The sequence below is a fragment of the Parashewanella spongiae genome (assembly GCF_004358345.1).
In the GTDB taxonomy this organism is placed as follows: Bacteria; Pseudomonadota; Gammaproteobacteria; order Enterobacterales; family Shewanellaceae; genus Parashewanella; species Parashewanella spongiae.
Map to the genome: position 1 here is coordinate 230,686 of NZ_CP037952.1, position 461,373 is coordinate 692,058.

A 461,373-nucleotide genomic window follows, 5' to 3' on the forward strand; every position below is an offset into this window, starting at 1 on the left:
ACTTGGGACGATGTGCTTATTCAATACAAAGTATTTGATAAATTGATCGTGATACTTCCTGTGTTGGTGTTGTCAGAGTTGATGTCTTATGTACTTTCAGAATACCCTTTGTTTGCTGCTGTGGCGCAACGTGGCCTGTATCTGATCAGTGTTATCCTTATTATTCGTTCGATTTATGCGGCTATGGATGCCGGTAATGCAATTGCTGATAGCCATCATTTAACCCGTCGTTTGCCAGTTAAAAGTTTTGTACAGCTCATTAAATTGTTTTTGTTCTTTGTCGGCATGATTTTAGCTGTAGCAGTGATTACTAAAGAGTCACCATTCTTCTTTCTCAGTGGCTTAGGTGTTGCGACGGGTTTAGTGATGTTGGTGTTCAGAGACACCATTTTGGGCTTTGTTGCTGGCATCCAACTTGCCGCAAACCGAATGGTAAGCTCTGGTGATTGGATCCAAATGGATAAATACGGCGCTGACGGAGCAGTAGTCGAAGTATCACTTACAACGGTAAAAGTTCAAAACTGGGACAACACCATTACCATGATCCCTGCTTATGCCCTCGTTTCAGACGCATTTCGCAATTGGCAAGGGATGTCAGAATCTGGTGGTCGACGGATAAAACGCGCTATTAATATCGAGATCAGTAGCGTGCGCTTTTTGACAGAACAAGACAAAGCAAAATTATTGAGTGTTAATCATCTCAAACAATACTTACCTAAGATTGAAGCCGAAATTAGTGAAATCAATGCACACACTAGCGATATTGATAACTTGGTGAATGGCCGTCGACTCACCAATTTAGGTACTCTTCGCGCCTATTTACGCGAGTATTTAGCCGATCATCAAAATGTTCACAAAGGGATGACCTTATTGGTGAGGCAATTGGCTCCGACTCAGACAGGGATACCGATTGAGTTGTATATTTTTACTAACGATACCCGTTGGGCGGTTTATGAAGATATTCAAGCCGATATTTTTGATCATATTTTTGCTATTCTGCCTGAATTTGACTTAAGAGCTTACCAAGCGCCATCAGGCGCAGATGTAAGACAGGTAGGTAAAATATAATGAATAGAATAGCAATTTACCCAGGTACGTTTGATCCTATCACTAACGGACATATGGACTTAATAAAGCGTGGTGCAAGCTTGTTTGATAAAGTGATCATTGGAGTTGCTAACAGTAGTGCTAAAAATCCAATGTTTGATCTTGAAGAACGCATTTCGTTAGTAAAAGAAGCTACAAAATCATTGTCCAGTCTAGAAGTGGTTGGTTTTTCCGGTTTGTTAGTGGATTTTGCTGACGAGTATCAGGCCACAGCATTACTGCGTGGTGTGAGAACGACGACAGATTTTGAGTATGAAATGGCATTGGCTAATATGAATCGAGCTTTAAGTAAAGAGTTTGAAACCGTACTACTGATGCCTAAAGCTGAGTTTGGGCATATATCCTCAACGTTGGTGAAGGATATTGCTCGCCATGGTGGCGATATCAGTCAATTTGTTCCGAAGGAAGTGAGTAAAGCTATACAGGCGTTCAGTTAAGCGATTCACTTTGAATCGCTAAATTATTCAAAGGGGAGAGGGTTATGGTTCTTTCCAATTGTTTTGGGGTTAATTGTAAGAAAAAAGAAATTAAAATTCGATTTAAACTGTGAGTATTTTCATGCGCATAAAGGCAATCGATCTCACCATCGAGCTTATCATCATCAGGCAAGTTAGCGATTAATTCATCAATGTTTTGTATGACAGACATATCATGTACATGGTGCTCAGAGACAATATTTTCAAACATGATGCCTTCGCCTGGCAGATAGTCTAATTTGACTAAAGTTTCACTTCTGATGCTCATTGCGGTTGGTGACGGCTTTAACGCGAAAATACGGTACTCATCACAAGGTAGCCGTGTACCAAAGAATAATTGCCCACCAGTATAATTTTTATCGTAAGCAAAATCATAGTTTTCGGTTATTTCTTCAGAAAGACATTGAGTATGGGGTATTATTTCGAGCTTTGGCGGATTAAGTACACAAGTCACCGTTAGGCTGTTTGGATCTTTATGCCATGGAAACTCGCCTAATTTCCGATATGATGCTCGGTTCATGGGGTAGCGAAGTACAACGGAGTTGATGAAAACGGTTTCCCCTTCTAATCTGGCCGCTTTAGCGATAACAGGGACAGCTTCTAAAACTAAATTTTTAAGACTTTCAGGTATATTGTTTTCTTTTAGAGCTTTTTTTATCTCATCGATATTGTCAATTTGGCATTCAGAAGTAAATGTTATTTGTTCTAACTCTGTTGATGTGCAGTCATCCATTCTTATTGCGCCATGTATTCGCCCAATCAAATTAGTAAAACGTAGATGGTTACAGCGAGTGGAACCTTGCCTTAAGGTTATACTTGGTTTTTCGATTACAGTTGGATCCCGATTATGCCCACCGTGATAATAAGCAAGGGCTTGTCGAAGTGTTTCTTTACTAAAAAGCTTAGGCGTACGAGCAATAAAACTTTTATTTATGCTTCTAAAGTCAACCAAGGGGATTTCGTGATCTTGGTGTGTTTGTGTTGTCCCCTGACTCTGAAAGTATTCAGCAGATGCATGAGCAAGGTTAGACACTGATGTGATTTGAATAGTGCGGCTAACTGGTGTTGACATTTCAATGCGAGTTAATTTTTAAAAGTCAGAGCATTATAGCGATATTGTCTTAATGTAATAAATTAAACATTGTTCACTATTTGATAGGCTGGCAAATACCACAAAAAACCGTGGTGCGCTGACCGAGTTTTATCTCTGATAATAAATGACCACAGACATCACAAGTTTGGTTGCCACGGCCATATACATGGAGTTTTTGAGCAAAATAACCAGGCTTTCCTTCGGCGTTGGTAAAATCTTTGAGAGTGGTACCACCTTGGGTTATTGCCTTCGCCAAAATATCTTTTACTGCACTCACAAGTTCACCTAAGCGAGCGTGATCCACTTGCCCTGCAGCGGCGCTTGGATTTATTTTTGCCTTAAATAAGGCTTCATTGGCATAAATGTTACCGACCCCTACCACCATATGATTGTCCATTAAACACAGTTTAATGGCCTTTGTCTTGCCGATAAGTGCAGTGGAAAACTGTTCTACATTAAAACTGTCTGTTAGTGGCTCAGGGCCGAGCTTAGAGAATAATGGATGATTTTCCATTGGCAGCTCGTACCAAAGCCATGCACCAAAACGACGAGGATCGTTAAATCTCAATAGCTTTTTATTATCGAGTACCAAGTCAACATGATCATGTTTTTCAATAGGGGTATTAACAGGAAGTACGCGTAAACTACCAGACATTCCAAGGTGAATGATGGTCGTACCCGCTTGGGTTTCTACCAGCAAATATTTAGCGCGGCGATATACAGCACGAATTTTTTGTCCAATAATATTTTGAGCGACATCAGGGATCGGCCATCTCAAACTTCTGTTGCGAATAATAAGTTCAACAGGTGTTTGATTGATTAAGTGGGGCGCAATGCCCTGACGTGTCACTTCTACTTCAGGTAATTCAGGCATCGGATTCTTGATTGTTTTTGGCTTTTATCATCATAAGGTATTTGCGAGAGCATGAAAATTATCTTACGTGATTTTTTGCGATATTTTAGGATTTAAAAATTTCATGATCTGCACCATTTGTTGTTGGTTTGGGTTGGTGAAAATTCCCAGTAAGTAACGATGAATGACGAAGACATCACTCCGTCTGACTTAAAGCTTAAATGCGGCTAATAGGGGATTTAGCCAAAACGTCAGTTTCATGAAAAACCAATAAAAGTACACTTGCGCAGCACTCAAGTTATTGAACTAATTTAGGTAATAAGTGTTGACGTTGACTGGGTGGGATTAAGTACCAGTTGCCAGAAGATGTTTTTAATAAGCCTTTATCAGGAAAAAGTAACCATACTTGCTCGGCAGGAGAATCTGCAATGGTGAGTATGAGTTCAAGGGGATCTTCAGTCGGTATATCGGAAAGTGTAACGGGAGATACTTGGACATTATTCCAAGCCTGTTTCCAAGCTTGGCAATTGGATACGCGACGATCACACTGACCTTTTTTATTATTTTGGCTAAACCATACTGCATCAAGCTGTAATTGCGACAGGTGAATATTCTGATCAAAAAGAGGTTGCGCTGAGCTCGGAATATCAGTGGTTTTCTGCTGCAAAAAAGACAGTGTTGCGACCATAAAAATACAACAAAAAATAATGATATTGTTCCATTGCCTACGAGCTAATGCCATAACGTTTACTTGAATTCAGGTGATGATTTGAGTTTAACAGCTTATGAATCAATTGTTGATTCTATGGTATTAAAATTAGTGAAATAGTGACTGTTAAACATCACCTTGCAGCAATGCTCTTGTTCACACCATTTCATCACCTTTCGCTGATCAGAAGCAAGATAACTGTTTAAGCTGGTGGCTAATGTAGTTTTCACTAACATGATCACTGGGTGGGTTTTTAGCTCATCACAGGCAATGGCTAGATTAGCGTTATTATTAATCAGTTGTTGTTCAAGTTGCTGGTATAAATTGCTTGGTAATAGAGGCGTGTCACAAGGCACAATTAATAATAAGTCGGCCTGACAATGATTAAAAGCGGTTTGAATCCCAGCTAATGGCCCTAAAAAACCCCGTTGCTTGTCTTTGTATACGGGGCAGTCGAAATTTTTATAGGTATCGATATTGCGATTCGCAATGATATTGAGCTGTTGTACTTGCGGGGTGATAGCATCAATGACGTGTTTGATTAATGGTAACCCTTGGTATTCAACTAAACCTTTGTCTTGATACCCCATACGTCGGCCTTGGCCTCCTGCAAGGATAAAAGCTTCTGTCACTGATGTCATAGGAATTAAAATTAACAGGAATTTGGTGGGATTTTAGCAAAAAAATAGCCGGATGATGAGTCCGGCCACAAAGAGTGTGTGAGCAATGTTGTGCTTGCAGACTCAAATAAGAAAATTCGCAACCAACATACCGTGAATTTTCTTAAGTGAGTTTTGGAACGCAAGCTAATAGTAATCATTCTCATTATTGTTCGCAAGTGTTTTGTTCACATTTTTATCAATTAATTTAATGCCAAAACGATAAAATGCCCGCTAATCCAGCTGTGATAGTACTTTGCTGCAATTGGCGAGATTGAATATGCTCTTCTATACTCCGATTGTTTGTTGAGAAATCAACGTCAGAGACAAGGAAAGGTTATGAAGTTACGGATAAGTTATCTTGCATTGTGTATTGGAATGATAAATGGCGCAGCTTATGCTGCAGAAGGCCGCAGCTCCTATCAACATGAAGCAAAGCTTGTGTATAGCTCAAACAGCGATAACTCAGACAGTAGTTATTGGAAAGGTGCGTACCGTTATTATCTCGACAATGTTGAGAAAAGTAACCGTCCTTATAATTTAACGGGATTTTTAAGCCGGACATCAAATTTTGGTGTGAACTACATTGAAGCCGATAAAAAGAAAAATGACAATCTTGTTCTAGATGGTCAGTATTTTCTAGATTCTCAGTGGTATATTTCTGGTAGCTATGATCGTTCAGAATCGAATAAATATGATAATGAACAAGACAGTTATGGTGTTTCAGTTGGTTACTTTTTCACAGAAACGGCTGCTATTTACGTAAACTATGAACATTCGGAAGATGATTTAACCAAGAAAGATCTAACAAGCCGTAAAGTGACTGAGGGTGACACGTATGGTATTGGTGTCGAGAGCTATACGGCGTTTGAAACAACTTCAGGTTTGTATTTAAAAGCCGGCATCGGCCGCAGCTCTTGGGATACTAAGCAAACTTCTGCGACAACGCAGACGAGTTCTTCAGGTGATCTGACTTATTACTCTGCAGACGCGGATTGGTATCTTATGGATACGCTAAGTATTGGTCTGGGTTATTCTCGGCAAGACGGTGATGACAGAGACGAGGAAGCTTTCGAAGGTAATGCCAGTTATGTTTTAAAGTTGACGGACTCTATTACAGCTAAATTCAATGTAAATAAGCTGTTTAAACCAGATATTGATGGTGTCTACTACTCGGTTGGATTGAGTGGTCGTTTTTAGTTGAGGCCTGTGGAACAAAAGTAGGCCTTTGTCCTTAAACCTAAATAAATTGGTTGGGAGCGTTAATATACGCAGAAAAAATTATTGATAGCAAGGCATGAATAGCAGCTAGTAGTGGTTATCGACATACAAAACTGTCGTTACTTCGTTACTACTTGCAAAATTTATAACGCAGCTAGCGGTGATTTTGGCAAGTATATGAATGTTCAGCACTCACCTGATGGGTGAATTCGGGTTGTTTAATCTTGTATTTAACTTCAATAGATTAAAGTTAAATTGTGCGTTCAATTGATATGTTTAGGTTAAATTATGATCATAAAGCCAGTTGCTAAATTCAACTGGCTTTTTATTGTGCGACTATAATAAAGCTTGATATTTTATAATAAAGTTTGTCATTTTTTGCTTGTTTGTACCGTTTATCGTCTGGGTAAATCAACTCGCTTTTGCCCCAAAATCATTTAGAACATTAAACCTAAAAACATCAGTTGAACGCTGAGTATACGAGTAACTGTTTGAGCAATACGATGATTTTATTATCATGTTTTTCATCCAATGAGTGAAATGCTCTACGCTCACAAACTTGCTAAAATGACTGCTGTCTGCGTAACTTTTTCAGGTAGAACAACTGCTTGCTGCAAGCTACGCCTTACTATCAGCCATTTTTTCTACGCTTGAGAACGCAGTCAACTGATGTTTCTAGGGAGCGCCACGAAGCGCTTTATTCTGTTGCGGGATTTGTCTCAACGTATACGCAGCCAAGCGATTACATGGCCATAAACCAGAGACAGCAACGTTATTATTTATAATAAGTCCATCAGGTTGAAACGTACCTGACGGGATAATTACCAGTTCATCCCGAAATCTGACGGGCATGCATAATGGGTAACCGCTATGACATGAAGCCCTGTGACAAAGGCCTTGAATAAAGGTTGAGATGCAATGTAGGCCGCAGCATCAAGCGAATTCAGTTAAGCGTCGTAAATCAAAAAATGAAGATGGGGAGTCTTTCCTAGTTGACGAACCCTGACACAAACAGAGAAGCAACTGGTAAATGCATCTGTTTGATCTTCCGGCGTAATATGAAGTGGCATGTATTGAAGGAAATAAAGTGAACGTGGGAGAGCCTGAGTGTTGGAAGGTAGTGACTTCCACTATCCGAATATAAGGTAAACCGAAATTTCAGATAGGGCGCTCAGGCAGTCGGATGAGCCCATAGTACCGTTAACCGTGAAGACAACATAACTTCACATCAGGGAAGGGGCTCAGTGTTACACCCGTTTTTTAACGTAACTTTTGAGGTGAAATTGCCATATGGCTAACACTCCAGTAAATATCAGAATATTACAGCGAAAACTTTACTTACGCTCAAAGCTTAACTCGGAGCTTCGATTTTACAGCTTGTACGATAAACTCAGTCGCCTAGATATACTCGAAGAAGCCTATCGACGATGCAAAGCCAATAAAGGCGGAGCAGGAATTGATGGCATCACATTCAGTTATCTAGAGCAGCAAAAGAAAGTCGTTGCGCTGTTAAAAGAAATTCAAACTCAATTACAACAGAAAAACTATCGACCTAGCCCAGTCAAACGAGTAGAAATACTCAAAGACAACGGCAAAACGCGGAAACTTGGGATCCCGATAATCAGTGACAGAATTGTGCAAATGGCGATGACAATAGTGATGCAACCCGCCTACGAACCTCATTTACATGAACACAGTTATGGTTATCGTCCATGTCGAAGCGCCCAGCAAGCGGTAAAAGTCATTGAAATGAGCCTAAAACAAGGCTATCAGCACGTACTTGATGCTGACTTGAGCGCCTATTTCGATACCATCCCGCACGCTAAGTTGATGGCAAAAGTAGAAAGGCGAATAAGCGACAGCAGCTTTCTGAGTTTGCTGAAAAGCTTTATCAAAGCGCCCATCAGCATAGAGACGGTCAACGGGAAATGGCGAATAGAAGCAAGCCGATGTGGCACTCCGCAAGGCGGAGTTATCTCTCCACTACTGGCTAACATCTATCTCAACGATTTCTGTTTGAAAATACACGAAAAAACACCGTGTAAAATCGTTACCTATGCAGATGATTTTGTTGTACTTTATAAGCAAACCTACACACAAGAGCAACTGGACTGGATAACACAGCAATTAAGTGATGAAGGTCTGAAGCTAAATCAAAGTAAAACCCACTGTGTGGATATGGGAAAGCTGATGAATGAGTTTGATTTCCTCGGTTTTAACTTTCAACGGATCACAGGCCTCATCAAAGGCACCAGTTACATCAAGATACAGGCGTCTAAGAAGAGCCAAACAAAGCTGAAAAATAAACTCAGAGACATAGTGAAACACCGAACCTCAAATACACTTGGCGTACTGATAAATAAGGTTAATCAAGTTCTGAGGGGATGGAAACACTATTTTGGTGGGATAGGTTATCCCAGAGGTGTATTTTTCAGAATAAATGGATTTGTAGTAAACCGGTTCTATCGCTGGCATCGTCGCTTAAGTCAACGTCGAAGCAAGTATCTATCACGAGGTGCTTACGAAAAATTACGCCAAGCTGGTCTTGAGTATTTACCCACGACAAGATGATAAGCAAAGTGAAGGGGCTGAGAGAAGTGTAACAACAGAGCCGTGTGAGGGAAAACCTCATGCACGGAATCGAAGAGGGGCTGCTGGATAAGCGATAGCGAAGCCAGTAGCCTACTCTACTTAAAACAAAAATGCAATTAACATTTTAATATTGTCGTTGTTCTATGATATTCATTTTATGATGCGATCATACTAAAAAGTGTGCTCGCGAGTATCAAGTTATATGGACAGACTTGCTCAATACTATCATTCCTGAGTTGAATCTATCCTCGATAAACTCAAGTTCAAATTCATCTTTGAGAAAACTTATCATTCCACTTTTTAACGTATTATTACCATGATATCCAGTTATGATCGATGTTATGTTGTTTTCATTGTTTTTTTTGTGGTAACAAAATAATAGTTTTGCGAAAGCTAATGGAACACCTCGAATATGTGTACCATTGCCTGAATGTCCTTCGAAGATTTTATCCATATGCAAATCGATACAATGATTCATTAAGCCAACATTTTTTTTATATATTCCTTCTGTTATCCCTTTATCAATCATGCTTGCAAAATTATCTTTTTCAAGCGGCGCAAGTTGAGCATGTATTTGTGAAGGAGTACTCATGTCACATTTGTTCATTATTTTTTCTAAATACCATATTTCAGCGTCAAATTCCTTAGCCTTAATACATACTTTAATAAAGGCATTGTAAATGGCAACATCAGGCTTGATGCCCCATTGTTGCATTAAGCTGGCTGTATCATCATCGCCCAACACCAATGATTTGGCTTCTGAATAACGCCCTGTTTCAGCGCAGGCAGCCAGCAAATTCAGGCAAGCGATTGAATCAGCCTTTAGTGGTAGATGAGGTGCCATCACAGGCTTATCACCACACACCAGTTGCCAAGCACTATCAAACTGGCCCGTTTTAGCGCATACCGTGATAAAGGAACTGTAAACGGGAACATCAGGCTTGATGTTCCATTGTTGCATTAAGCTGGCTGTATCTGTATCGCCCAACACCAATGATTTAGCTTCTGCATAACGCCTCGCTTCAGCGCAGGCAGCCAGCAAATTCATGCAAGTGATTTGATTGGCCTTAAATGGCAAATGAGGTGTCATCAAGGGCTTATCACCACACACCAGTTGCCAAGCACTATCAAACTGGCCAGTTTTAGCGCATACCGTGATAAAGGCACTGTAAATGGCAACGTTAGGCTTGATGCCCCATTGCTGCATTAAGCTAGCTGTATCGCCATCGCTCAACACCAATGATTTGGCTTCTGCATAACGCCCTGTTTCAGCGCAGGCAGCCAGCAAATTCAGGCAAGTGATTGAATCAGCCTTTAGTGGTAGATGAGGTGCCATCACGGGCTTATCACCACACACCAGTTGCCAAGCACTATCAAACTGGCCCGTTTTAGCGCATACCGTGATAAAGGTGCTGTAAACGGCAACATCAGGCTTGATGCACCACTGCTGCATTAAGCTGACTGTATCGCCATCGTCATCGCCCAACACCAATGACTTGGCTTCGACATAACGTCCCGCTTCAGCGCAGGCCGTCAGCAAATTTAGGCAGGTGATTGAATCTGCCTTTAGTGGTAGATAAGGTGCCATCACAGGCTTATCACCACACACCAGTTGCCAAGCACTATCAAACTGGCCTGTTTTAGCGCATACCCTGATAAAAGCATTGTAAATGGCAACATCAGGCTTGATGAACCACTGCTGCATTAAGCTGGTTGTAGCTGTATCGCCATCGCCCAACACCAATGATTCGGCTTCTGCATAACGCCCCGTTTCAGCGCAGGCAGACAGCAAATTCATGCAGGTGATTGAATCTGACTTTAGTGGTAGATGAGGTGCCATCACAGGCTTATCACCACACACCAGTTGCCAAGCACTATCAAACTGGCCTGTTTTAGCGCATACCCTGATAAAAGCATTGTAAATGGCAACATTAGACTTAATGCCCCATTGCTGCATTAAGCTGGCTGTATCGCCATCGCCCAACACTAATAATTTGGCTTCGGCATAACGCCCCGCTTCAGCGCAGGCCGTCAGCAAATTCAGGCAGGTGATTTTATCGGCTTTTAATGGCAAATAAGGCGTCATCACAGGCTTGTCACCACACACCAGTTGCCAAGCACTATCAAACTGGCCTGTTTTAGCGCATACCCTGATAAAAGCATTGTAAATGGCAACGTTAGGCTTGATGCGCCACTGCTGCATTAAGCTGGCTGTAACTGTAGTTGTATCACCCAATACCAATGATTTGGCTTCTGCATAACGATCCATTTCAGCGCAGGCCGTCAGCAAATTCATGCAGGTGATTTGATTGGCTTTTAATGGCAAATGAGGTGCCATCACGAGTTTATCACCACACACCAGTTGCCAAGCACTATCAAACTTGCCAGTTTTAGCGCATACCGTGATGAAGGCATTGTAAATGGCATCATCAGGCTTGATGCCCCATTGTTGCATTAAGCTGGCTGTAGCTGTATCGCCCAACACCAATGATTTGGCTTCTGTAAAACGCTCCATTTCAGCGCAGGCCGTCAGCAAATTCATGCAGGTGATTTGATTAGCTTTTAATGGCAAATGAGGTGCCATCACGGGCTTATCATCACACACCAGTTGCCAAGCACTATCAAACTGGCCAGTCTTAGCGCATACCGTGATAAAGGCATTGTATATGGCAACATCAAGCTCAACGCCCCATTGTTGTATTAAGCTGGCTTCAGCTGCATTGCTTAGCACCAACCTTTTGGCATCTGAATAATTTAAATTTAACTTAATTAATTTCAATAATAGTGTGCATGTTTTCGATTCATAGAACGATTTAAATCGTGTTATGTCACTAAAAATGCCGTCAAAATTAGATGAATGGCTGTCAGAAAACTCGGCCGCTTTGTGTAACAGTTTATGGATTAACCTTATGTCCCATGATGTTTCCATGACCTGTTTGTCGCTTTTTAGGCTGTGAATGATTTCAATAAGCTGCGAAAGTTTAGTGCAACCACCAATTAATACATTTAACTCAATACCCAGTTGATTCTTGGTTTTCTGTTTAAGTTTCCAAGAGTGGATGAGCGCACTAGTCTGAGTAAAAAAGGAATTAGGTGAGGAAGGTGGTTGCTGTATTTGCTTGGTATATCGAATGCTCGATTTAGGAGTAATGGAGCGGGGCTCAGTTGCAAAACGTTGGCGAACATTACTTGGCTTCATACAATAATGAGTCTCTCGTGTGCGAGAGTTAGAGCGAGTCGACGATGACTTATTGTTGAAAAAATCATACAGCTTTTGTCTATCGGTTTTGTTTAATCTTTGATAACCCTGTTGTAAGTTTTCATCACCATCAAACCTTGAAACCTCAAAGTTAAGATAGGATAGAGCTTCGCTAGGGTATTCTTGGAGGCTTTTGAGCATGAATCTATATATTGATTGTTGCTCAGCAGGAGTGCGCACTGTCGCCATCACATTACTCAATAAGTGAGTGAATTAACAAGCTAAGAAATAACGCACTGAAATGATAAATACAAAAATATTCAGCTTTAAGGCATTCTATAAATGTATAACAGAAAATTATCCACCACACAGGGAGCCGTTTGGTAGCTCATAGCTGTATCTCAGACTCAAAAAAATAATGAAATTGTGCGTAAATTGGTTCAGTCCAAAAAATGAGTTAAGAATTATCAAACTATATTATTTTTTAAACTCATTTGTTCCAAAAAAATTATCAAACTTCACGTGAAAACCTGTCAATTTTAGGGTTGATTTAAGCCATTTTATATCAACCTTTATTATCAACAGAAATTTATGTGCTTCATTTTGTTGGCCGTGTCATCGCACTCCTTGCAGGGCACATTTGAATTCGCTCGTGAAAAAATATTAATTTCATAAAGTTGATGTTGATGCGTTATAACCTCGTTAGTGAATATGAGTGCCTAATGCAATAAACCTAAAAACATCAGTTGAACGCTGAGTATATGAGTAATACCAATTACAGTAATTAAATTCTCAGCTCAGAGCTATGTATGTGTTCAAAGTACAAGTGAAATTGATGAAGGCATAGTTATTACCGACATACAAAACTGTCGTTATTACATTGCTACGTTGAGACAATTTTGCGTAGTAATTTGAAAACATACAAGCTCCCGAAGGGCAAGACTAAAGGATTCCATTACTAGGTTACAAGTTTTTGGATTATCCCGAAAGTACTTCAAACTTGCGCCTTGTACTGAAATCCTTTAGCTCTTACTGAGTGGGAAGTTAATTATTGTAATTGGTATAACTGTTTGAGCAATACGATGATTTTATCATCATGGCTTTCACCCAATGAGTGAAGTGCTCTACGTTCAAAAGCTTGCTAAAATGACTGCTATCTGCGTTGTAACTTTTATAAGTAGAATAACTACTTGCTGCAAGCTACGCCTTACTATCAGCCATTTTTTCTACGCTTGAGAACGCAGTCAACTGATGTTTCTAGGGTAAAGCATTGCTGGTGTGATTTATGATTTGAACACGTTTTCATGGGTGAAATTATATGATTGAAGTAGCGCGGTCATTTTTTTTAGCTCCAAACATTACTGCCGAAAGTGATTATCGATCCTCTTGTAACTTGAAATTAATTGAAGACGTATCCACAGAACTTGGCTCAGAAACTGAGTCATCGCTGACTGTGCTCGCCAACAATGTCTGGAAATTAAATCGAGCGACTGAAACAGCCAATGCTGATGCATTGAGAGCATACTTTTGTAATATTCAAACCTTATTACCAACTGCTGATAAAGAACGAATTTCGTTTGCATTAGATAAATATGATTCTGAAGCGGGAGCCATGCAACGAGTGTCGCTTGGGATTGATGGGCAGGTTGTGTTCTCAAAAGAGCTACGGGAAATATCTGAATTTCATTCCGATGAAGGGTCAAGACATAGTGCAACGCGCGATGAGGCTTTGAGAATAAATGGAGAAGAGCTAAAGCAGCTTAAACGGCGTGTAACGGCGGCAAGTATTGCGCCTGAGTTGTTAGATGTAACCGAACAAGTGACTTTCACGCAACAAGAAGGCCCTGTAGAGGTTGATTTTGATTCTAAAGTGGTGACGAGAACAGAAGTTCAGCAAGGAAATGCTTATGTCTTAATAGGAGGCCCACTCAATGCAGGTCAACACAAATTAACCTTCAACGTTATCACTGACCTTGGTTCGGCAACTTGCATTGGGCTGGTTCGCTACCCTTTTATTTCTGATAAAGAGTTAATGACAAAGAAGGTAGAACGTTTTTATCATCACCGTAATACCTTCTTATACCGCAGTTATGAAGGAGGTATTTACTTGTGTGGGGATTTAAAGTTATCACTAGCCCCTCTTGAATGTAAAGACGGAAATACCGTTGAACTGGTGATGTATATTGATATGGAAAAAAGGCAGATTGCCTTTTATCGCAATGGCACGTTGATTGGTAATATGCCTCATGGGCTGAATGGCTATGTTCAGCCTGTTATTGCTTTCTATGCGGCATATGAAAAATGCATCAAACTTGTTAAATATGAAGTCAATGACCCACGGCATGTGCATTTCAAAGCATGGCCTATAACTCACAGTGTTCAACCTTTAACAGAGGAACTTGCCTCATCAAAGCGTCAGTCGAATAACCCATTTTTGTGTTTTGATAGAGACAATATTATGGGCGAGATTCATCTGAACCAAGAAGGCAATGCTGTGTTTAGAGATTCTGAACAATCGGGAAATTCTCTTTGCATGTTAAATAAATCGATCCATGAGATTGGGAAACATCAATTTAGTTTTCACATTGAAATTGATAAAGGAGCCAGTACATGCATAGGTGTTACACGTGAGAGCAGCGTAGAAGGGATTGAAAACTCAAAGCAAAAACGAATATATGAGTCTAAAAGTTTGTATGTGTATCGTTCCTATAAAGGAATGCTTTATTCTGAAGGAGAAGCGGATAATAAATCTTTCAAAGAGTTCCATCAAAGCGGCACTTTGTTAGATATGACGATTTCTTTAGAACATTCTGGAGACTCAACGGTCACCTTTTCAGTAAACAATGAGCAGGAACGCGTGGCTTTTACTGCTATAGAACCACCGATGAAACCTGTCGTCGCGTTCTATCAGAAAAAAATCAAACGGGTTGAATTGGTTAGCTATCATTATTCGCCTTATGCGATGGTACATGACGATGGATCGAATATCACCGATAACTGCTTTAGTAGAGCGAAAGAGGATAAATACCGTGCCGATTTATATAAGAAGGACGTTTGGGTGATCGCAGCAAGTTGTATGACGTGTAACGGACCTATCAATAATATTTCATTGCCATGTGGTCATGCGACCTTTTGCACTGAGCATGTACAAGTGACAGCTAAAGGTTACGCCGCTTGCCTAATATGCCAACAACCTGTTACAGGAATATGGAATGTCCTCAATTAAGTACCTGACCATAAGTTTCTTAAGATTTTCTAGTGCCCAGTTTCAGTACTCTACGGTGTTGCAACTTCGGTTACATAGCTACGGCTATGCGCCCTACATTGCGTCTTGTATAGCACTAAACCTGAACACAATAATTATTAAAGAACTTATCGACAGGTACTTAACCTGAGCAGTTCTTACGCACTTTTCAGGTTAGAGACTGTTTACTTTAGCTCATCTTGCCATTTGATTACTGCACCGCGAGTGCCGTCCACCAACTCACTGAATTGTTTTTCTAACACATGCCGCTTGATTTTCAAGGTTGGTGTTAATACATCGTTTTCAATCGTCCATGGCTCAGAGACGATAATAATCGCATCAATTGTGGCGTGTGATTCAAGCGTTGGATTGATACTGTCTATGGTAGCTTTCAATGACGCGCGCACTTCATCTCTCGGTTTAAGTGCCGCGCCTTCGGCCAATTGCACTAAGGCTATCGGATGAGGTAAACCAGAGCCAATTACACACAGCATTTCAATGTGAGTATCTTGTGCCAATTTGCGTTCAATGGGTACAGGCGCGACGTATTTGCCTTTGGCGGTTTTAAAATTGTCTTTTACGCGGCCAGTAATACTTAAATATCCTTGTGGATCGATGGCACAAATGTCCCCAGTGAGGAAAAATCCATCTTCAGTAAATGATGCTTGAGTCGTGACTTCATCTTTATAGTATGCCTTCATCAATCCTGGGCTCTTTACTAATAGTTCGCCATTGTCACCTTGGCGGACTTCACAACCGGCAACGGGCTTACCAATGGTGCCAAGTTTTTCACGATTAAATGGGTAATTGATGATTGAGTAGGCACAGTTTTCTGTCATGCCCCAAGCTTCGCAAATATTCAGTCCGATATTGGCGTACCAATTGAGGGTTGCAGGTGGAATAGGTGCCGAGCCTGAGCCGAGAAGACGACAATGCTCTAAGCCTAAACCTTGTTTGATTTTGCGTTTCACCAACCCACTGATGATCGGGAGTTTTAGTAATAAGTTAAGCTTTTTATCACTACCTATTTTATCAATAATATTCTTTTGAAAAAGACTCCAAAGCCGAGGTACGGAGAAAAATACTGTCGGCGAAGCACGTTTCACATCTTCGACAAATGAATCGAGGCTTTCCACAAAGGCCACAGGAGTGCCTGAGTAAAAAGACGAGCCTTCAATCGCGACACGTTCGGTGATGTGCGCCAAAGGAAGATACGATAACAGCCGATCTTGTTGATCAGTTTGAAGATCGGCTACAACCTTTTGGCAAGTCCAGCCATAACTGGCAAATGTCTGAATCGCGCCTTTGGGACGACCGGTTGAACCTGAGGTGTAAATCAGGGTCATAGTTTGTTCAATATCAGGATATGGCACATCAATCAAAGGTTCGCTAAGTGTGAGTAAATCATTCCAATGATACTGTGAAGGCATAGTATCGTATGGCAGTGAAAGACGAAGAACTTCACCACCAATAGCAGACTCTTGTTCCGCCCAGTAATCCAGTTTTCCCACAAATATGGCTTTTGCAGCGCTGTGCTCGAGTGCATAACTGATGGTATCGGCATTGGCTGTGGGATAAATCGGGACACTGATATAACCACCCAGCATTAATGCAAGATCAGTAATAAACCATTCAGCACAATTTTTGGATAATAAACCAATTTTATCACCCGGCTTGAGTCCTAAATGGCGCAGTGCACCCGCAAGTTGTCGCACCTGAGTTTGAACTTGTAGCCAAGTTAAATCATGAAATTGCCCGTTTATTGGCTGGCGTAGGTAAATATCATCCCCTTGCGTTTTTGCCCAATGGTCGAGCATTTCCACTGGCGTTTTTATTGTGTTCGTCATAGGGTTTCTCCCTGATATTTTAAGGGTTATTATACTTCATTAGAGTTTTGACTCATCAGTATGGCGACTTTTCACAAGTGGCGCAAATGGACTGGAACTATTACAACAAACATAGGTCAACCTAAAACTGGCGAGCACAGTATTCAGGGATGAAAAAATAGGGATTGCGTAAATGAAATTGATCAAATCATGTTTAGTTTTTAGTGTGTTACTTATATTAAGTGCTTGTCAACCTGCTGAAAATGAAGCATCGGCAACACCAAAAAGAGCTGCCATAGAACAAAAGGTGTCTGCGCACACACCACTAGTATTGCAAGATATTTCAGAGCGAGAGCAAGGCGCACAAAATGCCTTGAGTCTATTGTTCAGTATTCCGCTTAACCCTGATCAAAATTTCAGTCGTTATATTGTGATTACGCCGCAATTACCTACTCCAGTATTAAGCGAAAATGGACGTACATTAAATTATTTTGGCTTGTCACCGGACACTCAATACCAAGTGCAAGTGATGGCAGGTCTTGTTGCTGTAAATCAGCAAACTCTGCATCAAGGAAGTCATAAAAGCATTAAGAGCCGCGCGATGTCAGCTATGGTGGGCTTTGAAACTCAAGGTGCGGTTATGGTGCCGGGTAAAGCTGAATCTTTGCCGGTAATTGCCGTCAATGTGCCTGAGGCCGAGTTTAATTTATACCGGGTTAAAAACGACAGCGTTGCTAAGTTTTTCGAGTACGTGAAGTATTACAACATTGAGTCGCTACAAGAGATGCTGACTCATGTTTATACCTCCCGCATTGAAATCAATGATAAAAAAAATGTACGCAATCGGGTGCTACTAGATGTTAATCACTACAAACCGGTTAAAGAGGCTGGGATATATTTTGCGACCTTGGCACGTCCTGGACAATTCAAACCGGATGCGAAAACTTGGTTCAGTATTTCTGCGATTGGATTACAACTTCGAAAGTATCCAAGTCAAACTCGACTGATTGCCCAAGATATTAACAGTGGTGAGCTGCTGTCTGATGTTGACATTCAGATATTGAATCGAAAATCAAAGCTGTGGGGGAAAGGTAAAACGGATAAAGAGGGCGCTTTTGTTTTTTCTTCAGAACCAAGTGGATCTTACCGACAACGGCCGACATTAATTCTGGCTAAAAAAGACAACCAAACTACAGTACTAGAAGTCCAAGGTGCTGAATTCGACTTGTCAAAGTTTGATGTGTCAGGCCGTCCAACACAATCGGTTGAGTTTTTTGTTTATTCGCCGCGAAATATTTACCGCCCGGGAGAAAAGGTGAATCTCAGCGTACTGAAACGAGGAGCAGACGGCGAAAATATTGGTGGGCGCATATACATCGAGCTGCGAAAACCAGACGGGCAAGTTTTTAACCAATGGCAAGTGACCGCCACCGCAGATGGCTATTATCAACTTGATATCGCGTTGCCAAATGCGGCCCAACTTGGTCAATGGCAATTTGTGATTAAGACTTCCAAAGCGTCAGATCAAGCTGAACGTTTTAGGTTCAGTGTTGAAGAATTTTTGCCGGATAGACTGAAACTTAATATCAATCGTGACGACAAAAAGCTTCATAGTTTTGTGAAAGGCCAAACGCCTATAGTCGACGTTCAAGGCGATTATTTGTATGGCGCGCCAGCAGCCGGTAATCGATTGGATACCCAAGTGCGCTTAAGCTCATATGTTGAGCCTTTTTCTCAATGGCCGAAGTTTATGTTTGGTGATAAAGATGCGAAGGCCGATTATCCCATCGACTTACCGACAGCAAAGTTGAATGAAAGAGGGGGGCATCAAACCAAGCTCTCAACGGATATCGGCCTTAAGCAATGGCAAGTACCCACTGCAATTAATCTGAACTACAGTTTATATGAGAGTGGCGGTCGAGCAGTGAATCGTAGCACCCGTCTACTGTATTGGCCAAAAGCTCATTTCGCTGGAGTTAGGCCGTTATTTTCTGACGATCGTGCCAGTCAAAATGAACAGGCCAAATTTGAGCTCATCAATACCGATGAAAACGGCAGCTTGGTGGCTGGTAGCGGTAACATAAAATTGTATCGTGAAGAAAAGCAATATTTTTGGAGTTTTACTCAAAGCCGAGGCTGGCACTATGAAGTTAAAAAGAATGAGTATCTTGCAGCCAGTGATGATGTAAGGTTTTCAACCACATCGCCAGTGTCATTAGCCATGCCCGTCGAATGGGGACGCTATCGACTCGAAGTCACTAATGTAACCTCTCAAGCAAAAACCATTTATCGTTTTGATGCGGGTAAATCATGGTACGCTAATTGGAATAATAACGGCATTCATATTCGACCAGACAGAGTGACTTTGGCTCTGGATAAGGCTGCTTATCATGGCGGTGAAACGGCAAAGGTTCGCATTGCGGCACCGACTAATGGCAAGGCATTGTTATTACTCGAAACGGATACTGTCATCAGTAGTACAATGGTTGAGTTAGCCGATAAACAAGCTGAAGCAAGTTTTACCATCCCCGAAGGTATTGGTCGGCACGATGTGTATTTGAGTGCTTTTGTTGTCGCGCCGGGCAGTGACAGCCAGCAAGTCGCGAAACGAAGCTTTGGTGTCATTCCTGTGAAACTTGTACGCGAACAACGACAGCTTAGCGTTGATATTGATGTACCTGAATCTTGGCGTCCAAATCAAACGGTTCAGGCTGTGGTTTCTGTCGATAGCAATAACACGAAGCAACAACAGAACATCAATGGTGGTGAAATCTATGTGACCTTGTCGGCAGTTGATCAAGGCATACTCAATGTTACAGGATACCGCATTGGCAACCCGTTTGATTTCTTTTATCGCCAACATCAATACAGTGCCGTGATCAGAGATATGTTCGACCAAGTATTGAGTTATGATTGGGCGCAGCAAGCGCTTCAGCGCTGGGGCGGCGATGCTGATCTGACTCGTGGTGGGGCACAGCCTAAAAATCAAGTTCAAATGGTCAGTTTATTCAGTGGCTTGGTCAAAATAAAACAGGGTAAAGCGCAGATCCCACTGGTTTTACCTCAATTTGAAGGTCAGCTTAAGTTAACAGCAGTGGCTTTTTCTGGGGATCGTTTTGGTAAAGCCGAACAGCAAGTGAACATTGCCTCCCCCGTTGTGGCCCAGTTAGCTACACCGAAATTTTTAGCCACTAATGACAGCACGCAATTGGCACTGGATTTAGTCAATATGACGGATACAGAGCAGCAGATCGATCTAGCCATATCCACCTCTGGCGCGGTAGCGACATTAGCCGTCACAGATCCCCTTAAGTTTTCGTTAGCGCCTAACGTCAAACAAACCATCAAAATGCGAATGCTTGCAGACACTCAAGCTGGAACCGCTAACATAAACGCTGAGATTAAAATCAATCATGAGACCCTTAAGCGACATTGGAGTATTGGGGTTCGGCAGCCTCAGCCCGCTATTTACCAACAAAATATTGCTGCGATTGGTGCAGGTGGTGGTGTTGAAATCGACAGGAAAGAATTTTCCGACTTTATTCCCGAATCCGTAGAGCTGCAATTGCAAGTGGCGAGTCAACCAGAGCTAAGTACGGCTGAAAACTGGCGATACTTAAATCAATACCCTTACGCTTGTTTGGAGCAAACGGCCAGTAAAACCAACCCAATAGCTGCAGCTGCATTTGCCCATGTGGATACGAGCCGTTTTAAACAAGATGAAACAACAAGTGAAAATGCGAGTTCATCTTTGTCTTCTTCGCAAAAAGTCACTGATGGAATGAATCGTTTTGCCGAATTGCAGTTGGCGAACGGCGGTTTTGCCTTGTGGTCGGCAGATGGTGCTGAGGAGCATTGGTTAACGGCTTATGCCACAGAGACCTTAATACAATTGGCGCAGGCAGGTTATTCCGTGCCGAATAATTTGCTCAGTCGAGCTCAAAAACGCTTACAAACTTATATAAATGCTCGTTCCCCTTTGTACGTGCGTCACTGGAGCCAAGCACCTTCTCATTATCAATTGGCTTACAAAACCTATGCCGCCTACTTGTTAGCGCAAAGCGGAAAGGTCGCGTTAGGTCCTTTGCGCGATATTGCTGAACGTGAACTGAATAATGCTCAATCACCACTGCAAGGCGTACAACTTGGTTTAGCGATGATGTATTCAGGTAGTAAAGCAGAAGGTGAGAAAATTATTGCTAAAGCACTTAAAAAACATCGTCATACCAGCATATATTTAGGGGATTACGGCAGCGTTATTCGTGATGAGGCAATGCTCATCCATGCATTGATCAGCGCCGATGTCATGGTACAAAAGGCGATGGAACGTTTGCTTGATCTGCAAACCTTGCTCAATCGCGCTAGTTATTTAAGCACACAAGAGCGCAGTAGCTTATTTCGCTTATCCATGATCTTAGAGCAACAAGCTACAGCCGATGATTGGCATGGGGAGCTTCAAGTTGGGACAAATAAGCAACAAATAAAACAGGCTGGCCGCTATTTGAAAACACTGGCTGTTGAAGCTGAAAGTGAGCCGATCCGTTTTATCAATCAAACCGATAATAGTTTGTTCGCGGGCTTTATTTATAGCGGGGTACGCAAACAACCACAGTTTGAACTTAACCGCGGCATTAAAGTCCGCACTCGTCATTATTTGCTTAAATCTGGAATGGCGTCAGCCCTTGAGGATCTATCTGATCTGCATATTGGAGACTTGGTATTGACTCGGGTTAACATGCAGTCAAACGAGCGGATCTCGGATGCCCTTTTGGTCAATTTGATGCCTGCAGGGCTGGAGTTAGAGAATCAAAATCTTGAACATGCTTTAAAGCTATCCAATCTGACAATTGACGGTAAATACATTAAGAATAATGCTAATATTGAGTACCAAGCCTTCCGAGATGATCGTTATGTGGCGGCGTTGGATCTACCTAAAGGTACAGAGCAAACTCTTTATTTTATTTCGCGCGCAGTAAATCCTGGCGTATATCAAGTGCCACCGGCTCTGGTTGAGTCCATGTATCGACCACAGCTACGAGGAATTGGTAATCATTATCAAGCCTTAAAAGTTATGGAGTAAGCCAGATTTTGTTTGCGGTATTGAAGAGGGATTGGCTAAAGCGCGTTATTTTATTGATTGTCATCACTCTTGGCCTAGGCATGGGGGCATTCGTCATTGCCGACTGGTTGTGGCCGTTGCAAGGAGTGCCTGTCACGGCAAACAATGAAACTTCTACAGATGCGTCGCTGGTGGTTGGTGGAAAAGGGACACCTTTGCGGGCATTTTCTGATCCTCAGGGGATCTGGCGTTACCCCATTCGGGTTGACCAAGTATCCGATGACTATTTGCAAGCTTTATTGGGTTACGAAGATAGATTTTACTACTACCATTTTGGCATTAACCCTGCGAGTCTTTCACGTGCGGCGTGGCAATGGTTACGACACGGTAAAGTGGTGTCAGGAGGCTCTACACTGACCATGCAAGTAGCGAGAATATTCTATCCTCATGCTCGCACCATAAGCGGCAAATTGTATCAAATGTTTCGTGCTTTGCAGCTTGAGTGGCACTTTTCAAAACAACAAATTTTAACGCTTTACATTAATTATGCACCTTATGGCGGTACGATTCAGGGGGTACAAGCAGCCAGCCTGCAATATCTGCAAAAAAATGCCTCAGAGCTTCGTCCCGCCGAAGCAGCATTGTTAGCTATTCTACCTCAAGCGCCTTCTCGATTGCGGCCAGACAGACACCCAAAGCGTGCACAACAAGCCAGAGACAAGCTGCTAGATAGATTAAAAAAATTCAACCTTTGGTCTTTAAATAAAGTGAACCGAGCCAAGCAAGAGTCGGTAGCCGTTTGGCCTTTATTTCGTCCGATGCAAGCGCCTATTTTGGCGCAGCGCCTGAAACAACAATATCCACAGCGCTCCGTTATTCAAACCTATATTGATGAAAACTTACAGTACTGGTTAACTGATTATGTAAAATCGTATGCCAAGGCGCAGGGAAAAGAGATCTCAACTGCCGTCTTAGTGGTGGAAAACCAAAGTCACCGAATAAAAGCCTACCTCGGATCAGCGGATTTTTTAGATACGACCCGAGCTGGGCAGGTCGATATGATCACGGCGCTGCGATCACCGGGTTCAACCTTGAAACCTCTGTTATATGGGCTGAGTTTGGATGATAATTTGATCCACTCGCAATCATTAATGGCCGATGTTCCTCGAGTGAATAGCCAGTATAAACCGCAGAATTTTTCAAAAGGGTTCAGCGGGCCTGTTTCAATCTCAGAAGCTTTGCAACGTTCCCTTAATTTGCCATTCGTACAATTGATAGAAGCCTACGGAGAGCAAAAATTTGCCAATGAATTAGCTCATGTAGGACAAACTCTTACCCTCCCATCAGGGGTACCAAATAGCGCGATGATTTTAGGTGGCGTGGGTATTAATTTACAAAAATTAGTTAGTTTGTACTCGTCGTTAGCGAATAAAGGCAAGGTGTATCCCTTGCAATTTACTCGTAATGAAAAAAAACGTGAAGGGCGATCTTTGATGAGTGAAGCTGCGGCGTGGATCACTTACCAGACCTTATTAGGGGTTAAACCTCCGACAACACAAGTAGGGTTATCAGCAGAGTTAGCACCTAAGATTGCATGGAAGACAGGAACCTCATTCGGTAATCGTGATGTATGGGCGATTGGAGTTACGGCGAATTATACCGTCGGGGTGTGGCTTGGTCGCCCAGATGGCAAACCAATGGCAGATAAATTAGGCGCGACAACAGCTGGACCAATGCTATTTTCAGTATTTCAGCGCTTGGTTAGTAGTAATGAAAATAAGGTTAAGCATATTGAGCAGCCAGCATCAGTAATTGAAACTAGGATTTGTTGGCCCGACGGACGTGATCAAAAAATGGTGAAGCAAGGATGTGATAAACAACAGACAGCGTGGACCATAAATGGCGTCACCCCAAGAACGTTAAATGTTGATGGCAAAGATGGTTTCTTTAATCCTGAAATGCATGCCGTAATTGATGAAATTTCTGGAATGAGGCTCGACAGGTTTTGCCAGCCGCTACAAGAAAAGGGCATGCATACTCGTTTAACTGAATCAAAGTCGGTCTATCTATGGCCAGCGGCATTAGAATCATGGTTGCCTCAGTCATTGAAACAAACGAGTAAATTACCGCCTTATTCATCTAAGTGCTTAGTGCAAGCTTCAGTAGATCAGCAATTGAGAATTGTTGGTGCAGAAGACGGGCAGTGGTTTAAACTCCCTACATCTAACACAATTTCTAATTATGATATTGCGATGGATATAAGGCTCGAAGTTGAAGGCGCAACTGGCACAGTTGAATGGTATTTCAATGGTAATATCATTTATTCGAATGATACCTACACAAAGCGTGGTAATAAGCTTCAGCTCAAACAATTACACCTAGGGAAAAACCAAATTATCGCTGTGGATAAACTGGGTGCGATTGGAAAGGTAAATTTATTTAGTAAATAATTCCTCGTTATGCCTTCTTATACCAATTACAATAATTAAATGCTCAATTCAGAGCTATGTAAGTACCTGACCATAGGTTTCTTAAGATTTTCTAGTGCCCAGTTTAAGTACTCTACGGTGTTGCAACTTCGGTTACATAGCTACGGCTATGCGCCCTACATTGCGTCTTGTATAGCACTAAACCTGAGCATAGTAATTATCAAAGAACTTATCGGCAGGTACTTAATTATACCAATTACAGTAATTAAATAACCAACTCAGAGCTATGTATGTGTTCAAAGTACAAGTGAAATTGATGAAGACATAGTTATTATCGACATACAAAACTGTCGTTACTTCGTTTCCAAATAAGAAAACGATAACGCAGCAGAAATGACCAATTTACGCTGTCTTCGATGCTTTTGAGCATTCACTGTTCTGTGTTGTGACCAGCTCACTTAGATGGCTAAGCATCACTGCTCACGCCTTGAACCTAAAAACATCAGTTGAACGCTGAGTATATGAGTAACTGTTTGAGCAATATGATGATTTTATCATCATGGCTTTCACCCAATGAGTGAAGTGCTCTACGCTCACAAGCTTGCTCAAATGACTGCTATCTGCGTTGTAACTTTTGCAAGTAGAATAACTACTTGCTGCAAGCTACGCCTTACTATCAGCCATTTTTTCTACGCTTGAGAACGCAGTCAACTGATGTTTCTAGGGAGCGCCACGAAGCGCTTTATTCTGTTGCGGGATTTGTCTCAACGTATACGCAGCCAAGCGATTACATGGCCATAAACCAGAGACAGCAACGTTATTATTTATAATAAGTCCATCAGGTTGAAACGTACCTGACGGGATAATTACCAGTTCATCCCGAAATCTGACGGGCATGCATAATGGGTAACCGCTATGACATGAAGCCCTGTGACAAAGGCCCTGAATAAAGGTTGAGATGCAATGTAGGCCGCAGCATCAAGCGAATTCAGTTAAGCGTCGTAAATCAAAAAATGAAGATGGGGAGTCTTTCCTAGTTGACGAACCCTGACACAAACAGAGAAGCAACTGGTAAATGCATCTGTTTGATCTTCCGGCGTAATATGAAGTGGCATGTATTGAAGGAAATAAAGTGAACGTGGGAGAGCCTGAGTGTTGGAAGGTAGTGACTTCCACTATCCGAATATAAGGTAAACCGAAATTTCAGATAGGGCGCTCAGGCAGTCGGATGAGCCCATAGTACCGTTAACCGTGAAGACAACATAACTTTACATCAGGGAAGGGGCTCAGTGTTACACCCGTTTTTTAACGTAACTTTTGAGGTGAAATTGCCATATGGCTAACACTCCAGTAAATATCAGAATATTACAGCGAAAACTTTACTTACGCTCAAAGCTTAACTCGGAGCTACGATTTTACAGCTTGTACGATAAACTCAGTCGCCTAGATATACTCGAAGAAGCCTATCGACGATGCAAAGCCAATAAAGGCGGAGCAGGAATTGATGGCATCACATTCAGTTATCTAGAGCAGCAAAAGAAAGTCGTTGCGCTGTTAAAAGAAATTCAAACTCAATTACAACAGAAAAACTATCGACCTAGCCCAGTCAAACGAGTAGAAATACTCAAAGACAACGGCAAAACGCGGAAACTTGGGATCCCGATAATCAGTGACAGAATTGTGCAAATGGCGATGACAATAGTGATGCAACCCGTCTACGAACCTCATTTACATGAACACAGTTATGGTTATCGTCCATGTCGAAGCGCCCAGCAAGCGGTAAAAGTCATTGAAATGAGCCTAAAACAAGGCTATCAGCACGTACTTGATGCTGACTTGAGCGCCTATTTCGATACCATCCCGCACGCTAAGTTGATGGCAAAAGTAGAAAGGCGAATAAGCGACAGCAGCTTTCTGAGTTTACTGAAAAGCTTTATCAAAGCGCCCATCAGCATAGAGACGGTCAACGGGAAATGGCGAATAGAAGCAAGCCGATGTGGCACTCCGCAAGGCGGAGTTATCTCTCCACTACTGGCTAACATCTATCTCAACGATTTCTGTTTGAAAATACACGAAAAAACACCGTGTAAAATCGTTACCTATGCAGATGATTTTGTTGTACTTCATAAGCAAACCTACACACAAGAGCAACTGGACTGGATAACACAGCAATTAAGTGATGAAGGTCTGAAGCTAAATCAAAGTAAAACCCACTGTGTGGATATGGGAAAGCTGATGAATGAGTTTGATTTCCTCGGTTTTAACTTTCAACGGATCACAGGCCTCATCAAAGGCACCAGTTACATCAAGATACAGGCGTCTAAGAAGAGCCAAACAAAGCTGAAAAATAAAATCAGAGACATAGTGAAACACCGAACCTCAAATACACTTGGCGTACTGATAAATAAGGTTAATCAAGTTCTGAGGGGATGGAAACACTATTTTGGTGGGATAGGTTATCCCAGAGGTGTATTTTTCAGAATAAATGGATTTGTAGTAAACCGGTTCTATCGCTGGCATCGTCGCTTAAGTCAACGTCGAAGCAAGTATCTATCACGAGGTGCTTACGAAAAATTACGCCAAGCTGGTCTTGAGTATTTACCCACGACAAGATGATAAGCAAAGTGAAGGGGCTGAGAGAAGTGTAACAACAGACCCTAATTACTGTAATTGGTATTGTTTTCCTTTTTTTACTCAGTGAAATCTATTTGTTTTTTATCGATCAGTGATGAGAATTCACTGAGATTGTGAATACTTTTGAACTTTATCGTTAAATAACTGAGATTAAGTGCCGATATAAGGCTAGTAGTTGTATATGTTGTTTACATATTATTAATAGTGAATATTATTTGTGAGCTAAGTTTGTGTTTTTGGCAGCAAGCTTACGGAATTAATTTAGCGATAATAGTTTTAAATTTATATTCAAAGGAAGATGGTGAGATATAAAGGCTGGAAGCCCATGAAACTCTATAACAATATTTATCATAATTATATAAAACATAACAAAGTGTTATGGAGTTTCTTCACATAGCTTAATTTTCGAAAATAACAATAGCGGTGGTTTTGTGATTAAATTTTTGGGGTTTAAACGAGCGTTAATCGCTTCGATGATAGCATTAATAATGGGGTCGTTATTAATTGCCAACTGGATGTCTTATATACAAATTCGAGATGCAACTATCTCGGAAGTTAACCAAACATCACAGCGTATTTTAGATACAGAAGCAACAAAAATTGAGCGATGGTTTCAATCGAAAGCCGACGTGGTTAACGGCCTAGCTTCTGCCTACCAAAATAGCGTGTACCAAAGTGATTTTGCCTCGGTTGCAAGAACGGCTAAAGCAACCAGTAATGTCACCGACATTTTTATTGGTTTTGACGATGGAAACGCCTACTCCACAACAGTAGGTGAGGCGTGGAATGATGGTGTCGCCATTCGTGGCAAATATGAAGTTTTGCAACGGCCATGGTATCGCCAAGCAAAGTCTTCGCAAGTAACCGATATAACAGATGTTTATCCAGATGCAACTACGGGAAATGACGTCGTTTCTATCATGAAATCGATGGGCGATGGTGTCGCTCTCGTTGATATTGAATTAACTATCTTAGAGCAAACCGTAGCGAGTATTAATTATCCTGGCGCTGTAACAGTAATTACAGACGGCAGTGGTAAAGTGATGGCCTCAAACTCCCAAGTTGTCGTGAAAGGCATTCATTTTAGAGATGCAGGTATGAGGGATGTTGAGAATAAAATGCTCTCTCAACCTAAGACAATGCAAGAATACACGCTCAAAGGCATTGATAAGTTGGCGTTTACTCAGGCTATTCCGCTAGTGAACGGTAAAAAATGGCATTTGTTCATTGGAGTAAATAAGTCAGTGGCGTATGCCTCATTGGATGATGTGCTGACACAATCAGTTATTTCGTCTGTTATTATGATTATTGTCAGTATTGTACTGATGTATATGGTACTGCAAATGATCTACCGCCCAATCAATCACTTAAAAGAAATGGCGCTGGATTTATCCAAAGGCAATGGTGATTTAACCAGCCGCTTGTCAATTGATACACAAGACGACTTAGGTGAAATTGCAACAGGCATCAACCAATTTATTGGGCAACTGCAAGCACTCATGCTAGAAGTGAAAAACTCATCAGATTCAATTGATGGCAGTATCGAGCGATTAAAAGCAGAAGCGGATGCCAATAAGCAAATTCTTAATGCACACACTCAAGAAACTGAACAAATTGTTGCCGCCATTGAAGAAATGAGCGCTACTGCCAATGATGTGGCGAGAAATGGCTCGGAAACCGCGGCATTTACTCAAACAACCAATGAACAAGCATTAACGTCTAAGCAAGTGGTCGCACGGGCGACTTCAACCGTGGCGCAGTTGGTACAAGAAGTCGAAGCGACATCAGAGAATATTGCTGAAATTGACCGCGATACCATTGATATTACTAATGTGTTGAAAGTCATTGGTGAAATTGCCGAACAAACTAATTTATTGGCACTTAATGCGGCTATTGAAGCGGCACGAGCCGGAGAGCAAGGGCGAGGTTTTGCCGTCGTCGCCGATGAAGTTAGAGCGCTGGCTGCGCGTACTCAAACCAGCACTGCGGAAATCGAACAGACACTCACTAAGTTACGTAATGGCTCGACATCCGCTATTTCGGCAATGCAGGCAACGAAATCAACTTGTGAGCAGACGGCCGATGCCACAGATAATGTGGCGGAAGATTTGGACGGTATTGTAGAGTCGGTCAACCAGATTAATGATTTAAACACACAAATTGCTACTGCGGCGGAAGAGCAAAGCTCAGTGTCAGACGAAATCACTCGAAACATGGCGGCGATCAGTGAAATGGCGAATGAGCTGTCAATGAACGGTGAGTCGAGTGTTAAGCAAACTTCAAATCTTGCGAATGCCAATTGCGAGTTGAAATCTGTAGTGGGTAAATTTAAGTTGGTGTGACACAGCCGAAATTAGTATAAGCCTGAGTGGCTGGTTGCGTTCATACAGTAGGCCTATTTCTTACTGAATGTTACAACCAGCCATCCATTTACGGCATTGGGATTTAGGTTTTAATCGAGCGGCTAAATTAGGCTTATTGAGCAATAATGCCATTTGGTAAGCCGTCGTGCCCTCACGCATAACTTTTGCAGAAATTATTTTGTTAAATCTTGCTCCATTTGGTTCTGTTAACGCTAAATGGCTTTGTTGAATATGATCAGCAAACTTTGTTATGTCGGCAGCTGTATCAAACATTAGAGAGATGATTGCGGCTTGAACACCTCCTGTATTTTCATGCCAATCAAACTGTTGCAAAGTTTTTTGTAAATGCTTCCCTAATGCGGTAAATGCTCCCCTTTGGTTGGAGCTTAATGAAAGAGTAAGAACATCCTTTTGGCATTGCTTAATTTCATCTTCGAGTGACTCTTTTGAAAATACACACAGGCTAAATTCTTTCACTGTCATAAAAATTTGTTTGTATTGCTTAGAAAGCGTCACTGAAGGTGGCATTGGGCGTTGATGAACAATCGAGTTATGAGAAGCGCCTTTGTCTGCAGCTAATCGATGAACGGAGGGAGATGAGGGCTTTTTATGGAGCTTCCTCTCTATTTGACTTCGGTAGTCTGCCGCAAACTGATCTGCATTTATGGCATGCTGGACTCGTTTTGTTCGGCTTTGTTGATACTCCAATACAACAAGGGAATCTCCAAGTTTCTCTTTACCGATAATTCGTGCCATGTCAATGGCGTCAAGATCAAATAATTGGCTAAGTTTGCTAACTTTACGGTTGATTTTTTCGGCATGATTTTGTTTTATAAAATGAGAAGTTATCCACAATGATTTTTGGATTTTATCGCTTTTCAAAAGCGTATCGGGAAGCATTAAAACCAGAATAAGTCGCCACGACTCATTTGACAATTTACACTCTATCAATTGTAAGCGTTGTAAAATGTCAGCAAAAGAGGCTACGACAGCTTTATCAGCGGTTTTATTGTTAGTGTTTGATTGATTTATCGTTACTACTTTTTCTTTAAGTGTATGTAAAGGTTGTTGTAATAATGGACAAACACCGCTAGCAATAAGACTTATTTTCCCGAAAAACTCTAATTCTTCTTTTAAATCGATTGGATCGAGAGCGATAGAGTGAAGGTGCTGATGAGAGCTGGCTTGAAGTGACGCGTTTTTTGCATACAGTTCTTCAAAGTCTAACAGCTCAACGATTAGCTTGCTTTCATCATGGTGTAAATCTGGCCATTCGGTGCACATTTCAGTTGAACTGCTCACGGTTGGTGAACTCTCTGGTTGAGGAAATTCAGTGATTCTACTTGTTGGTGTGTGGTTGACTCTTGTCGGCGTTGAAGCAGCAAGATGATCAGTCTGTGGGTTCGACATCATTTTACGGTGTGAATAAGGAGATACTCTCAGACTAGGCTTAGTGGCCAGAACTTGCTTGTAGGTTGCAGGTTGTGTGTTTGTAGCCGAACAGACTGAAAAGTTAGGTAAAGATGGCGCTCTGGTTGGCAATGGTGCTTGATAGGCAGGTCTAGCTGGATTGGCCTGATGATGAAAAGGTGCAACCATTACAATCGGTTTTTTAGGTTGTGTTTTAACTGGTTTTTTATCCAAATAGTTTCTAGCATTTTTGAGCATGGTTAAGCACTGGCTGAATAATCCAACCCGAAGAAAAATATTGGATGAAGTGATGCTTGAGGTCACAGCGGCCGAAATTTGAAATAAAGCGATTAGGACTATATTTGGTCTTTTGTGCTCGAGAAATTGCAGTAACTCATTAATTTGTGGAATTAAACTCGCAAAAGGCTCATTTCTTAAAGTGATATCAGGTATCGATGGATTAGAAAGGCAGGCATAAATATAATCGATATTTACTAGCTCTGGACTACTCGGGGGCAGTTTTCGATGTGCTATTTCTTTCAATTCATGGGCATCATGGCGACATTTATTTTTAATTTGTTCATTTGCTGATGGATCCTCAGCCACAGGCATAGAGGCCGTATCAATAGAATCAGCCAAAAAGCTGTTATCAATAATGCTAATTTTTGGAAAAGATATGCTCAATTAACTACCTAATAAAAAGAAGACAGTAATAATTTTGGCATCAATATAAAAAATAGATCAACAATTACAATAGTAGTGAAACAATAATAACAAGGTGTAAATTTAATTACATTAGGAATTTACAATTAAATTCAGTTGGTTACCGTTGCTTCGTGATGCGTTAATTTTAAATTAATATGAGTTTACGAACAGTAAATATGGTGATTTTCTCATCTCAATATTTGAAAAAAGGAGGGAGTAAGAAATCAATAGAATTAAATAAAGCCTAGTGTTTTTGCTTTTTTCTATAAAAGTCACTGGATACCAGCTTTCGCTGGTATGACAAAGATTGGCACTTTCTAAATCGCTAGATCCCTAAAGCATAAAGCAAGTCAGTTTTTCAATATATCTCTGTTTATTCAGCCATTTCTTAACTGTAGCTTGATGAACTACAACATTTATTTGATGTATGGCGTGCATTACCTTTATAAAGATTTTATTCAGAACACAAGTTGGTTATTTCGGAGTTAAATCTATGGCTGGGGTCAAGATAGGTGCAAAAATACACATGATGAGGGAATACGCTCAAAGTCACCTGCCGACAAAATCAGTACAGGGGATGGACGGGAAAAAGAGTACGGAAGAGGCACATAATGTTAATTTTGTTACCGTGAAAGAAGGTAATGAAGAGTATGAAGTATTTTACCAAGAAGACAAAGATCCCATACACCTTGTCATCGAAGAAATAAGAGCTATTGTTGTTGAGCAAAAACTGTTTAGCCTCAAAAAAGAACCAACACAAGAGCAGGTTCTAAATAATTTATATGCTGTTAAAGTAAACATTTTGGGTTTTGGCATTGAACCGGATTGTGCAGTGGTAGCTCCAACTGCTGAGACATCATTAAAGTTCAAAAAAGAAGTGGTTGATCAACTTGAAGAAATTAAAAGTTTACTATCTTCTAAAGATATTAACCCGGAAATTAAAAAAGCCGCCTTAACGCAAATATTTACCGAAGTGACAAGCCAATCATTAAAACCAAGCCACCTTGCTAAAGCACTAACGAACCTTCGTTTGGCAAATACAAAATTAGGTCAAGCCGCACATGAAATCGCATATTGTCAATTAGAACATCAAGCTGATGAATTTTTGATCAGTCACCCATCGCATACAACGAATGCTAAATTTAACCGAAATTATTTGATTGATTCATGCGCTGAGAAATATGGATTTAAAATCAAATATAAACCTACTGAAAAAGCCTTAGCTTGGGCGCTTCAGTCTGAAGAGTGTCGTGCTGCGTTTGAATCACAAGTTGAGTCAGCATTAGCGCCAAGAATGCTGGTGCTAGAACTGGTGAAAATCAGTGTCGAAGAAGTAAAGTCTAAGTGTTCGATGAAAACTAAGGAAGATAAGGTTAGGTATCAGGTGGGCGCCTTCAAGTCACTGACCAAAACTGCGCTGTATACAGGGCTCAGCACTAGAGAGTTAAAAACATTGCTTGGAGGCTACTCCGAAGCTGAAATTTTCGAAAGCTTACACCATAAAATTGCCGAACACATAGCAAAAATTATCAAGCAACCTACAGAATTAGTCGATGTTGTAAAAACCGATAGTTGCACTCGCATTGTCAGTCTTTCGGACTTATTTTTTAGTCTAGAAGCCAATGACGACACTAAGCGATCTACACCAACAATTAGCTGCTTATCAAAAGTTGATTTAGCCTCGATACCAGCAAAACAAGCGATAGCCTTGATCCATCAGTTTATTAATCAAACAACTGATTTCGATGAGCTCAAGAGTTTTTGTTGCGCCTGTTTGTGGGATAAAAGTGGTAAATTTGCTGCATTTCTTGGAGCCGATCCAACCAGTGCTTCACATGAATTTTTAAAAGAAATCGTAAGACAAAGATTTAATGAAACAGTCATGCAAGCAGCAGTGATTGAATGGAGCAAACAGCAAACAGCGTTTTCTAAAGAATATGATCGAGTCTCTATTATGTGTCGGCTGCCAGAAGTTACCGCCTCTTTGTTGAAAGTCCACCCCAAATTGGGGGGGCTAGATATGAAAGATCCAAGGTTGGTCGAGCCCAGACTGCCTAAGTTCATCGAAGAGTCGTTTTTGCAAGAACATGCAACTGAGGATCTTTTGCAAACTTGGTTATATAAAGCCTATGAAAGAAATGATAGCAAGAGTATTGCTAGATTGTGCCGTTTTGGTGCTGATCCTAACCGCGCCGAGCCAGTAACAGGGACTTTTCCAATACAAGCGGTTTGTATGGGCGGTCATGTAGAGTTATTAAAAGAACTTCTGAAGATGGAAACGTGTGAGCTTGGGGTAGTGTTAGGCTCACAAGAAAATATACTACACCTAGCCTGCTACTGTGGGAATAGGGAAGTTGTGGGCATCTTGTTGAAAAATTTAGATCCAAGCATTATTAATGGGCAGGAACAGCACGGCAAGACAGCGTTGATGGTTACAGCTGAAAAAGGAGACATCGAACTTGTAAAACAATTGTTAGAATCGAAAAAGGTAGCGCAAAATGTCTATGATCGCGAGGGACGCTCGGTACAACATATCGCCTATGATAATGGGCATATCGAAATACTTAAAGCTTTGATCAAAGTATCAGATCTTGAAACGCTTGAACATTTAGATAATGTTTATAGATGGAGTATAGGCATGTATGCGATAGCTGATAGGCAATTTAACTTGTTAGGCTTAATTACTTCAAAAATACCGAAAGCAGACTGAATCAATAAGCAGATGAAAGTTGGCTCCCAGCTGCTTGTAGTTTCATGTTTAAAATTATAGCTGATCACCCATTAAGCCAGCCAAAGTTACTGTAGGTTAAATAACTCATTGAACAATATAGTAACTATATTGTCATACCAGCGTAGGCTGGTATCCAGTGGCTTTTCCAAAAAGAAAAACACTAGGGTCTGTTGATCTTTCGTGATTGTTTTGCAGCGATAAATTGGTTATTTTATGCAAGGCAGAGTTTGTGAGGTTTGGTTATTATCGACATACAAAACTGTCGTTACTTCGTTTCCAAATAAGAAAACGATAACGCAGCACCTTTTATTTAGAAAGAGCGACCAATTTACGCTCTCTCTTTTTTCGATGCTTTTGAGCATTCACTGTTCTGTGTTGTGACCAGCTCACTTAGATGGCTAAGCATCACCGCTCACGCCTTGAACAGATTAATGCTCAAATAGCACAAAATTTAATCCTGAAAGATCAACAGACCTTAGATTACCGATATACAAAATTGTCGTTACTTCGTTTCCAGCTTACCATGGAGTGACGGTAAAGTTAGAGCTTTGTTGGTACTCACGGAGTTATATGGCTTTCTGCAATTTTTCGATAATTTTATTGTCTAAAGCTAGGGCTTTGGCTACACCCAAACCATATTCTTTATCGGCTTTCATGCAGTGAAGCACATGCTTAGATTGAATCTCAATCGGTACGCCACTCATTGCACTTGCGGTATTGCTAAATAAGCGTTGCTGTTCGTCTTTTGTCATAATGCGGAATAAATTGCCCGGTTGCGTGAAGTGATCATCATCAACATGTGTCCAGTGATCAGCCGTACCAGAAAGCGCTAGAGGCGGCTCCGAAAAGTCAGGCTGTTCAGCCCATTCATTTTCATTATTAGGCTCATAACCAAGTGTGCCACCATGATTCCCATCAACACGCATTTGCCCATCCCGATGATAACTATGAACAGGACAACGAGGCGCGTTAACAGGAATAAGGTGATGATTAACCCCAAGACGGTATCGCTGGGCATCACCATAAGAAAATAACCGACCTTGCAACATTTTGTCAGGAGAAAAACTGATCCCGGGAACAATGCTGGCGGGATTAAATGCTGATTGTTCAACCTCGGCGAAGAAATTTTCAGGGTTCTTGTTGAGTTCCATTACCCCGACTTCTTGAAGAGGATAATCTTCATGAGGCCAAACTTTGGTGAGATCAAACGGATCATATTTTACTTTGTCGGCATCGGTTTCAGGCATAACTTGCACCAATAACGTCCAACGGGGAAAGTCCCCTTGTTCAATATGATCAAACAGATCTCGTTGATGGCTTTCGCGATCTTGGCCAATTAAAAGAGTGGCTTCTTCGTCGGTAAGGTTTTTGATCCCTTGCTGGCACTTAAAATGAAATTTAACCCAAAAACGATCATTTTTAGCATTGATGAGACTAAAAGTATGACTACCATAACCGTTCATATGCCGATAACTGGCAGGAATACCACGATCGCTCATGGTGATAGTGATCTGATGCAATGTTTCCGGTAATGATGTCCAAAAGTCCCAATTATTTTTAGCACTTCGAAGGTTGGTTTTTGGATCACGCTTAACAGCATGGTTGAGATCAGGAAACTTAATTGGATCCCGTAAAAAGAACACAGGCGTATTATTGCCTACCAAATCCCAATTACCTTGCTCGGTATAAAACTTTAAGGCAAATCCACGGATGTCTCGCTCGGCATCCGCGGCTCCCCGCTCACCCGCTACAGTAGTAAAACGTGCAAACATCTCGGTTTTTTTACCGACTTTGGAGAAAATCGCGGCTTTAGTGTATTGGCTAATGTCGTGGGTTACGGTGAAAGTACCATAAGCACCTGAGCCTTTAGCGTGCATTCGCCGCTCGGGGATCACCTCTCGATCAAAATGTGCCAGTTTTTCTAAAAACCATACATCTTGTAATAACTGTGGACCTTTTTGCCCTGCGGTTGCAACATGTTGATTATGAGCTACAGGGCAGCCCGAGGCTGTAGTCAGCTTTTTATCTGTCATAAGAGGATCTCCAATTAATACCTAAAGCGTGACGAGCGACGATTAAAAACGGATTGAGGGAACACGGATATAGGTAAGCAAAACTTAAAATACAAGTTAAGTATGGATGAAAAGAGTTCTAAGCCTAATATCTATTAGCAATAAACTAGATGAGTTTGATTAACTGTCCGCCGAGCGGATATAAGATTTCAATAACATAAAGAATGGAACTTAATGTTATTATCACTCTCTTATAATTAACAAAATGATAACTTAGATGAAAGGTTTTATGAAAAGGATATTCTTTGGATTTATGATGTTGGTGGTTTTTTCAGCTTCTGCAGCGTTAACTGAGCAGCAAGCTAAACAGCTGTATCAAGATAAAAACTATAATGAGTTAATTACACAAATCGACAATAATGCCAGCCAAAAAGTCGTAAAATATAAGGTGCACGCTTATGTGAAACAAAAAGAGTTTGAGCAAGCGGTCGACTTAATTGAATCACGGATTAAGGCTTTCGATGCAAACAATAAAGCTGGATTATCCAAAGAATGGTTGATGAAAGGCGATGTCCATGCGCAACAAGCGATGGACGCAAGTATTTTTACCGCATCAAGCTACGCAGAAGATTGCCTTAACGCTTATAAAACCGCACATAAATTACAACCTGATGATTTAGTTACTAATAAAAGTTTAATTGGTTTTTACATGGGCGCGCCGAGTTTTGTCGGTGGCGATACGGATAAAGCTTATGAATTAGCGCAGTTACTTGAAAAAAACTTTCCCTATGAAGGGGGCATGACCGTTTTTCATAGCCTTAAAAGCCTAGACGAGATAGAAAAAGCCGAGTCAAAGTTACAGGCATTATTGACGGACTATCCAAAAAATCATGAAATCGCACTGCAGGCCGTATACTTTTACCAGCAACAAGAATGGTTCGAAAAAAATCAGCAACTGTTGAATCAATCGATTACTTGGTTAAAACCTGAGGATGAAGAACAGCATCACGATTGGTTTCTGGTTCATTACTATCACGCTAAAAATAGTATTGAGTTAAAAACAGATCTTGATAAAGCCTTAGCCTCCATCAAAACCTTTCAACAAGGCCCTACAACACTCACTGAAGCTTTTGAACAATGGCCGGTTTTGCGGGAAGCGCAAATCTTGTTATTAATGGGTGAAAAACAGCAAGCGATTACACTCGCCAAACAAGCACGTTCAGCCAGTGAAGATAAAAAATTGCGTAAAAAGGCTAAACGGCTTATTAAAAAAGGTCGAATTTAAGCAGTGACTCATTGATCATCATAACACTGCAAGAGGGGGGGACATGAGCCTTTTGGGGTTTGTTTCCGAGCTCTAGACCACCGACATACAAAACTGTAGTTACTTCATTTCCAATCTTCTCTGGAGTAACGACAAAGTTAGCTGAGCTTTGTCGGTGATCATAAATGACTTAATCAAAATATGAGTGTCTGGGCGGTTCAAAATTCGTTTTTGATCCATCACCATGTAACACACTTATCTCTGTCGGTGCCCCTTTTTGATCAAGGCGTACAACACCGATACCGCTATTATTGACTAAGCGATCACTTCGGTGACCATCTGGCCTACGTCCTCGGATCAACATTTTTTTGCGTTTAGTGAACCAGTTTAACGGGGAGAAATAGCCAAAAAGCCAACCGTTTACTCGGTTAAAAAATGGCAATAATTTTTCAGGGAATTGGTTTTTAATGCCGCTACAACATATTTGATAAATATTAGGGCTGGAATCCCGGCCTCGTACATGAACGTCATAAGCAAACGAATAGTGTACATCCCCTGACAGAATTACAAACTCTTGCGGCGTTCGCCGATGTTGGAAAATATTGAGTAAGCCATTGGCAGAGCCCGGATGCGCCATCCAATTTTCAGCATCAACCAGCAACGAAGCACCCAATAAGGTAGCTGTACGCTGAATGGTTTCAATCAGCTTAACACCAAACATTGGAGCAGGAGAAACAATAATGACCTTAGACTGATCGATAAGCTCCGCCTGAAAGTCCATTAAGCCTTCCCAGTCTAATAAACCTGACGGTTTACCGAGGTTAGATTCACTTCGCCAACGGCGGGTACGGCTATCAATGACCACCACTTTCGGAGAGGTATTTAAACTATAGTGCCAGTCTTCGAATTTAAGCAAAGCTTGAATTAATTCATCCTGATGAGCCGAACTTTGAGTATCGAAAAACTGTTTTAACAACGGATTGATACTATGAGTAAATTTCTTTGGGGCATTACCAAGGCCTTGGAATAAGGCATAGCCAATCAAGGCGTTGCCGATAATGCGTTTGGCCATAGGATTTTCGTAAGCCGCTTGCTCCCATCTCGCGGTTAAGTTCCAATCATCTGTAACGTCGTGATCATCAAATATCATATAAGTCGGAATATGCGCCAATAAACGCCTGACTTGAGGAAGACCAGCTTTAAATTTAAGCAACTGTGTCCATTGATGCCGCCACAACTTTTGTTTAGCTGGTGGAAGATCGGGTAACTGCTTGGGAATATCAATTTGGTTCCATAACTCCGGTGACCAGTAAAGCAAATACAAGGCGATAACTTCACTGAGGCTGACTAAATGGTTTTCAGCCAGCAAAGAAGTAAAAATGGGTTTATTAGTATACCAGTGCCACAAGGCGGTTTTGGTTTTATGTTGTGTGTTGGGTAATACCTCATTAGCACGCCGATACAAACCAGTTGCCGAATAATCTAACTGGCTGCTATCAGTTATGCTTGCATTAGGCAGTGGTTCGCTGGGTAAGCCGAGGAGTTGAATGACTTGAGCAATGGCGAACAACATTGGGCCAGAGATGTCATCGACATATACCTGATCGCCACTCATCATCAATAATGCTGGTCGCTCTTGGGGGGTTAAGTGTTTGGCAAATTTCAGATCAGCGGCGACTAGCGCATCATCACTGCTATGATGGGCGTTACGACAAGAGCCATGAAGCAGATGATCCACTTCAGTTTTTACGACAAAGTTAGTGTGCTTGTTTTTTGGGTAACAAAGCCCTTGAATATCTTGAAACAGCGATTTACCTTCTTGATTGAATACTTGATACTCGATGATGCTTTCGACGTCCAACAAAGCAGGCTTGTTTAACTGAATTAAATATTGATGAGCGCGTTGACCTAAAGGAACATAGTGCAATTCACCGTCATTAAGCGCATGAGTATGACTTTGGTTATTTTGTGAAAGCGTTACAGAAAGCTCATGAATAGGAGTGCTGCTGACAAACCAGAGAGTGAAATTATCACAATCGCAATGGCGCAGAATAGGGCCGGATATGATGGAAGGTAATGTACTGGTAGCTGTTGATGTCATCGACCTGATCGCACTCATTGTTGTTAGTTCGGGGAATTTTTGTTTTCTATCATACCTGTGATGTAACTATGTGTTTTACACTTGCCAAAACCCGTTTTGAATGGAATCAAACGATACAATTGCACATTGGCTACGATGAGAGGTTTTCATGGGTGGCACTAAGACTTGGGCTCCTGAGTTTTCGGCCTCACTGACAGTGATTTTAATATCATCAACGAGATAATATGGACGTGTTGTTGGTTCTTCAGCGTCATGCATTGGCGTTCGAATGCCTAATGTGTCACCACTGTTGAGAGCGGCGGTTCGAGCTCCGCCGAGTTCAGCAATCGCTTCGCTAAATGATACCTGCAACGTTTCTGAGTAAGATGTACAAACTTGATCAACATTCGGAGTGATGATTTCTAAATAATTAACTTGAATGCTTTTTTTCATTAGATTTGCCTATAAATATAGATTTCATTTACTTGTTATACATCAAGTAACATTCATCTAACACCTAATTATCTTGGCGGTGGAGGAGAGGTGCTTCTTGTGCAGTTACAAAGCTAAGAAGTTTGGATAATTTATAGATTTTCCAATTAGCGCAAAAAAGCATATCTGATCTATCTTTTTTTGTTGTGTTATAAGATAAAATAATTTCAATGTTATCAATGTTTTTTTCTGATATGTTTATAAAAGAATAGTAATAATCACCAATGTAATTAATATCTTCTCTTACATCTAAATTAATCTCAAATTCGCCCTTTAGTCGAGCAGTAATACTGCTTAGGAATTCATCGCCTTTGTTAATTGGTGATAATATTTCAAAGGTTTTAAATTCTTGCTGTAAATTATCCTGTCCTTCGAATTCAACAGCGAAAGGTGAAAACTCTTGTGTTTCTTTATTACAAGCGAGTGTTTCTAAACTAAAACAGAGTAACAATGGTAAAAGTCTTCGCAGAATCTTCCTTGATACATAGCGCTAGCATAACAGGCTAAAAGTGATTGGATAAATTGAGGCGCGGAGTGGCTAATAGAAACCCGCTAACTACCTGATTATTATTGGTAGTTACCTTTATAACTGAACTTTATCTTTGACGACTGTGAAAACTCATTCTATAAAATCTTAAAGATATAATCGTAAGCAATAGTATGTTTTACAATGTAAAGCTTATGTTAACGTAACTTTTTGTCGCGGTGAAGCAAGTCATAAAGAGGCGTACTACATACTTTAAAGGGATATTTAGCTGAAAACCTCCTTTTAGTGTTGTTCGTTCTCCATAAAAGCAGAAGACCTTTAAACTGAGCGATGCGACATGGTGAGTTCCAAGATAGGAACTTTATAGTGAATCCTCTTTTTCTCTGGGGGAAGGAATCCAATGGGCTAATGAATCTAGAGAACTACTATCATACATTGGAACATTTCTGGGTTAACTATTTATGCAATTCGGCTCTTGATTAGAACAAGCAATTCTTGGCTTGATTTTATAGCAAGCTCAATATGTCTAGAGCTTTTAGAATGTTGAATAGCCGCAACGCTATTTTGAGTGTTTTTGTATTGACTTAAGAGGTAAGAACATGAAAAAAATATTGTTACTCCTTATTGCACTGTCTTTTTGTTCGAGTGCGGCGATGCACAAGGGCAAAGATATTGATAATCATACCTATACCTGTTCAGGGCAGGCGACAGGGATCTCAGGTCAAACCGGTGACTTAGAGGTGCTGCAAACGGTTAAAGTAGCTCAGTGTGTTTTTAAAGATAACTTGATGATCATTTCTTATCCATCTTCAGCAGGGTTCCCGACTTCTTCGACGTTAATTTCTATCAATGTAGACAATCCTATTTTTGGCGAAACGGGCACAGGGTTTGAAGAGTGGGAAGATATCGTTTGGATGATAAATGTAGACTTTGGTTCGGCTATAAACAATAACTTTAATCAATAATCGACATTCCTTAAAAGCCGAACCGTTTTTGAAATGAGTACCAGCTTAGGGTTCTAGCGATTTAAAAAGTACCAATCTTTGTCTTACCAGCGAAGGCTGGTATCCAGTGGCTTTTATAGAAAAAAGAGGACTGATCAAAACATAGGTCTTAAAGGTAACAAATCAAAGAGAGATCGCCAGCTCAACCTCAGTTGAACCGCTACCGTAAATCACACAAAGTTTGTGAGTGCTTAGTGGTGTAAATCCGAAGGTGGAAAATTCAGCATTGTTAGCCAGTCATCAACTTTTTTCCCTGTGATATTCTGATACGATGAAGTTCCTTTATGTTTCCCCCAGCGTCTTGAGCGAAGGTTGTACCAAGCTTTAAATAACTCGAGGAAACCTTGATTGACTCCTTTACGGACATAAAGGTAAGACCGTAGAGTGGCATTAAACCCTTCAATGGCACTTGATGCTCTGTGGCGAGTTTGATGCAACGCTTCCACTTGCAGCATAAGTTCGCTGGCACTCTTGCCTAAACGGAGTCGCAACCACTGATAACTGCCAACTAATTCTTTCTGATACCGCGCTATTTTCCAAGGTTTAGCTTTTCGTAATTGGCGCTTTCGTTCAGAGAAGCGACAAGCCACTTCAACGCATTCTTGAGGATAAAGTTCGCCAAGTTTCAGTAACTTTTCGTGAAGTGCTTGAGTTGCTAATGTCAGTCCTTTCAAACGATTTTTTATGTATCTAGCAGCGGTGATGCCATCTTTATGCTCAGTATTTTTTAAGCCATCAACAGCCTTCGTTAGCAAGGCTTCAGCCTGTTTTTTCGTCATGAGGCTACCCGTTTTCATGGAAATACTGGTCAAAGCTTGGTGGAGATGATTTCTGCTTTTCGTTCCACTTTCATATTGCTCAATCGCTTGCTCACATTTCGCTTGCACGCCTAATAAATCAACCATTGCCTGCTGCTTTTTCTCTGTATCGAATACATCTTTACGCAATCTTTTTTCCAAACTAGCCTCTTTATCAATGTAGTAGTACGCCCGACGTTCAACCTTTCTCAGCGCCTTACCTACGATATACAACGCATGGAAAGCATCATCACGTTGCTCTGCATGTTCAAAGCTCATGCTAACGCCTTTCGCTATTCCTTTTGCTCCATCTTTAACGACGTGCTGAGGTGATAATCCTTGTGATTTAGCTTCACCTAAAACTCGTGCCCAAGTTTCACCGTCACGCTTTTGTTCGTGAGAGAGTGAAAATAAATAACCACTTTCGAGATCTATCCCAGCAAGTACGGGGTCACCTTGGCTGAACATCTCATCGATGGCCACACTCTTTATGGCTGATAGCGACACTTTTTCGTTAAATAACTCAGCCTGCTCTTGAGCTTCAACGATAACGCCTTGAATGTAACCGTAACTGACTTTACAGCCTGGATAAATGAGTGGGATTTGTTCTTCAATTGCTCGAATAGAGTTAGGTGCTGTGATTGATAAAGCCACAATAGAACGGCGAAGATGTGGTACGTCAACATTTACAGATGTAATGACATCAGATTCGTCGTTGGTAGTAACAAGGCACTTTAGTGCCGATTGAGCCGCATATTTAGCGGAGTAAACGGCTTTACGAGAAACATTAAATTCATCAGAAAGAGAAGAAACTGCACCATGCACTTGGCAAGCGATAGTTTTTAAGAGAAGATCGAATTTGTCTGAGGAGTTAAGCGGTGTTCGGTCGAGTATCGGCATTTTATTTTGAGAATAGTTTTAGTCGGCTTATTATCTCAATAAATAACGTTTTTCTCCTCAGATTTTCTCATTTATTTGTTACCCGTATCTGATGGGTTCCGAAAAAAGCAAAGGCACTAGACTACCGACATACAAAACTGTCGTTATTTCGTTTCTTGCCTACGCTGGAGTGACGAGAACTCATCGGTATACTTTCTTTCGCCACTTTCCTTAGAGTCCTGAAAAGCTAATACTTCGCGAGAATCTTAGCCAACTCCCCATTTGATTTAAGTTGTTGAAGACCTAATTCAAATTTATGTGCCAATGTCAGCGAACGTTTTTTGTTTTTAGGTGACAAAGCAATATGTAAATCTTCACCGACGAGGCAACCGCCATTGTGAAATTTAAGTGGCACTTGATATTGATTGTAATTTTGTAACTGATGATTAAACACTCTGTTATCCGCTACAATGACATTGTTTTCGCTTGCTTGATAAAACGCAAAGCGTTGAATGGCGACATCTTTATCTTTTAGTTCAACAATTCGATTTTTATTGGTTCTACGTGTTTGAGCGATGTAATTATCTAAGATTTCACCGTAGGAAAAGCCTTCAACTGTGATCAAGTTTTTATCGTTAAGCGAAGTGGTATCTTTGTATCGCCATGACAAGGTTTGTGGTACAAAAAAACAAATGGTTGAGGTGGTGATGGCTGATTTTTGAAAAATAAAAAATGGTGCATCGCTGGTGAGAGCCGCGGCCAACCCATCGGCTTGTCCGGCTTCGACGGCATTAATGGCATCACGCCATTCCATACTTTTAAACTGGACATTGTCTTTGCCGAATACAGCATTAATGACTTCAACGGCAATGCCTGGTTTTTCTGAATGAGGCTCACAAGTGTAAGGACACCAGTCATCCACGACAAAAGTGATGGGTGATTGTGTCGCTTGCGCGTAACAACTCGAAAGAACAAGTAGTAGACCAACTATCATCTGAATTGTGGCATGCTTGGTCGTGCTAAAGCTTTTCATCATTTTTACCTATCAGAAGTGTTTCACTTACATCCAGTGTAGAACTTAACCTTAATGACTGCGATGTGTATGTAGAGTGAAATATTGAACTTTTTAGTTTTAAGTTATTCTAAAAACGAAATAAAAAATAGAAAACGGATTTTAGTTTGTATCTTAAAGGGGCTATTTATTCAGAAGATTGTGTCGTTGAGTGCACCGAAATTCACTCTAAACATCAAAGTAAAACATTTAAATATGATGGGGAACTAAAGGCGCTTAATGGGTTACGTAAATCTGATAAACTAGGATACGTTCCAGCCCAAAAGTTAATGCCAATAACATGCTTTTATCGTTGGATACTGGTGTTAGTTGTGCATCTCATTTTATTTATGCTGCTCATATTTAGTTGGAACGCATCGGATCGCGTATTTAAAATGGAAGCGATTCAAGTCATTGAACAACAGTCTCACTATCGTGCCTATGTATATCGGCGGCCTAAAATAGCGCTTGTGAAACCTATAGATACGCCTTCACAAGCGCCGTCAAAACCAGTACAAGTAAACGCTGAGGAAGTTGTAGAGCCTGTTGAGGTTACTATTGAACCAATAGAAGCACTTGCCGAAGTAGATGAAACAACACCAAAATCAATCGAAAGTCAGGAAGTAACTAAAGAGCCTACTCCTAAAGTTAAATTTGATGTGAAAAAAGCGACCGCTGCTTTTTTACAACAAAGATCGATGAGTCGACTGACAGAATTGTCAAAGCAGCAACGCCTCTCAGAGCATTACGGTTCAGCCAGTGTCATTACACCAGACATGAAACCTTTAATACTGATCAAAACTGAAACACTTGAAAAGCAATTATCCTTGGATAGTGAGTTAGATCCACAGCGTATCGAGCGTATCGGTAATACTTGTAGACGAGTGGTAAACATTGGAGATGTGATAGATCCTTATCGAACCACCATGGGACATCCAATGAAATGTGGCTATTCAGAGCAAGAGAAGGCGCTTCAGCAAGCATTATCGGAGCGGTTGAATAAATTTAAAAAATGAAGCTTAAACCTAAAAACATCAGTTGAACGCTGAGTATATGAGTAACTGTTTGAGTAAGACGATGATTTTATTATCATGTTTTTCACCCAATGAGTGAAATGCTCCACGCTCACAAGCTTGCTAAAATGGCTGCGATCTGCGTTGTAACTTTTGCAAGTAGAATAACTACTTGCTGCAAGCTACGCCTTAATATCAGCTATTTTTTCTACGCTTGAGAACGCAGTCAACTGATGGTTCTAGTTTAAAAGTTCTCGGTAGACAACTTTTTTAGCTTCATTTAATCATTTTACATTGTAGCGCTGAAAAACTTATCCACGATAGTATCGTTGAGTAACAAACGGCATTTTAGCGACTTGCATAGGCAGTCTTTTACCACGTACTTCAGCAAAAATATCAGTATCAAGTGCTGCGTAGGCTTTTTCAACATATCCCATGGCGATAGGGTGTCCAACGCTTGGCCCTGCTGTACCACTGGTTACTACACCGATTTTTTCGCCTTCAGCATTAAATAATTCAGCCCCTTCACGAACTGGCGCTTTGGCTAACCCTTTCATACCAATACGCTTACGGTTGACATCTTTGGTAACGATTTGGTTCAAAATAATATCAGCGCCCGGGAAACCGCCTTCACGTTCACCACCTAAACGGCGGTTTTTGCTGATCGCCCACAACAAGCTCGCTTCAACAGGTGTTGTGGTGGTGTCAATGTCATGACCATATAAACATAAACCTGATTCAAGACGCAAAGAATCGCGAGCGCCTAAACCAACCCATTCAACTTCTGATTCAGCCAGTAATAAACGAGTAATAGCTTCAGCTTGATCAGCAGGCATTGAGATTTCATAACCATCTTCGCCCGTATAACCAGCACGACCGATAATACAGTCTGCGCCGTTAATAGTGATGCGGCGGCTGTCCATGAACACCATGTCAGCAACTTCAGGCGCAAAACGAGCCATGACTTCAGCCGCTTTTGGGCCCTGAATGGCCAGTAGTGCACGATCCCAAACTTCAAGTTCAACACCTTCAACCAGATTTTTCTGCATGTGAGCAATGTCTTGTGCCTTACAAGCTGCATTCACGACAACAAATAAACCGTCATTAAGATTGCTGACCATTAAATCATCCATTAGGCCGCCTTGTTCATTCGTGAACAAGGCGTATTTTTGCTTACCTTCTGGTAAATCCATAATATCAACAGGTGTTAATGCTTCTAACATCTTGGCGGCATTGGCACCTTTTAAAAACACTTGTCCCATGTGGGACACGTCAAAAAGGCCTGCAGCTTCACGAGTGTGAAGGTGTTCTTTCTTCACACCTAATGGATATTGAACAGGCATATCGTAGCCTGCAAAAGGCACCATTTTAGCTTCTGCTTCAATATGAAGGCTATAAAGTGGGGTGTGCAGTAAATCGGATGACATAAGTTACTCCAAAGCCGCCCAAGGGCGGCTTTTATTAATGACAATGAACCTAAATAAATCGGTTGAACGCACAATTTAGCTTTAATCTATTGAAGTTAAATACAAAACTAAACAACCCTAGTTCACCCATCAGGTGAGTGCTGAACATTCATATACTTGCCAAAATCACCGCTAGCTGCGTTATAAATTTTGCAAGTAGAACCACTACTTGCTGCTATTCATGCCTTGCTATCAATAATTTTTTCTGCGTATATGAACGCTCCCAACCGATTTATTTAGGATGAACAATAAAAATTTAGTCGTCTACATTCACTGACTTACCAGCGAAGTAATCGCGAGTCAATTTGAAAACAACTGGGCTAAGTAGCGCAAGTGCAATTAGGTTAGGAATGGCCATCATTGCATTCATGGTATCAGCCAGTAACCAAATAAATTCAAGTGAACCTGCCGCACCAATTGGTACAACTAAAATCCACAAAATTCGGAAAGGCATAATCGCTTTTACACCGAAGAAATACTGAACGCATTTTTCACCGTAAAGGCTCCAACCTAAAATGGTTGTGAAAGCAAATACAGTAAGTGCAATAGCAACTAGATCATCACCGAAAGGAATTGCAGAACCAAAGGCTTTAGCGGTTAATGCTGCGCCAGTTTCACCAGAAGTCCATTCACCTGAAACCACAATCGCAAGGCCTGTAATAGTACAAACAATTAGAGTATCAATAAATGTACCTAGCATAGCGACTAAGCCTTGAGCTACAGGGTTGTGTGTTTGCGCTGAAGCGTGAGCAATCGGTGCACTACCAAGGCCGGCTTCGTTTGAGAAAACACCACGAGCTACACCAAAGTGGATAGCGGCCCAAACAGCTGCACCTGCGAAACCGCCTTGTGCTGCAGTACCTGTAAATGCAGAATTGAATATTAGCGATAACGCTGCAGGAATTTCAGTGATGTGGAAACCAAGTACAATGAAACCAGCCGTGATGTAAAAAATTGCCATCATAGGCACTAATTTACCAGCAACGTCAGCGATACGTTTAATTCCGCCCATTAATACCAAGCCAACAAGCACCATTAATACAAGACCAGTCACGATAGGCTCAATACCGAATGTCGACTCTAGTGCATTAGCTACCGAGTTAGCTTGTACCGTATTACCAATACCGAAACCAGCAATCGAACCAAACAGTGCGAATGCACCACCTAACCATGTCCATTTGCTGCTTAAGCCATTCTTGATGTAATACATTGGACCACCAATGTGTTCACCATTGGCATCCGTTTCACGGTATTTAATGGCGAGCACGGCTTCAGCATACTTAGTCGCCATACCGACAAGTGCTGTAAGCCACATCCAAAACAGAGCGCCAGGACCACCAAGGAAAATTGCAGTGGCGACACCAGCGATATTACCAGTACCAATTGTGGCAGAAAGGGATGTCATGAGTGCGTTAAACGGACTGATTTCCCCTTTAACGTCTTTGTCTTTATCTGGGATTCGTCCTTTCCAGAGTAATTTAAAGCCAGCTCCTAGTTTGAGAATTGGCATCAACCTCAACCCAAGCATTAGGAAAAAACCTACCCCCAAAATGAACAATAACATGGGCTTACCCCATACAATCCCGTTTATGTAGGATATAAAATTGCTTACCAGATCCATAGTAACCTCATTATCTTGTTATATTTATTGTGCAATGATACGACCGCTTATTTTTACTTTTAATTTTCCTGATAACGATTTTAAGTAGCATCTAGTGTGCATTTATACCTTTACAGCAATCATTTCAGGAGCGTAGTAAGGAAACTGCTCTCTTATTAATAGTTTCACCGATGAGGCTTAACTTATTCTTTTATCAAGGTAATGTCGAACAACAATCCCCTCTCACACGGATTAATTTATCTTTCGACGAAACGCTTGTAAAATTTTTGTAATTAATTCAAAAAAGATGAACTGTTAACAAGAGAACAGAAGTTTCCTATCGGAAACAAAGTAGAGCAAATAAATATAAATTCAACCTTTTTTTAACAATAAAAGGTAAAAAAAACAATATTGGGATGGGATATCGAAAGGTAGCAAATTGAAATGTGAGTGAATTTTAACCTGAAAATAAAACGTTAGAATTTTTTGATATTAGCATGAAGCAGTATGGTCTAATGTACCATTGGAGCAAGTTTAACCTTTGTAATTCAGTTAATTAAACTTGCTCATGTAATTGGGTTTTATTAAATGCTAAGGCTTAAGCTGTGGTTATCCATAGAATTAATGCATCTTCGTCGCTGGTCGAAATCACTAAGTGACCCATATTGGCATCATAATAGGCACTATCGCCTGTCGATAATTTTCGTGGTTTGTAAAATTCGGTTAAAAGTTGAATTTCACCTTCTAATACGATCAAAAACTCTTCACCATCATGGCGCACCCATTCACCAAAATCATCAAAAGAGCGCGCATGAACACGGCTCTTGTAGGGCATCATCTTTTTACCACTTAATTGAACAGCCAATAATTCGTGTTCGTAGGTGGTTGTTAAGTGTGATTGACCTTGATGGTTTTCTGTTATGTCTCGACGCCCTGTAGTGAGCGGTTTCTTAGGCGCGACAAATAATTGTGGGATCTCAATACCTAGACCACTTGCTAGCTTTTGCAGAATAGTAAACGTAGGAGAAATTTGCTCGTTTTCTATTTTCGAAAGAGTCGATTTGGCTACACCTGTTTTTTTGCTGGCATCCTCAAGGGTCAAATTGTGTTCGGTGCGCAGGCTTTTTAACACTCGCCCAATAGCAACAGGTGATTCGGCTGAAAGGTTTTCAGTTTGCTCAGCAACGGCCACTGACGGGTAAATATCTGTAATTCCATTATTTTTCATGTGGCAGTTACTTTATTTTTTAGTGTGTTTGCTCAATTGTTGCATATTTTAATGTGTAGCCAAACAGTTATAAAGGTGAATCAATATTTATTTTGAGCTGTTTCACAATCATTTTGGTGGAAAATGTTTCCTATTGGAAAAATTATTGTTGATTGGTTGTTTTTTACCTGATATGTTTTGCCGTTGTAAATACTAGAAATACAAAAAACAACAAATTTTAAACATTTTTGCACCCGAATTTTTCTAAGTGTCGCTCATTTTCGATGCTTAGTTTGAAGTACAAAAGCGCTTGGCCCCGATGCAATCTAGGCGCGCTACATGAAATGAGGATTTATCATGGAAAAGGTTTCAGCAGAAGATTATGGTAGCCGTGAATTGGAAAGCTTTTTCTCTGCAGATTTAGCAGCGGTTGATGGCGCCGTTCAAGAAACTATTTCGTTAGAAGCGAAACGACAAGAACAACAAATCGAGTTGATAGCTTCTGAAAACATTGTCTCTAAAGCCGTTATGCAAGCACAGGGTTCATTGTTAACCAACAAATACGCAGAAGGCTATCCAGGGCGCCGTTACTACGGTGGCTGTGAGCATGTAGATGTGGTTGAACAGTTAGCTCAAGATCGTGCAAAACAATTATTTGATGCTGAATTCGTCAATGTACAGCCGCATTCAGGTGCGCAAGCGAATGGCGCAGTAAAACTGGCATTACTGCAACCCGGTGACACCATTTTAGGGATGTCATTGGATGCAGGCGGGCACTTAACCCATGGTGCACGTCCGGCACAATCAGGCAAATGGTTTAAAGCCGTGCAGTATGGTGTAAAACAAGATGACTTAAGCATTGATTACGAGCAAGTAGAAGCCCTCGCAAAAGAGCATCAACCAAAGCTGATAATTGCAGGTGGCTCAGCCATACCAAGAACTATTGATTTTGCACGTTTTCGCGCTATTGCCGATGAAGTTGGTGCTTATCTTATGGTTGATATGGCTCACATCGCCGGTTTGATAGCTACGGGCCATCATGCAAACCCTCTACCACATGCTCATGTGGTAACAACAACGACGCATAAAACCCTTCGCGGTCCTCGTGGCGGCATGATTTTGACCAATCATGCAGACATCTCAAAGAAGATAAACTCTGCTGTTTTCCCAGGGCTTCAGGGTGGACCTTTAATGCATGTTATTGCTGCGAAAGCCGTGGCTTTTGGTGAAGCGCTTGAGCCAGGTTTTGAGGCTTACATCTCCCGAGTACTTGAAAACGCAACACTCTTAGCAAAAACCCTTCAAAAACGTGGCTGTGACATTGTTACCGATGGAACAGATACGCACTTAATGTTGGTTGACTTACGACCTAAGGGTTTGAAAGGCAACACAACAGAAGAAAGTCTAGAGCGTGCAGGCATCACTTGTAATAAGAACGGTATTCCTTTTGATAGTGAAAAGCCAATGGTGACATCAGGTATTCGTCTTGGTACGCCAGCAGGGACCACTCGTGGTTTTGGCCCAGAAGAATTTATTCAAATCGGTAATTGGATTGGTGATGTGCTCGACGGTTTGGCTGACGTTGCACAAGGCCGTACAGCAGACAATAGCGCAGTAGAGCAACGTGTGCTTGAGCAAGTACAAACGTTATGCGCCGCATTCCCTCTTTACCGTTAAACCATTTTTAGGAAGTAGATTATGAGTTCAGTAGCAGCAACATATAAATTCGCCTCAAGTCACGAGTGGGTAAAAGACAATGGCGACGGCACAGTAACATTGGGTATCTCCGATCACGCACAAAGTTTATTAGGCGACGTGGTGTTTGTTGAATTGCCTGAAGTCGGTGATGAGATCACAGCAAGCGAAGGCTATTCACTGGTTGAATCAGTAAAAGCCGCTTCAGACGTTTATGCACCAGTAACCGGTGAAGTAGTTGAAGTCAATGAAGAGCTTGAAGACAGTCCAGAATTAGTCAATGAATCTCCTTTTGAAGACGGATGGATTGCGAAAGTGAAATTAGCTGATGCAACAGAACTTACTAAGTTGATGGACGAAACCAGCTATCTAGCAAGCCTAGATAGCGAGTAGTTTGATTTAAAAATTAATAATCTCGATCGCATCAGGTGGTAAATGAAATCGAAGTTGAATTTGAAATAACCTTGGATTCGCTTCGGTCTACCTATCAGATCAAACGATTTAATTGAAAAACAATAAGACTGATAGCCCCTGAGAAGTTGTGTTACGGAGTGGTATATGAGCAGTACAGATTTACGCAAAGAATTATCGACAAGCAATGAATTTATTGCACGTCATATTGGCCCAAGTGAGCAAGGTAGGCAGCAAATGCTGAATACTTTAAAACTAAGCTCAGTTGCACAGCTGATATCCCAAACCGTCCCAGATAACATTCGCTTACCAGAGCCGATGAATTTAGCATCGCCAAAAAGTGAACAGCAAATGTTGCAAGAGCTGAAAGCCATTGCTAATAAAAACAAAGTGAATAACAGTTTTATTGGTCAAGGCTACTATGACACATTTGTGCCAAATGTTATTTTGCGTAATGTCTTAGAAAATCCTGGTTGGTATACCGCTTACACGCCTTATCAGCCTGAAATCGCTCAGGGTCGCCTCGAAGCATTATTGAATTACCAGCAAATGATCATTGATTTGACTGGTATGGAATTAGCCAACGCCTCATTGCTGGATGAAGCAACGGCGGCAGCTGAAGCCATGAGTTTTTGCCGTCGTGCAGGGCGAAGCAAATCAAACTTATTTTTTGTGGCGGACGATGTTCACCCACAAACATTAAATGTACTTCAAACTCGCGCCCATTATTTTCATTTTGAGCTCGTTGTTGCACCAGTGGCACAGCTTAATGAACACGAAGTATTTGGTGCGCTTCTGCAATACCCTGGCAGCAGCGGTAAGGTACAAGATTTATCGGAAATTATTGCTGCGGCACAGAAAACCAAAGCGGTTGTGGCTGTAGCCTCTGATTTACTTGCCTTAACGTTATTGAAGTCACCAGGAGAAATGGGCGCAGACATCGCTATCGGAAGTGCGCAACGTTTTGGTGTGCCAATGGGGTACGGTGGCCCACATGCCGCGTTCATGGCGACGAGCAATAAACAAAAGCGTAATATTCCTGGGCGAATTATTGGTGTATCAAAAGACACTCGTGATCAACCAGCACTGCGTATGGCAATGCAAACCCGTGAACAGCATATCCGCCGTGAAAAAGCCAATTCAAACATATGTACCGCTCAAGCCTTGCTTGCCAACATGGCAGCGTTTTATGCCGTATTTCACGGCCCTCAAGGGCTGAAAAAGATTGCACGCCGAGTGCATCATTTTGCCAGTGTATTTGCCGAGGGCATTAAGCAATCTGGTTTTGCACTCGCCCACGGCCAGTTTTTCGATACAGTAACAGTAGAAACTGGACGTGAAACCGGGCGAATTTATCAAGCCGCGCTTGATAAAGACATGAATCTACGATTGCACGCCAAACAATTGGGTGTGAGTTTCGACGAAACTCACACTGAAAGTGATGTTGAGCAACTTTGGCAAGCCTTTGGCGTGCAACTGAATTTTTCAGATGTTGTATTGCCACATGAATTACAAGCGATACCGGATTCATGCATCAGAACCAGTGAATATCTGACCCATCCTGTGTTCAACAGCCATCACAGTGAAACGCAAATGCTGCGTTATTTGAAAAGCTTAGAGAATAAAGACTTTTCATTAACTCACGGTATGATTCCATTAGGATCTTGTACCATGAAGCTCAATGCTACAGCGCAAATGTTGCCGGTGACTTGGCCTGAATTTGGTCAAATTCACCCATTTGCACCAGAAGATCAATGTGTTGGTTATGATGAACTGGCCGTAAGCCTAAATTCAATGCTTAAAGTCGTCACTGGTTATGATGATTTTTCATTGCAACCGAACTCAGGGGCGCAAGGTGAATATGCCGGTTTGATTGCCATTCAGCGTTATCATGAAAGTCGCGGTGAAGGGCACAGAAATATTTGCCTGATCCCGACATCCGCTCACGGTACTAATCCGGCCAGTGCCGCGATGGTATCGATGAATGTGGTACTCGTTGAATGTGATGTTGAAGGTAACGTTGATCTTGAGGATTTAGACGAGAAAGTAGCCGCACATGCCAATAACTTATCCTGCATTATGATCACTTACCCATCGACACACGGTGTGTATGAAGCTGGCATTCGTCACATTTGCGACAAAGTACACTCCGTTGGTGGTCAAGTTTATCTGGATGGCGCCAACATGAACGCTCAAGTTGGTATTACCTCTCCCGGTTTTATTGGCTCTGACGTATCACACCTTAATTTACATAAAACCTTCTGCATTCCTCATGGTGGTGGTGGTCCAGGTATGGGGCCGATTGGTGTTAAGTCTCATCTTGCACCTTTCTTACCTGGCAGCTTTGAAAGCAACACGAGGGGAGCTGTATCCGCTACCGCTATGGGGTCTGCTTCTATCTTACCGATTTCATGGGCGTACATCGCTTTGATGGGAGCAGAAGGACTGACCGAAGCGACAGAAGTCGCTATTTTGAACGCTAACTACATCATGGAACGCCTTGCTCCTCACTATCCAGTATTGTTCCGCGGGAATGAAGGTCGAGTGGCCCATGAGTGCATCATTGATTTACGACCATTAAAAGAATCGTCAGGGATCAGTGAAGAAGACGTAGCCAAGCGTTTAATGGATTACGGTTTCCACGCGCCAACCATGTCATTCCCAGTAGCGGGAACCTTGATGATTGAGCCAACGGAAAGTGAATCTAAAGAAGAGTTAGATCGTTTCATCGATGCCATGATCGCTATTCGTGGCGAGATAGCCAAAGTTGAAGCGGGCACTTGGTCACTCGAAAATAATCCGTTGGTTAACGCACCGCATACTATGGCCGATTTGAGCAGCGACGAGTGGGAAAGACCTTATACACGCCAAAGAGCGTGTTTCCCAACTGAGCATACTCGGGTCAATAAATTCTGGCCGACGACCAATCGTGTGGACAATGTATATGGCGATCGCAACTTAATTTGCTCTTGCCCAAGTATTGAAAGCTACCGTTAAAACGGTGGCTTTCTTGCGTCTTTGTTTTGCTGTCATAGGCGCTTGATTTACCGAGGAGAGGGTTCTCGGTGATTGTTGGATAACATCCACAACTTATGGACTTTCTTATGACGCTCACTGTGAAAAGTGAGCCATGAGAAATATGGCCACAAGTTAATGGATGATGATAACTATAAAAAAGGAAAATCCATGTCTTATCAAAAATTCAAGCTTGCTCTGTTACCTCTTGCTTTAACCGCGTCAATGGCTAATGCTGCCGATGTTTCTAAAGAAGAACTACAACAACAATTAAACCAAATTCAATCTCGCTTAGCTGAGTTGGAATTGGCAAAGCCTGCGACTGATTCGAAAACGGTTAAAGCCGTTCAAGAAACAAAACACAGTCTCAATTTTTACGGTACATTGCGTCCAACATTTGGTGTGACAAGCACAGATGAAGGCTCAAAAACGGATGTTGGTGATGCGCTTTCTCGCATTGGTATTGCGACGGAGCATAAACTGAAAAATGGCCTCACAGCATTTGCTAAAAGTGAGTTCAAAGTAAACATTCAAGCCAATGGTGACTTTGGTGAAGCGCGTAAAGCGTATGTCGGCGTAAAAGGAGACTTTGGTCGTTTTGCCATTGGTAAGCAAGCCTCTACTCAGTACAACATGATTGCTGATCCCGTTGATATCTTTAACCGAGCATCAACACCACTGGCTTATGACAGTGCTAGCCCGTTCCGCGTAAATAATTTAGTGACATATCGTAAACAATTTGGTGATGTTAAATTTACCGTAGATGCTCAGTTTGATGGTAGTGACGGTGATGCAGCCAGTGATTTATTTAACACGGGTGTACAGTATTCAGCCAATGGTCTTAAAGCAGCGGTGGCTTATTATACTCGTGAAAGAGGCGCCGATGACGAAAGCACAATAGGTTTCTCAGTAGCAAAAAGTTTTGGTGATTTATATCTGGCGACATCTTACCAAGATCGCACGGTTGATTTAGCGGATGAAAATGTTCGTCAAGAAGTACGAGGCGATCAGACACTAACTACCTTCGAACTTGCGGGCAGTACCATTGATGTTGTTGCAGCATATAAAATTAACGACACCTACAAAGCTAAGTTTGGTGTATCTATGTTTGAAGATGGTGATGTTAATGGTTTAAGTGGTGACTACGAAGCCTATAACGCTACACTTGAATACCATGCGAGCTCAGATTTCTATATGTTCGCTGAATATCAGCGTAACGACTTCGACAATCGTTTAGACGAAAACCAATTTAACATTGGTTTACGTTATAACTTTGATGTTGGTTTTAAGTTCTAACCTTTAGTTTCACAGTAAAACGACTTACTTGGGCTTATTGAGCAAAAGTGTGTCGCTGATTACGTGAGCCCCTCAGTTCTTCCGATGGCTGAGGGGCTTTTTTCATTAAAAATAAATAACCAAATTTTTAAGTATGTAAGACAATAATTTTAATAAGATAGTCACTCTTATTTCTTAACTCGTTAATTTATCGAATGATTAGTGCTGTTCCTATTCAAAAGCTGACTACTACTCCTAATCGAGCACAAAAAATCGCTAATGGTGTACAAGCCGTCGAACGCTTTTCTGTTTTAACAGAAGAGGATTGCTTAGCTGTTCGGATCGAAGGTTACCAAGAGTTATTCGAAAACAAAGCTTCTTTTGATGCAATGACTTATGATATGCGAGCTCATTTAGCTTGGAATTTAGCTGAAGATTACCTGTGCTTAGCTGAACAACTATTAAATGAGCCAGATCCGCAACTGAAAGATAAGGTCGAGCTGCTTACTTTGGCTTTTGCTGAAGTAGAAAAGGCACTGGCTAACTTCCTATTTGCTAAAAACAATTATCGCCACAAAGCCGATAGAGCAGCTTGTGATGCAAAAAGAGTACAAATAGAACAGAAAAAAAATAGTTTGCTATTGGAAATTGCGACGATTAAATCAAAGCAAAAACCATCGTCACCTATCCCTTGTTGTCAGCGAAAAATCGTCATACCAGCACTAATGAGCCATGCTCAGGTAAAAGAAACGATACGGCTTGAGCGATTACCTTATCAAAATAAGGCGCTAGGTGTAAGTTCAGAACTTGAATTGGAGAGCACTTTATTAGAGCCTGATTTAGAAGATATGAAAGAACGCTTATCCATGCTTCCTAAAACGAGCTTATTAGCAAAATATGGCAACGCCCATGATATTGCGACCGCTTATTGGAATGTCGGTGTGCAAATTATCGCGAGTGCTGAAAGGCGAGTAAAACAAGCAAAGGAACCATCAATCAAAAGCTTGACTCCTGAAAAGCATATAAAAAACCAATTGAGTGAATATATTGATGGTAAAGAGATGTTTGAAATTGCACTCTCATGTCTTGAAAAAGCCCGTGAAATTTATTCTGATCGTGCCACTAAAGAAAGTTGTGATGAAGAAATTTTGTCGTGCAAAAAGGAGTTAGCAATACTTATAAAGAAGATGGATAAAGTTAATAAACCACAACCAAATACGCAAAAAGATTATTGTCCTACACATGCTATCCGTCCAGAAGCCCTTCCAGTGTGCGAGCCAAGGCTTCATGATAAGGAGAAAAGAAATACAAAATCGCGAAGCTCAAAGCGCGCTGAACAATCAATATACAAAGGTACTAAAATCACGACGAGGGCATTGGATTTCGAACAACAAAAAAAGATAAGTATGACGTTTGATGAGTTTATAAATAGTAAACCGATGTCTAAATCTTCACAGTGCGGCTTACATAGGTTTAAGCCTAAATTAAGTCAACAAGCAAAACAACATTTCAAATCACTGCAGCAAAAAGCTTTTCGGCAACATTTTATGCTGAGCCGTGCCTTATCAACTGATGAAATAAGACGATTATATGTGTCAGACTAATGTTTGTGATGTGTTATGTCGATTTCTTTAGTGCAAAATAACCTCGAATCTCAACTTCTCTCATTGGTAGGAGTAGATTGCGAACTTTCCCGAGTTTCTGAGCATCAGGGCAAAAGACTTTTGCTGCTTAACACTATGACGATTTTATTATTTGATCTCGAACTTCCCTTTGAAAAAGCAGACATAACAGAAGCTCAAAGGGTCGAATTTTTTAAGCGAGTCATTTCTGAATTTGATGAGCAATGCTCTGTCGATTCAAATGAATTAACATTTATCGAACATGCAAATATTATTAGAAAAGTACCATTAAAAAAATTAAGTAATTATCGCGATTTATTATTGGAGATGCACGAATACCTCATTGAAGAGGTTGAACAAAACCACCATACTTCGCTTGCTGAATGGCAAATTTTATATACAGATTGCCAAATACGCTTGGCCGAGATAACTCAATGTCTTAGCATTGTTGAAAGGATTCATAACGATGGTTTACGGCGACTTAAAGAGCTAAGGTTGGGGGCGTTTGGCCGCTTGAGCTTTCCTTTTTGGGAAACCAGTTTGGTAACCAATTCAAGCCAGAACGCCAAGTTATTTGGCATGTTTAGAGTGACCCTAAAAGGGGAGCACATCTGCGATCCTTTAAAGGTGATTGATAAAATTAAAGCCTGTGATGAGCTAGGGGACATGAAATCAGGGCTACTGTGTTTACCTAGCTTAGCTTCGATACAAAAAATGCCTAAAAATGATGATATCCCAATGGAGTTTTGGAATTTGGGCTTCATGTTTTGTGATCATGCACTTGAGTTAATTGATCGAATTAAAGTAAAGAAAAATGCCAGTTTAACAGATTACAAACAGCCATTAGATAAAGTAATAGAGACGTTGAATTATGCAGCTGAATGTATATTGGTTGCCTCACACCTTTATTCTGGCGAAGATGAAAAGCTCACTTGTGATCGTAAGGTGTTGGGCATTTTTGAGTTACAGAATTATATAGAGTCTGCGGCGACATATGAATGCGTTGATGGCAGTACGGACTTTTTGTTTCCCACGACAGGAATGGAATTGTCTAGTGTTAAAGATTTTGAAAAGAGAGTGTTTGTCGAAAAAACAACCGTTGAAGTGGCCTCTAGTTTCATTGTTTCTTTTCCCCTTAATCGATTTCGTGAGGAAGCGATGAGAAATAGACGAGCAACTAAAGAAGTGGCGCAGTCAAAAATATCTTCCTCATACGCTGATTCTGCTATACGGATTGCGACAAATGCAGATGAGGGGAGCTCGCAAACCTTGCAAGGGGAAATGATTGGTCTATTAGATTCGATTCGCAATGAAAGAAACGAAGATACGATAAGCCATGATCTTGAAACTTTATTAGATCTGGCTCAAGTAATAGGTGCAAATGACACGATTTTTGTCATTCAACAATTTCAAGCCTTGCTCGCACTTTTTCTCAAAATTTCGATGAGAAGCCTAGATAAAAAAGATCTCAAGAAAAATAGTATTGGGCTGCCGCCAAAGATGGATAAAGAGCCATTATCAGAAATGGCGCGCTTTGATATATATGAACAAAGAAAAACTCTAACTGATAAGGCATACAATTATTTAGATTTTGCTTCAAAACTAATTAAAAAGTTGAATGAATTATATGACTGTGAAGCCGACATAGTGACAGGAATAATAAGCAGTAATGTAAAAGGGTTTAAAAGTAAATTTGATGGCTTATTGCTTAAACGAGAAACCATAAGACACAAACTTCGTCAGTGTGATCCGGATCATAATACAATTCCTGTAGCACAACTTTCCCCGTGCGTGGCTAATGAAGCGCCTGAGAAAAATTCGATTCCGGAGGAGCAATGGTCATTAAGCATGGCGAATGAAGCCCCTGAACGTTATGGGACTAGTGAATCAGAAAAATGGTTGGTAAATTATAAGCAACTCAGAATGCTCATTCAAGAGTGCTTACGTTCGTCTACTGATGAAACTCAAGCACAAGAGAAACCTCACGCTACTCTTGAAAATCCATTATTCCAAGTTCAGTTTATACGGAGCCGAGTGCAATCGCTTGTTGATACGCACCTTGGTGGAGAATCAAGGCTTGAAGAGATCCACTGGCTAAAGGCAATACTAATTGATGAGGGGTTATGGGCAAAACTATATATCAACTTAACGAATCATAAATATCAACTTAAGTGAGTCATCTAGAGGGCGTGTATGGTCTCCTTTAGATGTCATCCTAAAAACATCAACTGAACGCTGAGTATATGAGTAACTGTTTGAGCAATAAGATGACTTTATCATCAAGGCTTTCACCCAATGAGTGAAGTGCTCTACGCTCACAAGCTTGTTAAAATGACTGCTATCTGCGTTGTAACTTTTGCAAGTAGAATAAACTACTTGCTGCAAGCTACGCCTAACTATCAGCCATTTTTTCTACGCTTGAGAACGCAGTCAACTGATGTTTCCAGGATCATCAGCAGGTTTACGCATCAACGCCCACCATTCACGATTTGCCTTAATTTGCCCTAATTCATCAATTTTTGGGTAAGGTAACCCTTTTCGGCGGCACGCTTTGGCATAAATCGGATGACCTTGCTCGAACAGTAATTTTTGACAGTAGGCTTCAGGCAGTTTATTTATGCCATACATGTCAGCGAGCTGCCTTTGCCTTTGAGCTTCGTATAAGATTGCGCCAGCGGCCACAGAAACATTAAGCGATTGCACCATGCCTATCATGGGAATCGTGATTTGTTTATCGGCTAACGCTATCGCTTCAGCACTGACACCATCACGCTCACAACCTAAGAAAATTGCGCTAGGTTGGCAATAATCCACCTCTCGAAAATCGACCGCTTTATCACTAAAATTCGTCACAATAATCTGCATATTTTTCAGTTTTAAATGCTCGATAGCTTGGGTAATGTTTCGGTGCTTTACGGTTTGAACCCATTGCTGACTGCCTGATGCCGTGTTGCCCGATACCTGCATACCACGATCGGGCATAACCGCATGTATTTGATGAATACCCACAGCGTCTGCTGTACGAACAATCGCAGAGACATTATTCGATTTATGTACTTTGTCGAGACACAAGGTTAAATCAGGTTGGCGATGGTTGAGCATGTCAGTGATACGGGAAAAACGTTCAGGAGTCATAAGGGGTTAATTAATCATTAAAAAAGGGCGCCGTAGCACCCTAAGATAAAACATAGAAAAGATACTAAAGTACCATGATCCCGTCCATTTCAACCAAAGATGCTTTCGGTAATTCTTTTACGCCAATAGCCGCTCGTGCAGGGTATGGCTGTGAAAAGTAGCGACTCATGATTTCATTAACGGTAGCGAAATGAGACAGATCGGTCAGAAAGATATTTAGTTTGACGATATCTGCCAAACTGCCGCCAGAGGCTTCGCATACAGCGGTCATATTTTCAAATACTTGCACAACTTGTTCAGCGAAGTCATCGCTGATCATTTCCATAGTGCTTGGCACTAATGGTATTTGACCTGATAAATAGACGGTATTATCAACTTTAACAGCTTGTGAATAAGTGCCAATTGCTGCAGGAGCTTTATCAGTCGCGATAATTTGTTTTTCTGCCATGATGCTCTCTCTGTTTTATTTGTTGTGCTCAGTTAATGGTTTCTTGAGATACGAAGGACTTCGGACAGTACTCGAATACGTCGCATTACATTGGCGAGATGTATCCTATCGGTTACCGAAACCCTCAAATTAATCATATATACTCTGCCATCACGTTCTTCTGTACTCAAATTATGAATATTGGAGTGTTCTGTTGAGACAATAGAAGTAATTTTTGCCAATGCACCTTGATGATTGACAATCTCGATCCTTAAGTTGGCTTGGAACTCAGTGCCTTCAGCATTATCCCATTCAACAGGAATGTATTTTTCAGGCTCAGCTTGATAACCACGAATGTTGGCGCAGTTTTCCATATGAACCACTAAGCCTTTACCGGGACTGACATGGGCAATGACTGTATCACCGGGGATTGGACGACAGCAATTGGCGTAAGAAACCAACATGCCCTCAGCACCACGGATAGGCATAAGGTGTGAATCACGACTTTCATCCTGAACCATAGGTAAGTCACCGACAAGACGCTGTGCAATCACTATGCTCATGGCATTACCTAAGCCGATGTCTGTGAGCAAAGAGTCCAAAGTATCGTGCTTCGTGTCAGTGAGTACTTTTTCAATCTGAGCGGAATCGATGGTATCTAATTTGTGTTCACCAAGGGCGTGATTCAGTAGGCGTTTACCTAAAGAAATCGCATCCTTACCTTTTACATGCTTTAATACTTGGCGAATTTTGGCGCGAGCTTTACCTGTGACCACAAAGTTGAGCCACGCGGCATTCGGGCGAGCACTGCTGGCGGTAATAATTTCAACTGTTTGTCCGGTTTCTAACGGGAGACTCAGCGGGTAAGCTTGACGGTTGATTTTTGCTCCAACACAAGTATTACCCACATCGGTATGCACTTCGTAAGCGAAATCTACGGCGGTCGCGCCTGCTGGCAGTTCTAAAATACGTCCATCAGGTGTAAATACGTATATTTCGTCGGGGAAAAGCCCAGTCTTTACGTTTTCAACAAACTCAAAGGAAGTGCTGGCGCTCTGTTGTAAATCAAGCAGGCTTTGCATCCACTTTCGGGCGCGAACTTGGCTGGTTGTACCCATTGTACTCTGGTCGTCAGACTTGTAAGCCCAATGTGCTGCAACGCCTTTATCCGCCATTTGATCCATATCTTCAGTACGGATCTGAACTTCAACTGGGACACCATGAGGGCCAATTAATGAAGTATGTAAGGATTGATAACCGTTGGCTTTAGGAATGGCAATATAGTCTTTGAATCGGCCAGGTCGCGGCTTATATAAGCTGTGCATGGCACCAAGAACTCGATAACAAGTATCAATTGAATCGACTTTTACTCGAAAGGCATAAATGTCCATCACTTCTTGGAACTGAACTTCTTTATTACGCATCTTGTTGTAAATGGAATAAAGATTTTTTTCACGACCTTTAACAACACCAGTGAGATTGGCATCAGTTAATCGGGTATCAATCGCCGCTTCAATGCTTTGGATAAGCTCTTTACGATTACCACGCGCGGCTTTGACCACCATTTTAAGTACGCGATATCGCATGGGATAATAAGCTTGGAAGCCTAAATCTTCGAGTTCTGACTTAATATTGTGAATACCAAGACGGTTGGCGATGGGTGCATAAATTTCTAAGGTTTCTCGAGCGATTCGTCGCCGTTTATCCGGCCTTAATGAACCGAGCGTCCGCATATTATGGGTGCGATCAGCCAGTTTAATTAATATGACGCGAATATCTTGAGTCATGGCCAGCATCATTTTGCGGAAGTTTTCAGCTTGAGCTTCTTTCTTATCGCGAAATTTCAGCTTATCGAGTTTTGATACACCTTCAACCAATTCAGCCACATCGGCACCAAATAAGTCAGTGAGGTGTTCTTTAGTGATTTCGGTATCTTCAATGGTATCGTGAAGAATGGCAGCCATGACTGTTTCGTGATCAAGACGCATTTCAGCAAGAATGATCGCAACGGCAACAGGATGAGTGATGTAAGGTTCGCCGCTGCTGCGCATTTGCCCTTCATGGGCATCTCGAGCGACTTGATAAGCTTGCTTAAGTAGAACGACCTGCTCTGCAGTTAAGTAACTTGATGCTACTTCGTTAAGGCCTTCAAACAGATACAAGTAACGATACTCCTATAAAGCATTTCCTTACATTATAGTGTGGACACTAACCTAAGCTTTAATAAATCAAAATAGGTTAGTGCACCCTACAACATTTCATCTATCTAAAGCGATCAGAATTAAAACTGACGACCTTCAGCGATAGCGGCAACAGCAGCAATTTCAGCCGCTTCACGTTCACGAACGATTTGGCGCTCTGCAGCGTCTAGTGTGCCAGCATTGACAAGACCCAACTCAATTTCTCGCAAAGCAATCACTGTTGGCTTATCGTTTTGTGGTTCAACCATTGGATCTTTGCCTTGTACGGCAATTTGGCGAGCACGGCGTGCTGCAACTAGGATCATATCAAAACGGTTGCCGATTTGTTCAACGGCGTCTTCTACAGTTACGCGAGCCATGAGTTAGAACTCCAAATATTATCAATAAAAAATGACGCAAAATTGTACACTATTATTACGTGCATTGGCAGTTATTCTGCCAATAGATCCATAATCATACCATTGTGAGTATGACTCTGACTAGCTAAGGTTAGCCGTTGTGAGCGAATGATGGCAGTTAAATCGGCTAATGCTAAGTCAAAATCGTCATTTACGATGACGTATTCATACTCATTATAATGAGAAATCTCTGAAACAGCTTGCGCCATTCGTCCCTTGATGACATCGGTGTTGTCTTGTCCTCGGCCCGTGAGACGTCGTTCAAGTTCGTCTTTTGATGGCGGTAAAATAAATATCCCAACAGCTTTCGGCATTAACTTTTTAACTTGTTGCGCCCCTTGCCAGTCGATATCAAGAAACACATCAATACCTTGGGCTAATGTTTGTTCAATGACCACCTTTGAGGTGCCATAGAAGTTACCGAATACTTCCGCCCATTCAACAAAATTGTCTTGATCAATGAGCTGCTTAAAGGTCTCTCTATCGACAAAATGATAGTGCTGCGCATCTTTTTCTCCAACTCTAGGAGCGCGTGTCGTGTGTGAAACTGAGACCTGCATATCGGCCGGTTTATCTTTGAGCAAAGCTGATAACAGTGATGATTTTCCTGCACCACTTGGGGCTGAAATGATAAAAAGAGTGCCATGGCTGCTCATAGATGTATTTTCCATTTTTTGTACTTAACGTTTAGCTGAATGATTTTTACAGTTGGTGATCTTGAAATTAGTATAAATTTTCGTAGTCTTAAGTGGTAACTTTTAACGCTAGTTATTACAAGAACACGTCATTTGCGGGTATTATACCTGTCAAAAGCGGTTTTGAATAAGTTTCTGTTTATATTTACAGGATAAAAACAAGGGTAAGTAAGTGTTACTAAATTCTTTATTTTGCATTCATGGGCGTGACACCAGTCTACGATTTGTTGCTATTTCCGCGAGTTGTTTTTTCGTTATTTTACTTTGGATGTTAATTTTTGGTAGTAATGCCAGTGTATTTATTCCCGCGGTGACAGCTGGGATTGTGCTCTTACTCAGTGGTTATCGACGCGTGCGCGATGCTCAAAAACCTCAATGGTGGAGTGTGACTTTATTAGTGCCATGGCTCGCTTTGAGTGTGAGCATTAGTTCCGATACTTTATTCAGTATATGGCTGAGCATGTTGATATTCGGTTGTATCGCAACACTGTTACTCGCTTTCCCCAAAAGCCTCAGTGTTGGTCGTTTTTCGTCAGGCTACCAAGGGCCAGCAACCAAAATGCATGGGGCGCAATCCACAAGTACAAAAAGAGTAGAGCCAAGCCTTAATGCTCAGTTTGATTCAGGCGACTCGGAGCAAGCACCAAATTATTGGCCTAATGCTAATGAATCTACTGATGCGCTGTTGGATCGTGAGCCTATGCAACAAGACTCCATGAAATCACTGTTCAGCGATATGATTGAATCTAGCCCGATAAACCGAAAAACATTGTTATTCATTGTGATAACTTTGTTGTCACTGACGGTGTTAGGGTTGTTAGGACAAAGTATGTGGGGAGATCACGAGCTTGACACCGTATCTACCGCTGAGCAAGCAGTAATACCTACAAGTGAGCCTGAAGTAACAGTTAGTTTTTCTGATGGTTTTAGTATGGGGTTATCGGATAAAAAGTTATCAATGACTTGGTTAGGTGATGAAGGTGAAGCACAAACCTTATGGACACTAGCTGATGCCATCGGTGATTCGAACTGCCAAGTATTGCGTTTTAATAATGGCACTCAGTACCGGACAATTAAGGTCGAACGGTTAAGTGATAGCAGCACAAAAGCATGGTTTACACCATTAGATACGAAAGCGATATTAAAAGATGTAGCACGTCGAAATAAGGCTTCACTGTGTAGTTATACGTTTAGTTTAAAAGGAAGCCAAGCCGATTTATCCAAAGAGCCTCTGTTTCGTGCTTATATCGAATGACCATGACAATATCAGATGACAAGAGTATATTTTGCCTTATTTTTGACTGTGCGAATTGTTTATCTGGCTTCCTTAAGCCCTTGCCGCAGTTTGTAAGTCTTAAATATATTTCATTTGTACTCATTTAAAATGACATTTACCATTCTAAATCCCTGCAGCTAGTTGCGGCTTGAGTTCAAGCGGGAAATAAACCAATTTTCAATGAGAAAACATGAGTAAAATGAGGATGGTTAGCAAGGAAGATAATAGGTTTCATCAACCTATACCCGTATATAAACTCAAAGGCTGCTGTACTTAAAGAAGGCTGTAAACATGGCACTGAGCTACATTCCAAATACCGTTTTTGATGCCATGTATGACGCTCTCTCGCGCTCAAATAACGCTAATAATTTAAGCCGTAAGAGAGTGAGGATTAATAATGAGGGCAACCCCGATCCTAAAAGGTTGTGTACCACAACTACAACGAGTGAACGTTATTTAGTATCGCAGGATAATCAGCTACCAGAAGAACTTCAGCGAGCAATGAATAGCAAAGGCATTAAAGTTTTATCAGCATTCACAAAGTTATTATCAAAAGTCGACATTAAATCAGAAGCGCAACGAACCCAGTACAGCAATAAACTACAACTTTTTTTTATTAACATAGTCGATACAAAGGTAAAAGACACCGGCTTTTTTACTGGGATGATTCATGCTCAGAATAAGATAAAAACTTTCTTTAGCTTCAGTGATAAACACATCGTTCAGTTGGCGAAAATCAAACCGATGAAACCCCTGTCGTCGATATATCATCAACTCGGTCTGCCTAATATATCGGAGTTGGAGCGTTTTAATAATCTGCTATCACTGCCGCAGATGCAAGAGAACGGCAAATTAAGTCTACCGATACTCAGATCCCTGTCGTCGATATGTAATGGCCGCGGTCTACCTGACGAATTGGAAATGGTGCGCTTTTTTAATCTGCTAAAACAGCCGCAGATGAAAGAGGACGGAAGGCTAAGCCTGCCGCGGCTCAAATCGTTATCATCGATGTTTACTAAATGCGGCTTGCCTGACGAAGTGGATATGACATGCTTTCTTGAGCTGCTGGAATTACCGCAGATGCAGGAGTATGGCAGATTAAGTCTGCCGCGGCTTAAATCCTTGTCGTCGATATATCATGGTCGTGGTCTACCTGATGAAGCTGAGATGACAAGCTTTTTTGAGCTAATAAAACTGCTAAAGCGGAAAGAAGATGACAGATTAAGTCTGCCACAATTCAAATCTCTATCGTCAATATTTAGTGGTCATGGAATGCCTGATGACGTGGCGATAAAGCTCTTTAATAAGTTGCTAAAACTGCCGCAGCTTCAGGAGGGTGGCACATTAAATTTGCCGCTGCTTAAATCTCTGTCGTCGATATATCATAGCTGCGGTCTGCCTGACGAAACGGCAATGGTGCGCTTTATTAAGCTATTGGAATTACCGCAGTTGCAGGAGAGCGGAACATTGAGCCTGCCGCGATTCAAACCCCTGTCGTCGATGTTTAATGGCCGCGGTCTGCCTGACGAAACGGCGATGACACGCTTTAATGATCTGCTGGAACTGCCTCAGATGCAGGAAGGCGGCAAACTAAACTTGCCGCTGTTCACATCCCTATCATCGCTATTTAATGGCCGCGGGTTGCCTGACGAAGTGGAAATGGTGCGCTTTATTAAGCTGCTGGAATTACCGCAGCTGCAGGTGGGCGGAAGATTAAGTCTGCCGCTGTTCAAATCCTTGTCATCGATATTTAGTGGCCACGGCCTGCCTGACGAAGTGACGATGATGCGCTTTATTGAGTTGTTGAAATTGCCGCAGCTGCAAGAGGGCGGTAGATTAAGCCTGCCGTTACTCAAATCCCTTTCGTCGATATTTCATGGCCGCGGTCTGCCTGACGAAGCGGCGATGAGTGGCTTTATTAAGTTGCTGGAACTACCGCAGCTACAGGAAAACGGCAGACTTAGCCTGCCGTTGTTCAAATCCCTTTCGTCGATATTTCATGGCCGCGGTCTGCCTGGCGAAGCGGCGATGACGCGCTTTATTGAGTTGCTGGAACTTCCGCAGCTGCATGATGGTGGCAGATTAAACCTGCCGCGCCTTAAATCCCTGTCGTCGATACTTTGGGGCCGCGGTCTGCATGACGGAGCGGCCATGACTCGATTTATTGAGCTGCTACAAATGCCGCAGCTGCAAGAAGACGGCAGACTAAGTCTGCCGCTCCTCAAATCTCTGTCGTCGATACTTAGTCAGCGCGGGCTGCCCAACGAAGCGGAGATGAGGGGCTTTATTAAGTTGCTGGAACTACCGCAGCTGCAGGAGGGCGGCGCATTAAATTTGCCGTTGCTCAAATCTTTTTCGTCAATATTTTGTGGCCGCGGTTTGCCTGACGAAACGGCGATGAGGCGCTTTATTGAGTTGCTGGAACTTCCGCAGCTGCATGAGGACGGCAGATTGAACCTCCCACTGTTCAAATTCTTGTCGTCGATATTTCATGGCCGTGGTTTGCCTGACGAAGCGACAATGACACGCATTATTGAGTTGCTAAAACTACCGCAGCTGCAGGAGGGTGGCAGATTAAATTTGCCCTTGTATAGGTTGTTATTAGTTAAGGTGATGAGTCGACCAGATAAGGCAGATGGCTGGTTTTGCTTGCTTGAAAACCCTGAGCTGAAACAAAACGGTCGGTTCCACCTTCTCAGATTAGCTTGTGTCTTTGCGATTTTCTCGTTGCCGCCGACAGAGGATGAGGTAGCTAAGCTGCTGTCTTTATTAAGCATTGATGGTAAACCTGACGATCAACTACTGCAACTCTGCGCTCAGGAATGGAAACAATCATCCTTTTTAGCCGTAAAAGAGGCTTTTTCCTGTTCACCTGTCGCCAAATTGCTCACTCATTTTCAAGATAACGATGAATTAGCATCGCTAAAAGCACTGGCATTGGCCATTAAAGGTGAGCCTGAGATGCTGAAAAAATTGCGTAACTACTGCTCGTTGAGTTCAAAAAAAATACCAGAATTAACATTCCCATGCGCAGTAGAAAGCCATCAAGGGATATTGAGCGTGCTCGGTAAAATCAGTTTTGCCAACGGTCAGCTGGGATTAAAATTGTTCTTTGCAAATGCGCCTTGCCCAGAGGGAAGACGCCCTATGAGCGCTAAGAAAGTGAGTGAATCTTCCTATTGGGCTCGATTGCTAAGTCAGCCACTCAATAAAACCATTCTATCCAGTGCGCTTGATTTGAAAGGCCTGAGCCATAAGAGTGTAAGCCATTACTTTCACTTTTGCAGGGTAACTCGCTCACGTCCCACATTAGAACAATGGGATAAGACATTGTATCCTGTCGTTCTAAAGGGCGTTGAGGATGAAGATGTGAATCTGGTTCAGGCGTATTTAATTGCGGCCTGCCTGCTTTCATCTACACCTAAAACTGAGATATTGCTTAGCGATAGCCGCTGTTGCCGAGCGTTATGCCAAGTGTTCAGTACCGCTAATGACCTATATCAATTATCAATGTCATTATCAGCTAAGAAATTTCATACCCTTTGCCTAGCAGGGAGAGATTACGGTCAGTATCTAAATACGACCGTAAAACCCAAAGTGAAAACCATGAACACACTGAATTTGGGGCTGGTCATCAGAGGGTTAGTCTTGCCGGTCAAGCATCCTACAACATTAAATGCTGTGACGTTTAGTGTATCTTCCGACAGTATGAATACAGATAAAGGGGTCACATTATGCATTGATACACTAGCAAAAAAAACAGATTGCCCCATGGTACTTTTTTGTTATTGGTTCAGCTTATCCTTTGCCAGCGCCCCGACTCCTTACCATATTAGTCAAGATCATATGACGCTGCTCAATATTGATGAGGAAGTGATTAAGCTGCCCTTTCCTTAGTTAAGCCAAAGTCGTCCAAAAAGTATCACTATTCCTAATTGGTCTGCCGATGAGCTTTCTTTGTTTATTGATACATTAAGCAGTGACATTCCAATTGAGTTCACTGACAGCAATGAACAAAGCGTTGTCAGTACTTACGTTACACGACGAAACGAACGATTATCACAAAAGCAAGCGCCAACAGCCACAGGCAACACGGAGACATTGCAGGAAAGCTGGCTTGATTTGGGCTTCATTGAGACGTGTGTACAAAAAGGCTTGTATTTGAACAAGAAAGTCTGCCGCAGTCTCGTATATCATGCAGACTCTTTGAGCACCCCTACAGTAAAAGCGCTCGTTGAGAAATATACCCTCGCCGACATGCCTAGCGAATTAAGAGAGAGATTAAGTTCATCCGTGCAGTACCAAAACATACCGCTCGTTCCATGGCATCAGAATAGTGCAACAACGAGTGACACGGCGCAAGAGCCTGAGCCTATGGAAACGAGCGACGGCCAAGGTGATGAAAATGAGGCTATTTTGTCTTTGATGGATGACGATGCCATTTGGAGTACGGCCTCGTTAAGCAAGGATAATCCGCCTGTGCAATTAACTGAGTTTGATGAGGAATGGGCCAGCAGTTTATTTGTAGATTTACCGCCTGAAGCAAACCCTAACCCACTTTTAGACAAGCCTCAACTGGGTAAAGAAGACGTTGAGGTGCTGTTAGCTAGTATTGAAGAATTTACCCTCTCAGAATTAACAATTATGCTGAGCAGAATAAGCAGTGATGTCGATAGTAGGTTAGTCAAACAACTAGATAATGCATATGAGATTCAGCAACAAACCATTTTAATTAAAAATGCCGCGAACCATGAGGATGATTTATCCGTCATGAATTTTTTCTGATTGCACATTATCTCTATAGCATCAAGGAGAGCGTTTGTTGGTAAAATTTATTTAGGATCAAGCGCATCACAATTTTGAAAGATCTGTAAATCAGCGAAACGACTTTTCCACTGCGAGGAAAAGTCGTTTCGAAGAGATGTTTTACTGCTCAAGGACTTTGTACAACTGGCTTGCAATATAACCTTTAGTCCCATTTAATGGGCCAAGCTCTGCATCTTCAACATACTGTTGAGTGGAAATCACGTCATCTTTCAAACCAGTGATGCCAATTCTAACCCGTGATTGTATTCTCGGACCTTCATTACCGAATGTGATCTCAATTTGAGTATTAGAAAGCTGCTCCCATCTAAAGCCAATACTCACAGGTGATCCAGTCACAAAGTTAATCATGAACCCTGAATTGTCTTCGTTGAATGACAGTATTTGATCAATATTTTGATCGTCATCGAAAGCGACAAAATTATTACCTGTTGGATCGAATGCGGCTATCTCGGTACTATTAAGTTCGACACGGCAGGAATGATAGGCGTTTACATAGTCGCTAAAAGTAGTTGGGGGCGTGCTGGCTCTTCGAGCGATGCCTATCGCTGCAGATTTAATAGAGTCATCTTCAAAGACTAACCCTGCCAATACTTGCAAAGATATTTGGTCTAAATCAATACATTCAGAAAGAATTGTATCTAAAGGTGGGTTTTTAGGAGGAGTGTCAACATCAGTATTTTGTAATACATCACTTCGAGCTGGGGCATTTAACGTAAGTGCTGATGGCGTAATCGTAGATGGAAAGGAATATGTGTTAAATTCAACATTGCCCACAATACCGTTGTGCTCAGTAATGATAAATAGCTGTTGGATGTATTTTGAAGTATTAAATGAAAAGACATCGTCAGGTAAAGCAATCACATAGAGTGGTGCATGGTTGCCAATAGTGCGTGTTTGCCATTCTCCATGACTAAAAACGGTAGCTCTAAACCCAGGAACAGTGATTGGAGAACCACTGATTACGGTCTGCTTTTCAAACTCGACTTTATAGAATATAACAGAGCCAGACTCCTGATCTGTTGAGGTTCGACTTAACTCAGCGATGATGTATTGGCTTGCATTGATGGCAACAAGCGGCCCTTTCAAGGTATTAATGTTGCCTTCGGACAGGGTTGTAGAGAACATATCATCTAATCCACTATCTTCAGTTCTCAAACTTCCATCTTTTTGAAAGGGTATCGTCTCAAAACATTGTTCTCTAGGAAGAAGGTTCGGTGTTGGACAGTCAGGAAATAATGGTCGGGTATAAACCGCTGCTACATTAGTTTTAGTAATTTTAATGGCCTTTGCATTGGTAGAGTATGCATTATCGTTGGTGGCCTCTTTCCATTTTGAAGTCGGCCCGTTGCGAAGAAACGGCGTATTAATCATGATGCCATCTAAACTGTGCTGAAACGCCTTATGGATTTGTTGCAATTCAGGGTATTGGGTGTTTACCATGGTAAGGCTGTTGTCGTCATTCACAGACTGCACTTTAAACTGACTGTTGGGTTGCACCCAGCCATCTGCAGTACTGAGATATAGGTAAGGTTCTTTCTCATTTTGTGTGCTTGGTTCAAACACACCATCGTTAGTATTTAAAACGTAGTCAGATAGACTTAGTATATTTGTTTCTGGATTTATCGATTCAGAGCTGAATTTTAAAGTATGTCCAGTACCTACTTCGTGGTTACTGAAATGGTGAATGTGATTGCTTCTGTATAAGTCTATTAAATCAACGGATTCAGATCTCATTTTGTTTTGTAAGTGAGCGTATTGATTTTCTGCATTGGTAAAATCAACAAATGCGGCTTGTTTGGTTTTTCTATCGAGTTGGTTAAAGTGATTAGTGAATACGCGACCATTATGATAAAAACGGTTTGCCGCTCCTTTCAAAAGAGCAATATTTTCTTTCATTCTATCAATAACAAGCGCCATTTTTTGCTTATGTGTAAGCCGCATGGCTTCGTTGTGTGTACTCGCCCTGTCCATATTCATGGCTTGCAAAATATGCCAAATATGAGCTAAATCATGTCGTTTTAAATGACGTTTCCTTTCATCACTTGTTAGGTTTTCATCAGCTTGCTTAGCTAGGTAGTCGTCGTTTGGAGAAATATCACTACCAACCAGTCGCTTTACTTTTTGCTCTGCAGTTAATAGTTCGTCACCTTGGTCAATGTAGTGCTGGACAAGTAAAGAATACGGGCTTAAAAACTGATATCCGGCAGGTGCCATTGAGGTTATGGTGACGGTTTTTAAAGCGTGAGTATTTTGATCCAGAATATTTACTTGGATTTTTGCAACAATAGGATTGCTGTCCAAAATATCTTGAGTGATCCCAGTGAAAGTGGCATATCCATTTGTATCAAAGGCTGCACTTGGCTCATCATTGGTACATTGCTTGTCATTATTAATGTCAATACAGGCTGTTGCGTTGTCACCACTAAAACCTGCGGCTACACGTGCAGTATGACTCACAGTAGGTTGAGAAGGCTCTGTAATAGCTTGAGACGTGTTATCACTGCCACAACCGGCAAGCATAATAAAGGGAAGTAAGACCGAAGTAAGGTACCTGACTTTCATTGAGTGACTCCTTTTACTCTGAATGAATTACCACAAGGTATTTAATAAAAGTAGAAGTAGATGAGCAAAAGTGCCAGATGTGACTTTGGGATAAATACGACAGGATTCAAGAATCCTCAAATCCCATCGTATGTTATACCAATTATTGTAATTGGTATTATAGGGTTACTGAGATGTAATTACATATACTTGACTTGCAATAAGCCCTTCTTGACCGTTAAGTACTTCTGGTTCTCCCGCAGCTAACCAGCTGCTGTTTTCGAAGAAAATCTTAGTTGAAATCAAATTATCTTCTTTAGCAAAAATAGCAATATGTACTCGTTTGAGTGGTGCAGATGAGGTTGATGATGGTACATGGGCGAGAACAATACTGATGAAGTTGTCATTAACAATGGTACTCCAAGTATGTTGTTCATCATGACTAGCACCGTTTTTATTGGCGGTATAGGTCACTTCTGTCGGGCTCGTAAAAGTGTAAGTTTCGGTAACACTTCCATCAACTGAGTACCCTGTAAGAATTTTACCATTAAAGTCTATTGTTCCAGGGACGGCAGAGGGATCTGAAGCAATCACAGAGTTTGCACATAAAAAGGTGCCTAGCAGAAATGCCGTATCTGTGGAGGTGCTTTCTGGTCTTGGGATCCCAAAAGCACTGGTCAGCGTTTTTATATCATCATATGAATTACAACGTGCAAGTTTTTGGCTTGGAAATAACTTCATTTCTGCTGAGGAATCATCACTCGTATTAAGATTACTCAACATATCTTGCAATGCATCGCTATTGACCATTATTTGAGGTGAGTCAGGAAGCGTGTCATTACTGTATTCTGGAGCTATGGTTGCATCTCCATTTTGGGCCATAATATAAGTATTGTTAGCCGTAATTCCACTCAGATCAAAAGCGATTACTTGCTCAGGAACAACGAGTTTGATCATTAATTCAAAAAAGTTTGTTTCATTTGACCAAGTTGAAGAGGTTACAAAATCAGAAGATTCAACATTTTGGCCTTCGGTGTTGGTCGTAAAAGCAATTTTATAGTAGTTCACCGTACCTGAAGTATCACTCTCTTGAGGCCTGATGAGCTCAGCGACAATAAACTCACCATGGTGAGTGGCGATGACAGGGCCTTTCAAGAGGTTTAGATCTCCTCCTGATGCAACAGAAGAAAATGTCAGCTCTGGGAGATCTGTGCTCACAATATCAGAACGCCCGATTTTAATTTCTCCATCATGACGATAAGTTAAGTAATTAAAACACACTGGATTTAAAGACGGATCTAAACACTTGAGTGTAACCGTTCCATCAGCAGAACCAATTTGGCTGTCGACTGCGGTAGATAAATCAAACCCTCTGGCTGTCGGGCCAAATGTTTGATCCGGCATGAACTTACGTATGAGTTCATGGTGGGTAATTGTACCCATCGCTGGTGCATTAACAGGAACATTAGCAAGGTTATATTCATGTGCAGTTAGCGTTTTCGTGACATGTGGAGCCTCTACATTTTTGAACACTAGGCTGCCATTATCATTGACTGTTTTCAGTTTGTAATTATTATCAGGATGAATTATTTGTCCCCCTCTTACCATCATAAATGGTGCTTTAGTGGGTAAGGGTGCTTCATTAAAAGCCCCATTTTGAAGTCGGTATTTTTGCTTAGTTAACAGCTGTGATATCGTATCGAATTTATTAATTTCATAGTATATTTTCGGGACAGCATCACTAAGATCAACACCAACAGACATCAAGTTTTCATCACCCAGTTCTTCGAGAAGATCTGGTGATCGTTTGTTCTGTTTTGCTCGTATTAATTGAATTTGGGCACCTATGTTTTCAGTCGTAAGAACGGCTTGGCGCATTAAGTCGTCATCGAGCTTAAGATTCTCAGGACCAAAATCAGCGCCTTTTAATTGGTGTGCTAAACCGGCCTTTTTCAATTTACGTAGAATTGATGTGAGTTTATCTACAGAAACCAGCACCTTATCTTTGTGGCTGCTTTGAGCGTGCTTAAATTTATCTAAGTGGGCAATGTGAAGTTGAGTCCAGATAAATGCTGTGCTGTGAAGTGATTTAGCATCATCACGTACACTCGCTTCTTGGCTTTCATTGTTTTCTATGGCGATGTAATCAGTATTAGGATGGACAGCCGTAGATAATTTGTTTTGTATCGTTTGTTCCGCGGCACCTTTTTCATCACCAAGTTCAACGAGGTGATGCACCATAGTAGTGACTGGGCTTACAAACGTATAGCCAGCAGGCGCAGTATATGTGAACGAAGAAGAAAAGTTTGCCCCAGTGTCTGCATCTGTTGAAGTTGGATTAATCTCTGCCACTAATGGAAAATTATCAATGGATTTTTGGGTCAAGTTCGGGATTGAAAATGCGCCTGATGCATTGGTGAGTGCTTGTGGCTCATTGTTTTCACATACTTTGTTGGCATTTTTATCGACACATACCAATGCGTTTTCGATATAACCGTCTGCCACCTTTCCGCTCAATGTTACAGTGGGCGTTATTGGCTCTGGTGTAGTTGCTGGGTCATTATCACTACAACCAATCAGTCCAGTTAAGATTGATGTAAGAACTAGAAGGCGTTGAAACTTCATTGAGTGGCTCCTTTACTCATAACAACAGATGCTAAATGCATCTAATAAAAGTAGAAGGAGATGTGCAAATTAGCTAGATCTTGCTGTAATAGCGAGGAAAAATTAATGTTAAAAATGGCTTCTCACCTGAAATCGCCACTCGAAACCGCCAACTTTGGTGCCTTGGGTAAACGGATACGTCAAATCGATATGTGCGACGCTGCCGTAACTTGATTTGGAAGAGTAGAGCCGAGCACCAATACCGATACTTCCAGCAATATTATTTTCTTCATTCAACCTTGCTCGCCCGCCTGTTACATGCCCAATATCTGTGAATAATACCCAACCGAGATCGGCCAACTGATATAAATTGATATTGGGTATATACCTGAGCTCTGTGGTCGCTAGCCATGAAGTATCACCATGTAGGTATTGATCAGGATAGCCTCGTAAGCCATTGTCATCACCGAGCGTGTTGGATAAATCGAGTGGGAGATTGTTGGATTGAGTTAATCGAATTTTACTGTAACTGATCCATTTGGGAGTAATTTGATAATAATATTCAGCTTGGACATTCATTATATAATAATCAGGCAATCGAGTGCCTAGTGTGGCTCTTGCATTCGCATTAAAAAGCCATAAGTGGTTATTCCAACTGTAGCCTTTTGTTGTTTGCCAGCTTAAGTGGTATCCGGGTTGATTCTTTGAAGCACGATCTTCAGTTTCTACACCGAAGCGCAAAAAGTGATACCAACCTAAGTTAACGTCTTCTTTTTGATTGATTAAACGGACATTGGTGAGCACTTTAAAGTCATCTTGCAAATACTCATAACCTACCCATGGATACAGATAGTTTCGACTAGGCCGTTGAGACTGAAATTGTAACGAGTTCATTGACGACTCAAAGTCATGTTGCTCTTTGGTAATGCCTAAACTGAGTCGAGAAATTGAGCGAGATGTTTGGGTATTTAACCAGCCAAATTTAAGATTGATGAACTGGATCTCATGCTCAAATTGCTCGATGATGTTCCCGTTTTGTCTAAAATTATCGGTGCGTTGATCGGTTAAGTAGCTTGTCGAATAGGCAAAAGGGGTAGCAAGGGTATAAAAGGGTTTTTCAAACATAAATTCAAACCGCTTCCCATCGTCATTATGGTAGAAGTCAGCACTAACATTAGCGTGTTTTATTAATTGAAAAGGAGCTGATATTGCAAACAGATAACCACTTCTGTCGCGGTTTGATTGGTAGTTTATTCGTGTACTAATCCCGAGTCCGATGAAGTTGTCTTCTTTGACTCCAATTGAGTATTTTTTCTCTCCATTACTGCGACCATAGTTGATTGTCGGCAATAAAGACCAGTTATCCCATGTTTCGACAACAATGGTTTTTCCTTCACTGTGCCGATCAGACAAAGGATCGGCTTGGGCAATATAGACTTTAGCATCTCGCAGATAAGGTTGTGCCCTCAGTATGCGTTGTGCTTCATCAATGTCTTTTGGTTTGATGATGGCACCCTCGTGGAAATTAAGGTGCTCAAGAATGACGGATTTACGTGTGGTTTTATGTAATTCATTCGCCCAGCGATGAATAAATATCGTGTTTTTAGCGGATTCATCGAAGATACTGTGATTAATGACGACGATGTTATCGACGGTAAAAGTGTTGTTTAGTTTCAAGTTGGCAGAATAAGTAAAAGGACAGCAAGCAATGATAAGACAGTAAACGAATCGATAGATATGCTTGAGCATCTGCGCTCCAAAGTGTCGATTAATACCATTCAATGAATAAATAACACACAGTTACGAGCCAATAGTCAAGAATAGGCCTAGCTTAATTATAGCATCTGAAAGTACACCTTCACCCGTTAGGGCAAAGGTGTCTATGAAAAAGCTATAAAATTATAGTGTTCGAGAAGGGGAGACAACAACGTTGGCAAAAATCAATCCAGCAATTAACGACATAAAGATCAAAAAGATTTGTGAACCTATTTGAGCTTGGTTCAGCATGGTTTCTCCAGAAATCAAGGTGTTTAAGCCAATATAGGTTTTACTACCTGGTACTAAAATGACGATACCTTGTAATAAAGCGATTGAAGCAGGTGCTTTCATCCAACGAGAATAAAGATTGGAATAAACGCCAACAGCTAAAGCACCAAAGAAAATACCTATGGTGTCGCCAATATAATGCCCACCTAGTATTGCTGAAAAATAAGCCACAATTCCGGCTAACACTCCCCAAGGAGAATCTTTAATACGCGCTTTGAACATGATGGCAAGTGCAATTGAAAGTAAAGGTACAGCGGCCCATACTGCACCGTCAGGCAGCGGCAGCGAACTTGTTGATGGAACATAGCCAAATAGTGCATGGCCTATGGCTAACCCTAATACGGCGCCAAAATAGAGCTTAAAAAGTAACATCATGGCATCCATGATGCGTGCCGTTCCAGAAATTAAATCCCTAGCGGCAAGCTCTGCCAGTCCAATGGTTAATGCTAACCCTGGTACAAATACAATGATCCCAGACAAAATGACGACTGGGATATTAATGCTGGGATCGATCAGTGCGATAGCGCAGCAGGATATCGCGCAAAGCATCGCAGAAAGAGGCTCGAGCATTTCTGCCATTTTATTTGAAGATTCAGCTTTATGGACTAAACCAAAAACAAAAACACCTAGTATTGCTGACCAGAAAACATCATTCCAACTGGTGTTCATCAACATGGCAAAAGCACCAGCGGAAAGACCAAAAGCCATCATGGTTAAGGCTATTCCGTATGGATTAGGTTTTTCAGCAATATCATCAAGACGTTCCAGCGCTTCATTTAGATTACGCTGGCCAGATATTAGTTCATCCACTAATTCATCAGTTCGTGCCAAAGCACCCAAATCAAGATCGCCCGGTTTCACTCGAGCTAAGTGGTTATACTCTTGCTCTTCATCGTGATGTAAAACGAAGGTCATTGATGTAGGAGAAATAACAAAGTTGCCCTCTAATCCCAGATTACGAGAGATTTTTGTTAGATGTGCTTCAAGTCGAAACGCAGGCGTCCCAAACTTATGAAGTGCCTTGCCTAACTTGATAATAAACTTGCGCTTTATGCGGAATTCTTGGTCGTTCACTGCCAGTGTCCATAAAAATGAGTTATAACTAAGTTCAATCCTATTAAATCAAGAGATTGTCATTTCAAATTTTTGCGAATAGTAACTGATTTATGTTCAATAAAGCGACTAAAATTTACAAAAAAAGCAAACTTTATAACCATATGGTTTTAAGTCTGCATTTTTGTATGTTTTGTTATAAATGTAAAATATTACAAGTTAATGAAAAAGTTTAATTTGCGGCTTGTTTTTTTAAGCTGATTTTGAGAACAAAATATCCAAATACGCCCGCAGTGACGGAGCCAATAATAATACCTAGTCGTTCATCGAATATTTTGTTTATTCCGGTCGCCTCGAAGGCTAATGACCCCACAAATAAGCTCATGGTAAAGCCAATTCCACAAAGTACGGCTGTACCATAAAGGCTTAACCAAGAGATACTATTGGGTAATTTAGCTAGTTTTAACTTAATGAATAACCAGCAAAATCCGAATATTCCTATTTGTTTACCAAAAAATAACCCTAATGTAATGCCAACAGGGACAGGATGAAGTAATTGCTGCATATCAACACCTGAAAGGTTAACTCCCGCATTGGCAAAAGCGAACACTGGTAACACAAAAAAGGCGACCACAGAATGTAAGTCGTGTTCCAAACTTTTAAGCGGACTCTCGACGGTTGTTGCATCATTTGTTGGTTTGGCTTTCAGTGGGATAAACATGGCTAAAACCACCCCTGCCAATGTGGCATGAACACCAGATTTTAATGTGGCAATCCACATTATTACTCCGATCAGAATATATGGGCTTTTAGCAACGACACCAGAGCGATTTAACCAAGTTAATACTGGCAAGCAACAGGCAACAATAATGAGTGCTAATAATGAAATTTTTGATGTATAAAATAAGGCGATAATCACAATGGCCCCTATGTCATCAAAAATAGCTAATGATGTTAGAAAGATTTTAATAGCAATAGGTACTCTGGAACCAAGTAAAGCTAATACTCCTAAAGCAAAGGCAATGTCGGTTGCCGCAGGGATGGCCCAACCACTTTGAGCACTGGGGTCATTGTAGTTGAATATGAGATAGACAAAGGCTGGCACCACCATCCCGCCAACGGCTCCAACAGCAGGTAAAATAATGCTGTCTTTGTTTGACAACTCCCCTTCTAATAATTCTCGTTTTAATTCGAGACCAACCAGAAAAAAGAATATGGCCATCAGCCCATCATTTATCCACAACAATAAAGGCTTAGCAATTTCAAGGCTGCCAACTCGGACTTCAACAGGGGTGGATAATAGCAGCTGATAATAAGGCTCAAAGGAGGTGTTTGCTATGATGATGGCTAGCATTGCTGAAATCATCAAAATGATACCGCCAGCAGATTCGAGCTTTAAAAACGACGAAATAGACGAGTTTGGAGAATGAGCAAGCATAAGTATTTAACACACAGTAAGTTGTCGAATACTTAAGATAGCAAAAGTGGGAACAGTAAGTCTAAATGAATAGATTTATACTGCGTTTTTAGTGAATAGATTAGTGTATTACATACTGTTAGTAACAATGTTGACGTACTGTGTTAACGTTTGTTCTCCGACGGTCACTAATTCTAATATTTGAGTTATACGGGATGATTTTACTTCTTGAACACCGCCTACAAGCTCAATAAACTCTCTTGCTTGCTGCTCTGTTACTCTCTCAGTTTCAGATGAGAACTTAACGGTTAAGGCAAAAACGTGTGCAGCTGTTGTCAAAAATCGTACACGATCCAATTTATCAACTTTATCCGTCGATGCTGGATTCGGACAGGGAATTACACCTTGATTAAAGACTGATTTATTACCTAATTTAACCGTCAGTAAGTATCCATCTCTAGGATCTTCTGGTGTAATAGGAGTCAGTTTAACGGCGAATGCGTGAGGTGATTGGTCACCAAGCTTATCCTGCATGCGCCACATACGTTTCATTTGACTATCGGGAAGAAAGCCATTTGCCTGTTTTTTGGCGAGCTTAGGATTAAAATGCAACGCATCACAACAGTTTGACCTTAAATCGCCAGAGTTCATCGCGTCCCAAAGTTGTCTATGGACATTTTGTTTTGTGCCATTGCGAAGTAAACTGTCAAAAAGTTTATCCAATATACCCATAGATACCGCTTCATCTTCCGTGGTCGCGGCCATCATTTTTATCATTCGCGCTTGAGATATTTGGGATAAACTATAATCTTGAGATAATGCGGTTAGAAAAGACATAACAACCTCTCGCTACATATCAATTTGTTGGTTATTGTTTACATTGAATCAATAAACTCAATCATCATTGACTTAAATTAAGTAGTTGGTAAATGTGGGATATTGTGACGAATACAAGTAAAGTCATCACTTGTTTTTATTAATAATTAAACTTCCATGCTTATTCTTGTTTGATAACAGTTTCTCTCATACTTTTGTTGAAGTTTGCTATCTCATCATTTACTGATCTACTTCTTTCTGTACATTAATTATCGGCGCGCAATGCTGCTTTGGTCAAGTTAACTTGCTTTTATAAATAAAGTTTAATGTGCTTGCTCATTGATGAATTAAGTCCTAATTTTTTGTTGAAAAAAATCAGTATAAATGGGAGATGATTGCACAAAAAAATAATTAAAAATATTTTATTTATTGAGCCATTAACCGCCCTTCAAGATTAATTTTAAAGGGCGCTGATGAATTAAAATTTATAACTGAGCTCTACACCTAGGGCTCTTGGTTTATTAATAAATGCAAGCTGACCTTGACGACCATAATCTCGTTCGCCACGGGCGCCAACAATAGCGAATTTATTCAATAATACCAATTACAGTAATTAAGTGCTCAACTCAGAGCTAAGGAACTGTCTCAAAATAACTTACCGATTTGTTACTGCTTAAAATTGTCAATATCAAGGCACGAAGAATGAAGTTTAGTTATTCTAAATGAAAAATAAGTAACGCAGAGAGTGGCAGTTTTAAGCGTAACCCTTTGGGCTGTATTTATTTTTGGCTTCTACTGTGTTGTCGAAAGCTTATGTAGAGTAACTACACCACACTTTCTTCGCCTTGTATAAGCTCAAAAATAAACGACAGCAAAACAGGGAAGTTATTTTGGGACAGTTCCTAAGGGATGCTGCGACTTAGGTTATACCGACGTATAATCCAAACAGAGTAATTTACGGTTGCAGCCAAATGTCTACTTCAATTTACCTTTCTAGTGAGTCCAAAAGGATAATTAAACTTGCATCCAGTAAACTTCATGGGATGGAGAAAAGAGTTTTTATGGCCGAAGTATCCAAAACCTTCTGCTGTGGGAGTCCACGCTTAACTGAAACAGAATTTGGCTGGTGTCGAAAGGCTGTTGCGCTTGGGCTTCATGAACAAGAAACGGGCTTCGAGTGTTTCGGAAACTATGACGGAAAACCTCGAAGTGAAGTGAGTCAGCCTCAATTAGAAATAGATATTAGAGCGTTAGTAGATCCTGAATCGCAAGCCGACCCGAAGTTTAAAAATACGTTTGTGTATACCCGAATTACAGCGAAAGGCGTCAGAAAAAAGTTAATTGAAGAAAAAGGCTGGCTACCTGAAGAATTACCTAAAGAAAGAACCATTAACGACATATTAAATCGACTGGGATACAGACTTCGACGAGTCCAAAAAACTAAACCCCAAAAAAAATTCCTCAAACAGACGCTATCTTTGAAAACGTAAACAAAATCAATAAAGAAACAACCGGTAATAAAAAAGTCATCCGTATTAGTATCGACTGTAAAGCGACAGTTAATGTTGGTGAGTATTCCCGTTACGGTAAATCTCGTAGTGCTGATGCTGTTCAAGCGTTGGATCATGATATGGAAATAAAAAAGAAAATGATCCCGTTCGGAATTCTTAACCTCGACAATGATCAACTTCATGTTTTTTATGGCAACTCAAATAAAACAAGTGACTTCATTTGTGACGCACTTGAATGGTGGTGGGATTCAGTTAAAAGTGAAAATCTAGAAGTGGAAGAACTCATTATTTTTTCAGATAATGGTCCTGAAAATAGTGGCTGTCGTACTCAATACCTGTTTAGATTAGTAGCGTTTAGTGAACAATCGAAACTCAAGATTCGAAACGTCTACTACCCGCCATACCACAGTAAGTACAACCCGATAGAACGAGTCTGGTCATCGTTAGAGAGGCATTGGAATGGCACATTACTGAGTACAGCCAAAACGGTAATAGAATGGACAAAAACAATGACATGGAAAGCGATGAGCCCAGTAGTCAATTTAATTGATAAAATTTACTCAAAAGGAGTCAAGCTCAATAACAAAGAAAAAGAAGAGCTGGAAAGTAAAATAGTCAGAAATAGTGAATTACCAAAGTGGGATCTTACAATCACTCCAATTGCGGTAGATTTTTAAATGCTAGATCCCTAAGTACCTGACCATAAGTTTCTTAAGATTTTCTAGTGCCCAGTTTCAGCACTCTACGGTCTTGCAACTTCGGTTACATATCTACGGCTATGCGCCCTACATTTCGTCTTGTATAGCACTAAATCTGAACACAATAATTATCAAAGGACTTATCGACAGGTACTTATGTATGTGCTCAAAGTGCAATCGAAATTGATGAATGCATAGTCATGACGTTTGATACCATGAATCCGATCTACTGACTCTCCCTTAAAAGGCGTCCAAGTAACAGCTAACCGAACACTGGTTTTAAGAAGCTCAGTAAACTCATTGAGTGCAGCTGAGACTGTAATGTTGTACGTGTTTGAACACCATAATATTTGCATAAGAGTATACTTAAACAGAGTTACTACTTGTATATATAACAAATAGTGACTGACATTCTGCTGTATTAAGGCATGATATAAACGAAAACTTTTTATAGCTAAAAAGTATTTATAAATAGCTATTAATTAATCTGAGGTAAACCCCCAGCTCAGCTGGGGAGACTCGCATAGGTTCCACCTTTACGACGGTATCGCTATCTTCTTAGCTCGACCAAAAGCTAGAAGGTAGTACCTATGCGAGATTATAAGAGTTTGTCTCATACTAGATGGGATTGTAAATACCATGTCGTTTTTATTCCAAAGAGAAGACAAAAACTGATTTTTGGTGCAATCAGAAAACACTTCGGTGATGTATTTCATAACTTAGCAGCTCAAAAAGGAATTGTAATAGAAGAAGGGCACTTGATGATTGATCATGTTCATATGTGTTTAAGTATTCCGCCCAAATATTCAGTTTCAAATGTAGCAGGTTTTACAAAAGGCAAAAGCGCAATATCAATTGCCAGAAACTTCAAAGGTCGGCAACGAAATTTTGCTGGAGAGGAGTATTGGGCTCGAGGATATTTTGTTTCAACAGTCGGTTTAGATGAAACAATGGTGCGAGAATATATTCGAAATCAAGAAAAAGATGATGCTCATCGAGATCAACTAAAGTTCGGAATTTAGCGCGCCTTGGGCGCAATTTGAGCCCTTCGAGGGCGTAACATAATAAGCCTCCGGCTTAGCCGGAGGTAATTTAACTTGTTTTTTTATTGTTTAAGGGCGCGAGTATTCGAATAACAGTATTTTTGTAATTAAATTCTTGAATTTTGATTTTTTATTCATAATTTGATGGGGTGGTTGGTTGAAAGTTAAATGGTGATAATTTTGATGCTTAAACAAGGCATTTTTGGGAAGGTATGGGGTGAACAAAAAAACTATCTGTGATATTTTACAGCTGAATTATCATACTCTCTAAAAAATGTATTTATATATTATTACAACAAGGAAAATTGTAATGAAGAAAATTATAGGATTATCTGCGCTCGTCAGTATCATGTTTGTTTCTGGTTGCTCGACAACAAACTCTATTCCTTACAAAGCTTCTACAGCTAATGTTATTACGATTCAACAAGCGATTGCTGATTCGGGAGAAAAAATTACACTAGGTGATATTAAACCTGCTGCTGGTGTCGATGAAAGTCCAATGTGCAGATTGATGGGCCCCGTAAAAGTGGCTCCAGGAAAGACACTTTCTCAGTATATTAAAGATGCGTTTCAAGAAGAGTTATTCTTAGCACAAGTCTATGATGTAAATTCGAAAAATGTTATTAGTGCAGAAGTTACAGAAATTAAGTTCAGCTCTATCTCACCAGCAAGCTGGAAAATAGGAATGCGAGTTTCTTCTAACAACTCAAATTCATATGAAGTTTCTACAGATTATCGTTTTGATACGAGCTGGGATGCGTATTCCGCTTGTCAAAATGTTGCTGACGCCTTTGGCCCTGCAGTGCAAAACTTACTAAAACAAGTTGTTTCAGATCCTAAGTTCAAGACATTAACTAAGTAAGCATTTAGGTAAAAGGCTGGCTTAATTTCGAGCCAGCTTTTTTGCTTATTTTAACTGGTTAGTATTTAAAGTTCATTAATACTCTGTTTCAGTTGTATTCCCTCATCAGTTACAATCGCTTCTAAGGTTTGGATACGCTGTTTTAGTTGCGAGTGTTCTTGTTGAAGTTCAATAATTTGCTGCTTTAATGCAAGATTTGTCTTCGATTGTTTAGCAAATTGTGCTTTAGCGTTAAAGTAATGTTTTAATGCGCCAGCTGCGACACACACAAAAACAATCAGGGTAATCGCGGTATTGTCGTCCATGTTCATTTATCCTTCCTTAGTATCTCGAATTCCATATATTAACCTAAATAAATCGGTTGAACGCACAATTTAACTTTAAATTATTGAAGTTAAGTACAAAATTAAACAACTCTAATTCACCCATCAGTTGAGTGCTGAACATTCATATACTTGCCAAAATCACCGCTAGCTGAGTTATAAATTTTGCAAGTAGAAACGAAGTAACGACAGTTTTGTATGTCGGTAACCACTACTTGCTGCTATTCATGCCTTACTATCAGTAAGTTTTTCTGCGTATATTAACGCTCTCAACCGATTTATATAGGATTAATTAACCTGAACTCAGGTTAATTAGCGGTAAAGTCCTTTTAAGATAATTTTACCGCTTTCAAAAACCTACAGCCCAAAAATGATTTTTTCACTTCGAAGTGATTTTTTCATTCCCCAAATGAGCGAACCAGCAATAGCCAATGTTGCTGCGGTGGAGGCTAATAACTGAGTCATGGGTAAGCCTTTACCTTTAATGAAGCTGGCCAACGCTTGCTGCTGACCTGATACTGGCAACCATTGCATGACTTCTGGCGCAATATTATAGCTAGCTGCCATAGAAAGCATCATTGGCACTATGAGTACTAACGTAATGTAAGTTTGTGCTTCTTTGAAACTCTTTGATAAGAAAGACACAAACAATTGTATTGACGCGGCCATTATGGCTACAGGCAGAGCAACCAGTACCATTAGTAAAATAAACTCAAGGCTAATCGTAATACTAAAGCCCATTTCTTCCCATGGTATCATTGGATAAACAAACTTCGAAACGACCATATTTAACAGCAGTGCGCCCATGCCAAAAATGGATACTCCAGCGACTTTAGATAGGATGATTTGTCCAGTCGATAGCGGATGACTGAGTAGCAAGGCTAATGAATTACGCTCACGCTCCCCAGCACTGGTATCGATAGCGAGGTTCATGCCACCAATGAACACTGAATAAATCATCATCATGATCACCATTCTAAGTAAAAAGCTGCCTTTGGTGCTTGGCGTGGCTTGATCATGTTCTTGGATACTCAGGGGTTGAACAACAGCAGGATTGATGCCTCGTGCGATTAACCGTAAGCTGCCCATTTCGCTGCTGTAACGTTGTAAATGACGCTTCAGACGGCGAATTGATTGTTGCAATTTTTGCTCTGAATTATCAGCAACAACAATGACTGTTGCTGGTATGCCTTTAGCCATATTTTCTGCATAGCTCGGATCGATGATCAAAGTGATGTCTTTACGATCGTCAACGTCATCTGAGTGGCTAATATCAGCACTGTTAAGATAACGAATGAGATCTGGTGCGTTACTTGGGTTTTGGATTTCAATTTTCAAATCATCAGGGCTCGACATTTGGTTTATTAGAATCATAAATAAACCACACACCATGATGGGCGAACCTAAGGCATACCACAAACCAGCCATGACAGAACGTTTATCACGAATGGCGTCCACCAATTCTTTTTTAATTAGGGTATTTAATATGCTCATTATGCTGCGATCCCTTCGTCTGTACCGATAAGCTGTATAAATGCATCTTCAAGTGAGGTTTTTCCTGTTTGTTGGCAGAGTTCATCTGGGCTGCCAATTGCAACGACTTTTCCGTTTGCCATTACAATTACTTGATCACATAACGCGGCGACTTCTTGCATGACGTGACTGGAAAATAAAATACAGTGTCCTTGTTGCTTCAAATTCTGCAAGCAATCACGGAGTAAGCGCGTGCTCATAACATCTAAGCCACGCGTCGGCTCATCCAGAATAATGTTACTTGGCTGATGAACGATGGCTTGCGCTAAGGCGGTTTTCATTTGTTGTCCTTGTGAAAACCCCTTACAGCGACGATCGGCAATATCATCGAGCTTTAATTGTTCAATGACGTTTTGGGTTGCTGTTTTGGCTTCGACTGTGGACAAGCCACTTAATGTAGCAAAATAGCTGATGTATTCTCTAGGAGTTAAACGTTCATAAAGCCCAAATGGATCAGGAAATAACCCTAATTGTTGTTTGGCTTCAATGGGGTTGATGGCGACATCAATGCCTTCGATTTCAGCGGTGCCAGAGTCTGGCTGTAATAGGCCAAACAGAGTACGTAAACAGGTGGTTTTACCGGCACCGTTAGGACCTAATAGTCCGGTTATTTGACCGTTTTCAGCACTGAAACTCAGATCGTCTAAGGCTTGAACGTCGCCGATACGTTTTGTTAAGTTGGTTACTTTTATCATGGCTTAATCCTTGGCCTTATCTGATTCTGTAAAGGTTTGGTTTTTTGAAGGTACTGCAGATTCTGAAGGAAGAACCTCCACGCTGCTGGCATTTAAATAAAAACTTCGGCTGACGTCTTTATCGAGGCAGCTGCCATCAATATCTTTTACTGTTCCAGAAGTCACTAAGTCTGCGATGAGCTGGTTAGCACAAGATTGTGCGGCAACATTATGAGTTGCATACGGCGCGACAAGATGAAGCGAGTTGGCTAATTTAGCTGTGGCCAAATCTCCCCATGCTGGTGGTGTTGCTGGATCTAATTCACCGGACAATAATAGCGTTGGAATATCACTGCTAATCGGCTCACTAAAGCTATGCTCTACTGTTGGCATCTTCCAAATTTCACAGGTTTCTTCGATGCCCTTTAGCATGGTTTTGCCCGTATAAGTGGCTTGCATTTGAGTACGAATTTTATCTGTGATCCGAGGCAAATCTTCACCGCATACCACGGATGCATGCATACCCATGGCTAAGTCTAGGCTTCCAATTGACAGAGAATACAAACCTAACATTGCTTGCATATCACCTTGACTGGCTTGATATATAGCATGTGGTAATAGCGCACGAGTACTGGTGCTATATAAGGCTAAGCGAATGCTGGTTTGAAACTTACTTCGAGTGAACACCAGCTCAGTTTTTTCGCTGGTATAAGGATCTGACACCATTCCTTTGTACGGGGCTACGGCCAATTGAGCGTCCACATCGTTTAAGGCTTGTTGTAAATTTGGAAATTGTTCATTGCAAGTCGCACTTTGTTTGCAGTCTTTGATCATTAATTGTGTTGCCCGCTCAATGGCATTACTGATCGCAAACACGCTTTGTTGCATTGGTACTACACCATCGAGGGATACTGTGGCAATGCTTTGGGGATAATGACGCATGTATAGCTGAGCCATGCGTGTACCATAAGATACACCATAGATATGCAGTTTTTGATAACCCAAATGTTGGCGTACGGCTTCAAAGTCGGTCAATGCTATTTCACTACCGTATTGAGTGACGTCATTGTCGCTGGCTTGTAGGCATTTTTTAGTTTCAGCGGGTGTATCAAGATCATCATCGTTGTATGTAAGCGCATTTATATCACCAACTTCGCAGCTCAAAATATTAGAACGGCCAGTGCCACGTTGATCGATCAATAAAATATCACGTTGTTCTCGGACTTGACTGAGCATGCGATCAAAACCCGCCGCATTATCAAGGGCTGATTGTCCAGGGCCACCTGCAATCGCTAACATAGCTTCTTGAGGATAAGAGGGCTTAATGGCTGGGATCACCGCATAATGGATGTCAATTTGTTTGCCATCAGGTTTATTGGGGTTTTCAGCCACCTTAATACTGCCGCAGATAAGCCGATCGCTGACGCCTTTGAGGTAGCAATGCTCTATTGGTTTACTGGCTACATTCAAATCACTTACTGGCTCATCGGCAATGGCGACTACCGTAAATAAAGAAATGAAAACAGACAGTGAGGCAAGCATTACACTCATGGTAACCCCAAACTTGTTGCTATTGCTTGCCTTATTATTGCGGCTGGCAACCATTATGGTGGGGGATTGATCTGCCGATGTTGTTGAAACGGCAGAGGCTCGATGATCCATACTAAGTTCCTTTTTTGCAAAACAAATCAACTATGATACTCTTACTGTATCGGTGTATCAGTGTATTAATCAATTAATACAGTATAGGCTAATGTTAGAATTACTTAATGTCAACCCTAATAGTGGCGAACCCATCTATCGACAATTGCATGAGCAAATTGTGAGGTTAATCGTGGGCGAACAGCTACATGCGCAAGATGTACTGCCCTCTGTTCGCCAGATGGCAGAGTTTCTTGCTGTGAATCCTATGACGGTTTCACGTGCCATACAGCAACTCGTGGATCAAGGTTGGTTAGAACGACGCCGTGGGCAGGCCACTCGTGTTGCAGAAAAGCCAGCTAACCAAGCCACTTCAGGCATCAGTTTGTTAGATGATCAAATTGAAAAGTTGGTAGAGCAAGCCAAGCAATTGGGTGTAACCGATACGCAGCTTGCCGCATCCATTAAAAAATACTGGCAGACTTGAATGTATAAATAACTTGATCACATAAAAGTGTACCTGAGTATCCATAAAGCTCAGTCAAAGTTACTGCTTACTAAATAAGGTATTGAAAAGTTGAGTTATTATGTCGTCATAACAGCGTAAGCTGGTATCCAGTGTTTTTCTACAAAATGAGAATGGCACTCGACTATCGACACGCAACACTGTCGTTATTTCGTTTCCAGCCTTCGCTGGAGTAACAGCAAAGTTCGCTGAGCTTTGTAGATAATCAGGAAAGTGTAAGTAAATAAGAGAAAGGGAATAAAATGGACTGTTTGACACCTGTACTGAAATTTTCTCAAGTCAGTAAGGCATACGCCGGTGTAAAAGGAAAAGCGCCTATCATAGCTTTAGACAAACTCGAATTAACGCTTTATCCCGGCATGGTTGTGGGTTTACTTGGGCAAAATGGCGCGGGTAAATCGACTCTCATGCGTTGCGCGTTAGGGATTACGATCTTTGATGACGGTGACATTTCAATCTTAGGAGAGTCTCCGCAAACCTTGAGTGCAGCGGCAAAACAATGCATTGGTTATGTACAACAACAACCGGTTGGTTATGAAGGGTTTACGGTCGATAAGGCGTTAGACTTACATGGCAGTTTTTACACCAATTGGGATCATGATCTCCAGCAACAATGGCTGCAACGATTTGAGCTTGATGGTCGCCAAGCTGTACAAAAGTTATCAGTGGGGCAGCGACAAACATTAGCTTTGATCATGGGCATGGCTTATCGCCCTAAATTACTGATTTTAGATGAGCCTGTCTCAAGCCTTGATCCGATTGCTAGGCGCAAATTTATGGCCGATTTATTTGAATTGGCACTGGAGTCCGGCTCTGCGGTGTTGTTTTCATCTCACATCACTTCTGACATTGAACGTGTTGCGAGCCATGTCGCCTTACTTAAAAATGGTAAGTTAGTGTTATTTGAAGAAATTGATGCGCTGCGAGAGCAAGTCACTCTAGTCACATTAGCTGAGCATTCTGAATTACCTTCTTATGTGCATCGACTTGCGGGCTGTGAGCAACGCTGGCTCATCAATAATACGCAGCCACAACAGCTACTGTCTGGCATTGTCAGTGAACAAAAACTTAATTTAGAAAACTTGTTTGTGGAGTTGCACCGATAATGGCTAAGCACTCACTTACCTGCGAACCGTCAGCACAGCTTCAAGTTAGTAAATCTTGGCGAAACCCTTACCGTGGCATGATTCGGTTGTGGTGTTTTGATATTGGCAGTGCCAGTTTTTTAATTACTGCACTGCTGGCGGCTGTTTTTTCGTTCATGGCACTTGTTACTGATGTACCTAAAATTTTTTCCTTACTGTACGGCATGAGCATAATTAGTGTTTTTGCCGCTACCAGTTGGATGATTAATCGAATGCGCGGCAATGAGTCGATAAGATTAATTCCACATTTATTTTCTAATTTGTTGATCCAAGCATGCACGATATCACTGCTACAAATAGCACTTGGCACAGCAATAAGTTGGAAGTTTTTTGATATGAGCATACTTGCTCATTTATTGGTGGTAACAGCAATTGGGTTAAGTTTCGTTCGCTTGTGTTTGCTCATTCCTAAATTATTTTTTGCGGCCGGGTTTTTATTTGTTATACCTGCTTTTTTCGGCGACTCAGAAATATCTGTTTCCATTCATTGGTTAGCCTTGGGAAATTTGGTTATTTTAGCGGAGTTAGTGCGCGGCCTTATCATGGTTAAATGGTCACCAAATGCTCAAGGGATTTACACAAGCGGCGCCGAAATGGGCATGTTTTCTGTCCCTAATATTGGTGGAAAATGGCTGCAAAAAGTACATAAGTACTTACATCCTGCTGGTTTCTTCATGGGCAACGCATTATCAGTGTTACTTGTGTTGTTGATGATCGCCTTTGTGGTACTTGAAGCTGCAAACCAAATATTTCATTGGCAATTTCCGACACTCGCCTTATTGTCGCAAATGTTCATCATTACCTGTGCATTAGTACACTGGACACGAGTTCAACGGCATAAAGCGTTTGAGTTACTTTACCTGTTACCAACTCATAGTGGTTTGTCTGAATTAATCTCCCAATTCATACGTGGTCAACGACGACTGTTGCTAATTGTCACAATGTGTATTGCATTGTTTTCAAGCGTCATGAGTGTATGGATACCAGAGTTGAGTAAAATCGATATAATACATATTACTATGAGCACCTATATTGGCTCTGCATTGGTACTGGGTTTAGGTTGTATGTGTCAAAAGATATGGCAAGTCAGTTTATCCATGCTAGTAATCGTCGGGCAATCATTATGGCTATCAATGGGCGTTAAGCAGATGAGTGATGGTGGGGACGAAAGCTTTTGGTTGATTGGCAATGTGATCTTATTTGTAATAGCTGAAGTGATTTTTAGTATGGGTAAAAGGCAACTGTGGAAAACAAAGAAGTAGATTTAGAGTAAAAACTCAGTGGAGTTTCGGTACGGTTCAGGTAAAATGCGCAAAAAGCGAAACAGTTGTAAGCTAAAATTATGTCCCTTGAGCAGTACCACCTCATTTCTTTGTTGCGTAAGCAAAGCCGAACCCGACCTGACGAAATAGCCTTAGAAGGCTATGATTCAGTTGAATCATGGCAACATGTCAGCTGGAAAAAATTTGATACTATTACTAACAAGCTAGCCCAATGGTTCATTCAATCTGATATTAATATTCAGGACAAGTGTGCCATTATGGCGCAAAATGCACCGCAATGGACCTGTGCCGATGTGGGGATTCTAAAAGCTCGTGCTGTTGTGGTTCCCATTTATCCAACAAATACTCTCGAACAAGCCGAATTCATCATTAATGATGCTGAAGCGAAAATCTTATTTGTGGATAATGAAGAGGCTTATCAGCAAGCCTGTGAATTACGTAAACTGTGCCCAAGCCTGCTACGAATCGTTGTTTTTGATGCTACTACGCCTTTGGTTGATATCAAGGATGCTCATTTCGATAACATTTTAATTGAAACACAAAGCCCTGCGGTAGCTGCGGTAGATATTGAACTTAAAGTACGCTTAACTGGCAGCAATTTGGATGATTTGCTCACACTGATATACACGTCTGGCACCACAGGTGACCCCAAAGGCGTGATGCTTGATTATCGTAATATCGCATCCACGGTAAAACAACATGATACTAAGCTATCGGTTTCTGCGGGTGATGTTTCATTAGCCTTTTTACCTTTGAGCCATATTTTTGAGCGAGGATGGAGCTTTTACTGCTTGTGCCGCGGAGTTAAAAATGTGTATTTAACCGACACCAGTAAAATCAAAGAAGCAATGACAAAGGTGAAGCCGCAAACCATGTGTGCCGTCCCGCGTTTTCTTGAAAAAGTATATTGCGCCATTCAAGATAAAGTGTCTAATGCGCCCACAGCCAAACAGAAGTTATTTCATTGGGCAACGACAGTGGGAGAACGTCAATTCGAAGTAGAGCAAGGACGGCGTAAATCAACATTGATATTATCTGTCCAGTGGAAATTGGCAAGCAAGTTAGTGCTATCTCCGCTAAAAAGTCTCTTAGGTGGCAGGTTTCGGTTTATCCCTTGTGGTGGTGCGGCACTCGATGTCAACATAGAACGCTTCTTTCACGCAATTGGCATTCCAGTATTATGTGGTTACGGTATGACAGAAACCACGGCTACTGTTACCTGTAATACACCGGAGCAACGAACGCCGGGGTCAAATGGTCAAACTTTGCCTGACACTGAAATAAAAATAGGGGCAAATAATGAGATTTTAGTTCGAGGTGATGGCGTGATGCGTGGCTATTATCGACGCCCGCAAGAAACGGCAGATACCTTCGAAAATGGTTGGTTAAAAACGGGAGACGCTGGTCATATTGATGAAAAGGGTAATCTTTTTATTACCGACAGGATCAAAGAATTAATGAAAACCTCGAATGGCAAATATATTGCACCACAACGGGTTGAAGGCAAAGTCGGCTGTTGTCCTTATATCGAGCAAGTTGCCGTTATTGCAGATGCTAAAAACTATGTCACAGCCTTGATTGTGCCAGCCTATGAAACCTTAGAAGTTTGGGCTAAAGAGCAAGGATTGAAATACAGCTCGCATTTAGAACTCTTACGGCATTCAAAAGTGATTGCCCATTTTGAACAGCGGGTTAATGATATGCAGCAGGGGCTCGCAAACTTCGAAAAGGTAAAAAAATTCACTTTACTGCCGGATGCTTTTTCAATGGAAGCTGGTTTAATTACGCCTACATTAAAGCTTAAACGTAAAATGATATATCATAAATACGCGAATGAAATCAGTGCAATGTATCAACGCTAAGTATCATGTAATCGCTATTAATCTCTGAGGGTTTAATTCCCCGTCCCTTGGGACGAACTACCTTCTTTCGTGAATCTAGATTGATACCCCGCTGCTTGCGGCTGGGTTGTTCATTTACCAATTCAAGGGCTTGAGTATGCAAAGCAAAGGATTTGAGACAACATTTTCCCCCCGTTTCAGTGAAACCGATGGTATGGGGCATATTGGTAATACAGTGTTCCCCGTGTGGTTTGAAGCGGCACGTGATCCTATTTTTGAAATTTTTAACCCGTCACTTAAGCTTAAAGAGTGGAATTTGATATTGGCAGGCTTTAATGTCAGTTTCGATGCTCCAACCTATTATGGCAAGCCAGTTACTATCATAACTACGGTTTCTCGCATCGGTGGTTCCAGTTTTGATGTGCATCAGCGTTGTATTCAAGAAGGGGTACAAACCGCTACGTGTACAACGACTATGGTTTATTTTGATTATAAAACGGCTAAAAGCTTGTCTATATCAGATGAAATAAAGCATCGCATTATGGCTAGGTGTTTTGTTGAAAGGACGAACTAGCGGATTCTAAAAGATTAAAGCGGAATGGTGACCGCTTTAATCGTACAAAATTAAAAAGACAGATGTTTAAAAGAGTCTATTTTTTTGTATGTCGATTTTTCAGACGACTGTGTGCGATTAATATAAAGCACATTCATTCCAGCGTCATCAGCGGCTTTTAACTCTTCCATGCGATCAGAAACAAATAGCACCTGTTTCGCCGTAAGGCTGATGGTGTTTAAGATATTAGAATAAGCTTGTTTGTCGGTTTTGTTTCCAGTACGGGTATCGAAATGTCCGCTAAATAGTGGTGTTAAATCACCACCATCACTGTGACTAAATAATAACTTTTGTGCATCAACCGAACCTGATGAGAAACTGTAAACACGAACATTTTGTTTAACATAACGCTGAACGGCATCAATAAAGTCAGGATAAATATGACCAGTAAAAGTGTTGTCGCTGTAACCTTGCTTCCAAATAAGTCCTTGGAGTGTTTTTAATGGTGTCGCTTTACGATCTTCTTTTATCCACTGCAAAAGAATTTCGCTCACACGAGAAAGGTTTGCATCTGGCTCTAACGCAATGTCTTTGACGTCACAGATGCAGTTTTCAACCAACACATCGTCTTTGTGTTGTTCAAGAAATTGAGGTAATACCTTTGCTGAATAAGGAAAGAGTACATCTTCAATGAAAGAAAGATCCGTTGTTGTTCCTGCTGTGTCGACGATTAAGGCTCGAATACCCATAAGACGGTTTGGCTCCACAAAAAGGCTAATAATGCAACGGATGATCCTAAAGTGAATCGCGACATTTGACCAGCAAATAAGTGTGGGTAATTGAAATAATAATACCAATTACATTCTTTTGAGCCTTGTTAAAAAGACTATAACTCAAGGTGAATGAGGTTTACTCAGTTGATACAATTTGTATTTATAGCCTTGCCGCTGTTCTGGGTCATAACTCCATTCCAAAGCGTTTGTAAGTACTTTTTGAGCCGCTTTAGGACGTTGGTTGCTCAAATACACTTGATATAATCCTAAATAAGCAGGTTGTACATACGGAGCTAGCTTCAGCACTTTACGGTAATATTTAATGGCTTCAGCATCTTGTTGATTACTTTGTGCAATATAGGCTTGTTCAAGCCAATTATAAGGATTGGGGTCGTCTAATTTAGCCAATTGAGTACGTAAAGCATTTGCCTTAACCATTCTCTGCTGTCTCTCCAATAGAATGATGTAGTTTGACAGTAGCCTTATGTTGTTGCTTTCATAATGCATTCCCGCGAGATAAAGCTGCTCCGCCGTGGCAAAGTCACCACTTCGTTTGTGCAATACGGCCAATAAATTGAGTGTCTCTGGATTATGCTCATCTGCTTTATATCCAGCCATAGCATATTGGAAGGCTAATTCAATACGATCATCAATTAAGGCTTCAGCAGCTATATTGTTATAATATTTTGCAATGAATTCTGAGTGATCAATGTTTTTACCTCGGTGATCGTTCGAGTCTGGAAAATAGTCAATAACAGTATGGGGACGAACAAGGGTTATTCTGTTTGGTTTAGGAGTGTAATTAGGATCATATAATCGAGTTTGTACATGATTAGAAGACATGATCAAACTGCCCTGTTTATCAAAAATAGGGATGGTATTAACTTCGACAAAATCAAATTCTAAACCTGCAATTTTAGCGAATGCTGCGGTGAGCATCGCCAAACTCATACAATTTCCTTTATTGAGGTACATGGTTGTTTGCGCGTCGTAGGTTTCACCATAATATGTGAAATTACTCAATTTGCTTTGTAAAAAATCCGCCACTGCTTGATCTGGCCTTACGCCATTTTTTAAACGTTGCTTATGATCGGTTAAAAATATTTGCTGTTGTTTTTCCGATAATTGAAAAATGGGTTGATGAGAAAAATCTTTATTACCATACGAGGGGAAAAGTTCATAATTGATATTCACACTAGGTGGTGGAGCTTGCTGATCTTTTAAAGGCCTTGCATTGTGAGAACAAGCTTGCAGTTGCAATGAACAAATCAGAAAAAATACAGTTTTAATCAATGACTTCATCTTCTACCTCGGCATAAAACTCCATTCGCTTAACACTCTACATTAACAATTGTTTACGAATAAGCAAGTTATTAACATTTATGAATTGAATACCAGAGTAATTTTAGAGGCTTGCTATTAGAAAGACTTTTTGGTTACAAATAGTTAACTTTTAAACGGCATGTATAACAACTGATTGTTTGGCATAAACGTGACGAAATGATAATACAAAGTCATCTTTTGTTTGTCATGAGAGCAAAAAAATATGCTGACTGGAACTGCTGTTACGGGTATTGCTCCTAAGGGTGATTTTGACAAAACATTAGAAATACAACAGAACATCATTAAAGCTGTAAATGACGAAGATGATAGCGAAGTGGGAAGGATATTAGCCCTGCACTCCGAGTTTGATGTAGACATTTTCGTGGGTGATGAGCCGCTTATCATTTTAGCTGCGAAAAGCAGTAATCTTGATGTATTCATCATGCTCATACAAAAATCAAAGAAACCAGCGGCATGTGACAAGTTTGGAATGAATGTGATCCATCATTTAGTACTAAGTTCTCATAAGCATTGTTGTTATCAGTTTTCTATGGATGCAGCGCTCATTGAAGCGATAAAAAGAGATGTGCCATTCACTCAAGAAAACAATTCTGGTGATATTGCCCTAATTAAGTTATTTGAACGTGATTTCTTTAAATATTGTGAAAATAGTCGGGCGTTAGCATTGGCTAAAATATCAAAGCAAGAATTACGGGCATTAAAAGTAAATGGGATTAATTTAATTAATTATATTGATGAGCATTATTCGAGATTTAGTTTGCAAGGTTTTGAATGCTTAATAAAGGCAGGCTTTAACTTTAGCCAAAAAACGATGTTAGAGATGACGTTACAAGAAAGCTTATACGCACAACTTGGTTTGGTTCAAAACATGTCTGTTCAACAGCAACAACAGTTTTTAATGAACCTCGATGGTACTACATTTTCCCACTTCAATGACTTTAAAAGTTATATCTACGATATTACAAGATTAATCGATAAACACACATTACATCTTGATGAATATGAAGCTGTGAACGTGTTGCCTAGTTATAGCCAAGTGACCAGAGAAAAAGCTAATGATGAAACAAAGGGAGACCGTTTACTAAATAGACGTCGTTCAGTATCAATTACTGAAATGGATCAATTATCACCTACTGAATATCTCCCTCAAACAGAGTATTTACCATACAAAGATGAACCAGAACCAGAGCGTCAGCGAAAATTGGCACAAGATGCTAATCCTTTGACATGGTCGGAACAAATATTCTCACTACCGCCGCCTACTAAATCGAGATGGGTCAGTACTCCAAACTTATCGGAAAGTGGAAATGGAAGTGAAAACGCTTATGGAATGGCTACATTAAAATTGCAATCATTTAAAGGAGCAGCAACCACATTTTTAATGAAGATAAATAATAAATTACATGGTAAAGCTTCAAAGCCGAGCTTGGTATTAGTTGAAAATATGGAGATAGGAGGTATAACCATTTTTTCTGGACATGTGGGTGAGTTTCGGACGAATTACTTACCGCTGTTAGATGCACATAAAAAGGAACAACCTCACAAAAAATTACGATCTGCCAGTGTGGTAAAAAATGTACCGAGGGCACAAAGGCAATATACCCCAGTGACTAAAGCACAAGTAGAACAAAGGGAGGAATTTAAAGAACAAATTGTTCAAAAAATGAAATTGTCGGCAAAGTTCGCACACCGCCGTTCAACAGTATCACCATTAAGGCCTGCTGAAAGTGCTGCATTTCGAGTCGGTAGTTTTGACAGTGATAGTACATTTGAAAGTGTATTCCCGACAGGTAGATCCAGCATTTCATCTGAGCACTCTATAAATCTACCCATGGAAACCTGCGAATCCTCAGCTTGCTTAGCAGTAACAAACACATTTTTAAAATTGTTCGATGCGCAAAAATGTCTCCGAAGAGCCAGTGTTTTTATTCCGACAATCACCACTCCCGAGATGACTCATGAACTCAAAAAGCAACGTGAAACAGCGATTGAAAGCGCAAGAGAGTTAAAAAGTGTGACCGGAAGTTTGACAGGAGTAGGAAGACTAAAGGTCATTGCCGATGAACTTAAGGGTGTTAGAGAGCATGCAATGTCAGGTATTGCTAATGCTACTGATGATTATACCGAATGGCTTCAAAGGTTGGATGTTGAATCACATATGGATTGTGAATCCACAACTGTATTTCACGGGATAGAGCTCGCCGCAAGTGTACTCACTCAAATTGATTCAATAAGACAGTTAAAAGTAAAAAACATTAAAGACATTGTTGAACCAATTTCTGGGCTGGTATCAGGAACAATAGGTGTAGGTGCCGCCAGCACTGAAATGGTGGCGCACTTTTCTGAAGGAAGTATTTCTGAAGCTGTTGGTGATGCATCTGCAAGCTTAGAAATTATTGGAGCACTTAAAGATGGCATGATAAAAATTATCGACTTGATTAAAGCATTGTCCCATTCAGGGAGTTTGACCCAAAGTGAACATTTTGCCCCAACGGATTTTAAAAAAACTCAATACTATTTAGGAGAAGGTCTGTCGTATGCCAAAAAGTTTGCCTCAATAAGTAAAAAGTTTCTAAGTGCGGCAAAAAAAATCATTGATATTGTTGGATCTAATTCAGGCATGATAGGTGAAGCAGTACCTGGTCTAGGGCTAGTGGTTAACCTTATTCATATCGTAGAGCAAATTCAAAAGCTGACAACGAACGTCCCTTTATACATGCAGTTGTCTGAGATGAAATTGAGAGCAAAAGTGTTACTGAATGAAATGGATCAAACCACCAAAATCATTAAAGCCAATGGTAAAACCAATACAGTAGAGTTAAAAGTCTTCCTGGCACTGTCTCCAGAAATTGAAAATGAATTAAATGACGAGATAATTGATCCTGATGCGATTGACGAAGTAAGGCGTTATTCCTTTGTGAGAGAGATGAAATCTGTAAATTTAGATCGTATTAGAAACGAGTGTTTTTCTATTGGACTTCACGTTAGTAAAACATGTGCAAATATTACAGAATTGTCGGTAGTTGCTGAAGAGGTCGCTATTGCGTTAACAGTAACGAATGCTGTCATTGAAATAGGAAAAGAGGCAGTCGAAGGTGGCGTACAAAAAATAAATAATTTAGTCCAGAATGATCATTCGGCTAAACACAAACATGAAGCCTTGTGTGAACACATTGAAATATTGTTTGATCTGACGGCTACGGTATACAACAAAAATATCCACCTTGTCGACAGCGAACTTTTTTCTAGGCAATGTGCTGAAATAGATATTCTATTTAAATCAACAGGTTTGCCATTTAAACGTTTCTTAAAGTTACTTCAATCTGATGAAAGTAAAGCCATTAGGGCTTTATATAGGGCGATGAAAAACCGAAAGTGAATACAGAAGTTTCAACTCGTAATGCCCTTTGTTACAGCATTGCCCTAATCCGCCACATTTTCAGTATTGCTTAAGTAATTTCTTGTCATTCCTGCGAAGGCAGGAAACCAGTGCGTTTGAAAACTTCAAATAAATTTTGTGATGTTTATGCCTCGAAACAAGCTAATAAATTGCAATTAACTTTATAAACTCTTTAGTTTTGGAGTCTTGACTTGAAATCTTGATTGAATTTTTCCTTGGCATTACGAGCATGAAAAAGTGCTTTTTCAAGATTTCTACAAGGCTTTTGTTTACTTTTTGCTTCGGTTAATTCGTGTTGAATTTCTATAATATCTTGGATACATTGATCCTGAGTTTCTTTGTGAGCTTGATATTCATCTAAAGGCAATGTCTGAGGTTTATGCTTTGAACAAAAATGTTTAGAAAAGCAATCTGTGCAGTGTAGCGCTTCAACTCTCCGGCCAAAATTTGGTTGATCGAGCCTCATTAATAAATCGCGTTCCTGCTGTGAACATGCTGAGGCGGTTACTGCTTGAGAAAGAAAATCCAAAGTCGGTGGTACATCACTATCACTATCACTATCACTACTTACATCATAAGTTTTGTTGTAACTTAACTCCCAAGATTGGACTTTTCTAGGAGTAGGATCCTGTAGGTAAGTATCACTTTTGATTATTTTTGTTGATGAAACTGCCATAAGGTTTCTCCGAGTAAACATCGTTTACGCTATCATTAAAAATGATATCTACTCAATAATTAATTATCTTAGATATATGTAAACATTATATAAAAATGTAGTGAGTCTCTATAAGTATTTAGGAAAGTTGCGGAAGAAAGTATACTGGTGAGTTCTGGTCACTCCAGCGCAGGCTGGAAACGAAGTAACGACAGTTTTGTATGTCGGTAGTCTAGTGCCTTTGCTTTTTTCTATAAAAGTCACTGGATACCAGCCTTCGCAGGTATGACAAAGATTGGTACTTTCTAAATAGTTATACCAATTACAGTAATCTCTCACTCAGCAAGAGCTAAAGGGTTTCAGTGCAAGGCACAAGCTCGAAGTACTATATTCCCTATGGTCGTCATATAGAGCTGGCGTTAAACGCACTTCGTGCTTTTGTCGGGATAATTCAAGTGCTTGTAACGCAGTAATGGAACCCTTTAGCCTTGCCCTTCGGTAGCTTGTATGTGCTCACTTTAGTTTATAAAGAATACTTCTCAAAATTGTCTTGACGTAGCAATGTAATAACGGCAGCTATGTATGTCGGTAACAACTATGTCTTCATCAATTTCGATTGCACTTTGAGCACATACATAGCACTGAGTTGAGTATTTGATTACTGTAATTGGTATAATCAGTGTGAAAGAGACTATTTCCCCATGGCAATAATTTGGCCGCTTTTAACGACTTGTTGGCATGGATTGACGCCATAACCATAGGCTAATTCGGCGGGTGTTTTAATGCCCCATAAACAAAAATCAGCTTGCTTGCCTATTTCAATACTGCCAACACTATGCTCAATACCGAGTGCTTTTGCGGCATTAAATGTCATGCCCTTTAGTGCTTCTTCAGGCGTTAACCTAAACAAAGTACAAGCTAAGTTAAGCATTAATAAAGTAGAGCATATCGGTGATGAGCCGGGATTGAAATCACTCGCTACCACCATAGGAACATTATGCTTTCGCAGTAAATCAATCGGTGGTGTTTGAGTTTCACGTAAAAAATAAAATGCGCCGGGTAACAATACGGCGCAAGTGTCGTTTTCACTTAATGCTTTGACTCCTGCTTCATCAATGTACTCTATGTGATCGACAGATTTTGCCCCGAGTTTAGCTGCCATTTTAGAGCCGCCCAGATTGGATAGCTGCTCAGCATGAAGTTTAATGTTCAGCCCAGCTAGCTTAGCAGCAATTAATACCTGTTCGGTTTGCTTTAAATCAAATGCGATGTTTTCGCAAAATACATCAACAGCATCGGCAAGCTCAGCATCTATAATGGCTGGTAGCATGTCATTAACTACATGCTCGACATACTGATTTGCGCCATCAAGTATTGTATTAAATTCTGGTGGAATCGCATGAGCGCCTAAAAAAGTGGTCTGTACATCAATATGATGATGTTTACCAAGCTCACGCGCGACTCGCAATAGTTTGAGTTCAGTGTCTAGATTAAGTCCGTAGCCTGATTTTATTTCAACTGTGGTGACACCTTCACGTGCGAGGGCGTTTAAACGTTGCCGGCCGAGTTCAAATAACTCCGCTTCATCCGCATGACGGCAGGCCTTTACCGTCGAGATAATTCCTCCACCCTGACGTGCAATGTCTTCATAACTGGCACCGTTTAATCGTTGTTCAAATTCATTTGCTCGGTTGCCAGCAAAAACCAGATGAGTGTGCGCATCAATTAAACCGGGCGTTATCCAATGATCGTGACCTTTATATATCGGTGTTGAAAGCGCATCAAAGCAGGGTAAATTTATACGCTCACCTACCCAAGCTATTTTGCCATCCTTAACAGCAATCGCACCATTTTCAATCGCGCCGTAGGAGTTTGTACGCTGAGGATCCATAGTGGCAATGTTGACGTCTATCCAAAGTTGATCCCACTGTTGCATGATGATACTCCCAAAATGATGAAATTTTGACTTGTATTATGTTGTATATACAAGCTAATCTTTTAGCCATAACATATCATAACGGAGTTTGCGTGATCCGAGCCAAGTTTGCCACTATTAAACAACACATCATCGAGCGAATTGAATCAGGCGTCTGGGGAGAGCAAACAAAATTGCCTTCTGAGAATCAGCTCGCAGATGAATTTGGTTGCAGTCGAATGACAGCAAGGCGTGCTGTTACTGAGTTGTGTGATATAGGAGTATTAGAGCGCAGCCAAGGCATTGGTACCTTTGTTTCGGGGTTAACCGCTCAGTCATCCGTGCTGACTATCCGTAATATTTCCGATGAAATTAAATCACGTGGTCATGGCTACAGTGTGCTGCAATTAGCGTTAACGACTCAAGTAGCAGATAAAGAAATTTCAATCGCATTGGATGTTGAAGTTGGTGCAACGGTTTTTTACTCAGAACTTCTGCATTATGAACAAGACGAGCCGCTGCAGCTTGAATGTCGCTATGTGAATCCTAAATTAGTGCCGAACTACTTACAGCAAGATTTTAGTCAATGCACGCCACACGAATATTTATCCCAAGTCGCCCCCTTAACCGAAGCTCACCATAAAATTCAAGCCATGTTGCCCAGTTTGGATCAAGTACACCAGCTAGAGCTACGGACAATGGAGGCCTGTTTGTTGATCTCAAGACGAACATGGTCGAGGCAAGGTGTTGTGAGTTTCGCAAAATTGATCCACCCAGGAAGCCGCTTTCATTTAGGTGGCCATTTAACCTTTTAAATAGAACAAATAAACAATAATAACGAAAATATCGAGGATCCTATGGAAAAAAGATTTGATTCAAATCGCAAAATAATGGCACCTCACGGCAGTCAATTAAGCTGCAAAAGCTGGTTAACCGAAGCGCCAATGCGGATGTTGATGAATAATTTACATCCCGATGTGGCGGAACGACCTGAAGAGCTAGTGGTATATGGTGGCATTGGTCGTGCAGCGCGTGACTGGGAGTGTTACGACAAAATTATTGAAACTTTGCAGCGTCTTGAAGATGACGAAACCTTGTTGGTGCAGTCAGGCAAGCCTGTTGGTGTGTTCCAAACCCATGAAAATGCGCCACGGGTATTAATCGCCAACTCTAATATAGTGCCGCACTGGGCAAATTGGGAGCACTTTAATGAACTCGATAAAAAAGGTTTGGCAATGTATGGCCAAATGACAGCAGGTTCATGGATTTACATCGGTACTCAGGGCATTGTACAAGGTACTTATGAAACCTTCGTTTCCGTAGCGAAAAAGCATTTTGATGGTGAAGCGAAAAATCGTTGGATATTAACTGGCGGCTTAGGTGGTATGGGCGGCGCTCAACCTCTGGCAGGAACAATGGCAGGTTTTTCGGTATTGGCTTGTGAAGTGGATGAAACTCGAATCGATTTTCGACTTCGTACAGGATATGTCGACAAGAAAGCAACGTCACTTGATGAAGCACTTGAAATGCTTGAGCAAGCTAAGGCGGTGGGGAAAGCTGTCTCTGTCGGTTTGTTGGGTAATGCGGCTGATATTTTTGAAGCGCTGGTTGAGCGTAATATCACTCCTGATGTGGTGACGGATCAAACCTCCGCCCACGATCCGCTAAACGGCTATTTGCCACAAGGATGGAGTTTAGAGCAAGCGGCTTCGGTACGTAAGACCAATGAAGCCTTGGTGATCCAAGTTGCGAAAGAATCGATGGGCTCTCAAGTACGGGCGATGTTGAAGTTGCAAGAGCGCGGTGCGGCAACGTTAGATTATGGTAATAACATTCGACAAATGGCTTATGAAGTGGGGGTTGGGCGCGCCTTTGATTTCCCTGGATTTGTTCCCGCTTACATTCGTCCGCTGTTCTGTGAAGGCATAGGGCCATTCCGGTGGGTGGCACTTTCTGGCGATCCTGAAGACATTTATAAAACAGACGCTAAAGTCAAAGAGCTTATTCCTGATAATTCTCATTTACATAACTGGTTAGACATGGCGAGGGAGCGTATTGCCTTCCAAGGCTTGCCTGCTCGTATTTGCTGGGTGGGGTTAAAAGACAGAGCACGTCTTGCATTAGCGTTTAATGAAATGGTCAAAAATGGCGAATTGTCAGCGCCTGTCGTTATTGGCCGAGATCACTTAGATTCAGGTTCAGTGGCCAGCCCAAACCGTGAGACTGAATCAATGAAAGATGGCTCGGATGCAGTGTCTGACTGGCCGTTACTTAATGCCATGCTCAATACAGCAAGTGGTGCAACTTGGGTGTCGCTTCATCACGGTGGTGGTGTAGGCATGGGCTTTAGTCAACATTCCGGTGTCGTGATTGTGTGTGATGGCAGTGATGCCGCCGCTAAACGAGTTGGCCGAGTATTGTGGAACGATCCCGCAACAGGTGTGATGCGTCATGCTGATGCTGGTTACGACATTGCTAAAAACTGCGCTAAAGAGCAAGGCCTAGATCTGCCGATGCTTAATGAAGTAAATAAAGAAAAGGAAGCCTGATTGATGGACTCATTCGTATTACAACCAGGAAAGTTAACCTTAGCGCAGTTACGTCACGTTAGCCGTAACCCAATTAACTTGAGTTTAGATAAAGAAGCGGTTTCTGGCATTCATCGTAGTGCAGAAATGGTGCAACAAGTGCTGGATGAAGGTCGTACAGTTTACGGGATTAATACAGGTTTTGGTTTGTTGGCTAACACCAAAATTGCTGCGGAAGATCTGCAATTGCTGCAAAGATCAATCGTGTTGTCCCATGCTGCTGGTACCGGTCGGTTTATGGCTGATGATACGGTTCGTTTGATGATGATACTAAAAATAAACTCGCTCAGTCGAGGTTACTCAGGCATTCGTATGGCAGTGATCGATTTCATTATCGAGATGATTAATGCCGAGGTTTATCCATGTATACCGGAAAAAGGCTCCGTGGGCGCGTCTGGTGATTTAGCGCCACTCGCCCATATGTGTTTGCCTATTATTGGCGAAGGTGAAGTGCGTTACCAAGGTGCAGTAATGCCATCAGCTGATGCATTAAAACGAATTGGCTTAGCCCCAATAGAACTCGCCGCTAAGGAAGGGTTGGCTTTGCTTAATGGTACCCAAGCTTCAACCGCATTAGCGTTAGAGGGCTTATTTTATTCTGAAGACTTATATCATAGCGCGTCAGTCATTGGGGCGATGAGTGTCGAAGCCGCTATGGGCAGTCGCAGTCCATTTGATGCTCGAATTCATGAAGTGCGGGGTCAGAAAGGACAAATGGCATCGGCACAGTTATTTAGGAAGTTATTGGGTGAAACCTCTGAAATAAGTCAAAGCCACAAGGATTGTGATAAAGTACAAGATCCTTATTCATTGCGTTGTCAGCCACAAGTGCTTGGTGCATGTCTGACGCAAATTTCCAACGCAGCTGAAGTGTTAGAGATTGAGGCCAACGGTGTAACGGATAATCCCTTGGTGTTCCACGACAACGGTGACATTATCTCGGGTGGTAATTTCCACGCTGAGCCTGTTGCTATGGTGGCTGATAACTTAGCCATTGCTATTGCAGAAATCGGTGCATTGTCCGAACGACGCATTGCGCTGTTGATCGATTCGAGCTTGTCAAAACTGCCGCCGTTTTTAGTGGATAACGGTGGGGTCAATTCAGGCTTTATGATTGCTCAAGTCACCGCCGCCGCATTAGCATCTGAAAACAAAACGTTTGCGCATCCAGCATCGGTAGACAGTCTGCCAACCTCAGCAAACCAAGAAGATCATGTTTCTATGGCCACATTTGCTGCCAGACGTTTACGTGACATGTCTGAAAATACCCGTGGTATTTTAGCGGTGGAATGGCTAGCTGCCGCACAGGGATTAGATTTTAGATCGCCTTTACAGCCAAGCCAATCAGTGGCCGATGCAAAAGCGTTGTTAAGATCCGAAGTCCCACATTACGATAGAGATCGCTATTTCGGGCCTGACATTGAAAAAGCCACTCAGCTGCTCAATGCGGAGTGCTTTAAGGAAATTGTGGCAAGTTAACAAGTAGATGTCATTGAAAATAAAAAACCATCAAGCTTTTGCTTGATGGTTTTGTTAATCGCTTCCCTACAAGCTCAGTGAACTTTGTTTCAGGATAGACGTCGAAACAATGATTTAGAATAGGATTACAGTAATTAAACCTAGTTAAACCTAAATAAATCGGTTGGGAGCGTTCATATACGCAGAAAAAATTACTGATATTTAGGTTAAATGCTCAACTCAGAGCTATGTATGGCGGCCGTTAGGGTATATAGTACTTTGAGCTTGTGCCTTACACTGAAAGCCTTTAGCTCTTGCTGAGTGAGAGATTAATTACTGTAATTATTATAAGTTTTTCCAAGGTTTTCAATAAGGATATGATGAAAATGACAAATAAAACAATGATTGTCCTGAGTGCGTTTATTACACTGATAGCGACTTCGAATGTATCTTCTCATGCACTTGAATATCCTCATATTGAAACCGTAGGTACGAGTAGTATCGAAGTGAAGCCAGACATGGCAGAAATTTCAGTGTCGGTTAATATGACAGGTCAAACAGCGAAACAGGCAAAAGCAGATTCTGATAAAGCCGTTTCAACACTCATCAAAAAATTGATGCAGGCAAACATTGCTGAAGACGACATTGATAGTGCAAACTTGCAACTACATCCGCAATATCGTTACCAACCAGAAAAAGAACCGATATTAATGGGCTATCAGGCTAGTCGGAATGTCACTATTAAGGTAAGAAACTTAACCGAGCTCAATATTATCATTGATAAAACGGTCTCATCGGGCGTAAACCAAGTAAATCACATTAGTTTTAAAAGTAGTAGGCAAGAGCAGTTTGTTGAGCAAGCTAGACAAGCGGCCATCACCAATGCAAAAAACAAAGCTCAATCTTTAGCAAAAGGTTTCGGACAGCAAATTGATCGCGTCTGGGAAGTTAAATACTTCAATTCAAGTGCGCCTCGCCCTTTGCTTCGTAAGGCTGCGTTCATGGGAAACATCAGCGAAGCAGATAAAAGCTATCAAAATACTAAAATTACCATCCAAGATAGAGTTGAAGTGGTGTTTACCTTAAAATAGCGCGCTTTAACCTAATGCCAATTACAGTAATTAAATGCTCAACTCAGAGCTATGTATGTGCTCAAAGTGCAATCGAAATTGATGAAGGCATAGTTGTTACCGACATACAAAGCTGTCGTTATTACGTTGCTACGTCAAGACAATTTTTAGAAGTAATTTGAGCACATACAAGCTCCCGAAGGGCAAGTCTAAAGGGTTCCATTACTGCGTTCAAGAACTTGAATTATCCCGACAAAAGCACGAAGTGCGTTGAACGCCAGCTTTGTATGGCGGCCGTTAGGGTATATAGTACCTCGAGCTTGTGCCTTGTACAGAAACCCTTTAGCTCTTGCTGAGTGGGAAGTTAATTACTGTAATTGGTATTAATATCAGCCATTTTTTCTACGCTTGAGAACGCAGTCAACAGATGTTTCTAGGTTTAATCACGAATGATTCGCTGTGAAGGTAGCAATATTTTGAGCATGAAAAAATACAAATGGGTGCTGTTTGATGCCGATGATACATTATTTGATTTTGATGCATTTGCAGGGCTCACAGTGCTGTTCTCGCAATACCAATATGTATTTACCAAGCAAGACTATCAAGCCTATCAGGCACTGAACAAATCGTTATGGCTTAAATATCAAGACAATTTAATTGATGCGCAAACCCTACAAATTGAACGTTTTAAACCGTGGGAGGCTCAATTTGGTGTGAGTGCAGCTAAATTCAATGCAGGTTTTCTACTCGCTATGGCTGAAGTCTGTCGTCCACTATCAGGAGCCATTGAGCTACTTCAATATTTGAAAAATAACGGTACTAAAGTGGGTATTGTGACGAATGGCTTCACAGCTTTACAACAACTTCGGTTAGATAAAACGGGCATAAATGAATTTGTTGATCTTTTAGTTATTTCTGAACAAGTTGGTTTTGCAAAACCTGATCGCCGAGTATTTGAATATACTATAGATAAAATGGATGACGCGGCATTTACCTCGGTATTAATGGTTGGGGATAACCTTAATACCGATGTACAAGGCGGGTTTAATGCAGGTATTGATACCTGTTGGTACAACGCAAAATGTGAAACTAATACGACAAACCTCATTCCAACAATTGAGGTGAAGTCACATCAACAGTTGTTAGCGCTACTAAGTACCAGTCGATAAGTTCTTTGATAGTTATTGTGTTCAGGTTTAGTGCTATACAAGACGCAATGTAGGGCGCATAGCCGTAACTATGTAACCAAAGTTGCAACACCGTAGAGTGCTGAAACTGGGCACTAAAAAATCTGCGTTCAACCGATTTATTTAGGATTAATAATGGGTAAAAAAAACCTAACAAAAATGTTAGGTTTTTTACAGTACGCAGAAGCGTACTGAGTAGCATTGTACTATAGCAAATTATGCTTCAGCAATAACCGATACTTTTACAGTCGTTTTTACTTCAGTGTGAAGTTGAACTTCAACATCAAAGTCACCAGTGTGGCGCAATGCACCGTGTGGCATACGAACTTCTGCTTTAGCTAATTCAACACCAGCAGCGGTTACAGCGTCAGCAATATCGCGAGTACCGATAGAACCGAATAGCTTGCCTTCATCACCCGCTTTAGAAGCCAGTACAACTGATTCTAGTGCAGATAGCTTTTCAGCACGTGCAGTAGCAGCAGCCAAACCTTCAGCTAATTTAGCTTCTAGTTCTTGACGACGCTCTTGGAAGAATTTTTCGTTTTCTTCGTTAGCAACAACCGCTTTACCTTGTGGCAAAAGGAAGTTACGCGCATAGCCAGACTTTACTGAAACCTTGTCACCTAGGTTTCCTAGGTTAGCGATTTTATCAAGTAAAATAACAAACATTATCTAATCCTCTATATTCGATTGCGATTACTGATGTAAATCAGTATATGGCAGTAGAGAAAGATAACGCGCACGCTTGATAGCGCGAGCTAGTTGACGTTGATATTTAGCACTAGTACCAGTGATACGGCTAGGAACAATCTTGCCGCTTTCAGTGATGTAGTTTTTAAGTGTAAAAATATCTTTGTAATCAATTTCTGCAACACCTTCAGAGGTGAAACGGCAGAACTTACGACGGCGGAAATAACGTGCCATTTTGACAGTCTCCTAAGTTTTCAATTCGACATTGTCGGCATGAATCACAGTGCGATTGACTCCATTGCGACCAGTTTGTAACGCAATAAATCCTTCAACATGGATCTCGGTACCGACTTTTAAATTCTTCGCTATTGATGTAAATCGTTCGCCGGATAACACTACTTGTATCTGCACATATACGTTACGGAGCAAGTCGGCTTCATAGCGCTGCGATTGATGTTCCAACATGATTTTCCAATGAGGAATACCAGCAGGACTTTGCAAATTCGATACTCGTTTAATGATTCCTGATAAAGTTAGTTGATTTACATTCACAAAGAGTTTTACTCAGCTTCTGCAGCAGGCTCTGCAGCAGGCGTTTCTGCTACTGGTGCTTCAGGTGCTGGTGCTGCTGGCGCGCTTTCAGCCGCTGGCTTATCAAAAGAACGACGTGAATCACGTTCGTCTTTAGCTTTTGCCATTGGAGAAGCTTCAGTAACCGCACTCTTAGTACGCATTACCATGTTACGCAGAACAGCGTCGTTGAAACGGAAAGCTGTTTCTAATTCTTCAATTGATTCTGCTGGTGCTTCTACGTTCATAAGAACATAGTGCGCTTTATGCAGTTCAAGGATAGGGTAAGCCAATTGACGACGGCCCCAATCTTCTAGGCGGTTTACTGTACCGTTTGCATCGGTAATGATACCGGTGTAACGCTCGATCATGCCTGGGACTTGTTCACTCTGGTCAGGGTGAACCATAAATACGATTTCGTAATGACGCATTTATTGCTCCTCACGGTTAATTAGCCTCGTTTTGGGATCAGTCAAACCAAATGGAGGCAAGGAACGAATTTAGACTGAATTAGGCGCGAGATAATACAGAAAACTGACCAATAACTCAAGAAATACTCAGCAGTGTTGTTTGGCTAGTCCAATATTAAGTGATTTTAACGTATAATGGGGCTTTCGATTTATCAATTTTATGTATGATGTTATGAAATCAGCTTGTGGTTTATTTTTTTCTTTCGTGTGTTTTTCAGGCTCGACATTCGCGATTGTGCCTACGCTTTATCAAGATCCTGAACAGCATTTTACTGCTGAAATCGAAGTGGGTTTTCAACTTAATACAGGTAATAATAGTGCGACCAGTTTTAATGGCCGAACAAATTTAGTGTACGACACTAACTCCGCGAAACAAGAAGTGACAGTGAGAGGTTTTTTTGCGTCAGACAGTGAAAGGACAACATCTGAGAAGTATGAGTTGAATTTGCAATCAAACTACAAATTGTCTAGTGGCTATGTGTTTGCACAAAGTGATTACGTGAGAGATCGATACGGTAGTTACACTAAGTTGGCGACGATTTCATCCGGTTATGGTTTTGATGCTATTGATACGAAAAAAGCTAAATTGAGTCTCGAACTCAGCCCAGGTTACCGTTATAACTTGCCCATTGAAACGGACGTCGTGCCTGTGCCGCAAAGCAATACAGATACCATCTTAAGAACAGCAGCGCGATTCTCATACAAGATGCATGAGTACACGAGTTTTACTGCTGATCTGACGGCTGAAAATGGTGCAGAAAATAATACACTCACATTAGACACTAGTTATAAAAATCTCATGTTTAAGGATTGGGCATTTAAAGTGGGCATTAACATTAAGTATACTGACGTAGTGCCAGAGGGTTCAAAGCGAACTGATACTGTCACAACCTTTAATTTGCTCTATACCTTTGAGTAATACCAATTACAGTAATTAAATTCCCAGTTCAGAGCTATGCATGTGTTCAAAGTACAAGTGAAATTGATGAAGACATAGTTATTACCGACATACAAAACTGTCGTTATTACATTGCTACGTTGAGATAGTTTTGCGTAGTAATTTGGACACATACAAGCTCCCGAAGGGCAAGGCTAAAGGACTCCATTACTACGTTACAAGTTTTTGAATTATCCCGACAAAAGCACGAAGTGCGTTGAACGTCAGCTTTGTATGGCGGCCGTTAGGGTATATAGTACTTCAAACTTGCGCCTTGTACTGAAATCCTTTAGCTCTTGCTGAGTGGGAAGTTAATTACTGTAATTGGTAAAAAAATATTTAGGATCATAATTGAGTTAATTGATGCCGTTTGGGAAATGGATTTAATTGATAAGTATTCAGTCAGGGTTGTTAATCCTAAAAACATCAGTTGAACGCTGAGTATATGAGTAACTGTTTGAGTCAATAAGATGACTTTATCATCATGGCTTTCACCCAATGAGTGAAGCGCTCTACGCTCACAAGCTTGCTAAAATGACTTCTATCTGCGTTGTAACTTTTGCAAGTAGAATAACTGCTTGCTGCAAGCTACGCCTTACTATCAGCCATTTTTTCTACGCTTGAGAACGCAGTCAACTGATGTTTCTAGGGAGCGCCACGAAGCGCTTTATTCTGTTGTGGGATTTGTCTCAACGTATACGCAGCCAAGCGATTACATGGCCATAAACCAGAGACAGCAACGTTATTATTTATAATAAGTCCATCAGGTTGAAACGTACCTGACGGGATAATTACCAGTTCATCCCGAAATCTGACGGGCATGCATAATGGGTAACCGCTATGACATGAAGCCCTGTGACAAAGGCCTTGAATAAAGGTTGAGATGCAATGTAGGCCGCAGCATCAAGCGAATTCAGTTAAGCGTCGTAAATCAAAAAAATGAAGATGGGGAGTCTTTCCTAGTTGACGAACCCTGACACAAACAGAGAAGCAACTGGTAAATGCATCTGTTTGATCTTCCGGCGTAATATGAAGTGGCATGTATTGAAGGAAATAAAGTGAACGTGGGAGAGCCTGAGTGTTGGAAGGTAGTGACTTGCACTATCCGAATATAAGGTAAACCGAAATTTCAGATAGGGCGCTCAGGCAGTCGGATGAGCCCATAGTACCGTTAACCGTGAAGACAACATAACTTCACATCAGGGAAGGGGCTCAGTGTTACACCCGTTTTTAACGTAACTTTTGAGGTGAAATTGCCATATGGCTAACACTCCAGTAAATATCAGAATATTACAGCGAAAACTTTACTTACGCTCAAAGCTTAACTCGGAGCTACGATTTTACAGCTTGTACGATAAACTCAGTCGCCTAGATATACTCGAAGAAGCCTATCGACGATGCAAAGACAATAAAGGCGGAGCAGGAATTGATGGCATCACATTCAGTTATCTAGAGCAGCAAAAGAAAGTCGTTGCGCTGTTAAAAGAAATTCAAACTCAATTACAACAGAAAAACTATCGACCTAGCCCAGTCAAACGAGTAGAAATACTCAAAGACAACGGCAAAACGCGGAAACTTGGGATCCCGATAATCAGTGACAGAATTGTGCAAATGGCGATGACAATAGTGATGCAACCCGTCTACGAACCTCATTTACATGAACACAGTTATGGCTACCGTCCATGTCGAAGCGCCCAGCAAGCGGTAAAAGTCATTGAAATGAGCCTAAAACAAGGCTATCAGCACGTACTCGATGCTGACTTGAGCGCCTATTTCGATACCATCCCGCACGCTAAGTTGATGACAAAAATAGAAAGGCGAATAAGCGACAGCAGCTTTCTGAGTTTACTGAAAAGCTTTATCAAAGCGCCCATCAGCATAGAGACGGTCAACGGGAAATGGCGAATAGAAGCAAGCCGATGTGGCACTCCGCAAGGCGGAGTTATCTCTCCACTACTGGCTAACATCTATCTCAACGATTTCTGTTTGAAAATACACGAAAAAACACCGTGTAAAATCGTTACCTATGCAGATGATTTTGTTGTACTTCATAAGCAAACCTACACACAAGAGCAACTGGACTGGATAACACAGCAATTAAGTGATGAAGGTCTGAAGCTAAATCAAAGTAAAACCCACTGTGTGGATATGGGAAAGCTGATGAATGAGTTTGATTTCCTCGGTTTTAACTTTCAACGGATCACAGGCCTCATCAAAGGCACCAGTTACATCAAGATACAGGCGTCTAAGAAGAGCCAAACAAAGCTGAAAAATAAAATCAGAGACATAGTGAAACACCGAACCTCAAATACACTTGGCGTACTGATAAATAAGGTTAATCAAGTTCTGAGGGGATGGAAACACTATTTTGGTGGGATAGGTTATCCCAGAGGTGTATTTTTCAGAATAAATGGATTTGTAGTAAACCGGTTCTATCGCTGGCATCGTCGCTTAAGTCAACGTCGAAGCAAGTATCTATCACGAGGTGCTTACGAAAAATTACGCCAAGCTGGTCTTGAGTATTTACCCACGACAAGATGATAAGCAAAGTGAAGGGGCTGAGAGAAGTGTAACAACAGAGCCGTGTGAGGGAAAACCTCATGCACGGAATCGAAGAGGGGCTGCTGGATAAGCGATAGCGAAGCCAGTAGCCTACTCTACTTAATCTATAAAAGCATTTAAATTAAACATTTGAGTTGCTCAATATTAGAAATGCAAACCTGTGGTAATGGAGCACTTAAAGGTGATGTTTGAGTGTGGCCATAGCTTGGGTTTAACCAAACGGCTTGGCTGCCGAAATTTCTTGCACCTACTACATCCGCTGAAAAACTGTCTCCAACATGTAAAATATCGGCGGGTTCAACATTAAGTCGTTCACAAGCCAGTTGAAACAGGTCGGCGGCGGGCTTCATTTTTAAACCATTTCCTGCATGTAAAATAAATTCGAAATAGGGTGCTATGCCGATTCTAACAGCATCAACATTGCCATTTGAAATCCCAATAAGGGTGTACTTTTGCTTTAGATAAGTGAGTAAATTAATACTGGAATCTGGAACGGTGAAATTACTGCGATGATAAAGAAAGTGCTCGAGGCTGGATTGCGCGCCATTTTGGGCATCTTTTTGACTGAGGCCAAGTGCTAACAGCAAGTGCGTCGCTGTCGCTTCACGGATTTTCCAAGTGTCGTGGCTTAAATCCGGTTGATTATGAATGAGCATTTTTTTAGTCGCTAGCCAATGTTCGCTGTGCCATTGATGAGATGCTGGGAAGTGTTGTTGTAAAAAACGTAAAAATTCAGCTTCAGCTTTAGTGATATAGGGAAAATTATTATAAAGCGTATCATCGAGATCAAAACTGATGACTTTGAAAGGGCGTAAGCCTAAAAATACTTGTGGCGACTGGAGAAGCATTATTTTTCCTTGGTGCGTTTCGCTCTTGGGTGAGCGCCGTCATAGACTTTGGCTAAATGCTGAAAATCAAGGCTGGTATAGACTTGAGTAGTCGAAAGGTTAGCGTGTCCGAGTAATTCTTGTACGGCACGTAAATCGGCACTAGATTCTAACATATGAGTTGCAAATGAATGCCTGAGTTTGTGAGGGTGAACTTTAGCCGAGACCCCTTGTTGCTGCCCCCATTTATTGATCCTTGCCTGAATACTTCGGTGGGCAAGCCGGCGGCCTTGATGGGTCACAAACAGCGCGTTATCTTCGCAATTAATATTATTTCGTAACCTAAGCCAATGGCTAATGGCTTCTCGTGCCATTTTGCCTACGGGTACAATACGCGTTTTATTGCCTTTACCCAACACTCGCACTTGGGTTAAATCATCATCAAAACTGGATTGATCGAGGGCCGAAAGTTCAGCTAAACGTATCCCTGACGAATAGAATAGTTCCATAATGGCTTTATCACGCACGGCAATGGCTGAATCAGTATCGATTTCCATTAAATGATGGATGCTGTCGGCATCTAAATTTTTTGGTAATGGTTTGGCTTGCTTGGGAGCGGTTAATGTAACACTTGGATCATTGATGACGAGCTCTTCACGCTGAAGAAAACGATAAAATTGCTTCATCGCGGATAAAGTTAACGCTATGGAGCGGGCACTAAGTCCCTTTCGATGTAACCGTGAAAGTACCGCTTGAAGTTGCTCAGTGCTGAGTTGCTGCCAAGGTGTAGCATGCTCGAGTAAACGTTGAATGCGACTGAGCTCAAACAAATAGTTTCGGACAGTATGAGGAGAGTAGTGCCGCTCTGATTGCAAATAACGCTGAAATTGTTGGATCAAAGCGACATTCATGGTCTCGATATTACTACTGTTATTATTCATTTTTTGCGTAAAACTGGCTGAGTTTATGATTCAGCAAACCTTGTAATTGTTCTAAAAACAAATTATCCATTTCAGGATGAAAATGTGCAGGATTGTGGGTCGCCACAGCAAATATTACCTTATTGCATTTCGCTTTAGGGGTGATTTTGGTTAAGGCGACTGAACCTACTTGGCTACCAAATAGGCGTTGCGACTCATTCTCGGTCAAACGACCAAGGTAGTGACCTTGGCTCATGCGTTTATTCCACAGTGCCATCAATTCACTATCTATGTCGTGAACTGTGATAAGCCTGATGTTGGAAAAATTAAACTCACGCTTTAACTCTGACTTTAATATCGTTTTCAGGCTGCCGTGATCTTGAGTTTGCATCAATTTGGTGGTGAGTTCGTTGTTAAAACGAAAAATTCGTTCATTGTGGCTGGCGATGCTCATCAATGAGGTAATTTCTTCTTCCAGTTGGCTCACTCGCTGTCTCAGCGCGATTTGCTGCCGCTCGACAATGGAAATAGAACCTCGCTGTTGATGATCTACCCGCAAGCTTAATAGCAATTCAGGGTATTTATTAAAAAAATCTGGATTATCTGCTAAATATTCATAAATTATTTGGTCGTCAAACGCCGCTACTTTATCTGTTTCAGGTGTCACTACTGTGGTCATAATTGTATTTGTCCATCGTATACATGTTGGGCAGGCCCCGTCATCCATAAAGGCTTACTATCACCATCCCAAGCGATTTTTAAACGACCGCCGGGCAAGTCTACTCGTACCATTTTCTTCAATTTATTTTGTCGTTGTCCAACGACGACAGCTGCGCAAGCTCCGCTGCCACAAGCTAATGTTTCTTCAGCCCCGCGCTCATAAACCCTTAGTTTTATGTGCTCAGGGCTAATGATTTGCATAAAGCCGACATTCACGCCTTTAGGGAAGCGTTCATGCTTTGTTAGTATAGCTCCGATCTCTGCGACAGGAGCAGTTTCAATATCATCCACTTCAATGACGCAATGGGGGTTGCCCATTGAAACCACTCCGCAAAGAAAAGTTTGACCATTGGCTTGAAGTAAATAGGTGTTCTCGGTTTTTTTTGCCTTAAATGGAATGCGTTGGGGATCGGTTATGGGAGTCCCCATATTCACAGTGACACTACCATCACGTTCTAATCGTAAGATCATCTTGCCCGTAGAGGTACTGACCCGTATTTTATTTTTTTGCGTTAAACCATGATTGTAAACATATCGTGCAAAGCATCGAGCGCCGTTTCCACATTGCTCGACTTCACTGCCGTCTGCATTATAAATGCGATAATGGAAATCGAGATCAGGATCGTATGGGGCTTCGACGATCAATAATTGATCAAAACCAATACCAAAGTTGCGGTGAGACATACGTCTTATCTGCTCAGCAGAAAAAAATACATTCTGAGTGATGCCGTCAACGATCATAAAGTCGTTGCCAAGGCCGTGCATTTTGGTAAATTGGATCAAAGGTTTTTCCTTTCTCATTAAGCAGGTCATGCTTGCATAACGACTATTTATTCGGGCAACAAGCTTTCGCCTTGCCACAATTGCGCTTGGATTTCTCGCTGACGGATCTGATGCGTTTTATTACCATCGACGAGCACTTCAACGGCTCTTGGGCGACTGTTGTAATTGGATGACATGGTAAATCCATAAGCGCCACAAGATCTGATGGCCAGTAAATCACCCGGTTTTACACACAACTCTCGCTGTTTGGCAAAGAAATCGCCAGTTTCACAAATGGGACCAACAATGTCGTAAACTTGACTGGTGCCTGAGGTTTTCAATACAGGCACAATGTTGTGATAAGCCTGATAAAGCGAAGGGCGAAGTAAATCGTTCATCGCTCCATCGACAATAGCAAAGTGCTTATCTTGGTTGTTTTTAAGGTATAAAACTTCAGTAACAAAAATGCCAGCATTAGCGGCGATAGCACGTCCTGGTTCAAACAATAATGTCAGCGGTCTGTCACCTAGCTTATTCAATACCGCGGCCGCGTATTGCTCAGGGTGAGGTGGCTGTTCACCGTCATAAGGTACACCAAGTCCACCACCGACATCGAGATGACTGATATGAATATCGAGCGACGAAAGTTGATCGATAAGCGCTAATAATCGGTCCATGGCATCTAAAAATGGTTGTAACTCGGTGAGTTGTGAACCAATGTGACAATCAACGCCTTTGGTATTAATGTGTGATAGTGCTTTTGCCAGCTGGTAGGTGGCAACGGCATCTTCCATCGCAATACCAAACTTGTTTTCTTTAAGGCCTGTGGATATGTAAGGGTGTGTTCCCGCACTGACATCAGGATTAATACGCAACGAAACTGGGGCAATAATGTTGAGGCGCTGGGCGACCTGATTCAATTGTTCGAGTTCAGCAATCGATTCAACATTAAAGCAATAAATTCCTAGTTTTAGCGCATACTCCATTTCAGTAATGGTTTTTCCAATACCAGAAAACACCACTTTCTTGGGATCCCCCCCAGCTTCAATCACTCTTGCAAGTTCGCCACCGGACACAATATCAAATCCGCTTCCAAGTCGAGCTAGTACATTGAGAATCGCAATGTTTGAATTGGCTTTAACGGCATAACATATTAAATGCGGATGATCGGCAACGGCATCATTAAACGCATGCCAATGTCTCTCAAGTGTCGCTCTTGAATAAAGATACATTGGTGTACCGAATTGCTTTGCAACAGCGGCTACATCGCAATCTTCGGCAAAGAGTGCGTTATCCTGATAGTTAAAGTGATCCACGATTTACATATCCTTTGTGCTGAGAGTCTCTAGTTATTGTGCTTGTTCTCGGTTGTTGATTGCGTCTTGGCTTGTTTATTCTTATCTTGCTTTGGCTGTGTTGTGGTGCTTTTATTCGTTTCGGCTTCAGCCGTTTTGTATAACGGCCCTTTTTGTCCGCATGCGGTAAGCACAACACTGGCAACAATGGCAACAATGATAATTAAAAGCTGTTTCATTTCGGCATTTTCTATGATTTCCGATATATAGGACTTATAATCGCATTCAATGAGATAAAAGCAAAGGGTAGAAGTAGATGAAAATGACTGATACTGAGTTTCATCATCGAGCGGATGAAATTTTTGAGGCGCTTGAAACCGCAATTGAAGCCGCGATTGATGAACAAGAAGCGGATGTTGATATCGAACGAAGTGGCGGTGTGGTTTACCTTGAGTTTGAAAATCGCTCAAAAATCGTCATCAATACACAAGAACCACTGCATGAGATCTGGCTCGCGACATTGACGGGTGGTTATCATTTTAAATTTGATAATGGGCAGTGGTTTGATAGTAAAAACCAATGTGAATTCAAACAGTTTGTGATCGAGTCTATTGCCAAGCAAGGCGATATCACTATTACACTTTAGGGTCTGTTGATCTTTCAGGATTAAATTTTGTGCTATTTGAGCATTTATCTGTTCAAGGCGTGAGCAGTGATGCTTAGCCATCTAAGTGAGCTGGTCACAACACATAATAGTGAATGCTCAAAAGCATCGAAGACAGCGTAAATTGGTCATTTCTGCTGCGTTATCGTTTTCTTATTTGGAAACGAAGTAACGACAGTTTTGTATGTCGATAATAACCAAACCTCACAAACTCTGCCTTGCATAAAATAACCAATTTATCGCTGCAAAAACAATCACGAAAGATCAACAAACCCTAGAAATCAGTAAGTTGATCGTCGGCTGAAATACCAAACGGTAAGACTTGTAATTGCCCCTTAATGCGCTCGAGTTTAAAAAATTGTGGTAAATTAAAATGGCCTTTGTTGGACGTCAGTTCATCAAAGGCATAGTGCTGGCTGATTGTGCTGACTAGCTGATCCATATCTTGTTCATGCTGAACATAATGGCTGATCTCATTGTTATCATCCAATACAAATACTTCGACATCTTGTCTTTGTTGCCGCAAAAAATACTGAATCGATCCTTGTGTTGAGTAATTAAGTATCACTGGAGGCGCACAAGTTAAAGGATCATTGCATAGTTCTGGTCGTGGGAGCTGGGTAAGCTGATCACAACTAATACGCTGATAAAAAGATTTTGCATCATGTAAATCTTGACAGGCCAGCCCGTTATTATTGATAAATATGCCATAGCGTCTTTGAGCAATATGCACGGGTTGCAATAAGGTGCTGGACTCTTGAACTTGATGGGTCAATCTTAAAGTCTGGCGTACCAGTTTTTCAACTTGTTGCTGTAACTGATTTTGTAACCGTTGAGAACAGCTCATGACTTTAATAGACATATCGCTTGGAGCGCGCTTTAAGCCAGAAGCTATAAATGTCAGTGCATCTAATATGGCTAACTTTCCATTGAAGCTATGGCATTGCCATTCTCCCCAACTGGTGGTGGCCATAATATCAATGCTTCCTAACATATTTTGTTGACGCCGCCCCAAAGAAAAAATATTGACGTTGAGTACATCAATCATCATTTCTTGTCCCTGCCATTGGCAAGTTGGGTCGTTGGATAAGTTCACCATGATTAATAATTGTCGATAATGCCAAGGTTGGGATAAATCGTATTTAGACACTTTATTTCTACAGGGTGAGCCACTAATCGTGTTCAATAGCTGTTTACAATGTTTATCAATCTTACAGTGAGTGAGTTTTCTATCTTCAAGTTGATGCCATTTGGTTTTATTATCGACGGCACCATTGAAGCAAGCCCACATTAAGATGCCTGCTAAGGAGTGTGTTTTGTATATTGGGCTTTGCCCCAACAGGGCTTTGGGTGACAGCGCTTGGCGATACAAATAATATTGACCATCACGGTTGCTGTGAATGATGGTTAATTCTTCCTCGGCTAAATGTTCACTCCATAGTGGGTTTAATTTGCCTATCTGATGTTCATCATGGTGGAAAAAAGTATGCAATTTACGGGTTAATAAGTTTAACTCTCCCATTCGTAAACTGTCATTCAATTGCTGTTTAGAAGCAAAAGCCAATAAGGTTTGGTAACTGGACAGCATCAGTTCTTTGAGTTGATCGTTAAACCATTTAAGCTGACCGCTCCGCCATTGTTCACAATTGTCCAATGTTGAAATTAGGCTGTCTGACCAATTCCAATTACTCACCAATTGTTGCATTTTTTTAACGCGCCAATCGTTATGTTCAGGTAATTGGGTGAGTTTTACACCACATTTTAAGTAAAAACATCGTCTTAGAACCTCAAGACGCTTCGCGTCATCTTGATTAACAAGGTAATCTTCGATGTATTCATATAAGACATAATAAGGGTCATTTTCTAATGAGAAGTTACCTTCTTGTGTGCGTTGCCAAATTTTATCCGTTAACAAAATGGGATTGGGATAGTTTGCTGAATAGGCTTCGAGCAGTAGGACTTTAAGTAAGGCTTTGTGTGGTTTTTCAATACCTTTATATAGGTGCCATAGTGAGGCTCCAAAATACTCACCAGCACTCAACTCCCTCACATCGCCCAAATGAAGTAATTCAGGTAATTCTTTTAAGTGAGGCCACCACGCAATACCACGACCAGCTAAACGGATCTGTGAACGATAAAACTCTTCAAGTAGTAACCAGTGTTGCGCACTGCCACTGTGCTCTTTGCCAATACTCTGGTCTTGGGAAGCGGCAGAGTAGTTATCGTCAGAGAATTGCTGCGGGTGCACTAAATAAAAATTAACTTCGAGTTGGTAATGTTCAAACCATTTGCTTAGCTTAGACAGTTTATTTTTAAGTAAGGATAATTGTTTTGGTGTGGCGTCTGCGCGGTGGATGGCCCAAATATCAATATCGCTATAGCAACTTTGCCCAAAGCTTGCGACACTGCCCATGGCATAAATACCTTCGAAAATATATTGATCAGGAGAAGCTTCATTAGGCAGTTTGAAGTTAAAGATTTCACAGTCTTGCTTATGTTCAGTGGTAAGATTGAACCCATAAATGCCACGGGGAGTGTGCTCGTTCGTGAAGCCGGGGAGATCAATATCGTGGTATTCCAGTAATACAGGGATCAAATTAAATAAGTGTTGCTGCATGGTAGGCAACAGAGAAAGTGCGCGCGTGAGCCTAACTTTATTTAATTTTTCAGCAAAGTGTGAAAAGCGTTTTTGTTCAAGCATCGGGCTTAGTTACCACTTACCGATAGAGTGCTTCATGCTATCAGGTTTAAAAAATACAGCAAGTAAATGAGATTTATATCACGTAAAGTTATGTTTTATGCTTTGGGTCACGTTAGCGCGCTCATTTTTTGGGTAGCTAATTAAGAGTATTCAGAAGCTACCATCTTCGAGTTGTTTTTTCATTATGATGTCTAGGGTCTGTTGACCTTTCAGGATTAAATTTTGTGCTATTTGAGCATTTATCTGTTCAAGGCGTGAGCAGTGATGTTTAGCCATCTAAGTGAGCTGGTCACAACACAGAACAGTGAATGCTCAAAAGCATCGAAAAAAGAGAGAGCGTAAATTGGTCGCTCTTTCTAAATCAAAGGTGCTGCGTTATCGTTTTCTTATTTGGAAACGAAGTAACGACAGTTTTGTATGTCGATAATAACCAAACATCACAAACTCTGCCTTGCATAACATAACCAATTTATCGCTGCAAAAACAATCACGAAAGATCAACAGACCCTAAGTTAAAGGTGTTTCTGGCTATGTAATTAAACTATCAGAACGAGTCTCTCATCCATTTTGTGGACTTCCTTCAAAACGAGTTTCTCCTCCATTTTGTGAACCTCCTTCAGAACGGTTCTCTCCTCCAGCTTGTGGATCACCTTCATCAGCATTCGAAGTATTCTGTGGCGAGTCGGTAGAATCATTTTTGATGAAACTTTGCTGAGTAAGTTTTGGCTGAACAGTCCCTTGCTCTTTATGTTTTTGCATTTCACCGTAGAGCAATGGATCAGCTTGTTCCAGCTTTTTAAGATCCTCAGGCGACATCTCCATGAAACAACTCATTCTTTGTGGGTGTGCGATATCAGATTTATCGTAAGCTACTTTTTCTGTTAAAACTGGCTGAACCTGCAAGGGCGGGGTTTTAAATTTGGTGTACGCATTTTCTATGGCAGCAGTTTGTTTAGTTAGGTCACTTTTATTGATAAAGCCAACCACAGAATGATCAGTAAGAAGCCTGAGCTTGATGCGTCCATCTGTCTGTTTTTTACGGGTTGGAGTGAAACTAACTTTGTACAGATAAGAATAAGTTCCCAGAGAAATTTTCCCTTTGGTCGATTTTACCGAAATGGAAGTTTGTTTATTTGCTGATTGAGTGGTTGCTGTCAGCGTATCGAAATGACTTTGCTCAAAACTTGTTAGTGTGCGGGTCTTAGTGTCGTATGTAAGAGGAGCCGTAAGTAAAGCAGTAGGTGATGCAGTAGCCATATAAATGCCCCCGATTCATGATGCTTAACAAAATTTGCTTAAAAGCTCTGTGTCACTGTAGCAATAGCCATATCTAATACCAATTACAGCAATTAACTTCCCACTCAGCAAGAGCTAAAGGGTTTCAGTACAAGGCGCAAGTTTAAGGTACTATATACCCTAACGGCCGCCATACAAAGCTGGCGTTCAACGCACTTCGTGCTTTTGTCGGGATAATTCAAAAACTTGCAACGCAGTAATGGAATCCTTTAGGCTTGCCCTTCGGGAGCTTGTATGTGTCCAAATTACTACGCAAAATTGTCTTAACGTAGCAATGTAATAACGACAGTTTTGTATGTCGGTAATAACTATGTCTTCATCAATTTCACTTGTACTTTGAACACATACATAGCTCTGAGTTGGGAAGTTAATTACTGTAATTGGTATAAGTGTTTCTATTTCAAGGAGCATACGACCAGAATATTGAATGTGTCATCAAATTTAAGAACATTAGTTAAGATTTACTTGCTATACAACATCACCGAAAATTATAAAGATTGATACAGATCTATCCATTTTCAATATTATCACTCTAAGACTTCAACTCGTAGCAACTTAAGTGAGGCAATGATAGCATTAGGCTTTCGTTGTTTTTGCTGAGATTTAAGCATGTCACACACTCCAATTCGTATTGCTACTCGTAAAAGTCCTCTTGCTATGTGGCAAGCTGAATTTGTAAAAGCTCAATTAGAAAATATTTATCCAGGCATTACCGTCGAACTGCTCCCTATGAGCACGAAAGGGGATGTGATCCTTGATACGCCATTAGCTAAAGTCGGTGGAAAAGGGTTATTTGTAAAAGAACTCGAAGTTGCAATGCTTGAAAACCGAGCCGATATAGCTGTGCATTCGATGAAAGACGTGCCAGTTGATTTTCCTGAAGGATTAGGGCTGCACGTAATTTGTGAACGTGAAGATCCTCGTGATGCTTTTGTTTCGAATGTATACAAAACTATTGACGATTTACCACAAGGCGCGGTTGTCGGAACGTCAAGTTTGCGTAGACAGTGCCAAATCCGGGCCATGCGTCCAGACCTTGTGATTAAAGATTTGCGTGGCAATGTCGGTACGCGCCTTGCGAAATTGGATACGGGTGATTATGACGCGATTATTTTAGCCGCAGCAGGATTGTTGCGTTTAAAACTTGAACAGCGCATCGCCAGCTATATCGAACCAGAAGTGTCATTACCGGCTAATGGTCAAGGCGCAGTAGGGATTGAATGTCGCCTTGATGATGATCGAGTCAAAGCCTTGCTGGCACCGCTTGAGCATAAAGAAACTCGCTACCGAGTATTGGCCGAGCGCGCGATGAATACTCGACTGGAAGGAGGTTGCCAAGTTCCCATTGGAGCCTACGCAGAAATTAAGCAAGATACATTAACCTTACGAGGGTTAGTGGGTAATCCGGATGGCAGTGAAATTATTTCAGATACAGTATCAGGCCATAAAGAACAAGCCATTGAACTGGGTCAGCAATTAGCTGAGCTGTTATTGAAAAAAGGCGCTAAAGTAATATTAGATGTCGTTTACAATAAGGCGTAAATAAGAATGCACATACTGCTGACAAGAGCCAAGGGCAGTAATCAAGTGATGAGCGAAGTACTCACTCAACGGGGAATCGCGCACAGCGTTACTCCCTTGCTTGAAGTACAGAGTTATTGTGTCGATATCGAGCAAAAGCAAGCATTGAATGAAGCCGATATTGTTATTTTCATCAGTGTGAATGCAGTTATCTATGCCGAACATTCAGGGCTTATACCGCTGAATCAAACGGCTCAATGCTTTGCTGTTGGCAGTGCGACGCATCATGAACTCAGAAAATTGGGGATTGATCCGCAAGTGGCTGTCAGTGGCCAGCACCACAGTGAAGGCTTATTAGAGCTTGATGCTCTCAAGTTGGTAAACAATAAAAAAATAACCATAGTGCGTGGTTGTGGCGGTCGCGAATGGCTAGCTGATGTTTTACGAAATCGTGGCGCAAAGGTTGAGTATTGTGAAGTTTATCAACGAAAAATGCCGGATTATACGGGTCAGAAAATATGTCAGGTGTGGCAGGAATCAAAAGTTAGTGCAATTTTGATCACTAGTGGTGAAATATTATCAAATCTTATAAAATTAGTGCCAAAAGAGTCGGTTGCATGGCTTATGTCATGTTTTATTGTGGTGCCCAGTGAACGAGTCGCAGAGTTGGCGAAGCGAGCTGGTTTATCCAATGTCATTAATGCCGGTTCAGCGAGCAGCGAAGAAATGTTAGCTGCTGTACTCGATATTACTCATGATTAGGTAAGCTGTTCATGAGTTTCTACCAAGGATCTTTGCATGGAAAATAAGTCTCAAGAAAAAGAGCGATTGAAGCCATCGGCAGCTAAGTCTGAAACTACGGTAACTGAGCCTGCAGAAGCCAAAGAAGCCAGTAAACCGAGTGCCCAGCAAATCGTTCATGGTACTTCAGGCATGGTTAAGTTTTTTATTTTCTTATCTTTCCTTGTAAGTGGTGTGCTTATTACTGGTGGTTATTACGCTTACCTTGAATATCAAAAAAAGGGTGACAGTCTTGCGTTATTAACCCAGCAGCTTAATCAAATCCAGCAACACGTAGACTTACAAAGGACCACGACAGCTGAATTGGATAATAATGCGGAACAATTCAATAAGCAATTGAATAAACTTTCAGCTCAGCAAAAATTAATTCAAGATAGTGTTGCCAGTTTAGCTAAAAGAAACCCTAGTCATTGGATGGCGGCAGAAGCAGAATATTTGGTCGAAATGGCAGGAAGAAAACTCTGGCTAGAACGAGATCTCTCAACAAGTGTGGGATTATTAAAAGCGGCAGATGGTCAAGTAGCCGCTATGCGTGATCCATCACTGTTACCCATTCGCAAAGCATTAGCTCAAGATATTAGCCAAGTTAAATCAATTAAACGTGTCGATATATCTGGGACAGTGTTTGCAATTGATGGCCTGATCGTTCAAATAGAACATTTACCATTAAATCAAGCGAACCAAGCGTCTGAATCAGAAGATGAAATGGTAGAGCTGAGCACTTCAGTCAGTGATTGGCATAACAATCTTGATAAAACATGGCGCGCTTTGACTCAAGATTTTATTAAAATTCGTAAACGAAAAGGGGATGTTGCCCCCTTAATGTCGTTGCAACAAAGTTGGTATCTTACTCAAAATATCAAAAATAAACTTTTACAATCTCAATTAGCCTTATATCGAAACGATGAACTGAACTATCGACAGTCTATGTCGTTAGTACGCCAATGGGTGTTTGAATATTTTGATTTAGAAGCGCAAGAAACGAAGGAAATCCTTAATAGCATTGATAAGCTCCGCAAACTATCGTTACAACAAATCTCTATTAAAAAATTTGCGTCATTACCATTACTAAAGCAATTAACTACCTATGGTGAATTACAGTCAAGTACGGAGAATGATTTATGATCCGGACTTTAGTGTATGCATTAATTATTATATTGGGAGTGTGCATCAGCCCTTGGATAATTGAAAGTAAAGGCTATTTGTACATTGCGATTGGTGAATACGAATTAGAAACGAGTGTCGTGTTCGCTGTTGTTGCCATTGTTATTTTTTATAGTGCATTGCAGGCGGTTGAATGGCTCATCGTGTCTGTACTGAACCTATTTATTAAACAAAGCTGGCTGCCACAGCGCTGGCGGAAAAAGAATGCAAGAAAGCACACGCTTGCAGGGGCACTCGCATTGGCTGAAGAAGATTGGGCCGCCGCCGAGAAGTCTATGCTTCGAGGTGCTGGAAATGGCGAAATACCTACTCTAAACTGGCTTGCAGCCGCGAGGGCGGCTCAACACCAACAACGCATATCACAGCGAGATGAATATTTATCAGAAGTTGAAAAATTGGCGAATACGAAGCAAGCGTTAAGTGTCATTCGTACCCGTTATTTCATGCAACAAGGTGAACTTACTGCAGCCAGAGCGCAATTAGATAGTTTACAACCGACGAAAATAAGCAAAACTTCAGTCGTTCAATTAGCGTTAGATTTATATCGCCAACAACAAGATTGGCAAGCCATTAAGCTGATATTGCCGGCTGTACAAAAAAAGCAGCTACTGACAAATGATAAAATTGCGCAATTGACTATGGAAACAAATCAGGCCTTGCTTAAACAGGCAGCTGAAAAAGGCGCTGCTGAATTAGATAAATCATGGCATTGGCTAAGTCGAGCAGAACGTAAAGAACCACGTAATATTGCCCAATACTGTATGGGGTTGTGTCGCAACCAGAAAAAAGACACGGCATTAAAAATGATAGAAAAATCGATTAAACAAACATCATCAAATGAGTTATACGATGCATTACCGGATATGGTCAATGCCGAAGATAGCAACATCAGAAAATTGTTGAAATCAAAAGCTAAAGTTGAAGCCAGTAATGTTAGTTATCAACAGTGTGTTGCTAAGTTGCATTCTCAAAAACGAGAGCTTGACTTAGCGAAGCAACATTGGCAAACGGCAAATAGTATCAGTCCAAATGCAGAGTCTTGGGTTGCACTGGCGAAGATCCATGAGCAACTGGGAGAGCAAAGTGACACTTTAGCTTGCTATCGGAAAGCAGTTCAATGATATTTCTATAAGTCGTTCTTACGTAGTAAGTTAAAAGTATTATTATAGATTTTGAATCTTTCATTAAATATTTTACTACACAGTACACGTTATTTTTCCTCCAGTGATGGAGCCATTAACCATTGTTGATGGCTTTTATTCCAACTCTTAAATCACAACTTCTCGTAATTCAAAGTGAGCTTTTTCATTATCTTGACAATGATAATCCAATTTTTTGCAATAAAAATAATGAAGTAGTGGTCATTAATAAAAGTGTCAAAAGTTTGACCTAAATTTTGGACATGGTTAGAATAAGCACAGTAAAACCAAATAAATAAAAATACAAAGTAGGCAATGAATTTCTTGCCTGACACGGTTGTTGGGAGCTACTACAAATGAATAAAATAATAACCACTCAAAATGGTGTGATTACGGCTGCCCCAAATGGGCTAAGCATAAAGGTTAATGGGCAACAGCAACCTGTAGTATTAGGACAAGAAATTCAGCAAGGCAGCACATTATTTGTTGCAGAAAATGCTAGCTTTGAATTACGTTTGCAAGATGGCACCACACATAATCAACAAGATTTTACTCAAACCGAACCATCAGCAGATGATGCTTTTGCTGAAATAGAAGCACTGCAACAACTGATTGAATCTGGTGATGATCCGACCGAAGAACTGCCTGAAACAGCAGCTGGTGGACAAATAAGTAACCAAGGTGGCATCGACTTTACATCAGTCAGTCGTACTGGTGTTGAAACGCTTGCATCAACAACCTTTGATACAAACACGGTTAACATTGCGCCACAAAATCAAGCTATACAACCAGCACAAATTTCAGATGTCATTGAGTTCGATACTCAAACTGTTGATGATTCAAACAGTATCTCTGAAGATTCAGTTGCAACTGGAAATGTGCTAGCCAATGACATTTATCTTGATTCATTAATAACGATTGTTACTTATGAAATAAATGGTCAAACAATAGCTGCAGGCGACTCCGTCACACTAGAAGGTGGCGAGTTGATCATCAACGCCGATGGCAGCTACATCTTCACGCCGAACGATCACTGGAATGGCACCACTCCTACTGTTACGTACACCACCAACACTGGCAGCACAGCGTCCCTCAATATCGAAGTGACGCCAGTGGATGATGCGTCAATATTAGAAAACGACACCAATACAGTGGCCGAAGACAATATCGCTAGCGGCAATGTACTGAGCAACGACTCCGACGTAGAAAGCGACCTAAGTGTCACGAGCTATGAAGTCAATGGCAACACAATAGCCGCAGGCGATTCCGTCACACTAGAAGGTGGCGTGTTGATCATCAATGTCGATGGCAGCTACACCTTCACGCCGAACGACCACTGGAATGGTACCACTCCTACTGTCACGTACACCACCAATACTGGCAGCACTGCGACCCTCAATATCGAAGTGACGCCAGTGGATGATGCACCGGTTATCAGCGCCGACAGCGGCAGTGTGACCGAAGGCGAGCAAGCGCCAGTCACAGGCACGCTAACCGGCAGTGATGCGGACAATCCGACCCTGAGTTTTAGTGCACAAACCATTAATAACGACTATGGCCAGTTCACGGTCAACAGCGATGGCAGTTGGAGCTTTACGCTCGCCGACAATGCTACGGTAAATGGGTTAACTGAAGGCGAAGAGCACATAGAAGTGTTTACGGTGACCTTAAGTGATGACAGCACGACGACGGTCACCATCACCATTACAGGTACCGATGATGCACCGGTTATCAGCGCCGACAGCGGCAGTGTGACCGAAGGCGAGCAAGCGCCAGTCACAGGCACGCTAACCGGCAGTGATGCGGACAATCCGACCCTGAGTTTTAGTGCACAAACCATTAATAACGACTATGGCCAGTTCACGGTCAACAGCGATGGCAGTTGGAGCTTTACGCTCGCCGACAATGCTACGGTAAATGGGTTAACTGAAGGCGAAGAGCACATAGAAGTGTTTACGGTGACCTTAAGTGATGACAGCACGACGACGGTCACCATCACCATTACAGGTACCGATGATGCACCGGTTATCAGCGCCGACAGCGGCAGTGTGACCGAAGGCGAGCAAGCGCCAGTCACAGGCACGCTAACCGGCAGTGATGCGGACAATCCGACCCTGAGTTTTAGTGCACAAACCATTAATAACGACTATGGCCAGTTCACGGTCAACAGCGATGGCAGTTGGAGCTTTACGCTCGCCGACAATGCTACGGTAAATGGGTTAACTGAAGGCGAAGAGCACATAGAAGTGTTTACGGTGACCTTAAGTGATGACAGCACGACGACGGTCACCATCACCATTACAGGTACCGATGATGCACCGGTTATCAGCGCCGACAGCGGCAGTGTGACCGAAGGCGAGCAAGCGCCAGTCACAGGCACGCTAACCGGCAGTGATGCGGACAATCCGACCCTGAGTTTTAGTGCACAAACCATTAATAACGACTATGGCCAGTTCACGGTCAACAGCGATGGCAGTTGGAGCTTTACGCTCGCCGACAATGCTACGGTAAATGGGTTAACTGAAGGCGAAGAGCACATAGAAGTGTTTACGGTGACCTTAAGTGATGACAGCACGACGACGGTCACCATCACCATTACAGGTACCGATGATGCACCGGTTATCAGCGCCGACAGCGGCAGTGTGACCGAAGGCGAGCAAGCGCCAGTCACAGGCACGCTAACCGGCAGTGATGCGGACAATCCGACCCTGAGTTTTAGTGCACAAACCATTAATAACGACTATGGCCAGTTCACGGTCAACAGCGATGGCAGTTGGAGCTTTACGCTCGCCGACAATGCTACGGTAAATGGGTTAACTGAAGGCGAAGAGCACATAGAAGTGTTTACGGTGACCTTAAGTGATGACAGCACGACGACGGTCACCATCACCATTACAGGTACCGATGATGCACCGGTTATCAGCGCCGACGGCGGCAGTGTGACCGAAGGCGAGCAAGCGCCAGTCACAGGCACGCTAACCGGCAGTGATGCGGACAATCCGACCCTGAGTTTTAGTGCACAAACCATTAATAACGACTATGGCCAGTTCACGGTCAACAGCGATGGCAGTTGGAGCTTTACGCTCGCCGACAATGCTACGGTAAATGGGTTAACTGAAGGCGAAGAGCACATAGAAGTGTTTACGGTGACCTTAAGTGATGACAGCACGACGACGGTCACCATCACCATTACAGGTACCGATGATGCACCGGTTATCAGCGCCGACAGCGGCAGTGTGACCGAAGGCGAGCAAGCGCCAGTCACAGGCACGCTAACCGGCAGTGATGCGGACAATCCGACCCTGAGTTTTAGTGCACAAACCATTAATAACGACTATGGCCAGTTCACGGTCAACAGCGATGGCAGTTGGAGCTTTACGCTCGCCGACAATGCTACGGTAAATGGGTTAACTGAAGGCGAAGAGCACATAGAAGTGTTTACGGTGACCTTAAGTGATGACAGCACGACGACGGTCACCATCACCATTACAGGTACCGATGATGCACCGGTTATCAGCGCCGACAGCGGCAGTGTGACCGAAGGCGAGCAAGCGCCAGTCACAGGCACGCTAACCGGCAGTGATGCGGACAATCCGACCCTGAGTTTTAGTGCACAAACCATTAATAACGACTATGGCCAGTTCACGGTCAACAGCGATGGCAGTTGGAGCTTTACGCTCGCCGACAATGCTACGGTAAATGGGTTAACTGAAGGCGAAGAGCACATAGAAGTGTTTACGGTGACCTTAAGTGATGACAGCACGACGACGGTCACCATCACCATTACAGGTACCGATGATGCACCGGTTATCAGCGCCGACAGCGGCAGTGTGACCGAAGGCGAGCAAGCGCCAGTCACAGGCACGCTAACCGGCAGTGATGCGGACAATCCGACCCTGAGTTTTAGTGCACAAACCATTAATAACGACTATGGCCAGTTCACGGTCAACAGCGATGGCAGTTGGAGCTTTACGCTCGCCGACAATGCTACGGTAAATGGGTTAACTGAAGGCGAAGAGCACATAGAAGTGTTTACGGTGACCTTAAGTGATGACAGCACGACGACGGTCACCATCACCATTACAGGTACCGATGATGCACCGGTTATCAGCGCCGACAGCGGCAGTGTGACCGAAGGCGAGCAAGCGCCAGTCACAGGCACGCTAACCGGCAGTGATGCGGACAATCCGACCCTGAGTTTTAGTGCACAAACCATTAATAACGACTATGGCCAGTTCACGGTCAACAGCGATGGCAGTTGGAGCTTTACGCTCGCCGACAATGCTACGGTAAATGGGTTAACTGAAGGCGAAGAGCACATAGAAGTGTTTACGGTGACCTTAAGTGATGACAGCACGACGACGGTCACCATCACCATTACAGGTACCGATGATGCACCGGTTATCAGCGCCGACAGCGGCAGTGTGACCGAAGGCGAGCAAGCGCCAGTCACAGGCACGCTAACCGGCAGTGATGCGGACAATCCGACCCTGAGTTTTAGTGCACAAACCATTAATAACGACTATGGCCAGTTCACGGTCAACAGCGATGGCAGTTGGAGCTTTACGCTCGCCGACAATGCTACGGTAAATGGGTTAACTGAAGGCGAAGAGCACATAGAAGTGTTTACGGTGACCTTAAGTGATGACAGCACGACGACGGTCACCATCACCATTACAGGTACCGATGATGCACCGGTTATCAGCGCCGACAGCGGCAGTGTGACCGAAGGCGAGCAAGCGCCAGTCACAGGCACGCTAACCGGCAGTGATGCGGACAATCCGACCCTGAGTTTTAGTGCACAAACCATTAATAACGACTATGGCCAGTTCACGGTCAACAGCGATGGCAGTTGGAGCTTTACGCTCGCCGACAATGCTACGGTAAATGGGTTAACTGAAGGCGAAGAGCACATAGAAGTGTTTACGGTGACCTTAAGTGATGACAGCACGACGACGGTCACCATCACCATTACAGGTACCGATGATGCACCGGTTATCAGCGCCGACAGCGGCAGTGTGACCGAAGGCGAGCAAGCGCCAGTCACAGGCACGCTAACCGGCAGTGATGCGGACAATCCGACCCTGAGTTTTAGTGCACAAACCATTAATAACGACTATGGCCAGTTCACGGTCAACAGCGATGGCAGTTGGAGCTTTACGCTCGCCGACAATGCTACGGTAAATGGGTTAACTGAAGGCGAAGAGCACATAGAAGTGTTTACGGTGACCTTAAGTGATGACAGCACGACGACGGTCACCATCACCATTACAGGTACCGATGATGCACCGGTTATCAGCGCCGACAGCGGCAGTGTGACCGAAGGCGAGCAAGCGCCAGTCACAGGCACGCTAACCGGCAGTGATGCGGACAATCCGACCCTGAGTTTTAGTGCACAAACCATTAATAACGACTATGGCCAGTTCACGGTCAACAGCGATGGCAGTTGGAGCTTTACGCTCGCCGACAATGCTACGGTAAATGGGTTAACTGAAGGCGAAGAGCACATAGAAGTGTTTACGGTGACCTTAAGTGATGACAGCACGACGACGGTCACCATCACCATTACAGGTACCGATGATGCACCGGTTATCAGCGCCGACAGCGGCAGTGTGACCGAAGGCGAGCAAGCGCCAGTCACAGGCACGCTAACCGGCAGTGATGCGGACAATCCGACCCTGAGTTTTAGTGCACAAACCATTAATAACGACTATGGCCAGTTCACGGTCAACAGCGATGGCAGTTGGAGCTTTACGCTCGCCGACAATGCTACGGTAAATGGGTTAACTGAAGGCGAAGAGCACATAGAAGTGTTTACGGTGACCTTAAGTGATGACAGCACGACGACGGTCACCATCACCATTACAGGTACCGATGATGCACCGGTTATCAGCGCCGACAGCGGCAGTGTGACCGAAGGCGAGCAAGCGCCAGTCACAGGCACGCTAACCGGCAGTGATGCGGACAATCCGACCCTGAGTTTTAGTGCACAAACCATTAATAACGACTATGGCCAGTTCACGGTCAACAGCGATGGCAGTTGGAGCTTTACGCTCGCCGACAATGCTACGGTAAATGGGTTAACTGAAGGCGAAGAGCACATAGAAGTGTTTACGGTGACCTTAAGTGATGACAGCACGACGACGGTCACCATCACCATTACAGGTACCGATGATGCACCGGTTATCAGCGCCGACAGCGGCAGTGTGACCGAAGGCGAGCAAGCGCCAGTCACAGGCACGCTAACCGGCAGTGATGCGGACAATCCGACCCTGAGTTTTAGTGCACAAACCATTAATAACGACTATGGCCAGTTCACGGTCAACAGCGATGGCAGTTGGAGCTTTACGCTCGCCGACAATGCTACGGTAAATGGGTTAACTGAAGGCGAAGAGCACATAGAAGTGTTTACGGTGACCTTAAGTGATGACAGCACGACGACGGTCACCATCACCATTACAGGTACCGATGATGCACCGGTTATCAGCGCCGACAGCGGCAGTGTGACCGAAGGCGAGCAAGCGCCAGTCACAGGCACGCTAACCGGCAGTGATGCGGACAATCCGACCCTGAGTTTTAGTGCACAAACCATTAATAACGACTATGGCCAGTTCACGGTCAACAGCGATGGCAGTTGGAGCTTTACGCTCGCCGACAATGCTACGGTAAATGGGTTAACTGAAGGCGAAGAGCACATAGAAGTGTTTACGGTGACCTTAAGTGATGACAGCACGACGACGGTCACCATCACCATTACAGGTACCGATGATGCACCGGTTATCAGCGCCGACAGCGGCAGTGTGACCGAAGGCGAGCAAGCGCCAGTCACAGGCACGCTAACCGGCAGTGATGCGGACAATCCGACCCTGAGTTTTAGTGCACAAACCATTAATAACGACTATGGCCAGTTCACGGTCAACAGCGATGGCAGTTGGAGCTTTACGCTCGCCGACAATGCTACGGTAAATGGGTTAACTGAAGGCGAAGAGCACATAGAAGTGTTTACGGTGACCTTAAGTGATGACAGCACGACGACGGTCACCATCACCATTACAGGTACCGATGATGCACCGGTTATCAGCGCCGACAGCGGCAGTGTGACCGAAGGCGAGCAAGCGCCAGTCACAGGCACGCTAACCGGCAGTGATGCGGACAATCCGACCCTGAGTTTTAGTGCACAAACCATTAATAACGACTATGGCCAGTTCACGGTCAACAGCGATGGCAGTTGGAGCTTTACGCTCGCCGACAATGCTACGGTAAATGGGTTAACTGAAGGCGAAGAGCACATAGAAGTGTTTACGGTGACCTTAAGTGATGACAGCACGACGACGGTCACCATCACCATTACAGGTACCGATGATGCACCGGTTATCAGCGCCGACAGCGGCAGTGTGACCGAAGGCGAGCAAGCGCCAGTCACAGGCACGCTAACCGGCAGTGATGCGGACAATCCGACCCTGAGTTTTAGTGCACAAACCATTAATAACGACTATGGCCAGTTCACGGTCAACAGCGATGGCAGTTGGAGCTTTACGCTCGCCGACAATGCTACGGTAAATGGGTTAACTGAAGGCGAAGAGCACATAGAAGTGTTTACGGTGACCTTAAGTGATGACAGCACGACGACGGTCACCATCACCATTACAGGTACCGATGATGCACCGGTTATCAGCGCCGACAGCGGCAGTGTGACCGAAGGCGAGCAAGCGCCAGTCACAGGCACGCTAACCGGCAGTGATGCGGACAATCCGACCCTGAGTTTTAGTGCACAAACCATTAATAACGACTATGGCCAGTTCACGGTCAACAGCGATGGCAGTTGGAGCTTTACGCTCGCCGACAATGCTACGGTAAATGGGTTAACTGAAGGCGAAGAGCACATAGAAGTGTTTACGGTGACCTTAAGTGATGACAGCACGACGACGGTCACCATCACCATTACAGGTACCGATGATGCACCGGTTATCAGCGCCGACAGCGGCAGTGTGACCGAAGGCGAGCAAGCGCCAGTCACAGGCACGCTAACCGGCAGTGATGCGGACAATCCGACCCTGAGTTTTAGTGCACAAACCATTAATAACGACTATGGCCAGTTCACGGTCAACAGCGATGGCAGTTGGAGCTTTACGCTCGCCGACAATGCTACGGTAAATGGGTTAACTGAAGGCGAAGAGCACATAGAAGTGTTTACGGTGACCTTAAGTGATGACAGCACGACGACGGTCACCATCACCATTACAGGTACCGATGATGCACCGGTTATCAGCGCCGACAGCGGCAGTGTGACCGAAGGCGAGCAAGCGCCAGTCACAGGCACGCTAACCGGCAGTGATGCGGACAATCCGACCCTGAGTTTTAGTGCACAAACCATTAATAACGACTATGGCCAGTTCACGGTCAACAGCGATGGCAGTTGGAGCTTTACGCTCGCCGACAATGCTACGGTAAATGGGTTAACTGAAGGCGAAGAGCACATAGAAGTGTTTACGGTGACCTTAAGTGATGACAGCACGACGACGGTCACCATCACCATTACAGGTACCGATGATGCACCGGTTATCAGCGCCGACAGCGGCAGTGTGACCGAAGGCGAGCAAGCGCCAGTCACAGGCACGCTAACCGGCAGTGATGCGGACAATCCGACCCTGAGTTTTAGTGCACAAACCATTAATAACGACTATGGCCAGTTCACGGTCAACAGCGATGGCAGTTGGAGCTTTACGCTCGCCGACAATGCTACGGTAAATGGGTTAACTGAAGGCGAAGAGCACATAGAAGTGTTTACGGTGACCTTAAGTGATGACAGCACGACGACGGTCACCATCACCATTACAGGTACCGATGATGCACCGGTTATCAGCGCCGACAGCGGCAGTGTGACCGAAGGCGAGCAAGCGCCAGTCACAGGCACGCTAACCGGCAGTGATGCGGACAATCCGACCCTGAGTTTTAGTGCACAAACCATTAATAACGACTATGGCCAGTTCACGGTCAACAGCGATGGCAGTTGGAGCTTTACGCTCGCCGACAATGCTACGGTAAATGGGTTAACTGAAGGCGAAGAGCACATAGAAGTGTTTACGGTGACCTTAAGTGATGACAGCACGACGACGGTCACCATCACCATTACAGGTACCGATGATGCACCGGTTATCAGCGCCGACAGCGGCAGTGTGACCGAAGGCGAGCAAGCGCCAGTCACAGGCACGCTAACCGGCAGTGATGCGGACAATCCGACCCTGAGTTTTAGTGCACAAACCATTAATAACGACTATGGCCAGTTCACGGTCAACAGCGATGGCAGTTGGAGCTTTACGCTCGCCGACAATGCTACGGTAAATGGGTTAACTGAAGGCGAAGAGCACATAGAAGTGTTTACGGTGACCTTAAGTGATGACAGCACGACGACGGTCACCATCACCATTACAGGTACCGATGATGCACCGGTTATCAGCGCCGACAGCGGCAGTGTGACCGAAGGCGAGCAAGCGCCAGTCACAGGCACGCTAACCGGCAGTGATGCGGACAATCCGACCCTGAGTTTTAGTGCACAAACCATTAATAACGACTATGGCCAGTTCACGGTCAACAGCGATGGCAGTTGGAGCTTTACGCTCGCCGACAATGCTACGGTAAATGGGTTAACTGAAGGCGAAGAGCACATAGAAGTGTTTACGGTGACCTTAAGTGATGACAGCACGACGACGGTCACCATCACCATTACAGGTACCGATGATGCACCGGTTATCAGCGCCGACAGCGGCAGTGTGACCGAAGGCGAGCAAGCGCCAGTCACAGGCACGCTAACCGGCAGTGATGCGGACAATCCGACCCTGAGTTTTAGTGCACAAACCATTAATAACGACTATGGCCAGTTCACGGTCAACAGCGATGGCAGTTGGAGCTTTACGCTCGCCGACAATGCTACGGTAAATGGGTTAACTGAAGGCGAAGAGCACATAGAAGTGTTTACGGTGACCTTAAGTGATGACAGCACGACGACGGTCACCATCACCATTACAGGTACCGATGATGCACCGGTTATCAGCGCCGACAGCGGCAGTGTGACCGAAGGCGAGCAAGCGCCAGTCACAGGCACGCTAACCGGCAGTGATGCGGACAATCCGACCCTGAGTTTTAGTGCACAAACCATTAATAACGACTATGGCCAGTTCACGGTCAACAGCGATGGCAGTTGGAGCTTTACGCTCGCCGACAATGCTACGGTAAATGGGTTAACTGAAGGCGAAGAGCACATAGAAGTGTTTACGGTGACCTTAAGTGATGACAGCACGACGACGGTCACCATCACCATTACAGGTACCGATGATGCACCGGTTATCAGCGCCGACAGCGGCAGTGTGACCGAAGGCGAGCAAGCGCCAGTCACAGGCACGCTAACCGGCAGTGATGCGGACAATCCGACCCTGAGTTTTAGTGCACAAACCATTAATAACGACTATGGCCAGTTCACGGTCAACAGCGATGGCAGTTGGAGCTTTACGCTCGCCGACAATGCTACGGTAAATGGGTTAACTGAAGGCGAAGAGCACATAGAAGTGTTTACGGTGACCTTAAGTGATGACAGCACGACGACGGTCACCATCACCATTACAGGTACCGATGATGCACCGGTTATCAGCGCCGACAGCGGCAGTGTGACCGAAGGCGAGCAAGCGCCAGTCACAGGCACGCTAACCGGCAGTGATGCGGACAATCCGACCCTGAGTTTTAGTGCACAAACCATTAATAACGACTATGGCCAGTTCACGGTCAACAGCGATGGCAGTTGGAGCTTTACGCTCGCCGACAATGCTACGGTAAATGGGTTAACTGAAGGCGAAGAGCACATAGAAGTGTTTACGGTGACCTTAAGTGATGACAGCACGACGGTCACCATCACCATTACAGGTACCGATGATGCACCGGTTATCAGCGCCGACAGCGGCAGTGTGACCGAAGGCGAGCAAGCGCCAGTCACAGGCACGCTAACCGGCAGTGATGCGGACAATCCGACCCTGAGTTTTAGTGCACAAACCATTAATAACGACTATGGCCAGTTCACGGTCAACAGCGATGGCAGTTGGAGCTTTACGCTCGCCGACAATGCTACGGTAAATGGGTTAACTGAAGGCGAAGAGCACATAGAAGTGTTTACGGTGACCTTAAGTGATGACAGCACGACGACGGTCACCATCACCATTACAGGTACCGATGATGCACCGGTTATCAGCGCCGACAGCGGCAGTGTGACCGAAGGCGAGCAAGCGCCAGTCACAGGCACGCTAACCGGCAGTGATGCGGACAATCCGACCCTGAGTTTTAGTGCACAAACCATTAATAACGACTATGGCCAGTTCACGGTCAACAGCGATGGCAGTTGGAGCTTTACGCTCGCCGACAATGCTACGGTAAATGGGTTAACTGAAGGCGAAGAGCACATAGAAGTGTTTACGGTGACCTTAAGTGATGACAGCACGACGACGGTCACCATCACCATTACAGGTACCGATGATGCACCGGTTATCAGCGCCGACAGCGGCAGTGTGACCGAAGGCGAGCAAGCGCCAGTCACAGGCACGCTAACCGGCAGTGATGCGGACAATCCGACCCTGAGTTTTAGTGCACAAACCATTAATAACGACTATGGCCAGTTCACGGTCAACAGCGATGGCAGTTGGAGCTTTACGCTCGCCGACAATGCTACGGTAAATGGGTTAACTGAAGGCGAAGAGCACATAGAAGTGTTTACGGTGACCTTAAGTGATGACAGCACGACGACGGTCACCATCACCATTACAGGTACCGATGATGCACCGGTTATCAGCGCCGACAGCGGCAGTGTGACCGAAGGCGAGCAAGCGCCAGTCACAGGCACGCTAACCGGCAGTGATGCGGACAATCCGACCCTGAGTTTTAGTGCACAAACCATTAATAACGACTATGGCCAGTTCACGGTCAACAGCGATGGCAGTTGGAGCTTTACGCTCGCCGACAATGCTACGGTAAATGGGTTAACTGAAGGCGAAGAGCACATAGAAGTGTTTACGGTGACCTTAAGTGATGACAGCACGACGACGGTCACCATCACCATTACAGGTACCGATGATGCACCGGTTATCAGCGCCGACAGCGGCAGTGTGACCGAAGGCGAGCAAGCGCCAGTCACAGGCACGCTAACCGGCAGTGATGCGGACAATCCGACCCTGAGTTTTAGTGCACAAACCATTAATAACGACTATGGCCAGTTCACGGTCAACAGCGATGGCAGTTGGAGCTTTACGCTCGCCGACAATGCTACGGTAAATGGGTTAACTGAAGGCGAAGAGCACATAGAAGTGTTTACGGTGACCTTAAGTGATGACAGCACGACGACGGTCACCATCACCATTACAGGTACCGATGATGCACCGGTTATCAGCGCCGACAGCGGCAGTGTGACCGAAGGCGAGCAAGCGCCAGTCACAGGCACGCTAACCGGCAGTGATGCGGACAATCCGACCCTGAGTTTTAGTGCACAAACCATTAATAACGACTATGGCCAGTTCACGGTCAACAGCGATGGCAGTTGGAGCTTTACGCTCGCCGACAATGCTACGGTAAATGGGTTAACTGAAGGCGAAGAGCACATAGAAGTGTTTACGGTGACCTTAAGTGATGACAGCACGACGACGGTCACCATCACCATTACAGGTACCGATGATGCACCGGTTATCAGCGCCGACAGCGGCAGTGTGACCGAAGGCGAGCAAGCGCCAGTCACAGGCACGCTAACCGGCAGTGATGCGGACAATCCGACCCTGAGTTTTAGTGCACAAACCATTAATAACGACTATGGCCAGTTCACGGTCAACAGCGATGGCAGTTGGAGCTTTACGCTCGCCGACAATGCTACGGTAAATGGGTTAACTGAAGGCGAAGAGCACATAGAAGTGTTTACGGTGACCTTAAGTGATGACAGCACGACGACGGTCACCATCACCATTACAGGTACCGATGATGCACCGGTTATCAGCGCCGACAGCGGCAGTGTGACCGAAGGCGAGCAAGCGCCAGTCACAGGCACGCTAACCGGCAGTGATGCGGACAATCCGACCCTGAGTTTTAGTGCACAAACCATTAATAACGACTATGGCCAGTTCACGGTCAACAGCGATGGCAGTTGGAGCTTTACGCTCGCCGACAATGCTACGGTAAATGGGTTAACTGAAGGCGAAGAGCACATAGAAGTGTTTACGGTGACCTTAAGTGATGACAGCACGACGACGGTCACCATCACCATTACAGGTACCGATGATGCACCGGTTATCAGCGCCGACAGCGGCAGTGTGACCGAAGGCGAGCAAGCGCCAGTCACAGGCACGCTAACCGGCAGTGATGCGGACAATCCGACCCTGAGTTTTAGTGCACAAACCATTAATAACGACTATGGCCAGTTCACGGTCAACAGCGATGGCAGTTGGAGCTTTACGCTCGCCGACAATGCTACGGTAAATGGGTTAACTGAAGGCGAAGAGCACATAGAAGTGTTTACGGTGACCTTAAGTGATGACAGCACGACGACGGTCACCATCACCATCAATGGCACCAACGATGCGCCACATGCCGAAGCTGACACTGTTGAAATGAAAGAGTCAGACATTGCCTACAACACAGCTTATGTTGTCGATAGTCGTGGAAATTTAGCTTTAGTTAACTTAAGCACAGGCGCTCATACTAAAATTGCTGATACTGGGACGATATTTACTGACGTAGCAATATCACAATCAGGTGAGTTATTCGGCATCAACTTTAATAGCCTATACACAATTGATAAACTGAGCGGAGAAGTGACACCTATTAATGAGGAACTTGACGTACGGGCTAATGCGCTGACCTTCTCAGATGATGGTCGACTCTATGCTGCCGCTGGTGATGCGATTTATGAATTAGATCCTACAGATGGCAGCGTTCTACATGCCTATGACAACCTTGGCGTCTTTTCAGCCGGCGACTTAGCCTTTCATAACGGTAAAATGTATTGGACCACATATGATGGCGCACTATATGAAGTCGTAATAAATGAAACAACTGGGAAAGCGACGGTAAATGAAGTCATTAGTGACTTAGGTCTAACCACCGGCAATTATGGCCTAGTCTCTGGACATGATGGCAATCTCTATGTGTTTTCAGGTAACACTATTCTGCTTGTCGATCCTATCAATGGCACATCAGAAGTGGTGGTTATCTATGATGGAATTGGCTCGGTGTTCGGAACCACCATTCCAGCGGCGGTAAATAATGAAGCCACAGGTAATGTACTTGATAATGACACCGACATTGACAATAACCATAACTCACTTACGGTTACAAGGGTTGAATTCAATGGCGTGACGTACAATGTGGGTGATGAAATTAGCGGTACATATGGTTTCTTACAACTCCAGTCGAATGGCGAATTCACCTATCGTTTAGATGAATCACGAGAAGTTACTCAAGATCTTGCAGAAGGAGAACTTGCCTACGATGTGTTTACTTATACCGTTTCAGACGGGAGTGGTGGCAGCGATACGGCGACATTGACAATTAAAATCACAGGTACCGATGCAGATGCAGATACAGGTTCCCCTGCCAGTGAACCGACTCTATCACTTGAGGCTGGCTCACTGTTAGCTTCGTTAAACTTTGAAGGTGTGGTGACCAATAGAAGTATTTCTAACGATCAAAATGTTCAAGTATCCGTTTTGAATGATATGTTTACAGGAAATTGGGGCTCTAACAATCAATATGGAACAGTGGAGATTGGTAAAGCGTCTACTTATTTAAATGAGGATGCTTCTAAAGACCATGGAGATGTGCTTGAGCTTGAAAATCGCGAAGGAGACAACACCTTATTTTTGGATGTCGTCCTAGACGCCAGTAAATTTTATTCACTCAATTTTGAAGCCGCTGCCCGCCAGGATACAACTGCTAGTAATTCAAACTTTACTGTAAAGCTGCAAAAGGTTAATGATGATGGAGAACTGACTGGAGAGGTTATTACTCTGAGGGATATTAACTTTTCTAGTGTAAATAAATGGCTAGAGATTCAAGAATTTTTTAAAGTAGAAGCGTCCGGTAAATACCGTATTACCTTTGAAGGTGATGATGCTGATTCACATGGTGCACTGCTTGATAATATTGAGTTTTCAGAGTCTATCAATGAAGGCATTGAGAATACCGATATTAAACTGAGCAATATTAATGCGGCGCTCAATGACAACGACGGTTCTGAAACAATGATAGTGACGCTTTCAGGTCTGCCTGAAGGTGCAATATTAAAAGGTTTGAATAATGGTGAAAAAGTAGAAGTTAAAGTTGGTCCAAACGGAACTGTGGACGTTTCAGAATGGGATTTGAATTCATTATCAATAAGAGTTGACCATGTTGGTAATTTTGATGTTGTGGTTACTGTGACAAGTGTTGAAAGTGGACAATTTCAAAACTCAGTTTCTAAGACTATTGAGTTAGCGGTATTATACGACACTGAACTGTATCCACCTCTTAGTGCAAATACATACAGCATTATTTCTAATATGAGCGATGGTTCAACAATTGATATCCCAGAAGAATGGTTGATGTATTCCGACACGGTAACTGATAGTGCTCATGTTACTGAAGCTGTAAACGGTGTTGTCTCAGTAGATTTAATTGATAATGGAAGCTTTGCATATTCAATCCATGATGGGCGTACAGAGTCAGATACGGATGTTGCAATCGTATTGTCTAACGAGTTAACCGGTAATGAAAATAATGATGTGATTATTGCGAACCCTGATGGCGGCAACGTCACGATTAAAGGCAAACAAGGTAATGATGTCGTAGTTGGTGGCAATGGCGATGATAATATCAATGGTAATATAGGAGATGACTTGATTATTGGCGGGAGAGGAGATGATTTTTTAAAGGGCGGCGGTCAAAAAACGTTTGATACTTTTGTTTGGCAAGCAGGGGATGCTGACGGTGGTAAAGATCAGATTGAGGATTTCGAATTTGATTTTGATACGTTAGATCTCAGTGATTTGTTGCAAGGCGAAGATCTTAATACGATAGAAAACTTTTTAAGTATTTCTTTTGTTGATGGCTCCACTTTTATTAATATTGATGTCGATGGTCAAGGCGATTATACCGATCAACAAATTGAGTTAATTAATCGAGACCTCTTTAATAAAAAGACGCTCACAGAGGCCCAAGTACTACAAAACCTACTCGGTGAAAATGGTGATGGCCCGTTGATCATAGATACAGAAAATAGCTTTAATTCTGCTAATAGTGCAATTCAAACAAGTGGAAGCTCAGAGGATGAATTGAGAATTACATTATCGGTCGATGGTAACCATATTCCTTAGCATTTAAGCAATATCAATCATTTATTAAGCCTCTTCATAAGAGGCTTTTTTATTGTTCGATTGACTTAAACCATTAGCGCCAATTAACTATGTTAAATTGAGTATTCGCTTCGCCATTACTGTGTTGTAATTTTTCCCCCGTAGCTAAGGATATGACTCATCGTTGTGCCTTGTACTACTTAGCAAATGCGCCCTAAAAAGATAGTTAATCAGTGTGATTGGTATTAAACCCCTCGAAAGAGGGATGTAAAAAATTACGTATTTAATCAGAATGTCAAAAAATTGACGTGTAGAGTTAATCTGATTAGACTCTAATTCTACTTCATATTTGTATAAAATATTTACTTCTCACGGATGAGAGTTTTAGGGGCTAACATGGATCGTTATACCGCACTGCAAGAAGGCACGTTTACCACTGTTTCTGGTCAAGTTTTCGTTAAGATAGGTGATATTGAATACCAAGCTGGCGAGAATGAATACTTACCGCAAGGGGCTAGTATTAGAGTCGCTAATGGCGCTCGCTTTCAAATTCAGTTCAAAGATGGACAAGTTTATTCAAATTCGAACCTTGAAGATAATAATACCCATTTAATCGAACTAAATGCTTTAACAGACATCCAAACTCTTCAAGATATTATTGCCGCGGGTGGTGATCCAACCATTGATTTACCAGAAACAGCAGCAGGTGGAGCACCGGCCAATGAAGGTGGATCAGGATTTACCACTCTCGAACGAGACGGCGCAGAAACAATCGCAACAACTCAATTCGAAACAAATGGAGCCCTAGCAACTGCTCTAGGTGCTACCTCTGAACAGGTCGAGTCTATATTAGATCTTGCCCCCGTGATTTCAGGTGTAGATTTCACTGGAGAATCAACTGAAGCAGGTGTAGACATCAATAATGCGCCTGTAGCAGGCACTCTTTCAGTTAGCGGCCAGATGACTGCTGTTGATGATATAGATGAAAACTTAACATGGAGTGTTGTCGGTGGAAGCAATCCGCATGGTGATTTCAGTATTGATGCTTCTACAGGGGCATGGGTATTTATCATTAACAATGATGCTGAAATTGTTCAATCTTTACAGACTGGGGAAAGCGAACAGCTAATTTACACTGTCCAAGTAACGGACAGTAATGGTGGAATAGACACGCAAGTTGTGACTATTACTGTGGTAGGTACCAACGATGCTCCCACTATTACCAGTGAAATATTTAATGCTAGCGTGACAGAATCAGGTGTGGATGAAAGCAATACCCCAGTTGATGGCGTGTTAAACATAGGCGGTCAATTAATTGCAAGTGATGTAGATAATTTAGGCAGTGATCTGAGTTGGAGCCTTCAATCTCAAAGCCAGCCAGAAGGTACTTTCACGGTAGACGCCACCACGGGTGAGTGGAACTTTGCACTCAATAACCAAGATCCAAGGGTACAAGCACTGCAAGACGGTGAAAGTTTTGATGTGACCTACACAGTACGTGTTAGTGATGGGTTAGGTGGTTTTGATGAACAAGTTGTGACCATCACCATTAACGGCACCAACGATGCGGCCATCGTCAGCAGCGCCAATGTTGAAGTGGATGAAACCAATGCGCCAATAGAGCTAAGCGGCACATTAACCGCCACAGACGTAGATAACCCAGATGACACCTTCATCAGCCAAAGTGTGGTGGGTCAATACGGCACCTTCACCTTAGACGCGAACGGCAACTGGAGCTTCACCGCCAACAGCGCCTTCGATGAGCTCAATGTGGGTGACAACGTCACAGAAACTTTCCCAGTCCAAAGTATCGACGGCACCCCAAGTCAGGTGACCATAACCATCAATGGCACCAACGATGCGGCCATCGTCAGCAGCGCCAATGTCGAAGTAGATGAAACTAATGCGCCAATAGAACTAAGCGGCACATTAACTGCCACAGACGTAGATAACCCAGACGATACCTTCATCAGCCAAAGTGTGGTGGGTCAATACGGCACCTTCACCTTAGACGCGAACGGCAACTGGAGCTTCACCGCCAACAGCGCCTTCGATGAGCTCAATGTGGGTGACAACGTCACAGAAACTTTCCCAGTCCAAAGTATCGACGGCACCCCAAGTCAGGTGACCATCACCATCAACGGCACCAACGATGCGGCCATCGTCAGCAGCGCCAATGTCGAAGTGGATGAAACTAATGCGCCAATAGAACTAAGCGGCACATTAACTGCCACAGACGTAGATAACCCAGACGATACCTTCATCAGCCAAAGTGTGGTGGGTCAATACGGCACCTTCACCTTAGACGCGAACGGCAACTGGAGCTTCACCGCCAACAGCGCCTTCGATGAGCTCAATGTGGGTGACAACGTCACAGAAACTTTCCCAGTCCAAAGTATCGACGGCACCCCAAGTCAGGTGACCATCACCATCAACGGCACCAACGATGCGGCCATCGTCAGCAGCGCCAATGTCGAAGTAGATGAAACTAATGCGCCAATAGAACTAAGCGGCACATTAACTGCCACAGACGTAGATAACCCAGATGACACCTTCATCAGCCAAAGTGTGGTGGGTCAATACGGCACCTTCACCTTAGACGCGAACGGCAACTGGAGCTTCACCGCCAACAGCGCCTTCGATGAGCTCAATGTGGGTGACAACGTCACAGAAACTTTCCCAGTCCAAAGTATCGACGGCACCCCAAGTCAGGTGACCATAACCATCAATGGCACCAACGATGCGGCCATCGTCAGCAGCGCCAATGTCGAAGTAGATGAAACTAATGCGCCAATAGAACTAAGCGGCACATTAACTGCCACAGACGTAGATAACCCAGACGACACCTTCATCAGCCAAAGTGTGGTGGGTCAATACGGCACCTTCACCTTAGATGCGAACGGCAACTGGAGCTTCACCGCCAACAGCGCCTTCGATGAGCTCAATGTGGGTGACAACGTCACAGAAACTTTCCCAGTCCAAAGTATCGACGGCACCCCAAGTCAGGTGACCATAACCATCAATGGCACCAACGATGCGGCCATCGTCAGCAGCGCCAATGTCGAAGTAGATGAAACTAATGCGCCAATAGAGCTAAGCGGCACATTAACCGCCACAGACGTAGATAACCCAGACGACACCTTCATCAGCCAAAGTGTGGTGGGTCAATACGGCACCTTCACCTTAGACGCGAACGGCAACTGGAGCTTCACCGCCAACAGCGCCTTCGATGAGCTCAATGTGGGTGACAACGTCACAGAAACTTTCCCAGTCCAAAGTATCGACGGCACCCCAAGTCAGGTGACCATCACCATCAACGGCACCAACGATGCGGCCATCGTCAGCAGCGCCAATGTCGAAGTAGATGAAACTAATGCGCCAATAGAGCTAAGCGGCACATTAACCGCCACAGACGTAGATAACCCAGACGACACCTTCATCAGCCAAAGTGTGGTGGGTCAATACGGCACCTTCACCTTAGACGCGAACGGCAACTGGAGCTTCACCGCCAACAGCGCCTTCGATGAGCTCAATGTGGGTGACAACGTCACAGAAACTTTCCCAGTCCAAAGTATCGACGGCACCCCAAGTCAGGTGACCATCACCATCAACGGCACCAACGATGCGGCCATCGTCAGCAGCGCCAATGTCGAAGTAGATGAAACTAATGCGCCAATAGAACTAAGCGGCACATTAACTGCCACAGACGTAGATAACCCAGATGACACCTTCATCAGCCAAAGTGTGGTGGGTCAATACGGCACCTTCACCTTAGACGCGAACGGCAACTGGAGCTTCACCGCCAACAGCGCCTTCGATGAGCTCAATGTGGGTGACAACGTCACAGAAACTTTCCCAGTCCAAAGTATCGACGGCACCCCAAGTCAGGTGACCATCACCATCAATGGCACCGACGACATACCAACCTTGGTCGCCGACACAGGCAGTGTGACCGAAGACACTGATGTGACCCAGAGCGGCATGCTGGAAGACAGTGGCACCTTAACTCCAGGCGTTGGCGGAGATGCCGGTGAAGATAAGTTCCTGCCCGGTAATTTCACAGGCCTGTACGGCACGCTGACATTAGATGCCGATGGCAATTGGGTCTACAGCGCCGACAACAGCCAAAGCGTGATCCAACTGCTGGGCGTGGGCGATCATTTGACCGACGTGTTTACGGTGTTTAATGCCGATGGCGTGACCAGCACCACAGTAACCATCACCATCAATGGCACCGATGACGTCCCGACCTTGGTCGCCGACGCCGGCAGTGTGACCGAAGACACTGATGTGACCCAAAGCGGTATGCTTGAAGACAGTGGCACCTTAACCCCAGGCGTTGGCGGAGATGCTGGTGAAGATAAGTTCCTGCCCGGCAATTTCACAGGTCTGTACGGCACGCTGACATTAGATGCCGATGGCAATTGGGTCTACAGCGCCGACAACAGCCAAAGCGTGATCCAACTGCTGGGCGTGGGCGATCATTTGACCGACGTGTTTACGGTGTTTAATGCCGATGGCGTGACCAGCACCACAGTGACCATCACCATCAATGGCACCGATGATGCACCGACCTTGGTCGCCGACACCGGCAGTGTGACCGAAGACACTGACGTGACCCAAAGCGGTATGCTGGAAGACAGTGGCACCTTAACCCCAGGCACTGGCGGAGATGCCGGTGAAGATAAATTCTTGCCCGGCAATTTCACAGGGCTGTACGGCACGCTGACATTAGATGCCGATGGCAATTGGGTCTACAACGCCGACAACAGCCAAAGCGTGATCCAACTACTGGGCGTGGGCGATCATTTGACCGACGTGTTTACGGTGTTTAATGCCGATGGCGTGACCAGCACCACAGTAACCATCACCATCAATGGCACCGATGACGTACCGACCTTGGTCGCCGACGCCGGCAGTGTGACCGAAGACACTGATGTGACCCAAAGCGGTATGCTTGAAGACAGTGGCACCTTAACCCCAGGCGTTGGCGGAGATGCTGGTGAAGATAAGTTCCTGCCCGGCAATTTCACAGGTCTGTACGGCACGCTGACATTAGATGCCGATGGCAATTGGGTCTACAGCGCCGACAACAGCCAAAGCGTGATCCAACTGCTGGGCGTGGGCGATCATTTGACCGACGTGTTTACGGTGTTTAATGCCGATGGCGTGACCAGCACCACAGTAACCATCACCATCAATGGCACCGATGACGTACCGACCTTGGTCGCCGACACCGGCAGTGTGACCGAAGACACTGATGTGACCCAAAGCGGTATGCTTGAAGACAGTGGCACCTTAATCCCTGGCACTGGCGGAGATGCCGGTGAAGATAAGTTCCTGCCCGGCAATTTCACAGGTCTGTACGGCACGCTGACATTAGATGCCGATGGCAATTGGGTCTACAGCGCCGACAACAGCCAAAGCGTGATCCAACTGCTGGGCGTGGGCGATCATTTGACCGACGTGTTTACGGTGTTTAATGCCGATGGCGTGACCAGCACCACAGTAACCATCACCATCAATGGCACCGATGATGCACCGACCTTGGTCGCCGACACCGGCAGTGTGACCGAAGACGTCGATGTGACCCAAAGCGGTATGCTGGAAGACAGTGGCACCTTAACCCCAGGCGTTGGCGGAGATGCTGGTGAAGATAAGTTCCTGCCCGGCAATTTCACAGGTCTGTACGGCACGCTGACATTAGATGCCGATGGCAATTGGGTCTACAGCGCCGACAACAGCCAAAGCGTGATCCAACTACTGGGCGTGGGCGATCATTTGACCGACGTGTTTACGGTGTTTAATGCCGATGGCGTGACCAGCACCACAGTAACCATCACCATCAATGGCACCGATGACGTACCGACCTTGGTCGCCGACGCCGGCAGTGTGACCGAAGACACTGATGTGACCCAAAGCGGTATGCTTGAAGACAGTGGCACCTTAACCCCAGGCGTTGGCGGAGATGCTGGTGAAGATAAGTTCCTGCCCGGCAATTTCACAGGTCTGTACGGCACGCTGACATTAGATGCCGATGGCAATTGGGTCTACAGCGCCGACAACAGCCAAAGCGTGATCCAACTGCTGGGCGTGGGCGATCATTTGACCGACGTATTCACGGTGTTTAATGCCGATGGCGTGACCAGCACCACAGTAACCATCACCATCAATGGCACCGATGACGTACCGACCTTGGTCGCCGACACCGGCAGTGTGACCGAAGACACTGATGTGACCCAAAGCGGTATGCTGAAAGACAGTGGCACCTTAACCCCAGGCGTTGGCGGAGATGCTGGTGAAGATAAGTTCCTGCCCGGCAATTTCACAGGTCTGTACGGCACGCTGACATTAGATGCCGATGGCAATTGGGTCTACAGCGCCGACAACAGCCAAAGCGTGATCCAACTGCTGGGCGTGGGCGATCATTTGACCGACGTGTTTACGGTGTTTAATGCCGATGGCGTGACCAGCACCACAGTAACCATCACCATCAATGGCACCGATGATGCACCGACCTTGGTCGCCGACACCGGCAGTGTGACCGAAGACACTGACGTGACCCAAAGCGGTATGCTGGAAGACAGTGGCACCTTAACCCCAGGCACTGGCGGAGATGCCGGTGAAGATAAATTCTTGCCCGGCAATTTCACAGGGCTGTACGGCACGCTGACATTAGATGCCGATGGCAATTGGGTCTACAACGCCGACAACAGCCAAAGCGTGATCCAACTACTGGGCGTGGGCGATCATTTGACCGACGTGTTTACGGTGTTTAATGCCGATGGCGTGACCAGCACCACAGTAACCATCACCATCAATGGCACCGATGACGTACCGACCTTGGTCGCCGACGCCGGCAGTGTGACCGAAGACACTGATGTGACCCAAAGCGGTATGCTTGAAGACAGTGGCACCTTAACCCCAGGCGTTGGCGGAGATGCTGGTGAAGATAAGTTCCTGCCCGGCAATTTCACAGGTCTGTACGGCACGCTGACATTAGATGCCGATGGCAATTGGGTCTACAGCGCCGACAACAGCCAAAGCGTGATCCAACTGCTGGGCGTGGGCGATCATTTGACCGACGTATTCACGGTGTTTAATGCCGATGGCGTGACCAGCACCACAGTGACCATCACCATCAATGGCACCGATGACGTACCGACCTTGGTCGCCGACACCGGCAGTGTGACCGAAGACACTGATGTGACCCAAAGCGGTATGCTGAAAGACAGTGGCACCTTAACCCCAGGCGTTGGCGGAGATGCTGGTGAAGATAAGTTCCTGCCCGGCAATTTCACAGGTCTGTACGGCACGCTGACATTAGATGCCGATGGCAATTGGGTCTACAGCGCCGACAACAGCCAAAGCGTGATCCAATTGCTGGGCGTGGGCGATCATTTGACCGACGTATTCACGGTGTTTAATGCCGATGGCGTGACCAGCACCACAGTGACCATCACCATCAATGGCACCGATGACGTACCGACCTTGGTCGCCGACACCGGCAGTGTGACCGAAGACGTCGATGTGACCCAAAGCGGTATGCTGGAAGACAGTGGCACCTTAACCCCAGGCGTTGGCGGAGATGCTGGTGAAGATAAGTTCCTGCCCGGCAATTTCACAGGTCTGTACGGCACGCTGACATTAGATGCCGATGGCAATTGGGTCTACAACGCCGACAACAGCCAAAGCGTGATCCAATTGCTGGGCGTGGGCGATCATTTGACCGACGTATTCACGGTGTTTAATGCCGATGGCGTGACCAGCACCACAGTGACCATCACCATCAATGGCACCGATGACGTACCGACCTTGGTCGCCGACACAGGCAGTGTGACCGAAGACACTGATGTGACCCAAAGCGGTATGCTGGAAGACAGTGGCACCTTAATCCCTGGCACTGGCGGAGATGCTGGTGAAGATAAGTTCCTGCCCGGCAATTTCACCGGTCTGTACGGCACGCTGACATTAGATGCCGATGGCAATTGGGTCTACAGCGCCGACAACAGCCAAAGCGTGATCCAACTGCTGGGCGTGGGCGATCATTTGACAGACGTGTTTACGGTGTTTAATGCCGATGGCGTGACCAGCACCACAGTGACCATCACCATCAATGGCACCAACGATGCGCCACATGCCGAAGACGACTGTGTTGAAATGACAGAATCAGACATTGCCTATAATACGGCTTATGTCGTCGATAGTCGTGGAAACTTAGCTTTAGTCAATTTAAGCACGGGCGCTCATACAAAAATTGCTGACACTGGGACGATATTTACTGACGTAGCAATATCAGAATCAGGTGAGTTATTCGGCATCACCTTTGAAGGCCTATATATAATTGATAAGCTGAGCGGAGAAGTGACAACGATTAATGAGCCACTTGACGCACGGGCTAATGCGTTGACCTTCTCAGATGATGGCCGACTCTATGCTGCCGGTGGTGGTACGATTTATGAATTGGATCCTACAGATGGCAGCGTGTTACATACTTATGACAACCTCGGCGTCCTTTCAGACGGCGACTTAGCCTTTCATAACGGTAATATGTATTGGACCACATATGATGGCGCACTATATGAAGTCGTAATAAATGAAACAACTGGGAACGCGACGGCAACTGAAGTCATTAGCGACTTAGGTCTAACTACCGGCAACTATGGCCTAGTCTCTGGACATGATGGCAATCTCTATGTGTTTTCAGGTAACACTGTTCTGCTTGTCGATCCCATCAATGGCACAACCGAAATTGTGTATAACTATGATGGAGCCGGCTCAGCGTTAGGAGCCACCATTCCAGCGGCAGTAGACAATGAAGCCACAGGTAATGTGCTTAATAATGACACCGACATTGACAATAACCATAGCTCACTTACGGTCACAGGCATTGAATTCAATGGCATGCCTTTCACTGTGGGTGATGTCATTAGTGGTACATATGGCTTCTTACAACTCCAGTCTAATGGCGAATTCGTATATCGTTTAGATGAGTCACGTGATGTTACACAAGATCTCGCAGAAGGAGAGCTTGCCTACGATGTGTTTACTTATACCATTTCTGACGGGAGTGGTGGCAGCGATACGGCGACATTAACCATTAAAATCACAGGTACCGATTCAGATTACCCTGCCAATGCTGCAGACGATAACTACACGATGGATGAAGATACGAGTCAGACTTTAGATCTATTGGCTAATGATGCCGCTGCAGATGGTGGATTAAGCATAACTTCCATCGCAGGTGTTGTACTCACAGGCAATGCTCAAACGATTGCTGTGGCTAACGGTATAGTATCGATTGCCTCAGACAGTACGATGAGCTTCATTCCAAACGCTAACTATAATGGTGACGTGACTTTTGATTACACGATAACCGATATAGATGGTGATACGGATAGTGCGACTGTTGTTATACAAGTGATGCCTGTAGTAGATCCGATTGTTATTACTCCGACGAATACTTTAGTGTCAGAAGAAGCATTAGCTGGACTTGGTGTGATTGACGGAATTGAAGACAGCAATGATAGCGTTTCTGACACTGGCTCTATAACAATTCAGAACAACGATGAGTTACCGCTTGTGGTTTCACTCGTTGGACCATTAGGGATTACATCGAATCAACAAGCCGTTCAATGGAATTGGGAGCAAGCAACAGGCGTTTTGACTGGATATATTGGGAGCATCGGGGATAATTCGTATCAATCAATATTAACAATTCAACTGTTTGAGCCAAGCACTTCTGATTCGGATGAATGGACTTACGACGTTACACTCATAGGAACGATTGATCATCCTGATGTCGAGTCTGAAGATATTAAGGATATTCTATTTGGCATTAACGTTAGTGATGATCAAGGAAACAATCTTGCGAACGAAAACTTTACTGTGAATGTTGAAGATGATGCGGTTTATGCAGAAACTGTAATCAATGAATTCAATTTAGTGGTTGATAGTTTTACAGCAAGCGGTGTCGAAGCCAATTGGCTGCCACAAAATGATCATCATCATACTGTGATTTACTTCGATGGTAGCGATTTGCCCAATGAAGGAGGGACAGATAACGACTCTGGTAATGATCAAATCCGTTGGGGAACACCTCATACTTCTTCAGATAACGGCTACCAATCTGGTTATGGCTTTATTGATAACGACATTGGCTTAGGTGGTGAAATAGCAGTGAATCAAGAGATAGTGCTGGGCACTTTTACCCATTACAACTATCCGCAAAATACAGGTACAAGTATTACTTCTGCAACCATGAATATTACTTTTACCTTGACAGATGCTTCAGGTAATCAAACCCCTGTAAGCATGGACATTGATTTTGATCATAATGAAACTCCAAATACTGGTGGAGTTGGTGATGACATCATTACTATAGGTCAAACGACTGTTACCTTTAATTACGAAGGTCAATTTTATACCATTCAAGTGCAAGGGTTTAGGGAAGTTGGAGGTGACGGTGAATCCGTTACAACAATTTATACCCCAGAAAATGATTCAACCAGTTATGAGTTAGTTGTTTTCATTGTTCCAGGCGTTGGATTTGTGCCGCCAATGACGACAGGCACAGTGATTGACTCTAATGTCACAGGTGCCGACCAAGGTTTTGAACTGATCTCCGTATCCAATGAAACAGGCAATGTTGCCATTGTGAATGGCTCGGCACAAATCGTCGGTCTTTACGGTACTTTATTAATCGACTCTAACGGCGGATATACTTATACCTTAAATACCCATGCAACAGATGATTTAGAGGGGCAAACGGATGTATTCAGCTACATGATTGAAGATGCTGACGGTGATAGCACTACGGCAGATTTAATCATTGATCTTAATCTAGTTAATAACGATCAGCTAAATACACTCACAACAATTGAAGATGCAGAAGATATAAGCACCGAACAAGCTAGTGTATTATCAGTGAATGAATTGTTACAGGTTGATTATCAAGCTATGCCAGAATATTATTCAAACAATAATTATTCTAATACGTCTGCTGAATCTGTTAATGAAATAGAGAGTGAGCAACAGCTTGTCTTAACAAATGTCAACAATTTGACGCAATATGTTGGTAGTGACACTGCAGATGCTGGTATCATTAACCATTTGTTTGATATTAATAGTCAAAGTGGTGCGATTGTTGAAACTGAGCAAGGTGGTTTAAACCTTCAAACACCAACACAAACGCTGAATGAGATATATAATCATGACGCGTTTAAAAGTGGTGAGTTGATGCCATAGTCGTTCCATTGCTATTAGACGTAACCGTTTATTTATTCGGTTTAAGAATGTTGTACCGACTTTAAAGCTTATAAAGACGAATAAGTTGGTACAGCATTAAAAGAATAAAAACGATTGTGGGATGAAAATAATAATAAGGAATAACAAAAAAAGTGTCAGCGACCGTGTCTGAAAAAACTGAGCAATGGACGATTTCAGCATCTCAAAGAGTATTTGTTGATCCATTACTTGACAGTTTAGTGCTACTTACAGAACATTTTGGTAATCCATGCTCCAGCGAATCTTTGGCGGCAGGCTTACCACTGCAAAATGCTGCACTCACGCCAGATTTATTTCCACAAGCGGCATCTCGGGCTGGTTTGTCTGCAAAACTTGCTCGGAAAGGGTTAGACAGTGTCTCGCCAATAATGCTGCCTTGTATCTTGCTGTTAAAAGATAAAAAATCTTGCATTTTACGTGAGCTCGATACAGAGAATGATACTGCCATTATCCAACTGCCTGAATCTGGTGGTGAGCAAAAATTAACCATTGAGGCGCTCGAAGCACTTTATGTGGGTTATTTATTTTTGGTTAAACAAAAATATCGTGGAGATAGAGGTTTTGATGTCCATGTACATGAAAATAAAGGTCACTGGCTCTGGCAAACTTTAAAAGATGCATTCCCTATCTACCGTGATGCGCTTATTGCCTCTGTACTGGTTAATTTATTCGCTTTGGTTTCCCCGCTGTTTATCATGAATGTCTATGACAAAGTGGTGCCTAATTTAGCATTTGAATCATTATGGGTATTGGCAATTGGAGCCTTTATCGCTTATGTGTTTGATTTGGTCATGCGCCAATTACGAAGTTACTTGGTGGATATAGCCAGTAAAAAAATTGATATTATCGTGTCCTCCCAATTGTTTGCTAAAGCGATTGGTTTACCATTGGAAAAGCGTTCGCCTAGCATTGGGGGTATGGCTAAGCAGTTAGGCGAGTTTGATCATATTAGAGAATTTCTCGCTTCCGTTACCATATTAGCCTTAGTAGACATACCTTTTGCCGTCTTTTTCTTAACCATTATTTGGCTGGTAGCTGGGGACTTAGCGTTAGTACCGCTTGTAGGTGGCGCATTGATTATTGCGTTCACTTTATATATTCAACCTAAATTAAAACTCGCAATTGAAGAAGGGAATAAATTCGCCAGTTTAAAACACGGTCACTTGATTGAAAGCTTATCAGCATTAGAGTCGATTAAAGCAAGTGGCGCCGAAGGTGTATTGCAAAAAAGCTGGCAACAAATGACTGGGCACAGCGCCACTTGGCAGCTTAAGTCAAAAAAACTTTCGAATTCTGTTTCAAATGTCGCGAACTTTGTAGTGCAACTGACAACGGTTTCAGTGGTTATATTAGGTGTATATCGTGTTGCCGATAATGCGATCTCCATGGGGGGGATCATTGCTGCGGTGATGTTATCGAGCCGAGCTATTTCTCCAATGGCGCAATTGGCAAATCTGATGACGCGCGCCAATTCTACTGTCAGTTCTTTGCGTCAGCTTGATGAAATTATGCAACAAGAGGATGAGTTTGAAAATAAAGGTCACCTCGTTAGTAAACAACGTTTACAAGGTAAAATTGATTTAGATCGAGTGGGTTTTAGTTACCCAAATTCGGAAAAGCCCGTTTTGCAATCGTTAACACTTTCGATAAAGCCCGGCGAGCGAGTAGCAATTATTGGTCGTAATGGCTCAGGTAAAAGTACTTTAGCGAAGTTGCTCTTAGGATTATATCAACCGACTGAAGGAAGCTTACGGTATGATGGCATCGACTCAGATCAAGTACACCCAAGTGATTTACGTCGTAACTTTGGCTACTTGCCTCAAGATGTCACCTTATTTCATGGTTCAATTCGCGATAACATTTTGTTCGGAATAGGCCAAGTTTCTGAGCACCAGCTTATTCGTGCCGTTCAGTTATCCGGTGTGAGCCAATTTACCAATTTAGAATCAGAAGGACTAGATAAACAAGTCGGAGAAGGAGGGTTAACCCTCAGTCGAGGACAACGTCAAACTGTAGCGTTAGCTAGAGCTAGCCTTAACGACCCGCCATTGCTTTTAATGGATGAACCGACAGCTAGCTTAGATGCAAGGGCAGAAAAGCAGTTTGTTCAATCTATGGGGCATGTTAGTAAAGACCGCAGTTTGATTTTAATTACTCACAAAATGCATTTGTTGCAATTGGTTGATCGTATTTTAGTTTTGGATCATGGACATCTCGTTGCTGATGGACCTAAAGAAAGGATTATTGCGCAGCTTAATAGTGGTCAGCTTTCAGGGAGGAATGTTTAATGAGTAAAAAACTCAATACCTCTGATCTGGAAATGGTGGATGACGTCTATGGCGCAATGATGACCGATGCGCCAAGAGCACATAGGCTAATTATTTGGTCATTAGCGAGTATGATGGTGTGTTTTGCTATTTGGTCATATTTTTCAGAACTTGATCAAGTGACTACAGGTGTGGGTAAAGTGATCCCCTCATCACAAGTGCAACTGATCCAAAGCTTAGATGGAGGCGTGCTCCAAGAATTATATGTACATGAAGGCATGCTGGTGACGAAAGGTCAGCCTCTGGTCAGAATTGATGATACTCGATTTCGATCCGATTATGCTCAACAAGAGCAGGAAGTCGTTGGCTTGGAAGCTAATATTATTCGCCTACGAGCTGAACTTAATAGTATTATCGTTGCGGACAGCAGTACAGGTTGGCGCAAACAGGTCAAAATCAATAAACAACTGCTCACTTTCCCCGATGTACTAAAGGCTGCAGAGCCTGAGCTCATTAAACGTCAACAAGAAGAATATAATGGCCGACTAGATAACTTAGACAATCAATTAGAAATTCTAGCGAGACAAATTCAGCAACGTAATCAAGAAGTGCGCGAATTGTCCTCCAAAATTAAAACGCTGAATACCAGCCACCAGTTGGTGATCCGAGAGTTGGACTTAACTAGACCACTGGCAGAAAAGGGAATTGTGCCTGAAGTCGAATTATTGAAACTTGAGCGTAGTGTTAACGATATTCAAGGTGAACTTCAAGGACTCAAGTTATTAAGACCAAAAATCAAAGCCAGTTTCGATGAAGCTATTTTAAAGCGTCGAGAAGCCGTATTTGTTTATGCAGCAGACAATCGTTCGCAACTGAATGAAATGCAAACGCGACTCTCACGTATGACCGAAGCACAAGTGGGCGCTCAAGATAAAGTCAGCCGAGCGATTATCATCTCTCCTGTGACAGGGACAATTAAAACCTTACACATTAATACCTTGGGAGGAGTGGTACAGCCAGGGGTTGATATTGTTGAGATTGTTCCAACAGAAGACAAGCTATTAATAGAAGCTAAAGTCAGCCCTAAAGACATCGCTTTTTTGCATCCAGGTCTTCCTGCAGTGGTTAAAGTTACTGCTTATGACTTTACCCGATATGGTGGTTTAGAAGGCACATTGGAACACATCAGTGCAGATACTACTCAAGACGAAGAAGGGAACAGTTTTTATTTGGTTCGCGTACGTACCGCGGAGTCAAGTTTAATGAAGCAAGATGGCACTCAGATGCCAATTATTCCGGGAATGCTAACATCCGTTGATGTTATCACCGGACAAAGAAGTATTTTAGAATACATTCTTAATCCAATTTTACGAGCTAGAGATACGGCGCTCAGAGAGCGTTAAGATAAAAACATGGGAGATAGATAAAATGGACCTTACAAGGATTAGGCAAATAAAGCGCAAACGGATTGCACTGGCCTTAGCAGCCTGTTTACTTCCTGGGATCGCAAGTAGTCAGTCACTAGAGCAAACAGTTGCCCACACCCTCGATACGAATCCTGATATTCGTATCGCATATTCACGTTTTAAAGTACGGGAAGAGCAACATAATCAAGCTTGGTCAGGGTATTTACCTACAGTAGATATCACAGCCGGTTATGGTTACGAATACACTGATTCACCAGGTACACGTCGCGATGCTTCTATCGCAGGAAATCGTGATGAAGAACTTGAACGTGGTGAGTTTGGTGTCAGTATCCGACAATTGTTATTTGATGGCTTTTACACCAGCAGTGAATCACAGCGTACAAGCTTTGAAGCGAGTGCAGAGCAGTGGACACTTTTTGCTGCCGCAGAAGATGTTGCATTGGATGTGGCTCGAGTATATCTCAACTTCTTGCACACACAAGAAGTGCTAAAGTTGTCTGAGAAGAACTTAAAAAGTCACAAAGATATTTATGATCAAATTAAGCAAAGAACGGACTCAGGTTTAGGTTCTATTGCTGATTTATCACAAATTTCTGGCCGTTTAGCACGTGCGAATGCCAATGTTATTGCCGCTAAAAATAACTTTTATGATGCTAAAGCACAGTTTGTCAGAATTGTTGAAATGGAGCCTGAGAATTTAGTGGTACCAGTACCGGATCTCGACATGCTTCCAAAAGACTTAAGTGCAAGCTTGATGATGGCAAACCAGAATCACCCAATTCTAAAAGCTGCGGCTCATGATATTAAAGCGGCCAAGTTTGAGCGCGAAGCGTCACAATCGAATTATTATCCAAAATTAACATTGGAAGTAAATGGTAATTTGAACAATGACTTGAACGGTGAGGATGGCATTACTCTAACTAACTTGAATGGAAGCGGCCATAGCAATGATGTGCAAGCCATGGTGCGCTTACGTTATAACTTATACGCAGGCGGCAAAGATTTAGCGCGTGAAAAAGAGGCGGCTTATAAAATCAGTGAAGCTAAGCAAACTCGTGAGCGTGCTCATAGACAAGTTGTTGAAGGCGTAAACCTCGCTTGGAATGCTTATGAATTGCTTGGCCCACAAAAGCAATATATCCGTGAACATGTCGAAGCCTCTAAGCAAACTCAAACGGCTTATTCTCAACAATTCAATTTAGGTCAGCGTACTTTGCTTGATTTGCTTGATACTGAGAATGAACTGTTTGAGTCACGTAAAAATTACTTGAGTGCAGAATTTGATGAGATCATCGCGAAATATCGCGTGTTGAATTCAAACGGGCGCTTGCTTGATTCACTTCGTGTAACTTCTCCTGAGCAGTGGCAAGGTGAAAACGATTATTCAGAAGGAGCAGAATAAATGAGAACCTTAATATTACTATTGAGCATCACCCTCGTAGGGGCTTGCTCTATGAGCGATACCGTTCCGATGAACGGTTCAACCATACAAAAAAACGACCTTAATGATCAAGATAAAGATGGTGTAATTGTTGCTCGTGATCGCTGTATGGATACAATTATAGGAGCTGAAATTGACAACTATGGCTGCGGTACCGTTAAAAGTATTAACGAACGCAAAGAGTTGAAAGTACAATTTGCCAACGACTCAGCTTACCTTGCACCAAAATACTTTGGTCAATTGGAAGAGCTAGCGGCTTTTATGAATAAGTACCCAACAACCAAAGTCACCATTGAAGGGCATTGCAGTAAGTCTGGTACTTATGAGCATAACTTAGCTTTATCTCAAAACCGTGCAGAAGCGGTAACAGCTGTTTTATCACAGAAGTTTAGCATTGATCCTTCACGTCTAACCGCAATCGGTTATAGTTATGATAAACCATTGGATAATAGTGAAAGTGCTTATGCCAATGCTCGTAACCGTCGTGTTGTTGCTGAGTTGATGGGTGAAGACAGTTCAGCCGCTTATAAATGGACAATTTATACGGTGGATCAATAAGGTAATTATGTTGTATGAGTGGTAGAGCCAAGCCGTATCAGGTTCGCAGTAAAATAAAACAGGCCAGCACATTGATGCTGGCCCTGTTAGCTTTAGGACTGTTTGGTGCATCGCCACCACAGTTGAATAAGTCTACAACGATTGCCGCTTTAGAATCTCGATATGGGGAACGGGCAGGGAAGCGTGCGAATGCTTGGTTTCAGGTATTGGAGTCAAATCATAGCAACAGCGAATTAGAACGCCTTGAGCAAGTAAACCGCTTTTTTAATCTGTTTCGCTTTATGGATGATATTAAGCTTTGGGGGCAATCAAATTACTGGGCAACACCGATGGAATTTATCGGGGTTAATGCTGGAGATTGTGAAGACTTCTCTATTGCTAAGTACTTTACCTTGTTACAACTCGGTGTTCCTGAAGAAAAAATGCGTATCACCATGGTAAAGGCCACCAGTGTTCGCCAATATCACATGGTATTGGCTTACTATGAAACTCCTGGTTCGGTACCGCTGATTTTAGATAACTTAGATAAAAAAATTAAACGAGCGACAGAGCGAACGGATTTGCTACCAGTTTACAGTTTTAATGGTAAACAATTGTGGCTGAATAAAGAGAAAGGTCGAGGTGTGTTAGCAGGATCATCTACACGCTTGAAAAAATGGAACGATCTCAATCAAAGGTTAGGAGTCGATCGCCTTCGACTGCCGAAACTGATTTTGGAGTAGCTAAACAATGACGTTATTTCGACAAATATACGCCTTACTATTTGGTCTGTTTATTTTGGTGATCGTAAGTGTGGGGTATGTACAATTCACAGAAACACAAAAATTTTTGACCAAGCAAATGGAATCTGACATCAATAATGCCAGTCACTCACTGGGATTGATGTTAGTACCTGCACTAGAAGCTGGGGATATGGTTCAAGCTGAAACTTTGGTCAATGTCATTTTCGAAGGCGGTTTTTATCAACAAGTGAAATTGGTTTGGCAAGTAGATGGTAAAGAGCAAATTTGGACCAACCCAATGCACATCCAAGGTGTTCCAAAATGGTTTACCGAATTAGAATTGTTTACACCTATCCGTATAGAAAGTACCGTTACTTCTGGTTGGTTGCAGCTCGCAACATTAGAAATTACCGCCCACCCTGGGTTTGGCTACCATGAAATGTGGCGCATCATGTCAAATGTGGTCATTTTATTTGGCACTCTGTTTTTAATTACAATTGTTTGTGCCAGATTTGGATTGAGTTTTTTGCTAGCTCCCTTGCATGGTCTCGCGGAACATTCTCGAAATATGGCGAAACAGCAATTTGGCCCTGATCTGCCGTTGCCCAAGACACGTGAGCTGCAAGATGTCGTGCAAGCTTTCAACAACATGTCGAGCAAACTCGGTAAGGTATTTGTCTCTTTAGATACAGAAGTAGCTAATTTGCGTGAGAAAAATTTAATTGATAACGTTTCAGGCTTGCCAAATCGGCAATATATGATGGGTCGTTTGGACAGCTGGCTAGCCGAACCAGGAAGCGGTGCAGTGTTGTTGGTCAAATTTGATTGGCTGGAAACCGTACACAGTAAATATGGCTATCAAGTCAGAGACCAAACCATTCGTATTCTTTCAGAGATGCTCCAAAAAGAATTAGATCAAATATCACCTTCAGTTGTCGCACGTATTGCCGCCTTTGAATTTGCATTTTTGGTTACCGACGTCGAGCATGAACAATTAAGTCGTTATTTACAGTGTTTAATTCGAACCGTAAATCAAGAACTCAGCAAAGCAGGATGTAAGCCAAATCAAGAATTCTCCATAGGTATTGCTGAGCGTAATGGCGAGATGAAAACTTCTGATATTCTGGCTCAAGCGGACAATGCACAGCAACAAGCCACCTTAGAAAATAAAGCCTTCGTTTGGCTGGAGTCTGATCATAAACAGCGGCTCAATCGAGAACAATGGCGTGCCAGTTTATCAGAGGCCATTGAAGGTCAGAAGTTCCGATTCCGTTGGCAATCGGTACAATTATGTGGTGGCAATAAGGTGCTACACCGTGAGGTATATTGTCAATTAGAGTTAGAGGATGAATTCATTCATGCGGGGCAATTTATGCCTTACATCGAATTATTGTCCTTAGGCAGTTTATTGGATAAATGTCTGATTCAATCGGTGTATGACATTGGTCTTGCGGAAAAACACTCTGAACCTTTAGCGATAAATCTTACCCAACAAAGTATTAAGGATGTTGACTTTCACGATTGGTTACAAGAATTTCTAGCAGGTTGTAAACATACTAAAAAGCTATGCTTTGAATTACCTGAAGCTGCTGTTCATAGTGATCTTGAATCTTGTAAACGATTATGCGAAGTAGTTCGAGACAATGGTGCTCAAATAGGGATTGATCATTTTGGTCGCCAGCTTGGCTCTATGGGCTATCTTCAGCAGTTATTGCCAGACTATGTAAAATTAGATCAAGCATTTTCTAATCGAGTGGTTGAAACGGATACTCGGGAATTGTGCCACGCCTTAATTAATGTCGCAAAAGGGCTTGATATCATGGTGGTTGCTACAGGCATTCAATACACTGAAGAGTTGGCGCATTTTACAAAACTTAATATCAATTCTTATCAAGGGTTTATTCAGCCTCCAGAAGATATAAACGTTTAAAATTGGTATTATTTACAAATGTAATGTGAAATAGTTTTGAACAATATTCAGAACTATTTCATTTATTTATGCCCTGTTTATACAATCTAAACCTTATAATTTTTTACACGTTTACTTCAAAGCTTCCTATCAACTTATTTCTACATTCTATTAACCTAGAAACATCAGTTGACTGCGTTCTCAAGCGTAGAGCACTTCACTTATTGGGTGAAAACCACGGTAATAAAATCATCGTATTGCTCAAACAGTTACTCATATACTCAGCGTTCAACTGATGTTTCTAGGATTAAGTAACCTGAACTCAGGATAAGCAAATCTCTACAGCGCAGCTATTTTTGCCTATTCCAGTGCTGTAATTCTCTGAGATAGACTCGCTATTACAGAAAGTTACGCCTCGTACTAGACGAAACTAGCCGCACTATAGATTGAATTTAAACTTATTAAAACATTGAATGACTGATTTCATTATCCCGAGTTCAAGTAAGCATAAATTTTGAATTAATCTAACTTTAAATTATTAATAATACTTTAGATTTTCTTGTCACTCGAAAACAAGGTAACTAGCCTTAAATCGAATAGGATATAGGATAAAGCCTATGTTATGCACGCTAGTGAATATGTTTTGGAGATATGAATATGGCGGTTGGGCAAAGGGGTGTACTCAGAAGCGATGAAATTACTGGAACACAAAAACTAGCAAACCTCAGCGTAAGTCATGATGTACAAGTGCGAACCAATAAGACTTCTTTAGCAGCACATGATTACGGTGTTTCAATTACGTCAGATGACATTGTCGAGATATATCGACAATATTTTAAATCTCCAATTTCTGGCAAAATGATTATAGGTGATAAAGTTGGGCCTACTGCTACAGGAGGTCAACATCAAACCAGCCAGTTAGTTCGTAATACAGTTTTAGTCGGGAATGAAATCTCGCCGCGAGTAGCAGCAAAAAATATAATGAAAAGTGATGAGCTGGCTAAAACAGTGCTAAGTGAAAGCAGTGCGCAGAGGGCGGCTGATATTCTTGTCGAAATTGCGAAAATTGAAGAACCTCAAAAACCTTCAGAGTTAACAATTCATAAGCATAAATGGGCAGAAATTTTATTAAAAATCGCTCAGTCAAAACAAGATCATGTGGTCGCTGTATTGAATAAACTTCCAGATGACAACCGCAATGCAGTATTAGGCCACAGTTGGCGTCACCTAACAACCTTAGATATTGGAAAGACGGAGGAAAGCGAACTATTAAGTTGTATCGTCTTAAAAATGGCTCCTGACAAGTCGGCTCAATTTCTTAAACAATGCACTGGTGATCAGGTGTATGCAATATTGCAATGTGGAAGGATGGAAACATTTTCCAAAGCACATGAACTTGATTTTGTGAATGTGAGTGCATCTGATGGTTTTAATGTTTTGACTGTTGATTGCTTAAAAGGCGCTACAAGTTATAGAGAAAGTATGGCCAGTAAAGCGTGTACTTCTATTTTAGCAATAATGGGCGATGAATTGGATGATAAAATTAATAAGCTTCAAAATGAACAACAAAAAGCAATAAGAGAAATTGCTTCATATAAATATGAACAAAACCTAAATGTAGAACTTGGGGGGACGACCGAAGAAAACCAGAAAGAAGAACAAGGTGCATTATCAGTTTCAATTGGCAGTTTCTATGTAATAACCGATGAAACTGATGGAGAAGTACCTACCAATTTTCACCAAGATTCCGCTTCGCTTCGAGCTGTAGTTAATAGTACATCTTCTGATCAGAATAGAGGCTATGTGTTAAGACCTGGAATAACCATAGCGACTATTGATCCAACTGCCGCTTTAAGGACAACATCCACAGATTATGAAGGCGATAATGTGTCCTTTGCTTCTTATTCAACTGATGATGAATTTGATGAATGGATTGGTGGTACCCATACCTTGTTAACTGAACAAAGCCTTCTTCGTAATACGTCGCTTAATGAACATAGAAAATCTTTATTAACTAAGTCGGTTAATCAGTCGCTCAGGCCTGTAGGTAACTTTGAAGTTATTCGCTCAGTAGATAAGCGAATTCATACGACTAGTGTTTTGCCTGCAGCATCGTATTCTTCAGCAATCAAAACAATGAAAAAAGCAAATGAAATGGATACATTAAAAAAAGAAAAAACACAGCAAAGTTTGCAAGCGCAAGAGACAATAAGCGATCTTGATACCGCAATGGACTTTGAAGAAAGTATAGATATGCCAAAGTTAGTTGTGGAGACATTGGAGCTTGGGCTGAGTGAAAGAGAATACAAAAATATGACAAACCGATTGGGGGACTTTTTACTAGCCGTCGCTCATTCTTGTCAGAGAAGGAAGGCTGAAATTGAGTATGAAATTCAATCTTGGGAAGAGCAAAAAGCACAATTAGAGACAGCGAGTAATATAAATCAACAAGTAGTCACAGAACAATTAACACGTGCAACAGCGAAACTGTCACAGTTAAGAATGATGAAAGAGCACCCACTTTCAACCGTACAACAAAGAATGCTTAGGGATGGTTTTGTTGAATTGCTCGCGCGTTATTTAATGCTAGAAAATGAACAAGAGGAGTTTAAGCAACAAACTGTTGGTATACGAGGAGGAAAAAAGGCATTTGCATTAAAGGTTAACAAGCTTCAACAATTCCGAGAGGCACTGGACAATCAATCTTGGGAGTCGGTAACACTAATCAGCTCTCTGGTGAATTCTGCACTAGCGAATGCGCGCAAAAAAGATGCGTATATCGCGGCGAAAAAAACAGACCAGCATTTTGAGCTTGAGGGCAAACGTACTTATAGAGATGTTTCACTGGACACTATTGAAAGGTTTGGAAATTATGTCGTTATGGGGGGGGATTCATCAGCAACGGATTTTGATCAAATGATCCTAGTTCAAGGTTTAAATACTTCTTTAGAGTCAATTGCGGGTCATCAAGGGAGCATTGATAAAGAATTACTTCCAAAGATGGAAAAGAAAGAGAAAGCATTACGGACTATGTTGTTTGAAATCGGAGATGAAAAAAAGAAAGTTTATCCAGAAAGCTTGCATGAAGAATTAGGGCAGATAGAGCAACAAATCGAAGTCATTAACAGCAGAATAAAAGAAGAAGGTAAAGGAAGTACACCTAAAACGACAAAAGAAAAAATTATGGAAAGGAGACAGCAGCAATTAGATTTAACAACTTTGTATACTGAAGCTCAACAAGCCTATTTGAAATTATCGGGACAGCACGAAACACTCCGTGAAGAAGTCTGCAAGTTGCTAGAGGAAATTGCTCAGACTGATAAAACAATAAGCTCGATAGAAGATGACATATTAACCAAAGAACAAAAGTTAAAAGACAATGACACATGGGGCATAGATAGGCTTTATACCGATGCATTTTCTGCACAAGAGAGGATGCGCACTCATGGTATGTCTACGGAGTTGCAGTATTTTATTGATTCTACAAAAGGGGAGAGTAATAAAGTGAAGTATTACTTCCCTGAGCTTGTCGTTGCTCATGCAAAAGATGTACTCCGTGAGTCAGCAGAATCTAAAATGGCGAGTAAATGGAAAGAGGTAAAGGCTGAAGAAAAGCAAATTAAAATAGATGAAGAGCTTTCTATGTTAGAAGAAAGGGCTGTAATAGGTCATCACGAAGTGTTATTTCACGCATTGGGGCATGAACAATATTGCAATTTAACAGCAATAAAGAAATTAAATAACGAATCACGTAGAAGAATTAGAGATCACTTAATCCTGAACGGAGCAATTGATATTCCCCGAACACACAAACGAATTATTTTTAATATAGCCAAAGAAGCAGGCATTATTTCACGTGAAAGTTGTTCTTCAGATATCTTTATAGAAGAAATAAAACTGTCAGCATCACCATTTCAAGAAGAATTAATGATAGCACTGGCCATTAAAGTACCAGAAACATTTGTGCGCCTAGTATCAGCCGTCGACCCTATGAAATTAAATGTACATGAACTATGTGCTATCTATGAAGGGTGCCGTGCAATGCCGAGTAATCCAAAACTTCATGATATTGAAAAACAATGTGCTGAGTATGCAAAATATAAAACAGTTGATGAGTTGATGCCCAAACAAAATATGGAGATGTGTCTTGCCGCAGGAGAGGCGCTGAACAAGCATATACTACTCATGAATGTGAATAACGCTACTCATTCAGATCAGACTCCAGATTGTATTACCAAAATACCATTTGATAAGCACAAAGTATTCGATTATTCGAACCCTAGAATGCAGTTACTTTATGCCTTGAGCTTTGCACAAAACTTTATAGCAGGGGCAGAGGTAGGGATGATGCATTTGTCGGCTTCATTTTTAGAACAAAGTACTTCTCAACATATTATGCAAGCTCACAACTCCGCTAAGCTTCACATGATAGGTTTAGGTCAGCAATTGCTTGTTGAATCACAGCCAGAATTTAAAGAAGGAAAATGTTACCAAAATATTTATTTTTCAGCATCGGGATCACCAGGAAACTGCCTAGTAAATACAGATAGTTTTCAGCCAAGAGGTGCAGAGTCAGATTGGAATTATAAAAAGTAAATAAAATAATCATCATCTACCAGCTCGGCCTAAGAGCGAAGCTGATAGCCGTTTACCGTGAATAGACTATTTAGGTTTATGATATTGCGCCGAGTTTTCAGTAACTGCTTTGATGAACGCACCCGCATGCTCAGGATCAACATACTGATGGATACCGTGGCCTAAGTTGAATACATGACCTGTACCATTACCGTAACTTGCAAGGATTTGCTGAACTTCTTGTTCGATACGAGCAGGTGATGCATAAAGCATGGAAGGATCCATATTGCCTTGCAAAGCCACTTTCTCACCGACACGGCGACGAGCATCACCAATATCAACCGTCCAATCCAAGCCTAACGCATCACAACCCGTTTCTGCCATTGATTCAAGCCACAAGCCTCCACCTTTAGTAAATAAGGTTACAGGTACTTGACGACCATCAGCATGGCGAGTTAATCCATCGACAATTTTGTGCATATAACGCAACGAAAACTCACGATAAGCCTGGTGTGACAATGCGCCGCCCCATGAGTCAAATATCATCAACGATTGCGCACCATTAGCAACCTGTGCATTAAGATATAAAATGACCGAATCAGTCAATTTATCCAATAACATGTGTAATGCTTTGGGCTCAGCGTATGCCATCTTTTTGATTTTTTCAAAGGTTTTGCTTGAACCGCCTTCAACCATATAAGTCGCGAGCGTCCATGGTGAGCCAGAGAAACCAATCAGCGGTACTTCACCGTTAAGCTCACGGCGGATGGTGCTGACTGCATTCATCACATAGCCTAATTCATCTTCAGGATCAGGAATAGAGAGCTTTTCGATAGCGGCAATAGTGTCAGTAGGGCGCTCAAACTTAGGGCCTTCACCAGCTTCAAAATACAATCCTAAGCCCATGGCATCCGGTACAGTTAAAATGTCCGAAAATAAAATGGCGGCATCTAAGTCATAACGACGTAACGGCTGAAGGGTGACTTCACAAGCAAGTTCGGCATTACGGCATAGAGACATAAAATCTCCAGCTTGAGCACGCACTTCACGGTATTCAGGGAGGTAACGTCCAGCCTGACGCATCATCCAAACTGGGGTTCTGTCTACGGGCTGCTTCAACAATGCCCGTAGGTAACGATCATTTTTTAATTCTGCCATCAGGCGGGTTCCTAACAATAAGTCAAACTTGCGCAATAGTTTACCCGAAACTGTGATTGATATTGCAGTTATTTTTACTGAGTTTGTGTCAGATCAACCCAATTCCGTTTTCTGGAATGAAGTACCTATTGGTTCGATATAAGGTATTAGCAAATTGCTATAGCAGCTTAATTGTGACGCAAGTCAAAATTAATAGAATGTTATTTCAATAAAAGTATATTTTTCGGTAATAAAGTTCGATAAAAAGGTTGATTAAATGCCATTTTGTTCCTTACATTAGAGGTATAGGAAATAATTTAACTGACGGGATATGAGATGCTAAAAAAGTTAGAAAACGCCGAACAGAAATGGGGCGGGGCAAATAAGCTTATCGATCAATGGCTAAGCAGTCGTCGTAATCTGTTGGTAAATTATTTCCAAGTAGCGGGTTTACCGCCTTATGACAGTGATGAAAAGTCACTGCCTCCTTTTGAAAATGTTAAAACATTCTGTAACTTATTGGTTGATTATGTCTCAGAAGGACATTTTGAAGTGTACGATCAAGTGGTGACAGCTTGTGAAAAACAAGGTGAGTCAGGGCAAACCTTAGCCCGTGAATTATTGCCAAAAATCAGCAGTAGTACCGACTTTGTACTCGATTTCAGTGATAAATATACATCAGCCTCGAGTGATAATATTTTATTAGAGTTAGACGATGACTTGTCACGCTTAGGTTCATCAATCGAAAATCGTTTCGCCTATGAAGATGAATTGTTAGAAGTGCTGCATGAGTATTATTCTTAGGGTCTGTTGATCTTTCGTGATTGTTTTTGCAGCGATAAATTGGTCATTTTATGCAAGGCAGAGTTTGTGAGGTTTGGTTATTCCAAATAAGAAAACGATAACGCAGCAGAAATGACTAATTTACGCTGTCTTCGATGCTTTTGAGCATTCACTGTTCTGTGTTGTGACCAGCTCACTTAGATGGCTAAGCATCACTGCTCACGCCTTGAACAGATAAATGCTCAAATAGCACAAAATTTAATCCTGAAAGATCAACAGACCCTAATAAATGCGTTTGATAAAACTAAAAAAAGCAGCACTAAAGAGTGTTGCTTTTTGTTGGAAAACATCATTTGAATGATTAAATAATGTTTGGTTTCATTCCGCACTTGTTATCTAACCAATTGAGTAGCTCAGTATAGAAAACTTTTTTATGTGGATAAAACAAAGTATTACTGAAGTGATCGGCATCTTCAAGCTCTACATATTTGTAATCTTTGCCATATTTCTTAAGCTTATCTACAAATGCTCTACTGTGTTTTACTGTCACACGGCTGTCAATATCACCGTGTACTACCAATAGAGGAATGTTTACTTTATCGACTTGGTTTACTGGAGAAATTCCTTTCACTGTAGGACGTTGAAGTTCTCTTGCAAATCTATTGTCGTTAATATAAGCACTCCAGCGACCTAAATCACCTACTCCGGCACCGGCAGCCGCACATTGATAAATATTATTGTCTCGCATTGAGCCAACAAAAGCAGCATATCCACCGTAACTCCAGCCATATATTGCCAATTTATCTTTTGAAGCTAATCCTTTTTTAACTAAAAACAACGCTGCATCATCATTGTCATCTTGCATGGTTAAGCCCCAGTTCTTATCACCAGCCTTCCAATGATCTAAGCCAAAACCTTCTGAGCCTCTAAATTGAGGTTGGATAACAATATAACCATGCGATGCAAGTAATTGAGACCACTCATCAAAAATGTTAATGTCACGAGCCCAAGGCCCACCATGTGGCATTACTACCGCAGGGTATGGTTTTTCCCCTACGCTAGGTATCGTCACGTAGGCTTTTACCTTACGACCATCACGTGCTTTATAGGTAATAAACTTTACTTTACCGAGTTTTGATTTATCCACTAAAGGTAGTCTTTCGCCTATTGGGCTGACTTTCTTTTTATCAGTGATTAAATAAAACGTTCCGGTATCTTGATCCCCCATCGTGCGCACAATTATGGCATTATCATTTTTGGAGCGGCTAGTAATTGATACGTGTTTTCCTTTGAAGATACTTTTCAAAGAGTCATAGAGTATTTGCTCACTTTCATCAACAAAGTACTTTTGAGGGTGCTTTGAAGTGTAATTGTAGCTAGTTACTTGCTGTGTGTAGGGATTGAAAGATACTCCATCTACATCAACATTTTCTAGACCAAACAATCTTTCAGAAAAAATATTATTTTCAAGGTTATAGGTGTAAATGCCTGCTTTATCTTCTCCTAGGTTGGCTTTTATATATACATCATTAGGTCTATCTTTTGAAAAACCTAAAAATTCATATTGCTCTCTTAAATTAGGAGATATTTGTCTTACTCTTTGCCAGTCATCACTTCCTTTTTTTCTAGCATATAAATCAATAGTGGTATCGGCTCTGTTCCATCCCGATGCACCGCGGATTTCACCATCAGCGTCAGGAGTAAAGCTGCCTTCTTGCTTTGAGTTGCCGCGCATTATAGTTTTATAGTTGTTGGTTTTTATGTTGTAACGGATCACATCAGGAGTGCCATTGGAGTTAGTATCAGCTTGGGCCAACACTTCATTTTTATTATTTGGAAGAAGATCTATGATACCAAAGCCTCTAACTTTTTTGCTTGGCAAAACCCATTTTCCTTTGCCATTGGCATCGGTAATGGCAAATTGACCAGTCCAGTATTTATGAGCTCCACTTTCTAGTAACTGCCTGAACGAAACACCAATTTTTTCATTGTTTAACCAAGATACTCCTTGTACTTTCATTCTGTCAGCCCCAAGAATAACTGGTTTCTTGCCTAAATCCTTGGTGTCGCGAATTTCAACGATGTAATCACCTTCTCTATTGGTTGCTCTTACAATCGCTATTTTTTGGCCATTGGGAGAGACCGACACACTTGATACTTGCGGCATAGTTGCAAAGGCTTCAATAGTTGAAACAGTCTTAACAGGATTGTCTTCTGCTATTGCATTATTGCTAACGATGCTACCTAAGCAGGCAGATATGCATAGACTTAAGATAATTTTCTTCATTTTTAATCCCTAAAAAAAAGGCCTCAAGTTACGAGGCCATTCAATTTATAATATTAAGAATTTAACAACATTCAGATTAGAAGCGTGCAGAAGCGCTTAATACAAATGAACGTGGTTGTGAATAACCAACACCTAATGGAACGTTGTTGCTTGACCAAGAACCATTTGGATCTACTCTTGGTGGTGCTTCGTTCAGAACATTACGAACTGTAAAGGCTATATAATAATTATCCCATTCATAACCAACAGAGGCAGTATGGGTAAAGTAATCATCAGTAAAGCCTACTTCACGACACAATACTTCTGAGCCATCCGCGTTTCTTAGACCACGACAACCAATGTTGTCAGATGTGAAGTCTTCTTCATCGTCATCTAACCAGTCTTCACGACCACCGCCGATATACTGAGTTTGCCAGTTAAATACAAAATTATCGTATTCCATACGAAGATGCGCAGTACCACGCCATTCAGGTACATCAGGTTCACCTAGGTTATCGTCAACACTACCTAAAATATCAAATAGGCTTTCAGTAGTTTGGGTTGCCTGTAAGTCAAAGCTGACGTCTAGCCCTTTATCAAACAATATGAATTCCTGACTGTAATATAGGTTATAGTCGTAACCTTTTGATGTTAATAAACCAACGTTAACAAAACTACCATCAACAAGGCTGATTTGACCATTTTCGTCACGGCCTAAGCGACTACAAAATGAGCGAACACCGTCACTTGAATAACATTGACCGATGCTATAACCAGCACTTGGTTCCGCTATACTGTTTGTGACTTCGATATCATAACGCGTAGCCGAAATAGATAGATCAAAGTCTTCAGAGAATGGTTGCTCTAGCACAAAGCCCCAAGTTTTAGCCACTGATGTTTCAGGGGTTAATTCCTCTGTACCACCCGTTTCGATTTCAACACTGTAACTGTCAGTAAAGTCAGCATCTCCAGTCCCTAGACCTAAGCTTGTTGGATCTAATCCATCAGCTCTACAGGCCGCAAGAGTTGTATCTGAACGCTCATCAAGACCAGCATCATAACCATCTGCAGCATTTGGATTTAAAGGGTCAGAAATACGGGCATCCGTAGGCACTACGCACGGGTCAAAAACTGTATTAAACCCAGATGTACCGTTAAGGAAACGCTCTCGTAAGTTAGGTGCACGATACGAAGTGCCTTTGGTACCACGGAAAGTCAGCCAGTCAGTTGGACGATACACAGCTTTTAGGCTGTATGTGTGAGCGGTGTCGTAAAAACTTTCATCTGAAATACGGCCCGATGCAGTCAGGGTGATTTCTTCAGCCCAACTTTGACCACGAACTAATGGCAGTTCAAATTCGGTAAACGCTTCACGCATGAAACGCGTCCCGTCAGCACCTTTATCGGAAAAGTAACCCCACAACAACCCTTCTGAAGTCGCAGCATTAGGATCTGACTCGATTTTATCTTTACGGTATTCCGCACCTAAAATCATAGCAACAGATTCTTCATTCCATGGAAGAGTGAATAAATCACCACCGATGAAGCCATTGACGATAAACTGAGAAACTTCAGTTTTTATGTATCTCTCAATGAATAAATATTCTTCTTCTTCTGGAGTGAGGCGGCCACCACTTGGCTGATAGATGTTTTCAGAAAACAGGTTAACAGGTACACAGCCGTCAGTGCCATCGCCACAAGTTACAGAGCCATCATCATTCAGTACAGAGGTATCTAATGAGTGCTTTAAGCGTTCTTCATTAATACCTTGACGGATATCAGTACCACTAGAAGCGCTTTGTGAAACATAAACGTCGTAGTACCAGTTATTAAGACCAATGCCTTCTAAAGCTGACAAATTACCCGTGATGCCGGTAACGGCACGATATTGTGATACATCTACTTCTGCATAGTCACGATCACCTTGAAGGTTGATTACAGGTCTCACCCATGTAGGAATGAAATCACCGCCAATTTGCCCTAAACAGTTAACACCGTTTACGCCACAAACATTATAGGGGTTACGTGGTGTCACCCATTCGAAAATTTGAGCACCATCGTAAACTTGAGGAGATTTTCGAGCGCTGTATAGCCCTTCATAGTAGACGGTAGTGTCGTTATCGTCTTGCAGATTGTGTTCACCACTTAACATCAGTGAGTAACGCTGGTTTTTTGCGATATAATCACTGTCGTTATATTTGTCAGACTGTTGGAAGGCATAGCGCGGGTCTTGTAAATCAACGTCTATAAAACCATCACCATTACCATCAACGTAGGCATAGTCAGGTTCACCATCTCCATCATTGTCGTACGGTATCCAACCTGCGGTATCACTAAACTGGTTGTATGTATTCATGCTTACAGTTGTTTCACTCCAACCAGGAATGCCAGTGTTGGTAAAACCTGGAGTGGAATATAAGCTGCCGTAAAAGTTGTTTACTGTAATACGGTTCGTTAGTGGGAAAGTGGCACAGGTGTCAACGTCGCCTCTTGCTGTTGGGCCTGTCGGCGCATTACGAGTAATGATACGGCCATCGTTCGTTTCCCAGATGCGTTCATTACAACCTTTAGCCCAGTCGTTACCTGCACGAGAAACAGCATCACGTTCTAAATACTCAGCACCTACTACTAAGTGACCATTGTCGAATGTTGTGCCCCACATGCCCGATAGAGTAATTTGCTCGCCACCAGAACCTTTAGGCTTTGTACCTGAAACGTCAAATTCAAACCCTTCGATGTCAGATTTTAAGATGACGTTTGCTACACCAGCTACGGCATCAGAACCATAAACTGTAGATGCACCATCAAATAGATTCTCGATGCGGTCGATCATTACACCTGGGATCAAGTTTAAATCCGCTGCAGTTGGTGCGCCACCCACACCAGCTGGAGCCATACGGCGTCCATTAATTAAGACTAACGTTCGTTCAGCCCCAAGGTTTCGAAAGCCAATAGTTGCCGCACCAGGGCCATTGTCTAATACGAACCCACCGAAAGAGCTATCATATTGCACACCTAAAGCCTGGTTTGATGATTGCAGCATTGAACCTGCATCAAAAAGACCGAGTTCACGCGAAATATCACCACTGATAACCTGAACTGGTGATGCTTCTGAAAATTCAGCTCTACGGATACGTGATCCGGTTACAACAATTCGTTCTGTTTCTTCTTCTTCTTCAAGTAATTCATCTGCTGTGTTTTGTGTTTGAGCTACAGGCTTTTCAACTTCATCTGCTGCAAAACTATTCATTGAGAACGCTGTAGCTCCCAAGAATATAGAGCAATTGATAGCTGTGGCTAACATACTCTTTTTGAACATATTTAACTCCCTTATATCATCTGATGTATCCCAATAAATCAACAGATGAAAAATTATTGTAATTTAAATGTTGGTAAGAATTATTTTACCAACCTATAAATTTACATTAATGAAACATAAAATCAACATTTAAGTGTGATAATTAAGCGTGAAAAGGAGAGGGATAATATAAGTGGCTTTGACGTATAGAAAATTATCAAATGCATGAGATCCATGCATTTGATAAAAAAGTTAAACATTGATGAAAAAATAAATTCTAATAGGTTTATTTAGTTGTCTATTTTCAATTCTTCCAACAAATTATCTGCATGATCCACTTTATCCATCATCCAGAGGATGTAACGAATATCAACATGAATCGCGCGAGTGATTTCAGTGTTGAAAAACCAATCTTTAGTGATGGCTTCGTAGGTGGAGTCGAAGTTAAGTCCTACTAGCTCCCCTTTGGCATTAAATACTGGTGAACCGGAGTTGCCGCCAGTGGTGTCAACACTTGATAGGAAATTTACGGGTACAGCGTTAAATGCTTCTGGTTTAGCGTCGCAGGAAAATAAGCGGCACATAAACCCACGAGTGTCTGGGTAGACTGACTCAACAACATGCTTACCGTTATCATTCGCGGCAATGACGTCGAGCAATTTTTGTGGTGCATTGAATGGTTCAACACCCGTGTTTTTAGCAATAATGCCTGCTAATTGGGTGAATGGCTGTTTGTACATGCCATCTTGTGCTTGGTAGCCATCAACAGATCCATAAGTAACCCTCAATGTACCGTTCGCGTCAGGGTATACGGGTAAGCCGAGTTCATTATTGTAAGCAATCAATGAAGCCATATATTCAGGGCGGGCTCTTGAAAGTTGACCAGCAAGGGTTTTACTGGCTTGCTCGTTTTTCATATTTACGTCGAACAAGGCGATAGCGAGTTGAATGAATGGGTCGCTACTGGCTTTAAAGTCTGCGGCTGAAGCTTGCATCCATTTTAAACGCTGCTCATGAACATCAAGTTTTGATTCCTTGTACATGGCATCGACACGTTGAGCCAGTGGTGTTGAAGCGTCTTGACTTAACCATGTATCCAGTTCAGCTACCTTGTTGTCTTGATTTAAATAAGCGGTTAAATCTTGTTGCCACAATACTTTATCAACAGCCGCTAAATAACGTGTATCTAATCGTTTTAAGCGTGCCGCAAACAACTTCATGTCACGTTCTTGATAACCTTGTTCACGTAAGTTATCAGGCTTTTGCTTTTCAACGGCAAGGCGATATAAACGCTGGGCGGTTGAAAGCAAAGCACTGGATTGCGCATTATCAAAATAAAAACTTTGCTGATAACCTTGTTGCTGCTGCGTAATCAAATTTTCTAACTGCTTGATAATGGCTTGTTTGTCCTTTGATTTGCTACTTAACCAAGTCTTGAACTGATTTTCTTTGGCTTGTTTCATACCGACGATATCAGTGGCACGGAAACCATCTAATAAACCATTGAGTTTTTTCATGCGGTTCGCAGTGGACGCAAGTGTACTGGCGTATTGAATTTTAATGGCTTTATTTGCAGCGCTCATACCTTCGATGGTATTGATGCGTTGTTGGTAGCGTTTTGCTTGAGCCGGATATTGCCAGTTTTTAGCAAATTCAAGTTCGCTGGTTAAGCGATAACGGCTTGTGCGCCCAGGATAACCGGCAGCAAATACTGCATCGCCAGCTTTTACGCCATTAGGGTTGATTTTAACAAACCCTTTTGGAAAGTAAGGGACGTTATCTTCGCTATAACCGGCGGGTTTTCCGTCTTTACCCACATAAGCGCGTAAAAAAGTGAAGTCAGCACTGTGCCGTGGATATTCATAGTTATCTACATCACCGCCAAAGGCTGCGGCGGCTTCTGGTGGTGCGTATACCAAGCGAACATCACGGATGATCAGTTGTTTGATTAAATAGTATTCCAAACCATTATGAAAACTGCGCACTGAGCAACGATAATTATCATCAGATTCGCATTGCTTGATGATGTCTTTACGGTTCTGTGCAATTGTTTCATAGCGTTTGAGCGGATCTTGGCCTAAATTTGCAATGACGGTATCAGTGACATTAGTGACGGCTTCGGTCACGTATAAACGTTCGTTGGCACCAGCTGATGGTTCTGCCGCTAAGGTTTTCGCTAAAAAGCCATCTTCAAGATAATTATGCTCTTGATTACTGTTATGTTGAATTGCACCGTAAGCACAGTGATGATTCGTGACAACCAAGCCTTTAGGTGAAACAAAACTAGCGGTACAATAGCCAAGACTGACCACAGCGTTCATTGGATATTGACTTAAATCGGCCAATTGTTTCGCAGAAATTTCAATTCCACGGTCAGTCAGCTTTTGTGCAATAGAAGGGAGTTGGTGTGGTTGCCATTGTCCTTCATCGGCGACAGCGAATCCCGATGTAAGAGCTAAGGCGGCGATCAATGCCTTGCGCATAAACGTTTCCTTTATTTTGAGTTATTATTTCCATTCATAAGCAGATAAGATGGAATACTGTGGTTTGCATGGGGTTATACCATATTTTTGTAAAATCGTTGTAAAACGGGAGTATCAATGTCACAACAGGGGACGAATAAACCCAAATTCAAAGCACGAGATGCCCAAGTAGAAGGGGTGAAAATGCCACCTCATTCACTCGAAGCGGAGCAATCGGTTTTGGGGGGGCTTATGCTGGATGCTGAAGCGTGGGATAAAGTGGCTGAAACTGTCGTTCGTGATGATTTTTATTCTCGCTCGCATCGGATGATATTCGAGGCGATGGGAAAACTGGTTGAAAGTGGACAACCATTGGACTTGGTCACAGTGACTGAGCAGTTAGAACTTGAAGATCAATTGGAAAGTGCTGGTGGTTTTGCCTACATCAGTGAAATCACTAAAAATACCCCAAGTGCGGGTAATATTGTTTCCTATTCTGAAATTGTACGCGAACGTGCGGTAGTTAGAGAGATGATCCGCGTTGCCCATGATATTGCCGACGCAGGTTACAACCCTGAAGGTCGAGCTTCTAGCGAACTACTAGATTATGCCGAAACGAAAGTCTTTAAAATTGCTGAGCAGCGTGCCGATGCCAACGCAGGGCCAGAAGGCATAAAATCAATTTTAGAAAAAACCGTCGATAAAATTGAAGAGCTATACAATAACCCTCATAACGGTGTTACGGGTGTTTCCAGCGGTTTTGGTGACTTAGATAATATGACGGCGGGCTTTCAATCGGGCGATTTAGTGATTGTAGCGGCGCGTCCGTCGATGGGTAAAACTACTTTTGCGATGAACCTCTGTGAACAGGCGGCTTTACATGAAGATAAACCTGTGTTGATCTTCAGTTTAGAAATGCCTTCTGAGCAAATCATGATGAGAATGTTGGCCTCATTAGGGCGTGTCGATCAAACTAAAATTCGTACTGGCCGTTTGGACGATGACGATTGGGCGCGCGTATCTTCCACCATGGGCATTATGCTTGAACAAGGCAAGATGTACATTGATGACTCGTCGGGACTGACTCCTAATGACGTTCGCTCACGGGCACGTCGTATTGCTCGTGAGTATGGTGGATTATCAATGATCATGGTCGACTATTTGCAGTTAATGCAGGTTCCGGCCTTATCAGACAACCGTACTTTGGAAATTGCTGAAATTTCCCGCTCATTAAAAGCGTTAGCCAAAGAGTTGGGTATCCCCGTGATCGCGTTATCGCAGTTAAACCGTTCATTGGAGCAACGTGCCGATAAGCGCCCCATTAACTCTGATTTACGTGAATCAGGCTCCATCGAGCAAGACGCCGATTTAATTATGTTTATTTATCGCGATGAAGTTTATAACGATACTTCAGAAGATAAAGGTACTGCCGAAATTATTATTGGTAAACAACGTAACGGCCCAATTGGGCGAGTAAGGTTGACCTTCCAAGGCCAATTTTCTCGTTTTGATAATTTTGCTGGACCACAGTTTGAAGAAGATTAATACCATTAACCAACAGGTTACTCACCGAAACAGGATTGTTTTTTGAAGCCATTTCCTCGCGCAGAAATCAGTTGCCGTGCCCTGAAAGCTAACCTTGCACGGTTAAAAGAAATTGCACCACAAAGCCAAGTTATGGCGGTGGTAAAAGCCAATGGTTATGGTCATGGTTTATTAAACGTGGCTAAGTGCTTGCCTCAAGCTGAGGGCTTTGGATTAGCAAGGTTGGAAGAAGCTATGATGCTCAGGGCTGGTGGCATCACGCGAAAGTTACTATTGCTCGAAGGCGTATTTCATCAAACCGATTTACCAAAGCTTATCGAGCAGAATATTGAAACTGTTGTTCATCATGATTTCCAGCTGAAAATGCTAGAGCAAGCCAGCTTAGATAAACCTATAACTGTGTGGTTAAAGTTAGATTCTGGTATGCATCGTTTAGGGTTTGTCGCGGCAGATTTCAAAAAGGTGTATCAACGATTATTGGATTGTCCAAATGTTGCCAAGCCAATTCATTTGATGACTCATTTTGCTTGTGCCGATGAGCCAGAAAATCCAATGACCCAAGCGCAACATCAACAGTTTATCAATCTCATTAATGGCTTAGAAGGGGAGCGTTCGCTGGCGAATTCAGCGGCAACCTTATACTGGCCGCAAACCCAAGCTGATTGGATAAGACCTGGGATAGCGCTTTATGGTGTATCACCTGTCGTAGGGGACTTAGGTTCAAACCACGGTCTAACCGCGGCCATGGAGCTTAAATCTGAATTAATTGCTATTCGTGAGCATCAAGCGGGTGAAAGTGCAGGGTACGGTGCATTTTGGGTTGCTAAGCACGACACGGTTTTAGGTGTGGTGGCGATTGGTTATGGTGATGGTTACCCTCGTAATGCCCCAGAAGGTACACCCATTTTGATAAATGGCCGCCGCGTGCCGATTATTGGCCGAGTGTCAATGGACATGCTCACGGTCGACCTTGGCATTGCCTCTGAAGATAATGTAGGTGATGAAGTTATGTTATGGGGGCGAGAACTACCTGTAGAGGAAGTTGCTGAACACATTGGCACGATAGCTTATGAGTTGGTAACCAAACTTACTCCTAGGGTAGCCGTTTGCATAGAGTGAACGAATGCTAAAACCATAGCGATTATAAACTTCTACAAGGCAAAATTATGTAGAACCATGTGCACTGTAGAAGTTTATAATTGATATTATTTAGAGGACACCTTATTGGGTTGCGTTAATCATCGTATTCGCAACAACTTGATACATTTCCGTCCAAGCGCTTTTAAGCTCATCAGTAAAGGCATCACCAAAAGCTGTGGCTAAAGTGTCAATTAAAGCTTGGCCTACAGTCGCATAGTGCTTGTCTTGTACACCATAATCTACATGGCGACGTGCCATATCTTCCAAAATAGGGATCAGAGTTTCTAGCCTTGTAAGGCTGTTAACAGCCACTGATAGAGTGAGCATTAATTTATCGCCTTGTTGTTTAATGTCTCCAGTAAACATAGGTTTTAAACTTGGATCCAGCTCAAATAATCGATTGTAAAAAATCTCAGCCGCTTGAGCTTTGATTGGCAGAACATTTTCCCAGCTTTGCTGGATGATAGTGATTTGATGAGGTGTCATGTTGAATTCTGTTCATGAAATGATGTGAAAAAAGACCCGCTACACTCCGCCAATATTTCAATGTTTTCCAAAAAAGTGAGTTGATTTATGCTTTGCTTGACGGAATATAGAGCGGCGTTGAGCGTGGTTTGTTTAACCTAAAAACATCAGTTGAACGCTGAGTATATGAGTAACTGTTTGAGCAATACGATGATTTTATTATCATGTTTTTCACCCAATGAGTGAAATGCTCTACGCTCACAAGCTTGCTAAAATGGCTGCTATCTGCGTTGTAACTTTTGCAATTAGAATAACTACTTGCTGTAAGCTACGCCTTAATGTCAGCCATTTTTTCTACACTTGAGAACGCAGTCAACTGATGTTTATAGGTTTAATTACAGGTTAAGTCATAGAAGTTGTGAGCTGTTTTTTCTGATTTGGCTAGGCTTGGTGATTCCTCCAGCCGAATGATAAGTCATACTCAGTAAGCTGTTGCAAGAACTGGTTTTCAGCAATCCATCCCCTGATGCTGTAGGGACATGTAAAAACTGATTGTTAGGGGCATGAAAGTCGCTAATAGAGGTTGAATTTTTAAGACCCGGTATTGTTGATAGGGAGTTAGACGAGGCGGATAGTAACTTAGAATCAAAGTTACGACTCCCTCCTGCGACCTGGTTGAGCATTCCACTTAATTGTGGTGGAATGGTTATTTGGGGCTGGTTAGTTTTGTCAACGAGTTTTTGCAATCTTGGATTGTTTGTAGTGACGTCAACTAATTTAGCGCTTTCCCACTTGGTGTGTTCGTCAAAAGTGCAGTCAATAAATTTGGCGCCACTGAAATTGCAAAATGATAAATTAACGCTACTAAAGTCGACGTCATTAAATTGAGCATCTTGAAATGAGCCATTTGATAAATCCGCCCCAGTGAGATCACAGTTTTGCATCACCAGATGAGCGGCTTGAGTGCTTGTTAACTTGAGTTTTGGCAATTTACAACTTTTGAAAGCACAGTGTTTTAGTTCAGTTTGGGATAAATCAAAATTCTCGCCGTTGACCTGTGAAAACTCATTTTCGACAAAGTGAACATAACGAAAGTCCGTATTGCTCGCATCACACTTAATCCAGTTGACCCTTTGAGGAGTAAGACTAGCTGTACTGCCAGCAACAAGGGCTGTTAGCCTCATTTTATCAAGTTTGAGCCATATTTTATCGGTACCTCTAATGGGTTGAATTTCTTGCCCTGAAAGAACTACGATTTTGTACAGTCGCTGCGATTTATCCGTTTTGCTTTCTAACTTGATACCTAAGGATTGAGAAGTCGTTAAACCAAAATTATGAAAAATAGGCTCGGTAAAAAAACCAGGTTGCGAATCAACTACTTGCATGGTTTTTAATGATAGAAAGGCTGAAAGTCTATCACCATGGCTGCTTTCGAGACACGATAGAACATTAAAGAATTTATCTCTTTGGTTTTTAACTTCAAGGCAGGCTCTTTTACCAAAGTGTGAAATCTTTTCACCTCTGAGTAGTTTATTTAATTGGTTTTCAGATAACGCATGCTGACATGAAGTGCTGTTGGTTACGTGCTCAATATAAAATGCCATAATTCTCTCTTTGAACAGTAAGTTGATACTTTTTAAATTGTTTAGACGGCTGTGCTACCATGGTAAATGCATGAATGTTTTTCGAGCAAAAGTCGTAGACTTTATAACCCGTCATTCCCGTGAAAACGAGAATCCAGTGACTTTGGGTATTCAACCTAAAAACACCAGTTGAACGCTGAGTATATGAGTAACTGCTTAAGAAATACGATGATTTTATCAGCATGTCTTTCACCCAATGAGTGAAGTACTCTAGGCTCACAAGCTTGCTAAAATCACTGCCATCTTCGTTGTAGCTTTTGCAAGTAGAATAACTACATGCTGCAAGCAGCGTCTTACTATCAGCCATATTTTCTAAGCTTGAGAACGCAGTCAACTCATGTTTCTAGGTTCATATATCACTCATTTGTGCGGTTGTTCTGGCTGCGCTACCAATTCAACCGTGCTGGATAATTAACTATTTTCTAATAGAAAGCTCAAGTAAATAAAAATTAAAAATAATTAATGGGAAGTGTTAGTTATATGATGTTTATTATTCACTTAATTTTATATAGCGAACAATAACAATCTACTTGTGCCTACTTGTGCCTACTTGTGCCTACTTGTGCCTACTTGTGCTTATTCTCAGTGGCTTAAACATCAAATCGTGCTTTGTATATCTTATCTTTTAATTATCATCTGTTTTTAACGAAGCTGTACTGAGTCTTTGTGACCGATTAGCTTGGATGTTAGTAGCCCAATCGTAATTTTCATTTAATTGATGTGTTGAAAAAAGCCTTTGCATTTTCTTCAAATCTACTGTGCTATTACCTGTTGAGCATCCAGTGGCAGTAGCAGATCTTTTAAGAGTTTTTTTATTGCACATAGCCTCATTAGCACTCTCTGGACGGCTGTGACTGGCTGGTTGCATCATATAGTCATCACTGGAACCTGTATCAGAACCATCGTAGGCGCTAATACTGCTGTCGGTATTAGTTTCTGGCGGATGCTCTAATTCAATGTGTTGAGCTGTACCTATCTCACCCAACCTTTTAAAGGCGTTTGCCAAATCATCCCATGTAGGTTGATAATCAAATTCTTTATCAAACCAATGAGAGACTAATTCATCGTCGGTTTGGAATGTTTTAGCATATTCGAAATGGATACCAAGTGATCCCGCTAAAATAGCCAGTTTTTCAGGCTCATTGCGGCATGAAAAACTTACATAACCTTTCACTTCAGCTAGATCATCTTTGTTCAATATAAATAGTGATGCTAGCTCAGGACACTCTTTAACTTCGAGTTTATTAGCGGTTCTAGGGAATTGTATTTGTACTTGTTTTGAAGCGTCCAATGCCTCTATTTTTTGTAGGGCTTGTGCTAAATTTTGCATGGTAGGCTTTGTATGAAGAGCTCTCATTTGAGAGTCAGTGCTTAACCAATCCTCAACAAGCGTGATTACAGATTGAAAAGAACCTTTTACTCTTAGTTCATCCGCCAGAAGTTGTAATTTTAATGAAGATAACTCTTTTAATATTAATATGACCTCAACCCACTTAGAGCTGTTTAAATCTAAAGATTTTCGACTGGCCGCGATTTCTATTGGTTGAACCGATGCCTCAGGATCAGAAAATATAGGGGGCAGGCAAGCAGCTTGAGATGATACAGCCATAATCTACTCCTTAAGCACAATGAATGATGAATTGTCATATTCAACTGTATTTGAGCTGTCTATCCTATCCTATACCGAGTTATCAAGTGAAAAAGTTAAAACTTGTTAATAAATCAAAGTAAGAAAACACACAGCAATTGGTATTAGTGCTATATAAGGCGCAATGTAGGGCGCATAGCCGTAGCTATGTAATCGAAGTTGCAACACCGTAAAGTGTTGAAACTGGGCACTAACTAGTAGTCCATAGTAGTCCATTCAAAAACAAAAAATGACCGAATGGTTATATCCTAACAACTCCTGAACACAAGAAACACTGGAGTTGTTATGAGGGTTAAATACCATTTACGTTTGAGTAATGAAGAACGTTCAATGCTTGAGGCTTTGATAAAGCAGAAGAAACCACGTGTTGCTCAACATAAAAAACGACACGCCCAAATTTTACTTGCTATTGATGAGAATAATTCGCCACTGACCAATCAACAGATTGCTAAAGCACTAAACATCTCACCACTTGCAGTAACGAGCCTTAGAAAGCGTTTTGTCGAAGAAGGATTAGAAGTCGCTGTGAATAGCAAACACAGCCATCAAGGCCGCAGACGCATAATGGATGGCGAAGCCGAAGCCATCCATATATGCACTGGCATGCTCTACGCCTCCTGAAGGACGTTGCCGTTGGACATTAAATCTTCTTAGAGACAAGATGGTTGAACTCAAATATATCGATAACATATCAAGAACTTCTGTTCATTATGCGTTAAAAAAATGAACTTAAACCATGGCTTAAAGAAGAGTGGTGTATACCTAAAGAGGAAAACGCTGTCTTCGTGAGTGCTATGGAAGATATATTAGAACTCTATAAACTTCCTTACAATCCAAAGCATCCTTTAGTATGCCTATTTTTTATCTAAATACATAAATTTTTGTGGGTAACTCTGGGCATAACCAGTGGGTTTCATGTGATTATGAAAAGAATAGAAAATAAATGAAAAAAATTCAAAAAAGCCCTTGCGCAGTTTCAGAATCTCCCTATAATGCGCATCCACTGACACGGCACAGCAGCTCTTCTTAGCATAAAGAATGCGATTAAGCAGCAAGGTTGGCGAGTCAGGTTCAGTCGAGAATAAGGCGCTTTTTAAAAGTAAATTAACCTCAGATTGAACGGCAGAAAAAAGTTTGCAAAAACTGCTTGACGCCAACAACAAGGTCTGTAGAATACGCAGCCCTGACCCGCTGAGGACACTGATTAAATCAAGGTTTGAAGCGCAGAGTCAAAACGCTCTTTAACAATATATCAAGCAAATCTGTGTGAGCACTCACAGAGATTGACAAAATCGAAACTGTATTGGTTTATCACTTCGGTGAATAGATTAAGCAGTCAAAAATTTTCTCAATTAATTGTGTTCACGCAAACTTTCAAAGTGATTACTTACGTTAAGTAAATAAGCATTTTGAACATGCAAATTTGGTTTACTTTCCTTTTTCATAAAGAGAAGTAAGTCAAATCGACAGAATTCATTGAGCAGAAGCTTTCATTAGCTTCGAGCAAAAACTTTAATTGAAGAGTTTGATCATGGCTCAGATTGAACGCTGGCGGCAGGCCTAACACATGCAAGTCGAGCGGTAACAGAGAGTAGCTTGCTACTCTGCTGACGAGCGGCGGACGGGTGAGTAATGCCTGGGAATTTGCCCAGTTGTGGGGGATAACAGTTGGAAACGACTGCTAATACCGCATAAACCCTACGGGGAAAAGCAGGGGACCTTAGGGCCTTGCGCAATTGGATAAGCCCAGGTGGGATTAGCTAGTAGGTGAGGTAAGAGCTCACCTAGGCGACGATCCCTAGCTGTTCTGAGAGGATGATCAGCCACACTGGGACTGAGACACGGCCCAGACTCCTACGGGAGGCAGCAGTGGGGAATATTGCACAATGGGCGAAAGCCTGATGCAGCCATGCCGCGTGTGTGAAGAAGGCCTTCGGGTTGTAAAGCACTTTCAGTGGGGAGGAAAAGTTGTTGGTTAATAACCAGCAGCCGTGACGTTACCCACAGAAGAAGGACCGGCTAACTCCGTGCCAGCAGCCGCGGTAATACGGAGGGTCCGAGCGTTAATCGGAATTACTGGGCGTAAAGCGTGCGCAGGCGGTCTGTTAAGTCAGATGTGAAAGCCCCGGGCTCAACCTGGGAATAGCATTTGAAACTGGCAGACTAGAGTCTTGTAGAGGGGGGTAGAATTTCAGGTGTAGCGGTGAAATGCGTAGAGATCTGAAGGAATACCGGTGGCGAAGGCGGCCCCCTGGACAAAGACTGACGCTCATGCACGAAAGCGTGGGGAGCAAACAGGATTAGATACCCTGGTAGTCCACGCCGTAAACGATGTCTACTCGGAATTTGGTCTCTTGAAGACTGGGTTCTCAAGCTAACGCATTAAGTAGACCGCCTGGGGAGTACGGCCGCAAGGTTAAAACTCAAATGAATTGACGGGGGCCCGCACAAGCGGTGGAGCATGTGGTTTAATTCGATGCAACGCGAAGAACCTTACCTACTCTTGACATCCAGAGAACTTTCCAGAGATGGATTGGTGCCTTCGGGAACTCTGAGACAGGTGCTGCATGGCTGTCGTCAGCTCGTGTTGTGAAATGTTGGGTTAAGTCCCGCAACGAGCGCAACCCTTATCCTTATTTGCCAGCACTTCGGGTGGGAACTTTAGGGAGACTGCCGGTGATAAACCGGAGGAAGGTGGGGACGACGTCAAGTCATCATGGCCCTTACGAGTAGGGCTACACACGTGCTACAATGGGCAATACAAAGGGTTGCGAAGCCGCGAGGTGGAGCTAATCTCATAAAGTTGTTCGTAGTCCGGATTGGAGTCTGCAACTCGACTCCATGAAGTCGGAATCGCTAGTAATCGTAGATCAGAATGCTACGGTGAATACGTTCCCGGGCCTTGTACACACCGCCCGTCACACCATGGGAGTGGGCTGCAAAAGAAGTGGGTAGTTTAACCTTCGGGAGAACGCTCACCACTTTGTGGTTCATGACTGGGGTGAAGTCGTAACAAGGTAGCCCTAGGGGAACCTGGGGCTGGATCACCTCCTTATCGACACGATTTTGTTGTTTTTGTAGAGTGTTCACACAGATATGCTTGACGTTTTATCGAAAGATGAAACGGCATACTCGTTTGTCCTAGCGGCAACGATGTTCTTTAACAATTTGGAAAGCTGATAGTAGGATTTATTGTTCATTTGAATAGTAAATCATACGAAAAATCTCAAAAACGATGCATTACATTAAATGGTAAAGCATCAAGAGTTCTCAAACACTTTATTAAGTGTCTTGAATATTCAAAACTAAGGCGATATCAGCATCAACTTACCCGTTGATGCAATGATTATCAGTAAAAACCAGCTAGTTGCAATGCAGCTCAATGATGTTAACGACTTGTTTTTTAGCAAGAAGTGAAACTCATCTGGGTTGTATGGTTAAGCGACTAAGCGTATACGGTGGATGCCTTGGCAGTCAGAGGCGATGAAGGACGTGTTAATCTGCGATAAGCTCAGTTAAGTCGATAAAAGGCGTTACAGACTGAGATTTCCGAATGGGGCAACCCAATCACATAAGTGATTATCATACAGTGAATACATAGCTGTGTGAGGCGAACGTGGGGAACTGAAACATCTAAGTACCCATAGGAAAAGAAATCAACCGAGATTCCCCTAGTAGCGGCGAGCGAACGGGGATTAGCCCTTAAGTCTTTGGGGTGTTAGTGGAATACGTTGGAAAGCGTAGCGGCACAGGGTGATAGCCCCGTACACGAAAACTAACCGAAGATGAAAACGAGTAGGACGGCACACGTGACATGTTGTCTGAACATGGGGGGACCATCCTCCAAGGCTAAATACTCCTGACTGACCGATAGTGAACCAGTACCGTGAGGGAAAGGCGAAAAGAACCCCTGTGAGGGGAGTGAAATAGAACCTGAAACCGTATACGTACAAGCAGTGGGAGCGGCCCAACTCTTTATGGGTAAGAAGCCGTGACTGCGTACCTTTTGTATAATGGGTCAGCGACTTACATTTTGTAGCGAGGTTAAGCGAATAGCGGAGCCGTAGGGAAACCGAGTCTTAACTGGGCGTTGAGTTGCAAGGTGTAGACCCGAAACCCGGTGATCTAGCCATGGGCAGGTTGAAGGTTGAGTAACATCAACTGGAGGACCGAACCGACTTATGTTGAAAAATGAGCGGATGACTTGTGGCTGGGGGTGAAAGGCCAATCAAACCGGGAGATATCTGGTTCTCCTCGAAAGCTATTTAGGTAGCGCCTCGAGCGAATACCATTGGGGGTAGAGCACTGTTAAGGCTAGGGGGTCATCCCGACTTACCAACCCTTTGCAAACTCCGAATACCAATGAGTACTACTCGGGAGACACACGGCGGGTGCTAACGTCCGTCGTGGAAAGGGAAACAACCCAGACCATCAGCTAAGGTCCCAAAGTTATTGCTAAGTGGGAAACGATGTGGGAAGGCTTAGACAGCTAGGAAGTTGGCTTAGAAGCAGCCATCTTTTAAAGAAAGCGTAATAGCTCACTAGTCGAGTCGGCCTGCGCGGAAGATTTAACGGGGCTAAGCAATACACCGAAGCTATGGGTGTTTGTGCATCACCAGATGCGATTTCAGCTAACTGACATTTGTTTTTTAAATGTCAGTTTAAGCACGCAATACGTTGAGGCGGTTGTGGAGAATAAGTCGTATGTGGGATGCACAAACGCGGTAGAGGAGCGTTCTGTAAGCGGTAGAAGGCGAAGGGGTAACCCACGCTGGACGTATCAGAAGTGCGAATGCTGACATGAGTAACGATAAAGGGAGTGAAAAACTCCCTCGCCGAAAGACCAAGGGTTCCTGTCCAATGTTAATCAGGGCAGGGTGAGTCGACCCCTAAGGCGAGGCCGAAAGGCGTAGTCGATGGGAAACCGGTTAATATTCCGGTACTTCTGCTTACTGCGATGGAGAGACGGAGAAGGCTAGGCGAGCGCGGCGTTGGTAGTCCGCGTTTAAGGCTGTAGGCTGTAGACTTAGGCAAATCCGGGTTTACATTAGGCTGAGAGCTGATGACGAGTCACTAAGGTGATGAAGTCGTTGATGCCCTGCTTCCAGGAAAATCTTCTAAGCTTCAGGTAAGTAGGAATCGTACCCCAAACCGACACAGGTGGTTGGGTAGAGAATACCAAGGCGCTTGAGAGAACTCGGCTGAAGGAACTAGGCAAAATGGTACCGTAACTTCGGGAGAAGGTACGCTCTTGACGGTGATGAGACTTGCTCTCTAAGCTGTTGGGAGTCGCAGATACCAGGTGGCTGCAACTGTTTATCAAAAACACAGCACTGTGCAAAATCGCAAGATGACGTATACGGTGTGACGCCTGCCCGGTGCCGGAAGGTTAATTGATTGGGTTAGACTTAGGTCGAAGCTCATGATCGAAGCCCCGGTAAACGGCGGCCGTAACTATAACGGTCCTAAGGTAGCGAAATTCCTTGTCGGGTAAGTTCCGACCTGCACGAATGGCGTAATGATGGCCACGCTGTCTCCAGCCGAGACTCAGTGAAGTTGAAATTGCGGTGAAGATGCCGTATACCCGCGGCTAGACGGAAAGACCCCGTGAACCTTTACTATAGCTTGGCACTGAACATTGACCCTACATGTGTAGGATAGGTGGGAGACTTTGAAGCGTTGTCGCTAGATGATGTGGAGTCAACCTTGAAATACCACCCTTGTAGTGTTGATGTTCTAACTTGGCTCTCTCATCGAGAGTAAGGACAGTGCCTGGTGGGTAGTTTGACTGGGGCGGTCTCCTCCCAAAGAGTAACGGAGGAGCACGAAGGTTGGCTAAGTACGGTCGGACATCGTACGGTTAGTGCAATGGCATAAGCCAGCTTAACTGCGAGACAGACACGTCGAGCAGGTACGAAAGTAGGTCATAGTGATCCGGTGGTTCTGAATGGAAGGGCCATCGCTCAACGGATAAAAGGTACTCCGGGGATAACAGGCTGATACCGCCCAAGAGTTCATATCGACGGCGGTGTTTGGCACCTCGATGTCGGCTCATCACATCCTGGGGCTGAAGTCGGTCCCAAGGGTATGGCTGTTCGCCATTTAAAGTGGTACGCGAGCTGGGTTCAGAACGTCGTGAGACAGTTCGGTCCCTATCTGCCGTGGGCGTTAGATGATTGAGAGGAGCTGCTCCTAGTACGAGAGGACCGGAGTGGACGAACCGCTGGTGTTCGGGTTGTTATGCCAATAGCATTGCCCGGTAGCTACGTTCGGAATCGATAACCGCTGAAAGCATCTAAGCGGGAAGCGAGCCTCGAGATGAGTCATCTCTAGAGCTTTAAGCTCTCTAAAGGGCCGTCCGAGACTAGGACGTTGATAGGCAAGGTGTGTAAGCGTTGTGAGGCGTTGAGCTAACTTGTACTAATGACCCGTGAGGCTTAACCATACAACCCAGATGGGTTTTACAACCTTAGTGAATATATAAGCGCTTAATAAAGTAAGAACTTTGAGATAATTTCTTGTAAAAACAAGTATCAGCCAACCAAATTATTAATTTACGGCTAAAAGAGCGGTAAATAAAGAAAAGAACAAGCAAACAGAATTTGTCTGGAGACAATAGAGCTGTGGCACCACCTGATCCCATTCCGAACTCAGAAGTGAAACGCAGTATCGCCGATGGTAGTGTGGGGTTTCCCCATGTGAGAGTAGGTCATTTCCAGGCGCCAAATAAACAAAAAGGCCATCCAAACGGGTGGCCTTTTTGCGTGTGGAAGAAAATCTTTAACTCATAATCACTAATGGTATCGAACTTTAACCTAAATAAATCGGTTGAACGCACAATTTAACTTTAATTTATTGAAGTTAAATACAAAATTAAACAACCCGAATTCACCCATCAGGAGAGTGCTGAACATTCATATACTTGCCAAAATCACCGCTAGCTGCGTTATAAATTTTGCAAGTAGAAACGAAGTAACAACAGTTTTGTATGTCACTACTTGCTGCTATTCATGCCTTGCTATCAGTATTTTTTCTGCGTATATGAATGATCCCAACCAATTTATTTATGTTTAACGGTCTTTATCGTAATTGAGTAAGAGATTTTTAGGAGCATGGCTTATCAGGTTTTTTTATCTAAAAATGACTATTGCTCCATTGTCATTTGGTAATAAGAATAAGTGTAATAAGGAAATGACCCTGTTTTTACTTCGACAATGCCTTTATTGGAATTGTAATTGAAGTTAACTATTTGCATTGTTTCTTTCTGACATTCTCCCCCGCAAACCATATTATTTAGTGCTGAAGGTTGTATAGTTTGTTGATTAAGTTTTCCATCCATCTTCCATAATCCTTTGTCACTTCTTGTGTAATAAACCAGATCATTATTTTTAGTAAAGACGAGGTCTCTAATTATGTCGTTGAACTTTGTGGGTTTAAAAGTTTGGGCCCCGTCGTCGGACAACCAAACGTACTCTTTAAGCTGTGGATCTTTATAGGAAAACATTGAAGCGTATATTCTTGCTGTATTAGGCTTAAACGTTATATTAAAAACTCCGTCATGTGTAAGGGGAGTATCAGGAAAAGTAATTAATGATGAATGCCAAGTTTTGCCAACATCATCAGAGTAAACTAATTGTTCTTTGGAATTGTAACCGATGATTGTCCCGCCAGCGGTTGCTACATCTAAGAACTGTGGTTCGTTTGGTGCGTGTAGCTCATTACAGGTGTGGCCATTATCATAGGTAATGAATAGTCCGTAATTGGTTACAAATATCATTGAACCATCTGAACGTTTGGTTGATGCTAAATGGCTCAAGCCGTTATTTAAAGGGCAAGTCGAATCATCTATTGAGTACCATGTGCTACCAGCGTCGGAAGTATGTTCAAGATACATATTTGCACCATCCACACGGATAGCCAATGCATTAACTTGATCACGGCCTTCAAACTCGATACTTATGTACCAATTTTGATCTCCTCTAATTTTTGACCAGTGTATGCCTGCATCTGTGGAGCGCCATAAGCCGCCACTTAATTGGGTGTTGATTTCTTTATAAGCCAAAGCTGTTTGCCCATCTTTACTGTAAGTAAAGTGGTACTCAGAGTCTGGAAGATCGGTGATTTTCGTGAATGTTGATGTTGTAGCGTAAACATTACTACTCAAAAAACAAAAGTAAAGTGTGATTTTTAAGCAAGCTTTTAACCTTGATGTGTAAAAAGCCGAAAGATTATTATAAGTATTCATAAGTTGCCCTATCAAAATAAAATCACCAATGAAGTTACTCTTTGATAGATAGGGCTCTAAATAATTTAATGCAATATCATTGTTAATTTGAATCTATTTAGCAAATTACCCTAATCTAAGTATTAGAAGAATAAGATTAAACTATTGAGTGCTGGTATTGTGCGTTGGCATTGTGTGTGATTGACGGCACCAGAAGTTGGCAATATATTTCTTGGAATCTCGATATGCATTTTCTGACAGTAATTGCGCTTTTATAACAGGGCTTGGAGTAAAAATTCCCGCTTTTACATCTAACTTCAATTTAAAATCAGTATTTCTCTTTAAATTTCCATTGTGCACAATCATATAAAGGATAAAGCTGCCTTCAATGAATTCTGCAATTGATCTACGGTGAATAGATTCTAAATATCTTCGATAAAAAAGTGGAAAGAATTCAGTACTAGGGAGCTGATCAATGAATGGTCGATAATCATCTAGAAGCGTTAATCTGGGTATAAATTGAAAACGAGATTTTTGAGCATCCATATTATCCAATAGTAAAGAAGATATTTCTCGATATTTTTCGTCAGAAAGGCCATTCTCTGATTTATTGAGTTCAGTGCAAAGCACTTTAAATCCACTTAAAAAATTGTCAAATAGTGGCCTATCCATTACATTCTTAAGTTGGCCATGAATAAAGTATTGCCAAAATTTTCGCAATGGCTCTAACGTTTCTGAGTCTAGATTTAATAAATCAAGCCTAAGTTCAGGGGGGATTGTTGAGGTTAAAGCCGCATGTATACAGTCATGAAAAAAGCTTCCTGCTCCGAACCATATTCCATCGGGTTGCAGTAAGCTGTTGGCAACTTCACAATGCCATAATGCGCCAACTTGCAGATGATTGAGCCTATGTTGTTTTACGTCATTCCAGCTGCAAGGGCCAAATAGAGGTTTTAAAGATAGAGGATTATGTTGCACTGGTACCCCACGAGCACATGCTATACACGCTTGTATTAGCTTAAAAGGAGGGAGATAAGCATGGTGTGTTATTGATGATGTTTTAAATTGTTCAATAAAAAATATTGGAATTGTATTTTGAAGTAGATTTAACCAATAACAGATATGGTTAACTTGTGGAGTCTCTGCTCCTTTGTCTTGTAGAATATAATTTTTTTTATAGGCAAACCACTCTTTCACAAATGCGTTATTTAAAGTGACTTTCAAAAAGATTTCATTTTTATAATCAATTCCCATTGATTCAAAGTAACGTAAAGCTCCCTTTAGTTTCAATTCACGTTTTTGAAACCCCTCATCCTGTGAAGATGAAAAGTTGATATCCTCAACTTTGACAGTGGTGATGTCTGATGCAAGGTTATCAAGCATGTTCATTGGCGCAGGCATGCATTTAGGGTTGAATAATAAATACGTTAATAGCGTACAGTAGTATTGCATGAACTCTTGTTCAGTGACTTTTTGGTTTTCTAACGCCCAGTATAATGTGTTGCATGTATCTACATCTTTAAATAGTGGAGAATCATAAGGTTGCTGTTTTAATAGTAAGAACTTATGTTCATAGGTGAAATCTTTGGCTATGGACTGAAATTTACTTTTTTCTGCAGGGGTTAATCGAGTTTTTAGCTCTGATAACATAGGGGCGTTTTTAGTCGTAGATTGCACTGTGTGTCCGGCGTTATAGTTATAGCTTAGTAAAGCCGTGGCCTGTGGTTCAGATTTAGTACCGTCGGTCATAAAATTTTCAACATCATGATTTTTAGGTTGTGCTGATGCTTCAAAATTGAATGATTCTTCTTGATAATCCTCCAACTCAGTATTAAAAAGATGGGGGAGTGGAGTGGAATTGTTTAAGCCCGAAGTTAACATTTGTTATCAAGTTTAATTGCAGATAGTAAAATACTTTGCCAAATAATTAACTTATACTCAATGAAGTTAAATAATAATTAATCGATAATTAATCGATAATTAATCGATAATTAATTGCCCTGTATGGTCCTGTTGCCTCGATTAGTACGTTGAAACTTTAACTATCTAATACCAATTAATGGCCTACCTATTTAGTGAACACAGCTCTGTTCTCTTGATTCAAGTTTGGTTAACTATCTTTAATTTTGTATCCATTGCTCATTTATCTATTTGTATAACAATGAGTTATCTGTTTCATTTTTTCAAAAATGAAGAGTGGAGTTGTAGGGCTGTAAAAACAACGTACTGATTTGTGTTAAATTATTTACATTGTTCAATGCAATGAAAGGTTTTCGATATGGCAGCAACAATTCCCAGCAATCCATTGGGTGTACCAAATAATGCTCATGGGTCTGATTACTCTGTTATATCTTCAAGTAGTTCAGATGGGCTTGAAATTTCGGAAATTCCCTTTACTGCAAGAATATTAAGCGCTAAAGAAAAAGAAAGACATAAATATTTTCATGAAGTTAGCCGAGGAAGTCACAAGGAATATCTCCCTAAGTTAAAATTGCCAACATATGCAGTTCAAGTTGATATTCCCATTTCTCCTAGTAATGAAAGTGGTTTCTATTCCTCTTCACCAAATAGTCCATTATCTGGAGAGGTAAGTTTACAATATCAGGAATCCACCGCTACGATTCTAGCTTCAACGGTTCGTCCGTCAGGGTTAGCGTCGTTATCAATTGGAGCTACTTTAGAAAGAGAAGATAGTTTGAGTTTCCCCCGCCAAGGGTATGAAACTGCGTCTGAAGTCTCTGAAAGTGAAAATTATGTAGATATGCAAATGGCTGATAAAGGTTTCTATACTGCTCTTGTTAAGGAGTTGGACATTGAGAAGGCCGCACGCATTCTTTCTGAAGGAAATCTAACACTATCAAAAAAAGCAGTTTCTAAATATATATTTAACAAATATCCCGAAGATTTTTTGTATAGTGCTGTGAAGACCAAAAACAGTCAATTGGTTTGGGCCATCCTTACTATAGATAAAAAAAACGGCTATCCATTCAGAGAGTACCTAAATATAAAAATTGGAAACTGCACTCCATTGTTATTGGCTTGTCAAAATAAAGATCCAGAAACGGCTAAATTGATCGTTAAAGCAGGTGCTGATCTCAATATCACGGGGACCGAAGTTAACTTAAGTGCAATTGAGTATTGTTCACTAAATAACGAAATTGAGCTAGTTGCAGGGCTATTAAGTTATGGAGCAGCGCTTTCTCCTGCTTATTTAACGTCAACAGTGATGATAGATGAAGCGATTAGGCAAAATGTTCCTGATGCCATTTATTTATTTGTAAAAGCAGGGGTTCCTTATCCTGTTAAAATAGGTGGCTTACCAATTTTTGAGTACGCCATGATTCACGATCCTTTTTTAGTTGAGGAGTTAGCAAGAAAAGGAGAGAAGTGCACTAACGACGAAAAAGGTATGCAAGTAATCAGAAAAGCATATGAAGAAAACAATTTAAGGCTAATGACAGCGTTGATTATTTCTGGTGTTCCATATAAACAATTATTCGAAGATAAAACACCACTTGAGTACGCTTGTGCATCTGGTTGTGACAAATTAGTGGCGGCAATGCATGATAAAGGAGAGCTCATAAGTCACATAAACCCTGAAGGGCAAAGTTATGTTCGTATTGCAATAGAAAACTGTCATCTTGATGTTTTAAAACTGCTCGTTGAGAGATGTGGAGTGACAGAAAATACTAATTACGGTTTGTTTGCACAAGACCCCTCAGGTGACACTGCATTGCATGTTGGGCTGGAGGTAGGGGATGAAAAAATGGTAAGTTATTTGATTAACCTTGCGCCTCATTTGGCTTGTCAGCTTAGAAATGGGAATGGTCAAACACCAATGCAAATACTTGAACAAAAAAACCATGATTTTCATGTTTTGTTCGCCACGATTAAAACTCTTACTTCACTGTTTTTGTCGAAAGAAGCTGCAATACTGTCGAATTATCTTATTGGACAAAATTTTGTCGCAAAACCGACTGAAGAATTAGATTTTATGATCGAGAGTTTAAGACAAGAGTCAAATACTAAAAAAGTAGATTTGAAACAACCGAAAAGTGATTGCAGGGCAAAAGCGCAGCAGCAAGTACTTCAATCATCAAAGCCTACACCACTGAGTACACATCTTGGTAGTCTTGTTTGAAGCCTCTGACTCTTCTTTGTTGACATAAACATCACAGAATTCATAAGCCTTAGCTTAAGCAGCACAAGTCATACCCGAATGTTTTAATCGAGCACTCAGTTTCTTTTTTTGGCTGTTAACTTTATCCTAAATAAATCGGTTGGGAGCGTTCATATACGCAGAAAAAATTACTGATGGCAAGGCATGAATAGCAGCAAGTAGTGGTTCTACTTGCAAAATTTATAACGCAGCTAGCGGTGGTTTTGGCAAGTATATGAATGTTCAGCACTCACCTGATGGGTGAATTAGGGTTGTTTAATTTTGTATTTAACTTCAATGAATTAAAGCTAAATTGTGCGTTCAACCGATTTATTTAGGTTTATTTAGGATTAATTAACGGCACAAAATGTCTTCGATTTTCAAAGGCACTGGATTCCTGCCTTCGCAGGAATGACGAAAAATTACAGAATGCGCCATAGAAAAAATGTCATGGATCTGGACAAAAGTTGTTTAACCTAGAAACATCAGTTGACTGCGTTCTCAAGCGTAGAAAAAATGGCTGATATTAAGACGTAGCTTGCAGCAAGTAGTTATTCTACTTGCAAAAGTTACAACGCAGATAGCAGCCATTTTAGCAAGCTTGTGAGCGTAGAGCATTTCACTCATTGAGTGAAAAACATGATAATAAAATCATCCAATTGCTCAAACAGTTACTCATATACTCAGCGTTCAACTGATGTTTTTAGGTTTAAGGAACATCCGGTTAGTTGGCATAGAATCATTAGAAAACCTGACAAAATAAAATGCTGTTATCAACGAAACATTAAAGCTTACTGAACATACAGAAGATATTTGGAAGCGTGTATACCCAAATTTTTCTACTTCCACCATTAAAATGATAAACTGCAATCAAGTAATGAAGTGTCTGAGAGGTTATTATTCAACCATATTTTGGGGTGTCTAACCTGTCTACTAAAGTTGAGTCCAACTCGATTTCCACTGAGCTACATTCTCGTAAACGAACTCGTACAGATGCCGTAACGTATCAGGTGTCACAGCCCAAAAGGCATTGCAACCAAATCAGATCATACTTTTCTTATCAACCAGATCCACAACTGAAAACCAAGCCTTCTTATAAACACTTTAAACTTAGTCGTTCAAGACACGCTACTTACCGAAATCTTCAAGCGTACAAAGGAGAGAAAGCTCGCTATTCACATTGTGCACGTGTTCATTCAGACAATGTAAAATCTAACCTAAGGTCTAGAAATCTCCCTAATAACATGTGGGTGATAGATAATTTTCTTTATTGGAAAGGAAAGGATAAAAAAATCGTCGACGTCATCAGAGTGACAATTTCTTGCATTAATGAATGCAATACCCTGAGTGAGTCACTAGCGTTGATCAATAATTTAAACGCAATACTTAGGGAAAATAAATATGAACTGCGTAAGCAACCAGAGCCTTTCAATGCTTATTTGTCCAAGGCGTTGGGTTTCTACAAAAAAAAACATTTACAGCATCTTTCAGCGAAAGATTTAGCTCAACAGGGAGAAAAAGTCATAGCGCTTATGAGAGCAATGAAAGTCACTCCCGACGCCGTCAGCTGCATCAACTTGTTAACCGTTTACAACGCAACAAAGCAGTTTAAGGCTGCTGAGCGTTTGATACTGGGCAATGAGCATGGGCGAAGTTATATTTCAAAATGGAAGGTAGCCGTTAATATTAAGCTTTATAACGCCTTCCTTGGTGTATGCGCTCAAACCCAACAATTTAAAGCCGCCCAGAAGGTATTGACCATTCTGAAAGACAATGTCAGAGCCATGCGGCCTAAAAAACAAATAAAGCCCACAAATATCACTTGTATCGAACTGTTAACTGTTTACGGCGCAACAAACGAGTTTAAAGCTGCTGAGCGTTTGGTACTGGGCAATGAGCATGGACGAAGTTATATTTCAAAATGGAAGGTAGCCGTTAATATTAAGGTTTTTAACGCCTTCCTTGGTGTATGTGCTAAAACCCAAGAATTTGAAGCCGCTCAGAAGGTATTGACCATTCTGAAAGACAATGCAAGAGCTAGGCGGCCTAAAGACGAAATATGGCCCGATGCCATCACTTGTATCGAGCTGTTAAATGTTTACGCCGCAACAAAGCAGTTTAAGGCTGCTGAGCGTTTGGTACTGGGTAATGAGCATGGACGAAGTTATATTTCAGAATGGGAGGTAGCCGTTAATATTAAAGTTTATGGTGCTTTTCTTGGTGTATGCGCTGAAACCCAAGAATTTAAAGCTGCTCAGAAGGTATTGACCATTCTGAAAGACAATGCAAGAGCCAGATGTCCTAAAGATGAAATATGGCCCGATGACATCACTTGTGTCGACCTGTTAACTGTTTACGCCGCAACAAAGCACTTTAAGGCTGCCGAGCGTTTGGTACTGGGTAATGAGTATGGACGAAGTTATATTTCAGAATGGGAGGTAGCCGTTAATATTAAGGTTTATAACGCTTTCCTTGGTGTATGTGCTGAAACCCAACAATTTAAAGCTGCTCAGAAAGTCTTGACCATCTTGAGAGGCAATGCTAGCACCACGGCGTCTAAAGACCAAATAAAGCCCAATGCCATCACTTGTACCAACCTGTTAACTGTTTATGCCGCAACAAAGCAGTTTAAGGCTGCTGAGCGTTTAGTGCTGGGTAATGAGCATGAACAGAGTTATATTTCAAAATGGAAGGGAGCCGTTAATATTAAGGTTTATGGTGCTTTCCTTAATGTATGTGCTCAAACCGAACAATTTGAAGCCGCTCAGCAGGTATTGACTATCCTGAAAGACAATTTCAAAGCCATGTGGCCTAAATACGAAATAAAGCCCAATGCCATCACTTGTATCGGCCTGTTAACTGTTTATGCCGCAACAAAGCAATTTGAGGCTGCTGAGCGTTTGGTAATGGGTGAGCGAAGTTATATGTCAGAATGGAAGGTAGATGTTAATATTAAGGTTTATGGTGCTTTCCTTGGTGTATGTGCTCAAACTGAACAATTTGAAGCCGCTCAGAAGGTTTTGACCATCCTGAATGACAATGCAAGAGCCATGGAGCTTAAAGACGAAATAAAGCCCGATGCCATCACTTGTATCGACCTGTTAACTGTTTATGCCGCAACAAAGCAATTTGAGGCTGCTGAGCGTTTGGTAATGGGCGAGCGAAGTTATATGTCAGAATGGAAAGTAGCCGTTAATATTAAGGTTTATAACGCCTTCCTTGGTGTATGTGCTCAAACCGAACAATTTAAAGCTGCTCAGAAGGTATTGACCATTCTGAAAGATAATCTCAGAGCCATACAGCCTAAAGACCAAATAAAGCCCAATGTCATCACTTGTGTCGCCCTGTTAATCGTTTATGCTGCAACAAATCAGTCTGAGGCTGCTGAGCGTTTGGTGTTTGGTAATGAACAAGAACAAAGCTACCTATTAGAGTGGGAGATAGCCCCTCATTTCCTTATTTATGCTTACTGGGCACTGGTCAGTGAAAATGATTTCGACAAGTCTATGGATAAATTGTGCCGCTTAGACTTATGTCATAAACAACTTGGACTGGTAGGGAGTGTTTTTAACTGCCATGTTGACAGTATATTTAGTTGTAGTTTGAGTAAGGATATCAGCTCTGGTGTACCCTTCCAGTTTGCTAAGGCTCTATATCAATTTCATTGCCGTCGCAATGGAAAGCTTGCCATTGAAAAAATTATAACGGGTCATAACTTAGGTCAAACTTTAAAAACGAGTTTTATTTCGTTTTTAAAAGAGGAACATCAACTAGAGTTTAAGCCTTGTGCATCAAATACTGGAATCATTAAGCTAAAAGCTCAGTAAGTTAACAATCCGCTATCTACATGTTACATGCAGATATATTGTAAATGTCGGAGAACAATAAAGTTTGAAACTAATTTTTGGACAAAAGTTGTTTAAGGAACATCCGGTTAGTTGGTATAGAATCATTAGGGGCTGTTGATCTTTCAGGATTAAATTTTGTGCTATTTGAGTATTTATCTGTTCAACCTAAATAAATCGGTTGGGAGCGTTCATATATGCAGAAAAAATTATTGATAGCAAGGCACGAATAGCAGCAAGTAGTGGTTCTACTTGCAAAATTTATAACGCAGCTAGCGGTGATTTTGGCAAGTATATGAATGTTCAGCACTTACCTGATGGGTGAGTTCGGGTTGTTTAATCTTGTATTTAACTTCAATAGATTAAAGTTAAATTGTGCGTTCAACTGATATATTTAGGTTCAAGACGTGAGCAGTGATGCTTAGCCATCTAAGTGAGCTGGTCACAACACAGAACAGTGAATGCTCAAAAGCATCGAAAAAAGAGAGAGCGTAAATTGGTCGCTCTTTCTAAATAAAAGGTGCTGCGTTATCGTTTTCTTATTTGGAAACGGAGTAACGACAGTTTTGTATGTCGATAATAACCAAACCTCACAAACTCTGCCTTGCATAAAATAACCAATTTATCGCTGCAAAAACAATCACGAAAGATCAATAGACCCTAGGAAACCTGACAAAATATAATGCTGTTATCAACGAAACATTAAAGCTTACTGAACATATAGAAGATATTTGGAAGCGTGTATACCCAAATTTTTCTACTTCCACCATTAAAATGATAAGCTGTGATCAAGTATTGATGTGCTGAGAGGTTACTATTCAACCACATTTTGGGATATCTAACCAATATACTGAAGTTGAGTACAACTCAATTTCCACTGGGTTACATTCTCGTAAACGAACTCGTACAGATGCCGTAACGTATCAGGTGTCACAGCCAAAAAGGCATTGCAACCAAATCAGATCTTACTTTTCTCCTCAACCAGAGCCACAGCTGAAACCCAAGCCTTCTTATAAACACTTTAAACTTAGTCGTTCAAGACACGCTACTTGCCGAAATCCTCAAGCGTACAAAGGAGAGAAAGCTCGCTATTCACATTGTGCACGTGTACATTCAGACAATGTAAAATCTAACCTAAGGTCTAGAAATCTCACTAATAACATGTGGGTGATAGATAATTTTCTTTATTGGAAAGGAAAGGATAAAAAAATCGTCGACGTCATCAGAGTGACAATTTCTTGCATTAATGAATGCAATACCCTGAGTGAGTCACTAGCGTTGATCAAAAATTTAAAAGCAATACTTAGGGAAAATAAACATGAACTGCGTAAGCAACCCGGGCCTTTCAATGCTTATTTATCCAAGGCGTTAGGTTTATACAAAAACAAACAGTTACAGCATCTTTCAGCGAATGGTTTAGCTCAACAGGCAGAAAAAATCATAGCGCTTATGAGAGCAATGAAAGTCACTCCCGACGCCGTCAGCTGCATCAACTTGTTAAAAATTCACGACGCAACAAAGCAGTTTGAGGCTGCTGAGCGTTTGCTACTGGGTAATGAGGATGGGCGAAGTTATATTTCAAAATGGAAGATAGCCGTCAATATTAAAGTTTATGGTGCTTTCCTTGGTGTATGTGCTGAAACCCAACAATTTAAAGCCGCTCAGAAGGTATTAACCATTCTGAAAGACAATGCAAGAGCCATGTGTCCTAAAGACGAAATATGGCCCGATGCCATCACTTGTATCGATCTGTTAACGGTTTACGACGCAACAAAGCACTTTAAGGCTGCTGAGCGTTTGGTACTGGGTAATGAACATGGACGAAGTTATATTTCAGAATGGGAGGTAGCTATTAATATTAAAGTTTATAACGCCTTCCTTGGTGTATGTGCTGAAACTGAACAATTTAAAGCTGCTCAGCAGGTATTGACCATTCTGGATGATAATACAAGAGCCAGGAGGCCTAAAAACGAAATATGGCCCACTACTATCACTTGTATCAACCTGTTAACCGTTTATTCCGCAACAAAGCAGTTTAAGGCTGCTGAGCGTTTGGTTATGGGCGAGCGAAGTTATATGTCAGAATGGAAGGTAGCCGTTAATATTAATGTTTATAACGCCTTCCTTGGTGTATGTGCTGAAACCCAACAATTTAATGCCGCTCAGCAGGTATTGACCATTCTGGATGACAATGCAAGAGCCATGAGGCCTAAAGACGAAATAAAGCCCGATGCCATCACTTGTATCGAACTGTTAACTGTTTATGCCGCAACAAAGCAGTTTAAAGCTGCTGAGTGTTTGGTACTGGTTAATGAGCATGGACGAAGTTATATTTCAAAATGGAAGGTAGCCATTAATATTAGAGTTTATAACGCCTTCCTTGGTGTATGTGCTAAAACCGAACAATTTAAAGCCGCTCAGCAGGTGTTGACCATCCTAAAAGACAATCTCAGAGCCATGTGGCCTAAAGAACAAATAAAGCCCAATGTCATCACTTGTACCAAGCTGTTAACTGTTTATGCCGCAACAAAGGAGTTTAAGGCTGCTGAGCGTTTGGTTATGGGCGAGCGAAGTTATATGTCAGAATGGAGAGTAGCCGTTGATATTAAGGTTTATGGTGCTTTCCTTGGTGTATGTGCTCAAACCGAACAATTTAAAGCCGCTCAGAATATATTGACCATCCTGGAAGATAATCTCAGAGCCAAACAGCCTAAAGACCAAATAAAGCCCGATGCCATCACTTGTATCGAGCTGTTAACTGTTTATTCCGCAACAAAGCAGTTTAAGGCTGCTGAGCGTTTGGTTATGGGCGAGCGAAGTTATATGTCAGAATGGAAGGTAGCCGTTGATATTAAGGTTTATGGTGCTTTCCTTGGTGTATGTGCTCAAACCCAACAATTTGAAGCCGCTCAGAAGGTATTGTCCATTTTGAAAGACAATGCAAGAGCCATGTGGCCTAAAGACGAAATATGGCCCAATGCCATCACTTGTATCGAGCTGTTAACTGTTTACGCCGCAACAAAGCAGTTTAAGGCTGCTGAGCGTTTGGTGTTTGGTAATGAGCATGGACGAAGTTATATTTCAGAATGGAAGGTAGCCGTTAATATTAAGGTTTATGGTGCTTTCCTTGGTGTATGTGCTCAAACCGAACAATTTGAAGCCGCTCAGAAGGTATTGTCTATCCTGAAAGGCAATCTCAAAGCCATGTGGCCTAAAGACGAAATAAAGCCCAATGCCATCACTTGTATCGACCTGTTAACCGTTTATGCCGCAACAAAGCAGTTTAAAGCTGCTGAGCGTTTGGTACTGGGCAATGAGCATAGACGAAGTTATATTTCAAAATGGAAGGTAGCCGTTAATATTAAGGTTTATGGTGCTTTCCTTGGTGTATGTGCTCAAACTGAACAATTTGAAGCCGCTCAGAAGGTTTTGACCATCCTGAATGACAATGCAAGAGCCATGGAGCCTAAAAACGAAATAAAGCCCGATGCCATCACTTGCATCGTCCTGTTAACTGTTTATGCCGCAACAAAGCAGTTTAAGGCAGCTGAGCGTTTGGTTATGGACGAGCAAAGTTATATGTCAGAATGGAAGGTAGCCGTTAATATTAAGGTTTATAACGCCTTCCTTGGTGTATGTGCTCAAACCGAACAATTTGAAGCCGCTCAGAAGGTATTGTCTATCCTGAAAGACAATGTTTTAGCTGAGCAGCCTAAAAATGCAATAAAGCCCGATGCCATCACTTGTATCGAGTTGTTAACTGTTTATACCGCAACAAATCAGTTTGAGGCTGCTGAGCGTTTGGTGTTTGGTAATAAACAAGAACAAAGCTACCTCTTAGAATGGGGAATAACCCCTAATTTTCTTATTTATGCTTACTGGGCACTGGTTAATGAAAATGATTTCGACAAGTCTATGGATAAATTGTGCCGCTTAGACTTATGTCATAAACAACTTGGACTGGTTGGGAGTGTTTTTAACTGCCATGTTGACAGTATATTTAGTTGTAGTTTGAGTAAGGATATCAGCTCTGGTGTACCCTTTCAGTTTGCTAAGGCTCTATATCAATATCATTGCCGTCGCAATGGAAAGCTTGCCATTGAAAAAATTATAACGGGCCATCACTTAGGTCAGACTTTAAAAACGAATTTTATTTCATTTTTAAAAGAAGAGCATCAACTAGAGTTTAAGCCTTGTGCATCAAATGATGGAATCATTAAGCTAAAAGCTCAGTAAGTCAATAATTCGCTATCTACATGCAGATATAATTGTAAATGTCGGAGAGTAGTAAAGTTTGAAACTTTTATCTTATAGAACCTATTAATAATGCTAAATAAAGGTGTTCTTCTAACAGTAATGGATTGAAACTTTCTTGAACGACCGTGATCGATTTCATTGAAAAAAGACATTAAAGATTGAAACTAACTTTTGGACATATGGACATAAACATCACAGAATTCATAAGTCTTACCTTAAACCTAAAAACATCAATTGAACGCTGAGTATACGAGTAACTATTTGAGCAATACGATGATTTTATTACCATGTTTTTCACCCAGTGAGTGAAGAGCTCTACGCTCACAAGCTTGCTAAAATGACTGCTATCTGCGTTGTAACTTTTGCAAGTAGAATAACTACTTGCTGCAAGCTACGTCTTACTATCAGCCATTTTTTCTACGCTTGAGAACGCAAACTGATGTTTCTAGGGAGCGCCACGAAGCGCTTTATTCTGTTGCGGGATTTGTCTCAACGTATACGCAGCCAAGCGATTACATGGCCATAAACCAGAGACAGCAACGTTATTATTTATAATAAGTCCATCAGGTTGAAACGTACCTGACGGGATAATTACCAGTTCATCCCGAAATCTGACGGGCATGCATAATGGGTAACCGCTATGACATGAAGCCCTGTGACAAAGGCCTTGAATAAAGGTTGAGATGCAATGTAGGCCGCAGCATCAAGCGAATTCAGTTAAGCGTCGTAAATCAAAAAATGAAGATGGGGAGTCTTTCCTAGTTGACGAACCCTGACACAAACAGAGAAGCAACTGGTAAATGCATCTGTTTGATCTTCCGGCGTAATATGAAGTGGCATGTATTGAAGGAAATAAAGTGAACGTGGGAGAGCCTGAGTGTTGGAAGGTAGTGACTTCCACTATCCGAATATAAGGTAAACCGAAATTTCAGATAGGGCGCTCAGGCAGTCGGATGAGCCCATAGTACCGTTAACCGTGAAGACAACATAACTTCACATCAGGGAAGGGGCTCAGTGTTACACCCGTTTTTAACGTAACTTTTGAGGTGAAATTGCCATATGGCTAACACTCCAGTAAATATCAGAATATTACAGCGAAAACTTTACTTACGCTCAAAGCTTAACTCGGAGCTTCGATTTTACAGCTTGTACGATAAACTCAGTCGCCTAGATATACTCGAAGAAGCCTATCGACGATGCAAAGCCAATAAAGGCGGAGCAGGAATTGATGGCATCACATTCAGTTATCTAGAGCAGCAAAAGAAAGTCGTTGCGCTGTTAAAAGAAATTCAAACTCAATTACAACAGAAAAACTATCGACCTAGCCCAGTCAAACGAGTAGAAATACTCAAAGACAACGGCAAAACGCGGAAACTTGGGATCCCGATAATCAGTGACAGAATTGTGCAAATGGCGATGACAATAGTGATGCAACCCGTCTACGAACCTCATTTACATGAACACAGTTATGGCTACCGTCCATGTCGAAGCGCCCAGCAAGCGGTAAAAGTCATTGAAATGAGCCTAAAACAAGGCTATCAGCACGTACTCGATGCTGACTTGAGCGCCTATTTCGATACCATCCCGCACGCTAAGTTGATGGCAAAAGTAGAAAGGCGAATAAGCGACAGCAGCTTTCTGAGTTTACTGAAAAGCTTTATCAAAGCGCCCATCAGCATAGAGACGGTCAACGGGAAATGGCGAATAGAAGCAAGCCGATGTGGCACTCCGCAAGGCGGAGTTATCTCTCCACTACTGGCTAACATCTATCTCAACGATTTCTGTTTGAAAATACACGAAAAAACACCGTGTAAAATCGTTACCTATGCAGATGATTTTGTTGTACTTCATAAGCAAACCTACACACAAGAGCAACTGGACTGGATAACACAGCAATTAAGTGATGAAGGTCTGAAGCTAAATCAAAGTAAAACCCACTGTGTGGATATGGGAAAGCTGATGAATGAGTTTGATTTCCTCGGTTTTAACTTTCAACGGATCACAGGCCTCATCAAAGGCACCAGTTACATCAAGATACAGGCGTCTAAGAAGAGCCAAACAAAGCTGAAAAATAAAATCAGAGACATAGTGAAACACCGAACCTCAAATACACTTGGCGTACTGATAAATAAGGTTAATCAAGTTCTGAGGGGATGGAAACACTATTTTGGTGGGATAGGTTATCCCAGAGGTGTATTTTTCAGAATAAATGGATTTGTAGTAAACCGATTCTATCGATGGCATCGTCGCTTAAGTCAACGTCGAAGCAAGTATCTATCACGAGGTGCTTACGAAAAATTACGCCAAGCTGGTCTTGAGTATTTACCCACGACAAGATGATAAGCAAAGTGAAGGGGCTGAGAGAAGTGTAACAACAGAGCCGTGTGAGAGAAAACCTCATGCACGGAATCGAAGAGGGGCTGCTGGATAAGCGATAGCGAAGCCAGTAGCCTACTCTACTTAAACTGCACACGTCATGCCCGAATGCCTTAGTCGGGCATCCAGAGTCTTTTTTTGGCGGTTAAATTTATTCATTAACGGCACAAGATTTCTTCGATTTCTTCAAAGGCACTGGATTCCTGCCTTCTCAGGAATGACGAAAAGTTACAGAATGCGCCATACAGAAAATGTCATGGAACACGGACAAAAGTGAGTTTCATATTACAAATAAGCATCTTATTTTTTCGCAAAAAACACACTTATTTTATCCTTCGTGGACACCAATTCAATACCTTTCCATTTGAGTATGAGATTAAATACAACCTCATGCTTATATTTACTCGCCAGTTTTAGCGGTGGCATTCCAAATTCGTTACTAAATAATCGAGTAGAATCTATCGGATGTGTGGATAAATAATCCAGTATTACCTTCACCACCTTCTCTTTACCAAGACAGCAGGCCGCATGCAGTGGCGTATTCATAGTATTTGAATTCATCATGGTCAGCCCGATATCGGCATTAGGGTGCTGCACCTTATAATCCAGCAGTACCTTCACCAACCCATCATGACCGACATTACAAGCCTCATGCAGTGGCGTATTCTTAGATGTTGGATGCTCCCTTGTCAGCCCGATATCAACCTCAGGGCACTGCCCCTTATAATCTAGCAGTACCTTCACCACACCATAATAACCAGCGATACAAGCCTCATGGAGTGGCGTATTCTTAGATGTTGGATGCTCCCTTGTCAGCCCGATATCAACCTCAGGGCACTGCCCCTTATAATCTAGCAGTACCTTCACCACACCATAATAACCAGCGAAACAAGCCTCATGCAGTGGCGTATTATTATGTGTTGAATGCTCCCAAATCAGCCCGATATCAGCATTAGGGTGCTGCCTCTTATAATCCAGCAGTACCTTCACCACGCCATCATGACCAGCGAAACAAGCCTCATGCAGTGGCGTATTATTATGTGTTGAATATTCTCTGGATAACCCGATATCGACATTAGGGTGCTTTCCCTTATAATCCAGCAGTGACTTCACTACCTTCTCTTTACCAAGACAGCAGGCTCCATGCAATGGCGTACCTTTATACGTTGAATGCTTTCTGGCCAGCCCGATATCAGTTTCAGGGTGCTGTTCCTTATAATCCAGCAGCACCTTCACTACACCATCGTGACCGGCGATACAAGCATCATGCAGTGGCGTATTCTTAGTTATTGAATGCTCCCTGGTTAGCCCGATATCGGCATTAGGGTGCTGTCGCTTATAATCCAGCAGTGACTTCACTACCTTCTCTTTACCAAGACAGCTGGCCGCATGCAGTGGCGTAGTCTTAAATGTTGAATGCTCCCTAGTTAGCCCTATATCAGACTCAGGGTACTGTACCTTATAATCCAGCAGAGACTTCACCACGCCATCATGACCAGCGATACAAGCCTCATACAGTGGCGTATTTTGATTTTTTGAATGCTCCCTGGTTAATTCGATTTCACCCTCAGAGTTTTGTCTCTTATAATTCATCAGTGTCTTCACCACAGCACTATGACCAGCGATATAAGCCTCATGCAGTGGCGTATTGGGATATTTGGAGTGATTTTTTGCTAGCCCGATTTCTGCCTTAGGGTACTGCCCCTTATAATCCAGCAGTACCTTCACCACATTTTCTTTACCAAGATGGCAGGCTGCATGCAATGGCGTATTTTTATATGTTGAATGCTCTCTGGTTAGCCCGATATCAGCTTTAGGGTACTGCCCCTTATAATCCAGCAGCACCTTCACCACATCATAATGACCGGCGATACAAGCCACATGTAGTGGCGTATTCTTAGATTCAGAATGCTCCCTAAGCAGTCCGATATTAGCCTCAGGGTTCTTCCTCTTATAATCCAGTAGCGCCTTCACCACATCATAATGACCGGCGATACAAGTCGCATACAGAGGCGTATTCTTAGATTTTGGATGCTCCCTAGTCAGCCCGATGTCGACCTCAGGGTTCTGTCCCTTATAATCCAGCAGTACCTTCACCACGCCATCATGACCGACGACACAAGCCTCATACAGTGGCGTATTCTTAGTTTCTGAATGCTCCTTGGTTAGCACGATATCAGCCTCAGGTTCTTGCCCCTTATAATCAAGCAGTACCTTCACCATCTTCTCTAAACCAAGTCGGCAGACCGCATGCAGTGGCGTACTCTTAGTTATTGAATGCTGCCTGAACAGCCCGATATCTGCTTTAGGGTACCGCCTCTTATAATCCAGTAGCAGCTTCACCACATCATCATTATCGGCAATACAAGCCACATGCAATGGCGTAGTCTTAGATTCTGAATGCTCCCTGAACAGCCCGATATTAGCCTTAGGGTATTGCAGCTTATAATCCAGCAGCACCTTCACTACACCATCATGACCGACGACACAAGCCTCATACAGTGGCGTATAGGGCAAACGGGTCTAAATTAGACAGCCAGTTTGCCCACAGTTAATACCTTCATCAAATATTCTTCATCCCAGCCCGCTTTTAAACGTTTGCTTTTTATTCCTACTTTTGCTGTTTTCTCATTTTTCAGCATGTTGAGTGCTGTTTTATTCATGATAGCCATGTTCTCTGCTGCGTTTCCACTTCTTAACCGACATGAATCTTCATCAAAGCTTACATCCAGTTGCCAGTGGAGCTTATTTTCAACAAACCAATGAGAACGTATTGCATTTGAGATAAACTCAGCTTTAGGTTTCAAATGACTACTGATGTAATAGCGTCTTTCCATGGTCTTCTCTATCCCTTTTTGTTCCCTAGTAGATTCTACGACTACAATGCTGTTTAAGCTTGACCATCTACTATGGCGTTTTCTGAGCCACTCTACGTCAGACGTGACCCAAACTTTTCTTTGTTCAATTCGACCGTGATCTTTATCGACTTCCTCAAACATATCGTAGTGAATTTTTTTAAATCTAGACTCGAGTTCTGTATCTAAAAATAATTTGATATCTTCAAAGAACTCACCTTGGCTACCTTTAAGGGCGAAAATATAATTAGCTTTTTTTTCAATGATTTTATCTGCAATTTTAAACTGGCAACCCATTGCATCAGTGGTAATGGTTGCCCCTTTAATATCGAGGAGCTCTAACAACTTAGGAATGGCTGTTATCTCGTTGCTTTTACCGTCAACTTTCATTTGCCCTAAGCAAAGATTATTTTTTACTGACCAAGCATTAACGATATGTATTGCTGGAACTTCATTCACTTTATCCAGAGTTCTTCTCAGTGTCTTGCCATCAAGAGGAATGATATCTTCGTCAATTGTACAAAGGTGTTGCGCCCACGCTATAAAAGTGGCATGAAAAGCCTTAGGGCATAAGCGGTTGAGAACATCGTTAAAGGTATCATGGCTTGGGACGCCATGAGGCATATCTAAAAAAGTTTCGAACCATTTTTTCTTCGATTTCCCATATTCTTCAATAGCATTGAAATTATCGCAGCCACAGATAACCGCACATAGAGTAATGGTTATAATGTTAATCAGAGGATGATGTAAAGTTCGTGACATACGAGGGTCGGGTAGGCCATCAAAAAAGTCGCTGATTGTCGTAGTTTTCATAGAAATTAACAAGCAAAGACTATTATAAACCACGATCGCTATAGTTTGGCAAACGATCAAATTTGATTGCTTATTTTTGACCCGTTTGCCCTACAGTGGCGTATTCTTAGTTTCTGAATGCTCCTTGGTTAGCCCGATATCAGCCTCAGGTTCTTGACCCTTATAATCTAGCAGTACCTTCACCACCTTCTCTTTACCAAGACGGCAGGCCGCATGCAGTGGCGTATTTTTATATGTTGAATGCTCCCTAGTCAGCCCGATATCAGCTTTAGGGTTCTGCCCTTTATAATCCAACAGTACCTTCACCACACCATCATGACCGACAATACAAGCCTCATGCAGTGGAGTATTTTGATATGTTGAATGCTCCCTAGCCAGCCCTAAGTCAGTATCACGGTTCTGCCCCTTATAATCCAGCAGTACCTTCACCACTTTCTCTTTACCAAGACGGCAGGCAACATGCAATGGCGTATACCCGTTTTTGTTAGCGTTATTAACCTCAATACCCGGAGTCTTCAATAATGCTTCCACCACATCTGCCCGCCCAAAGTACGCTGCGATATGCAACAGTTGATTATCACTTTTAAGGATTGGTAAAAAGTTATGTATTACCTCATTGAAATTAACCTGATGACTCAATAAATGAATTAATTCTGGCCAGTCTCTTGAATTTACCCAAGCTCGCCAATCAAGTGAACTTAAATGCACCTCATCTGCTCCTGAGTTACGAAGCGCTTGTATTGTAGAAAAACTGACGCCGCCTGAGATGCAATGCTGCAATAAGTCTTGTTTACGATTTAACGGTAAGGTTTGCCAACCCTCACGGTTACTCAGGTACTTTTCTACTACATCATCGTATGATGCATTAAATTCAGTTAACCGCTTAACGATTGGTTCACTCCAAACAGTGACGAACTCCGACTTAATTTTTAACTGTTCAAGGTGCCTACATAACGTATCACGGTAGAGTGCCTGCCATGTATGTGACAATAAACACATCATCAACGGACGTTTATCAAACACGGGAAGACAGTAAACAACAAGTGCTGCCAGCGCACAAAAATCACCACAATAAAGTTTTTTACACCAGTGGCTGACATTGCCAGTGTAATCCGTTAGCTCAGGCTTTTCCGGTATAAATGCACTTTCTAAAAAAAGTGTTAGCTGTTGGTCTGTGTGAATGCGCTTTAAAATCTCATTACTGATGCTATCTCTTGTCTGGCTGCCATCATAAAAATGGTTAGGAGCAAGTTTTAATAACGCAGACCAAGCGTTTTCCTTTAACCGATCAACTATGCCATTCATTTCCATTAGCAGATTATCCTCATCAGACTGAAGGTATTGCTCTTTCAGAAATAATACCTGCTGCGATAATTCCAAATAATCGTCAATACTGCTCAATAAACGGCGGTGATAATTTTCTGGGGCAGTGAGAAGTAAATCATAAATATCTGACGCAAACAGGTCGTGCAGCGGCAACTTAAAATGAGTGTCTTTCTTAGAGACGATCCCTGTAAGCAACCAAGGCACCGTCGCCGCTAAATGTACCCGGTAGTCAAATCTAACCTTTGAAGTTAACTTCAGTAATGTGTCACTCATTTGATCCCGACACAATAAATTAAAAATCGTTGTCGCTTGCCTATCACACAAACCCAAACGAATACGAAGACCGTCTATGCACCGCCATTCACCTTCGCTTTCAACCGCCATAGGAAAGGCACCGAGATGAAGCAGTTGCTGTGACTCAGGCCAGAGTCTCATTTCGTCAAGCCTGTTTGAAAATTCAACAAGAAAACATAAGGCGTCTTCTGGTAGTTGTTGGTTTAAATTGATCCGTTCAACAATATGCGTCTTTAATTTTTCGAGTCGCGCAAAATAATCCTCCCTGCCTTTTGTGTCTCGAGCTAGAATGGCCTTTCCTTGTTGCTCAGCCCGCATTATCACGCCTGTTAATTTTTCATCAAAATTTGCTCCTGGTAACTTCGCTACATCATCAGTTAACTCTAGTTCAGCGTGGTTTTTCGTTACTTCTTCATCACGAATAAATTTGAGGAATGCATCATATTGCCCAAGCAGGCTGACCCTAAACAACTGACCGTCAATATCAACGGTGTTTGATTCAAGGTTTGCTTTCTGAGGCTGAAAGTTTAACCGTGCAGCGATTGAAGTGTTTGAGCTGACAGCGCCTAGGGGATTGCACATTCACATTCCAATTCTTTGTCTTCGATGAATTGATAAATTGATAAATTGTAAAGGGTCTAGAGATTTAGAAAGTACCAATCTTTGTCATGCCAGCGAAGGCTGGTATCCAGTGACTTTTATAGAAAAAAGCAAAGGCACTAGACTACCGACATACAAAACTGTCGTTACTTCGTTTCCTGCCTGCGCTTGAGTGACGAGAACTCATCGGTATACTTTCTTCCGCAACTTTTGTAAGTGGTAAATATGAGCATCTTTCAAAATTGAATTTAATGGTAATAACTATCTTTTATATCTAACTGCTAACCAATATTACACCTTCAAATACTAGGGGCTGCTTATCTTTCGTGATTAAATTTTGTGCTATTTGGACGTTTATCTGTTCAAGGCGTAAGTAGTGAAGCTTAGTCATCTAAGTAAACGGGTTACAACACAGAACAGTGAACGCTCAAAAGCATCTAAGACAGCGTAAATTGGTCATTTCTACTGCGTTATCGCTTGCTTATTTGGAATACCAAACCGCACAAGCTCTGTCTTGTATAAAACGACCAATTTATCGCTGCAAAAAAAATCACGAAAGATAAACAGCCCCTAGTAATACCAATTACAGTAATTAATCTCTCACTCAGCAAGAGATAAAGGTTTTCAGTACAAGGCGCATGTTCGAAGTACTATATTCCCTACGGCCGCCATACAAAACTGGCGTTCAACGCACTTAGTGCTTTTGTCGGGATAATTCAAGAACGTTCAACGCAGTAATGGAAACCTTTAGCCTTGCCCTTCGGGAGCTTGTATGCTTACACTTTGGTTTATAAACCTAGAAACATCAGTTGACTGCGTTCTCAAGCGTAGAGCATTTCACTCATTGGGTGAAAAACATGATAATAAAATCATCGTATTGCTCAAACAGTTACTCATGTACTCAGCGTTCAACTGATGTTTTTAGGATAAAGAATACTTCACAAAATTATCTCAACGTAGCAATGTAATAACGATAGTTTTGTATGTCGGTAATAACTATGTTTTCACCAATTTCGTTTGTACTTTGTGCGCATACATAGCCATGAGTTGAGCATTTAATTACTGTAATTGGTATAAATTCAAATTAATTCAACTAACTATAAAAATTGTTCAAACCATTGCAGTAATTGGTATTAAATCACATACGTTATGCTCAAATGTTTTAGTTGGGTATCCAGTGTCTTTTTTTGGCTGCTCATTTATTCATTAATGGAACAAAATTTCTTCTATTTTTTAAAAGCACTGGTTTTCAGCCTTCGCAGGTATGACTCAAAATTTCAGGGTGAACAATACTGAAAATGTTATGAATAGAGGCAAAATCGAGCTGGCTTATTCAGAGGACGAGGACGATTCCCCTCCCAAATAACTCATATTACTTGTCACTGAACTGTCCTTTGAGCTATTACTGAGTTGTCTATTTGGAGCGCTAGTCCGTAATCCTGTCGATGAATTAAGCTGTGAGCTTCTCCCTAATCCTTCTTTATTTTCGAGCTCTGTTGCCAGTTTTTCTCTTTCTTCTGCTTCAGCGAGTAAAGTAGCACGCCTTTGATAAATTTGATCAGCAAAGCTAATCAAATTCGTTTTAACTGCATACTGAGCTGCTGTCATTTTTTCGGCTGCTCTCGTCCTGTCTCGGTATCGAAAAGTCATTTCTGAATTGATCAATGAAATGTCACTTTTATCTAAAATTATTCTTAACTTCGCTTCATCTTTTGTATCAACAACCAAATGTAATAAAGTGCAGTCATCAGGTGCCGTTTCATTGATATCAAAACATTTCAAGATATCTTCATAGTCGTCGACGGTGCTCCTTTGAGTGACGAACTTAGGCATATCCTTCACCAAAGTTTCCCCATCTTTTCCTCTTCTAGAGATGATTGTACTAGTTAGACTTTGCTCTATGTTTTGTTGGTACTTAGCACCCATCATAATTTCCATGCACTCATGATTACTATGATTGCAAGCCACGTGTAAGAGTGAATAACCCTGATATTTTTTATCCCCAATATTTAGCCTACATCGATAAGCATGTCCTGATAAAGATCTAATGATCTCATCATCTGCAAATAACAACGCCACAACAAATACGTCCATAGTGCCATAATATTTTAAGCATGATGTAAGTTTATTTTTAAGAGTTCCGTCAAGTGCTTCAAGTTCATTGTCTCCTGAACCAAAAACAAATTCACCATTTAGAAACGCTTTACCAGCAGCTTCTTGTAACGCGATGACCGTGCTATTACGCTGCCATAATACAGCCAACATTATTGGGCTATAGTTGCTTTTATTCATCACATTAAATTGATTTCTGTCTCTGATAGCCAACTGCTTAGCAATGGCTGAATGTCCAGCTCGGCAAGCAATGTGAATAGGAAAATCCCCCTTACTATTCGAATAATTGATAGCGGCTTCTGTACTCAAACAAAGCAATGTGTTGAAAGTATCAAATTCGCCAAATTGAGCTGCAGCATGAAGTAAGTTATTGCCCTCATTATCCGTTAATGTAATCAAATCTCCAGTATAGTGCCCCAACAACATTCGAATTATCTCGATATTCCCAATTCGAAACGCCAAATGGAGAACTGTCTCCCCAATGCTATTTTTTTGTTGAAAATCAATTCCTTTAACTTGCAATAAACTTTCAACGTTTCGAGGTATTTTCGAGCTCACCGCCAAATGGAGTGCGGTATCTCCTTTACCATTAACTTGATTGATGAAGCTGTCTTGTTGATTCTGATTACTTAACAGTATGAAACTTAAGGCATCGCTATTACCGTCAAGGCAAGCTCTGTGCAGGCTGGTGCTTCCATCTGCGCCGACTTGATAAGACTTAGCTGTTTTTGCCGTTTCAAGCAATTCTGTAATGTTGGGTTCATTAATTTCTAAAGCAATTTCCATAGGCAACGCGGCTGGTATGCGCTCGCCAGCTTTTTGAACTACTGATGCAGCAACATCAAGGCTTGCACCGGCGCTTAATAAGCTTTCAACAACAGAATGTTTTCTATTCCTTATGGCTTTGGTTAATGCTGTTTCACCTCGTTTGTCACGCTGATTAATACCATGAAACTCGACGTCAAAAGCAATATACTCTTCATCATCGTCTAGATTGGCTTTTTTCCTTTCTGTTGCAATCTCTATCTCTTCAGTAACAAAATGCTTTAGGGCCAGAATCTCAGGTATCCATTTTTCTTTATCGTTATCAAGCGCTACATGTAGCGCGGTTTGTTTCTTCAAGTTAACTTTAAACGCATCAACATCATCAAATTTAATCACTGCTTGGAAGCATTGATAACTCGCATCTTCCTCCTTGAGCAATTGGTGTAAAGCTGAATCTCCATCGGCATTTACCGAACTCGCACTAAAACCGAATTTACACAACAGAGTTAATAACTCCGCATGACCGCCTATTACTGCGATATGCACCAGCGTATTTTGATTTTGAGGGTGATCCGATAAATTAAGTATTTGCTGAGGCAAAGCAGGAGGATCCATTAAGCTTTTAGAGCAGATGTGATCAAAAATCACCCTGACGATAGCTGTATTTCCAGATTTGATCGCATTCATTAAGATACCTAACCCTCGGCCTTCGTCAAACGAGAGCGCAGGGTTGATGCACTCTAGAGCTGCGACTAAAAGTTGGCTCTGGCTTGGGGGTAACCGTAAAATGAAATCAAGCTCATCTTCCCCAAAGGCGCTTTTATGATTAACATTAATCCCTCGTAGTGCTAATAGTTTCTCCGCTATCTCATAGTGTTTGTATTCCAGCGCTATATGTAATGCGGTATCCCTTGCATCATTACAAGCATTAATGTCAACATCATGAAAATTAAGACGTCCAAATGCTGCAACATCGCCTTTTCGAGCAATGCGATGAATGTCTTTATCGCCTACAACACATCCCGCATTAAATTTCCGCTTCATTGCTTTCGCTATTACTCTAGCCGCTTCAGTCTGCTGTAATTTACAAGCCATATTGAAAGCCGTTACCCCATATTCATTTTGCACCGAAGCAATTAATGGCATTTTAGCCAGTAATGTTTTAACGGCCTGAAGATTACCTTTTCGGCAGGCCGAGTGAAGCGGCGTTTCACCATTTCTAGAGTTAATGACTCTTATTGCTGAGGTAATGTTTTTTGTCACTTTAGCGGGCTGCAGTAGTGCATCTGGTTCGGCTTTAGGTGCGGAGTTCTCATTTTGAAGTGCTGAATTCCCATTTTCACTCTCAATGAGTAAATAATCATCAGCACCGTTTGCATCTAAGTCATCAGTAACATTTGCTGATACTGCTCCTTGCCCTAATGAATGTACTGTTTTTTCAACCTCTTTAAAACGGTCACTCCCTGTAGGTTTAAAACATTCTGTAGCATCAATATTAATATAATTATCAAGCTCAGCAGAAAAGTTGTGATAAGCTATTTTCCCATCTGTTGTTTGATATGTTTCTGATATTTCAAGCTCTTTGATCCCACAATCATTACCACGATAACCTTCACTGATTTGCTGGTCGTTTTCTTGTATTGATTGAGCGTTAGTCTTTTTTTGAAATACAGAAGCAACAAACATAGGCTTCTTTTTAAATGAAAGTGGTTGATGGGTTACCATTTTTTCTTGTTGGTGTGCTGATATCGCTGGTGTTGATGGGTACTCCCCTTCAACCTCAATTTGTTGTGTGGGCTCTTGCTCAATCAATAAGTGGATGATCTCCATATTATTGTGTTTACAAGCAATGTGTAACGGCTTATTACCATTACTATCTTCACAATCAGTCTCAAGATGACTTGATTCTTTAAGTAATGAATGTAATACCGCTAGTTGCCCATGTTCACAAGCATAATGCAGCGCCGTCATGCCCAGATTATCTGAAACCGCTAATAATCGCTTCTTTGTGAATGGTACGACACTTGTAGCTTCAATACAGTCTTCTAATGTTGCTGAGTTTTTAATTGAAGATACTTGTGGCTCAATCTCGGTAAATTGAGCCAGTATCAACTCAACTATGTCAGCGTTACCCACTATTGTGGCTAGATGTAAAGCATTCTTCCCAGATCTATCAGTATGCAGAATATTAATGCTTTTCATGTCCAGCAGTTGTTCAATTCTTTCTTTTAGCTCTCTTTCGACGGCTAACATTAATGGACTAAATCCTTTTTGATCTGCCCCATTAATATTAATAAACGAGCGCGAGCACAAAAGCTTAACCATCAGCTTGTCATCGTTTAAAACAGCATAATGAAGAGGGGAACTTCCATTTGTATCAAGTTCCGTTAAACAGGCTATTTGGGATTCATTTTGTTCTTTATCAAGTTCATTTAGTAATACTTCCATACATGCAACATTTTTCATTCGTGCCGCAAGATGAAGAATATTGCTTCCTTCATCATTTTTAGCCGATAAATCAAGCCCTTTTCCATAAAGGCACATCGATGTTATGACGGCTGATGCATGACTCGGAGCAGGGAGTTCAAGGGCGTATTCGAGAATAACTTTGCCATTAACTTTGCTGTTAACATCCACTAAGTCATCTTTGAGTAACCGATTGAGCATGTCGTTACAAGGCAGTTGAATGGCAACTTGTAAAACCGACCATTGACTACCTAAATACTCAAAGTTATGACAATGATGCGCATCGATTTTTTTTGACAAAACTTCAACAATCGCTTCATTACCTGTAATAACCGCAAGTTGGAACGGTCTTAAGCCCATTGAACCATTTTTGATTAGATGGGTGCTTTTAGTGTTTTTAGGTAATGCTCCCACAATCCAGTCAACCATGTTCGCTTCACCACTTGTACACGCGAAATGTAATGCTGTATCTCCAAGTGAGCTTGATTGTAAAATTAGGTTAGCATCAAATTTTAGAAGCACTTTAGCTAATTCTTGGTGACCAAAAAAACAACAGCAATGCCACGCAGAAACATTATTAAAAGACACACTATCTACGAGCGGTTGAGCCGCTTTTGGCCATACTAGCTGTAAGTTTACACTCTCCCCTTTTATCCTTAATGCATCAGAAAGAGGGATTTTTACATCTTGATTGACTTTACCACTCTTTAATAAATGTTTACTTGTCTCTAAGTGCCCAAAAATACAAGCCAAGTGAAAAGGGGTTGCACCGTCGCGATTGACTGAATTAACCTTCACTTTGCCGCAGTTGACTAATAGCTTAACAATTGCATGTTTATTTTCTCGGCAGGCGATATGAAGTGCAGTTTCTCCATTCTCATTTTTTACATTCGGGTTTAATTGGCTCTCTTTTAATAAGAACGCGACGGTTTTGACGCTATTTTTTTCACAGGCACGGTGCAATAACAAGTTAAACGAGCGGCCGTGTCCACAATAAGCCACTAATGGCTTAGCACTCTGGGTTTGGCAAATTGATTTTATTTTTGCAAGATCATCTTTATCAATTGCCTCAAATAATACTGCGCTTTTAAAAGGCCGAGCGTTATAAACTTCTACAGGGCTAGAAGAGGAATTTGACGCCATGGATACAAGACTGGAAGAACTCTCACCTCTGGGTATATCGGTTGTTGAAGCTGTTTGGCTAACTAAACTAGCGTTGACATTTTTTGGTGCGTTCATTGGGGATGATTTTTGTGAATGGTATGAGCTTTGACGACCAAAGGCTGCATCATTGCGAACTAGAGCCATAAACCTATCTTTAACTGTGGCCTTTTTAGGGCTTATTGCTTGAATTTGTGCACCAAAATCATTCATTGCATTGGCGCGCTTGATCACTAAACTTAGATAATGTCGCTCAACGCCATTAAGGTGTGGCCTGCCCAAGTTTAAACATTCAACAAAATCTACAAGTTCTTCTGCCTGCGTGGTATTACTAATGGCTTGTTGTATCAATGGCAAATTTAATGATGCCGTTAGTGGCAGTAACTTGTTATAGATTTGAGATACATGAGTTAACGTCAGTGGGATGTCTGGTTTATTGGGACTCACTGACTTAAGCGAAAAATAACTGCAGCCAGAGTGTCTTAACTCATAGGCTCCTCGACTAGCTTTCAGGATAACTTTTGGAAAATCCTCTTTCCCACGCATATAACAATCGTGATTATCCGCCATATTTTGTAGGCTGGCATCAAAAATAGCCTGAGAATCAACATTTGTATTATGAATTGAAATTTCTTTATATGTGCGATTGTTTCCCCAAATTAGTGTTTCAAGTCGCTCTATTCCTTTAATTAACTCTGCTTCATTTTGTTGAGGATATTTTTGTTCACTCTCTTTTACAGAATCAAAGTGCGTCTGAACAAGCCTAGAGCAGTACCTTAGTACTTGTGCGTCTGAACACATGACTTCAATTTGTCTTTCTAATTCTTTTAAGGTTTCATAATCAACCTTTTCAAGTTCAGCTACATTTGGCGGCGTAAGTATAATACCCAGTTTTGGTGCAAACTTGAGTACTAATGCCTCAATGGTATTTTGAGTACCATCTGTGGCACATTCCAGCAGCTGCTTAGGGGGCTTAAAATCGGTAAACTGATCAGCTAAGTCGCTGTTTAGTCCTATATGCAATAAGACTTGTTGTAATTCCTCTGAAGAACATTGCGATTGCGCTGATTCATATACGTGATCTGTGATTAAACTCACCAGTAAACGTAATCTGACACTCTGATATACACTCAATATATCTTTTGAAGCCAGTGCAAGATCCGTAAGAATGTTTGACGCATCTAATGAATTGATTTCTTGCAACTGAAAATGGATCTGAGATAAAGCGGACTGCTTGACATTATCAAAAGTATCCGGTTGAGATAAAGTTTCTTTGATCTCATGAAGTTGTTCACACGTTTTAGCGTAAGATACAGGATTGATATTTGATAATTCAATCAGCCAATTTACCCAACCTTGCCAATTTATTCTGGTAGGGATACCACACTGATTTATCGATTGTTGAAGAAACTCTAAGTCTTTTCTAAGAATGGATGAACTAACATGTTTTCCTTTGATTTGATCTAACTCTGCGAAAACAGATTCAGTATTTCCCACACTAGCAGCCAACATACTTGCATAGGATGTTGTTTCAGCGACAATAGTCGCCGGCGATACTGCTGGTTCACTGATGCTCATTCCATTACCCCTACGTTTGAGTAATACCTCAAATATATAGTGCTCAGGAATAAAAAGTAGTTAAATATTATTAACTGACATTATTTTTTTAAAATGTTATTTTTTTCAGAAAGTTACTTTTTCAATAAGTTGTTATTTAATTTTATATATATCAATATTCTTGTTATTTAAAAGTATTAATTCAACTTTTTGATTACAAATACATTATATGTTTTATAAAGCTTTAAACTAATAAACAAAATATAAATAAAGCTGCTCATTTAAGAGAATAAAGAAACGTTAATGTCACTATTAAGATAAAAATAAAATAAGAGCCAGTAATTACTGGCTTTTATTTTACTGTGATAGAGATAGAACTTATACCAATTACAGTAATTAATCTCTCACTCAGCAAGAGCTAAAGGGGTTCAGTGCAAGGCACAAGCTCGAAGTATTATATTCCCTACGGCCGCCATACAAAGCTGGCGTTCAACGCACTTAGTGCTTTTGTCGGGATAATTCAAGTGCTTGTAACGCAGTAATGTAACCCTTTAGCCTTGCCCTTCGGGAGCTTGTATGTGCTTACTTTGGTTTATAAAGAGTACTTCTCAAAATTGTCTTGACGTAGAACAACTATGCCTTCATCAATTTCGATTGCACTTTGAGCACATACATAGCTCTGAATTGAGCATTTAATTACTGTAATTGGTATTAATAAAACGAATGGTCACCAGCCTGATGATCGGTTGCATCAATCACACCTGTCACTTCACCGGCAAACATTTCTAAAAGTTGCTTTTCAATACCATCTTTTAGTGTCACATCAACTTGAGCACAACCATTACAGCCACCACCAAATTGCAATACGGCGACCCCTTCTTCAGTTAACTCTGTCAACATAATATTGCCACCATGGCTGGCCAATTGTGGGTTAATTTCTGATTGAATCACATATTCAATCCGATCTTGCAAAGGCGCGTCATCAGCAACTTTTCGCATTTTGGCGTTGGGCGCTTTTAAGGTTAATTGTGAACCGAGTTGGTCGGTAACAAAGTCAATCGTGGCTTCTTCAAGAAATGGGGCACTTTTGGTATCAACCATGGCTGAAAAACCATTAAAATCAAGTTTAGTATCATCTTCTTCGACCGCATCCGGTGGGCAGTATGACACACCACACTCAGCCTGAGCCGTACCAGGGCTAATGACAAATACTCGAATATTTGTATTTTCTGGTTGATCTTTAAGTAATTTAACAAAATGCTCTTGTGCTGTTTCTGAAATGCTTATCATGCAAACCTACTCTGTATCAGGCTATACCTGAGTGTTTTACTGTGAATTACCTCTATAATACTCTGACTCAGGATTGGTTTGTAGATATATTGATACATTCAACCTATAAAAATCAGTTGGACGCCTAGGAGTAATACCAATTACAGTAATTAAATGCTCAACTCAGAGCTATGTATGCGCCAAAGTACAAACGAAATTGGTGAAAACATAGTTATTAGCGACATACAAAACTGTCGTTATTACATTGCAACGTTGAGATAATTTTGTGAAGTATTCTTTATAAACCAAAGTGTGCGCATACAAGCTCCCGAAGGGAATATAAGTACTTGTCGATAAGTTCTTTGATAATTATTGTGTTCAGGTTTAGTGCTATACAAGACGCAATTGTAGGGCGCATAGCCGTAGCTATGTAACCAAAGTTGCAACACCGTAGAGTGCTGAAACTGGGGACTAGAAAACCTTTATCTCTTGCTGAGTGAGAGATTAATTACTGCAATTGCTATAAGATAAATAACTCAAGTTCAACCATAAAAGCCATAAAGTGTATTCATCCATTGAGTGAATGCTTGACGTTCGTAAACTGGCTAAAATTACCGCTTGCTGCGTTGTAACTTTTATAAGTAGAAACGAAGTAACGACAGTTTTGTATGTCGGTAACCACTACTTACTTCAAGTCACGCCTGCTATCAAAATTTTCTTTGCGTTTAACCTAGAAACATCAGTTGACTGCGTTCTCAAGCGTAGAAAAAATGGCTGATAGTAAGGCGTAGCTTGCAGCAAGTAGTTGTTCTACTTGCAAAAATTACAACGCAAATAGCAGTCATTTTAGCAAGCTTGTGAGCGTAGAGCATTTCACTCATTGGATGAAAAACATGATAATAAAATCATCGTATTGCTCAAACAGTTACTCGTATACTCAGCGTTCAACTGATGTTTTTAGATTTAAGAGCGCCACAAACTGATTTTTCTAGGGTCTGTTGATCTTTCAGGATTAAATTTTGTGCTATTTGAGCATTTATCAGTTCAAGGCGTGAGCAGTGATGCTTAGCCATCTAAGTGAACTGGTCACAACACAGAACAGTGAATGCTCAAAAGCATCGAGAAAAGAGAGAGCGTAAATTGGTCGCTCTTTCTAAATAAAAGGTGCTGCGTTATCGTTTTCTTATTTGGAAACGAAGTAACGACAGTTTTGTATGTCGATAATAACCAAACCTCACAAACTCTGCCTTGCATAAAATAACCAATTTATCGCTGCAAAAACAATCACGAAAGATCAACAGGCCCTAGGATCAATAAAAATTATACTTAATACTTCTTAGCTGATAACGTACTTACAAAAAATAATTAACTCCATTGAGACATTATTAAAATGACAAAACTGCCTTTACTTTCTTTTATCGTCGGTACTATGATCACTAGCAGCCTAAGTACAACGGTGAGCGCGACCATTCAAACTCAATTCCAATTGCCCCAAGGTGTTGAATATCAAAAAGCCATTACCACACCGGATGAGTTTCTGGGTTATCCTATGGGTAAGTGGCATTTGCGTCATGATCAATTAAATTTTTACATCAAAAACCTAGCTGAGCAAAGCCCTAGAGTAGCATTAGAACACTCAGGTAAAAGCCATGAAGACAGACAACAACTTTCATTATTAATCACTTCTGAAAGTAATCATAACAACATCGATAGCATTTTAGCTCAGCGCGCTGCCGTCAAGCACGGTGAGTCATCCAAAGGCCCGTTAGTTGTATGGCTGGCGTATTCTATTCATGGTGATGAAGCCAGTGGCGTTCATGCGGCTATGGAATTGAGCTACTATTTAAGCGCAAGTAATGAGTCGTGGGTAAAGTCGCTGCTTGAAGAAACTGTAGTCATCATAACGCCAAGTCAGAACCCAGATGGTATGGACAGGTTTGCCACTTGGGCCAACAATAACCGCAGTAATACTTTTAATGCCGATCCTAATAATCGTGAACATCACCAGCATTGGGCACGCGGTCGCTTAAATCATTATCTGGCGGACTTAAACCGAGATTGGTTATTCTTACGCCACCCAGAATCACAAGGACGAGTGGCTTTATTCCATAAGTGGCAGCCACATTATGTGGGCGACTTTCATGAAATGGGACACCGTTCAAGCTACTTCTTCCAGCCCGGTGTTCCAAGTCGAACTCATCCGTTAACGCCACAAAAGAATCAACAATTAACCGATAAAATTGCTAATTATCATCGTGCCGCCTTGGATAAAGTTGGTCAGCCTTATTACTCAAAGCAATCTTTTGATGACTTCTTTTACGGAAAAGGCTCAACCTACCCTGATATTAACGGCGCCATTGGCGTATTATTTGAGCAAGCCAGTGCTCGTGGTCAAGCCCAAGACTCACCAAACGGTGTTGTGACTTTGACTCGAGCTATCCAAAATCAATTCGCGACATCAATATCGAGCTTAAAAGGCACCTTGGCATTAAAAGATGAACTGCATCAGTATCAAAATGATTTTTTCAAAGACAAACAATCTGATAGTAAGCGTCAGCAAGGGGTTTTAATTTCAACTCACACAGATATTCAACGTCGTGACGAATTTGCAAGTTTGCTTAATCAACATCAAATTCGTTCTCATTATTTAACTAAAAACGTCAATAAAGCTGATGTAAATTTTACCCCCAATGACAGTCTGTTTATTCCACTAGAGCAGCCACAATCCGATCTCATTACGGCCTTATTTGATAAACGTACCGAGTTTGAAGACGAAACATTTTACGATGTTTCCAGCTTTGACTTGGCCGCCGCATTTGATTTAACTGTCTCGGAAAAAGTTAGCCTAAAAGCACCTCAATTTACAAAAAACAATCCTACAAAAACATCGAACACTATTGGCAGTAATAGTGTGGCAGTGTTACTTGATTGGCAACAAAGTGCTTCAGCTAAAGTGTTACAGCAGCTTTTAGCAAACGATGTCATCGTTAAATATTCGCAAAAGCCATTTTCAGTAAAGCATCAGAACACGACTCAAAACTTTGGTGCAGGCAGCTTACAGATTCATTTGCGTCAAGATAATATAAGCCGTGAACAGCTGATCACTATGCTTGAATCTTTAAGTAGCGAACACCAACTTAAATCAACTGCTGTTGATACCTTTGCTAGCGTGACTGGCGGCGATTTAGGCAGCCCAGATTTTAAAGCAATACAGCTAGTAAAACCGTTATTGATAACTGGTGATGGCAGTAATCCGATGGAAGTTGGTCAGATATGGCACTATCTCGATAATACATTGAAAATGCCTGTCACCCTTACTAAAGGCTCAAGACTTAAACGGCTCAAACTTTCTGACTACAGCCATGTCTTATTCGCCCACGGTAATTATAACTCTCTCGACAAGACAACTGCGATTGCACTCAAAGCCTTCGTTAAACAGGGCGGAACAATTGTTGCTCACAAAGGAGCGTTAAGATGGTTAAAAAAGCACGAGTTACTTTCAAGTGAATTGTTTGACAGCAAACAAGCTCAAGCATTGTTTAATACTAATGCGCTAACTTTTGGGGATCAAAGCGCATTAAGAGCCAAGCAAACCATAGGTGGGGCAATCGTCAATGTTGAGCTCGACCTCACTCATCCATTGAATTATGGCTTAAGTCGTCCACAACTTAAGATAATGAAAAATAGTATTCTCGCATTAGTCGCTGAGAAGCCTTTTACCGTTTCAGGTCAATACGCGAAGCAACCACTCTCCAGTGGATTTATGGCTCAAGAATACCAAAGCGTGTACCCTCAAAAATCGGCAGTGGTAGCCGAATCTTTGGGACGAGGACAAGTTATCGGCTTTGCGGATAACTTATTGTTCCGCAATATTTGGCTCGGCAGCGAACGAATTTATGCCAATGCATTATTCTTTGCGCCGAATTCACTTTAAACCTAAACGCTCATGACATCTATGCCTATCATGAAAGTTTAGGTTAAAGACAATAATCCAGGTGCCTCGGCTCTTGCGAGGCACCACACTTGAGTTTGAATAAACCGCTTCGAAAATAATTGAGTAATTTCGTTCACAGTCGTACCTGTGGTGACCACATCATCCACTAGTGCAATCCGTTGATAATCGAACACTTCAGATAATTGAAACGCTTGTTGTAAATTTTGCCTACGTTGCTGACCATCAAGCCCAGCTTGAGATTCAGTATTTATGATCCGAATAAGTTTATCGTCTACCAACGGTAACTCGGTCAATTCACTTAAACGTTTAGCAATCAACCAAGCTTGGTTAAACCCTCTTTCTCGCAATCTTTTAGGATGCAAGGGTACAGGAATAATCACTTGTGGCATTGAGATAAGTTGTTGTTGCTCCAGCATTAAAAGTCGCTGGTAAAGGGCTTGTGCCATTGCATCAATAACAGCCAGTTGGCGCTGGTATTTGATGGCAGCCACCCATTGTCCAAGACCAAAATGATAACTGCAAGGCGAAATAATTTTTACTGGCTCTTTACGTTGGCAAGTTCCGCAATACACTCGTAGCTCTTGCAATCCAGCACCGCAACCTAAACAGATGGGTTGCCGATAAAGTCCAGCTGTCAGGCATATCTGACAAATGCCACTTTGCTCCATACCGACGATTTGATGGCAGGATATACAACGATTCGGTAAAATAGCGACCAACCAAGAAAGTCCTTTTTTAACGAGTTGATGGCAGACTCGCAGCAATTTTTTTAATATTATTCCTTGATGTTGCAATACACTAACCCCATAAAAATCCATTTTAACGGTGAACGCATTACTTTATGACACATTCTGCATTACATATCGAGTCTATTGGCGAAGGTCGAGATCTTATTATGCTCCATGGCTGGGGGATGAACAGCGCCGTATTTGCGCCACTTCAACAACAATTATCTGGTTTTCGAGTACATTATGTGGACTTACCCGGTTTTGGTCACAGCCAACAACTAGCTGGTGACATTAACACTTGGGTCGAGCATTTGATCAACAGGTTACCTACCAATGCTATTTGGTTAGGCTGGTCAATGGGTGGATTAATAGCGACCCAAGCCGCACTGGCTTATCCTGATAAAGTAACAGGCTTAATTACCGTTGCTTCATCTCCCTATTTTGTTGCCAATGCAGAGCAATCATGGCCTGGTATTGATCCAAAGGTACTCGCCATGTTCGCTAACCAGCTCGACGTGGACGTAAAAGCGACCATTGAACATTTTTTGGCGATTCAAGCCATGGGCAGTCAGCACGCCAAACAAGATATTAAGAAATTTAAACACCAAGTGTTATCTCGGCCATTGCCACACAAAGCTGCGTTAGAACAAGGGCTAGGGTTTCTTCAGCAAGTAGATCTTAGAGAGCAACTTCACAATATTGAGCAGCCTTGGTTAAGAATATGGGGACGACTTGATGGTATAGTGTCACGTCATGTTCCGCCCCAAATGCCCATTCATCATGAAGCTGTTTATGATGTGATAATGAAGCAAGCTTCTCATGCCCCGTTCGTTTCCCATCAACAAGAATTTGTTGATGTATTACTTGAGTGGTTGAAAAAACTTTAATTTATTGGCCGCACTGGCTATTATTTACTCTAACAGTTCTTTTTTTGGCTGTAGTAAAGGAGTACGGTGTGGCAGTAATAACAACTTATCCCAATGTGCCGTTAATTACGACAAACGCCGCAACGGACTCTATTCGCCAAGATAACGAGCACAAACCCAATATTACCGCAGCTGAAAAAGCCACTAAACCTCACGCTGAACGTGAAATCGACCCAGAAAAAGAACAATCAGAACAACAAAGTCAACACAGCAAACAGCAGCAATCTGATGATGTTACTGTAGAGTTATCGGATGATGGTGAAGAGCACTTAAAAGACAACCTGCCTGCTACGCCTGTATCAATAAACACTGTAACACTTGCCTCACTGAAACCAGCTTTGTCTCGCACTGACATAAAAGTCATTGCCAAAAAGACACAAACCGATCAAACACCCACTGAACATCATGAGCAGCCCTCACCATGTGAGCCGCCAAAAGCTGAGCAAGTTAAGCAAAACCTTAAAAATATTTATCACGATAGTGATGAGCCAGAAAGTCATTTGAATACTTGGTCATAACATTCAATTTCAATAGTGATATGAGTTTAAACTTCAACAAAATTTATTGAAATCGTAATTTTTTGTGACGAAGCACCTTTATCTCTAATTGGTGCCTAAAAATTACGATTCTTGTTTGGTTATTATTGAGAATAAACGCTGAGTAGTCGCTTTTTACAAAGTTCATTATGGCTTAGAATTTTGTGCAATAAGCTGGCTCAATTTTAATGCATTACTTAAAAAAGGCTGCTTTAGCCACAAGTGATAGCCCACCAACTATTGTTACCCCGCTTAAGCCTACAGTTTCACGTGTCCATCCTTTTCGCCAATACTCTTTATCTCCAATAGACTCTTGACATATCCATCCTCCTAAATAACTACAGATGTTAACAGCAACTTTTCTTGCAGGATTAGTTGATAGCAAATAAGGGACAGAATTAATCATTAGATATGTCCCATGCTTCACGATTTTGTAAACGTTATTTTGAATATCGCCTTGCTTATGTATGAAAAAATCAGCGGTGGTCATTGCCATTCCAGCAGCAAAGCCATACAAAGCACCCGATATAGGAGAATACAAATCACCCTTCTCAGCTGCTGCAAAAATGCCAGCCGTAACGGTGACAGATAAATGCTTTGTCGCAGTATCCTTAATAAACTGAAAATCTGAACGATTATCGACCTTGGAGGTTGAAGTTACGGGAGGAGTGATCATGTCAATTTACTCTGTCAAATTGATTTCTAGAAACCATACTCTCAAAGCAAATGCTTGGTCAAGTTTCAATCGTACACAGTAAATATCACAGTGAACTTACCAAACTACCGTAATGTGTATTCTTCTTTAAGTGTCATCTAGTCTGGTATTTATTCAAAAATTTAGCTTATAAAAATGTTTGCTTAGCACCTAAGATGCTATATTTTCCATATGATTGGTATCACAACATGATTGCTTATACCAATTACAGCAATTAACTTCCCACTCAGCAAGAGCTAAAGGGTTTCAGTACATGGCGCAAGTTTGAGGTACTATATACCCTAACGGTCGCCATACAAAGCTGGCGTTCAACGCACTTCGTGCTTTTGTCGGGATAATTCAAAAACTTGCAACGCAGTAATGGAATCCTTTAGCCTTGCTCTTCGGGAGCTTGTATGTGTCCAAATTACTACGCAAAATTGTCTTAACGTAGCAACGTAATAACGACAGTTTTGTATGTCGGTAATAACTATGTCTTCATCAATTTCACTTGTACTTTGAATACATACATAGCTCTGACTTGGGTATTTAATTACTATAATTGGTATTAATTACGACTCAAGCCATAACCCTACATACAAAAATACAAACGAATCAGCCACCAAATTTGGTGGCTGATTTTAGATTATCCCAGTGATACCTGAAGATGCATCTTTAAGTATCACAGGTATAACTCAAAAAATTACTTCTTCAATTTAGCGAATGCGTCGGCAAAGGCATTGCCCATGGCTTCGTTTTTATTTCGCTTTGGTGCTGATTTTTGTGGCTTAGAATGATGTTGGCCTACATGAGGTTTGTGTGGCGGCTTTTTATGTTCAGGTTTGTGTGTTTCCTTAACTTCACCGGCTTTTTCATCCAAACGCATTGAAAGGCTGATACGTTTACGAGCCGCATCCACTTCCATTACTTTAACTTTGACCACATCGCCTGCTTTAACAATGGTATGTGGATCGCTGACAAACTTATCTGTTAACGAGGAAATATGCACCAATCCATCTTGGTGTACGCCCACATCCACAAATGCGCCAAAATTGGTGACGTTACTGACGACGCCTTCAAGGATCATATCAAGCTTTAGATCTTTAATTTCTTCAACGCCTTCTTTAAAGGTCGCAGTTTTAAATTGGCCACGAGGATCACGTCCCGGCTTATTCAGCTCATCAATAATGTCTGTGACCGTCAATACACCGAATGTGTCATTAGTGAAGGTTTGCGGATCAAGGTTCGATAATAATTCACTTTGACCAATCAACTCAGCCACGCTCACTTGCTGTTTAGCGGCCATGGTTTCAACCAAATTATAGGCTTCTGGGTGAACTGCTGATCCATCAAGCGGGTTATCACCATCACGAATACGCAAAAAACCAGCCGCTTGCTCATAAGCTTTAGGCCCCAAACGTGCCACTTTCAGTAATTGTTTGCGATTGGTAAATTGCCCATGCTCATCTCGGTAATTGATGACATTTTTCGCAAGGGTTTTATTCAACCCAGCCACTTGTGCTAATAACGGCGCTGAAGCCATATTCAAATCAACACCGACAGCGTTCACGCTGTCTTCCACAACAGCTTCAAGAGATTGAGATAATTGGCTTTGGTTTACATCATGCTGATACTGACCAACACCAATGGATTTTGGCTCAATCTTCACCAACTCAGCCATCGGATCTTGCAGGCGACGTGCTATCGACACGGCACCGCGAATTGATACGTCTAAATCAGGAAATTCAGCCGCGGCAAATTCTGAAGCGGAATAAACTGACGCGCCCGCTTCGCTGACCATCACTTTGGCTAATGTAGGCTGAGTTTCTTTGATGTTTGCCATCATTTCAGCCACCAGTTTGTCGGTTTCACGTGAGCCCGTACCATTACCAATAGCGATCAATTCAACTTTATGCATGCTGACTAAGTTCGCCAGAGTTCGTAGCGATTTGTCCCACTGGTTTTGTGGCGCGTGTGGAAAAATGGTTGAATGAGCCATCAGCTTGCCAGTATTGTTAACTATGGCCACTTTAACCCCTGTACGAATACCCGGATCAAGTCCCATGGTTGCCTTAGCCCCTGCTGGTGCGGCCATGAGTAAATCATTTAAGTTGCGTGCAAACACCTTGATAGCTTCTGCTTCTGCTCGCTCACGCAATTCGGTAATGAATTCAGTTTCCATTTGGACAGCTATTTTCACTTTCCACGTCGCGGTAACCACAGTCTTTAACCAGTTATCCACTTCTGAATCTGAAAACTTAAGATTAAAATGATCCGCTATCATCACCACACAATAGCTGCTCCCCGCTGAATCAGAATTAGGATCAGCATTCAACGATAACGAGAGCACCCCTTCGTTACGACCACGCAACATGGCTAAGGCGCGGTGTGATGGAATTTTTGCTAACGCTTCCGTATGCTCAAAATAGTCACGGAACTTAGCACCTTCTTGCTGCTTATTTTTAACCACTTTACTTTCAAGCATGGCATTGCGTTTTAAATGCAAGCGGAGTTTACGAAGTAAGTTAGCATCTTCAGCAAATCGTTCCATTAGGATAAAGCGAGCGCCATCTTGCAGCGCCTTCAAATCAGCAAAACCTTTTTCGGCATTGAGATAGTCTGTCGCACTTACCGTCATATCAACATCACGGTGTTGTAACCAATAATCGGCTAAAGGCTCTAGCCCGGCTTCTATGGCAATTTGGCCTTTCGTTCGACGTTTCGGTTTGTAAGGTAAATAGAGGTCTTCCAAACGGGTTTTGGTATCGGCTTGAAGAATAGCTTGCTTCAATTCAGCCGATAATTTGCCTTGAGCTTCAATGCTGGATAACACAACGGTTCGACGCTCATGTAAATCGCGTAAATAGCTTAATCTGGAGTCCAGCGTACGCAATTGAGTATCGTCCAGTGCTCCAGTCGCTTCTTTACGGTAACGGGCAATAAATGGAACGGTAGAACCTTCATCGAGTAATGCGATAGTAGTATTAACTTGCTGCTCGGATACGTTGAGTTCATGAGCAATAATTTGAGAAATGGTTTGCATAAATAACGTTATATATACCGCTGGATCAGTGTGTGGCTAACCATATCACAACACGTGTAAAAATTTTAACTTTACGTTTTTATCATCACTAAAACGTTTGGTTATTCAGCGATTAGACCGTATTTATCTTCGTGATGCTCAAAAACGTTTTATCGGATGCTCTTTAGACAGTTGCTATTCTGCAGCTTTTTACTGAAAATATACTTATCAAAACAAACCTCAGGTTGCGTGTGTGAAAACAAACTTGATCACTCCAGAGGGGCTGGAGAAGTTAAAAAAAGAACTCAACTATTTATGGAAAGATTACCGACCTGAAATCACTAAAAAAGTGGCTTGGGCAGCCAGTTTAGGCGACCGATCTGAAAATGCTGATTACAAAGAAAATAAACGCTTACTAAGACAAATTGATGGCCGAGTACGTTTTTTGCGCAAACGTATTGAGGCACTCAAAGTTGTACATCACTCGGCCGAGCAAGAAGGTAAAGTTTTTTTTGGTGCTTGGGTCGAAATCGAAAATGAGCAAGGTGAAACGAAATCGTTTCGTATTGTAGGGCCTGATGAAATTTACGGCGACGATGACTATATTTCCATTGATGCGCCAATGGCAAGAGCCTTATTAAAAAAGCAAGTTGATGATGACGCCGTAGTGAATACACCTGTGGGTGAGCAACTGTGGTTTATCAATAAGATTTTTTATACATAAGCTCTATGATCAACAAGCAAAACGTATTCACTTCTTGCTGAAATTAAATCGTTACTAGGGTCTGTTGATCTTTCGTGATTGTTTTTGCAGCGATAAATTGGTTATTTTATGCAAGGCAGAGTTTGTGAGGTTTGGTTATTATCGACATACAAAACTGTCGTTACTTCGTTTCCAAATAAGAAAACGATAACGCAGCACCTTTTATTTAGAAAGAGCGACCAATTTACGCTCTCTCTTTTTTCGATGCTTTTGAGCATTCACTGTTCTGTGTTGTGACCAGCTCATTTAGATGACTAAGCATCACTGCTCACGCCTTGAACAGATAAATGCTCAAATAGCACAAAATTTAATCCTGAAAGATCAACAGACCCTAGTATCAAGGCTTGGCTCATTAAGCAGAAGAAAGCGTATTATAAAGTTGCCCTAAGCTTGAAAGCTCTGGCATTTTTTTACCACCAGCTTCAAATTTTTTCAAATTTTGCTCATATTCAGTTATTTCAGCTGCCAGTTCTTTTTGTAGGTCTTTTACCGACACGTACTCAGGATCTTCATGATCTGTTAAAAATGAAACGATATCTTGATGTTCAGCGACTCTACGTTCAAAACTTTCTACTCCCTTCTTATTTCTCACTTCAACCGTTTTGAACTTAAGGCCATCTTTTAAAAGTTCACGACCTCTTTTCTTAATTAAGTTGTATTCTCGTTGCTTTACGCCTTTTAACACCTTTTGCTTATGCTGAAGCTTGTCTTCTAGTGAGCTTTGCTCAAATGCCTTCTGCTTCGGCTTTATTTTTTTTTCTTCTGAAGTTGTTACTGTTTGCTGTTGATTTTCCGTTTCTGTTTCCTTATTTTCAATAAATTCATGTTTAGACACATTTTTGAAACTTATACCATTTTTTTGTTTATCATAACCAACCGACTCTTCGTATCGAGTTCGCCAATCACTTCTCATGCTTGCAAAAGCTTCTATGCTTTTTTCATAGCTTGCTTTCGCTTCTTTTTCCATTTCTGATATTTCAGCCAACTGTGCTTCTCTTTCTGCTTTGCTACGATCTATTCCAAGTGCATCGAGTTCTGATTTCTCATCGGCTTTGGCGTTAAGATCTGACATCTTCACACTGGTAAAGTTCTTCGCCAACGTTTGTTGTTTTTTATTTTCAATCTTAATCTCTTTGGCTACTTGAGTAGCAAAATTTTTGACTCTGTGACCCAGTTTTTGGCAAGAGCTTATGGTAGCCAATGCAAATAAACCACGACCAAACATCGACACTCTATCTGCCACTTTTAAGCTTTTATCGGAATCTACACCCGCACGTTTCAATACGGCATACATGACGTTGCCTACAGAGTCACTGCCCATCGGTAAGTTACGATTATTGCCGTTTAAGTCCTTATAGGCGCACACAGCATCACCCACTGCAACAGTCATATTTGTTGCCGCTAATAGTAATAATGGAGTCGCGGCTCCGGCTGTAGCAACCGTTGCAATAAATCCGGCACCAAGTAATACGCCTGAGCCAACAGCGACCGCTAATGTTTTATAAAATTCACGATTTTTTAATTTAATGCCACTTTTTTCAGCGGTATCTGACGATATGTGGGCATTTTCAAGGGTTTCTTCAGCTTTATCTTCCACTCTCGATTGTTCTGACCGAGTTTCTGAAGGTGAAAGGGTGACAGTTTTGGGGTCAAAAGCCGTTTCACTCGATTGGTCAACCGAAGTAGGCGTTGTTTTTTCAGTATAAACGGCTTGAGCAGCCTTCCCTGTAACATTACCTGTACTCATTATTATCACCAATTCGTTAAATCAATTATCTTAAGTTAACTATAGTAATGATAAGCCCAGTTCGCTAAATCATTCATTTTGTGATTAATGTTAAGAGCAACAGTCTCGACGCCACCAGTTTTTAGGTAACTTTTCAAAAATGACTTTCAACATTAAGGCGCCTAAAATAACCCCTGAAGCCACCACAATCGGTTGTGGTAATAAGCTGTGCTGCTCGCCAATCTGAGGGGCGACGACAAAACCATAAGTCGAGACAAGGTAGTCCACCAAATAACCTGATATTAAGGCAACACCCACCACGCCTCCAATGTACCCAAATAAAGCACGCTTACCAAGCTCCTTGGTTACAACACCTAAAGTAGCAATATTGGTAGCAGGCCCTGCCAGCATGAAGACTAAAACCGCTCCGGGTGAAACCCCCGCCAGTAATAAACCTGCCGCAATTGGGGTTGAGGCAGTTGCACAAATATACATTGGCACTGATATACCTATCATCACCAACATGGCAAGAATACCGCTGCCATATTGCGCGAGAAAATCCGCTGGAACATACGTTTTTACCAGTGCAGCAAAGAAAATACCCACTAACAGCCACATCGTCGTATCACGCACTAAGTCAGTGGCCGAATATTTAAGACCTTGAAGTAATTTTCCGCCAAGACTCAAATTCTTGGGTTCAACTTCATCATGTGATGTACCACAGCAATCTTCTTCAGCCGCAGGCTCAGTAGCATGAGTGGCTTTCTTGCTAGAGCCGCAACTGCCTTGTTCTTTTGTTGTTTGTTTACTGCAACAAGAGGTTGTTTTTTCGGTTGTGAGGGTATCTTGACGGGCCACTTCTAACTCGGCTTTATCTCCTTTTGTATCAGGTCCTACAAGCAAACCAGCAACAATCGCACTTATCACAGCCGCAATGGGTCTAACAATCGCCATAAATGGCCCTAGTAATACATATGAAACACTGATTGAATCAATACCAGTCTCAGGTGTTGAAACCATAAAGGTTGTGGTAGCCGCCTTTGACGCTCCAGCTCGTCTTAGCCCAATCGCTGCTGGGATCACCCCACAAGAACATAACGGCAATGGGGCTCCAAATAATGCGGCTTTAACGACTGATTTGATACCATATCCACCTAATTGTTTATGCATCCACTCCATCGGAACAAACATCTTCAATAATCCGGCCATCAATAGCCCTAGCAAAAGCCAAGGCGCGGATTCGAGAAACAACTCAACGAAATTTGCTACTAACATCTTTAATTCCTCTATCTAACTCGATGAACAGGTTTATCGCAATGTTCATGTTTTGTGTGTTCTAAATAACTATCATCTAAAGCTTCTAAAATTGAGCAATATTCAGCACTGTCCGCGCCACCACAGCATGAGTCAGACAACTCCTGTAAACCTTGTTGAAAGGTTTTTAACTCATTAATTTTTGCCTTAATTTTTACCAGTTTTTCATCAACTTTACTTTTTACATCACTGCAGGACCAACTGGACTTATCCAGTTCAATGGATAACAGCTCTTGAATTTCACTTAATGTAAATCCAACACTTTTAGCACGCAGGATAAACTTCAACTGTACAGCATCCTGCTCTGTATACATTCGGTAGCCGGATTCTGTTCGATCAGATGGTGACAATAAGCCATGCTTTTCGTAATACCTTAAGGTGTCGGTTTTTATGTCATATAAAGCGGAAAGTTCACCAATGCGATACATGAGTCGATGCCTTATGTTTTGATTCAGTTAATACCAGTATAAACCTTAGAGCTTAGTCCAAGGTCAAGCTTTTTAATTTTAGCTTTTTTCAACATAGCAAATTCTGTGTTCGCAAATACTTAGGGTCAAAATTTGTATTAACCAGATCGTTTATATGTGTTTTGTTGTAGAATAGCGCCGCCAGTGTGATCTCGATCACAAAGGTTTTTTGGAAAGCTAAGCCAAATCGCTTGCATAAGACAGGCTGGATTAGTTTTCCGAAAGATCTTTGCCATAATAATTAACTGGACAGAACTACCTTCATGAATAATGCCAGACCCATTCGTCGTGCGCTGTTAAGCGTTTCAGATAAAACCGGTATCGTTGAATTTGCCCAAGCCTTACACGCGCTTGGTGTGGAAATATTATCAACAGGCGGCACCGCAAAACTTTTAACGGATCACCAAATTCCTGTGATCGAAGCGTCTGATCATACTGGTCATCCAGAGATCATGGATGGTCGAGTCAAGACCCTACACCCTAAAATTCATGGCGGCATCTTAGCCCGCCGCGGTGTTGATGAAGCAGTGATGGCTGATAACAAGATTCAACCAATCGATTTAGTGGCTGTTAACCTTTACCCATTTGCAGAAACAGTCGCTAAAGAAGGTTGTACCTTGGCTGACGCCGTTGAAAATATCGATATTGGTGGACCAACAATGGTTCGTGCGGCGGCAAAGAATCACAACGATGTCACTATCGTAGTTAATGCAGGGGATTACACTCGGGTACTGGGTGAACTGGCTGATAATCAAGGCTGTACGACATTAGAAACACGCTTTGATCTCGCTATTGCCGCATTTGAACATACGGCGCAGTACGATGGCATGATCGCCAATTACTTTGGTACTAAAGTTCCTGCCCACCATACCGATCACAGCTGTGACGATTCAAAATTCCCTCGAACCTTTAATAGCCAGCTGATCAAAAAACAAGATTTGCGCTATGGGGAAAACAGTCACCAGCAAGCTGCTTTTTATGTCGACAACCATATCGATGAAGCGTCTGTCGCGACCGCAACTCAACTTCAAGGTAAAGCACTTTCTTATAACAACATCGCCGATACTGATGCTGCATTAGAATGTGTTAAAGAATTCGAACAACCTGCTTGTGTCATTGTTAAACACGCCAATCCTTGTGGCGTGGCGCTAGGTGACAATATTCTTGACGCTTATGACAGCGCCTTTAAAACGGATCCGACTTCAGCGTTTGGTGGCATCATTGCCTTTAACCGAGAGTTGGATGCCGCAACCGCGACGGCCATTACCGAACGACAGTTTGTAGAAGTGATTATTGCCCCAAGCGTCAGTGTTGAAGCAAAAGCCATCATCGCTAAAAAAGCCAATTTACGTTTACTCGAATGTGGCCAATGGCAAAACCGTACTACATCGCTTGATTACAAGCGTGTTAACGGTGGCTTATTGGTGCAAGATAGAGATCAAGGTATGGTCGAAATGGACGATCTTAACGTCGTTTCTAAACGCCAACCGACTCAAGATGAGTTAACTGACCTACTGTTTTGCTGGAAAGTCGCTAAATACGTTAAGTCAAACGCCATTGTCTATGCCAAAAATAACAAAACAGTGGGTGTAGGGGCTGGACAAATGAGCCGTGTTTACAGTGCTAAAGTCGCGGGTATTAAAGCCGAAGACGAAGGCTTAACCGTTCCTGGCTCTGTGATGGCTTCAGATGCTTTCTTCCCATTCCGTGATGGTATTGATGCCGCGGCGGCTGCGGGTATCACTTGTGTGATTCAACCGGGTGGCTCTATGCGTGATGCTGAAGTCATTGCTACTGCTGATGAACATAATATGGCAATGGTGTTTACTGGTATGCGCCATTTCCGCCATTAATCATTAAGTTGGATAATAGTTTGGGCTCATGGTGTGAGCCTAAGCGTTGCATTGAGAGTCTATAAATATGAACATTCTTATTATCGGTGGTGGCGGTCGTGAGCATGCGCTTGCATGGAAAGCCGCTCAATCAAAGCAAGTTGAGACTGTGTTTGTTGCCCCCGGCAATGCTGGTACAGCACTTGAACCTAAATTACAAAATATTGCTGTTTCAGCGACAGATCACCAAGCATTAATTGTATTTGCACAAACCAATAATGTTGACCTCACCATTGTGGGCCCTGAAGCCCCTTTAGTCGTTGGTGTTGTTGATGCGTTTCAAGCTGCAGGATTAGCCATTTTTGGCCCTACCGAAAGGGCAGCGCAGCTTGAAGGTTCTAAAGCCTTCACTAAAGATTTTTTAGCTCGCCACAATATTCCAACAGCGGATTATCAAAACTTCACTGAAATTGAGCCTGCAAAAGCATTTTCTGCACAACTTGCAGAAAAAACAGGCTACCCCGTGGTGATTAAAGCGGATGGTTTAGCTGCCGGAAAAGGTGTGATCATTGCTCAAAACCAAGCGGAAGCGGAAGCCGCCATTGAAGATATGTTGGCCGGCAATATGTTTGGAGAAGCTGGCTCTCGTGTGGTTATTGAAGAGTTTTTAAAAGGTGAAGAAGCCAGCTTTATCGTCATGGTTGATGGAAAAAATATTCTACCAATGGCAACCAGTCAAGATCACAAAGCGCGTGATAATGGTGATAATGGCCCTAATACGGGCGGTATGGGTGCCTATTCTCCGGCTCCTGTGGTCACTCAAGCCATTCATGATTGGACCATGGAGCATGTAATACGCCCAACGGTTGATGGCATGGCTGCTGAAGGTCACCCCTATTCAGGATTTTTATATGCTGGTTTAATGATTACCCCTGATGGAACAGCCAAAGTATTAGAATATAACTGCCGTTTTGGCGATCCTGAAACCCAACCTATCATGATGCGTTTGCAATCTGACTTAGTTGAATTATGTCTTGCTGCAACACGTGGTGAACTGGATAAAGTAACGATTAAGTTTGATGCTCGTGCCGCTGTTGGTGTCGTCATGGCGACGGGCGAATATCCTGTGTCAGCTCGTAAAGGTGATGTTATTGAGGGTTTGACTTTAGGAAATGATTCACAAAAAGTATTTCACGCTGGCACTTCGACCAAAGGTGGCCTCATTGTTACCAATGGCGGCCGCGTTGTATGTGCTACAGCACTTGGCAATAATGTCACAACCGCTCAAAAAGCGGCTTATGCTTTAGTGAACACCGTCCATTGGGATGATGTATATTTCAGAACAGATATCGCTTACCGTGCGATAGCTAGAGAAGAAGCCTGATTTTTATAGGTTTAAGCATCTTAAATAGCAATTATACTGAATATAAAGTCTCTTATGAGGCTTTATATTTTACAACTAACTCTTTAGTCAGCTTACTCTTCCGAATAGGATCTGATTTAACACTCGGAAATTTTTTTTCTTGGAATTCAGATAACTTATGCAAACATAGTTTTCCTGCTTCTTTCAAAGCATTTTTTTCAGACTTTCGTATTTTAGGCTCATTCGGCATTATTTCAGTCTCATCACTTGCAACAACGCTTGTTACTACATAGCCTGTGCCGCTCGCTTTATTCGTTACAGTTACTTCTATGTCAGGCAAATGTGTAGGAAAACGAAAAGCATCCGGCACTGAGCTTGCTATACTTACTCCTTCCAGCCGAAAAGCATTTAATATATTTCCTTGTTTAAAAAAGTCTTTTATTGATTCACCCATGATTTTGCTAAAAATAGTCGCTTCATGGGAAAAATTTTCTAATCGAGCATACAAATTCTTTCCAGTTTCTCCTACAAAGCACAACATATGTTGGTACCCTGAATTTATTTGGAGCGTGCCCGTTTCACCGACATAGAAAGATTTGGAACCTATTTTAAAAAAACATTCTGCGTCTCTGCGCTCATCACTCTTTGAAGTTCTATTGAGCTCTTGCAATCCTATGTGCAGTTGCAACATAGACATCACTTCAGCTTTTAACAACTGCCTATGGGCTGATCTTGAATGACCATTTACCTGCTGCGTACCTGAGTCGTAAAACCACTGCCCATATATACTATGTTCCTTAGGGGAAAATTGAGATAAATTCTGAAGCATGTATAACCTCTACCCAAACCTCGATTTGGTCTTCCAATTAGTAAGGCCACAAGTTTATTGAACCTAAATAAATCGGTTGAATGCACAATTTAACTTTAACTTATTGAAGTTAAGTACAAAATTAAACAACCCGAATTCACCCATCAGGTGAGTGCTGAACATTCATACACTTGCCAAAATCACCGCTAGCTGCGTTATAAATTTTGCAAGTAGAAACGAAGTAACGACAGTTTTGTATGTTGGTAACCACTACTTGCTGCTATTCATGCCTTGCTATCAGAAATTTTTTCTGCGTATATGAACGCTCCCAACCGATTTATTCAGATTGAAAGTTTAACTGAGCTGAATTTTACAATGTATTAACTGAATAATAACTGTACAGATTCAAATATAGAGAATGTTGTATCTATAAAATATGCGATCGGTCAGTATGAGATGTAATTTTTATGGCAGGTTCAATTAGTTTTTATCAAGATATTCAGGTGGTAAGAAGTATACACATTCAAGATTTCCTCTAAAGCAGAGGAAAACTATGGCCACGATAAAGTTCAAATTCAAACCTCACGGATATGGCATTACTTCGCATCCATTGTGACAGCAATGTTGTTACTTATAGTGTTGACCAGTTGTTCTGCGTCATTACCACACACCCAAAGTCCATATCCATTGTAATAACTAGGATCATCTGTGGATTTTATTGAAGTAAAAGTAAAAGGTATGTCTTCATACAATGGTTTCCATGCCGTATCCCACGAAGCAGACTGATCCCATCCAGTGAACGACCCCGATATTTTATGAACGTTTCTGAAAATATTTATTCGAAAATCAGCATCAAACGGGTAGTTTCGTACTGGAATTTCTTTTTCAGGGCCTATTTCCTCATTATCCAGTTGAACAAACGCCAAACTGACGTATTTTTGCTTTTTTTTCGCCAGTCGAGAGTCAATATGGATCACTGGAAATTGAACACTATTCAGCCAAAAGCTAGAGTCATCTTCTTTGGTTAGATCAAAATCTAAAAATGAGTCAGCTGGTACCCTAGACTTGATGTATAAATATTTAAGAGATTTTTTTTCACTTTGTTGAGAAATTGATATTTTAATGGGTGATGCCGTAAAACCAGGTTTTACATAAATAGGTACAATTGTCGATTTAGAGGAAATAGGTTCGTTATTATAGGCTGGAGTTGAGTATATAACTAATGGCTCTCCACCAGCTGGGCAAATAAATTGTTCGGTATGCCCATTATTATCACTGAATAAACCCTCCCCGATATCCTGAAGCGTATTAATCTGAGGCGTACTAATATTGGAATTGGCGCCGCAGCTAAATAAAAGAGAAATGTATATAATAAACTTATAGTTATCCACTTTCATTCTATTATCCTCTTTGATTAAAAACATGATGAGCACTCTAATATTCATAAAGAAGATTATTCATCATTTTTTATAAACTTTAAAACTCATTCAAAAGCAATATCAAATCATTAATAAAACTTATACAAAAAACAAAAAATTATATACTTAATGATAATTAACAATAAATTAATCATTACTAAATAAACATTTTAACGAGCTGATTACTAATCATAAATATCCCTCTAAATAACAAGCTATATATAATAATTTTTAAATCTAATGGTTAGACCGCTTAAATATATTTTTTTTCATGTTAGGTTGGAATCGTTATCTGTATCATGCATATAGAGGTTTCATACTATGGCTGTAATCTCAATAACACCACCGACAGTTTCAAAGGAACAAAAAATTTCTACTGATTATGAAAGTGATGAGGCTAATGTTAAACCACAAGACGTCGAAAATGAGATTAAAGTCGGATCAGAATCTTATATGGCTACAGCCAAAACGAATACCACCAAATCACTCCCTAGTTCGGTAACAGATTTTCACTCAACTGGACACAATAATCCACCAGATGGCGCAGTCACAAAACATGCATCAAAAACTACTCATTATAAAATAACTTCAACACCTGCCCTTGAAACGAATAAATTTACAACGCCAAAAGAAGCATTGGATAGTTATACAAATCAACTCAATCATGCAAGACGAGTCGCGCTTGATCATAGCATGAAAGTTAGCGTAAGCGATTTACACTGTTTGATTAACTTAAATTACGATGTAACACAAATAGAATCCGTGATAATTCGTATGATGGACACATGCAAAGCGTCAATTGATGAGTTATTTTCCGGAAAAACAGCCCTAATTTTAGCTTGTGAAAAAGGTAACCTTGGACTCGTAAAAGTATTACTCGCTAATCATGCTGATGTTACGGCAACCAACGTCAACCATCAAAAAGCGAAACACGTTGCAGCAAAACACAATCAGCTAGAAATTCTAAAGGTTATTTTAAAAGATAGTCGCTCCGTCTGTGAAGTCACCGACATACATGTTTTATTGAAAATGAACTGTGATCTAAATTTTATTCAATTTATGATTGGCATTGTGAAAGGCAATGAAGAATCCAGTCCAGATTTTGATGAGATAATTGATGGAAAAACCGCATTACAATTAGCTAGAGAAAAGAAAGTGCAAGGTGCTATTAGCGCACTACTTTATCATGGCGCAAAAGACACGACCTTAGACGCCGACAATCAAGTTCCTAACTTTACTCATTCAAAAAGACGATCATTGAAGAAGAGTTTCAAAGTTTCACTTCTTCGTCCATCCAGTTCAAAATCCACATCAAGTCGGTCATCACGAAGATATAGCTCATCCAGTAGTGATGATAGTTTACCTACTACCCATTTGAGTGCTGGTCAAATTAATGATACAGAGTTAGAGCGATTTAAAACTTTTCACTCCCAACCGTTATCTATTAGACAAAGCTATTTACACACTCTTATAAAAACAGCGGCTGCACCTGACTATATTTATAAAGTACTTACAGAACTCCCTGATGAAGCAACTAAGGGTGAAATAGAAGGGTATGAATTGGAGACAAAAATCGATGGTATTTCAGCTCTTGAATTAGCTTGGTCAAGTCAAAATCATGGGATAATTTTGGCCCTTGTCGCTGTAGGTGCTGATACATCATTATCTTTTAGCTGTGAAAAAAACTTAAAACAATTGTTGTTCGAAACTAACCAACATGACTTGCTTAAAATCATTTTGAATCAACCCAATGCACGTATCGAATGCGAAGACTTAAAGTACGTTATTGAGCTAGGTTGGGAGCAGGAATTCTTTAATATATCCGTTGCTCGAGCAAACAAATGTGATAATTCATTTCTCGCAAAAGTTAATCTTCCTATCTGTGGAAAACCACTTCTTGAATATGCTTATGAACGTAATAACGACAATTTCATTTATGAACTGATCACGGTAGGAGTAGATTTAGAAACACCTTTTAGCAACGGGTTAAACCTCAGACAAATTTTACTAGAAAAGAAACAAATTAAAAGACTACTAGCCTTATTCAATTATCGAGACACTCGACTCACAAGTCATGATTTGAGAACGATCATTGATTTTAATTGGGGGATAGAGTGTTTTAAGCACGCATTAATGAATATAAAAAAAGTCGTCTCCTCTTACCGTACTGCTATTAATCAAAAGTTCGATGGTAAAACATTATTAGAACTCGCTTGGGAACGAAGACAAAACGGCATAGTGTATGAGTTGATATCAGCTGGGGCGGATCTGCAACAACCTTTTAGCGAAGGTAAAAATTTAAAACAAATTTTATTAGAAACACAGAACCATAAAGCGTTAAAACAGCTATTAACTTACCAAGATACTCCAATCGAATGCTCTGACTTACATACGTTTGTACTTTTTAGTTATGGGCTCGACAACTTAAACCAAGCGATCATAAAAGCCAAAGCACTTAAGCCTACTCTGAATCTTGAAACCAAAATAGATGGTAAAACCTTGCTCGAACTTGCATGGGAAAAGAAAGATTTAGAGCTCATTGTTGCTCTCATTGCTCATGGTGCCGATATCATGACACCATTTAGCCAAGGCAACACCTTAATCCAATCTCTTATTAAAAACAGTTCTTTTGAATCTTTTATGATTCACTTGCAACAACATAGACCGATAACCATTGGCGTGATTATCACCCTAAGAAAATTAAAATGTGAGCTATCTTGCATAGAGGCACATTTGCAACTGGCTTCAATTAGATTTCTTGACGAAGCATTCAATATTAATGAAACAATTAATGGACAAACCGCACTAGAATTAGCTTGGAAAGAGCAAGATCATGAGTTCATCATTACTCTTGTTCAAGCTGGTGCGAATAGTTATCTTCCATTTAGTACCTCAAAAAATTTAAAACAGACGCTAAAGCATGCACGGCAATTCGATTTATTAAAAACCTTACTCAGTATCCCTTCTTGCCCTGTTGAACCAGAAGACATGCACACAGCTATTGAGCAAATGTGGGATCAAAGTGTATTAATTAGTATCCTCGAGCGAGGAAAACTTATCCCTAAAGTCTATGGTCATAAGTTTCATTTTAAATTTATTGATGAGCCAAATGCATCAAATCAATCAGCCATCGAATTGGCGTGTAAAAGGGGAAGTATCAAAGCCGTAACGACCCTGCTCGAGTACGGAGCCAATAATGACCCTTATTGCAGAAACGGATTTAGTTTAATGCATATTGCCGCATTCCAATCACATTTAGAGTTGTTGCAACTGCTCATTAACTATGAAAAACCAGAAGTTGTGGCTTTAAATGGATCTTCACTTTATAAGTTAGACAATAGTGGTGAACACACTCCTCTACATTTAGGCTTATTTAATGGAAACAATTCAATGAGAGCGTACCTTTTTGCTATTGCATTAGAGAAGATATTAACACTAGAAAATGGAGAGGGGATTACTCCATACAACTTATTGTGCTTAAAGGTGGATCAAAATCAGATCATTTCGCTGTTATCTAATTCGGTAGTTTCTCGACACCAAAAATTTGTTGATGTGCAGCACTCACTCGAGCAAGCAGAATTCAATTTACAGATGCAAAGTAGCACCCTCGCGATTCTAGAAATACCTTCAAAGACTTGCAAGAATGAAGCTCATGAATTGAAAACTATTAATGCCTCATCAATAAGTAAAGCGGTGAGCATACCTGCTAGCATTGACGAAGTTGAAATTGACGTTGCACCTTCCACAGGATTGCTAACTCCTGAATTCAAAGTCACAAATAAAGCCATACCATCACTCAAAAAAGCAGGAATGCCTGTTACAAGAATTTCAGAGGCACAGAAATCACGCTTCACTGAACTACCGAAACCAGACAAACGTTCCTATAAAGAGGTGGAAGTGGCATATGATAAGTTTTTCTCCAATCCCCAATACTTAGTCGAGGCTCATCAAGCAAAAATTACTATGTTACAGGATCTTGAACAAGCTAAACTACAAATCGCTCAACACAAAAAAACACGAGCAGAACTTAACCTAGCGATCAATCATTCGAAAAGTCGAAACCAACAACTCATAGAAAAACTTGCTGAGTTAGAAGCTAAAAATTTAGCATTAGAAACACAGCAAACAGAATTGACAATGAATTTTTCAACTAAAGAATCAAAGTTACGAGCTGAATTAGCGACAGCAAAGGACAAATATAAGAAAGCTTATCTTAGGGCTAAAGCACTGCTAGATGACAACGAGGGAATAAGAGGCCACTTATATCGATTAGAAAAGGCATTTAAAACAGCTCAAGAAACCGGTGAATTTAAACATCCTGTGCCATATGACAAATTACAAACTTAAATAACCACATAATACAGGGTAAACGAATGAATTTTTTTCGAGAGAAAAACGTAGACTTTAGGGATCTAGCGATTTAGAAAGTACCAATCTTTGTCATACCAGCGCAGGCTGGTATCCAGTGATTTTTTATAGAAAAAAGCAAAGGAACTAGACTACCGACATCCAAAACTGTCGTTACTTCGTTTCTACTTGCAAAATTTATAACGCAGCTAGCGGTGATTTTGGCAAGTATATGAATGTTCAGCACTCACCTGATGGATGAATTCGGGTTGTTTGATTTTGTATTTAACTTCAATAGATTAAAGTTAAATTGTGCGTTCAACTGACATTGCGCACACGGAATAGTTATGTGGTTAAGGCTAAATAAGAAATAACTTTTTATCTATTTTTTACTTAAAATTAACCGATATGAACATTTTTACAACACAAAAATGAGTAACCATTCATTAATTTTGGTTTTTTAATAGGTGTACTCAATGTCAGGTTCAACAAATTTATTTAGGTTTATATATTACTCACTCGTGCGGTTGATCTGCCACATAATACCCATAAAAAATCCCACAGTATTACTACAGTGGGATTTAGTCACGCTAGCTTAAATTAAAGCTAAATTGAATTAACCGCGTGAAGCACGTTTGCGATCATTCTCAGTCAAGTGTCTCTTACGAACACGAATGCTCTTAGGTGTTACTTCAACCAATTCATCATCATCGATGAACTCTAACGCTTGTTCAAGAGTGAGCAAGATAGGTGGAGTCAGAACCTGTGCTTCATCCGTACCTGAGGCACGCATGTTAGTCAGCTGCTTACCTTTCAAACAGTTTACTGTTAAGTCATTTGAGCGAGCATGAATACCAATTACTTGACCTTCATAAACTTCAGTCGCGTGACCAATAAAGAGACGACCACGATCCTGCAAGCCAAATAGCGCAAACGTCAAAGCTTTACCCGTTGCATTTGAAATCAATACACCATTACTACGTTGACCGATATCACCTTCTTTTACTGGACCATAATGATCAAAAGTATGGTAAATTAAACCAGTACCTGAAGTTGCTGTTAAAAATTCAGTTTGAAAACCAATCAAGCCACGACTTGGAATGATAAAGTCGATACGAACGCGGCCTTTACCATCTGGTTGCATGTCACGCATGTCAGCCTTACGAGTTCCAAGCTTTTCAATCACGCTACCTTGGTGATCTTCTTCAACGTCAACAGTGACAGTTTCAAATGGCTCACTCTTTACACCATCAATTTCTCTGACGATAACTTCTGGACGAGAAACGGCTAATTCATAACCTTCCCGACGCATGTTTTCAATCAAGATTGAAAGGTGTAACTCACCACGACCAGATACTTTAAAACGATCTGGGCTATCCGTTTCTTCAACACGTAATGCTACGTTATGAACAAGCTCTTGCTCTAGACGCTCAAGAATATTACGTGAAGTAACGTACTTACCTTCTTTACCTGCAAACGGAGAGGTGTTTACTTGGAAAGTCATGGTGAGCGTTGGTTCATCAACACTCAGTGGTGGCAATGCTTCAGCCGCACCTACAGCACAAATTGTATCTGAAATTTTAAGCTCACCAAGACCTGTAATAGCAACGATATCACCAGCGTCTGCACTGCTCACTTCGTGACGATCTAAGCCCATGTAACCTAATACTTGTCCCACTTTACCGTTACGAGTTTGGCCATCAGCGCCAACAACCGTTACTTGTTGATTAACTTTCACGCTACCACGTTTGATACGGCCAACACCAATTACACCAACATAAGAGTTGTAATCAAGTTGAGAGATCTGCATTTGGAACTCACCTTCAGCGTCAGCATCAGGGTAAGCTACTTTATCGACGATAGTATCGAACAATGGTGTCATGTCTTCGCTTTCTACATCTGGATCTAAGGTTGCGAAACCGTTCAATGCAGAAGCATAGACAACAGGGAAATCTAATTGCTCATCGGTGGCACCCAAGTTATCGAACAAATCGAAGACTTGATCCATAACCCAATCAGGACGAGCACCAGGGCGGTCAATTTTGTTGATAACAACAATTGGCTTAAGACCTTGCGCAAAGGCTTTCTTAGTCACAAAACGCGTTTGTGGCATTGGACCATCAACGGCGTCAACTAAGAGTAAAACAGAGTCAACCATAGATAGGACACGCTCAACTTCACCACCGAAGTCAGCATGGCCAGGAGTATCTACGATATTAATACGGTAGTCATTCCACTTGATGGCCGTGTTTTTTGCCAGAATTGTGATTCCACGTTCTTTTTCAAGATCGTTTGAGTCCATCACCCGTTCAGCGGCTTCACCTCGAGTTTCAAGGGTCCCTGATTGCGCCAACAATTTATCAACCAAAGTCGTTTTGCCATGGTCAACGTGAGCGATAATGGCGATGTTACGTAATTTTTCTAGCACTGAATAAGCCTCATACCATCAAATAAAATACACATGTTCTTATATTAGCTGACAATTATTTCAATTGATCGAGCCGTATAAAAACTAAGCAACGAGGATCGTTACCTTAAAAAAGCGGTGTATTCTACTCTAGCTGACTCCTTAGGCACAGGATTATTTTTTGTTCAGTTCAATTATTTTCCAGTAAAACCTACAAAACCTTGCACCATAACTGTGCAACTAAGCACGCTTCAGGTGCAAAAACAGAGTTTCACATTTAATAGTAATCATATTTATCTTTTTATTTTAGTTGGTTACAAAAGTGGCATAAGTTTCGCTTAACACATGAAGATGACCAAACGTGCTAAAATTCAGTGTTGTAAAAATGCATGTTAATAACAATTAATGCAAAGAACTCTATCCTACCGGAGAAAACAGAATGTCAGTTGAAGCAGTGCTTAAGCAACTTGAAGACCATGAAGTAAAATTTGTTGATTTACGTTTTACCGACACCAAAGGTAAAGAGCAACACGTATCGATTCCATCTCATCAGGTAGACGAAGACTTCTTTGAAGACGGTAAAATGTTTGATGGTTCATCCATTGCGGGTTGGAAAGGCATTAACGAATCTGACATGGTATTAATGCCAGATCCTACTACTTTTGTTCTTGATCCATTTACTGAAGAAACAACGGCACTCATCCGTTGTGACATTTTAGAGCCAGCGACAATGCAAGGTTACGATCGCGACCCACGTTCTATCGCGAAACGTGCTGAAGATTATTTGCGTGCCACAGGCATCGCTGATACGGTTTTAATTGGCCCAGAACCAGAATTTTTTGTATTTGACGATGTACGCTTCGGTAATGACATGTCAGGTAACTTTTTCAAAATTGATGCTGAAGAAGCTGCATGGAATTCAGCAAAGTCTTACGAAGATGGCAATACAGGCCACCGTCCAATGGTGAAAGGTGGTTATTTCCCAGTGGCGCCTGTCGACTCATCACAAGATCTTCGCAGTGCGATGTGTTTACTTCTTGAAGAAATGGGTCAAGTTGTCGAAGCCCATCACCATGAAGTAGCAACAGCAGGTCAAAATGAAATTGCAACGCGCTTTAATACCTTAACGACTAAAGCGGACGAAATTCAGATTTTAAAGTATGTTGTGCACAATACTGCACACGCATACGGAAAAACGGCGACTTTTATGCCTAAGCCAATTGTGGGTGACAATGGTAGTGGTATGCACGTACATCAGTCATTGGCGAAAGACGGTGTAAACCTATTTTCTGGCGAGCAGTATGCTGGCTTAAGTGAAATGGCTTTATATTACATTGGCGGCATCATCAAACATGCTAAAGCATTGAATGCCTTTACCAACCCAAGCACCAACTCATACAAGCGTTTGGTTCCTCATTTTGAAGCACCTGTGATGCTGGCATATTCTGCTCGTAACCGTAGCGCATCAATTCGTATTCCTGTAGTACCAAGCCCAAAAGCTCGTCGAATTGAAACTCGCTTCCCAGATCCACATGCGAATCCTTATTTAGCCTTCTCTGCTTTGTTAATGGCTGGCCTTGATGGGATTCAAAATAAAATTCATCCTGGCGATGCGATGGATCAAGATCTATACGACTTGCCAGCAGAAGTGGCGGCTGACATTCCTCAAGTAGCAACATCTTTAGAGGATGCACTTGCACACTTAAAGCAAGACACTGACTTTTTAACCAAAGGCGGTGTTTTCAGCGAAGATTACATTGAATCTTACATTGCATTGAAGACTGAAGAAGCTGAAAAAGTAAGCCGTACAACTCACCCAGTTGAGTTTGAACTGTATTACAGCTTGTAATTGTTTCTTTTGACGTCAAATGAATCACCCCGCCCTAAAGGGGCGAGGTATCGTTTAACCTAAATAAATCGGTTGGGAGCGTTCATATACGCAGAAAAAATTACTGAGCTATCGAAAATTTTCTCTGCGTTTAAGAGCGCCACCAGCTGATTTCTCTAGGATTAAAGCCCTACATCAAGATAGGGCTTTTTATTTGGATAAAAGAAGTTACGCGAAGACGGCTTGCAATGGCGGCACAACTTGTTTCTTGCGGCTCAATACACCGGGTAACCAAGCACGACCATTTTCAGACGATATTTTATAGGCGTTTTCACTTAACTTGGCATCATCACTCACTATCAACAATTCAGAGCCTTCTTTCATGATGTCCGTTAACAACAACATCACTGTGTGACGGTTACCTTCTTTTTTGAGTGCCGCAATATCCGCTTCTAAGTCTGCTTTTATGTCATCAAATACCGATAAATCGACAACTTCTAACTGTCCAATACCGATCAAGTTACCGTTCATATTGAAATCTTTAAAGTCACGCATGACAAGATCGCGTGCCGACGTACCGCTCACATCAGATTTCATGTTAAACATTTCCATGCCCAATGCTTTAAAATCTTCTATGTTGGCAATTTCAGCCAAGGCTTCGACACAACGAATATCGGCAGTAGTGCACGTTGGAGACTTAAATATCACAGTATCGCTCAAAATAGCGCATAACATAATGCCGGCGATATCTTTTGGTATTTCTACATTATAAAAATCATACATCATCTTGATGACGGTATTGCTGCAACCCACAGGGCGGATCCAACACTCAAGTGGCGTTGAAGTGGTTAAGTCTCCAAGCTTATGGTGATCTACAATACCGACAATAGTCGCTTCTGCAATATCATCTGGTGCTTGAGTTAATTCCGAATGATCAACAATGTATACCTCTTCACCAGCATAACTCAATTTAAGCTCTGGCGCTTCAAAGCCAAATTTATCCAAAATGAATTGCGTTTCTGGTGAAGGCTCACCTAAACGTGCCGCTATAGCAGGTTCATCAATCTGGTTTTTTAAGTAGGCCAGAGCAATTGCTCCACAAATTGAATCTGAATCTGGGATCTTATGACCCACTACATATATTGACATTGCACACACTCTCCAATTAATTTTCAATGATTTTAACAAAACTATTCCCGTTTCAACAATATCCCCTATCATTGGACTTAAAGCTCACTGAAACGCTATGATTATGACATCTCACTATTGATGTCTCTTTTCATGAATTTATCTGCCAGAGCCGCTCAACCCTCTAACATTCTGATCCCCAAGCATGCTGATGCTTCACTGACTGTAATCCAATTTCTCACTACGAAATTTCCGCGAATTGCAAAACAAGAATGGTTTGCGCGAATACAAAATGGCAAAGTCCACTGGCAATGTGGTGAAAAAATTAGTCATGACACTCTTTGCCAACCCCTTAAACGTGTCTATTACTACCGAGAAGTGGCCCAAGAAATAAAAGTTCCGTTTCAAGAACAAGTTCTTTATGAAGACAAGCGCATCATCGTCGTGTTTAAACCACATTTTCTCCCCGTCACTCCAAGTGGAAAATACGTAAATGAATGTCTTGTTCATCGCTTAAGAATATCCTCAGGCATTGATACAATCACCCCTGCACACCGTCTTGATAAAGATACAGCTGGCATCATGCTATTCACTAAATCCGTTGATGTGCGTGGTATGTATCATAATTTATTCATGAATAACGCCATTAAGAAGCAATATCTAGCCAAAGCGAGAATTCCTGCTGAAATTAAGCAGCAGTTTTTGCAACAAGGTGAATTACATTGGACAGTGAAAAATCGATTGGTAAAGGGTAACCCGTCTTTTTTAATGAAAGTCATCGATGGAGAAGCTAACTCCCATTCTGAGATTAAATTGATTGATGTATTCGAAGATTACGGTTTATTTGAACTTGAACCAATAACCGGAAAAACGCATCAACTGCGAGTCCACATGGCAAGCTTAGGTTTTCCAATATTAAATGATAAATTTTACCCTCATTTACAAGACGAAAAACCAGAGACATTCATTAACCCGTTACAATTACACGCACATAGCCTACTGTTTGCCGATCCATTTAGCCAAGAGCTAAAAAATTTCTCAACAGTTGGGATAACCTTGGGTTAGGGATCTAGCGATTTAGAAAGTACCAATCTTTGTCATGCCAGCGAAGGCTGGTATCCAGTGACTTTTATAAAAAAAACAAAGGCACTAGGGTCTGTTGATCTTTCGTGATTGTTTTTGCAGCGATAAATTGGTTATTTTATGCAAGGCAGAGTTTGTGAGGTTTGGTTATTATCGACATACAAAACTGTCGTTACTTCGTTTCTTGCCTGCGCTGGAGTGACGAGAACTCATCGGTATACTTTCTTCTGCAACTTTCCTTAGTTTCTTATTTAAGAACCTGCGACTTAAAGAAATCACCAATCAATCGTTAAATCGCGAGAGACCAATCTACAATCTAGCTCTTTTTGTTGACAAAGTTCAGGGGCGGCCTGAATAAGCGGCTCCAGTTTATCCTTTAACGCATCGGGCAAGGTATTAAACGCGGCAATATAGGCATTATTTAGCCGTTTAAATTGAGCGTTTTCCTCTTCTAATTGCATACTTCGCTGCCTGAGCCTTTTCATTTCTCGTTCTGATTGCTTTTGAATAATCATTGTATTGTCTGAATATGCGGTACTGGCTATTTGCCGTTGGTGCATTGCCTCTTGAATTTGTTCAGCATCTTGATGGCTACTTTCACTGGTAGATTCTTGAACGCTGACATTTTCCTCGTTTGATGCATCATCACAAATATTGTCACAAATGGATTCAACTTTACCTAGAGCGCTGTCTATCGTGTCAACAAGTTCCACTTTTTCACCGGATGAAAGAGAGGTACCAGCTGTAAAAATTAATCGGGTGGCAATGGTCGCCGATTGAGCTCTTTTATCAGACTGCTTTACTGTGTGGTGCCGTCTAATTTGCCGCTGATACTCTTCATTTGCAATCCAATCCCATCCATAGGGCAGACCATCTTGTTTATTCGCTTTTAATTTCCAGTCTTTATAAGCATGAACCGCATCACCGATCGCAATCACCAAACTGCCACCCACAAAAACGACCAAAGGGCTTGCTGCTCCCATTGAAGTTGCCGTGGCAGCAACAGCAACGCCAAACCCAAATAATGTAATTGGTATTTTAACAATCTTACCGATAAAACTGTTTCTTGCATGTTTCACTTGAGATCTGTGCAACTGGGTAAGGGCATCTCGCGCCTTTTGTGTCGCTGCTTTAGCATCAGATACGTGGGATTTCATTTGTTCTGGAGCTAATGATAACGTTACTTGCGAAGGGGAGAAAATATGTTGCCCCCTTATGGATAAGTGTCGCTTTGATGTTTGTCTTGATCTAGATGTTTTCGCTTCAGTTAACATCATCTCCTGAAACTGCTCTTTAATATTCCTATCACTGCTTTCTATCAATTTCTCCCATGCTTCTATACGCTTTTTTTGTGCTTCCCGTTGTAATTCTTTAGTTTGAGTATAATGTTTTGCTTTTTGAATAACCCCCTGAAATTCATCATGGAACTCTTTTTCAGCTTGTCTTTGTTGATTTATCAACAAATCCAACTGTAGGTATTGTAGTTTTATTTGGTCTAATAACTGCTTTGCATTTTTTTTCTTGTTGGCAAGTTGTTGAACAGACTCTTCTGTCTCTGACAAGCCTGACTTTTCCAAAAACATCGCCGTTAATTGTGTCACCAAACTGGCTAATGGCGTTGTAATATCACCCGACTCGAGTAAAAAATCTTTTCCCGTATCAATTGCCCACAAAATTCCCACAGTAAAGATTACTTTGACAACAATAGCTGACCATTTCGCGGCGGTTTGCATTGTATTTTCTTTCAAATGAAACAGCTTAACGATGAGATAAAAGAAATTACCTAAACTATCACTCTTCATTGGCAACCCACTTTCCCCCGACTTTTGACTTTGCCAATCCGCAAAAGCACAAGCCGCATCTGATATCGCGATGAGAGTTAAAGGGGTGAGTATTGCCGTAAGTAAAGCCCCAGTGCCACCAGTTAAGACGGTAGGTATGATTGACAATAACAGACTGCCCAGAGAAATGCCGGCGACTACAACCTTCAAAATAAATGTTCGTTTGGCTAAATTGACGGAAGCTTTTTCAGCATCGATCAAGGCTGAACGAGCATCCTTTTGTGCCTGTTCGATCTCTTCATTGATTTTTCCTGTCATTTTTGATCTTACATGGTGTAAAGGTACATCTAAATGTGAATAGGTAGATTCAGAAACTATTGCCTCTTTTTTTGATTCAGAATGTCTAACTGACGAGGTGGAAATTGATGAAGGAGATGGCGGAGGTGGAGTAACCTTAAAAATAGGTATCGAACCAGTGAAAGAGTCCTCTATGGCCATTAATATATGGCCTCTATTATGTCTATTATCCTAACCGCTTGTTTTGTCATGGCTGTACCTCAAAGAGCAGAAACAACCATCCTTGGATTACTTATTGAGTTCCTCGAGCAATTTACGAGCATGTTGTCCGACTTCATAATGCTCTGTTTTCGTAAAACTCTGAGAAATTGCCGTTTGCAAAGCATCAATAGCAGCAGCCTCATCGCCTAAACTAATAAAGCATTGGGCAATGCGAAACGTAGCACCGGGATCACAGGCATCCATGACTAACGCATAACCATAGAAATTCATCGCATGAGTATACTCACCAAGCCAATGCAAAGTTGAACCTAATGCCATATGAAATCGACGATCCCAAGGCTGGTGCATGACCAAATAGGTAAAATCTGTAATGGCTTCTTCTGGTTTTTGCTGATTGTATTTTTCTAAACCATTAGCATAAACTTCTTCTAATTCAGTACTAGAAATACCATTAATTTCAGCTAATGTTTTATGCTCAACCAAAGCAAGCTGACATGCTTCCTCCAGTTTTTTAATATTAACTTTCCACTCAGTATCATCTTGTGTCATACATAAACTCCCATCAGACTGTAATTTGAAAGCAACAATAAACAAAGGATGATCTAATAATAGATGCTATTTACTGAATGTCTCTAAACCGAGCTGCATCAATGATGCACCATAAGTGACAAATCACGCCTACCAATAAAGGAATCATAGCCCACCAAAAAAAATAACAAACTGAAATAAAAATAAAAAATCCTATGGCTGCAAATATTCTTCCTTGAACTAAATGTCCTAAACCTGGAATAAAGAAATTCGCTATTGCTGCGATAACATTTCCAGCAGATCCTTGAGTTGACATAGTTTTTCCTTTTGGTTGGACAATATTAGCGTCAATACGATAGTCTACCGCCACGGTATCATCTCTAAAGGATTTGGAGATCCAACGAATGAAATGGCTAAAGAAAACTACATCGACACAATTTTTCAATTTAACGTTTAGTTTCGGTTTACACCTTAAACAGAGACTTAAACAAGATCAAATTAATATTATCGCAGGCCACTTAACCTACGTAACATTGCTTTCTTTAGTGCCGATAATTGCTGTTACCATGTCTATGCTTTCCGTATTCCCTGTTTTTAAAAGCATTCGGGGACAAATTGAAAAGTTCATTTATGATAACTTTTTGCCATCGACTAACGACACAATACAAGTTTACATAAACAGCTTCGTAGACAATGCTTCTAAAGGCACATCTGTAGGTATCATTGCATTAGTCATTGTGGCATTCATGCTGATTTCCGCTATCGATAAGGCGTTAAACAAAATATGGCAAGTCACCAAGAAACGCCGCTTAATCATTTCGTTTTCGATGTACTGGATGGTGCTTACTTTAGGGCCCATTTTCGTGGGTGCCAGCTTAGCTGCGACATCATACGTTGTTTCATTAAAGTTTTTTAACGATGGTCAATTAGCTGATGTAGTGCCATTCTTTATCAGTCGACTTCCAATGTTATTTTCAACCGCAGCATTCTTACTACTTTATTTAGCCGTACCAAATAAGCAAATTAAATGGACTCACGGATTAATAGGTGCTGCGACAGCCGCTATTTTGTTTGAAATGGGGAAAAAACTTTTTACTCTCTATATAACACATTTCCCGACTTATGAAGCGATATACGGCACACTGGCGACGATCCCTATTTTATTTGTTTGGGTTTATATATCTTGGTTAATCGTGTTATTTGGTGCGGTCATTACCTCTTCTTTACCAGAGTTTAATGGTAAGTTAGAACACGAAAAACAATAATTTTTGTACTCGATGCTGCAATTTTAGAGCTTGATAAAAAGTTGATTTGACTTTATAGGTCAAACTACTGCAGCGACTCCATGCTAAGGTATCCGAAGCATAATCTGCATCACAACAGCAGTTTGAAGTGTTATACCAATTACAGTAATTAAATGCTCAACTCAGAGCTATGTATGTGCTCAAAGTGCAATCGAAATTGATGAAGATATAGTTGCTCTACGTCAAGACAATTTTGAGAAGTAATTTGAGTACATACAAGCTCCCAAAGGGCAAGACTAGAGGGTTCCATTATTGCGTTACAAGCACTTGAATTATCTCGACAAAAGCACTAGGTGCGTTGAACGCCAGCTTTGTATGGCGGCCGTAGGGAATATAGTACTTCGAGCTTGTGCCTTGCACTCAAACCCTTTAGCTCTTGCTGAGTGAGAGATTAATTACTGTAATTGGTATAACATCAAACTGACTGGCATGAGGTAAATTTGAAGGACTTTCTGTGAGCATTTTTAGCAGGCATAACGGCCAGAAATCATAGGTTCACTATATCATTTCTGGTCGAAATCGAATGTATCAAATAGAGGAGGAAAATTTAGATTTAGTGATTGAGGCAAAAGGCATGTTGAAGTTGATGATCGAGTTTAGGTGCTATTAAAATCATGCTGTTATAGATTTCGTAACGCAATTCTCTGGTTAATTAAAAAGAATAATCACCCAAGAAAATGCCGCAAAACAGCAAGCCACAAAAACTGCCGCAGAGCCAATATCTTTCGCACGACCACTTAATTCATGCATTTCGCTGCCGATGCGATCAATGGCTGCTTCAATAGCAGAGTTAATCAGCTCAACCAAAATGATGATAACCAATGTGGCAATCATGAATAACTGTTCAAGCAACGTGACATCCAGAAAAAAAGAGCCTGCGGTTAATATGGCAGCCAAACAAACCTCTTGACGAAAGGCCGCTTCAAATTGCCAAGCGGCTTTCAATCCTTTTATTGAATAGCCGGCTGCGTATATGATCCGAGTAATGCCTGTGCGCCCTGGTTTCATTATCATTTCCCCTGTTCAATTTGTGATCACAACGGCTCTAATTTAATTGTGCTCGTGGGTATCAATTTTGACTAATCTCGCTGCAAAGCAATGATAGGATCGAGCGATGCAGCTCGCTTCGCCGGATACAAACCAAAACCCACACCAATCGCCATACACATGCCAAACGAAATTAATATCGAAAATAACGACCAAGCCACGGGCCAGTTCGCCACCGTCGAAATAAGCAAAGCAATCAGTAAGCCCGCAATCATGCCAAATAGCCCGCCTGTCGCTGATATTACAGTACTTTCTATCAAAAACTGTCTTGAGATATCAATTTTTTTAGCACCTAATGCGCGCAGTAATCCGATTTCTGCGGTGCGCTCTAAAATAGTGGCAAGCATAATGTTCATAATACCAATCCCCCCACCAGTAAAGAAATTCCTGCAACACAAGCCATAACAATATTGAAAATTTGCTGGGTCTTTTGATGTTGTGCCAGTAAATCTGCAGGTACAACAATATCAAAATCTTGCTCGCCACCATGTCGACGGTTTAATAAATGCTGTAGGCTCTGTGCGGCTAGTGATGGATTGACCTTATTGATTAAGGAAAATTTGATGGAGTCCAGCTTGTCTTCAAGGAGGGTGAATTGCATTTTTTTAAGTGCCGTTGATAATGGAATAAACACTTGGTTACGTTCACCGCCAAGCTTAACCCCTTTAATGCTGGATTTGGCTTTACCTGAGTCTGACAGTACTCCAACAACATTATACCATTGATGATTAATCTTGATTTTTTGATTAACGGCACTCCCTTGTGGAAACAAACTCCGTGCGGCTTCGGGGCCGAGAATAGCTACTTGCTGAAAATGGCTATCATCACTTTTTGAAAAATCACGTCCTTGAGTTATTTTCAATGACGAGAGTTGAAAATAGTTGGGGGTAATGGCCGATACTTTTGCATCACTGCGACCATGAAAGCTAAACAAACTGAACACTTTGACTTGTTTCGATGCGCTCCAGTGACCAATAAAAGGTAAAGTATCTACTACGCTAGTCGCATCTTGCAGATTTAAGCCGATGCTGTGCTCTCTGACTGATTTTAATCCTTCCCCTTCAGACTTACGGGCGTTTACCACAAGATTATTGACACCCATGGATTCGATCATTCTTAATGCTTCACGCTCAGCGCCTTCACCAACACTAAGCATGGCGATTACCGCTCCAACCCCAAATATCATTCCTAATAAAGTTAATGATGTACGTAATTTATGATGACGCATTTCGACTAATGCGTGTCGAATGCCCTGAAGGTACTCAGTAAATTGGATCATACTTGGCTCCCTGCTGGTGGCACCGTGAGTGACACGACATCACCGGATTTTAGACCTTCAATAATCTCGGTGCGGTTTAAGCTGCGTTTACCAAGGATAATCGTTTGTTTGATGAAACCCGCTGGGGTTTTCATATATACCCAGTATTGGCCTTCTTTTTGGAAAAGTGACTGGTTAGGCACAGTTAATACATTGTGTTTTTTAAGGGCGATGATTTCAGCATTGACCTGTCGGCCCGGTTGCATAATTTTCGGTATGGTTTGTTCCAGTTGCACTGTGATGTGGAAATAATTAACAGGACTATTGTGATCTTTAGGTTGAGCTAACGCATCAATTTGACTGACGGTTCCCACAAACGGGCGATTTGGATAAGCATCAAGAAACACTTTGGCTTGCTTGCCGACTTCAAGCCCTAATGCTTCCGATTCAAGGACGTACAAGGTTGCTTGCATCTTAGAAGTGTCAGGTAAGAGCCCAATAGCCATACCGCTCCACACCATGTCTCCAACAACGGGATCAATACCATTCCAACTGGGTTTATAGACAAATAAACCGTCGTTCGGGGCAAGGATTTCCATTTTTGATAAATTATGTTGATAGCGATTAATTTTAGACTGATGGCCTTTTTTCTTTAGGTTGATAAGATCTTGCTCTGCGTTGGCTTGAATATCGTGTTGACCGACGTTCCAATCGAAATAATCCATCTTCGCCGATAAATACTCCTGATTCCGCATTTGATCGATGATATCGATTTTGGTGTAAACCTGCTCATCTTCGCTGTAAAACTGCTTGGCAAGTTGTTGTTCATCCGAGGTGACTTGTTTGTCTAACGTTAATGACTTACGTAAGGTTAAATCTGACTCTTTTTGAATATTACCATCGAGTGTTAGGCGTCTATTATCTAAGGTTTCTTTGGTTAATTTAAACTGCTCGCGTGCGGGATCAAGCCGGGCAACCACATCGCCTTTTTTGACTACGCTGAAGTTATCTTGTAGCCAAGCGATAGACTGAGGCCCTCGTAAACTATTAGGCACCGAAACCAAGGTTGAATGCTGTGCTTCGAGTTCTCCAACGGCTGGAATGATGATACTAAAGTCAGATTCAGTGACCGTAACCGTTAACACTTGTTGGCTAGAGTCACCTGAGCAAGAGGCCAGAGCAATCGGCAATAACAGCCAACAGATAGAAAAATATTTCATGGTAATATCACCTCGTCTCCGAGAGAAAGGCCGCTGCTTAACGCTACAAAATGTAAACCGATATCAGAGACTTCAACAGGGTGACGCTCATCACCAAATAATGAAGGGCGGTAAACATAAGCTTGACCTTGTTGATAATGTAGCGCTTCAACGGGCAACAACAATTGAGTTTGATTGGATGTTATATTGATAGAAACTTTGGCTGTCATACCGGGGCGCATGATGTCACTGTCAGCTTCATCAATATCCGCAATCGCGTCAAATACGACTAGAGGTATTTGGCGGCTTTTATTGCGAAAAACTGCCCCCAGTTTAACGATTTTACCGATAAAAAGTCGCTCTGGATTGGCATCGAGTCGAATATTGACGACTTGGTTTAATTTCACCCGTTCAGCTTCGACTTCTGGAATGGCCATTTTGATCTGCATGTGATCAAGATCAGGTATGCTGGCAACGGCATCGCCTGCAGACACAGATTGTCCTTCTTTCAGTTTGTTGCCCTGCTGATCTTTACCGTGCACCAACATACCGGTTTTTGGGGCTAGGATCCGAAATGCAGCAATGCCTTTTTTTAAGTCGGCGACTTCGGCGGCTTGCTTTCGTAAATCGCTTTCGAGCATAACTTGACGTTGTGCGGCACCTTGGTGTTCAAGTGTCAGTTTTTTAAGATTTAATTGGTAGTTGTCTTTGGCTATTTGGGCATCTTTTTCGTATTTGGCTTTATCAATGGCCGAAACGGTTTCGTCAGATAAATCAAACTTGAGCTGAGCTTTGTCAAAATTCATTTTGGCTTCGGCAATGTCCAACTTGAGTTGCTCAACTTGTTTTAGGTTTCTCAGTTTAGAGGTCTCAATATCTTGTTTGGTCGTGGCCAGCCGAGCTGACTTTGTCGCTAGTCGTTGGGTTAAGTCAGAGGTATCTAATTGTGCGATTAAATCCCCTTTTTTGACTAAGCTGCCTTCTGGGGCAATTTTTTTTACTTGATAGCTCCATACCCGTCTCATGATTGGAGGGGTTAGGTAAGTGGTTTTTGCAGCCACAAGCTCGCCTGTAATTTCGATGTTTTGCGGTAAAATGCCTTCCGTTACTGTCGCAGTGTTATTGGGGTTACAAGCCGTTAGTGCACAAATCACGAATGATGCAATTATTATTTTTGATAGCGAAGACCGAGCGAAATAGATAATACGACTTAATGTGTCGAAATAGTGCATTATTCACTCCCCATTGCTTTGGTTGATGCCGCCATGATGGGTGTAGTTTCAACCAATACGCTCATGCCGGGTAATAAACTAATTTGAGTGTTGTCATCGAATTGAACACTAATCTGAAACCAATTGCTTTCACCCCACGCAACTTTAGAGCTGGCTTGTCGACTGATTTTATTGATGGAACCAGAAAACTGTGCATTGGGTTTCGCATCAAGATAAATACTGACGGCTTGATTGAACTGTATTTTGTCAATATCGACCTCATTGACCCAAGCTACTATGTTGAGGTTATCCATTGCAGGAATGGATGCCACTTTACGGCCAATATTGACGGTATCACCCACTTCATATTTTTTGTTCTTCCACAAGTCTTGCTCGTATAACACGGGGCCTGAAAGTTTTGCGATAAGTGTTAAGCTGTCTAGATCTGACAAAGCCTTAGTCAGTTCCAGTTGTGATTTTTGTTTATCAATTTTAAGCTGCACGAGGGTGGATTGTTGTTTCTCTTTCGCTGCTTTTAATGCTTGTTTTGCTTTGGTCAAGCTCGACTGAGCTTTCATTAAACTAAATTGGTTATCAGCGTACTCTTTGGCGGCAATAAAGTCGGCAGGCACGGCTGCATCTAGTTGTGCTTTTTCGAGCTCCAATTGTTTTTGCTCTACCTCAAATTGAGTGGTTAAAATCGTTGAATGCAAAGAAATTGTCTGGCTTTGCTCTTGGGCATTAACACGTAACAAGTTGGCTTCAAGTTGCTCTATTTTATTGTTGATTTGACTTTTATCAAAGACCACCACATTTTGTCCAACCTCGGCAATAGTTCCTTCAGGCATCATCCATTGAATTTGGTAACGCCAAGCATCGCCAGCTTTGGGAACCGTGAATGACTGGGATTCTACCGACGCTATTTTTCCCGTCAGTAATAAAGGCGATTCATTAGCAAATGCCGCAATATTTGTCATTGATGCGAATAAACAGAATCCGAACATCCAAACACAGTGGAGTGGTTTGTTATACATCGTGACCTCTTATGTCGATTTTGGCGACTTGACCATCTTTCATGCGGATCACTCGTTGTGCGTAAGCGGCGACTTCTTCTTCGTGAGTGACTAGTATTATGGTTTGTCCAGCTTGGTGAAGTTCAGTGAACAAATTCATAATTTCAACGGAGGTTTTACTGTCGAGGGCACCTGTAGGTTCATCCGCCAATAAAATACTGGGTTTGTTCACGAGTGCGCGGGCAATGGCAACGCGTTGACGCTGACCACCGGAAAGTTGATTGGGCCGATGATCTTGTCTACTGCCAAGGCTGACACGTTCAAGTAATGACTCTGCAAACTTTCGATCTCCCGTAGCAGGTCGACCAAAACGCAGGGGTAACATGACATTATCCAGCGCAGAAAGACGAGGTAATAAATGAAAGCTTTGGAATACAAAACCAATGGCTTGGTTGCGGACAGTGGAAAGTTGGTCATCATCAAGATCAGCAACTTCTTGCTCATTTAATTGATAACTGCCACTGGTGGGCTTATCTAAACACCCAATAATGTTCATTAACGTTGACTTACCAGAGCCTGAAGGCCCCATAATAGCGACAAACTCATTTTCTTCGATGCTTAAATCAACACCGCTAAGTGCATGCACCAATTCATCACCCATTTGATACGTCTTACGTAACGCTTTAACTCTTATCATTTTATGTTTTATTTTCAGAGTACTAGCACTATTAGTATCTGATAAAATGGGCAAGATCAATCATCAAAACATAAATTTACATTAATTTATAAAAGAGTCGTTTTATTGATAAGAGCTAGGGTTGATTACAGGGAATCGTAGAGCTGAGTGTGGAATGAGAGAAGAAAAGAGTTAATTTTTGATATGAATATGTTGAACGAGCGCAAACAGTACTAACACCATTTGCGCTGACTAACAAAGTTAGATAGCAGTTACGTTCACTGCTTGAAGACCTTTCTGGCCTTGTTCTACTTCGAAAGATACTTTTTGACCTTCGTCTAGTGTTTTGAAACCGTCAGAAGCGATAGCACGGAAATGAACGAAAACGTCAGCGCCGCCATTGTCTTGAGTAATGAAACCAAAACCTTTGTCTTCGTTAAACCATTTTACTACACCAGTTGTTTTATTAGACATTTTTGTGTCCCTTATATAATTTAAATTCATAAAATATCGCTATGATGCGATGCACTTGAAGCTTGAATTATTGAATGTGACGATGAAGCTAAGAGAAAACTGGATAACAACAATAACGAAGATGTTCCGAGGCTTTACATTTACTTTATGTTTCATTAATAACCCTGAACAACAGAGCGAGGGCTATCATACGCTGATCTTGTCTATTGAAAAGGATTATTTTTGTTTTTTTGCTTATATTTAATGCGTCATCTTCGGTTTTTAGCTCCAAGCTGCTGATTATTAGTTTGAAAGTTAACTTGGCGATGATTCATTTTGAAATCCCTTCTGATAAACAAAATGTATACCCAGTGTGGCACTTCGGCTCAACATGAAGGCGCTGAGCGCAGCCCAAAGTGAATGATTGCCAAAGTCTTGCAGTACATACCAAAATGGAAAAAAGACCAATACAGTAGAAAATATCATGCTGTTTCGCATCTGTGCGCCTTTAGCTGCCCCAATGTATACGCCATCAAATAAATAACAACCGAAACTCCAAAGTGGCATTAAGGCTAGCCAAATGAGGTACTGATCGGCGATATACTTCACCTTGGTAATATTCGTCAGCAAGCTGACAAGTGACGAACCAAAAGAAAGAAATAAAAGTGCAAAGATAATTGCCATAACCGCCGACCAAAACCAAGATAATACGACGGCTTCCCTAAGTTGAACCCATGCTCGTTTTCCATAAGCTTGACCGACTTCTACTTCAGCATAATAAGCTATGCCATCTAGACCGTAAGATATAAGCATTAATAAATTTAATAACACCGCATTGGCGGCTAATGTTGAATCACCGTAGATGGCGGCATAAAAGGTCATAAAAGTTAAAGTCAATTGCAGACATAAACTGCGAATAAAAATATTGGCATTCAGACTAATGATCTTTTGATAACCAGAAGTAAAAACTTGCTTAATTAACAATTTGAACTGGTTAAACCTTAGGGCGCTAAGTTGGCGGTAAACCATGAAAGTAGCAACAAGGAAAGCCGTGATATCCGCTCCCACCGATGCCCAAGCCGCACCAGCAACATCCCAGCCTAACCCAAGAATAAACCATGCATCCAGCACGATATTGACTGAGTTCGCAATAATGAGTTGCCACATCGCTACGCTGGGCAACCGTCTTCCTAATAACCAACCGAGCATAACCAAATTGAGTAATACAATTGGCATAGACCAAATGCGAATCGAAACGTATTGGCGGCAGTAAAATTCCACTTGCTCACTAGCGGCAGAAAGACTCATCGCCATAGAAAGCATCGGTTTTTGCAGCAATACAACAATAAGACCTAGAAAAAACGCTAAAACAGCTCCTTGTACCAATAACTTACATTGTTCTTGTACATCTTGTTGTCCATGAGCCTGTGCTGTGAGACCTGTCGTCGACATACGTAAAAAGCCCAACAGCCACGTTGACATACTAATAATGGTTGACCCAAGCGCGACACCACCTAAATAATAAGCCGCAGAAAGGTGGCCAATCATGGCAGTATCAACTAAACCCAATAATGGAACGCTGATATTTGAAATAATGATAGGTAGCGCCAGCGACCACAGTCTTTGATTGTGTTGTTTAGAAAAAAGCAGTTGATACATAAAGGAATTCCAATGACTGTGTTGAGAAATTTTATCCTAGCCTCGTTGCTCATGGTAGCAAAATTCGTGAATGCCGCTGTGATTTTGCAATATCATAATGTGTCGACAACCACGCCTGCTGTGACCAGCGTGACTCCAGAGCAGTTTGCAGAGCATATGGAATACTTAGCCGATAATAAGTTTTCGGTTATTCCTCTTAGCGAACTGGTTTCTGCCATTAAAAATAAACAGATTTTGCCCGATAAAACCGTAGCCATCACCTTCGATGATGGTTATCGAAATATCTATGAAAATGCGCATCCTATATTGCAAAAAATGGGTTTTCCTTATGCCATGTTTATTGCTATTGAGCCGATTGAAAGAAAATTCGCCAAAATGATGTCATGGGAGCAGATCATCACTATTACGAATGAGGGCGGTGCTGAAATCATGAATCACAGTTATAGTCACGATCATTTGATCCGTCTTAACGAAGGCGAAACGAAAAAACAGTGGCTTGAACGGATCAGGAAAAATATTGTTGATACCGAGAAAAAAATCGCTGAAAAAACCGGTGATAACTTTAAAATACTCGCTTATCCCTATGGCGAATACAATCATGATATTACCACTTTAATCACTGAGCTTGGTTATGCCGCTGTTGGTCAGCAATCCGGTGCAGCAGGTGTGTATTCTGAATTGACGGCACTGCCACGCTTCCCAATTGCAGGTGCTTACGCGAGCTTGAAACAACTTAAAACTAAGTTGAACAGCTTGAATATGCCGATCGTGAAGCAAGTGCCACTTGAACCACAAATCACCGCGGCTCAACATCGGCCTGTGTTGAAATTAACCTTGGAAATGACAGACATTCGAGCCTCACAAATGATGTGTTATATATCCAGGCAAGGCGCTAAAAAACCGACTTGGTTAAGTGACAATGAGCTTGAAATCTCGGCAGACAAAGACTTGTCAGCTGGTCGCTCTCGATATAATTGTACTGTGCCAAGTAAAACCAAAAATGGCTATTACTGGTTTTCGCACACTTGGATCAAACCCAAAGCAAACGGTGAGTGGTTAGCAGAATGATCTGGCAGATAAAAACTTTCAATGAACTCACGACCCATGAATTGTTCGAGATATTAAAACTTCGTTCAGATGTATTTGTTGTAGAGCAAAACTGTGTATATCCCGATCTAGATGAAAAAGATCGTCATTCACAAACACATCACGTGATGCTATTGGATGACCATAATAGGTTAATGGGATATAGCCGTGTGCTTGCTCCGGGTCAAAGCTATCCTGAAGCGAGTATTGGTCGTGTTGTTATTAATCCTGATAACCGTGGAAATGGATTAGCTCAAAGATTGATGCAAAAATCGATAGCAGTCGTTCAACAACAATGGCCTGATACGGCGATTCAAATTGGCGCACAAGAGTATTTGACTCAGTTTTATCAAAATATGGGATTTCAGCCGATATCTGAAATGTATCTTGAAGATGGTATCCCTCATCGAGATATGTTGTATTTAACTACTTAGTCTTTGATGTGGATATCAATGACCCATTGAGAACATATTGAAATACAAATATTTTCAGCTATCAGCTTTAATTCAAATTATCATACTGTGATCCAGTTAACCCCATCAGTTTAGCAGCTGGGGTAAAGTGGAACTCAATGACTAAAAAATTTAAAGGGGTATACAAATGGCTGATGTATTTCATCTCGGTCTGACCAAAGAAATGCTTGGTGGTGCTAATACGGCAATTGTTCCGGGTGATCCAGAGCGAGTAAAACGGATTGCAGAATTAATGGACAAGCCAATTGCATTGGCAAGCCATCGTGAATATACCAGTTACCTTGGTTACCTTGATGGGAAAGCTGTTGTTGTGTGCTCAACGGGTATTGGTGGACCATCAACTTCAATTGCTGTCGAAGAGCTTGCACAGCTTGGTGTGACAACCTTCTTACGAGTTGGTACTACGGGTGCGATTCAACCGCATGTTAATGTGGGTGATGTTATTGTGACTCAAGCCTCGGTACGTCTTGATGGAGCAAGTTTGCACTTTGCGCCAATGGAATTTCCTGCGGTCGCTGATTTTAATTGCACAACGACTATGGTAGCAGCGTGTCGCGATGCTGGTGTTGAGCCGCACGTTGGCGTGACAGCATCTTCAGATACATTTTACCCAGGCCAAGAGCGTTACGACACAGTTAGCGGCCGTGTAACACGACGTTTTAAAGGATCAATGCAAGAGTGGCAAGATTTAGGTGTTCTGAATTACGAAATGGAATCAGCGACCTTATTCACCATGTGTGCATCACAAGGTTGGCGCGCAGCTTGTGTGGCTGGTGTCATTGTTAACCGCACTCAACAGGAAATTCCTGATGAAGCGGTAATGAAGCAAACTGAGAGTAAAGCGGTCAACATTGTGGTTGAGGCGGCTCGTAAATTGCTCAAGTAGTTTCATAACTATTCATTATTAGGCAGGTTACTATGAAAGTAGAACCTGCTTTTTTATAAATAAATTTTGAAAGGAAGATTAGGGGCTGTTGATCTTTCATGATTGTTTTTGCAGCGATAAATTGGTTATTTTATGTAAGGCAGAGTTTGTGAGGTTTGGTTATTATCGACATACAAAACTGTCGTTACTTCGTTTCCAAATAAGAAAACGATAACGCAGCACCTTTTATTTAGAAAGAGCGACCAATTTACGCTCTCTCTTTTTTCGATGCTTTTGAGCATTCACTATTCTGTGTTGTGACCAGCTCACTTAGATGGCTAAGCATCACTGCTCACGCCTTGAACAGATAAATGCTCAAATAGCACAAAATTTAATCCTGAAAGATCAACAGACCCTAACCTAAACGTTCATGATAGGCATAGATGTCATATGCGTTTACTTTGGCTACTATTTTTCTATCACCCTACACCATGAAAATTGTATTCGCTGAGATTTGAAGATTATTTCCAACCTAAGCTAAAGGCGAAGTGATTTTTAGCTTTTATGCTTTCACTAACAGGCTTGGGAATAAGTGTTAGCGGCTATTTTCACGGTAAGCTAAAGGCGAAGTGATTTTTAGCTTTTATGCTTTCACTAACAGGCTTGGGAATAGGTGTTAGCGGCTATTTTCACGGTAATAAATCGGCATTAAACAACCCGAACTCACCCATCAAGTGAGTGCTGAACATTCATATACTTGCCAAAATCACAGCTAGCTGCGTTATACATTTTGCAAGTAGAAACGGTATGCCGGTAACCACTACTTGCTGCTATTCATGCCGCTATCAGTAATTTTTTCTTCGTATATGAAGGCTCCCAACCGATTTATTTAGGATGAAAAAATAACTAATTTCGACATATTATGTCGATTTATAAATAAACCACTGATATAGTGTGGAGATTGATAATTGACTCAAGGGAGTGTTATGACGTTATCAGATCCTGTAGTAATTTGGGCTGCCATCGGCCTATTTCTGATCTTAGCCGAAATTATATTACCGGGCGGTATTGTAATTCTTCTTGGCGCCGCCTGTTTAGTTGTCTCCAGTTTTTTATGGGCCGGTTTTGTCGAAGGCATTGCTCAAAGCATGACATTGTGGTTCATCACTTCAATCATTTTAATGCTGCTATTTCGTGGGTTTACTCAAAAAATGATTGGCGGAGATGCTCATGTGGATAATACCGACGAAGCGATTGATGTTTACGGGCAACTTGCTGTCGTTGTTGAAACTATTGGTCCAGGTGAACACCAAGGTCGAATTAATTTTCAAGGTTCAGATTGGCCAGCTGTCGCTGATGGCTCAGAAATCGGTGCAGGTGAATCAGTGCGAATTATTTGTCAGCAAAACATTGCATATGTGGTTGAGCCAGATATCGGCGACGACACAGAATTAGAACCTTCTGAATAACAAGGAAGATATACATGTTAACTTTTACCATTATATTTTTAATATTTCTGTTTATTTTATTTAAGCTCATGCTCATCGTTCCCATGCGTGATGTGTTTGTGATTGAGCGTTTGGGTAAATTTCGTGCCGTATTGCAACCGGGCTTTCATTTTCTCATCCCATTTCTTGATCGCGTGGCTTATCGCCATGACACCCGAGAACAAGTGCTAGATGTGCCCACTCAAAGTTGTATTTCTCGTGATAACACGCAACTTGAAGTGGATGGCTTAGTATATTTAAAAGTGATGGACGGAAGACTTGCTAGTTATGGTATTGAGAATTACCGCCGCGCCGCAGTTAACTTGGCGCAAACCACCATGCGTTCTGAAATTGGTAAACTGACACTGAGTGAAACTTTTGCTGAACGTGACAAATTAAATGAATCCATTGTCCGTGAAATTGATAAAGCTTCTGAGCCATGGGGAATTAAAGTATTACGTTATGAAATACGCAATATTTCGCCATCGATGAAAGTTATTCATACCCTCGAAAAACAAATGGAAGCAGAGCGTAGTAAGCGTGCAGAAATTACACTTGCCAGTGCGGAAAAAGCGGCGATGATTAATTTATCAGAAGGCGAACGCCAAGAAGCGATTAACCTGTCTGAAGGTGAAAAACAAAAACGGATCAATGAAGCCAAAGGTACGGCTCAGGAAATCTCTATTATTGCTAAAGCTAAGGCTGAAGGTATGTTAATGATATCTCAGTCTTTAGCGAAAAATGGCGGTAATGACGCCATGAATATGTTGCTGAAAGAGCAGTTTATTGATCAGTTAGGAGCAGTGCTGGATAAATCACAAGTATCTGTTGTACCCACAGAGCTTGCTAAACTCGAAGGTTTTTTTGAAGGCATGGATCAAGTGAGCGCGACGCTGCAAGGCTCAAAAGGAGGAAAAGCATAATGAATGGCATGAATGCAGATTTTATCGTAATGGCAATTTGGGGTTTTATTTTTGTTGTTTTTGTTTTCAAACTCTTTCAATCCATTCGTTTAGTTCCAACTAAATCGGCTTACATTGTTGAGCGTTTAGGAAAATATCACAGCACCTTAGATGCCGGATTTCATGCATTAGTACCTTTTGTCGATAAAGTGGCTTACATCCATGATCTTAAGGAAGAAACGATTGCCGTTCCGCCGCAAGAGTGTTTTTCTCGTGATGAGGTGAATGTTGAAGTCGATGGCGTCATCTATATTTCGATTACTGATCCTGTTAAAGCCAGTTATGGGATCACCGATTATCGCTATGCGGCGATTCAGTTGGCTCAAACGACCACTCGTTCAGTTATTGGTACCCTCGATTTAGATCGTACATTTGAAGAGCGTGATGTGATTTCCGCTAAAGTGGTTGAAGTATTGGATCAAGCTGGTGCGATGTGGGGGATTCAAGTTCACCGATATGAAATCAAAAATATTACCCCTCCAGAAACAGTAAAGAACGCCATGGAAATGCAAGTGAATGCGGAGCGTGAAAAACGAGCTTTACTGGCGAAAAGTGAAGGTGACAAGCAGAGTCGAATTAACCGTTCAGAAGGGATAAAGGCGGAAATGATCAACCGCTCTGAAGGTGAAATGCAAAAACGAGTTAATGAAGCAGAAGGTAAGGCCCAAGAGATACTAACGATTTCAGAAGCCACCTCAGAATCGATACAAAGGTTGGCTGATGTGATTGCTGCTCCAGGTGGACAAAATGCGCTGAGAATGCAACTTGGTGAACGTTATATGAAACAACTCTCAGGGCTCAGTCAAGAAGGGAATCGAGTCGTACTCCCAGGTAATATGATGGATTTTGAATATTGGCTCAATAGTATTGGCTTACAGGAAAAAAAGTAAAGTTACCTAACAATAATTATAATTAATCGAATGGTGCTCAATAGAGCACCATTTTTTATGCATTATTAAAAAACAAGGCAGCTAAGTAATAGATTGTTTTATTGATGGTTAACGAATTTTCATTTTTCTTACTTGATTATGTTTATAACTTAGGCACAAAATGGCAAATGACTTGGCGTTTTCTTTGGGTTTTACTAGGCTTGAAAGTAGAACCAATAAAACTATTTTCTGCTCATTGGCAAGAATGGTAAAACAACTCAATTTTAATAACTCATTACGGTGTACGAATGGATATTTTTGAAGAAGCTTTCTCTGAATTAGGTATCGAAGGTATTACCTTTGGTGATGACAATGTGCTTACCTGTGAACTATCTCGACAAGAAGCGGGTCGAGATATTGTGTTATCACTTTCTGCGTATCGAGATCATCAAGAAATGAGCCTACGTTTGTCGGTAACTACCCAAAATACAATTCCTGACACCGTTCCTGCGGAATTTATGTTGGAATTTGGTGAACGAGCAATTGAGCCGTTTAGAGGTGGATTTGGGATAGGTGTTCTGCCCGAATGTCGCAATGTGACCTTATTCCGTAACATTGTCATTTCAGGCAAACCAAAAGGTTTCATTAAAGAATCAGTGGGTGAATTGATTGAAGCCGCTGAAGAGTGGGATTTAAAGTTATTTAATCTTATCGGCACTTCACCTAGTGTTGCGCCAAAAGGGAAATCGCCTGCAATGATGCCTCGAGGCTAATTGCACTACTGACATTTACCGCCTTTACGATATAATCTCGTCTCTTATTTTGGGAGGCGAGAATGGACGTATCTTCACTACTGGACGGTCTGAACGATAAACAGGCTGAAGCAGTAAAAGCACCACAAACAAGTATGTTAGTACTTGCTGGCGCAGGAAGTGGTAAAACCCGCGTCCTGACTCATAGAATTGCTTGGTTGATGCAAGCCGAGGGGCAAAGTCCATATTCTATTCTTGCGGTGACTTTTACAAACAAAGCCGCTGCAGAAATGCGTGAGCGCGTTGAGCATGTTGTTGGTGCGAACATGTCGAGAATGTGGATTGGCACCTTCCACGGGCTCGCCCATCGCTTATTGCGTACTCATTATCAAGATGCCAACCTTCCACAGAGCTTCCAAATTTTAGATTCAGATGATCAGTTAAGAATGATCAAACGGATCTTAAAAAGTATGAACCTTGATGATAAGCAATATCCACCTCGGCAAGCTCAGGGTTATATTAATGGTAAAAAAGATCAAGGCTTACGCCCAAAGCATATCGATGCGAGTATTTTTCCCATAGAGCAAAATTTACTGAAAATTTACCAGATATATCAAGACTCGTGTGATCGTGCTGGCTTAGTCGACTTCGCAGAAATACTCTTGCGAGCTCATGAATTATGGCTGAATAAACCACATGTATTGGCGCATTATCAAGATCGTTTTAAGCATATTTTGGTTGACGAGTTTCAAGACACTAACTCTATTCAATATGCGTGGATCCGAGTACTTGCAGGTGATAAAGCGAATGTGATGATTGTGGGTGACGATGATCAGTCCATTTATGGTTGGCGTGGTGCACAAGTTGAAAACTTGCATCGTTTCTTACAAGACTTTCCCACAGCCAACACAATTCGATTAGAGCAAAACTATCGATCTAGTGCCAACATCCTTAATGCTTCTAATGAGCTGATTTCCAATAACCCAGATCGTTTAGGGAAAAATTTATGGACAGACGATAAAGACGGCGAACCCATAGGCCTTTATTGTGCTTTTAATGAACTAGATGAAGCGCGCTTTATTGTTTCGCGCATCAGTGAGTGGCATGACAATGGTGGTGATTTAACTTCGTGTGCCATTTTATATCGCTCAAATGCGCAGTCGCGGGTACTGGAAGAAGCGTTGCTGAATAAAGGTTTAGCGTATCGAATCTATGGTGGTTTGCGATTTTTTGAACGTCAAGAAATCAAAGACGCCATGGGTTACCTACGCATCATGAGTAACAAAGATGATGACGCCGCTTTTGAGCGTGTAGTAAATACGCCACCAAGAGGGATCGGTGGTCGTACGTTAGATATATTGCGAACCACAGCGAGACAGCATGATTTAACCTTGTGGCAGGCTTGCCTGCAAGTGTTAGAGCAAAAAATGTTGCCAGCGCGAGCGGGTAATGCCGTGCGTGGATTTATGGATCTAATTGTAAAGTTGCAACAAGACACCATGGATATGCCTTTGTATCGCCTAACCGATACTGTGTTACAACATTCTGGATTAAAGGGCATGTATCAAGCCGAAAAAGGTGAAAAAGCTCAAGCCAGAGTTGAAAACTTAGAAGAACTGGTGACAGCCGCTCGCACCTTCGAACTACCAGAAGAACTGGAAGAAATGGGAGAGTTAAACGGCTTTTTATCCCATGCTGCGCTTGAAGCAGGAGAAGGACAGGCGGATGCATTTACAGATTCAGTGCAATTGATGACATTACATTCAGCGAAAGGACTTGAGTTTCCACAAGTGTTTATGGCAGGCGTTGAAGAAGGATTATTTCCGAGCAAAATGGCGTTAGAAGAAGGTGATCGTTTAGAAGAAGAACGCCGACTTTGCTATGTAGGTATGACTCGAGCGATGGAAAAGCTCACCATTACTTACGCCGAATCAAGACGTATTTATGGCCGAGAAGATTACTCTCGTCCATCACGTTTTATTAAAGAAATTCCAGCGAAATATGTAGATGAAATTCGCTTAAAAACTCAAGTGTCTATCCCGTCGTCACGAACTTCCCATTCGGACAGTCGCTTTAATAAACCCCGAATGCAAAAGCCTCAACCGAAATTGGCATTTACTCAAAACCATGAAAGTGGCCTCAGTTCTGGGCAAAAAGTCACCCACTCTAAATTTGGAGATGGCAAAGTGCTAGACGTTGAAGGTAGCGGACCACGAGCTCAAGTGAAAGTTAATTTTGATGATTACGGTGTGAAAACCTTAATGATTGCTTATGCCAAATTAGAAACGATATAACCAAATAAGGACATACCATGACGCTAACGGTAAAATTGTCAGCCTATTGGAGATTAGCCCGCTTAGATAAACCAATCGGCACTTTGCTGTTACTGTGGCCTTGCTTAATGGCGTTGTTTTTCGCATCAGAAGGCATTCCAGAAACGAAACTGCTGCTTATTTTTACCGTAGGCGTAATTGTGATGCGTGCTTGCGGTTGTATCATTAATGATTTTGCTGACAGAAAAGTCGATGGACATGTCGAGCGAACCAAAAACAGGCCAATAGCCAATGGTGAAGTCGGCGCAAAAGAGGCATTAATACTCTTTGCAGTATTGGGAATAATGGCATTCGCCTTAGTACTCACACTTAATGAAACAGTGATTAAGTTAGCCTTTGTTGGCATTGCCATGACGGTGATTTATCCCTTTTTAAAGCGGGTAACTCATTTACCTCAGCTGTTTTTAGGTATTGTATTCAGTTGGTCTATTCCGATGGCCTCCGCTGCCGTATCTGGCGAATTAGCGAGTTCTGTTTGGTGGTTATTTTTTGCTAACTGGTGCTGGATCGTGGCTTACGACACCATGTACGCGATGGTCGATCGAGAAGATGATTTGAAAATTGGTATTAAGTCCACCGCGATTTTGTTTGGTCGCCATGACAGGCTTATCATTGGGCTGTTACAGCTTTTAACACTTATTGGCTTATGGTTAGCGGGAAGAGCGCATGAAAGCGGTTTATATTATCAATTAGGCTTAGTAGCGTTTGTTGGTTTTAGTATTTATCAACAATACTTAATTTTTCATCGCGACAGGGGACAATGTTTTAAAGCATTCCTTAATAATCATTGGGCTGGGTTTACAATGTTTGTTGCTTTATTGCTAGATTATTTTATGTAGCTTTATTCCTTTCTGACAATCATTTTTAAACCTAGAAACATCAGTTGACTGCGTTTCTAAGATGAACGCTCCCAACCGATTTATTTAGGATGAAGTAGGAAAAACTAATACCCAAAAGATTGAGAGGAAAAACCTCAATTTTAGAACTTGGATTAAAAGATTAGCACGAAGAATGATTTGTTTTTCAAAGTTAGAAAGTATGCACGATACGGTAATAGGTTTGTTAATCAATCGAGTAAAATTTGGGATTGATATTCATGCCTACCACTAAATTAGCCCACTACCAAATTTAGCAACTATTAGGCGAAAGGTTTTGAACTTAATTAAAAGTCACTCTTCAAAAGACAGTGTGGCTGGCAAGATGCAGCGAGCCTGCTGGGATGCAAAATTTAGGGCTGAGATTTTGTTTGGTGAATCATAATCCCGCCCTGAGCCTGCGCTGGAATGACGAGAACTCATCGGTGTACTTTCCTTCCGCAACTTTCCTTATTCGAAATTATCTATTTTCAGTTTGTATTTTATAAGACGTCTTTTTTACATCAGTTTAAAGCTACAAATATGGAGTTAAACGTTCTACGGCTTCTTTTGAACAGTCTTTTTGAGCTATTTGCATAGGATCTAGGCCTTTATACATGCAATATGTCGCAAGAGGATTGAGGACCACTGACTTAGTGTCAGCGCCTGCATGAATGAGTGCGATTGCATATTCAATACGTTTGCGGGTTAACGCAAAATGTAGCGGTGTTAATCCGTCATTAGGGTTTACTGAACCTGATTTGGCTAGTGAACGTATATCAATGTTCTCTTTGCTGTTTTCTAGCAGGGTTCTGAAGTTCTTGATTGACAATGGATGCCTTAACCAAGCAGCTTGAGCGTAATGTAATAGAGGATATTTATAGCAGCCTATGGAGCCAGGGGTGTATGGACACATTATGTTCATGGGCACAAATTCGCACTTTACCAAGATAGGAATGAGATGATGATGACCCGAGTCAATGGCAACTTGGATTAAATGCCTACCATCATTATCTGTTTCGCTCAGCGGGATACTAACGGTAAAGTCAGCAAGCAACGCTTCAGTTTTTTGGGCATCTCCATCACTAATCGCTTTGTATAATGGTTTAGTACTCGGATTAGTCCCAGGCATTGGTTTCAGTATTACATTAATTTTGGCATCAATATTTGAGTCATGAGGTACTTGTGTGGAAGCGTCTACTGCGCGTTTACCGTCAACGCTGTGATATGCATCTGAGCTTGCTTTACTTTCTTCTCTAACACCTAGATTTGGCATAGCTTGTAAAAGAGGGACGAGAGTCACTCTCGGGTATGTTTGTGAAGCAAAACTTTGAATGCTAGTGATTTCTTTGTACTTTGGTATCGCAATATCATCAGGAAGTTGGCTAATAACAAAGACTAAGATATCTTTTTTACAATACTCAACAGCAGAAAATAAAGCATCAATTTTATATTTGTTCGTGTCGAATGGTGGAGTACACAAAAGATGCTTAACTACGTCCAATCTCCCATTTTCCACTGCGAGTTCGAGAGCATTTTGTTGCTTTCTTGACAGGCTTAGAGTATCGGTTTTTGCCCCTGCAGTAACTAGAACTTTCATGCACTTTATTTGGCCGTAGACTGCTGCTGTTAAATAAGGCGTCAATTGATGTTTACCGACAGAGTGTGTCTCTAATTGGTCATTAAATTTACCTGACTCGATAAGTGTCTGTAAAACGGCAGTCGAACCTTGTTTGGCTGCAAAATGTACCAGTGGATAAATGGAACCATCAAGGCTTTTTCTAGGGATGGTTTTATTGAAAGATTCTGCTTTTAATATTGCTCTTACATGATCAGCTTTGTTAGCAATTATGGCTCGCTGAATAGGATAGTAGCCTTTTTCATCAGGAAAATTAATATCCTCCCCTAAACTGATTAAGAGTGTAATCATATCGGGTGAACTCGTATAAGCTGCTATCGTTAATGGGTAGAAACCTGATGATGAAGGGATTGTGGGAATACTATGTGTTTTTTTATACTTTCCGATTACTTTTACTGCCAGTAAATTATTACTTTTTACCGCAGTGATAAACATCGTTTCATGTTCATTATTTTTGATCTTCACTTTCTCTTGACAATCGACCCCTAGCACTAAAAGTTTTTCCATTGCGATTTTGATTTGTTTTTTTTCTTCTGTTTCCTTACTACGTAAGGAAAAACTTTGCTTGGCGCAATAATCACAGAGTCGCTGAGCAAGTTGATTCGTGGTAAAGAGAGTTTTTATTACTTCAGGGTGTAACTGGTTAAACATAAAACTGGTAATTGCATTTAATACTATGCCATGCTGATTAGGTCGTTTTATTAATTTGAGCTCATATTGACGATTAATAGCCGCTAATCTAACTTTTTCACAATCCCTTGTTTGAAATTTATCAGTTGTACCAACGATAAAGCAAATTAGGCTCTTACTGTCTATTTTTGAAATTATGGTTAAGATGTCATCGGCATTAATTTTCTTAGCAACGTGAAGTTCACCAATTAGAACTGTTAATTTAGGCACTAACCCATCTAATACTTCTGGTTTTAACTTATTGCTATTTAACTGGCTATTAACCAAAAACTCGTTAAGAGTATCAAGGTCATTGATTGCCTGCATGGCACTTGAAAGAAAGGCGATTGAGATATCGGCAGGCAAAGAGTGCAACTCTACATATTTCAATGAGACTATGGGAATCACTCTAGGCTTAGACGCTACTTGTGATTCAACAGAACCAAAGTACAAGTTACCTAAACTGAACATAATAGCTTGAGGAATAGCGGCCATATTTCGTGTTTTAACTATAGCGGAAAAGGGAATTCGTCTTGCCAGTATATTTTGGGCAAGACAGTAGTGGATCTGATTGACCGAAAGCGTTTTAAAAATATCGTTTGCGGGTGTCTCTGCCGTAATAATTTTAGTCCCTGATTGAGGTAATTGTCCCATAAAACAATAGGGAGCAGGTATAGCAAGTTGTTTAACACTAATGGGGAAGCGAATAGTGCCGGTTTCGTCTTCAAGTTCAGGTGGTTGGGCTATCGAGCATTGACAGGCATTTGAAGCTAGTGCCTGAGATCCATCTCTAACTTCTGATTGTACCCAATCTGGCATTGTTAGCAGTGGGGCATTTGGTGATAGCTGTTTTTCTTCTGAAAAATTGATGCCTTCATATGGTAGGCTCGTTGAAATAGAGTAACTTTCAGACGCTAAAGATTGTTGGTCTAACTTACTACAGACTCCTTGATCTTTTTTAATTTTGTATGCCAGATTTAATAAGATGAAAGAAGGTGAAATCCGATGTCGAACATATTCAATAAATCTTTGCTGCTTTGCATTTAGGCTTCTTCTGTTAAAGGCTACGGGAGGGATGTTTATGGAATATACTTTTTCTGAGTCGTCTGGAGTTTCAAGGAAAGCAACTTTCTTTGAAATGCCAACTGCTGGCGTTGCAGCCTGAGAAGTCGGGTTCGCATTTGTTGTTAGCTGAATGCCAAGTTCTTCGCATAAGGCTTTATCTATCCATTCTATACTTCCCTTAATTTGCTGATAATCTACAGCATATAGTCCTTGGTATGATTTTTTGACGTTAGATAAAAGTTCAGATAATTGTTTTTGTAATTCTTCGGTATATTCGGCATGTGCCAGCACGAGGGTAATGTTGGCTCGAGCAATTTGGTTTACCTTAAAGTGACTACTGTCCCCATTGTCGTTACCGCCATGGCAACACAGTTGTTTCAGCGCCATAGCCTTAACTTCATCAGAGATTCTTATAGAGTGAAGCAGTGTATTAATATTTTCCAGCATGTAAAAAATACTGTGATTTTCATGTAATTTAGCAACAGTAGATTCATTCTCTAGGGTATAAACATCCATTAGTCTGAGCATTAGCACACCTAAAGAATGCACAACAAGAGTTTGATTATCGGTTGTCAGATCTTTTAGTTTTTCACTTTGATTAACATAGTCGATCAGCTCCTCAAATAGTTTTTGAGTACACGATTCTATTGAATAGTCTTTGAACTCTTCAAGTTCAGTTTCTAACGTAAGAGGATGAGAAGGAGGTAAAGCTAGAGGAGCTGGAAATTGTATTTGAGGATATGGATTTAGCGTGTATCTTGAGGAAGCTTCTGTTGCCATTATTCAAACCTCGTATAAATGAGCATTGAGTATTTTGCTGAAGTTGTTTTGTTTTTTGATGCTTAATTAATTTTTGTTTAGATTTTTTAAAAAATATTTAGCTTTAACTCTTAGGCGTAACACTATTTGATTCTGTCGGTTGCATCTTCTGTGTTGTGTCACTGATAAGTTACTTCCTTAAGAAGTTAACAACTTGATAAGGTCAAAATAATCATCACAACTGAGACATTCCTTATGAGCTATTTGCAAGGGGGTTTTGTGTTTACAGTCAACAAAAGCAGCACTGGTATAATTGACTGATAAGTGTTTATCGGCACCTGCCTGAATTAACACCATTGCATGATTAACTTGCTTTAAGACTAACGCAAAATGCAGAGCGGTAAGTCCGTTTTCTGATGAGTCTAATTTCGGTCCAGGGATAGCACGTTTATTTAGTTGCCCTTTACTGCAGTGAGAAACCAAAATTTGAAAGTGCTCTAATGATACTTTATTGCTTGGTTGGCTTGCACTGGACAAATCGACTTGAACGTAATGCAAGATTGGATAGGAAGCTTCAGGTCGTTGTTGGCAGATAATATTTTTCGGAACATCTTTGTTTTTAGCAAGAATCGGAATCAGGTGGTGGTGACCAGAATCAATGGCGACTTGCAATATGTGTTTGCCTTCAGAGTTAGTTTCGGCAAGTGAAATGGGCTTGGTCAGTGTTGCTAGTAGTTTCTCTGTAGCTTCAAGATCACCTTTTGCAACAGCATCATATAGGGAGGCTATGTTTTGTTTTCTCGTAGCTGGAAGCATCTTTGCTATGGCTAAATCAGAGTGCGGATGATGGCTTAACCCTAGATTCGGCATTGTTTGTAGAATCGGTAATAAATGTTGCAATGACTCATGCCGTGCAACGTAACAATAGAGACGCTCTCCATCATTGATTCGAGGAATAACTAAGTTGGTGGGGAGTTGGTTAATAATTTGTTTTAGCACTTCCTCGTTTTGGCTCTCTACAGCGGCGATCAAAGCACTCTGTTTGCGTTTATTACTGCTCCATTCGGCATTCATTAAGCTTTTGACAAGGTCTGTATGACCATAAAGCGCGGCTAGAGTTAATGAATTATACTTTCCCCCTTTATACATTATAACTGAATTAGTTTTCGCACCTGCTGATTCTAGTATTTTCATGCATCGTGGTTGATTTGCAGCAATAGAATGTAAGTATGGTGTAAATTGATGCTCCCCAAACGGTAAGTCAAGCTGTTCTGGCACCCCTGCTTCACTAATAAAGAATTTTAATGCTTCAACACTGCCAATTTCTGCTGCGTAATGTGTTAAAGGGAGGGGCTGCATTTCGGTTTTTCTTTGTACTAGAACTGTATTATCTTTATTGAAAGATGGCAGGGTAAAAATGTATTTTATGGTATCAAGGTTTTCATGACTTATTGCGGCATGCATTGGAGTAAACCAATGACCATTTCGACATTGATTTATGTCCTCTCCAGCATTTACTAATAAAATGAACGCTTTTATATTGTTTTTATAAACAGCAGCATAATGGAGCGGATAAAAGCCGCGTGAAGAAGGAATGGATGCAATACTGTGGACTTTTTTGTGTTCAATTATTACTTGTAGAGCCTTGTAATTTCTGTGGCGTATAGCTGTAATTAATGAAGTTTCTTGATAGCCTTTATCAAAGCCAGACTCATATTTTGCTTGGCAGTTTGCCCCAGACTCAAGTAACTTCCTCATCGCAGCTATAACATCATGCTCTTCTTCTTGAGTTTTATTTTTATTTAAAGCAAAATTTTTGTTCTGACAATAATGATAAAAACGTTGGTCTAGTTGCTCCGGAGTAAAAATTATATTGATGATTTCAGGAGTAAGATGAGAAAGTAATGAGCTGGTGATCACTGATAAGTTTAGCCCGTGAGTGTGAGGCGGCTTGATGAACCCTAACTTATGACATTGAAAAATGGCCGTTACTCTAACTAATTCGGCTTTTTGTGTTTGTAGTTTTGAGCATGCGTTGGTAAGGAAAAAAATGACCATTTTTTCTTTGCTATTTGAAATGAAACTTTTAATATCTTCTATCGAAATCTTTTTCTGTCGTTCTAATTGATTCAAATGCTTACCGATTATGAGCGATAAAGCATCTTCCACTGCAAGATCAAACCCTTTCGTTAGTAATTGACTATTGCTTAAAAATTTTTCTAATGTCGGTTTATCGTCAACTTTTTTCAGTGCGCCAGCCAAAAAGGCGATAGCCACATCTTCAGGAAGGGATTGTAAATCAATATAACTAAGCATTTCGATGGTAAATTCTTCTGGCACAGAAGGGGTGGAGGGGCCTGCTAGACAGTAATACAGATTGCCTAAACCGCAAACTTTAGGTGAGAACCCAAGATCCATATTGCTCACTTTGACAATTTCAGAAAAATTTGCCCTTCGAGCCAATATATTTTGCGCTAAACAATAGTGAATTTGGCTTTCGGAAAGATCAGAAAAAACCCTTTGTGCAGAGGTTGATACTGTAACTTTGTTGGAAGAAGATTCAGTTAAACTACCCGTAAAACAAAATGGAGCAGGCATTGCAAGCTGTTTCATGCTTGTTGGAAATCGAATTTTATATGTGTCGAGATCCGTAGTCTTACAGTGCTGATATGAATGGGGTTCAGAGGCCGTTTTTTTTGACCACTGAGGCATGGTCAACAATGCCGCAGATATTGGGGGCGTTGCCAGTTGTGCTTTTTTTATTTTAGGTGCAGGGTAGGCTTTACAACCAAATATTGTTAGATCTAGATTTTTACAAACTTCTGGTTTGTTTTTAATTTCCGATGCCAGTAATCGTAATATCTCAACAGGCGAGATTCGGTTCCTCATATAAGTGAGAAACTCTCGTTGTTCAAGGGTTAAACTTCTTCGAGGTAGTGCTTTTGAATCACACTTTTCATTGTCGGATATATCTGTTTTTTCAGAAAAACCTTCTTGTTTGCAAACTAGTTGAGATGTTTCTGATATCGATATGTTGATACCAAGTTCTTCTTTTAAGGCCAGTTCTAATCCATTCACTGTACTTATTGATGGTAACTTAAAATTTACATAAGTGATCCAAGATTCTAAGAACTGTTGAGATAAGTCTGATTGTAACTGCTCAGTGTAACCAGTATGTTCTGCAACTAAGGTAATATTGGCTCTTGCAATTTGATTCACTTTAAAGTGTAAGCTGTCGTCTCCTTGGCAACAAAGTTGCTTAAGTGCAAGGGATTTTGCTGTATCTGAAATATCTTCCGACTGAATTAGCGTATTAATACTTTCTAGCATAACAAGGATGGTTTGAGTGTCGTAAAGGCTCTCGACAATAGGCTCTTTGGCGACACCTTGTTGGTTCATTAACCTTATCATCAAGACTTGTAGAGAATCAGTGACAGAAGTATTCACATCGGTTGTGAGTTGGCTGAGCACCTCATTACTTCTTACGTATCTGAGCAAATCTTCAAACAGTTTTTGAGTATATTCAACGATGGGTAACTCAGGATTATGATTATTGTATGTGCTATTGCCATATGTTGTGGTGTCAGTAGCATGGGAGTCAGTTCGAGATGAGGGGGCTGCCTTAGCGCTGTACGGTGGTGGATTCAAAGGAGGAGTTAAATTCTGCATCTGGTAGGACTGTTCAGGAAAGGCTAGTTTTCCCGCCATTGACGAAGCTGACATTTATTTACCCTCAAGATAAAATTTAAACGCTAATACCTGTGAAGGCATAATATCGGGATGCACTAAGAGAAAGTAAGTGAATTATTGTTAATATAAAATGCTGACCGATGGTGCTCATTTGATTGATGAATATGACGTGTTAGAGTGCGTTCTCAGTGAGTCATTTTCATTTTTTATCGTTAAAAACGGGCAAAACCAAGGATTGAACCTAAATAAATCGGTTGAACGCACAATTTAACTTTAATTCATTGAAATTAAGTACAAAAATGAATAACCCGAATTCACCTGTCAAGTGAGTGCTGAACATTCATATACTTGCCAAAATCACCACTAGCTGTGTTATAAATTTTGCAAGTAGAACCGAAGTAACGACAGTTTTGTTTGTCGATTGCACTAATTTAGCCTGCATAAAAGAACCAATTTATCGCTGCAAAAATAATCACAAAAGTTCAACACACCAAGTATGACTTTGGCTCAAGGCTAATGTACATCATGCATCCATCGCTTAAGCATTGGCGAAATTAATAAGGTCGCCACAGCACCTGAAATCGCAATCCAAGTAATGTCGCTATAAAGTAATGCAAATGTCTGTAACTGTTGATGATTGGATATCCCGCCCTCAATGACTTCTGCACTGGGTACAGCCGCACTGCCAGCCAGCCACGCAGCAATATATTCAGCAATCGCTGAGCCTAAAAACCACAAACCAAGCATGAGTCCAACAATTCTAGGGGCCGAAAGTTTTGTGATCATGGATAAACCAATGGGAGAAATAAATAGCTCTCCAGAAGTATGTAGTAAGTAGGCAAGAACTAACCAATAAAGTGCAACTTGTCCTTGCTCGTCAGCAAACTTAATACCCAGAACGAGTAAATAAAAACCTAATCCGACTTGAGCTAAGCCTAAAGCAAATTTGATTGGCGTGCTGGGTTCACGCTTTCGTTGCACCAGAATTTTCCACCCATAAGCAAAAATTGGCGCAAGTATAATGATAAAAATGGCATTTAAAGATTGCAAAATAGGCGCTGGGATCTCCATGCCAAAAACGACTCTATTAACAACCCGATCCGCAAACAGATTCATCGAGCTACCTGACTGCAAAAAGCATAAAAAGAATACCGTCGACATCATGGTTAAACTCACGGCAGCATAGAGTTTTTGTTTGACAGAACTTGACACTTCGTTGATACAGAACCAAATCAACCAGACTGAGATGGCGACAAGTGTAAATCCTAAAATGCCCGCAACAATTTGGTGGTTACCAACAATGAGTGCAACAACGCCGACTAATACTAGACTGGTAAGGTAAATAATGTGCTCAATAGAAAAAACGCTGACAATTGGCTTTTTCAAATTGATTAAATCGGGGGCGTCGGCGTGACCTTTTAATAAAGGCTGCCCAAGTAAAAACACAATTAAACCAAATAACATCCCTATGCCAGCCAAACCGAATCCATAAGGCCAACCATAGACTCGTCCCACATATCCACAGAGGATTGCAGCTAAGGCAGCACCTAAATTAATGCCCATATAAAAGATGGTAAAACCAGCATCTTTTCGAGGATCATTAACATGGTAAAGCTTACCGACAATGCCTGAAATATTAGGTTTGAGAAAACCGACACCTACTATGATAAATGCCAAAGAAACATAGAATATAGGCAGGGTTTGGCTTTGAACTAACTCACCATTATCAGTGTAATAGGAAGGTGTTCCTTCAAATGCCATACCCAAGTGTCCAACGCACAGTAAAACGGCTCCGAAGGTGACTGCGCGTTTGCTGCCTAAATATTTATCGGCCAAAAGCCCTCCAAGAATAGGAAAGGCATAGACGAGCGCAAAGTAATTACCAAAAATATTAGTCGCTTGTACGTCACTGAATAGAAAGTGCTCAGTGAGATAAAAAATCAATAGAGCTTTTAATCCGTAAAAACTAAAGCGCTCCCACATTTCTGTAAAAAAACAGACATACAGTCCTTTGGGATGAGAGCTGGACAGGGGGAGCGCATCAGTGGATTCATTGTCTAAGTCATGAGTAGCGATTTGATTATCCATAAATACATTCTTATCAGTGATGAAGGAATTTCAAGCTTATATTCCTGCCAGAATACTTGGTTGAAGCTAGGGTGAAGTGATCGGGAATACTTGGTGAAGGACGATGAAAAGACTTGTTTGTTGGTGAAGATTGAGTAAATTGGTCATTTATAAGAGTTAAACGCATTTCAAGGATGAGGCTAAGATGAATACACGTTATCAATTTGCTGACATAGTATTAGACACTCGCCTTGGTTGTGTGAAACAACAAACACGAGAAATTGCACTACCTTGGCTTAGTTACCAATTGTTGTGCGTGTTGTGTAAAGCGGCACCGGCCATTGTTTCCCAGCAAACCATAATGGACGAAGTGTGGGGTGATACTGTTGTTGGCGATGAAACCCTTAAACAACGCATAAAATTGTTGCGAAAGTCACTCGGTGATGATGCCACCAACCCAAAATACATTGAAGCGATAAGAGGTCGAGGATATCGGATTAAACCTGATGTCGTTTCAACGCCATCTATAGACAGCAAGGTCAATGCGTTCGAGCTCACGACGGACTCTTATTCGCTATCACAGCAACGCAGTTACCCTTATTACTGGAAAGTGTCATCGACGATATTGTTCGGATGCTTAGTGTGTTTTTCTGTCGGTGGTTTTATTTATGATCGCTGGATAGGTACTGTAAGTGAACAACAGCAAGTAGTAGATAAAGGCTTTGCCGAAAAGCTATATCAAAAAGGCTTAGATTATTACTATCGATACCGTGCAGAGGATAACCTTCACGCGATAAAACTGTTCCAGTCGGTTATTGAACTTGAGCCTGAAAATGCCAAAGCGTATGCTGCACTAGCCGATGCTTATAGCCAAGGTGTATTCCAATTCAATGGCGGTGAAACATGGAAACAACTGGCGATTGATAATGCATATCGAGCAATTTCAATTGATCCTGACTTGGCTGTCGGCTATAAAGCGCTTGGGCTGGCGTATTACAATAAAAATTGGTTATCTAAAGCGGCTAGTGCGACGAAAAAGTCACTGCAAAAGCGCTCTGATTATTCAGAAGCTATGTCTAATTTAGGTTACATTTATCGTGAAATGGGGCAACTTGCTCTGTCATTAAAATGGACAGAAAAAGCGCTTAATATGCAACCTACTACTAGCGTTAGTTTAGTGCATAAAGGCTTATCTTTAACGGCATTAGGTAATTATGAACAAGCCAAAGTGGTGTTATCAAAAGCACAGCAACTTCAACCAGATTCAGATTTAGCAAACGATGCCATTGGGCAATGGTTATTGGCGCAAGGGTTGTATCATCAGTCCTCGAAATACTATCAACAGCAGGTGAATGCCTACCCTAAAACCAGTGTTTTTTTGGCAGGTTTGGTGCTTAGTCAATTGTATTTAGGTAATCAATCAAGCCTCGAACAAAATGCAGAAAAGTTAGCGTTAAGTGAAAACCCACAGCATGCATTACAAGGAAAATTGGTACTGCATGTATTCGGCTTAATGCAGGAAGAAGGTAGTGAAGCGTTATTGATAAAGCTTCATCAACACCAGCAACAAGGCTCAGATAAGCCCATTGACAGTTGGATGTTGGCACAAATTTATGCAGCAAATCATTTTCCTAATAAAAGCATTCGTTATTTAGCCCAAGCCATCAATCAAGGCTGGCGAGATGTGCATGCCATCAATCATCATCCGAGTTTTAAGCTGTTGAAAGAAAACAGGCAACTTAGGAAACTTGTGTCTGAAATTGAGTCACTAAAAACTAAGGAAAATCAAGCAACGTTTTAAAGTAAACCATGTTTAATAAATATTTAATGATTAGATGGTTTTTTTTAAATTAATTAATTAATTAATTAATTAATTAATTGTTTAGTAATGGAAATATTGTAAATGAAGTGTATTTGTACATTCATTTTCGAGCAGTTTTAAATAAAATAAACACGAGTGCGTTTGGGAAGTTTCAATATCGTGGTAGCTTTTTATTAAATCAACTTATTGATTGGAAAAGTTATGTCAATTTCAGAAGGGGCAAGTTTAAGACCACAATTTGGTGGTTTGCAACGAGCGAGCCAGCGAAAAAACCAATATGATAGGCTAGAACCATTACCTCAAAATGCCGAAAAAGAAACCGTATTTTTTGCTCGAGATGGAGTAAAGATTGGCAAACGGTTTCAAGTGTTATCCCCTGCAGGAAGCATAAATAGAACAGGTCGCTTTCATTCTCCTTTAGGTAATCAACATCAACAGCAACACCATCTACATAAAGCAGCACCTCCTCAGGAGCAGTCAACAATTCCTTTTCGACGAGATTGGACTCATCAGAGCTTACCTGCTAGTAGGAGGTTGGCTGTTCTTAAAATGGAATCCACTGATGGAGGCATACATAGAACAGGTAGCTTTAATTCTCCCTTACGTAATCAACACCAAAACCATCAGCTAAAAGCAGAGCCTCCTCAAGACCAGTTAACAATTCCTGTTCTACGAGATGGAACTCATCAGCATCCATCGATGGATGGGCATCTTATACCGCAGACAGCTGACAGCATTATTACGACTACAAAGCCGGAAAAAAAAGGTATCTTAAGAGTTAAAACGAATGAACAAGTCGACAGATATACGTATCAACAAATACTGCCTCGCTTTAAAACAAAATCTAATAAAACTGTTCATTGGCCAGATCAGCAACAAGAAAAACCAAGACCATTGAGTTCAAGCTTTTCTGAAGATCAGTTAAATAAGTTGGGAGTGGAAAAAGAAAACAAAACAAGTGATTTTGTACAGCAAAATGATAAGCCGATAAAAGACGAGGTTGTTGAAGTTGATAACCCAGTTGAAAGCACTGATGAGCTGCTCTTAGAAGATGTGAAACAGCTTGTTATAGAGCAACTTCATTATGCTATAGATGATAAAAGCAAAGAGACTGTCAAAAAGCTTATAGAACAGGTTAAAGGAAATACTCAAGTTTCAGTGATAGAAGGCTTGAAAGATGGGATGACCCCATTGCAAAGAGCATGTGAAACTGACTTGGTCGAAGTTGCGGCGTTACTCGTTACATATGGGGCAGAAGTAAACACTTGTAATAAAGTCGCTATGCCAATAGCGTTGGCTTACCAAGCGATGAATACTGAGATGTGTGCAGGATTGATTGTTGCTGGCTCGAAATTACCACCTGCGATTTCTGCTTACGATATATTGCAGTTGATAATTAATGCAGATGATGCCGATGCTCTAGAAAGCATGTTAAATGCAACGACCCTTCCAGCTGAGTCGATTTATAATTTAGATAGTATGAGCGATTATGTTAAGCTTTTGAAAGCAGCATTAAGGGATGAGAAACTCGAATGCGCAGCCGTATTAATATCTTTCGGTGTTGAATATCAGCAATCTTTCCCAAACGTTCCATTAGCATTTGCAGCTGAACATAATTGCCTTGGGTTAGCTTACGAGTTGTGTTGGCAAGGAGAGGTGTTTACCAGTGCCGAATCTTGTGTGTATATTAAGTTAATGAAACTTGCTATAGAAGTTCAAGATAGGGATTATATAGAAGCATTTGAACAACAGCTTGTTAAGAGTTCAAGCTTAAAGAAGTGGAACTCTATTCGAAGAAAAAGTTTATACAATTAGAAAAGATTAAAGCATCGAAGCTTTTAAGTTTAAAATCAACAATAGATATTGATACATAAAATTTCTCTATACCCACAATGCCTAGCCAACATTAAGATATTTTAGTTAGAGTTGGCTTGCTAACGGCTAAATATGGGGCTTTTTTGTAAACATCGAGTCAGCCATTTACTGAATCAAATAAAACTGAAACTTTTGTATCACTATGTAGCAGGTAATTGGGTGTGCCTCATTCAGATAAAAGGTTCTGAGGTAGTACTTGCCAAGGATCTAAATCGAATTGCATTTGTGATGTTACCTCGACTCCTTTTTTGTCGGTATAGTAAATTATGTGTCCAAATGCGGCTGCCTTTTGATAGTCTAGGGTGAAATATTCAATTCTTGAACGTTTGTTTAATGTCACTTCTTTAATTTTTTCGACACCCTCAAATTTTCCGAAAACATTTTCAATACTGTGCAGCGCATCAACATTTTGTTTCACATCGGTAGAATCATTAAATGATGATTTTTCAAGCAGAGTGAGTATGAACTTTTCAGCGCCAGAGGATTTGTATTGTTGTGCCGCCTTCAACAGAATTGAATCCGTTTCTGCTGAATTGACACTAAAGGATAATGATATCAAGACTGAAATTATTAATTTATGCATGACTTAAAACTCTTTATTCAATTGACTTCAGTAACCTTAAACCTATCTACCTTACTAATCACTGAATTTTTTTTGTTGAGATTGTGCCAGATTCAGTTGGCTGACTCATTTTTGCCTCAAAGCTTCACAGGCTATATCACTTAAATTCACAGCATTTCCGTCATTCCAGCGAAGGCTGGAATCCAGTGCCTTTGTAAATTCAAAGAAATTAACCGATAACGATAGCAGCTAGAAAAGTCGCTAGATACCCGACTAAAGCATTCGGGTATGACGGTATTGGTATCATTTAGGTTACCGAAAACCTGACACGTTTCTGCCCTTAAAACCATTTGGGTGTAGATCTTTTAGATCGACGAAAAGCATGAAAAGATCATTAATTATCAATTGGATGGGTTTAATAAATGGTGCGAAAGGAGCAATTTTATAGTACTTATCAGTTTCCACACACAACAAGTATATAAAAAGGCTCCTTTCATGAAACTAGCATACTCAAACTCACTCGAATTTTCATTCTTTTCTGAAGCCAAATTGAAATTTGAGCGTATTATTTCGCACCTCGAAGACAAACAAGTTAAGCAAGAGAGCCATGGAGAAGTTGAAGCCTATATCGATACCGAAGGAACTGAGTTGTTGCGGTGTTTATTGCAGGGTTTCTTAGATATCAAAACCGCTGAAGAGCCCCGTCAGCAAGTTTGTTCCAACCGTGACATTGCATTGAATCATTTGAAAAATAACTGCAAACGAAATTTAGAAAGTTTATTTGGTACCGTAACGATGCATCGAAAAGGTTACAGTCAACGTCGGTGTGATAACGTGTTTCCAATGGATGGTGAGCTGAATCTTTCGAAAGACAAATACTCTGATGGTGTACGCCTAAGACTCGCTACAGAAGCAGTCCAAGGCTCATATGATGATGCAGTAAGCTCAATAGATACCACCACAGATGCGCACGTGCCCAAGCGACAAGCAAGGCAAATTGTGCAGGATATTGCACAAGATTTTGATGGTTTTTATCTCCAGCAGAGATACCTTAAGCCAGAAAACACATCTGATTTACTGGTATTGACTATGGATGGAAAAGGCATCGTTATGCAACCTAATAGCTTGAGAGAGGGCACGCAAAAAGCAGTGAAACAACAGAAGCTCAAAGGACGCCTAAGTGCTGGAGAAAAAAAAGACCGCAAACGAATGGCAGAAGTTGCAGCGGTATACACCACCAAGCCTTTGCATCGTACCCCAGAATCAATCATGTCTAGAAATGATAATTCAAATGTTCGTCCATTACGTGTGCCACCAAGAAATAAACGTGTGTGGTCAAGCGTAGAAAGAAGCGCTGCGACTGTGATTGAAGAAGCATTTTTAGAAGCTCTGGAACGAGACCCTACTCAAAGCCGTCAGTGGGTTGTACTCGTTGATGGTCATCCTCATCAGCTAAAACAAATTTATCGGGTGATGAAGAAACTCAACATCAATGCAACGGTGGTCATGGATTTCATCCATGTGCTTGAATATCTCTGGAAAGCGGCGTGGTGCTTATTTGAAAAAGATGATCCAGAAGTCGAAGATTGGATAGAAAAGCGAGCGACTGAAATCTTACGAGGTAATGCGTCACAAGTAGCAAAATGCCTTGGGATCAGTGCAACAAAACGGAAATTAAAACAACGAGAAGGCATTAATAAGTGCATCGGTTATCTATTGAAAAATAAATCAAGATTAGAATACGGTAAAGCGTTAAAGCAAGGTTTCCCAATTGCTAGCGGTGTCATTGAGGGAGCTTGTCGTCATCTGATTAATGATAGGTTGGATATCACTGGAGCGAGATGGAGCCTTGAAGGTGCAGAAGCTATATTAAAACTTAGGTCGTTAAGATCGAGTGGTGATATTGAAAAGTATTGGGAGTATCACAAAAAGCAATCCAAACAGAGGTTATACAGATGTGGATAACTTCGTCGTTTTAAAAGACCCACACCCAAACCATTTAGAACATTAAACTTAAAAACATCAGTTGAACGCTGAGTATATGAGTAACTGTTTGAGCAATAAGATGATTTACTATCATGGCTTTCACGCAATGAGTGAAGTGCTCTACGCTCACAAGCTTGCTAAAATGACTGCAAGCTACGCCTTACTATCAGCCATTTTTTCTACGCTTGAGAACGCAGTCAACTGATGTTTCTCGGTTAAAACAAAAATGCATTTAGCATTATAATATTGTCGTTGTTCTATGATGTTCATTTTATGATGCGAACATATTAAAAAGTGTACTCGCTAGTATCAAGTTAATGGGGAGACTCGCGCAATACTATCATTCCTGAGTTGAGTTTACCTTCGATAAACTCAAGTCCAAATTCATCTTTGAGAAAACTTATCATTCCATTTTTTAAAGTATTATTGCCATGGTATCCTGTTATGATCGATGTTATGTTGGGTTCATTGTTTTGTTTGTGGTAACAGAATAATAGTTTTGCGAAACCTAATGGAACACCTTGAATATGTTTACCATTGCCTGAATGTCCTTCGAAGATTTTATCCATATGCAAATTTATACAATGACTCATTAGGCCAACATTTTTTTTATATATTCCTTGTGTTATCCCTTTATCAATCATGATTGCGAAATTATCTTTTTCAAGCGAAGCAAGTTGAGCATGTACTTGTGAAAGAGTAATCATGTCACATTTGTTCATTATTTTTTCTAAATACCATATTCCAGTGTCAAATTCCTTAGCCTTAATACATACTTTAATAAAGGCGCTGTAAATGGCAATATCAGGCTTGATGCCCCATTGTTGCATTAAGCTGGTTGCAGTTGTATCGCCATCGTCCAACACCAATGATTTGGCTTCTGTAAAACGCTCCATTTCAGCGCAGGCAGTCAGCAAATTTATGCAGGTGATTTGATTGGCCTTTAATGACAAATAAGGTGCCATCACGGGCTTATCACCACACACCAGTTGCCAAGCACTATCAAACTGGCCAGTTTTAGCGCATACCGTGATAAAAGCATTGTAAATGGCAACATTAGACTTAATGCCCCAATGCTGCATTAAGCTGGTTGTAGCTGTATCGCCCAACACCAATGATTTGGCTTCGGCATAACGCCCCGTTTCAGCGCAGGCCGTCAGCAAATTCAGGCAGGTGATTGAATCTGCCTTTAGTGGTAGATGAGGTGCCATCACAGGCTTATCACCACACACCAGTTGCCAAGCACTATCAAAGTGGCCAGTTTTAGCGCATACCGTGATAAAGGCACTGTAAACGGCAACATCATGCTTGATGTCCCATTGTTGCATTAAGCTGGCTGTAGCTGTATGACCATCGCCCAACACCAATGATTTGGCTTCGGCATAACGCCCCGTTTCAGCGCAGGCCGTCAGCAAATTCAGGCAGGTGATTGAATCTGCCTTTAGTTGTAGATGAGGTGCCATTACAGGCTTATCACCACACACCAGTTGCCAAGCACTATCAAAGTGGCCAGTTTTAGCGCATACCGTGATAAAAGCATTATAAATGGCAACATTAGGTTTGATGTCCCACAGTTGCATTAAGCTGGTTGTAGCTGTATCGCCATCGCCCAACACCAAAGACTTGGCCTCAGCATAACGCTCCATTTCAGCGCAGGCCGTCAGCAAATTCAGGCAGGTGATTGAATCTGCCTTTAGTGGTAGATGAGGAGCAATCACGAGCTTATCACCACACACCAGTTGCCAAGCACTATCAAACTGGCCTGTTTTAGCACATACCGTGATAAAGGCGCTGTAAATAGCAATATTAGGCTTGATGTCCCAAAGCTGCATTAAGCTGTCTGTAGCTGTAACTGTATCGCCATCGCCCATCACCAATGATTTGGCTTCTGTATAACGCCCCGCTTCAGCGCAGGCCGCCAGCAAATTCATACAGGTGATTTGATTGGCTTTTAATGACAAATGAGGTGCCATCACGGGCTTATCACCGCACACCAGTTGCCAAGCACTATCAAACTGGTCCGTTTTAGCGCACACAGTGATAAAGGCATTGTAAACGGCAACATCAGGCTTGATGCCCCATTGTTGCATTAAGCTGGCTGTAGCAGTATCGCCCAACACCAATGATTTGGCTTCTGCATAATGGCCGGTTTCAGCGCAGGCCGTCAGTAAATTCAGACAGGTGATTTTATTGGCCTTTAATGATAAATGAGGTGCCATCACGGGCTTATCACTACACAGCCGTCGCCAAGCACTATCAAACTGGCCAGTTTTAGCGCATACCGTGATAAAGGCATTGTAAATGGCAACATCAGGCTTGATGCCCCATTGTTGCATTAAACTGTCTGTATCTGTATCTGTATCTGTATCTCCCAACACCAACGATTTGGCTTCTGTAAAACGCTCCATTTCAGCGCAGGCCGTCAACAAATTCATGCAGGTGATTTGATTGGTTTTTAATGACAAATGAGGTGCCATCACGGGCTTATCACCACACACCAGTTGCCAAGCACTATCAAACTGGCCTGTTTTAGCGCATACCGTGATAAAGGCGCTGTAAATGGCAACATTAGGCTTGATGCCCCATTGTTGCATTAAGCTGGCTGTAGCTGTATCGCCCAACACTAATGATTTGGCTTCTGCATAACGCCCCGCTTCAGCGCAGGCCGTCAGTAAATTTATGCAGGTGATTTGACAGGCCTTTAATGACAAATGAGGTGCCATCACGGGCTTGTCACCACACACCAGTCGCCAAGCTCTATCAAAGTGGCCCGTTTTAGCGCATACCGTGATAAAGGCACTGTAAACGGCAACATCAGGCTTGATGCCCCATTGTTGCATTAAGCTGGCTGTAGCAGTATCGCCCAACACCAATGATTTGGCTTCTGCATAACGCCCCGCTTCAGCGCAGGCCGTCAGCAAATTAATGCAGGTAATTGAATCTGCCTTTAGTGGTAGATGAGGTGCCATCACAGGCTTATCACCACACACCAGTTGCCAAGCACTATCAAACTGGCCCGTTTTAACGCATACCGTGATAAAGGCACTGTAAATGGCAACATTAGACTCGATGTCCCACTGCTGCATTAAACTGTCTATAGCTGTAGCGCCATCGCCCAACACCAATGATTTGGCTTCTGCATAACGCCCCGCTTCAGCGCAGGCAGCCAGCAAATTCATGCAGGTGATCTCATCTACCTTTAGTGGTAGGTGAGAGGCCATCACGGGCTTATCACCACACACCAGTTGCCAAGCACTATTAAACTGGTCCGTTTTAGCGCATACGGTTATAAAGGCATTGTAAATGGCAACATTAGGCTTGATGCCCCACTTCTGCATTAAGCTGGTTGTAGCTGTATCGCTATCGCCCAACACCAATGATTTGGCTTCTGCATAACGCCCAGCTTCAGCGCAGGCAGCCAGCAAATTAATGCAGGTGATTTGATTGGCTTTTAATGGCAAATGAGGTGCAATCACAGGCTTATCACCACACACCAGTTGCCAAGCACTATCAAACTGGCCCGTTTTAGCGCATACCGTGATAAAGGCATTGTAAATGGCAACATCAGGCTTGATGCCCCATTGTTGCATTAAGCTGGCTTCAGCAGCATTGCTTAGCACTAATCCTTTGGCATCTGAAAAATTTAAATTTAACTTAATTAATTTCAGTAATAGTGTGCATGTTTTCGCTTCATAGGACGATTTAAATCGTATTATGTCACTAAAAATGCCGTCGAAACTAGATGAATGGTTGTCAGGAAACTCGGCCGCTTTGTGTAACATTTTATGGATTAATCTTATATCCCATGATGTTTCCATGGTCTGTTTGTCGTTTTTTAGGCTGTGAATGATTTCAATAAGCTGCGAAAGTTTAGTGCAACCACCAATTAGTGAATTTAGCTCAATACCCAGTTTATTTTTGCTTTTCTGTTTAAGTTTCCAAGAGTGAATAAGCGCACTGGTCTGAGTAAAAAAGGAATTACTGGAGGAAGATGGTTGCTGTATTTGCTTGGTATATCGAGTGCTCGATTTTGGAGTAATGGATCGGGGCTCAGTTGCAAAACGTCGGCAAGCATTACTTGGCTTCTTACAATAGTGAGTTTCTCGTGTGTGAGAGTTAGAGCAAGCCGACGATGGTTTATTGTTGAAAAAATAATACAGCTTTTGTCTATAGGTTTTGCTTAATAATTGATAACAATGTTGTAAGTTTTCATCACCATCAAACTTTGAAACCTCAAAGTTTAGATAGGATACGGCTTCGCTTGGGTATTCTTGGAGGCTTTTGAGCATGAATCTATATATTGATTGTTGCTCAGCAGGTGTGCGCACTGTCGCCATCACATTACTCAATAAGTGAGTGAATTAACAAGCTAAGAAATAACGCACTGAAATGATAAATACAAAAATATTCAGCTTTAAGGCATTCTATAAATGTATAACAGAAAATTATCCACCGCATAGGGGAGCCGTTTCGTAGCTCATAGTAGCACTTCAGACTCAAAAAAATAATGAAATTGAGCGTAAATTGGTTTTGTCCAGAACCATGACATTTTCTGTGGGGCTCATTCTGTAATTTTCCGTTATTCCTGCGAAGGCAGGAATCTAGTGTCTTTGAACCTAGAAACATCAGTTGACTGCGTTCTCAAGCGTAAAAAAAATGGCTGATAGTAAGGCGTAGCTTGCAGCAAGTAGTTATTCTACTTGCAAAAGTTACAACGCAGATAGCAGTCATTTTAGCAAGCTTGTGAGCGTAGAGCACTTCACTCATTGGGTGAAAGCTATGATGATAAAATCATCATATTGCTCAAACAGTTACTCATATACTCAGCGTTCAACTGATGATTTTAGGTTGAAAAATCGAAGAAATTTTGTGCCGTTAATTACTGTAATTGGTATAAGTATAAAAAAGCGTTGGGCACCCGTTTTCACGAGTGCGACGAGAGAAAGAATTTGGGAGAAAACCAAGTTAAAAGCTATCTCCAACACCAGCTAGATTAATTACTGTAATTAGTATTACTTATTCGCCATTTATTTTTTCATTATATTGGACGAACTGTGCGGTAATAAACTATCAAGTTTCTTGCTGATCTCGGTGTTATCTTGTGAGCCGTTAAATAACTCTGAAGCTGGCCCAGTGGCAAACACTTGCACATCAACTGCAGTGTGATCATCACTTGTCCAGCCGGTGTTGCTGCGCTTATTGACTAAATTGATAATCGCGCGGGTCAATTTACTGTCTTTTTCATTTTTAGCGGCTGTTAAGGTTTTCCACTCTTCAACAGAAGGCTTAAATCCTAATTTTTGAACTAGGGTATCTTGCCATTTTTCTTGTGCTGTAAATGTTGAAACTATGGTTTGTGGGCTGGCATTTAGTTTATGCAAAATAGCAGGGTTCCAGCTCTTTTTATCATTAGCGCCAACGGTTAAACCGCCAGTATCGTGATCGGCCGTGACTACCATTAAGGTATCTGGATGAGTGCCAATAAAACGCTCAATAGTCGCGAGCGTATTGGCAAATTCGTCCATTTCTGCCATTGCAGTGGCGATGTCATTGCCATGACCTGCCCAATCGATAATGCTACCTTCGACTACTAAAACAAAACCTTTGTCATTTTGAGACAACAATGAAAGGGCTTTATCTGTCATTTTGCTCAGTTGTTTACCTTTTGGATTATCAAGCACCCAAGGAAGCTGTACGTCGGCAAATAGACCTAACACTTTACCCGTTTGTACCGTTTCAAGTTGTTCGAATTGGTTAAGGTATTGATAACCTTTTTGTTCGAATTGTTTAATGAGATCGTCAGAGAAATAACGTTGGCCACCGCCGAGAATCACGTCAGCATCTGAATCAAGGTAATCTTCAGCGATTTGTTCGTAGTTACGTCGGTTCTCATTATGTGCCAGAAAACTGGCCGGTGTGGCATGGTTTACTTGTGAAGTCACCGCGACGCCAATCGATTTTCCTATGCTTTTCGCTTTTTCAAGCAAAGTGGTTACTGGCTGCTTATGTTCATCAACACCAATGGCACCGTTGTAGGTTTTTACACCAGCCGAAAGTGCAGTAGCAGAAGCGGCTGAGTCGGTGACGTAACCACTGATTTTGGCTGGGGATGTTCTTGCCATGCCCACCAACAAACGGTCGAATATGGTTGACTCTATTTCATCGGTGTTAGGATCGTCTTTGTAGTAGCGATAGGCGGTGGTGTAGGCTGGACCCATTCCGTCCCCAATCACAAAAACAATGTTTTTAGGTTTACTCGAAGTTTCAGATACCGCATTGGCAGCGAACGTGGTCGCTGACGACAGTAGCGTGAGAGCAAATAAACTTGAAAGGGTACGGTTGAGTTGCATTTTGCTTTTCCTTGGTTTTTTATTTTTGAATTCGTCTTTCAATGGCGTCCATTAGCATACCGGTAATATCGACATCGTAAGCGGCTTCAATTTCTTTGATACAAGTTGGACTGGTGACATTGATTTCCGTGAGCTTGTCACCAATAACATCGATACCCACAAAGATCAGGCCACGTTTTTTAAGTTCAGGGCCAAGTGAACGGGCAATATGCCAATCGCTTTGTGATAGTGGCTGTGGTTGGCCACGACCGCCAGCGGCTAAGTTGCCACGAGTTTCACCTTTTGCGGGAATTCTCGCCAATGAATAGGGTACAGGTTCACCATCAACAATCAAAATACGTTTGTCACCAGAAGTGATTTCGGGAATGAAGGCTTGTGCCATGGCATAGGTTTGCTCATGGTTTGTTAGGGTTTCAATGATGACACCTAGATTGGGATCATTTTGTTTAACCCGAAAAATGGAAGAGCCACCCATGCCGTCAAGCGGCTTTAAGATTATGTCGTTGTGTTGCTGGTAGAATGCACGTATGCGTTTCGCATCACGGCTTACTAATGTGGTTGGCGTAAATTCAGAAAACCATGCGGTGAACAATTTTTCGTTGGCGTCACGTAAGCTTTGCGGCTTATTTACGATTAAGGTTCCGGCTTCTTCTGCGCGTTCGAGCATATATGTGGCGTAGATGAACTCAGTATCAAATGGCGGATCTTTACGCATCAAAATCACATCTAAATCAGCGAGTGGTGCATCTTGAGCGGGTTGTAACTGATACCAATCTTGTGGATCGTCCTTAACCGTTAATTTACCCATGCTCGCTATGGCTTCGCCTTCTAACATGGCTAAGTCTTTCATTTCCATATAGAACAATTGATAACCACGTGTTTGTGCAGCGAGTAACATCGCAAAACTGGAATCTTTTTTAATGTTAATGTCACTGATGGGATCCATCACTATGCCAAGCTTAATCATATTTTTGTTTTCCTTTGCAAAGCTCACAACGTCTGCCAGAGCTAAGATAGCGGGTTATTATTACAAATTTTTGTCACGGAGTAATAAGTTAGAGATCGCCGAACTTTAATTGCAGAGCACTGATGGTAGTCAGTGCTGCAGTTTCAGTGCGTAACACGCGGGGACCAAGCAGAATATCGGTAAATTGATATTGCTCTGTCATTGATATTTCATCGACGGATAAGCCACCTTCAGGCCCAATGAGTAGACGAACTTTTTGGTTATCTATTGTTAAACCGTTAATTCCGTGATTGGCTCTAGGGTGTAAATTCAGCTTTAATGCTGATGTGGCTTCACTGCACCAATCCTGTACCTGCATTGCAGGACGAATTTGAGGCACTGTGCTTCGGCCTGATTGTTCACAAGCACTGATGATAATCTTTTGCCATTGGTGGATTTTTTTTGTCAGACGTTCACCGCTGAGTTTGACGCCACAACGTTCAGAGAATAGTGGTGTGATGGTATTTACACCTAATTCGACCGATTTTTGCAAAGTGAAGTCCATTCTGTCGCCACGAGAAATCACTTGACCTAAATGAATATTAAGCGGTGACTCGCTATTATTTTCTTGTTGGGAAAGGATTTTCACGGTCACAGATTTTTTACCTGATTGGATGATCTCGCTTAAGTAATCATTGCCATCACCATTAAAAAGCGACAATTGATCGCCAGCGACCATCCGCATGACTCGACCAACATGGGCCGCAGCATCGTCGTCAAGGTTAATTGTTTGCTCAGTGGTTAGCGTACAGGATTGGTAAATACGTGGAATTCTCATTTATTCATTCTTCTGATAAGTAACGACTTAGCCCTGTGTTTTGGCAAGCTTGATGCACAAATGTATTATGGTTGCCTTGGGTTAACGCAATGGCTCGTTCTCTTTTACACTCCTGGGGATTTACTGGGTAGCTTTTATTCCATGCGTTGAACAACTTTAATTGTTGTGAGGCAATTCGTAAACCGTAAGTTTGCTTCATATAAAGATAAGTGCGTGCAATGGCACCTCGACTTTGAACAGGAGGCTGCACTTTACGACCTTTAAAGTCGATTAACATATTGCATTGACCGTACTGGTAGCTTTTACCATTCCATTGACTAAAACGGTAATTGCTGCGGTCGCCATTCACCTCGCCTATGGCTGGTACTAGGTTGTGAAGATCTGACTCCATTTTTTTAAAATTAGCATTCATTTTCTTACAATTTTTACGACCACCTTGCTGCCAACATTGAAGTTGGTGCCCAAATTCCCAAGCAGGCACGACGTGTTCCCATTCAATGCGATTAGCTCGTTTAACTTGTTTGCGAACTTGAAAACCACAACTGGTTAAATCAGGCTGCCATTTTTTGCCTTTAATACGGATATCACAACCACAATAAAAACTTTTTTGCTTTAACTGTTTTTTGTAGAGTTTCTTTGCTTTCGATTTAGCTTGAGAAAAGCTGGTTGGATGGCCCGGAGTGGCGTGACTCGCATCGGGAAATATTAAGGCAGAATAAATAACGCTTAGGATTAGACACTTTACTACTTTATGGTTCAATAACATCTACTGCAACCGAATAACTGCACGGTAGTTAAATGGTAGAGTCTAACGGCCTGTTAATCAATAATGTTTTTGTTGCAAAGTTTGCTTACAGGTTTTACAGCGATACTGTGCTTGGTTTCGAATGACTTTATTATGGCGGCGAATACTGAGTTTGATTATTCCGCAAAGGCATTGATAGTTAAATTGAGCCTGTGGCTTGTTGTGTACCGTAAAGTTATGGGTTGTTTTTGGTTGGCACTCAAACAAACTAAGCATCATCGCTTGCCATTCTCTGCCGTGAGGTCTTACACGACCGTAAAGCTGGTGACAAAGTAAGTGACAGATCTCATGGGGTACAACCTCATCAATAAAAACTTGTTGATTATCGGTGAGCATTTGCTGGTTAAAGCGCAACTTGTTAAGTTGCAAATGTGCCATACCAGCACTACGCCCGCGAAGCTTAAAGCTGACTTCTGGGCGTGTAAAACGGCGTTTCAAGTGCTGTTCGGCAACTCGATAGCAATGTTCAACGTGCTCAAGCGTTTTAGCTTGCCAAGTTTCCATAACTAAGTTGGTATCACCAAAATGATTATTCCATGTCTTCCCATTCAATCCCCATAGCATCCATTAATTTTTTTGCTTCTTCTGGAATGCCATCTGAATTGTTTTTTGATAGGTCTTCGTCATGTGGTAAAGGCTGCCCAGTATAAGCATGCAAAAATGCTTCACACAACAGTTCGCTATTGGTTGCGTGACGCAAGTTATTTACCTGACGACGAGTACGTTCGTCGGTTAGTACTTTCAATACCTTGAGTGGAATAGATACCGTGACTTTTTTCACTTGCTCACTTTTCTTTCCATGCTCAGCATAAGGGCTGATGTATTCTCCATTCCACTTCGTCATTGACTCACCTGTATAAACGCTAAATTCGTTGCTGATTTTAAACCCTTACAATTTGCAGTCAAATGATTGCTACATTTTTCATAGGATCAAGATGGGTTTCTTTATGTTTGGACGGCTAAATGTCTAAAGTTCTTGACGAGCGCTTAATGTTTGAATTAAATTAGACGTCTAGACATCTTTAGGTTTGCATAAGGCAGGCTCAGTTCATGGCACAACGACAATCAACAACGGCAGCCGTTCGAAATGGCATTGAAAGCGATACGCAATACGGTGCGGTTGTGCCACCGCTATATTTATCTACTAACTACAGTTTTGATGGCCATAAAATCCCACGTGAATTTGACTATAGTCGATCGGGTAACCCTACTCGCTCTGTGTTAGCCAATACTCTGGCCGAACTTGAGCAAGGTGTCAGCGCTGTCATCACAAGCACTGGCATGTCAGCCATTACATTAATCACTGCGCTACTTGATCATAATGATGTGCTGGTGGTGCCACATGACTGCTATGGCGGCAGCTTAAGACTGTTTAAGCATCTTTCCAGTAAAGGCCACTTTATTCTCAATGTCATTGATCAAACAGATAAATTTGCATGGGAAAATGCGATTGCAGCAAAACCTGCACTCATTTGGTTAGAAACACCCAGTAATCCGCTGTTACGTGTGGTGGATATTAAAGCCGTAGTGAATAAAGCCAAAACCGTTAATGCACTTGTGGCGGTAGATAACACCTTTTTATCACCGTTATTACAACAACCTATCGCGCTCGGTGCCGACATTGTGGTGCATTCGACGACAAAGTACATTAATGGGCACAGTGATGTGGTGGGTGGTGTGGTTGTTGCGGCCGAAAAGGAGTTAGGTGAGCAACTCGATTGGCTAGCGAATACCCTAGGATTGAGCGGTGGAGCGTTTGATGCTTATTTAACTTTGCGAGGTATACGCACTTTACCTTTGCGTATGAAACAACATGAGTACAATGCACAATGTATTGTAGAGCGATTAACAGCTCATCCTCAAGTTGCTAAACTTTATTACCCAGGATTACCAGATCACCCTGAACATGAGATTGCCAAAAAGCAACAACTTGGTTTTGGTGGAATGATAAGCTTTGAACTAAAGGGTGGCGAAGCCTCATTAGTGACCTTTCTTGAAACATTGAGTTTTTTCTCGGTTGCAGAAAGCCTTGGTGGCGTTGAAAGTTTACTGGCAGTTCCAGCGACAATGACTCATCGCTCTATGGATGATGAGGCACAACAGCGTGCAGGCATAAGCCCAAATTTAATTAGGTTATCCGTGGGTATTGAAGACGCTCAAGATTTAGTGAATGATATTGTAACAGCACTTGATGCTGCAGCCCGTTATAATGGAGTAGACGCGTGATGGCCGTTCGTCATGTACATAAATTTGGTGGCTCAAGCCTAGCTGATGCAGATTGTTACCGTCGTGTCGCGCACATTTTACTGACTCATGGGCACAGTGATGACATCGTTATTGTTTCTGCATCAGGAAAAACCACTAATCAGTTATATCGCATTATACAATTGATAAGTGAACAACAACTCTGGAAGCCAGCATTGGCGGTTTTGATTGCTCGGCAACAAGCACTCATTGATCAATTGTTTGAAGGCGAAATGGCCAAGGAGCTTAAAGAAAATCTCGATACCGATCATAATCAAATTGTAAATTTATTGACGTTTGAGACCTGTACTAGTTCTGAGATATGTAAGGGTAAAGTGACCGAATATCAGCAGAACCAATGTTTGGCTTTTGGGGAGTTATGGTCATCGCGTTTACTCGCTAGATTATTAAATTCGGCAGAGGTAGAGGCTAAATCGGTTGATGCAAGAGATATATTGATCGCGGATGAAGGTGTCATGACACATGTCAGAAAATCTGAATCAGCGTTGAATCTTCATGGCTTGATCCAGAGCAACCCTAATACACGATTAGTTATTACTGGCTTTATTTGCAGTGATACAGCGGGGAAAACTTTGCTGCTCGGGCGAAACGGCTCAGATTATAGCGCCAGCTTAATCGCCAGCTTGGCTGATATTGAACGAGTGACAATATGGACCGATGTCGAAGGTGTATTTAACGCTGATCCGAATAAAATCAGTGATGCAAAATTACTGAGTAGTCTGTCACTCACTGAAGCCGATCGATTGGCAAAACTTGGAACACCGGTATTACACAGTCGAACCTTACAGCCACTGTTTAATGCCAATGTCAGTTTGGCGGTTCGATCAAGCTTTGCGTCACACACGGATTTCACATTGATCAACCCTCAATCCGACTCGTCTAGAGAGCCTGTCGTCACCAGTGTGGATTCGGTGGTTTTATTTACTCTTAAAACTTCTACTGATACCCAGCACATATTACATCGACTTAATGAACAAGATTTAATCCCATTGGCATGGTGGCGAAAATCAAAAGATCAGTTATTACTGGCATTCACGCTCGATACTAAATTGAACGTTGAGGAAGTATTAGCTTCTCTATCAGTAGAATCGGCAACGTCATTTTCTGTAGATTTAAATTACGGTTTGGTCGCACTTGTCAGTCATGACGTTGACTTATATCGTCGAAGATTTGCACGATTACTCAACCGAGAAGCCATCCCGTTATTTCAGGACTCTGTTAGCCTAGTTACATTAGTTCCGCAATATCAAGTGAAACGTTTGATCCAAAAAGTGCATCGACGTTGTACTGGGCCAAAACAAAGAATTGCTGTGGTTTTATTTGGTGCAGGCAACATTGGCCGAGTATGGCTAGAGGTATTTGAAAAATCGGTTGTTTCACTGAGCAATGAGTTCGAAGCACAAATTGATTTAGTGGGGATTGTAAATTCAACTCAAGCCTTGTTGAGTGCAACGGCGATAGCGCTGAGCCAGTGGAAGTCTCAGTTTAAAAGTAATGCAACTCAGTGGGATTATAAAAGCTTATTTTCTCACTTAGATGGTCTAGAGTATCAAGACATAATTGTCTTGGACGTCACCGCAAGTGCCAGTTTGACTCTGAAATATGATGAGTTTTTTAATTGCGGCATTCACCTCGTCAGTGCAAACAAATTAGCCGGATCAGGGCCAATGACTTTTTATCAGTCATTGAAGCAACAGCTGAGTAATCGCCGTTTATTTTGGCGATATAATGCCAGTTGTGGAGCAGGGCTGCCAATCCAATATTCACTGAATGATCTGCATAACAGCGGTGACTCAATCGAAGCCGTTGGAGGTATATTTTCAGGTACATTATGCTGGCTGTTTGAGCATTACGATGGGCAATCTTCATTCTCTGAGTTAGTGCTCAAGGCTAAACAGCAAGGTATAACAGAACCTGATCCTCGAGACGATCTATCGGGTCGTGATATGCAAAGAAAGCTTTTAATTATTGCCCGTGAAATAGGCTTAGAGCTTGAGCTTGAAGATATTCAATTAGACTCACTGGTGCCTGAGCAATTAGCTGATATACCATTAGATGAATTTCTAAATCGATGCTCTGAGCTGGATTCGAGTATCGAACAGCAATGGCAAGCGGCCAAAGCCGAACAGAAAGTGATCCGTTACGTTGCCTCTTTGGAAGGTATATCAGGCGATTTGACTGCTAAGGTAGGCATAGAGTGGGTTGATATCAACCATCCTTATGCGAGCCTAACTCCAGGAGATAATGTTTTTGTTATCAAGAGTAAATTCTATCAAGATAATCCATTGATTATCCGTGGGCCTGGCGCGGGACGAGAAGTCACCGCTGCTGCAATTCAATCTGACTTAACCCAAATATGCCGAGATTTATTGCTTAATTAGGAAAGTTGCGGAAGAAAGTATACCGATGAGTTCTCGTCACTTCAGCCTTAGTTGATATGACAAAGATTGGTACTTTCTAAATCGCTAGATCCATTAAGCCTTCTTATACCAAAGATCTCCTGACTAAATATATTGTTCGCTTAATTGAGGAAATGGGGTAAGCGCGTTAGCGTGATGGAAGTGAATATTTGGGCACCTGTTTCTTAATTGGTCATCGACTAATAGACAGCTTTTATCAAATGCGTAACGCTTGATAAATTCATGTTTTGTTAATTGCTCCATAGCTTGATGGTTTCGATTGAAGTAATCCGTGTTATGTAGGGTTATTCCAAAATGAGAAAATAAAGGAGCAATAATAGCGTACTCGTAATCAGCGTCTGTAATGACTTTAATGTGGTGGTTTCGTTGTTGAAATGCGACAACTCTTTTCATCGAATCTTCATTTACAAAAAGTGTACTAAAACGATTAAGCTTCAGTGGAAATTCTAAGTTAAATTGTTTACTTGGATTCAACGAAAACATTGTATTGTCTAAGTCTAATAATAATGTGACGGCTGGGTTGGTGCTAGAGACCATTAAATTAGCTCTCGCTAACCACTGAGCTTTGTTTTTAGGAACAGTAACGTTATAGTCACTTTTTACATTAATGAGGCAAGGGCCAGTCGTATCTGCTGGAACATTCAAGTAATGCATAATGGCCATTTGTTTGAGGGCTTCTTTGTTACTTGTACAGTGTGAGTGCCAACCTCTGTGACGGATACAATCGACAGCAATTCCTTCTTGGAAATTTACTCGGTAATCTTGAGTTTTACCGTTCATTTTATGAAGACGGTAAATAATGGCCGACTTGTCGGGTAGTTCATTTATGCGCTCTAGTGTTCGATAGGATAAGCAGGATAAATTCGGATAGGTTGCGATCATATACTTGTCTCAATGTAGTAAGTCGATAAAAGCTTTCATTCATTCAATCTTTGTCGGTTCAATAGCCTAAGCATATAGGTTGTATTACTTGCCGCTTTACAAAGCTCTTTAAGTACCTGTCGATAAGTTCTTTGATAATCCTAAAAACATCAATTGAACGCTGAGTATACGAGTAACTGTTTGAGCAATACGATGATTTTATTATCATGTTTTTCACCCAATGAGTGAAGTGCTCTATGCTCACAAGCTTGCTAAAATGACTGCTATCTGCGTTGTAACTTTTGCAAGTAGAATAACTACTTGCTGCAAGCTACGTCTTACTATCAGCCATTTTTTCTACACTTGTGAACGCAGTCAACTGATGTTTCTAGGATAATTATACCAATTACAGTAATTAATCTCTCACTCAGCAAGAGCTAAAGGGTTTCAGTACAAGGCGCAAGTTTGAGGTACTATATTCCCTACGGCCGCCATACAAAGCTGGCGTTCAACGCACTTCGTGCTTTTGTCGGGATAATTCAAAAACTTGCAACGCAGTAATGGAGTCCTTTAGCCTTGCCCTTCGGGAGCTTGTATGTGTCCAAATTATTACGCAAAATTGTCTTAACGTAGAATAACTATGTCTTCATCAATTTCACTTGTACTTTGAACACATACATAGCTCTGAGTTGGGTATTTAATTACTGTAATTGATATAAGCTCAGCAAAAACTACGGTGGATAAAATAATTTATTGATTTATTTATATGTTTTCTGTGCCGTCATACCTGCGCAGGCTGGTATACAGTGTCTTTTCCAAGAAAAGAGAACCTCGCAGGACTACCAACATACAAAGCTGTCGCTACTTCGTTTCCCGTTTTGTTGGAGTGACGGCAAAGTTAGTTTCGCAGAAATCAAGCATATTCATCGCCTTATTGTTTCGCCCTTTTCAATAACAAATACTGAGCAGTGCAATTAGATTGATCATGTAATTGGGATTATCTCACTCTATGCAAAGCGAATAATGATATGTACAAAATTTAATCTTGACAGGGGGTAGAATATAATGGATAGTTTGGATGTTCGGACGTTTAGACGTCTGTAGGTGTTAATGCGAAGCGAGGAGAAAAAGGAAAAATGTCATATCATGCACAGCACTCTAATACTTTGAATCAAGGGTTGTCAGAGTTAAAAGGTGACATTAACGTTTCCTTTGAGTTTTTCCCCCCTTCAACGCCTGAGATGGAAAAAACCTTGTGGAAGTCTGTGCGTAGGCTTGAACCACTCAATCCTAAATTTGTGTCGGTCACCTATGGTGCAAACTCAGGTGTGCGTGATCGTACTCACAGTGTTATTGAACGCATACAGCAGGAGACAAAGCTAACAGCCGCCCCTCATTTAACCTTGATTGACGCTTGTGATGATGATCTTAAGTTAATAGCCGCTCAGTACTGGAGCTCTGGTGTTAAAGATATTGTGGCATTACGTGGTGATGTACCCGCAGGAGAGGCTAGCCCTCAACGTTACGCCGCTGATTTAGTGAGTTTATTAAGGTCAGTGGCTGATTTTGATATCTCAGTGGCCGCCTACCCTGAAACGCATCCTGAAGCGAAAAATGCACAATCAGATTTAATTAATTTAAAACGTAAAGTGGATGCGGGGGCTAATCGTGCGATTACCCAGTTTTTCTTTGATATTGAAACCTACCTAAGATTTCGAGACCGATGCGTAGCGACGGGGATTGAAGCTGAAATTGTCCCGGGTATTTTACCCGTGACTAATTTCACTCAATTAAAGCGTTTTGCCAACCAAACGAATGTTACATTGCCAAATTGGCTACACCAGCAGTTTAGTGGTCTTGAGAATGATGCCGAAACTAGGCAGTTAGTTGGGGCTAATGTAGCCATTGATATGGTGAAAGTGTTAGCGCGAGAAGGTGTAAAGGATTTCCATTTTTATACCTTAAACCGCGCAGAATTAACCTACGCGATTTGTCATACGTTAGGGGTAAGAGGAGAAGCTTGATGAATATGATTAATAGGCTCTTTTCTAGCTGCTGGTTCTACAGGGCCTCTTTTTACTGCACTATAATATGATTCACGATGTGCGTATTTTTTTATTTTTCCATCACGTAGCATTTCCTGAGCCCCTGAGTCCGTTAAATCTTCTCCTTGAGCTCTTTTTCGATAAATAGACCCAAAATTTTCAAGACACTCAATGACTCTTGCCATATACGTCGTTTTTGGGGTGCAAAAAAAGTATTTTATTGTACGACCTATTTTATAAGCGGTTCTGTTATTTAAATCTTTTTCTATAATGATAATTTCAGGTTTATTTCTTGGAACAGGAATCACAGTAATTAGATACGTTTTTTGGGCTTGATTATCTTTAAAAATATGCCTGTTAATAGTATTTTTATCTACTTCAAGCTTGTTGTCAGAAGATACAAAGCTCTGTAAAGCCGTATTATAAGGATTTGGTGAGCAACAGCACATAATCAGCACCATACTTTAAAAGTGGAAACCTCTATATTAGGCATTATACCAATTACTGTAATTGGTATAATATAGAGGCACAAAGATGCTTAAATTTTATCTTTTTGTAGCCACTGCGCAACGGTTTTTGCGAAGTAAGTCAGGATCCCGTCAGCTCCAGCACGTTTAAAGCACAAGAGTGATTCCATCACAATTTGCTGTTCACTCAACCAGCCATTTTGTATCGCGGCCATGTGCATGGCGTATTCACCACTGACTTGGTAAGCGAAAGTTGGTACTTTAAGTTCCGCTTTAACGCGGTGAACAATATCAAGATAAGGCATACCCGGCTTAACCATTACCATATCGGCGCCTTCTCGAATGTCCATAGCAACTTCGTGAAGGGCTTCATCACTATTAGCAGGATCCATTTGGTAGCTGTGCTTATTGCCACCTTTAAGGTTACCTGACGAGCCAACGGCATCACGGAAAGGGCCATAATAATTTGATGAGTACTTTGCCGAATAAGCCATGATTTGGGTATTGACGTGTCTGGCCGATTCTAATGCATTACGAATAGCGCCAATGCGGCCATCCATCATATCGGATGGGCCAACCATGTCGGCACCAGCATCAGCGTGGGATAGTGCTTGCTTAATTAAAATGTCCGTGGTGATATCATTTAAAATATAGCCTTCATCATCAATGATGCCGTCTTGACCATGAGTAGTAAAAGGATCAAGTGCGACATCCGTCATGATGCCAAGCTCTGGAAAGGCTTTTTTTAGCGCTTTTATGGCTGTCTGTACTAATCCATTGGGATTATAAGACTCTTCAGCGAGTAGCGATTTTTTATCAGCAGGAGTAACAGGAAAGAGAGCAATCAGTGGGATACCCAGCTCGACCAGTTCAGCGGCTTCTTTTAATAATAAGTCGATACTGAAACGTTTGATGCCGGGCATTGATGCAACATCTTCAGTGCGGTTTTCGCCTTCGAGTACGAACATGGGGTAGATCAGATCATTAACCGTTAACTGGTTTTCGGCCATTAACCGGCGACTGAAGTCATGTTTACGCATTCGACGCATTCTGCGTTGTGGAAATGAACCTGTATTAATACTCACGTTAAACTCCTGAAATGTTACTTATACCGCAGTGGCGTTAAAGCGCACAGAATACTCTTGAACTTGATCTCGGCCACTCGATTTTGCGAAATATAATGCTTTATCGGCTTGCTCTAATAATTTCATTGCATGGGCATCATCCGTGATAATTGCAGAACTGACTCCAATGCTGACGGTTAAAGAAATACGCTGTTGCTGCCATTCGATACGTAAAGATTTAATGCTTTTTCGTATTCTATCAGCAAGGGCTAAAGCACCCGGCATGTCAGTTGTTGGGAGAATAATGGCAAATTCTTCTCCGCCATAGCGAGACACGATATCAGCTGGTCTTTTAAGCTCATCTTTTATTGCTGTTGCGATGGCTTTAAGGGCAAGATCACCTGCTAGATGCCCGTATGTGTCGTTGATAAGCTTAAAGCGATCAATGTCCAACATCATCACGGCTATCGGCGTCATTTGACGGCGACTTAACTTACTTTCTGCAGCTAATTTCTTATCGAATGCACTGCGGTTTTTTACCCCTGTAAGCGTATCAATTGTGGTTTGCTCTTTAAGCTTGTCATGCGCTTCATTAAGCTCTCGATAGGCCATTTCAAGCTCTAGGGTACGCTCTTGAACCATACGTTCAAGCTTTGCATTACTTTTGGTTTCTGCGGTTAAGGCACTTTCACGAGCTTTACGGATCCGTTCAGCTTGAACTAAAGCTTTTTGTTGAATTCGCATTTTGGATTTACGTTCATCGTTATAACGGATGGCGAGGATCACCGACATCACCGCGATTTCTAAAGTTAGCCCGACCATCATTGGTGTTTGTGGTGAATATTCAAAGGCTAACACCCCTAAATAGCTTAAACAGGTCATGCAAGCGCCAATAACCATCAATCCCCAACCGAAAGCATAAAGCTTGGCAAGCTTGTGTCCTTTATATGCTTGAATGCTTGTCAGTACCATAAGTGCAATTGAAACAGCAATAATGGTATTAAGATCGATAAGCAAAGCTAATTCATAACTTATTAAAAAGGATAGACCACTTAAAAATACCGCTATACTGGCGCCGTAACGACAAAACCTAAGCATATGTACGTTTTGGTTACGCAAATGCAAAATCTTTTCTGTTAACAAAAGAGCAAAAGCTAGCGCCAGTGGTAAAATAATTGTCATTACACTTTGTTGAAGTGATGGCCATTTCGGCCATAAATACTGAAACGCATAACCATTTAACGTGGCAATAATGAGTGTCATGCAAAGCACATAACCTGAGTAATAACCATAACTGTATGAACGACTCGCAAAAGCAAAAAAAAGACTGAAGCAACCAATGCCGAGCAGTGTACCTAACTGCATGCCATCTATGATCAATTGCGAGTCTTTATGCTCTAACAGCGCCTTATCAGACCATAATGTCAATGGTAAATGAGCGCTGCCTTGGGTGTCGATTTTAATAAGCAGCAGTTGGGTTTGCCCCGCGACGATGTTTATTGGGTAGTAGAAACTATTAGCATTAAACAGGCGCTGGGAAAAAGGCAATGAATCACCCAGTATGGTTTTGTCAGCAAGCTCGCCATTAATAAAGTGATAAATTTTTATTTGATCTAAATGAGGATTATTGATCTCTAAAAATCGAGAAACGCTCGGGCTCGATGTAACCAACTCAACTTGTAGCCAAAAGTTATGCGCTCCAATCATTTTAGAATCTGCAGGTTGCAATTGACGCCAATAGATATCAGATTCCGCAAGCACATGTTTAACCTCAGTAATATTTTGTTTTTTTAATACATAGGTGGATGTACTTAAATCAAGTTTATTTTGATCGGATACTTGCAGTGGAATAATATTTTCAGCGAAGGCTTGATTACAACCAATAAGCAGTAATGTAAAAATGATCAGCCAATGAGCGATTCGGTTCATAAATGGTGCTCTAAGTTAAAAAATGCCTGAGTATTCTCGAAGCATTGCTGTGAAAAATCTTCAAGAGGCTCTTGGCGCAGTTTTGCAATCTTTGTCGCAATAACCGGTAAATATTTCGGGTAATTCGTGCGTGATTTTGGCTTAGGTTTAAGGTTACGGGGTAGTAGGTAAGGGCTGTCGGTTTCAAGCATTATTCGGTTTGATGGAATGTGTTTGACAACTTCAGCCAATTCGGTGCCACGGCGTTCATCACAAACCCAACCCGTGATACCCAAATGCAAATCTAACTCGATGCATTGTTGCATCTCTTCATAGCTGCCAGTGAAACAATGTAATACAGCGCGCTTAAGCCGAGCGCGATACTTTTTTACTAAAGTAATAAAGTCATTATGGGCATCACGGCAATGCATGTAGATGGGCATGTTTAGGTTTGCAGCAAGTTGAAGTTGAGCTTCAAAGGCTTCAAGCTGAGCCGCTTTGGGGGAAAAGTTTCGGTTAAAATCTAAACCACACTCACCGATTGCGACAACATTATTATGACTGGCGAGCTCAGCCAGTAGCTCGCTACTGTTTGACGTCCACTCACTGGCATGATGTGGATGAACGCCTACTGTAGTGAACAAGTGTTGTGGACGTTGTTGACAATAAACTATCGCACGTTGGCTTTCTTCAATGTGACTACCGATAACAATCAAGGGACACACATTTTCAGCTTGAGCTTCAGTAATTACCTGCTCAAGCTGATTTTCGAGAGGGCTGCCAACTAAGTTAACGGCAATATCAATATATTGTGACAATGGTTACTTAGTCCGTTTTACTCTGATAGTCGTATTTCGATCTGCGGTGCCTAGTAAAAATGAACCAAGCGCTCCTTTTTTAATAAAGACTTTATTGCCAACTTTTAAACGATATTTACCGACACTCGTTTGCTTCCAAACTTGACCATTTTCAAAGGTAATGATCAAATTTCCATAAGGATGTTTTTTGATTTTTTTTATGGTCAATTCGACACGCTCTAGGGCATCTTTTTTGGGTTTTGTTTGGCCAAAGTCATCTTTTTGTGCCTCCACTTTTGACTTTGATTGGCCAAAAGTATCGGCTGAAGGGACTGAATTCACTGCTGTACTTGGTCGAGCCGCCAGCTTATCGTAACAAATTAAACGCTCTAGCTTGTCATTAATCGTAGCGCACTGTTGCAGTTCTTGTTCTACTCCCGCTAGGCTTTGAGTAGAAAATAAAATACTTGCTAAAATTGACCATCCATAACGCATGTCATCATTCTCCGTTTTTGGCGCTGAACATTCTTTGACAGCGCCAGAATTTAGATTGGTTACGGCATGATACTGTTATTTGAGTCGTTTTCCGAGTCCTTATCTGTTTCATCGTCTTTTGATGAATAAAAACGTGCGGCTAACAACCCGCTTTCGAATAAAATGAGCATCGGGATGGCGAGCATGGTTTGTGAAATGATGTCTGGAGGCGTTAAGAGCATGCCCAGAACAAACGCGCTCACTACGATATAAGGTCTTTTAGCTTTTAAGTCGTCAACAGTAGTAACACCTGCCCAACATAACAGCACAACAGCAATGGGGATTTCGAAGGTTAAACCAAAAGCAAAAAATAACTTAAGCACGAAATTTAAGTAACTGCTTATATCGGTAGCGATTTGCACACCTTCAGGCGCGATACTGGTGAAGAAGCCAAACACAACAGGAAATACAACATAATAAGTAAAAGCAATGCCGAGGTAAAACAACATGGTGCTACTAAAGAGCAAAGGAGCCATTAAACGTTTTTCGTGTTTATATAAACCGGGGGCGATGAATGACCATATTTGGTACAACACATAAGGTATGGCGATAAAAAATGACAATATTAATGTCAGTTTAAAGGGCGCGAAAAAAGGAGCGGCCACATCGGTAGCGATCATGGTACCGTTGACTGGTAATGTACTCATGAGTGGTATGGCGATGTAATGATAAATATCACTTGCCCAGTAGACAAGACAAATAAAGACTAATAAGACACTGCCAACAGCGCGTAATACTTTGTTACGTAGCTCGAGCAAATGACTGACTAGGGTTTGCGGTTGCGCCATAGATTTTCCGTTTACTTATGTTTAAGGCTTAACGTGTGATTCGACATTTTTATCGGTGTTAGCTGATGACTCAATGGCCGGAGTACTTTTATCTTTGTTAGCCTCTTCAGTTGAGCCAGCATCCACTTTATAAGGACGATTTACCGATTCAGCGGCTTGCTTGAGTTGGTCAATGGATTCTTGTAACTCTGGAGATAATCCTGATAAACCTTTACTTTCAGCTTCTTTTAGATCTTTATGCAGCTGTTCAATATTCAACTCTTGTTCAAGTTCTTCTTTGACAGAGTTCGCCATGCGTTTCATCGCACGGATCCACCCTGTTACGGTACGTACTGCAACTGGCAGGCGTTCAGGGCCCAAAACTACAAGCCCAATGATGCCTATCAGCAGCAATTCCATAAAGCCGATGCCATCAAACATAAGTCATTACGCCTGTTCGTTCTTGTGAGTTTCAGTTTTAGTTTTAGCTTCTACCGCTTGCTTTGTTGCCGCCGTTTCTGTTTCATCCGTCAGTGGCTTTTTGTCGTCATCGCTGTTCATGGCTTTCTTAAAACCTTTTACTGCTCCACCTAGATCACCACCGACTGAACGCAGTTTTTTAGTTCCAAACAGTAATACCACGATAACTGCGATAATAAGTAATTGCCAAATGCTAATGCCGCCCATGGAAAAATCCTCAATAAGTGATAAGTTAATGTTTTTTAGGTCTTTGTCGCCATCCGACAATCCACAATATAACACCAAGCCCATAAAAGCTGTGTGGGAGTAATGGTGTCACACTTTGGTTGTAAAAAAGTGTGCCACAGATCAATAAAACTGCAGAAGTAATCAATAAGTAATTACTTTTGTGCAGTTGTTGTTGGTGACGCACGTATTTTTGTAATAATTGTTGCTGGCTGCCGAGCAACTTTCGTCCAAGTTTTAAATTGTCATAGACGAGTTCAGGCAATTCCGGCAACTTTTCAGACCAAAAAGGCATATTGGCCTTGGCCTTGTCAAAAAATGCTTTAGGGCCGATTTGCTCTGACATCCATTGTTCTAGAAATGGCTTAGCTGTTTGCCATAAATCCAATTGTGGATATAACTGTCGCCCCAGTCCTTCAATATACAATAAGGTCTTCTGTAATAGAATTAATTGAGGCTGAACAACCATTTCAAACTTTCTTGCCGTGCGGAATAACTCTAATAGCACATGGCCAAAGGAAATTTCGTCTAGTGGTTTTTGGAATATAGGATCACACATGGCTTTAACGGCTTGCTCAAAAGCAACAACGTCAGTGTTTTCTGAAACCCAACCCGACTCAATATAGAGCTGAGCAATACGCTGGTAATCTCGGTTAAAGAAGGCTAAAAAGTTTTCAGCTAAATAGCGTTTATCTGTTTCACTGAGCGTACCCATAATGCCGCAGTCTAAGCCAATGTAAAATGGGTTGTCTGGATGCTCTTTGGAGATGAAAATATTGCCGGGGTGCATATCGGCGTGAAAAAAGTTATCCCGAAATACTTGAGTGAAAAATAGCTCAACGCCGCGCTCAGCCAATAATTTGAAATTCGTGCCTTGGGCCTGCAATTGCTCAATGTTAGAGACAGGAATGCCGTTGATGCGCTCCATGACCATTAAACGCTTATAGCAATGCTCCATATGAACATAAGGCACATACAAAGCATCAGAGTCAGTAAAGTTGTTTCGAAGCTTTGTGGCATTGATGGCTTCGAGCTTTAAGTCAAGCTCGCCCAAAATGGTGCTTTTATAATCGGCAATAATTTCGGCAGGACGAAAACGATGGCTGTTACCCATGATTTTTTCTAGCCTAGAAGCCACTTGTTCCATGAGCTGTAAATCTTGATTGATTTTTTGCTCAACGTTTGGCCGTAGCACTTTAAGAACCACAGGCTGGCCAGTTGATTTCAATACCGCACAATGGACTTGGGCAATGGAGGCCGAAGCAAGGGGAGTGTCTTCAAAATCATCAAATAGAGAATCTATGGGGACGCCAAGCTCGGCTTCAATGGCTGCTCTGGCGAGTGCTGAGTCAAACGGCGGTACTCTGTCTTGTAATTCGGCCAGTTCTTCGGCCCACTCATCATTGAGCAGATCTCGGCGAGTCGATAACATCTGGCCTAGTTTGATATAAACTGGGCCAAGTTCGAGCATAGCCAAGCGAAAGCGTTCACCGCCAGATCGCTGAGGATGCTTGTTTCGCAACCAAAATAAACAACTTCGTAATGCACGAAAATACCATGGCTTGAGTTTGCTTGGTAACGATTTGTCTAAACCGTATTGCAGCATGACTTTTATGGTGTGATAACCACGTTTAAACCCTGAAATCGACATTAATTGATGCTATTCCTTAGTCGTGTAATTCGCTCTGATAACGCTTGTGTCTCAGAGTGTAGCTCTTCAACTCGATCACACCATGCGATGTATTCCAATTTATGCGGCGCAATACGATATTCTTCAATGGCAAGTTGCGATAAATGTGAGCTACTGCTTTTCAGTAATCCTTTAAGCCCACTCGTGACCTGCGTTAATCCTGTTTGTATAAAATGCGTCGGCACATCACCAATATATTTCGACAAAGGTTCGGCCCAATCAAATTGCAATTGTTGTAAGTATTGGCTGAAACTTTGGAGAGTGGCTAATTCTCCTTCAATAATTAGCTTATCGGCCTTAATGAGCTCGGTTAAACTGGCACCTTCTGTCAATTGATAAATGGTGGTTGCATCGGCTTCAACACTGACGTCGATATCGCCTTCATAATGGCTCATGACCAATATTTGTTCGCTGCAAATAAAATACAACGGCCAAGATAATTGCTTAAGACGGATTTCAATCACTTTGCCATTAAGACTGTGTAGCAACGGGCTCAATGCTCTGTTTTGTTTCGACAGTTGGTGCAAAGAGGTTTCAATCGCGCTGACACAGAAAATCGCCAGTTTTTTCGAAATCATTAGAACTTATACCCACGATGGAGTGCTACCACACCATCAGTTAAATTCGTGTAGTCAACTTGCTCTAAGCCAGCATCAATCATCATATTTTTCAATGTGTCTTGATCAGGGTGCATACGGATTGATTCGGCTAAGTACTCATAGCTGTCAGCGTCATTGGTGATCAGTTTGCCCATTTGTGGAATTACTTTGAAGCTATATAAATCATACACTTTTTGCATCAAGTTGTGTTTAGGCTTGGAGAACTCAAGGATCAGCAATTTGCCACCAGGTTTAAGTACTCGTTGCATGGATCTTAGCGCAGCGTCTTTGTCGGTGACGTTACGTAGGCCAAATGCAATAGTAATGATGTCAAAGTGATTATCAGGGAAGGGCAAGGATTCAGCATTGGCTTGCACATAACTGACATTACCGATAATGCCTTTATCGCGTAATTTATCTCGTCCAACTTTTAGCATTGAGTCATTGATATCAGCCAGTGTTACTGAACCTTTTGAACCGACTAAACGGGAAAATTTTGCGGTTAAATCGCCGGTTCCGCCAGCTAAGTCTAGCACTTTCATGCCCGGTCGTGCGGCGGCGGTTTCGATGGTGAATCGTTTCCAAAAACGATGAACACCAAATGACATTACGTCATTCATGATGTCGTATTTTGCGGCAACTGAATGGAAAACGTCGGCAACGAGATCGGCTTTTTTATCAGCGTCTACGGTTTTATAACCAAAGTGCGTTTGCTTAGACTCACCTTCTGACATGGTGCTGCATTCCTGTATGTATTTTTGTGTATTTAGAACTGGCGTCCTAAACGACATTCGCTGAATTTAACTTCAAAGCGAGTTCAGCAAATTTTAAATAATAATTGAGGCTAATTAGAGCATATTAGCTGGTTTTAATGAATTAAATTCTTGGCTTATTTTATCTTGATAACCGTCCTTGAACATAGGCATAGATCAATTCACACAGACTTTGTCCAACTTGTTTTCTTCCATTTTCGACAGATATTGGATGACAAGACGGTGCCGCTTCGGCGAGGTGCAAATATTGGCAGTCACAATACTTTGCCATGTGATGCACATAATGAGCGGCATCGAGTAAGGGGATGCCAGCGGCTGTCATGGCGCTGGATGGAAAGTTTTCGATAGCATCAAGGTCGAGTTCTAGTCCTAATTTCATTGTCGTGTTGTTAACCATAGTGCTGATTTCATCGAGAGCGTTCAATAGGCTGATTTCACGGCGGATCCAAACCTGCTGAAAACTGTGCCAACTGCCGCCAAATTGTTGTAATTGTTCTAGGTTTTTAGCACTGTTTTTTAATTCATGTAAACCAAGCACGTGGTAAAAACCAAGAAAACCTTCAGCCGCTGCATAACTGAATCCGTTACCGCTGTGGCGACCTTCTTTAAGCCTAAAATCAGAATGTGGATCAAGGTTTACAGCGGCTACTGGTTGGTTATGAGTTTCATAGCAGGCTTTCAGTAGACCGTATGCGTTGTTGTGTCCGCCGCCTATGGCTATAGGTTCAATGCCAGCCGCTAATATAAGTTTGATGAGTTGACTAACACGAACATCGATTTTGGCGACACTGTTGCGGATTGCGCTCACGTCATTGTTATCATCGGGCTGTAGATCTTGAGTGTGGATTTCGCCCAAAAGCGCACATTCATTACCGTTTAAAAATGTATTGGATTGCAAATTAACCCATTGCTCAACGGCCGCGCCAAAACCATCTCCAGCACCTCCACGACCTAAATTTCCTTTGGGGCCTAAATCTTCGACAATGCCAATCAAGCCAAATTTAACGCCTTGAGCTTTAAGCTTGTCTAATTGCTTGGGTAAATCTTGCGAGTCTTGCAATACGTGGATGGTATCACCAAGTCGAGTTTCACCGATTCGGTGATTTATCCACGAAGAAATTGTTGTTTTCGTGTAAGGCCTGAACCAGAACATATTTCATAATCTGATAGAAATGTTATGGGAATATTATCACATGTGGAATTTTGCGTAAAAAGTCACATTTATATAAGGAAGTCTGATTTAGGTCATAAACTGCAACAAAAGCATTTGCTAATCTCACAGAACATCGCTTCCCGTAAGTCAATTTTGACGGAGAAGGGTTACATTTTTACTTCCTTTTAAAAATATATGTGTGGAGAACTCAGTAATGACCATCAATTTGCCTATCGAGCTCTATCGGGTCGAGCAAGTGCGTCAAGCTGAAGAAGCCATGTGTGAAAAAGACAGTGAAAAACTGTATCAGCTGGTGGAGTTAGCGGGAAAAGCCGCCGCAGAATTTATTTTAAAGCGCAATTTAAAACAAAAAAATATAGTTATATTAATTGGTACAGGTAACAACGGTGCCGATGGATTAGTATTGGCGCGAGAATTACGTCAACAAAGGCTTCAGCCAGATCTTGATGTGCACGTAATGGGGCTGAATAATACAACGTCCACGGTCGAATTTCAGCAAGCCAAGCAAAAATTCGAGCAAGTAGGCGGTCAAGTACTTTCCATTGTTCCGAAGCAAATTCAATCGGCTGATCTAATTGTCGATGCGTTATTCGGTATTGGTTTATCAAGGCCGCTAAGTGAGGATTTTGACCCGCTTATTAACATTATCGAAGACAACAAAGCTTGGACAATCAGTTTGGATGTACCTTCAGGTCTTTGTGCAAATACTGGCACCAGTGATAGATCAATACGCGCGGATCAAACATTAGTGTTTGGAGCGCTCAAACGAGGTTTATTTACTTACCAAGCCCGTCATTATTGTGGTGATATTCAATTAATTGATCTTGGGTTACAAACATTTTTGCCAGAAGCTGATTGTAAACTGATCCAAAGTGATTTTTTGAAAGGAAAATTAGGGCAAAGAGCTAAACATATACATAAAGGTGATTCAGGAAAAGTGACAGTCATTGGTGGTGATATCGGTATGCCCGGTGCGGTAAGGCTGTGTGGAGAAGCCTGTTTACGTGCGGGGAGCGGTATGGTTGCGGTGATCAGTCGACCTGAAAACCTAGCAGTTGTGTTGGCACATCGCCCAGAGTTGATGTTTTGTCCAGCTGAATTTGTCGATATGGAAATTTACCATCGATTGGGCTGGGCCAGCGTGTTGGTGTTAGGCCCAGGGCTCGGGCGTGAGGGCTGGGGACTTAACTTGTTTAAGGCAACATTGCTTAGTGAAAAGCCGATTGTGATGGATGCTGACGCCTTATATTTTTTAAGCAAGAATCCACAAAAGCAATCAAACTGGGTATTAACCCCACATTCAGCTGAGGCTGCAAGACTACTCGGTAGCAGTGTTGTAGAGGTAGAAGCTGATCGTTTTCAGGCCGTTAAAGCATTGCAAAGTCGGTACGGCGGTGTGGTTGTATTAAAAGGCGCGGGTACTTTGATCTGTGATGGAGAGCAAACGGTTGTTGCTGCTGTAGGTAACCCCGGCTTAGCCAGTGGCGGTTGTGGCGATGTGTTATCCGGTATTATTGCGGCGTTAATTGCCCAAGGAGTGGATTTAGCTTCTGCTGCTAAAATGGGTGTTGTGGTACATGGCTACGCTGCTGATATCGCAGTGAGTAAAGGTGAAAGAGGTATGGTAGCCAGCGATTTGATGACGCCAATTCGGCATATTATTAATCGATGTTAAGTGTTAATGGTTATTGAAACCTTAAAGAAGTTTAGAACGTCGTGATACTGCGTGTCACACAGCCCAAAGGGGAATTCACCAGCAAATTTCCCTTTGAAAAACCAGTGCCGTCCCAACCAAGTTGATATCCTCTTCGTTCATCGCCGATAATGACTGGCGCTTTCATGTGGCAAACATCGCTCCGACGAAAGCTAATACCAATTAGGGATCTGGCGATTTAGAAAGTACCAACCTTTGTCATACCAGCGAAGACTGGTATCTAGTAGTCCATTCAAAAACAAATAATGAACGAATGGTTATATCCTAACAACTCCTGAACACAAGAAACACTGGAGTTGTTATGAGGGTTAAATACCACGTTCGTTTGAGTAATGAAGAACGTTCAATGCTTGAGGCTTTGATAAAGCAGAAGAAACCACGTGTTGTTCAACATAAGAAACGACACGCCCAAATTTTACTTGCTATTGATGAGAATAATTCGCCACTGACCAATCAACAGATTGCTAAAGCACTAAACATCTCACCACTTGCAGTAACGAGCCTTAGAAAGCGTTTTGTCGAAGAAGGATTAGAAGTCGCTGTGAATAGCAAACACAGCCATCAAGGCCGCAGACGCATAATGGATGGCGAAGCCGAAGCACACCTAATTGCACTGGCCTGCTCTACGCCTCCTGAAGGACGTTGCCGTTGGACATTAAATCTTCTTAGAGACAAGATGATTGAACTCAAATATATCGATAACATATCAAGAACTTCTGTTCATTATGCGTTAAAAAAAATGAACTTAAACCATGGCTTAAAGAAGAGTGGTGTATACCTAAAGAGGAAAACGCTGCTTTCGTGAGTGCTATGGAAGATATATTAGAACTCTATAAACTTCCTTACAATCCTAAGCGTCCTTTAGTATGCCTTGATGAAACCAGCAAACAACAAGTTAAAGAAGTTCGCAATCCGTTACCCTTAGTTTCAGGTTATCCAGAGCGATACGATACAGAGTATGAGCGTAACGGTGTCAGCAACCTGTTCATGATATTTGAGCCTTTAGCGGGCTGGCGACATGTTGAAGTCACTGAACACAGAACGGCCATTGATTGGGCTCATCAAGTAAAAGCCTTAGTAGACGGGCGTTATAAGGACGCTGAGACAATTGTATTAGTTGAGGATAACTTGAATACTCATACACCGGCTTCATTTTATAAGGCCTTCGAACCAGAAGAAGCTCGTAGGTTGATCAATAAAATAGAATTTCATTACACGCCAAAGCACGGAAGTTGGTTGGATATGGCTGAAATTGAATTAAGTATCTTGAGCAGGCAATGCTTAAAGTAGAGTAGGCTACTGGCTTCGCTATCGCTTATCCAGCAGCCCCTCTTCGATTCCGTGCATGAGGTTTTCCCTCACACGGCTCTGTTGTTACACTTCTCTCAGCCCCTTCACTTTGCTTATCATCTTGTCGTGGGTAAATACTCAAGACCAGCTTGGCGTAATTTTTCGTAAGCACCTCGTGATAGATACTTGCTTCGACGTTGACTTAAGCGACGATGCCAGCGATAGAACCGGTTTACTACAAATCCATTTATTCTGAAAAATACACCTCTGGGATAACCTATCCCACCAAAATAGTGTTTCCATCCCCTCAGAACTTGATTAACCTTATTTATCAGTACGCCAAGTGTATTTGAGGTTCGGTGTTTCACTATGTCTCTGATTTTATTTTTCAGCTTTGTTTGGCTCTTCTTAGACGCCTCTATCTTGATGTAACTGGTGCCTTTGATGAGGCCTGTGATCCGTTGAAAGTTAAAACCGAGGAAATCAAACTCATTCATCAGCTTTCCCATATCCACACAGTGGGTTTTACTTTGATTTAGCTTCAGACCTTCATCACTTAATTGCTGTGTTATCCAGTCCAGTTGCTCTTGTGTGTAGGTTTGCTTATGAAGTACAACAAAATCATCTGCATAGGTAACGATTTTACACGGTGTTTTTTCGTGTATTTTCAAACAGAAATCGTTGAGATAGATGTTAGCCAGTAGTGGAGAGATAACTCCGCCTTGCGGAGTGCCACATCGGCTTGCTTCTATTCGCCATTTCCCGTTGACCGTCTCTATGCTGATGGGCGCTTTGATAAAGCTTTTCAGCAAACTCAGAAAGCTGCTGTCGCTTATTCGCCTTTCTACTTTTGCCATCAACTTAGCGTGCGGGATGGTATCGAAATAGGCGCTCAAGTCAGCATCAAGTACGTGCTGATAGCCTTGTTTTAGGCTCATTTCAATGACTTTTACCGCTTGCTGGGCGCTTCGACATGGACGATAACCATAACTGTGTTCATGTAAATGAGGTTCGTAGACGGGTTGCATCACTATTGTCATCGCCATTTGCACAATTCTGTCACTGATTATCGGGATCCCAAGTTTCCGCGTTTTGCCGTTGTCTTTGAGTATTTCTACTCGTTTGACTGGGCTAGGTCGATAGTTTTTCTGTTGTAATTGAGTTTGAATTTCTTTTAACAGCGCAACGACTTTCTTTTGCTGCTCTAGATAACTGAATGTGATGCCATCAATTCCTGCTCCGCCTTTATTGGCTTTGCATCGTCGATAGGCTTCTTCGAGTATATCTAGGCGACTGAGTTTATCGTACAAGCTGTAAAATCGAAGCTCCGAGTTAAGCTTTGAGCGTAAGTAAAGTTTTCGCTGTAATATTCTGATATTTACTGGAGTGTTAGCCATATGGCAATTTCACCTCAAAAGTTACGTTAAAAACGGGTGTAACACTGAGCCCCTTCCCTGATGTGAAGTTATGTTGTCTTCACGGTTAACGGTACTATGGGCTCATCCGACTGCCTGAGCGCCCTATCTGAAATTTCGGTTTACCTTATATTCGGATAGTGGAAGTCACTACCTTCCAACACTCAGGCTCTCCCACGTTCACTTTATTTCCTTCAATACATGCCACTTCATATTACGCCGGAAGATCAAACAGATGCATTTACCAGTTGCTTCTCTGTTTGTGTCAGGGTTCGTCAACTAGGAAAGACTCCCCATCTTCATTTTTTGATTTACGACGCTTAACTGAATTCGCTTGATGCTGCGGCCTACATTGCATCTCAACCTTTATTCAAGGCCTTTGTCACAGGGCTTCATGTCATAGCGGTTACCCATTATGCATGCCCGTCAGATTTCGGGATGAACTGGTAATTATCCCGTCAGGTACGTTTCAACCTGATGGACTTATTATAAATAATAACGTTGCTGTCTCTGGTTTATGGCCATGTAATCGCTTGGCTGCGTATACGTTGAGACAAATCCCGCAACAGAATAAAGCGCTTCGTGGCGCTCCCTAGAAACATCAGTTGACTGCGTTCTCAAGCGTAGAAAAAATGGCTGATATTAAGACGTAGCTTGCAGCAAGTAGTTATTCTACTTGCAAAAGTTACAACGCAGATAGCAGCCATTTTAGCAAGCTTGTGAGCGTAGAGCATTTCACTCATTGGGTGAAAAACATGATAATAAAATCATCCAATTGCTCAAACAGTTACTCATATACTCAGCGTTCAACTGATGTTTTTAGGTTATACCGAAGAATACCCGATCAGGAAACACTAAATACTGAAGTCGAAGCCTGGGTTACCGAGCGTAATGAGTCCAAGGCTAAGATGAACTGGCAGTTCACGACTGAGGAGGCATGTATAAAATTAAAGAAACTTTACCCCGTACTCCCAGAGTAAAGTGAGCCTTTTAACAGAAGTTCACTGATTAACGAAATCCAGTTACACATTCGTTAATCAAAGCATGAAAAGCTAGAATCCTACTGACTTGCCAAGGGGTGGGAGGAGGTGTTTTGTTCAGACATCACTTATTTGTTAATTGATTGTGAACAAAAGTTAAGTAAGAGTTTAAAACAATAAATATCGATACATGATTCTTAGTTCTCCTATGACTATGTGTGGGTGGATAATAAAGTGTAAAACTTAACATTAATGATTGAAACTAATATAATAAAGTTTGAAACTTTATTAGCTTTTTAAGCTGGTGATCTCCTTCTTTCTAACCAGCTTTTGCCCCAAAACGTGTCGTTTTCAGTATTGCTTGTTCAGTAAATTGTCGTCATTCCTGCGAAGGCAGGAATCCAGTGTCTTTGTAAATTTAGAAGAAACTTTGTGCCGTTAATTGATAGCTGTAACAGTCAAAAAAGCACTGGATGCCCGACTAAAGCATTCGGGCATGACGTGTGCGGTTTTAGGTAAAGTTCCTGAATGCTGCGACGTTTATGCCCATTTCCGTGCCAGCAACAGCAATTTACTGTGAAACTATTCCTAATTATTAACACTTCAATCATTCGACAAACAATTAACAAACCATTTTTCAGGAAATTACTGAGATATAGCACAAAACAAGTGACAAATATAATATACATGAAGTAAGAAATGTTTGACACCGATAAGGTTTACCTTCAAACTTATCTGTGTCAAAAATATTTAACATCACCTCATCGTTAACTAAAAGGAATTTATTATGGGTTACAAAGAAAGAAGCGTCTGGGCATCACTCTTAATATTAGGCTATATCTGGTATGACTATTTTATTGGTATATTCAATTCAGTTACTGGGGACATCTTGAATGTTGAATTAGTCAATGAATTATTATTTAATGCTGTAGTGATGACTATTATATTAGAAGTTGCATTACCAATCGTAATCGCCATTATTGACGATAAAGATGCAGATTATACGGAAGATGAAAGAGATAAAAGCATTACTTACAAAGCAACAGTACCAGCATATAACGTACTATATACAGGTGTCATACTTGCAATTTTCTATACTATTTTCCCTACACTGACAACGTATACATTTCCAAATTCCGATTTGCCAAACGACTATTTTGTTTTAAATATCATTATTGTTTTTGCTCTTGCTGCTGAAGTCGTTAGATTCATGAATCAAATTAAAATGTATCGAAAGGGGTTTTAAAATGGCTAAGGTCATTACCAATACTCTCAAGAAACTACGTTTTTTCAATAATGAAATGACTCAGCAAGAACTTGCCAGTGCCATCGGTGTATCTAGGCAAACCGTCGTAGCAATTGAAAAAGGAAAATACTCTCCTTCTCTTGAGGTTGCGTTTAAAATTGCCGATGTGCTTGACGTTACAATCGTTGATATTTTTCAGTACCGCTAAACTCCTTGAATGACTTTTGTTTGGTCGTGACCCTAAATAGTTTAGTGTTTATAAGTTGATTTTAGATATGTTTTTCTAGTGCAATCCTTTGATAATTTATTGAAGGCGTAAATCGTTTATGTCCAGAAATGAGTTTCGAACTTTATTGTCTTATTGTTTGCAATACAGTCATGGAAGTTAGCAAAAGTTTCAAACTTTATTGTATTTTATCGCTTTACTTAACACCTATCAATGCAGTTTCAAGCCAGTAAAAGTTTCAAACTTTATTGTCTGACGACACTATGGTTTACCAGAACAGCTTCAACTGTAGAATTCATATGAATGGACTACTAGGGGCTGTTGATCTTTCAGGATTAAATTTTGTGCTATTTGAGCATTTATCTGTTCAAGTCGTGAGCAGTGATGCTTAGCCATCTAAGTGAGCTGGTCACAACACAGAACAGTGAATGCTCAAAAGCATCGAAGACAGCGTAAATTGGTCATTTCTGCTGCGTTATCGTTTTCTTATTTGGAAACGAAGTAACGACAGTTTTGTATGTCGATAATAACCAAACCTCACAAACTCTGCCTTGCATAAAATAACCAATTTATCGCTGCAAAAACAATCACGAAAGATCAACAGACCCTAGGTTAAATCAAAACGAAAGTGTTTAATCGTTAATTAAATTTAATTAAATTAGCATAAAGTCTAACATTTTTAATGCTTTAATATATAGATAGGCTCTATAAATGTGCAGAAGAGCGTCGTTGTTAGTGTTAATGCTAAATTGTTACGTAAATTTTTGAAATATACATACGTTAGATGAATATTGAAGTGCCACAAAAGGAGCCTAAATGTCCAATGTGAAGCCTAGTTTTGCCTCAGTTCCACCTTTGGAATGGGATACGTCTAGTGGCACATTTACGCCTTTAAATGAAACACAAATGACACATATGCTTAGCGGCTTACCTGAGGGCAATTATAAAGATAAAAAAATGATATTCATCGTAAGTTCACAGGGTGGCCAAATTAAAAGAAACATTGAATTTAATGTGTCAAACTCAGAGGAGCGTGGGCTCAACACATCATTATCCAGCACATTTTGGAAATCTACAGAAGAAAAACAGATGGGCATTCAGCTTGGTAATGCTTATTACTCCTCAAATTTTAGACCTAGATTGAACGATACCTTTGATGATTATGAGGTTGTCACAGCCCCCTTAACTGAAGAAGAAAACGGGCATACAAGAGCTGAGTCATTGTCTGTAAACGATGCGTCAGAAGTGCTTGACGAAGTTGTAGTTGCTTTTCACGAGAGATCAGCTAGTGGAGGAGTGCACGAAGAAACAGTTGCTGAGATTGTGTCCAATGATCAAGAAACAAGAACAAGTGAGCCAATTGATAACCGAGGTGATTCTCTTGATACGGAATATCATGATACAGAGTTACCAACAAACACAACAGAGGCAACATCAATAGAAGTTTCAGCTGGTGGTGTTGCATCAGATTCACCGACACTTGAGCAAGTTAAAAGTGATGAAGATGAGCCAGAAGTATTATCTTTTCAAGGAGAAGATGAAGACTGTGAAGAATTTGAAGTGATAAATATGACTTTCGATGATTTGATTGCCATGAATGATGATCCAAAGCATAGTTTATCTGAGCAGCACCTCCATATGTTTCTTGGAGGGAGAGAGGAATTTGAAAAGCAACATAAAAAAGAACCTGCACTGAGTAATATTGAAATAACACAACATCTAGATTTAGCCGCGGGGACAAGCAAATCTGAGAATGGTTTGCTGATGTCAACGAGCGACTCAGAGACTCACTCAGTTGAACAGGAAGAAAAACCAGAGGTTGAAGTAATTAATTTACCGGGCCAAACACTCAGCTTTCAAGAACGTACAACACCTACCTCACTTTACATACAATCTCTTTATGAGCCAAGTCAACTTTGGTCAAGTGGTGAAGCATTAGCCCAAGAGCTTCCTGATAATGAAAAAAATATGGCATCATCTGAATCTGTTGAATCGGCAACTATGGTTGATGAAAATATCAGTAGCGTAGAAATTGATGCTATCACAGGCATAGCTCAATATACGATTGCTAGGAAAGATGGTGTAGTGACAAGCCCATCACCACAAAAAGCAGAAGAAATACAAGATGTAAAGCATAAACATAAGTATAAGTATAAGTATAAGTATAAGCTTGAACATAAACATACCCATCAAACAAATAGTGAAGTATGGATAGAAGAACTCTTAAAAAACCGGCTTAAGAACCATAATGTAGATAGCATGAAGTCAGAGGACTCTGTTGGTCTTGTAATGACTAAGCGCATGGAGGCTTCAATTAGGAAAAAATGCGGTGCAGAACACGATGAAAGCATGAAGTTACAATTTGAGAAGGGCCGAGAAATTCAAAAAGCACATGAAAAGCAGTTGGTGCCAACGAAATTGACAGTTGCTAAGCTCAATAAATGGAGCTATGTTCCAGCAGCACGTGATCCATTAGCTCCTAAACCAACTTTAACAAAAGCAGAATCAATAGCGACAGTTATAACATTAAATGATGTCACTAAACGGCTTGATTTTGCAGCCAATAACTTGTTGATACTGTTTTGTGATGACACTTGGGGTAAACATTATTTTAATATTAATTATGGAAAAGGACATGACGTATCACCGCCAATCTATAGTTTGATTTTCAATGATTGGAGAAGAAAAGCACTGCAGAAAACATTGAAGATCATATGCCTAGTTAACGGTGATGCGAACGAAGCCATGAATTTGTTCAAACGTTTAGGAGTAAGCCCAGGCAAGAGTGGGTATGGTGAAATCATTAGCATGGTAGCCGAAGCTTCAGTTGTAAAGAACATACTCTTTCAAAAAGAGAGCCATGAAGATGGTGATTGGGCATTACGTGTTATTTGTGACGATGCTGCGGTGCTAAATGAATTAGCTGAACATAAAGAGTTAGTAGGTATTAATTTTAAAGGATTCAGGCTAGAAGACTAACATGGTGTATATAAATCACCATGTTATATTAATTACAGGTAATTAATCTCTCACTCAGCAAGAGATAAAGGTTTTCAGTACAAGGCGCATGTTCGAAGTACTATATTCCCTACGGCCGCCATACAAAACTGGCGTTCAACACACTTCGTGCTTTTGTCGGGATAATTCAAGAAGGTGCAACGCAGTAATGGAAACCTTTAGCCTTGCCCTTCGGGAGCTTGTATGTGCTCACTTTGGTTTATAAACCTAAATAAATCGGTTGAACGCACAATTTAGCTTTAATCTATTGAAGTTAAATACAAAACTAAACAACCCTAATTCACCCATCAGGTGAGTGCTGAACATTCATATACTTGCCAAAACCACCGCTAGCTGCGTTATAAATTTTGCAAGTAGTTATTCTACTTGCAAAAGTTACAACGCAGATAGCAGTCATTTTAGCAAGCTTGTGAGCGTAGAGCACTTCACTCATTGGGTGAAAGCCATGATGATAAAATCATCATATTGCTCAAGCAGTTACTCATATACTCAGCGTTCAACTGATGATTTTAGATATAATTACTGTAAATAGGTATTAATTCTGGTTTTATTTAGCGACATATTTTTGATAAATCAGCAGGGCGGTAATTGACTGACTTTAATACCTTTCCTTTGCGAATCGTTTTACCTTCCATTACAATATCTTCAGCACATTTTGCTATTATATATTGGTTTTTGTTGACTCCAGAAAGTTTCACGCCTTGTTCTTGGTAAAAATCAACCGTTTGTTGAAATTCACGCTCATCGTGGCACACCTTACTCATGTTACTTGAATGAATTTCATCCCAGCAGCGAATAAAATCAATTTTTAAGTTATTTGCGACGGCTAAAAACAAATCTAATAAATAGCTAATAGAAGCATTGTCATTAAAATATTTTACTCCCATGTGCACCATTCTTCCCATTAGAACATAAACGGAATCAACGATGGCGTCGGCTTGTTCAATTAACGAGTCAGCTTCAGCAAGCTCAGTTAGTTCCTCGATAATTAAAGACGTATGTAGAGTATCGAGTTGCAAGTTTAAACTTTCAGCGTCTTCAACAGGTAAGTCAAAAGTACTGCGAAATTCATAAATATCACGGTACAAATGTTCATAGATGGTTTGATTAATGTAGGAGAGTTGCATTAGAGGTTCCTTTTGATAATAGTCTTATTTTGAAATGGCCATACTTGCTTTTACGAGCAAAACGAATAAATACGGCTAATAAAATCAAATACAAAAAATGATCCACAGATTATAAGAGGTAATTATTTTATATACAGAAAAAATCTTATTAAAAGTCGAAGGTTTACATAACAATACTGGCAGATACCGTGATTACTTAAAAAGCATATTTACGCTTTCAAAGAGCTCAATAAAAGAAGCAATCGATGTGCGTGAGGAAAAATAAATGGCTACTGCTGCTGAATCTGTAAGCTCGAGTACAATTCTTTATAATCCTGAAACTTGTTTTGATAATATATCAGAAAGTGAAAAAGCGATTTTGGACTCTGCGCTGACAGGCAAAGCCGTGGAGGACATCATTACATTGAGCATTGCTTATAACGGTCATGAATCGAGGGATTTTAGTTATAAAATTACCTTTCTGGAAGGGAAGAGGATAGTGCTCGAAGATAGTAGCGACAGAGAGGTTAACGGGACTTTGGCGGGGAAGCCCAAAGCACTAAGTGATGAGTTTTATGATCGTAAAATTCGCGAATCTCTTGTGACTTATTTTAAAATGCTTGGTACTTCTGATTCGTCTACTTTTAAGCAAGACACTAGTCTTGAGCAAGATATTATTCTTGAAGAAGGCACTAGTCATAAGCAAGACACCACTCTTGAAGAAGACACTAGCTCTACTCTAGAGCAAGCTACTACGCCTGAGCAAAACACTAGTCATAAGCAAGATACCACTCTTGCGGAAGGAGCTAGTCATAAGCAAGACACCACTCTTGAAGAAGACACTACGCTTGAGCAAAACATTAGTCTTGAGGAAGGTGCTAGTCATAAGCAAGATACCACTCTTGCGGAAGGAGCTAGTCATAAGCAAGACACTACTCTTGAAGAAGACACTACGCTTGAGCAAAACACTAGTCTTAAGCAATATACTAGCTCTACTCTAGAGCAAGCAACTACGCCTGAGCAAAACACTAGTCTTGAGGAAGGTGCTAGTCATAAGCAAGAAATTGCTTTTGAGGAAGACGCTAGCCATAAGCAAGACATTACTCTTGTAGAAGACACGAGTCATAAGCAAGACAGTACTCTTGAAGAAGACACGAGTCATAAGCAAAACACTACTCTTGAGGAAGAAACGAGTCATAAGCAAGATACTAGTTCTACTCTAGAGCAAGCCTCTACGCCTGAGCATGACATGACTCTTGAGGAAGGCGCTAGTCTTGAGCAAGACATTATTCTTGAGCAAGACATTATTCTTGAGGAAGGCGCTAGTCATAAGCAAGACATTACTCTTGAAGAAGACACTAGTTCTACTCTAGAGCAAGCCTCTACGGCTGAGCAAGACACTTCTATAGGGAATGGAGACGCTCATCATATCGTTCAAAGTTCACCATTGAACAGCCCTGACCCTGATATGACGGGATTTAAGACTTCTGTTCAAGTGCCGTTTGAAGGTGATGTTAATGGAACATCGGGCATTAAAATTGATGATTCCGTTGATGGTGTACCTACAAAAAGCACTAGTACAGAGCCCAAATTTGACTCAGAAAAAATAACAATGGAGTCTGGCAAAGCGCTTTCAGGTGTAAAAATAACAGATGAAAACAGCGAAGAAACAACTAGTGTTTTTGCTAACTCATTAAAAGTCGATACAGTGTCAATAATCCGAGACGGACAAAGCACCACTCAAAATTATCAAGTGGAGCCAGTGGATGGTGATAATACTGTGCTCAGATACCATGAGGAAAGTATGGATAGTGCGAATCAGCCAGCTACTCAAAGTTTGACAAAACACTTAAACCCAGCCCTTCAGCTTACTTTAGCTGAAGTTGACGCTCCGTTAGCGAGAGATCATTCTAGCTCTCGCGCTAGTTTAAACAGAGACTTAGAAAATTCTATTTCAAGTTACGGAAGTACCCGATCAAAAAAATCTCAGCCTCCACAAGTAGAACGTCCTGACTCTCCAGAGGGAAAGGAACATAGAAGTTTAACTTCATCCTCAACCCCACCCCCACCCCCAGTAAGAAAAAGGGGTGAAAATAGTGACTCCCAAACTGAAGAAATACAGGCATCAGGAAAGTTAGGCAAGCATGAGCCAGAAAAGCCTAAATTTGATTCGAGAAAAATTACTGTTGAATATAGAAAAGGGATGGATGAGGCAAAAATTAAAGATGGTAATACTTTAGAAACTACAAATGCTTTCGCAAAGGAACTTAAGAAAGGGGCGGAGCTGACAGTGGTTGTCATAAAAGATGGCACGACATCAGAACATACTTTTAAAGTTACTAAGGAAGGGGGGCTGATCAAATTAAATAATACAAGCTGGTTCAAGTCAGATAAAAATATTACAAAAACGCTCACGTGTTATTTACAGCGTGCGAGGGAATATTCATCACAAGATGAAGAGGCCGAAGCTAACTGGCAGCCATCTGAGTCCGAACTAGATAGAGTTAGTAAAGGCTCATGGGATGACATAGGTGAATCAGAACTTAATGCTTTATCCGTTCCATCTATGGGAAACTCAAGCAAAGTAGAGGATAGTACTAGCTTAGGTGACTCAACTAGATTGGAAGCTGCCAAAACAGTAACTGAACCACAAACTCACCAAGTTGATCAACAAACTGTTTTAAAATGGAACTTAGGTAATCAGTTCACATTAGTAACTTCTTCTTGTAAAAAGTCACTAAAAACGACTTTTAAAGATATAAAACATGGGGACAACCTATTTATTCGCATAGAAAAAAATGGCAAAACAAAGATGAGGGGCTTTTCTGTTATTACAAAAGGTGCCGATTTAATATTTAGGGAACACTCAGACAGCATTTTTGGTGGCGGGGCTAGTGGTATGGCGAGAGGCATGGAGCGTTTTGTGAAAAAAATCTTAACTGAGTCGAGTTCAGAATCGCTAGAAAATTATGGTTCTCGTAGTCGTCCAATCAACATACCTCCTGAACAGCTAATCGAAGGAGAACAATCTTCGAACAGTACTAGCCCTGCGCTATCAGTAGTAAGTGCTGCTGCTTTCCCCGCACACGGCTCAAGTTAAATCTCAAAGAACAAGTTTCAAATCCACAGAAAGAAGGTGGTGAAAATGCAAATGACACATAATTGTTAAAGATTTCCATCATGTAAAACCAAGCCTGTGAATTATGAATTTCGAACTTTATGTAAAAATTTTTGTGGTTTTTGATCTTTGACAAGTACAAAGAGGAAACAACGAGCGATTCACGATGTTTTAAGCTAAAATTACCCTCCAAGTGTAGCCTTTGAAATGGGTTAATCTTTAAAAACTCTGAAACATAGGGTTATAGCAATTACAGTAATTAAATGCTCAACTCAGAGCTATGTATGTGCTCAAAGTGCAATCGAAATTGATGAAGACATAGTTGTTACCGATAAACAAAATTGTCGTTATTACATTGCTACGTCAAGACAATTTTGAGAAGTATTCTTTATAAACCAAAGTGAGCACATACAAGTTCCCGAAGGGCAAGACTAAAGGGTTCCATTACTACGTTACAAACACTTGAATTATCCCGACAAAAGCACGAAGTGCGTTGAACGCCAGTTTCGTATGGCGGCCGTAGGGAATATGGTACTTCGAGCTTGTGTCTTGCACTGAAACCCTTTAGTTCTTGCTGAGTGAGAGATTAATTACTGTAATTGGTATTATGTATTTGATAAAAATAACAATGAGGACATACTTGTGACTGATAAGCATTATATTACCGCACAACAATTGCTGGAAGACTCTTTTAAAGTAGCGGCACAAGTGTATGAAAGCGGTTTTAGACCACAGTTTATCGTTGGAATTTGGCGAGGTGGTGCCCCAATAGGTATTGCAGTGCAAGAATATTTTGACTTTAAAAAAATAGAAACCGATCACATTGCTGTACGTACCTCTTCGTATTACGGCATTGGTACAGATAAACAAAACAAAGAAATTAAAGTACACGGCTTGCATTATATTATCGAGAACGCCAATGCGGATGATGGACTGCTTATTGTGGATGATGTGTTTGATTCTGGTCGCAGCATTCATGCTTTAATTGAAAAACTTAAACAACAAATGCGTTTAAACTTACCAAAAGATATTCGTATTGCTTGTCCATACTATAAGCCCGAAAATAGGGCGGTTCCGATTACACCTGACTACTATATTCATGAGTCTAAAGAATGGTTAGTATTTCCACATGAAGTTTCAGGCTTAACTGTTGAAGAAATAGCTTCTGGGAAAGGTGACTTAGCTAATATAAGACATTTATTTAAGTAATATTTTTTGAGATTGAAAGGCTAGGTAATTGGTATTACCTAGCCTTAGCTGTGCGTAACGAAATCTATAAAAGCTCAGGCTATGTATCCTTAACTATCCTTTCATCGTCTCTTTTACCAAAATACAACGTTGCTGTACTTGTTTTGTTTCCGCTAAAATGCGTTTCGTTAAATGCGAGAGTTGAGGTTGGCTTTCTAAAGTATGCTCTAGGGCTCGAATGTTCGCCTGATCACAAGATTTAGGTGTAAGCTGTGCAGCAAAACTACGCATATAAACAGAGCCAAGTTTATCGAGCTCAACGAGTTTCATTAAACGTTCTTCAGCGGTCGCGTCACTTAAGAGTTTCTGCTCACTCGGATATAAGTTGTTCATCGCGGTTCTCAGTTTAGAGAACGGCACCGTGTTGGCGTAAATTCTGCTAAGCCATTTCCGTTTAATCTCCGCTTCTGGTCGTACGGCTTCAGCAGCAATGGCTGATTTTTGGCCTGAGTCCGATTGGTCTCGCTGTCGTTCTAGAGTAATTAGCACTTTACTGTTCGGGAAGTCATAGCGGTTGAGTTGGTAAATGATATTCCATCGAGTGTCCTGATCCAGTGGCTGACTAGCAGAAGTGATTCCTGCCAAGTAGCTTTCACCAAAGAGTAGACTGTATAAATGCTTGAGCGCATCAGGGTGACTCGCAAAGTTTATGTAGGTATTAAACCATAATTTTTGTCTTACTGGATCATGTGAGAACTCCATGGTCATACGAATACTTAACTGAGCCATCGCTTTCAATGCCATGTTTGCATACTTCTCGTGTTCAGGAGTCATAGCGGATAAGTAATATCGTGACTGATACAAACTGGAAATAACTTGACGAAGGATAGTGTAGTCTTTTTCTTTCGGAGCATTGACCAGTACCACGCCCAGATACTTATCGAGGCCGAGTTTTCCATCTTGAACACTGTCCCACAAGCTCTGCCATAGCATTGAGCGTAAAAGTGGATCGTGGATCAGAAGAAGATCATTTTTAGCCGTTTCAAAAGATCGTTTATCTAAGTTAACTTTTACATAGCCCAAATCATCAGTGTTTGGATAGATTAAATCGGGGCATTTTTGTCCTATGAGTGAGGGTACAGGCGTGCTCTTACCTTTATAGATTACTGGTTTTTGAGTAAGTTGAAATAGTTCACCTTGCTCTTTTTTAAACAAACTAATTAAAACTTTCTGCTCTCTTAATGTAGGTAAAATCTTGCTGGCTGGAGCTTGTAGTAATTGGAAATGAGAAATTTTGTTACTTTGGCAGCGGTAATCTACAGAAATAGTATTTACGCCAGCTTGATAAAGCCATTGATCAGTCCATTGAGTTAAATCGCGATTGGCCGATAGCGCGAGACTATTAATAAAGTCGGCGAGCTCGGCATTTTGATAGCTGTATTTTGTTAAGTACTGACTAACGCCATTTCTAAATGTCTTTTTGCCAAGCAAGTGTTGCAATTGATAAAGAGTTGCCGCGCCTTTGCTGTATGTGATGGCGTCAATATTATCAAAGGCATTGGCTGTGCTTGAAACAGGCACTTCAATTGGGTGAGTCGTTACCTTGCTGTCTAAGGCATAAGCGCTTTGTTTCGAGCTTGAATAAAAGCTTCGCCATGCATTGGTGAATTCAGTGGCCTCTGCTGTGGCAAGTGTTCCCATGAATGATGCAAAACTTTCATTTAACCATAAACCATTCCACCACTTCATCGTCACAAGATTGCCAAACCATTGATGAGCCATTTCATGCATGATTACGCCAGCTAATCGTTGCTTCTGTGCGGGTGTCATTGTTGATTTATGTAAAAATCGTCCTTCTGCAAAAGTGATGGCTGCTGCGTTTTCCATCGCACCATACAAAAAGTCAGGGACAAGTAACTGATCGTATTTTTTAAACGGATAGGAAATACCAAAGTAATCATCAAAAAAACGTAGGCCTTTGTCGGTATATCTAAACCAATCATTTGGAGTCACTTGTTTGGCTACAGACTGTCTTGCAAGCAAGCGCATTGGATATTTTCCAGAATTGTCTCGCCATACATGATAGGGACCCGCGTGCATCGAGAAATTATACGGACTCAGTTTTGGTGTAGTAGGAAAGTGCCATAATTGATTGTCATCTTGGGTGGAAATACTGTCTTCGCGCATACTGCTGATCACTTGCCAATCTTTCGGTGCTGAGACAGTCAGTTCAAAATTGGCCTTTAGATCCGGTTGATCAAATAGCGCAAACATTTGCTGGGCAGCAGCAGGCTCAAAATGAGAATAAAGATATACTTTAGCATCTACCGGATCGACAAAACGATGAAGACCTTCACCATTAGTGCTGTGTTTACGAGTAAAATCAACTTGAATTCGGTTTTCGCCACGTATCAACAACCGTGAACTAAACAGGATGTATTGGTCGTTATAATTCGGATAAAGCCGCGTACCATTAACTAACACTTGGTGAATTTTTGCTTTATTTAAATCAAGCCGTAACGGCTGATTTCCACCATTAAAGGTAAAGTTTACAACGCTGGTTGCTGAAAATGATTCGCTGCCATCAAGCTCGAAATGCAGTTGATAGCTCACACCTGACACTTGTGTAGATCTTAATTCCGCTTGCTGTTGAGTTAAGTACACATCATGTTGCTGTACTGGTTTTTGTATGTCGAGTGGTTGATGACTGCAAGCTGCCAGCATGAGGTAGCTTATGCCTAGAAGGCTTAATTTAATTACTTGCACCTAACGATCCTTGATTTTAATTTTGAGAGAGTACTGTTATTGCCATTACATTTTTAATCTATCGAATGATAGGCTCAAGTGAAACTTTGTAGTATATTTTTCTCGGCTTTAGTTGATATAAAAAACCAGCGGCACGGCGCTGGTTTTTGAAATATTGTACCAATTACAGTAATTAATCTCTCACTCAGCAAGAGCTAAAGAGCTAAAGGACTTCAGTGCAAGGCACAAGCTCGAAATGCTATGTTCTCTACGGCCGCCATACGAAACTGGCGTTCAACGCACTTCGTGCTTTTGTCGGGATAATTCAAGTGCTTGTAACACAGTAATGGAACCCTTTAGTCTTGCCCTTCGGGAGCTTGTATGTGCTCACTTTGGTTTATAAAGAATACTTCTCAAAATTGTCTTGACGTAGCAATGTAATAACGACAGTTTTGTTTGTCGGTAACAACTATGCCTTCATCAATTTCGATTGCACTTCGAGCACATACATAGCTCTGAGTTGAGCACTTAATTACTGTAATTGGTATTAGGAATTTACAAACCTAAAAATGATTTTGATTTAGTTTTACGAATTTCTTTTTCATCAGACCATTCTATTAGGCCAGTTCTTAAGTCCATTAATCTCATGGTCATTTTATAATAGACATCTTTGGTCCTGTCGCCTTGTTTGACTATACTCGATAAATTGCCGTAGAGCATGTATTGAGCGCCAATCTGCTGACCAAATTTAATGGCCGTTGATGGATCGACTAAGCCAGCATTATTTTGGTAGTCCAGTTGCTTGCGGACAGAGTCTACACGGGTCATATCGATGAAACGGAATTTACCAGAGCGAAGCAAGCGGTTGCTGATAGAATCTGTCACTGATTCAGTATCAATATGTTCTGAGGATTTGTTTTTGATGGTATCAACAAAAATAATTGGACGTTGATTATTGGCGGTCAAGACCAAGACAGGTGGAAATGTCAGCATGCTATCAACCATTTTATCGGTGATGGCTTGTAGATCCGTTGATCCAAAATTGGCATTTACGGTCTCAACTTCTCTTGCGTCGCTGTACTGTACTTTTGATTGACAAGCTGTGAGTCCAAGGACTGCAGTAATCATCAAAATGGTTTTTAAATGTTTCATAGTCAGTTCCATATCTCATTGAGTTAAATCATTATTGAATAAATTCGGGTGTAATTGCCAGTGTTGATCACCCACACAATTGTTTTACGGCCAGCGGCAATTTCAATTGGATGAGGTGAATTGCTGTTTATTTTGAGTGGGTACGAGCCTACGTTTAAATATTTCCGAGCAATTTGTGCTTGGCTTGGCAAGGTTAACCAGCTGCGTCGGTCAGCTTGCTCAGTGATAATATTAAATAATTGAATAGCAATTGATCCAAAATCCAATTGATTCTGTTGTTTTTTTTTCTTATCACTGACTTTGCGAGCTAAATGAGACTTTGCAATAACACGAAGTACTTGTCGGCTTAATGTGGCAGGCAATTGCTCTTTTAATGCATTAATCGCTAAAGCATCAATATTGGTAATAGGTTGAGCTATAAGTGCTGTAGCGTCAACGCCATAAATTTGGGCATTTCGCCATACAGGACTTCGCCCTGAGTAAGTGGCTAACGATGCTGTTTGCCAATTCCCATTAATTCGAAATGGTACCGTAAGATTTTGTTTTTCTGGTGTAAACCCTGTTTCGTAGAGAATGACTAATTCACCTTGATTTCGGGTTGGTAAAATTGGCTCTCCCCAACGTTTTTTAAAGCTAGCAAATTGTGGCATTGATAATTGCTTAGCTAACCGAACTAGAGTTTGCTCAAGATAAGCGTTTCCAGGCCAAATTTGGGCCGCTTTACGATAATCAATAAATGCATCATTCGGTTGGTTAAGGGCTTCGTGCAATAGCCCAGTCATGTAGTAGCTGTAAGCATTCAAAAAAGAGCTGGTGACAGAGCCTGTCGTGGCACTTAATCGTTGAGTCTCAGTATTGATGGTGCCATTTTCAATTGCTTGAACTGACTTTTTTGATTTGGCATATCGGTCTTGCTCGACTTGTTGCAATTCATTGGCTTGCTTCACTTCTACAAGAGCACCTTGAAAATCATCTTGAAATAGGTAGTTTAATGCTTGATATTGATGCAGTAAGATGCGCTCGTAACCTGTACCACGGTATGGGATGGCATTATCATTAAGCAGCAAGCTACTAGTATTCGCACCAACATTTGATGCACTGATAGTGGCTTTATCATCAAAGGCTCGGTAAGCCTTTATCGCTTGTTGGTAGTATTTTTTACTCGCGGCGAAGTCACCACTTATTTGAGCAACACGGCCAGCTTCTTCAGCATACAGCAACCCATCATTACCTTGGATATTACTGGTGAGTTTATTGATTTGAGCTGTTGGTTGCGATGAGCTTAGCGCCTGCTTTTGTTGCCTTAACTGAGATGGATAATCAACAAACAAGCTGTTGGTGGCGCACCCTGTCAATAATATGCACAATAATAAATGTGATATCACTAACTTCATGCCATTTTTCCTGCTTGTGCTTGCTCTGGCATTTGAGCCCGTTCCAACACGGTGATCCCCTGTAAATGATCATTTTCATGTTGAAACACTCGTGCAGGAAATCCGTTTAGGGTTTGTTCTATCATTTGAGCTGATAAGTTTTGATAACGAACGGAAATAGAGGCATAACGGGCAATGGGTAAGCGTTGACCTGATAAAGACAGACATCCCTCTTCATCCCATAACATTTCTTTCGAATGACTGATAATTTGAGGATTAATGACCGTGGTTGGTGTTATTAAAGGCGCGTTGGGATAACGAGGCGTTGGGCGAGAAGCCATAATAAACATGGCCAGTGGTGAAAATACCTGAGGCGCTGCAATTCCCAACCCGTCAGCGGCAATCATAGTTGCCATCATATTCTCATTAAGTGCTACTAGTGTGTGATCAAACTCAGTAATTTTTACTGCTTTTTGGGTCAGAATGTTTTCTCCGACTTGTGCAATGGGTAGGGTTTTAGTTGTCATACACTCTCCTAACGCCTTAGACTCACATTGCTACTAATATTAATAATGTGGTGGCGGGGTTTCTTCTGCTTGTGTGGCCATATTGCTTGGCTCGGTTTCACGCAATTTCTGCACTATAAATTGTAGTTGATGTTGTTGATGAGCCAATAAATCGTTCATACGAATAATTTCTTGGTTGAGTTCTTCTATAGTTAGTTCCTGAAAACTTAATTTAGTTTCAAGATCATCGACTTGTTTTTGTAATGAATTCATTTGAGCACTTTTTGTTTTGCAATACCACATTCTACCTCAGACAGAAAGAATCTTGAATCGTGCAAGCAAATTCGAAGCCGATAGAGTTTGTATTAAATAAAAATACTCGGTCAGGCATGAAAAATTGGCAAATTGAACACAGTTTTAGTCTTAAATGACTGAATTCTGGCTGAACTTATGCTAACTCACTGTCTCTAAAGGCTTGACACTTTCTGGATAGGCCGTTACAACAGTACCTTACAGAATTTGACCCTATTTAATATAATAAACAATTTGCTTTATGCGGTTTGTGAATAATCAAATATGACCATATCGTTTATTTATTATTTTACAATTGCTTAAGTGAGTTGTAAAACCATGCTGAGGAAGCGTTTAAATGAAATCTGTGTATAAATTGTCATTAGTAGCACTTGCCGTGATTGGCTTGTCTGCTTGTAATCAAGAGCAAAAAACAACCACTGAAGGTACTACTGGAACGGAACTAACTACTCCTGCTCAAAAAGAAGCTTACAGTGTGGGTGCCTCTATCGGTAAATACATGGCTGGGCATATTAAAGAGCAAGAAGAGCTAGGGATGCCAGTGGATCGCACGCTTATTGTTGAAGGTTTTTCTGACGGTCTTGGTGAGAACGCTAAAATTCCTGAAGAAGAAATGCAAAAGTTGTTGAAAGAATTAGATCAACGCTTAGCGGAAAAACGCAAAGTGCATTCAGCTGAGATGGCAAAGAAAAACGCTGAAGAAGGTAAAAAATATTTAGCAGAGAATGCTAAAAAAGCAGGTGTAAAAACAACAGCATCTGGCCTTCAATATGAAGTGATTACAGAAGGAAAGGGTGGTAAACCAGCTGCAGAAGACACTGTTGTAGTGCATTATCGCGGTACCTTAATTGATGGCACTGAATTTGATAGCTCTTACAAGCGTAATGAGCCAGCGACTTTTCCATTAAACCGTGTGATCCCAGGATGGACTGAAGGTGTTCAGTTAATGAACGTTGGTTCAAAATTCCGTTTTGTGATCCCATCTAACCTGGCTTACGGTGAAAGAGATACAGGTTCTATCCCTGCTGACTCTACGTTGATTTTCGAAGTTGAGTTAAAGTCAATCGAGAAAGCTAAACAGCCTAAAGCTGAAAAAAAAGCAGCTAAAAAATAAGTTTTCTTAATTCTAGCTTTGCTGTTAAGGGTGTCCTATTGGGATGCCCTTTTTTATTACGTGCAACTTGAAACCGTTTAAAGATAAAATACTTCAAAATAACATCTTTTATCGAGTAGTTAAGATGGATTATGAGTTTAGAAATAACAGCCTAGAAGATAGTGTGGTTGCATTGTTTTCGATGGAACATCAGGCCGTTGGGCGCTGGTTTACTGAAGAAATAGCAAAAGATAAAGATAAGCTATCTACAATATTAAGCGTTATTGAGCATATCTCAAAAGACGGTGTTACCGAGAAAAAAATTATTGGTAAAAGTATAACCCTTGAGCTCAGTTATGAACGAGTGTTGGTCTATGAAAACTGTATTCAATATGACAATGATTATTTGCTTGAAGAAGATATGAATTTATACGACGAAGAGTCAATTGCCAGCTGTGGGCTGGAAGACTTTCGTGATGCCATGTTGAGTTACCAAGAATTCATCTTTTCTCTTTAATATTATTGATATAGATCAAGTCAAACACACATATAAAGTGGTTAAACAATAGACAGAAAGAATGTTTGATCAGGATCATAAGATGTCAAAAAGACTTCAACTACACTGAAGAAGAATTAAAAAGAAAGAGGACTTCCGTAATGGCATTTTGGTTAGATCTTATGTTCGGCAATTGGATTGGGTTATTGTCTATGATTGTCATTTTCTCAACGCTGGGCATTGTTTCTTATATCTTGTGGATGTTTTATGTGAAGTCTGGTGAAACACCAGAGTAACCATTAACTTCATTTGCTGGGTTTTCAGTAACGCTTGAAGTAAACCTACAGCCTGTTATTGCTTTAATTGAGATCTGCCTTCCCTCCAAGATCTCGATTTAAATTTTGATATCAGGCTGTTTTTTATTAATATCCAAATAAAATAACACCTTACCTCTCTATCTTATTCACATGTTATTTAAATGAGCAATAATTAATTAAACTAATTAATTATAAAATGGTTAAATAAAATAATTAATTTGAAAACAAACCGAAATAACATGAGTATTCAAAACCTACCATTACATCATAGCTTTTCTATTGACCTTATAGAATATAGTGATTGGGCTAGTTTAGAAGCGTGCAATTCATCTTCAAAAGAAATATTAGAAATGAGTTTACTTGAGTTCGAGTCATTTCAAAGGAAAACAATACAAGCGTGGAAAAGGTTCAGTGTTCCTGTATATGCTATTAATCGGTTAGTTGAGACCATTATTAATGCAAGTAATGGTGAATCAATCTTAGATCGAATCGAAGCCATTGAGAAGTTAAAAATTTGTATGCTGTCAAAGTATAGAGAGAAAATAACGGCTTATATTGCAAGTTGCCAAGAAGGTGAAATAGCTCATACCAGTAAAATTGAAATTAGGTTTATGATTGGTGATTACTATGTGCTGGTAGAAGATTGCGTTTCGGAATATACGCTAGAACAATTATCAAGCCTCTGTATTAAACTGAGCATAGCAGAAGAAGCTAGGGTAGGTGCGTCTCAGCTTGAAAGAGGGGTTCAGGAGGCCATACGTAATAGCCTCCAAAAAAACTAGCAAAGATGCTTAAGCTGCCTGTTTGCGTTGCTGTACAAGGCTATTAACAAATGCAGGACGAGCTTTAATTAACGTCTGTAATTCTATCTCGTTAGGTTTGCCAGCAGGCAGTCTTAATACACTACGGTTAAGGTAATTTCGAGCTTGCATTGAAATTTTGAAATCAGCGGTAGGGCTTTGAATGGCATAATGACGTTCATTTCCAATACATTCAAGAATATTCGATTTTAAGAGTTCTTTAACCGCAATGTCTTCTTTAGGCAGAGTTAAAATAGAAGTACTTTGTAAGAAAAATTCTCGCAAAACGGCACGTTCAGCAATGTCGAGTACTGATATTTTTGACTCTATTCGTTCTATGACTCGCTTGTTTCCGTAATGATTGATGCCAGTATCCAGTAAATAATCACAAACTCTACTGAAAAAATAAGCACTACCGATGATCAAACCAAACCCGATCAGGTGATTATATTGTTGAAGGGTGGCATCTAAGCCTAACTTACTGATGACTGAGGCCGGTAAAAAAAGCAGTCCACTGCAAAGAATAACTAACCACAACATCGTTCGGAAAACCAGTTGTTGTGATTGAAACTGTTTAATTGAATTGAGTGTTGATGTAACCATTTTGCCATCCAAGCGTCAGATTTATGAATCATCAATATGAGAAGCAATAAATATGCCATATAAGCATTAAACCTAAATAAATCGGTTGGGAGCGTTCATATACGCAGAAAAAATTACTGATAGCAAGGCATGAATAGCAGCAAGTAGTGGTTACCGACATACAAAACTGTCGTTACTTCGTTTCTACTTGCAAAATTTATAACGCAGCTAGCGGTGATTTTGGCAAGTATATGAATGTTCAGCACTCACCTGATGGGTGAATTAGGGTTGTTTAGTTTTGTATTTAACTTCAATAAATTAAAGCTAAATTGTGCGTTCAACCGATTTATTTAGGTTAAACATAAATTACCGTTCAGCGGCTTTTAGTTGTAAGCTTTTTCAATACTCGACTCACAGCGACAAAACCAAAAGTGCCTGTAACCATAGTTACTGCACCAAATCCAGAGGCACAATCCATTCGCATGTTGCCATCAAGGTTAATTTTACTACTGCAAACACTGCCATCAGGTTGAGGATAAACCAGTTGCTCGGTTGAAAAAACCGCGTCGATACTAAAGCGGCGTTGAATGTTCTTACTGAAGTTGTGTTCTCGGCGTAATAGGTTACGTACTTTAGCTAACAATGGATCTTGGTAAGTTTTTGCTAAGTCACTCAATTGAATTTGAGTCGGATCAGTTTGTCCGCCTGCGCCACCAACAGTCACTAAAGGTAACTTGTTGCGCTTACAATGAGCAATTAATGCCGCTTTTTGTTTGACGGCATCTATACAGTCAACCACGTAGTCAATGTCTCCACCGTGTTTCTTACTAATAAATAGCTCTGCGATATTATCTAAGGTGATAAAGTCTTCGATCTTTTTGACTTCACATTCTGGGTTTATAGACAAAATTCGTGCAGCCATCGTTTCTACTTTAGACTGACCAATGCTAGTTGCATCGGCATGAATTTGCCGATTGGTATTGGTGACGCAGATATCATCGAGATCAATCAGCGTGATTTTGCCTATACCTGAACGGGCTAATGACTCAGCCACCCAAGTGCCAACACCACCAATACCAATAACAACAACATGAGACCGATAAAAAGTCATTAGTGCAGTTTGCCCATAAAGACGACCTATTCCACCAAATCTTTGTTTATAAGAGTCAGAAAGTGGTGAAATGTTCGTAGTCATATTTTAAAACGCCTATGTGTTTGTCGATGAATGCTTCTGGCAAGGCATTTTATAATACAGTGCTTATTCTGTCAGTGATTTTTAATAGAAGTATTCTATTTCGATGGTCAGCTCATATTCAGAGGTATGATGTATTCTATTATTCATAACCCTATGAGTGGATGAATATTATGGCCTTTGGCATAACTCCAAATACTGACGCACAGCAATCTATTTATGCTGGTACAAAACAAGACTCTTTTAATACTCGGCTCAGACATAATATTTCTCTCAGTAGTACCGTAGGATTAATCACAGGTGGACTTCCTGGCTTCACCGCTGGGTTGCCTATCGGTTTTGTGGTAACGATTTCCCAGATGGGGAGTCAGAAGTTGATTTCATTTTTTGGAAAAGAGCGCGCCTCACATATTGCTTCAGCCTACATTGGAGATGGTCTTGGAATTGGATTGAATTTTGCCGCTAACTATTTGATCGATCCTGCAACGGCAACAGCTAAATCGTTTACAGCGTCACTTTTAGCATATATAAGTGGCAGAGGTATGCAAAAGGGAACCAAGTTGTGTTTGGCATACTACAAAATCTCCAATGATAGTATTTGGAGAGAATTGGCTGTTATGAGTGCCGGGGTAGCTGGTGCCGCATCTGGAGCTTTGTTTGTATATTTCACAGCAAGTATAATCAATGGCTTAATGCAAAGTGAAACTACAGAAGAAATTGTTGAACGAATGTTCGAGCTTAGGCAGGTGGATAATATAACGAAAGAAGATGTTGAAAAAATGGTTCAATCAGCTGAGAGAATAGCTGAATCAGGAGAATGGGAAGCATTGATTGACGATTCAAATTTTAGTAATGAAACAACAGAGTTGCCACCTAAGCCAACCGATTCCCCAGATGGAAAAAGGTTTTATGGTGCGTTTGCGCTCGCGCCAATTGTTCTTGTTTTGGCATTGTTTTGCATGTGTAATGGTGGGAGTAGATCTCGTTCAGGCTATCAATCGATTTCATGATTGAAGGAATCTCGCTTGATAAGAGGAGATGATAACCATTTGCTATTGTTTTTATTCATTAACCTAAAAACATCAGTTGAACGCTGAGTATACGAGTAACTGTTTGAGCAATAAGATGATTTTATTATCATGTTTTTCACCTAATGAGTGAAATGCTCTACGCTCACAAGCTTGCTAAAATGACTGCTATCTGCGTTGTAACTTTTGCAAATAGAATAACTACTTGCTGCAAGCTACGCCTTACTATCAGCCATTTTTTCTACGCTTGAGAACGCAGTCAACTGATGTTTCTAGGGAGCGCCACGAAGCGCTTTATTCTGTTGCGGGATTTGTCTCAACGTATACGCAGCCAAGCGATTACATGGCCATAAACCAGAGACAGCAACGTTATTATTTATAATAAGTCCATCAGGTTGAAACGTACCTGACGGGATAATTACCAGTTCATCCCGAAATCTGACGGGCATGCATAATGGGTAACCGCTATGACATGAAGCCCTGTGACAAAGGCCTTGAATAAAGGTTGAGATGCAATGTAGGCCGCAGCATCAAGCGAATTCAGTTAAGCGTCGTAAATCAAAAAATGAAGATGGGGAGTCTTTCCTAGTTGACGAACCCTGACACAAACAGAGAAGCAACTGGTAAATGCATCTGTTTGATCTTCCGGCGTAATATGAAGTGGCATGTATTGAAGGAAATAAAGTGAACGTGGGAGAGCCTGAGTGTTGGAAGGTAGTGACTTCCACTATCCGAATATAAGGTAAACCGAAATTTCAGATAGGGCGCTCAGGCAGTCGGATGAGCCCATAGTACCGTTAACCGTGAAGACAACATAACTTCACATCAGGGAAGGGACTCAGTGTTACACCCGTTTTTAACGTAACTTTTGAGGTGAAATTGCCATATGGCTAACACTCCAGTAAATATCAGAATATTACAGCGAAAACTTTACTTACGCTCAAAGCTTAACTCGGAGCTACGATTTTACAGCTTGTACGATAAACTCAGTCGCCTAGATATACTCGAAGAAGCCTATCGACGATGCAAAGACAATAAAGGCGGAGCAGGAATTGATGGCATCACATTCAGTTATCTAGAGCAGCAAAAGAAAGTCGTTGCGCTGTTAAAAGAAATTCAAACTCAATTACAACAGAAAAACTATCGACCTAGCCCAGTCAAACGAGTAGAAATACTCAAAGACAACGGCAAAACGCGGAAACTTGGGATCCCGATAATCAGTGACAGAATTGTGCAAATGGCGATGACAATAGTGATGCAACCCGTCTACGAACCTCATTTACATGAACACAGTTATGGTTATCGTCCATGTCGAAGCGCCCAGCAAGCGGTAAAAGTCATTGAAATGAGCCTAAAACAAGGCTGTCAGCACGTACTTGATGCTGACTTGAGCGCCTATTTCGATACCATCCCGCACGCTAAGTTGATGGCAAAAGTAGAAAGGCGAATAAGCGACAGCAGCTTTCTGAGTTTGCTGAAAAGCTTTATCAAAGCGCCCATCAGCGTAGAGACGGTCAACAGAAAATGGCGAATAGAAGCAAGCCGATGTGGCACTCCGCAAGGCGGAGTTATCTCTCCACTACTGGCTAACATCTATCTCAACGATTTCTGTTTGAAAATACACGAAAAAACACCGTGTAAAATCGTTACCTATGCAGATGATTTTGTTGTACTTCATAAGCAAACCTACACACAAGAGCAACTGGACTGGATAACACAGCAATTAAGTGATGAAGGTCTGAAGCTAAATCAAAGTAAAACCCACTGTGTGGATATGGGAAAGCTGATGAATAAGTTTGATTTCCTCGGTTTTAACTTTCAACGGATCACAGGTATCATCAAAGGCACCAGTTACATTAAGATACAGGCGTCTAAGAAGAGCCAAACAAAGCTGAAAAATAAAATCAGAGACATAGTGAAACACCGAACCTCAAATACACTTGGCGTACTGATAAATAAGGTTAATCAAGTTCTGAGGGGATGGAAACACTATTTTGGTGGGATAGGTTATCCCAGAGGTGTATTTTTCAGAATAAATGGATTTGTAGTAAACCGGTTCTATCGCTGGCATCGTCGCTTAAGTCAACGTCGAAGCAAGTATCTATCACGAGGTGCTTACGAAAAATTACGCCAAGCTGGTCTTGAGTATTTACCCACGACAAGATGATAAGCAAAGTGAAGGGGCTGAGAGAAGTGTAACAACAGAGCCGTGTGAGGGAAAACCTCATGCACGGAATCGAAGAGGGGCTGCTGGATAAGCGATAGCGAAGCCAGTAGCCTACTCTACATTAAGGGATCTAGCGATTTAGAAAGTACTAACTTTTGTCATACCAGTGAAGGCTGGTATCCAGTGACTTTTATAGCAAAAAGCAAAGGCACTAGGCTACCGACATACAAAACTGTCGTTACTTCGTTTCCAGTCTGCGCTGGAGTGACAAGAACTCATCAGTATACTTTCTTCCGCAACTTTCCTAAGCACTCGAATTGTACTGCATTGCACTTCCTCGACTGATAAATAACCGACAAAAAAAGGGAGCCTAAGCTCCCTTATATTAAGCTGTAGCGATCAAATTTTTAGTTTTGACCTACGTTTGCAATATTACCGCTACCGGTTTGAGTCACAGTAATTGTGTTGTTATTACCAACAGATATACCGTTTACGTCGTTATCAGAGCCTACTTGAGTAACAGAAAGCATGTTTTCGTTACCTATTATTTGGAACTCTGTACTGATATCTTCAAGTCCTTGAATTGAGTTGCCATCACCGGTCTGTGAAAGTGAAGTTTCATTAAAGTCGCCAAAAATCAACACTTCAATTAAGTTGAGCTCACCACTTTGCTCGGCAACGACATCTGCATTGTTATTGCCTTCAACTGCGATAAATACTTCGTTTGTATATCCGTCTTGTTCAACGTCAATAGTATTGTCATTACCTACAGCAAGTACCCAACCTGAATTTAATTCTGAGTCATTACCAGTTTGGTTGATTTCGACATCATTGTCGTCACCAATAATAACGGCTCTAGCATCATTTAAGTCGCCGTTAGAGCCAATAGACAAATCATTATCAGTACCTTCAACAATCATACGTGCGTAGTTAGAGTCACCTTCTTGATCGAGATCTAGGTCGTTTTCATCGCCTGTAACTCTCATATCCATGGTGTTGAAATCACCTTGTTGCTCAAGATCAATACTATTGTCGTCACCTGTAATCTCAGCAACTAAGGTTCCGCCATTTACAGAGTCACCGATGATATTCTCTTCACCATCCTGAGTGATTTCTATGTCGTTACTGTCGCCTTGTGCAAAGCCTAGCCAAGCTTGGTTAGAGTTACCTTCCTGATCGATTTCAACTTCGTTTGATTCACCCGTTAATGAGTATACAAAGCCTATGTTGTCATCACCAGTTTGTCTAAAGTCGAAAGTGTTATTGTTACCAATAACTCCTCTAACTGCACCAGTGTTACGGTTACCCGTTTGCACAACAGTGATATCATTATTGTCACCAACATTGGGTGTGATATCGATTGAAATAAGACCAGCTACGTTATCATTACCTACTTGGCTGAGGTCACCATCATTATTATTGCCCTCAACGCGGAAAGTAGCAAAATTGGTATCACCAGTTTGCGACATTATTGAGTTATTGTTATCGCCAAGCAATTCGTTTACGGTTTCATTAAGGTCACCGAGTTGTGTTACGTTAAACGAGTTAAAACTACCCACAACGTCTGCATCTGAATTTGAAAAGAAACCATCTTGTAATACATCGCCGGTATTATCACTACCTGCAAGATCAATGTTGCTGATATGCCAAAGGTTGAGCTGTGTGACAGCGAGTGTGTTCGATTCACCCGTTGATACCATATATGATTCAGCCCATTCTCCATCTTGAATTACGGTGGCGGTTTGGTCGTCACCTGTTTGATTGATGTGGCTAGTGTGTATGTCACCAAATTGGTAAGAGGTAGCTTCTTGACCTTGTATGTCGACTAGTGCTTGTGCTTCGGCACTAGAGCCATTGTTTTGAATAATTACGATTTCATTTCCATCGCCAGCAAAAGCAGAAGCACTCATTGCTGCTGAAATAGCTAAAGCGATTATAGATTTCCGTGTGTTGACAAACATATAGCATTCTCCCTAATTAATATTGTTCAATACTGAGCACTGCGTTTTCAGCGACTTGATTGATAATGAACCCTGAATTTCCAAACTGTTGAATTTGAATAAGGTTATCCTGTCCAACTTGAATGATTGAGCCGTGGTTGTTATCACCAAGTTGAGACAATTCGACTTCGTTGCCATTCCCTATTTGCATAAGCTCTGAAAAATTGTTATCTCCAGATTGCTCTAATTCCATTTTGTTTTGGCTACCAATTTGCAATAAATGTGCGTTGTTATGAGAGCCGGATTGAAGCAATGAAATGAGATTTTCACGATTAGCACTGAACAATAAGCTTTCCAGTGGTAAAGAAATGGCTATATCTTGAGCCTCACTGAATGTGTCTTCAGCTTTCACTGCATTCGGTGTAGTCATAAACAATGCTGTAATGAGTGACAATGGCAAAAGCTTTCGCACAACATACTCCTTTGTTAATAAGAAATTCTTTATGCGCCAACTACTACATTCAATGTGGTTTTTGAATATTTGCTTACTTTATGTAAATAAGCAGATGAGCTGACAAGTTTCCCGCAGAGTTAAAACTACAGGGGTGAGAAATTGCTTCAATCGGATAAAAGTCTACTTTTTCAAAAAAACTGTAATTGGAGAGAAATTATTTATCGGTAAATAAAGGATTGTTATTTAACAAATTATTAACAATTGGTTGAGAGTTGGATGACGTTTTCTCAGTCGTAGAATCTAGTTCTAAAGTATTAAAAAATCTTGAGCGGCTTCTCAATCTGCTTTTTCTATGACAACAATTGTGCCGCACAAAACGCACGTGAAAATAGCTGAAATTATGCGCTGATAATACAGCGGTATTTAACTAACAAATTGTTTGTTATGGCTATTTTGCAGCGTGGATTAAACATTTATGGACAAAAGGGAACCAGGAAATGTTAAAAAGATTATCTCCAATGGCATTAGCCATCGCTGGGGCAATTACAGCTTCAGTGATGCCTGCACAAGCAGCAACCAAACACGAGTACGCCAAAGACTCGATCTTGGTTGTCTATAAAAAAGACGCTAACCAAAAGCAAAAAGATTACGCACGTCGTTCGATTCGGGGTCTGATGGATGATAAAAACTCAGATGGTATTGACGATAAATTTGCTCGTTTGATGGACGGTCGTTTAGCCAAACTGACTTTAGGTAAAGGCATGGATGTAATGGCGGCCATTAAGCGTATCAGTAGAAACCCAGCGGTAGAATACGCTGAGCCAAACTATCTGGTTAAAGCAATTGGAACCCCTGATGATCCAAACTTTTCTCAATTATGGGGAATGCATAATACTGGACAAAATGGCGGTACGAATGACGCAGATATTGATGCTGTAGAAGCGTGGGATATTACTACCGGTGATTCTAACATTGTTATTGGTGTTATTGACACTGGTGTTGATTATAACCACGAGGATTTACAAGGAAATATTTGGACAAACCCGGGAGAAATTGCTGGGAACGGCATCGATGATGACGGTAACGGCGTTATTGATGATATTCATGGCTATAGTGCTGTAAATGATAACGGCGACCCAATGGATCAGAATGGTCATGGAACGCATGTTTCAGGAACAATTGGTGCTCAAGGTAATGATGGTGTTGGTGTCGTTGGTGTTAACTGGGATGTCACTATTGTTGGTTGTCAGTTTCTTGATGCTGGTGGAAGTGGCTCAACCGCAGGAGCGATTGCTTGTATTGATTACATGACAAACTTAAAAGTAAATCATGGTGTTAATATTAAGGCTACCAACAACTCATGGGGCGGTGGCAGTTTCAGCCAAGCATTGAAAGACTCAATCGATGCTGCTGGCGATGCAGGTATTCTTTTTGCTGCAGCGGCTGGTAATAGCGCAGTAGATAACGATGCCAATCCAAGCTACCCTTCAAGTTATGACTCTGAAGCTATTATCGCCGTTGCCAGTACCACTCGTAACGATGAAATGTCGAGTTTTTCACAATGGGGATTAACCAGTGTTGATATTGGTGCTCCAGGTTCAGACATTTTATCAACGACCCCAAATAATGGCTATTCATCCTTTTCTGGTACATCAATGGCAACGCCTCATGTGGCAGGAGCTGCGGCTCTAGTTTGGTCAATCAATCCAGACTTAACGCCGGTAGAGATGAAAGCACTGCTCATGAATACAGGTGATTCGATTGCAGCGTTAGATGGTCTTGTTGCTTCTGGAAAACGCTTAAACGTCAATAATGCGTTGGCAGAAGCGGATCCTGAGCCAGGATATCGTCTCACTGTTGATACCGAGTCACAAACAATTTCAGCGGGTGATTCTGCGAGCTATGCGTTTAGTGTAGACAGTGTAGCAGGATGGACTGGTGATGTTGATGTCAGTGTATCGGTTTCTCCTGCACTAGAGGGCGTTTCACTGTCTAGCATGACTGTTGCTGCGGGCAGTGGCTTTACTGTTGATGTAGTGACAACCGAAGAAACATTGTGGGGCAGTTACACAATCACTGTAGACGGTGTTAACGGTGATATGGCGAAGTCGAAGTCGGTATCGCTTGATATTCTTCCAGCGGGTTTAATTGATCTTGATTACAGCAATACAACACCAGTTGATATTCCTGATAATGATGATAATGGTATAACAAGCACGATTGAAGTGGCTGATGAATTACAAGTCTTTGGTGTGAATGCCAATGTTGATATTAGCCACACATGGATTGGAGACTTAACGGTTACTTTAACGTCACCTTCAGGTACAGTTACAACATTGCATGACAGAGAAGGCGGTTCAGCTGACGATATCGTTAAGAGCTACAGCCTTGACACTTTCAATGGTGAAATGGCGAATGGTACTTGGACATTGTTCATTAGCGATAGTTTTGGTGCTGATATCGGTACACTTAATAGCTGGGGGATGACTATTTCTGGCACAGGTGAGGCGGCTCCAGCTGCGCCTATAGCAGAATTTAGCTATGATGCAGAAGGCTTGATGGTTGATTTCACTAATATGAGTTCAGATGTGAATGATGATATATCATCATACAGCTGGTCATTCGGTGATGATAATTCATCTTCAGATATTAGCCCGTCTCATACTTATGCTGAAGCTGGTACTTATACCGTTTCATTGATGGTCATGGATGAGGCTGGAAACGAGTCAAGCACGTCAATGGACATTGAAGTATTTGCTCACAGTATTGATGCGGGTATCAAGCGTACTCGTGTGTCACGTCGCGGAACAGCAACGGTTGATTTAGTCTGGAGTGGTGCAGCAAGCGATAATGTTGCCATTTACCGTAACGGTGAAATGATTAAGACAACTCGTAACGATGGTCGTCATCGCGATCGTTTCAGAGACGCTTCTGGTGCTTATGAGTATAAAATCTGTGAAGCAGATTCAAGCTTATGTTCAGATCCGTTCACAGTGAGTTTCTAAACTAAACCCATTGTGTTATTAAAAAAGCCAGTCATTTGACTGGCTTTTTTATAGCGAGTTTATTAAATATTATCCTAAATAAATCAGTTGAACGCACAATTTAACTTTAATTTATTGAAGTTAAATACAAAATTAAGCAACCCTAATTCACCCATCAGGTGAATGCTGAACATTCATATACTTGCCAAAGTAACCGCTAGCTGCGTTATAAATTTTGCAAGTAGAAACGAAGTAACGACAGTTTTGTATGTCGGTAACCACTACTTGCTGCTATTCATGCCTTGCTATCAGTAATTTTTTCTGCGTATATGGACGCTCCCAACTGATTTATTTAGGGTTAAGTTTTATGTCCAGTAAGCTTTTGATTTTAAAGCTTTAGTGCGAGTGTGTTCCATAGCAGTGATCAAGGTTGATTGCTTGTCCTCTAACCAGTCATAAGTGGACAAATTTAGGTCGTGTGCATACTTTTTAAGTATTTGGTATCCGTCAAGTAAGGCAATACCTCTGGCTAGGTCAAGCCAAGGTGCTCTGAACTTATCTCTTGGTTTCTGGGCGTATAATTCACCGTATGATAGTCCAACTAAAATAGCCTCTTCTAATAGCGGTGATAATTGCTGATACTCCTCAACGCTCATTTTGGTGTTAGCTGGCATGTGTTGTATGATTTTAGACCAAGTCTGATTTTGCATGTTTGCAGCAAGCAAAGGCAGAGCGAGCATATTATTGTTGCTGTGACTGTCGAAGAGAGTTGCGAGAGTGATCAATTGTATCTGACCATATATCGGTAGCGCCAACAGAGCATTAAGCTCGGTAGCAAAATTAATGTCGTCGAGCTTTTTATCTACAAATTCGATTAATGTTCCATGCTCAACGAAATGGGTAAATTCATATTGATGTTGCTTTACATCCAATAAAGCTCTCGCTAAATCGATAAACGCTAATTGCTTTTCAAGTTGAGAAAATGTCTTACTTAATACTGAGGTTAATGGTTGTATTTGACTTAATGATAATTTTATTAAGCGAATACAAGACCGTAATCTAAACCATAGTTGAGCACACGCTTGACGATCATTAATACAATCTTTAATCATGGCTTCAAGTAATTGCCAGCGCTCTAATCCAGTTTCAAGGAAATTGATAATGGCTTGTTGGCTTGAGCATGATTGAGATATTGGAATAAAGCTTAATGGTGATAAATGGGTGACAGGCGACTTACCTGCTAACTGATAACCTCTTTTTGCTTTACTGGATTTCCCCAAACGTACAGGGATAGTTCTCGCAATCTGAGTGGCTAATGCCACAAGTACACCAGAGTCACCTGAAAGCAATTCAAGCTCCAACTCACAAATGGGCTCGGTACGCGATACGCCACTTAACTCAGAGGTGATATCTCCTATGTCTAAAGCAGCTTCAATTTGACTACCTTGAAAATCGATTATCCAAGTTTGGCGATTAAAATTCGTTTCAAATATGCACACTAATTGTGATTGAGTGTGACTCATCACACAATCACTTGGCCAAATATTTTCAGAAAAAAGTTGCAATACAGGAATTTCCGTTTCTATTTCAACATTATATTCAGGACGTGTGTGAAGCCCACCAACTACAGTACCGGCGGTTTTGATGGTTTGCTCGCTAAAGTTCTCAGCTCGTCTGATCCTCAGCCCCATATCCCAACGCCTAAGCTGCAGATCAGGAGTATCGAAATACTGGTTGGCTAACCACTTGGGCTTTATTGTCTGGCACTGTTCGAGTGTTTGGAAAAACAGCTCAATATTTGTAGTTTGTTCAGTGGTGATAAGTAACTTAAGTTCTATTTCAGATCCCATCAAATTCTGCTCGCGGCGTAATTAAACTTTCATCAAAGTGTCATTTTTTATACACAATGTAACAATGCTGTCATATTCGTTCTGCAAAATTGTTTTTGCGGTCGTAAAATAAACCGCTACAATCGAAAATGATAGCTTGAAGAGAACTACTGATGTTTTTTGAACACAATATGTGCAAAATAACCGTATTAAAAAACACTATTGTGAAAACACAGTTTTAATATGCGAATGCTTAGGTTAACATTCGCCCGCTTTTTCCAATAACGATGGAATAACCTAAATAGGTACACGGCAATGCCAGTAAACTCTATTTTAGGCGTGTTTGCAAAATCGCCAATTAAGCCTCTACAAGAGCACATTGACACAGTACATGCTTGCGCATCACTACTTGTCCCATTTTTCCAAGCCACCAGTAAAGGTGACTGGGGTGAAGCCTTAAAGCTTCGTAAAAAAATCAGTATGACAGAGCGAGAAGCTGACGTACTGAAGCGTGATATCCGCCTGAATCTACCGGGTGGATTATTTATGCCTGTTGAACGTACTGACTTGCTTGAGTTGTTGACTCAACAAGACAAAATCGCCAACAAAGCAAAAGATATTTCTGGCCGGGTGATCGGTCGGAACATGACCATTCCAACAGAAATTGAAGAGCTTTTCTTTGCTTATATCGCTCGCTGCCTCGATGCAGTTGGTATGGCAAAAGAAGCAATCAATGAACTTGATGATCTTTTAGAAACCGGCTTTCGTGGACGCGAAGTCGCTTTAGTAGAAAAAATGATCCTCAAGCTGGATAACATCGAAGAAGACACGGACGATATACAAATTCAGTTAAGACGCCAAGTGTTTGCACTTGAGTCTGAGTTGAATGCGGTTGATGTGATGTTCCTTTACAAAATTATTGAATGGGTAGGCGACTTGGCTGATTTAGCTGAACGAGTCGGTTCCCGTTTAGAGCTGATGTTGGCTCGTGTCTAAATTAAACAGTTTTCAAGGTTATAGAAATGGTTGATGTACTGATCACCAATGGCCCGTGGCTTATTGCTTTTGCGGCTATCTTTGGATTTATCATGGCGTGGGGCATTGGTGCTAATGATGTTGCTAACGCAATGGGCACCTCTGTGGGCTCCAATGCCATTACCATTAAGCAAGCGATCATCATCGCGATGATTTTTGAATTTGCCGGTGCCTATTTGGCAGGCGGAGAGGTGACGAGCACAATACGAAAGGGCATTATCGATTCAGCCTATTTCGTGGACACTCCTGAGTTACTTGTCTACGGAATGATTGCTTCATTATTGGCTGCCGGTATATGGCTAGTTGTCGCTTCTGCACTAGGTTGGCCTGTTTCAACCACACATTCGATTGTAGGCGCTATTGTTGGTTTCGCTGCTGTCGGTGTGAGTACGGATGCCGTAGAATGGGGCAAGGTTGGTGGAATTGTTGGTTCATGGATAATTACTCCAGCCATTTCTGGTTTCCTCGCATTTATGCTTTTCCAAAGTGTTCAAAAGCTTATTTTTAATACTGAAAACCCGCTTGCCAATGCAAAGCGGTACGTGCCGATGTACATGGCACTAGCCGGCTTTGTTATGTCGTTAGTAACCATTAAAAAAGGCCTTAAGCATTTAGGTATTGATTTCAATAATGTTGAAACTTATACCTTAGCAATCGCGATAGCTGCATTGGTTGGTATCGTCGGTAAAATTGCCATTTCTCGTCTTAACCTGAATGAAAGTGCGGATCGTGATACCCATTTCGGTAATGTTGAAAAAGTCTTTGCGATACTTATGGTTTGTACGGCTTGTGCGATGGCGTTTGCCCATGGTTCAAATGATGTAGCGAATGCTATTGGCCCATTAGCCGCCGTCGTTTCTGTTGTTCAAAGTGGCGGTGAAATCGCTAAGAAAGCGGAGTTAGTTTGGTGGATATTACCACTCGGTGCGGTTGGTATTGTGCTTGGTTTGGCGATATTTGGTAAACGTGTAATGCAAACTATTGGTAAAAACATTACTCACTTAACACCGAGCCGTGGTTTTGCCGCTGAGCTGGCCGCTGCATCTACGGTAGTGATTGCATCAGGTACAGGTTTGCCTATTTCAACTACACAAACATTGGTTGGTGCCGTGTTAGGTGTTGGTATGGCACGTGGTATTGCCGCGATTAACCTGAGTGTAGTCAGAAATATTGTGGTTTCGTGGGTAGTAACTTTGCCTGCTGGAGCGGCATTGTCAATTATGTTCTTCTTTATGATCAAAGGCATATTTGGCTAATCCACTGCCAAAAACAATGTAAGTCACATTAAAGAGGGAAGCTATTAAGCTTCCCTCTTGCATTAATGGCTTTAAATCCATAGCATTATAGTTAAATTATTTCGTAGAGAGTCTTCACGTGTTTAGATTGCTTACATTGGTTATTGCTCTAATTATCCCTTTTTCGCTTACTGCTGAAGAGCAACAGCGTTATGTATCCGATAGCGTCTACGTATACATGCACAAGGGTCCAGGTTCCCAATATAAAATTCTCGGCAGTGTTTCTGCGGGAGAGCTTATCACTTTATTACCAGAAGCCTCTGACGGATATTCTAAGATCATAGATAAAAAAGGGCGTGAAGGTTGGATTAGGACGAATTTCGTCAGCAATAAATTAAGCTTAAAGTTGACTGTACCTAAACTTGAACAGCAAATTACAGAGCTTAAGCAGTTGCTTGAACAGGCAAGCAATGAAGTTACATTGCTTCGTGGTGATTTAGATAAAGCAAAACAGCAATTATCAGTAGAGCAAAATGCGAGAGTTGATTCGGATAAAAAGCGGACTGAAGCACAAGCTCAACTTAACGATCTAAAAGATGATTCCCGATATCAGTTTTGGCGTGAGGGTGGGATCATTGCAGGGATTGGCTTAATACTCGGACTGCTGATCGCTTATTTGCCACGCCCGAGCCGTCGTAGTCGCACTAAGTGGTAAAAAAGTCAGTAGAGCGGTGATATTCTCTATATCATCGCTCTTTTAATTACTTTTTAGATAAAAATCAATTCTCGCATACCTATATAGCTTAAGGGGTTGCGGTCATTTCGAACATTTAGATCAAACAAATTTCAAATTCCAATTCACAACAGTGTTCTAAGTCACATTTTGGCGGTATAATCCGCCCAATATTAATATTGTATACAAAAACGGTTGATTTAATCCTCCGATAATAATAGCGCAGCACGCCCATTCAGGGCCTTAATGGAAGCACCACTATGTTCAAAGCGAGTGAAGTACTGGCAGGTTATTACGACAACGCCAATCTTTGTGAACTGTTCACAGCCATTAGTAATAATTATGTTGTGAATGAAGAGCAGTATCTTTCTGAGTTAATTAAGCTTATTCCTTCATCTGATGACGAAATTAATCGTGTGACCCAACGAGCACACGATTTAGTTGCCAAAGTCCGTCAGTATGAGAAAAAAGGTTTAATGGTTGGTATTGATGCTTTTTTGCAACAATACAGTTTGGATACTCAAGAAGGCATTATTTTAATGTGCCTTGCAGAGGCGCTATTACGCATACCTGATTCGGCAACGGCTGATGCACTTATCGGTGATAAGCTTTCGGGTGCAAAATGGGATGAGCACATTAGGCAAAGTGATTCTTTGCTGGTGAATGCTTCTACTTGGGGGCTTATGCTTACAGGTAAAATTGTCAAACTCGACAAAAATGTAGACGGTAAGCCCAGTAACTTAATTGGAAGATTAGTGAATCGCCTTGGTGAACCAGTGATCCGTCAATCTATGCTTGCTGCCATGAAAATCATGGGCAAACAGTTTGTTTTAGGTCGTACGATTCAAGAAGGCTTAAAAAACAGCGAAGATAAACGTAAGTTGGGCTACACCCACAGTTACGATATGCTGGGTGAAGCTGCGTTGACTGAAACAGATGCGAAAAAATATTTCAACGAGTATTCTGAGGCCATTCAAGCACTTGGTGCACAACGCTACTTAGAGTCAGAAGCCCCTCGACCTACCGTATCGATCAAATTGACCGCTTTACACCCTCGCTATGAGGTGGCTAATACGGAGCGCACACTTACCGAGTTATACGATAGAGTGATTGAGCTGATCCAGCTAGCTCGAAGTGTCAATATTGGTATTACGATTGATGCAGAAGAAATGGATCGCTTAGAGCTGTCATTACAATTATTCCAAAAGTTGTATCAGTCAGAAGCCGCAAAAGGTTGGGGATTACTTGGCTTAGTGGTTCAAGCTTACTCAAAACGAGCATTACCAGTACTAGTATGGCTCACCAAGCTTTCTAAAGATCAAGGCGATGAAATTCCGTTGCGCCTTGTTAAAGGTGCCTATTGGGATAGTGAACTCAAATGGGCACAAGAAAACGGAGAAGCCGGCTACCCACTCTATACCCGTAAATCGGGCAGTGATTTATCCTATCTCGCCTGTGCTCGTTACTTGTTATCTGATAAAACTCGTGGTGCAATATATCCGCAGTTTGCGACACATAACGCACAAACCGTTGCCGCTATTTGTGACATAGCTGGAGATCGTAATTACGAATTTCAACGCCTACATGGTATGGGTGAAGAGCTGTACGACACTATGCTTGCAGAGGCTGGTGTTAATACAGTTCGTATATATGCGCCTATTGGTGCTCATAAAGACTTATTGCCGTATTTGGTACGTCGTCTACTTGAAAACGGTGCCAATACCTCATTTGTGCATAAGTTAGTGGATCCTAAAACGCCCATTGAATCGCTTGTTGTGCATCCATTGAGGAACATACAACGCTTCAAAAGCTTAGCGAATAATAAAATTGTACAGCCAGCTGATATTTTCGGCGCAGAGCGTAAAAATTCTAAGGGATTAAATATGAACATTGCTTCTGAATCACAACCATTTTTTGCCGCACTGGATAACTATAAAAATACTCAATGGCAGGCAGGACCCATCATTAATGGTGAAGTGGTTACAGGCGATGCTTTAGATGTTGTCAGTCCGTTCGATACCACAAAAGTTGTAGGCACAGTTGTTCATGCAGATAGCGCGGCCATAGAGCAAGCAATGGCGTCGGCTCAAAACGCATTCAGTACTTGGTCGGGCACGCCTGTCGAAACCAGAGCCACAGCCCTTCAAAAGCTCGCTGACTTATTGGAAGAAAACCGAGAAGAGTTGATTGCACTTTGTACCCGCGAAGCGGGCAAAAGCATTCAAGACGGCATTGACGAAGTCCGCGAAGCCGTCGATTTCTGTCGCTATTACGCTGTTCATGCGAAAAGGCTGATGGCAAAGCCAGAATTGATGCCAGGACCTACCGGTGAGCTGAATGAGCTATTTCTTCAAGGTCGTGGTGTCTTTGTTTGTATTAGTCCGTGGAACTTCCCGCTAGCGATTTTCCTTGGACAAGTTTCAGCAGCATTAGCGGCTGGTAATACCGTTGTGGCAAAACCCGCAGAGCAAACGTGTTTAGTGGGCTTTCGTGCCGTTCAACTTGCACATCAAGCGGGTATTCCTGCTGATGCACTGCAATTTCTACCGGGTACAGGAGCAACAGTTGGCGCAGCTATCACAGGCGATGAACGCATTGGTGGTGTATGTTTTACGGGTTCTACCGTTACCGCAAAAGTTATTCACCGCACATTAGCGAATCGCGAAGGTGCGATTATTCCTTTAATCGCCGAAACCGGTGGTCAGAATGCAATGGTGGTCGACTCAACATCACAACCAGAGCAAGTGGTTAACGATGTTGTGGCAGGCTCATTCACTAGTGCAGGTCAACGTTGTTCGGCACTGCGTGTGCTTTATGTGCAAAAAGATATTGCTGAAAGAGTGATTGATTTGATGAAAGGCGCAATGGATGAATTGTCTATTGGCACACCAGAGCTGATTAAAACGGATGTGGGTCCAGTCATTGATGCCACAGCGAAAGCTAATTTGGATGCGCATATCAGCCATATTCAGCAAGTAGGTAAGTTGATTAAAACCGTTGAGTTATCATCAAATACTGAAAACGGTCACTTTGTAGCACCAACTGCGGTTGAAATTGATTCTATCAAAGTCCTTGAGAAAGAGCATTTTGGCCCAATACTGCATGTGATCCGTTATGACGCTAAAGATCTTAACAAGGTTATTGAAGAGATAAACAGCACAGGTTTTGGTCTGACACTGGGCATACATAGCCGTAACGAAGGTCACGCCCTAGAGCTGGCAAAACGAATTGATGCGGGTAATATTTACATCAATCGTAATCAAATTGGTGCGGTGGTAGGTGTTCAGCCATTTGGTGGACATGGCCTGTCTGGTACAGGGCCTAAAGCGGGTGGACCAAACTACTTGATGAGTTTTATCACTGAAAAAACTCGCACTAACAACATCACATCTATCGGCGGTAACGCTACGTTATTGTCGTTAGGTGATAGCGAAGATTAAGCCGTAAGTTCCACTGTGAATGTTGTAAAAAAAGCTAGGGTCTGTTGATCTTTCGTGATTGTTTTTGCAGCGATAAATTGGTTATTTTATGCAAGGCAGAGTTTGTGAGGTTTGGTTATTATCGACATACAAAACTGTCGTTACTTCGTTTCCAAATAAGAAAACGATAACGCAGCACCTTTGATTTAGAAAGAGCGACCAATTTACGCTCTCTCTTTTTTCGATGCTTTTGAGTATTCACTGTTCTGTGTTGTGACCAGCTCACTTAGATGGCTAAGCATCACTGCTCACGCTTTGAACAGATAAATGCTCAAATAGCACAAAATTTAATCCTTAAAGATCAACAGACCCTAACCTTTTTGGTTAGCTTTTTTGTTAGTGGGATATAAAAACTGTATTGGAATTAGCAAGGTTTTGGGCAAACACCACAAGATTCATAAGTCTTATACCAATTACAGTAATTAATTTCCCACTCAGCAAGAGCTAAAGGGTTTCAGTACAAGGCGCAAGTTTGAAGTACTATATACCCTAACGGCCGCCATACAAAGCTGGCGTTCAACGCACTTCATGCTTTTGTCGGGATAATTCAAAAACTTGTAACATAGTAATGGAATTCTTTAGCCTTGTCCTTCGGGAGCTTGTATGTGTCCAAATTACTACGCAAAACTGTCTCAACGTAGAATAACTATGTCTTCATCAATTTAACTTGTACTTTGAACCTAGAAACATCAGTTGACTGCGTTCTTAAGCGTAGAAAAAATGGCTGATAGTAAGGCGTAGCTTGCAGCAAGTAGTTATTCTACTTGCAAAAGTTACAACGCAGATAGCAGTCATTTTAGCAAGCTTGTGAGCGTAGAGCACTTCACTCATTGGGTGAAAGCCATGATGATAAAATCATCATATTGCTCAAGCAGTTACTCGTATACTCAGCGTTCAACTGATGTTTTTAGGTTGAACACATACATAGCTCTGAGCTGGGAGTTTAATTACTGTAATTGGTATTACCTAAAACCTCACATCATGCCCGAATGCCATAGCCGAGCATCCAGTGTCTTTTTTTGCAGTTAAATATATACATTAACGGCACAAAATTTCATGTTTTAATTGAAGTTTCTGCCAAACTTAAAAGCCTGTACTCGTAACTGTTTAACGATGTAATGAGATAGAAAATCAACATTTCTACCTAGGGTTCGGACAAAACCAATTTACGCTCAATTTCATTATTTTTTTAAGTCTGAGGTACAACGATGAGCTACGAAACGGCTCCTCCGTGCAGTGGATCATTTTCTGTTATACATTTATAGAATGCCTTAAAGCTGAATAATTTTGTATTTATCTATTCAGTGCGTTATTTCTTGCTTGTTAATTCACTCACTTATTGAGTAATGTGATGGCGACAGTGCGCACTTCTGCTGAGCAACAATCAATATATATATTCATGCTCAAAAGTCTCCAAGAATACCCTAGCGAAGCCGTATCCTATCTGAACTTTGAGGTTTCATGGTTTGATGATAATGAAGAGTTACAACAGGGTTATCAAAGATTAAGCAAAGTCGATAGACAAAAGCTGTATGATTTTTTCAACAATAAATCATCGTCGACTCGCTCTGACTCTCGCACACGAGAGGCTCATTATCGTAAGAAGCCAAGTAATGCTCGCCAACGTTTTTCAACTGAACCCTTCTCCAATACTCCCAAATCGAGCACTCGATATACTAAGCAAATACAGCAACCACCCTCCTCTGTTTCCTTTTTTACTCAGACCAGTGAGCTTATTCACTCCTGGAAACTTAAACAGAAAACCAAAAATCAACTGGGTATTGAGTTAAATGCATTAATTTTTGGTTGCACTAAACTTTCACAGCTTATTGAAATCATTCGCACCCTAAAAAACGACAAAATAGTCATGGAAGCATCATGGGACATAAGGTCAATACATAAACTGTTACACAAAGCCGCCGAGTTTTCTGGCAGCCATTCATCTAATTTTGACGGCATTTTTAGTGACATAATACGATTTAAATCGTCCTATGAAGCGAAAACATGCACACTATTACTGAAGTTAATTAAGTTAAATTTAAATTTTTCAGATGGCAAAAGGTTGGTGCTAGGCAATGCAGCTGAAACCAGCATAATGCAACAATGGGGCATCATGCCTGATGTTGCCGTTTACAATGCCTTTATCACGGTATGCGCTAAAACGGGTCAGTTTGATAGTGCTTGGCAACTGGTGTGTGGTGATAAGCCTGTGATGGCACCTTATTTGCCATTAAAAGCCAATCATATCACCTGCGTTAATTTGCTAACGGCCTGCGCTGAAATGAAGCGTTATGCAGAAGCCAAATCATTAGTGTTGGGCGATGGATATACAGCTACAGACAGCTTAATGCAACGGTGGGGCATCAAGCCTAATGTTGCCATTTACAGCGCCTTTATCACGGTATGCGCTAAAACGGGCCAGTTTGATAGTGCTTGGCAACTGGTGTGTGGTGATAAGCTCGTGATGGCACCTCATTTGCCATTAAAAGCCAATCAAATCACCTGCATGAATTTGCTGTCTGCCTGCGCTGAAATGGATCGTTATGCAGAAGCCAAATCATTGGTATTGGGTGATACAACTACAGTTACAGCCAGCTTAATGCAGCAGTGGCGCATCAAGCCTAACGTTGCCATTTACAATGCTTTTATCAGGGTATGCGCTAAAACAAGCCAGTTTGATAGTGCTTGGCAACTGGTGTGTGGTGACAAGCCTGTGATGACGCCTTATTTGCCATTAAAAGCCGATAAAATCACCTGCCTGAATTTGCTGACGGCCTGCGCTGAAGCGGGGCGTTATGCCGAAGCCAAATCATTGGTGTTGGGCGATGGCAATACAACTACAGCCAGCTTAATGCAACAATGGGGCATCAAGCCAGATGTTGCCATTTACAATGCTTTTATCACGGTATGCGCAAAAACCGGCCAGTTTGATAGTGCTTGGCAACTGGTGTGTGGTGATAAGCCCGTGATGGCACCTCATTTGCTATTAAAAGCCAATCAAATCACCTGCATGAATTTGCTGACTGCCTGCGCTGAAGCGAGGCGTTATGCCAAAGCCAAATCATTGGTGTTGGGCGATGGCGATACAACTACAGCTAGCTTAATGCAACAATGGGGCATCAAGCCTGATGTTGCCATTTACAATGCTTTTATCACGGTATGCGCAAAAACCGGCCAGTTTGATAGTGCTTGGCAACTGGTGTGTGGTGATAAGTCCTTGATGGCACCTCATTTGCTATTAAAAGCCAATCAAATCACCTGCACGAATTTGCTGACGGCCTGCGCAGAAACGGGGCGTTATGCCGAAGCCAAATCATTGGTGTTGGGCGATGGCAATACAGCTACAATCAGCTTTATGCAGCAGTGGGGCATAAAGCCTGATGTTGCCATTTACAATGCCTTTATCACGGTATGCGCTAAAACTGACCAATTTAATAGTGCTTGGCAACTGGTGTGTGGTGATAAGTCCTTGATGGCACCTCATTTGTCATTAAAGGCCAATAAAATCACCTGCATTAATTTGCTAACTGCCTGCGCTGAATTGGAGCGTTATGCCGAAGCCAAATCATTGGTGTTGGGCGATGGCGATACAGACAGCTTAATGCAACAATGGGGCATTAAGCCTGATGTAGGCATTTACAGCGCCTTTATCACGGTATGCGCTAGAACTGACCAGTTCGATAGTGCTTGGCAACTGACTTGTGGTGGCAAGCCTGTGATGGCACCTCATTTGCCATTAAAAGCCAATCAAATCACCTGCACGAATTTGCTAACAGCCTGCGCTGAAACGGGGCGTTATGCCGAAGCCAAATCATTGGTGTTGGGCGATGGCAATACAGTCAGCTTAATGCAACGGTGGGGCATCAAGCCTAATGTTCCTATTTACTGTGCCTTTATCATGGTATGCGCTAAAACGAGCCAGTTTGATAGTGCTTGGCAACTGGTGTGTGGTGATAAGCCCGTGATGGCACCTCATCTACCACTAAAGGCAGATTCAATCACTTGCATAAACTTGCTGAGAGCCTGCGCTGAAACGGGGCGTTATGCCGAAGCAAAATCATTGGTGTTGGGCGATGGCGATAAAACTACAGCCAGCTTAATGCAGCAGTGGGACATTAAGCCTGATGCTGCCGTTTACAGTGCCTTTATCACGGTATGCGCTAAAACTGGCCAGTTTGATAGTGCTTGGCAACTGGTGTGTGGTGATAAGCCCGTGATGGCACCTCATTTGCCATTAAAAGCCGATAAAATCACCTGCATAAATTTGTTGACGGCCTGCGCTGAAGTGGGACGTTATGCCGAAGCCAAATCATTGGTGTTGGGAGATGGCAATACAACTACAACCAGCTTAATGCAACAATGGGGCATTAAGCCTAATGTTGCCATTTACAATGCTTTTATCACGGTATGCGCTAAAACGGGTCAGTTTGATAGTGCTTGGCAACTGGTGTGTGGTGATAAGCCCGTGATGGCACCTCATTTGTCATTAAAGGCCTGTCAAATCACCTGCATGAATTTACTGACGGCCTGCGCTGAAGCGGGGCGTTATGCCGAAGCCAAATCATTGGTGTTGGGCGATGGCGATACAGATACAACCAGCTTAATGAAACAATGGGGCATCAAGCCTGATGTTGCCATTTACAATGCCTTTATTAAAGTATGTATTAAGGCTAAGGAATTTGACGCTGAAATATGGTATTTAGAAAAAATTATGAACGAATGTAACATGAGTACTCCTTCACAAATACATGCTCAACTTGCGCCGCTGGAAAAAGATAATTTCGCAAGCATGATTGATAAAGGGATAACACAAGGAATATATAAAAAAAATGTTGGCTTAATGAATCATTGTATAGATTTGCATATGGATAAAATCTTCGAAGGACATTCAGACGATGGTACACATATTCGAGGTGTTCCATTAGCTTTCGCAAAACTATTATTTTGTTACCACAAACAAAACAATGAACCCAAGATAACATCGATCATAACTGGATATCATGGCAATAATACGTTAAAAAATGGAATGATAAGTTTTCTCAAAGATGAATTTGAACTTGAGTTTATCGAGGATAGATTCAACTCAGGAAGAATAGTATTGAGCGAGTCTACCCATTAACTTGATACTAGCGAACACACTTTTTAGTATGATCGCATCATAAAAAGAACATCATAGAACAACGACAATATTATAATGTTAAACTTAAAAACATCAGTTGAACGCTGAGTATATGAGTAACTGTTTGAGCAATACGATGATTTTATTATCATGGATTGCACCCAATGAGTGAAGTGCTCTACGCTCACAAGCTTGCTAAAATGGCTGCAATCTGCGTTGCAACTTTTGCAAGTAGAATAACTATTTGCTGCAAGCTACGCCTTACTATCAGCCATTTTTTCTACGCTTGAAAAAGCAGTCAACTGATGTTTCTAGGTTAAATGCATTTTTGTTCTAAATGGTTTTAGGGCAAGTTTGAGTTAACTGCCTCAAATGAAACTGAGTCTATTTAATTGAAATTTTATAGAAATTTCTTAAAATCGTGATGCTCCGGGGCCGTAACCAAAGTGACGTTTAAAGGCTTTTGCAAACGCAGCGTCGCTTTGGTAGCCGACTTCTAGTGCCACTTGAAATACAGAATCGCCACTCTTTAAACGCTTTTGCGCCGAAGACAATCTTAGTCTGGTGAGATACTCAAGAGGAGAGAGACCAAGATATGATTTAAAGTGCTGAGCAAAACTGGCTCTTGAATAACCACCAATCTCAGCTAAATTTTGCACTGACCAATTGAATCCTAAATCATTTTGAATTGCTGTCAGCACCTTATACATTTTAGGATCTTGTATGGCTTTAAAAAAACCGACTTTCTCAGGTTCATCAGCCAGCGAGCGGAGTACCGACATAAAAAACACTTCACTCATTCTTGATAGCATCACGTTGCTACTAAGCGCTCCAAGTTCAACTTCAGCGACTAATGCATGGATCAAGAAACGATTTAAATTATGATCGCTGTTTTGTTTAAGAATTATGCAAGCTGGGAGTTGCTGCAGGAGTGGGTGGGTTTTATCCTCTGAAAAATCAAAGTAGCCGCATACTAAGCCCGTACTTTGTGGAAATGATTGATCCATGGCATAGCTGATAAACGGAGCATCTGGATTTGCTGTTGAACTATTAGAGATAAGGTGCTGGCTGTCATGGGGAAAAATCACCATGTCACCTGCGTTTAATTCGACACCTTGATGTTCTTGTGTATGGAGATACGCATTGCCACTGCTAATAAAGTGAAAACTGGCGTGACCTGAGCCTGACGTATCGGTTGACCACGTATTGCACATTTTTGCTCGATGAAAAATCGTCGCATTGAGATGAAAACTGCTTAAAATTTGATTCAGCAACTGCATGTGAATTCCTTTTAGAGATCTAGCGATTTAGAAAGTACCAATCTTTGTCATACCAGCGAAGGCTGGTATCCAGTGACTTTTATAGAAAAAAGCAAAGGCACTAGACTACCGACATACAAAACTGTCGTTACTTCGTTTCCAGCCTGCGCTGGAGTGACGAGAAATCATCGGTATACTTTCTTCCGCAACTTTCCTTAGACGATTGGACATAAGTCTCAGACTCGGGAGCATACCGCACCTTTACGGGTTTGCCTATGATATATCCAAGGTTACAAAACATTTAAAAACTTTATTAAATAGAAGGAATTCATACATGTTAAAATCATTCACTAAATTAGTTAGCATTGCCGTTTTGAGCATTAGTACATTATTTGCAGGTTTTAGCACTGCGGCTACACCTCAAAAGAACGAAGACGGCGTGACTGTTATCCATTTGGATCAGCATGGCGGTCACTTTAGTGCAAAAGATACTTTGGCTGGTTTGAAAGAAGGTAAATACCAATTCGTCATAACCAATAAAGCGGACAAGTTAGTTGGCTTCCAACTACAAAACTTCACGACCCATGAACAGCTTGATATGTTTCCTCTAGAAGTTGGACAAACTAAAAAGACTGACGTGATTACTGTTACTAAAGCGGGTGTTCGTTTTCGTTGTCCAATCAACCCAACACCTTGGTATGATTTAGACGTAATCAACTAATTAATATCGTAATTAGAAGAAACTTCACTTCCATCAATAGTATCAATAGTATCAATAATGAAGCTAAAAGCCTTCCACTTAAACAAGTGGAAGGCTTTTTGATTGGAAAATGTAATCTGAGTAAAGCTGTTACTTAGGGAATAAAAGCAAAAGCATCACCAAAGAGGTGTGCTTCATTGACTTTCATGGTACGCAATAGTTCACGGGCTGCCGCAGCCATATCGAATCGACCAGCGATATAAATATCGTAAGCGGAGACATCGGTGAAATCATGTTTTACTTGTTCTAATAAATTTGCGGTTTTACCTGCCCAATTATCATCAGAATCTTCGATTACAGGAATAAAGGTTAACCAAGGGTGTTGTTCATGCCAACATTCAGCTTGTGCTTGATAGTACATTGCGTCTTGATTACGGCAACCCCAATATAAAATGGTTTCGGTATTACTTTGCTGCTCGATTTGGTGCTCTACTATGCTCTTTATATATGAAAATCCTGTACCGCCAGCAATTAATAATCGTGGGCGAGTGCTGTCATGACGCAAATGTGCGGTGCCAGCAGGGATTTCGACATCAATAGTATGAGCATCTGCTAGGCATTGTTTTAGCCTTTCTACAACTTGCATTGGATAGCTTTCGGCGACAGCGGCTCCAATGTGGAGCTCAATGTTTCTTGCATGAGGGGCGCTTGCGATTGAAAATGGACGCTTATCGTTCTCGTCCATGATCACAGATAAATATTGACCAGCTTTAAAATCAACAGGCTCAGATGGCGCCAAGATGACTTGATAAACGGCGTCGTTAAATGGGGTAATGCTTTTGACATAACAAGATAGGGTTTTCATCTCGCTTCCATGTGCTCCTAATTATTGTTCTTAGAACGGTTTTAATAATGGTGATTCATTGAATTGCAGAGCAAGCTAACGGAAAATGCCCATTAGCCTTTATTAGATTTAATCGAGATCTAATTTGTCCCACATATCATCAACTTTTTGTTTAACGTCTTCAGACATGACAATGGGAGTGCCCCATTCGCGAGTTGTTTCACCTTCCCACTTATTGGTTGCATCCATTCCCATTTTAGAACCTAATCCCGCCACAGGTGAGGCGAAATCAAGATAGTCAATCGGGGTGTTATCAACCATAGTTGTGTCACGGCTTGGATCCATACGAGTTGTGATCGCCCAAATGACATCATTCCAATCACGGCAATTGACATCTTCATCGACGATGATGATGAATTTGGTATACATGAATTGACGTAAAAACGACCAAGCCCCCATCATAATTCGTTTGGCGTGACCAGGATATTGCTTACGGATAGATATCACGGCCATTCGGTAGGAACATCCTTCAGGCGGCAAATAAAAATCAACAATTTCAGGGTACTGCTTACGTAAAATGGGGACAAAAACTTCGTTGAGTGCCACCCCTAACATCGCAGGCTCATCAGGTGGACGGCCAGTATAAGTGCTGTGATAAATGGCATCTTTGCGATGTGTGATATGAGTGACAGTAAATACAGGGAAGAACTCAGTCTCATTATAATAACCAGTGTGATCGCCATAAGGGCCTTCTTCCGCGACTTCTTCTGGATCAATATAACCTTCAAGAATTATCTCACTGGTAGCAGGCACTTCAAGATCACAGCTTAATGCTTTACAGACTTCTGTTCGTGCGCCTCGCAGTAAACCTGCAAAGGCATATTCACTCATTGAATCAGGAACAGGTGTTACCGCTCCAAGTATCGTAGCCGGATCGCTACCAAGTGCAACGACTACAGGGTATTTTTCACCGGGGTGTTTCTCTTTAAAATCTTTAAAGTCGAGCGCGCCACCGCGATGATCTAGCCAGCGCATGATAAGCTTATTTTTATTGAGCAATTGTTGACGATAAATGCCTAAATTCTGACGTTTTTGGCGTGGACCTTTAGTGATTGTTAGGCCCCATGTAACCAGTGGGGCGGCATCACCCGGCCAACAATGCTGAATCGGCAGTTTGGTTAAATCAACCTCATCATCTTTAATAATGACTTGTTGGCAAGGCGCGGAATTGATTGTTTTTGTCGGCATTTTTAACGCCTGAGAAAATTTTGGTAATTTACTGATGGCATCTTTAAACCCTGCTGGTGGCTCAGGTTCTTTTAAAAATGCTAATAACTCTCCGACTTCGCGTAATTCGAGCGGATCATTTTTGCCAAGTGCCATGGCAACCCGTTTTGGGGTACCAAAAAGATTGGCTAGAACCGGCATCGAGTGGCCAATCGGATTTTCAAAAAGTAAAGCAGGACCTTGAGCACGTAAAACGCGATCTGCGATTTCAGTCATTTCTAGATTAGGATCAACGGCATGGTTGATACGCTTTAGCTCACCATTGGCTTCGAGGTGCTCAATAAACTGGCGTAAATCCTTAAAACTCATATGCGGGAACTCTTAACGAAGAATTTAAATATGGCGGCAACTATAGCAGTTTTATGCTTGAGTCGTCACAGTAATTGGGAGGTGAATGTGTAATAGCTTCAATTCGTTGGTCAGTGGTTTAACCTAGAAACATCAGTTGACTGCGTTCTCAAGTGTAGAAAAAATGGCTGATATTAAGGCGTAGCTTGCAGCAAGTAGTTATTCTACTTGCAAAAGTTACAACGCAGATAGCAGCCATTTTAGCAAGCTTGTGAGCGTAGAGCATTTCACTCATTGGGTGAAAAACATGATAATAAAATCATCGTATTGCTCAAACAGTTACTCATATACTCAGCGTTCAACTGATGTTTTTAGGTTTAAGATTTGAGCTACCAGTTGATGATGTCATAAAGGTTGTGAGTGAGAGAATGAGCCACAGGATCTTGAACAAATAATTCCACTTGTTGCTGATATTTATTTTGCACATGCTGGCGAATCCACTTTTTAACATCGGCTCTAGAAGCTCTGTGATCGTATAATTTGGTATTTTCCTCCGCATTTGTATAGCAAATTCCTTGTCCAATAATAGCCGCCCCTGTAGCGTGCATCATGGTCAATAATAATGCATACTGATCTGCAGTCAGTAAATCCTTATCACTCCCTTTTATGGCAAGATGACATAGTTCATTGGTGATGTAATTTCTGCAGCCTAGATGTATTGCTCTGTCACCTAAAGTGGGTGTAACTAGGCTTGATAAGTCAAACAGTTTGACTTGTTCGCCAACATGTTTGATGGCCATGTTTCTTGGTTGAATATCTCTTAAAAATATTTGATTTGCGTGTATGCTTTTTATGTCATTGCATAGTGCTTTGAACTGAGTGACTTTAATTTTCCTGAAATGCGAAATGTAATCGTTATAGACTTCTTTTCCGGCGTTGGCTGTGAGCATTGTACGTCTGCGGATGATTACGCCAGGAACTAAGGACGGATAGGGTTTTACAATGCGTGCAACGGCCCTGTTGTGGATAATTTGTTCATTGGTGAAATCCTCGTGTATAGAGCGCAAGCTCAACTCAATAAAATCTTCACTTTTATTGGCAATGAACATGTTTCCACCGAGCCTTGATTCATAAGAACTGTCTACTTCGGCCCAGCCATTTTCAGATTCAACACTTTTATCTGTTATCCAATGTTTTTTAGCTCCAACAGGTGTAAAGGGGTTATTTTTGTGAGTGTCGCAGTACCAAGTGATTTCATTGTCTGTACGATCGATGCAGAGAAACGAACAAAATACTCCGTGTAACTGAGGCTCAGCACATTCGCTTATACTGTGCTTTTCTGATTCGGGGATAAGGGCGTCTTGAGGCGTTTTACACTCTGGTCCTGAAGGTGGTTCTGACGAGTTAGTTTGCTGAAAAGAGGCCGACTCCTCAGTAAGTTTTTGTAATGCTAATAAGATACTTGATGAATAATCCTCTTCAAAAGACTTGAAAAAGTTGACCGCTTTAAGCCTGAGCCAATGCATGCCTTCAGTATTATTAAATACTTCAACTTGGACAGGTACATTAAGTATTAATGTCGAATGACTTGGTTCGTTACTGCAAGTGACCATGTATTGACGATTACCTTTAAGATCAAATATGCAACAATTTGAGTCGTATTTGTCGCTTTTGATGCATTGAGGATATTGTTTGATGTATTTAATCAAACTTGCCGTGTTCTGGTCAGTTAATGCAGTCATTTCTCAGTTATTTATTAGAGTCCTAGTCTTTGATAAGTATATGTTTATCGGTATGTGAACACTATCGACGTGAATAATAATTAATCTGTTTACTTTATGCGAGGATCTATTTCAGGCTAATAAAAAGGTAAAATAAGTTCAATTTCGTTATGGCTTTTATTGGAATTCATTGTTTTTATTTGAATTGTTTCATTGGTGTTAAGCCTTGTGGATCAGAATTTAGTTCTCTAAATTGGATCATTTATTCTCTTGGCGATAGAATTAAATCATCAGTGATGAACTGAGAAAAGAGGTGCTCTATGTATACTCAAATGATTTCAAACCAATGCCATCAACAATCTTGGTGGCGTGCGACCCAACAAACATTATTGTCACTTTCATTTTGTGTCTTGTTACTGCTTTGCGTTCCTCAAAGTGTTGCGTCACAAAATAATAGATCACAAGAACCACATGGCAGCAGTTTTGTGGTGGATCATGCCAATTTGACTCAGCATAGAAAATACTCGAATCACTTTGATAGAAGATCTCACCAACACAGAAATAAACACAGTCATAGGCCTCATGATGGTTTTAGGAATCGTTACAATCATTGGGCACCTCATGACTGGTGGCAAGGGAAATTCTGGAAAAATAATTTTTGGCATAATCATTATCGCCATCATTACCGTCAACGTCATCACCATTCAAGATTAAACGACTTTACTAATACCTTATTAACCGTACCTCTAGTGCTAGGGGCTGAGCAACTATGGCAAGAGCAACGGGATGACAACGCTCAGTATCAAGATCAGCAAATGGAACCTCAAGTAACACAAGTGACGACCAGCATGAGTTATGCGAAAGGCGTTAGGCGTTTGCCGAATAACGCAAGGGTGGTTCAAGTTGATGGGAAAACACGCTATCAATGGCAAGGTAAAACTTACCGCTTTGATTGGCAGCAGCAAGTTTATTTACCGATTAACGAAACCGCCCAAGCAAAGTAATTGGTATTATTTGCGGTCAAACTTGAGTGATATTTCACCTAAATCACCATATTGCAGGGTGATATTGCGATCGAACGGCACTCTTATTATACCAGCATAAGAGCCTGTGATTACATGTTGTCCTGCTTTAATAGCAATACCACGTTGTGAGAGAAAGTTTATTAGCCAATATAAACCAACACGAGGATGCTGATTGGGGTGTGTAACTATTTTATCCAGTAAAATTTCAGTTTGTGTGTCCTGCTCTGCGGTTACTGTCAACTGAAAACGACCCATCTGCTCGAGAGTAACTTGAGGATTGATTTCAACGCCAAGATAAACCCCTTGATTCAATAATCCATCAGCCAGTGCTTCGAAAAAAGTTGCTTCAGAAGGGGAGTGATATCGGCTTTGCATCAACTCCAACGCGAGTCGGGTATCGCCTATAGCCGCTTCAATTTCAGTATCTGAATAAGGTGTTTTACGAGCAGGAAGATCATGAGCGAAGGTAGAGACAATTTCTGGCTCTATCAATGCCATGTTGTCTGAGGAGGCATAAAGTGGACAATGCTGAGTAAGATCATGCATGTTATCAGCAAATAAAGGCGCCAGCATTGTGGTCGTTGCTGTTGGTAATACGCATTTCCAACCCGAAATATGGGTGTTGGCTAACTCGCAGTATTTTTTACTGACATCTTGTTGTAATTGTAAAGCGGCTTCAAAATCTTGTGGTTTTGTGATCTCAGAGAGAATATCACCGGGTGTACCAAGTAAACGTCTTGTGGCTAACTCTAGCGCGATTGATTGGTTCATTAGAATGACTTTGTTCAGTAAAAACAATGTTGCTTTTGTACGGCATTGCCTGCAAAACTGCAAGCCAATCTAATTCATTCGAACTCAGATAAACTCATATTAATCGGCTTCTGGTGCCTCACACGGCGTAATGCCGACCACATTAAAAGCATGAACAACATCGTCGCTATTCATTTCCATATCTTTTGCTGCTTTTGATACCCCGCAGGCAGCATCCCAGAAATTGCTGTCAATATTCCAATACAATTGGTTAGCTAAAGCAAAAGTTTGAAAAGCGGATTTAATCGTCCAACCTTTGCTCGTCGCTAAGGTATAAAAGGCTTTATTGAAGATGCCACTGGCGAAGTGAGAATTGGTGCCTGAACGATACTGATGCACATTATCAATCGAATACCCGTCTTTACGAGGTTCGTCTAAATATCGTGCCGCTGGCATTCTTTTCATTATTTCACCACCAATGGAAAAGTCAGCTTGGTTGTCGCGATAAAATTTTGCTGCAACGCCTGCCATATCGGAAAATGACTCGTTGATGGCACCTGCTTGGCCTTTGCTCTTGAGGTTAGAATTGAACTGCGTGAAACCGTGGCTGATTTCGTGGGCTGAAATCCCTATGCCAACAAGGGGGTAGAATAGCCGCTGCCCATCACCAAAGAGCATTTGATGGCCGTTCCACAAGGCATTGTCGTAAGCGGTTTTGTAATGTACTGCCATGATAAGTTGACCTTCAATGGGGGCTTGCTTTATCCATGACTGATACATATCGTAAATAATATTGCCATTGAACAGTGCATCATTAGCCGTTCCGAAGCCGCCATTGATGGTCGCTTCTTGATATTCTGGGCAAGGGTATGTAATGGCATCAAGCTTGTCAGGAATAATGGCTTGATGCGTTAAGTTAACGGTTTTTACGTGTGAGTTTTCTAAAGAGCAGCTAGCACCTGACACAGTAATATTGAGGTTAGGCCTGTCAACGCCATATTGATATTGGCCAGTTTTGATATTACCCCCCATTCCAGTTCCAACCTTTTCATAGAGTATGCCTTCCCATTGATCGAGTATTTCGCCACTGTGCGCGTCGACAAGTGTCATGGGGCGGCTCATTGCAGGTTTATACACTAAATATGAGGTAAGGTAAGTGAGATGGGGTTGCTTTTCTTCATCAAGATAAACCCACAGTTTGGTTTCAGGATAATAAATTTTCTGATTGGCCGAACTTTGAATTGGTGATTTATTCTCTAAATCTGCAAGCTGAGTTCTGGAAAGTTGTAGTGCTTTCTGTGCGCTGATGGTTGGCTGAGAAAAACCTTCATTTTGGACTAATTGAGACACTACATTACCACTCATTGCTTGAAGCTTGTTCGTGGTTGCTACATTACTGGTGACGCTATAGCCATAAACTGGTACATTTTGATAATACTGCTGAAGACGATATTTCTTTTTGCCATTCGGTAGGGTAATGGTTTTGTTGATCCTAAAATCAGTCTCATCATCAAGCTGAAATTGAACTGGACTATTTAACCCATCACTGGCAGCTTGAGCGTCTGCACCTAAACGAACAATCTGTGCCGCGTTTAATGACGAGATAAAGTTGCTCGCTGCTAACAAGATAAACAAATTTACCGACTTTGAAAATAGCATCAAGCAACTCCTTCAATCGTTAAGTTTTTCTCATGAAAACGCTACATACATAAACGGGCATGTAGCGCTACATTGAGGTTGTAATATTCGTGGATCTTTATGTGCCATTAGTGTGTAGCATATGACTAATGGCTACACGGTGCTTTGATGTCAACAGCTGCAAAGGCTGCTAGTACATCTTCTACGTTCCTGCTCAAATCTATTGCGGCATTCAGGACACCACAAGCACCATCTTTAAAGCTACTATTTGCATTCCAGTAGAGCTGATTAGCGGTCGCAAAGGTTTCAAAAGCACTTTGGGTGTCCCAGCCCTCAGTATTTGCCAGAGTATAAAAAGCCTTGTTGTAAACCCCAGAACTATGATGCACATTTAGGCTTGAGTTGTAGTCGTCAGCGCTGCTAATTGATTGACCATCTTTAGTTGGGTCGTCCATGTAGCGTAATGCTTGCCCAAGTCTTGCTTCATCTTTTACGATGTCAGCACCTACCATAAAATCATTGCTGCCACGCATATAGAACTTGGCGGCTTCACCGGCCATGTCAGAAAAGGCTTCATTCATGCCGCCAGATTGACCTTTGTAAATCAAGCCTGAGTTTTGTTCGGTAAATCCATGACTAACTTCGTGTGCTGTAACGTCTAACGCCACGAGAGGGTAGAAAAGAGCGTTACCATCGCCGAAAGTCATATTTTTGCCGTTCCACATTGCATTTTCAAAACCCCACCAATAATGCACGCGCATAACCAGTTTGATATCTAGTGGGGCGGCATCAAACCAATCGTTGTACATATCAAATATGACCCCACCAAAGAATTGCGCATCGTTAACGGGGCCGTAAGCACCTTTCTTGGTTTTTTCTTCATGGCGTGGGCAATCAAAGACTGCTGGTTTATTGAACCAACTATTCCAAAACTTCCAGTGAGATAAGTCAACCGTCATCACATGTTCATTATTCATGTAACAAGTGCTGCCTTTTTGAGTGACATTGATATTGGGATAATCCACACCATATTCATACTTGCCGGTTTTCTCATTTCCCCCTGAGCCAGTACCGATTTTATCTGTAGTTAATCCATCCCACTGGCTAAGTACTATGCCTGAGTGTGCATCCACCACGGTAAAGGGGCGACTTGGCTGTGAGCCGTTAACAAAATAGTTCGTGATGTATACGAGATGTTCAACGTTATTTTCGTCGAGATAAACCCACAGCTTGGTTTCTTTGTTTTCGATATTATCTTCATCAATTGCACTAGACAGCACTGAGATGGGCATAGAAATCGCCATGGCTTGCTCTGGGGTAATGCTCGGTGTCACAAAGCTTTTGTCTTGAGGTAAGTTGGTTACCGCATTGCCACGGGTTTGGGTATATTGGCCTAAATGATCTTTAGCAGCACTCACCGTAAAACCAAAAACAGGTACGTCTTGATAATACTGTTGCAGACGATATTTTGTTTTGCCATTGATCAGTTTGACTTTTTTACTGACTTTAAATTGAGTGCCATGATCAAGTTGTCCCTGCTGACTGAATCCCTGAATGTTAATGGAAGTTTGAGGAAGTGTGTCGAGTTGAATAATATCAGCCGCGAAAACGGAACCTGATAAAGAAGTACTGATAAGCGTAGCAAGTAGCGACCAATGTTTATTGAGTGTCATATTTATATTCCCGTGCTTTTAATTTATTAAAATTTTTCAGATGAACCGATCGGTATGAATCGTCATTTGAAAATGCACACTGACTGTATGATGACTTCACCCGTTCAACTTATAAATGAATGTAATTAAAGATCGTAACAGCTGATAAAGAGCAAGCGACTCAATATGAAGCGTAAGTGAAACCTACAAACTTCTGGTGCATTAACATGATATAAAGGATAGGGGCTGAATGAGGGCTGTATCAGTAGAAAGTTTAATGAAAGACTTTAATGGAGCAATAAAATGAGTAAGGGTTGACGCAAAAAAAGTTAGCGAATTAATCCATGAAATTTATTTACGAACGGTATTGAACAACCATAGGAATTATCGCTTCTCGTGATGCTTTTGCTTCTGACATTCTACTGAGGTAAATTTGCCAGAGCGACTCATACTGAGTAGCAAGGTGATATAGCACCGACCATGAATAAATGCCTGTGTTATGACCATCATCAAACACCAATTTGACACCGTAATGTCCAACCATTTCAATGTGAGTAATGTTGACCATTTTTTTGTGCGTCACAAGAATCGGATCACCGTGTCCTTGTACTTCAGCTGATGGTGAATGCACCCGCAGAAATTCACAGCTGAGTTGATGAGTTACACCATCATCAAAAGTAACTTCCAGTTGACAGCTTTTACGTTTCAATTTTAAGTTTGTGACTGTTGGTATATGTGTCATAACGAACTCGCTAAAATAGAAAGGGCCAAAGTGAATTGGCCTTCTCTAGTTATACCAATTACAGTAATTAATCTCTCACTCAGCAAGAACTAAAGGGTTTCAGTTCAAGGCACAAGCTCGAAGTACTATATTCCCTACGGCCGCCATACAAAACTGGCGTACAACGCACTTAGTGCTTTTGTCAGGATAATTCAAGTGCTTGTAACGCAGTAATGGAACCTTTAGCTTTGCCCTTTGGGAGCTTGTATGTACTCACTTTGGTTTATAAAGAATACTTCTCAAAATTGTCTTGACGTAGCAATGTAATAACGACAGCTTTGTATGTCGGTAACAACTATGTCTTCATCAATTTCGATTGCACTTTGAGCACATACATAGCTCTGAGTTGAGCATTTAATTACTGTAATTGGTATTATTATCACTCGAAAGGATTATAAAACGAAGCGGCTGAGATCTTCATTTTGTACCAAGTTGTCCAAGTGACCATTGACATATTCAGCATCGATAGTCATTGTTTCTCCTGACTTGTCGGAAGCTTCATAAGATATCTCTTCCATTAAGCGTTCCATCACTGTGTGTAAACGACGTGCGCCAATGTTCTCGGTGCGTTCGTTCACTTGCCATGATGCATTGGCGATGGCATCAATACCTGACTCAGTAAATTCAATGGTGACACCTTCAGTCGACATTAAGGCCACATATTGCTCTGTTAATGATGCACTTGGCTCAGTCAAAATGCGTTTAAAATCATCGGAGGATAAAGCACTTAATTCTACTCGGATTGGCAATCTACCTTGCAGTTCAGGGATCAAGTCAGATGGTTTTGACATCTGAAATGCACCTGAAGCAATAAACAATATGTGATCGGTTTTCACCATGCCATGTTTGGTATTGACGGTACAGCCTTCAACCAACGGCAGTAAATCCCGTTGAACACCTTCGCGGGATACGTCGGGACCTGATGATTCACCGCGTTTACATATCTTGTCGATTTCATCTAAAAAGACGATGCCATGTTGCTCAACGAGTTCAATGGCATTTTCTTTAAGATCTTCTTGATTTACAAGCTTGGTGGCTTCTTCTTCGATAAGCTGCTTAAGCGCGTCTGGGATTTTAAGCTTTTTACGCTTAGAAGGTGCTTGTCCCATATTTTGGAACATGCCTTGAAGCTGATTGGTCATTTCTTCCATGCCTGGCGGTGAGATAATCTCAACCCCAATTGGAGAGGAGGCCACATCAATTTCAATTTCTTTATCGTCTAATTGACCTTCACGCAATTTTTTACGAAAAACTTGGCGTGTTGAAGAGTCTTTATTACTGTCTTGATCCCAGTCATCTTTAACTGGTGGCAATAATGCATCCAGCACACGTTCTTCGGCTGCTTCTTCTGCACGGTGGCGCACTTGCTTCATTTGCTTTTCGCGGGTAAGTTTGATTGCTGAATCAGTCAAATCGCGAATGATTTGCTCAACTTCTTTGCCGACATAACCCACTTCGGTGAACTTAGTGGCTTCGACTTTAATAAAAGGCGCGTCAGCTAATTTGGCCAGACGTCGGGCAATCTCAGTTTTACCGACACCTGTTGGGCCAATCATTAAAATATTTTTTGGTGTGATTTCTTGACGCAAATCACTGTCTAGTTGCATCCGGCGCCAGCGGTTACGTAATGCAATGGCTACGGCACGTTTAGCTTTGTGTTGGCCGATGATGTGTGTATCGAGTTCGTGAACAATTTCACGTGGAGTCATTTGAGACATAATGTGTTACCGCTTAGTAAGTAAGTGCTTCAATCGTTTTATGCTGATTGGTGAATACGCAAATATCGCCTGCGATGGTCAATGCTTTTTCGGCAATGTCTTTGGCATTTAGTTCAGTATTTTCGAGTAATGCTAACGCCGCCGCTTGAGCGAAATTTCCGCCCGAGCCGATTGCCACTAAGTCATGCTCTGGTTGAACAACATCACCATTACCGGTAATAATAAGCGAGCTTTCACCGTCAGCGACCACCAGCATGGCTTCTAATTTTCGCAACATTCTATCGGTACGCCAGTCTTTCGCTAATTCAACCGCTGAACGTAACAAGTGGCCTTGATGCATTTCGAGCTTAGCTTCAAAACGCTCAAAAAGAGTAAATGCATCGGCGGTACCGCCAGCAAAACCAGCGAGTACTTTTTCATGGTAAAGGCGGCGCACTTTTTTAGCATTGCCTTTCATTACAGTGTTGCCAAGAGAAACTTGACCGTCACCAGCAATCACAACTTGATTGTTACGACGGACTGAAACGATTGTAGTCACAGGGATATCCTCATTATATGCCTGTCGGTGATGACAGGAACTCATAACAATAAGATGAGGTTAATATTTTATTTTTCAAGGGTAGGTAGGAGCAATTATTCAAGCTTGAAATGAGTTGGAGACTTTATTCTATAAATCTGTTCCAGCGGGAACGTACGTTTAAGTTAAATATGATTAATTTACTGTTAAAACTAATCGGAATAAAAGGCTGCTAAAGTTTTTCAGTAACTCTAATAAAATAGGATTCAATTGATTTGGCAGTTTCTTTATGGTCGAGAATTTCACCTGCGAACTGGCTTGGGTATCATGAGTCAGAAGTGGATATGCCACAAGCTCAGGTGCCAGAAAATGTTGCTAATGTTAAGTGCTTTTCTACCAGTGCCTATGCAAATTTAGATGCTTTCCTCGGGAGCGGTGAATTTGATCAATTTCGTGCTGAATATATTAATGACATTGCCACGCTTGAACGACTCGCCATTCAATATACTTCAATAAATCCAAGTGAGATTGCGGCCATTTTGTTAACATTTAAGGATCGTTTATTTGATCGGGTTCACCATAAATATAATGTTTTTGGCTTGCCTATTAAGCAGTACCGAGCGATGGCCTATGGAGAAATCAGAACTCAATTGCACACTTCCCTTTGGTACATCGAGAATGATCCGTCAGTAACAACGGCAATGAAAGGCAAATTATTGGCCAATATGGTGGTAGGACTCACAGAGTGTATTGGTCGTGTTCAGAGTAATGTTGACGGAGCACTGCAAACCTTGTCACAAGAAAGGAAAGGCTTTGACGGGCGGATAAGAAATGTTAAACAAACCATAGCGGAGCAAATTGCTCAAGAATTTTTGAATGCTAAGCAAAACAAAAAAGCTCTCGGCTTTGGGAGCGTATATCATATTCATTTCGGCAACTACTTGCTTAACTGCGTCGCTCATAAATATGGACTGCGAGTTTCTAAAGAAAGCGGCCTACATCATGGTAAAAATCGTGTCACACCATCAATAGAGAGTGAGTTTAAAGAATACATCGAAAATCGACTAACTCATAAAGCCACCTTTGATTTTCTCGCGGAAGAGTATACACAAAAGTTTCATTGTGCTTTTATTGAGCATGTTTGGGGGGGAACGGATAAAGGTTATTATGATCTAGCTAAGTTAGAAGGTAATACCCTTGAAGCATTGAAGAAAGAATTAGAAAAAGAACTCTTGCCAGCTTTAAGAACATTCACTCATAAAGAAGCATTTGGTTTAAGTGAACTGCTGGATAATGACAGTATTGCCGACCCCGTTAGCCCACAACAGGTTCAATTTAACTTAAAAAAAGCCTTAGCAGTGGGTCTACACCTACAAATGAGTGGTTTAAAACCGACAACATTTTCTGTAGAAAGAGAAAAAGGTATGGCTCGTGTTATATGTTGCTTAAGAACCACCGGCAATTACTTTGCATGGTTAGAAATTGAAGGAGAAGCTCAACTCGCTACCTTTAAGCACCTTCCAATCATCGCAAAACTAAAGTGTTCAACAAGCATTAAAATTGAATTATTAAGACAAGCATTGAAAGATGATAGTTCCGATATAACTGAGCTATATCGCTTTGTGCAAAGTCTAACAAAATTTTCAGAATATATAGATTTGGTACTCGTTGTAGATTCCATAAGAGAGCACCTTATCAAAAATCAAGATCAAACGGTTGAATTGATAAAAGCTGAAAAATCTTACCAAACCTTAAAAATCATGGCTGCCCTAGTCCAAAATAATGAAGCGTTGATGCTTGCCGTTTTAGCGCAAAATTTCAAACAAAATTTCAAACTTACTCCTAGCCTGTTAAGGTATTTAAATGACCAAATAATGTTTGTAGGTCTTGGTACTCCTAGGTTTTCAGAGCTTAAAGCGGCGATGATGAAATTAACGTCCCCAAATTTGGAGCTCGTAATCAGTTTAGCGATGATCAATGACGACTCAATGTTACTGAGTTTCTTGTTAGAGCATCACACTCCCAAAATTGGGAATTACCTAACATCGGCGAACCCACTAACACTTAGGCGTTCAGCTTATATATTGCAAATGGCTTTCCATTTGCGAAGTGAGCAATGTTTCAATTTGTTAATTGACCATCCGAAAATCAATGTCAACCAAGTTGATGAACATTTTGGAGTAACCGTATTGCATAAAGCACTTGATGATTCCAGTGACGAATATGCCAAGTGGTTAATACTAAAACCCAGAGTTAATTTGTTCTTACTGAATCAAAAAGGTTTAACCGCATTGATTGAAGCACGAAGGAATGGCTATTTAGAGTCTCAAATTTGTGAGCGAATGACATCCGCTTTTTCTGAGCAGTCAGCTGTTGAACCATCAAATTGTGAATGTTTACCAAAGCACAGAGAATGTGATACCCAACATGGTAATCTTACCGAACAGTTGGAGCAGTTATTTGAATTTATGCAAAAACACCGAGACTTTAAAAGTGTTTATTCAATACTGAGTCCACTGCTAAATGACGATGCGAGCAATGAACTAAAAAATAACATCGATATTTTGTTGAGTTATTGGCTAGATACTCGTTCTGAACTTGAAAGCCAACAGATGTGGATATTTTTGCTAGCACAATCCAAGCTCAACTTTTCTGTATTAGAAAGTTTGAAAAATGCCACCAAAGCACCAGAGTTAGAGCAATTAATTTTGCAAACGAAAGCAAAGCAACATTTGCCACTATCAAGGGAAGAAATTACCTCGTTGGAGAGAAATTTTCTCGAATTTCCAGAAAGTGTAACCCATTGTTTATGGCCCGAACCTTGTTTTCAGCAAATTTTAATCCACGCAATCAGTCAAAATAATTTGTCATTAGTAAAAACTTTGTTGCATATAAAACCTACAATGAATTGCAATGGGACTTTTGAAACCGTAACAGATAAGAATCGGTATTATAAATTCTGCACACCATTAATGTACGCCATGTTAGTCGGTAATGATGAAATGTGCGCTCTAGTACTCAGCATTAGACCTCAAGACATGTCAAACCAAGGAGGATTACTGTTAACTCATAGCGCACTAAATCACAAATACTATCGCTGTTTCGAGCAGATGTTGTTAGTCCCTGATATTGATTGGACTGCCAGAGATACAAAAGGCCGCACAGCGCTACAGGTTGCAATGGAAGGGGATAATAATGCAATCGTTAAAGCAATCGCGCTGAGATCGAATGTGAATATTTTTGCAACGGATATATCAAATAATTGTTGCCTAGATAAATTGTCAGAATTTATGTCTTTGAAGCAAGTGTTTGTACTTATCAGTGAGAAAGCATCAGCAATGTCTTTATTGGGGAAGAGCCAGAAGAATACCTTTAACAAGCGCCCTTTTGCGCAGCAACTTGAAGTGCTGAACGATCAGTTGGCAGCAAAAAGCACTGTTAAAGAGTTGCTTGATATCATTAGTCAACTGCGAAGGGCAAACAATTTTCATTTCAATAAGTCTCAATCACGATCAATTAGTTTGATTTTTCAGGCGCATTGTAATGACCGAGTTTTCGAGTTAACTCCTCAAATTCTGGCCTACGCACAGGCAAGGCCAAAGTCAGAACTTCAAGGACTAAGCATATTGAAGACATTATTAGGCGCACAGTATGAGGCACTCAAATTTTAAGCCTTGCATAGACTTTAAACTTCCCAAAAGCCGTGTACCAGAAATGCTTAAAATTCTGAGATTTTATAGGGCAACTGAACCTAGGCTTAACCTACTCAAAGTCAAGTTGTGTTGGATTCTAATTTGAGCCTATTCTGCACTAAGGAAAGTTGCGGAAGAAAGTATACCGATGAATTCTCGTCACTCCAGTGCAGGCTGGAAACGAAGTAATACCAATTACAGTAATTAAATGCTGAGTGAGAGATTAATTACTGTAATTGGTATAACTATCTCATTGAATGGTAATATTGGATCAAGAATGAGTAACTACTTTTCATCTATTATAAATGAGCAAATCACTTATCTAACTTTATTAACTTACTCAGTCGCTGTAGCGGCAATATGCATCGAAAAGCTTCGTCCTGCCCTGACCCATCCGATACAGCTCCAGCCACTACAAAACAGAACGAGAAGAGTGGTGACGAACATCACAATGCATATTTTAAATATCGGAATACTGCCGCTCTTTAGTAATGCGGTGTTGCTCTTTGCGGCGGAACAAAAATGTGAATTGCTGCCAAATTATCCAATGACACAAGTCTTATTGGCAATATTGAGCCTAGATTTGGCTTCATATGCGTACCATATTATGGTTCACAAATTTCGGCTTTTGTGGTCATTTCATCGAGTGCATCATATTGATGAATTTTTAGATGTCAGTAGTGCATTTCGTTTCCATTTTATGGAAAATGGACTTTCTGTGATCATTCGATATGGTATTCTTGTTGCTTTATTTGGGTTATCTCCTATCGGCATCACAGTATACTTGTTGCTTGAGTCTATTGTGTTGATCTTTCAGCATTCAAATATCAGATTATCAGCCAGCGCTGAAAAAATAATTGAATTTGTATTTATAACTCCAAGACTTCATCGCATCCATCACCATCATGAATTGCCTTACACAGATAGCAACTTTGGCACAATATTTACAATTTGGGATAGAATTTTTGGTACCATGAATCGCGGGTTATCCAGTAAAGAAGTCACCATTGGGCTTAAAGATATTGAAGAGCAGCCTATTCATCGATTATTTTTTTTGAATGTGAATCGCAAAAGTTAAGTATAACCTCTTATTCTTAAAAGTTATAAAAAATTATTTTTTATTCTTTTTTGTTTGATTTAGATTCTACTAAGATTGCAACAAATAAATGATTTCTTATTCTGCTAAGGACGGTTGCATCGTGCTGGATTCAGTTACACATCTTACATCTCCATTGTCGCAACAACAGCTGAAACAATTAACGGGCTTAACGTCGATGCTAACGCCAGTGCAACAAGCGTGGATCAGTGGTTATTTAGCGGCTCAAGCCAATTTCAATCAGTCATCACATACTCGCGCCAGTAACGATGTCGTTAATGCTCAACATTCTGAGACAGTAACCGTTTTATACGGTAGCCAAACAGGTAATGGCCGTGGTGTGGCTGAGCAAGCCGCCGAGCAATTGACTCAAAAAGGCTTAGCGGTCAATTTGGTTTCTATGGCCGATTATTCTGTTCGAAAACTTAAAAACGAGTCATTACTTGTGGTGGTGGTAAGTACACATGGTGAAGGGGAAACACCGGATGATGCCATCACGTTATACCAATACTTGAACTCCAAGCGCGCGCCAAAACTCGATAACCTTAAGTTTTCTGTGCTGGCATTGGGGGATTCGAGTTACGAACATTTCTGCCAAACCGGTAAAGACTTTCAACAACGATTTATTGCATTAGGCGCAACTGAGCTTCAGCCTATTGTTGAATGTGATGTCGACTTTCAAGCCTTAGTAGATAAATGGCAGCAGCAACTGAGTGAAACACTCATTGACTTGATGCCAAGCGGTGCCGAAATCGTGCCTTTACCAGTTCAAGCTAACGAGCAAGCAAATTCTCAAACGGCAAGCTTTACTAAGCAGCAGCCATTAGAGGCTGAAGTGATTATAAGCCAAAAAATCACTGGTAGGGATTCGGGCAAAGATGTTCGCCATGTAGAAATTGATCTCGGAGATGCCAATCTTGCTTATCAACCCGGTGATGCGTTGGGCGTGTGGGCTGAAAACTCGGAGTTACTGGTCGATGAGTTGCTCAATAATCTTCAACTGAATGGCGAAGTCATCCTTGACGAAGGTAAGTCATTAAAACAGATACTAATGCAAGACAAAGAGCTGACGATACTCACCGCTAACGTAGTGAAACGGTGGGCCGAGTTGGCAGATAATGAAGCACTCAATCATTTGGTTGATGATACTATTCAACTTCGTGAATATGTTACAGGACATCAATTCATTGAATTAGTCCAAGCATTCCCTGCCAACATCACTGCCCAAGAGTTGGTCGCGTTATTACGTGGCTTAACACCAAGGCTTTATTCAATTGCATCCAGTCAAGATGAAGTAGAAAACGAAGTCCATCTGACCGTCGCAAAAATCGCTGAAACGCGCAAAGGTGTGACACGTTATGGCACCGCTTCAAAGTGCCTATCAGAAGCACAAGAAGGAAATAAATTAAGAGTATTTGTTGAGTCAAACCCTCATTTTAAATTACCTGAAAACCCACAAACAGATGTGATTATGATTGGTCCGGGTACTGGTATTGCGCCTTTTAGAGCCTTCATACAACAACGCGCTGTTGATGAGGCGAACGGAAAATCTTGGCTGTTTTTTGGTAATCCTCATGTCGAGCAAGATTTCTTGTATCAAACCGAAATCCAGCAGTGGTTAAAGCAAGGGCAGTTAACTCAAATTGATCTGGCATTCTCACGGGATCAAGCAGAGAAAATTTATATTCAGCATCGTCTCGCTGAGCAAGGTGAGCAAGTGTGGCAATGGTTGCAGTCTGGCGCACACCTTTATGTATGCGGTGACGCAAAAAATATGGCAAAAGACGTTCATCAGACTTTAATCGATATTGCAATTCAATATGGTGGATTTGATGAACAGCAAGCTGAGGATTACTTCAATCAGCTGCGCAGTGACAAGCGTTACCAAAAAGACGTGTACTAGGACTGAATGACAATGACCAAACAAAAGCTGGCACATAACGAATACATTAAAACCGACAGTAATTATCTGCGAGGTAGCATTACTCAGGGTCTAAACACACAGGCAACTGGTGCTTTTGCCCCAGACGATCAGCAGTTGATCAAATTTCATGGTTTTTATCAACAAGACGATCGGGACTTGCGAATTGAACGGCAACAACAAAAGCTTGAGCCATTATACAGCTTTATGTTACGCGCTCGTGTACCTGGTGGAATATGCTCGCCAGATCAATGGCTAGCCGTTGATAAGATCGCCTCAACATTGACGACTTCGAACAGTATTCGTCTTACTACAAGACAGACGTTTCAATATCACGGTATTCCAAAACGTAACTTAAAAACCATTATTCAAGACTTAGATCAACAAGCATTAGATTCGATCGCAGCCTGTGGCGATGTTAATCGCAATGTAATGTGTAACCCTAATCCTGTGCAATCCCAGTTGCATGAGCAAACCTATGAAGTAGCTAAACAGCTTTCCGATCATCTGCTGCCACACACCAAAGCGTACGCAGAAATTTGGCTCGATGAGGAAATGTTGGTGAGCACTCAAGACGATCAATCGATCGTAGAACCTGTGTATGGTAAAACCTATTTACCAAGGAAGTTCAAAATGGCGGTTGCTGTGCCACCAGACAATGATGTGGATGTGTATACCAATGATCTGGGTTTTATTGCCGTGGCTGAAAATGATCATTTGATTGGTTTCAACCTTGTTGCAGGTGGCGGCATGGGATCGACTCATGGTGATGTGAATACTTTTCCAAGATTGGCAAATGATTTTGGCTTCATAAAAACTCAAGATGTACTTGCTTTCGCAAAGGCGGTAATGACAGTACAACGGGATTGGGGTAATCGAGTCGATCGCAAGCGGGCGCGTTTTAAGTATACGGTTGTCGATAAAGGTTTTGAAGCAGTTAAAGCAGAAGTTGAAGCGCGTACAGGGATTCAGTTTGAACCAAGTCGCGATGTGGTTTTAGTGGATCGTGGCGATCGTTATGGTTGGGTGAAAGGCGTTGACAATAATTGGCATCTAACCGTATTCATTGAATGCGGCCGAATCAAAGATTCCCCCGGGAAAATGCTGCAAACGGGATTAAGAGAAATCGCCAAGATCCATAAAGGTGATTTCAGAATGACCTCAAATCAAAACATCATTATTGCTGGGGTTGTTGACGGCGCAAAAGCCGATATTGAAGCTATTGCTCGTAAACATGGGCTGCTTGGTGAAGTTATTAGCCAAAGTCGGGGACGTTCAATTGCTTGTGTCGCCTTGCCTACATGCCCATTAGCGATGGCTGAAGCGGAACGCTATTTTCCTGATTTTATGGATCACATTGATGGTTTACAGCGTAAGCATAACATTGATGATCGCCCGATTGTTGTTCGTATGACAGGCTGCCCTAATGGTTGTGCACGACCTTTCGCGGCTGAGATTGGGTTGGTAGGACGAGCGCCTGGCCGCTACAACTTGTACTTAGGGGCGGATTATGAAGGTAAGCGATTAAATAAATTGTACCGTGATAACATCGATGAAGCAGAAATCTTGTCCGAGCTTGATCAGCAGTTTGCCCGCTATGCAGTGGAACGCCATGCAGGAGAAAGCTTTGGTGACTTTGTGGTGAGGATCGGAACCGTATCAGCCGTGATTGATGCCGCTAATGATTTTCATGGGTGAAGACATGCATGCTCAACGAGAAGCGCCATACACCAAAAATACCTTAATTGAATTACTCGATGCCCCCGAACATGAACAAACGTTGTTACTGAAGTCGCTCAATAAGATGTTGGATGACTTAACCGCAGCAGAGCGGTTGAAATGGGCCTTTGAGTGTTTGCCAGATACTCATGCTCTTTCATCAAGTTTTGGCATTCAAGCGGCTGTGATGTTGCACTTGGCGACACAAATACAACCTGATATCCCTGTTATTTTAACGGATACGGGCTATTTATTTCCTGAAACTTATCGATTTATTGACACGTTAACAACGCAGTTGCAGCTCAATTTATCAACATTTCGAGCAGAGACCAGCTCAGTGTGGCAAGAAGCACGATATGGACAGCTATGGTCGCAAGGGGAAGCTGGGTTGGCGCTGTATAACAAGATCAATAAAGTAGAGCCCATGCAACGTGCGCTCGCGCAGCTTGGTGTCGGTACTTGGTTTGCAGGGTTACGGCGTGATCAAGCCAAAAGCCGAGAAAATTTGCCGATATTGGCCATTCATGGGAAACGCTATAAGTTACTGCCCATTATTGATTGGAATAATAAGCAGGTTCATGATTATTTGCAATTACACCAGTTACCTTATCATCCTTTGTGGTATGACAACTATGTCTCCGTGGGTGACAGTCACTCAAGCAAGCCGTTAGAGCCAGGCATGCTAGAAGAAGAAACGCGTTTTAACGGCATCAAACGAGAGTGTGGTTTGCATTACGAAATTTAAGGAACAAATGACACCAACACATAGTTTGGTTCATCAGTTTTAGAGCTTGAATCTCTTTGAGGGTTGAGTGGTTCTAAGCTCTTCCCTTCTATTGAAGCTACAATAGTGTTATTGAGAATGAGTCGATTAATGTGTGGATTACTTTTAGCTAAATCGTAGCAGCTTTTCTGATGTAAATCTTTGAGTGACAGGTTTGGTCTTGGTTTGTTAGAGAGTAGTCTTCTAATAATATCAATGTGTTGATAGTAAATTGCCCAGTGCATAACGGTGAAACCATAGAGCCCTTTAATATTAACATCTACTCCGGCTTTAAGTAACATATCTAAGGCTTTTAGGTTGTGAAAAATAGCAGCCAAATGCAGAGGTTCGAGTCTACTGACAGTGAGCTGAGATGTCTTGAGCAGCTTTGGGTTTTCCTGTAATACAACGCGTAAGCAATGATTAGCATGTTTGATGACACAATATTGAATGATATTGACGTGAAGCCGAGTGGGTTTCCTTTGAATAATAGTATTGTAAGAAAAAGTTGCTTTAGCTAATTCGGGTATTGCTATGAGTACTGAACAGGCGTCACCATGATCCGTATCAACAGCAGCCTTTAAGCAACTGATTAACTCTTTGGTCAAAAAATTGTGATGTAAAAACGAGGCTGAAAGATACTGAATATGTTTGAGGACAAGCAGGAATGCTTTTAGCTTTACAGTCGGCGACATAAGATAAGAACGTTTGCTGAGAGCCACTAGTACGGGTGTAGGTGCTTCATGCTTAAGGTGTTTCATGATGAATGGATTGTCTTCTTTTAGGCTGTCATATAAATGCTGTTTATTGATCCATTCAGTGGTAGCGGCGATAACATCAGGCTCTTGAAGCTGATTTATCAGCACTTCTGTTAGTGCTTTGATCAGCCTTTGGCTGCCTAGTTGATTAAGTTGTTCACAATAAAAATGATTTAATGTTTTAAGATCTATGGTGTTGGTAATGGCTTCTGAGCATAAATCAAATATTTTACTTTCCGAAAACCCATTCATATTAAATTGGATAAGATCGCTTAAAGTAAGTGGACGTGATACGCCATCTTCAAGGATATAAAAGTACATCTGCTGTGCAAAACATAACTGTTTACTGGCGTGCATCTTGTCACCAGATAAAGTTCGAGATAAAACATGGAACTCAATATGTTCACCTTTGTCTGACTGATTTTGTTTCGACTGAAAATAAGCTTCGATGTGTTGCATGAGCTTAAATCTAAGCGTAATTATGGAAAGACGATAGGTTGATTCAGTTTTAGAAACCTGAGTCTCTGTAAACAGCCAGTTAAAACTAACATCGAAATCTTTTACAAACTCTCTGATGCTGGCGGTATTGATTTCAAACTGTGTACTGATGTCGCCAGAAGGTACCTGTTCCAATAAATAGTCACGTCCTGCATAGGTATTGGTTGAAACTAATGCTTGTTTGTAACAATCTAGACAGCGAGAAATGAATGTACGATATACACCTGCTGGACTCATTTTTAACGCCATTTGATACTTAAATTCTTCGACTACTTCAGACGTAATAATGCTTGATACATATTGATATTTTATAAAATAATCTTCTGTAATTATGGGGAGTCCATATTCCTTTGCGACTCGATTGGTGAGATAACTAATAAGATGAATTTCCCAGATTTTGCTGTAGCTTATTTTCTTAATAACTTGTAACGCCAGTTGTTTCGCTAAATTGATGCGATCTTTTTGAATGGAGCCTAAACACCCTTGTTTTGCCGCTTCTAATATTGCGTGGCAAGCTTGAAGATCACCAAGTAAACTTCCGGTGCATTTTGTTATCCGGTAGGCGATATCGTCACAACTTTCTTTGCGTGTTTCAATGGGAATACTTGGGTCGTCTAATAGCCGTCTGATGGCCAAAAGATGGGATAAGGCGCTACCAAATATCGCCGTTCTAAAGGAAAGAACAGTCACATTTGAAAAACCAAATATTTTAGAGTGCAGTGAATCAAAATTTTTTGATAAATGAGCTGAAGAAGAGTTCTTATCAACTATCCACTGCTTGTAGCTGTTCAGGAGTGTTTTATAATTGCTTTTAAGATTTTCCATGCCCACTTCATCACAAAAAGCTTGTATCGTTTGCCCATCACGCAGAGGAAAAATAGGAAAGTGTACACCATCTAGCTCATCAATATTGTGAGCTATTGACGGTATTGGCTTTACTTGTTGGTATAGGTAATGATGTGAACATGAACCTGTTGTATGAGAGGAGTAAGCCATAAAGTATGCTATATATTGTTTGAATTTGACTATACTCAGATTTTTTGAAGAAAGTTACAATAAACGGACTGTGAATAATTTTTCACCTAATAGCGCAAGCACTCCTTAAAAAGTTACCATTCCCCCTGTTTTCGCAAACATGAGTTTGATACTCTCATTAGCGCACCTCGTAAGAGGATAAAAATAAAAGTCAGCAAAAGCGCTAGGAAACAAGATGTTAAACTCTGAAGAAAAACAGTACCCCCCTTTAGCTTTGATAAAAACTTGGGTTTGGATGATGGTAGAATCCAATGTGCCCGAAATCAATGAAAAAGGCCGACAAAACATTATCGATTCATTCGGCAGCTTATCTAAAGCCAATGAGTACCTTACTGAGAAGTTGCAAGGCTAACGTGGCCGTCATCGTTTGGAGAAAACATGAAACTGATCATTGTTACATTTTTTGCCTGGATAATACTAATTGGCTGCAGTTCAACACCGCCACAGCTTGTGATTTTATCTCCAGTTTCTCCAACGACGGCCCACGCTCAATCTAATAGTTCGAGTACTATTCATATCACTGTGCTTGACAGGCGTAAGGCAAACTATGTGGCCAGTATCAAAAATGGTGATGAAGTGCGGCGTTTATTGGCACCCGCTACACCGCCTCGTGCTACTTTGCTTAAGGTCATTAAAGCAGGTTTTAGTAAAGCGGGTTATCGCGTCAATTCAGAGGCTGATCTCCAATTGATCTTTTATATCGATGATCTATTAGCTCAAGTACAGCAAAATACCTTTGATTTTGATGTCAAAACTCGAATCCAATTATCATTAAAAGCAGAAAGCCCTCGTCAACATTTCAGTAAGCGTTATCGCGTCAAAGGAAGCATGCAAGGGCCCTTGTCTTTAGATCATAATAAATTAGAGCAACAATTAAATGATTTGATTACTCAATTGACGACTGACATTATGAATGACGAACAACTGATTAAATTTATTCAATAAGGATTTTTCATCATGAAGTACATGTTGCGATCATTTAGCGGAATGATGCTGTTGGTTGTTAGCCAGTTATCATTTGCCGCTGATATTCAAAAAGATACGCTTTACCCCAAAGTTCAATTTGACACTTCAATGGGTAAAATAGTGATGGAACTCGATCGTACAAGGGCTCCCATTACCGTCGATAATTTTTTAACTTACGTGGTAAAGGGCGAATACGATAATACGGTATTTCATCGGATCATTCCTGAGTTTGTCGTTCAAGGAGGAGGGCTTGATCCCGATCTCAATGAAAAACCAGAAATGAAAACGATCGTCAATGAGTCTGGTAACGGATTATCTAATACATTTGGTACGATCGCGATGGCAAGAGAGAGTGAACCTCACACTGCTACGAGGCAATTTTATTTTAATGTCGCTGAAAACACACGATTGGATCCTTCATCACGTCGATGGGGCTATGCAGTCTTTGGTGAAGTGATTGAAGGTGAAGCTGTTTTGCAAGCAATGTCAGTGGTACCAACGGAAGTGAATAAGAAGCTCGGTTGGCCGGATGTGCCTGTGACAACGATCATTTTGAAACAGGCGAAACTGTTGCCAAGAAAATAAACAGTTTTCGTTTAAAAAAACAGCCGCGATCGCGATCTAGTGTTTATACTGGATAAGCTGAAAAATAAAAATACCTTGAGGCGAACCGATGACGACGAAAAACTTCATCGATGAAAAAGCGCCCCAACTTGCTCATTACGGCAAGGCATTTCTTAGTCAACAGATTGATTACAATGAAGTTCAGATATATTTGTGGGACACCTTAGAAGAGTGGCAGCAGTTCGGTGTTCAAGCGGATACACAATCAGACAAAGAGACCGTATTTTGGCATTTATTGCATAGTTTTAATAAATGGCCAGCCTGGGCAATCCGGGGAAATCACGTTTTACGTACGCAAATAAACGAATGTTGTGATTTTTTAAGTGGTAGTGGTGCTATTCCTAGTGGTGTTGTAGGGGTAAGACCGCAGACAGCGCAGTTACATCGTGTAAAATAAGTAGAATAAACAAAAAGCCTGCATAATGTGCAGGCTTTTTTATGGAAACAACTTACACCATTTACAGTAATTAATCTCTCACTCAGCAAGAGCTAAAGGGTTTCAGTGCAAGGCACAAGCTCGAAGTACTATATTCCCTACGGCCGCCACACAAAGCTGGCGTACAACGCATTTAGTGCTTTTGTCGGGATAATTCAAGTGTTTGTAACGCAGTAATGGAACCCTTTAGCCTTGCCCTTCGGGAGCTTGTATGTACTCACTTTAGTTTATAAAGAGTACTTCTCAAAATTGTCTTGACGTAGCAATATAATAACGACAGTTTTGTATGTCGATAACAACTATGCCTTCATCAATTTCTATTGCACTTTGAGCACATACACAGCTCTGAGTTGAGCATTTAATTACTGTAATTGGAAAATACTTCGATAAACTCAAGTCCAAATTCATCTTTGAGAAAACTGATCATTCGATTTTTTAAAGTATTATTGCCATGGTATCCAGTTATGATCGATGTTATGTTGGGTTCATTGTTTTTTTGTGGTAACAAAATAATAGTTTTGCGAAAGCTACTGGAGCAACTCGAATGTGTGTACCATTGCCTTAATGTCCTTCGAAAAATTTATCCATATGCAAATCGATACAATGGTTCACTAAGCCAACACTTTTTTTATATTCCTTGTGTTATCCCTTTATCAATCAAGCTTGCGAAATGATCTTTTTCAATTGGCGCAAGTTGAGCATGTATTTGTGAAAAAGTACACATGTTACATTTGTTCATTATTTTTTCTAAACACCATATTCCAGAGTCAAATCCCTTAGCCTTAATACATACTTTAATAAAGGCATTGTAAATGGCAACATCGGTCTTGATGCCCCATTGTTGCATTAAGCTGGTTGTATTTGTATTTGTATCGCTATCGCCCAATACCAATCTTTTGCCGTCTGAAAAATTTAAATTTAACTTAATTAATATCAGTACTTAATTAATATCAGTAATAGTATGCATGTTTTCGATTCATAGGACGATTTAAATCGTGTTATGAATCGAAAACGCCGTCGAAATTAGATGAGTGGCTGTCAGAAAACTCGGCTGCTTTGTATAACAATTTATGGATTAAAGTTATGTCTCAATACCCTTCTATAATGCAATGGCACTAACTTAAGATTTAGCTGAAGGTTTACTAATTGAACAATAGAGAGTAAATCATACAGATTAAGGTTTTTCTAGTGTCACGCCATGAATACTACAACTCGCCAATTCTTCAATGATGCCCCAGAATTGTTACGTCGCTTTGCTCAAACGGAAGAAGATGAACTTTCTTCAATTCTCACTCTGCAAGATTTAGAAGATTTTCAAAAAGATAATACTCAAAGAGTACGCAAGTATCCCGCCTGCCACACACTTTCGCTTTTCATGAAGCAAGTTGCCAGTGAAAACAAATCTTGTCGTTGCACACTAATCAGTGACGCTAGAGATCAAATTGCTATAGGTCGAGAGAAAAACAGCACAATTACAGGTCCCTACTGCAAAGCAAGAAAACGGTTATCTCCAGAGTCAATTAAATCGCTATTGAAGAAATCAGGAAAAAACTTAGATGAAGCGATTCAAGGGAAATACTTATGGCATGGCCGTAGAGTGCTATTAACTGACGGCTCAACACTATCTATGCCTGATACGGACGAGAACCAAGCCCAATTCCCTCAACCTAAATCACAAAAAGAAGGGCTGGGCTTTCCTCAGCTGCGGATTTTAGTGTTAATTTCTTTGGGTAGCGGTGCAGTCATTGACTCGGCTGTTTCACCTTGTAAAGGGAAAGGTACTGGCGAGCAGGCACTATTAAGAAGTATGCAGTCAGACTTGAAACAAGGTGACATTGTGCTGGGAGATGCTAATTTCGAAAACTACTTTGTTCTTGTAGGACTAATGGGGTTAGGCGTTGATGCTGTTTTCGAAAAAAACGGAGCCAGAAATGTCGATTTCAGAACCTGTGAAGAAAAGCTGGGTAAGCGAGATGGTTTATTTAAGCTAATTCGTCCATCCTGTCCAGAATGGATGACCCCAGAGGATTACGCTCAAGTGCCAGAAGAGCTTATCGTCAGAATGGTAGGAACAAAGAAACGTATCATTGTTACCACCCTCACGGTTAAAGAAGTCTATCCGAAGCAAGATATTATTGATTTATACGTTTCACGATGGCATATCGAGTTGGATTTTAGGTCAATCAAGACCATGATGAAAATGGATATTTTAAGGTGTGGTAGTCCAGATATGGTGCGTAAGGAAATTGATGTTCATTTGTTAGTTTACAACATGATAAGGGCACTTATGTGCCGAGCGGCAGAAAAAAAAAGGAATATCGCCTAGAGAGGCAAGTTTTAAAGCCGCACATGACGCATTACAAGATTTTCAGATATTACTTTTGCAAGCCACCGAAGGGATCATTGACACTTTATTGGATGTGATAGCAGATATTATCGGAGAGCATATCGTTGGCAATCGCCCGGGGAGAAAAGAACCGAGAGCAAAGAAAAGGCGACCGAAACCGACACCAAGGTTACAACATTCAAGAAAACAAGCACGTAGGCTTAAGGTATATCAGAAGTAATTCTTAAGTTAGTGCCATTGTTCTATAATGAGCCTTTTGTGGGCTAGATTTAGAGCGAGTCCTCGATGATTCCTTGTTAAAAAAATCATGCAGCTTTTGTCTATCGGTTTTGCTTAATCTTTGATAACCCTGTTGTAAGTCTTCATCATAATCAAACATTGAAACCTCAAAGTTCAGATAGGATACGGCTTCGCTTGGGTATTTTTGAAGGCTTTTGAATACGGATTCATATATTGATTGTTGTTTAGCAGTAGTGTGCACTGTCGCCATAACATTACTCTATAAGTGAATGAATTAATTAATAAGCTAAAAAATAACGCACTGAAAAGATAAACACAAAAATATTCAGCTTTAAGGTATTCTATAAATCTATAACAGAAAACTATCAACTGCACAGGGGAGTTGTTTCATAGCTCATAGTTGTATCTCAGACTCAAACAAAAAATAATTAAATTGAGCGTAAATTGGTTTGTCCAAAGCCTTACCAGCTTGATTGGCTGGCGCATTTTTGCCCCATTCCAAGCTAGCAACGCTTACACATAGCGATACTATTTATAATGAATAGTTGTTTAAAATCATGTTTTTTTGACTGACCGTTTTGCGGCAAAGTAGTCTAACGATTAACATTATGGTGGTTCGTGCTATAAATTTGCTTCAAGTGCTGTTGTAGTGAAAACCACCATTTATTGACTGCCTTAATTCAGCCACTTTTCGCGAAATTAAGCTCGGCTTTCACGCTGTTCGACCCGCTTTCTGGTTGAGGTGGCTTTTCGTGATGCGCACAAGAAGGCGTTATGGTAAATAGATGGTTATTGGTAACTGGCCTTGGATAGCGCTCTAGTTTATTTACATAAACGCAACAATTGCTGTATCATTTCTTTTTAATCTTAAAATAATAAATTATGCGTAATCAGGGCTGAATATCAAACTATATAAATTAGCTTGCGCATGGTAGAAACGTTATATATTACATGGAGTTCATATGAAGCATCTAGCATTAATACTACTTGGTTTTGCGTTAGTTGGTTGTAAATCGACACCAGAAAAATTTTTATCCACATCAGCAGTTAAAATTGAGCAGGCTGAATTATCAAAATATTGGTTACAAAAGGATGATGAGTTTTCTTTTGAAATTTCAACTCGTAAAACTCCGACAAAAAATGGAACGGTATTTTTAAACTATCTCATTGACTCAAATGGTGAAATATTTGATGCAAAAATAATGAACTCTACCCCTAATCATTCTTGGGATAAGTTTGCACTTAAGGCGTTAGAAAACACTAAATACATTAATGCTGAAAGCAATCCAAATAAAACCCCCGTTATAGTTACTACGAAAATTGACTTCGAAGCCAAGTGAAATAGATCAAATAAAGCATTAAACAAGGATAGTATCGATGAAATCTAAAATTTTTGCATGGTTATAGGTGGGACATTTACTTTAATAGTTTTCTTTGGTGGCTTTATTTCTGCGTTCTATTTAAATTACTCATCATTAGCTAGTACATATACTAAAGAACATATTGATAATGGTCGTTTCATGCTTTGGGCTTTAAAGTTATTGGAAGAAGGTGAAACTGAAAAAGCTAAAGATTTTCTGCGCAGCCAAGTTACAACTAAAGTATTTATTGTTGAAACTGTTCATTTACCTCCAACGAGCAAAAGAGAGTTAGAGCTAATTGAAAGTTTTTATTCGGAAGTTATAGCTTATTTTGATTCTCAAGGTGGTTTTAATGAAACTTTTCAGGTTATGGAAAATGATGTTTGGGTAACAAAACCAACGCCCTCGATGAGTATTCTAGAGGAATTTAAAAGTGAACATAAAAAATAAGCGCTTTAAGCGAGCGTAATTCCAAACCTATTTACCATAACCGCCGTTGTGCGCATTTCAGTTGCAAGCCCTAAGTTGAATTTTTAGGGCTAGTCGAGACTCACAGCGATTTGATGTTCATAATTTGATTTTAGAGATACTTTTTCTAATGCAATCTATTGATTATGAACTGAAACCGAAACTCACTTTTGTCCAAAAACGAGCCAATCAGCTGATATTATTTAATTTGTAGCTCATTTAAATTGGTTTATTTATAGAATCATTTAAAGTGAGCAACATAGCTTTATAAAATCACTTAATCTGAGCAACTAATTTGATAAAAGCAATTAATGTGAGCAAGCTCGTTTTTATAAAGTCATTTATTGTGAGCAGAAAATGACGGATAAGTGCGAGCAACTACAGTTAATGGGCAGACTTGCTTAATACTATCATTCCTGAGTTTAATTCATCCTCGATAAACTCAAGTTCAAATTCATCTTTGAGAAAACTTATCATTCCATTTTTTAACATATTATTGCCATGGTATCCAGTTATGATCGATGTTATGTTGGGTTCATTGTTTTGTTTGTGGTAACAAAATAATAGTTTTGCGAAAGCTAATGGAACACCTCGAATATGTGTACCATCGCCTGAATGTTCTTCGAAGATTTTATCCATATGCAAATCGATACAATGATTCATTAAGCCAACATTTTTTTTATATATTCCTTGTGTTATTCCTTTATCAATCATGCTTGCGAAATTATCTTTTTCAAGCGGCGCAAGTTGAGCATATATTTGTGAAGGAGTACTCATGTTACATTCGTTCATAATTTTTTCTAAATACCATATTCCAATATCAAATTCTTTTGCCTTAATACATACTTTAATAAAGGCATTGTAAATGGCTATATCAGGTTTGATACCCCATTGCTGCATTAAGCTGGATGTAACTGTATCGCCATCGCCCAACACCAATGATTTGGCTTCGGCATAACGTCCCGCTTCAGCGCAGGCCGTCAGCAAATTCATGCAGGTGATTGAATCTGCCTTTAGTGGTAGATGAGGTGCCATCACGGGCTTGTCACCACACACCAGTTGCCAAGCACTATCAAACTGGCCAGTTTTAGCGCATACCGTAATAAAGGCGCTGTAAATGGCAACATTAGGTTTGATGCCCCATTGTTGTATTAAGCTGACTGTAGCTGTATTGCCCAACACCAATGATTTGGCTTCTGCATAACGCCCCGCTTCAGCGCAGGCCGTCAGCAAATTTATGCAGGTGATTGAATCAGCCTTTAGTGGTAGATGAGGTGCCATCATGGGCTTATCATCACACACCAGTTGCCAAGCACTATCAAACTGGCTAGTTTTAGCACATACCGTGATAAAGGCATTGTAAATGGCAACATCAGGCTTGATGCTCCATAGTTGCATTAAGCTGGTTGTAGCTGTATCGCCATCGCCCAACACCAATGATTTGGCTTCGGCATAACGTCCCGTTTCAGCGCAGGCAGCCAGCAAATTCATGCAGGTGATTTTATTGGCTTTTAATGACAAGTGAGGTGCCATAACAGGCTTACCGCCACACACCAGTCGCCAAGCACTATCAAACTGCCTCGTTTTAGCGCATACCGTGATAAAGGCGTTGTAAATGGCAATATCAGGTCCGATGCCCCATTGTTGCATTAAGCTGGCTGTAGCTGTATCGCCATCGCCCAACACCAATGATTTGGCTTCTGCATGACGGCTCGTTTCAGCGCAGGCCGTTAGCAAATTCATGCAGGTGATTGAATCTGCCTTTAGTGGTAGATGAGGTGCCATCACGAGCTTATCACCACACACCAGTTGCCAAGCACTATCAAACTGGCCAGTTTTAGCGCATACCGTGATAAAGGCACTGTAAATGGCAACGTTAGGCTTGATGCCCCATTGCTGCATTAAGCTTGTTGTACCTTTATCGCCTAACACCAATGATTTGGCTTCTGCATAACGCTTCATTTCGGCGCAGGCAATCAGTAAATTCATGCAGGTGATTTGATTGGCCTTTAATGGTAAATGAGGTGCCATCACGGGTTTGTCACCACACACCAGTCGCCAAGCACTATCAAACTGGCCCGTTTTAGCGCATACCGTGATAAAGGCACTGTAAATGGCAACATCAGGCTTGACGTCCCACTGCTGCATTAAACTGGCTGTAGCTGCATCGCCCAACACCAATGATTTGGCTTCTGCATAACGCTCCATTTCAGCGCAGGCCGTCAGCAAGTTCAGGCAGGTGATTTTATTGGCCTTTAATGACCAATGAGGGGCCATAACGGGCTTATCACCACACACCAGTTGCCAAGCACTATCAAACTGGCCCGTTTTAGCGCATACCGTGATAAAGGCGCTGTAAATGGAAACATCAGCCTTGATGCACCATTGTTGCATTAAGCTGGCTGTATCTGTATCGCCATCGCCCAATACCAATGATTTTGCTTCTGCATAACGCTCCATTTCAGCGCAGGCAATCAGCAAATTCGTGCAGGTGATTGAATCTGCCTTTAGTGGTAGATGAGGTGACATTACGGGCTTGTCACCGCACACCAGTTGCCAAGCACTATCAAACTGGCCCGTTTTAGCGCATACCGTAATAAAGGTGCTGTAAATGGCAACATTAGGCTTGATTCCCCATTGTTGCATTAAGCTGGCTGTAACTGTATCGCCCAACACCAATAATTTGGCTTCAGTAAAACGCTTCGTTTCAGCGCAGGCCGTCAGCAAATTCAGGCAAGTGATTTGATTAGCTTTTAATGGCAAATGAGGTGACATCACGGGCTTATCAGCACACACCAGTTGCCAAGCACTATCAAACTGACCCGTTTTAGCGCATACCGTGATGAAGGCATTGTAAATGGCAACATCAGGCTTGATGCCCCACTGCTGCATTAAGCTGGCTGTAGCTGTATCGCCCAACACCAATAATTTGGCTTCAGTAAAACGCTCCATTACAGCGCAGGCAGCCAGCAAATTCATGCAAGTGATTTGATTGGCCTTTAATGACAAATGAGGTGCCATTACAGGCTTGCTACCACACACCAGTCGCCAAGCACTATCAAACTGGCCCGTTTTAGCGCATACCGTGATAAAGGCGCTGTAAATGGCTACATTAGGCTTGATGTCCCACTGCTGCATTAAGCTGGCTGTGGCTGTATCGCCATCGTCATCGCCCAACACCAATGATTTGGCTTCGGCATAACGCCCAGCTTCAGCGCAAGCCGTTAGCAAATTCAGGCAGGTGATTGAATCTGCATTTAGCGATAGGTGAGATGCCATAACGGGGTTATCACCACAAACCAGTTGCCAAGCACTATCAAACTGGGCAGTTTTAGCGCATACCGTGATAAAAGCATTGTAAATGGCAACATCAGGCTTAATGCACCACTGATGCATTAAGCTGGCTACTGCTGCATTGCCTAGCACCAATCTTTTGCCATCTGAAAAATTTAAATTTAACTTAATTAGTTTCAGTAATAGAGTGCATGTTTTCGCTTCATAGGACGATTTAAATCGTATTATGTCACTAAAAATACCGTCGAAATCAGATGAATGGCTGTCAGAAAACGCGGCCGCTTTGTGTAACAGTTTATGGATTAACCTTATGTCCCATGATGTTTCCATGACCTGTTTGTCGCTTTTTATGCTGTGAATGATTTCAATAAGCTGCGAAAGTTTAGTGCAACCACCAATTAATACATTTAACTCAATACCCAGTTGATTTTTGCTTTTCTTTTTAAGTTTCCATGAGTGAATAAGCTCACTGGTCTGAGTAAAAAAGGAATCAGAGGAGGGTGGTTGCTGTATTTGCTTGGTATATCGAGTGCTCGATTTTGGAGTGATGGAGCGGGGCTCAGTTGCAAAGCGTCGGTAAGCATTACTTGACTTCTTACAATAATGAGTCTCTCGTGTGCGAGAGTTAGAGCGAGTCGCCGATGATTTATTGTTGAAAAAATCATATAGCTTTTGTCTATCGGTTTTGCTTAATCTTTGATAACCCTGTTGTAAGTTTTCATCACCATCAAACCTTGAAACCTCAAAGTTTAGATAGGATACGGCTTCGCTTGGGTGTTCTTGAAGACTTTTGAGCATGAATCTATATATTGATTGTTGCTCAGCAGGAGTGCGCGCTGTCGCCATCACATTACTCAATAAGTGAGTGAATTAACAAGCTAAGAAATAACGCACTGAAAAGATAAATACAAAAATATTCAGCTTTAAGGCATTCTATAAATGTATAACAGAAAATTATCCACCGCACAGGGGAGCCGTTTCATAGCTCATAGCTGTATCTCAGACTCAAAAAAATAATGAAATTGTGAGTAAATTGGTTCTGTCAAAATCCGAGATAGATATTTTAATTTTCTATCTCATTTCCTAAGCATGTCGAGCTCTATAAAAAGTCGAACTTTTAGATCATTTCTTTATACCATAGAAATTATTGTAAGTGAGGTGAGCGTATCTTACACATATCACAGGGTTCTCCTGAAACATCAGAGTTGTAAACAACTTAATTTCAATCGGTTACAATTTATTACATTCCTAAACACACCTACGGGAAACTTTTTCCCATTTGGTGCGGTCAAATAATTCAGACGGAGAAAAACCACTATTCTGTTAGACATGAAGTCACGAGGTAATCCAATGAGAAGATTCCCAATTTATGCCCCAAAAATCATCACGAAACACGTGCGCATTTTCGTTAATGGTGCGATATGGGTAAAAGACTTAGGCGTAATACACTTTAAACAAGGACGTTTTATTTTGCCCAAATGCAGCGTGCCGACGGTGAAACGTGCCATTACAGAAATGAATCATTTGATTATTGAAGAGAATCAACAGTTCAGAACTTGCTAGAAAAATCCATTCTAGACTCAAGTTAATTACTGTAATTGGTATAACATAGGTTTAAACCTCAGTAGCCAATGGCTAAAGTAGGTTTAAACCAAGCTTGGTTTTGTCTTAAGAATAAACTTAGGAAAGTTGCGGAAGAAAGTATACCGATGAGTTCTCGTCACTCCAGCGCAGGCTGGAAACGAAGTAACGACAGTTTTGTATATCGGTAGTCTAGTGCCTTTGCTTTTTCCTATAAAAGTCACTGGATACCAGCCTTCGCTGGTATGACAAAAATTGGTACTTTCTAAAGCGCTAGATCCCTTAAGACTCTGTAACTTCTTCGTTCAGTAGCCCTACTAGACCACTTACTTTATCACTCCATGAATTTAAATCTTGTTGCAATTGCTGATTTTGCTCAACTAACTGAGCGTTCTTTTGCTTTTCGTCTTCAAGCTCCATTCTTTGAAGCTCAATAGTTTCAAGCGCAGCTTGGATTTTTGTTTCCAGTTTCGATAATAATTCTAGGCTCATGAACATCTCTAATAGTTGCGGGGTAATGGGCTGATTTTATCAGTCGGGATGACATTTTAAATAGCATTTAATCGAATAGTGTAAAAAAAGTCTGTATAAAACGAATTCTTTTGTCAGTTAGTTCTCTTATATCAGGTTTATACACTATACACTGGCTTATTCATTGACGTAACGATCGGCTCAGAAAGCTCTTTTCGTTAATAATAATTATATGAAGTTGAATTTATGATAGAAAACTTACTTATCTTGGCACCGCTGTTATTAACGCTGGTGTTAGCTTTGACGCTACGGAATACTTTAATCGCATTAGGCCTTGGTACTTTAGCGGGCGCGCTGATTTTAAGTCAGTTTGATTTATTCGAAACTGCTCAATATTTATCTCAACTTACCATCAGCCAGTTTTATGCAGATCAACATTGGAAAAGTTGGCACATCGATGTACTACTCACTATGTTGCTACTTGGGATCATGACCAAATTATTGTCCCGTAGTCATGCTGTTATCGAGTTTAGTCAATGGGTACACCATCGAATTCGGAGTCCTCGTCAGGCCAGAGTAGGCGTCATTTTACTTGGTTGGTTTGTGTTTATTGATGGCTTATTTAGCTGTTTAGCGGTCGGGAATGTCTGTCAGCCTTTAAGTGGTAAATACCATATTCGTCGTGATCAGCTGGCGTATTTTGTTGACTCAAACGCCTCTCCTGTTTGTTCCCTGTTACCTTTCTCAAGCTGGGGTCCTTTTATTATCGCGCTGCTTGCCGGATTAAGCTTTTTACCGGGTTTAGCACTAAGCAATTTTATTGACATAGCTCAAACAAATTTTTATGCCATTATTGCTCTTGTGATTTCTTTCATTGTTGCGTGGTTTGGTATTGGTTTCGGGCAAGCTCAGAATCAAGAGATTCGACACAGTGATGGTAACGCCCAAGGTTCACCTTGGTTATTAGCGACACCGTTATTAACCTTATTGATTGGCTCAACCATCCTAATGTTATGGTCTGGCGCTGTAGCCGCCAACAATTGGCAAATTAATGATTGGTTAACCCATGCTGATGTTGGAGCTACGATGCGAAATGCCAGTGCGCTGTCTGTAGTTGTGACGTTAATGATGCTGTTATTCAGTGGCCGAGAAATGTCATTGTTAGTGGCCGATGTATTTCACGGGATCAAAACCATGTGGTTTGCAATCACTATTTTGTTATTCACTTGGCTAATTGGCAGTATTGTTAAAGATCTTAAAGTGGCGGCTTTACTCGCAAGCTGGGCTGATTTGTATTTGTCTAATCATTTTTTATTAAGTGGAATGTTTATCTTGTGCGCGGTAATGGCATTTACGACCGGTTCCAGTTGGGGTACGTTTGCCATTATGATCCCTATCGGCGGGGAGATTGCTCATATCATCCATCCTGAACTGTTGATCCCTGCGCTCAGCGCCGTGATGGCAGGTTCAGTTTTTGGCGATCATTGCTCGCCGATCTCTGATACCAGCGTATTGAGTGCCACCAGCAGTGGTTGTCAACCTCATCAGCATGTCATCACTCAGCTTCCTTTTGCATTTATTGGCGCATTATCTGCGTTAGTCGGTTTTCAATCCATTAATTATGGCTTGCCTTACGCGGTGAGCATAGGGCTAGTATTTACTACTGCATTGTTGGTTTTGTGGATTCGATATGGATTAATGAACAATCGACAATCTAAGCTTCAAAGCAATGAGTACAGAAGCCATTAAACAACCACAGCCTATATAAAACAATAAACTGTAGTTCATTGTTTGGGTGAATAAAAGTACGATGCCATACCCCATAATGGCTTGGGTTGTGGCAAAAGAAATCGTCATCCAGCCCCACACTTGCTTATGATGTTGCTTGCCTACAATCTCAAGTGTGGTGGCAGATACCAGTGAAACGACTCCCGAAGTCAAACCACCAACTAGCATCGATGAAGCCACTAATGACCAATAATTGGTGGAAAGATTTGGCAACAGTATCGCGAATGCTTTTAGAAAAAACGCCACCACCAATAAATTAGCTAAGCCGTATTTATCTGCAGCAACACCCATAATATGAGGACCTAAAATAGCGCCTACACCAAATAGTACCCAAAAATGCCCACCTTCGATAAAAGACAAATCTAAACCATGAACGAGGTAATGCACCCAGTAAATGGTGTGTGGTAAGTATCCTATAGCATCCAACGCATAGGCACTCAGTAGCATAATCACTAATGTTTTTTTTGGGTTATCATTTAACTGATAAGACTCAGAAGTGTTACTTTGTCTTGTGACGTAGGGCAATTTTTTCAAGGGAACCCAAAATGACCATGAAACAAGAGTAAAAAGTCCCGATGCTGCGCCTAGGCCAAGCCATGCTGTAGATAAACTGATGTCGAGTAAATTTGGAACAATATAACCTGAAATCACAACCCCCAAACCAATACCAGAAAAAATCATCCCGCTGATCCGAGCTTTATATTTGGGATCAGTTCGATGGAAAATATATCCTGGTGTGATGATGACGATCCACGCCCCTGCAATACCAGCAAATAAACGGCAAAATATCAGCCAAGGATAGCTAAAGGGCTGAAAGCAACCTAAATATACAAAAGTAACAATCACCATCGACAGCTTAATCGTATTGGCTGAACCGATTTTTTCTGACAACCTGTGAGCCGTTAAGCCGCCTAGTAAATACCCAAAAAGGGTCGTTGATCCTAAATATCCAGTCAGCGCTTCGCTATACCAATCATTACTTATCATTGCAGGAATTAAAGGCACAAATGAAAAACGTCCAATGCCCAACCCAATAACGGTTGCACAAAGGCCGCAAAAACTCGCCCAGAAAATGCCTTTAGATAAATTTCCCTCAGTTGTCGCCATCTACGGATCCTTGCTATTTAAAACAACTTATAACAAGCATGGTGTGCAATGCTTAAAAATCAAGCACCGAGTTGATTGATGGCTATACTTTTTACTATTGGAATGAAAATAGTTGTATTACCAATGGACGGACAGTTTTATGAATAAGTGTTTCACATTAATCCTTACCGCGGTAGCTGGGCTATTGATTGCTGCTTGCGACAATATCAAATTAGTATCCACACCGACACAACCTAACCAAGATACTCGATTTATTTATACTAGTAATAACGCTGTAGCGGGGAACCAAGTCATTGGTTTTCGTGTCAATACCGACGGTTCTCTCACTGAGTTTGGCGCGTTTAATACTGGTGGGGCGGGAGACTCCGATGATGGTGATTTTGATACCCAAGGTACGGTGCGCGTCTTCGGTAACACACTCATTGTGATGAACGCTGGCGAAGAAACGACAGATCCGTTAATCACAAATGGTAATGGCAGTTTGAGTACCTTTAACATCAATCCTGACACTGGTCGTTTGACTCGCATCGATCAACAGCCTTCGGTAGAAGGCGTTCAAAACATCGACTCTTTTGGCGTGAGGCCAGTAAGTGTTGATGTTGTTAACGCAGGTGGGACAACATGGGTTGTTGTCGCAAATCAACAAAATACGCCACACTGTTTAACTCCCACAGCAGAACGAACACTCGAAACTTGCCTTGATCAATCTAACAATCCTATCAGTGACTTTTTAAATGAAGGCAAAGATAATGAGCGCAATTTGCATCTGTTCACAATGGATGAAGGTGTTCTGACTCCGGTGAGGCAATTAACGACTTACACGGCAGAAATGAGCGGACCTGCACAAGTTCGTTTTAGTCCTGACGGCTCGACACTCGCCGTCACTACTGTGGGAATTGTGCATGTGGCTTACCCTGCGGATGAAAGTTTGCAATCCCCTTCACATGTATTTCTATATGATGTCACGGCTAACAACAATAATTTCTCCATTGATAATCCACGTTTTTTTGCTAACTATGGTATTGCTGCTTCTGTCGGTTTCAGCTGGTCAAACAATAATGATTACCTCTATGTATCAAGCTCTTTATTGTCAGAAGCCATGATCGACAACAGTATTACGGTACTTGATGTAAACAACACTGATACGGTATTTTCCAGTGATAGACAGTCACAACCTTCTGGCAATGGGGCAATTCCATCTACAGACCGCCCAGGCGCTTGCTGGACATGGTTATCTGCAGACAATAACAACCTTTACGCCGTTACTTTTGTTACTAACTCGATAGTTAATTTCAGTGTCGATGGCAATGTGTTGCAACAAGAGCAACAAATTTATCGACGCGAAGCGCCACAATTTGATTCCAAGGATATATTTGTGACCAATAATGGTCGCTACCTATACGTATTAGGTAGCATCAGTTCACACGTGATTTCGATGTTTACTATTGAAAGTGATGGCCTGCTCATTGAGCAAGATGCTTCACCTCTTGAGGTGCAATCTTCAAGACCTGATGGCGTTAATACAACTGAACATGAGCAGTTTTATATTGGCATTGCGGGGTATCCTGCCGGTCACGTAGGCTCTTAACCATGACTATAACTTCTGTTTTTATCACAGCAAAAATCACATAATTGGTATAACCCCAAACGCCTTAACCATGGTTTAATGAAAATAATGTTTGAAAACACCATTCATATCACGTCTATCCAATTGGATTATTGATTAAACCTAAAAACATCAGTTGAACGCAGAGTATATGAGTAACTGTTTGAGTCAATAAGATGACTTTATCATCATGGCTTTCACCTAATGAGTGAAATGCTCTACGCTCACAAGCTTGCTAAAATGGCTGCTATCTGCGTTGTAACTTTTGCAAGTAGAATAACTACTTGCTGCAAGCTACGCCTTAATATCAGCCATTTTTTCTACGCTTGAGAACGTAGTCAACTGATGTTTCTAGGGAGCGCCACGAAGCGCTTTATTCTGTTGCGGGATTTGTCTCAACGTATACGCAGCCAAGCGATTACATGGCCATAAACCAGAGACAGCAACGTTATTATTTATAATAAGTCCATCAGGTTGAAACGTACCTGACGGGATAATTACCAGTTCATCCCGAAATCTGACGGGCATGCATAATGGGTAACCGCTATGACATGAAGCCCTGTGACAAAGGCCTTGAATAAAGGTTGAGATGCAATGTAGGCCGCAGCATCAAGCGAATTCAGTTAAGCGTCGTAAATCAAAAAATGAAGATGGGGAGTCTTTCCTAGTTGACGAACCCTGACACAAACAGAGAAGCAACTGGTAAATGCATCTGTTTGATCTTCCGGCGTAATATGAAGTGGCATGTATTGAAGGAAATAAAGTGAACGTGGGAGAGCCTGAGTGTTGGAAGGTAGTGACTTCCACTATCCGAATATAAGGTAAACCGAAATTTCAGATAGGGCGCTCAGGCAGTCGGATGAGCCCATAGTACCGTTAACCGTGAAGACAACATAACTTCACATCAGGGAAGGGACTCAGTGTTACACCCGTTTTTAACGTAACTTTTGAGGTGAAATTGCCATATGGCTAACACTCCAGTAAATATCAGAATATTACAGCGAAAACTTTACTTACGCTCAAAGCTTAACTCGGAGCTACGATTTTACAGCTTGTACGATAAACTCAGTCGCCTAGATATACTCGAAGAAGCCTATCGACGATGCAAAGCCAATAAAGGCGGAGCAGGAATTGATGGCATCACATTCAGTTATCTAGAGCAGCAAAAGAAAGTCGTTGCGCTGTTAAAAGAAATTCAAACTCAATTACAACAGAAAAACTATCGACCTAGCCCAGTCAAACGAGTAGAAATACTCAAAGACAACGGCAAAACGCGGAAACTTGGGTTCCCGATAATCAGTGACAGAATTGTGCAAATGGCGATGACAATAGTGATGCAACCCGTCTACGAACCTCATTTACATGAACACAGTTATGGCTACCGTCCATGTCGAAGCGCCCAGCAAGCGGTAAAAGTCATTGAAATGAGCCTAAAACAAGGCTATCAGCACGTACTCGATGCTGACTTGAGCGCCTATTTCGATACCATCCCGCACGCTAAGTTGATGGCAAAAGTAGAAAGGCGAATAAGCGACAGCAGCTTTCTGAGTTTGCTGAAAAGCTTTATCAAAGCGCCCATCAGCATAGAGACGGTCAACGGGAAATGGCGAATAGAAGCAAGCCGATGTGGCACTCCGCAAGGCGGAGTTATCTCTCCACTACTGGCTAACATCTATCTCAACGATTTCTGTTTGAAAATACACGAAAAAACACCGTGTAAAATCGTTACCTATGCAGATGATTTTGTTGTACTTCATAAGCAAACCTACACACAAGAGCAACTGGACTGGATAGCACAGCAATTAAGTGATGAAGGTCTGAAGCTAAATCAAAGTAAAACCCACTGTGTGGATATGGGAAAGCTGATGAATGAGTTTGATTTCCTCGGTTTTAACTTTCAACGGATCACAGGCCTCATCAAAGGCACCAGTTACATTAAGATACAGGCGTCTAAGAAGAGCCAAACAAAGCTGAAAAATAAACTCAGAGACATAGTGAAGCATCGAACCTCAAATACACTTGGCGTACTGATAAATAAAGTTAATCAAGTTCTGAGTGGATGGAAACACTATTTTGCTGGGATAGGATATCCCAGAGGAGTATTTTTCAGAATAAATGGATTTGTAGTAAACCGATTCTATCGATGGCATCGTCGCTTAAGTCAACGTCGAAGCAAGTATCTATCACGAGGTGCTTACGAAAAATTACGCCAAGCTGGTCTTGAGTATTTACCCACGACAAGATGATAAGCAAAGTGAAGGAGCTGAGAGAAGTGTAACAACAGAGCCGTGTGAGGGAAAACCTCATGCACGGAATCGAAGAGGGGCTGCTGGATAAGCGATAGCGAAGCCAGTAGCCTACTCTACTTAAACAAGCCGCTAGTAGTAACGGCTTGTTCATAGCAATTATACCAATTACAACGAGTTATTGTGGTACACCCAGCGATACAAAGTTGGAAGTACTAATAAGGTCAATGGGGTTGAAGTAAATAAACCACCAATAATCACGATGGCTAGTGGCTGCTGAATTTCACTCCCGACTCCTGATGAAAGTAAAATTGGGATCAAACCTAGCCCTGACGTTAAAGCGGTCATCAACACAGGACGTAGACGTCCAACCGTGCCTTCATAAACGGATACATAGAGAGATTCACCACTGCGACGCCGCTGGTTAATAGAATCAACGAGCACGACCCCATTTAATACCGCAACGCCAAATAAGGTGATAAAGCCAATCGAGCTCGGTACCGATAAATAAGTCCCGCTGGCATAAAGCGCGACCACACCACCAATTAAGGCGAGCGGCACATTCACCATAATCAGCAACACTTGTTTTACGCTACCAAACGAGAAAAATAACAGCATGGCAATCAACAAAATTGACACTGGCACAACCAACATCAATTTTTGTTGGGCGCGCTGTTGGTTTTCATATTGACCACCAACAACGACAGTATAGCCCGCCGGTAATTCGGCTTTCGGCACCACGGTATAGATATCATTAACCACCGATCCCATATCTCGTTCAGAGACATTGGCCTGCACGACTACTCGGCGCTGAACGTCATCACGGCGAATATTCGGCGGCGCCATTTCAACTCCAACATTGGCCACTTCACCTAAACGTACTACCGCGCCATTTGCCCCTGTCAGCAGTAAATTTTTAATCGCATCCGGTGATGATCGGTATTCCCCTGCCAGTCTTAAGTAGATGTCATAGCGGGCATTACCATCGATAACCTGACCTGCACTGTCACCACCGATGCCTCGGCTCACTAATGTCATGATTTGATCAACACTGATGCCATATCGAGCCAGCTTGGCACGGTTAGGACGAACCACTAACTGCGATTCACCACTGACTTGCTCCAGTGACACATCGACAGCACCCGGTATTTTCGATACCAAGTCACTCAGTACTTGCCCTTTTTCAGATAAAACCGTTAAGTCTGGGCCAAATATTTTGATGGCTAATTGTGCTTTCACACCAGACAAGAGTTCATCAACACGCGTCGCAATCGGTTGGGAGAAGGTATAAAGCAAGCCCGGATAAACACTCAGTTTTGCTTCCATCAAGCGCTGTAAATCGAAACGGTTTTTCGCTGACGTCCATTTCTCCACTGGCTTTAAACCAACGTAAATTTCGATATTACTCACAGGCTCAGGATCGCCACCTAATTCAGGTGCACCCACACGACTTAAGGCATAGTCGACTTCAGGAAAATCCAGCAATAGCTTTTCCAGTTCAGGTGCCACATTTAATGCCGATGCCAAACTGGCCGTAGGCGCTAAGGTTACACGAATATTAATGGTGCCTTCTTCGAGTTCAGGGACGAATTCAGTACCGAGTTTGGGTAATAAACTCATACTGCCAACAAAGCACAAGACCGCAAACAACATGACCGTTTTCGGCGCTGACATCGCTAGAGCCAGTACTTTTCGGTACAATTTATCTAGCGGTATTAACAATGCACTTTGTTTTAGTGTTACCCCTGACTTAAACAGATAAACCGCCACCGCGGGCACGATAAATAATGCCACAATCAGCGCGGCAACCATGGCTAATATGATACTGGTCGCCATCGGTTGAAACAGCTTACCCTCAACACCTTCAAGCGCGAACAGCGGCGCAAAGACCACGATAATAATTGCGGTAGCGAAAAAAATTGGTGAACACACTTCTTTAGCCGCCAATAGCACTTGGGTGGCAACTTTACCCATTGTAGTGTTTTGTTTTTCGATATGATGTGGATCGTGCTCGACATCAGCTTGTGCTTGCGCATCACCTTTTACATTCAGTACGTGACATCTATCCTGCTGAGTAAGATGCTTGAAGATATTTTCAACCATCACTACTGAACCATCTACCAGCATACCAATCGCAACCGCTAATCCTCCTAATGACATGAGGTTGGCAGACAAACCATAATAGGACATCACCATTAAAGCCAAACCTATGGATACAGGAATAGAAAGCAATACCAACAAAGTCGCACGGATATTCACTAAAAACAGTACTAAAATAACCACGATAAAAACAAAGGCCAGCAGCAAAGCATCTTGCACTGTTGTTACCGCTTTATTCACCAGATCAGCTTGATCATAAAACGTTTCAAAGGTCACGCCTTTCGGCAAGGCTTGTTGGACTAACGCTATTCGGTTATTAATATCATCAATGGTCGCTTTGGTATTGGCACCCATGCGCTTAAGTACAACACCAGCAACTACTTCTCCTAATGGTTTAGCGCGGCCAGCTTGATCTCGCTTTGTCATGCTCACCGCACCCACGCGGATTTCACTACCAAACGCTACAGTCGCAATATCCGATACCAGCACAGGTGTACCTTGGCGCTCAATGAGTGGTATTTGAGCAATAGCATCTAGACCAGCTTGCCCAGATGGAAGAAAACCATATCCTCGAACAACTAATTGCTCTTGGCCTTGCTCCATAAACCAACCGCCAGCATTGCGGTTATTGTTCTCCAATGCGGTGCTGACGTCCTCCATTGTTAGGCCATAAGCGCGTATTTTATTAGGATCGACTTGCACTTGATATTGCAAGACTTCTCCACCGAAAGACAACACTTCCGTCACGCCACTGACTGGCATCAAGATCAATTTGACTAAATAATCGTTAAGGCTTCGAAGCTCAGCGGCTGAGATGTTGGATTCTGGTTCAGCACGCAAAATATATTGATATATTTGACCGAGTCCTGACGTGTTTGGGCCGATTTCCGGTGTCCCAACACCTTGTGGTATTGTCTCTTTAGCCGCTTGTAGCTGTTCAAACACTTGCTGGCGAGCAAAATAAACATCCGTACTATCTTCGAATACAACAGTCACCACGGACAATCCGGTACGAGAAAGAGAACGTACTTCCGTGACATCTGGCAGTGAATACATCGCTGACTCAACAGGATAACTGATGAGTTTTTCCACTTCTTCAGCTGCCATCCCCTCTGCTTGGGTATTGACGGTTACCTGAACATTGGTGACATCTGGAAATGCATCTAAGTTCAGTTTTGGCAACATCGCAATACTGCCGCCTAATGCAAACAGTAACCCAATCACCACCAATAAACGTTTCTCAATGGCGGTTTCAATTAATTTTTGAAGCATAATTTTATCCTACCGCGGCTTAATGAGCGTGTATGTCAAAACCAGATTTTGCTTGTTCAGACGCTAAGAAAAATGCCCCTGAAACCACAATGTCAGCATTCTCTTGTCGTGCATACGCGAGCTTAGAGCTGCGGATCAAGTTTAATCCTCGCTGGCTTTCAACGACTTCGACTTCTATGGCTTCAAATCCGTCAGCGTCTTTCAAAAACACTTGCCAATCACCGTCACTGCTTCGAGTCAGTGCTGCATCAGGCACCACAATACCGTCTAAGTCTCCGCCTTGATCTGCTGAAAAATACAACTCTGCAAATTGGCCGGCATGTAGTTTATGCTCAACATTGTTAATACTCAGCAACACCTTTTCAGTACGAGTAATTTTATCCAATTCATGGGAACGCCCAATAATGGTGCCAGCAAGTAGGTTTTCTCCAACTCTGACTAAGGCTTTCCCATCAATTTTAAGATCTTTTGATTGGGCAGGAGTTAATTCTGCTTCAACCCACAAACTGGACTCGTCAGTGAGCTGCAATAAGGGCTCAGTCGCTTTATTTATTTGCCCCAACATGCTGGTATCTTGCTGAATACGGCCATTAATTGGAGCGAGCAGTTTGAAACTTCCCACGAGTTTAGGAGAGGTTTTAAGCTGAGCAATTTGAAAAGGCGTCATGTTAATCGAGAGCAAAATGGCTTTCTTCAGCTGTGCATCGACCTCCGTCTGTTGACGCTGACTTTCACTGATGGAACTTTTAGTCAAGCGTTTAACTCTGTCCCACTCTTTCGCAGCGTTGATGTAATCCGCTTGCGCCCTAGCGACTTCTGTTCCGTCCAAGGTTAACAACACACTGCCTTTTTTGACTTCTTGACCCGGCACTATGTGTCTTTCGAGCACTCTGACATCAAGCTGAGGATCAATAATCGCGGTTTGATTGCGATTGACCACCAAGTTAGCAATCGCCATGTGCTGAATATCAAGCTTGTTTAGATTTAAGGTATCACTGTTGAGAGATTGAACGCTTATGCCAGCTACTTTCATTTGCTGCTCTGTGAGTTGCAATGATTCGTCATGAGACTCTGCATCATGAGGCGCTTCATCAGCATGATCCTCATGTGTCTCATGTGTCTCTGAGTGTTTATTGTTGCCTGCTGTGGCATAAGCACTCACTCCCAAGCTTAGGCTCAATAAAATGGCTAGCGTAATATTGGAAACTTTCCAAGGCGATGTCGATGTTATTTGTTTCATATACTTACCTCACGTCAGCAATGGCTTAATTTCGCCAATTGCTACCCGTAACCTTGAACCTAAATAAATCGGTTGAATGCACAATTTAACTTTAATATATTGAAATTAAGTACAAAATTAAATAACCCGAATTCACCCATCAGGTGAGTGCTGAACATTCATATACTTGACAAAATCACCGCTAGCTGCGTGATAAATTTTGCAAGTAAAAACGAAGTAACGACAGTTTTGTTTGTCGGTAACCACTACTTGCTGCTATTCATGCCTTGCTATCAGAAATTTTTTCTGCGTATATGAACGCTCCCAACCGATTTATTTAGGTTGAATCACAGATCCTGCTGTGACTTGTATAGCACAGATAAATGAGTCGAATTTTTATATATCAAAAATCTAGATCAGCAAGCATTAGACAGATCTCTTCGACTCATTCTATTTTATAATCCCATCTACTCGACTCGCTTAAAAATCAAACGGCCCAAAGGGATGTTTAATAAATGGTATTAGACAATAGGAGGGCGGTAAGTTGGTGCGTTTTCGGGAGGGAAATACAAAGTAGCAAAGATAGGTTTATTCAGTGTGCCAAAAAATACCGAATCACTGTCAGTCAAAGAACGTAAGGTGACATACATACCATGACACTGGCAATCCAAACACAGATCAAAAGTATTTTCTGGCTCAGTAGGATGAGCTTCAGCATCATCATGTGAATCAGACATTAAGACAAGTTGCCAAGATTCAATCTCATTAAGGCACTGATGTGCATTTGGATTCCAATCATTGACATCCAATAGTAAATGAACATGGCTGTCGTTTTCTTGTTGATGAACACTTTCATGCAACTGATGTGCGCCAACGTTTGCCGCAACAAATTGCAGCAACAATACGAATATCATCATCAATGTGGGAAAACGAATTTGTGTCATCAAACCTAACGTCTGTCGAGGAAAAAAGGTATAATTGTGAGGATACTTTACCTATCGCAATTTTAATAGCAACTGTTTTTAGCTGGCACTGTGACACAATTCAGCACAAGGGAATGGATCGTTTTATGCTCGAAATATCTAACAATGTGACTTTAGATGCTTGGGAAATCGAGCTGAGCGCGATTCGTTCGCAAGGTAGTGGTGGTCAGCGTGTTAATAAGGTGGCTACCGCAATTCATTTACGATTTGATATCAATAACTCATCTTTGCCAGCATTCTACAAAGAACGACTATTAGAATTATCAGACAGTCGTATTACCGCTGATGGCGTGATCATCATTAAGTCACAATCTCACCGCACACAAGAAATGAATAAAGAAGATGCATTGCGTCGCCTTAAGGAAATTATTATTTCGGCGACTACAATCCAAAAAGCACGACGTCCAACCAAACCGACAAAAAGCTCACAACGTAAAAGAATGGACAACAAGACGATGAAAAGCAGCACAAAAAAATTGCGTGGCAAAGTTTCGTATTGATGTTCGAAACACGCCCTCATTTAAATATAAATACAGCACTTGAAAAGCTTTTATATCCGAGTAAGCTATTAATTTAATCAACTGTATTATCAGGTAATGTATGACTCAGCGAAGCAAAATTCTGCTCTTAAATGGCCCTAACCTCAACTTATTAGGCCGCAGAGAACCACAACATTACGGCCAGCAAACCTTAGGCGAGATTGTAAGCAATTTGCTGATTCAAGCTGAGCAAAATGAAGTCGTTCTTGAGCACTTACAATCTAACGCTGAACATGAGCTGGTAGATGCTATTCATAACTCGGATGCTGAGTTTATTATCATTAATCCGGCAGCATATACTCACACCAGCGTAGCTATTCGAGATGCCTTGGTTGGTGTTGATATTCCATTCATTGAAGTACATCTATCAAATGTTCATGCAAGAGAGCCTTTCCGGCAGCATTCTTATTTTTCTGATAAAGCACAAGGTGTTATCTGCGGCTTGGGGGCACAAGGTTATGAATTTGCGTTAACGGCAGCCGTTTCTTACCTAAACAAATAATAACGGCTAGGTTAATTCATCTTCACTTTACTTTACATTAACGCCACGCTTACATAGCCTCACATATTCTTATTTACGCTCTAAATCCGAGAACATATTTGGCATTAGCTGAATAAGTACTATCCGTTGAGGATTAAGATCAAACTGTAGAGTAAGGCCAAAATATGCTGACAGTCATACACTCACGTGGTACTCAAATTTGCTCACATGAGTTTAGAGTCTCTGACAACAATTCAACTGATTCGACGACACAAATCGTCAAAAAATTAAGCAGAAAGTTAAGTTGCTCTTCGTTTGAAAATCAACAACAAGCATTAATTGAAAAAATAGTTAAACATGATGAACTGTCTAGTGGCAACGACACCTTTATTGCTTTTGTTTCCCTCCGAGCTTCTTGTTGTAATTCTCAACAGCATCTATTTACGATATCTTCAAGCGAATACGATTTAAATTACGTTAGACTTGAGGTTTGCTCTGCATCCCATAGACACCCTCCTATCATTAAACCTGTATACATCAATGTTGGTGGTGCCACATTTCATGGGTTAAATCTTGATCATTGTATTTTGGCTGGCATTCAAATGAAAGCATGCACTTGGACTGGTAACCAGATGTATAAAGCGAATTGTGACAGAGCAAATATAGACGATAGTGTAGTCACATCGATGAAAGCTGGTTACAGCAGCTTTAAAAGCGTATCAGCGCAACGCACAATTTTTACAAACAGTGATTTGCAACGTTCAAACTGGTTGGAATCACAATGTGAATTAAGCAAATTTAATGACAATATAATGACTTCGGTTGTATTTTCTGATGCCACCTTACATTACGCTGAATTTATTAAATGCAAAATAATGTATGGCAACTTTTCGTATATTAACGCTCACTACATTCATTTTAATAGTTGCTTGCTAAATTCTTGCAGTTTTAAGCAGGCACAGCTTGAAGGCGCCAGATTTCATCAGTCTCATATACTTGACGCTGACTTCTCAAGAGCTTTAGCACCAAAAAGTACATTTACTTGTGCAGTTTTAGATGGTGCTTTATTCGTAAAAGCATCTTTGAAACTTGCTGATTTCACAGGTGCTCAGCTTAAAAAGGGAAATTTTCGAAACGCATTATTAATGAGTGCTATCTTCAAATCAGCAAATTGCAGTAAAACATTTTTTGCAGGCGCTGATCTCAGCTTTGCTGATTTCAGTGACGCTAAGCTAAATGAAACTGATTTTAGCGATTGTGTAATTAAAGGGGCCACGCTGAAAGGAGCTGATCTGTCTTATGCAAACTTGCAAGGGCTGGACTTGAGATGTGTGGATTTTTCGGGTGCAATACTCGTTGGAACAGACTTTAGTCACTGCAATTTAACTGGCGCAAACTTATCAGGTTTAAACTTGCACCAAGCCAAACTTGTGGGCGCTAATTTAACTAAAGCAAACCTAGCTAATACCAACCTACAACAAGCTGATTTAACCGGTGCTCATTTTGATAATAGCAACTTGAGTAATGCTGATGTCAACCAAGCAAAACTTCCCTTAAATTTATCTAAATGTAATTTTGATAATATCAAAAACATAACTACAGCGACGTTAATCAAAATCGAATAATTTATTTTTTCCAGCTATCAGGCAGTTTGACCTGATCCCAAAGCTGATTACACAACTGTTCTTGTTGCTCCCAATCACCTTTTTGCAACCACTCTACCAAAGAATCAGCCACTTCAGGGTAATGAATAGGTTCGGGTGACGGCGCTTTAAGCCATCGCTCTAACACCAAATTATCGAGTGTCATCATGGAAGTGGCGGCAGCCAATAACTCCAGCGCTGCAACATTCGACAACTGCTCAAACTGCCCTAATAAGGGTTTAACCAATATTTTTTTGCCAAGCGTAAGTGCTTCACTCACCAATTCAAAGCCAGCATTACACATAACGCCACCACACTGTGCGAGGTTTTGTTTAAACCCTTCTCTATCGAAACCACTCCAAATAATGTGTTCAGGAACCGTTCGTGGTGCTTCACCACTGTGATATACCAGAAACTGATAATTTTGGTAGGGAGATAAGTAATCCACAATATCTTCAGGCGCTTCGAAAGGAAGGTAAACCACAATTTGATGCGCAAATTCAACATCCTGATGTTTAACATCAACAAACGGAGGCAAAATAGGAAAACCAAAGTGATGCCAATGACAACCGAGAGCGTTATCGACAGGCGCAAAATATTTGAGTAAAGATTCGTTAAACCAATTATTACCCGTTTTAGGTACGGGGTAATTAAGGGAAGCTTGATGGCTGACACCAAACGAAGGAATGCCTTGTTTTCTCGCTGCCCATGCCGTTACTGGCTCAAAGTCATTCAAAACTAAATCATAGTCACTCACATCAAGTGCTGAAATATCTTTAAATATTGAAGTGGACAAATTTTCCATGATTGTGCGAGGAATATTGATTTTTCCAGCGCGGCTCACGAAGGTCAATCCACGCATAACTTGATAGTTACCAAATGCTTCCATATCAAAAAAATCGTTGGCATTACGCCCGCTAAACAAATAGTCAACATGAATGTCGGTTTTTTTCAGCGCCTCAGCCATCACTCTGGCTCTGCTAAGGTGTCCATTACCTGTACCTTGCACACCATAAAGTATTCTCATAAGTAACCTTGTTGAACTCAATAGACGGGTATAACTTTAAACCTAGAAACATCAGTTGACTGCGTTCTCAAGCGTAGAGAAAATGGCTGATATTAAGGCGTAGCTTGCAGCAAGCAGTTATTCTACTTGCAAAAGTTACAACGCAGATAGCAGTCATTTTAGCAAGCTTGCGAGCGTAGAGCGCTTCACTCATTGGGTGAAAGCCATGATGATAAAATCATCGTATTGCTCAAACAGTTACTCGTATACTCAGCGTTCAACTGATGTTTTTAGGTTAAATATCTATAAAACTACAAACACCGAGCTGACACCAAGCGCGGCACCAGCAATAATGTCAGTTGGATAGTGAACCGTTAATGCCACTCGTGATACACCAATCATGACGGCCCAAATAAAACAAAAAATTCCAATAATAGGAAAAATAATATACACCGATGTAGCCATTACGAAGGCCGCAGCAGTGTGTCCAGAAGGTAAACTAAACTTATCCGACGGCTCAAAATCCAATTGAACATGAGTAAATGAATGACAAGGCCGTACACGTCTGACACTGTTTTTAAGCAAAAAATACAAGGGTAATTCAAGCAAAAAACTTGTTATTATGAGATCAAAAAGTTGCTGGCCTTTCGAACTAAAAAGCAAAAAAAACACCGCGACTAACAAATACAGTGGTCCATCACCGCTTGATGATATAAGCTTTGCTTTACGGCTTAATTGCTGTTGATGAACAACACGTCCAATCGCTAAAAAGCTTCGCTTATCAAACTCACTAATCATATTCAGCATTAGTAACGCTCCTAGCTCATACCAACACGTTTCGTATTTCACCTTTTTAAAGGTAGTAGTGAGATATGACGGATCAGTTACCGTGCAAAGAAAGTTTTGTGACAGGAAAGTAGATGCAGAAAATTGAAGAGGATTTGACGCAGGAATAATTTAGAGTCCCAACAATGGGACTCTAAGCAAATAATACTAAGCTTCAGCTGGTGCCAGCGTTTTAGCACGGTACATTTTTACCAAATAATAAACATTAATGCATGCGATAAAAGCATTCATACCAGCCACAGGCCACGCTTCGATGGCAACGCCATATGCAGAAAAAAGTGCACAACCAATGAAATTAAGGCTTCTTAATTTAACAATATCTTTCATCATTAATGAAATGGCCACCATAACTGATGCTGAATAACCAATAAGTTCTACTATATTTAACGCTTCCATCTAACACCTCTGCTCGCCCATTATCTTCCGAGAGCTGTACGGGGGATCCGTGCCCCTAGAGCTTGTTTATTATTAAATTAATGACTAACTGCGGACATGATAGCAACGCCCTTCAATAGTTCGTAATAAAAAAACGTAAATTAATGACGCACGTCATATTTAATCAATTTCATGTGCTCAACTTAACAAATTTTAAGCAATAAAAGTTGCAATTCAGTTAAAAAAAGCGTTGACTGATGACGCTTAAAGCAAATTTATTGAGTTACATCAATTCAATACATAGATCTCAAATTAGGTATCTGCAATTTGTGTAAAATTAGAGTTATACTGCAGTGATTCACCACACCATCCCACAATCAACAGCTTGTTTAGCTGGGACTCTTCAGGAGTAGGAATATGGAATACAACACATCAGAACTTTGTGACATGTATTTAGATGTTATCGATGTTGTCGAACCTATGTTTAGTAATTATGGAAGCTGCAGCTCATTTGGCGGCTCTATCGTTACTGTTAAGTGTTTTGAAGATAATGGACTCTTAGCGAAAGCATTGAGTGAGGATGGTACCGGTCAGGTCTTATTAGTTGATGGCGGTGGTTCATTAAGACGTGCATTAATTGACGTTAACGTGGGAGAGCTGGCGGTAAACAACAATTGGGAAGGTATTATTGTTTATGGTTCAGTACGCGATGTTGATGCACTAGAAGAGTTAGATATTGGTATCCAAGCTCTCGCCTCAATTCCGATTGGTGCTGATGATCATGGAATAGGTGAAATTGATGTGCCAGTAAACTTCGGCGGTGTTAGTTTCTTGCCTGGCGATCATGTTTATGCTGATAATACCGGAATGATTTTATCTCCCGAGCCCCTCGATATTGAATAATCGATAATACTTATCAGCGAAATTGCTTGCTGTGAAATTAGTATCACAAAACAATGGTAGTAAAGCGGTATATTCAGATCATTAGGCATTCCCTGTATGGTAGGTAGAGCGCAACAAGCGTTACATCTACTTACACTGGAGCCAATATTTGAAACCGTTGCCGATGCAAACAACTACAAGTTTCGCCCTAACCGCAACACCGCTGATGCTATTTCACAATGCTTTAAATGCCTATGTAAAAGTGGTTCAGCACATTGGACTCTTGAAGGTGATATCTTATCTTATTTCGATAAGATTGTTCATCAATGTCTAATCGACAACATTAATTTAGTAATTCCTATATGGAACTTTGGCCTAAATAAATCGGCTGAACGTACAGCCTGGTAATTGCTCAATAAGTTGTGGTAAGCCGACAATTTGTAAGACTTTGTAACGATCGTGCGATCAATTTGACTGCTTATTTTAAGGCTTCATACTTTCATCAAGTTTAATTCTTTCACTTGATTTTGAAGCTAAAAATTCCTGATTTATCTGATTCAGTTGCCCTGAATGTCGTCCTGCTGTCGAAACTCTACAACAAACTATTGTAGAGCTTTCTGAGCGTGTTCAAATTTTAGAAGATGAAATCAAAGAGCTTAAAAATCAGAAAAAGAAACCCAAGTTCAAACCCAGTGGTATGGACGATAATACTGACCCTGATAACGATGAAAACGGCTCTAACAAAGGGAAGTTTAGCAAGCGAAAAGGAAAGCGCAGTAAAACGGCCAACCTACAAATTCATAATGAAAAAGTCATAGAGCCTGAAGCTCATATTCCATCAAACGCTCAATTCATCGGCTATAAAACATTTGTTGTTCAAAACATCGAAATTAACAACATCAACACTTGTTACAAGATGGCTCGCTATCGTCTTGCGGATGGCTCCATAGTGTCAGGTCAACTCCCTGCAGAGCTCAAAGGCTCGCACTTTGGTACAACATTAAGAACTTATGTGCTGTATCAACACCATCATTGCCAAGTGACTCAGTCACTACTGCTTGAGCAACTCAGAGAATGGGGCGTTGATATTTCAGCAGGCCAACTTAACCGTTTGTTATCAGAAAAATATGATGACTTTCATCAAGAAAAGGATGATTTACTGAACAAAGGGCTAGGCAGTACCGGTTACATCACGACTGACGATACAGGTGGACGCCATCAAGGCAAAAATGGCTTTGTCACTCATATAGGTAATGAGCTTTTTGCTTGGTTTCAAAGTTCAAGAAGTAAAAGTCGAGTAAATTTCTTGTCCTTGCTGTGCGCAGACCAACTCGGATATCGCATTAATACGGCTGCGCTGAATTACATGAAACAAAAAAAATTACCCATTGCACAGCGGAAAAGTCTTGCCAATCATCCATGTCAATTTTTTAATAACGAAGCACTATGACAAGAGCATTTACAACAGCTAGGCTTTTCCTCTGACTGTCATATGCGATGGGCGACCGAAGGGGCGTTATTTGCTCAGGCTCTTGAAGTGCAACCTATCGAATCCTTGGTTGTTGTCAGTGATGGTGCAGGACAATTTAAAGTACTCATTCATGCGTTGTGCTAGGTTCATGCAGAAAGGCTCATTCACAACCTAATTCCACTTTGCCCTGAGCATCGGAGCGATATCAAAAAAGTGAGAAATGAGATTTGGGATTTTTACCGTGAGCTTAAATGTTATAAAGTTTAGCCTTGTGCCAAAAAAGCAGAACAACTCTCTAAAAGATTTGATGATATTTTTACGCAAAAGACCAGCTATCAAACCTTGAATCAACAACTAAAACGACTGCACAAACATAAATCATCTCTACTTCGAGTGCTGGAACGGCCTGAAATTCCGATACATACCAACGGCAGTGAAAACGATTTGCGAGAACATGTCAAAAGGCGAAAAGTAAGTGGTGGAACAAGAAGTGATTTAGGACGCCAATGTCGAGACACCTTTTCGAGTTTGCGCAAAACCTGCCAAAAACAAAACTTGTCATTTTGGGCGTTTTTAAATGACAGGCTTTCTCTTAAAAATACCATCCCTTTACTGGGAGACTTGGTGCTGCAAGGTGCTCGAACTACCACAACTTATTGAGTAGCTACCATTTTAGTGACTGTAAGCTAAGGTATAACCTTAGATTATGGGGTATTTCATGAGTAGAATAAGCTATTGCTTTATTGGTTAATTACAATAGACCATTAAAGAAACTATTGTTAGGAATTGGCATGAGATTTTTTTTTGGTACTATTTTGTTTTTTATCAGTTTTATCAGCTCTGCTGAAAAAAACATGACGATAAGTGGCAAAGTTATAGATGAATACGGGAGCCCGATATCTGACGTAGTAATTGCAGTTTCAGATGATAGTATAAAAAGCACCACTGATGGCTTATTTACAATAAACACTTCACAGTCAAGAAGTTACGAAATTCAATTATCACACCCCAACTACTTTTCTAGTATTCAAACGTTTAGTCATTATGAACTTGCCAAAGAGCAGCAACAAACAGCAACTATTTTTGATATTAGCTTAGTAATAAAAGTTAAAAAACGGGTCATGTTGGCATTTGCTGGTGATGTGATGATGGGACGTCGATTTTACAAGCCTTATTTTGGCGATGAAGTATTAATAAACTCAAACAATAAACTCGCTGACAGCAAAGCCATTGTTCAACATATTAAACCCTATATGAGTTTAGCTGACTATGCTGCGGTTAATTTAGAAACACAGGTAGCGGATAAAAAACCAGAGAAGCGCGCCCAAAAATCTGTCACCTTTTATTCTCAGCCAGAAGTGCTGGATGCCTTAATATGGGCTGGTGTCGATTATGTTTCTTTGGGTAATAATCATACTTACGACTATTTAGAGTCAGGCTTGCAGTCGACCCTGACCTTCTTAGATAATAGTCTCTTAGGGTATTCTGGTGCTGGCATTAATGAGCAGTCAGCATTACAAGCCCACACAGAAACAATTAATGATATTAATTTTGCGATGCTGGGTTATGTCGGTTGGGAAGGCAGTAAAAAACCAAGCCAAACGGCTACTCATCAACATGGTGGTGCAGCTTATGGCACAATGAAAAATATATTGCAGTCAGTAAGGAAGCAAGTTTCTCAAGAAAGAACCACCATAGTACAATACCATGGCAGCCAAGAATATGCAGATAACCCAACAGGCGTCACCGAACAGCGCTTAAAATCAGCGTTAGATGCAGGTGCCGCCTTAGCCATTGCGCATCACCCCCATGTAACTCAGGGAATAGAGCTTTACAATAATAAGTTGATTGCTTATTCAATGGGGAACTTTATTTTTGATCAAAATTTCAGTGCCACACAGCACAGTTTTATTTTATATGTATGGCTTGACGAAGGTGAGTTTCATCGTGCAGAAATCGTTCCTATTTATGTAAAAGGTTATAAACCAACCCCGGCTACGGGTATGCACCGTTACACTGTAATGAAGCGTCTGACAGAGCTTTCAAAGCAAAGAAACACTAATATACTAATGTCGGGCGGCCATGGGATAATCAAACGTCAACTGGCAAGCAAAAATCAAACTGAGCCCTATATTCAATCCGAGCCTGCAAATAGTCGTTTCGCCGTACATTTGGCGCAGGATGAAAAAAATACTCCGCTGTATCAATTACCATGGAATAAAACCATCAAACAAGTAACCTTACCCAGTTCTGACGTCATGTACCGTTTAGGTACAAACTTAATTAACGGTAGCGATTTTGAAAGTTTTGCTCTGTTTGACAGTCCTGAAAGGGGGTGGTTATTTGATCGTCAAGCAACATCATTAAACAACTTTGGTGCCAGCGGTAGCCGAAGCTTAAAGGTAAAACTGAAGCCAAAATCGATCACTACTTTCGGAATGCAAAGCTTTAGACGGGTATACACTCCGAGTAGTGCAATGACGATAAAGGCTAAACTTAATGTGCAAGCACCTGTGAGAGTTAGATTTTATTGGCAGGGTCGTAAAACTCGACAAAAGCTATTTGATGCCTTTAACAACAGCCCGAAACATCTGATTGATACTGTTGAGTTTACACATGCATCAGACTGGAAAAATATTGAGCTTGATTTTAATTCCCCTCGAATTGGCTATAAAAGTTTTCGAGTGTTGGCTGAATTCGAGTCAGTGAATGGTGGCACAGTAGAAGTTAATATTGATGATTTCGCTCTTATAGAATGGAATAGTGCTTTTAGTAAAAAAACAAAACCTAACTTTTATAATACATTGAGTCATCAAGCTGCCTACTTGGGCGTAAGTGAAACCATTTCAGCGCCTATTATTGTAAATTTTTGAGTTGATTTCCTAAATTGACATAATGATCCCCAAAACACTTATGGAGGTGTTTTAGGGATTATTTTTCTATCGCAGAAGATTCTTTAATCATTGGTATTATTTATTTCATTGTTGCATGTTGTTCCACCCCAAAGTGTTGTTGAAAGTGGCTGCATGACACCTTGATCAAATTCAAAACCGTTGAGACGATCTTCTTTAATAAGAAGCGGGCCATCTAAGTCTACAAACCGAGCTTCGTTCACTAAAAGCGCAGCGGGCGCCATAGCAAGTGAGCTACCCACCATACAACCAAGCATTAATTCAAACCCCTGCTTTTTTGCTTCATGAGCTAACAACACAGCTTCAGTTAATCCACCAGTTTTATCCAATTTAATATTGACTACTTGATAACGGTTTTGGAGATAGTTAAGATCTGCTCGAGTATGACACGATTCATCGGCACACAGAGGAATGAGGCAGTTAAAATGAAGCAACTCATCATCTTCACCAGCCGGCAAAGGTTGCTCAATTAGTACGACGTTTAATGCATGTAACTGTTCGTGACATTCTGTTAAATCTTTAATTGTCCAACCTTCATTAGCGTCAATAATAAATTCACTATTGGGTGCAGCCTGCCGAATTGCAATCATTTTTTCTACAATATTTTGGCTGTCTAGCTTAACTTTTACTAAAGGCGGATTATTGAGTTTGGATACGGTCTGCGCCATAGCTTCAGGTGTATCAATACTTAATGTTTGTGCTGTTATGCACGGCTGTGCAGGACTCAGGTTTAGCATGCTACAAACTGAAATTTTATTGAGTTTTGCTTGTAAGTCCCACCACGCACAATCCAAAGCATTTTTAGCTGCACCTGCTGGAAATGCAGCAAGTAATTCATTGATATTATGACTCGTTACGGTTTGTTCATTGTCTGTTAATGACAAAATTTGTGCCGTTACACTTTCCACTGTCTCCTGATAGCGCGCATAGGGCACTGCTTCTGCCCAACCAGTAAATTCATCACTATGCAGAGTGACAACAATAACATCGGCTTGGGTTTTAGCTCCTCTAGCAATACGGAAGATATTTTTAAGCGGCAATGATTGCTGCACAAGGCTAATAAATATGTTTTTTGGGTTTGCTATTGTTGGAGAATATAACTTGGTCATAGTTCAACTCCTCAAACCAACGTTGCAGCAATACTGTCAGCTGTATCTCGAAGTGGATCAACGCAAGGCAAGGAAAATTGCTCATTTAATTGAGCGCAGATACGCTGACCTTCTTCAATGCTCACACTTGATGTATTTACGGCTATACCAACGACTTTTACATTTGGGTTGGTTAATTTTGCCGCCTGCAAATTCAATGCAATGGTGGTTTCAATGCTCGGAAATTGGCTGTCAGGTAAGCCACGCATGTGAGTTCGATTTAAATCATGACAAATGACTAATGCATCAGGTTGAGAGCCGTGCAGCAAACCTAAACTTACTCCAGCAAAAGCTGGATGCGATAATGAACCTTGTCCTTCAATAATATCCCAGTGTTCAGGACTATTATTTGGTGAAAGTGACTCAGACGCTCCTGAAAGAAAGTCTGAAATTACACAGTCGATTGCTACCCCTTGACCCGCGATTAAAATTCCGCATTGTCCTGTTGCTCGAAAATCAACATTAAGACCAAACTTTTTCATCGACTTTTCGATAGCTAACGATGTATACATTTTACCGACAGAGCAATCTGTCCCAACTGTCAGTAAACGCTTTCCAGTCCGCTTTACTCCAGTACCTGTAACAAACTCTAATTTCGGTTGACGAATGTCTAATAGTTTTTGTTGGGTTTGTTCAGCTTTTGCTACGAGTTCAGGAAAGTCAGTTAACTTATCGTGCAGCCCAGAAACAATATCCATTCCTTGTTCCATGGCTTCTAGGATATAAGGAAACCACTTTTTATCAAGGACACCACCGCTGTTTGCGAAGCCAAGAATAAAAGATTTAGCACCTTCCGCTACCGCTTGTCGAATGTCTAATTTTTTAATCCCCGTACTCACGGTGCAACCATCAATACGGTATTCACCCACACAAAGTTCTGGTCGCCAATCTGCTGCACTACATGCCATTTTTATAGAAAGTTGATTGGTTGTATCACCGATAAATAAAAGATACGGGGAAGCAATTTGCATAATGAAGTTCCTAAAATATAAAGCTGGAATAGGCGAAGTTTTATTATTCGAGATTAACCTAGCGAACTTGCATTAAAAGAATCAAGATTTTCATCGATCATAACCGATGGTTATGTTTGCATTTAACTTATTGAAACACCATGGGTTAAATATGGTATGAATTCTTCGATTACTTTTGATTTACTGCGATTTTCTAAATGGACTGCACTGATACTAAAAGTGAGTGCAGGTTCAAATGACGCAATGGCAATATCATTTGATAAATTTCCCTCTGCGGTATATCTATCCACTACACAAACCCCTAATCCACTTGCAACCAGACGTACCGCAATAAAATAAGTTTGTACTTTAATTAGTGATTGAAAACTAATATCTTCCTCCATAACCCGAGTCCACAACATATCACCTAAAGGACCACTGTCACTTATATCAATAAACTTACAGTCGCTTATCTTACTAAGGGTTAATGTGGCTGGACTGTCAGGAAACATCTCTTTAGGGTATACAATGACAAGCTCTGATTCTGCTAGAGGGGTTTGCGTAATACCTTGCATCTCTCTTGGTGAGAATAAAACAGCCAAGTCACACTTGTGCTCAAGCAACGATTGCATCATTTCATCATTGTGAATGGTATGAACATCAAACGTAACATTGGGATAATCATGATGGTAATTAGCAATAACATTCGGAATAGCGTCAAAACCGAGAGCTGGTGTAACGCCAAGTTTAATACACCCAAATTCAGATTTTTTGATATTTTGCACGGTATTTTTTATTGAGCACATTTGCTGATAAATTTTATCAACTTCCTCAAATAACATTTTTGCCTCATCAGTTGGAATAAGTCGGCCTTTGATGCGATCAAAAAGATTAAAGCCGAGTTGTAGCTCGGCATGGGACAGCACTTTACTGGCAGAAGGTTGTGAAACATGCAGCAGTTTCGCCGCATTCGTAATTGAGCCAGTAGTGTAAATAGCGTGAAATATTTCAATGTGTCTTAATCTCATCGAACGTCCCGTTTCGGTTTTATTGAATAATAAAAACCACGCCCTGTGGGCGTGGTGATCAGCGTCAAGCTATGCCTGTACTATCTGCCCATATTAAGACTTTTTTCGTTGTCTCCACAACAGATCAAAGTTCTATAACATGATAAATTTGAAAAATTATCGCACGTTTTATGGTATTGCCAATACCATATTGTTTGGGTTCAGAAATATCGTTTTAGGATACTTAAGGGACAAGTTGCGAATGAAGCGTTCAATTGTATTCAGATACACTGTGGTAGGTTATCAACAAGTAGCAGAGCTAAATGCACAAAAAACTAATGTTCACCTTTTTGGTAAAGTGCCGCCCAAATGCTAAATATCAAATTCACTAGAAACCGCAAAAGATAGAGAACAATAATATTAAGAAAGTTCAACCACTTACACCAATTACAGTAATTATTCTCTCACTCAGCAAGAGTTAAAGGGTTTCAGTGCAAGGCACAAGCTCGAAGTACTATATTCCCTACGGCCGCCATACAAAACTGGCCTTCAACGCATTTAGTGCTTTTGTCAGGATAATTTAAGTGCTTGTAACGCGGTAATGGAACCCTTTAGCCTTGCCCTTTGGGAGCTTGTATGTGCTCACTTTGGTTTATAAAGAATACTTCTCAAAATTGTCTTGACGTAGCAATGTAATAACGACAGTTTTGTATGTAGGAAACAATCGGCAACTATGTCTTCATCAATCTCGATTGCACCTTGAGCACATACATAGCTATGAGTTGAGCATTTAATTACTGTAATTGGTATTACTGAAGAAACTTTATTAGGTTAATCATTTTGGGGATAAAGGTTACTGTGTAAATGCTGTAGGTATCGATGAAGAAATGATACGAAATTCCATCAAATATCAGGAAAATTTGAAAAGCGGCAAGCAGATTTTGATTTTTAATTCGTAAATTCAGGGACAACAGCTTCGTGGCGCTCCCTAAATAAATCGATTGAGAGCGTTCATATACGCAGAAAAAATTACTGATAGCAAGGCATGAATAGCAGCAAGTAGTGGTTACCGACAAACAAAACTGTCGTTACTTCGTTTCTACTTGCAAAATTTATATCGCAGCTAGCGGTGATTTTGGCAAGTATATGAATGTTCAGCACTCACCTGATGGGCGTATCCGGGTTATTTAACTTTGTATTTAATTTCAATATATTAAAGGTAAATTGTGCGTTCAACCAATTTATTTAGGTTCATAAAGGGTAAGCATCAGCCCTTTTGAAGGGGCTAAACGCAAAGCATCCTTCTCAAAAAGTGGCTCCTTTTACTTTTATTTAAGTAATCAACCACTCACAAATGGCAGACTTAAATACAACTGTATAATCAAAGCATTAGTAATATCAATGAAAAAAGCACCGACTAAGGGGACGACGAGAAAAGCTTGTGGAGATGATCCATACCGTGAAACTAAAGTCTCCATATTAGCCACCGCCGTTGGCGTAGCACCTAAGCCAAATCCGCAATGCCCACCTGCCATAATAGCAGCGTTGTAATCTTTCCCCATCACTTTGAAGGTAATAAAATAGGCAAAAATCATTAGCATTATTGCTTGCACCAAAACCATAAAAATCATTGGGCCAGCTAGACTGACTAACTCCCATATTTTTAATGACATCAATGCCATCGCAAGAAAAATAGATAACGCCATGGTTCCCCACAAATCAATACAAGCACGGCTCACTTTATATATTTTGGTGAATTCGGTTAGATTGGTAATCACTACGCCAAACAACAGTGGGATAAGAAATGCGGGAAATACGATATCAATAGACTTGAGCGCTTCGTAACCTAAGCGTCCCAAACACATGCATAGTAGAATAACAAATAATGTTTCCATCATTTTTTTGGGATTAACAAAGTCATGGTCTTCAGGAACAAAGGTAACGGTATCATCTAGCTCTTTATGATATGAGGTGTCAGCTTTTAGATTATGCTTTTTAATTAATCGCTTACTGACAGGCCCGCCCACTAACCCGCCCAGAATTAGCCCTAATGTTGCAACTGCCATCGCCAACTCAAAGACATTTTCATGCATACCAAACTCGCTGATAAATAAATCTGCATAGGTTGCGCCATTACCATGTCCACCAGAAAGAGTGACCGAACCACCAATTAATCCCATTAATGGGTCCATACCTGTAGCGGCAGCGATAGAGACTCCAACGGCATTTTGAATGAAGACGTAAAAAGTGGCGACACTGAGAAATAAAGCTACTTTAGGCCCACCCTTGCTGAGTAAACTGAAACTGGCACCTAAGCCAATTGTAGTAAAAAACACTGTCATTAGCGGTACTTTTAGCGCCATATCAAATTGCAAGTTAATTCCAAAATTTACATGTATCACAGCGGATAAGAAGGCAAAAACAATGCCACCAACTACAGGTTCTGGAATATTGTTATTACGAAGAAAAGCAATTTTACTGTTCAGGTAATATCCTGAAAAAAGAATGATGAGTGAAATTAACAGAGTTTCTAATATAGGTATTTCAATATTCATTTAACAATCAACCTTTTCTGATTTGTTTTTGTCGTTATCGAATGATTCTTTTACGGTTAATGCATCGAAATTCAAGCGTAAAGAATTTAACGCAAAATCAGCAATTCAAAAAATTCAGTAAGCCATAACCCAAAGCTCTACTTCTTTCAAATCGCTCTCGATATTTCAATGGATACATAATGATTATTTATTTTGCAGAAGGCTAGGGGCTGTTTATCTTTCGTGATTATTTTTGCAGCGATAAATTGGTCGTTTTATGCAAGACAGAGCTTGTGCGGTTTGGTATTCCAAATAAGCAAGCGATAACGCAGTAGAAATGACCAGTTTACGCTGTCTTAGATGATTTTTAGCGTTCACTATTCTGTGTTGTAACCCGTTTACTTAGATGACTAAGCTTCACGGCTTACGCCTTGAACAGATAAACGCTCAAATAGCACAAAATTTAATCCTGAAAGATAAACAGCCCCTAACACAGAAGTTAGATAGATTAGGGGCTGTGATAATATAACGACTGAATTTATAGCCCTACTATAACTTTAGGTTATGGGTTGTAAATGAACTATCAATAGTATTGCATTTAGCAATTCGGCATTGTGAATTTAATAATAAATAAAAGATAACATTCGACTTATAAGTATAACAATTACAACACATGGTGGTGAGCGATATGAAACAACAACCCAGATTTAAATATAAATTAAATCGATTGAGCCTTTGTATACTTACAGCTTTAACAACCCAAGCAACCTTTCTTCAACATGCTAATGCTGAAGAATCATCAGTAAAAGATAAAGAGATTGAACGTATCAGTGTGATTGGTTCACACATTAAGGTTAATCATGATAATGGTGAGTTACCAGTTACCACCATTTCCGCTGAAGACATTGAGAATAGTGGTGCTGTTTCAGGTGCCGAATTACTTGCTGAAATACCTCAGCAAGGTGAAGTTTCTTTCAATAGTTCACGCTCTGTAGGGGGGGTAAATGATGCTCGTGGTGATGTTTCATCATTTAACCTAAGAGGCTTAGGTACGGGTAACACTCTTGTTTTGCTCAACGGCCGCCGTTTAGTGCTTCATCCCGGCACGCAGTCGGAAAACTTTGTCCCTGTAACCACAGCTAACGCCAACACCTTACCAGTACGAGGTTTGAAGCGTGTAGAAGTGTTGCGTGATGGCGCTGCTGCGATTTATGGTTCAGACGCAGTTGCGGGTGTTGTTAACTACGCTTTAAAAGATAATTATGAGGGTTCAGAATTCAACCTCAACTACGGCAATGAGCAAGGGACTGAGCGAGATGTGATCAACTTGACGGGTGCAACTGGTTTCTTTTTGAATGAAGAAAAAACCCACGTTTCAATGTCCGCAGGTTATTACAATCGCAATATTATTATGGCGAGTGAAAAGCCATACGCTAAAAGTTCTGATTTACGCGAAAATAATCGATTCCCTGATGAAGTGATCGTTACCGGAACCGATGATGACGGCAATCCAATATACAGCAATTCAGATTTGCATAACTTAAATTCATCAACACCTTGGGGGGAGTTCCGTACTAAAACATTAGGAACGTTTCATTTACAACCCGATACATTATCGGGTTGCGAAAACTCAGACTCGCGTGGCAATCCAACCACTGCACTTGATGTTGAAGGTGTTTGTGTTGATCGAGGCAGCCAACCATCGAGCGATGGTTACGACCGTAACAGCGAACGTTCCTTAAGCTCAGGTGTCGAGCGAGCTAACTTTTATGGTATGTTGACTCACGAGTTAACCGATGATACTGAACTCTATGGTGAAGCTTTATATTACTTCGCAAAGGCTGACCGTATTCGCGAGCAAACATCAAATCTTACCTCTCAGCGATTCACCATATCCGCTGATGCTTACTATAACCCTTTTGGTGAAGAGGTAAGCTTAAGGAAGTATCGTCCAGTAGATACTGGTCCTCGAAATATTGAAGTCACAGATACAAGCTATCGTTTACTTACTGGCTTACGTGGCTATTATTCAAACTGGGACTGGGACAGCGGGCTTTTATATTCTAAGGCCAATACTCAAGATAAAGCCAACCGCATTCACACTCAGCGATTCCAAGAAGCCATTAACAGTACCGATCAAGCCACCGCTTATGATGTATTCAACGGGGCTGATATCAATAATAATAATGTTGGTGATCCTACCAGAAACGACCAATCCGTCATCGACAACTTTATGATTGATGTTGTGCGTGAAAGCGAAACGGAACTTGCTCTTTTTGACTTTAAAGTATCCCGAGAAGATATTTTTGAATTACCAGCTGGAGAAGTTGGTTTTGCCGCTGGTATCGAATATCGCTATGAAAGTTTTTTCGATGTTCGTTCAGATGAGTTAAATACTACCGAACAATTTCTAGATACAGTTGGTGGCAGTAAAGATGTTGACCAGTTTGCCAGTGTTGTTTTAGGTAGTAGCCCAACACCTGATGCAGCAGGCAGTCGTAATGTTTTTTCAGCTTATGGTGAGTTTGCTATTCCACTTCTAAATGATCTGCCATTAGTTGAAAGCCTCAATATGCAACTGGCCGCTCGTTACGAACGTTTTTCGGATGTAGGTGATATTTTAAAGCCGAAAGTTGCATTATCTTGGGTAATGAATGATTACGTTCAGTTGCGTGCCGCATATTCTGAGGGCTTTAAAGCACCGGGATTGCCTCAAGTGGTAGCCGTTGATATTTCACGAGTCAACAGCCGAAACGATCCTCTCGTTGATTCTCGCTATGGAGTATTAGAAATCCGAAGTGGTAGTGACAGCTTAAGACCAGAAGAAAGCGAGAGCCGCAGTTGGGGAGTGGTCATTCAACCAACAGATAATTTAACTTTTACTGCAGATTGGTGGTATCTAGATCAAACGGACACCGTGGGTCTAATCCATTCACAAACTCAGTTACTTTATGATGCTATGTTGCATTATGAAAACCCAACAGGAAATGGTAACCCTTTAGTCACTCGAGGCGGTGAAGATAATGAAGTTATCGCTGTGAAAAATGATTATATCAATTTACAAGATAGAGAGTCATCAGGTGTTGATTTAGGGGTTACTTATGACTTAGAAACAAGCTTCGGTAAATTCAAGTTTAAGACTAATGCAGCGAAATTAACTAAGTTTTATCAATTGGCTGACGACGTGACAGCGCAAGTTATTGCAGCACAGCAATCCAGCGATCAGGGTTTGGTTGATGCATTAAAGTATAAAGGTAAAGAAGTTACCATTACTGGCAGTGGCGACTTAATTGGTCAAAATGGACGACCTGAATGGCGTGTGGTTTCATCTTTAGATTGGAGAAAAGATGCTTGGGGTGCAGGACTGCGATATAAATACATAAGTGGTTTCGAAGATACCAGCTTAGACTATACCGTTGATGAAGAAAACTTAAAGTACCAAGTAAAAAGTTTCTCGAAAGTTGATGCTTATGTAAATTATCGTCTGCCTGGCAGTCTCATCGAAAATGCAAAAATTACGTTTGGTGTTAGAAATCTAGCAGGTAAGAAACCTCCGATTGCTGATGAAACCTTTGGCTATAACAGCAGCGTGCATTCGAGTTTAGGTCGTTACTTTTACATGAACATAAACAAAAAGTTTTAAGTCTATCTCTATCGTTAACACAAAAAACATGACTCAATCAATGAAATGTTGAGTCATGTTTTTATCCTCTTATATCAACTTTTAAGCCGTTAATATGAAAAAAACATTTCTTCTTTGCTTGTTCATAATTTGTGCTAACTTCCATTCTTACGCGGATAACCCTATTGCTCCATCTGAAAGTAATCATCAGCAAGCGTGCGACACCGGCTCAGTTCGGTTATTGGCTGACTTTGAGGCAAGCCGAATGGATGAGTGTAAAAATTTAGGAGATAATCGTTTCCATATCATTATTAAACCAGAAAATACCCCCATTAATCCTAGCCCTTGGTATGCATTTAAAGTCATTGCAGATCAAGCTACTGATGTGAATGTTACAATTAAAATCGCAGATAAAAGAAAGAACCGATATTTGCCTAAAATCAGTCAAGATATGCAAACTTGGTCCCCCCAAGCGCATCGAGTTCGTGGAAAAAGACTGACTTTTACAATCAAAGCTACTGAGCAACCGCAGTATGTTGCGGCACAAGAAGTCATCAATAATCAGTACTATGTCGATTGGGCAAATAAGCTACAAGCAGTAAGCCAAGTGAGTCACAGTAGATTAGGCGAGTCGGCACAAAAGCGACCCATTTATAAAATAGAGAGTAAAGCCAACACTAATGAGTGGTTAGTTATCTTAGGTCGACTACATCCCCCAGAAATCACTGGAGCACTGGCTTTATTCCCATTTGTCGAAACGTTACTGGCTAAAAATAAACTAGCAGATCATTTCCGTCAAAAATTTAACATTTTAATTATTCCAAACTTAAATCCAGATGGCGTCGCCATGGGTAACTGGCGTCACAATGCTCATGGTGCAGATTTAAACCGAGATTGGGTCAGCTTTAAACAGCCCGAAACGATTCAAGTGCATCAATATTTACAAGGCTTGGTTGCACAAGGTCAAAAGATTAAATTTGCCATTGATTTTCATTCCACTAATCAAGATGTTTTTTATACCATGCCAACAAATTATGATGTCGAAGACCGTTATTTTGTTAAACACTGGCTAAACTCATTAGATCAGGCTATGCCAAACTTTAATGTTATACAGAAACCCGGAAATCGACCCAATAATGGTGTATCAAAGCAATATTTTGCTGATAATTACCAAATCCATGCAATCACTTATGAAATGGGTGACGAAACGAAACGTGATAACATAATAGCCATTGCAAATAATGCGGCAATCACGTTAATGCAAACCATGATGTCAGATGCCAACCACAACAAAGAGTAAATATTTAATGGCTGTTTTTAATCGTATTTTTTTTGTTTTTTTGTGTGTGTCTACCATTACTGCGTGCAATGATAATCAACAGCCCAAAGTTGATACTTTAATTACGAAAGGCAAGGTATTTACTGGTTCAAGTACACAAGCACAGGCGCTTGATGTCGCTATTTGTGGCAATATGATTTGCGGGCTTTACCCGACAGGTCAACATGATGTAACCGCAAAAACCGTTGTAGATGCCAGCAATAAAGTTGTCAGTCCGGGCTTTATTGATCCTCATACTCATACACTTGATGAACTGTACAGCCAAGATAAAAATCACAATCTCAACTATTTAACTCAGGGTGTGACCACAGTCGTTAATGGCAATGATGGCGAAGGCTTTTTTGATATAGCAAAAACCGCAAGAGAATTAGAAGCCAACGGCATTGGTACTAACGTAGCACTGTTTGTAGGGCATGGCAGTATACGAGAGCAAGTTATGGGGCGAGCACAACGCTTTGCGACTGCTAAAGAATTACAACAGATGTCTAACCTATTAGAACAAGCCATGAAAGATGGTGCTCTTGGGTTATCAACTGGCTTATATTATGTTCCGGGCAGTTTTGCGAATACGGAAGAAGTCATCACTCTAGCCAAAATAGCTAGCCAATATCAAGGAATATATGATACCCATCTGCGTGACGAAAGCACGTTTAATATTGGTTTGATTTCCGCACTGGATGAAGCCATTAATATTGCTGAGAAAGCAGACATACACTTACATCTTGCTCATATAAAAGCACTTGGAGTTGACGTATGGGGGCAAAGTAAAGCAGCGATTTCCATGATAGAGCAGGCACAAGCGAGAGGGGTCGGTATTTCAGCAGATCAATACCCTTGGCTCGCATCTGGCACAAAACTTCATAGTGCTGTTATGCCAAAATGGGTAATGGCAGATTCACGGCAAGCCTTTCATCAACGTTTAAGCGATAAGAATTTAACTGAACGCTTACGTTTCGAAATTAATGAAAACATTCGTCGTAGAGGCGGCGATTCATCACTTCTAATCACAGCATTTAAAGATTCAAAACTGGTTGGGTTAACTTTAGCAGAGGTCGCTGAACTTCGTAAAAGTGATGCCGTCACTACTGCGATTCAACTCGTAAAGGAAGGTGAAGTAAGAGTTGCTTCATTTAATATGTCACCCAATGATGTAGAAGCGTTCATGACAAAACCTTGGGTTGTGACATCTTCAGACGGTACTAATGGTCACCCCCGTAAATTCGCTAGTTTCCCAAAAAAATATCAAAAATACGTAACAGAAAAAGGGCTGCTCAGTCTCGCTGAGTTTATAAATCAAAGCTCCAGTCAAACAGCCAAGCTGCTAGGTCTTAGCAATCGAGGACAATTAACAGTTGGCTATCAAGCAGATATTATTGTGTTTGACGCTAATAAATACAAAGCAAATGCTGATTTTTCAACATGGAATAAATATTCATCAGGCATTGAACAAGTATGGCTAAACGGTCACAGAGTCATTCAAGATGGGATTTTTCAACATAAATTGGAAGGTCAGTTTGTTCGCTGAATTTTTTTGGATGCGGATTGGTATAACATACTGATAGAAGTTGTGCGGAAGCACTGACAAAGATGTCTAATCTGACAAAACTATTTGTTTTTAGTCAGTCATTTTTCACTATTTTCAGAAGTGCTGTTTTATCCTAAAGCAGAAAAAAATACTGATAGCAAGGCATGAATAGCAGCAAGTAGTGGTTACCGACATACAAAACTGTCGTTACTTCGTTTCTACTTGCAAAATTTATAATGCAGTTAGCGGTGATTTTGGCAAGTATATGAATGCTCAGCACCCATCTGAAGAGTGAATTCGGGTTGTTTAATCTCAGTAGGGTAAATTCCTCGCCGCTTGCGGCGGACTAACGTCTTTATCTAACTAATTGATACCTCGCCCCTTGGGGCGGGGTGATTCATTCTTGTATTTAACTTCAATAGATTAAAGTTAAATTGTGCGTTCAACCGATTTATTACCGTGAAAATAGCCGCTAACACCTATTCCCAAGCCTGTTAGTGAAAGCATAAAAGCTAAAAATCACTTCGCCTTTAGCTTACCGTGAAAATTAATAGTATTAGACGCAACATAGTCCTCCCCGCAATTATTGAAGGGATAAAAATAAGTCTGGCTGTCTGTTAAGCTTTTTGCTTAACTGTTTATACCATATTGTATTTAACCATCATTTGAAGCCATCGGGGACTATTTCTCCTGACCATTAACTCCTCGTAGTTAATATCTGGGTCAAAATAGGCTTTCCTTCGGCTTAATACTGTGTAGATAATACGTAAAAGTTTGTGGGCGATAGCAATGATACTTCTCTTGTGTCCTCGACGGATGACCAAACCTTGGTACTTGCCTTTGAATTGGCTTTTCGTCTTAACGGCAGCATTAGCTACTTCACACAAGAGTGTTTTGACCATTTTGTTTCCTTTACGCATTCGCCCACTTTTTCTTTTTCCTGCACTTTCATTATTTCCCGGACATAAACCTGCCCATGAGCTGATACCCTTTATTCCATCGAAGCAACTCATGTCGTCACCGATTTCACCAATAAGACAAGCTGCACTGATAACACTAGTGCCCGGTATCGTTTGCAAAAGTTCCAGAGCCTCATTCCACGGTTTTATCGTTTCAATAATTAAGGTTTCTAGCTCAGCAAGCTGCTTCTCTAGAAACTCAATGTGATTTTTGATATTACGCAAGATATAAAAGTGTGACGGAGTAAGAGTTTCGTCCATACTCGCCATAAGTTCACTTCTATCGGCTTTCAGTCTTGGGTCGACCATTTTTATCAAGTCACACAATGGCTTTCCTTCAATCAGACCGTTCACGAGTATTTGCCCTGATTTCCCGTTAATGTCGCTAATAAACCCGCCCAGACGAATACCAGCATCATCTAAGGTTTTATGTAATCGATTTTTCTCATTACTCAATTCCTTTTTTTGTTTGTCTCTTCTGCGAGTCAGTAATCTGAGTTGCTTCTGCTGTGGCGCTGGAACGAAACTTGACCGAACGAGTCCATAGTGACCGAGTGAAGCGAGCCATTGATTGTTAATGACATCTGTCTTTCGACCGGGAACATTCTTGACATGTCTTGCATTAACGACCTGCGTTTTTATGCCAGCTGTAACAAGTGAAAGATAGATGCTTTTCCAGTAAACACCTGTACTTTCCATTACAGCTAGCTCAATATGATGCTGCTTGAGAAAATGGCATAATTTCAAGCGTTCTTTTTTTAAAGTACCAAAGGATTGGGTGATTTCTTCAATTCCCTGCTCTGTCTCCTTGCGGATAGTGACCATGACCATCATCTTGTGGACATCTAATCCTGCACAACTTTTTACAATAGGCTCCATAAAATACTACTCCACTGAATTAAAGTGAGTAGCAGAGCCTAGTGGATAGATTGGATTGCCAAGAACTCTAACGAGAACTGGTCATTTTACCGTTCATTCAATGCGTAAAAGCTGAAATAGCCGAGGGTACGAGCAACCATATCCAGATCAGTTTAGGTTCAGTTATGAAAACTAAAAAAAATGCGACCACGATTTAAGCTCTGCTAATAGTTAGAATAAAACAGAAAGAATTTTCATGGTGTAGGGTGATAGAAAAATCGAAATTAAAGTAAACGCTCATGACATCTATGCCTATCATGAATGTTTAGGTTGGAAATAATCTTCAAATCTCAGCGAATACAATTTTCATGGTGTAGGGTGATAGAAAAATAATAGTCAAAGTAAACGCATATGACATCTATGCCTATCATGAACGTTTAGGTTTATATGATTTTCGATAATTTCAACCATAGCTTTTACATTAATCAGGAGGTGTAAGCCCAAACCCCAGACCTTTTCCTTAATCATGTGAGTTTGCCGTATTGTATTGATATATAAGTAATTTGTGTATAACCAGTTCACTTTTGGATAGAAGTAAGCTAATACTAATTACAGGTGTTCACCAACAAACACATATTTCGCCCATTTATTTAAAAGGTATTGAAAAATTGAAGATAGTAATGGTGAATCCTTTATTGGGGCAGTCCGACCGCTGCAAAAATTACACAGTTTTGATAGTCTTCTGAGTCAACATATTCTTTCCAGAATATAAGGGCGTCTATAACGATGTATCTTTCGCTCACGAGCATCACTCAGTAAGTGGTGCTTGATGCCGCACTGTTTATTGTTCTAGCCATGCTCAATTCTTCTATTTTTGCCATTTATACCAATTACAGTAATTAAATTCCCAGCTCAGAGCTATGTATGTGTTCAAAGTACAAGTGAAATTGATGAAGACATAGTTATTACCGACATACAAAACTGTCGTTATTACATTGCTACGTTGAGACAGTTTTGCGTAGTAATTTGGACACATACAAGCTCCCGAAGGGCGAGGCTAAAGGATTCCATTACTACGTTACAAGTTTTTGAATTATCCCGACAAAAGCACTAAGTGCGTTGAACGCCAGTTTTGTATGGCGGCCGTAGGGAATATAGTACTTCAAACTTGCGCCTTGTACTGAAATCCTTTAGCTCTTACTGAGTGGGAAGTTAATTACTGTAATTGGTATTATAAGGACGCTGAGACAATTGTATTAGTTGAGGATAACTTGAATACTCATACCCCGACTTCATTTTATAAGGCCTTCGAACCAGAAGAAGCTCGTAGGTTGATCAATAAAATAGAATTTCATTACACGCCAAAGCACGGAAGTTGGTTGGATGTGGCTGAAATTGAATTAAGTATCTTGAGCAGGCAATGCTTAAACCGAAGAATACCCGCTCAGGAAACACTAAATACTGAAGTCGAAGCCTGGGTTACCGAGCGTAATGAGTCCAAGGCTAAGATGAGCTGGCAGTTCACGACTGAGGAGACACGTATAAAATTAAAGAAACTTTACCCCGTACTCCCAGAGTAAAGTGAGCCTTTTAACAGAAGTTCACTGATTAACGAAATCCAGTTACACTTTCGTTAATCAAAGCATGAAAAGCTAGAATCCTACTGACTTGCCAAGGGGTGGGAGGAGGTGTTTTGTTCAGACATCACTTATTTGTCAATTGATTGTGAGCAAAAGTTAAGTAAGAGTTTAAAACAATAAATATCGATACATGATTCTTAGCTCTCCTATGACTATGGTTTACCAGAACAGCTTCAACTGTAGAATTCATATGAATGGACTACTAGGCATGAGCCAATTTACGCTCAATTTCATTATTTTTTGTTTGAGTTTGAGGCACAACGATGAGCTACGAAACGGCTTCTCTATGCGGTGGGTAATCTTCTGTTATACATTTATAGAATACCTTAAAGCTGAATATTTTTGTATTTATCTTTTCAGTGCGTTATATCTTAGCTTATTAATTCACTCACTTATTGAGTAATGCGATGGCGACAGTGCGCACTCCTGCTGAACAACAATCAATATATGAATCCGTACTCAAAAGCCTCCAAGAATACCCAAGCGAAGCCGTATCCTATCTAAACTTTAAGGTTTCAAAATTTGATGATAATGAAGACTTACAACAGAGTTATCAAGTATTAAGCGAAACCAATAAACAAAAGCTGTATGATTTTTTCAACACTGAATCATCGCCGACTCACTCCAACTCTCACAAACGAGAAGTTCATAATTGTGAGAAGCCAAGTAATGTTTGCCCATATTTTGCAACTGAGCCCTTCTCCAATGCTCCACAATCAAGCACTCAATATGCTAAGCAAATACACCAACCATCTTCCTCCCCTAATTCCTTTGATACTCAGACCCGTGCGCTCATTCACTCTTGGAAACTTGAACAGAAAAGCAAAAATCAACTGGGTATTGAGTTAAATGCATTAATTGGTGGTTGCACTAAACTTTCGAAGCTTATTGAAATCATTCACACCCTAAAAAACGACAAACGGGTCATGGAAACATCATGGAACATAAGGTTAGTCCATGAATTGTTGCACAAAGCGGCCGAGTTTTCTGACAGCCATTCATCTGATTTCGACGGCGTTTTTAGTGACATAGTACTATTTAAATCTGCCTATGAAGCGAAAACATGCATCCTATTACTGAAATTAATTAAGTTAAATTTAAATTTTTCAGATGCCAAAAGGTTGGTACTAGGCAATGCAGCTGAAGCCAGCTTAATGCAACAATGGGGCATCAAGCCTGATGTTGCCATTTACAATGCCTTTATCACGGCATGCGTTAGAACTGACCACTTTAATAGTGCTTGGCAACTGGTGTGTGGTGACGAGCCTGTGATGGCACCTCATTTGCCACTAAAGGCAAATTCAATCATCTGCTTGAATTTGCTGACGGCCTGCGCTGAAGCGGGGCGTTATGCAGAAGCCAAATCATTGGCGTTGGGCGATGGCGATACAGCTACAGCCAGCTTAATGCAACAATGGGACATCAAGCCTAATATTGTCATTTACAATTCCTTTATCATGGTATGCGCTAAAACGGGCCAATTTGATAGTGCTTGGCAACTGGTGTGTGGTGATAAGCCCGTGATGGCACCTCATTTGTCACTAAAAGCAGATTCAATTACCTGCATAAATTTGCTGACGGCCTGCGCTGAAGCAGGGCGTTATGTAGAAGCCAGATCGTTGGTGTTGGGCGATGGCAATGCAGCTACAGCCAGCTTAATGCAACAATGGGACATCAAGCCTAATGTTGCCATTTACAGCGCCTTTATCACGGTATGCGCTAAAACGAGCCAGTTTGATAGTGCTTGGCAACTGGTGTGTGGTGATAAGCCCGTGATGGCACCTCATTTGTCATTAAAAGCCAATCAAATCACCTGCATGAATTTGCTGGCTGCCTGCGCTGAAGCGGGGCGTTTTGCAGAAGCCAAATCATTGGTGTTGGGCGATGGCGATACAGCCAGCTTAATGCAACAGTGGGGCATCAAGCCTAACGTTGCCATTTACAATGCTTTTATCACGGTATGCGCTAAAACGGGCCAATTTGATAGTGCTTGGCAACTGGTGCGTGGTGATAACCCCTTGATGGCACCTCAACTACCACTAAAGGCAGATTCAATCACCTGCCTGAATTTATTGACTGCCTGCGCCGAAATGGAGCGTTTTACAGAAGCCAAATCATTGGTGTTGGGCGATGACGATACAAACACAGCTACAGACAGTTTAATGCAACAATGGGGCATCAAGCCTGATGTTGCCATTTACAATGCCTTTATTAAAGTATGTATTAAGGCTAAGGAATTTGACGCTGAAATATGGTATTTAGAAAAAATTATGAACGAATGTAACATGAGTACTCCTTCACAAATACATGCTCAACTTGCGCCGCTTGACAAAGATAATTTCGCAAGCATGATTGATAAAGGGATAACACAAGGAATATATAAAAAAAGTCTTGGCTTAATGAATCATTGTTTAGATTTACATATAGATAAAATCTTCGAAGGACAATCAAGCAATGGTACACATATTCGAGGTGTTCCATTAGCTTTCGCAAAACTATTATTTTGTTATCACAAAAAAAATAATGAACCCAACATAGTGTCGATCATAACTGGATACCATGGCAATAATACGGTAAAAAATGGAATGATAAGTTTTCTCAATGATGTATTTGGACTTGAGTTTATCGAGGATAAATTCAACTTAGGAAAGATAGTATTGAGCGAGTCTACCCATTAATACCAATTACAGTAATTAAATGCTCAACTCAGAGCTATGTATGCGCACAAAGTACAAACGAAATTGATGAAAACATAGTTATCTACGTTGAGATAATTTTGTGAAGTAATTTTTGCGCATACAAGCTCCCGAAGGGCAAGTCTAAAGGTTTCCATTACTGCGTTGCACGTTCTTGAATTATCCCGACAAAAGCACTAAGTGCGTTGAACGCCAGTTTTGTATGGCGGCCGTAGGGAATATAGTACTTCGAACATGCGCCTTGTACTGAAAACCTTTATCTCTTGCTGAGTGAGAGATTAATTACTGTAATTGGTATAACTTGATACTAGCGAGCACACTTCTCAATTGAAACTTCAAAGTCGTGATGCGAAGTATCATGCGACCTAAAGGGAGGTTCCGCAGTAAACTTCCCTCTTGAAAGTATCGTGTATCCCCAATGAAATTAATGGTCCTTCGCTCATATCGGTTAATGATTAACAGCTTTTAAGTCGAAACTGTGCTTCAGCGAAAGTGAGTTTCGATGAGTCATAAGCTGTCATCACATTGATAAATACCAATTACTGTAATTGGTATAATATTGAATTGGCTTTACTAAAAATCATCTTATGACATTTGTCACCTTGTTTTGGTGATCTTTGTGTCTAACTAAATTTATTCCCTTCCACAATAATTGGTTTCGAAAGCAAAAGGCTCGACCTCAACCGAATTGAAACATAATTTATTTAAGCAAGGAAATGCGACATGAAAACTTTATTATTACTGACAAGTATTTTTGCCTCACAATCAGTGTTAGCACTCACTACAGAAGACGCGATTACTCAAACCGATGCCGCGATGAATACAATGAACATGGCTCAGTTACAACAGCTGGCAAGCGAAACAATGGATTATGCGAACGCTTATGCAAACTATCGCTTAGGTGTAGGGGCTAGTCTTGTTGGCAATGGTGCGCTCGCAAAGGAAGCGTTAACCCAAGCTGCTTCGGTCCTTGAAACATTAAACCAGCAACAAGATGATGCTGAAAACTATGCGTTATTGTCGGCCGTATACGGCATGCATATTTTCGTTGACCGTACGACTTATCAAGAGTTAGGTCCTAAATCAAACCATGCTTTACAGCAAGCAGAGGAGCTTGAGCCGAATAACCCACGAGTACAATTGGTTAAAGCGATTGCCAATTACTATAAACCCAATAAAAGTATCGAATACATTAATCAAGCACTCAATGATTTTGAACTGCCTTGTGAAATCATTTGCTGGGGTAAATCTGAGTCTTTTGTTTGGCGCGGTTTGGCTCAACAACAAAAAGGCGACTTAACCGCAGCAAAACAAGATTGGCAACAAGCTCTTGTGGTAAACCCTACCAATGGGTGGGCTAAGTCCTTACTTCAACAGTTTTAATAGTGAAAAAATGACGGCTCTAATTAGGGAGCCGCTCTGTACATCAATTCAGCAACGTGTTAAAAACAAAGCATTAAACCTACAGACCAATTGAAAGCTTGCCAAACTAGTGTTTTTAGGTAAAAGGGAAGAACACCATGACCGCCAGTCAGCTCAATTCAGCGCAATCATGCGTAAAAACGCCTAGTTCGAGAAAAAAATTAGAAGATCGTTTTGCTTGGGTTTATCTGTGTAATCTGGTTTTTTATTTTATCCCGATGTTTATTGCGTCTATGGCGGCATGGGAGATAATTACCAGCTTAGTAGTGTTAGCAGCCTTCCTTCCCTTATATTTTTGGGCGCATCGCTGCACCAGCATTCAAGCTAAATACCCAATTGCACTGATATTTATACTTTCGGTTGGTGTCACACCCCTCAACAGTGGCTCGTTAGCTTTATTCACTTATGTAGCTTTTTATTGTGGCTTTCATTATCGAATCCCAAAAACCTTGTGGTTATGGGCAGGCCAAATCGCCACATTAATTGCCCTCAATTTACTATTAGGATTTCCGAACCCATACTTTGCGCTTTGGGGGGCAGGCTTAACTATCGGTATTGGCCTTATTGGTTTAGCCGCGCGTAAACGTGAAGAGCACTTTAGAGCAGAGCAACAAAGCCGTGCTGAAATCAAGACCCTCGCGACTATGGTTGAACGTGAGCGCATCGCAAGGGATCTTCATGACGTCATGGGGCACAGCCTATCGTCGATATCACTCAAAGCCGAATTAGCCAGCAAACTGATAGAAAGTAATCAATTAGAAACAGCTAAACAACATCTTGATGAATTAGCACAAATATCCAGAGAAAGTTTGTCTCAATTAAGGCAAACGGTGTCGAATTATAAGCACAAAGGGTTATCGTCAACTGTGACTGAATTATGTCAGAGCTTACGTGATAAATCACTCAGTGTTACTTTAGTTGGAGAACTCCCCAAGACATTGAATGCCATGCAAGAAAGTCATTTAACGTTAATACTCACTGAGCTGTGCAACAATATATTGCGCCATAGTAAGGCTGAGGAATGTGAATTTAACTTTATTGAACACTCAGATAATTTTGTGATTACCTTAACTGAAAATGTGAGTTATTCAGACAAGGCAACCGAAAGTTTTAATGAGGGAAATGGACTCACCGGAATACGTGAGCGCTTGCAAGATATTGATGGTCAGTTCTATTATCAACTCCACCCACAATTAATGTTTACCATTGAGTTACCTAAGCAAGACAAGGATGTGAATCATGATTAAAATTTTATTGGCGGAAGATCAAGCTATGGTGCGCGGCGCGCTGTCGGCCTTGCTATCACTCTGCGGCCAATATCAAGTGACTGAAGCCAAAGACGGCGAGCAGGCATTGCAATTACTCAAAAATGATTCCTTTGATTTGTTGTTAAGCGATATTGAAATGCCCGGCCGCACCGGTATCGAATTGGCACAATGGGTAGCGGAAAACCAACCAAAGATTAAAGTCGTTATCGTCACGACGTTTAGCCGCGCAGGTTACATTAAACGTGCAATCGAATGTGGAGTAGGAGGTTTTTTATTAAAAGACGCGCCTTCAGAAGAATTGGTCGCAGCGATTAATTCAGTGTTAAACGGCAGGCGAGTGATTGATCCTGAACTTGCCATGATGGCCATTGGTGATAAAGATCCATTAAATGATAAAGAACGCCGTTCACTGCGCCTTGCTGCCGAAGGGAAGTCGACCGCTGACATTGCCACAAGCTTGTTTATTGCAGAAGGTACGGTTCGGAATTACTTGTCTGAAGCCATCAACAAACTTAATGCCAGTAATCGAATCGATGCAGCGAGAATTGCTCAACAAAAAGGCTGGTTGTGAAGGTCTGAAAATTCAATAGTGCAAAAATTCTACATGTATTGAAAAGAGGGGAAGTTGGGGTATTGATTAAAATTTAAGTTTTGGCTCAATAATAAATCCAATATATTGCTTCCACCCAGAACGAGACTTTTCTAGGCACAAATCAATATCTTTTTCATCCTTAATGACCCTTTTTAAGATTAGATCTTCACGCCTCCATAAGTATTGTGTGACAACAACTTTCACAATGTGCCCTTTCTGTAAATATTGTTTTGCTCGTGCGCACACCGCGGCATCCATTCCTTTTGTTCCAAGATTAAAATTCGTTAAACTTATTTTTTCAAGCGGTAAGTGCTGGTGGCCAGCTTTATGTCGCCCTTTATAAGCAGAATTAATCATGCAGGCTTCCATGACGGTTGCATAGACACACATGTCTTTGAGGAAAACATCAAGCTGTTCGGTAGAGTTTGAAGCAATACCACAAATACTTAAAAATTCAGTTTTTCTTTTTGGGTCATTTGAACATAGAATGTTATAGGCCGCCCGAGAAAAGTCTTTTTCTAGAATCATACGCTGAATGGTATCTGGACACAGGCCAGTTAGACAGTCAGCAACACCATGAAAAATAGTTATGCTTTTTTGTCCATTCACTGATGAATTAATTTCAACTTGCGAGGTGTCATCTGATGCTACCTCGTTGTCAAATAAGTGATTCCATAAGTCATTTGTAACAATTTGCTCTAATTTTAATTTATCCAGCTTATCGGATAAACTTAACCCTAATACTTGGATAAGATGGCTAAATTTTCCATGTAAAAATGGAGACGTTTGCGGGTCTTCAATGAACAGCCAAGTTTTTGCGATTTCGTTCGCTACAATAGATGGAAGTCCATTTAGAAAAACCCTGGGGTTTGCATCTTTTATTCCAGACTCTCTGAGCAAGATAGTTAGTGTTTTCAATATGGAGTGATGACATTTTATAGTGTCTCCTTTCATCCATTCTTCCAAAGATGGCATTACAAAGCTCTGTTGCTCCAGTATATAGGCATTGATCAACTTTGATTTATTATTAAGCAGTTGTTCCTCAGGATGTTCACAATAACGATGATCATGAAATCGCACCAACTCACAAGTTTGATGCTTGTTTATCAGAGTTTTTAGAATGTTAGGCTCAAGAGTCAAGCAAAGTTGTTGCCCTAATAGCATAATGGCTGGAAAATATGTGCGAATGTCTGTTGCGCGACAGGTCAATTTTTGAAGTTCATCACTCAGTTGTGGAAATCTTAACTTCATCGATGCATTTGTTGCATCACATATAGATTGGCGTACTTGAGGTAATAAGCTCGTACAATACAAGTGTGCTTTTTCTCTTGAAGGGACAATAATTTCATCAAATGGAACTTTCGTAAGGTCGACAACATAATATGTATTATCATCCGAATAATCACTTTCATTTTTAAAGTGAGGAAACAATGTGCTAAATGTTGCTTCTGATCCTCTATATGGAAAGCGTCGGTCTCCTTTAAAACAAGTTTGATGAAATTGACTGACAATACCAAGTTTGTTTTCGAAACCAGCGTTCTTATCCTGAACGGTATATTCATGATCTGCACGTTTTATCGTTGAAGAAAAAAATTCAAGTCTTAGCTCGTTTACAACCGGTGATTCTGTCGTTAGCTTTGTGCTTGAAAAGTCAATATTTGCCAGAAAGCTCATTGAAATTCCTAAAAAAAGAACGAAAACAAATGTTAAAGCTTGATTAACTATTTCCCCAATGAATAATAGTTAATTTTTAGTGCGAGTTTAATCACTCTGGGTTTAATTCCTCGTCCCTTGGGGCGAACTAGGGTCTGTTGATCTTTCGTGATTGTTTTTGCAGCGATAAATTGGTTATTTTATGCAAGGCAGAGTTTGTGAGGTTTGGTTATTATCGACATACAAAACTGTCGTTACTTCGTTTCCAAATAAGAAAACGGTAACGCAGCACCTTTTATTTAGAAAGAGCGACCAATTTACGCTCTCTCTTTTTTCGATGCTTTTGAGCATTCACTGTTCTGTGTTGTGACCAGCTCACTTAGATGGCTAAGCATCACTGCTCACGCCTTGAACAGATAAATACTCAAATAGCACAAAATTTAATCCTGAAAGATCAACAGACCCTAACATAAAAGGTTTGTGTCTTGTCATACCTGCGTAGGCTGGTATCCAGCGACTTTCACTAAACAAGAACGAACGTTAGACTACCGACATACAAAACTGTCGTTATTACATTGCTACGTCAAGACAATTTTGAGAAGTATTCTTTATAAACCAAAGTGAGCACATACAAGCTCCCAAAGGGCAAGGCTAAAGGGTTCCATTACTGCGTTACAAGCACTTAAATTACCCCGACAAAAGCACAAAGTGCGTTGAGCGCCAGCGTTGTATGGCGGCCGTAGGGAATATAGTACTTCGAGCTTGCACTGTAACCCTTTAGCTCTTGTTAAGTGAGAGATTAATTACTGTAATTGGTATAATACGGGTATAGGATGAAGCTTGGTGCCTACAAATTAATATTCTTTAATTAAATGAAATACTATGAATCGGAATATGCTAGCTAACACGGGTAAGCGTCATATTCGAGTACCACTCCGATATTTGAATTCAAAACCGTGTTTTCTTTAAAGCATTGTGTTCAAAAAATTCTCTGTTAATATATGTATAAATTCACAGTACTTGGGTGCGAATAGTTTGCAGCGATTGGATCTTATCCCCATCACCGAATTGAAAGGTGTGGCGAAAAAAGTTGCCGAAAAACTCGAAAAACTGAGCATTCGCACAGTTCAAGATTTGTTGTTTCATTTACCAATGCGGTATGAAGATCGTACCCAAATATTCCCGATAGATAGCATTTCCGCGGGCGAACATTGCACCATAGTCGGCGAAATAACCTCAAGCCAAATTCTTCATGGACGTAAGCGCATGCTGACGTGTAATGTACGCGACGACAGTGGCTCAATTACTCTCAGGTTCTTTAATTTTTCAGCCGCTCAGCATAATTCTATGCAAACGGGTAAACGTATTCGTGCGTTTGGCGAAATCCGACTTGGGAAATATCAAGCTGAAATCGTGCATCCAGATTATAAAATACTTGATGACGAACAAACTGTGGTGCTTGAAAACACCCTGACACCCATCTACCCATCGACTGAAGGCTTAAAACAGCCAAGTTGGATGAGGTTGACTGAGCAGGCTTTGGAACTACTGCAAAGCGGTGGGCTAACTGAATTACTGCCTGAGTCATTGAGGCCGAATCAAGTCTCATTAGCTGATGCTATACGCACGTTACATCGTCCCGATAATCAAGTGCCATTAACGTTATTAGAAACAGGGACACACCCAGCTCAACAACGTTTAGCGCAAGAAGAATTGTTGGCGCATAACTTGAGCATGCTCAAACTTCGTCAACGAAGTAATCAAGATCCTGCTATCAGCATGGCATCGACAGGACAATTAATCGCTTCATTTTTAAAACAATTGCCTTTTGAGCCTACAGGGGCACAAACACGTGTAACAGCTGAAATTGCAGCAGACTTAACTAAAAATGCGCCTATGATGCGTTTAGTACAAGGTGATGTTGGTTCAGGTAAAACCCTTGTTGCGGCATTAGCTGCATTGCAAGTGATTGAAAACGGTTATCAAGTGGCGCTTATGGCACCCACGGAGTTACTTGCTGAGCAACATGCGATTAATTTTACAGAATGGTTTGAGCCTTTAGGCTTAAAAGTCGGCTGGTTAGCAGGTAAATTAAAAGGTAAAGCACGGCAACAATCATTAGAAGACATTGTTTCAGGTGCAGCTCACATTATCGTGGGAACTCATGCTGTATTTCAAGAGCAGGTTAAATATAAAAAGTTGGCGCTTACTATCATTGATGAGCAGCATAGGTTTGGTGTTCATCAGCGACTAGGGCTTAGAGAAAAAGGCATCAGTCAAGGTTATTATCCACATCAGTTGATCATGACGGCGACGCCTATTCCACGTACTTTATCGATGACCGCTTATGCCGATTTAGATACTTCGATAATCGATGAGTTACCACCGGGTCGAACTCCTGTAACAACGGTTGCCGTATCCGATCAACGCCGTGGTGATGTTATTGAACGAGTGCGTATCGCAGCAACAGAAGGAAAACGCCAAGCTTATTGGGTTTGTACCTTAATTGATGAATCTGAAGTGCTCGAATGTCAGGCGGCCGAAGATACCGCAGAGGAACTAAAGTCGCTTTTACCTGCACTAACGATAGGATTAGTTCATGGTCGCCTAAAAAGTGCTGAAAAACAACAGATCATGGAGCAGTTTAGTCAAGGTAAAATTGATCTGCTGGTGGCGACCACAGTGATTGAAGTTGGGGTAAATGTCCCTAATGCCAGTTTGATGATAATAGATAATCCTGAGCGTTTGGGACTAGCACAACTTCACCAGCTTAGAGGGCGAGTAGGGCGTGGTGCTACTGTCAGTCATTGTGTAATGCTATATAAATCACCCTTATCTTATACCGCTAAGCAGCGGCTTGGTGTACTGCGCCAAAGTAATGATGGTTTTGTTATTGCGCAAAAAGATTTAGAGATACGAGGTCCCGGAGAAGTGTTAGGTACAAAACAAACGGGTCTTGCGGATATGAAAGTTGCTGATTTGAGCCGCGATCAAGCGTTAATACCACAAGTGCAAATGTTAGCTCAGCATATTTTGGAACAAGTACCAGAAAATGTGGATTCGATTATCCAGCGCTGGTTAGGCGATAAAGATAAATATGTACAAGCGTAAATATGATTACAATTAAAAACAATTTTAGTGACTGCAATTACCAATGTTTTTAGGATAATATAAAATCTCAATGAGATTGAGCATTGAATGTAAGGCTTAAGCCTTATTCATTTAGTTTTATGTTTAGTTTGATGATAGCGAAGGACGTAATATGCAAGCCGATCAACAAGATAAAAGTACCTTAAGAGCAACAGAAAGCGGCAATAATGTGATGCTTATTATTGTTGTGATTATGCTAGCTGTGGTTGCAACAGGTGGTTATTATTACCTCAATCAAACCAGTGAACCTATCCTTGAGCCTGTTGTAGAACCCGTTGTTGTGCCAGAGGTACTACCTGAACAACCCTTACCAACTGAAAATATTCCAGAGCCACAACCTGAGCCTATTATTGAGCCAATTTCTGAGCCAGAAGTGATTGAGCAATCCAAAGCAGCCGTGGTTGAACCCAAATCTGAGCCTTTACCAAGTCTTGAGCAAAGTGATGGTTTTCTTGTCAAAAAAACTAAAGACGCTTTTAAAAGAATTAGCATCGATAATATTTTGAAAAAGGATAATGTTGCTCGCCAATTTGTTGTATTTGTTGATCATATCGCTCGTGGCGATGTAGCGCGTAAAGCCAGCCCTTTGGTTGCCCCTGAGCAACAATTTGATGTGTTAGAAGTCAGTGAAAAAACGTATTTAAATCCTGACAGTTATCATCGATATGACATTTATGCAGGTTTGCTTGAGCAAATGAGCGCAACGGCGATTATTGATACTTACACTAAACTGATGCCGTTATTAGAGGATGCATTTGCTGAACTGGGTTATGAAGATGTGAGTTTTAACCAAAGAGTTCGTAAAGCGATCAGAGAAGTCATGAATGCTCCAGTGATAGAGCAACCAATTGAATTAACCTCAGTGAGCGTTAATTACAAATTCAAAGATGACAAGCTCGAAGCTCTACCTAATGCTCAAAAACTGATGATCCGCATGGGGCCAGACAATACACGTAAAATTAAACTGGCGTTGAAGAAGGTTTATAATCAACTGCCAAAATAATTTAGCCGCATAAATAAAAAAGCCATTGCATTAAGCAATGGCTTTTTTACCAATTTATTTTAAAACTAATTTAAACCCTTCGTGTGAAGCAATGAAGCTCAGTTTTTCATAAAATCGAATAGCGTCGGGACGCTGTTTATCAGAAGTCAATTGCACTAAATGGCATTGTCGCTGCTTGGCTCGATTTATTGCCCAAAGAAACATTTGCTCACCAATGCCTTTACCGCGAAAATCAGAGTGGATACGAACACCTTCAATTATACAGCGCCATGAGCCTGTATGAGTTAAATACGGAATAAACGTAAGTTGCAGCATACTGACGGCTTGCTGCTGAAATTCAATCACAACAAGTTCGTTATTAGGGTCTTGCTCAATATGCTCAAACGCAGTTAAATACGAAGTATTTATTGGTTTCGAAGTGTCTTCACGCTTACGGCCTAAATCATCATCAGACAGTAAAGTAATTAACGTTTCGAGGTCGTTTTTTTGAGCATTACGATAATCTAATTTCAATAGCACTCCTAGTTAACCTGAGTTCTGCAGGTGCAAAGCTCAGGTTGCTTTAAACGTTTACTTTGAATAGAATTTACTTGGAAAGCAACGGCATGATTTTACGATAAGTACAGCTCCGCCAAATCCACTCTATAGGACCAATACGGAAAATAGATAACCAAAAATAAGCCAATACGATTTGTGTAACCGTCAATACAGCCCAAATAAGCACCAAGTCAGTTCTGTCTAGGGAAGCGTACCAACTTAACCCGACGCCATAAAAGAGCGCTGCGCCCACAACAGATTGGAATAAGTACAAACTGAGTGCAATTCGGCCAGTATTAGCGATTAAATGGCTAAACTTAGCAAGGTTTGATTTGGTTAAAATCAAGTGAATTGCAGCGATATAACCGACAACCAAAAATGGTGAACCTAGCGTCAAAAAAGCATTTCCTAAGCTGAAGTAAGCTTCAATGGCCCACTCATGAGAATAGTTATAAATGAGTCCAGCTCCCGTAATAATATAGCCAATGATCATGCCGAATATGGCAACTTTTTTATAGGTCGTTGACTCGAGTTTGCCCTGCAAAAATCCAAGATTAAAAAGGTAAAAACCGAGTATCATCATTGCCCCTGCGCGAAGAATAGCGACGAAACTCATCATGATCAAAGGCTTGAGTACAGCTAAGCTTGCTTCTTGCCCGTTAAGAGTCATGTTATTTTCAAAAGTGTGAATATCTGCTATTGAACCTTGGTAGACATGAGTTAATTGTTGGATTTGCTCTGTTGAAGGAGTGAAAAATAGCTTTATTTGCTCAATTTCAAGCGCTGAAAGTGCGTTAATGTCTATATTCATCCCAAATAATGATATCAATCCAACGAGGCTATACATGAAAACAAACAGGGATACTAAACCTTTATTAGATGCTCCAAGTAACGGGAAAACTAACATTCCCAAAATCGCATAGAGCGTCAAAACGTCACCGCTCCAGATATAACTGATATGAAGATAACCTATGATAAAAAGTAGTGCTAAGCGGATGTAAATTGTCGAGGAACCACGCGGCTTTCCAGCGACATGTTCAGATTTAAATTTATGATAGAGTAACGCCAGTCCAGCGCCAAATAATACTGAAAACATCCCCATAAACTTTTGATCAGCGAACAAATTGAGTAAGGAAAACCAAAATTGATTGCTGAATGAATCGCCGTGAAAACTAGTAGGATTTAAATACGCTGACATCGGCATTGAAAAAGCGACTAGGTTCATTAATGGTAGCCCCAATAAGGCTATTCCGCGTAGCACATCGAGTGAGTTGATCCGTTTCATATTGTAATTATTTTATCCCTAATTATAGTTGTAACTTAAGATTAACATAGCGGCTATAATACTTAAAAAAAGCAGGGTTTGGATGTTAAATGAAACAGGCAATTACAATTGACCAAAATAAAAGAACAGAGTCAGGTGTTTCTGCTCGACGAAAAGTGTTGCAACTTGGTGTGCAACTTGGCCTCGCTGTTGATGGCGATTACAAACCTTCTGAAGCATCTATTGCGGCTCGTGGTGAATATCGTGAACGAAAAACACTCGTCAGTTATCAAGCTAATCTTGAGTCTATTTATAATCAAGCGATTGAACATACTCCCTCTGATGTGACGGGTATTGATTTAGATCCTGATTGGTTACACAATTTTTTTAAAATGGCCGAACAAATTCATAATCCTAAGATGCAAAACCTTTGGTCTCGAATTTTAGCGAAAGAGATTATTAAACCAGGCAATTTCAGCATCCGCACTTTAGAAAGGCTTAAACAGCTTACCCAGCGTGAAGCGTTGATACTCGAAAAAGCATTAGGGCTTGGTTGTACAATAAATGGAGAAACGCGATTAAAGCTGATTTACTGTTCAAAACTCACAGGTGGGCTGCAACTGTATTTTCGAAGTAGTTCGGTTACTAGTATTGATTTATCGCTGTTTGGTTTGCCTTACTCGAGCATTCTTAGCTTGATTAATGCGGGTATTATTCATCATGATGAGTTTGAAACAGGACGTCTTACTAAAAATCAGTCTGTTACATTAACTTATCCCCATACTCAATTAACCTTAAAGCCTAAACGTGGAAATTTAATTTTTGGCTATTACCGATTTACCAGTATTGGTAATGAATTAGCGCAATTGGTTTTTCCAAATGTTGATACGAAATTTACTAAAGCCATGTCCGCATTAATGAAAAACGATTTTGATGTTCAATAATACCAATTACAGTAATTAAATTCCCAGCTCAGAGCTATGTATGTGTTCAAAGTACAAGTGAAATTGATGAAGACATAGTTATTACCGACATACAAAACTGTCGTTACTACATTGCTACGTTGAGACAGTTTTGCGTAGTAATTTGGACACATAAAAGCTCCCTAAGGGCAAGGCTAAAGGATTCCATTACTAGGTTACAAGTTTTTGAATTATCCCGACAAAAGCAAGAAGTGCGTTGAACGCCAGCTTTGTATGGCGACCGTAGAGAATATAGTACTTCAAACTTGCGCCTTGTACTGAAATCCTTTAGCTCTTGCTGAGTGGGAAGTAAATTACTGTAATTGGTATAACTCGGTTTAAAGGTCTATTTAAATTTGAAGGGTTAATGGAACAGGGTAAACGCATGAATGTTTTTCGAACAATAACCTAAGGCTTTATAGCCCGTTATTTCCGTGAAAACTGGAATCCAGTGACTTTGGGTATTCCAATATAAGGCGCTAGATGACCGACATACAAAACTGTCGTTATTTCATTGCCCACTTTCGTGGGAATGACGAAATTACCACATGGAGTTGTTTATATATCACTCACTCGTGCGGTTGTCCTGATTAATGGAATAAGTTTATCTTGTTGATTTTAACGTGTTAATTTTTAGTTGTTTATGTTGTGTTTTGATTAATTTTACATTAATAAATATTACTTAACTTGAAGAGCGCTGGTTTTTATATAAAACTTTTATATATGTGATCTGCGTTAGAGCAGAGTAGCTAGGATTTATTGCCTAAGGTTTTTCGATGATTGAACAACGAACATTATCTCAAGAAAAATGGGGAGAGTTGGTTTCTTTAGCTGCAGACCTAATAAAGATTTCTTCAGTTGAGGTTAGTACAAAAGAAAGCCTACCCACACTGTGTGTTAAAGTTTTAAGCTCTGAAAAAAGTGAAGTTGAGCTGAAATATAATGTTGTTGAGGTTAACAAACAATTGTTAGTTTTTTTTAAACCTGAGCCTTCTCAAAATGAGCATCTGACCGAAATAGCTACAGAGATTGGGAAAAAATGGAACGCAACTAAATCCCAACATAAACAGTTTACAGCTGCGACAAAGGGGAGTGTGAACGATAAATTACCACCAATGAAGAGTAGTGATGGAAAGTTGCAGATGAACATTAGCTCATTGGCCGCAACGAAGGATGAAGATGAGGCTTGGTCTAATATCTCCACATTGCCTCAAAGTGTTCAGTCTACCACACAGGGCAAAAAAGGAGAGTTTGTTTATGTCGCTACCCCTTTCAGAGATCCTAAAAATTCTGACGAATTTGTAAAGGTTATGCCTGTAACTGATTCCTCCCTTGAACCTAAAAGATCAAGTGAATCTGCTCCTGATTTTAACAAACTTGTTCCTAAATTGCCTTGGAAAAGAAGAGCCGTTAGTTTTTTGAAAAAGATGATTGCTCCAGAGGGATACGTTGAAAACGAACGTGCTTGTGCATGGGATGCATATGAGTACATAGAAGAAAGTATTAATAAATTAGAACTGAAGAGTACATATGTTGGACGTAAAACATACAAGGATGGTGAGCAAGAGTACATGAAAGATTGTGATTTACACTTGTTTTTAGCGCAAGAAAGGAAGCGTTTGAATCAGTTACCTGAAACAGAAAAACCTAAAATTTACGTTACTCCTATTGGAGTATTTAGGTCGTGGGTTCCAAATTCTCCACATTGCGTTTTAGGGGTAATCTACCATAATAAAATGTGGGTGGTTGACTCTCATGAAGAAGGATTGTGTGACTTTAGAAATTTGAAAGCCTATTCAACAAAGTTTCAAGATGTTGCGGATAGCAGCAACTGTGCAAGGTACGCGGCTTATACAGGGTTGAGACTTATTGAACTTATTGAATTTAATAATAATATGAGTAAATTGCCATTTAGGGAACTAATGAGAAATATTAAAAATCCAAAGTTGAGTGACATAAGTGTTTTATTCAATGAGCCATCATCGAGCTAAAGATATCCGCTAATATACCGTTTTAAAATTCAAGGTGATCACTAAATATTCCATCAACTCCGAGTGCCTTCATTTCTTCAAAATCGTGTTTGTTGTTCACTGTAAACACATTCACTTTCATACCTTTGAGGTGAACATCATCAATCATTTCTTGGTTGATAAAATTCAAAGATAAATTAACAGCAACTGCATTTAACTTCGAAGCTGTCGCCGCTAAATCCAGTGGAACTCCTTCAATGAGAGGGGCAATATGAGCTTGTGGATGTGATTTTTTAAACTCAGCCAATTCAGGATGTTTAAATGATGAAATTAATAGCTGATCAATTCGAAATCCAAACTGAGTAATGGCTTCTGGATATAGCTTGATGAGTGGTTTAACAGTGTTAAACCCTTTTAATTCGATGTTTACTTCGCACCGTCCGCCAACGTACTCTAACACTTGCCATAGGGTCGGAATAGGCTGCCCTTGAACGGTAATTTGGCTGAGTTCAGATAATGTTATCTGATCAATATAACCCGATCCTGAACTGATTTCATCTAACCGTCGGTCATGGAATACAACCAAGGTACCTTCTACGTTGTGCACATCAAGTTCAATAGCAGTAGCGCCTAACTCCAATGCTTTTTCGAAAGCTTGTAGAGTATTTTCAGGGTAATACCTACTGGCACCACGATGCGCATATATTTTCATGAATTTACTCACTGGTTTTATTTTTATAAGACATTACACACCTCTAATGACACTTGTTGGCTCAGTGGATTGTCCGTTATTAATATGGATCTCAAGTTGAGGGTAGGCAATGACTAAATCATTATCTCTTAGCTTTTGAGTGATCAATTTATGTAACTCATGCCGTAGCGGCCAACGGCTAGACATGTCAGTAGCATAAGCCCTAATTTGATAATCTTGAGTATGTTGCCCGAAGCCTGAGAACCAAACTTCAGGTGAAGGATTTTGTAACGTGTGTGGACATTCTCGTACCGCCTGATATAAAGCCGCTTCAACTTTTGCCGGATCTGAGTCCCTAGCCGTTGAAACAGTAATCGTGACACGAGTTATTGGGTCGGATAACGACCAATTTATTAACTGCTCGGTAATAAAGGCTTTGTTGGGAACAATGATTTCTTTTCTGTCCCAATCAATAATTGTCGTTGCCCTTATTTTAATTTTACTCACAGTGCCTGTAAGTTCACGTATGGTGACGGTATCGCCGATACGAACGGGCTTTTCAAACAAAATAATTAACCCTGAGATAAAATTCGCAAAAATTTCCTGTAAACCAAAGCCTAAACCCACAGACAATGCAGCAATCAGCCATTGCAGTTTTGACCACTCAACACCCAATATATTAAACCCGATGAGCATTCCTACAAAGAGTACTAAGTAACGGCTAACGGTCGTGATGGCGTACCCAGTTCCTGAACTGAGTTCTAAACGCTGTAAAATAGTGAGCTCTAATAAGCCGGGTAAATTGGCCGCAATCATCATCGAAAAGCCAAACATAATTAATCCGTATAATACCGACTTAAGCGAAATGGGCAGTTGTTGTTCAATGCCGTTGATACTGGCATGAGTTGTCCATAAGGTAATGCCATCAAAAAACGAAAAAAGAGCTGAGTGAGTCTGAGTCCATAATCCAACGACACTGGCTAGTAGACCGAGCAACAGTAATGAACGAACTAAACCTAAGGATTGGCTCGATATCGTTTCTAAATCCACTTCTGGCTCTTCATAAGTATCACCACTGTCAGCAACGTTGGTTTCACCCTTTTCTCGTTGTGATAATAATTCTGCACGTCGAGCTTTAGCTCGTTCAAATGCAATTCGACGTCTTTCGATCAGCATCCAGCGTTTTATGAGTTGGTAGATTAATAAAAAACCGAGTCCGATAAATACTGATAGTGTGAGCTGCATAAGCATTTGGAATGCTGTGAAGTAATAGCCCATGTAAGATAAAACGGCGGCTATAATCGGTGATACTCTAAGCGCGGACCACAACAGTTTTTGTAACAGACGTTTGTTGGTGTTGCCGCTTTGCAGCTTATGGTACTTCATTAAGTGGTCAATATTGCGTAATAAAAAGAATAGCAGTAAGCAGATTAGAATAAATGCACCGCGGCCAATACTGTTTCTTAATATGGATAAATCCAATAATTGTGTAAAACTGATGCAGGCCACAAGAATGATATTTAAATAGTAAAATCGCTTTATAAAGCCGTAAACACCAACAATCATTTGTTCTGAACTTTTAAAATGGCCAATCAGCAGACCTTCTGGCAATGACATGACGTAACAGAGTCTTTGTAATAAATAGAATAATCCAACACCGAGCACCGCTCCCCCAGTTGCGTGGACAATATTATGCTCTGAGAGGTAAAGTAAGTAACCAGCAAGTACGATTGATATTGGTTTAAGTAAGCTGTAGCTCAATGTGATCAACAATGTTTTGAAGGTGCTGCT

293 protein-coding genes, 3 rRNA genes and 5 pseudogenes (2 of these 301 cut by a window edge) are annotated in these 461,373 nt (G+C 41.2%); 150 read left to right on the forward strand and 151 right to left on the reverse strand.

The window, feature by feature from the left end; translation table 11 throughout:
* Both E2I05_RS00945 and coaD read left to right on the forward strand, forming a co-directional pair.
* Nucleotides 1-1,068, forward strand: partial view of a mechanosensitive ion channel family protein gene (locus E2I05_RS00945; RefSeq protein ID WP_376707908.1) — the 3' portion only. Its footprint begins 189 nt before the window's first position; 1,068 of the gene's 1,257 nt are visible here — the last part of the coding sequence; its start codon lies beyond the left edge, outside the window; it ends in the stop codon at nt 1,066-1,068.
* The gene (gene coaD, locus E2I05_RS00950; RefSeq protein WP_121854641.1) at nt 1,068-1,544 is read left to right on the forward strand and encodes a pantetheine-phosphate adenylyltransferase; all 477 of its coding nucleotides are present in this window, start codon (nt 1,068-1,070) and stop codon (nt 1,542-1,544) included. The genes E2I05_RS00945 and coaD overlap by 1 nt, the downstream gene beginning before the upstream one ends.
* Here the strand turns inward: coaD and E2I05_RS00955 are convergent.
* The 4 genes from E2I05_RS00955 to mobA form a co-directional block, all read right to left on the reverse strand.
* A complete protein-coding gene (locus E2I05_RS00955) occupies nt 1,537-2,655 on the reverse strand; it encodes a hypothetical protein (protein WP_121854640.1) in 1,119 nt (372 codons plus the stop codon). The genes coaD and E2I05_RS00955 overlap by 8 nt on opposite strands.
* A 76-nt stretch (nt 2,656-2,731) precedes the next feature.
* Nucleotides 2,732-3,550 (reverse strand): bifunctional DNA-formamidopyrimidine glycosylase/DNA-(apurinic or apyrimidinic site) lyase, encoded by an 819-nt coding sequence (mutM, locus tag E2I05_RS00960; protein WP_121854639.1) that lies wholly within the window; start codon nt 3,548-3,550, stop codon nt 2,732-2,734.
* A gap of 277 nt (nt 3,551-3,827) precedes the next feature.
* Nucleotides 3,828-4,271: a hypothetical protein gene (locus tag E2I05_RS00965; RefSeq protein WP_121854638.1), complete on the reverse strand. Its 444-nt coding sequence runs from the start codon at nt 4,269-4,271 to the stop codon at nt 3,828-3,830.
* Nucleotides 4,272-4,312: 41 nt separating this feature from the next.
* Nucleotides 4,313-4,879, reverse strand: coding sequence for a molybdenum cofactor guanylyltransferase MobA (gene mobA, locus E2I05_RS00970; RefSeq protein ID WP_121854637.1), 567 nt, complete (start codon nt 4,877-4,879; stop codon nt 4,313-4,315).
* Nucleotides 4,880-5,236: 357 nt separating this feature from the next.
* On the opposite strand from mobA, the gene E2I05_RS00975 reads away from it, so the two are divergent.
* Both E2I05_RS00975 and ltrA (E2I05_RS00980) read left to right on the forward strand, forming a co-directional pair.
* Nucleotides 5,237-6,097: a putative porin gene (locus E2I05_RS00975; protein ID WP_121854636.1), complete on the forward strand. Its 861-nt coding sequence runs from the start codon at nt 5,237-5,239 to the stop codon at nt 6,095-6,097.
* Between the two features lie 1,311 nt (nt 6,098-7,408).
* Nucleotides 7,409-8,689, forward strand: coding sequence for a group II intron reverse transcriptase/maturase (gene ltrA / locus E2I05_RS00980; protein WP_133309420.1), 1,281 nt, complete (start codon nt 7,409-7,411; stop codon nt 8,687-8,689).
* 214 nt (nt 8,690-8,903) lie between these two features.
* Here ltrA (E2I05_RS00980) and E2I05_RS00985 read toward each other — a convergent pair whose 3' ends face one another.
* Nucleotides 8,904-12,158 (reverse strand): pentatricopeptide repeat-containing protein, encoded by a 3,255-nt coding sequence (locus E2I05_RS00985; protein WP_133309421.1) that lies wholly within the window; start codon nt 12,156-12,158, stop codon nt 8,904-8,906.
* 1,069 nt (nt 12,159-13,227) lie between these two features.
* Between E2I05_RS00985 and E2I05_RS00990 the strand changes: the two genes are divergently transcribed.
* Complete coding sequence (locus E2I05_RS00990; RefSeq protein WP_121854727.1) at nt 13,228-15,135, forward strand: SPRY domain-containing protein; 1,908 nt, start codon at nt 13,228-13,230, stop codon at nt 15,133-15,135.
* Nucleotides 15,136-15,338: 203 nt separating this feature from the next.
* On the opposite strand, the gene E2I05_RS00995 is transcribed toward E2I05_RS00990, so the two are convergent.
* Nucleotides 15,339-17,000: an AMP-binding protein gene (locus tag E2I05_RS00995; protein ID WP_121854726.1), complete on the reverse strand. Its 1,662-nt coding sequence runs from the start codon at nt 16,998-17,000 to the stop codon at nt 15,339-15,341.
* 172 nt (nt 17,001-17,172) lie between these two features.
* Between E2I05_RS00995 and E2I05_RS01000 the strand changes: the two genes are divergently transcribed.
* From E2I05_RS01000 to E2I05_RS01015, 4 genes are all read left to right on the forward strand, one after another.
* Entirely contained in the window at nt 17,173-22,059 is a 4,887-nt protein-coding gene (locus E2I05_RS01000) for an alpha-2-macroglobulin family protein (RefSeq protein ID WP_121854725.1), read from the forward strand.
* A 53-nt stretch (nt 22,060-22,112) separates the two neighbouring features.
* Nucleotides 22,113-24,488, forward strand: a complete 2,376-nt coding sequence (gene pbpC, locus E2I05_RS01005; protein WP_145964458.1) for a penicillin-binding protein 1C — start codon at nt 22,113-22,115, stop codon at nt 24,486-24,488.
* Between the two features lie 1,314 nt (nt 24,489-25,802).
* Nucleotides 25,803-27,083, forward strand: coding sequence for a group II intron reverse transcriptase/maturase (gene ltrA, locus E2I05_RS01010; RefSeq protein WP_133309423.1), 1,281 nt, complete (start codon nt 25,803-25,805; stop codon nt 27,081-27,083).
* 449 nt (nt 27,084-27,532) lie between these two features.
* Nucleotides 27,533-29,443 (forward strand): methyl-accepting chemotaxis protein, encoded by a 1,911-nt coding sequence (locus E2I05_RS01015; protein WP_243641129.1) that lies wholly within the window; start codon nt 27,533-27,535, stop codon nt 29,441-29,443.
* Between the two features lie 60 nt (nt 29,444-29,503).
* Here E2I05_RS01015 and E2I05_RS01020 read toward each other — a convergent pair whose 3' ends face one another.
* Nucleotides 29,504-31,558, reverse strand: coding sequence for a hypothetical protein (locus tag E2I05_RS01020; RefSeq protein WP_121854586.1), 2,055 nt, complete (start codon nt 31,556-31,558; stop codon nt 29,504-29,506).
* A gap of 448 nt (nt 31,559-32,006) precedes the next feature.
* Between E2I05_RS01020 and E2I05_RS01025 the strand changes: the two genes are divergently transcribed.
* The gene (locus E2I05_RS01025) at nt 32,007-34,289 is read left to right on the forward strand and encodes an ankyrin repeat domain-containing protein (RefSeq protein WP_121854585.1); all 2,283 of its coding nucleotides are present in this window, start codon (nt 32,007-32,009) and stop codon (nt 34,287-34,289) included.
* Between the two features lie 587 nt (nt 34,290-34,876).
* Here E2I05_RS01025 and E2I05_RS01030 read toward each other — a convergent pair.
* Nucleotides 34,877-36,343 (reverse strand): catalase, encoded by a 1,467-nt coding sequence (locus E2I05_RS01030; RefSeq protein ID WP_121854584.1) that lies wholly within the window; start codon nt 36,341-36,343, stop codon nt 34,877-34,879.
* A 256-nt stretch (nt 36,344-36,599) separates the two neighbouring features.
* Here E2I05_RS01030 and E2I05_RS01035 point away from each other — a divergent pair, with 256 nt between their 5' ends.
* Nucleotides 36,600-37,607, forward strand: a complete 1,008-nt coding sequence (locus E2I05_RS01035) for a hypothetical protein (protein ID WP_145964459.1) — start codon at nt 36,600-36,602, stop codon at nt 37,605-37,607.
* Nucleotides 37,608-37,776: 169 nt separating this feature from the next.
* Here E2I05_RS01035 and E2I05_RS01040 read toward each other — a convergent pair whose 3' ends face one another.
* The 3 genes from E2I05_RS01040 to E2I05_RS01050 all read right to left on the reverse strand — a co-directional run bounded on the left by E2I05_RS01040 (nt 37,777) and on the right by E2I05_RS01050 (nt 40,609).
* Nucleotides 37,777-39,687 carry an alkaline phosphatase D family protein gene (locus E2I05_RS01040; RefSeq protein ID WP_121854582.1) on the reverse strand — a complete coding sequence of 637 codons (1,911 nt, stop codon included), beginning with the start codon at nt 39,685-39,687 and terminating at the stop codon, nt 37,777-37,779.
* Nucleotides 39,688-39,762: 75 nt separating this feature from the next.
* The gene (locus tag E2I05_RS01045) at nt 39,763-40,119 is read right to left on the reverse strand and encodes a VOC family protein (protein WP_121854581.1); all 357 of its coding nucleotides are present in this window, start codon (nt 40,117-40,119) and stop codon (nt 39,763-39,765) included.
* A gap of 64 nt (nt 40,120-40,183) precedes the next feature.
* Entirely contained in the window at nt 40,184-40,609 is a 426-nt protein-coding gene (locus tag E2I05_RS01050) for a hypothetical protein (RefSeq protein WP_121854580.1), read from the reverse strand.
* A gap of 635 nt (nt 40,610-41,244) precedes the next feature.
* Here E2I05_RS01050 and E2I05_RS01055 point away from each other — a divergent pair.
* Complete coding sequence (locus E2I05_RS01055) at nt 41,245-41,610, forward strand: hypothetical protein (RefSeq protein ID WP_121854579.1); 366 nt, start codon at nt 41,245-41,247, stop codon at nt 41,608-41,610.
* Nucleotides 41,611-41,840: 230 nt separating this feature from the next.
* Here E2I05_RS01055 and E2I05_RS01060 read toward each other — a convergent pair whose 3' ends face one another.
* Together E2I05_RS01060 and E2I05_RS01065 are read right to left on the reverse strand one after the other, a co-directional pair.
* Nucleotides 41,841-43,346, reverse strand: a complete 1,506-nt coding sequence (locus tag E2I05_RS01060; protein ID WP_133309425.1) for a transposase — start codon at nt 43,344-43,346, stop codon at nt 41,841-41,843.
* A 226-nt stretch (nt 43,347-43,572) separates the two neighbouring features.
* Nucleotides 43,573-44,361, reverse strand: coding sequence for a substrate-binding periplasmic protein (locus tag E2I05_RS01065; RefSeq protein ID WP_121853876.1), 789 nt, complete (start codon nt 44,359-44,361; stop codon nt 43,573-43,575).
* Between the two features lie 143 nt (nt 44,362-44,504).
* Between E2I05_RS01065 and E2I05_RS01070 the strand changes: the two genes are divergently transcribed.
* Nucleotides 44,505-45,392, forward strand: coding sequence for a hypothetical protein (locus E2I05_RS01070; protein WP_121853877.1), 888 nt, complete (start codon nt 44,505-44,507; stop codon nt 45,390-45,392).
* 308 nt (nt 45,393-45,700) lie between these two features.
* Here E2I05_RS01070 and gcvT read toward each other — a convergent pair whose 3' ends face one another.
* The 3 genes from gcvT to E2I05_RS01085 form a co-directional block, all read right to left on the reverse strand.
* Complete coding sequence (gene gcvT / locus E2I05_RS01075; protein WP_121853878.1) at nt 45,701-46,816, reverse strand: glycine cleavage system aminomethyltransferase GcvT; 1,116 nt, start codon at nt 46,814-46,816, stop codon at nt 45,701-45,703.
* A 295-nt stretch (nt 46,817-47,111) separates the two neighbouring features.
* On the reverse strand, nt 47,112-48,476 hold the full coding sequence (locus E2I05_RS01080) for an alanine/glycine:cation symporter family protein (RefSeq protein WP_121853879.1): 1,365 nt from the start codon (nt 48,474-48,476) through the stop codon (nt 47,112-47,114).
* A 577-nt stretch (nt 48,477-49,053) separates the two neighbouring features.
* Nucleotides 49,054-49,683, reverse strand: coding sequence for a helix-turn-helix domain-containing protein (locus E2I05_RS01085; RefSeq protein ID WP_121853880.1), 630 nt, complete (start codon nt 49,681-49,683; stop codon nt 49,054-49,056).
* Nucleotides 49,684-50,019: 336 nt separating this feature from the next.
* On the opposite strand from E2I05_RS01085, the gene E2I05_RS01090 reads away from it, so the two are divergent.
* From E2I05_RS01090 to E2I05_RS01115, 6 genes are all read left to right on the forward strand, one after another.
* Nucleotides 50,020-51,339: a serine hydroxymethyltransferase gene (locus E2I05_RS01090; RefSeq protein ID WP_121853881.1), complete on the forward strand. Its 1,320-nt coding sequence runs from the start codon at nt 50,020-50,022 to the stop codon at nt 51,337-51,339.
* A 21-nt stretch (nt 51,340-51,360) separates the two neighbouring features.
* Nucleotides 51,361-51,750 (forward strand): glycine cleavage system protein GcvH, encoded by a 390-nt coding sequence (gene gcvH / locus E2I05_RS01095; RefSeq protein ID WP_121853882.1) that lies wholly within the window; start codon nt 51,361-51,363, stop codon nt 51,748-51,750.
* A 165-nt stretch (nt 51,751-51,915) separates the two neighbouring features.
* The gene (gcvP, locus tag E2I05_RS01100; protein ID WP_121853883.1) at nt 51,916-54,765 is read left to right on the forward strand and encodes an aminomethyl-transferring glycine dehydrogenase; all 2,850 of its coding nucleotides are present in this window, start codon (nt 51,916-51,918) and stop codon (nt 54,763-54,765) included.
* 189 nt (nt 54,766-54,954) lie between these two features.
* Nucleotides 54,955-56,079 carry a porin gene (locus E2I05_RS01105; protein ID WP_121853884.1) on the forward strand — a complete coding sequence of 375 codons (1,125 nt, stop codon included), beginning with the start codon at nt 54,955-54,957 and terminating at the stop codon, nt 56,077-56,079.
* A gap of 194 nt (nt 56,080-56,273) precedes the next feature.
* Nucleotides 56,274-57,662, forward strand: coding sequence for a hypothetical protein (locus E2I05_RS01110; RefSeq protein WP_121853885.1), 1,389 nt, complete (start codon nt 56,274-56,276; stop codon nt 57,660-57,662).
* A gap of 15 nt (nt 57,663-57,677) precedes the next feature.
* The gene (locus E2I05_RS01115; RefSeq protein WP_121853886.1) at nt 57,678-59,855 is read left to right on the forward strand and encodes a hypothetical protein; all 2,178 of its coding nucleotides are present in this window, start codon (nt 57,678-57,680) and stop codon (nt 59,853-59,855) included.
* Between the two features lie 255 nt (nt 59,856-60,110).
* Here E2I05_RS01115 and trmH read toward each other — a convergent pair whose 3' ends face one another.
* From trmH to gmk, 5 genes are all read right to left on the reverse strand, one after another.
* A complete protein-coding gene (gene trmH, locus E2I05_RS01120; protein ID WP_121853887.1) occupies nt 60,111-60,815 on the reverse strand; it encodes a tRNA (guanosine(18)-2'-O)-methyltransferase TrmH in 705 nt (234 codons plus the stop codon).
* Nucleotides 60,816-60,879: 64 nt separating this feature from the next.
* Nucleotides 60,880-61,263, reverse strand: coding sequence for a RidA family protein (locus E2I05_RS01125; RefSeq protein ID WP_121853888.1), 384 nt, complete (start codon nt 61,261-61,263; stop codon nt 60,880-60,882).
* A 32-nt stretch (nt 61,264-61,295) separates the two neighbouring features.
* Nucleotides 61,296-63,404, reverse strand: a complete 2,109-nt coding sequence (gene spoT, locus E2I05_RS01130) for a bifunctional GTP diphosphokinase/guanosine-3',5'-bis pyrophosphate 3'-pyrophosphohydrolase (RefSeq protein ID WP_121853889.1) — start codon at nt 63,402-63,404, stop codon at nt 61,296-61,298.
* A gap of 119 nt (nt 63,405-63,523) precedes the next feature.
* On the reverse strand, nt 63,524-63,802 hold the full coding sequence (rpoZ, locus tag E2I05_RS01135) for a DNA-directed RNA polymerase subunit omega (RefSeq protein ID WP_121853890.1): 279 nt from the start codon (nt 63,800-63,802) through the stop codon (nt 63,524-63,526).
* 71 nt (nt 63,803-63,873) lie between these two features.
* Nucleotides 63,874-64,497, reverse strand: a complete 624-nt coding sequence (gmk, locus tag E2I05_RS01140; RefSeq protein WP_121853891.1) for a guanylate kinase — start codon at nt 64,495-64,497, stop codon at nt 63,874-63,876.
* 211 nt (nt 64,498-64,708) lie between these two features.
* On the opposite strand from gmk, the gene E2I05_RS01145 reads away from it, so the two are divergent.
* From E2I05_RS01145 to E2I05_RS01155, 3 genes are all read left to right on the forward strand, one after another.
* On the forward strand, nt 64,709-65,791 hold the full coding sequence (locus tag E2I05_RS01145) for a hypothetical protein (protein WP_121853892.1): 1,083 nt from the start codon (nt 64,709-64,711) through the stop codon (nt 65,789-65,791).
* Nucleotides 65,792-66,103: 312 nt separating this feature from the next.
* Nucleotides 66,104-69,709, forward strand: coding sequence for a hypothetical protein (locus E2I05_RS01150; protein WP_133309427.1), 3,606 nt, complete (start codon nt 66,104-66,106; stop codon nt 69,707-69,709).
* A 60-nt stretch (nt 69,710-69,769) separates the two neighbouring features.
* Nucleotides 69,770-70,597, forward strand: a complete 828-nt coding sequence (locus E2I05_RS01155; protein WP_133309428.1) for a hypothetical protein — start codon at nt 69,770-69,772, stop codon at nt 70,595-70,597.
* A 141-nt stretch (nt 70,598-70,738) separates the two neighbouring features.
* Here E2I05_RS01155 and E2I05_RS01160 read toward each other — a convergent pair whose 3' ends face one another.
* The 6 genes from E2I05_RS01160 to E2I05_RS01185 form a co-directional block, all read right to left on the reverse strand.
* Nucleotides 70,739-73,201, reverse strand: a complete 2,463-nt coding sequence (locus E2I05_RS01160) for a hypothetical protein (RefSeq protein WP_121854796.1) — start codon at nt 73,199-73,201, stop codon at nt 70,739-70,741.
* A 165-nt stretch (nt 73,202-73,366) separates the two neighbouring features.
* Nucleotides 73,367-75,805 (reverse strand): hypothetical protein, encoded by a 2,439-nt coding sequence (locus tag E2I05_RS01165; protein ID WP_121854797.1) that lies wholly within the window; start codon nt 75,803-75,805, stop codon nt 73,367-73,369.
* Nucleotides 75,806-75,913: 108 nt separating this feature from the next.
* Nucleotides 75,914-77,533, reverse strand: coding sequence for a ShlB/FhaC/HecB family hemolysin secretion/activation protein (locus E2I05_RS01170; protein WP_243641143.1), 1,620 nt, complete (start codon nt 77,531-77,533; stop codon nt 75,914-75,916).
* Nucleotides 77,534-77,683: 150 nt separating this feature from the next.
* Nucleotides 77,684-78,904, reverse strand: coding sequence for a threonine/serine exporter family protein (locus tag E2I05_RS01175; RefSeq protein ID WP_121854798.1), 1,221 nt, complete (start codon nt 78,902-78,904; stop codon nt 77,684-77,686).
* A gap of 211 nt (nt 78,905-79,115) precedes the next feature.
* Nucleotides 79,116-80,321, reverse strand: a complete 1,206-nt coding sequence (gene nhaA, locus E2I05_RS01180) for a Na+/H+ antiporter NhaA (protein ID WP_121854799.1) — start codon at nt 80,319-80,321, stop codon at nt 79,116-79,118.
* 108 nt (nt 80,322-80,429) lie between these two features.
* Nucleotides 80,430-81,137, reverse strand: a complete 708-nt coding sequence (locus E2I05_RS01185) for a hypothetical protein (RefSeq protein ID WP_121854800.1) — start codon at nt 81,135-81,137, stop codon at nt 80,430-80,432.
* A 1,040-nt stretch (nt 81,138-82,177) separates the two neighbouring features.
* Between E2I05_RS01185 and E2I05_RS22400 the strand changes: the two are divergent.
* The 3 genes and pseudogenes from E2I05_RS22400 (at nt 82,178) to E2I05_RS01205 (ending at nt 85,230) form a co-directional block, all read left to right on the forward strand.
* A pseudogene (locus E2I05_RS22400) lies at nt 82,178-83,304 on the forward strand (ISAzo13 family transposase).
* 611 nt (nt 83,305-83,915) lie between these two features.
* A complete protein-coding gene (tnpA, locus tag E2I05_RS01200; protein WP_121853672.1) occupies nt 83,916-84,347 on the forward strand; it encodes an IS200/IS605 family transposase in 432 nt (143 codons plus the stop codon).
* Between the two features lie 331 nt (nt 84,348-84,678).
* Nucleotides 84,679-85,230 (forward strand): hypothetical protein, encoded by a 552-nt coding sequence (locus tag E2I05_RS01205; protein ID WP_121853671.1) that lies wholly within the window; start codon nt 84,679-84,681, stop codon nt 85,228-85,230.
* 65 nt (nt 85,231-85,295) lie between these two features.
* Here the strand turns inward: E2I05_RS01205 and E2I05_RS01210 are convergent, their stop codons facing one another.
* The 4 genes from E2I05_RS01210 to E2I05_RS01225 all read right to left on the reverse strand — a co-directional run bounded on the left by E2I05_RS01210 (nt 85,296) and on the right by E2I05_RS01225 (nt 89,422).
* Entirely contained in the window at nt 85,296-85,541 is a 246-nt protein-coding gene (locus E2I05_RS01210) for a hypothetical protein (RefSeq protein ID WP_121853670.1), read from the reverse strand.
* Nucleotides 85,542-85,910: 369 nt separating this feature from the next.
* Nucleotides 85,911-87,047, reverse strand: a complete 1,137-nt coding sequence (locus tag E2I05_RS01215) for an ABC transporter permease (RefSeq protein WP_121853669.1) — start codon at nt 87,045-87,047, stop codon at nt 85,911-85,913.
* Nucleotides 87,047-87,781 carry an ABC transporter ATP-binding protein gene (locus E2I05_RS01220; protein WP_121853668.1) on the reverse strand — a complete coding sequence of 245 codons (735 nt, stop codon included), beginning with the start codon at nt 87,779-87,781 and terminating at the stop codon, nt 87,047-87,049. The genes E2I05_RS01215 and E2I05_RS01220 overlap by 1 nt, the downstream gene beginning before the upstream one ends.
* A 3-nt stretch (nt 87,782-87,784) precedes the next feature.
* Nucleotides 87,785-89,422, reverse strand: coding sequence for an alpha/beta hydrolase (locus tag E2I05_RS01225; RefSeq protein WP_121853667.1), 1,638 nt, complete (start codon nt 89,420-89,422; stop codon nt 87,785-87,787).
* 91 nt (nt 89,423-89,513) lie between these two features.
* Here E2I05_RS01225 and E2I05_RS01230 point away from each other — a divergent pair, with 91 nt between their 5' ends.
* From E2I05_RS01230 to E2I05_RS01250, 5 genes are all read left to right on the forward strand, one after another.
* Nucleotides 89,514-89,888 carry a GntR family transcriptional regulator gene (locus E2I05_RS01230; protein WP_121853666.1) on the forward strand — a complete coding sequence of 125 codons (375 nt, stop codon included), beginning with the start codon at nt 89,514-89,516 and terminating at the stop codon, nt 89,886-89,888.
* A gap of 281 nt (nt 89,889-90,169) precedes the next feature.
* A complete protein-coding gene (locus tag E2I05_RS01235; RefSeq protein ID WP_121853665.1) occupies nt 90,170-91,033 on the forward strand; it encodes an ABC transporter ATP-binding protein in 864 nt (287 codons plus the stop codon).
* A complete protein-coding gene (locus E2I05_RS01240) occupies nt 91,033-92,334 on the forward strand; it encodes a hypothetical protein (protein WP_121853664.1) in 1,302 nt (433 codons plus the stop codon). Before E2I05_RS01235 ends, E2I05_RS01240 begins: the two co-directional genes overlap by 1 nt.
* An 80-nt stretch (nt 92,335-92,414) precedes the next feature.
* Complete coding sequence (locus E2I05_RS01245) at nt 92,415-94,217, forward strand: AMP-dependent synthetase/ligase (protein WP_121853663.1); 1,803 nt, start codon at nt 92,415-92,417, stop codon at nt 94,215-94,217.
* A 136-nt stretch (nt 94,218-94,353) separates the two neighbouring features.
* Nucleotides 94,354-94,770, forward strand: a complete 417-nt coding sequence (locus E2I05_RS01250; RefSeq protein ID WP_121853662.1) for an acyl-CoA thioesterase — start codon at nt 94,354-94,356, stop codon at nt 94,768-94,770.
* 50 nt (nt 94,771-94,820) lie between these two features.
* Here E2I05_RS01250 and mtnC read toward each other — a convergent pair whose 3' ends face one another.
* Entirely contained in the window at nt 94,821-95,498 is a 678-nt protein-coding gene (gene mtnC, locus E2I05_RS01255) for an acireductone synthase (protein WP_121853661.1), read from the reverse strand.
* A gap of 144 nt (nt 95,499-95,642) precedes the next feature.
* The gene (locus E2I05_RS01260) at nt 95,643-96,824 is read right to left on the reverse strand and encodes a tetratricopeptide repeat protein (RefSeq protein ID WP_121853660.1); all 1,182 of its coding nucleotides are present in this window, start codon (nt 96,822-96,824) and stop codon (nt 95,643-95,645) included.
* A gap of 244 nt (nt 96,825-97,068) precedes the next feature.
* Between E2I05_RS01260 and E2I05_RS01265 the strand changes: the two genes are divergently transcribed.
* Nucleotides 97,069-100,245, forward strand: a complete 3,177-nt coding sequence (locus E2I05_RS01265; RefSeq protein ID WP_121853659.1) for a hypothetical protein — start codon at nt 97,069-97,071, stop codon at nt 100,243-100,245.
* A gap of 193 nt (nt 100,246-100,438) precedes the next feature.
* Here E2I05_RS01265 and E2I05_RS01270 read toward each other — a convergent pair whose 3' ends face one another.
* Both E2I05_RS01270 and hutI read right to left on the reverse strand, forming a co-directional pair.
* Entirely contained in the window at nt 100,439-100,942 is a 504-nt protein-coding gene (locus E2I05_RS01270) for a hypothetical protein (protein ID WP_121853658.1), read from the reverse strand.
* A 670-nt stretch (nt 100,943-101,612) separates the two neighbouring features.
* Entirely contained in the window at nt 101,613-102,857 is a 1,245-nt protein-coding gene (gene hutI, locus E2I05_RS01275) for an imidazolonepropionase (RefSeq protein WP_121853657.1), read from the reverse strand.
* 92 nt (nt 102,858-102,949) lie between these two features.
* On the opposite strand from hutI, the gene hutC reads away from it, so the two are divergent.
* The 5 genes from hutC to yjjG all read left to right on the forward strand — a co-directional run bounded on the left by hutC (nt 102,950) and on the right by yjjG (nt 109,121).
* Entirely contained in the window at nt 102,950-103,651 is a 702-nt protein-coding gene (hutC, locus tag E2I05_RS01280) for a histidine utilization transcriptional repressor HutC (protein ID WP_121853656.1), read from the forward strand.
* Between the two features lie 42 nt (nt 103,652-103,693).
* Complete coding sequence (gene hutU / locus E2I05_RS01285) at nt 103,694-105,385, forward strand: urocanate hydratase (RefSeq protein ID WP_121853655.1); 1,692 nt, start codon at nt 103,694-103,696, stop codon at nt 105,383-105,385.
* Nucleotides 105,386-105,388: 3 nt separating this feature from the next.
* Nucleotides 105,389-106,903: a histidine ammonia-lyase gene (hutH, locus tag E2I05_RS01290; protein ID WP_121853654.1), complete on the forward strand. Its 1,515-nt coding sequence runs from the start codon at nt 105,389-105,391 to the stop codon at nt 106,901-106,903.
* Between the two features lie 365 nt (nt 106,904-107,268).
* Nucleotides 107,269-107,973, forward strand: a complete 705-nt coding sequence (locus E2I05_RS01295; protein ID WP_165905492.1) for an oxidative stress defense protein — start codon at nt 107,269-107,271, stop codon at nt 107,971-107,973.
* A 461-nt stretch (nt 107,974-108,434) separates the two neighbouring features.
* Nucleotides 108,435-109,121: a pyrimidine 5'-nucleotidase gene (gene yjjG / locus E2I05_RS01300; RefSeq protein WP_121853674.1), complete on the forward strand. Its 687-nt coding sequence runs from the start codon at nt 108,435-108,437 to the stop codon at nt 109,119-109,121.
* 234 nt (nt 109,122-109,355) lie between these two features.
* Here yjjG and rplI read toward each other — a convergent pair whose 3' ends face one another.
* The 4 genes from rplI to rpsF are packed head-to-tail and all read right to left on the reverse strand — an operon-like array spanning nt 109,356 to nt 110,830.
* The gene (gene rplI, locus E2I05_RS01305) at nt 109,356-109,808 is read right to left on the reverse strand and encodes a 50S ribosomal protein L9 (RefSeq protein ID WP_121853652.1); all 453 of its coding nucleotides are present in this window, start codon (nt 109,806-109,808) and stop codon (nt 109,356-109,358) included.
* Nucleotides 109,809-109,835: 27 nt separating this feature from the next.
* Nucleotides 109,836-110,063 (reverse strand): 30S ribosomal protein S18, encoded by a 228-nt coding sequence (gene rpsR, locus E2I05_RS01310; RefSeq protein WP_121853651.1) that lies wholly within the window; start codon nt 110,061-110,063, stop codon nt 109,836-109,838.
* Nucleotides 110,064-110,075: 12 nt separating this feature from the next.
* The gene (priB, locus tag E2I05_RS01315; protein ID WP_121853650.1) at nt 110,076-110,381 is read right to left on the reverse strand and encodes a primosomal replication protein N; all 306 of its coding nucleotides are present in this window, start codon (nt 110,379-110,381) and stop codon (nt 110,076-110,078) included.
* 8 nt (nt 110,382-110,389) lie between these two features.
* Nucleotides 110,390-110,830 (reverse strand): 30S ribosomal protein S6, encoded by a 441-nt coding sequence (gene rpsF / locus E2I05_RS01320; protein WP_121853649.1) that lies wholly within the window; start codon nt 110,828-110,830, stop codon nt 110,390-110,392.
* Nucleotides 110,831-111,041: 211 nt separating this feature from the next.
* Between rpsF and E2I05_RS01325 the strand changes: the two genes are divergently transcribed.
* The gene (locus E2I05_RS01325; protein WP_121853673.1) at nt 111,042-111,788 is read left to right on the forward strand and encodes a DUF481 domain-containing protein; all 747 of its coding nucleotides are present in this window, start codon (nt 111,042-111,044) and stop codon (nt 111,786-111,788) included.
* Between the two features lie 1,278 nt (nt 111,789-113,066).
* Nucleotides 113,067-114,347, forward strand: coding sequence for a group II intron reverse transcriptase/maturase (ltrA, locus tag E2I05_RS01330; RefSeq protein WP_133309429.1), 1,281 nt, complete (start codon nt 113,067-113,069; stop codon nt 114,345-114,347).
* A 137-nt stretch (nt 114,348-114,484) separates the two neighbouring features.
* Here ltrA (E2I05_RS01330) and E2I05_RS01335 read toward each other — a convergent pair whose 3' ends face one another.
* From E2I05_RS01335 to lptM, 6 genes are read right to left on the reverse strand one after another with little or no spacing between them, the layout of a single operon-like run.
* A complete protein-coding gene (locus E2I05_RS01335; protein ID WP_121854123.1) occupies nt 114,485-115,216 on the reverse strand; it encodes an HAD-IA family hydrolase in 732 nt (243 codons plus the stop codon).
* Nucleotides 115,216-116,136, reverse strand: a complete 921-nt coding sequence (gene xerC / locus E2I05_RS01340; protein ID WP_121854124.1) for a tyrosine recombinase XerC — start codon at nt 116,134-116,136, stop codon at nt 115,216-115,218. Before xerC ends, E2I05_RS01335 begins: the two co-directional genes overlap by 1 nt.
* Nucleotides 116,129-116,794 carry a DUF484 family protein gene (locus tag E2I05_RS01345; protein ID WP_121854125.1) on the reverse strand — a complete coding sequence of 222 codons (666 nt, stop codon included), beginning with the start codon at nt 116,792-116,794 and terminating at the stop codon, nt 116,129-116,131. Before E2I05_RS01345 ends, xerC begins: the two co-directional genes overlap by 8 nt.
* Nucleotides 116,791-117,618, reverse strand: a complete 828-nt coding sequence (gene dapF / locus E2I05_RS01350; protein ID WP_121854126.1) for a diaminopimelate epimerase — start codon at nt 117,616-117,618, stop codon at nt 116,791-116,793. The genes E2I05_RS01345 and dapF overlap by 4 nt, the downstream gene beginning before the upstream one ends.
* A gap of 47 nt (nt 117,619-117,665) precedes the next feature.
* Nucleotides 117,666-118,913, reverse strand: a complete 1,248-nt coding sequence (lysA, locus tag E2I05_RS01355) for a diaminopimelate decarboxylase (protein ID WP_121854127.1) — start codon at nt 118,911-118,913, stop codon at nt 117,666-117,668.
* Between the two features lie 29 nt (nt 118,914-118,942).
* Complete coding sequence (gene lptM, locus E2I05_RS01360) at nt 118,943-119,131, reverse strand: LPS translocon maturation chaperone LptM (RefSeq protein ID WP_121854128.1); 189 nt, start codon at nt 119,129-119,131, stop codon at nt 118,943-118,945.
* Nucleotides 119,132-119,208: 77 nt separating this feature from the next.
* Here lptM and cyaY point away from each other — a divergent pair, with 77 nt between their 5' ends.
* A complete protein-coding gene (cyaY, locus tag E2I05_RS01365) occupies nt 119,209-119,538 on the forward strand; it encodes an iron donor protein CyaY (protein ID WP_121854129.1) in 330 nt (109 codons plus the stop codon).
* Between the two features lie 292 nt (nt 119,539-119,830).
* Here cyaY and E2I05_RS01370 read toward each other — a convergent pair whose 3' ends face one another.
* Together E2I05_RS01370 and E2I05_RS01375 are read right to left on the reverse strand one after the other, a co-directional pair.
* Nucleotides 119,831-122,257, reverse strand: a complete 2,427-nt coding sequence (locus E2I05_RS01370; RefSeq protein ID WP_121854130.1) for a class I adenylate cyclase — start codon at nt 122,255-122,257, stop codon at nt 119,831-119,833.
* 558 nt (nt 122,258-122,815) lie between these two features.
* Nucleotides 122,816-123,514, reverse strand: a complete 699-nt coding sequence (locus E2I05_RS01375) for a hypothetical protein (RefSeq protein ID WP_121854131.1) — start codon at nt 123,512-123,514, stop codon at nt 122,816-122,818.
* Between the two features lie 648 nt (nt 123,515-124,162).
* On the opposite strand from E2I05_RS01375, the gene hemC reads away from it, so the two are divergent.
* From hemC to E2I05_RS01440, 13 genes are all read left to right on the forward strand, one after another.
* Nucleotides 124,163-125,095 carry a hydroxymethylbilane synthase gene (gene hemC / locus E2I05_RS01380; protein WP_121854132.1) on the forward strand — a complete coding sequence of 311 codons (933 nt, stop codon included), beginning with the start codon at nt 124,163-124,165 and terminating at the stop codon, nt 125,093-125,095.
* A 6-nt stretch (nt 125,096-125,101) separates the two neighbouring features.
* Nucleotides 125,102-125,836 (forward strand): uroporphyrinogen-III synthase, encoded by a 735-nt coding sequence (locus E2I05_RS01385; protein WP_121854133.1) that lies wholly within the window; start codon nt 125,102-125,104, stop codon nt 125,834-125,836.
* Between the two features lie 36 nt (nt 125,837-125,872).
* Nucleotides 125,873-127,000 carry a uroporphyrinogen-III C-methyltransferase gene (locus tag E2I05_RS01390; protein ID WP_121854134.1) on the forward strand — a complete coding sequence of 376 codons (1,128 nt, stop codon included), beginning with the start codon at nt 125,873-125,875 and terminating at the stop codon, nt 126,998-127,000.
* Nucleotides 126,997-128,160, forward strand: coding sequence for a heme biosynthesis HemY N-terminal domain-containing protein (locus E2I05_RS01395; RefSeq protein ID WP_121854135.1), 1,164 nt, complete (start codon nt 126,997-126,999; stop codon nt 128,158-128,160). The genes E2I05_RS01390 and E2I05_RS01395 overlap by 4 nt, the downstream gene beginning before the upstream one ends.
* Nucleotides 128,161-128,534: 374 nt before the next feature.
* Complete coding sequence (locus E2I05_RS01400; RefSeq protein WP_133309430.1) at nt 128,535-144,548, forward strand: VCBS domain-containing protein; 16,014 nt, start codon at nt 128,535-128,537, stop codon at nt 144,546-144,548.
* A 375-nt stretch (nt 144,549-144,923) separates the two neighbouring features.
* On the forward strand, nt 144,924-155,774 hold the full coding sequence (locus tag E2I05_RS01405; RefSeq protein WP_170179606.1) for a retention module-containing protein: 10,851 nt from the start codon (nt 144,924-144,926) through the stop codon (nt 155,772-155,774).
* Between the two features lie 152 nt (nt 155,775-155,926).
* On the forward strand, nt 155,927-158,101 hold the full coding sequence (locus E2I05_RS01410; RefSeq protein WP_121853321.1) for a type I secretion system permease/ATPase: 2,175 nt from the start codon (nt 155,927-155,929) through the stop codon (nt 158,099-158,101).
* Entirely contained in the window at nt 158,101-159,483 is a 1,383-nt protein-coding gene (locus E2I05_RS01415; RefSeq protein WP_121853320.1) for an HlyD family type I secretion periplasmic adaptor subunit, read from the forward strand. Before E2I05_RS01410 ends, E2I05_RS01415 begins: the two co-directional genes overlap by 1 nt.
* 25 nt (nt 159,484-159,508) lie before the next feature.
* Nucleotides 159,509-160,909 carry a TolC family outer membrane protein gene (locus tag E2I05_RS01420; protein WP_121853319.1) on the forward strand — a complete coding sequence of 467 codons (1,401 nt, stop codon included), beginning with the start codon at nt 159,509-159,511 and terminating at the stop codon, nt 160,907-160,909.
* Nucleotides 160,910-161,506 carry an OmpA family protein gene (locus E2I05_RS01425; RefSeq protein WP_121853318.1) on the forward strand — a complete coding sequence of 199 codons (597 nt, stop codon included), beginning with the start codon at nt 160,910-160,912 and terminating at the stop codon, nt 161,504-161,506.
* 14 nt (nt 161,507-161,520) lie between these two features.
* Nucleotides 161,521-162,228, forward strand: a complete 708-nt coding sequence (locus tag E2I05_RS01430) for a transglutaminase-like cysteine peptidase (RefSeq protein ID WP_121853317.1) — start codon at nt 161,521-161,523, stop codon at nt 162,226-162,228.
* A gap of 7 nt (nt 162,229-162,235) precedes the next feature.
* Complete coding sequence (locus E2I05_RS01435; protein WP_121853316.1) at nt 162,236-164,158, forward strand: bifunctional diguanylate cyclase/phosphodiesterase; 1,923 nt, start codon at nt 162,236-162,238, stop codon at nt 164,156-164,158.
* A gap of 630 nt (nt 164,159-164,788) precedes the next feature.
* Nucleotides 164,789-168,733: a hypothetical protein gene (locus tag E2I05_RS01440; RefSeq protein ID WP_133309432.1), complete on the forward strand. Its 3,945-nt coding sequence runs from the start codon at nt 164,789-164,791 to the stop codon at nt 168,731-168,733.
* Between the two features lie 66 nt (nt 168,734-168,799).
* Here the strand turns inward: E2I05_RS01440 and hemE are convergent, their stop codons facing one another.
* Entirely contained in the window at nt 168,800-169,870 is a 1,071-nt protein-coding gene (gene hemE, locus E2I05_RS01445; protein ID WP_121853314.1) for a uroporphyrinogen decarboxylase, read from the reverse strand.
* Nucleotides 169,871-170,185: 315 nt separating this feature from the next.
* Between hemE and rsd the strand changes: the two genes are divergently transcribed.
* Nucleotides 170,186-170,653: a sigma D regulator gene (rsd, locus tag E2I05_RS01450; protein WP_121853313.1), complete on the forward strand. Its 468-nt coding sequence runs from the start codon at nt 170,186-170,188 to the stop codon at nt 170,651-170,653.
* A 340-nt stretch (nt 170,654-170,993) separates the two neighbouring features.
* Here the strand turns inward: rsd and E2I05_RS01455 are convergent, their stop codons facing one another.
* The 3 genes from E2I05_RS01455 to E2I05_RS01465 all read right to left on the reverse strand — a co-directional run bounded on the left by E2I05_RS01455 (nt 170,994) and on the right by E2I05_RS01465 (nt 178,679).
* Nucleotides 170,994-172,919 carry an alpha/beta hydrolase family protein gene (locus E2I05_RS01455; RefSeq protein ID WP_121853312.1) on the reverse strand — a complete coding sequence of 642 codons (1,926 nt, stop codon included), beginning with the start codon at nt 172,917-172,919 and terminating at the stop codon, nt 170,994-170,996.
* Between the two features lie 76 nt (nt 172,920-172,995).
* Nucleotides 172,996-176,148 (reverse strand): TonB-dependent receptor domain-containing protein, encoded by a 3,153-nt coding sequence (locus tag E2I05_RS01460; RefSeq protein WP_244935409.1) that lies wholly within the window; start codon nt 176,146-176,148, stop codon nt 172,996-172,998.
* A 338-nt stretch (nt 176,149-176,486) separates the two neighbouring features.
* Nucleotides 176,487-178,679 (reverse strand): S46 family peptidase, encoded by a 2,193-nt coding sequence (locus E2I05_RS01465; protein WP_121853310.1) that lies wholly within the window; start codon nt 178,677-178,679, stop codon nt 176,487-176,489.
* 117 nt (nt 178,680-178,796) lie between these two features.
* Between E2I05_RS01465 and dnaB the strand changes: the two genes are divergently transcribed.
* Nucleotides 178,797-180,203, forward strand: coding sequence for a replicative DNA helicase (gene dnaB, locus E2I05_RS01470; RefSeq protein WP_121853309.1), 1,407 nt, complete (start codon nt 178,797-178,799; stop codon nt 180,201-180,203).
* 42 nt (nt 180,204-180,245) lie between these two features.
* A complete protein-coding gene (gene alr / locus E2I05_RS01475) occupies nt 180,246-181,322 on the forward strand; it encodes an alanine racemase (RefSeq protein ID WP_121853308.1) in 1,077 nt (358 codons plus the stop codon).
* Nucleotides 181,323-181,424: 102 nt separating this feature from the next.
* On the opposite strand, the gene E2I05_RS01480 is transcribed toward alr, so the two are convergent.
* The 4 genes from E2I05_RS01480 to E2I05_RS01495 all read right to left on the reverse strand — a co-directional run bounded on the left by E2I05_RS01480 (nt 181,425) and on the right by E2I05_RS01495 (nt 185,060).
* A complete protein-coding gene (locus E2I05_RS01480; RefSeq protein ID WP_121853307.1) occupies nt 181,425-181,829 on the reverse strand; it encodes a globin family protein in 405 nt (134 codons plus the stop codon).
* 386 nt (nt 181,830-182,215) lie between these two features.
* On the reverse strand, nt 182,216-183,412 hold the full coding sequence (locus E2I05_RS01485) for a pentapeptide repeat-containing protein (protein WP_121853306.1): 1,197 nt from the start codon (nt 183,410-183,412) through the stop codon (nt 182,216-182,218).
* Nucleotides 183,396-183,758 carry a hypothetical protein gene (locus tag E2I05_RS01490; protein ID WP_121853305.1) on the reverse strand — a complete coding sequence of 121 codons (363 nt, stop codon included), beginning with the start codon at nt 183,756-183,758 and terminating at the stop codon, nt 183,396-183,398. Before E2I05_RS01490 ends, E2I05_RS01485 begins: the two co-directional genes overlap by 17 nt.
* 318 nt (nt 183,759-184,076) lie before the next feature.
* Nucleotides 184,077-185,060 (reverse strand): hypothetical protein, encoded by a 984-nt coding sequence (locus E2I05_RS01495; protein ID WP_121853304.1) that lies wholly within the window; start codon nt 185,058-185,060, stop codon nt 184,077-184,079.
* A gap of 324 nt (nt 185,061-185,384) precedes the next feature.
* Here E2I05_RS01495 and E2I05_RS01500 point away from each other — a divergent pair, with 324 nt between their 5' ends.
* The 4 genes from E2I05_RS01500 (at nt 185,385) to rrf (ending at nt 191,820) form a co-directional block, all read left to right on the forward strand.
* Nucleotides 185,385-185,720 carry a helix-turn-helix domain-containing protein gene (locus E2I05_RS01500; RefSeq protein WP_121853303.1) on the forward strand — a complete coding sequence of 112 codons (336 nt, stop codon included), beginning with the start codon at nt 185,385-185,387 and terminating at the stop codon, nt 185,718-185,720.
* 892 nt (nt 185,721-186,612) lie between these two features.
* Nucleotides 186,613-188,154, forward strand: a 16S ribosomal RNA gene (locus tag E2I05_RS01505).
* A 380-nt stretch (nt 188,155-188,534) separates the two neighbouring features.
* Nucleotides 188,535-191,544 (forward strand): 23S ribosomal RNA (locus E2I05_RS01510).
* Between the two features lie 160 nt (nt 191,545-191,704).
* Nucleotides 191,705-191,820 (forward strand): 5S ribosomal RNA (gene rrf / locus E2I05_RS01515).
* Together the 16S, 23S and 5S rRNA genes form the textbook arrangement of a ribosomal RNA operon.
* 423 nt (nt 191,821-192,243) lie before the next feature.
* Here the strand turns inward: rrf and E2I05_RS01520 are convergent.
* Together E2I05_RS01520 and E2I05_RS01525 are read right to left on the reverse strand one after the other, a co-directional pair.
* Nucleotides 192,244-193,344 (reverse strand): WD40/YVTN/BNR-like repeat-containing protein, encoded by a 1,101-nt coding sequence (locus E2I05_RS01520; protein WP_121854611.1) that lies wholly within the window; start codon nt 193,342-193,344, stop codon nt 192,244-192,246.
* Nucleotides 193,345-193,485: 141 nt separating this feature from the next.
* A complete protein-coding gene (locus E2I05_RS01525; protein ID WP_121854610.1) occupies nt 193,486-195,204 on the reverse strand; it encodes a hypothetical protein in 1,719 nt (572 codons plus the stop codon).
* A 397-nt stretch (nt 195,205-195,601) separates the two neighbouring features.
* On the opposite strand from E2I05_RS01525, the gene E2I05_RS01530 reads away from it, so the two are divergent.
* The 4 genes from E2I05_RS01530 (at nt 195,602) to ltrA (E2I05_RS01545) (ending at nt 207,924) form a co-directional block, all read left to right on the forward strand.
* Nucleotides 195,602-197,464 carry an ankyrin repeat domain-containing protein gene (locus E2I05_RS01530; protein ID WP_121854609.1) on the forward strand — a complete coding sequence of 621 codons (1,863 nt, stop codon included), beginning with the start codon at nt 195,602-195,604 and terminating at the stop codon, nt 197,462-197,464.
* Between the two features lie 1,262 nt (nt 197,465-198,726).
* Nucleotides 198,727-201,309: a pentatricopeptide repeat-containing protein gene (locus tag E2I05_RS01535; RefSeq protein ID WP_121854608.1), complete on the forward strand. Its 2,583-nt coding sequence runs from the start codon at nt 198,727-198,729 to the stop codon at nt 201,307-201,309.
* A gap of 1,179 nt (nt 201,310-202,488) precedes the next feature.
* Complete coding sequence (locus tag E2I05_RS01540; RefSeq protein ID WP_121854607.1) at nt 202,489-205,563, forward strand: pentatricopeptide repeat-containing protein; 3,075 nt, start codon at nt 202,489-202,491, stop codon at nt 205,561-205,563.
* 1,080 nt (nt 205,564-206,643) lie between these two features.
* Entirely contained in the window at nt 206,644-207,924 is a 1,281-nt protein-coding gene (ltrA, locus tag E2I05_RS01545) for a group II intron reverse transcriptase/maturase (protein ID WP_133309423.1), read from the forward strand.
* 336 nt (nt 207,925-208,260) lie between these two features.
* Here the strand turns inward: ltrA (E2I05_RS01545) and E2I05_RS01550 are convergent, their stop codons facing one another.
* The 5 genes from E2I05_RS01550 to nfuA all read right to left on the reverse strand — a co-directional run bounded on the left by E2I05_RS01550 (nt 208,261) and on the right by nfuA (nt 223,199).
* Nucleotides 208,261-210,477: an ankyrin repeat domain-containing protein gene (locus tag E2I05_RS01550; protein ID WP_121855266.1), complete on the reverse strand. Its 2,217-nt coding sequence runs from the start codon at nt 210,475-210,477 to the stop codon at nt 208,261-208,263.
* 11 nt (nt 210,478-210,488) lie between these two features.
* Entirely contained in the window at nt 210,489-211,628 is a 1,140-nt protein-coding gene (locus E2I05_RS01555; RefSeq protein ID WP_133309433.1) for an ISAs1 family transposase, read from the reverse strand.
* A 90-nt stretch (nt 211,629-211,718) separates the two neighbouring features.
* Entirely contained in the window at nt 211,719-213,830 is a 2,112-nt protein-coding gene (locus E2I05_RS01560; protein WP_133309434.1) for an ankyrin repeat domain-containing protein, read from the reverse strand.
* A gap of 1,347 nt (nt 213,831-215,177) precedes the next feature.
* A complete protein-coding gene (locus E2I05_RS01565) occupies nt 215,178-221,930 on the reverse strand; it encodes an ankyrin repeat domain-containing protein (RefSeq protein ID WP_121851809.1) in 6,753 nt (2,250 codons plus the stop codon).
* 690 nt (nt 221,931-222,620) lie between these two features.
* Entirely contained in the window at nt 222,621-223,199 is a 579-nt protein-coding gene (gene nfuA / locus E2I05_RS01570; RefSeq protein WP_121851810.1) for a Fe-S biogenesis protein NfuA, read from the reverse strand.
* A 1,369-nt stretch (nt 223,200-224,568) separates the two neighbouring features.
* On the opposite strand from nfuA, the gene E2I05_RS01575 reads away from it, so the two are divergent.
* The gene (locus E2I05_RS01575; protein WP_121851811.1) at nt 224,569-227,112 is read left to right on the forward strand and encodes a M14 family zinc carboxypeptidase; all 2,544 of its coding nucleotides are present in this window, start codon (nt 224,569-224,571) and stop codon (nt 227,110-227,112) included.
* 38 nt (nt 227,113-227,150) lie between these two features.
* On the opposite strand, the gene E2I05_RS01580 is transcribed toward E2I05_RS01575, so the two are convergent.
* A complete protein-coding gene (locus tag E2I05_RS01580; protein ID WP_165905420.1) occupies nt 227,151-227,951 on the reverse strand; it encodes a ComFC family protein in 801 nt (266 codons plus the stop codon).
* Between the two features lie 23 nt (nt 227,952-227,974).
* On the opposite strand from E2I05_RS01580, the gene bioH reads away from it, so the two are divergent.
* Together bioH and E2I05_RS01590 are read left to right on the forward strand one after the other, a co-directional pair.
* Entirely contained in the window at nt 227,975-228,748 is a 774-nt protein-coding gene (bioH, locus tag E2I05_RS01585) for a pimeloyl-ACP methyl ester esterase BioH (protein ID WP_121851812.1), read from the forward strand.
* A gap of 68 nt (nt 228,749-228,816) precedes the next feature.
* Nucleotides 228,817-229,305, forward strand: coding sequence for a hypothetical protein (locus tag E2I05_RS01590; protein WP_121851813.1), 489 nt, complete (start codon nt 228,817-228,819; stop codon nt 229,303-229,305).
* Nucleotides 229,306-229,516: 211 nt separating this feature from the next.
* Here E2I05_RS01590 and E2I05_RS01595 read toward each other — a convergent pair whose 3' ends face one another.
* The gene (locus E2I05_RS01595) at nt 229,517-229,999 is read right to left on the reverse strand and encodes a hypothetical protein (RefSeq protein WP_121851814.1); all 483 of its coding nucleotides are present in this window, start codon (nt 229,997-229,999) and stop codon (nt 229,517-229,519) included.
* A gap of 721 nt (nt 230,000-230,720) precedes the next feature.
* Nucleotides 230,721-233,060 (reverse strand): Tex family protein, encoded by a 2,340-nt coding sequence (locus tag E2I05_RS01600; RefSeq protein WP_121851815.1) that lies wholly within the window; start codon nt 233,058-233,060, stop codon nt 230,721-230,723.
* A 232-nt stretch (nt 233,061-233,292) separates the two neighbouring features.
* Here E2I05_RS01600 and greB point away from each other — a divergent pair, with 232 nt between their 5' ends.
* On the forward strand, nt 233,293-233,763 hold the full coding sequence (gene greB / locus E2I05_RS01605) for a transcription elongation factor GreB (protein WP_121851816.1): 471 nt from the start codon (nt 233,293-233,295) through the stop codon (nt 233,761-233,763).
* Between the two features lie 391 nt (nt 233,764-234,154).
* On the opposite strand, the gene E2I05_RS01610 is transcribed toward greB, so the two are convergent.
* The 3 genes from E2I05_RS01610 to zntR all read right to left on the reverse strand — a co-directional run bounded on the left by E2I05_RS01610 (nt 234,155) and on the right by zntR (nt 237,270).
* On the reverse strand, nt 234,155-235,549 hold the full coding sequence (locus E2I05_RS01610) for a hypothetical protein (RefSeq protein ID WP_121851817.1): 1,395 nt from the start codon (nt 235,547-235,549) through the stop codon (nt 234,155-234,157).
* Nucleotides 235,550-235,639: 90 nt separating this feature from the next.
* Entirely contained in the window at nt 235,640-236,803 is a 1,164-nt protein-coding gene (locus E2I05_RS01615; RefSeq protein ID WP_121851818.1) for an SO_0444 family Cu/Zn efflux transporter, read from the reverse strand.
* Between the two features lie 11 nt (nt 236,804-236,814).
* A complete protein-coding gene (gene zntR, locus E2I05_RS01620) occupies nt 236,815-237,270 on the reverse strand; it encodes a Zn(2+)-responsive transcriptional regulator (protein WP_121851819.1) in 456 nt (151 codons plus the stop codon).
* 302 nt (nt 237,271-237,572) lie between these two features.
* Here zntR and purH point away from each other — a divergent pair, with 302 nt between their 5' ends.
* Both purH and purD read left to right on the forward strand, forming a co-directional pair.
* Nucleotides 237,573-239,162 (forward strand): bifunctional phosphoribosylaminoimidazolecarboxamide formyltransferase/IMP cyclohydrolase, encoded by a 1,590-nt coding sequence (gene purH, locus E2I05_RS01625; RefSeq protein WP_121851820.1) that lies wholly within the window; start codon nt 237,573-237,575, stop codon nt 239,160-239,162.
* Between the two features lie 67 nt (nt 239,163-239,229).
* Entirely contained in the window at nt 239,230-240,525 is a 1,296-nt protein-coding gene (gene purD, locus E2I05_RS01630) for a phosphoribosylamine--glycine ligase (RefSeq protein WP_121851821.1), read from the forward strand.
* A gap of 52 nt (nt 240,526-240,577) precedes the next feature.
* On the opposite strand, the gene E2I05_RS01635 is transcribed toward purD, so the two are convergent.
* A complete protein-coding gene (locus tag E2I05_RS01635; RefSeq protein WP_121851822.1) occupies nt 240,578-241,333 on the reverse strand; it encodes a hypothetical protein in 756 nt (251 codons plus the stop codon).
* 575 nt (nt 241,334-241,908) lie between these two features.
* Nucleotides 241,909-242,736: a hypothetical protein gene (locus E2I05_RS01640; protein ID WP_145964460.1), complete on the reverse strand. Its 828-nt coding sequence runs from the start codon at nt 242,734-242,736 to the stop codon at nt 241,909-241,911.
* A gap of 315 nt (nt 242,737-243,051) precedes the next feature.
* On the opposite strand from E2I05_RS01640, the gene E2I05_RS01645 reads away from it, so the two are divergent.
* Nucleotides 243,052-247,077 carry an ankyrin repeat domain-containing protein gene (locus tag E2I05_RS01645; protein WP_121851824.1) on the forward strand — a complete coding sequence of 1,342 codons (4,026 nt, stop codon included), beginning with the start codon at nt 243,052-243,054 and terminating at the stop codon, nt 247,075-247,077.
* Nucleotides 247,078-247,693: 616 nt separating this feature from the next.
* Here the strand turns inward: E2I05_RS01645 and typA are convergent.
* Nucleotides 247,694-249,505 (reverse strand): translational GTPase TypA, encoded by a 1,812-nt coding sequence (typA, locus tag E2I05_RS01650; RefSeq protein ID WP_121851825.1) that lies wholly within the window; start codon nt 249,503-249,505, stop codon nt 247,694-247,696.
* A 418-nt stretch (nt 249,506-249,923) separates the two neighbouring features.
* On the opposite strand from typA, the gene glnA reads away from it, so the two are divergent.
* Nucleotides 249,924-251,333, forward strand: a complete 1,410-nt coding sequence (glnA, locus tag E2I05_RS01655; RefSeq protein ID WP_121851826.1) for a glutamate--ammonia ligase — start codon at nt 249,924-249,926, stop codon at nt 251,331-251,333.
* A 207-nt stretch (nt 251,334-251,540) separates the two neighbouring features.
* Here glnA and E2I05_RS01660 read toward each other — a convergent pair whose 3' ends face one another.
* Nucleotides 251,541-252,461: a manganese-dependent inorganic pyrophosphatase gene (locus E2I05_RS01660; RefSeq protein WP_121851827.1), complete on the reverse strand. Its 921-nt coding sequence runs from the start codon at nt 252,459-252,461 to the stop codon at nt 251,541-251,543.
* 132 nt (nt 252,462-252,593) lie between these two features.
* Here E2I05_RS01660 and E2I05_RS01665 point away from each other — a divergent pair, with 132 nt between their 5' ends.
* Complete coding sequence (locus E2I05_RS01665; RefSeq protein WP_121851828.1) at nt 252,594-253,505, forward strand: pseudouridine synthase; 912 nt, start codon at nt 252,594-252,596, stop codon at nt 253,503-253,505.
* A 293-nt stretch (nt 253,506-253,798) separates the two neighbouring features.
* Here E2I05_RS01665 and E2I05_RS01670 read toward each other — a convergent pair whose 3' ends face one another.
* The 3 genes from E2I05_RS01670 to E2I05_RS01680 all read right to left on the reverse strand — a co-directional run bounded on the left by E2I05_RS01670 (nt 253,799) and on the right by E2I05_RS01680 (nt 256,667).
* Nucleotides 253,799-255,622, reverse strand: coding sequence for a hypothetical protein (locus E2I05_RS01670; RefSeq protein WP_145964461.1), 1,824 nt, complete (start codon nt 255,620-255,622; stop codon nt 253,799-253,801).
* A gap of 267 nt (nt 255,623-255,889) precedes the next feature.
* A complete protein-coding gene (locus E2I05_RS01675; RefSeq protein WP_121851830.1) occupies nt 255,890-256,372 on the reverse strand; it encodes a SycD/LcrH family type III secretion system chaperone in 483 nt (160 codons plus the stop codon).
* 70 nt (nt 256,373-256,442) lie between these two features.
* Nucleotides 256,443-256,667, reverse strand: coding sequence for a hypothetical protein (locus E2I05_RS01680; RefSeq protein ID WP_121851831.1), 225 nt, complete (start codon nt 256,665-256,667; stop codon nt 256,443-256,445).
* Nucleotides 256,668-256,755: 88 nt separating this feature from the next.
* Between E2I05_RS01680 and E2I05_RS01685 the strand changes: the two genes are divergently transcribed.
* Nucleotides 256,756-257,616 (forward strand): virulence factor BrkB family protein, encoded by an 861-nt coding sequence (locus E2I05_RS01685; protein ID WP_121851832.1) that lies wholly within the window; start codon nt 256,756-256,758, stop codon nt 257,614-257,616.
* A 687-nt stretch (nt 257,617-258,303) separates the two neighbouring features.
* Here the strand turns inward: E2I05_RS01685 and E2I05_RS01690 are convergent.
* The 8 genes and pseudogenes from E2I05_RS01690 to E2I05_RS01725 form a co-directional block, all read right to left on the reverse strand.
* Nucleotides 258,304-258,663, reverse strand: a complete 360-nt coding sequence (locus E2I05_RS01690; protein ID WP_121851833.1) for a diacylglycerol kinase — start codon at nt 258,661-258,663, stop codon at nt 258,304-258,306.
* Between the two features lie 71 nt (nt 258,664-258,734).
* Nucleotides 258,735-259,981: pseudogene (locus tag E2I05_RS01695) on the reverse strand (ABC transporter permease).
* Nucleotides 259,978-261,180 carry an efflux RND transporter periplasmic adaptor subunit gene (locus tag E2I05_RS01700; RefSeq protein WP_121851835.1) on the reverse strand — a complete coding sequence of 401 codons (1,203 nt, stop codon included), beginning with the start codon at nt 261,178-261,180 and terminating at the stop codon, nt 259,978-259,980. The pseudogene E2I05_RS01695 and the gene E2I05_RS01700 overlap by 4 nt, the downstream one beginning before the upstream one ends.
* Nucleotides 261,177-262,391, reverse strand: coding sequence for an efflux RND transporter periplasmic adaptor subunit (locus E2I05_RS01705; protein ID WP_121851836.1), 1,215 nt, complete (start codon nt 262,389-262,391; stop codon nt 261,177-261,179). Before E2I05_RS01705 ends, E2I05_RS01700 begins: the two co-directional genes overlap by 4 nt.
* Nucleotides 262,391-263,404, reverse strand: coding sequence for an HlyD family secretion protein (locus E2I05_RS01710; protein WP_121851837.1), 1,014 nt, complete (start codon nt 263,402-263,404; stop codon nt 262,391-262,393). Before E2I05_RS01710 ends, E2I05_RS01705 begins: the two co-directional genes overlap by 1 nt.
* Nucleotides 263,397-264,080 (reverse strand): ABC transporter ATP-binding protein, encoded by a 684-nt coding sequence (locus tag E2I05_RS01715; RefSeq protein ID WP_121851855.1) that lies wholly within the window; start codon nt 264,078-264,080, stop codon nt 263,397-263,399. Before E2I05_RS01715 ends, E2I05_RS01710 begins: the two co-directional genes overlap by 8 nt.
* A 240-nt stretch (nt 264,081-264,320) precedes the next feature.
* On the reverse strand, nt 264,321-264,533 hold the full coding sequence (gene cspE, locus E2I05_RS01720; RefSeq protein WP_121851838.1) for a transcription antiterminator/RNA stability regulator CspE: 213 nt from the start codon (nt 264,531-264,533) through the stop codon (nt 264,321-264,323).
* Nucleotides 264,534-264,827: 294 nt separating this feature from the next.
* On the reverse strand, nt 264,828-266,171 hold the full coding sequence (locus E2I05_RS01725; RefSeq protein ID WP_121851839.1) for an MATE family efflux transporter: 1,344 nt from the start codon (nt 266,169-266,171) through the stop codon (nt 264,828-264,830).
* Nucleotides 266,172-266,189: 18 nt separating this feature from the next.
* On the opposite strand from E2I05_RS01725, the gene E2I05_RS01730 reads away from it, so the two are divergent.
* The 10 genes and pseudogenes from E2I05_RS01730 to E2I05_RS01775 form a co-directional block, all read left to right on the forward strand.
* Nucleotides 266,190-267,239 (forward strand): polysaccharide deacetylase family protein, encoded by a 1,050-nt coding sequence (locus tag E2I05_RS01730; protein WP_121851856.1) that lies wholly within the window; start codon nt 266,190-266,192, stop codon nt 267,237-267,239.
* Complete coding sequence (locus E2I05_RS01735) at nt 267,236-267,691, forward strand: GNAT family N-acetyltransferase (RefSeq protein WP_121851840.1); 456 nt, start codon at nt 267,236-267,238, stop codon at nt 267,689-267,691. The genes E2I05_RS01730 and E2I05_RS01735 overlap by 4 nt, the downstream gene beginning before the upstream one ends.
* A gap of 166 nt (nt 267,692-267,857) precedes the next feature.
* Complete coding sequence (gene udp, locus E2I05_RS01740; protein WP_121851841.1) at nt 267,858-268,616, forward strand: uridine phosphorylase; 759 nt, start codon at nt 267,858-267,860, stop codon at nt 268,614-268,616.
* A gap of 965 nt (nt 268,617-269,581) precedes the next feature.
* Nucleotides 269,582-270,064, forward strand: a complete 483-nt coding sequence (locus tag E2I05_RS01745; RefSeq protein WP_121851842.1) for an NfeD family protein — start codon at nt 269,582-269,584, stop codon at nt 270,062-270,064.
* Nucleotides 270,065-270,078: 14 nt separating this feature from the next.
* On the forward strand, nt 270,079-271,005 hold the full coding sequence (locus tag E2I05_RS01750) for an SPFH domain-containing protein (RefSeq protein ID WP_121851843.1): 927 nt from the start codon (nt 270,079-270,081) through the stop codon (nt 271,003-271,005).
* Nucleotides 271,005-271,934, forward strand: a complete 930-nt coding sequence (locus E2I05_RS01755; protein WP_121851844.1) for an SPFH domain-containing protein — start codon at nt 271,005-271,007, stop codon at nt 271,932-271,934. The genes E2I05_RS01750 and E2I05_RS01755 overlap by 1 nt, the downstream gene beginning before the upstream one ends.
* A gap of 287 nt (nt 271,935-272,221) precedes the next feature.
* Nucleotides 272,222-272,686: a type III secretion system chaperone gene (locus E2I05_RS01760; RefSeq protein ID WP_121851845.1), complete on the forward strand. Its 465-nt coding sequence runs from the start codon at nt 272,222-272,224 to the stop codon at nt 272,684-272,686.
* A gap of 62 nt (nt 272,687-272,748) precedes the next feature.
* Nucleotides 272,749-274,959 carry a DNA helicase II gene (gene uvrD / locus E2I05_RS01765; RefSeq protein ID WP_121851846.1) on the forward strand — a complete coding sequence of 737 codons (2,211 nt, stop codon included), beginning with the start codon at nt 272,749-272,751 and terminating at the stop codon, nt 274,957-274,959.
* A gap of 17 nt (nt 274,960-274,976) precedes the next feature.
* A complete protein-coding gene (ubiA, locus tag E2I05_RS01770) occupies nt 274,977-275,837 on the forward strand; it encodes a 4-hydroxybenzoate octaprenyltransferase (protein ID WP_121851847.1) in 861 nt (286 codons plus the stop codon).
* A 91-nt stretch (nt 275,838-275,928) separates the two neighbouring features.
* A pseudogene (locus tag E2I05_RS01775) lies at nt 275,929-276,108 on the forward strand (IS1 family transposase); the annotation flags it as partial.
* 279 nt (nt 276,109-276,387) lie between these two features.
* Here E2I05_RS01775 and E2I05_RS01780 read toward each other — a convergent pair.
* The 3 genes from E2I05_RS01780 to E2I05_RS01790 all read right to left on the reverse strand — a co-directional run bounded on the left by E2I05_RS01780 (nt 276,388) and on the right by E2I05_RS01790 (nt 285,762).
* Nucleotides 276,388-280,005 (reverse strand): ankyrin repeat domain-containing protein, encoded by a 3,618-nt coding sequence (locus E2I05_RS01780; protein WP_121851848.1) that lies wholly within the window; start codon nt 280,003-280,005, stop codon nt 276,388-276,390.
* Nucleotides 280,006-280,182: 177 nt separating this feature from the next.
* A complete protein-coding gene (locus tag E2I05_RS01785; RefSeq protein ID WP_121851849.1) occupies nt 280,183-283,707 on the reverse strand; it encodes an ankyrin repeat domain-containing protein in 3,525 nt (1,174 codons plus the stop codon).
* Between the two features lie 480 nt (nt 283,708-284,187).
* Nucleotides 284,188-285,762 carry a peptide MFS transporter gene (locus E2I05_RS01790; RefSeq protein WP_121851850.1) on the reverse strand — a complete coding sequence of 525 codons (1,575 nt, stop codon included), beginning with the start codon at nt 285,760-285,762 and terminating at the stop codon, nt 284,188-284,190.
* Between the two features lie 184 nt (nt 285,763-285,946).
* Here E2I05_RS01790 and E2I05_RS01795 point away from each other — a divergent pair, with 184 nt between their 5' ends.
* Together E2I05_RS01795 and E2I05_RS01800 are read left to right on the forward strand one after the other, a co-directional pair.
* A complete protein-coding gene (locus E2I05_RS01795) occupies nt 285,947-287,542 on the forward strand; it encodes a winged helix-turn-helix domain-containing protein (protein WP_121851851.1) in 1,596 nt (531 codons plus the stop codon).
* 222 nt (nt 287,543-287,764) lie between these two features.
* Nucleotides 287,765-289,378, forward strand: a complete 1,614-nt coding sequence (locus tag E2I05_RS01800) for an ankyrin repeat domain-containing protein (RefSeq protein WP_121851852.1) — start codon at nt 287,765-287,767, stop codon at nt 289,376-289,378.
* A 226-nt stretch (nt 289,379-289,604) separates the two neighbouring features.
* On the opposite strand, the gene E2I05_RS01805 is transcribed toward E2I05_RS01800, so the two are convergent.
* A complete protein-coding gene (locus E2I05_RS01805; RefSeq protein ID WP_121851853.1) occupies nt 289,605-290,021 on the reverse strand; it encodes a hypothetical protein in 417 nt (138 codons plus the stop codon).
* Nucleotides 290,022-290,495: 474 nt separating this feature from the next.
* Here E2I05_RS01805 and E2I05_RS01810 point away from each other — a divergent pair, with 474 nt between their 5' ends.
* On the forward strand, nt 290,496-291,965 hold the full coding sequence (locus E2I05_RS01810; protein ID WP_133309435.1) for an ISKra4 family transposase: 1,470 nt from the start codon (nt 290,496-290,498) through the stop codon (nt 291,963-291,965).
* A 335-nt stretch (nt 291,966-292,300) separates the two neighbouring features.
* Here the strand turns inward: E2I05_RS01810 and E2I05_RS01815 are convergent, their stop codons facing one another.
* From E2I05_RS01815 to metJ, 7 genes are all read right to left on the reverse strand, one after another.
* Nucleotides 292,301-296,323: a pentatricopeptide repeat-containing protein gene (locus E2I05_RS01815; RefSeq protein WP_121853692.1), complete on the reverse strand. Its 4,023-nt coding sequence runs from the start codon at nt 296,321-296,323 to the stop codon at nt 292,301-292,303.
* A 690-nt stretch (nt 296,324-297,013) separates the two neighbouring features.
* The gene (locus tag E2I05_RS01820; RefSeq protein WP_121853693.1) at nt 297,014-298,336 is read right to left on the reverse strand and encodes an alkaline phosphatase; all 1,323 of its coding nucleotides are present in this window, start codon (nt 298,334-298,336) and stop codon (nt 297,014-297,016) included.
* Between the two features lie 19 nt (nt 298,337-298,355).
* Nucleotides 298,356-299,303 carry a glutathione synthase gene (gshB, locus tag E2I05_RS01825; protein WP_121853694.1) on the reverse strand — a complete coding sequence of 316 codons (948 nt, stop codon included), beginning with the start codon at nt 299,301-299,303 and terminating at the stop codon, nt 298,356-298,358.
* 88 nt (nt 299,304-299,391) lie between these two features.
* Nucleotides 299,392-300,120, reverse strand: coding sequence for a 16S rRNA (uracil(1498)-N(3))-methyltransferase (rsmE, locus tag E2I05_RS01830; protein ID WP_121853695.1), 729 nt, complete (start codon nt 300,118-300,120; stop codon nt 299,392-299,394).
* 4 nt (nt 300,121-300,124) lie between these two features.
* Nucleotides 300,125-300,886: an endonuclease gene (locus tag E2I05_RS01835; RefSeq protein WP_121853696.1), complete on the reverse strand. Its 762-nt coding sequence runs from the start codon at nt 300,884-300,886 to the stop codon at nt 300,125-300,127.
* A gap of 57 nt (nt 300,887-300,943) precedes the next feature.
* Nucleotides 300,944-301,477, reverse strand: a complete 534-nt coding sequence (locus E2I05_RS01840) for a SprT family zinc-dependent metalloprotease (protein WP_243641079.1) — start codon at nt 301,475-301,477, stop codon at nt 300,944-300,946.
* Complete coding sequence (metJ, locus tag E2I05_RS01845; protein ID WP_121853698.1) at nt 301,455-301,769, reverse strand: met regulon transcriptional regulator MetJ; 315 nt, start codon at nt 301,767-301,769, stop codon at nt 301,455-301,457. The genes E2I05_RS01840 and metJ overlap by 23 nt, the downstream gene beginning before the upstream one ends.
* 206 nt (nt 301,770-301,975) lie before the next feature.
* Here metJ and metB point away from each other — a divergent pair, with 206 nt between their 5' ends.
* Nucleotides 301,976-303,151, forward strand: a complete 1,176-nt coding sequence (metB, locus tag E2I05_RS01850; protein WP_121853699.1) for a cystathionine gamma-synthase — start codon at nt 301,976-301,978, stop codon at nt 303,149-303,151.
* The gene (locus tag E2I05_RS01855; RefSeq protein ID WP_121853700.1) at nt 303,151-305,571 is read left to right on the forward strand and encodes a bifunctional aspartate kinase/homoserine dehydrogenase II; all 2,421 of its coding nucleotides are present in this window, start codon (nt 303,151-303,153) and stop codon (nt 305,569-305,571) included. Before metB ends, E2I05_RS01855 begins: the two co-directional genes overlap by 1 nt.
* Before the next feature lie 123 nt (nt 305,572-305,694).
* Here the strand turns inward: E2I05_RS01855 and E2I05_RS01860 are convergent, their stop codons facing one another.
* Nucleotides 305,695-306,492 (reverse strand): hypothetical protein, encoded by a 798-nt coding sequence (locus E2I05_RS01860; RefSeq protein WP_121853701.1) that lies wholly within the window; start codon nt 306,490-306,492, stop codon nt 305,695-305,697.
* 1,115 nt (nt 306,493-307,607) lie between these two features.
* Here E2I05_RS01860 and metF point away from each other — a divergent pair.
* Entirely contained in the window at nt 307,608-308,495 is an 888-nt protein-coding gene (metF, locus tag E2I05_RS01865) for a methylenetetrahydrofolate reductase (RefSeq protein WP_121853702.1), read from the forward strand.
* On the opposite strand, the gene E2I05_RS01870 is transcribed toward metF, so the two are convergent.
* From E2I05_RS01870 to E2I05_RS01925, 12 genes are all read right to left on the reverse strand, one after another.
* On the reverse strand, nt 308,465-308,965 hold the full coding sequence (locus E2I05_RS01870; protein ID WP_121853703.1) for a hypothetical protein: 501 nt from the start codon (nt 308,963-308,965) through the stop codon (nt 308,465-308,467). The genes metF and E2I05_RS01870 overlap by 31 nt on opposite strands.
* Nucleotides 308,966-309,054: 89 nt before the next feature.
* Nucleotides 309,055-310,068 (reverse strand): porphobilinogen synthase, encoded by a 1,014-nt coding sequence (hemB, locus tag E2I05_RS01875; RefSeq protein ID WP_121853704.1) that lies wholly within the window; start codon nt 310,066-310,068, stop codon nt 309,055-309,057.
* A 21-nt stretch (nt 310,069-310,089) separates the two neighbouring features.
* Complete coding sequence (locus E2I05_RS01880; RefSeq protein WP_121853705.1) at nt 310,090-311,976, reverse strand: sensor domain-containing diguanylate cyclase; 1,887 nt, start codon at nt 311,974-311,976, stop codon at nt 310,090-310,092.
* Complete coding sequence (locus E2I05_RS01885; protein ID WP_121853706.1) at nt 311,973-312,773, reverse strand: TatD family hydrolase; 801 nt, start codon at nt 312,771-312,773, stop codon at nt 311,973-311,975. Before E2I05_RS01885 ends, E2I05_RS01880 begins: the two co-directional genes overlap by 4 nt.
* Before the next feature lie 3 nt (nt 312,774-312,776).
* Entirely contained in the window at nt 312,777-313,247 is a 471-nt protein-coding gene (locus E2I05_RS01890; RefSeq protein WP_121853707.1) for a hypothetical protein, read from the reverse strand.
* A 59-nt stretch (nt 313,248-313,306) separates the two neighbouring features.
* A complete protein-coding gene (tatC, locus tag E2I05_RS01895) occupies nt 313,307-314,074 on the reverse strand; it encodes a twin-arginine translocase subunit TatC (protein ID WP_121853708.1) in 768 nt (255 codons plus the stop codon).
* Nucleotides 314,075-314,095: 21 nt separating this feature from the next.
* Nucleotides 314,096-314,494 carry a Sec-independent protein translocase protein TatB gene (gene tatB, locus E2I05_RS01900; RefSeq protein WP_121853709.1) on the reverse strand — a complete coding sequence of 133 codons (399 nt, stop codon included), beginning with the start codon at nt 314,492-314,494 and terminating at the stop codon, nt 314,096-314,098.
* A 6-nt stretch (nt 314,495-314,500) separates the two neighbouring features.
* Nucleotides 314,501-314,740: a Sec-independent protein translocase subunit TatA gene (gene tatA, locus E2I05_RS01905; RefSeq protein WP_121853710.1), complete on the reverse strand. Its 240-nt coding sequence runs from the start codon at nt 314,738-314,740 to the stop codon at nt 314,501-314,503.
* Nucleotides 314,741-314,765: 25 nt separating this feature from the next.
* Nucleotides 314,766-316,409, reverse strand: coding sequence for a ubiquinone biosynthesis regulatory protein kinase UbiB (ubiB, locus tag E2I05_RS01910; RefSeq protein ID WP_121853711.1), 1,644 nt, complete (start codon nt 316,407-316,409; stop codon nt 314,766-314,768).
* Complete coding sequence (locus E2I05_RS01915) at nt 316,409-317,026, reverse strand: ubiquinone biosynthesis accessory factor UbiJ (RefSeq protein ID WP_121853712.1); 618 nt, start codon at nt 317,024-317,026, stop codon at nt 316,409-316,411. Before E2I05_RS01915 ends, ubiB begins: the two co-directional genes overlap by 1 nt.
* Entirely contained in the window at nt 317,026-317,781 is a 756-nt protein-coding gene (gene ubiE / locus E2I05_RS01920) for a bifunctional demethylmenaquinone methyltransferase/2-methoxy-6-polyprenyl-1,4-benzoquinol methylase UbiE (protein ID WP_121853713.1), read from the reverse strand. The genes E2I05_RS01915 and ubiE overlap by 1 nt, the downstream gene beginning before the upstream one ends.
* A 160-nt stretch (nt 317,782-317,941) precedes the next feature.
* Nucleotides 317,942-318,973, reverse strand: a complete 1,032-nt coding sequence (locus E2I05_RS01925) for an arginase family protein (protein WP_121853714.1) — start codon at nt 318,971-318,973, stop codon at nt 317,942-317,944.
* Between the two features lie 214 nt (nt 318,974-319,187).
* Here E2I05_RS01925 and E2I05_RS01930 point away from each other — a divergent pair, with 214 nt between their 5' ends.
* The 3 genes from E2I05_RS01930 to E2I05_RS01940 all read left to right on the forward strand — a co-directional run bounded on the left by E2I05_RS01930 (nt 319,188) and on the right by E2I05_RS01940 (nt 321,998).
* Nucleotides 319,188-320,669 carry an NAD(P)H-hydrate dehydratase gene (locus E2I05_RS01930; protein ID WP_121853715.1) on the forward strand — a complete coding sequence of 494 codons (1,482 nt, stop codon included), beginning with the start codon at nt 319,188-319,190 and terminating at the stop codon, nt 320,667-320,669.
* Between the two features lie 340 nt (nt 320,670-321,009).
* Nucleotides 321,010-321,513, forward strand: coding sequence for a helix-turn-helix domain-containing protein (locus E2I05_RS01935; protein WP_133309436.1), 504 nt, complete (start codon nt 321,010-321,012; stop codon nt 321,511-321,513).
* Complete coding sequence (locus tag E2I05_RS01940; protein WP_244935428.1) at nt 321,483-321,998, forward strand: IS630 family transposase; 516 nt, start codon at nt 321,483-321,485, stop codon at nt 321,996-321,998. Before E2I05_RS01935 ends, E2I05_RS01940 begins: the two co-directional genes overlap by 31 nt.
* Before the next feature lie 116 nt (nt 321,999-322,114).
* Here E2I05_RS01940 and ltrA (E2I05_RS01945) read toward each other — a convergent pair whose 3' ends face one another.
* Nucleotides 322,115-323,395, reverse strand: coding sequence for a group II intron reverse transcriptase/maturase (gene ltrA / locus E2I05_RS01945; RefSeq protein WP_133309438.1), 1,281 nt, complete (start codon nt 323,393-323,395; stop codon nt 322,115-322,117).
* Between the two features lie 773 nt (nt 323,396-324,168).
* Between ltrA (E2I05_RS01945) and E2I05_RS22890 the strand changes: the two genes are divergently transcribed.
* The 4 genes from E2I05_RS22890 (at nt 324,169) to E2I05_RS01965 (ending at nt 328,844) form a co-directional block, all read left to right on the forward strand.
* Complete coding sequence (locus E2I05_RS22890; RefSeq protein WP_133309439.1) at nt 324,169-324,393, forward strand: hypothetical protein; 225 nt, start codon at nt 324,169-324,171, stop codon at nt 324,391-324,393.
* 787 nt (nt 324,394-325,180) lie between these two features.
* Nucleotides 325,181-325,639 carry a hypothetical protein gene (locus tag E2I05_RS01955; RefSeq protein ID WP_121854091.1) on the forward strand — a complete coding sequence of 153 codons (459 nt, stop codon included), beginning with the start codon at nt 325,181-325,183 and terminating at the stop codon, nt 325,637-325,639.
* Nucleotide 325,640: 1 nt separating this feature from the next.
* A complete protein-coding gene (locus E2I05_RS01960; protein WP_121854090.1) occupies nt 325,641-325,847 on the forward strand; it encodes a helix-turn-helix transcriptional regulator in 207 nt (68 codons plus the stop codon).
* Nucleotides 325,848-326,681: 834 nt separating this feature from the next.
* On the forward strand, nt 326,682-328,844 hold the full coding sequence (locus E2I05_RS01965; RefSeq protein ID WP_121854089.1) for a hypothetical protein: 2,163 nt from the start codon (nt 326,682-326,684) through the stop codon (nt 328,842-328,844).
* 590 nt (nt 328,845-329,434) lie between these two features.
* On the opposite strand, the gene E2I05_RS01970 is transcribed toward E2I05_RS01965, so the two are convergent.
* Nucleotides 329,435-330,010, reverse strand: coding sequence for a nucleoside triphosphate pyrophosphohydrolase family protein (locus E2I05_RS01970; RefSeq protein WP_121854088.1), 576 nt, complete (start codon nt 330,008-330,010; stop codon nt 329,435-329,437).
* Between the two features lie 265 nt (nt 330,011-330,275).
* Between E2I05_RS01970 and E2I05_RS01975 the strand changes: the two genes are divergently transcribed.
* Nucleotides 330,276-333,089: a hypothetical protein gene (locus tag E2I05_RS01975; RefSeq protein WP_121854087.1), complete on the forward strand. Its 2,814-nt coding sequence runs from the start codon at nt 330,276-330,278 to the stop codon at nt 333,087-333,089.
* A gap of 660 nt (nt 333,090-333,749) precedes the next feature.
* Nucleotides 333,750-334,316: a phosphoribosyltransferase gene (locus E2I05_RS01980; protein ID WP_121854086.1), complete on the forward strand. Its 567-nt coding sequence runs from the start codon at nt 333,750-333,752 to the stop codon at nt 334,314-334,316.
* 93 nt (nt 334,317-334,409) lie between these two features.
* On the opposite strand, the gene pepN is transcribed toward E2I05_RS01980, so the two are convergent.
* The 5 genes from pepN to E2I05_RS02005 form a co-directional block, all read right to left on the reverse strand.
* Nucleotides 334,410-337,061 (reverse strand): aminopeptidase N, encoded by a 2,652-nt coding sequence (gene pepN, locus E2I05_RS01985; RefSeq protein ID WP_243641096.1) that lies wholly within the window; start codon nt 337,059-337,061, stop codon nt 334,410-334,412.
* 534 nt (nt 337,062-337,595) lie between these two features.
* A complete protein-coding gene (gene lpoB / locus E2I05_RS01990; RefSeq protein ID WP_179952734.1) occupies nt 337,596-338,192 on the reverse strand; it encodes a penicillin-binding protein activator LpoB in 597 nt (198 codons plus the stop codon).
* A 23-nt stretch (nt 338,193-338,215) separates the two neighbouring features.
* Nucleotides 338,216-339,586, reverse strand: a complete 1,371-nt coding sequence (locus E2I05_RS01995; protein ID WP_121854084.1) for a COG3014 family protein — start codon at nt 339,584-339,586, stop codon at nt 338,216-338,218.
* The gene (def, locus tag E2I05_RS02000; protein WP_121854083.1) at nt 339,583-340,092 is read right to left on the reverse strand and encodes a peptide deformylase; all 510 of its coding nucleotides are present in this window, start codon (nt 340,090-340,092) and stop codon (nt 339,583-339,585) included. The genes E2I05_RS01995 and def overlap by 4 nt, the downstream gene beginning before the upstream one ends.
* A 39-nt stretch (nt 340,093-340,131) precedes the next feature.
* Complete coding sequence (locus E2I05_RS02005) at nt 340,132-340,344, reverse strand: SlyX family protein (protein ID WP_121854092.1); 213 nt, start codon at nt 340,342-340,344, stop codon at nt 340,132-340,134.
* A 376-nt stretch (nt 340,345-340,720) separates the two neighbouring features.
* Between E2I05_RS02005 and fkpA the strand changes: the two genes are divergently transcribed.
* From fkpA to E2I05_RS02025, 4 genes are all read left to right on the forward strand, one after another.
* Nucleotides 340,721-341,497: an FKBP-type peptidyl-prolyl cis-trans isomerase gene (gene fkpA, locus E2I05_RS02010; protein WP_121854082.1), complete on the forward strand. Its 777-nt coding sequence runs from the start codon at nt 340,721-340,723 to the stop codon at nt 341,495-341,497.
* 124 nt (nt 341,498-341,621) lie between these two features.
* Nucleotides 341,622-341,993, forward strand: a complete 372-nt coding sequence (locus E2I05_RS02015) for a YacL family protein (protein WP_165905512.1) — start codon at nt 341,622-341,624, stop codon at nt 341,991-341,993.
* A gap of 140 nt (nt 341,994-342,133) precedes the next feature.
* On the forward strand, nt 342,134-342,268 hold the full coding sequence (locus tag E2I05_RS02020) for a DUF3149 domain-containing protein (protein WP_121854080.1): 135 nt from the start codon (nt 342,134-342,136) through the stop codon (nt 342,266-342,268).
* A gap of 260 nt (nt 342,269-342,528) precedes the next feature.
* Nucleotides 342,529-343,071 carry a hypothetical protein gene (locus tag E2I05_RS02025; protein ID WP_121854079.1) on the forward strand — a complete coding sequence of 181 codons (543 nt, stop codon included), beginning with the start codon at nt 342,529-342,531 and terminating at the stop codon, nt 343,069-343,071.
* 9 nt (nt 343,072-343,080) lie between these two features.
* On the opposite strand, the gene E2I05_RS02030 is transcribed toward E2I05_RS02025, so the two are convergent.
* Nucleotides 343,081-343,692 carry a superinfection exclusion B family protein gene (locus E2I05_RS02030; RefSeq protein WP_121854078.1) on the reverse strand — a complete coding sequence of 204 codons (612 nt, stop codon included), beginning with the start codon at nt 343,690-343,692 and terminating at the stop codon, nt 343,081-343,083.
* Nucleotides 343,693-344,044: 352 nt separating this feature from the next.
* Nucleotides 344,045-344,866: a tRNA cyclic N6-threonylcarbamoyladenosine(37) synthase TcdA gene (gene tcdA, locus E2I05_RS02035; protein WP_121854077.1), complete on the reverse strand. Its 822-nt coding sequence runs from the start codon at nt 344,864-344,866 to the stop codon at nt 344,045-344,047.
* A gap of 170 nt (nt 344,867-345,036) precedes the next feature.
* On the opposite strand from tcdA, the gene E2I05_RS02040 reads away from it, so the two are divergent.
* Together E2I05_RS02040 and ltrA (E2I05_RS02045) are read left to right on the forward strand one after the other, a co-directional pair.
* The gene (locus E2I05_RS02040; protein WP_121854076.1) at nt 345,037-345,873 is read left to right on the forward strand and encodes a hypothetical protein; all 837 of its coding nucleotides are present in this window, start codon (nt 345,037-345,039) and stop codon (nt 345,871-345,873) included.
* A gap of 904 nt (nt 345,874-346,777) precedes the next feature.
* The gene (gene ltrA / locus E2I05_RS02045) at nt 346,778-348,058 is read left to right on the forward strand and encodes a group II intron reverse transcriptase/maturase (RefSeq protein WP_133309440.1); all 1,281 of its coding nucleotides are present in this window, start codon (nt 346,778-346,780) and stop codon (nt 348,056-348,058) included.
* A gap of 407 nt (nt 348,059-348,465) precedes the next feature.
* Here ltrA (E2I05_RS02045) and E2I05_RS02050 read toward each other — a convergent pair whose 3' ends face one another.
* Both E2I05_RS02050 and E2I05_RS02055 read right to left on the reverse strand, forming a co-directional pair.
* The gene (locus E2I05_RS02050) at nt 348,466-350,019 is read right to left on the reverse strand and encodes a curlin (protein WP_121852703.1); all 1,554 of its coding nucleotides are present in this window, start codon (nt 350,017-350,019) and stop codon (nt 348,466-348,468) included.
* 16 nt (nt 350,020-350,035) lie between these two features.
* Nucleotides 350,036-350,470, reverse strand: a complete 435-nt coding sequence (locus E2I05_RS02055) for a curlin (protein ID WP_121852702.1) — start codon at nt 350,468-350,470, stop codon at nt 350,036-350,038.
* 479 nt (nt 350,471-350,949) lie between these two features.
* On the opposite strand from E2I05_RS02055, the gene E2I05_RS02060 reads away from it, so the two are divergent.
* Nucleotides 350,950-353,457 (forward strand): S8 family serine peptidase, encoded by a 2,508-nt coding sequence (locus E2I05_RS02060; RefSeq protein WP_121852701.1) that lies wholly within the window; start codon nt 350,950-350,952, stop codon nt 353,455-353,457.
* Between the two features lie 344 nt (nt 353,458-353,801).
* Here E2I05_RS02060 and E2I05_RS02065 read toward each other — a convergent pair whose 3' ends face one another.
* Complete coding sequence (locus tag E2I05_RS02065; RefSeq protein WP_121852700.1) at nt 353,802-355,286, reverse strand: CYTH domain-containing protein; 1,485 nt, start codon at nt 355,284-355,286, stop codon at nt 353,802-353,804.
* Between the two features lie 294 nt (nt 355,287-355,580).
* Here E2I05_RS02065 and E2I05_RS02070 point away from each other — a divergent pair, with 294 nt between their 5' ends.
* The 5 genes from E2I05_RS02070 (at nt 355,581) to E2I05_RS02090 (ending at nt 366,866) form a co-directional block, all read left to right on the forward strand.
* Nucleotides 355,581-356,261 (forward strand): TIGR00153 family protein, encoded by a 681-nt coding sequence (locus E2I05_RS02070; RefSeq protein WP_121852699.1) that lies wholly within the window; start codon nt 355,581-355,583, stop codon nt 356,259-356,261.
* 26 nt (nt 356,262-356,287) lie between these two features.
* Complete coding sequence (locus E2I05_RS02075) at nt 356,288-357,556, forward strand: inorganic phosphate transporter (RefSeq protein WP_121852698.1); 1,269 nt, start codon at nt 356,288-356,290, stop codon at nt 357,554-357,556.
* 118 nt (nt 357,557-357,674) lie between these two features.
* Nucleotides 357,675-358,250: a TIGR04211 family SH3 domain-containing protein gene (locus E2I05_RS02080; protein ID WP_121852697.1), complete on the forward strand. Its 576-nt coding sequence runs from the start codon at nt 357,675-357,677 to the stop codon at nt 358,248-358,250.
* Nucleotides 358,251-358,528: 278 nt separating this feature from the next.
* On the forward strand, nt 358,529-361,708 hold the full coding sequence (gene putA, locus E2I05_RS02085) for a bifunctional proline dehydrogenase/L-glutamate gamma-semialdehyde dehydrogenase PutA (protein WP_121852696.1): 3,180 nt from the start codon (nt 358,529-358,531) through the stop codon (nt 361,706-361,708).
* A 1,390-nt stretch (nt 361,709-363,098) separates the two neighbouring features.
* Nucleotides 363,099-366,866 (forward strand): pentatricopeptide repeat-containing protein, encoded by a 3,768-nt coding sequence (locus E2I05_RS02090; protein WP_121852695.1) that lies wholly within the window; start codon nt 363,099-363,101, stop codon nt 366,864-366,866.
* A 413-nt stretch (nt 366,867-367,279) separates the two neighbouring features.
* Here the strand turns inward: E2I05_RS02090 and E2I05_RS02095 are convergent, their stop codons facing one another.
* Nucleotides 367,280-368,146 (reverse strand): AraC family transcriptional regulator, encoded by an 867-nt coding sequence (locus E2I05_RS02095; protein WP_121852694.1) that lies wholly within the window; start codon nt 368,144-368,146, stop codon nt 367,280-367,282.
* Nucleotides 368,147-368,459: 313 nt separating this feature from the next.
* Here E2I05_RS02095 and E2I05_RS02100 point away from each other — a divergent pair, with 313 nt between their 5' ends.
* The gene (locus E2I05_RS02100; protein ID WP_121852693.1) at nt 368,460-368,846 is read left to right on the forward strand and encodes a hypothetical protein; all 387 of its coding nucleotides are present in this window, start codon (nt 368,460-368,462) and stop codon (nt 368,844-368,846) included.
* A 133-nt stretch (nt 368,847-368,979) separates the two neighbouring features.
* On the opposite strand, the gene fre is transcribed toward E2I05_RS02100, so the two are convergent.
* From fre to E2I05_RS02115, 3 genes are all read right to left on the reverse strand, one after another.
* On the reverse strand, nt 368,980-369,690 hold the full coding sequence (gene fre, locus E2I05_RS02105) for an NAD(P)H-flavin reductase (protein WP_121852692.1): 711 nt from the start codon (nt 369,688-369,690) through the stop codon (nt 368,980-368,982).
* A gap of 108 nt (nt 369,691-369,798) precedes the next feature.
* Complete coding sequence (ubiD, locus tag E2I05_RS02110) at nt 369,799-371,265, reverse strand: 4-hydroxy-3-polyprenylbenzoate decarboxylase (protein ID WP_121852691.1); 1,467 nt, start codon at nt 371,263-371,265, stop codon at nt 369,799-369,801.
* Between the two features lie 368 nt (nt 371,266-371,633).
* Nucleotides 371,634-372,986 carry a hypothetical protein gene (locus tag E2I05_RS02115; protein WP_121852690.1) on the reverse strand — a complete coding sequence of 451 codons (1,353 nt, stop codon included), beginning with the start codon at nt 372,984-372,986 and terminating at the stop codon, nt 371,634-371,636.
* A gap of 299 nt (nt 372,987-373,285) precedes the next feature.
* Here E2I05_RS02115 and E2I05_RS02120 point away from each other — a divergent pair, with 299 nt between their 5' ends.
* On the forward strand, nt 373,286-373,969 hold the full coding sequence (locus tag E2I05_RS02120; RefSeq protein ID WP_121852689.1) for a hypothetical protein: 684 nt from the start codon (nt 373,286-373,288) through the stop codon (nt 373,967-373,969).
* Nucleotides 373,970-373,975: 6 nt separating this feature from the next.
* On the opposite strand, the gene E2I05_RS02125 is transcribed toward E2I05_RS02120, so the two are convergent.
* The 6 genes from E2I05_RS02125 to hslV all read right to left on the reverse strand — a co-directional run bounded on the left by E2I05_RS02125 (nt 373,976) and on the right by hslV (nt 381,067).
* Nucleotides 373,976-374,761, reverse strand: coding sequence for a hydratase (locus E2I05_RS02125; RefSeq protein WP_121852688.1), 786 nt, complete (start codon nt 374,759-374,761; stop codon nt 373,976-373,978).
* A gap of 99 nt (nt 374,762-374,860) precedes the next feature.
* On the reverse strand, nt 374,861-376,399 hold the full coding sequence (locus E2I05_RS02130; RefSeq protein WP_121852687.1) for a M4 family metallopeptidase: 1,539 nt from the start codon (nt 376,397-376,399) through the stop codon (nt 374,861-374,863).
* Nucleotides 376,400-376,524: 125 nt separating this feature from the next.
* Entirely contained in the window at nt 376,525-378,051 is a 1,527-nt protein-coding gene (locus E2I05_RS02135) for a M4 family metallopeptidase (RefSeq protein WP_121852686.1), read from the reverse strand.
* A 334-nt stretch (nt 378,052-378,385) separates the two neighbouring features.
* On the reverse strand, nt 378,386-378,772 hold the full coding sequence (locus E2I05_RS02140) for a gamma-butyrobetaine hydroxylase family protein (RefSeq protein ID WP_121852685.1): 387 nt from the start codon (nt 378,770-378,772) through the stop codon (nt 378,386-378,388).
* 431 nt (nt 378,773-379,203) lie between these two features.
* A complete protein-coding gene (gene hslU / locus E2I05_RS02145) occupies nt 379,204-380,529 on the reverse strand; it encodes an ATP-dependent protease ATPase subunit HslU (RefSeq protein ID WP_121852684.1) in 1,326 nt (441 codons plus the stop codon).
* A 13-nt stretch (nt 380,530-380,542) separates the two neighbouring features.
* Nucleotides 380,543-381,067 carry an ATP-dependent protease subunit HslV gene (hslV, locus tag E2I05_RS02150; RefSeq protein WP_121852683.1) on the reverse strand — a complete coding sequence of 175 codons (525 nt, stop codon included), beginning with the start codon at nt 381,065-381,067 and terminating at the stop codon, nt 380,543-380,545.
* 254 nt (nt 381,068-381,321) lie between these two features.
* Between hslV and E2I05_RS02155 the strand changes: the two genes are divergently transcribed.
* The 5 genes from E2I05_RS02155 (at nt 381,322) to E2I05_RS02175 (ending at nt 390,219) form a co-directional block, all read left to right on the forward strand.
* Nucleotides 381,322-384,717: an ankyrin repeat domain-containing protein gene (locus tag E2I05_RS02155; protein WP_121852682.1), complete on the forward strand. Its 3,396-nt coding sequence runs from the start codon at nt 381,322-381,324 to the stop codon at nt 384,715-384,717.
* Nucleotides 384,718-385,015: 298 nt separating this feature from the next.
* The gene (locus E2I05_RS02160; protein ID WP_170179607.1) at nt 385,016-385,816 is read left to right on the forward strand and encodes a sterol desaturase family protein; all 801 of its coding nucleotides are present in this window, start codon (nt 385,016-385,018) and stop codon (nt 385,814-385,816) included.
* Nucleotides 385,817-385,934: 118 nt separating this feature from the next.
* Entirely contained in the window at nt 385,935-387,737 is a 1,803-nt protein-coding gene (locus tag E2I05_RS02165) for an assimilatory sulfite reductase (NADPH) flavoprotein subunit (RefSeq protein WP_121852705.1), read from the forward strand.
* 12 nt (nt 387,738-387,749) lie between these two features.
* Nucleotides 387,750-389,453 (forward strand): assimilatory sulfite reductase (NADPH) hemoprotein subunit, encoded by a 1,704-nt coding sequence (cysI, locus tag E2I05_RS02170; RefSeq protein ID WP_121852680.1) that lies wholly within the window; start codon nt 387,750-387,752, stop codon nt 389,451-389,453.
* Nucleotides 389,446-390,219, forward strand: a complete 774-nt coding sequence (locus E2I05_RS02175; RefSeq protein WP_243641043.1) for a phosphoadenylyl-sulfate reductase — start codon at nt 389,446-389,448, stop codon at nt 390,217-390,219. Before cysI ends, E2I05_RS02175 begins: the two co-directional genes overlap by 8 nt.
* Here the strand turns inward: E2I05_RS02175 and E2I05_RS02180 are convergent.
* Nucleotides 390,216-392,489, reverse strand: a complete 2,274-nt coding sequence (locus E2I05_RS02180) for an ankyrin repeat domain-containing protein (protein ID WP_121852678.1) — start codon at nt 392,487-392,489, stop codon at nt 390,216-390,218. The genes E2I05_RS02175 and E2I05_RS02180 overlap by 4 nt on opposite strands.
* 214 nt (nt 392,490-392,703) lie before the next feature.
* Here E2I05_RS02180 and E2I05_RS21895 point away from each other — a divergent pair, with 214 nt between their 5' ends.
* From E2I05_RS21895 to E2I05_RS02195, 4 genes are all read left to right on the forward strand, one after another.
* Nucleotides 392,704-392,880, forward strand: a complete 177-nt coding sequence (locus E2I05_RS21895; RefSeq protein WP_165905446.1) for a hypothetical protein — start codon at nt 392,704-392,706, stop codon at nt 392,878-392,880.
* 26 nt (nt 392,881-392,906) lie between these two features.
* Nucleotides 392,907-393,473: a YajG family lipoprotein gene (locus E2I05_RS02185; RefSeq protein WP_121852677.1), complete on the forward strand. Its 567-nt coding sequence runs from the start codon at nt 392,907-392,909 to the stop codon at nt 393,471-393,473.
* 21 nt (nt 393,474-393,494) lie between these two features.
* Complete coding sequence (locus E2I05_RS02190) at nt 393,495-394,079, forward strand: peptidylprolyl isomerase (protein WP_121852704.1); 585 nt, start codon at nt 393,495-393,497, stop codon at nt 394,077-394,079.
* An 88-nt stretch (nt 394,080-394,167) separates the two neighbouring features.
* On the forward strand, nt 394,168-394,515 hold the full coding sequence (locus E2I05_RS02195; RefSeq protein WP_121852676.1) for a hypothetical protein: 348 nt from the start codon (nt 394,168-394,170) through the stop codon (nt 394,513-394,515).
* A 667-nt stretch (nt 394,516-395,182) separates the two neighbouring features.
* On the opposite strand, the gene E2I05_RS02200 is transcribed toward E2I05_RS02195, so the two are convergent.
* Nucleotides 395,183-395,440, reverse strand: a complete 258-nt coding sequence (locus E2I05_RS02200) for a hypothetical protein (protein WP_133372175.1) — start codon at nt 395,438-395,440, stop codon at nt 395,183-395,185.
* A 312-nt stretch (nt 395,441-395,752) separates the two neighbouring features.
* On the opposite strand from E2I05_RS02200, the gene E2I05_RS02205 reads away from it, so the two are divergent.
* Together E2I05_RS02205 and E2I05_RS02210 are read left to right on the forward strand one after the other, a co-directional pair.
* Nucleotides 395,753-396,880 (forward strand): IS4 family transposase, encoded by a 1,128-nt coding sequence (locus E2I05_RS02205; protein WP_133309441.1) that lies wholly within the window; start codon nt 395,753-395,755, stop codon nt 396,878-396,880.
* 55 nt (nt 396,881-396,935) lie between these two features.
* Nucleotides 396,936-397,121, forward strand: a complete 186-nt coding sequence (locus E2I05_RS02210; RefSeq protein ID WP_133309406.1) for a hypothetical protein — start codon at nt 396,936-396,938, stop codon at nt 397,119-397,121.
* 3 nt (nt 397,122-397,124) lie between these two features.
* Here E2I05_RS02210 and E2I05_RS02215 read toward each other — a convergent pair whose 3' ends face one another.
* Complete coding sequence (locus tag E2I05_RS02215) at nt 397,125-397,391, reverse strand: hypothetical protein (RefSeq protein WP_121854764.1); 267 nt, start codon at nt 397,389-397,391, stop codon at nt 397,125-397,127.
* Nucleotides 397,392-398,103: 712 nt separating this feature from the next.
* Here E2I05_RS02215 and E2I05_RS02220 point away from each other — a divergent pair.
* Nucleotides 398,104-398,481, forward strand: a complete 378-nt coding sequence (locus E2I05_RS02220) for a TonB family protein (RefSeq protein ID WP_121854763.1) — start codon at nt 398,104-398,106, stop codon at nt 398,479-398,481.
* Between the two features lie 57 nt (nt 398,482-398,538).
* Nucleotides 398,539-398,952, forward strand: a complete 414-nt coding sequence (locus E2I05_RS02225; protein ID WP_243641139.1) for a hypothetical protein — start codon at nt 398,539-398,541, stop codon at nt 398,950-398,952.
* A gap of 402 nt (nt 398,953-399,354) precedes the next feature.
* On the opposite strand, the gene E2I05_RS02230 is transcribed toward E2I05_RS02225, so the two are convergent.
* On the reverse strand, nt 399,355-403,110 hold the full coding sequence (locus tag E2I05_RS02230; RefSeq protein ID WP_121854762.1) for a pentatricopeptide repeat-containing protein: 3,756 nt from the start codon (nt 403,108-403,110) through the stop codon (nt 399,355-399,357).
* Between the two features lie 504 nt (nt 403,111-403,614).
* Here E2I05_RS02230 and E2I05_RS02235 point away from each other — a divergent pair.
* On the forward strand, nt 403,615-403,827 hold the full coding sequence (locus E2I05_RS02235) for a DUF1107 family protein (protein ID WP_121854765.1): 213 nt from the start codon (nt 403,615-403,617) through the stop codon (nt 403,825-403,827).
* Nucleotides 403,828-404,127: 300 nt separating this feature from the next.
* On the opposite strand, the gene E2I05_RS02240 is transcribed toward E2I05_RS02235, so the two are convergent.
* Nucleotides 404,128-404,337: a cell division protein ZapB gene (locus E2I05_RS02240; protein ID WP_121854761.1), complete on the reverse strand. Its 210-nt coding sequence runs from the start codon at nt 404,335-404,337 to the stop codon at nt 404,128-404,130.
* A gap of 225 nt (nt 404,338-404,562) precedes the next feature.
* On the opposite strand from E2I05_RS02240, the gene E2I05_RS02245 reads away from it, so the two are divergent.
* Nucleotides 404,563-406,065, forward strand: a complete 1,503-nt coding sequence (locus tag E2I05_RS02245) for a Na+/H+ antiporter NhaC family protein (RefSeq protein ID WP_121854760.1) — start codon at nt 404,563-404,565, stop codon at nt 406,063-406,065.
* On the opposite strand, the gene E2I05_RS02250 is transcribed toward E2I05_RS02245, so the two are convergent.
* A complete protein-coding gene (locus tag E2I05_RS02250) occupies nt 406,012-407,211 on the reverse strand; it encodes a YbfB/YjiJ family MFS transporter (protein WP_121854759.1) in 1,200 nt (399 codons plus the stop codon). The genes E2I05_RS02245 and E2I05_RS02250 overlap by 54 nt on opposite strands.
* Nucleotides 407,212-407,350: 139 nt before the next feature.
* On the opposite strand from E2I05_RS02250, the gene E2I05_RS02255 reads away from it, so the two are divergent.
* Together E2I05_RS02255 and ltrA (E2I05_RS02260) are read left to right on the forward strand one after the other, a co-directional pair.
* Entirely contained in the window at nt 407,351-408,799 is a 1,449-nt protein-coding gene (locus tag E2I05_RS02255; protein WP_121854758.1) for a beta-propeller fold lactonase family protein, read from the forward strand.
* 983 nt (nt 408,800-409,782) lie between these two features.
* Nucleotides 409,783-411,063 (forward strand): group II intron reverse transcriptase/maturase, encoded by a 1,281-nt coding sequence (ltrA, locus tag E2I05_RS02260; RefSeq protein WP_133309442.1) that lies wholly within the window; start codon nt 409,783-409,785, stop codon nt 411,061-411,063.
* Between the two features lie 168 nt (nt 411,064-411,231).
* On the opposite strand, the gene E2I05_RS02265 is transcribed toward ltrA (E2I05_RS02260), so the two are convergent.
* The 3 genes from E2I05_RS02265 to E2I05_RS02275 form a co-directional block, all read right to left on the reverse strand.
* Nucleotides 411,232-414,435 (reverse strand): efflux RND transporter permease subunit, encoded by a 3,204-nt coding sequence (locus E2I05_RS02265; protein WP_121854738.1) that lies wholly within the window; start codon nt 414,433-414,435, stop codon nt 411,232-411,234.
* Nucleotides 414,436-414,454: 19 nt separating this feature from the next.
* Complete coding sequence (locus E2I05_RS02270; RefSeq protein ID WP_121854737.1) at nt 414,455-415,675, reverse strand: efflux RND transporter periplasmic adaptor subunit; 1,221 nt, start codon at nt 415,673-415,675, stop codon at nt 414,455-414,457.
* A 500-nt stretch (nt 415,676-416,175) separates the two neighbouring features.
* Nucleotides 416,176-416,598 carry a hypothetical protein gene (locus tag E2I05_RS02275; protein WP_121854736.1) on the reverse strand — a complete coding sequence of 141 codons (423 nt, stop codon included), beginning with the start codon at nt 416,596-416,598 and terminating at the stop codon, nt 416,176-416,178.
* A gap of 125 nt (nt 416,599-416,723) precedes the next feature.
* On the opposite strand from E2I05_RS02275, the gene arfB reads away from it, so the two are divergent.
* The 3 genes from arfB (at nt 416,724) to E2I05_RS02290 (ending at nt 419,282) form a co-directional block, all read left to right on the forward strand.
* Nucleotides 416,724-417,137: an alternative ribosome rescue aminoacyl-tRNA hydrolase ArfB gene (gene arfB / locus E2I05_RS02280; protein WP_121854735.1), complete on the forward strand. Its 414-nt coding sequence runs from the start codon at nt 416,724-416,726 to the stop codon at nt 417,135-417,137.
* A gap of 100 nt (nt 417,138-417,237) precedes the next feature.
* A complete protein-coding gene (aroQ, locus tag E2I05_RS02285; RefSeq protein ID WP_121854734.1) occupies nt 417,238-417,678 on the forward strand; it encodes a type II 3-dehydroquinate dehydratase in 441 nt (146 codons plus the stop codon).
* A gap of 164 nt (nt 417,679-417,842) precedes the next feature.
* Nucleotides 417,843-419,282 (forward strand): pentapeptide repeat-containing protein, encoded by a 1,440-nt coding sequence (locus tag E2I05_RS02290; protein WP_121854733.1) that lies wholly within the window; start codon nt 417,843-417,845, stop codon nt 419,280-419,282.
* 1 nt (nt 419,283) lies between these two features.
* On the opposite strand, the gene E2I05_RS02295 is transcribed toward E2I05_RS02290, so the two are convergent.
* The 3 genes from E2I05_RS02295 to E2I05_RS02305 form a co-directional block, all read right to left on the reverse strand.
* Entirely contained in the window at nt 419,284-420,327 is a 1,044-nt protein-coding gene (locus E2I05_RS02295; protein ID WP_121854732.1) for an MJ1255/VC2487 family glycosyltransferase, read from the reverse strand.
* Between the two features lie 282 nt (nt 420,328-420,609).
* Nucleotides 420,610-421,113: a phosphatase PAP2 family protein gene (locus E2I05_RS02300; protein ID WP_121854731.1), complete on the reverse strand. Its 504-nt coding sequence runs from the start codon at nt 421,111-421,113 to the stop codon at nt 420,610-420,612.
* A gap of 186 nt (nt 421,114-421,299) precedes the next feature.
* Nucleotides 421,300-421,548, reverse strand: a complete 249-nt coding sequence (locus tag E2I05_RS02305; RefSeq protein ID WP_121854730.1) for a YgjV family protein — start codon at nt 421,546-421,548, stop codon at nt 421,300-421,302.
* A gap of 396 nt (nt 421,549-421,944) precedes the next feature.
* On the opposite strand from E2I05_RS02305, the gene rraA reads away from it, so the two are divergent.
* The 6 genes and pseudogenes from rraA to E2I05_RS02325 all read left to right on the forward strand — a co-directional run bounded on the left by rraA (nt 421,945) and on the right by E2I05_RS02325 (nt 426,753).
* A complete protein-coding gene (rraA, locus tag E2I05_RS02310; RefSeq protein ID WP_121854729.1) occupies nt 421,945-422,430 on the forward strand; it encodes a ribonuclease E activity regulator RraA in 486 nt (161 codons plus the stop codon).
* A gap of 96 nt (nt 422,431-422,526) precedes the next feature.
* The gene (locus tag E2I05_RS02315; RefSeq protein ID WP_121854728.1) at nt 422,527-422,817 is read left to right on the forward strand and encodes an RNA-dependent RNA polymerase family protein; all 291 of its coding nucleotides are present in this window, start codon (nt 422,527-422,529) and stop codon (nt 422,815-422,817) included.
* Nucleotides 422,818-423,106: 289 nt separating this feature from the next.
* Nucleotides 423,107-423,859: a hypothetical protein gene (locus tag E2I05_RS22235; protein WP_218939893.1), complete on the forward strand. Its 753-nt coding sequence runs from the start codon at nt 423,107-423,109 to the stop codon at nt 423,857-423,859.
* A 42-nt stretch (nt 423,860-423,901) separates the two neighbouring features.
* The gene (locus tag E2I05_RS22730) at nt 423,902-424,024 is read left to right on the forward strand and encodes a hypothetical protein (RefSeq protein ID WP_279387040.1); all 123 of its coding nucleotides are present in this window, start codon (nt 423,902-423,904) and stop codon (nt 424,022-424,024) included.
* A 156-nt stretch (nt 424,025-424,180) separates the two neighbouring features.
* Nucleotides 424,181-424,540 (forward strand): annotated as a pseudogene (locus tag E2I05_RS22240) (IS66 family transposase); the annotation flags it as partial.
* A 131-nt stretch (nt 424,541-424,671) separates the two neighbouring features.
* Nucleotides 424,672-426,753 carry a CapA family protein gene (locus tag E2I05_RS02325; RefSeq protein ID WP_121854540.1) on the forward strand — a complete coding sequence of 694 codons (2,082 nt, stop codon included), beginning with the start codon at nt 424,672-424,674 and terminating at the stop codon, nt 426,751-426,753.
* An 83-nt stretch (nt 426,754-426,836) separates the two neighbouring features.
* Here E2I05_RS02325 and dgcA read toward each other — a convergent pair whose 3' ends face one another.
* The 4 genes from dgcA to gltS all read right to left on the reverse strand — a co-directional run bounded on the left by dgcA (nt 426,837) and on the right by gltS (nt 432,452).
* Nucleotides 426,837-427,901, reverse strand: coding sequence for an N-acetyl-D-Glu racemase DgcA (dgcA, locus tag E2I05_RS02330; RefSeq protein WP_121854541.1), 1,065 nt, complete (start codon nt 427,899-427,901; stop codon nt 426,837-426,839).
* 11 nt (nt 427,902-427,912) lie between these two features.
* Nucleotides 427,913-428,911: an N-acetyltransferase DgcN gene (gene dgcN, locus E2I05_RS02335; RefSeq protein ID WP_121854542.1), complete on the reverse strand. Its 999-nt coding sequence runs from the start codon at nt 428,909-428,911 to the stop codon at nt 427,913-427,915.
* Nucleotides 428,912-429,033: 122 nt separating this feature from the next.
* Nucleotides 429,034-429,918 (reverse strand): LysR family transcriptional regulator, encoded by an 885-nt coding sequence (locus E2I05_RS02340; RefSeq protein WP_121854543.1) that lies wholly within the window; start codon nt 429,916-429,918, stop codon nt 429,034-429,036.
* 1,319 nt (nt 429,919-431,237) lie between these two features.
* Nucleotides 431,238-432,452, reverse strand: a complete 1,215-nt coding sequence (gene gltS, locus E2I05_RS02350; RefSeq protein ID WP_121854544.1) for a sodium/glutamate symporter — start codon at nt 432,450-432,452, stop codon at nt 431,238-431,240.
* Between the two features lie 667 nt (nt 432,453-433,119).
* Between gltS and E2I05_RS02355 the strand changes: the two genes are divergently transcribed.
* From E2I05_RS02355 to E2I05_RS02365, 3 genes are all read left to right on the forward strand, one after another.
* Entirely contained in the window at nt 433,120-436,074 is a 2,955-nt protein-coding gene (locus E2I05_RS02355; RefSeq protein WP_243641126.1) for a TonB-dependent receptor domain-containing protein, read from the forward strand.
* A gap of 94 nt (nt 436,075-436,168) precedes the next feature.
* Entirely contained in the window at nt 436,169-437,353 is a 1,185-nt protein-coding gene (locus E2I05_RS02360; RefSeq protein ID WP_121854546.1) for a M14 family metallopeptidase, read from the forward strand.
* 7 nt (nt 437,354-437,360) lie between these two features.
* Nucleotides 437,361-438,917 (forward strand): N-acyl-D-amino-acid deacylase family protein, encoded by a 1,557-nt coding sequence (locus E2I05_RS02365; protein WP_121854547.1) that lies wholly within the window; start codon nt 437,361-437,363, stop codon nt 438,915-438,917.
* 638 nt (nt 438,918-439,555) lie between these two features.
* Here the strand turns inward: E2I05_RS02365 and E2I05_RS02370 are convergent.
* The gene (locus E2I05_RS02370; protein WP_133309444.1) at nt 439,556-440,755 is read right to left on the reverse strand and encodes an IS110 family RNA-guided transposase; all 1,200 of its coding nucleotides are present in this window, start codon (nt 440,753-440,755) and stop codon (nt 439,556-439,558) included.
* 1,211 nt (nt 440,756-441,966) lie between these two features.
* Here E2I05_RS02370 and E2I05_RS02375 point away from each other — a divergent pair.
* The 5 genes and pseudogenes from E2I05_RS02375 to E2I05_RS02395 all read left to right on the forward strand — a co-directional run.
* Nucleotides 441,967-442,314: pseudogene (locus E2I05_RS02375) on the forward strand (transposase); the annotation flags it as partial.
* A 467-nt stretch (nt 442,315-442,781) separates the two neighbouring features.
* Nucleotides 442,782-445,052 (forward strand): pentatricopeptide repeat-containing protein, encoded by a 2,271-nt coding sequence (locus E2I05_RS02380; protein ID WP_121854040.1) that lies wholly within the window; start codon nt 442,782-442,784, stop codon nt 445,050-445,052.
* Between the two features lie 741 nt (nt 445,053-445,793).
* Nucleotides 445,794-446,453, forward strand: coding sequence for a tetratricopeptide repeat protein (locus E2I05_RS02385; protein ID WP_121854039.1), 660 nt, complete (start codon nt 445,794-445,796; stop codon nt 446,451-446,453).
* 137 nt (nt 446,454-446,590) lie between these two features.
* Nucleotides 446,591-447,739, forward strand: a complete 1,149-nt coding sequence (locus tag E2I05_RS02390; RefSeq protein WP_121854038.1) for a sensor histidine kinase — start codon at nt 446,591-446,593, stop codon at nt 447,737-447,739.
* On the forward strand, nt 447,735-448,331 hold the full coding sequence (locus tag E2I05_RS02395; RefSeq protein ID WP_121854043.1) for a response regulator transcription factor: 597 nt from the start codon (nt 447,735-447,737) through the stop codon (nt 448,329-448,331). The genes E2I05_RS02390 and E2I05_RS02395 overlap by 5 nt, the downstream gene beginning before the upstream one ends.
* Before the next feature lie 66 nt (nt 448,332-448,397).
* Here the strand turns inward: E2I05_RS02395 and E2I05_RS02400 are convergent, their stop codons facing one another.
* The gene (locus E2I05_RS02400; RefSeq protein ID WP_121854037.1) at nt 448,398-450,026 is read right to left on the reverse strand and encodes a hypothetical protein; all 1,629 of its coding nucleotides are present in this window, start codon (nt 450,024-450,026) and stop codon (nt 448,398-448,400) included.
* 1,014 nt (nt 450,027-451,040) lie between these two features.
* Between E2I05_RS02400 and recG the strand changes: the two genes are divergently transcribed.
* Both recG and E2I05_RS02410 read left to right on the forward strand, forming a co-directional pair.
* Nucleotides 451,041-453,116: an ATP-dependent DNA helicase RecG gene (gene recG, locus E2I05_RS02405; RefSeq protein ID WP_121854042.1), complete on the forward strand. Its 2,076-nt coding sequence runs from the start codon at nt 451,041-451,043 to the stop codon at nt 453,114-453,116.
* A gap of 151 nt (nt 453,117-453,267) precedes the next feature.
* The gene (locus E2I05_RS02410; protein ID WP_121854036.1) at nt 453,268-454,158 is read left to right on the forward strand and encodes a DUF3014 domain-containing protein; all 891 of its coding nucleotides are present in this window, start codon (nt 453,268-453,270) and stop codon (nt 454,156-454,158) included.
* A 54-nt stretch (nt 454,159-454,212) separates the two neighbouring features.
* On the opposite strand, the gene E2I05_RS02415 is transcribed toward E2I05_RS02410, so the two are convergent.
* Both E2I05_RS02415 and E2I05_RS02420 read right to left on the reverse strand, forming a co-directional pair.
* Nucleotides 454,213-454,671 (reverse strand): GNAT family N-acetyltransferase, encoded by a 459-nt coding sequence (locus E2I05_RS02415; protein WP_121854035.1) that lies wholly within the window; start codon nt 454,669-454,671, stop codon nt 454,213-454,215.
* Nucleotides 454,672-454,744: 73 nt separating this feature from the next.
* Complete coding sequence (locus E2I05_RS02420; protein WP_218939894.1) at nt 454,745-455,791, reverse strand: DUF418 domain-containing protein; 1,047 nt, start codon at nt 455,789-455,791, stop codon at nt 454,745-454,747.
* A gap of 278 nt (nt 455,792-456,069) precedes the next feature.
* Between E2I05_RS02420 and E2I05_RS02425 the strand changes: the two genes are divergently transcribed.
* Nucleotides 456,070-456,903: a TIGR03899 family protein gene (locus E2I05_RS02425; RefSeq protein ID WP_121854033.1), complete on the forward strand. Its 834-nt coding sequence runs from the start codon at nt 456,070-456,072 to the stop codon at nt 456,901-456,903.
* A gap of 794 nt (nt 456,904-457,697) precedes the next feature.
* On the forward strand, nt 457,698-458,912 hold the full coding sequence (locus E2I05_RS02430; protein WP_121854032.1) for a hypothetical protein: 1,215 nt from the start codon (nt 457,698-457,700) through the stop codon (nt 458,910-458,912).
* A 22-nt stretch (nt 458,913-458,934) separates the two neighbouring features.
* Here the strand turns inward: E2I05_RS02430 and E2I05_RS02435 are convergent, their stop codons facing one another.
* Both E2I05_RS02435 and E2I05_RS02440 read right to left on the reverse strand, forming a co-directional pair.
* Complete coding sequence (locus E2I05_RS02435; protein WP_121854031.1) at nt 458,935-459,603, reverse strand: glycerophosphodiester phosphodiesterase; 669 nt, start codon at nt 459,601-459,603, stop codon at nt 458,935-458,937.
* 33 nt (nt 459,604-459,636) lie between these two features.
* Nucleotides 459,637-461,373, reverse strand: the 3' portion of a protein-coding gene (locus E2I05_RS02440) for a mechanosensitive ion channel domain-containing protein (RefSeq protein ID WP_121854030.1). The gene runs 1,473 nt beyond the window's last position; 1,737 of the gene's 3,210 nt are visible here — the last part of the coding sequence; its start codon lies beyond the right edge, outside the window; the stop codon is at nt 459,637-459,639.

Bases quoted from the DNA above. Each gene is read 5' to 3' on its own strand.
- dnaB (WP_121853309.1), top strand. From the start codon at position 178,797: ATGTCACAACAGGGGACGAATAAACCCAAATTCAAAGCACGAGATGCC.
- E2I05_RS01295 (WP_165905492.1), top strand. From the start codon at position 107,269: ATGACAAATAAAACAATGATTGTCCTGAGTGCGTTTATTACACTGATA.
- tatC (WP_121853708.1), bottom strand. From the start codon at position 314,074: ATGGCGCAACCGCAAACCCTAGTCAGTCATTTGCTCGAGCTACGTAAC.
- E2I05_RS01230 (WP_121853666.1), top strand. From the start codon at position 89,514: ATGTTAGAATTACTTAATGTCAACCCTAATAGTGGCGAACCCATCTAT.
- E2I05_RS00965 (WP_121854638.1), bottom strand. From the start codon at position 4,271: ATGGCATTAGCTCGTAGGCAATGGAACAATATCATTATTTTTTGTTGT.
- E2I05_RS01225 (WP_121853667.1), bottom strand. From the start codon at position 89,422: ATGGATCATCGAGCCTCTGCCGTTTCAACAACATCGGCAGATCAATCC.
- ltrA (WP_133309442.1), top strand. From the start codon at position 409,783: ATGGCTAACACTCCAGTAAATATCAGAATATTACAGCGAAAACTTTAC.
- E2I05_RS00985 (WP_133309421.1), bottom strand. From the start codon at position 12,158: ATGGCGACAGTGCGCACTCCTGCTGAGCAACAATCAATATATAGATTC.
- lptM (WP_121854128.1), bottom strand. From the start codon at position 119,131: ATGAAACAGCTTTTAATTATCATTGTTGCCATTGTTGCCAGTGTTGTG.
- E2I05_RS01610 (WP_121851817.1), bottom strand. From the start codon at position 235,549: ATGAGTACAGGTAATGTTACAGGGAAGGCTGCTCAAGCCGTTTATACT.
- E2I05_RS01755 (WP_121851844.1), top strand. From the start codon at position 271,005: ATGAATGGCATGAATGCAGATTTTATCGTAATGGCAATTTGGGGTTTT.
- E2I05_RS01880 (WP_121853705.1), bottom strand. From the start codon at position 311,976: ATGAACCGAATCGCTCATTGGCTGATCATTTTTACATTACTGCTTATT.
- E2I05_RS01835 (WP_121853696.1), bottom strand. From the start codon at position 300,886: ATGTTATTGAACCATAAAGTAGTAAAGTGTCTAATCCTAAGCGTTATT.
- E2I05_RS01970 (WP_121854088.1), bottom strand. From the start codon at position 330,010: ATGCAACTCTCCTACATTAATCAAACCATCTATGAACATTTGTACCGT.
- E2I05_RS02430 (WP_121854032.1), top strand. From the start codon at position 457,698: ATGATTGAACAACGAACATTATCTCAAGAAAAATGGGGAGAGTTGGTT.
- E2I05_RS01115 (WP_121853886.1), top strand. From the start codon at position 57,678: ATGTCGATTTCTTTAGTGCAAAATAACCTCGAATCTCAACTTCTCTCA.
- E2I05_RS01975 (WP_121854087.1), top strand. From the start codon at position 330,276: ATGGCTACTGCTGCTGAATCTGTAAGCTCGAGTACAATTCTTTATAAT.
- E2I05_RS01390 (WP_121854134.1), top strand. From the start codon at position 125,873: ATGGAAAATAAGTCTCAAGAAAAAGAGCGATTGAAGCCATCGGCAGCT.
- E2I05_RS01995 (WP_121854084.1), bottom strand. From the start codon at position 339,586: ATGAAGTTAGTGATATCACATTTATTATTGTGCATATTATTGACAGGG.
- E2I05_RS01375 (WP_121854131.1), bottom strand. From the start codon at position 123,514: ATGGCTACTGCATCACCTACTGCTTTACTTACGGCTCCTCTTACATAC.
- E2I05_RS01615 (WP_121851818.1), bottom strand. From the start codon at position 236,803: ATGTTAGTAGCAAATTTCGTTGAGTTGTTTCTCGAATCCGCGCCTTGG.
- E2I05_RS01525 (WP_121854610.1), bottom strand. From the start codon at position 195,204: ATGTTAACTTCGGGCTTAAACAATTCCACTCCACTCCCCCATCTTTTT.
- tatB (WP_121853709.1), bottom strand. From the start codon at position 314,494: ATGTTTGATGGCATCGGCTTTATGGAATTGCTGCTGATAGGCATCATT.
- E2I05_RS01925 (WP_121853714.1), bottom strand. From the start codon at position 318,973: ATGTTCTGGTTCAGGCCTTACACGAAAACAACAATTTCTTCGTGGATA.
- E2I05_RS01110 (WP_121853885.1), top strand. From the start codon at position 56,274: ATGATTAGTGCTGTTCCTATTCAAAAGCTGACTACTACTCCTAATCGA.
- E2I05_RS01780 (WP_121851848.1), bottom strand. From the start codon at position 280,005: ATGGCAACAGAAGCTTCCTCAAGATACACGCTAAATCCATATCCTCAA.
- ltrA (WP_133309440.1), top strand. From the start codon at position 346,778: ATGGCTAACACTCCAGTAAATATCAGAATATTACAGCGAAAACTTTAC.
- E2I05_RS01690 (WP_121851833.1), bottom strand. From the start codon at position 258,663: ATGAAACCAGGGCGCACAGGCATTACTCGGATCATATACGCAGCCGGC.
- E2I05_RS01040 (WP_121854582.1), bottom strand. From the start codon at position 39,687: ATGACATCAACAGCTACCAGTACATTACCTTCCATCATATCCGGCCCT.
- bioH (WP_121851812.1), top strand. From the start codon at position 227,975: ATGACACATTCTGCATTACATATCGAGTCTATTGGCGAAGGTCGAGAT.
- E2I05_RS01400 (WP_133309430.1), top strand. From the start codon at position 128,535: ATGAATAAAATAATAACCACTCAAAATGGTGTGATTACGGCTGCCCCA.
- mtnC (WP_121853661.1), bottom strand. From the start codon at position 95,498: ATGGGTATTCGAGCCTTAATCGTCGACACAGCAGGAACAACAACGGAT.
- E2I05_RS02065 (WP_121852700.1), bottom strand. From the start codon at position 355,286: ATGGGATCTGAAATAGAACTTAAGTTACTTATCACCACTGAACAAACT.
- E2I05_RS01530 (WP_121854609.1), top strand. From the start codon at position 195,602: ATGGCAGCAACAATTCCCAGCAATCCATTGGGTGTACCAAATAATGCT.
- E2I05_RS02295 (WP_121854732.1), bottom strand. From the start codon at position 420,327: ATGAGAATACTTTATGGTGTGCAAGGTACAGGTAATGGACACCTTAGC.
- mutM (WP_121854639.1), bottom strand. From the start codon at position 3,550: ATGCCTGAATTACCTGAAGTAGAAGTGACACGTCAGGGCATTGCGCCC.
- E2I05_RS01220 (WP_121853668.1), bottom strand. From the start codon at position 87,781: ATGATAAAAGTAACCAACTTAACAAAACGTATCGGCGACGTTCAAGCC.
- E2I05_RS01045 (WP_121854581.1), bottom strand. From the start codon at position 40,119: ATGAAAAAAAGCATTCAAGTTAATTATTTAGAAATCATCACTCCGAAT.
- tatA (WP_121853710.1), bottom strand. From the start codon at position 314,740: ATGGGCGGCATTAGCATTTGGCAATTACTTATTATCGCAGTTATCGTG.
- nhaA (WP_121854799.1), bottom strand. From the start codon at position 80,321: ATGCTTGCTCATTCTCCAAACTCGTCTATTTCGTCGTTTTTAAAGCTC.
- hutH (WP_121853654.1), top strand. From the start codon at position 105,389: ATGGACTCATTCGTATTACAACCAGGAAAGTTAACCTTAGCGCAGTTA.
- E2I05_RS01420 (WP_121853319.1), top strand. From the start codon at position 159,509: ATGGACCTTACAAGGATTAGGCAAATAAAGCGCAAACGGATTGCACTG.
- gltS (WP_121854544.1), bottom strand. From the start codon at position 432,452: ATGAATATTGAAATACCTATATTAGAAACTCTGTTAATTTCACTCATC.
- E2I05_RS01860 (WP_121853701.1), bottom strand. From the start codon at position 306,492: ATGATCGCAACCTATCCGAATTTATCCTGCTTATCCTATCGAACACTA.
- metF (WP_121853702.1), top strand. From the start codon at position 307,608: ATGTCATATCATGCACAGCACTCTAATACTTTGAATCAAGGGTTGTCA.
- ubiD (WP_121852691.1), bottom strand. From the start codon at position 371,265: ATGAGTTTTAAGGATTTACGCCAGTTTATTGAGCACCTCGAAGCCAAT.
- E2I05_RS01555 (WP_133309433.1), bottom strand. From the start codon at position 211,628: ATGAAAACTACGACAATCAGCGACTTTTTTGATGGCCTACCCGACCCT.
- E2I05_RS01405 (WP_170179606.1), top strand. From the start codon at position 144,924: ATGGATCGTTATACCGCACTGCAAGAAGGCACGTTTACCACTGTTTCT.
- E2I05_RS01325 (WP_121853673.1), top strand. From the start codon at position 111,042: ATGAAATCAGCTTGTGGTTTATTTTTTTCTTTCGTGTGTTTTTCAGGC.
- E2I05_RS01250 (WP_121853662.1), top strand. From the start codon at position 94,354: ATGCAAAGCAAAGGATTTGAGACAACATTTTCCCCCCGTTTCAGTGAA.
- E2I05_RS02095 (WP_121852694.1), bottom strand. From the start codon at position 368,146: ATGCAGTTGCTGAATCAAATTTTAAGCAGTTTTCATCTCAATGCGACG.
- gcvT (WP_121853878.1), bottom strand. From the start codon at position 46,816: ATGTCATCCGATTTACTGCACACCCCACTTTATAGCCTTCATATTGAA.
- mobA (WP_121854637.1), bottom strand. From the start codon at position 4,879: ATGACATCAGTGACAGAAGCTTTTATCCTTGCAGGAGGCCAAGGCCGA.
- tcdA (WP_121854077.1), bottom strand. From the start codon at position 344,866: ATGACTACGAACATTTCACCACTTTCTGACTCTTATAAACAAAGATTT.
- E2I05_RS01490 (WP_121853305.1), bottom strand. From the start codon at position 183,758: ATGGCTGATAGTAAGACGCTGCTTGCAGCATGTAGTTATTCTACTTGC.
- rpsR (WP_121853651.1), bottom strand. From the start codon at position 110,063: ATGGCACGTTATTTCCGCCGTCGTAAGTTCTGCCGTTTCACCTCTGAA.
- E2I05_RS02175 (WP_243641043.1), top strand. From the start codon at position 389,446: ATGGGTGAAGACATGCATGCTCAACGAGAAGCGCCATACACCAAAAAT.
- rsd (WP_121853313.1), top strand. From the start codon at position 170,186: ATGCTAAAAAAGTTAGAAAACGCCGAACAGAAATGGGGCGGGGCAAAT.
- E2I05_RS01465 (WP_121853310.1), bottom strand. From the start codon at position 178,679: ATGCGCAAGGCATTGATCGCCGCCTTAGCTCTTACATCGGGATTCGCT.
- E2I05_RS02115 (WP_121852690.1), bottom strand. From the start codon at position 372,986: ATGACTGCATTAACTGACCAGAACACGGCAAGTTTGATTAAATACATC.
- E2I05_RS01640 (WP_145964460.1), bottom strand. From the start codon at position 242,736: ATGTTTTTAATCAAAGAGGATAATAGAATGAAAGTGGATAACTATAAG.
- E2I05_RS01060 (WP_133309425.1), bottom strand. From the start codon at position 43,346: ATGCCGATACTCGACCGAACACCGCTTAACTCCTCAGACAAATTCGAT.
- E2I05_RS01170 (WP_243641143.1), bottom strand. From the start codon at position 77,533: ATGCTCAAGCATATCTATCGATTCGTTTACTGTCTTATCATTGCTTGC.
- yjjG (WP_121853674.1), top strand. From the start codon at position 108,435: ATGAAAAAATACAAATGGGTGCTGTTTGATGCCGATGATACATTATTT.
- nfuA (WP_121851810.1), bottom strand. From the start codon at position 223,199: ATGATAAGCATTTCAGAAACAGCACAAGAGCATTTTGTTAAATTACTT.
- E2I05_RS02400 (WP_121854037.1), bottom strand. From the start codon at position 450,026: ATGAGCTTTCTGGCAAATATTGACTTTTCAAGCACAAAGCTAACGACA.
- E2I05_RS01345 (WP_121854125.1), bottom strand. From the start codon at position 116,794: ATGACCACAGTAGTGACACCTGAAACAGATAAAGTAGCGGCGTTTGAC.
- rraA (WP_121854729.1), top strand. From the start codon at position 421,945: ATGGAATACAACACATCAGAACTTTGTGACATGTATTTAGATGTTATC.
- E2I05_RS02370 (WP_133309444.1), bottom strand. From the start codon at position 440,755: ATGGAGCCTATTGTAAAAAGTTGTGCAGGATTAGATGTCCACAAGATG.
- coaD (WP_121854641.1), top strand. From the start codon at position 1,068: ATGAATAGAATAGCAATTTACCCAGGTACGTTTGATCCTATCACTAAC.
- E2I05_RS00990 (WP_121854727.1), top strand. From the start codon at position 13,228: ATGATTGAAGTAGCGCGGTCATTTTTTTTAGCTCCAAACATTACTGCC.
- E2I05_RS01890 (WP_121853707.1), bottom strand. From the start codon at position 313,247: ATGCGTTATGGATGGTCAATTTTAGCAAGTATTTTATTTTCTACTCAA.
- E2I05_RS02220 (WP_121854763.1), top strand. From the start codon at position 398,104: ATGAAGCATCTAGCATTAATACTACTTGGTTTTGCGTTAGTTGGTTGT.
- E2I05_RS01635 (WP_121851822.1), bottom strand. From the start codon at position 241,333: ATGCTTCAGAATTTATCTCAATTTTCCCCTAAGGAACATAGTATATAT.
- cysI (WP_121852680.1), top strand. From the start codon at position 387,750: ATGACCAAACAAAAGCTGGCACATAACGAATACATTAAAACCGACAGT.
- hslU (WP_121852684.1), bottom strand. From the start codon at position 380,529: ATGTCTCAAATGACTCCACGTGAAATTGTTCACGAACTCGATACACAC.
- xerC (WP_121854124.1), bottom strand. From the start codon at position 116,136: ATGAATAATAACAGTAGTAATATCGAGACCATGAATGTCGCTTTGATC.
- E2I05_RS01855 (WP_121853700.1), top strand. From the start codon at position 303,151: ATGGCCGTTCGTCATGTACATAAATTTGGTGGCTCAAGCCTAGCTGAT.
- putA (WP_121852696.1), top strand. From the start codon at position 358,529: ATGTTCAAAGCGAGTGAAGTACTGGCAGGTTATTACGACAACGCCAAT.
- gcvP (WP_121853883.1), top strand. From the start codon at position 51,916: ATGAGCAGTACAGATTTACGCAAAGAATTATCGACAAGCAATGAATTT.
- E2I05_RS02255 (WP_121854758.1), top strand. From the start codon at position 407,351: ATGAATAAGTGTTTCACATTAATCCTTACCGCGGTAGCTGGGCTATTG.
- E2I05_RS02140 (WP_121852685.1), bottom strand. From the start codon at position 378,772: ATGACACATATACCAACAGTCACAAACTTAAAATTGAAACGTAAAAGC.
- E2I05_RS01125 (WP_121853888.1), bottom strand. From the start codon at position 61,263: ATGGCAGAAAAACAAATTATCGCGACTGATAAAGCTCCTGCAGCAATT.
- udp (WP_121851841.1), top strand. From the start codon at position 267,858: ATGGCTGATGTATTTCATCTCGGTCTGACCAAAGAAATGCTTGGTGGT.
- ubiB (WP_121853711.1), bottom strand. From the start codon at position 316,409: ATGTCGATTTCAGGGTTTAAACGTGGTTATCACACCATAAAAGTCATG.
- E2I05_RS02060 (WP_121852701.1), top strand. From the start codon at position 350,950: ATGTTAAAAAGATTATCTCCAATGGCATTAGCCATCGCTGGGGCAATT.
- E2I05_RS02435 (WP_121854031.1), bottom strand. From the start codon at position 459,603: ATGAAAATATATGCGCATCGTGGTGCCAGTAGGTATTACCCTGAAAAT.
- E2I05_RS01700 (WP_121851835.1), bottom strand. From the start codon at position 261,180: ATGAAATATTTTTCTATCTGTTGGCTGTTATTGCCGATTGCTCTGGCC.
- E2I05_RS01520 (WP_121854611.1), bottom strand. From the start codon at position 193,344: ATGAATACTTATAATAATCTTTCGGCTTTTTACACATCAAGGTTAAAA.
- cspE (WP_121851838.1), bottom strand. From the start codon at position 264,533: ATGTCTAATAAAACAACTGGTGTAGTAAAATGGTTTAACGAAGACAAA.
- ltrA (WP_133309420.1), top strand. From the start codon at position 7,409: ATGGCTAACACTCCAGTAAATATCAGAATATTACAGCGAAAACTTTAC.
- E2I05_RS02225 (WP_243641139.1), top strand. From the start codon at position 398,539: ATGGTTATAGGTGGGACATTTACTTTAATAGTTTTCTTTGGTGGCTTT.
- E2I05_RS01425 (WP_121853318.1), top strand. From the start codon at position 160,910: ATGAGAACCTTAATATTACTATTGAGCATCACCCTCGTAGGGGCTTGC.
- E2I05_RS01595 (WP_121851814.1), bottom strand. From the start codon at position 229,999: ATGATCACTCCTCCCGTAACTTCAACCTCCAAGGTCGATAATCGTTCA.
- gcvH (WP_121853882.1), top strand. From the start codon at position 51,361: ATGAGTTCAGTAGCAGCAACATATAAATTCGCCTCAAGTCACGAGTGG.
- uvrD (WP_121851846.1), top strand. From the start codon at position 272,749: ATGGACGTATCTTCACTACTGGACGGTCTGAACGATAAACAGGCTGAA.
- E2I05_RS01430 (WP_121853317.1), top strand. From the start codon at position 161,521: ATGAGTGGTAGAGCCAAGCCGTATCAGGTTCGCAGTAAAATAAAACAG.
- E2I05_RS01055 (WP_121854579.1), top strand. From the start codon at position 41,245: ATGAAAAAAATATTGTTACTCCTTATTGCACTGTCTTTTTGTTCGAGT.
- E2I05_RS02180 (WP_121852678.1), bottom strand. From the start codon at position 392,489: ATGGCTTACTCCTCTCATACAACAGGTTCATGTTCACATCATTACCTA.
- E2I05_RS01160 (WP_121854796.1), bottom strand. From the start codon at position 73,201: ATGAAAGTCAGGTACCTTACTTCGGTCTTACTTCCCTTTATTATGCTT.
- E2I05_RS01820 (WP_121853693.1), bottom strand. From the start codon at position 298,336: ATGCAACTCAACCGTACCCTTTCAAGTTTATTTGCTCTCACGCTACTG.
- E2I05_RS22890 (WP_133309439.1), top strand. From the start codon at position 324,169: ATGATAATAAAATCATCCAATTGCTCAAACAGTTACTCATATACTCAG.
- E2I05_RS01460 (WP_244935409.1), bottom strand. From the start codon at position 176,148: ATGAATAGTTTTGCAGCAGATGAAGTTGAAAAGCCTGTAGCTCAAACA.
- E2I05_RS02265 (WP_121854738.1), bottom strand. From the start codon at position 414,435: ATGCTTCAAAAATTAATTGAAACCGCCATTGAGAAACGTTTATTGGTG.
- E2I05_RS01385 (WP_121854133.1), top strand. From the start codon at position 125,102: ATGCACATACTGCTGACAAGAGCCAAGGGCAGTAATCAAGTGATGAGC.
- purH (WP_121851820.1), top strand. From the start codon at position 237,573: ATGAATAATGCCAGACCCATTCGTCGTGCGCTGTTAAGCGTTTCAGAT.
- gmk (WP_121853891.1), bottom strand. From the start codon at position 64,497: ATGAGCAGCCATGGCACTCTTTTTATCATTTCAGCCCCAAGTGGTGCA.
- E2I05_RS01675 (WP_121851830.1), bottom strand. From the start codon at position 256,372: ATGACACAAGATGATACTGAGTGGAAAGTTAATATTAAAAAACTGGAG.
- E2I05_RS01370 (WP_121854130.1), bottom strand. From the start codon at position 122,257: ATGCTTGAACAAAAACGCTTTTCACACTTTGCTGAAAAATTAAATAAA.
- hutI (WP_121853657.1), bottom strand. From the start codon at position 102,857: ATGCAACAGTGGGATCAACTTTGGATAGACGTCAACATTGCCACTATG.
- E2I05_RS01440 (WP_133309432.1), top strand. From the start codon at position 164,789: ATGAATATGGCGGTTGGGCAAAGGGGTGTACTCAGAAGCGATGAAATT.
- E2I05_RS00975 (WP_121854636.1), top strand. From the start codon at position 5,237: ATGAAGTTACGGATAAGTTATCTTGCATTGTGTATTGGAATGATAAAT.
- E2I05_RS01185 (WP_121854800.1), bottom strand. From the start codon at position 81,137: ATGTCTTTTCTAACCGCATTATCTCAAGATTATAGTTTATCCCAAATA.
- E2I05_RS01600 (WP_121851815.1), bottom strand. From the start codon at position 233,060: ATGCAAACCATTTCTCAAATTATTGCTCATGAACTCAACGTATCCGAG.
- E2I05_RS01955 (WP_121854091.1), top strand. From the start codon at position 325,181: ATGGGTTACAAAGAAAGAAGCGTCTGGGCATCACTCTTAATATTAGGC.
- E2I05_RS01735 (WP_121851840.1), top strand. From the start codon at position 267,236: ATGATCTGGCAGATAAAAACTTTCAATGAACTCACGACCCATGAATTG.
- gshB (WP_121853694.1), bottom strand. From the start codon at position 299,303: ATGATTAAGCTTGGCATAGTGATGGATCCCATCAGTGACATTAACATT.
- fkpA (WP_121854082.1), top strand. From the start codon at position 340,721: ATGAAATCTGTGTATAAATTGTCATTAGTAGCACTTGCCGTGATTGGC.
- E2I05_RS00995 (WP_121854726.1), bottom strand. From the start codon at position 17,000: ATGACGAACACAATAAAAACGCCAGTGGAAATGCTCGACCATTGGGCA.
- E2I05_RS02240 (WP_121854761.1), bottom strand. From the start codon at position 404,337: ATGAGCCTAGAATTATTATCGAAACTGGAAACAAAAATCCAAGCTGCG.
- E2I05_RS01670 (WP_145964461.1), bottom strand. From the start codon at position 255,622: ATGACAGGAAAAATCAATGAAGAGATCGAACAGGCACAAAAGGATGCT.
- E2I05_RS01795 (WP_121851851.1), top strand. From the start codon at position 285,947: ATGAATACACGTTATCAATTTGCTGACATAGTATTAGACACTCGCCTT.
- E2I05_RS02160 (WP_170179607.1), top strand. From the start codon at position 385,016: ATGAGTAACTACTTTTCATCTATTATAAATGAGCAAATCACTTATCTA.
- E2I05_RS01785 (WP_121851849.1), bottom strand. From the start codon at position 283,707: ATGTCAGCTTCGTCAATGGCGGGAAAACTAGCCTTTCCTGAACAGTCC.
- E2I05_RS01495 (WP_121853304.1), bottom strand. From the start codon at position 185,060: ATGGCTGTATCATCTCAAGCTGCTTGCCTGCCCCCTATATTTTCTGAT.
- E2I05_RS01935 (WP_133309436.1), top strand. From the start codon at position 321,010: ATGAGGGTTAAATACCACGTTCGTTTGAGTAATGAAGAACGTTCAATG.
- E2I05_RS02325 (WP_121854540.1), top strand. From the start codon at position 424,672: ATGAGATTTTTTTTTGGTACTATTTTGTTTTTTATCAGTTTTATCAGC.
- E2I05_RS01575 (WP_121851811.1), top strand. From the start codon at position 224,569: ATGACAAAACTGCCTTTACTTTCTTTTATCGTCGGTACTATGATCACT.
- E2I05_RS01930 (WP_121853715.1), top strand. From the start codon at position 319,188: ATGACCATCAATTTGCCTATCGAGCTCTATCGGGTCGAGCAAGTGCGT.
- E2I05_RS02300 (WP_121854731.1), bottom strand. From the start codon at position 421,113: ATGCTGAATATGATTAGTGAGTTTGATAAGCGAAGCTTTTTAGCGATT.
- E2I05_RS02185 (WP_121852677.1), top strand. From the start codon at position 392,907: ATGAAACTGATCATTGTTACATTTTTTGCCTGGATAATACTAATTGGC.
- rpsF (WP_121853649.1), bottom strand. From the start codon at position 110,830: ATGCGTCATTACGAAATCGTATTTATGGTTCACCCTGACCAGAGTGAA.
- E2I05_RS02425 (WP_121854033.1), top strand. From the start codon at position 456,070: ATGAAACAGGCAATTACAATTGACCAAAATAAAAGAACAGAGTCAGGT.
- E2I05_RS01810 (WP_133309435.1), top strand. From the start codon at position 290,496: ATGAAACTAGCATACTCAAACTCACTCGAATTTTCATTCTTTTCTGAA.
- E2I05_RS02030 (WP_121854078.1), bottom strand. From the start codon at position 343,692: ATGGTTACATCAACACTCAATTCAATTAAACAGTTTCAATCACAACAA.
- ltrA (WP_133309423.1), top strand. From the start codon at position 25,803: ATGGCTAACACTCCAGTAAATATCAGAATATTACAGCGAAAACTTTAC.
- E2I05_RS01245 (WP_121853663.1), top strand. From the start codon at position 92,415: ATGTCCCTTGAGCAGTACCACCTCATTTCTTTGTTGCGTAAGCAAAGC.
- E2I05_RS01150 (WP_133309427.1), top strand. From the start codon at position 66,104: ATGGCACTGAGCTACATTCCAAATACCGTTTTTGATGCCATGTATGAC.
- hemE (WP_121853314.1), bottom strand. From the start codon at position 169,870: ATGGCAGAATTAAAAAATGATCGTTACCTACGGGCATTGTTGAAGCAG.
- ubiA (WP_121851847.1), top strand. From the start codon at position 274,977: ATGACGCTAACGGTAAAATTGTCAGCCTATTGGAGATTAGCCCGCTTA.
- E2I05_RS01790 (WP_121851850.1), bottom strand. From the start codon at position 285,762: ATGGATAATCAAATCGCTACTCATGACTTAGACAATGAATCCACTGAT.
- E2I05_RS02290 (WP_121854733.1), top strand. From the start codon at position 417,843: ATGCTGACAGTCATACACTCACGTGGTACTCAAATTTGCTCACATGAG.
- E2I05_RS02100 (WP_121852693.1), top strand. From the start codon at position 368,460: ATGTTAAAATCATTCACTAAATTAGTTAGCATTGCCGTTTTGAGCATT.
- E2I05_RS01105 (WP_121853884.1), top strand. From the start codon at position 54,955: ATGTCTTATCAAAAATTCAAGCTTGCTCTGTTACCTCTTGCTTTAACC.
- E2I05_RS01205 (WP_121853671.1), top strand. From the start codon at position 84,679: ATGAAGAAAATTATAGGATTATCTGCGCTCGTCAGTATCATGTTTGTT.
- E2I05_RS01535 (WP_121854608.1), top strand. From the start codon at position 198,727: ATGTGGGTGATAGATAATTTTCTTTATTGGAAAGGAAAGGATAAAAAA.
- rpoZ (WP_121853890.1), bottom strand. From the start codon at position 63,802: ATGGCTCGCGTAACTGTAGAAGACGCCGTTGAACAAATCGGCAACCGT.
- E2I05_RS01335 (WP_121854123.1), bottom strand. From the start codon at position 115,216: ATGCTTCTCCAGTCGCCACAAGTATTTTTAGGCTTACGCCCTTTCAAA.
- E2I05_RS02090 (WP_121852695.1), top strand. From the start codon at position 363,099: ATGGCGACAGTGCGCACTTCTGCTGAGCAACAATCAATATATATATTC.
- E2I05_RS01035 (WP_145964459.1), top strand. From the start codon at position 36,600: ATGAAAGGTTTTATGAAAAGGATATTCTTTGGATTTATGATGTTGGTG.
- E2I05_RS01030 (WP_121854584.1), bottom strand. From the start codon at position 36,343: ATGACAGATAAAAAGCTGACTACAGCCTCGGGCTGCCCTGTAGCTCAT.
- E2I05_RS01750 (WP_121851843.1), top strand. From the start codon at position 270,079: ATGTTAACTTTTACCATTATATTTTTAATATTTCTGTTTATTTTATTT.
- E2I05_RS02420 (WP_218939894.1), bottom strand. From the start codon at position 455,791: ATGTTTTCAGTATTATTTGGCGCTGGACTGGCGTTACTCTATCATAAA.
- ltrA (WP_133309423.1), top strand. From the start codon at position 206,644: ATGGCTAACACTCCAGTAAATATCAGAATATTACAGCGAAAACTTTAC.
- E2I05_RS00955 (WP_121854640.1), bottom strand. From the start codon at position 2,655: ATGTCAACACCAGTTAGCCGCACTATTCAAATCACATCAGTGTCTAAC.
- E2I05_RS02025 (WP_121854079.1), top strand. From the start codon at position 342,529: ATGAGTATTCAAAACCTACCATTACATCATAGCTTTTCTATTGACCTT.
- E2I05_RS01025 (WP_121854585.1), top strand. From the start codon at position 32,007: ATGGCGTGCATTACCTTTATAAAGATTTTATTCAGAACACAAGTTGGT.
- E2I05_RS21895 (WP_165905446.1), top strand. From the start codon at position 392,704: ATGTTAAACTCTGAAGAAAAACAGTACCCCCCTTTAGCTTTGATAAAA.
- E2I05_RS01485 (WP_121853306.1), bottom strand. From the start codon at position 183,412: ATGGCATTTTATATTGAGCACGTAACCAACAGCACTTCATGTCAGCAT.
- tnpA (WP_121853672.1), top strand. From the start codon at position 83,916: ATGCGAGATTATAAGAGTTTGTCTCATACTAGATGGGATTGTAAATAC.
- E2I05_RS02135 (WP_121852686.1), bottom strand. From the start codon at position 378,051: ATGACACTCAATAAACATTGGTCGCTACTTGCTACGCTTATCAGTACT.
- E2I05_RS02360 (WP_121854546.1), top strand. From the start codon at position 436,169: ATGAAAAAAACATTTCTTCTTTGCTTGTTCATAATTTGTGCTAACTTC.
- E2I05_RS02230 (WP_121854762.1), bottom strand. From the start codon at position 403,110: ATGGCGACAGCGCGCACTCCTGCTGAGCAACAATCAATATATAGATTC.
- E2I05_RS02380 (WP_121854040.1), top strand. From the start codon at position 442,782: ATGGCGACAGTGCGCACTCCTGCTGAACAACAATCAATATATGAATCC.
- E2I05_RS02075 (WP_121852698.1), top strand. From the start codon at position 356,288: ATGGTTGATGTACTGATCACCAATGGCCCGTGGCTTATTGCTTTTGCG.
- E2I05_RS22235 (WP_218939893.1), top strand. From the start codon at position 423,107: ATGGACGATAATACTGACCCTGATAACGATGAAAACGGCTCTAACAAA.
- fre (WP_121852692.1), bottom strand. From the start codon at position 369,690: ATGAAAACCCTATCTTGTTATGTCAAAAGCATTACCCCATTTAACGAC.
- E2I05_RS02040 (WP_121854076.1), top strand. From the start codon at position 345,037: ATGGCCTTTGGCATAACTCCAAATACTGACGCACAGCAATCTATTTAT.
- E2I05_RS01725 (WP_121851839.1), bottom strand. From the start codon at position 266,171: ATGTATCAACTGCTTTTTTCTAAACAACACAATCAAAGACTGTGGTCG.
- E2I05_RS02205 (WP_133309441.1), top strand. From the start codon at position 395,753: ATGAATACTACAACTCGCCAATTCTTCAATGATGCCCCAGAATTGTTA.
- E2I05_RS01000 (WP_121854725.1), top strand. From the start codon at position 17,173: ATGAAATTGATCAAATCATGTTTAGTTTTTAGTGTGTTACTTATATTA.
- lpoB (WP_179952734.1), bottom strand. From the start codon at position 338,192: ATGAAACATTTAAAAACCATTTTGATGATTACTGCAGTCCTTGGACTC.
- E2I05_RS01435 (WP_121853316.1), top strand. From the start codon at position 162,236: ATGACGTTATTTCGACAAATATACGCCTTACTATTTGGTCTGTTTATT.
- purD (WP_121851821.1), top strand. From the start codon at position 239,230: ATGAACATTCTTATTATCGGTGGTGGCGGTCGTGAGCATGCGCTTGCA.
- E2I05_RS01265 (WP_121853659.1), top strand. From the start codon at position 97,069: ATGCTGACTGGAACTGCTGTTACGGGTATTGCTCCTAAGGGTGATTTT.
- E2I05_RS01580 (WP_165905420.1), bottom strand. From the start codon at position 227,951: ATGGATTTTTATGGGGTTAGTGTATTGCAACATCAAGGAATAATATTA.
- E2I05_RS02245 (WP_121854760.1), top strand. From the start codon at position 404,563: ATGATAGAAAACTTACTTATCTTGGCACCGCTGTTATTAACGCTGGTG.
- hutU (WP_121853655.1), top strand. From the start codon at position 103,694: ATGGAAAAAAGATTTGATTCAAATCGCAAAATAATGGCACCTCACGGC.
- rplI (WP_121853652.1), bottom strand. From the start codon at position 109,808: ATGTTTGTTATTTTACTTGATAAAATCGCTAACCTAGGAAACCTAGGT.
- E2I05_RS02190 (WP_121852704.1), top strand. From the start codon at position 393,495: ATGTTGCGATCATTTAGCGGAATGATGCTGTTGGTTGTTAGCCAGTTA.
- E2I05_RS01870 (WP_121853703.1), bottom strand. From the start codon at position 308,965: ATGTGCTGTTGCTCACCAAATCCTTATAATACGGCTTTACAGAGCTTT.
- E2I05_RS01165 (WP_121854797.1), bottom strand. From the start codon at position 75,805: ATGAAGTTTCAACGCCTTCTAGTTCTTACATCAATCTTAACTGGACTG.
- ltrA (WP_133309438.1), bottom strand. From the start codon at position 323,395: ATGGCTAACACTCCAGTAAATATCAGAATATTACAGCGAAAACTTTAC.
- E2I05_RS02020 (WP_121854080.1), top strand. From the start codon at position 342,134: ATGGCATTTTGGTTAGATCTTATGTTCGGCAATTGGATTGGGTTATTG.
- E2I05_RS01815 (WP_121853692.1), bottom strand. From the start codon at position 296,323: ATGGCGACAGTGCGCACACCTGCTGAGCAACAATCAATATATAGATTC.
- E2I05_RS02385 (WP_121854039.1), top strand. From the start codon at position 445,794: ATGAAAACTTTATTATTACTGACAAGTATTTTTGCCTCACAATCAGTG.
- E2I05_RS01270 (WP_121853658.1), bottom strand. From the start codon at position 100,942: ATGGCAGTTTCATCAACAAAAATAATCAAAAGTGATACTTACCTACAG.
- E2I05_RS02390 (WP_121854038.1), top strand. From the start codon at position 446,591: ATGACCGCCAGTCAGCTCAATTCAGCGCAATCATGCGTAAAAACGCCT.
- E2I05_RS01455 (WP_121853312.1), bottom strand. From the start codon at position 172,919: ATGAAGAAAATTATCTTAAGTCTATGCATATCTGCCTGCTTAGGTAGC.
- E2I05_RS02125 (WP_121852688.1), bottom strand. From the start codon at position 374,761: ATGAACCAATCAATCGCGCTAGAGTTAGCCACAAGACGTTTACTTGGT.
- E2I05_RS02315 (WP_121854728.1), top strand. From the start codon at position 422,527: ATGGTAGGTAGAGCGCAACAAGCGTTACATCTACTTACACTGGAGCCA.
- E2I05_RS01560 (WP_133309434.1), bottom strand. From the start codon at position 213,830: ATGTGCAATCCCCTAGGCGCTGTCAGCTCAAACACTTCAATCGCTGCA.
- E2I05_RS02070 (WP_121852699.1), top strand. From the start codon at position 355,581: ATGCCAGTAAACTCTATTTTAGGCGTGTTTGCAAAATCGCCAATTAAG.
- E2I05_RS01090 (WP_121853881.1), top strand. From the start codon at position 50,020: ATGGAAAAGGTTTCAGCAGAAGATTATGGTAGCCGTGAATTGGAAAGC.
- dgcA (WP_121854541.1), bottom strand. From the start codon at position 427,901: ATGACCAAGTTATATTCTCCAACAATAGCAAACCCAAAAAACATATTT.
- E2I05_RS01085 (WP_121853880.1), bottom strand. From the start codon at position 49,683: ATGAAAAATAATGGAATTACAGATATTTACCCGTCAGTGGCCGTTGCT.
- E2I05_RS02410 (WP_121854036.1), top strand. From the start codon at position 453,268: ATGCAAGCCGATCAACAAGATAAAAGTACCTTAAGAGCAACAGAAAGC.
- E2I05_RS01710 (WP_121851837.1), bottom strand. From the start codon at position 263,404: ATGTATAACAAACCACTCCACTGTGTTTGGATGTTCGGATTCTGTTTA.
- metB (WP_121853699.1), top strand. From the start codon at position 301,976: ATGGCACAACGACAATCAACAACGGCAGCCGTTCGAAATGGCATTGAA.
- E2I05_RS01235 (WP_121853665.1), top strand. From the start codon at position 90,170: ATGGACTGTTTGACACCTGTACTGAAATTTTCTCAAGTCAGTAAGGCA.
- E2I05_RS02050 (WP_121852703.1), bottom strand. From the start codon at position 350,019: ATGTTTGTCAACACACGGAAATCTATAATCGCTTTAGCTATTTCAGCA.
- E2I05_RS01395 (WP_121854135.1), top strand. From the start codon at position 126,997: ATGATCCGGACTTTAGTGTATGCATTAATTATTATATTGGGAGTGTGC.
- ltrA (WP_133309429.1), top strand. From the start codon at position 113,067: ATGGCTAACACTCCAGTAAATATCAGAATATTACAGCGAAAACTTTAC.
- E2I05_RS02270 (WP_121854737.1), bottom strand. From the start codon at position 415,675: ATGAAACAAATAACATCGACATCGCCTTGGAAAGTTTCCAATATTACG.
- trmH (WP_121853887.1), bottom strand. From the start codon at position 60,815: ATGACTCCTGAACGTTTTTCCCGTATCACTGACATGCTCAACCATCGC.
- E2I05_RS01645 (WP_121851824.1), top strand. From the start codon at position 243,052: ATGGCTGTAATCTCAATAACACCACCGACAGTTTCAAAGGAACAAAAA.
- E2I05_RS02355 (WP_243641126.1), top strand. From the start codon at position 433,120: ATGAAACAACAACCCAGATTTAAATATAAATTAAATCGATTGAGCCTT.
- E2I05_RS02365 (WP_121854547.1), top strand. From the start codon at position 437,361: ATGGCTGTTTTTAATCGTATTTTTTTTGTTTTTTTGTGTGTGTCTACC.
- def (WP_121854083.1), bottom strand. From the start codon at position 340,092: ATGACAACTAAAACCCTACCCATTGCACAAGTCGGAGAAAACATTCTG.
- E2I05_RS02005 (WP_121854092.1), bottom strand. From the start codon at position 340,344: ATGAATTCATTACAAAAACAAGTCGATGATCTTGAAACTAAATTAAGT.
- E2I05_RS01800 (WP_121851852.1), top strand. From the start codon at position 287,765: ATGTCAATTTCAGAAGGGGCAAGTTTAAGACCACAATTTGGTGGTTTG.
- E2I05_RS01760 (WP_121851845.1), top strand. From the start codon at position 272,222: ATGGATATTTTTGAAGAAGCTTTCTCTGAATTAGGTATCGAAGGTATT.
- E2I05_RS01415 (WP_121853320.1), top strand. From the start codon at position 158,101: ATGAGTAAAAAACTCAATACCTCTGATCTGGAAATGGTGGATGACGTC.
- E2I05_RS01685 (WP_121851832.1), top strand. From the start codon at position 256,756: ATGAAATGGCTAAAGAAAACTACATCGACACAATTTTTCAATTTAACG.
- E2I05_RS22730 (WP_279387040.1), top strand. From the start codon at position 423,902: ATGCGATGGGCGACCGAAGGGGCGTTATTTGCTCAGGCTCTTGAAGTG.
- E2I05_RS02250 (WP_121854759.1), bottom strand. From the start codon at position 407,211: ATGGCGACAACTGAGGGAAATTTATCTAAAGGCATTTTCTGGGCGAGT.
- dgcN (WP_121854542.1), bottom strand. From the start codon at position 428,911: ATGCAAATTGCTTCCCCGTATCTTTTATTTATCGGTGATACAACCAAT.
- E2I05_RS01260 (WP_121853660.1), bottom strand. From the start codon at position 96,824: ATGAAGTCATTGATTAAAACTGTATTTTTTCTGATTTGTTCATTGCAA.
- aroQ (WP_121854734.1), top strand. From the start codon at position 417,238: ATGACTCAGCGAAGCAAAATTCTGCTCTTAAATGGCCCTAACCTCAAC.
- zntR (WP_121851819.1), bottom strand. From the start codon at position 237,270: ATGTATCGCATTGGTGAACTTTCCGCTTTATATGACATAAAAACCGAC.
- E2I05_RS02195 (WP_121852676.1), top strand. From the start codon at position 394,168: ATGACGACGAAAAACTTCATCGATGAAAAAGCGCCCCAACTTGCTCAT.
- E2I05_RS01915 (WP_121853712.1), bottom strand. From the start codon at position 317,026: ATGATTTCGAAAAAACTGGCGATTTTCTGTGTCAGCGCGATTGAAACC.
- E2I05_RS01715 (WP_121851855.1), bottom strand. From the start codon at position 264,080: ATGATAAGAGTTAAAGCGTTACGTAAGACGTATCAAATGGGTGATGAA.
- E2I05_RS01080 (WP_121853879.1), bottom strand. From the start codon at position 48,476: ATGGATCTGGTAAGCAATTTTATATCCTACATAAACGGGATTGTATGG.
- E2I05_RS02120 (WP_121852689.1), top strand. From the start codon at position 373,286: ATGTATACTCAAATGATTTCAAACCAATGCCATCAACAATCTTGGTGG.
- metJ (WP_121853698.1), bottom strand. From the start codon at position 301,769: ATGACGAAGTGGAATGGAGAATACATCAGCCCTTATGCTGAGCATGGA.
- cyaY (WP_121854129.1), top strand. From the start codon at position 119,209: ATGAAAATGACTGATACTGAGTTTCATCATCGAGCGGATGAAATTTTT.
- E2I05_RS01240 (WP_121853664.1), top strand. From the start codon at position 91,033: ATGGCTAAGCACTCACTTACCTGCGAACCGTCAGCACAGCTTCAAGTT.
- E2I05_RS01540 (WP_121854607.1), top strand. From the start codon at position 202,489: ATGTGGGTGATAGATAATTTTCTTTATTGGAAAGGAAAGGATAAAAAA.
- E2I05_RS01065 (WP_121853876.1), bottom strand. From the start codon at position 44,361: ATGATGAAAAGCTTTAGCACGACCAAGCATGCCACAATTCAGATGATA.
- E2I05_RS01500 (WP_121853303.1), top strand. From the start codon at position 185,385: ATGAGGGTTAAATACCATTTACGTTTGAGTAATGAAGAACGTTCAATG.
- E2I05_RS02215 (WP_121854764.1), bottom strand. From the start codon at position 397,391: ATGGCGACAGTGCACACTACTGCTAAACAACAATCAATATATGAATCC.
- E2I05_RS02305 (WP_121854730.1), bottom strand. From the start codon at position 421,548: ATGGAAGCGTTAAATATAGTAGAACTTATTGGTTATTCAGCATCAGTT.
- E2I05_RS01965 (WP_121854089.1), top strand. From the start codon at position 326,682: ATGTCCAATGTGAAGCCTAGTTTTGCCTCAGTTCCACCTTTGGAATGG.
- ubiE (WP_121853713.1), bottom strand. From the start codon at position 317,781: ATGTCAGAAGGTGAGTCTAAGCAAACGCACTTTGGTTATAAAACCGTA.
- hemC (WP_121854132.1), top strand. From the start codon at position 124,163: ATGTCACACACTCCAATTCGTATTGCTACTCGTAAAAGTCCTCTTGCT.
- rsmE (WP_121853695.1), bottom strand. From the start codon at position 300,120: ATGAGAATTCCACGTATTTACCAATCCTGTACGCTAACCACTGAGCAA.
- arfB (WP_121854735.1), top strand. From the start codon at position 416,724: ATGCTCGAAATATCTAACAATGTGACTTTAGATGCTTGGGAAATCGAG.
- E2I05_RS01805 (WP_121851853.1), bottom strand. From the start codon at position 290,021: ATGCATAAATTAATAATTTCAGTCTTGATATCATTATCCTTTAGTGTC.
- E2I05_RS02015 (WP_165905512.1), top strand. From the start codon at position 341,622: ATGGATTATGAGTTTAGAAATAACAGCCTAGAAGATAGTGTGGTTGCA.
- E2I05_RS02130 (WP_121852687.1), bottom strand. From the start codon at position 376,399: ATGCTATTTTCAAAGTCGGTAAATTTGTTTATCTTGTTAGCAGCGAGC.
- E2I05_RS02275 (WP_121854736.1), bottom strand. From the start codon at position 416,598: ATGACACAAATTCGTTTTCCCACATTGATGATGATATTCGTATTGTTG.
- E2I05_RS01480 (WP_121853307.1), bottom strand. From the start codon at position 181,829: ATGACACCTCATCAAATCACTATCATCCAGCAAAGCTGGGAAAATGTT.
- E2I05_RS01665 (WP_121851828.1), top strand. From the start codon at position 252,594: ATGAATTTATCTGCCAGAGCCGCTCAACCCTCTAACATTCTGATCCCC.
- glnA (WP_121851826.1), top strand. From the start codon at position 249,924: ATGTCAGTTGAAGCAGTGCTTAAGCAACTTGAAGACCATGAAGTAAAA.
- E2I05_RS01745 (WP_121851842.1), top strand. From the start codon at position 269,582: ATGACGTTATCAGATCCTGTAGTAATTTGGGCTGCCATCGGCCTATTT.
- E2I05_RS01210 (WP_121853670.1), bottom strand. From the start codon at position 85,541: ATGAACATGGACGACAATACCGCGATTACCCTGATTGTTTTTGTGTGT.
- E2I05_RS01705 (WP_121851836.1), bottom strand. From the start codon at position 262,391: ATGCACTATTTCGACACATTAAGTCGTATTATCTATTTCGCTCGGTCT.
- E2I05_RS02235 (WP_121854765.1), top strand. From the start codon at position 403,615: ATGAGAAGATTCCCAATTTATGCCCCAAAAATCATCACGAAACACGTG.
- E2I05_RS01565 (WP_121851809.1), bottom strand. From the start codon at position 221,930: ATGAGCATCAGTGAACCAGCAGTATCGCCGGCGACTATTGTCGCTGAA.
- E2I05_RS01960 (WP_121854090.1), top strand. From the start codon at position 325,641: ATGGCTAAGGTCATTACCAATACTCTCAAGAAACTACGTTTTTTCAAT.
- E2I05_RS01215 (WP_121853669.1), bottom strand. From the start codon at position 87,047: ATGAGCATATTAAATACCCTAATTAAAAAAGAATTGGTGGACGCCATT.
- E2I05_RS02340 (WP_121854543.1), bottom strand. From the start codon at position 429,918: ATGAGATTAAGACACATTGAAATATTTCACGCTATTTACACTACTGGC.
- E2I05_RS01660 (WP_121851827.1), bottom strand. From the start codon at position 252,461: ATGTCAATATATGTAGTGGGTCATAAGATCCCAGATTCAGATTCAATT.
- E2I05_RS01680 (WP_121851831.1), bottom strand. From the start codon at position 256,667: ATGTCAACTCAAGGATCTGCTGGAAATGTTATCGCAGCAATAGCGAAT.